Origin of the sequence: Chitinophaga sp. CCNWYY40, from assembly GCF_037483205.1 — a bacterium.
Taxonomy (GTDB): Bacteria; Bacteroidota; Bacteroidia; order Chitinophagales; family Chitinophagaceae; genus Chitinophaga; species Chitinophaga ginsengisegetis.
Genome location: NZ_JBBHLF010000008.1, coordinates 1 through 411,653 on the forward strand (window position 1 = coordinate 1; position 411,653 = coordinate 411,653).

The window sequence follows — 411,653 nt, forward strand, 5'->3', positions numbered from 1 at the left end:
GGTGGTTATGCCGAGGGTGTTCACCTCTTCCCATTCCGAACAGAGAAGTTAAGCCCCTCATGGCCGATGGTACTGCAACATCATGCGGGAGAGTAGGTAGCTGCCATACTTATTAAAAGAACGCCTTAGTGTTTCAAACACTAAGGCGTTCTTTTTTATATCATCTCCCGGAAATTATCTTCCCAAAAATTATCTATCATTTACGATTATACCACTTCGCCAGATTTATCGCAACACCCATATTAAAATTCACCGGTTGGAAATACTCGTTAAAGTTCTTATCATTAGTATTATCGTCGTAAAAACTATTGTCGTTTAATGGCGTTGAAAACTGCAGCTGCGCCTGAAATTTTACGTATTTATAACCCACCCGCACCGTAAACGCCGGCTCGTAGAACACCACAGTTTTGTCGTAGATACGCATATATTTACTCTGTTCTGCCGCATTATTTTCAAATGCCTTTACGCCAATATTGCTGTCGTAAAAATTGATCAGGGAAAAACGACTGCTGAACGCAGCTTCCACCACACGATGGGCAAGCCCGAAACTGGGTTGTATGAATACCTTACTGAAACGGTTTTTTATCACGTAGTCATTCAGGTTAATGTTACCTGTACCGTCGTTATCCGACTTGTAATTACCGGTCAGCGTTTTGAAATTTCCGCTGCCATAACCTGCATATACATCAAAAACTGCTTTCTTATTTGGGCCGATAGGCTTGAAAAAGCCAACTGCTCCCTCTACCAATCCTCCGCGGGTGTTATTATCCCGGAATAAATCATTGTCATCATCATAATTATTGGCCGGATCTGCATAATTAAATCCCCACAGATACTGGCCATTTGCCATGATGGCGATATTATCAGTCACCGCAAAAGCCCCCTGCAGATTAGTAGGAGTAATACTGCCTTTGAATTCATATTTCTCTTTCAACAGTGGAACATTTACCTGGTTAGGCACGTAAATACGCTTGTTACAAGAGGATACGGCAACTGCAGCAGTACAGAATAATGCTACATAAATGGAAGATTTCATAAAGTTGTAGGTTATCAGTTTTTAGTATTGAATTATATTCCGGTAGATTCCCGCTTGATTAACTCCACCGGGAATACGTAATTTTTTGTCACCTTCACCGTTTCATCATGATTGATCAGTTGGACAATTGTTTCCACTGCCTTCTGCCCCATATTATAACCCGATTGTTCAATGGTAGTTAAAGAAGGGGAAATAATACGGGAAGAAAGATCATTGGAATAGCCCACTACTTTGATCTGCCCGGGAACAGCAATATTCCTGTTCTTCGCTTCACGGATAAAAGCAACCGCCGAACTATCGTTAGCGGCAAACATACCATCCGGCATTTTTTGTGTGTCAAATAATTGTTGCGCAGCAACAGTCGCAGAGTCCATCGTCAGGTCGTGGATATAAACCAGCTCTTCGTCGAAAGGAATATTGTATTGTGCCAATGCTTCTTTATAACCTGAAAGCCTTTGCTGATAAAGGTTACAGGTAAGTACCCCGGAAAAATGGGCAATACGTTTGCATCCCTGTTTGATCAGGTGTTCGGTGGCCAGGAAGCCGCCTCTGAAATCATCTCCGGTAATAGTATAACCCTGGAAATCGGTAGGTACACGATCATAAAATACCAGTGGAATATTGTTCTTGATAAACGGGCTGAAATGATCAAAGTTGGTGGTAAACATGGAGGCCACCGCCAGTAATCCATCTACACGAAGGGAGTAAAAAGTATGTACTAATTCCTTCTCCATCGCCACAGTTTCATCCGACTGACCAATCACAATGCTGAACCCATATTTATGCGCCTCATGCTGAATACCGCTGATAGCCGTACTCTGAAAGTACATGGAAGTACGTGGTACGATAAGGCCGAGAATGTTCGACCGTTTCTTGCGCAAACTGGAAGCAATCCAGTTGGGTACATAGCCCATTTCTGTAGCTGCGGTTTGTACTTTTTCACGTGTTTCCAGGTTAATGAGCGGATTGTTTTGCAGTGCACGTGAAACAGTAGATGCCGACAGATTCAGTTTATGCGCGATATCGTATATCGTAATTTTGTTAGTCCGATCTTTCACTTTTGAGGCGTCTAGGTTAATAATGCAGCGATATTAAGCATTTTCCACAATAATTTATAAGCTTTTGAACATCCATAAAACGAAGACACCCTTCCCGGAGTTACCGGGAAGGGTGCAGATATTTCGTGTATGCGGATTCGTTATTTAGGATCCAGTGCCTTATTGATACGGGCAATCAGATCCTGGAGGTGGTTGCGTGTCATGCTGTCGCCACTGCCTGCAGCTGCGCGCAGCTCAGTTCTCAGGGCTACCAGCTGGGCACGGCCAATGCCTGCAGCATCTGACTTGGATGCACTAGGAGGTGCATAGCCACCCATCATTGGATTGGCGGGGGGAGCTGGAGCTACCAGTTCAGCAAGGTTATCCACATAGTCGCGTTGCAGGTTTCTGCGGTATACGTCTATCGGCTGATGTGTATAAAGTTCTGAGAAGATGGATTTTTTCAGATCATTCAGCATATCAACAGGGGCATAAGCCTGTGTTCCCAGGGCAGCTTCACCGGCAATCAGTTTATTGATGGTATTGGTGCCCATCAGCCTGTCCAGCACCGGTGTTTGACGGGAACTGATCAGGGAAACGCCATCGCTGCCTATACGGCTTAATAAATCCTGGTTAATCAGCCATTTCGGAGTGGTGAACAGTTGCTTGTTCAGGAACTGTATAGCCTCTTTCTGGGTCGCTTTGGGTACGTATTCGTACACGCCACCGGCTTGCTCTACGGTTTTAGGTGTTTCGTAGATACCGCCTACGTTTTTGGCTACGTGGCCCATGTAACGGCTAAACTGACCGGCTACTTCCCTGTAAAGTTCAGTCAGGTTTGCATAACCTTCGTTATCTACCTTTGTCCAGCTAAGGAGATTAGGCATAATATACTGGAGGTTTTTTATACCATATGTACTGGCAATCATGGCATTGTCGCCCAGGTCTTCATTCTGTGATCTTGGATCATCCGGGTTTGATTCGGTACCGAACCAGAACTTCTTATCCTTCAGTTTTTCAACTGTTATTTTATTGAGAATTGGTGTTTCTGCTTCCGGTGACTTGGCCTGTGGGAGCAGTTTATAGCCCCATTCGATTGCCCATTTATCGTAGTAGTTAATGCGGGGATAGAGATCAGCCCCGGTGATGCCATCGCCAGGTTGTGCTACGTAGTTAAAACGTGCGTAGTCCATGATAGAAGCTGCATGACCATTCTTTTTCACCCATTCCTTATCGCGCAGTTTTTCAACCGGGTAGGTAGAGCTGGAGCCGAAGTTATGACGCAAACCGAGGGTATGACCAACTTCATGGGAAGATACAAAGCGGATCAGTTCACCCATCAGTTCATCGCTGAACTGCATGTTACGTGCGCGGGGATCGTTGGGAGATGCCTGCACAAAATACCAGTTACGCAGCAAATGCATCACGTTGTGGTACCAGTTGATATGACTTTCGATGATTTCACCGGAGCGGGGATCATGTACGTGAGGACCGCTTGCATTGGGCACATCAGAAGGTTTGTATACGATAGCAGAGAATCTGGCGTCTTCAATAGACCAGGTAGAATCTTCCTGGGGAGTAGGCGCCATTTTAGCGATGATAGCGTTTTTGAAGCCCGCCTGTTCGAAGGCCGACTGCCAGTCGTTCACACCCATGATCAGGTATTTACGCCACTTTACCGGCGTTGCAGGGTCAATGTAAAACACGATGGGTTTCACTGGTTCCACCAGTTCACCGCGTTTATATTTCTCCATATCTTCCGGTTTGGGTTCCAGGCGCCAGCGGGTGATCATCTGGAGTCTTTTTACACCTTGCGGATCCGCATCGAAGTCGGTTACGCTGGTGGTGAAGTAACCTACGCGGGGATCAAAGTAGCGTGGCTGCATTGGCACAGCAGGAAGCAATACCATGGAGCTGTTCAGTTCCACGGTAGCATTACCGCCCGGAGAAGGGGGCATACCCGGGCCGGCAGGACCGCCGGATTTGCTGTATGTTTTTACGGTTTTGATTTCGGTATTCATCGGATAGGATTTTACATCAGAGATGTAAGATTTATCTGGCTGAGCACCACCGATTTTGAGCATGTTCTTAACCTGGCCGTCGAAGAACAGGATATCGTTATCCCCGCTGATGTATTCTGTGAGGTCAATAATGGTACCTTTCCCGTCTTTAGATGCTGCTTTTACATCAAATGCTGCAACGATAGGCTGCAGATTGGAGTTGCTCACAGACGTGAACATAGGTTGGGTAGAATCTTTTGAAACATCGGCATAAGAGATATTTTTCAGGAAGATGCGATTGTTGGGGCCTTTTTCAAAGCGGATCACATTTTCGCCGATGATATCGCCGCTGAAGCCCATCATCATGGCGCGGAGGCCTGCGGCCGATTTGGAGATCCTGTTTACTACCAGTACGTCTCTTCCGAGCAGGGTATCAGGGATTTCGAAAAAGAAGCGGTCATCCAGTTTGTAGATATTGAACAGGCCGGAGTCAGCTTTGGCTTTATCGGTAATTACTTCGGCGAAGGGTTTAGGTCCTGGCTTGGGTCCTGGCTTGATCATGGGAGGTTTCCCGGTAGAGTCTTTGGCAGGAGCAGGAGTAGTTGGCGCGGCGTTGCGTTGGTGTTTTTTCCGCTGTGCGCTGGCAGGTTGATAAACGGTAATACCCAGGCAAAGTGCGCCTGCCACGGCTATTATCAGTTTGTGATGAAATGGTTTGGTCATTACGATTTAATAATTGGTTCTTGATTAGTTGTTATGTTTTTTTAAAAACCTTTGCAAGTAAGTATTTTAAGTACTAACTTATCAGGAAAATCCATAAACGCGGTAATGGCTGTAGGAATGGAAAAAAAGAAGCTAAATTGAATGGTAGGCGTTGGAACAATAGTTGCGGTGGCAACTTTTTTTATGTAAGTATTTATTATTATAGCAAATAATAATTTCATATGGCAGGGATAGAGGGGGAAGAGTTGATTGCCGCTGCCGTATTGATTTTCAAGTTATGAAGCGGGGAATATTCGACGTTGTGTTGCTAAATGCTATTAGCGTCGCCTGAAAGTGTTTACTGGCGCGGGAATAAATAAGTTAGCAGAATTGTGAGATTTCTGTTGGAACATTTGAATTTTTTCTTAAATTGTGCGTCCAACTTTGAAAAAAATCAAACTATTTCAAGAATTGGGACAGTAACAATCAGTTGTGAGAACTGCAATATTGGTTTATTCGCTTATGTAAGTGTTTGCTCTAAAAAAATGAGTGGTCTAAAAGCCCTGTGATGGGGCTTTTACGTGTGAAGGTTAATTTTTGTGGGTTTTTTTGGGCTGCACTTGTTTTTTTGGACCAACCGTATAACTTTGCGAATCACTGATTAAAACAGTAAATTGGGTGCTGAGGGGCATTCTAAAGTGAATAGAAACTTCTAACAAACAATAGTTTAATTTTTAACACTAAAATTTCAATCAACATGGCTGAGACTAAAACAACTGTGACTGCAGCTACAGCTAAGGCTTCTTCTCATCAACCTAAAAAGTCATCCAACCTGTTCGCTACGTTGGCTGTGCCTATCTGCTTAGTGATAGGATTCCTGTTTTTCTTTTTTGTATTAGGTAATCCAGCCAACTTTCAGGGTAATAATCCCGATGGACATCCTATAGATTCAGGTATCGGTAAATGGTTTGGTACTGTTTACAAGGGAGGATTAGTAGTACCTGTATTGATTTCAGTATTACTGGTGTGTTTGACTTTCGTAATCGAGCGCTTCCTGTACCTGTCAAAAGCAAAAGGTAAATTCAGCGGTTCTGAGTTGGTACGTAAAGTACAGTATCACCTGGCTAACAAAAATGTAGACGCAGCACTGGCTGAGTGTGACAAACAGAAAGGCTCTGTAGGAAACGTACTGAAAGCAGGTCTGAAAAAGTACAAAGAAATGGTTACCAATGCTGATCTGGACACAGAACAGAAGATCCTGACCATCAAGAATGAAATTGAAGAAACTACCGCACTGGAACTGCCAATGATGGAAAAGAACCTGGTGTTCCTGTCTACCATTGCATCAGTAGCAACCCTGTTGGGTCTGTTCGGTACAGTATTGGGTATGATCAAGGCGTTCTCTGCAATGTCTTCTGGTGGTGCTCCGGATTCTGCACAGCTGGCGTTAGGTATCTCTGAGGCGTTGATCAACACCGCACTGGGTATCGGTACATCTGCTATTGCGATCGTAATGTACAACTACTTTACTACCAATATTGATAGCATCACTTACGCTATTGACGAATCTGGCTTTACTTTAACTCAGAGCTTCGCTGCAAACCACAAATAATCTGAGATTATTTTGTGGAATTTGAGCGGTTTTGAATCTATTTAAAGTAAACCATAAAACAGAGTAAAGATGCCTAAAGTTAAAATGCCAAGGAAAAGCACGGCCATTGACATGACAGCAATGTGTGATGTGGCTTTCCTGCTGTTAACTTTCTTTATGCTGGCGACTAAGTTTAAACCGGATGAACCGGTAACAGTAGTTACCCCATCCTCTATTAACACCACCCTTTTACCTGATTCTGATGTGTTGTTATTCACAGTAGATAAGGATGGCAGAGTGTTTTTCAGTATGGATGGTCAGCCCAAAAGAAAGAAGCTGATAGAAGATCTGAACACGCAGTATAAACTGGGCCTGGACGATAAAGAAATTAAAAGCTTTGTAACCGGCGCCAGTGTTGGAGCACCAATTAAAGACCTGAAACAATACCTCTCCCTCTCTGAGGACGAACGTAAGAAATCAGGACTGGACAAAGGAATTCCTACAGATTCTGCTAATAATGAGTTAGGTGCCTGGATCGAATATGGTGTTGCAGCACAAGGCGGAAGCATTGCGAAGCTGAAGTACTGTATCAAAGCAGACAACCAGACTCCTTATCCAAAGATCAAAGAAATCCTGGATACCTTCAAAAAGAAGCATATTCAGAAGCTGAACCTGGTTACAAACCTGGAAGAAGCACCTAAAGGTACTGCTGCCTGGGAAGAGGCAAATGCACCTAAGAAGTAAACGACAGTAATTGCTTCCTGACCTGGAAGACTGTTGATTTAAGAACTAAAAAAAATTGGCTACTATGGCAGAAATGGATACCAGTAGTAGTGGCGGTGGCAAGAAACACGGTGGGACGAAATCCAAGAAACAATCTACCCGTGTAGATATGACACCGATGGTAGACTTAGGTTTTCTCCTGATTACCTTCTTCATGCTTACCACTACCATGTCCAAGCCCAAAACAATGGACTTGATCATGCCAAAGGATACCGAAAATGAAAAGGACCAGAACAAAGTAAAAGAAAGTACGGCCCTGACCATTTTACTCGGAAAAGATAATCGTGTTTACTATTACGAAGGTTTGGCACAAGACCCGAATGCCTCTGCTAATCCTGACTTCTTCAAGGCAACATCTTTTGCCAATACCGGAGGAATCAGGGATGAGATCATCAGAAAGAGGGATGAGGTTGCCAAACTGAGAAATGCAAAAGGTGAACCAGAAGATGTTGTGGTGATTATTAAAGCTGATGATCAGGCTAATTACAAGAATTTCGTAGATATTCTTGATGAAATGGCCATCAACAGGATTCAACGTTATGCAACTGTAGATATCAGTGACCAGGATAAAAAATGGATACAATCTACAGAAGCAGCTAACGGTGTTCAAAGTACTCCCGCAGCTCCGCCGGCTAAATAACTAATTATTTTTTTGCATCCATCATAAAACAACAACAATGGATTCTGCTAAAGTCTTAAAGTCCGATTTTCTTGATATCCTGTTTGACGGCAGGAACAAGGATTATGGGGCGTACGATTTGCGGAGACAGTATAATAAGCGTGTGCGGAATGCCATTTTAGGAACCGCGTCATTGTTTGTAATATTCTTTGCAACGTACATGATATCACAGTGGGTTAAAGCTTCTGAGGGTGAAAACACAAAGAAGCCGGTGATACAGGAAATTAAGATGGAGGATGTGAAGTTACCGGATGATCCGAAAACGCCACCTCCGCCACCTCCACCGCCTGCGCCACCGCCACCGGTAAAACCGTCAGTACAGTTCACTCCTCCTGTAATTAAGAAGGATAATGAAGTACCACCGGATGAGGAACCTCCGAAACATGAGGATATTAAGGATAAAGCCATCAGTACCAAAACTGTGGACGGTGATCCAAACGGAGTTGATCCGGGATTACTGGAAGATAGTAAAGGTACCGGTGTAGTAGGCCCGCCTCCTGCTCCTGCAAAAGAAGAAATCTTCACTTTCGTAGAGCAGCCTCCTACCTTCCCTGGTGGAGAAGAAGCACTGGCCAAGTACCTGAGCAAAAATATCCGTTACCCACGCGTTGCGCAGGAAAACGGTATCTCTGGTACAGTATTCGTTCAGTTCGTAGTAGATTCTGAAGGAAATATTAAAGATGTAAAAACAGTAGGTGCCGCAAAAGGTGGTGGCCTGGAAGAAGAAGCTGTGCGTGTGGTGAAAACCATGCCTAAGTGGAAAGCTGGTAAGCAAAATGGCCGCCAGGTTTCTGTACAGTTCAACCTCCCTATCCGCTTTACTTTGCAGGAGTAGTACTGTATCAAACATATTTTTCAAAGGTCCCGTTTCAACATCGTTGGAACGGGACTTTTGATTTTCAGGAATTGGTGATAGTCCCGATTGTCCGTAAATTTGTGCCCTTTGGGAATATTCATAAACTAATCACGGTATGCTGGGTAAATTAACAGGATTTGATGATACAATTGTGGCGGTAGCAACAGCACCCGGCCTCGGCGCCATTGCAGTAATACGGCTGAGTGGCCCCGACACCTATGCTATCTGTAACGGACTATTCCCGGCAAAGGATCTCCTGCAGCAAGCCAGTCATACCCTGCATTTTGGCAACATCGTTTCCAATGGTCATATCATCGACGAAGTAGTGGTAAGCCTCTATAAAGGTCCCCGTTCCTATACCGGCGAAGATGTGATCGAGATATCCTGTCATGGTTCTCCCTATATCCAGCAACAAATCATTGATGCTACCATCAAAGCCGGCGCACGCCTGGCCAAGCCAGGCGAATTTACCCAACGCGCATTCCTGAACGGTAAATTGGATCTCACACAGGCCGAATCCGTGGCCGACCTGATAGCCAGCAATTCCGCCGCCTCCCATCAAACTGCTATGCAGCAAATGCGTGGTGGCTTCTCTAAAGAATTACATGCCCTGCGCGAGCAATTAATCACCTTTTCCGCCCTGATTGAACTTGAACTGGACTTCAGCCAGGAAGACGTGGAATTCGCCGATCGTACGGGCCTATATACCCTCGTTACCAATGCCACCGGAGTAGTGAAGCACCTCATTGATTCCTTCCGGATGGGAAACGTTATCAAAAACGGCGTGAACACCGCGATAGTGGGTAAACCCAATGCCGGTAAATCTACACTCCTGAATACCCTTCTCAATGAAAACCGCGCTATCGTCAGCGATATCGCCGGCACCACCCGTGACACCATCGAAGAAATACTTAACATCGATGGCATCCTTTTCCGGCTCATAGATACCGCCGGTATCCGCGAAAGTCTGGATACCATCGAAAGTATCGGTGTACAGAAAACGATGGAGAAAATACGCGAGGCCGGAGTAGTCGTTTACCTCTTTGATGTGAATGAACTCACTGAAACGGATATACGTAATCAGATTAACGCTTTTGAATCACAAAGCGTAAACTATCTCCTGGTAGGAAATAAAACAGATATCACCGGCGAAGCAGCCATCCGCAATAAATTTGCAGGTATACCTGAAATACTTTTTATCTCTGCAAAGAATCATGCACACATCCAGGACCTGAAAGACGCACTGGTACATAAAGTACTGGCCGGTGATGTTAATACAGAAGACACCATCATCACCAACGCCCGCCATCATGCCGCACTGCAGGAAGTGCTGAAATCATTGCAGGATGTAAAACAGGGAATGGATAACGGTTTGCCGGGAGACTTGCTGGCACTGGATATCCGGCTTTGTTTGCATTATTTAGGAGAGATAACAGGGGAAGTGACGAATGAGGACAGGCTGGATTATATTTTTAGTAAGTTTTGTATCGGGAAATAGGGGCTTTCTCATACTTTTCTCTATTTTCATATTCTTTCTAAACTCAATGTAGTAAACGATTTTAGCCGAACAAATTTTTTATATTTTCCACTGATTTTTTTGGTTTTGGACCCCCAAAAGTGTACCTTTCGAATAGTATAGAAAGAGGTACAGAATTTTCTATTTTGGAGAAATGATGGCAGTAATTGACAGTGATAGACAGTTTTTAAATAGTAGACGACCCGGATAAGCATACCTCTTATAACCCATATTTCTGTTTTTTAATAATTCCACATGAGCAGTAATATCAGAATAAGAAAGATCTGCGAACATTGTAATGAAATATTCGTTGCCCAAAAGACGGTTACCAAGTTTTGCTCACTTGAATGCGCAAGACGCAATTATAAACTCCGTCAAAAGAATAAAAAGGTAGAAGACTCCAATGTTGAAACCAAAGACAAAATGCTTCAATCAGCATTAGGCTCCCAGGTTGTATATGTTCCTATACAATTACCACCACAGGAACCCAGTGAGCTGGTAGACATTAAAGCCTTATCCGCAATCACCCGGATAAGTCAGCGTACCTTATTCCGGCTTATAAAAAATGATAACGAGTTTCCACGGCTCCGCATTGGCCGTAGTCTTTTCTTTCACCGCCAAACAGTAATGAATTATATCATCACCAAATTCGGGAACAAATGAGAGGGAAGTTGCGCAAGAAGAAATTGAAAGGGGGGAAGCTGAGCTTATACATCGATTATTATCCGCCGGTATGGAATCCGCATAACAAGCGCTTTACCAGGCGGGAGTTCCTGAACCTGTATGTACACGCTAATCCTGTTACTCCGCTGGAGGTCAAGGAGAACAAGTTATATAGTGAAATTGCCGAGAAAATTTACATCAAACGCATGAAAGCATTGATGCTGGAGGAAAATGGCTTATTTAATAAAGATTCATTGGATGCGGATTTCTTTCTTTATGCGAAGAGTTTCATCCGGGATAAGCAGCAAGAGAATGTTGATACCACTCATTACGAAACAGCCGTTAAGTATCTTCATAAATGGATGGGTGACCATTGTAAATTCAGACATATAGATGAAATCTTTCTCCAAAAGTTCAAGCAATTCCTGTTAAATACGCATTCCCTGAAATCCAAACATACAAAGCTATCGCAGAATACAGCCGCTTCTTACTATGATAAATTTACAATCATTGTGAAAGAAGCTTACCTGGACAGGTTTCTCCCGGAAGACTATACCATCCGCGTTAAACGGATAGGCAATATAGATACACATCGCCAGATACTGGACGACGCAGAATTAAAGTTATTAATTCAAAACCCGGTGGATGATGATACTGTTTTCAGGTCTTCTATTTTTGCTTTGCTTACCGGATTCCGCTTCAGCGCTATTAAAATATTAAAGTGGAGCGATCTGCATTACTCAACTCCACTGGATTCATGGTATGCATACATTGTCGATCCTAAACCGGGCCGCTCTTTTAAACATTATATCAGTAAACAAGCTTATGCAATTCTCAGAGACAAACCGGAGGAAGATAGCCTTGTATTTCCTGATCTTAACTATTCCCGTACACGCACAAAGCTACAGGAATGGTTCACCAGCGTAGGATTGAAAGACAAAGCCAAGTTCCATAACTGGCGGCACAAATACGCGACTGACCTTATTGAGAAAGGAGAAGATATATATGTAGTCAGCAAAATGCTGAACCACAAACATGTGAAAACAACCCAAATCTATGCGCAGGTGCCTGATGTAACAAGGGCCAAAGCCGCGAACAAGGCGATTTATGATCACTTAAACTGATGAATATGGCTTCAATAGAACAACGATTATTGTGTATGGAATCTGATATCCGGGAGATCAAATCGTTAATGATTGAATTGCTGGAAACTGTTTCGAAAAAGCCCCGGCCAGCCGGTGGCGGTGAAATCATGTCTGTAAAGGAACTGGCGGATTTTCTCCGGCTGGATGCGAACACTATTTATAACAAGTGTGCGAAGGGGGAGATGCCGCATTTTAGAATGGGGAAGCTGTTGAAATTTAAGAAGTCCGAGATATTAGATTGGGTGAAGGGATTGGAGAATGGTTCGGATTGTTCAGTGGATGAATATGTTAATCGTTATATGCAGCAAAGAGTATTTAAAAGTTAAAATCATTTTATAGGCAAATTGCTAACCAAACTTAATAGTTACATTTTATGGAAAGTAATCAGATTCTTATTTATCAGACAGTGGACGGCGAAACGACTATCGATGTAAAACTAGAAGACGAAACAGTTTGGCTAAGCCTGAACCATATTGCGGAGCTTTTTTCGCGTGATAAGTCTGTAATATCCAGGCATATATCTAATATATTCAAAGAGAAGGAGTTAGAGAGAAATTCAGTTGTTGCAAAAAATGCAACAACTGGAGCAGATGGGAAAATTTATCAAGTTGAGTACTTTAATTTAGATGTGATCATCTCAATTGGCTATCGTGTCAAATCTCAAAGAGGTACTCAGTTCCGTATCTGGGCCAATAAGACGTTAAAGGAGTATTTAACCAAAGGATATGTGGTCAATAAGAAACAACTGCAAGAGAAATCAAGTCAGTTGGAGGAATTGAAGCAGACAGTGAAGTTATTGGGAAATGTGATGGAAAGTAAGCACCTTAATTCAGATGAGGCCATTGGCTTATTGAAGGTAATTACTGATTATACTTATGCGCTTGATGTATTAGATAAGTATGACCATCAAGTTTTGCAAATTGAATCAACAACACCGGAGAATCTTTTTGAAATTACCTACCATTCAGCGATGGATGCTATCAAGGGACTCCGCGATAAATTTGGCGGCAGTTCGCTTTTCGGAAATGAAAAGGACGAATCTTTCCAGGGATCGCTGGCTGCAATATACCAGACATTTGGCGGTCAGTATCTTTATCCAAGTGTTGAGGAGAAAGCAGCGAACTTATTATATTTTGTAACTAAGAATCATTCTTTCTCGGACGGGAACAAGCGTATTGCTGCATTTTTATTTGTATGGTTTTTAGAGAAAAACGGAATTTTATATCATTTTGACGGTTCAAAGAAGATCGCGGATAACGCCTTGGTGGCCCTCACACTTATGATTGCAGAGTCAAAACCGGATGAAAAAGAGATGATGATTAAAGTTGTTGTGAACTTAATAAATCTTAGAAATTAATGTTCCTTTACTCTTACCACTTTAAAAGTAATGTTCATGAAAAAAGTATCCAGGGAAAGTGGATTTTTTTAATTATAGATAAACTAGAATTTATCGGTTATCAATTATAAATATGCTAATTCTGTTTTTGTCCTCTCTTTGAAACAAAAAAAAAGGAAAAAAAATTTGGGACGTTGAAATTTTTCATAATATTGCTACCTGAAAGGAGTGAATTTTAAATACCCTGTATCTGTAGTTGACCCGTATCCGTGATCTCCAAAATTCCCCTTAAACATATTTTGTACTGTTTAAAGTTACGTCATGTTTGTACCTGTTGGTTCTCAGAGAACCTATTTCCCTTCCTATGCAGTAAGCTGGATGAAGCCATTTATTACCTTCATCTTACTTTGGAGCACTTTATTACTTCCTGCGACATCAAATGCACAGATTAATACTTCTCTTCCGGTTGGAAGCTCACCAGGATCGGTTAGTAATTCATCTTCTGGAGGTAGCACCTATAACCTTCCTATTCAGTTGCCTGATGGCACGAATGGTTTGATGCCTAAATTATCATTGACCTACAGCTCACAGGCGGGGAATGGAATTGCTGGGGTGGGCTGGAACATCGGTGGGTTATCTGCGGTGACCCGAACAGGTAAGAACGCCTACTATAACGGAATGGCTACACCCGTTAACTTTCTTACGACAAATGATGTGTTTATGCTGGATGGAAACCGATTGTTTCCAATATCTGGTGCTAACGGAGATAACGCAACAATATATGGCACCGAAAGTGAAACCTATGCTAAGATTGTGTCAGTAAATAGTCGTGGTAATTGGGGGCCTGATTTCTTTGTTGTAACAGGTAAGGATGGTACTGTAATGCGGCTTGGAGATGGATCATTTCAGTGGGGCAACAATGGTGAGGAAGTCCGGGTAAACTATTTCTTGAATCAGATCAACGACAGGTTTGGAAACTATATGAGTTTCTCTTATAAGGATTATAATACTGACCAGTGTCGCGTTATAGACGAAATAAAGTATACCGGGAATCTAAATACTTCCTCCCTTCCTTATAATAGTATCAAATTTAATTATATTGACCGTACTGATAAAACAACGGCTTATGTAAATGGAATACCGGTTCGGTCATTGGCTTTACTTTCCTCCATTGTTATTACCAGTAATGGGAAAGCCTTTAAAACGTACCAATTTACCTATGCTTATAATCAAGATCAGCCTTATCTTAAAAGTGTTAAAGAAATAGGTGCGGATGGCAGTACACTAAATCCGATCGTATTTGATTACGGTAATAACCTGGTAACTGATAATGTTAAGATATTACCACCGTACCCATTTCTTCCATCTGGAGATTGCATAACAGGGGATTTTGACGGAGATGGAAAGACGGACATTCTGGCTGCGCGGTATGCATACAATAACAATGGAATAAAGGAACATAAGGAGTACGCGATTTACCGCAATTTTATAGGATTTGGAAACACAGGTGGCGTCTCCTTCTTATATTCTTATCAGATGCCAGCTACAACTGAAATTATGGGAGTTAAAGAAAACCACTTCTATAATTTCATGTCACAAGACTATGATGGAGATGGTAAGGACGATGTGATTTTTACTCAAACGACACAGCAGGGTAGTGGTAGTTCTGCTACAAGAACCTTTGGAAAAATATCCATCAATCATACTCGTATTTATAATGCTGCCTCCGGGTGGACCTATCTGAAAAAAGACTTTGCCCAGATCCCGCATGTGTTCCCATATTCGCAGGATTGCAAGTATATTCATAAAAGTGGTAACTTTTTCCTTCCTGGAGATTTCGATGGAGATGGTCATCAGGATTATATCCTGATACTCGGAATTAATCCGGATAACTCTTATGGGGCTTTTTTATCTACACCGGGAAAAGGTGTAGTGAATCAGGAAATTTTGAATTTTGGTATTGGTACCAATACCGGTGCATTCTTTGCCACTACAATTGCTGCTGCTGATAATATTTACCCTTTAGATATTGATGGAGATGGAAAGACAGAACTTTTGGTCGTAAAGGATAATATGAGTTATGTGATAGCACTGGAGCCATTGCCGGCAACCACTGGCTATATGTATAGCGCCAAAACAATTTTTACAACATCGGAGATACAGAAAAACTATAAAGTTTTTCCAGCCGATTATAACGGGGATGGAAAGACAGATCTGCTTGTCCGTAAGTCTCCCAATAATTATAGTTCACAATGGGTTCTTTGTACCAGCACTGGTATTGGATTGGTATCCAAGCCGATGTCTCTCATGCATCTGCCTGTGCTTCCTGGTGATAATGGCTATGCACAAGGACACAGCCTTGTGGTAGGAGATCTGAATCATGACGGAAAAGCTGACTTGATTCATTGTATGGACCTTTCTACCTCCAGCTCAAAATATATTGCCTATTATAGCACTGGAGACGGATTCTATCAAGAAAGCTTTACTGTTAATCAAACAATTAATGGGGATAATGCCATTAGTGGAGATTTAAATGCCGACGGAAAAACAGACTGCGTAGCACTTAGAGGACAAACCGGGTACATTGTCAGTATAAAACCGTTCAGGCAGGAAAGATTGTTGACCAAAGTAACCAATGGTATAGGACATGTTACAAATGTAAATTACAGACTGTTCTCTGATGACACATATTCAGATTTCTATCAGCGCTCAATTCCATTTGAATATGCTGATCCCAACGAAATAAATGGTTATCCCTATCTGTATGCAAAACCATATCAAGCCATTAAACCGTCTATTTACGGACTCGCATCAATTGATGTGCCCGATGGAATTGGAGGTACTTCCTCTACCAGATTTAGTTATCAGGATGCTATTTTGCATAAAGGAAAGGGGTTTCTGGGCTTTCTGAAACAGATGGAAGAAAGTAATACTACGGGTATTAAAACGACTACTGAAAATGAAATTCATAGTACTTATTTTGTACCATATACTGTAAAACAAACTTCAAGTGTCAATGGAACTAACTTTGCTGAAATACAGCATACTTATACTTTTACCCCTTTGTCAGTAAGAAGGTTTTTTCAGAAGGAAGACAAAGTTATTGAACGTGACCTTTTAAATGCATGGGCAACAGAAACCTCAAATACTTATGATGACTATGGTAATATAATTAAAGCAGAATCCAAAACAGGAACAATTTCCGGAGCTACTGTGACACCAATTGAAACTGGTACCGTTACCACTACCTATAGTATACATAATACTCCGGTTCCTTCTTTACCTGACCAGATAGTGCGTGTAAACCTGCGTACCGGATCCCCGGCTGTTACGGAAACGGTAAAATATACCTATAATGCAACTGGGCTCCCTGAAACCAAAATTAGTTTTGCCGGTTTACCGAAAGCTGTAACCAGAAAACTCTACTACGATGTTTTTGGTAACATTATCCAAACGGATGTGATGGCTGCCGGCCTGCCAACAAGGACAGAGAAAATCACCTTTGACTTATTAGGAAGATATCCCACAAAGCGGGAATGGATTGGTAGCGGCATTACGAGATCAACTACTCATCTATATGATGATAGATGGGGCAAACCCCTTAATTTTCGTTCTATCGACGGCCTTACTACAACCTACGAATATGATGGCTTTGGGCGCCTGACTAAAACAACCTTACCGGAAGGTTACGCTGTCACCCAGGCACTTACCTGGGAAACACAGGGCGGAGTGTTTGCTGTTGGTACCTCTCAGCCAGGCGGTGGGTCAAATACAAAGATATGGTATGATATATTGGGAAGAGAAGTAAGACGGCAAAATACCGGATTCAACAGCGGGCTGATTAATCAGACATTTACTTACAATGCAAGGGGACATCTGGTTAGTCAAACTGTGCCGGCATACACTTCTGAAGCACCAGTTACTTTTAGTAACACTTATGATTCCTATAATCGGTTAACTTCCGAAACTTCACCTGCCGGAGCAACTACTTATAGCTATCAGGCAATGCCAGGAGGACTGATGAAAACTACAGCAACAGCTCCTGGGGGAATAAGTAGTAATAATATCGTAGACGCTACTGGTAAAGTGGTAAGTGTAATTGATAATGGTGGGGAACTTAAATTTCAATATAACAGCTGGGGAAATAAGACGACTGTAAGTCACGGTGCTTTTCAACTGATCAGTAATACATACGACGAATATGGCCGGCAAACTGCTATGAATGACAAGGATGCGGGCAATATGGTCTACGAATATGATGCCTTCGGACAACTGATCAAACAAGTCGATGCCAACAGTAATACCTATGTCATTACTAATGATGCCTTAGGGCGTATTACTACCAGGCAGGGACCCGAAGGGATTACCAGTTACGAATATTTTAATGATCCGGCAAATGGTTACAGCAATGATAAGCCAACAAAGATATCTGGTCCTGGAGGGGTGGTGGAAACTCATGAATATGATAACCTGCGTCGGTTAAAGAAGGCCAAAAAGATGATTGATGGCAGTGAGCTGATCTGCCAGTACGACTATGATACATACAGTAACCTGGTAAAAACAACTTATCCATCCGGCCTGATCATTCAGCAGGAATATGATAGGAACGGAAGAATGACTGGTGTGCTGACCGGTAGCGGTGTGAAACTGTTCAATGCCACAGCAGTGAATAGCAGGGGTGTTTATACAGGCTATACGCTGGGTAACGGAAAAGCCAGTACCATAACTTATGACTTGAATACTGGAACCCCCAAACGTTATTATACGCCAGGTATACAGGATCTGAACTTTACTTTTGAGACTACAACCGGAAATCTCACTGGACGCAATGACGTGATCAAGGGAAAGACAGAAACATTTACCTATGACAACCTCAATAGATTGTCAACGGTGAAATTGAATGGGGTGCAACAGATGGTCATGAACTATGATAACACCAGTGGTGTTTCTATGGGGAATATCGTTTCAAAAACAGATGCCGGTAATTATGTTTATAACTCCCAAAGAGTTCATGCAGTTAATTATATCACAAATCCTGCCGGTGCCACAACCCCTCCTGCCGTCATCCCGGTTGCTCAACAGGATATTACTTATACATCTTTTGAGAAAACAGCTACGGTTAAGGAAAACAGCAATTTGCTCACTTTCGGCTATGGCCCTGATTATCGACGTGTAAAGAGTGAATTATCAGTAAACGGAGCGGTCACACAACGTAAATACTACCTGGGTGATTATGAGAAGCAGGTCATTATAAACGGGAAAACATATGAACTGCATTATATCCAGGGAGGTAATGGCATCTGTGCTGTTATTGTGAGGTCAGATGGGGTAGATAAAATGTACTTTGTATATGTAGATCATTTAGGTAGCCTACTTACACTGACAGATGCTACCGGTGCAATTGTAGCCCAGCAAAATTTTGATGCCTGGGGTCGTTACCGCAATCCGGATACATGGCAGTATCAGAACGTCCCAGCCAGACCTGATTGGCTTTACAGAGGATACACTGGCCATGAGCATCTATCACAGTTTGGCCTGGTGAATATGAATGGCAGGATGTATGATCCGGTGCTGGGGCGCATGATGAGCCCAGATGCCTTTACGCCTTCGCTAGGCAGCTCACAGGCATATAACCGCTATACTTACGCCAATAATAATCCGCTGATATTTGTTGACCAGGATGGGAATTTCTGGCATATCCTTGCCGGTGCTATTATTGGAGGAGCTGTTAATCTTACTAGCAATCTTATTTCGGGAAATGTCGGCAATTTCTGGCAGGGAGTAGGCTATTTTGCTACAGGAGCAGCCTCCGGAGCAGTTACTGCGGCCACTGGTAACGCCGCCTTGGGAGGTGCTATATTGGGACTTGGAAATGGGCTCAATACACAGATTTCTGCAGGACAGGGAATTAATATCGGAACACTGATTAAAACTACTGCATTCAGTACTGTAACTAGTGTTGCTGGGGCTGGGCTGGGAAATGCTATTTCTCCGTACCTTTCAACTGTTTCTTCTGGTATTGCCGGCCCATTGGTGAGAGAAGCGGTAGCACATGGTCTTACCGGAGCTGCTGTTGGATTTACGATCAGCACGATATCCTCCGCGGCTCAGGGAAAGAGTCTGGGAGCTGCGCTGGGAGATGGTCTTACAGGTGCCGGCTATGGACTTACAACTGGCTTGATCACTGGTTCCATCTCAGGCCTGAATACTGCTAAAAGTGAAAATGTTAATCCCTGGACAGGAAAAAGTAATAACCCGGTATCTTTGTCTCCGGTTCAAACTGCCCAGGCCACACTGCCGGAAATAAGTGACGATCTACAGAACGGTATTCCTCAAAACGTAGGAGGAGGCTCCGCAGGTGATGAAATGGTAAGAGTCCGACATCATACAAGTGTGCAAAATATGAAGCTGATTAAAAAATCTGGGGAAGTATTTACAGGGAGAGGCCAACCACCTGGTGTCGATGTAGAATTGTCTCCGTTTCTGGAGCCAGGTATGGTTAAGCTGGGCCAATATAAGAGAGGAGCATATGTGGAGTTTAGTGTGCCTAAATCTCAGGTAATATATCCACATCCAACTTCAATGGGGGGAACAGGGAATGGAGCGAGAGTCAGTACTCCTACAATAGCGCCATTTGTTATTAAAAATGCCCAACCGACTTATTATAAATGGAATCTTTTGGATTGGATCTTCAGCACTCCTTAACAATTATATAACGCATGTATGAGTAGAAAGATATACGTCAGTAGAAGGCTTTTAATTTTTTTGTATGCATACTCACATCAGGTCGCATTGTCATTGCACCGTAGTAACAATGGAACATGGAGAGAGGTGCAGGATTTTTATAACAGCAGGATAGTGCCTGAAAGGGTAGGAAGGTATTTATCTACTTTGGTTAGCAAGCCAGATACTCAACTCGTCCAACCATTACAGGATACCCTTTGTTTTTCTATTGGCCAACGTTTGGCATATCGTATTTTGTATACTCCATTCACCAGACAGTATCTGCTGGAAGAAGAAGTGAATTATTATATACAACTACTAAAGGAATTACAAACATTCCTAGCTGCAGAAGAGGTAGATCCCTATAAAGTGGCAGATCTAGGTCTCAGGTTTAGCATATTTATACACGGGCATTTCCAATGGAGAATGCGAATCAAAGATCAGGAATTAGCGATGGAAGTTGATCACTTTTTTGCAAACGAACGTCTTATAACAACACCTTTGGAACAATTCATGACTGGATTAAATTTTTAATGATCTTAAATACCCTCGTAATGCGCTTTATAAATTGGATAATACTAATAATGGTATTGCTTCCATCGGTAGTAAATGCACAACAGCTATCAGATGAAAATACCAGGAAGATTGTTTTGTCGCCACAATCCTTAAAAACAGCGGTTTCACCCAGGCTAAATGTATCTGATATAGTTATCGCTATTGCAACAACTGATACTACCAAGTTAGGATATGAAGTTGCGACCACCCTCAACGACATTGTTACTTTGGCGCCTGATACTACAATGACGCTCTGGCTCAATCAATATGTAAAATCAGTCTACAGTAATTATTACTCTCCGACGGCTATGCGAAGTCTGTGGGTGATCCACTCCCTGAGGCTTCAACAATCTGCTGATCGTTGTCTTGTTAAGTTAAAAGCCAATGTTTATCAGGCAGAAGTAAAATCGGCACAATATGAAACAGCCGGAGAAATGGATACTGTTATTATTATGGAGCGTCATGGGAAAGATTCATTGGTGGCTACCTGCATAGCAGAGGCATTAAATTGCCTCTTAACTGTAAGAAAGGGAAATAATGAGACTGAGCAGCAAAAAATAAGCATGACCAACGCCATACAATCCACTAATAACTTTGTACCTGCTCCGGCATTGCGTACTGATAATCTGAATGATGGCATATACAGTAGCTTCAATGAATTTAGAGCTAATCAACCAGGTATCAGGCAAACTATTATACTGCCAGATGATAAACACCCTGGTAAGGTAAAATTGTATGAGCAACAAACCGATAGTAGTCGCCATGAAATAAACAATTGCTGGGCGGTGGTAGTTCAGCAGGAAATATATATCTATCAAAATGGTAGACTACTCCCCATCGAACATAAAGGTCAGTCTATTATGCTTTCTGCTTATTTGCATCCATCTGAAAGAAGAAATCAGGCAATTTATTGGCGGAAAGTATTGGGAGAACAATATGCAGAAGGTATGCCTGCATTTATTGAACAGGTATACAGCCTGGATGTTAGTTGCGATAATGGTCTTGGTCTCGCGGCAGCTACCGGAATTGATGTGAACACAGGGCAGTTTATTTTTTAGCATTATCCCCTATTAAAAAAGAAGCTATGAAGAAACTTTTATTATTCGCATTTTTTGCTGCTCTTTCTGGCATTTCAGTTGCCCAAACTTTACCTGTGGGAACTTGTGGGGTTGTTTTTACCTACGATGCTGCTGGTAATCGTATTAAAAGAGAATATAAGTGTGCTGCAGCCAAAATGGCTGCAGAAACCAGTAATGATAGTTCAGTGTTACTACAAAATCTGTATCCCAATCCAACTGCCGCTACTGTCAATATTAACTTTTCCCGGCCACTAAAAAATGGAAGATTGTTTATTTATAATACCAATGGGGTGATACTCTTTCAGGAAAATGCAGATTATTTACATCGGACATTGGATCTTAGCAATTACTCAGATGGTGTTTATTTGATTAAAGTTGTTAGTGATGAACAAAACCTGATCAGGAAAGTGGTTAAAATTAGTTCTGGTGGGAGTATGAAATATTAAGGGTTGCGCTATTAGGAACTCAAAAGATGCTTAATTTTTAGGAATAGCCATTGTCTGCTAAACAGACAATGGCTATTCCCAATCCCAAAGATCTTTTTTCTGATTTCCGTGAGGTGCCTTTTCCTCAAAGACAAGTGATAAAGCTCATTCACACTGGGGTCTATCTTGGTTATTTTTACAGACTAACCAGTTTGGAATCTTTAAGATCAGGCTCTTGTTCACTGTGAAACTGCCATGCCCCATCGTCATTGTGGTAAACATACAAAATGGGCTTGCACTCTAAAACCTGGTTAGTCGTAAATATCGCTACATTTCTCTCTTCATAGAATTTAAAATCTGTAACTCATGAATGATAGGTATTAGAATTTGGATTATTGGATCTTCTAATATATACTCTCTGCCCTAATCTTCCAAATATTCTCATTATTTAGTATATTCAAGTATCTATTTAATGAGTTAACCTATAAGTGATGACAACCCTGGAACAAGTCAAGGATGTACCCTTTATGGTCAGAGTAGCTGAAACAAGCGTATTCATTCGGGAGATACCCTACAATGATCAAACGAAGAAATCTTTTCGTTTGACTATTGACTTTGATAAACTGGCCAACCACGCTCTGTATAACCACTACTGTATTTCATTTATAAAATGTCCGTTTCCTTTAAACTTCGATAGCCTGGTAAATCATTTTGACTGGTGTAGCCGGTATCTATACTTCAACTTTGAGAAATCCATTCTTCAAATTGAAATATTTACAAAATTAGAAAACCAACATTATGATGATACAAAACTTGAATACCTGATTAAGTTGCTCAAGAAATATCCTCAGGCATATCAATATGATTTGGATGACGCAGATCACAAACAGAAATGGGCTTTGCTGAAAAAATCCAATTTTCAAAAGAATGCAGACTTTTTAAGGATAGCGGAGAACGACAAGGAGCAAAGAGTGATGTTACTAAACTATTTGCGAACTCTGCAAGGAAAGACAGGGAAGGCGAAAATTACAGAGGTGAATAAACAACGAGGTACCCCTTCTTCCAAACAATTGGTTGTGCCCACATCCGAAAAGCGGGAAAGGGAAGCCAGCAGTTATAATTATCTGAAGTTAAATGAAGAACTCTCTCCAGTAACTTGCAAAGAAGTGGTTGATTTTTTATATACCGTCTTCCAACCTTACTTTCATATCCCTTACGATGTGGATACCTTTCGTAAGATATTTAGCGATGAAAACAGTCCCATATTAAAGCTGATCAAAAAGGATAACTTCGATAATCAGTCTCTAAAAATTATCTTCCAGGCATTGAAGGATGCAAAAGGACTTATCGTTTCCTGGCAGGTAATTGAAAAGAAAGTTCGGGTATTCAAGGCAAATGGAACCCCATTTTCCAGTTTTTCTGAGGTGAGTATGGGCAAGATTAATCCCAAGAAGCGTAAACAACAGGAGAAAGAAATGTCTTCCATTATTGAATTGATTAAGAAGGAGTTAGCCAACAATAAAAGAAAATAAGTAATCGCCATCCTACAAATAAAGTCCGGATTTTGCATGTTCTTTCCGGTATTTGCCCTAAACCGGCATTTTTTCCATTCATATTTGCTCTGAATCAATAGTGAAGAGATATGAGTGAGCAAATGCAATTTATTGGTTTCAGTATAGAGCAAGCAAGGCTCTTTATTGAAAGTATCGTTAAGTCCTGCCTCCAGGAGAGTAACCTATCCAAAGGTTTATCAGAAACACCGCTGAACATCCGGCAGGCTTGTAAAATTATAGGTGTTTCAGCCCCCACACTCCGGAAGTTCGTACAAATGTCCCTGATCCGTCGCCATGACCTGGGTGAGCGTAAGAAGGTGTTTTACCTGTCTGAGCTGGAGGAAGACATCAAGCGGATTCGATCCATGAACCAGAAACCCGAACGGGAAGATTAACCCTTTAACCCATCTCAAACCATTTTATGGCAACAAATGATTTCCCCATTGCCGAGGCAAAGCGGATCGACATGGTTGATTACCTGGCATCCCTTGGTTACCAGCCCCAGAAGATCCGAGGTCAGGATTATTGGTATTTATCTCCGTTTCGGGAAGAGATTACAGCCTCCTTTAAGGTTAACCGCAAGCTGAATCTGTTTTATGATTTTGGAATTGGTCAGGGAGGAAGTATTGTAGACTTTGGAATGCTGTTTCATCATTGTACCATTCCTGAAGTTTTGGAGAAGCTGCAATCTTTCCTTTCTTTTCATCGGCACCAGGTTGTATCTCAACTTGCACCAGTGGGACCAGCTCCCCATTTTTCCAGTGAAGAAAAAAAGATCCTGCTGATAGGGGATGCGCCGATTACATCACCGGCCCTGCTTCATTATTTGGAAGTGCGCTGTATTCCCTTGCAGCTTGCCCGGCAGTTTTGCCGGGAAGTTCGGTACTCCCTTTACGGAAAGGATTATTACGCTATCGGTTTTAAAAATGATGCCGGTGGGTATGAGTTGCGTAATCCTTATTTCAAAGGGAGTTCCAGCCCCAAGGCAACTACGTTTATTGATAACGGTGCATCTGAAGTATCCGTATATGAAGGCTTCTTCAGTTTTCTATCTTTCCTGATGATCTATCAGGAGAAAAATCTACCGGTGACCAATTACCTGGTACTAAATTCTTTATCCTTCTTTAAAAAGAGGCGGGAATTAATGGAAGGGCATCAGACTATTCATCTGTATTTGGATAGAGATAAAGCAGGTATTACCCAAACGCATCAGGCGTTATCTCTGGACAAGAAATACCGGGATTGCAGTTACATATATGGGAACTGCAAGGACTTGAATCAATTTCTCATCCATTCTAACTCTGGGGAAACCACCAAACGCCCACAAGACAACCTCAAAAAGCTACGCCCAGGTTAACATCAGAAAAGGTGACGATCCTTTTTCTTTTCACCGTAACCCACTCCTCTCAGGAGTAATTATTCAATTATTAAAAATCTCAAATTATGGCAGACTTCAAAAGAAAAACACTGCAATTAAGTTCTGGTAAGCAGATTAAGTTATTTGGAAATAGCATGGCTATCGGGAAATCATTAGAGCTTGGTGAAGGGTATCGCCCCAATATACTCGCCTGCAACGATGGGGTTTCGGAAAGTAATTCCCCCGCATCTGTGCATAATCCCTTCAGGTTAACCCGTGATGAACTAATAGAACTGGCGGATTATAACATTCAACTTTGGATGGACTTGAAAAAGAATATCTATAAATACGGGATAGATAGCCCCATGATTTTTGAGATGGAGTTACTACCTCAGAACAAATTAACTAAGCCCGGACCCAAGAAAAACGGGCCTGAAGGGGAAACTAAAAAGATAGCTTCTCCCAAATCAGATGACAAATTATAGCGTAGAAAAGCCATGCGGACAGGAGCATATGGGTCTTGAGGTTCGGTATAGCCAGCTATGTTTTGGTAATACCAAAACTTCTGACCCACCGCATGCTATCGCATTTGTGGGTAGGTTTTTTCATCCGCTGACAGGCGGATTCAAAAAAATAAAATGAACTGAATCATGACGCAGAATGATAGGCAGCCGGGGAATAAAGGAGGGCGTCCATTAAAAGAAGTCAGGAAAAATATTATCCTGACATTCAAATGTTCAGCTTTTGAAAAGTTGGTCATTGCTCAAAAGGCAAAGGAATTAAACCTGAATATATCAGAGTATATCAGGCAGATGTCTGTAAACGGTAAGGTTGATCAGCAGGTTAAAGTATTCCCCGCCGAAGTATTGGCGCTATCTGGAACACTTAATCATATAGCAGCCAACATTAACCAGGTAGCCAAAAAGCGTAATAAAGATGAAGACTTATCAATGCTGGAGCGGGTAGACCTTCAAAACCTGGTGCCGGTGCTAAAAGGTATTGCGGTGGATATTAAAAATTATCTCAGGTGATCGGCACAGTAATAACCGGAAGTTCTTTTTATCATCTTATCAGTTATGTACTGGAAGATAAAAGAGAGTTGTCCGAAGAGCAGAAAATGGAAATGTCTTTAAGGGATGGCGTTCAGCATAAGGATAGAGCAGAAATACTTGCTTTTAGTAATTGTTGCGGTGATAAGTATGAGATGGCTGAACAGTTTAGAGATGTAGCCCGCCTGAGTAAAAGGGTGGAAAAGCCCGCATTTCATCTTTCTATCAGGCTGGCTGAAGGTGACCACCTGACCAAAGATCAACTGATTGAGTTGGGGGAAGCATTGGTAAAGGAATTTAATGTTGCAGATCATCAGTACCTGATGGTTTTTCATAAAGACACCCGTGAACAGCATTTTCATATAGTAGCAAATAGGGTGGGACTGGACGGCAAAGCTGCCAGTGATAGCAACAGCTATAGGCGAATGGCAGCTTTTTGCCGAAAGCAGGAACAGAAACTAGGGTTGACGCGAGTATTGAGTCCGAAGGCTTTTTTATCGAAAGAGCAGCAATTAACTCCCCGACAGGACCAGAGAAAGGTAAAGCTGAAAGATCATATTCAGAACACTTTGAGAAAGGTGAATGACTATCCGGCCTTTGAAAAAGCGATGCGCTCATTGGGTTATACCGTAATTAAAGGCAGAGGAATTGCATTTATTGACGGAAAAAAAGTAAAGATTAAGGGGAGCGAAGTTGGTTTCTCCCTTTCAAAAATCGAGAGGATTCTATCTCTGAAAAAGGAGCTGGCACATAAGCAACAGGAGCAAAGGAATTTTGAATCACTTTCCCGAAAACAATCTGGGAAAAAGAATCACTATACCGAAAATGATTGGCCCCAGTATAATAGCGGTTCTCCCCTGGTACTAGGGATTCAAAATTTAGCAAATCTTATTGAATGGTTATTGCAGCCTGAGATGACCGGCAATACTATTCCTTATGAGTTAACCCAGGAGGCGTATGATCGGAAACAGAAAAGAAAGCAGAAAAGGCAATCTCATTGAAATCTTAAAAGCAACAAATCATGAATCAGATTATAGAGACACTCGCATCCAAAGTAGATGAACAGGAAAAGTTATTGCAGGGGCTGGATGAAAAGGTAAAGGCTATTCCTGATAGCTCCGGTAAGATTGGCGAAATATGGAAGGAGATGCATAATACTTTCCTCCAACATTCGCTACCTAAAGAAGAAGTAGTAATGTTAACTGCCGCTTTATCTCAGAACATCCGGATAATGAAAACACCCCGGACAGACAACTTAATACATCATCATCATTTGTCAAAGGTTATTTTTATAGTGATAGTCCTGATGATAGTCGTTGCAGTCCTGAGTATGGGGTGGTATAATACAGCTGATAGCCTAAAGCAGTATAAAGAAGCAGACACAAAATACCGTTTCCTAAAACTACAGGATAGTAGATCAATTCAGCAATTATTAACCACTACCGACAGTCTATATTATCAGACTCCCGCCCTGCGGGATAGTGTACTACGACAGGAGCAATTGAAAAATGACCGGCTTGAAATGCTGCGACTGGCTACTGAACAAGAACAGTCTGCCAGGGAGTTGAGGAAGAAAGCTGATGAGAGGAACCGGTAGTAGCTACGGTCTGAAATACCAGGTTTCCTGTGCAGTCTTACCAAATTGCTGAATATAGCTTTCATTAGCGTGAAGAATACATTCCAGATGTTGAACCGGATTGCCGATTTTTAAACCAACTACCTGCAGCCCGGTTTCATTACATTTTTTAAGAAATTCCGGTAGGTCCTCAATAGAAATAACATGTTTGCCGTGGGCAACTCCCCTGAAGCCTTCCAACCAATATATCTGTGTTAGATTATTTTGTGTCATACATTTCCTGGATTGCTACGCATCTGAAAATTAATCCATCTCTTTCTTCCATGTGGGATTCATGATAATGACCATAATACCATTCCTTGCATCCGGCAGCTTTAAGATATGAGTAGATCTGGCTCATTATCTGTCGTTCGTTTTCGAGGTCAGTGGCCAGGTCTTTGCCGGCGGCCATCTCCTTAACAATAAAATTGAGAACGATGGGGTCAAAGGTATAAGGCCATGTTTCTTTAGGGGCTACGTGCGAAATAGCTATGTCAATGCCTTGAGCGCATGCTGATTTTAGCAAAGCCTCATCAAACTGGATTTCTTCGTCCAGCCAGTAGTCTTTACCGGGTGTTCTGCTTAATCGGTCAATGGATATACCACCACCAATAAAAATGACCTGTTGATTTTCTATTTCAAGTACTTCATAATCCTGTACCAGTTTGACATTTTGAAGATTGAAAGCATCCCGGTGATCCCAGAACCACTTATTATCATGATTGCCTCTCAATATGTACAGTTGGTTTTCCTTCTCCCTAAAAAATTTATCAATTTGAGACAATGCTTTTATGTCAAGATCTTTATGCTGAAAGCCAAGCCCCCAGTCTCCAACCTGTATAAAGGAACAATTTTCCAGTCCAAATTTTTTGATCTTGTAAAGTATTTCTGGATAACCTCCATGAAGATCACCAATGATAACCATTCTGATATTGTATTAGATGAAAGTTAATATGTTGCTAATGTAATTATTTATAATCCTGGATATGCCTGGTCCTGGAAGTTATTTGTTTTCAGGTGTATTATCGGTAACCTGATTTCTAAGCAAATAAATAACTTCAATCATTCTTTCCATGTCTATGTATAGTTCTGCTGTTCCTAATGGATCAATGTTGCCCATAAGCAGATTTTTAATAAATCCATTCCATAGATGTTTTCTAAAGCCCTGAAGGGAATATCTTTCCCAGAAATCAGTAATTACCAATTGTGGGTTATTGATTTCTTGTTGGTTAAGCCGGAATGGCCGTTGGCTGTAATCATCTTCTATTTCAGAAGAATTGATTAGCGGGTTACTATTTTCCATAATTGAAGGAGGTTAATTGAATAATAAATGGTTTGATTGTTTGTAGAGTACTGACTCTGTTGTATATAGCTTTCAGCTTTCCTGGTACGGTTGCAGGATGAGCCGCGAACCATGTAATTGTATACACCCCTTATATGGATATCATAAAAGGAAAGATATTTAGTGAGTACACATGAAGCCTCACTCTACGGGTGTACAAGCACCCTCAAATATTTTGTTAGCCAGGGCTATTCTACAATTATAATAATCCCGGCTTTATTGGCTTTGTAAGTGATCTTTTGTCGTAATCCGCAATAGTTCCAATTTCGCAAAACAAATTTTTCTTCTTTCGCCAGTTCTTCTGTTTCCTGTTGATCCACCAGAATCAGTGTGGCCGCTTGATGCTTTATACAAAGATCTATCAGCCGTTTACTGTAAACGTGGAGTTTATAGTTGATGTACCTCTTTTCTGCATCGCGAAAGGTATTTACCTTTTGACGCATTCGCGCTTTGCCGTTTTTAGTCCTGTTAAAGCCAGATGATTTCTGACAGCGCCGGATAGCTTCCTGGATAGCCAGTCTACGATAGAGAAAGTCTTCTTTTGTGCCTATTCTATATTGATACCTATTTATTTTTACCACCACCGGGATTTCCATAGAAAGAGATGCTTCGGCTATCACTTCCGTTTTCAGATTGCCCACCTGTTTATCGAACAGGAAAACAGCCAGCAGATAAATCTTACTACCGTCTAATTGCAGAGAGCTATCGCAAAGTTTGTAATCTCCTTCTATAGCCCTTTTCCACATACTATACTTATCATCCAGATCCTTTCCGAAATAAGTTCTAAAATGAAGCCCATAGAGAGAGAAAGTATAGTTTCTACTTTGTTCGATGGGCCGAATTCTGATTAAAGCGCCAGCCGGTATGGGTATTGGGATATTGCGTTTATAGTTCCTCAGTGATCTATCTCCTTTCCAATATGCTTCTTTTTCCTTGTTGTAGGTAGATACAAGGGTATTATTTAGACACCCTAGTATTGCCATCGGCATTTCCTGTTTATATCGTTTGCTGAGGAACTGATAAGTGGTATTGGTTTTAGAGGTAGTTAATATCCCGTCCGGATCTTTGCGAACATCAGTCAGCTTAACCTTTGTATCATCCTTTAGATAGAACAGCTCTTTTATCTGATCCTGAATAAAGTGATGTGTAGATATTTGATTGGCGGCCCGGAAACAGAAATGTTGCCATTGCCACAGCGTCTCCCAGGTTGTATGTCTTACCTGGTCGTCATCACTGTTGATAAGTAACTGGATTCTACGCGTAACAATGATTTTTCTTGTTTCCATGTTTGCGAATCTTTTGTAAGGTTTGATTGGCTGAAACGTATTGATTTACTACATCAGCTAATGGCCTGTTCGTTTCCTGAGAAATCCTGTCAAAACTGTATTTGTCCTGGTGGCGTAATTTGTATATCTGGGCTTGTTCTGGTGTTAAGTATGCTGTATAGTTATCTTGATGGCTCTTGCTGATAGTGGCTTGCTTTTGCGTAGGGACCAGCAGCATCGATTTTAGGGATTCAATGCTTTCCTGAATTTCCGTTGTTATATGCTGATATGGAGCCGCAAACCGTCTGGCTATTTCTTTATAGTTAAGACCATAGAGCATATAGAGCCGTATAATGGTTTGTCTGTTGGCCGGTAAATATGGAATGGCCTTTTCTATTCTTTCGAGACGTTCGAGATCTTTTCCCGACAGGTAGCGGGATTCCGGCTCGTCTTCCGGATTAAATGAAGCATAATAGCTATTTTCCAGAAATTCAAGGTGTGTAAAGCTGCGATTGAATTTACTGAGCTTCTTTCTAAGGTATTCGTAACACCCCCACCGGACACACAGGCGGATGAACCGGAATAGATGCAGCATGCTGGTCATTCGAGTTCTGAAATTCCATGCCCGGAGAAAGGCTTCCTGGAGGATGGAGTTTATAGCAAAGGAATCCTCAATTATGCGTCTGGCGTAATAGAAGACTGGCTTGTATAGGTTATTGTATATATAGTTCAGTCCTGTTTCATCACCTGCTTTGAAAAGTTGAAAATGGGTTATGTTCTCCAGTGTGCCGATTGTAATATATCTACTCATAGTTTCCAATTTCAAATAGACATGATAAGATTGTAGTGGTCGAATAACTACCAATGCCATTTCAGTATGTTTAATTGGAGCCTGCGGGGGAGTATAAAAAAGGCGCAGGACTCAACGTTACCGTCCCCTGGCACGACCAAGCGCCTAAAGACCAAAGCAACGCGAGCCCACGCGCCTTTATGACGTGAGCTTCGCCGTTGCCCTGTTGGTCTGGAATTTGGTCGTTTCGGGGACCAAGGCATTTGCGAGGCGATTCATGCTATATTAGTAGAATCGCCAAATTAGTATTTTATGGAAAGATTTGATAGTCTCTCTTTTATAAAGATAGGATAATTTTTCAATTGTACATCTATAGAGGTGCGAAATATTTTCTGATTTAGCGGAACTTCCTTTAATGAATGCCCTTCAGGAGGAAGAAATATTAAAAGAGTTTGGAAAAAAGCTTCAAAAATTGCGTAAAGCAAAAAAATTAAGCATTAGAAATTTTGCATACGCGGCGGAATTGTCTGTAAGTTATGTTCAGAAATTGGAGGCAGGTCTGTCTAATCCATCATATACAACATTGTTAAAAATTATTGATACTCTTTCCGTTGATCTTAATCATTTTGCATCGGAATTTTAGAAAGGCGTACCCCAAAAAGTAACTATCTACAATAGACCTATGGATTCTAAAAATAATTTTTTATATGCCATTATTGGTAGCATAGTAATCTTCTCATTTTTATTCATTACCAGAATAAACTGTCCTCAACTTCTGGATATTGATATAAAATGGATAGGTGTCGCCCTGCTGCCCTTAATCTTTTGTTTAGTAATAGGGAAATATATTAAGAAATTTTCTGGCTTTGGAATTGAATTGGAAATTGTAGCTGAGGAGTCTATTCTGACAAATACTTCCATTATACAATTAGTGCATCCTATAATCGCTGAAGAAAAAGGATCGACTATAGGGCTTCAAGATTATCCTGTGGATCAGATTGCTGCCGTGAACGTTATCCGCTTTCGAGATAATCCAAATTTGTTGTACAATCGTTACGATGTCAGAAGATATTTGGAGTTCTTTTACAATGTTCAGTATTTGCAACTCACAGATAATTTCGGTAGGCTTAAAAGCATTACTAGAATAAATAGGAATAGAGTTCTGAATACTGATCAATATCCTGACGGAATTAATAATGGAATTGATATAATTAAATCATTTAGTAAAAGCGACACCGTCCGTATTTATGTAAAGGCAGAACAAACTGCCGTTGATGCTTTAAAAATCATGAGAGAAAATGGTATTCATTTTATTCCGGTTGTTAATTCTCAATTGCAACTTATTGGAATTGTTGAAAGAAATAAGTTGGATGAATACTTGGCAAGTATAGTTATTAGCATTAGTGATAAAAAATCAAAATGATATATGCATGCAGAAGAGTGAGTATTATTCCCTTTTTGAAGGATTAGAAGAAAAAGCATTGGAGCGGGCTTGGCTGAATAGAGATTTTGAGATAGAGCGCTATTGGCAGCGTGCAAGTTATTTCTGGGCGTTTACTGCGGCTGCATTTGCAGGTTTTTTTGCTCTTGCTGCGTCAAGCACAATTGAAATAAGGTTTCCGCAGCTGCAATTTTTTGTTATTTGCTTGGGGCTGATTTTCTCAGTTGGCTGGTTATTAGTCAATATTGGTAGTAAGAAGTGGCAAAAGAACTGGGAAAAGCATATAGATATGCTTGAAGATATAGTAACAGGTCCGATCTATAAGACTGTTCTAGAGAAGAAAAGTTTCTCCGTATCTAACATTAACATTATTGTTAATGGTGCTGTAATTGCTATTTGGGCGCTTTTATTCTTCGATTTCCTGTTCGTCAAAATGAGTTTTAAATGTGATAGCCATTGTAAGCCAGATTTATTGATAATAATAGCATGCTTGATAACCTTTATATGCTTGGTACTAATGGTCTGGGGACCGGGAAAAACGGGAAGTATTAGAAAACCATTTTCATTTGTCAAAAGAGAAATCTCATATAAAAATTGACTCGTAAAATTCGGTTTTTTATAGCTCTTAGTAAATAAATATTGAACTCGATGCACCAAATAATTGTGGTAAGCATCTTTTTCCGCTAACCAAATTATTTAATTAAGTGTGGGGAGATTGGCAGATGGAACATTTTCTGGTTTAAACTATAATTAGGTGAGTAAAGTAGCAACAGCCAAGCAAACCGGACAGGGGGGCACAAGTTACGAGGATAAGGTAGTAGCCTATTTCTTGGCGTGTATGCTATCTGAAAATTTGCCATTTGATCCCCAATCAGGCCTTATTAAAAAAATCAGCCTGCAGGCTGGGGCAGACGGCTGGTTATTTGATGATATCTTACTGACGCTCGAATCTTCTCAAACCATCCGTCGTATTGCCGTATCTGTAAAAAGTAATCAACAGTTCAATTCCAAAGGATGTCCGGCAGAAATTAACCGGTTGTTATGGGAACAAACACTACACCATAATTCTCTCGTATTCAATAAAGATTCAGATGCACTCTGTTTAGTAGAAGCTCCCATTTCTCCGGCGGCTTCAGCTGATTTAAACCAGCTTTTGCAGCAGGCAGTTCATCAGGATAAGGCAACCTTACATCAACGTATTTTAACTGACCGGTTTTACTCCAAATCTGGCAGGAAGATTTACCAAAGCTTTTATTGCCCACCAGATCTGGCCGCACTTTATACTGTCAGGGAAGAAGACACGGTTAACCTGCTTAAATGTTTTATGGAGCGGGAGATGGATTTTGAAAATAAAGTATCAAAAGACGAAGCAAGGGCCATAGAGTTATGCCGTAACTCGTTAAGCAGTAAAAATCAGGCTGACGCAGAAAGGCTTTTCAAAGCTTTATGTTTACTCCCAAGAAGTATTGCGCCTGTTGCTGGAAGCCTTGATCGAAAGGGGCTGGTACAGGTCTTAAAAAATGACTTTCTTCTTAGCAATGCCCCCAGGTATGAATCTGATTGGAAAAAACTAAACCAGGCAGCAGCTGACAAATTTTTAATCATTCCGGATAAGTTAGGCCAGCAATTGTCACTGGATAGAAACGCATCTGGCAACGATCTAGAGAATAAATTAAGTAGATGTAAAGGGCTGATCATACAGGGGATTTCCGGTAGCGGAAAAACGAACCTGGCTAAATTATTTGCTGAAAGGAAAAGAGCTGAAGGTAGTAGTATTATTTGGCTGGATAGCACTGATTTTGACTCGACATCGATGGAAACAGATATGAGGCTGGACAACCAGCTTTCCGAGTTAATTGAAGAGACTTCGGATGTTCATGCTTATTTATTTATTGATGGTATCGAGCGGTTATATCATCAGCGCCAGCAACAGAAGCTTGCCATCATTTTAAGAAAAGCGATCGATGAGACTTCTTCCTGGAAAATTATTTTTACTTGTCCATCAGATCAGATTGATAAACTGAGCCAATTTTTCACCAATTTCAATTTCTCTCCTTCAATCTTTCAGAATTTTGAGATTCCGGAACTAACATTTAACGAGTTATGTGAAATCGCTACAGCCTATCCATTGCTAGAGCAAATCCTTTTTATCGATTCCATGGAAAACATCCGGAATAATCTGAAGTTATTAGACAAGCTTATTCGGAATGCCAATAATCTTTCATCTCTGTCGGCAACACATAATTTAGGAGAGAGTCATTTGATTGACTTTGTATGGACAGAGGAAGTTGAAAATGCAAATAATGGACTGCAAATAAGTTCTTTTCTGAAACAGCTTGCTGAACAGCAGGCTGATAATTTGAGTATCGGGATCAGTGTTCATTTATTCGCTCCGGATAAGCTAGCACCAGCCGATGCGTTGCGATCCTTGGGTTTTTTAAAAGTGCAACATGAGAAACTTTATTTTAATCATGATCTATATAGCGATTGGGCCAGGTATAGGCTGCTTAAATCCTACGATGATGAATTACCTACCTTTTTAAAACAGAAACATTTAACCTCACCGTTATGGGCAAAAGCCGTACGTTTATATGGCATCAGCCTTTTAGAACAAGAGCCCACAGGAGCACAATGGGAGAAGGTAGTTCAGGGCTTTACAGACAACTCGCCGCAGCATCTTTTAGTGCGGGATCTTTTACTGGAAGCGTTTTTCTTTGCTCCGAATGCCTATTCTTTGCTTACTCTGCATAGAGAACTTCTGTTTACCAATGAAGCAGCCTTGTTAAAGGGCATTACTAAATTATTTTTACTGCGAGCAACACACGCTGCACCGCATGTGCTTGAAATCGCAAAACGGATCGGCATTACAGAGAAACAAGCCTCTGCTTACGACCGGTTACCAATTCCCGAGTATTGGCCAGATGTTTTAAAGTTTTTGTGGGAACAGTCAGAAATTGTATTGGAGTATGACTTAATTAACACTGTCGAAATAGCATCTCTCTGGCTTGAAAAGACGCCGGAAAAGTTTCCATTGCGACAGGAAGCAGGTAATCTGAGTCTGAAGGCAGCAGAACAAATATTTTCAATACGGGAAGGGGGTGGGTATATTGATGATAAAATAGAAGAGCCAGTATATAAGGCGTTATTATTGGGTTATCTACAGAATCCTGAGCAAGTGAGGAACTTATGTTTGCGGATTTGTAAACGAATCAAAATAGAACCTGATGCCAGAGCCGTGGAAAATAAAGGTCCTGAACAAGGTGTTATATCAGTTACTGGTCGTGGGTTTTCACGAAGAAAAACTGATCCATGGCCATTGGGGCCGCTTGACAGGATTGACAGTGCTTTTCGAAAAGTATGTTTGGAAGGCAGGACAATTCTCCCCATACTTCAGTATGATCCGTCATTGGGATCGGAGATGTTGCTGGCTGTAATGATTGAAGAACCCGAGGCTAGCTGGTATAGTTCGGATCGGTTCAATGATCATTATGAGCTTATTGAAGAACATGGCTGGTACCCGCCATTCTATTTACGTGGCCCTTTCTTGAATTTCCTGCGACTTTCGCCCTTAGAAGCATTGTCCTTTATATGTAAGTTAACCGATTTTGCCACGGAACGTTGGCTGGAAAGTCATAACGAATCATCCAATAGTAATAAAATTGAAATAATTATCGAAGGGAAATCCAAAGAGTACATTGGAGATTTTTATGTTTTCGGTTGGCATAAAGATGTTGGGAATGCGCCTCATAGTCTTGTGTCAGTTCTCATGGCCCTGGAACAGTTCTTTTATGAAGAACTGGAGAAGGATAAAAATATTGATGAATACACGTCGTACCTGATAAAGAATACAAATTCCCTTGCTATTATAGGCGTCATATTTACCATTGGAAAATTACATTTTCCTTTGTTTTTAGAACGGTTGAAGCCCTTTCTTTCGACGTATGAATTTTATGAATGGGATCTCCACAGTGGATATCATGACCTTACCATGTGGGGGGATTTTAGCCAGGCCTGGCAGGAACAAGTGAAAAAATGGAAGGGCAGACACCACCGGAAAATTGCCATTCGGGATATTGTACTTCATCTATTGTTGAACAACGGGGAGTTTCAAAAAGATTTTGTACCAGTAAGAGAGAAATGGCAAAGCGAATTGCTACAAATGCAGACGCGAAATGAACGAGATATATTTCTCTATCAGCTGATACATCAAACCAATCCTGCCAATTACGAGAAAAAGGTATCTGAGCAGGGAACCTATTTTGAATACCAGGAGCCCGTCGAAGTAACCGATCATTTGTCAGCAGGAAGAAAAGCCAGTCTGGAAACCCTTCAGGATTCTCATTTGGCATATAAATACCAGCTGATGATTGATCAGAAATCGCCATTTGAATTAGCAGGGGCAGAATACTTATGGAGTAAGATTCAGACCGATTATGCAAAAATAGACCCTGAATCCGACAGTCATTGCAGTGGCGAACATGCATGGGCATCGCCCTATACAAATGTATTGGCAGCTGTTAAAGTGTTAGTACATCACAAGGATATTTGGATTGATAAATATCCTGATTACTGGGATTGGGTACTTGATTTAATGAAGAGGATAATAGATAAGCAATTTTTATGGGGGAATGAATTTCAGCATTATGGCACCCATCAGGAATGGAATATTTTCCTTGCAGAAATTGCACCTGTTTTATGGAAGAGCAACATAGATAGTAAATCGATGCGCAGAGTCATCGCTGGCTCTTTGTTGTTGTTTAACGACGCTACAAGAAAACATTTTTTTACCACAGCTTCTGCATTGTATTCTTGGGATACCCCGCATTTTGTACAGGCTCAAAATCTGCTTTTATATTATAGCGGGGAATATTATCGGGGGATAAAAAACTATAACGAAGAAAAAGGGAAGCTTAAGAAAACAAGAGAGGAGCTTGCCGAGAAATTTATAAATAATAAAATCGAGACTTTTATCCTGGATTGGTCCGTCATTCGTTCTCCCGAAGAATGGAAACAAAAGGAAACCGATAATTGGCGCAGGAATTCTCAGGATCGTGTAAGAAAAGCAGGTTTAACGACAAGCATAATTATACCTATGTTGGAGGTTATTCCGGAATTATCTGCGATTAAGGGGAATACAGAAAAGACCTATATCGTTTCATTATGGGAGCAGGCATATAAACAGATTATTTATCAACTCGGAGAGATAAAGGAAGATTCCCTGCCTATTAAATCATCGGAAAGTGAATTCGACAGAATGGTTCTTCAAAAAATTGCTAAATCAATTTTATTTCTCGGTAGTGAAGAAGTCGAATTGAGATTTTGGGAGCCATTATTTAAGTATGGTTATATCGCCCAGAAATGGATTCAGACATTTTGTAATTCTTTTTATGTTAACCTAGACACCCCGGACATTCGCGATAAAATGGTGAAGTTATTGAACCAGATGGTTGAATATACCTACACTTCGTCAACCTGGGAAACCAAACATATTGATCGGTTCAGTGACTTTAGAATTTGCATAATGGGTTTTCATCCTTGGATGTGTGATGTATGGAAGTACGACTATTCTGCTTTTACTTCTGCAGCAGAACCAATTTACAAAAAGTGGTTTAGTAAAAAGAAATGGAACCCTTATGTAATAGATTCTTTGCTAAGTTTCATTACAACCCCTTCTGGCAAGTTTATGCTCAAGGATGGGTTGAGAATCCTTACTTTTTTTTTCCAGTTAAGCTTACATCAAAGTCAACAGAAGGCGCCAGAGGGGTTGGTTTGGGTAGGTCATAAGGACCTGGATGATAAACTGGCGACTTGTTTAAGTGCTTTATGGCAATATTTTTCAGATAACATGAAAACAGATAAAGAATCATATGTTTTTTACAGGGAACTGATTCAGTATTTGATAGCCATGAAAAATGTTGTGGGTATAGAATTGCAAAAATCGTTGATAGAAGATTAATTATAAATTATGGAAATTAAATTCTTTGATGCAGGATGCGGTGATGCTATTCATATTCGATTTTTGGGAGATGATGGGCTTTATCATAACATTTTGATAGACGGAGGATCAGAAAGCGAGGATATCTATACCAATAGTATTCGAAAGGAAATTGAAAAAATTGTTCAAAGAAGTGAAATCATTGATCTTTGGATTATTACTCATATCGATGATGACCATATTGGCGGTATCCTTCGTCTGATAAATGACGAGACTATTTTTAGTCAATTAGATATTTCAAAAACAAAGGTTTGGTATAATTACTCTCAGTGGGACTACGATACTGGCATCAGGAATACTAACCTTAAAAGTGTGCGTCAGGGAATAAAATTGAGAGAATTCTTGTCAAAGCATGCTCATCTCAATGAATTTATAACTGATGAACTTGGGGTAATTGATTTTTTGGGCGCTAGAATAACTTTATTATCACCAGATAGCGAAAAACTAAAAAAAATGATAATAAAGTGGAAACGAGAAGAGATCAAAATAGTCAAGAAAAAATCAGCCGAAAAAAAAGCAGGTAAAAAAAATGATTATAAAACAAAATTGGAGGATTTTAACCTTGAGTTATTTAAGGAAGATAATAGTGAAGAAAATGGGAGTAGTATTGCTTTTATCCTCACCTTTAATGGAAGTAATTTTCTCTTTTTAGCCGATAGTCATCCTTCTGTGATTTCACGTGCTTTGAGAAACCTGGGATACTTGCCAGGTGAGAAAAAAATCGAATTGGCCTATATGCAGGTTTCTCATCATGGAAGTAAATTCAATACCAGCGACCTACTATTGGATTTGATTAATTGTGGCCATTTTATTATCAGTGCGGATGGGCTTAATAAAAACAACCTTCCAAATAAGGAAACGCTCGTCCGCATTATTAGACATAACTCCAAGAGGAATCTGCAATTCCATATTACCCAAAAGAATCGCCTTACAACTTCAATTTTTGACGTTGATGGAAAAATAGAGAACGTATCAATTTTATATCCGGAAGCTCAGAATAACTACTTAACCTTTAACCTTTAGATGGCGTATATCGATAACTATATTGTTAAGATAAGTGATAATAAAGACGAGGTTGGAACGGGATTTATCTATTTTCCATCCCCTAATTGTGACGTTGTATATATCATTACGGCACGGCATGTCTTACTTGGCGAGAATGATAATGTATTACTGGAGAATATTCAAATACAGTTTTTTGATGAGACGAGAAAAGTATATAAGGTTTTAAATGATGATTCAATCATTTTGGGTAATAACAATGAGTCAGAGGACTTTGCAATTATAATTTGCCCGAAAACTATAGTGCCTTTCTCAATTGAAATGGCAAAGTGTCCTCAACTTATAAAATTGATGGGGAAAGAGAAAAAGTGTTTTGTTACGGGCCTACCGAAAGTTGTTGACAACAATACTCTGCGTTCTTTGTTGAAAGTTGAGATCTTGCCGGACAAAGATTTTGATAATCAAATACAATTGGAAATAGCTGATCCAATCAGTAGTGTATACAATTCAGGGACTCTTTTAGATGGCTATTCGGGGAGCCCCCTATTTTTAGAAAGCGAATCTCGATATTTCATATTTGGCATTTTCTCCGGGTACGAAACAAGCACGAAAAGAGTATTGGGCGTCAGTCTCTCTGCAATCAATACACATTTATTAGCCGCCCAACAGCCGATACTTGAACTGAAAGTGGTTGAAACAGACCCTGAGGTACTCCGTGACCTTTCTAAACTTAAGAGTAATTCACACCGGGTATTGCACAGAATAAAAACTCAGATAGGGAAAATAACCCTGCCTAGAATCAACCCTAAGAACGAATTAAAAGACCTTATCATTGCAAGTCCATTCGTTTTAGTTTGGGGGAATCCAGGAGTTGGCAAGTCTGCTTTGACTAAGCAATGTATTTCTGAGCTTGAGAATGATTTTGAAATTATCGCTTTGCAAGGTGAACAGTTGGATAAAACTAGTCTGCGCGAAATATTTTTAGAGTCGTCGATGTCTCTGACAAGTGATTTCGAGAACCTGTTGGATTCAAGTGGCATGAAGGGTGATAAAGTTTTACTTATTGATAGCATTGAGAAATTACTTGAAACTGCAAACGCTGACACGATAATTGATTTCTTTGCTCTTCTAAAACGTAGAACGGATCTGAAAATAATTCTGACTTGCAGAAGCTATGCTGTTGAGCAACTAAACATCAAATTTCTTAATCAATTTCCGACCTACCAGGCATACATGGTATCGATGTTATCAGAGGACGAGCTTGATAGTGTTTGCATAAACTATCCAAATATTAAAGTATTATTATCCAATAATGCACTTAAAAAGATATTGCGAATTCCGTTTAATCTTGATAAGGCTACTTTGATCGGGAATGAAATAATTGAGTCTAGCATAACTTCAGAGATTGATTTTAAGAAAATTGCGTGGGAGTATATAATCGAAAACAAAGAAAAAGAGAGTAATCCTACAATCAGGAAGCATCGTAGCAGTATGTTTCAAACAATTGCATTAGAAAGGGCGATTAAGATGGTGCCCTATATTACCTTACCGGAGACCAATGATAGTTCAATTTTGCATCAACTTCTACGAGACAATCTGATTGAGGAGAGTCCAACATTAAACAATCGTTTTTCTGTAACTCATGATATATATGAGGATTGGGCCCTTACACGATTCATCGAGTCAAAATATCAGGATATAGTAATACCAGGTGAACCAATCGAAATATTTCTTTTAGCTCTAGGTTATGCACCTGCTATTCGGCGTGCATTTAGAATATGGATTTCTGAGAATATACAAAATATAGATGATAATTATCGGCATTTTCTTCAGAGTATTTTAAAGGAGAAATCAATACCTCAACACTGGAAGGATGAGATAATCATTGCTGTTATGCAGGGGGAGTATAGTAGCTCATTTCTTGATAATGCTAAGAGGATTTTATTTGATGAAGACTACTTTTTGTTTAAACGCAGTTTATTATTATTAAATGTTGGCTGTCAGCAACCTGATTTGAGCTATCTCCCTTTTTTGAAAGATGACGAGAAAAGCAGTGTTTATACAAGTAGTTTCTTAAAGCCAGAAGGTGCAGGATGGGGCAATATGGTAAATTTTATCCATAAAGAGTTGGATGATTTAAAAGGCAGATATAATCAAATTGTTCCATTTCTTCTGCAATGGAGTAAAATTATCAATGTGAATAGACCGCTGCCGAAGGAATCAAGAAAGGTGGGATTAATTATACTCGAATACCTGCAGGGATATAGAGAAAGTATAGAAAATGATGAGCACGAAAGTGCGAAAGATTTAACCGAAATTCTTGTTTTATTGTTTAAGCTTACAAAAGTTGTTAAAGCTGAAGTAAAGCATTTCGTTGTCAATATACAGAATTTCGATAGAAGAGATGTTCATTATAAGCTCAGGGACTTGGCGGATAAAGTATCCGATATTCTTTTGTCTTGGTCTGACAGTGTGGAAATCTGTAGAGAACTTTCCGATGTCGTTATCAACTTGGCTGAAAAAGAATGGTTTTATTACCCCCCTTCACATGAGCAGTTGGAAGAGATGTTAAGAGATAAACCATTCAAATCGATACCAATGGGTATTGATAAAGAAGAGCAGTTCGGTGTGGTCAGTGGTTTTTCACGAGATTATTTTCCTGCCAGTGCTTTTCAGACTCCCATCGGCCATTTGCTTAGAAATGTTCCTTTAAAAACCCTTCGATTTATAACAAGACTATTTAACCATTCAGTAGACCAGTTCTTTCAATCAGATTTTTTATTGAAAGATACTTTTTTCATGCAGCCAGATGAGAGAATTGAAATCAAGTATCGATTATCAAATGAAAGCGTTGTTACACAGTATGGAACTTTGGCATTGTGGTTAGTGTATAGGGGAACTTACATTGCAACTCCTTATCTGCTCCAATCTGTTTTGATGGCACTGGAGGCATGGCTATTACAATTAGCTAAGATAATTGTAAGTGATGAAAATAATGAATACCCGCATGTCAGAGAAGTCTTGAATGACGCAATTGATCTTTTATTAAAAGAAAGCAAATCCGTTTCAACCAGTGCCGTTTTAATAAGTGTAGCTTCTGCTTATCCCGATTTAATAATCCAGAAGATTATGCCTCTCTTAGGGGTAAAGCAATTCTATAAATGGGATACTGCCAGGGGATTATACGAGAGAGATGTATTAGCGCCTTACGGGAGCAGGAAAAACGCCGAACTGTTGCAAAGAGAAAGAATAACATCAAAGGAGCTCCCTCATAGGAATATAAACATGGAATCTTTGGTGCTTAAGCTCAGTTTTGGAAAATATGAGACAGAAATGATGGGATTGCTGGATAGCTTTTATCAGGAGAATGTTCAGGATGAAAGTTGGAAATTTGCCTTGAACAGAATGGACAAAAGAAAATTGGAAATTATAGGTGAAGTTGAGAATGGTTTTTTGGTGCAAACAAAAATTGATGAAGACTTAAAGCCAATAGCTGAGAAAACGAAAGCAATGGTTGATGAAATTACACCATTAAGTGCTGCATCAAATTGGGCAATGCGAAAGATGAAGAGAGAGTCTGTCGATGAAGATAACTATGCAACTTGGGAAAAACACTTTAGTCATGTGTCGAATGCTTCCCCGCAAACTCGGCAGGTAAAGATTTATAATAACCCCGCAGCTCTTGCCGCAATAGGAATCCGGGATTATTTTGAATTACTAAACGAAATCCAAGTGAATTGGTGCATTGATCGTGTATTATCAATAGTTGGATATGAAATTAAGAACATTGGAAAGCATTTTGAACTGGATTCCGACCCAGCTTTCGGTGCGTTTGAAATAGACGCGGCACTTATCGCCTTAGTTGAGCTCGCGTATAAGCTGACTGGTGAGAATCTTAGAAAAGCTAGAGAATATCTTTTTGTCTCTTTGATACTCATTGACAATAAACTGGAAAGAGACAAGTTAATTAGGAAATTTAAAGGTGACTTATGGTCACACTCTCCTGGTTTTGCTCTTTCTTGTGTTATCGGACTTATTCGTTATTCAAAGATTTCGCACTTGCGGTCCAGAATCATTCATGCTTACGGATCGCAGAGTTATTCAAGAGCGGCAGTTGTAGAAAGTAAAAACTTAAAAATGTACTGGAATAGATTTTTAAAAATTCTGAAATTCCAGTTTTTGAGAAAAGACCGCAAAATAGACGATCTACAGGCCATCATCACAGAATATGATGATCGGGTTCTTGAGATTATTACCGAGGTGACAGAAGAGTCCATAGAATTTCAAGTAGATGAATTGGATACTACTTCCATTTCTACCTTTCATTTGATGGAGGCACTTTTTTTAATTCCTGAGAATACGACGAATGTAAGTCTGCATGATTATTATTCTTATATACTGAGCTATGTGGGCAAAAATATAGATGCCAAAGATATGTTTGGTAATGATAAAATTCATTACGAGACACTTCAAAAGTTTGAGGAGCATTTTTCAATGTATCTTCTGGTACAACAGAGCAGCATTGCCATAGAGAAGCTAAATGAATTACTCAATTTAACGCTTTCTCAAAATAGGCGATATAGAAGACGTACTTCTGATATTGTGAGAAGATGCCTGGAATTGATGCTAACATTCACGATTCAAGACGAAGAGCTAATTCCGAACTTCTGGATATTGTGGAATTATTTGTCCTCAAAAACTCTTGAATCAACTAAGGGATACATTACCGACATATTGCTTTTGGATTATTCATATTGGGGCTCCGACGGGAAAAATTGGAAAGGAATAAAGGGAAAGAAGTGTTTTTTTGAGCCTCTGATTAAACATAGCGGAACACTTAAAGCAACTGGAAAGCTTCTTTCCGGTGTTGGATATAACGAACTTATGCCAGATGGTATTTCTTGGTTAGCTGGATTATTGAAATATCAGGTGCTTGAAGAAAGAGACGATATATATTATTTTGAGAAGCTTTCGACGAGAATATTTTATGATCCAAGGATGAGAACTGCTATTCGTAATAATGCTGAATTCAGGAATTCCTTTCTGTGTATTCTGAATGCACTGGTTGATCAATATTCAGCTTCTGCGTTTTTGATAAGGGAGGATTTTATTTCATTAAGTAAATAGCCCAGCCTAGGCTTAAAGAAAATGAAAAATTGCAATTTAGTTCATTAGACAACGATAATTTCGATTCTTCTAAGCTATGTATGTTTTTAGCTTGCTGTTATCCTATTTTATGTTTTATGCTATATAAGTGATTTATTATCAAAAAGTATTACTTTCTGTATCGAGAATGCCACTTTTTTTAATTATATCTGTAAAACGAATACGCAGCAATTAGAGAACAGTGTCTCGTGGTATACGAATATGAATCAGTGATTGCATAGATGTTGTTTAGCACAACAAGGAGATGGACCTGAAGGTTTTGGTGTAACTGAATTTGCGATATTTATTGGCATAATTTGTTTTGTAGTCGAAGGTCTATATAGAGGTATTATAATGACAATTTTGACAAAAACACATCTTTTTTTATATTTGCTAGTATTGAGTACTTAGCCCCGTATCGCAACTAAAACAAAAAATAAAATCGCGGTATTCCCTAATACAATTTAAATATTGCTATTAATGTCATCAAGGTCTTTTAATAAAGAGTTTCTGGATTGCTATGGTATCGAGAGTTTTTTTAAATCCCCTGAATCGGGAGGACAGAAAGCAGTTTATTTTGTAGTTAGAAAGGGTAGGAGTCAGGTCATGAAGATAATTCATGGTCCGAAAGATGAACGGTTTGATCGAGAAATGAAGATTTATGAGAAGTATAAGGAACTTGACGGTATCCCCAAAGTTTTTGAAACAAGTGAATATCACGGCGAGACAATAATTTTTGAGGAGTTCATCGAGGGCACTACATTACAGAATATAACTAGCGATTATAAGGAGAATACATTGACAGTCAGAGAGTTAGTTGCTGGATTGTTTAGAATATTGACGCCTGTTTGGAAAGATCAATATGTTCATAGAGATCTTAAACCATTAAATATAATTATTCGCCCGGATGGTTCGCCTGTGATTCTTGACTTCGGGATAGCAAGAGATTTGGGTGATTTGTCAATAACAGGGACAGGAGGCTTGCAGCCTGGATCCTGGAAGTGGGCTGCACCAGAACAATATTTTAATCGGAAAGATATGATTTCATACAGGACCGATTTTTTTAGTATTGGCGTAATAGCCTACTTCCTTTTTCATCAACGATTACCTTTCGGTAATAATGTAGAGGAAATTCACAAAAGGTTCCAAGATGGAGATGACAAGCTTATAATTGACGCTGATTGTGGAATGAAGAATTTCTTGACTGAAAGTATGAAGTTCCGTCCAGGGCATCGCCCTCGACGAATTGAAGATTTAGCAAACTTAATATAAGATATGGAAATATTACATCTCGCAGGGCATTTTCATAAATGGAATCTTGATGCTCACTTTCAAAACGATATCGGTGATGGATTTGTATTTTGTGCTTATAGCTTTCCCCAAGGTTTTTTTGCAAGTCCTAAAATTTGTGGATATAGGACCGAGGATATTTTAGAAAAATCTTTTTTTGACTTACAGTATTTTGGGAAAAGGGAAGGGGGGAAGTTATCTAAGGGTAAATTAAGCACATATAGTTTTCATCCCTCTGCAAATCCAAACTCGGAAGAGGAAACCAATGTGTTGATTGAGAGCCAGATAAAGAGAGGCATAGCATATCAGATAGATACACTTGGACTTTCGAGAGTAATCATTCCAGTTTATTATCAGAATGATAAGCCAGGTGATTTCATTGCAATGATAAAGACTATTAACAAGTGGTTGAGTTCTAATAGACGTGACGGTATTAAATATTACATGACAATACCTTTAGCGAACCATACAATTATTGACAAGGATTCTGTGGAGGATTTATTATATCATTTGACGGATATCAGCATAATATTCGATGGCTACTATATAACATGTGAAGCCAAGCCAGAGGCTTTTCAGAAGATTAGCATTGATTTCAAGTATCTATATAATCTTTCGACTGTTTTTAAAGTTTTGAAAGAGCAGAAGTTTGAAACTATTTACTCTTACGCTAATTGGGATGCGCTTATTTTCTTATCAGTTACTGATATTGACTATGTGACGATTGGTACGTATGAGAATTTGCGGAATTTTTCAATCAAGCGTTTTACAGAAGAGGAGGATGGCGGCCCTTCAAAAGGTTGGTATTTCTCTGAAAAGTTACTAAATTTCGTTAAGGCACAGCAGCTAGATCTCGTAAGACTTAACCGCGGTTTAGATATTATAAAGAATGAAAGGAATATTTTTTCAGATACTGTTTTGGTGGAAGGGTATCCTTGGAGCAACCAAAAGCCAGAGGTGCATAAGAACTACTTGATGGCAATTGATCGACTACTTATGGAACTTGCTTCAGAAAGCAATTTGAATAAGAGAAGATCCATTATGCTTTCAAAAATTGATAGTGCTATTGAAGCATATCATCAACTTGAATTAAAAAAGATACATTTAACAAATGAAAGTAAAAATTATCATTTGGTTACATGGAAATCATTTCTGATGAGTTTTTGAATATTTTCAATCTCTCATTAAGAAGTATCCACATTTTATAGTCAATAGGGAGACTCTTTATTGGTTTAAAATGCAGTTTAACTTCTCCTTGCAGATTTATTTCTGCTAATCCTACATTCATTTTTGTAAATTCATTTATGTTGGAAATCGCGGGTTTTATGTAGTTACTATCCAAAACAACATAACTTTTATCTGCAAACCATTTGTATCTAAAGGCCTGGTCCAGTGCACGTTTCCAATTTTTTAATTTAGCTTCGATAGCGATTGAATCTATGGCCACAGCTTTGTAAGTCTTGTGGAATACAAATAGTGAATCGGACTTGGCTACATAGCTGTCTTGAATGAGTTTTTTCAAAGATCCATTTATTGTACTTGAATTTGCTTTGGTGATTTCTTTCAATTTTTCAAAAGAAATAGACTTGTTCGTTTCAATTATCTTATACACTAAAGCGTCAAAGTAATTGAGTGGAAAATTAGATTGCTCCTTTTTGCCGGCCAACTTACTTATTACTAGATCCGCGATTCCATAGCCAAGGTCTACCTCTTCAAGTATTTTGGTGTCAAATTTTTTTGGATCCCAGTGACAAAAAGCCCTGTAATTTTTTTTTAGTACATCAACCAATTGACTTTCTGTTTCAAACATAGGGCTTATTTTATGAAGATAAACGTAGAATCGTCAACATTGTTCCCTTCAACTAGCGAAACAATACGTTCCTTTACCTTGCTTAAAGATTTGCCATTAAAGGTATTGAAAAATTTCAGTTTATTTGACTCAAAAAGTGTATGAAATCCATCAGTGCATAGTAGAAGGTGTCCCTCCTTCTTATCGCACTTTTTCTGTCGAAAGTCCTCGATACTTAGCTCAGGAGATCCTAAGAACTTTGTTAAAACGTTTTCAGAGATACTGTCATCTTCAGTAAGTTTTTCGACAAATTGATTGGTTATGGTATAGATCCTCGAATCGCCTAACCATGAATAATACAATTGCTGACTTGCTTTTTCCAAATAAAGTAGACAATATGTAGAATATGGTTCAGCTAAGTTCGAATTTATTAAATCGGTATTAAGATCGAACATTAGGGTTCTAATATTAACAGTTTGATTTAAGTAAACTTTATAGTTTTCCTTGATGTACATTTTGGCTTGATCGACGGCTTGTTTACTTTCTTTTGCTGAACTTACACCATCAAACACTACAAAGAGAAAAAAAAACGGATCATCAATAACTAAAAAGTTGTCCTTATTTTCTCGATGCTTTGTGCCCTTAAGTGTAGCAGAAAAGTAGCAAGTATTCTGTTGCATGGATATTTCTTTAACTTCTTGGCCCAAAAGACGAATCAATTTATAATCAATTCTTGGTCAACGTTCATGTCTACTAGAATCAAAGATATGATATTTTTTTTGCTAAAAAAATTAGTAATTTCGATTGGTTAGCAGTACATAGCTGTAAATTTTCTAATTCACCCCTGCGTCTCTTAACTTCAAATCCTAACCTCTTAAGAGTGAACTTCAAGTAAGCGAATTGTGTGATATTTCAAACGTTTTGTACTATTATGTTCAAAATATCAATCATTTAAATAAGAGATTTCTTATGATTGCAGGATAAATATGGATTAAATTATTTGTTCGATATTTCAAACATTTTGCTTTTCTATGTTTGAAATATCAATCATTCAATTCTGCTTTATTCAAATTAAGACCATTCGAATGCTTAACTTTTTCAAATGATGCTGATCAAAATTATTATGCGAAAGCAAATAACTGTTTGACATTTCAAGCAAAAAAGTTAATTTTGTTTGAAATGTCAAACAAAATTGAATTCCAAGAAAGTCATATTACTGCCTACTAATGCGAAGTTACTTAAAGAGCTAGGTCAGAATCTACGTTTAGCAAGAAAGCGTAGGAAGCTTACTGCAGAACAAGTAGCCGAGAGGTCTGGTATTGCCCGATCTACTTTATGGAATATTGAAAGAGGTGACCCAGGGGTAGCGATTGGATCTTATATGCAAGTACTTTTTGTATTAGGACTTGAGAAAGACATTAATAAAGTGGCTTCAGATGATTTATTGGGTAGAAAGTTAGAGGACGCAAAGTATTTACAGGCTAAATTGGCGCCCGCTAGAAAAGCTTCTGGTATGAAGGGCAGGATAATGAAGCCTAATAGAATGAAAAAGTCATGAGAGCTGCGAAGAATATATGGGTGTATGCAGACTGGATTGGCATCAATGGGCCACGTCTTATGGGACAATTGAGGGCGGATGTTGGACGGGAAGGCGATATATTTTCTTTTACCTATGATGAACAGTGGTTGAAAGAAGGACCGGCTTTAAGTCTTGATCCTGATTTGGGGCTGTATAATGGCCCCCAATTCACAAGAGAAGAAAAGTCTAGCTTTGGTATTTTTACTGATTCTGCACCCGACAGATGGGGCAGGGTTCTAATGGAAAGAAAGGAAAGTTATAATGCTAGATTGGAGAAACGAGCGCCTACAAAGCTTTTTGAAAGTGATTATTTGCTAGGAGTAGCAGACTTTCCAAGAATGGGCGGAATACGGTTTAAGTTAGATCCGGATGGTCCATTTTTGGACAGTAGTTTTGAACGTGCTGCACCTCCAATACATAATCTTCGAACATTAGAGGCTGCAAGTCTAGAAATAGAGCAAGACAATGCCCGTGAAAATCCAAGATTTGGAGAATGGATGAGAATATTATTGGCTCCTGGTACCTCTCTTGGGGGAGCTAGGCCCAAAGCAAGTATAACTGACACCAATGGGCATTTATGGATTGCAAAATTCCCTAGCCGGTTTGATGAGTATGATATTGGAATTTGGGAGGCTGTAGTAATGCAGCTGGGAAATGGCGCTGGCATAAATATAGCAGTCGGGAGGGCTGAGCAATACACGGCACGGCATCATACCTATCTTACAAAACGCTTTGACCGTACAGAGGATGGGAGAATACATTTTGCCTCTGCAATGACATTATTAGGATTGACTGATGGTGCAGATGGAAACGACGGCATTTCTTACCAACATATTGCCGAGTTCATCATGAAGTCCGGGGCGAATCCTGATGAAAACATGAAAGAACTCTGGAAAAGGATGGTTTTTAACATTTGTGTCTCCAATACTGATGATCATTTACGTAATCATGGTTTTTTGTTAACGTCAGAGGGTTGGGTTTTATCTCCTGCTTATGATATTAATCCAGTATTATATTCTGAGCATTTAAAGCTAAATATTTCTGAGGATAGCGGTATTCTAAGTTTAGACTTGGCGTTACAAGAAGCAAGCGCTTTCAGATTAAGTAACCAAGAAGCCAAAACGTTAATGGATGAAATAATTCGATCTGTCAGTACTTGGCGACAAGTAGCGGAGACGATGGGTATTTCCAGAGGAGACATCGAATACATGGAAAGTGCCTTTGACCTTAGCACAAAGAAATAATAGGATGAATGATATTAACATTGCAGCTAATTGGGATGTCTACAGAAATATTGAATCATTAATGTGATAAACTCTTAATTCGTTTGTACCTTTTTGTACCTCCTCCTCTCAAACACACCACCACAGACCATTCTATCTGTCTGTATCGGGAAGTAAGCCCTTTCTATACTTTTCTCTATTTTCATATTCTTTCCAAACGCAATGTAGCAGAGCATCGTAGCCAGGGTTATTTTCTGCGGATTTTTGAATTTTTGTATCCTTTCAGATTTAAGTAAAGACTCTCTTGTAATCCGTATTCCTGTTTTAAATAATCCCACATGAGCAGTAATATCAGAATAAGAAAGATATGCGAACATTGTAATGAGATGTTGGCTGTCTAATGAATATGTTAATCTTTATATGCAGATACATTCATTTAGAAGTTGAGTCATATCAGATGGTAATTTAGCGTCGTTGATAGAAATACTATAAATCAATATTTATATGGAGGAGAATCAAATATTAATTTATCAAACTGTTGATGGTGAAACTGTAATTGATGTTAAGCTGGTAAATGATACTATCTGGTTAAATCAAAAACAAATTGCCGAGCTTTTTGGAACTGAAGTTCCTGCTATATCTAAACATATTACTAACATCCATAAAACAAAGGAGTTGCCATTGGATTCAACTGTTTCCAAAATGGAAATAGTTCGAAAGGAAGGTAAAAGAGAGGTGAAACGCCTGGTGGATCATTATAACCTGGACATGATTGTGTCTGTAGGATATAGGGTTAATTCCATCCGCGGAACACAGTTTCGTATTTGGGCCAACAAAGTTTTGAAAGATTATATAGCATACGGTTATGCTATTGATAGGAAACGTTTTCAGGAAGAGTCAATGCAGCTCAATGAGTTGAAACAGACAGTTAAGTTGTTAGGAAAGGTCGCAGAGAATCAGATTTTGAACTCTGATGAAGCAATTGGTTTGCTTAAAGTTATTACCGATTATACTTACGCTCTGGATGTACTGGATCAATATGATCATCAGGTATTGCAGATTGAGGCTACTTCGCCGGAGAATATTTTTGAAATCACTTATCATTCTGCAATGGACGCTATTAGAGGGCTACGCGATAAATTTGGCGGTAGTTCGCTTTTCGGAAATGAAAAGGACGAATCTTTCCAGGGATCACTTGCGGCTATATACCAGACATTTGGCGGTCAGTATCTTTATCCGAGCGTGGAGGAGAAAGCTGCGAACCTCTTATATTTTGTTACCAAGAATCATTCCTTCTCGGATGGGAACAAGCGGATAGCTGCATTCTTATTTGTTTGGTTTTTAGGGAAAAATGGAATTTTATATCATTTTGATGGCTCAAAAAAGATCGCAGACAATGCCTTAGTTGCGCTTACGCTTATGATAGCAGAGTCGAAACCGGATGAAAAAGAGATGATGATAAAAGTTGTAGTAAATCTTATAAATCTTAGGAATTAGTTTTTGTTTCCTGTTCGCGAATTACAAATTCAATTTGTGTTTATATTTAATAACCATGAGTATGATAGGGATGTCTTATGACCTAGAAAAGAGTATTTGGACGGAAAAGGACTTTGAAATTATGGGCTGGCATGATTCGCAGATTTATAAGATGGCCCTAAAAGAAGACCTTGAATTTGATATTGACTATATTTTCAAATGGAATCAGCCGGACCTCGAGGGGTTACCTTTTACATTCTGGGTTGCACCTGCAACATTGGTTTTTAAAAAAGCGAAAATCCTTTCTTTCGACTTTGAAATAGCAATGGAAGATGTTTTTGAGATTGACTATATAGAAAGACAAGTGGAAGAGGATAAAACTATATGGCTAATTGTTACTCAACGGGGTGAAATTGAATTTACCTGTGAGGGATTTGATCAGTACATTCGTCAGAAGCCACTATTTCAATTTGGCCAAACTGTTCCATACAGAGAAAGAAGAGGACCTTCCCTGGAAAGAGTGGAGCTTCAGAATAATAGCTATTTATCAAGTAAAGAGTATCTCGAGGCCCAGGAGAAAACCTTTGAGCATTATGAGAACGTCAAGAAAAGACACTTGAAGAGGCTGGAAATGAAGGAATTGAATTTGCGTAGGGAAAACCATCAGGTAGAAACGAAGGACTATCTTCTTAAGAAAAAGGAAATAAATGAAATGATAGATTTTTATGACTACTGGTTAAAGGGAACAAACTTTGAAAAATGGTAGTAGATGCCAATCTGCCTGAATTTCAATTATAGGGACTTTTGAATAGCTTTGGAAATTCCGCAAGAATTTTGAAATAACTCCTTAGCGTTATTCCCAATCCCACGGATCATTGATAGACTCTCGCCGGGCGCTTTTTCCCAAAGGCAGGTGGTAAAGTTCATTCACACTGGGGTCGATTTTGGTTATTTTTTCAAGACTAACCAGTTTCGAATCTTTAAGATCTGGCTCTTTCTCACTATGAAACTGCCATGCCCCATCGTTATTGTGGTAAACATACAAAATCGGCTTTCCCTCTAAAACCTGGCTAGTTGTAAATATCGCTACGTTTCTCTCTTCATAGAATCTAAAATCCGTGTTTCTATCAAGGAGTGGCTGTTTAAATTTCCAATCGGGATTGAACCCAGATTCCCAGGGAAATAATGATTGCTTGTCCGGCCATACGATTTGCAGTGCAGGGTAATCATCTGTACGATAGAAAATATTGCATATTGCCATGTAGTCTGAATAATATGATTTATTTACATTCAGGAATTGTATGGGGTAGTTTTTTATGAACTCGTCATATAGTACGCCTGCATTTAGCGGACTACCATTTATTATTGACGCACAAGCATTATTTAATAAATCCCCTAAGAGGGCTGTTGATAACCCAAAGCATATGATCTCCGGATGTTTGAATTTTTGGTGCAACCCGATAGTATATGCGTAGCCTGGCAAATAATCATTTGGCTCAACCAATACGATATAGCAGCCATATTGATCAATTTTATTTTGTATTTCTTTACGGGTAACAGGACCGTGATTGAGTGGATCTTGAGTCAAAGGCTGTGGTTTAAACGTTTTTACATAAATTATGTGGGCAGTGCTAAGGTATTTGCTCATCCCGGATCTTCCAAATATTCTCATTATTTAGTATATCGGGAAATAAGGGCTTTCTTATAGGGGCAAAAGTGTAAGGGGCCATACTTCTTTAGGCACTACATGAGAAATAGCTATATCAACACCTTGAGCATATGCTAATTAGTAATGACTCATCAAATCTAATCCTGTACCAGCTTAGAATAAAGTAGACTTAATACTTTGTTAATACACCCTCTGTCGTTACCTACATGAACTGTGATTAGTTTTGAAAAATGTAAAAGGGCAGTAACCACATCAGGACTGACGTCATAAAATATTGAACCAAAAAAAATAAAATTTCTTTACGCCCAGGCACTGATTCAACGTACTATTTATTAAAACGGAGAAGTTTTTAAAAGAGATCCTTATCTTAAGGTGTATCTGTAATTCGTAAAGTGGCTAATGGGCGACCAATAATCTTATTTGTGAAAGCTGTTGATTATCAAACATATTGCGATAAAGACCTGGTTGGACTCCTGCTGGAAGACGACCATTTGGCGTACCTGGAAATATACAACAGACATGCAAAAGGTTTGTATATAAAAGGGAGTAAGAAATTGGATAATAATGACGAAGCCAAAGATTTATTACAAGATGTGTTTGTTGCATTATGGCAAAATCGTCATTCACTAACAGTAGATACGCCATTAGCGGGATATTTACATGCCACCCTGCGATATATGGTCATAAAGCGTATTGTTCACAAGAAGGTACAAACTACCTATTTAGATTCGCTCAAATTTTCGACACCTATAAAAAGTAGTTCTGCAGATTATTTAGCCCGCGAAAATGAACTTAAGCGGATAATTGAAAGCGAAATTTCTTCATTACCCGAAAAGATGCAGGAAGTTTTTCGCATGAGCAGGGAGCATCACCTTTCTCACAAGGAGATAGCCATGCAGTTAGGCCTTTCGGAAGCTACGGTTAAGAAACATGTCAATAACGCTTTAAAGTCGTTGCGTGTTAAATTAGGCCCCTTATTAATACTATCGAGCATTTGCCTGACTGAACATTTTTTTTAATTTTCTTTACGCCCATCGATGTACTAATTGTACTATACTTATGCAAACAGCAATATTGTGATAAGTATGGAACAAAATAATATGCAGGATCTGTTGAAACGCTATCTGGCAGGAAACTGTACTCCAGAGGAGTGTGCGCAGGTGGAACTATGGTACGAGCTGTTGGAGTCAAAGAAAGCCGCGGTTAATGAGGAGGATTTGGAAGAGGATCTCATAGAAGTCCGAACCCGGTTAGTAAAGTCTCTCAGAAAGGAGAGAAAGCCATTTAGATATCCGGCAGTAGCCGCTGCCGCGGCTGTTTTGATTACTATCTCCATTGGAACTTATTTCTATGTTAATTACAGGTCTTCCGGCAACCCCCCGGAAACAAATAAGCTGCTTTCCAATGCTGCAGATATCGCGCCCGGTAGAAATATAGCCACGCTGCGGCTTGGGGACGGGACCGAAATAGCATTGGATGATCAATCTAACGGAGCTATTGCCAAAGCAGGAAGTAGTACCATCTATAAAAATGCGAATGGCCAGTTGACCTATGTGGCTACTGAATCAAAGGGAGAGGAGGCGGAAACCCCGGTGTCCAATAGCTTAAAAACCCCACGCGGTGGACAATTCCAACTTACCTTACCAGACGGATCAAAAGTTTGGCTGAACGCAGCTTCACAGCTTACCTATAAAATTAGCAAAACATCTCACGAACGCTTAGTCGAGTTAAAGGGAGAAGCATATTTTGAAGTAGCCAAAGATGCCAACAGACCATTTAAAGTGCTCTCCAAAGGTCAGGTTGTAGAAGTACTGGGCACACATTTTAATGTTAGCAGTTATGATGATGATCCCAGTGTAAAAACGACTTTGGCAGAAGGAACCGTCAAAATAGTTGAGACAGACAGATACCGGAATGTTGTCCTGGAACCAGGGCAGCAGGCCACGCTCGATAGCGGCAGTCGGCTATCTGTGGCTCAGGTAGATGTATCGGATGCTATTGCCTGGAAAAATGGAAAACTCAACTTCAATCAATCTGATATATATGCCGTTGCACGGCAACTTTCCCGCTGGTATAATATAGACGTGGTATTTAAAGGTAAAGCTGCTAACGTACGCTTATCCGGAGAAGTGTATCGTAATACCAATGCTTCCAAAGTTCTTGAGATCTTATCGTTCTATAATCTGAACTGTAGGATTGAGACAGATAACGGTGTTAAACGTATTGTCATTGAATAAAGTAGTTGCATCTATCACCTGAAAAATCAATTAGCTTATGGAACGAGAAACTTAAAAACCGCCCTAAGCTCAATGAAAAACGTCTTCTGACTGCAATCAGAAGACGCAAGCGTATGAGCGATCATTCAAAAGATTAGTGTACTAATTAAATATCAACTCAAACAATACAAAGTTAATGAAATTCAGATTTCATACAACCACCGTCTGGTCGGGATGGTTGTTTTTGGGCAAACACCTTCATCGGAAATTTATTATGAGATTTCAGGTAATAGTTGGCCTTACTTTAGTCATGTTGATTCAGGTCAGTGCTAAAAGTCTGGCGCAGAGCGTGTCCATTAAGGTAAGTAACACGCCTTTGGAAAAGGTATTCAAGGTTATTGAGCAGCAAACGGGTTACTTGTTTCTCTACGACGATGTGGAATTAAAGAAACAAAAAGTCAGTTTATCATTTCAGAATGCACCTATCGAAAAAGTATTGGAAGGTTGTTTAGAAGGCCTCCCGATCACCTATAAAATCGTAGACAAGAACATACTTATTAAAAAGAGGGTTGAACCAGGTTTGCAAAAGGTTACACTGGAACCCAACCAACAGCATTTAATCTCGGGGGTGATTAAAGATAGTGCAGGCGGCTATCTTCCAGGTGTACAAATTGTAGTTAAAGGAACCAACCGCGTTGCTGTAAGTGATGCTTCTGGCAGATACCAGATTGATGCCTCTCCCGGAGAAGTTTTGATATTCAATTTATTGGGGTATAAAAGACAAGAGATTGCTGTAACCAATAATGTTCGGGTTGATATTGTACTAAAGGTAATCTTAACGGACCTGGAAGGAGTTGTTGTAGTTGGTTACGGCACTCAGAAAAAAATTAATCTGACAGGTGCTGTATCCCAGATATCCGGTAAAAGACTGGAGAACAGATCTGTACTAACACTCGGTCATGCCTTACAGGGAGCTGTTTCCAATCTTAATATCAGCTCCGCCGGCGGTGGTGCTCCCGGACAGGCTCCGTCATTTAACATACGGGGATATACTGGTTTCTCTTCCAATGGATCTACTTCCTCTCAGGCTCCCTTGTTTGTTGTAGATGGTGTGCCCGGAGTGGATATTAATACGATCAACATGAACGATGTAGAGAGTGTGAGCGTGCTGAAAGATGCTGCCTCTGCTTCCATATACGGTTCCAGTGCCCCCTACGGGGTGGTCATTATCACAACAAAGCAAGGAAAAGCAGGACAAAAACCTACCATCACGTATAACAATAACCTGATGTTAATGGAACCCATCAACCTGCCAAAGTATATGAAGTCAATTGATTTTGCCAATTTATACAATGAAGCAGCGGCCAACGCAGGAGTGACCAAACCATTTAATGATGATGCCCTCAGACGTATCCAGGAATACCTGGATGGTAAAATCACGGATGAAACCATTGCCAATCCGACTCCGGGCACCGATGCCTGGTTCGAGTGGGGTAACGCCAACGCAAATAATGATTGGTTTGATATCCTGTACAAAAAAGTACAGTTCAGTCAGCAGCATAATCTCGGTGTATCCGGAGGGACAGACAAGACACGCTACTATGTAGGCCTGGGGTATATTCAACAAAATGGGATGTACAATTATGCAACTGACACATATGCCCAGTATAATGTCCGCGCCAACCTCTCTTCTGTTATCACAAGCTGGATGAACTTCAATTTCAGAGGATCTTTCTCCAGAGGTGCCACGGAAACCCCCACCGCAGAAAGTAACTGGATGCAGACCTTGGCTGCACGCAACTGGCCTACTGAACCGTTATATACTCCTGGCGGCAGTTTTGCTTCTGAAAACCGGATGGAGGGGCTTGTAAATGGCGCCCGTACTAAATCGAATAATGATAAGGCACTTATTACGGGTGAATTAGTAATAAATCCTCTGCGGGGTTGGAACATTACTGCCAATTACACATTTGATGGCTCGTACTTTGATCTGAGCCGGCATAACAAAACAGTGTATGTGACCCGTCCAAGCGGTTCACAGCAACCTCTCTACGCTCCCAACAGTTTTGAAAGACAGTATAACAGGAACCACCATTATACGATCAATACATTTACATCTTATGAAAATGAGTGGAGCGGACATGCCGTGAAAGGTTTGATCGGTTTCACACAGGAGCTTTATGATAACCTGTCTATGGGAGGTCGTAATCAGTTTTTATTTTCCAATGATATTCCATCTTTATCCCTCACCTATGGGACAACTCCTTCCTTGACAGACAATGCCTCGCAGCTTGCTATCCGTGGCGGGTTTGGACGTATCAATTACAATTATAAAGAGAAATATCTTGTTGAGTTTAACGGACGATATGATGGTACATCCCGTTTTCTGAAAGACCGGCGTTTTAAATTCTATCCGGGTATATCGGCAGGATGGGTACTATCGAATGAATCGTTCTGGAAACCTATAGCACGGGTAGCCAATTCGTTCAAATTACGTGCATCATATGGACAGCTGGGCGATCAGAGTTTTGCCAGCAATTATTATCCTTTTTATCCGGCACTCAATAGTGTAGTGCCTACCGGTAGCCAGTATTTATTTTCCGGTGGTAAAGAAGCATTCATCAGTCAGCCTCCATTGATCGATGGATCGCTTACATGGGTAACGGTGAAGACGTTGGATTTTGGAACGGATATCACCGCATTATCCAACCGGTTGACCGCATCTTTCGACTGGTACCAACGTACGGCAGATGACTTTGTAGGCCCTGCAGATGCCTTGCCTGCGCTGTTGGGTACGGCTGCCCCACAAGTCAATAACGCAGCGATGCAGACCAGGGGTATCGACCTTACCATCGGCTGGAAAGACCGGATTGGAAATGTACAATACGGAGTGGATGTTGTGTTCAGCGACTATCAGAGTAAAGTACTTCGCTATCCCAATCCGGCAGGGCTGAACACCACCTGGTACAAAGGGCGTAAGTTTGGGGATGTTTGGGGGTATCAGACGGAAGGGTTTTTCCAGTCCCAGGATGAAATAGCCACTGCGCCGAATCAGAACAAGATCTATAGCCGCTGGAGCCCGGGCGACATCCGTTATGCAGACCTTAACGGTGATGGCATCATCAACTGGGGCAACAATACATTGGAAAACCCCGGAGACCGTCGTGTTATAGCCAATACCACTCCCCGTTATTCTTTCGGTCTGAATCTGAACGCTCAATACAAATCATTTGACATCACTGTTTTCCTGCAGGGTGTTGGTAAACGGGACGCCATCTTTTCCAACGCCAACGTTTGGGATGGAGCTTATTTCTGGGGTATCACAGGCGATTTATATACGGGAATGCTGACTACCGCACAATACGACCGCTGGACACCCGAAACACCCAATGGCTACTATCCAAAATTCTACATGGGAGGTGAGATGCAGAAAAATTCGCAGCCACAGACACGATATGTGCAAAGCGCGGCTTATCTAAGGCTCAAAAACCTTCAATTGGGCTATTCCATGCCGCAGCATATACTTCGCGCTATAGACAGCCAGAAAGTGCGCTTTTTCCTGAACATTGAAAACCTGGTCACCTTCACCAAGCTGTTGCACACGATGGATCCGGAATTTTCGTCCACAGATGGCCGGGTTTATCCGTTGCAGAGAGTTTGGGCTATGGGACTCAATGTAACATTCTAGCCATTTCTTAATTATCCAACGATATAAGTATGAAACGATTTATATACGCATGGGCAAGCTTAATACTACTATTGGTTGCCTGTAACGACAAGTTTTTAGAACGCTTACCATTGGCCAATATCAGCGACGCAGACTATTGGAAATCCCCCAATGACCTAAAGCTATATGTGAACAATTTTTATAATCAGGATGCCCTGTTGCCCTCACGCAGAGCCTGGGGAGCCGGCCCTTATACTATTGATGCCGCCGATGGTAGCGAAACCAATATAGGGATCAATTACAATAGACGCATGAATGGTGAGGCTACTGTTCCTTCTTCCGGCGGCGGCTGGTCTGCGGATGATTGGGCTGTACTGCGTAATATCAATTACTTTATGGATCATTATAAGAAGGTGAATGCTCCCTGGGATAAAGTGAAGGAGTACGTAGGCGAAGCATTATTTTTCCGTGCGCTTTTCTACTTTGACAAGCTGAAGAAATTTGGAGATCTGCCCTGGTCGTCCACAACATTGTCTCCGGCATCAGATCAGCTTTATGCGGGACGACTACCCCGCAACCAGGTGGTGGATTCTATCTTATTAGATCTGGACAATGCCATCAATTATCTTCCTGTCAGAGGAGGTAGTTCCTGGACGGGGCATGTCACCAAAGAAGTGGCATTAGCTTTACAAGCCAGAATCGCACTGTATGAAGGTACCTGGGAAAAATATCATGGTCAGAAAGGAACGCCCTTCAAAGTAGCTGGTTCCAATGGCACCAAATTTATTCAGAAAGCAGCGGCTGCTGCCGGAGAACTGATCCGCATGTCTGAAACTAATGGCTTCCCGGCGCTGGACAATATCGGGGTACAAGATGGTTATTGGATGTTATTTAACAGGAAAGATTACGCTGCCAGCAAGGAAGTACTCTTGTGGCACAAATATTCGGTAGCTGACCAGGTGACTCACACCTGGACCCGTTATTCTGTAAACGGCGCAGGCATGGGGCTTTCTAAAAGCATGGTGGACTCCTACCTTTGCCTGGATGGTCTTCCTATTGCAAGCAGCCCGTTATATGCCGGGGACCGCACTTTAAAAGATGTTGTAACCAATCGTGATCCCCGGTTGAACCAAACGATTTGGGTGGATGATGGTAAACATGTGAAATGGTATGAAACCAAACTCTTTTTTACAACGCCCACCTTCGAGATCAATGGCGCTAATAACACTTCCACCGGCTATCAGGTGTATAAAGGGCATACCGGAGACTATACAGAATTCAATGCATCTCAAAGTACACAGGGATATATATACATACGCTATGCGGAAATTTTGTTGGCATATGCAGAAGCCCAGGCTGAACTGGGAACCATCTCCCAATCCGACATAGACAAAACGGTTAATGCTTTACGCAAACGGGTAGGTATGTCTAACGGCTTATTACAATTAGCTAATATTCCATCAGATCCCAACCGGGAGTTTCCTACGCTATCGCCTATCCTGAATGAAATTCGCAGGGAGCGCAAAATTGAACTGGCGGCAGAGTGGTTCAGGATAGATGACATTTTCCGTTGGGCGGCAGCAGATGAGCTGCTTGTTGGCAAGCGCCCTTTGGGAGCATACCGGAAACAATGGGAAAACTATCCCGGTGCCACAGCCGATTTTCTCAGGGCGCTGGCTACTGTCCCCGTTAATGCACAAGGATATATTGACCCTTACAAGACCTATGGGGCCATGGATCAGGGGTATAGATTCAATCTGAAACGGGATTATCTGTTGCCTATCCCGACAAATGAAACCACGTTAAACCCAAAATTGGGTCAAAATCCAGGATGGTAAGTGTCCTGAATGAATGTTGACATCAGGTTAGTGCTTTGATTATAAACATTCCAAGCCCGGATGGCAGGGCGATCGGGGGCGGCTTTCAGGAGCCGCCCTCAAATCACCTTCGGCTGCTGCAATAAAGAGTTGTGGTAGTGAGCGTAAAGGGAAAAGGCATGTTAAATATGCCAGGAGGTAGTTACCTGCCGCCGCCGGTTCGACAGTAACACACACTGAAGACCACCTGACATGGACTGGCGATGCCGTCAGGGCTGTCTATTTTAAGAAGGGACTACTTTGTAAAAAATAGTCCCTTTCTTCCTATCTATCATAAATTTATCCTGTAATTTTATTATCTCACTTCATAACGGGCACCGGAAGAATCCAGTATATTTATTGCTTAAAATTTCCCCAATAAATATTAATCTATGTTCCGTTGGCTTGCTTTTCTTTTTTGTTGTGTGCCTGTTTGTCTCTTTGCACAATCCAATCTCACAGTAGATGTGGGAGATACAGAAGTAACCTTTCACAGTACGAGCGCATTCGGGCTCCGCGGAAGCCGGAGCCAAACATTAAAGCCTAAAGATATTGCTTCCTTCAGGTACCTGGGCGGGGCTTTTTCAAAAGATAAATTCCAGGTTTATTTTTACAAAAGCATCGTACAGGAAGCCAATCCTGCTTCTTTTTTCTGCCTCGGCAGCCGCGATAGCCTGTATCCCGAATTCAATCTTTTCCCAAAACTAAAATCAGTGATAGGAGCCGATGAAAAGAACATTTACTTTATGCCCGATTTCGGCCCTGTAGGCGACTATGTTGATCATGTAACCGTAATGGACCGGAAGACGTTTGGAATAATAACCGTATTGGATTCTATGAGCGGAAGCTACCTGGTGAGAGATGGGAAAAATTTATCTGTTGTAATGAGAGATATGTACGACAGAACCAATATCGTTCCTACCGACCTGGAGGAAAAGAATATTACGTTGATCGGTGGAGGATATTTCCTGAACGGGCAGATACTCTATTATCAGATCTTTCCGATCTATAAAGTAAAGCCCGGGAGTATGAAGGTATACGCAGGCTCAAAGTATATCACCGACGGGAAAAAGGTTTACTACTATCGATACAACCTCGATCCACTGGTGGCAGACCATCCTTCTTTTAAAGTACATCCCGTATATAAGGCATTTGCGAAGGATAAGAAGGATTACTATTTTAAAGGAGAAAAAATATCCTCCTCCTTTTATGCGTTTGAAGTAGCAAAGAAAGTATTCAGCACGGCTGATATTGAGCCGGCGGATCACCGGCGTTACCTGGATATGTGTGCAGAAACTAATTAACGGCTTATAACATATTTATGAACAGGATCATCGTAACCATACTGCTAACCTTCCTGGGGGCAACCGCCTTTGCCCAGGATAGCACTACTGCTGTATTACAGAAGTTAACAGACAGTAAGCAATTTGATGCAGTTATCGGGCAATACGCTCCGGCGCCGGAACGGCTGTCTGCGGCAGCATTGTACTACGTGGGTTATGCGTATTTTATGAAACAGGAAGATGATAGCTGCCTGAAGTTTATGGATCTCTCTATTGCTAAGGATGCCAATGATCACAGGCCGCATTTTATAAAAGGATCTACGCTGAACTACATGCAGCAGTTTGACCAGGCAATTAAATGCTTTAAGGCTGCTATTGCCCTGAAACCTGATACTGCGGAGTATTACAGCGGCCTGGGTGATGCTTATTATAATCTTCATCTTTATGAATCGGCGCTTGAAAATTATAAAACGGCAAGAGAAAAGAACAGTCCCGGTGAGCGCCCGTTCCTGATGGTTCCCCAGGTATACTTTAGTCTGCGCCAGGAAGCAAAAGCGCTGGAGGCGCTTCATTACAATACAACAAAGCTTCCCGGTGGCAGTGAAGGATATACTAAGTCGTGGTTTAACATCGGCCAGATTGAATCTTTAAGCGGCAACTATGATAAAGCAGAAACAGCTTTTCTCGCGGTGATCCAGTCCGATTCATCAGATTATCATGCCTATGCAAAGCTGATCCAGGTGTATTATCATAATAAAACCTATGAAAAGGCAAAGGTGTACAGGGCCGGTTTATATGATGCGCACAAACAAGGACGGCTAAAAGAAAACATGGAAGATATGTTCTGCTTTGACCAGTTTAAGTGGAAAGACAAATCCATCCAGGCTTTTGAACGATATGAAGAAGGTTCCAAAAGGATTTATAACAAACAGATATTTTATGTTCTTGATTCCATAGGAAATGTGGATTTCACTATACAAACGGAATATTCGCCCATTTCCGTGGAAATGGGCGGCCCGAAGTATATTCTTTGCGGGTCGAAGGGTGGAACACATTTTAATTACGGTATCGGGTTTAATGATGATGTTAAGTATGATGATCTGAAAAATACGGTTATTAATATCCTGGAGAAGAGATACAAAACAGTTGCAGGTAATAAATAGACATTTTTATATCCCGGCCCTGTTTTCTTCTTCATTTTTTGCGCGCTGCTTGCTGCTGTGGGTAGATTTTCCAAAGCTGTAGCTTAGCGTTAAAGCGGCTCTCCGGGCGCCAACCCAGTGTGTGAAAGCATTATCAATAATTTTTTTCTCCCGGAAAATATATCTTACGCGATAGGTATCAAACATATCATAAAAATTGATCCCGGTGTTGAATTTTCCCTTCAACCAGCTTTTCCGGATGCCTGCATCCACGCTGGCTAAAGACCTGGACACATACAACCCCGTACCACTCAGCGAGCGGTAGTAATACGAGATATCGATGGTGATCTGCTGCGGCAAAGTAAATACCTGGCTGCCGGTTAAATTGTAGTCGAATATAGGTATCGCGTAGGTGACGCCATGATAGGGTGTTTGTTCTTTTTTATACCCGCCCCTGATATTATGACTCATCCGCCACCACTTGTTAACCGTCAGCGGAAAACTTATTTCAATGCCGGCAAAGTCGTTATAGGGAAGGTTTTTGCCCAGGTATTGCAGCACATTGGTAACACTGTCGTATTCCGGGTAACGGGTCATCGGGTCCGACTCTCTTCCAACCTGCAGGGATACCTGCAGCGCTTTCCTGGTATAGGCGATGTTTAACATTTGTGTAGTGGATGGCTGCAGGTACGGGTTACCTACAAAATAATTAAGCGGACTGTTATAAAACCGGAATGGATTTAACTGTGCAAAGTTAGGTCTTGTCATGCGCCGGCTGTAGGAAATATGAAGCTGCTGCGAAGCCTTCATGGGAATGGTGATGCTCAATCCCGGCAGCCATGTGAGGTAGTCTCTCGTAGTAACTGTATGTTCAGTAATGGCATTGGCGGTGCTGTGCGTATGTTCCGCACGCAGGCTTACCGTATAACTCAACTGATGGTAGGTATTTTCATAAGAGGCATACGCTGCTGAAATATATTCATCGTATTTAAAGTTGTTGGAGCGACTGGCATCTGGTGCAAATACGCCGGAGGTGTGGAGCGTATCATAGTATAAGTTGTTTTTTGTAGTGGTAAACGCAAACTTGCCACCGGCGGCCCATTTGCCCTTGCCTGCATTCCCCGAAAGGTCTGCCTGTACCGATCGTATCAGGATGTTGTTATACAGGTTGGTTTTCCAGTAATCGAGCAGATGATCTGTGATCGTATTTTTGGTTTGAATGTCTTCCTTTTGCTGGTTGCGGATCATAAGGAATGTGCTGAGAACTTCCAGTGTGGTTTTCCTGAACTGGCCGCTGTAGTTCAGGTTGGCGGCATAGTTATCCTGTAGCGGAGTGGAATAGGTAAAAGTATTTGTATGGGAAACCAGGTGTTGCGCTGTGGAGTCGGTAGTGTGAAGGGTATTAAAGGCATCGATTTGCCGGTTTTGCCGGTAAGCTCTTCCCACAATATTTACCTGGTGATCTTTTGAGAGATAATAATCTATGCCCAGTTGATAACTAAGGTTGTTGTTCCGGGTAATTGTTTGGGTATTAGTGGCCATTATATTGGTATTGGCCAGATGCTGCAGTCCTTTATACCGGTAAATTCTTTCACCGGTCACATAACCCAGGCGGGCACTGTATACCAGCTTTCCCGTTTTATAGGTCAGCGAGAAATTATTATCAGCCAGGGTGTAGGCATTTTGTTGCAGTACTATATTGGCGTTGCCTTTCCAGCCGAGTGTAAGGTCCTGTTTCAGTTTTATGTCGATGATCCCTTTGTATTCACCATCGTACCGGGACGAGGGATTATTGATCACCTCAATGGATGCAATCATACCGGGTGAAAGACTTCCCAGGTATTGTTGCAGCTCTTCCGGGCTCATCTGGACAGGCTTGCCGTTGATGAATATAACCGGGGTTATCCTGCCGGACATCTGGATAGTGCCATCGCTGTTCACTTCCAGCCCGGGTACTTTTTTCAGGATATCAAAAGTATTGGCGGCGGTATGGAAAAGCGGGTTCCCGGAAACAGACACCGCGAGTTTATCGCCTATACGCTGGAAGGCAGGCTTTTGTCCGGCCACTACTACTTCGCTCAACAACGTGAGATCCCCGGACATGGGGATATTTCCCAGGTTAATAATATCTTCTGCTGGTATCACATCTTTATAAATTTTTTTATAACCGTAAGAAGATAACAGCAGGATATATTTCCCCGTCGGGATATTCTGAAACATAAAGACACCTGCCGAATCGGTGACCTGTCCTTTAACAAGCCCGGAGTCTTTTGCAGATAAAATACTAACGGAAGCGAACCCTATGCCTTGCCCGGTTTTTTCATCTGTTACCTTTCCGCTGATGATCATCTGGCCGTGAATAGAGGAATATAGGATTAGCAGGATGCAGAGTATCCCTGAAAACTTTATCATCAATAATGGTTTTCCGCAAACCTAGAATTCGTTTAGCCAGCAGGAGTTTCATTTGCTGAATTCAGGCGTACGGATTTATAAAACCGTACTGTACGGAATTTTAACTGGTTGGGTATCAGGATTTTGATCAGGAGATATTTTCTTTGTACAGGGCAGGAGTGGTGTCTTTTATTTTCCGGAAAGCGGCATAAAAAGTAGATTTCGAGTTATAGCCAACCTCATATCCGATGGCTTCAAACGTAAGGTGGTCGTTAGTTGTGATCAGCCGGCAGGCTTCATTGATCCGGTATTCATTAATGTAAGTGGAAAACCCTTTTCCGAGGTTATCATTCAGTAACTGGGATAACTGGTGTACAGAGATGTTAATAATCTTCGCCAGGTCGTTGAGTTTAAGGTTGGGATCTTTATAAAGTTCTTTTTCGCGGATGGCTGTTTCCAGTTTTTCTATCCACACCTGCGCATCGGGTGCTGCTATTTTTTTCTTTTCAGATTTTAAAGGAAGTCCGTTTTCATACCGTGCTCCCTGTAAATTATAAAAAATGCTGAGGTATAGCAGGAACGAAAAGAGTACCGGGCCAATAATATATATCCCGCAAATAATATTCGCTAACGACAACAGGTAGGCCAGGAAAACAAGACAGTTGCCGGTGTACAGCAACAGGCGGAATTTTTCTGTACTATTTAACGCAGAACGGTTCACAAGAAAAGTTTTCAACACCGTTTTCAATACAAACCCGGTAGCAATAAGGTAAATCATCCACTCCAGGTAAATGATATAAACGATTACATTATTCCAGATAGCCGGGTAAGCGGGATAAGGAAGAATACTGCCTGTTAGTATAATAATCCCCAGCAATATTCCCCATACCCACTTCCAGGAGGCGGGTATCTTAGTGACATTTTCCTGCACCGATCTGAAAAAATAATAGAGGGCCGGGCCTATGAGAAAGCAGGCAGACAAGCCTATCTGCAGGTATATCCTGGGTATGGAAGGATTGAAATAGAGGAAAACAGATTTGGATACCCGGATGCTAAGGGCCAGCAGCAGCGTAATCAGGAAGATAGTGGGAACAGATCTTTTCTTCTTCCCTAATAATAAATAAACACTAAGAACAATACCGTTAAACGCACCTAAAGCGCTCACAAAAAATAATATTTGCTGGCCAATATTCATGGATGAAGCAGGATGAGTTTTACTAATGAAATATAGGTGAAATTTTAGTAAAAGTCATCAGTACTATTGGCCGGCATCTATTAACATGCTGCTGCAAAGCGGTAAACTTTGCAACAGCATGCCGATAAAATTATTTATAAAGAATACCGTATTGTTACGCCATAGGTGCGCGGATCCCCCAGTACACCGGCATAGTGGCCTGCATTCCCGGCTCCGGGTAACAGTTGTTCAAAATAATCTTTGTCGAGCAGGTTGCGGCCCCAAACAAAGAGCGACAAGCCGTTTGGCGCCCGGAATCCCACCCTGCCATTGAGCAGTACATATGAATCCACTACCAGGTATTTGGAAGGAGTAGGATTAGAAGAGAAGGAAGAACGGTAGTAACTATCCAGCGCCAGGAAGAAGTTGCCATCGTGGCCCAGCAGCTTTCCGGCAGCGGTTACCTCTCCGCCTAAAGATGCGGCCCATTTAGAGATACCGGGTAATTCGCCACCGGAAATATCCTTGAACGTAGGGCCACCGGTTTCTTCAAGTGGTGGCGGTGCGTTTTTGAATGTCACGTATTTACCATCGGTGTAAGCCAACGCTCCATAGAAAGAGAGGAAGTCTTTGATTTTTATATTGGCATCCAGCTCAGCGCCACGTACACGAACTTTTTCTGCATTGGCGAGGTAGCCACGGTTTACAGAAAGATCTGCCGCCTGTACCTGGGTCTGGTAGTCGGAAATATCGGTATTATAAACCGTGAGGTTTACGGTTGAATTGGGGCTGGGCGAGGTTTTGATACCCACTTCATAATGACGTACTTCTTCCGGTTTGATCACGGCCAGTTCCAGCATTGTTTTGCCGGAAGCGGTGGGCAATCCGCCGAGGTTAAGGCCAATAGGTTTGAAGCCCGTAGAGAAGGTAGCAAAAGTATTGATCCGGCTGTTCACTTTAAATGCCAGTGTTAACTGACCGGATAAGTTGGTATCGTCGATATCTGTTTTAAATGCCTGCGAGGTGTAAACCAGATTTTTAAGCGCAATCAGTTGCGGGTCTTCTGTTTGTAAACCGCCATAGGTATCGCGGCGGAAGTCCACTTTTTTATCATCATAGTTGAAACGTAGACCGGGCAACAGGTTCAGACGATTGGAAATTTTCCAGTCGAGCTGACCAAAGAAAGCGCCGCTAAAAGTTTTAAGCCGGGGATAGGATTTGATACCATATCCGTCAAAAAGTCCCGGGGTTTTCCACAGGTCGCTGGTTGTGCTTTGAGAGAAGCGCCACTGATCGCGGCCAGATTCTTCAGTATGGGCGCCATCCGGATCCAGCTGCTGGCCAAAGGCAAACACGCCAAACACTGCGCTGAGGCGGGGATGCAGCGATCCTGCCCAACGTACTTCCTGCGACCATTGTTTATGTTTCGATGGCGCCTGTGATAGCGCCAAAGCCTGTAGTCCTGTAAAGTCCCGGTCGTTGGAAGGATCCCAGTTCCAGTACCGGTAAGCGGTAGTGGACGTCAGTTTTCCGGGTCCCAGCTGGATATCAACATTGAGCGACACGCCGCCGAAGTCCTGGTAGGATTGCCATGGGGTATCGTGGTCAATTACCCGGTCGAATGGGTTAAGCGTTGGCAGTTTATAATTGAGGTCTGTGATGATGCTGTTGAATTGCCGGTAGCCTGCACGCAGGGTAGGAGCGGTGCCTGCATATACCTGTGCATATCCGTCGGGGCGCTGCCGGGTGGCATCTGCCGCCAAGATGATGTCTACTTTCTCCGAAGGCTTGAATAATATTTGTGCGCGGGCGCCGAGATTATTAAGGTCATTTGTTGGTTTGTTTTTGGCAACATTGTAAAGCAATCCGTCGCGTTGCGTACCTGAAAACGACAAGCGTGCGGCTACTTTTTTTCCTAAAGGGCCGGTGAGAGAACTCTTCGCCTGGATGTATCCGTAGTTGCCATAACTAAGCTCAAAGCTGGCGCCCGGCGTGAAGCTCGGTTTACGTGTGGTTACGTTAAATGCGCCGGCGGTGGTATTTTTTCCAAACAGTGTTCCTTGTGGGCCGCGCAATACTTCAATTTGTTCTACATCGAGGAAGTCGATGGTAGTAGCGGCAGTGCGGGCATAATACACGCCATCTACATAAAATCCTACACCCGGATCAATGCCATCGTTGGTAAGACCGAAGGTAGTGCCAAGTCCGCGGATGCTCAGCCCCGTGTTACGCGGGTTAGAGGAATATAGTTGTACGGAGGGAACCAGTTCTTTTAAGCGGTTTACATTGAATGCGCCGGCATCTTCCGCCAGGGCGCCACTGATCACAGATATGGGAATGGGCACATTTTGCAGTGTTTCCTTCCGTCGTCTGGCTGTGATCACCACTTCCGACAGCAAATCATTTTTCGTAAGCGCTACCTGCAGGGAACCGGATGGTTGTTTGGGAACATGTAGTTCCTTTGGTTTATGACCAATGAAGCTAACCAATAGGGTGAACGGGGGATCTTTTTGTGTTTCAAGAGAGAAGCGGCCAACAGAATCCGCGAGTGCATGCACGTTGGTGCCTTTTACTAATATGGTGGCTCCAGGTAAAGGTGTGCCCTCTCCGTTTTTTATCACACCCTGTAGGGTGGTTTGTGCGGCTGCTATGTTAGCTGCTAATAAGATAGGCAGGAATAATGGTAGTAGTTTTATCATTGTGGTTGAATTAATTGTTTTCTAATATGCGCGAGCTTTTGACAGCAGAAGAAATAGGGATGCACTGTTATCAGCTCATAGAAATAGCCCGGTAAAAAGCCTATAGGTCTTATGCCATGTACGTACAGAATGAAATTGGTTGAGGGGCGTTATTCCCGGATTAAAAATACAAAATATAATTACATATCCTATAGAATTGGTGGAGTAATTAATATTTAGTATTTGTATATAGATGATATATAGTTTATTAATAAGATATTTGGCTTAAAATAAATGTTAGCTTGATAAAAAAGATTGATTGGTTGAGAAAATAATGTGCGGGAGGATTTCATTTAGAGGGGGGCAGGGGAGTTTTATTGGGCTATGACACGCACAACATTGCCCTCAAAAAATATAGCGGTATCCGCAAGGTTACAAATTAGAATACGCCGGCAGAAACTGCAGTGTACCTTTTCTTTCGCCAATGTGTATATGTACTGGGTTTAAAAACTAATACACAGCATATGACCAAAGTGAGAACAACTGCGATAACAAGTAATATATTGATCAAACAAGCTGTTGATCTGTTGGAAGCTGCCAGACATCAGGCGGTAAGGAACACCAATAGTCTGATGGTATTCACCTACTTTCATCTAGGTAGGCTGATCGTTGAACATGAACAGGGCGGAAATACTAAAGCAGTATATGGTCAGGAAACAATCAAGCAGCTTAGTAAAGAGCTTTGCAAAAAATTCGGTAATGGCTTCTCTCAAAGGAATCTGGAGCAAATAAGAACTTTCTTCTTGATCTATAGAAACCGGCAAAAGAAGTTACCAATTCCGCAGACACCGTCTGCGAAATCTTCGCTGAAATCAGAAACGGCGTTTCAGGCTTCTTTCGCAGAAGTATTCCCCTTGTCCTGGTCCCATTATGTAGCGCTTTGCAGAATAAAAGATACAGCTGAGCGTTCTTTCTACGAAATCGAAGTCACACAGGGTAACTGGAGTGTCCGCGAGTTGCAACGGCAAATCAATAGCGGGCTTTTTGAACGGCTGACATTGAGCAAGGACAAAAAAAGTGTAAAGGAATTCGCCAGGAAAGGGCAGCTTGTTGAAAAACCTGAGGATGTACTGAAAACTCCTTACATATTGGAATTTTTAGGGCTGGAAGAGAAGAACAGTTATACAGAATCGGATCTGGAAAAAGCCATCATAAATAAAATTGAGCATTTTTTGCTGGAGATGGGAAAAGGTTTTCTTTTCCAGGGGCGGCAGGTTCGGTTTTCATTGGATGGAGAAGATTTTTTTGTAGACCTGGTTTTGTACAATCGCCTGTTACAATGCTTTGTATTAGTAGATCTGAAAATAGGAAAACTAAAACATCAGGATATAGGTCAGATGCAGATGTATGTCAATTACTACGATCGATATATAAGAACTAAATCCGAGAAGGCGACAGTAGGTATCATCATTTGTAAAGACAAGAGTGATGCAGTAATAGAAATCACCTTACCGGAAAACAATAGGACCATTTTTGCCAAAGAATATAAACTATATCTACCCACCAAGGCTGAACTGAAAAGAATTGTCGAATAAAAAACTCTTTCAAACAAAGTCGTAGTAAGTTATACTGGGAGATAACTAATTCGGATACACTATCCGGAAACTGCAGTTTATAAGGTAATTAAAATAACCCGGCCCCGGAAGACCGGGTTATTTTAATTACTTAATCAACCCAGCTGCCACATGCTGAGGATCTGCCAGGTTGTGATTAAACCAGTGCGGATATAACGGCCCCGGAGCCGTGAGGCTGTCCAGCAATTCCACTTCCGCACTGGAAAGCTCAATGGCGGCTGCTTTCAGGTTGTCTTCCAGCTGCGGCACTTTGGATGCGCCAATTATTACGCTGGATACCACTGGTTTGGTCAGCAACCAGGCCAGTGATATTTGTGCCACCGTGGCGTTATGTGCGGCAGCTATTTCTTTCATCCGGTCTACCAGTACAAAGCCCTTTTCTTTGTCGAACGGAATAATATCAAAACCGGAAAGACGGTTCCCTTCTTCTTTCAGATTTTCACGGGTGTATTTGCCGCTCAGGAATCCACCCGCCAATGGACCCCAAACCGTCATACCTATTCCGGCCTGTTGCATAAACGGCACCACATCGTATTCTACATCACGGCCAACAAGGGTGTAGTTCATCTGGCCGTTGCAGAAGGTAGTCCAGCCATTATCGCGCTGCATCTGCCAGGCAAGCGCCGATTTCCATACCGACCAGTTGGAGAAACCGATGTACCGCACTTTACCGCTTTTAACCAACCCGTCCAGTGTGGCAAGGGTTTCTTCCAGCGGGGTTACGGGGTCTTCCCGGTGAACAATATACAAATCGATGTAGTCGGTGCCCAGGCGCTTCAGGCTCTGATCGCAGGAGTAAAGGATATGCCTGCGGGAAAGCCCCGACTGCGTTATTGGTGCACCATTGCGGAACCCCACCTTCGTGGCAATCACTACTTCATGCCGGCGGTTGGCCAGCAACCGGCCAAGCATTACTTCCGACTGACCACCGGCATATCCATCGGCAGTATCAAAAAAGTTAATGCCTGCCGCCAGCGATGTGTCAATCATTTTACGGGCTTCCTCATCAGATACCTTATATATTGTAGGCATAGATGGATCACTGCCAAAGGTCATGGCGCCAAAGGATAATCTGGAAACAATCAATCCGGTATTTCCCAGGGTGGTGTATTTCATAAGAAACTAAATTGTTGGGTTCAAAATATGGTTAAGCCATCAAAAAGAATCACAAATATCGCCGGAAATTTTATTCTCAGATACTACTATTGTTAATACTTATTTATCAATAGTAGTATTTTTCTGACCCTGTAAACTACCATTTTTTTAAATATTTTTTACGTAAATAATTGATTTAAAGTTTGTTATCGCCGGTTAACATTTGTGTTATAATCGTTATCAAAGCTGATATGGATTCTTATGAAAGAACAATAGCTTCATCATGAATTCCAGACGTTATGATTTGTAAAATTGGCCTATACCACTTTTATGATGCATTGTATGAATGCCATAAAACGAACGATTTCCATCTTACAAATTCCACTTTTTATATCAACCAGATACCGTCAGTATGTTTAAAACAAACGTTATGAAACACTTATTACCTCACCTCCAAATCATTCATCAATGAAAAAAACTCTAACAAGGTTAAAACCCGTATGCTGTTTTTTCCTCTGCTATTCATTGTTAATGATCAGCTGCTCCCTGACTGCATACAGTCAATCCCGTGCTGTAAAGGGAGTGATTACAGGTGAATCGCAGCCCTTGCCCGGTGCAACCGTGCTTGTAAAAGGAACCAAAACAATGGCGCTCAGCAATCTTAATGGAGAATTCACCATTACCGCCGCGAAAGGAGATGTGCTGGTCGTTACCTACCTCAGTTATCAAACCAGGGAAGTCCGTGTAGGAGAGGAAGATGTTATCCGCATATCCCTTACTTCTGCTACCAGTAAGCTCGATGAACTGGTGGTAGTGGCCTATGGTAAGGCCAAAAGAGCTAATCTCACCAGCGCGCAAACTACGGTTACCTCCAAAGAAATGGACCGTACCGTGAATACCACGTTGGAACAGGCCATACAAGGACGTTCTGCAGGTGTATATGTTACACAAAATTCCGGTCAGCCCGGCGGCGGCATTTCCGTTAATATCCGTGGCGTGAACTCTATTAATGGTACCAATGAACCGTTGTACGTAATAGATGGTGTGCAGATGCCCGGCGCTGCCATTTCCTTTGGGTCAACCAGTTCGTCCAATCCACTGGCCGGCCTTAACCCTGCAGATATTGAAAATATTGAAGTGTTGCAGGGGCCTTCTGCCACCGCGTTGTATGGCTCCAGGGCCACCAATGGGGTGCTGATCGTAACCACCAAAAGAGGTAAAGCCGGTGATACTAAAATGGATTATGCCTTCCAATATAATATACAAACGCCACCACCACATGTAGCCGTAATGGACCTGCGCCAGTATGCACAGATGGTAAATGAATACCACGCGCTGGCAGGTGGCAATACCCAGGAAGAGTTTAAAGATCCCTCCCTGCTGGGCAAGGGTACCGACTGGCAAAAGGAACTTTTCAGAAACGCCCCCATGAGCAAGCACCAGCTGAGTTTGAGCGGAGGTACCGAAAAAACAACCTACTACCTTTCCGGCGAATACATGAAACAGGATGGTGTTGCCCTGGGCTCCGGCTTTAACAGGTATGGGTTCCGGTTAAACCTCGACAATAAACCCCGCAACTGGATCGCACTGAACGCTAATCTCAGCTTCAACCAAACAAAGGAAAATCTCACCACCAGCCAGGAGAATATCATTTCCACCGCGTTGATGCTCACACCACAAATTCCCGTGAAAAATATGGATGGTTCCTGGGGCGGCGGCGATGTTACTAATGGCGCCAATATCTATACCCCGGTAAATCCTATTGCCATTGCCAACCTGAATATCAACAGGGCAGTAAGACGGCAGCTGATCGGTGGCATCGGCGCCAGTATAAATCCAATCAAAGATCTCTATATCAGAACTACGTTCAATACCAATTTTGGCTTTGCCAACACGGAAAATTATCTGCCTACCTATTCTATTGGCTGGGCGGTAAACGACCGGGCTAGTCTTACCAACGGAAGCAATGTAAGCACCTACTGGAACTGGAACCAGTTGATTGAATACTCCAAACAATTCGGAAAGCACAATGTCAATCTCATGGTGAGCCACGAGGCACAGGAATCCAACTGGAAAAATTTAACCGGCGGCAGGAAAGGGTTTCTTACCAATGATATCCTGGATCTGAATGCCGGTGATGCAGCTGATGCTACCAACTCCGGCGGTCAGGGCGACTGGGCAATGGAATCTTATCTCGGAAGAATAAATTATAATTACGACGACCGGTATATCCTGTCGGGATCCGTGAGGAGAGATGGTTCAGCAAATTTCGGAGATGAAAATATATGGGGCACCTTCTCTGCACTTTCAGCAGCATGGCGTGTTTCCAGGGAACGCTTCTTCCAGGTACCTTTTATCAGCGATCTTAAACTGAGATTTGAAACCGGTATCACCGGTAACTCTGGCTGGAGCGCCGGTATTTATGCGCCTATGCAGGCCGCTGCCACACCAACCGGTACGGGATTTTTAACATCCCGGTATGCTAATCCGGGGTTACAGTGGGAGTCTACCCAAACCAATAATATTGGTATTAACCTGGGCTTCCTGAATAATAAAATCAGCATCGAGGCCGATTACTACATAAAAAATACCGACAACCTCCTGATGGATATTCCATTGCCCTGGTACATGGGTACCAACGGAATTGGAGCCGTAGGAGCGCCTACAGTAAACATTGGCTCCCTGGAAAATAAGGGATGGGCCGTAACTATCAACACTACCAATATCCGCACAAAAGATTTTAAATGGGAATCCAGTCTCAACCTCTCTGGATTCAAAACGAAGATCAAAAAGTTCAATACGGAAGCAGGAGTGCTGAACCGCACTTCGTGGTGGCTGGACAACTGGACCCAGCAATCTGTGGTAGGCCAGGCGCCCTGGCTGTTCCTGGGCTACATCCAGGAAGGTATTTTCCAATCGGTAGATGAAATCAATAAAAGCGCGGTACCGGTAGATAACACCGGGCAGCGTCTTCCTACCAATGTGGACAATATTTGGGTGGGAGATGTAAAGTTCAAAGATGTGAGCGGTCCGCAGGGAAAGCCTGACGGTATTATTGATGTAAATGATCAAACTTATATAGGCAATCCTTATCCGAAAGTATTTGGTGGTTTTACCAATACGTTCTCTTACAAAGGATTTGACCTGAGCATTCTAATCACCGGTACTTACGGCAATGATGTATATAATTACCTGGCGCGGGTGAACTCCAATCCCAACCAGGTCAATCTTAGCCGCAACATGATGGTGGAGGCGATGGACTACGCTAAACCGGTAACGGATAAAGACGGCAATGTTACCTTATCCAATCCGGGAACAAATATCCCAAGGATATCCAATGGTCCAAATGGTAACTACGGCCGGATCACCGACCGGTACGTGGAAGATGGTTCTTTCCTGCGGCTGAAAAATGTTTCCCTCTCTTATAGTTTGCCTGCTTCCCTGCTGGCAAAACAAAAAATAGTCAGGGGTGCCAGGTTTACTTTTGGTGCGCAAAACCTGGCCACACTCACGGGCTACACCGGATACGATCCTGAAGTAGGTGGTTATGTAGGAAGGGATGCCAGCTCTGCGAATCAGGCTATAGGACTTGATTTCGGACGGTACCCGCTCACCCGCATCTACACTTTTGCCCTAAGCGTTAATTTCTAAAATTGCTGGTTATGAAAAAAAGTACACTCAATATATACCACGGAGCGCTGCTGTTATCTGTTTTTTTACTGGCAGCCTGCTCAAAAGAATTTTTAAGACGTCCTCCCAAAGATGCCATTGTGGATGCGGGATTTTATAAAACGGATGATCAGCTGATGGCAGCAACTGCTTTGCTATACAGTAAAGTATGGTCTGATTACAACGGCCGTTCCGCCATCAGCATCGGTGATTTCAGGGCAGGTACTGCTTATTCGGGATGGAATGATAAAGAGAATGTGGAATTTAATACCACCGCTAATACTACGGCCAATGGCGCATCCTGGCGATCTTTCTTTATTGTGATCGGCCAGTCGAATCTCACTATTTCCAATATCAATAAATATGCAGGTCCGGAAGTTTCTGCTGCTGCAAAAAGAATGGCTATTGCAGAAGCGCGGTTTATGAGGGCGCTGGCTTACCGTTACCTGGTAATGAACTGGGGAGAAGTGCCTGTTATAGAAGATAACCTGAAGTTGATCTCTGACACTTCTCTCCGGAAAAACACGGTAGAAAGTGTATGGAAATTTGTGATCAGCGAAATGCGCGCCCTCTCGGAAGATCTGCCGGAAGTGCCTGCCCGCGAAGGCCGCATCACCAAATGGACGGCGGAAGGCATGCTCGCACGGTTTTATCTCACCCGCGCAGGCCTGGGTGCAAACGGCTCCGGCGCCCGCAACCAATCGGACCTGGACAGCGCCAAATACTTCTCCCAACGGGTAATCACCAAAAGCAAATATTCATTACTCAGAAGTTATTACGATCTCTTCCTCTTTCCTTATGATAACAATGCAGAGTCGATGTTCTCACTGCAATGGGTATACGCACCGGGCGACTGGGGCGCCTCTAATGCAGCGCCGTCTGACCTGAACTACGACAGCAAAATGTGTAACGGCGATGGCTGGGGAGGCGATAAAAGCGCCACCTGGTGGATGATCAGCAAGTATGAAGGGTTCGTGAATTCCGGTGATACGCTGATCAGCGGCAGAACACTGGACCAGCGACTGAAAGCCACCTTTTTTATGCCGGGCGCCTACTACCCGGAAATTACCCAGAAGCTGGCAGATGGTACCACTCCTAAATTAATTTACCCTTATAATACCGGCGATAATAATTTCCTCTGCATCAAGAAATATGTAACCGGCAGGGCCGCAGATGTTGGCGGACAGTCGGCGCAACAAAATTATGGTAACGATACTTACATGATGCGCCTGTCTGAAATGTACCTGATCTACGCAGAAGCCGTGCTGGGCAACAGCGCCAGCACTACAGACGCTACAGCCCTGGAATATTTTAATGCCGTGCATACCCGCGCCGGATTGCCCCGTTTTGAAGATCCGCTCACTGCTGATGTGATCTTTAATGAGCGCATTGTAGAATTTGCAATGGAAGGAATGGCGTGGTACGACCTCGTGTCTCTTCACTATTATAATAAAGCAAAAGCATACGCCATCTTAAACTCGCAGGACAGGGGCCTGTTTGCCACGGCACCTGATAAAATGCCAGATCCTACATCGTGGAAATGCGTGAAAACATCATGGGCCTCTTTCCGGAAAATTATCGCCAACGACGGTAACTTCCTGATTCCAATACCTGCAGCAGAATTAAGCCAGGCACCGAATCTGAAGAAGCCGGCGGTAGATTATTATAACAAGTAGGCCTATACGTTTTTTACAAAAAATAATATACTCATGCAAAAGATATATAGCTCCATAGTAGTTCTTATTATGTGTATAGGAATCTTTTCCTGTACCAAAGATAACCTTCCCAACAACGGAGAACCGCGTATCAGTTATGTGCGGCTGACAGATCCCGCTACCGCAGATTCCCTGCTGGTAGAAGCGGGGCAGGGCGTGCTCATTGCCATTGTGGGTGAGAACCTGGGAGATGCCAGGGAAATCTGGTTCAATGATCAGAAAGCAAGTCTTACACAACCCTACATTACTGCCACCGTTATACTCGTAAGTATACCTTCCCAGATCCCGGTAGAAGTAGATAATAAACTAAAGATCATCTTCGCCAGCGGAAAAAAACTCGAGTATGATTTTCCGGTAAAGATCAGCAAACCACTGGTTACCCGGATGGATTGTGAATATGTGGCCGCCGGAGATGTAGCGGTGATCACCGGTGATTTTTTCTATCCACCTGTAACGGTAACATTCACTGGTGGCGCTACCGGCGAAATAGTGGAAACAACAGACAAGCAACTGAGAGTAAGAGTACCAGCCGGTGCACAACCGGGGCAAATCACCATTAAAACCAATTTCGGCGAAGCTATTTCCGATTTCTGGTTCCGCGACAACAGGAATATATTTATCAGCAGCGACCCCTTCACCGGTTGGTGGAATTATTCCTTTGTAGTTACCAATCCGGGCGCAGATGATCCCGCTGCTATCAATGGCAACTACATCCGCGTAAAACAACCCATCAGCAACTGGGGATGGGTGGAACTGGCCGGCGGACCAGCAGATGCGATGGGGCCCATCAGTAAAAATATCCCGGATGAAGCCATCCTCAAACCGGAAAATTATAACCTGAAGTTTGAACTGAACACGAAGAAACCCTACAACAATAACGGGCTTAAATTCTGTATAGGCGTGAAGAATGATGGCCAGGGCGATTTCTCCTGGAAGCCTCCCTACGACACGAAAGGCGTTTGGCAAACGGTGATTATCCCCTACGAAGAAGTGACCGCCGCCTACGCCAAACAAACGGTGCAACCCAACGGATACTACACCAGGATTGTATTCAATGGCGCGGGTGAACTCGATTGCGATATGTCGTTCGACAATTTCCGCGTAGTGCCAAAAGTGATTAAGAAATAAGTGTTCACAAGTATTCAACTCATTACAATGAAAACTATTTTGCATACGCCACTGCTTTGGCTGCTCCTGCTCACCGTGGGTTTGATGTCTTGCAGTAAAGACGACGATGATGCCGTTAAAACGGATAAGGTAACCTTGCTGAGCTTTGGCCCTTCGGGGTCAAAGCCCGGCGACAAGATCAGCTTTATCGGCACCAATCTTAATAAAGTAACCGCCATCGCGCTGAAAGGCGCTACCGTAGAAGCCGCGGCTTTCTCAGAACAAACAAGCGATCATATCGTGATCACGGTTCCGCAGGAAACGGAGAAAGGAGTGGTTACCCTGAAAGCACCCGAAGGCGATGTAGTATCCAAAACGGTATTAAACCTCAATGTGGCGGTAACCATTACCACCGTTCCGGCTTCCGCCGCCAAAGGCGCAACCATCACCATCAAAGGCAATTTTGTAAACTGGGTAACCCGGGTCACCTTTGGTAACGACGATGCTGCCGTAACGGAATTTGTCAGTAAGTCGTTGACAGACCTGGTGCTGAAAGTACCGGCCACGGCCACTACCGGCACCCTGGTGTTCAGCACCGATGGTACTGCGCCAGCGGATATTGAGTCGGAAAATCCGCTGGTAATTGAATAACCCGAAAATAGCATACATTTTAAACAGAGGAATCGTATTTTCATATCGCCCGCTGTCGCTACCGGCAGCGGGGATATACCATCATTTTTTCAATTACGTCCGCGTTATAAGATGAAACTTGCCAATATAAAATATCTGCTGTTGTTATGGATGTACTGCACATCTGTTGCTGCGCAGGATATGCCGTATGCTTTCTCTCACCTGGATGTAAATAACGGGCTGTCGCATAATGGAGTTACCAGTATCTTAAAAGATGCAAAAGGATTCCTGTGGATGGGCACCCTGAATGGGCTCAACCGGTTTGATGGTTCTAAATTTAAAGTATATAAACACCGGCTGAATGATGCCACTTCTCTCAGCGATAATTTTATCACCCATATTTATGATGCCCCCGGAAACCGCCTCTGGATTACAACACAGCTGGGCTTTTCTATCTATGATCCGGAAACAGACAGCTTCAATGATGATGTAGCCAAATTGCTGCACCCGCTGCAGGTGTATGGCTACCAGGTAGAAAAAGTACTGAAAGGCGCCAATGGGGAGTTTTATTTTTTACATGCGGATCATGGCATTATCATTCTTAATGAACACACCAAACAAATAAAAGCTTATGGCGTTGTGGCGAACGACAGCACCACGCTTCATTCCACCGCTGTATGCGATATGGCACTGGATGAACGTGGCGATTTGTGGATTGCTTACCTCGATGGATGGGTGGAACAATTTGATACCCGCACCCGTAAAGTAGTGTACAGGGCCACGCCTTTGTATACAACCCTGGCTAAAAAGAAAGCCACCAGGTACCGGCTGTACGTCGACCGCCAGCAGGATATCTGGGTTTTTACCGGCAGCAGCGACGGACTTTACTATTACAGTCCCGCCGGCAACCTGCTGAAACACTTTTATAAAGATGCGCCGGAAAACAGGATCAGTGCAAATGTAGTAACTGCGGTGATGCAGGATAAACAAGGCAAAGTATGGATTGCCACCGATCCCGGCGGCATCAACCTGCTCGATAAATCCGGGTTTCATATGCAGAACCTGGTGATGGACGAACGTAATCAGAACAGTCTTTCCCAAAATAGTCTTACCACGTTGTACAGCGATGCAGCCGGTATGATCTGGGCGGGGACGTATAAAAAAGGCGTTAATTATTACTATCCGGATCTCTTCAAATTCCCTTTGTACAGCCATAATCCACTGAAACCGGAAGGACTCAACTACAGCGATATAAACGAATTCGCGGAAGATGCAAAAGGCAACCTGTGGCTGGCCAGTAACGGCGGCGGCCTTACCTATTTTAACCGGCAAACCGGCACCTATAAGGCGTATGTAAACGATAGATTCAACCCGCAAAGCATAAGCACCAACGTGCTGGTAAGTCTTTGTGTAGATCACAAACAGCATTTATGGATTGGAACCTACCTCGGTGGATTGGACTATTTCGACGGAAAAACGTTTACCCATTATCGTCATGATGAACAGGACCCCAATAGTTTGTCTAATAACAGTATCTATGAAATTATGGAAGACAGCGAGCACCGCATCTGGGTGGGAACCCTGTCTGGTGGCTTGGATATTTTTGATCCGGGAACAAAAACATTTAAGCATTTAAGAAGGGAAGATTCCGTCAGCATCCGTTCAAACTACGTTTTCACCCTGCTGGAAGACCGGCGCAAAAATATCTGGATCGGCACATCGAATGGTATCGATGTGTTGGAGAAAAAGACCGGCAAGTTTATGCATTATCAGCACGAAAATAATAATTCCAACAGCCTGGCGAATGATAATATCCTTTCGATGATTGAAGACAGCAGGGGATATATCTGTATTGGTACACGTGAAGGACTGAATATTTTTAATCCTGATACCAAACGTTTTTTACAGTTCCGGGAAGAGGATGGATTGCCCGACAATAACATCCTTGGTATCCGGGAAGATAAAAACCATAACCTCTGGCTCAGTACGGCCAATGGCCTTTCCAATGCGGTAGTGTCAGTGAAGAATGATGTGTACAAGCTGAACTTTATTAATTATGATGTAAAAGACGGCTTACAGGGAAAGCAGTTTAATGAAGATGCTTCCCTGGTAACTGCCAGGGGAGAAATGGTGTTCGGTGGAGGCAGCGGCTTTAATCTTTTCGATCCGGCAAGTATCAAGATCAACAACATCTTACCGGAACTGGTATTTACAGATTTCCAGTTATTTAATCATACTGTAAAAGCCGGTGAAAAAATAAACGGCAGAGTGATTCTTCCTGCTTCTATTACTATCACCAAAGATATTGTACTGAATTATAATCAGAATTTTTTTTCGATAGAATTTGCCGCGCTGGATTACCTGAATCCGGATAAGGTAAAGTACCAGTACAGGATGGAGGGCCTCGATGAAAACTGGGTGGCCTCTGATAACAAGATCCGCAAAGCCACTTACACCAATGTGGATCCGGGCAACTATGTGTTTAAAGTGAGAACATCCATGGCACATGATACCTGGAATGAAAAGGTGCTGTCAATAAACATCCGTATTCTTCCGCCGTTCTGGAAAACACAGGTTGCCTACATCTCCTATGTGTTGCTGGCTTTAGCGCTTTTATTTTACCTGAGATACCGGGGCATCAAAAAAATACGCACACAGTTTTTACAGGAGCAGGAAAAACAGGAAGCACAACGGAGCCGCGAGCAGGAGCGGGAAGAAGCCCGGCGGCTGCATGAGCTGGACCGGCTGAAGATTAAATTCCTGACTAATGTAAGTCATGAGTTCAGAACACCATTGTCGCTGATCATCGCGCCGCTCGATAAAATGCTGAAAGACCCGCAGCTGGCAGAACAGAACGCACAGGTAAATATGATCAAACGTAATGTAAGACGTTTGCTGAACCTGGTAAATCAACTGCTGGATTTCAGAAAGATGGAGGTGTATGAGCTGAAACTGGATGCCAGGCCGGGCGACATCATTCGTTTTATTAAAGAAGTATCCTTTTCTTTCATGGATATTGCAGAGCAGAAGAATATTAAGTTTGCATTTGATACCGATATTTCTTCCCTCGAAACCAGTTTTGATTTTGATAAGATAGAAAGGATTTTATTCAACCTGCTTTCCAACGCTTTTAAATTTACACCGGCAGGCGGCCATGTGGGCGTGTTCCTGAATTGTCTTCCGGGCGATGATAACAGTAATACCGTAACCCTTCGCATCAATGTAATGGATTCCGGCATTGGTATTCCCCCGGAAAAAGTAGATAGGATCTTTGACCGTTTTTATCAGCATGACATTCCTGCTTCTCTCATCAACCAGGGCAGCGGTATTGGTTTATCTATTACGCGGGAGTTTGTGAAATTGCATCAGGGCAGCATTCGCGTGGAATCTATTACCAATGGCGGTAGTTGCTTTATAGTCGAGTTGCCATTAAAAACCGAACCGGCGGAACAAGAACCGGTGATCACGGAACATCAGCCATCTGCTGTTACGCAACGGGAGAAGAATAAGAAGCCCACCGTTTTGCTGGTAGAAGATAACGATGATTTCAGATTTTATCTGAAAGATAATCTGCAGGAGCATTTCTGTTTACTGGAAGCCGCCAATGGCAAGGAAGGATGGCAGAAGGCGCTGGCGCTGCATCCCGACCTGATTGTGAGCGATGTGAGTATGCCTGAAATGAACGGGCTGGAGTTGTGCACAAAAATCAAACAGGATAAAAGAACCTCGCATATCCCGATTATCCTGCTCACCGCATTGGTAGGGGAAGAGTACCAGATGAAAGGACTGGAAACAGGCGCCAACGATTATCTTTGTAAGCCATTCAATTTTGAAATGCTGGTATCAAAGATCCGGAATCTCCTCACTTTACAAACCACCATCAAAAAGGTTTATACCAAACAGGTAGACGTGCAGGTGGCAGATATTTCCATCCAATCGGTAGATGAAAAATTTATTGCCGCCGCGCTGGCCTATGTGGAAGAAAATCTGCAGAATGCTAACTTGAGTGTAGCTGAATTAAGCAAGCATCTTTGTATCAGCAGGGTATCCCTTTATAAAAAGATGTTGTTGCTCACCGGTAAAACACCGGTTGATTTTATACGGTCTATCCGCCTCAGGAAAGCCGCACAGATGCTGGAGAAAAGCCAGCTCAGTATTGCGGAAATATCATACGAAGTGGGATTCAACACCCCGCATTATTTCACTAAATCTTTCAAAGCAGAATTTGGCGTATTACCCTCTGCGTATATCAAGCAGTCGGGCAAGGACTCACCGAAGAAAGCAGTATAAATTTATCCGGAGCATGAAAAAGTATTCATTATATCTCCACTTTTTTACATTTTTTTTGTGCGCCTTTGCCTGCGCAAAGCCTGTCCGTTCTGATGCTGCGGATACACTCCATCTCCCGGCGGAGTCGCCGGTACAGCGGTATGGCGCGTTGCATGTATCCGGCCGCTACCTGAAGGATCAGCATAACAATACCATATCCCTGCGGGGGCAGAGCCTCGGTTGGAGCACCTGGTGGCCGCAGTACTGGAACGCAGGCGTGGTAAACTGGCTGACAGATGATTTTAAAACAGATATTGTCCGCGCGGCAATGGGTATTGATGCAACGCCTGCTTACCTGAATGATCGTGTCCGTCAGCTTGCGTTGCTGAAAAAAGTAATTGACGCTGCACTGGCAAAAGGCAGCTATGTAATTATTGATTGGCATTGTGAAGCATTTCACCAGGAGGAAGCGGTCGCCTTCTTTAAATCAATGGCGCAAACTTATGGTCATCATCCGCACATACTGTATGAAATCATCAATGAACCCAATAAAACGCAAACATGGGAACAGGTGAAATCCTATGCCACTGCGGTGATTGCCGGTATCCGTGCATATGACCCGGATAATATTATTATTGTTGGTTGCCCGTACTGGGATCAGAAGATCCGCGAAGTAGCAGATGCGCCTTTAACCGGTTACAGTAATATTATGTATACGGTACATTTTTACGCAGCCTCTCATGGCCAGTGGCTAAGAAATGATTGTGCTTATGCCCTCAGCAAAAATATCCCGGTGTTTGTAACAGAGTGTAATGGCTCGGAAGCTTCTGGCAGCGGGCATATCGACTATCCGCAATGGGAGGCCTGGTTTACTTTCCTGGAAAGCAACCAGGTGAGCTGGATTAACTGGTCGGTATCTGACAAGCGAAATGAACTATGTTCTATCCTGTTGCCGGGAGCGCCCGCAAACGGAGGCTGGACCGCCGCTCAACTGACGGAATCAGGTAAATATATCCGTGCAAAACTAAGAGGGTATAGCACCCGTCCCTGACAACAACTACTTCCGGCGCGACCACAATTTACCGATGCCGATAAAAGCCAGCGACATCACCATAAATAAAATGGCGATGCCTGCAGCATTTATCAATGTTTGCTGCATGCCTATTTCACCTGCATGGATAAACGGATACGGATAAAACCCGGAGAAAGCCCCACGGATCAGGATAAACACGAGATAAATAAAAGGATACCATAGCCACGGCAGGAAGTTGTTCCATTGCAGCGTATGTTTCTTAACAAATACACACCAGTATAAAATGAAAAGTACAGGTATAATGGTATGTAGCAATTGATCCAGCACTTTCTGTAAACCCTGGGGCTGCCAGAGGGAGCGAAGCACAATATTATAGATCAGCGCCACAATGGTAATGTAAACGGTAATGGCCGTAGCCGTTTGTGTCCGGGAAAAGAACGCGCCGGCGCGACTGCCGGGCGCCAGCCACAAAACAGTGCAGTAAGCAGCTACCATTAAATTAGTGAGCAGTGTAAAATAACTAAAGTACCGGGTAACACTTTCGGGAACAGATACCTGGTGACTGCTGACATTAAGGTACAATTGTGTAATCAGGGCAAACCAGCCAGGACAGGACAAGATGGCAAGAAGAATTTTTTTGGGAATGGATTTTTGTATACTCATCTTCCATTAGTATTTATACGAATGTAATAATATAATCCCCACTTCATGCATACATCGCGTGGATCACCTTTTTTTAGCTAAATTTATCAGCAGAAAAGAAGGAAATGGAAGTATTCGGTACCCACAGTCATACAATAATACATGGAGATGCGTTGCAGGCACTGCAAACGCTGGTGCCGGATCATTCAGTGGATCTCATCTTCGCTGATCCTCCCTATAATATCGGCAAGAACTTTAACGGGCATATAGAGAAATGGGATACGGAAGAAGAATACCTTAACTGGTGTTACCAATGGCTGGATCTTTGTATCCGGAAACTCAAGCCTGCCGGTAGTTTCTATGTGATGACCGCCACCCAGTTTATGCCTTATTTTGATATTTATCTGCGTCAGAAAATAAATATCCTTTCCCGCATTGTATGGAGTTACGACAGCTCCGGGGTGCAGGCCAGGAAATATTTTGGGTCTATGTATGAACCCATCCTGTTTTGCGTAAATGACAAAAATAACTACACCTTCAATGCTGCCGACATCCTCATTGAAGCCAAAACCGGCGCAAAAAGAAAACTGATCGACTACCGGAAAAGCACGCCAGCTGCCTATAATACACAAAAAGTTCCGGGCAATGTATGGGACTTCGCACGGGTGCGCTACCGCATGGATGAATATGAAAATCATCCCACCCAGAAACCCATCGCCCTGCTGGAACGTATCATTAAAGCCAGTTCCAACCCGGGAGACATAATCCTGGACCCATTCTCCGGTACCTTTACTACCTGTGCGGTGGCTAAAGAACTGGGCAGGAATTGCATCGGTATAGAAATGCAGGAAGAATATATAAAGATCGGGCTACGAAGATTGCAGCTCGCGGAAGAATATAAAGGAGAAAAATTACAACGTGAAATCCGCTCTTTTGAAAGCGGTATCATCTGAACGAACATATATGGAATTACACGATCAAAAAATTGTGGCAGCTATTGAAGCCATCTGGGAGGAAGCAGAGGTGTTGTTTGAAAACAATGATCCGGCCCGGTACGCATTGAAGCTGGAAGAAGCATGGGACCTGTTGCCAGCGCCCAAAGAAGTGTATGATGAGAGCTATCATATAGCCCTTGCCATTGCAGAAACCTATCTCATATTAAAAGATTACCCGGCGCTGCTTCGCTGGGCAAATATCTTACAACAATGTGATACGGAGCGTGCAGATGATGGCGAACGTGAATTTGTACTGGGTAAAGCCTTTTTTGAAAATGGGAATATGAAAGAGGCTGAAACATATTTTACTACGGCTATGCATAAATCCGCCGGACGTGTGTTTGAAGGCGTGGATGAAAAATACCTGCACGTGTTTCCCGGCCTGGCTTCCGTAGTGGAAGAAGAACTGCCGCCACATATCTACGAACAGGTGGAGGCTTTGTCTGAAGCCGGTAATGAACTGGCAGATGCGGACGATTTTGATGGCGCCATTGCCAGGTTTACTGAAGCATTGCAACTCCTGCCGGAACCGGCGCGGAACTGGGAGGCCAGTACCTGGTTGTATGCCAGCATCGGTGATATGTATTACTTTAAGAGCGACTACCAGGCCGCTGCCAATAATTTTTTTGAAGCATTAAATGGCCCGGATGCACAGGCCAACGGCTTCGTTAATTTACGTTTGGGAGAAAGCCTGTATGAGCTGAACCAGCATGATCAGGCGCTGGAATACCTGTTAAGGGCTTATATGCTGGAAGGGACGGAGATTTTTGCAGAAGAAGATCCACGCTATTTTGTTTTCCTGAAAACACGGGTGAAATTATAGATCCGCTCTTTCTGCAAATTCATTGATGAGTCGCGCATGATCTCCTAAAGAATAAACCGCATCAATCAATGGCGCATATTTCAGGGTGTGGTTCCTGATCGTCAGCCGGGCAGCTTCCTCTCTTTCTGTAGGATTAAACACGCTGCCTGCTTCGTCAAACAGGAACCAGTCGCCCTGGATGCTGTCGCAGGATTCGCAGTGGTTCGACCAGTAATAGTTCCCCAGCGTATTAGACCACGCCCGTTTATAACGTGGATAGTAATCATTCAGGAAAGTTTGCAGGTTATCTGAAATGGCAGATACCTGCTGGAATACAGTAAAGAAATCCTGTGCCAGCCATACCGACTCGTCCCGCTCATTCATATCTTTCTCATAAAAATAATTACCTGCAAGCGCTATCACACGGTTGTTGTGCTGGCATTTCCAGCACGGCCTGCCGGCCTGTACAACACTTATTTCAGTAGGCAGAATGATAGCAGGGTGCTTTTCCGGGATCCACCGGGCCACCTCTATCAGCCGGTCGTACTGGTCTTCCGGTAAATACCAGGTGCGCGACACCTGGTCCCATTGGGCGCCCATAGATGCAGCATGCTCTTTTTCCGCGTTGGGAACATTCAGTAGTAATGACATAAAAGCAGGGTATGACTAAAGACTCTCTTCAATGAATTTAAGGAAAAAAAGGCGAATTCGGTGGCGTGTTCATGATTCCTTAACGAATCCACTTGCGTATCAGCAGAAAGGCGGGTATTGCCAGCAGTAAAAGCAGCCAATACCAGGAGAAACGGGAGGAAGACAGGATCACGGCCCCGGTATTTCCCTGGAAGTTCAATGCAGCCCAGTAGTAGGGGAGTTTATGCATCTCCGTTACCTCCGGATCTTTGAGCCAGTTGAGTTTGGCCTGTTGCAATGCGGTGGCGGTATTGTGTTGTATGGTAAGCTGTTGGTAGAATTGTTGCATCAGCAGGGGGGCGGTAGCATCGTTTACATTCCAGGAAGCAGCTACTACTGCAGGAGTGCCGCCGGCCATAAAAGCATGCGCCATACTCTGGATACCCTCCCCGGTTACGGGGCGGCCGTCGCCGGTTTTACAGGCACTCAGCACTACCAGGGCCGGGTGACGGACAACACCATTCAACTCAAATAAATAAAACGGCGCATCATACAGCATGATATGCGGTGCAGCGGTACTGTCTTTTTGGGTGAACCCATGCGTGCTGATATGTACAATGCCGGATTGCTCCAATGCGTCCCTGAATTGTTTGCTGTTTGCCTGTTCATTCACAAACCACTGACCGTTATTGATCACCGGCGCCAGCAATTCTTTTTCTTTCATAACTCCCTGCAGTTCCGGTAATCCTGCCCGTTGCCGCGAAATAAAAAAGCCGCTGAATCCTTCCTGGTTGCTGTGCGCCTGCATCTGCAGGCTCCAGGTACGCAATGAATAGGCATAAGATACCGTTGCCTGTTTCAACACGAAGGGCCACTGTCCGATAGTTGGTTTATACACGCTGTCGGTTATCAGCGCCTCCACCGGGAGGGTGTTGAGCGGTCCGTCGGGCATCAGCAGGTACGTGTATCCGGGCTGCAACGGATGGCCCGCAAATATTTGCGTATACAGGTGATGTGCTGCCTGGTAATAGGCTTTCGGATGGTTTACCATAGCTGCGGGCCCTTCTTCAAAAAAATGCAGCTTAAAATAGCGGATAGCATCCGGGTCCAGCGGGGTGCTATCCGCATATCGTATGCCCTTGTGGTCCGATTCTATGGTGTATAAGGTACGCTCCCCGGCAAAGTAAGTGCGGATCCGCTGGCGGGGCGCCAGGCGGCGCAGCAGGCTGTCCGGCGAAAATATTTCGTTGCCGGTATGTTCTGTTTGCCGTACTTTTTTTCTCAAAGTAGCCAGGTCCCAGGCCAGCCGTTGCTCGCGGAGCTGTAATAGGCTGTCGCTTTTGCCGCCCTGCAACGCTTCTTTGCGGTAGTAGAGCTGCGCCTGCTCCAGCAGCCGGATCCGCTTATGGATAGTATCGTTGCCGGCGTGAATGGACTGCTGCTGCATTTCTTCCCATAATAACTGCGACTTACTGTCTTCCATAAATTGCAGGATAGCCAGCTGGTATGCTGCCTGGTGCGTGGTTTGCCAGCACTGCCAGGCTAGTGCAATCGCCGCTTCATAACGGTAACGGCTATCCGATATAGCCGCTTCTTTGGCAGAAGGGGATATATATTGGTGACGCAGCTCTCTTTCAGCGGTAAAGCTCAACCGGTATAATGCCAGCGCTGTAGCGGGTTGCCCGATCGACTGGTACACCGATGCCGCCGTGAAAAGAAGATCCAGCAGCGTGTATTCTCCATAAATATCACTTGGTGTAATTTTACGTATATCCTTTCCCGGTAGTAATATCTTTGCGCAGCTATCCAGCCAGGGACGCGCTTTTTCCGGCTGTTTCGCGGCTACCTGCAATTTTCCGATGCGCAGGAACAGGCGGGCCTGTTCCCGCCTTCGCAGGGTACGCTGGCTTTCCGGCATGGCCAGCGCCCGGAAGTAATACTGTGCCGCGATTTTGGGATCAGTAAGATAAATGTCGCCTGCCTGCTGATAAGCCATAAACAGCCAGTGCGCTGCCTCCGGGTTACCGGCGGGCTGCTGTTGCAGGATGCGGATACTTTGCGCAATACTTTGCTGCGCAGCGGAAAATTGCTGTAGCTGTTGACAGGCATCCGCCTGCTCAGATAGGAGCAAGCCATAGGTAGCGCTGTGTTTATCCGCCAGCAGCAAGCCTTCCCGGCAGTAACGAAGTGATTGTTCCAGCTGCCCCATATTGGCGGAGGTGTTGGCAAGGTTGCTGTAAGTAGCTGCAGTAGCCTGACGGTCGTTTAACTCACGCGCAAATTCCAGCGCTATCCGGTGAATAAACAACGCCTGCTCATAGTCGCCAAGCCGGGTGTAATTGTTGCCCAGCGGCTTCAGGATATATTCCAGTACCAGCCCCGGATCAGTAACAGCGGTGTGTTGCCTGCCCCATTCAAAGGCTTGCTGGTAGGCATCTGTTGATGAAATAATATCCCCGCTTTGCAACAGGGAATATCCCTGGTTGATGAGCAGGTCCATCCATGCCTGTACTTCATCAGTAGTGCGGGGCGCCCGCCAGGCATTGGTGAGTGCTCTTTTCAGCTGTGCGGCCTTTTCCGCAGGCGTAGCGGCGGGGTATTGAATATAGGTGTAGATCCACTCATCCAGCCGGTTGGCAGCCTGGTGTTTTTTTAATACAGCCGGCTCAGGGTCCTGCCAGGAAATCAACAGGCCGGATACCGCCAGTAACAGCAGTACTTTTTTCAGGTAAGTGATATATGATCGGGCTCCAGCCATTGTATAATGACTGAAGTTATGATTTATTACAGTTTGTAGATAGCGTATACAAAGAAACGGTCGGGCGTATTACCGGTAACTTGCCGCAGGTAGCGCAATCCAATAGCTGGTCCGCTTTTTATTTTTCCTATCTGTATGTCGGCAAAGGGCGCGGCGTTGATGCTGGCAAACCATTGTGAATCATCTTTGAGCGTTTTACTGAGGGTGTTGGTTACCACGTTCGGTTGCTGTATGTCGGTCAGGTACACTTTTGATTCAGTAGTAGTTTTGGTGGCAATGTTTATCTGGGCCATCGCGCCAATGCCCACACCAATCCAGTTGTTGAGGTTATACCGGAAATGCAGTGGTACCAGTTGCAGTGATTGCCGGGTGGTAGTGGTCACCTCATTCCGGCCCCGGATCAGGTATACCTGGCCGTTTACAGAGGTGTCCCTTTTTTCGCGTATGATGGCTGTTGCCGAAGATTCCTTTTCCAGTAAACCGGCAAAGGCTTCCACCTGGAAGTAGGGCCGGTCGGGCGCAAAGGGCGCCAATACTGCGCCCAGCTGCAACGGACCTTTCAGCGTATTGTCGCCGCTGTTAGGAGAAAACGTATAGCCGGCAATGATACCGGGTGAAAATCCTTTGATGAACCTGGCGGTGGCGCGATTGGTATAAATAGGTTCGTTTTTATCGAAGATGATCGCTGCACTGCTGCTGAAAGGAATCTTTTTGGGTTTCTTTTTAAAGAGGATGGAGTACCGCACAAACCCTTTGGTGGAGTCGGGATCGGTAACACCTTCCTGCTGGAGACCGGGCAGGTAAATATTACGGAAAACAAAATAGATGCTGTCTTTCGTACGCACGGTGTCTATACAGCTTTGCGTCTGGTACGCGGAGTCGCAGGCGATACAGGCCGGGCTTACTTCTTTCAGCTGTATGGTTTCTGTGTTCAGCTGCCGTGGCACGGCGATGCCGATGGCTACTCTTTTTGCAGGGCCCTTGCCGGTATTCTGGAATTGAATTTTATAGGTCAGTTCTTTTTTCTTTCCCATAAAACGATAGTTGATCCGGTGTTTCCGCAGTTGCAGCCGGTTAGGGTCGTGAGAGTTTACCACGGCCATTTCCAGCTCATATACTTCAGGTTGCATCAACGCATTGTCGGGTACCAGCATGGCGGTCATGGTAACGGTGGCGTTGGTGTCCTGTACCATTTCCGGCAGCGTATGCATATTGAGGAAAAGGAATTGTTCTGATGTTTTGCCGGCATTGCTGAAGTGCAATACGGTATGACTGCTATATGCACCCTGCATAGCCTGTAGCATGGCTTTGGCGGCAGCATTATTTACAGCGGGTACGTTAGCGTGAGGGCCACGGGCAAGTGCTGCATCGGGTTCTGTATCGGGCGTTTCCAGTTTAACGAGTAAGGATTGAAGGGAGCTGCTGTCTTCCCCGTGATAGCTTCTTTTTTCTGTAAGATCAAATGCTGCATGACCAAACTGTTTCTCGTTATAAAACAGCAGGATAGTGCCGCTGCCTGCATCGCCGGCCATATTCCGGTAGCCGATGAGTGCCATGAAGTCTTCACCTGGTTTGGGATTACGGTTGATCTTCATCTCTATATTCCCATTTCCGTGAAAGAAACGGGATGCCCAGGTGCTGTTTTTTATTGGCTTCTTTACTTTAATGGGCCTGGGTTTGGTGGGTGGCGCTTTGCCATCGTCGTAGTTATTGGTAGCGTAGAGGCGTACCTGGTAGGTGCCGGTATCTTTGTAGTGCAGTTCCGGCGTTGGACTAAAGCTAAAGGTGCCATCTCCGAGCTCCCAGAAATAGGTATAGAAAGAAGCGGGGGCGCCGGCTATCTGGCGCAATGGACGCAGCTTTGCAATGAGGTGCATACTATCGTCAGTACCCTGCACTTCAATTTCCGGCGGAAGGGTATCCTGCGGAAATGATGGAGGTACAGGAGATTGCGCCATCACAACGCTTTGAAAGAAAAGGAATAGTGCTACTAGAGAAGCTGTAGGTTGCATATAACATAAATATAAATAAATATTATATAGAAAGCAGCAATAAGCCAACCGGGGGATTGACTTATTGCCTTCAACTTTGGAGTACTTGTAAACGGATAACAGGCCGGTTATTTGGAATTCATACTGTTAATGAGTGACAACAAAGTAGCCGCGTCCACAGCCTGCAGGTCAAAGCTCACGGTGGAGTAGTTATCGCTGCCTGCCGGTGTGCTGATGGTAACCGTTTTCTGTTCTGCATAGAATTGGCCATTTACAGCGCTGATAGCGAGGAAGGTGCCTTCCAGTCCTACCGGGATGGAAGTCTGATAACTATGAAAGCCTTCTTTACCAGCGGGAGGCGTCATAATAACGTTGTAGAATTTTACGAGTGTATTGTAGTTTTTGGGTTTGAAGAACAGCATGCTGGGTTGTTCGCCGCCATAGCTGCTGGCCGTTTCGTTATTAAAGTGATTGGTAAAATAAGCCATCACTGTGGTTTTGGGATTGGGCATGGCTGCCAGGCCATCACAATTCACCCACCGGATAAGGCTGTCCAAACGAAAGTTCATGGTACCGCTGGACGTATTGAACAGCGCATAACTGCTCTGGATCTGGTTCCACAACACGCCCCTGGTAATGGTTTGCTGGGTGGTAATGGTTACTGGCTGGTTAATGTAGTTAAAACCATGCTGCGTAACAGACACGGTGGTGTCGCCGGTCCACATGGGCACTTCTTTTACGCCATTCATCACGTTATCTGCCGGCCTTGCGGGTACCTGTACCATGATGCCTTTGCCGGTGTCATTCTTCGGTCGCAGGCCAAGGTCCTGGTTGTTCTGGACCGCTCTCACAAAAAACTCTCCGAATGATACCAGCATCTTCCCATCGGCAGTAACAGTTGCTTTGTCCGACAGGATCATACTGCTCACATCCCTGATCTCTTTGATACTGATATCCACTGCGCCCGTAACAGGTGCCCCGCCGGCAGTAATAAAAACATTGGGAGGAATATTGAATTTTGTTCCCTGGCTGGTGGTGATAACGCCACCTGCCGCTGCATTTATACTAAAATGTTCAAATGGTTTGGCATGACTGTCGAGAAATTCCGCCAGCATTTTGGCGTCCTGCCCTTTTTCCGGACCGGGTACTTCCTGGCTGTTATTTTTTTTACAGGAAGAAATAGCCAATGCGGCAGCTACCAGGCAGGTGATCGATGTTAAGGTAATCGCTTTCATAAAAGATATTTTTGTTTAGAAATGTTTTTGCTTGTTTGATAGTAGATCAACAGCCCTTTTATTTTGTTACCCCCTTTTCGGAATATTTTTTTAGAAAGATGTACTTTTAGTCACAGCATGTTCCTATCAACCCATGCGAAGCACTTCCAGATGAGTATTCACCCCGACCAGCGATACCTTGAGGGCCTGTTACAGAACGATACGTTGCTGGTGCAGGAGATCTATCAGCGTTTTGCGGGAAAGATCAAACACCATATCCTGCAACACCAGGGCACGGAAGATGATGCCGCCGATATTTTCCAGGAGTCTATTATAGATGTATATCACCAGGCAAAGCACAAACAGCTACAGCTTACCTGCCCTTTTGAACCGTTCTTTTTATTGATCTGTAAAAGGAAATGGCTGAATGAATTAAAAAAAAAAGGACGCCAGCCGGTAACAAAAAGGCTGGATGATTTATATGATGTGGGAGAAGATGTATTTGCCGCGGCCGAACAGGTGGTAAAAGAGGAAGCCCAGGCTGGTATGTACCTGGCGCAGTTTGAGCGGTTGGGGGAAAAGTGCCGGGAAATTCTCCGGTTATCACTGACCGGGGAAGCCCAGGAAAAAATTGCGGCGGCGATGGGCGTTACCTATGGCTATCTGCGGAAGAAAAAATCGGAGTGCATGGCTACATTGTTATCCTATATTCAGGCTCAGAAAATTTAGTGTATGGCTGCTTATAACCAGGAAGATATTATCCGTTACGTGGAAGGCGACATGCAGCCGGAAGAACTGCTGCAATTTGAAGCGGCCCTCCGGGAAGATGCCGCTCTGTCTGCATCGGTACAGCAATACCGGGAGGTAGCTGCTACCCTGTCGGAGCGCTTAAAGCCCGATCCGGGTCTTCACCAGCTGAAGGCCACCCTGCAGGAGCAGCGCGCTGAACATTTTCAACGCACAGGAAAAGTGGTGGGCTTTAAAAAGTACCTGGTCACAATCGGTATGGCTGCAGCGGTGCTGGGAGGAATTTTCCTGTTCCGCTTTTATTCCCGCGATACCAGCTATATGGACACCTATGGCAATATTGAAATGCAGGTAGCCGCCGAGCGCGGAAATAGTGAGGATACGCTGTTACAGTCTGCCGCATTATATTTTAACGAGAAGGCCTACACGAAGGTCATTCCTTTGCTGGACACTTATCTCAAAACAGACAGTAGCAGTCAAACTGCCCTTTATTACCGGGGGATTGCCTTTACCCAAACGGGCGCCGTGCAGGCAGGTATGAAAGACCTGGTGAAAGTATACGAAGGCGAATCCGTATTTAAATACGATGCCGCGTTTTATATTGCCCTGTATTATGCACAGGCACAGCATAAAAAAGAGGCATTGACCTGGTTAAAGAAAATCCCTGCCGATGCGGCTGCTGCAGCGAAAGCCGCCGCACTGGAAAAAGAATTGAAATAAGTGGGTATGATCAGTATTTATCGTCATTGATCTCCAGCCAGTAACCATCCGGGTCACGGAGATAGATCTGCTGCACGCCGTCTACTCTTTTATTAATAGCGCCGGCTTTGCCTGGCCAGTCTTCAAAGGCAATCTGGTGCTTTTTCAACACTTCCACGAAAGCCTGCATATCAGGCACGCTGAAGCAAAGGTGCGTGTTTTTGTCGTGCGTTGTGGCTTTGGCTGCACCGGAAATTACGTGTACATGGCTGTTCTGCCCTACTCTGAACCAGCTGTGTCTCCCATCTTTAAAAGGTTCTTCCATTGGTTCCAGTCCAATAATATCCCGGTAAAAATCCGTGCTTGTTTTCAGATCAACTACATACAACGCCATATGGTTCAGCGATGGATACTTCTTTGCTTGTCCGCTCATGTGAATAGAAATACCGGTAAGCGCCAAAAAGAGGAGGCCGCCGGATAATAGAAATTGTTTCATACAAACAAGATAATCAGCACAAATGAAAAGTGCAAGCGCGGATGTTGTCTTTCTCCCTCTGATCCCGGGAAAGACAACATCCGCGGCGGTTTTTAATTCGCTGCTTTAAACGCCACTGATTCGATGATTACATCCAGCTTTTTCAGTGCCGGCATATCGGAGCGGAGAATTTTGTCGCCGGTGGCCTGGTCATATTGTTTAGGATCGCCGGTGTTATTGGCTTTCAGCACAATGATCACGCCTTTGCCTTCCAGGGCGCCGCCATTCCAGCTGGATACCATTCCGCCGTTGGTCCACTCAAAGGCGTTCAGTTTAAAGGGGCGGCCATTTACCTTGATGAGTTTGTCCAGCGGGTCGCCGGCTTTGATGCCATAGGGCGATTTCCATTTGGAAGGGTAGTGGGAGAAGGTGAGGATATTTCCGTTTTCGCCGTCAAACTGTACTTCCAGTTCGTTGTCGGTGTCAGGATAGATCAGGTAAGCCTCGCCTTCTTTTTCGCCGGAGAGGTTTACGGCATCGTGTTGGGTAACATTATTGGCGCCGTACATTTCCACCAGTTGTTCCGGAGTGCGTACCTGGAACAGGGGGCGCACTTCCCAGTTACGTGTATCCGCTGCCGGGGCAGTGGAGGTAGAAGCGTCGGTATTGCCTGTTTCTGTAGTAGTGGCGGTTTCATTTCCGGTGGAGGTGCTGGCTGGTGCGTTGGCTGCTGCCTGGTTGGCGGCGGCAACTTCTGCAATGGTAGCAGGTGGTTTTTTACCGGTTACCGGTCCTGTATAGGTAGCCAGGAAATCCGTTTTATCTTCCAGGAGGGCTTTCACATCGCCCTTGTACTTATTGGCTGTGTAGGTGGCAATGGGGAATACGCTGTTGGTTTGAAGTCCCATGCTGCGCAGGTTGGCAATAAACCGTTGCCGGTTACAATCACTGTACTGGTAAAGGTATTTCAGCGCGGCGTCGAAAGCTACCGGATCTTTTTTCAGATCAAAAACAGTAGAGTCGATATCCAGGCCGGCGTTACCGCTGCGGGTGAGCTGTTCAGCAATGTACCCGGTGATGGAGTCATGCGGCAGCTGGTAGTGAGCGGCTACCCGGGCGGAGAAATCGTCTACGATATTTTGACTGAGTTTCGTTTGCGCGGTGAGTACCACCGGAACGAGAAGGGCAACCAATATGAAAAACCTTTTCATGTGAGCTGTATTGAGAATCTTTAAAACTAACAACGTTAACTGGTTTGAGATCACTAATTTATGTAATCTTTGCCACAGCAGTTACCATTACCGCAATAATAGCGGGAATTAGTAAAACGTATGGATACTGAAATATAGTATTTTTAGAGGCAGGGTACGCCAAAGAAATGCAGGTACGCCATGTTTTATGGTTGAGACGGCACACTGTCGCGGGTTTTAATAAACGTTCCGTATTGCTTTTTTATTTCCGCATAGATGTCGTAGTCGGAGGCATTTTTAATAAATGAATATTCCGGCCGGTAGTACTGCATAAAAAGCCGGAGGCTGTCGCCATCAAGCCGGGTCACTTTATTCACCAGCGAGGGGGTATATACACTGTTTACATACATCTCCTGTTCTTTATCCAGCAACATATGTTTGAAGGCGATCTTCTTTTTATTCTTCTTAAACTGCGTAACCCGGTATAGTTTGTTGATATCCACGGCAGTGATCTTGTAAACTTCAAACCATTTCGGACGGCGGAAGGTCATCTCTTTACTATATTCCTCCCGGAAGGCAGCAGAATCTTTAAAAAAATTATACCGGACAATATTCACTGTTTTCAGTTGTACCGGAGGTTTTACGGTGGTGTCGGCAGTTTTGGCCTGTGCAAAACTGCGGGTCGCTGCAAAGCATAATATGATTATCAAGGTCGGTACAACGGGCTTCATCGGCGGTTAAAATACTTTCTTCTGTTGAAAGAAAAAATTAAATAAACATATCTTCGGCATAGAAAATATTCTGATGAAGTATCAACCGTTTTTATTGAGATGCTTGTTGCTGGCATTGCTGATTGGTTTCCTGGCGTCGTGTAATCAAAGCAAAAAACAAAAATTCAGTGTGGAAGATGTACCGGATCCGAAAAAATCCGGCGGTGGCTATGTGAGTAATCCCGACCACCTGATTTCCGACGCAACGGTAACGGAACTGAATGAAAAGTTATCTACCCTGGATAATGCCGGCAAGGCGCAGGTAGCGGTAGTAATACTACGTAGCATCGGCGACAATGAAACGCGCGATTTTGCCCATAAGCTGTTTAACTACTGGAAGATAGGAGATAAGGAGAAGAATAACGGGTTGCTGATCCTGATGGTGGAAGATGCCCGCAAACTGGAATTTGAAACGGGATATGGTCTGGAGGCAGACATGCCGGACATTATCTGTTTCCGTATCCAGCAGGAGTACATGATCCCGCGCATTAAAGAGCACAACTACGATGCAGCGTTTACAGACGGCGTTAAGTCTGTCGCCTCCCTGTTCGACAACGGCAACTATGCGTATGATATGCTGCCGGATCTGCCAGGGGCGGATGCTTCCCTGATGGCTACCGATAGCGAAACTGTTGCAACAGATGAAATCCCGTCACCGGTGACCGCTGGAGACGCTATAGACGTAGCTCCCCAATCATTTGCCAGTACAGAGGAAGCCACCAGTTCCGCTTCCAATGATTATACCGGCGATTTTTCCTTTATGGCCATTATTTTCTGGTTATTCATATCGGCGGCAATGATGCATGTTTTCTTCGGGAAAAAAGCAAAGCGGCGGAAAGAGAATGCTGATGAAGAACCATTGGCCGTAACGGCTGTTCCGAACGAATTCCTGCGTCCCCGCTGGATTGGACTGATCATTATCCACGCCATCGCTTTTTATACCATTTTTTATCTCATTACAAAACGGCACATGGATGTGGGATTCCTTAAAGTATGCCTGATCTATTACCTGGTGTGGCTGGTATTTATGCACGTGGCCGTACTGCTGATCATGCTCCGTACTGCGGTGATGCTGAAAAACGACGACCGCCACCTGAAATGGCTGCGGCTGGAGGTGTTGAGGAGGGATCTGCGGATTGCAGGATACATATTCCCGTTGCCGTATTTATGGCTATATATCATGTGGCTGAAGAACCGGCTCAATCATCTGCGCAACGACGTATATGACTGCCCGCAGTGCGCACAGGCCATGCACAAACTGGATGAAGCAGAAGATGATACCTACCTGGAAAAAGGGCAGGTAGTGGAAGAAAAGCTCGATTCGGTGGATTACGACGTATGGCGCTGCGATACCTGTAACACGCAAACGGTATTGAATTATACCAATATGCGGTCAGCGCTGGCAGACTGTCCTTCGTGCAAACATAAAACCTATAAGTGCAAGAAAACGGTGACTAAAAAGCGCGCTACTACATCATCTGAAGGATGGGGCATAAAAGAATATGTTTGCGCCTTCTGTGCCTATGCGCATGATTACCAGTTTGTAATTCCGAAGATATCTGAATCATCATCTTCTTCCTCTTCCGGAAGCTCTTCGTCCTCGTCCTCTTCTTCCAGTTGGGGTGGCGGATCTTCGGGCGGCGGTGGCGCCAGCAGCAGCTGGTAAAAAAAAGAGCCGGTATAAAACCGGCTCCCTGTTAATCTGAATAACTATATTGTTTTAATTATCGGCATTCATTTTACCAACCACTTTATATCCTGCGATAGAATTATCGCTGTTCAGAACAGGCTGATAATACATGCCGTCTGGTGATAAATAGTACTGCTGACCGTTGATATTTACGGAACGGCTGTTATCCGGTAATTGTGAAATCATATCTGTATTACCTGTGCCGTTGTCGGGGTTGTTATTTCCCTGGTCATCAGTAATGGTCACTGTTTTATCACCTATCTTACCATTTTTGCCCACTACTATATAACGTCTGCCGTTATCTGTCATGGACTCCTGGTAATAGGTACCATTCAGTTCGTAATAGGTGTTTCCGTCTACCTGTATTTCCTCTGCACCTTCCGGCAAATCCGGTACTGCTGCGCCGAGGGGAGCTTCTACCACTTTATAGCCTTTGGTATCGCCGGTCGACTGGTAATAAGTTCCTCCGTAGTAGTACATCGGACCAAAAGAGGCGCCCAGGGAGAAGTAACCAAAAGGCAGTGAAGAAACATATAATCCTAATGGCGGGAAGAACGGGTTATAGTAAGGCCTGTACCAGGGACGTCCGTAATATACGCGTCCGCCGTAAATCGGACCACGATAACCGTGATAATACCCCCTGTTTACGGGAGCCACTATGCGGGGAGAATACATACGTTGGGAAGTGTATACCCTGCCACTACCGCCGCCGGAACGGAATCCTCCGCCACCGCCATAATGGTAACCACCACCACGGCCTCCGCCCTGGCCTGAGCTAACACGTTGCGCGTAGGCGTTGCTTACTGTAAATGTGCCCAACAGGCCAACCAGCACAAACAGTATATAAATTCTGTTTTTCATTTTTTTAACATTTGGTAATCGTCTCTTCAGTTTCTCTTTCTCTGTCGTTTATTAGACGGTAAAAGGGGCTTGAAGTTTAACTGTATACCATTTATTGCAAAAATGCGGCCGGTTTGCTGAAATATGCCTGCTTATTGAGGGCTGGTAGTATTAATGGCTGCCATAAAGCGTTTGGCGAGATTCCCTATTTCGGCCGACTTTACCACCTGGCTTATCCATTGGGCCGGCAGCTGGTCATAGCCGTAGTGGAGGCCCGCTGCGGCCCCGGCCACCGCACCGGTGGTATCGGTATCTCCTCCCAGGTTTACAGCGGTAAGCACGCAGGTAGGGTAATCCGGTGTATTGAGTAGGCACCAGAGGGCGCTTTCCAGGGTGTATACCACGTACCCGGAGCTGATGATCTGTTGTTCGGGTACGGCGGCTATATCCTGCTGTAATACGCGCTCATAGAGCTTTATTTCCGTGGGGTTGAAGGGCTGTGTACCCAGGTAGGCATTTACGCTCCGCTGCATCTGCAAATAGGCTTCCCGGAGATCTTTCAGGGACAGCAGGGTACGGAGGAATTCCACGTAAATGAAGCAACCCAGTACCGAACGGAAATGCTGGTGCGTTATGCCGGACACTTCCCGGACGATCTCATAGCGGATATGGATATCATTTTCGCTGGTGAGGAACAGGGCCAGTGGCATCATACGCATTAAAGATCCATTACCGTTTTCAAATTCCTCAAATCCGCCGCTCACCAGCGGGGAGGTGCCGCTACCCACCCTCAGCAACGCCCGGCGGGTAGTATGACCAATATCAAATACTTCATTATGCGCGCCCCAGTAGCCTTCCGAAGACCAGCGTACAAACGACTGCGCCATGTTTTGAAGGTTGTAACCTGCTATGAGGCTTTCCGCTGTGCAGAAAGTGAGGGAGGAATCATCTGAAAAGGTGCCGGGAGGCTGATTCCAGCATCCGTACCCGGTGAGGGTGGTAATAGGATTTTCTGAGAGATAACTACGCGTTTTGAATTCTACCGGTACGCCCAGTGCATCGCCGATAGCGATACCGTAAAAAGCGCCTGTAATTTGTTGCTGCATGGGATAGAATATCTAACGTTAAAGTATGTATGAAATACGGTAATGAATATACGGTTGATTTGTTAATTCTGACAATCACGCTGCGATATTTATACAATAATTTTTTAAATCGCCGTTGTTCATTTTATTCAGCATTTTTGAGTTCCGTTCAGGATTGTTCATTGTTATAATGGCCATAGAACATGCTTTACGGTAATGATAACTTTCTACCTTTGCATTATCACGATGAACATATCGTTGAAAAGAATTACCGGAAATCTGTTTTTTAGTTTGTCAGGAGCATTATTATAACCTTGTTGTCACAGTTAACCCAGTCACAATAAAAAGGTTATTCAACCATTATTAGCAGCGCGAAACAGCTGGCTATTCCTTGCATTTATTTATTGAAAACGAAAATTAACCCACATGCAATCTTTTTTGTTCAACAGGCATTTTCAAACATGCACATTTCTTGGACATTACCATTACCAGTTATTTCTTTTTGTATTGAATTAGCGGAACAGCTGTTGCTTTCGGTAGGCCAGGTCCTGATCAGGGCTAAGGAAGATCAGGCATAGAAAGAGCGTGACAGATCACCGGCATTGATACGCCGGTAACTGGTCAGACCTGGTATTACCAACGGCCGGCAGGGAACAACATGCACACTTGCAGCTTAAGGTATTCATTGTTTGTTCCCGGCTACAGTTAACCAATCAAATCCTATTCACATGGGGTGATAGTACATACAAGAACGGACCGTTTTTCCAGGCAGTCCGGTTTTTTAAACATTGAGATGAACATTTAGTTGAAGTCTTTGCGACGCATGCTAAACGGGGCCACTTATTCAGGTAGTCCCCTGGTTTTTAATCCCATAAAACTTTTATATGAAAACATTATTGGAGTGCAACATACACGATGGAAGCTTTATGCCCCGGACCGTTTTTCTAAGCGGTCCCCATTACCGGAATCACCAATATGAAGGCGCATACCCTGCATATTGTTTAAATATAAAGCCATACGTTAAAACGGTCAGTGTAGAAACGTGATCATTTATGCTGCGATTGATTCGGAAAACCGGGGGACTGTTTTTCCAGACGGTCCCCATCTTTAAAAAACAGGCTGGTAACAGTCTTACTCATAGAACGCTTTTCATAGGTTCAATTTGATTTGGGAAAGGAAGGGACCATCTTTCCAGATGGTCCTGATTTCTTCCTCCGGATCATAAAACAAATAACATTCAACAATGGATCGGACATACTAAAAAACAGGGGCTGTTTTTCCAGGCGGCCCCATCTCCTGACTAACACATGGTAACGCAGCGGTAATACCGTGCTTACTGCAACATAGCTCATTTTTGAGGTGGACGTAAATAGATACCGGGGCTGTTTATCAAAACAGCCCACTATTTTAAACCGGATTTATAGGAAAAATGAAAGTTTTGGTGATAACTTCGTTACCTGCACTTTCAAAGAAAGTGCCTGTTGATAACATCGTAAACCCGGAAACTCATGCAATATCATCTCCTCGGAAAATCAGACCTCTCTGTCAGTGAAATCGGATTCGGCTGTATGTCGCTCGGAAATGATGATACCGCCAATGCAAGCCTCATTCATCACGCCTGCGACCAGGGAATCAATTTCTTTGATACCGCCGACCTGTATGAACACGGACAAAATGAAACCACCGTGGGCAAAGCCCTGAAAGACAGAAGATCATCCGTGATCATAGCCACCAAAGTAGGGAGTCAGTGGAAAGCAGATGGCAGCGGATGGGACTGGAATCCCCGCAAAGCATATATCATAGCCGCTGTGGAGGCGAGTTTACAGCGACTGCAAACAGATTATATTGATCTGTATCAGCTGCACGGCGGCACCATCGACGACCCGATAGATGAAACCATTGCTGCCTTTGAAACCCTGCAGCAGCAAGGAAAAATAAGGTACTATGGGATCTCTTCCATCCGGCCCAATGTGATCCGCGAATACGTACGGCGGTCAAACATCGTGAGCGTAATGATGCAGTACAGCCTGCTGGACCGGCGCCCGGAAGAAACAGCTTTCCCTTTACTACAGGAAAACAACATCGGCGTGCTGGCGAGAGGAAGTGTGGCGAAAGGCCTGCTGGTAAACAAACCCGCCGCGCCTTACTTAAACTATACCGCGGAAGAAGTGGCCATTGCTGCTGCTGCTGTAAAATCGGTAAGTAGCGCTTCACGGGATGCTGCGCAAACAGCCCTGCGGTTTGTATTGCAGCAACCGGCTGTAACCAGCGCTGTTGTGGGCATCCGCACACCGGCGCAGCTGGAGGATGCGCTGCGCGCTGTGCAAGCCATCGCATTATTGCCGGATGAAATAGAAAAACTGCAACAGGCAGTAGGCATCAACAGGTATGATCAGCACCGGTAGCAATATACGCTGCTCCCTGTCTTCATGCTGCCTGCATTATATTGTACCCCATTTAAAGCTGCTGTTATGCAAAAACTGAAAGTAGGAATGTTATTGTTCCCCGAGTTAACGGTCCTCGATTTTACAGGCCCTTACGATGTATTTGTAAAGGCGCCCTGTTTTGAAGTGGTTATTATCGGGGAAACAACGGATATCATCCGGGCGGAAGGCGGTTTACTGCTGCAGCCACAGGTGGCGTTGGCAAACTGTCCGCAGCTGGATATTATTTTCGTTCCCGGTGGAAGAGGGATCAATGCATTGCTCACCAACCCGGTAGTATTACAGTTCCTGCGGGATCAGGCGGTAAAGGCAAAGTATGTTACATCGGTTTGTACGGGAGCATTGGTACTCGCGGCAGCAGGATTGCTGGATGGCTTCAAAGCCACTACACACTGGCGTTCGCTGGAACTGTTACGGATGTTTGGCGTGGAAACGGTGGAAGAAAGAGTAGTGCGGGACCGGAGCCGCATCACCGGTGGCGGCGTAACCGCCGGCATCGATTTCGGATTGGTGCTTACAGCCCTCATCGGTGGAGATGAAGCGGCTAAAATTATTCAGCTGCAACTGGAGTATAACCCTGCGCCTCCGTTCAGGGCAGGATCACCGCACACAGCCGGTTTGCCGGTATTACAGAAAACAAAAGAACTCACCGGGCTGATGCTGGAAACCAGGAAGAAAATTATCCGGCAACTATTGCAGGATCGCGCTCCCTCCGCAGCTGGGCCCTCCTGATAGTACGTACTTCACGCAGGCTGATCATCCGGTTTTGTTCCGGGTCCCATACCTTCAGCCGGAAACAGGCGCATACATCCCGGAAGCCCAGGCTGGTAGTTTTAACACGCTGCATGGCCGGGATCTTTTGCATTACTTCCGGCAAACGGTAAAAAGGAATACGCGCATTCAGGTGATGAATATGATGATAGCCAATATTACCGGTAAACCATTTCATGACCGGGTTCATCACCATATAGCTGGAAGATAACAGTGCCGCTTTATCATAGCACCATTCCTTATTTACATTAAACGTAACGCCCGGAAAGTTATGTTGCGCATAGAAAAGATAAGCGCCCAGTCCGCACGCAATGGTAAACGGAATCAGGATAAACAGCAACCAGCTTTCCCATCCGAGGAAATAAGCCACCGCTACGCTGCCACCAATATGGATGATCAGCGCCAGCAAAGAATCCAGGTGTTTACGCGGACTGCTTACAAAAGACTGCACACACATACCAATCATAAACATCGACAGGTAGCCGGCTGCAATGGTTAGCGGGTGACGGCTGAACAAATAAGTTCTCCTCTCCGCCGGTGTGATGGATTCAAATTTCTTACGGGTAATGATAGGGTAGGAGCCGATGCTGGCGCTGAACAACTTTGAATTATGTTTATGGTGGTAATCGTGCGAACGCTTCCAGATACTGGAAGGCGCCAGTACATATATGCCGAAGGTAACCATGATCGCTTCCGCTAACCATGATTTATGCAGAATAGCATGATGCTGATGATCATGATAAATAACAAACATTCTTACAATCAGCAATCCTGAAAGGATACTGGACATTATTTTCAATACCAGGTAAGGTAATACCAGGGTACCTGTTAAGGCCAGCATCAACAGTAATAATGTTGATATTGTATAGAGCCAGCTTTTGGCTCTCTCTTCGCGCGCATATGGCTTGGTAGCCAGTATCAGTTCTTTACCTTCCAGCATATTGTTGTAGGATAATCTATCTAAAGTTGTTGTTGCGTAAAATGATTAAATAACGGCAGTGCGTTTGTGTTTCCATCTTTTATGCGACCAAAGCCACGTTGCCGGCTGGGAAACAATGTCCTCTTCCAGTTTGCGGGTATGTGCGGAGGTAATGGCGCCGTCTTTTTCTTCAGCGGGTGTGGCGGTCAGTAATTCTGCCGATACGGTGTAGTAGCCTCTCTTTTCACGTTGTACGGTTACATACACCACCGGGTAATTCATTTTCTGCGCTATTTTTTCAGTACCCTTGAAAACAGGGGTATCCTGGTGCAGGAAGTTGAGCCATTGCGCTGTTTTAGGCTGTGGCGCCTGATCAGCGATAAAAGCAGTGGCATTTACTTCGCCACGGTTTTGCACCATGTCGCGGAAGGTATCCTGCATGGCAATCAGCTTGGTGCCAAAGCGGGTGCGCATGCGGTACATAAGACCGTTAAAGTGTTTGTTAGCCAGCGGGTGATAGATCACATACAACTGCTGACGGCACAGGATACTGAATGTATTTCCGGCCCATTCCCAGTTGCCTTTATGTCCCATCACCAGTACTGCGCTCTTTTTCTCTGCCTCAAGCCGGTTAAAAAGCTCCAATGTAGCTGGTGTAAAGCTACAATGTTGCACCATTGCTGTTTTGCTGATGGTGAGGGTTTTAAACGTTTCCAGGAAAAGATCACACAGGTAATGATAGAAATCTTTACAGATGCGTTGGATCTCTGCGTCACTCTTTTCAGGAAAAGAATTCCGCAGATTCTGAAGAACCACCTTTTTGCGGTAGCCCATCACGTAATACAACAACACATATACTGCGTCAGAAACCAGGTAAAGCACACGAAATGGCAGCAGCGATAGCGCGTAAATCAGTGGTAACAGTAAGTAGTAGGCAATTGCAGACAATGTGGCACAGGTTTTTGATACTTCGAAAAGTATTATTGAAAATGTAAATGTATATCTTAAAGAACACTTTTCATAGCAGTATCCGTGAAAAAAACGATGCATCAGTTCATTTAGTATCTTTATCGGGTAGTGTTGTCTAAACTTTAACAGTTCCAGATGAAGACCATAGCCCGATTTGCGAGATACGGCTGCCTGCTGGCAGCGATTGGCGGCCTTTCTTATTGCGCCCGTAATCCATACGCCGGTACCAATAAGGTATACCGGCAGGAAGCTAAATCCTACGCGAAGGTGTTGCGTCAGCAACCGGGAGCGCTGAATGGCGCTGGTGGCGCAGAAGCTCCCTCCTGGGTAGGTACGGTGAACTTCAATATGCGGAAACCCAGTCTTGTTATCATACATCATACCGCTCAGAATTCATGTGAACAAACATTGAAAACGTTTACCCTGCAAAGAACACAGGTAAGCGCTCATTATGTGATATGCCGCAACGGAGCCATTCATCATATGCTGAACGATTATCTCCGCGCCTGGCATGGAGGCGTTGCCAAATGGGGCAACCTCACGGATATCAATTCTTCTTCCATCGGCATAGAGCTGGACAATAACGGCAAGGAACCCTTCGATTCTGCCCAGATCCGTAGCCTGCTGGTGTTGCTGGATACCTTGCAGCACCGCTACAATATCCCTGCGGCCAATTTCATCGGTCATGGCGATATCGCCCCCGGCAGAAAAGTAGACCCCAGTGCCTGGTTCCCCTGGCAGCAACTGGCGGATAAAGGCTTTGGCCTCTGGTATAAAGACACCAGCACCACAGTTGTACCTGCAACATTCGATCCGATACTATCGCTCCGGATTATCGGATACGATGTGAAAGACTCGTCTGCCGCTATCATGGCCTTTAAACGCCATTTTATGCCAGACGACAGCCTCCCCGGTCTTAATGATGCCGGCAGGAAAATAATGTTCAATCTGCAGCAGCAATACCAATGATCTGTTAAGAAGACACCCAACTTTACTTTTACCCCTACGTCTCCACAAGATTATTTTGTGATGTGAGATAAATGTCATATTTTAATAATGAGTTAAAAAGAGATATAAACCAAAATCAGCAATCAAAGAGATCATTTTCCCGGACTTGTTATTATACCTATTCTCCATGTTATACTAATCTTTCTTGTTATGAAACGTTCATTTAAATTCCCGTTACTGCTGGTAGCAGCCAGTGCCGCATTGCTATGCTGGCCACGTGAACAGGCTGCCGCTCAAACAGATCATCCCGTAAAAGATTCTTCCTGCCTGGTAAAAACAGATGTCAGCTACGATTTTGCAGATAATATGCATAAAAAAGTAAACGACATCATAGAAGATAAACTCGCTGGTGGTATCGAAGAAAATGGTAAGGTTACCTGGGAAAATTCTCCCGACGCCCCGGAATACTACCAGGTAGTGTTACGCAAAACAAAGGTGACCATCAAATACAAAGGCACCATCTGCGAAGACAGAATGATCTGGCAGAATATTGAAGACTGTAAAGCAGCCCTCAAAAAACTGCTGGAAGCGAAATAGAATGATCTTTTAATTTTAATAAGATGGAATTTACCGGGAAAGCCCGGTAAATTTCCTGAAGTCGTTGCACCCCTCGTCTCACCTGCTGCCCTTACTAAAGGCCGCATAAGATTGCTATCGCCTGCCGCCGCAACATGATCGCATACAGTTGTGCATTGATATGTAAAATCTGTTATTTGAATCGGTAACAGGATTAAAATGCTACCCGGCAACGGGGCTTATCCCTCTTATGCGTTATCCCTGTCATACCCATAAACCTGGATTATTCACATTGCACCTATAGAAAAGACAGTGATAAGCCGTATCTCTATAGGTACGGGTTATCTACGGCTTAGATACGGGTTATCTACGGCTTATCTACGGCTTATCCTATAATGGCGTACACCCAGGCACCAGGCAAGGCGGGTACTAATGATACCGTTTTAGCTTTACATACACGTACTCATAATACCGTTTAAACTTTACATCATTGCCTGCAAATCATCTCCGGACGGCCCTTTTCAGCTAAACATTTAGCAACAATGCAAAGCTGTTTTTACAATCTATATAGTCTATAAATTTTGTAGATTAATAATTGTGCCTTACTTTTGCCGCGATATCACCACTGATTATACACCAAAAAATAAATGCCAAAATCTGAACGGTGTAACCATCTCCGCAAAGATCTGAGTCAACTTATAAATCAAGTACAAAGCATGAATTACGTAAAAAGGCTGTTATGCCTGCTGCCCGGCTTACTGTGGCTGCAGCAGAGCATTGCCCAGGAAATCAGGGTAAACGGGGTAATTACATCCCGCTCAGACGCACAACGCATACCCGGCGCAATTATCCAGGTAAAAGGAACCGGACGCGGTACACAATCCGATCCGGATGGAAAATATTCGATCAGCGCCCAGGTAAATGATACGCTGCAATTTTCTTCACTAGGCTTTGAAACAACGTTTGCCGTAGTTGGAAACAATAAAGTGATCAACATCTCCCTGGAAAACAGTAACAGGAAACTGGAAGAAGTAGTGGTTACTGCACTGGGCATTTCCCGCGAAAAAAAATCACTCGGATATGCGGTACAGGAATTAAAATCAAAAGATATTGCTGAAGCAAAGGAAACCAACCTCGTAAACGCATTGTCCGGAAAGATAGCAGGGGTGCAGGTTACAAACAGCCAGGGCAACCTCGGTTCTTCCCGTATTGTAATCCGTGGTGAAACCTCCATCGCCGGTTATAACCAGCCACTGTTTGTACTGGATGGGGTACCGATAGACAACAGCCAGCTTGGTATTGGCACCGGCCGCGATTTTGCCAACGCTATTTCCGATATCAACCCGGACGACATTGCCTCCATCAGCGTGCTGAAAGGCCCGAATGCCGCGGCTTTGTACGGATCACGCGCTTCCTCCGGTGTAATTGTGATTAAAACAAAAACAGGAAAAGATACCAAAGGCGGCATGGGCGTTACCGTAAATTCCGGCGCCACCTTTGAAAAACTCCTGATCCTGCCCGACTTTCAGAACTCCTACGGACAAGGTACCGGCGGACAATTCTCCTATAAAGACGGTAAAGGCGGCGGTATCAACGACGGTGTAGATGAAAGCTGGGGTCCGAAAATGGACGGTCGCCTCATCCCGCAATTCTTCTCCAACGGTGAAGCAGTACCGTTTGTAGCGCACCCTGATAACGTAAGGGATTTCTACGTAACCGGCTATACACTCAATAACGGCTTATCGGTAGGCGGTACCAACGAAAAACTGGATTACCGCTTCTCTTATAACAACACCAAACAAGGCGGTATTTTACCAAACACCGGTATTACCCGCAACACTTTCACCGCCAGTAATACTTTCCGTATTACACCAAAACTCACCCTCAGCACCTACGCCAATTATGTGCGCAGTGCTGCAGATAATCTGCCCGGTGTGGACGGCCGCCGTGGTAACAGCGTTACCCTCCAGTTCATCTGGTTTGGCCGCCAGGTAGATGTGAGCAAACTGAAAAACTATAAGAATGCAGATGGTACCGATTACAACTGGAACCATAGTTACTATAGCAACCCTTACTGGATCCAGAATGAGAACACAGTAGGTATGCTGCGCAACAGGTTCCTCGGTAATGCCCGGTTGTCGTACCAGATCCAGGACTGGCTCACCGCCAGCTTCCGCATCGGTACCGATTACTACCAGGACAGGCGCAAGTATAAAATTGCTTACTACACCAATGGTACGCCATTCGGTTCTTACACGGAAGATGCCTACGCGGTTAGCGAAACCAATGGTGAATTTACATTGAACGCAAAGAAAAAGCTGAACAGCGATTTTGATATTGATGTACTGGCCGGCGCCAACCTCCGCTCCAATCAGCTGGAACAAAACTACCAGCAGGCGCCACGCCTGGCGGTGAAAGGAGTATACACGCTGAACAACTCCCGCGATCCGCTCATCTCTACCAGTTTACTCACCAGGCAAAAAGTATACAGCGGCTTTGCGGCAGCACAGGTAGGTTTCCGCAACTACGCGTTTGTGAATTTAACCGCGCGTAACGACTGGTCCTCCACACTCCCACGGGGTAGTAACTCCTATTTTTATCCTTCGGTAAATGCCAGCCTGGTATTGTCTGAAGCGCTGCATATTCAGGGCGATGTGCTTTCCCTGTTGAAGCTGCGCGGCGGATGGGCGCAGGTGGGAAAGGATACAGATCCTTACCAGGAAATCAATACCTATCCTTTCAACCAGCCGTTTGGCTCGCTGCCGTTACTCACTGTATCGGATAAGTACCTGAACAAAGACCTGAAACCGGAAATTACCACTTCCACAGAAGTAGGTGTGGAAGCCGGGTTTATTGATAACCGCGTGCGACTGGATGTTACCTACTACAACTCCCGCAGCCGCAACCAGATCCTGCTGGCGGATGTAAGCTCCACTACCGGTTATCTGAAGAAATTACTCAACACAGGTGAACTCAGTAATCATGGTGTGGAAGTAATGCTGGGACTAACGCCTATCACTACACGCTCCGGGTTCCGCTGGGATGCGAACATCAATTATGCACGTAATGTGAGTAAAGTAATAGAACTGGATGCAGATGGATATCTCACAAACTATGTACTCGGCAGCTCCGGTAATATGCAGGTACTTGCCAGCAAAGGCCAGCGCTATGGCGCTCTTTATGGCACTGCTTATAAAAGAGACAGCGAGAACAGGATACTGGTAAATGCAGATGGTACTCCATCAGTAGATCCAAGTAAAAAAATACTAGGCTACTACACGCCAAAATGGACTGGTAGCATCAACAATAATTTTTCCTTTAAAGGTTTTAACCTGAGCTTCCTGATAGACACCAAACAGGGTGGCTCCATCTGGTCGGGTACTAATGCCACCGGTATGAGTACCGGCGTGCTGGCGGCTACTATGCCGGGGCGTGACCAGGAAAATGGCGGGTTGCCTTACTATAACGATGGCACAAAAAATGTGCAGCTGCCGGATCATAACGCCACCGCACCAGGCGGCGCCACGGTAAAGCACGACGGGATCATCTTTGATGGCTACACGGCAGATGGCAAGAAGAACACCGCTATTCTTTCTGCACAAAACTATTACAAAGCCGTATACACCAGCAACCTGAACGAAAGCGCCGTATATGACGCCTCCTTTGTTAAACTGCGTGAAATAAAAGTAGGTTATACTTTACCGGTTTCCCTGGTGAAGAAATGGGGATTACAGGCGGTGAATGTAGCGCTGGTAGGAAGAAACCTCGGATACCTGCACAAGAATACACCAAACATAGATCCTGAAACAGCCTTTAATACCGGTAATGGACAGGGACTGGAAACGCTGCAGATACCCACCACCCGCAGCTTTGGCTTTAACCTGAATGTTTCATTTTAATGATTGATTGATTATGAAAAAGTTGTTGATACCTTTCTCTTTAATATTCGCTACAGTATGGCTGGCCGGTTGCCAGAAAGACCTGGAGCGCACCAATATAAATCCGAACGAACCCACTGCCGTACAGCCGGATTACCTGTTGAGCAATGGAATTAAAGCCAACGTGGATACTTACTGGGGCAGCGATGCCACGATGGAAACATCCCTGCTGTATATCCAGTACTGGGCTAAAATCCAGTATCCTGACCCGGACCGTTATATTCCGGCCACTACCAACATCCAAACGGTGTGGAATAATTTCTATGCGCAGGGGATTGCTGATTTTACCAAGCTCGCGGAGCTGGGCGATACACTGCATAACCCCAATTATAAAGCTGTAGGCATTATCATGCGTTCGTGGATTTTCCAGGTGCTCACCGATTTGTACGGAGATATTCCTTACACACAGGCGGGCAATATTGATAAGTATCTTACACCGGTGTACGACAGTCAGCGGGTGGTATACAGAGGATTGCTGGCTGAACTGAAGAATGCAGCGAACACTATTTCGCCGTCAGACAATCCTATTCTCGGCGACTCTTTACTGGCCGGAAACATGAATGGCTGGAAGAAATTCGCTAACGGCCTGCGCTCACGCATTGCATTACGGCTGGCCGATCGTGACCCGGCTACCGCTAAAGCAGTGTTCGCAGAACTGGCTGCAGAAGGCAACTTTTTCCTCACTGCCAGCGATCGTGAAGTGAAACTGAACTATCTCACTTCTCCCAATCAGAACCCGGTTGGCAGAAACAGGGAAACACGGAACGAGTACCGCATCAGCAAAACAGTAGTGGATAAACTGAAAGCACTGAACGACCCACGGTTAAGTATATACGCAGCACTGCCGGCCGATACCAATGCATACGTAGGCGTTACCAATGGATTGTCTGCCGACTCCGCCTCACGGTTGGGTTTCAGCAAAACTTCCGATGTGGGGGCTGCCTTCACCGCTACCCAGGCGCCTGCTTTTGTATTTACGTACGCAGAACAATTGTTTATCCTGGCGGAAGCGGCGCAGCGTAACCTGATCAGCGGCAATGCGGCCGATTTGTATGCACAGGCTATCCGCGCATCTTTCAAGCAATATGGCATTACCGGTACGCAGGTAGATACTTACCTCGCACAACCTGCAGTAGCATACGACGCCAATAATTATAAGAAATCAATAGGAGAGCAGAAGTGGCTGGCGTTATTCAGTGAAGGTCTGGAGGCTTTTGCAGAATGGAGGAGACTGGATTATCCGCAGTTGAAGCCAGCTTACACCGGCGCGTTGCAGGGTAAAATGCCGCTGCGTTTAACGTATCCTTCCAGCGAGCAGGCGTTGAACGGCGCCAACTACAAAGCAGCGGTGGTCCGCCAGGGTGCGGATCTGCTGACGACAAAGGTTTGGTTTGATATGTACTAACAACCGTTATTATAAAAGAGGGATTTGCAGAAAGTGATTTGCTGCAAATCCCTCTTTTATTTATTTTTTATTATTCGCGTGGTACCGCATAATCTCAATGCCTGCTTCTATCACCGGTCCGATACCGTGAAAATCGTTCAGCTCTGTAGGACGGTTATAGTAAAAAGACAGATCCGCCGAAGTGTTTGTGCCAATGCAAACATCTTTCAGTTGGCCATCTTCCTGAATTTTCTCCTTTACCAATCCTTCCCAACCCCTTTCTGCTATGGAGATATAGCGTTTATCGAGCCATCCCTCATTTACGCCGCGTGCAATGGAATAAACAAACATTGCGGTGCAGGAAGTTTCCGTATAGGAATCGGTACGGTCCAGTACCTGGTGAAACAGGCCGCTGGCCGACTGGTATTTTGCGATGCCCAGGATTTGCCGGGTAACATCTGCAATCACCTCATTCCTGCCGGGATGATTGGCGGGCAGGTCGTTGAGCAACTGTACCTTTGCCAGCATGATCCAGCCGTTGGCGCGGCCCCAGTGGGCAACGCCCTGTCTTTTCAGATCTTCATAATAATAGTGCACATACAATTCATTCCGTTCATCCCAGAGGTAGTGCGAAAAATGTTTTACCTGGGCTACAGCATCATCAAAATAAGCGTTGTTGCCGGTGAGCTTACCCATACGCGCGAGGAAGGGAACACTCATGTACAGATCATCTCCCCAGAGGGTCCATTTATAAGGCGTTGGACGGCATAAGGTGCCATCTGCCAGTCTTTCCTGTACCTTGCTGATATGATTGGCCGCTTTGTCGATATAGGCTCTGTAATCGCTTCTTTTTACTTTTTGGTAGACGTCTAACAGGCTGGCCCCCATAGCGCCGCAATCGTCCAGTACGCGGGTATTGATTAGCTGATTGAACGGAAAGCCTTTGTACTTCACGCCTTTCTTGCTGAGGGCTTCAAAGTAGGCGTAGTTGTCGAATGCAAAGGCAACATGTTGTTGCGCAAAGGCAGTGTATTTTTCGTCTTTCAGGTAATTGCCGAGGTCTGTCATGGCGATGTTCAATACCCCATTTGGATAATGCCATTCGCTCAGGTGGTCGGATATCCTGGCTGTTACGCCGGCTGGTATTTCCTTGCTGGTGTTCCAGGTTTGGTTGTTATCTCCTGTAAACCGGAAGGCGGCATGGGCAACAGCATAGTCTGCTACTTTTTTTACCACCGCTGCGTCAGCGGAATTATCCTGCGCCAGCCCGGCCAGTGGCAGGCTGATGCCCAGGAATAAGAGAAGGGTTTGCTTTTTCATATGTGGAACTTTGTGTGTACAATATAGGCTGCATTCGTCATTTATGCAAACGATTGCAATAAAAATAACTTGCTTCTTAATATAATTTATTTTAATTATGTGTTCTGGAATTAAGTTTAAATTTTATCGGGATCATGCGGAATATACGGTATCGGCTGAACGAAAACAGAAAGCGCGTGTTCAGTATCGTCATGTTGCTGTCGTTAACAGCTTGTCAGCAAAGCAGAACAGAAGAAACGGATAACATCGCAGTAGCGGCGCCCTCGGAAACTATCCGGCCGCTTACGGAAGACGACGACTCCCTGCAGGAAATACAGCGGAATATTGCCTGGGAGCAGATAGAAGTTTTTCCCTTTGGCAAAGCACTCATCAATAACAAAGTGCCGTTATTTATCAGCAGGCAGCGACTGGAAGCAGCTATTGGAATGGCCGACAGCATTATATCTGCCAATGGCGAGGATATCTGCGGATCGCAGTTTGACGAGGATTTTGATTTTTTCTATAAAGACGGATCTACTTTCGAACACTGCAAAGATTCACTGGCCTGTGAAGAATTTGTTTTTACAGACAGTAATTCGCTGACCTCCGGTAAAATCACCCTTAGCCGCCATACCACCTGGGAAGACGTAAAACGGTTGTATCCCAATGCCGTATTGCAGGCAGAAAATGAGGGTAAGAAAGATATGATCATCCTCCGTGATTCTTATAATAAAGACAGCGAAAGCAGCGTACAGTTATATTTTGAAAACGGCAGCCTGGTGCGTGTTGTTAATTTTATTCCCTGCTGATTAGTTACATCACCGGTGTTTTACCGCCATCAACCGCGGTGCTGGTGCCTGTAATATAAGCCGCAGCGGGCGATGCCAGGAAGGCTGCCAGCGCAGCTATTTCACGGGCTTCTCCAAAACGCTGCATCGGAATTTCTTTCAGCCATTCTGCTTCTATTACTTCCGGAGATACGTTACGGGCGGCAGCGCTGCTCTTAAATAATCCTTCCAGCCGTGCGGTAGAAGTAGAACCGGGCAATACATTGTTCACCGTAATGCCATGCGGCGCCAGTTCTGTGGCAAGCGTTTTAGACCAGGCAGCCACTGCCCAGCGGGTAGTATTGGATACGCCGAGATTTTTTATCGGTGCTTTTACAGAAGTGGAAATGATATTGATAATACGGCCAAAACCGGCACTGATCATACCCGGAACAAATATCTGCGCCAATGCCTGGTTACACAGCAGGTGTTGTGAAAAGGCCGCGGTAAATGCCGTTGCGCTGGCGTCTAAAATAGGCCCGCCTGCAGGCCCGCCGGTGTTGTTAATGAGTATATGCACGGGACCGCGAGCAGCTATCTTTTCCGCTGCTGCTGTTACCTGGGCTATATCTGAAAAATCAGCGATGGCATAACTGTGTTGTTGCCCGTTGGAAGTACTGAGTGTGGGCAGCACCGATTTTAAGCTGTCTTCATTTCTTGCAAATAGAATACACGTAGCGCCTAACAATGCCAGTTCTGTTGCAGTGGCCAGTCCTATTCCCTGTGAGCTGCCGCACACCAGCGCTGTTCTTCCTTTGAGTGAGAGATCCATCCGTGATAGTTTTATGTACAATTTAGCGAAAAATGTTTGATGCATATAAAAGCAAAGGGAAGGCCATTGAGCCTTCCCTTTGCTTTTATATTTAGTAAGATAATGTTATACGCGGACGTAGATCTTTTTCCTGTCGAGAATAAATCCTACCACCCAGCAGGTGAGCATGAAGGCCAGTGAAAACAGCAGCGATCCAAACTTGCCTGGCGACAATGGCTGGAAGATAGTGTCGTTGATCCATTTATAGAGCGACACGCCATTGACCATAAAGAAATAGAACAGGATGGCCAGTACTTCCGACAGCAGGTAGAGGAACAACGGGTTTTTACCGAACACCGTAAAGAAGCCGGTGCCTTTGGTGACGCCGAGGATATCTATCACAAAAATCAGGAGTGATAACAGCAGCAGGTCTATCCCGATGGTGAGCAATACATAGGAGCTGGTCCACAATTTTTTATTGATAGGGAATACCGTGTTCCATGCATATGCCAGCAGCAGGAATAATACGCCGGCGCCAACCATACGGAGTAAGCCGGGTTTTGTTCTGCCCTGTTGCTGAACAAACAGGCCGGTGTAATACCCTGCCACCACGTTTACTACAGCAGGAATGGTGCTGAGAATACCTTCCGGATCAAAGGCAATGCCTTCGCCATGGTACATGTGGTTATCTCCCAAAATAAGTTTATCGAGCAGGATGCCGGCATTGCCGCCCATGCTGTACTGTTCGCCGGGAGTACCAAAATACCACATAACGCCCCAGTAACCCAGGAGGAATACGGCACTGACAATCCATACCACTTTCTTAGAGCAGTAGTGAATCAGGAGAGAAGCAATACAATAGCACAATGCAATACGTTGCAGCACACCCAGTATGCGGGTATGACTAAATGGTTTGAATTGAAGCCCGGTATCGGTATGTTCTACAAACGGGAACCAGTACATCAGGTACCCGAGCAGGAAAATGATCAGGGTGCGTTTGAAAATCTTTCCCAGCACCGCTGAATTTCCCAGTTGTTCGTATTTCCTCATGCTGAAGCTCATGGCGTTGCCCACAGCAAAAAGAAAAGAGGGAAATACCATATCGGTGGGTGTCCAGCCATGCCAGGCAGCATGGTCAAGTGGCCAGTAAGTTCCACCAGTGCCGCCTGTGTTCACTATGATCATGAAACAAACAGTCAGTCCGCGGAATACGTCCAGCGGTAAAAAGCGTTGAGAGCTTTGTGTCATTTCCCTTTAATTGTATTGGTTGATAAGATGGTAAGGATAGAAAAGAGCGTTGAGCTGCCTACAATATATACATCTAAATGTCAAAATCCAAATATGAATTCTTTCCGGAAAAACAAATTGAGACATATCGGCTAACGTGAGACACGTATAATCACTATTTTGGAGACTCCACTAAAAAAGTTACGTTATGAATTACAGATTTATTGCGTTGTGCGTGGCCGTGCTGGTTCAGATGAGCTGTAAGCAGCCCGAAAAGGGGCTGTGGTCAAAGGAAAGGGCCAATGCCTGGTATGCGGGTAAAGACTGGATCAGGGGAAGCGATTTCATTCCCAGCACCGCTATCAACCAGCTGGAAATGTGGCAGGCCGCTACTTTTGATACCGCTACAATTAACCGGGAACTGGGTTATGCAGAAGGGATCGGGCTGAACACCATGCGGGTGTATTTGCATCATGTGCCCTGGGTGGTTGACTCCGCGGGGTTTAAGCAGCGGATCAGTACCTACCTGGATATTGCAGACAGGCACCACATCTCCACTTTATTTGTGTTTTTTGATGATTGCTGGGACAGTACTTACCAGGCCGGCCCGCAGCGGGCGCCAAGACCGGGCATCCACAATTCCGGCTGGGTGCAGGACCCGGGATTGGCTATCCACCAGCGTCCTGCGCTTGTGGATACTTTGGAGAGATATGTGAAAGATGTTATGACTTCTTTCGCCGACGACAAGCGGATTCTGTTATGGGACCTTTATAATGAACCCGGTAACTCCGGTCATGGTAACAAAAGTTTGCCCCTGCTGGAAAAAGTATTTGCCTGGGGCCGGGAGGTAAATCCTTCACAGCCATTATCCGCCGGGATATGGGACTGGAAGCTGAAGGAGCTCTCCAAATTCCAGGAAACACATTCCGATGTAATTACCTATCACAACTATTCCCCGCCGGAAGAGCATCAGCGGGATATTGATACCCTGCGTCCGTTGGGAAGGCCGCTTATTTGTACAGAATATATGGCCCGTACTCGCAGCAGCCGTTTTGATAATATTATGCCGTTGCTGAAAAAGGAAAATATCGGTGCCATTAACTGGGGGCTGGTAGCGGGTAAAACCAATACCAAATATGCCTGGAGCACGCCTATGCCGGATGGAAGCGAGCCTCCTACCTGGTTTCATGATATTTTCCGGCCGGATGGAACGCCTTATAGTGAAGAAGAAGTGAAAGTGATCCGCGGGTTAACCGGTAAGTAATGATGGTTGCCGGCTTTCCTGGTACAGGAAGCCGGCAGCTAATACTATTTTGAAAATCCTCTTCCCAGTACTTCATGTACTTCGTGTATTACCACAAAGGCCTCCGGGTCGGTTTCCTGCACCAGTGATTTAAGTCGCATCAGCTCCTGTTTGCCGATCACTACATACAATACTTCTTTTGGCGCGCCGGTATAGGCGCCATGCCCGTGCAATACGGTGGCGCCGCGTTTCATTTCGCCGGTGATTTTTGCCGCAATGGCTTCCGTGCGTGCGGAAATAATGGTGATGGCGCGTTTGGTGTTAAGACCATCCACGATATAATCCACCGTTCTGGCGCCAATGTATACGGCAATAAAAGTGTACATGGTTTTTTCTATGCCTATAATAAAGGAAGAAGCCATGATCACAACAATGTCGAAAATGAGCATGGCGTTGCCCAGTGTCCATCCAAAATACTTGTTAAATAGCCGGGCCACAATAGCCGATCCGCCGGTGGTGCCGCCGGACAGGAATACCAGGCCAATACCAATACCTACCAGCAGCCCCGCAAAAATAGCAGCCAGCAAAGGATTGGTGGTAACCGGGGCGAGTTTGTTTTCTGTGAGATACAGGAACAGGGAACAGAACAGGATGCCGAGGATGGTATATACCATACTTCTTTTATCCAGGAGCCGGTATCCCGTTACAATGAGGATAGCATTGATGATGAAGTTGGTTACACCCGGCGACCATCCCCAATAGTAGTAGGTTACAATGGTGATACCGATTACGCCTCCCTCAGATAATTTGTTGGGGATGGCCAGGTAGTTGATGCCTGCTGCAAAGATGAAGGCACCTGCTATAATGAGTAAAATGTTTTTCACATGCTCTTTCATGCCGCAAAAATACGCTTTTGTCGTACGCGGACGCTGACTCACCCCTCCGGGATAAAACAAAAAATCGCAAAAAAAATTGCGCAATTATTTGGAATTAATAAAACTCGATGTATATTTGTCTACCAAATCAGTAGACTAATAAAATCTACCACCACAGGGAAGCATCAGGCAAACGCTTCCGGCATCCTTTGACCACCAGCAAGGTGTTGCTGCCATCATTATTGAAAATGTGTAAATAAAAAATACACTATGAAAAGGCACACGCTAACTAGTGGAATGCGTTACCACACGCAAAATATCGTGGTAAATATCACCTGTCCCCGTTACATTCAAATGGCGGGCTGTTATTGCAGCCGCTGTTGAAAAGAAAATCTTGCGTTCTGTAAGCTGTAAATAGAATGCCTGGTCAGGCTTGCGGGAAAGGTGTGCTGCAAATTTATTGGTGGTAAATTTATCAGCAACGTACCTCCCCGCATCCTCCTGGCATTTATCAACTGAAATCTTAAACCGGTCTCTCTCATTTTATTTAACATGAAAGCAATCATCAACTGTTCAGCCTTGATGCCTTTACCCGGCAGACCGGTAATAACAGCTGTGTAAGATAATATAACGTATACGGATACACGTATTACGGGTGTATTGGTAACGGAATAGAATTGGGTTACTATCCATTGAAATTAAACGATCAACTTCAGTTCAAAAGGGGCGTTGTCTCAAACAATACTGGTGGGTTTTGTCGGCAATTGCCCCACGGACTGAAGCCATCATCGGATCATTAAAGACTGCTTCCAAACCAACTGTTATTAAGATATTATCCGGAAGCGGTCGGGCAACATACGAAGTAACGTATACGCCTATACTTTTTTCGGAAAGCCTAATTAAAATGAAGGAACCACTTGTTTTCAGGTAAGGTCCCCAGTGCCAGCAAGTCCCGACACGTGTCGGGACTTCTATTTTTAATACTATCTCCATTATATATATTATAGCCTGTTCCATTACCCCGGTTTCATATACCCCGCCCCGTTATCCATCTCCCTGAAAATATATTTTCAGAAACCTTATGGAAAATATTTTACTATCTCATCTAATTAAAAAACATATTACCATGGACTCAGCTAAAATCCCGGGGAATGATTTCCTCGACATTCTCTTCTATGGAAGGAACAAAGATTATGGGGCCTATGAATTACGCAGTCGCTACGACCGGCGTGTTCGCAACGCAGTAATGGGCACCGCTTCTATTATGCTGGTAATGATCGGCGGCTACGTGTTGAACAACACATTGATGGCCGCAGAAAATGTACACCGGCCTGTATTGGCAGAGAAAAAAATTGAATTACAGGCATTGGAGATCCCACCGGAACCTCCTGTTACCATTCCTCCTCCGCCAGTAACTTCAGCACCACCGCCAATGGCCGCTTCTGTCAGGGTAACTACACCGGTGATTGTTGATTCGGATGTTCCACCAGATGAAATGCCTCCGAAGAATGCAGATGTGGATGGTAAGATTGTGGGCTTTACTACCTCAGAAGGAGTGGAAGGAGGTATGGACATTGATCTGAACGCCAGTGGTAACGGCAATTCCGGCGTAATAACAGTAGCAAACAAAGCTGCCGATGCCGACGGCCCGCTCAATTTTGTGGAGATCATGCCCGAGTTCCCCGGTGGTGAACGTGCATTAGCAAAATATCTCGGCAATAATATCCGGTATCCACACCTCGCCCAGGAAAATGAAATACAGGGAATCGTATATATCCAGTTTGTGGTAAACCGTGATGGCACTATTTCACAGGTAAAAACAACAGGCGCAGCTAAAGGCGGTGGGCTTGAAGAAGAAGCGATCCGCGTAATCAGCAAAATGCCGAAGTGGAAGCCTGGTAGACAGAACGGACAATATGTGGCGGTATATTTTAACCTGCCGGTCAACTTCAAATTAAGCGGCAACTAAGTAGCCAGGTAGTTTCACGTTTCTTAATTCAATAAACACTTTTACTAATAACCCGGAAAAGTTCTGTCATCGTTTGACGGAGTGACTTCCTATATTATTATCTCTTTAATTCTTAATTCCTGTTTATCCGGCTTACATCCATTTAACCTGCGCATTCTGATTCCTGATACCAGTCCCGGCCCGCATATAGCGGCCGGGATTGCTTTTTAATAGCCCTGCTTCTTATTAGATAATATTCAAACATTATCACTTTCTGTAAAACAAAAATCAAAAATCTAAGAAATTAACATAATAATTATTAATTTAACAGCCGCTTAGTCTTCTTCTTTAGCACTATAAACGGATAATTAGTATGGAAGCGCCGGTAAATAATTCGCTGCAACAGTTCAAAAACCTTGTTGGGACCAAGTTTCAGCTGTATAATAGCCTCTTCACCTCTTTGCCTTTCCACCGGGTGGAAAAGACAGGGATCTTCCTGTCCCTGTTCCTGCTTCACTGTGAAGAAGGATATGCCAAAGGCAGCAGCCCCCAGGAAATTATGGACTCTTTTTTTTCCCAGTATACCACCTATACGGATGAAAAGCAACGAACAGACCTGTTGTTCCGCTTTGTGCAATACGCTGAAAGACAGGTAGTACTGTTTGATGCACTGGAAGATGCAGCGTTCCGGAATATCCGCGACCTGCAGGGCGCCGGTACTTTGCGCCACCTGCAGTCTGAAGTGATCCAGGAACAAGCCCAGGATAAACTAAAGGATAAACTGAAGGATTTTTCCGTGAGACTGGTGCTGACCGCGCATCCTACACAATTTTACCCCAGCGAGGTACTGGGTATTATCAACGATCTGTCTAAAGCCCTCATCGACGAAAATACCAGCCAGGTAAATATGTACCTGCAACAGCTGGGGAAAACACCGTTCTTCAAAAAAGAAAAACCCACCCCGTATGATGAAGCCATCAGCCTGGTGTGGTTTCTTGAAAATATATTTTACCAGTCGGCCGGCCGCATCCTGTCGTCCATCCGGGCGCAGTTTCCGGGCGCCATCAGCAGCGAGAACTCCGTGATCCGTATGGGCTTCTGGCCCGGTGGTGACCGTGACGGGAACCCGTTTGTGAAAGCGCCCACCACTGTGGAAGTAGCCGCCGCCCTGCGCGCATCTATTATGAAATGCTACTTCCGGGAAGTACGCAACCTGCGCCGCCGCCTTACTTTTAAAGGCGTGGAAAACGTAGTAGCTGCACTGGAATCAAAGTTATCCCGCAACCTCTTTATTCCCGGGCACAAAGCAGATATCAGCCGCCAGGAAATACTGGACACGTTGTCGGATATACGAAATACTATTATTGCCGATCTGAACGGGTTGTTTGTACATCTCGTAGATAACCTGATCAGCAAAGTGGAAATATTCGGATTGTTCTTTGCTTCCCTGGATATCCGCCAGGACAGCTCTGTTCATGAAGCCGTACTGGAAGCGGTAGCCGCTGAAACAACCGCGCTGCCGGATAATTATACCTCCCTGGGAGATAAAGAAAAGATCAGTGCATTACTGAATATAAAAGAAGCCGCAGATCCAATGGCACTGGAAAACCCGCTGCACCAGGATACCCTTCAAACCATTGCTTCCATTAAAGAAATACAGGCTGCCAATGGAGAAGAAGGCTGCAACCGTTATATTATCAGTCATAGTACCAGTGTACTCAATGTAATGGAAGTATACGGTTTGTTCCTCCTGAGCGGCTGGAAAAAAGAAGAGATGACGGTAGATATTGTACCGCTGTTTGAAACCATCGATGACCTGCGTCATGCAGGACAGGTGATGAAAGAGCTGTACGAAAACGCTGACTACCGCGAGCACCTGCGTCGCCGCCAGTGCAAACAAACCATTATGCTCGGCTTCTCGGATGGCACCAAAGACGGTGGCTATCTCATGGCCAACTGGAGCATCTATAAAGCAAAAGAAGAACTCACTACTATCTCCAAAGAATATGGTATCAACGTGGTGTTCTTTGACGGCAGGGGAGGTCCTCCGGCCCGTGGCGGCGGAAAAACGCACCAGTTCTATGCCTCTATGGGCAGGAATATTGCCAATAAAGAAATACAGCAAACCATACAGGGGCAAACCATCAGCTCCAACTTTGGTACCGTGGATGCCGCACAGTTCAATATGGAACAACTGATACACGCGGGCATCAGCAATGAACTGTTCTCTTCCCGTGAAGTAACACTGAGCAAATCGGAAGAAGATTTGCTGCAATCACTTGCGGATGAAGGGTATAAATCTTACAATAAATTAAAAACACATCCTCATTTCCTGGCTTATCTCGATCATGCCAGCCCGTTGCGTTACTATGCGGAGGCTAATATCGGCAGCCGTCCCAGCAAACGTAATGCCTCTGCCAAACTCAATCTCAACGATCTGAGAGCAGTGCCTTATGTAGGTGCGTGGAGCCAGCTGAAACAGAATGTACCGGGCTATTATGGCGTGGGCAGTGCGCTGGAGCAGCTGGAAAAACAAGGTAAATGGGAAGAAGTACAGGCGTTATACGTGCACTCCCTGTTTTTCAGGACATTGCTCGATAACTGTGTAATGGCGATGAAGAAGAGCTATTTCCCGCTCACGGCTTACCTGGCTAAACATCCGCAATACGGCGAAGTATGGCAGATGATCTATAATGAATTTGAGCTGACAAAGAAATACCTGTTGTTGCTGACCAATGAGCCGGAACTGATGGCCGGCAGTCCGATTGACCTGCTGTCTATCCAGATGAGGGAAAGAATTGTGCTGCCTTTGCTTACCACCCAGCAATATGCGCTTACGCGTATCCGGGAGCTGGATTCACATCCCGACAACGGGCATGGCAGGGAAACCTACGAAAAGCTCATCATGCGTTGCTCTTTTGGTATTATCAATGCCGGCAGAAACTCGGCATAAAAATTATTCATAAATACAACTACGGAGTTATGTGGAAATAGTGACGGTGAACAACATCAGCTGCTATCTCCATATAACTCCGTAATTCGTAATTTGTATTTCGTAATTCTTCCCTACTTTTACACCTCCTTAAGTAACTTCTCTATATATGGCAAACAGCTTATATGACTTTGGAATGATCGGCCTCGGCGTAATGGGCAGAAACCTGTTACTGAATATGGCGGATCATGGCTTTTCCGTTATCGGCTTTGATAAAGACGCTGCCAAGAACAGCGCACTGGAAGCAGCCGCTACCCCTGGTACTACCGTTAAAGGTGTTGCAGAGCTGGCCACTATGGTACAGTTGCTGGAGCGTCCCCGCAAATTAATGATGCTGGTACCCGCCGGTCAGCCGGTAGATGACGTGATAGCTTCCCTGTTGCCGCTGCTGGAGCAGGGCGACGTAGTAATAGATGGTGGTAACTCCCACTATACGGACACTTTACGCCGTGTGAAACAACTCCGTGAAAAAGGTATCCATTTTATGGGTATCGGCGTTTCCGGTGGTGAGCAGGGCGCGCGTACCGGTCCGAGCATTATGCCCGGTGGCGACCTCGATGCCTATGCAAAGGTACAACCCATGCTGGAAGCGATTTCCGCCAAAGTAAAAGGTACGCCTTGTGTAGCTTACCTGGGTAAAGAAGGCGCCGGCCATTATGTGAAAATGGTGCATAACGGTATTGAATATGCCATTATGCAACTGATCAGTGAAAGCTATACCCTGTTGCAAAAGGGGGCTGGCCTCAACAATGATCAACTGCACGAAGTATTCAAAAGCTGGAACCAGGGCGCATTACAATCGTTCCTGGTAGAAATTACCGCAGATATCTTCCTCCAGAACGACGATAAATCAGACAAACGCCTGGTAGACGTGATCTCCGATAAAGCAGGTTCCAAAGGAACCGGTAAATGGACCTCACAGGATGCGATGGAATTGCCGGTAGCCGTTCCCGTGATTGATACCGCGGTAGCTATGCGCACCCTCTCCGGTTACAAAGAGCAGCGCCTGGAAGCAGAAGCGATCTATAAAGCACCGGAAAATACCATTCATGCCGACGCGGAAATGTGGATCAAACAGGTACACGATGCCCTCTACTTTGCCACCATCCTGAGCTATGCACAGGGACTGGCTATGCTGAGAGAAGCCTCCTCCGACCTGAAAATGGAAATCCCGTTACCGGAAGTGGTGAAAGTATGGAGAGGTGGTTGCATCATCCGTTCCTCCCTGCTGGAAATATTTACACAGGCTTACCAGAAAAATGCTGATCTGACCAACATCCTGCTGGATGAAGGCGTAGCTTATCTCGTACAATCAGTTGAAAGCAACACCCGCAGCGTAATTGCGCAGGCCGCCTCCGCAGGTATCCCTGTAGGCGGATTCATGTCTGCTTTATCTTATTTCGATGCGTTCCGTACCGGTCGCATGGCTACCAACCTGATTCAGGCACAGCGCGATTACTTCGGCGCACACACCTATCAGCGTATTGATATGCCAGGCACTTTCCATACGGAATGGCAGCAGCACTAAAAATGTTCATCTTTAATTAAACATATGCAGATCCATAAACGCCCGCCTGCATCCATCCTGTTCATATTCGGAGGCAGTGGCGATTTAAACTACCGGAAACTAACGCCTGCGTTATATAATCTCTTTTTAGATGACTGGATGCCGGAACAATTTGCTATTGCAGGTTTAGGCCGTAGTCCATACAGCAACGAAGACTATAATAAACACCTGCTGGAAGGAATCAGCAAGTTTTCCCGCCGGAAGGGCGAGCAGAATGGTCACTGGCAAGATTTCAGTAATCATGTTACTTACCTGCAGATGGATGCGGAAGATCCTGCATCTTACAGCAAGATCACCGATTTTGTAACGCAGAAGGAACAAGAGTGGGGCGTACATCCAACCGTTATCTTTTACCTGGCCGTAGCGCCGCAACTGGTACCGAATATAGCCACCCGTTTGGGTGAACTGAACCTTTGCTCTGATAAGCATTGCACCCGCATTGTAGTGGAAAAACCATTTGGTCATGACCTGCAAAGTGCGCATGAACTGAATGAACTGCTGGCGAAGAAATTTACAGAAGAGCAGATTTACCGTATTGATCACTACCTCGGTAAAGAAACTATTCAGAATATCCTGGCTTTCCGCTTCGCAAACGCATTGTTTGAACCGGTGTGGAACCGCAACTATATCGATAACATCCAGATCACTGCTGCTGAAAGCGTGGGACTGGAAGGTCGTGGCGGTTACTACGAAAGGGCAGGAGCGCTGCGCGATATGGTGCAGAACCATATCCTGCAGATCATGTGCATCCTGGCAATGGAAGCGCCGGTATCTTTTGATGCCAATGAAGTGCGTAATAAGAAAGTGGATGTGCTCAACGCTATCCGCCGTATTACACCGGATAAGGTGCATGAGCATGCCGTACGCGGACAATATTCTGCCGGCTGGATGAAAGGAAATAAAGTGGCCGGCTACCGCGAGGAAAAAGGTGTGGATCCCAAATCCAATATCGATACTTACGCTGCCGTTAAATTTTATATCGACAACTGGCGCTGGCAGGGCGTTCCGATCTATGTGCGCACCGGTAAATACCTTCACCAGAAAGCTACCAATATCATTATCACCTTTAAGGAAGCACCTCCTTATTCTTTCCCGATAGAAGCTGCACAAACATGGCGCCCTAACAGGCTCACCATCAGCATTCAACCGGAAATGGATATACGGATCCGCTTCCAGGCGAAACGTCCCGGACAAACCATGACGCTGGACCCTGTAGACATGACCTTTAACTACGATGCCGCCAATGGGGAGCATGCACCGGAAGCATACGAAACTTTGCTGCTGGATGTAATGGAAGGCGATGCTACCCTGTTTATGCGCGGCGACCAGGTAGATGCTGCCTGGAAAGTGATCATGCCTATCCTGGAAACATGGGAAAACCGCACTCCGCAGGACTTCCCGAACTATGCACCCGATTCATGGGGCCCCGACGATGCAGACGCACTCGTTGCCCGCGACGGTCATACCTGGATTAATTTACCTACTAAATAATAATTACGGACCATTTGTGAAAATGGTCCGTAACTTTTTTATCTTATGGAACTACATATCGCAAAAGATCCTGCTCAGCTGAGTGAAAATGTAGCCGCGTGGATCAGCAACTACATACTGGAAGTATTACAAACACAGGAACGGTTTACGTTTGTACTGTCTGGTGGTAATACGCCAAAGCAGCTATACAGCCTGCTGGCGAAAGCTCCCTACAACATGGTGATACCCTGGGAGAAAATACATTTTTTCTGGGGAGATGAAAGAGATGTGCCCTTTGAAGATGAGCGCAACAACGCCCGCATGGCATTTGAATCATTACTGGATAAAGTAAGTGTAAATCCTGAAAATATCCATGTAATGCGTACCGATATCGGCCCGGAAGAATCGGCTGCCGAATATGAAAAGATCCTGAAATCGTATTTCGGGAAAGATGATACCACGTTTGACCTGGTGTTACTGGGTATGGGAGACGACGGGCACACCCTGTCACTGTTCCCCGGATTACCCATTGTACACGAAAAGAAAGCCTGGGTGAAATCATTTTTCCTGGAAGCCCAGAATATGTACCGCATTACCTTAACGGCACCGGTAGTCAATAAAGCTGCCTGTGTGCTGTTCCTCACCACCGGCGCCAACAAGGCCATTACGCTGAAAAGCGTGATCGAAGGCACTTTCGATGCTGAGAAATATCCTTCCCAGTTGATCAGACCGGAAGAAGGTGAGCTGCATTGGTTTGTAGACGAAGCTGCTGCCGGCGCAATGGAAATTTAACAAAACATAAAGCAATTGCTGTAAAGGGCTGAGCGGATTAAGAGATCCACTCAGCCCTTCTGCTTTCTGCTTTCAGCTATTTTCTGTAGCTTGTGATTGTAACAACGATGAGATTATGTTTGATAAGCCCATATTCGACGCACACCTGCATATCATTGATCACCGGTTTCCTTTGCAGCCAAACGAAGGCTTTTTGCCATCGGAATTTTCAGTAGCCGACTACCAGCAACAGGTAGCACCGCTGAATATCGCCGGCGGCGCAGTGGTTTCCGGCTCTTTCCAGGGATTTGATCAGGGATACCTGCTGGAAGCATTGAAGCAGCTGGGGGCCGGTTATGTTGGCGTAACGCAGATACCAGCCGGTACCAGCGACGAAGAAATTATAGCCCTGCATGAAGCAGGTGTACGCGCCGTAAGATTTAATGTACAGCGCGGCGGTTCCGAAAGTGTAAAACACCTCGAACGGCTGGCGTTACGTGTATACGAACTGGTGAAATGGCATGTGGAGCTGTATGTGGATTCCCGGCAGCTTCCCGGGCTGTCTACCACCCTGCATAAACTGCCTGCCGTGGTAATTGATCACCTGGGTTTGTCAAAAGCCGGGTTCAAATATTTATTGCCATTGGTGGAGAAAGGAGCGAGGGTAAAAGCAACGGGTTTCAGTCGTTGTGATTTTGATGTATTAACCGCCATGCGCCAGATTACGGCTATCAATGCAGGCGCTTTATTATTCGGTACAGATTTGCCCTCTACCCGGGCGCCGCGGCCATTTGCTGCCTCGGATCTGCAACTGATCCTCCAGAATTTCCCGGCAGATATTGCCGCTAAAATATGCAGGGAAAACGCATTGGCGTTGTACCAGCCACGTGGTTAAGCATTCCGGCTTTTATCTCTAGCGGGATAAAAGCCGGAATCTTTTGTATTAAATCCAGGTATCAATTCCCACCGTTTCCATTTCTCTTTTCAGATGTTCCGGCATTAGTCCGTTTAACAATGTACCCGGCGCAGTACTCGGGTATATGTCTTCAAAAGTTTTCACCTGGTTCATAAATACCCGGCGGAAAATATGCCGCCTGGTAATATCATGCGGATCCTTCAAACCTGCTGCACCAGCAAGTTCTATAGCGCTTTCAATAGTATCACGGTGATAGTTGGCTACACGGTGTTTTTTGTCGTCCACCACCAGGCCGGCAGATAACCATTTATCCTGTGTTGCCACGCCGGTAGGACATTTATTGGTGTTACATACCAATGCCTGTATGCATCCCAGCGCCATCATCATTGCACGTGCGCTGTTGCAGGTATCGGCGCCCAGGGCCATTGCCCGCAGCATGTGATAGCCCGTGAGTATTTTGCCCGATGCAATGATCTTCATATGATGACGGATATTGAACCCGGTAAGCGTGTCGTGTACGAAGGAAAGTCCATCCATGAGCGGCATACCCACAGAGTTGGAAAATTCCGGCGGAGCTGCGCCGGTGCCGCCTTCTCCACCATCTACAGTAATAAAATCAGGATAGATATCTGTTTCTATCATCGCTTTGCAGATGGCGTAGAATTCACGCTGCTGGCCAACGCATAACTTGAATCCAACCGGCTTGCCTTTGCTGAGATCGCGCAGGCGCTGAATAAACAGCATCATTTCCCGCGGACTGTTAAATGCTTTATGATAAGGAGGAGAGAATACAGTGGTATGTGGTTTTACATGACGGATGGCTGCAATTTCGGGCGTGTTTTTAGCCGCCGGCAATATGCCGCCATGACCGGGTTTGGCGCCCTGCGAAATTTTCAGTTCTATCATTCTGACTTGTGGCAGCGCGCTTTTTTCTGCAAACAAACTATCGGAGAAATTGCCATCATCATCGCGGCAACCGAAATAGCCGGTACCTATTTGCCAGATGATGTCGCCACCCTGTTTGAGGTGAGCTTCACTGATACCGCCTTCGCCGGTGTTATGCGCGAAGTTGCCTATTTTGGCGCCCCCGTTTAAAGCCTGCACCGCGTTGTTACTGAGCGATCCGTAGCTCATGGCGCTCACATTCAGGATGCTGCCGGAATAAGGTTGTTTACAGTCTTTCCCGCCAAAGGTTACGCGCGGGTCCTTTTCCAGGTGATCAAAATTCTGCGGCTGAATGGAATGCGCCATCCATTCATACCCTTCCGCGTATACATTAAACTGGGTGCCAAATGGCTGGGAATCCAGTTCCCGCTTGGCCCGCTGGTAAATAGTGGAACGGTCTACCCGGTTGATCGGGCTGCCATCAATATCGCTTTCCACAAAGTACTGGTAGATTTTGGGCCGCAATGCTTCCATCCAGTAGCGCATCCGCCCCACTACAGGGTAGTTGCGGATAATAGCGTGTTTGGTTTGCAGGAGGTCAAGCACGCCCATCACAACAATGGGCAATACCAACACCAGTAACCAGAATACCCATGGGAAAAATAATCCTAAAACGATGATAACACCTAAACTCACACATGAAAATCCGATAAATGCTTTAACCATAGACTTTAATTTTTTGATTTTTTGATGCTCCTGGTTGCAGGAGATTGCCGAATACTTCCTTAGCTATTGTTCTTATAAATCTACTTAACGTATGGCAGATAAATTTGTTAAATCTTGCGGAGGTTGTCTTTCTCAGGATTAAACTTATTACATTGATTTAGGGATTTGATCACTTTTGATTTTAAAAGATTTGGGGAGATATAAGCGGATATTCGCTTATATCTCCCCAAATCTTTTAAAAATCCAAAAAAATAAAATCAAGCTAATCAGTGTAATAAGTTTAATCCTGAGAAAGACAACATCCGCAAAAATCTCTGCCTCAGTTTTTAAATTATTTTATTATCTTTCAAAATAAGCCAATCTTCAATCAATCCACCACATGAAAAGATACATTCATCCTGGTAAGCTGGTAGCAACTTGCCTGTTCTTATTTAGTACTGTAGCAGGTGTCCGGGCACAACAATCCACGCCTTATGATGCCGCCCGGCTGAAAACCAGTTGGGAAGTGATAGAAAACCACTACCAGGGCAGCGACAATTTCCAGTCGGCCTTCACCTTTGTAAATACAGCCGGTAAACCGTTTCCCTCCAAAGGATGGCAGTTGTATTTTAATTTTATCAGGATGGTTACACCGGGCGAATTGCCGGGTCATGTGAAAGTGGAGCATATCAACGGTGACCTGTACCGTTTTACACCGGCAGATGGTTTTAACGGTATCGCCGCCGGCGACTCCCTGAAACTTGCTATTACCGGCGATGCCTGGGCGGTGAACTTCACAGACGCGCCTACCGGGTTGTACCTGGTATGGGAGGAACAACCGGAAAAAGGGTTCTCCATTAAAGACTATAGTATCCGTCCTTCAACCACCGCAAAACAACTGATGCGTTACCCCGGTGATAAAACCGCGGTAGTAACGCCAACGGATATATTTAAACAGAATGCTGTGGTGAAAGATATCCCGGCATCGCAGCTGCCGCTGGTTTTCCCTACACCAAAATCATATACAGCTACCGGTAAAGGCCTGGTGCTGGATGCTTTCCCGGAAGTGAAAGCCGATCCGCAGCTGTCTGCCAGCGCAGCAGCACTGGATGCTGAGTTGTTAACGTTACTGGGTAAACGAAAAAAGGGAACAACCGTTATTAACCTGGTGTATGACGCCGCTATTACTGCGCCGGAAGGTTACCGTTTGAAAGTAGCGCCCGAAGGAATTACCATTACTGCGGGTACTGAAACCGGCGCTTTCTACGGCATTCAGTCTTTAAAAACACTGATTCCTCCGGCCGCATTCGCAGGCAACCAGAAAGCCATCACCATACCGGGAGTAGAGGTTACAGATGAACCCCGCTTTGGCTACCGAGCATTCATGATAGATGTGGCCCGTAACTTTCATAACAAGCGTGATATGTTACGCATCATCGACCTGATGGCCCTGTATAAATTAAACGTATTACATTTTCATTTCAGCGATGATGAAGGTTGGCGCCTGGAAATCCCTTCCCTGCCGGAACTCACTACTGTGGGGGCTAAACGTGGTCATAGCAGCGACTGGAAAAATATGCTGCCGCCATCTTATGGCTCTGGTCCGGATACTACCAACACCGCAGGCAGTGGCTATTTTTCACGCAACGATTTTATAGAAATCCTCCGTTATGCAACGGCAAGGCATATACGTGTTTTACCGGAAATAGAAAGTCCGGGGCATGCCCGCGCTGCGGTAAAAGCAATGGAATCCCGCTACTACCGCCTGAAAGCGGCTGGCCGTGATCAGGAAGCCAACGAATACCTGCTCACCGATTTGCAGGATAAATCTGAATATCATTCTGTTCAATATTGGAACGATAACGTGATGAATGTAGCGCTGCCTTCTACTTATCACTTCCTCGATAAAGTGGTGGAAGAATTGCAGTCGATGTATAAAGAAGCCGGCGCTCCACTTGAATCCGTGCATATGGGTGGTGATGAAGTGCCGGGCGGCGTGTTTGAAAAATCGCCTGCCTGTATCGCATTGATGCAGCAGGATAAATCACTGAAAGATGTAAATGATCTCTGGTATTATTACTACCGGAAAGTGAATGATCTGCTGAAAGCCCGCGGTTTATCAGTAGCCGGATGGGAAGAAGCAGGTATGCGTAAAACAACCGTCAGTGGCGCATCGCAGAGTATCCCTAACCCTGATTTTGTAAACGACCACTTCCAGCTGAATGTATGGAATAACGTGATTGGCGGCGGACAGGAAGATTTATCCTATCGCCTGGCAAATGCAGGATATAAAGTAATTCTGTCTGGTGTAAGCAACTTTTATTTTGATATGGCTTATATGAAATCTTTTGACGAACCTGGATTTTACTGGGGCGGTTTTGTAGATGTGGATAAGCCGTTTTATTTTATTCCGTTCGACTATTACAAGAATTCAAAAGTAGATGGCAGGGGCAATCCTGTTACGCCGGAGTTGTTTGTGGGTAAAGACCGGTTAACAGGTTTTGGCGCTTCCAATATTCCGGGTATCCAGGGGTTGTTGTGGAGTGAAACAGTAACCAGTTCCGAACGCATGGAATATATGATGTTGCCTAAGTTGCTGGGCCTCGCAGAACGCGCATGGGCACAGGATCCGGAGTGGGCTACCGAAAAAGATTCCGCAAAGGCCGATGCACTGTATGCGCAGGCGTGGAGTGTATTCAGCAATGTAATGGGCAAGCGCGAAATGCCGCGCCTGGATTATTACGAGGGCGGTTTCAACTGGCGCATTCCTACTGCAGGCGCGAAAGTGGAAAATGGTGTATTGAGCGCCAACATCCAGATGCCGGGTTTGGTGATAAGGTACACTACTAACGGTGACGAACCTACGTTGAAGAGCCCGATATATACTGCACCTGTTGCGGCGGGTGGTAAAACTGTGAAGCTGAAAGTATTCAGCACCAAAGGCCGCAGCAGCAGAACTACTACTGTAAAAGTGCCGGTAGCTGATACACAGATGAAGAATAATAAATTATAATTTTCCGGGAGAAAGGAAGACGGTGAGCAACGTGGATCTCCTGTTGCTCACCGTTTTCATTTACCTTCTTATCCCGGCAGGATCATGTAAATCCGCTGCATTTACCCTTCATCCATTTTCTTCTTCCTCCTTTTGCAATTTTTGTATTTTGTTCGTTAAACCCATATCAACCTGATGTTTCGCATAATTCCACTTATTATTAGCTGTTGCGTTGTTGGTTTCTCCGTGTGTGCACAAAAGAAAAATGATGCTTATCAATTGCAGATCCGCAAGGCGGTTTCCCCTGTTAAGATAGACGGCGTAATAGATGAAGCCGCGTGGCTGCAGGCCGATGTTGCTACCGGTTTTCATATGGTGCTGCCAATGGATACCAGCGCCGCCCGGTTGCGTACAGATGTGCGTATGACCTACGACGATAAGAACCTGTACCTGGTAGTGGAAAACTATACCATTGGCGACGGGCCGTATATGGTGGAATCATTGCGCCGCGATTTTGCTTTTCTGAAGAACGATAACTTCCTTTTGTTCATGGACCCGTTTGATGATCAGACCAATGGCTTTTCGTTTGGCGCCAACGCTGCCGGAGCGCAATGGGACGGTTTAATGTACGATGGCGGAAAGGTGGACCTGAGCTGGGATAACAAGTGGACATCAGTAGTAAAAAACTATCCGGATAAATGGGTTTTTGAAGCAGTGATACCTTTTAAAACCATCCGTTATAAAAAAGGAATCACCAAATGGGGAATTAACTTCAGCCGGAACGATCTGAAAACAACCGAGAAGTCGGCCTGGGCGCCGGTGCCGCGGCAGTTTCCCACGGCTTCGCTGGCCTATACGGGCAACCTGGTATGGGATGCCGCTCCTCCGGCAGCAGGTGCAAATGTATCGCTGATCCCATACCTGCTGGGAGGCATGTTAAAGGACTATGATAAGGCTACTCCCACCAAATACCGGCGGGATGCCGGTTTGGACGCAAAAGTGGCGGTTACTTCTTCACTGAACCTCGACCTTACAGTGAACCCTGATTTCTCGCAGGTAGACGTGGATAAACAGGTAACCAATCTTGATCGCTTTGAATTGTTTTACCCGGAGAAGCGGCAGTTCTTCCTTGAAAACGGCGACCAGTTTTCCAACTTCGGCTATTCTACGATCCGTCCTTTTTTCTCGAGGCGTATTGGTCTTGGTGGTGTGCCGATCCGCTTTGGCGCGAGGCTGAGTGGTAAGCTTAATAAAGACTGGCGTTTGGGCGTAATGAATATGCAAACCGGGAAACAGGAGGAAACCGGGCTGCCGGCGCAAAACTTTACCGTGGCAGCTTTACAGCGCCGGGTATTTTCCCGCTCCAACCTGGGTTTTATCTTTATTAATAAGGAGTCGGTAAATTATGATCCGGCGAAAGTAACAGATAAGCCTGTTTACAACAGGTATAACCGGAACATGGGATTGGAGTATAACCTGGCATCATCCAATAATTTCTGGACAGGAAAGGCCATGCTGCTGAAGTCGTACACGCCGAATAAAACCGGCCATGATGTTGCGCATGCGGCCAATCTGCAATACACCAGCAAACAGTGGAATATTGGCTGGCAGCATGAGTACGTGGGACGCAATTATAATGCGGAAGTGGGATATGTGCCACGCCAGGGATATATCAAGATAGCGCCGCAGGTGACCCGTCTTTTCTTCCCGTTATCCGGTTCTGTATTGAGTCACGGGCCGCAGGTAACCAGCACCTGGTTTTTTGATGAGGCGAATATGCATCGTACGGATAATGAAACCATGCTTAACTACGGCATTGTGTTCCGGAAGCGGAACACGCTTAATGTATGGGCGTCCAATACCTATATCAAACTGCTGCAACCTTTTGATCCGACCAACACCGGTAAGGATAGCCTTGTAAACGGGAGTCAGCATAACTGGAACACGGTGGGTGCTGATTACGTGTCCAAGCCACAAAGCTTGTTTACCTATTCATTGTCGGCCCGCTATGGAGGCTATTATGCAGATGGCAGCCGGCTGATGACCAATACCGAACTGGGATATCGTTTCCAGCCGTATGTGAGCATTGCATTGAGTGCTAACTATAACAATATCAATTTACCAAAGCCCTGGGGTAATAATTCTTTCTGGCTGGTTGGCCCCCGGTTGGATGTAACCATGACCAACACTTTGTTCTTTACCGGGTTTATGCAGTACAATGGTCAGCAGAAGAACATGAACCTGAATACCCGCTTCCAGTGGCGCTACCGGCCGGCGTCCGACCTTTTTATTGTTTATACCGATAATTACCTTCCTGAGCCGTTTTATGTAAGGAACCGGGCTTTAGTGCTGAAGCTGGTGTATTGGTTTAATCTCTAATAAATTCCGTTTCGTATTAACAGTTAAGATTCGATTAACACTTTCCAGTTTTATACCACTTAACATTGCACCACAAGTTTGGCGTAAGGAACGGGTATGTCCGTTAAGATATATATAAAGTTTTCATTTACTATCGTTGTGAATATTATCTCCCTGTGGTTTTTACTACGGGGATTTTCACCATTTTAAAATCTAATTATGAACCGTCCTCCTATGATGAAGCAGCTGCTGCGTATCAGCTGTATTTTTCTGATGCTGGCAGGAACAGCTGCAGCACAATCCGCCACGGTGATTACGGGCAGGGTAGTGGACCGTCCTGTAAGGAAGATATCATTGTCTTACTGGTATGACCCGGGAATATCCCCGGCAGTTACGCAGGATACCTTATTAAAAACGGATTCTTTTTATTTCCGTATATCCGTTCCGGTTGAACGGATGATATTTTTTTATGCAGATGCCGGTAATGGATATAATTTTTATGGGATGATCCGTGGGGGAGATAGTTTGCGGATGATGATGCAGGGCGACAGTATCCTGTTTGGCGGCAGTGCCGCAGTGCTGAACAGGGCGGTTTATACGGCTAAACGGGAGCAGGCCGCAGTGGCGATGCCTGAATTGCCTGATGCGTTACGGTTGGCAACGGCTTACCGGCACCGGTTACAGGTGGCGGGCAGGGTATTGGCTGTTTACCGCGATAGTATAAATACTGCCACATGGGCGTTGGCGAGAACACATGTGCTGGCGGAAGCTGCATCCGGGCTGGTGAGTACTTTATGGAAAGTGGCTGCTGCGCCTGATAGTACGCTGGAAGAGAGACAGGTGCTTTTTTATAAGGATAACATACTACCTGCATTACCGCAACTCATTTCTTCAGATACAACGGTAACGTCTATACGTTATTTAAGTTACCTGCTGCATAAAGCAGAGGCAGATTATTTTATTCAGCATCGTTATGAATGTAATAACAGGGCGATTTATGAATGGCTTAAAACGTATTACAGTGGCCGGTTGCGCGACAGGTTACTGGCGCATTCACTGATGCTGGGTTTTGCAGCAGGCAATTCGCCGGAGGAACAGGAGTGGTGCGTACGCGATTACCTGGAAGTGGTGCAGGATGAAGCATGTAAACAGGCCATCGCAAAGCTTTACGGACGATCCAGGAAAGGGATCAGCAAAGGTGTAATGGCGCCGGCTTTTAGTTTCCAGGATGTGCAGGGCAACCTGGTGAGCCTGCGGCAATTCAGCGGAAAGATAGTACTGCTGCATTTTTACAGTGCAACAGATCCGCTGCAGCCTGTGCTTACAGAAATAAAAAATTGCTTTGATGATAACGTTACGTTTGTGAATATATGCTGCAATGGCAATGCTGTAAAGGATTTGCCGGGATGGTTATGGCAGCTGGATGAACAACATCGGGATGTGCTTACGCAATACAATATTAGTAAGTATCCCTCATTTATTATCGTTGGAAAGAATGGTAAAGTGTATGCTACGAGGCCTCCGGATCCCGCAGTGGATCACGGTACAGCCCTCACCAACATTATCTATGAAGCATTATTGCAGTGAGCTTTTTTTCAGCGTATTTAGCCAATAAAACCGATGTAAGAACGTTTAGTAAAAGTACGCAGCTAATCCGCATCAGCGCCATTGTTCCGCAGCTAAATTTTCGAAAACCCGTTTAAACCAGATTGTTAATATTTACGTTTAAATATATATATGATAATGCTGGTTTAATAAAGACACAAATCGTATATTCAGTAAATAACCGTTAAGACCCCTCTATGCCACATGCCAAAGCGTTATTTTGACAGACTACAGACCATTGATTACCTCATTAGGATCAAAGGGACCGGTAAGCCCGCTCAGTTAGCCAAGCGGCTTCGTATTTCCGAAAGAACACTCTATGAATTCCTCAAAATGATGAAGGAGTTAGGTGCTCCCATTGAGTACGACCGGTACAAAGAAAGTTACTTCTACTCAGAAAAAGGCGGCTTCAACGTCAGGTTCTCAAAAAATCTGATCGCCGCGAGTACGATGTTTCTTTTATGCTTCCTTATTTGGTAAACATGGTCCGCGCACTGACCAGTTAACCGGCCTCCCTGTTAGCTCTCCCTGCGCCCACGCTGCCCTTTCAGGGCCTTAGATCTGTTGCACAGCTGTGACGCAGCTGTTCCAGGATCTTTTATGTAATCTTCCTTAATGGGTGGACAGGGAAAGTATTGTCTTTCGGGACAGTGGCTTTATCTGTCCACTTTTCTTTTTCCAAAATACTTAACATTCGATTAACTGTTGTCCCCAGGAATAGATCCAATTTTACGACTGAAATTATTGTCAGCTTTGATGAAGATCTTATGTGAACAATAACTTTTTTTTTCATAACGCGGTTTAGATTAGATTTTAGATTATACGCGGGTTTCTGTTCAGTCACCTGCCCTACTTGAATCGTCTGCTTCCGTGGCAACTGACTGGAGTAAATTTACGTACCCATATTTGACTTAAATCAGCTCTATGGTACTAAACTGTATTATTTTGGGTAATAACCCGGAGGGATTTGAAGAGCTGGAGGATTTTTTGTCTGCTATCCCCTATGTTTACCTGGTTTGCAGAAGCCGGACGATGGCCGAAGCACGTTTTTGGCTGGAAACGCAAACCATTCATGTACTGATAGCAGGAGATTATGACGATCCGCTTTCCCTTCCAATGACCATAACGGGCGTGTTGCCCGTTTTAATAATGACGTACAATGATACGCCACCCGGTGGATTTGATTTCCTCCCGGCGGCACTCATGCACCTGCCATTTACCGCCGAAGCCTTAAACAATGTGTTCTCTAAAATTTATAAGACTATAGAAATGAACGCAATCACTTACCCCACCAAATATTCAGCGGATTACTTCACGCTGAAAACACAGCACAGCTTTGAAAAAGTATTTTATGAGGATCTGCAATACGTAGAAGTAATGGATGATCATATCATGCTTCACCTCCGCGATCAGAAACTGGTTACTACCGAGAAACTGGACTGGATCATTTCACAGCTGCCAGCCAGCGCTTTTATGCGGGTGCATCACTGGTTTGTAATAGGATTCCGCCATATTACATCACTGGCCGATGATCATGTAATGATTGGAGCAGCCAGGATTGCCCTGACTAAAGAAATGAGAAAGGAACTGGCTAAAAGATATCAGCTGCCTATGGAGTAACACCTGCGTGTAACGCCGCCAGTATCTTACCCGCCACGCCACCGGCATCTTCGTCGTAAGCATGCCCGCCGGGCAGGATCATCTTTTCATACCGGACATTCAACGCTGAAAAGTTGAAGTCTTTTTCTTCTGCCCCAAATACCAGCAGTAATGGCTTATTGATAATTTTATTGATCTCGGCCGGAACACTCATCCCTTTATTACCGGATCTGCCCAGCATATCCGAAAGATGTACTTCAAGATCTGTATAAAGAGACGGCGACAGGAATACCAGGTGCTTTACCTCTCCGGCTATTTCCGGTGGCAGGCTGGTGTAAATAAACGGCAGCACATCAGCGCCCAGCGAATACCCCACCAACACCACTCCGCGGTGACTGCCCCACTGCGCCTGATAATACGTAATCAGCGAGGTTATATCCTTTGCCGCCTGCTGCGGCGATTTTTTACTCCAGAAATATTTCAGTGCATTCAATGCCACTACGGGGTAATTCTGCTGGCGGAACGATTCAATCACGTTCGCAGAAAACTTCTTCATGCCTCCGTCCCCGGTTATATACACGATCAATGGCGCGGTACTGCCTGCAGGAGGCGCTTTGATCACCACCGGCAGGTTATTAACCCCGCTTTGTGCCTTTAACTGAAACGCTGTAAAGAAGAGAAAAAAACTGAGCAGCTTTGCTGCATGAAATAATTTACCTGGTATCATATACTCAACTCAATTAACGCCTCTCTGTAAAACAAAATCCGTTCCGCTATTGTTCGTAGGCCTCAGGGCTGCATTACCTTACTGAGTGCAGAAGGTAACTGTATCAGGTCGAAATCATGTTCGTATACGAGGTATTTATTAGTCCACTCGGTGGCATATTTCTCTTTAAACTCCCGTAAACCCTGGTAATGCCGGAAGAAGCGCAACTTCTCATATGCATACTTCACCATTTTTTCCGCGGTATTTTCCGGCTGGATAATGCCGGACATCGGTACCATGCCCAGGTTCAGGTAATGCAGTTCTTTTTGCTGCGCATCCTGGATCAGTGCAATGATCAGCGCATCCATTACGCCACCCGGCGCATCGGCACGTTTGCGGATCAGGTCATAGGTGCATTCTCCCGGGGCATAGTCAGGGATAATATTGAGGAACGCCGCTACTTTTCCTTCTGCATCAGTTACGGTAATGATGTCCTGGTTACTGATCACATCTTCATCAAATAATCCCTGTGAAAAAGTGAGTTCCTTTACTTCATACTGATGCAGCCATTCATCGCTCACTGCTTTTAAAGCATGCAGCATAGCGGGCGATTGCGGCGCCGCGTGAAAAGCAGTAACATAGCCCTTGTTAGCGAGACTGTTCAAGCCGTTACGCAGTGATTTCTTGTCTTTGCCACTCAGCGTGAAGTCCCGTATATCCATAATCGCTTCCTGTCCGATCAACATCTTTTTCTTTTTAAGATGACTGAAATAATAGGTACTGTCTTCATCCACCCGGTAGAAAGCAGGTCGCAGGCCCATCTTCCGGCATTGGTGTTCAAATTCTTCCAATACCAGCAGCTTATTATCTTCACTGCATACCGGTTCTTCCAGTACAATAGCAAAACTGCCGGCCACGCGGTAAGCGATGAAACCTTCGTATTGTTCAGACATAAACAACAGTTTGTCCTGTCCTATTTTGAAGTAATCCATTGGTGAATCGCCATACTGGCTCAGGTAGAACCGCGCTTTCTCCAAACTGGTATTGGTTTGCTGTGTAACATGCAGGTAAGGGCGTATAATGGTATAAAAGAGGAATGCCCATGCACTCACGCCTAACACCCGTATCGCCGACATAAATTCTTTTCCGAACCGGGTAACGGGTTGCAGGCCGTCGTCTTCCAGCAACATAAAACAATGGAAAGCATGACGGATAGATTGCTGCCAGGTGAAATCGATCCCAAAATGTCTCACATCTAAAAAATAAAAACCGATGGTGCCAAAAATAAGGACGACGAACAGTGTAGCCAATGCCGTAACCACGCCGATATTCACCAGCTGCGGATTACTCTTTACCCGGTATTGCCGCGAAGTGATGAGCAATATTATGCTGGTAACCAGTGCCAGCGAAGCTTCTTCATAATCCAGCGCCTTCCCGATATGACCAAATACCGATAACAGGGAAACCGCCAGCGCCACGATCCAGGCGCTGCGTAAGCCCCGGAATAAAAAGGTGGCGGTTACCAGCAATACCAGTCCCAGGAATACCACCAGTAAGTTGGTAGCATGGATGGAAGTGCCGGGAATATAAGCGCGCAACAAATGCATACGGTTGGCTAGGGGAGGGGTGAGTACAGAAAAAATATTCACCATGCCCAGCAGGAAGATCAGGATAGGAGGCAATAACCGTAATACCAGTTCCCGGCCTTTCAGGGCAAAGGCTATCATCCCTGCAATCAGCGGCAGCCAGAATTCAAACAACCGGAATAATAAAGTGATTTCCAGCGCTTCCAGCGTACTGAATCCATAGTTGCTGAGGATATAGGCCAGCGATAATTCGATGGCGCCCAGTCCGCGGAGAAAAGGGGAAATAATTAAAAAGATGGTAGCTACTATATATCCTACACAGGCCGCTTCCAGCGACGGCGTAACGCCCACTGCCAGCATGCTCAGGTAAAGATGCCCTACGCCGGCCACTTCTATCAGTACGGACGCGAGTACGGTATTCATAAAAGAGGGCACCGACAATTGAAATGTAAATATTTCATCTGCCTGCCGTGCTGCTCCAGGAAAATATTTTACCAGCCACTGGTAGGCTTTGCCTTTCAATTGCATGGAACGTACCAGCCATACCACGCCGAGTAGCAGTGCACAGATGGCAATGAGTCCCCACAAAGCATCTTTCATAGTGGCTGCATGCAACATGGCATACGCTACTACCGGAATGCCCACCAGGAAAACAGACAGGATGCCTACAAAGCCATAGATGCCGGAAGCCTGGTGGATCTGTTGTTTATGTAAACCGGTGCGGCGTAAGCTTTGTGGCAGATAAGCCAGTGAGCTGATACCGCCTGCCGGGAGGAATACAGATAAAAGATTGCGCTTCAGGAATAATTCGGTGCTTCTGCCGGTATCCAGTTTTGCGCCCACTGCACGGAAACTGAATACATACATGGCTGCCTGTAATAAAATATAGGCCATCGTTACCACCAGTCCCAATACTACCCAGCTTCTGTGTGCTTTTTCAATAGCGGGGATCAGGGAATATAATTCATGACGCTGTGAGCGGAAAAAATAGATGGCCAGTAATATGAATAACACCGCCAACAGCTCTTTCAGGTGGAGCTTACGCAAAAATGCTGCAGTAAAAAATTTCTTTTTCAAAGGTTCGTGGGTTTCGTTAGATCTGTTGTTCGCATTGAACACAAAGGTATACCAACTTTTAAACGAATTCCTGTAGCTGCGGGGAGTTTAAGGGTATTTTAATCTCCTGGCACCAGGTATAGTTTTGCGGGAATGATGTTTTTCATAGTAATGGTTTAAAAATGAGGAGAAGCGTTTAGTGCATAAAAAAACTCCCGGTAGCACCGGGAGTTTTCCACTGTTGAGTATCAATTGTTGCGTGTTGTGCTTAGTGTTCTTCCTGGTTATAGGGAACAACCAATACGGGTATACGGGAGTGGCGGATGATATATTCCGCATTGCTGCCCAGCAGCATATGATCCAGGCCGGTTCGCCCGTGGGTACCTACCACCAGCATAGTGGCGTTGCTTTCATGTGCCTGCACCAGTGTTTCATTTTTAGGATTCCCGGTGCCTACCACAATGCTGATGTTCTTGTTATCCGGGTAATTTTGTTTGTAGGCTTCCAGTCTTTCCTCCACTTCCCGGATACGTGCCGGAATATCGTCGGTAAATACCGGTCCACCTTCCGGCAGGCCTATGCCGATGCCTATTTCTACTACGGAGAAAAGGGTAACGGAAGCATTCATTTTATCGGCCAGTTCCAGGCCGGTCCTGATCAGGTTTTCTGAAAAGCTGCTCAGGTCTACTGCGATCATGATGTCTGACATATGCAGAGGTATTAATTTGTGAACATTTATTCATTTATCATTATGCTTTCAGGGCATCCCAGCAAAGGTCGAAAGTACTGTTGATCCGGCTTCTGTTAAGAGTGATGCCACTGTAGTGCGTTTGTTTTACCAGTTCATTCATGGCGCCCAGCATAAAGATGAGCAATAGCCCCGTATCTGTTTGCTTGATAAGTTGTTCTTTCTGCCCTCTTTCCATCAAAGCGTAGAAGGGGGCGGACAGTTGCTGGGCCTTTTCCCTTGTACCGGCAGTGATAAAGGGAGAATGATAACATTGCTCCATAAAAATCACTTCTTCAAAGTGTTGCAGCTTATAGCGCAGGATATTCAGCCAGATATTTTTAAACCCGGGTTTGAAGGGTAATTGCGGGTTGTAACCTTTAAAAGATACCTGTACCGAGTTTTCCCTGCAGGCGGCGAATAAGGCATTGATCAGTTCATCTTTGCCTTTGAAGTAAACATAGAGCGTGCCTGTGGCAATGCCGGCTTCCCGGGAGATGTCGCCCATTGTAACGCCGGACAAACCTTTTTTAGCCACCAGCTTGAGGGCTGCCTGGAAAATCTGGACTACTTTTTTATCGTCTTTCAGTTTCACCCTACAAAGATAAGCGAATAAATATTCATTTTCAACATCAAAAAAAGCCTCCGCAGTGGAAACCGCAGAGGCGCTGTAGCTAGATGATGATTAAATCAAAAACCCATTGATCGTGAAACCGGTGGGTGATTGTTTAAACGCAACCGGTGTTTACAAAGTGCACCGTCGGCCTGAAAAGGCCAACAGGTAAGATATTTATTAGTTGTATGCATTTTCAGATACTACTGAACATAAAACGGTAAAACAATATTAGCCGGATAGCTGGTGCAGAGCGTTAACTAAACCTAAACAAGAATTGAAATAACGGGGGATGGGTTAAAAAAAGAAACCCCTGCTGATGACATACAGCAGAGGTCTTTAAAACATTCACATGGCACCTGCGGCATTGCGTCAGATGCTGATAACACATTATAGCCTGTTATTAAGCTAAATAAGATGATTGCTGAATTTGGAAAGTTACCATAATGCTTAGTTATTGTAACTTGTCTGGTATCGAAATTAAATATTACTACCCGGAATAATCGTTAATCATTGGTTAATGACGCGATGAGCCCGCCCATTACCTTTGATTGTAGCATTTTCCCTTTCCCTGATACCATTTTCCATGCATTTGCATATGCCGCGGGATATGTATATTTTTTACGGGTTGTACTACTAAACTTAGCTATATGTTTCACCGGATTCCAACGTTATTGCTATTCCTATGCCTGCTCACCCCGCTAAAAGGGAATGCCCAGGACATGCCGGATATGTGGAATAAAGGTGCCGTAGCCAATAAGCTCCACCCGGGGCTGAAATGGTTCGGGGAAGCAAAATTCGGGTTGTTCATTCACTGGGGACTTTACTCTAAACTCGGCGGCCGTTGGAAAGACAGCAGCTACTACGGCAGCGGCGAATGGATCATGAACCGCGCAAAAGCGCCGGCATCAGAATACGCCAAAGTAGCGCAATCATTCAACCCTACCGGGTTTAATGCAGAAGAATGGGCGGAAACAGCCCGGCAATCCGGGATTAAATATATGGTGATCACCGCCAAACACCACGAAGGCTTCAGCATGTACGATTCCAAAGTAACGGACTTTGATATTGTGGACGCCTCTCCCTATAAAAAAGACCCCATGAAGGCGCTATCCGACGCCTGCCGTGCAAAAGGCATACAATTCGGATTCTATTACTCCCAGTTCCTCGACTGGCACGAACCTAATGGCGGAGGCAATAACTGGGATTTTAAAAATAAAGAGAAAGATTACCAGCAATACTATCGCACCAAATCGATCCCGCAGCTGAAAGAACTATTAACCAATTATGGCCCGCTGGGCCTCGTTTGGTTTGATATGCCCGGCGGGCTAACCGCAGCACAAACGAAACAAATGATCGATAGTCTCCGGTTACTGCAGCCAGGCTGCTTATTCAGCAGCCGCGTAGGTCATGATCTTGGCGACTACCGCGACTTTGGCGATTCTGAAGTGCCCCCGGTTCCCATCCCCGGCGCCTGGGAATCCATTTATACACATAACGACTCCTGGGGCTATATCCGGCACGACCTGAACTTTAAATCACCTGAGCAAATCATCCGGCTCCTCGGTAATGTGGCCTCCAAAGGAGGAAACCTCATGCTGAATGTTGGTCCCGATGGCAATGGCCAATGGCCCGCCTATTCCATAGCATACCTGAAAGCCACCGGTAAATGGCTGCAAACCTACGGCGAAAGCATTTACGGCACCACCTGGGGACTGATCCCGGCACAGCCCTGGGGCGTAACCACCAGTAAGCCCGGAAAGTTATTCCTGCATATCTGGCAAATGCCCGCCAACAGGAAGCTACGGGTACCCGGACTCACCGCAAAAATTAAATCGGTGAAAATTATGGGCACTAAAAACCTGCTTGTATGGAAACAGCTGCCGGAAGAAACCATTATCCACCTGCCGGTAACGCTGCCGGATACACGAAGCACCGTGTTGGAAGTAGAATATACGGGGCAGCAAACCGACTTATCGCAGCTCCGCACGCAAACTGTGAGCAGCGAATATCCGCAGGCGGAAATCCCCGCTGTATGGGCCGTCTTCAATGGCGCCGCCAAAAGCAAACTCTTTACTTATTCTCATTACTTTGGCGACTGGAAACATGATAACTGCATCACCGGTATGGTAACCCCGGACGATGCCATCGTATTTCCGCTGGAAGTGCAGGACGCAGGCGACTATAAAATCATACTGGATTACGCATGCGAACCGGGCAGCGCCTCGCAACAGGGACTGGTAACCCTCGGCGGACAACAACTGCCTTTCCTCACGCTGGTAACCGGTAGCTACGACAGCCACAAACCCATGAATTTTATTCAACACGCAATAGGCATTATACATATCGATAAGGAAGGAAAACAAAACCTGACAGTGAAACCGGTTTCCGGTAACAAAAATGAACTATGCTGGTTACGGAAAGTAATCCTGCAACCAGTGAAATAATAATTTATCAGAAGAACAAGAACATGAAAAAAACACAACTCCTGTTTGGACTGGTAACCAGTCTTTATTCCGGTATAGCGATCGCACAGGTGAAAGCTCCTGCGACCGACTGGCTCATCAGCCACCAGTCGTATACCGCCACGGTAACTGAAAAAGATAAGGAAATTACGCTCAGCAACGGGTTGCTGAGCCGGAGTTTTCGTATAACCCCTAACGTGATATGCACCGACTACCGCAACCTGGTCAGCGGTGAACAGTTGCTGCGCGCCATTAAACCGGAAGCCCGGCTTACTATTAACGGGCACGACTATATGATTGGCGGCGCACAAGGGCAGAAACAACAGGCGTACCTGCTCCCCGCGTGGCTGGACAACCTGAAAGCCGGTTCAACAGATTTTATATACAGCGGCCACCAGGTAACCTCCATCTCTCCCTATTTAAAATGGCAGGCAAACGGCTGGTGCAGCAATCCAAAGCAGCCCACCGGCAAGGAGCTTACCTTTTCCTATGAAGCGCAGGCGCCTGAGCTGAAAGGGATCCATGTTAAAGTACACTACGATATATTTGATGGTATTCCACTCATCTCGAAATGGCTGGAGATCACCAACCAGAGCGGGCAACCCGTAAAGCTGCAACAGGTAGTGAATGAAATACTGGCAACACCGGAAGAAGAATCTGCAGTAGTAGGTGGTGTGAATAAAATGCAGGTGCCGCACGGAATTTATATTGAAAGTAATTATGCTTTCAATAATGCCATGAAGGCAAATCTCAGTGATCAAACCACGCACTGGAAAGCAGACAGCACCTACACCTCCCAGGTAAACTATGATCTGCAAACGCCCTGCCTGCTGGAAGTATACCCGATTGTACCGGTAGGCATTACCTTAGCTGCCGGTGAACACTTTGAATCTATCCGCACTTACGAGCTGTTGTTTGATAGTTACGACCGCGAAAGAAATGGATTGGCTAAAAGAAGATTTTACCGCACCATCGCACCCTGGACCACAGAGAATCCCATTTTTATGCACCTGGTAAGTACCGACCCGGTGAAGGTCAAGGCGATCATTGACCAATGCGCTGCAACCGGCTATGAAGGCGTGATCCTTAGCTTTGGCAGTGGTTTGAATATGGAAGATACCGGTGCTGCCAACATCGCTAAGTTCAAAGCACTGGCGGATTATGCACATAGTAAAAAGATACTGCTGGGCGGTTACTCCCTGTTTTCGAGCAGGCGTATCAGTGAGGAAGATGACGTAATTAACCCGGCTACCGGCAAAACAGGTGGCGCATTTTTCGGCAATGCTCCCTGTATGGGAAGTAAATGGGGCCTGGGTTATCTGCAGAAAATTAAAAGTTTTATCAGCGCTACCGGCTTCGATATTTTTGAAAACGATGGTCCTTATCCGGGAGATGTTTGTGCATCCACTACACACCCGGGTCATACAGGCCTGGAAGATTCCCAGTGGAAGCAAATGCAGTTGCAGAAAGGACTTTATCACTGGCTCAATGAAAAAGGCGTGTATGTAAATGCGCCCGACTGGTACTTCATGGATGGTACCAACAAAATAGCATTGGGTTACCGGGAAGTAAATTTTTCCCTGCCGCGCACAGAACAACTGATCCTAAACAGGCAGAATATTTTTGACGGCACCTGGGAGAAAACCCCTTCCATGGGCTGGGGCTTTGTACCGCTCAGCGAATACCAGGGTGGTGGTGCTGCTGCTACCCTTGAACCGCTGAAAGATCACCTGGATGCGTACGACCAGCTGATGGCACAGTACTACGGCGCCGGCGTTCAGGCATGCTACCGCGGTCCGCGTTTATACGACACCGATAGTACCAAAAACCTGGTGAAGAATATGATCAGCTGGTATAAAAAATACCGTAACATTCTTAATACTGATATCATTCACCTGCGCAGGGCCGATGGCCGCGACTGGGACGGGATTATGCACGTAAGCGCACAATTGCCGCAAAAGGCCTTTGTGATGCTGTATAATCCAACTCAACAGGCCATTGCCCGTGAAGTGGCTTTGCCCTTGTATTACAGCGGGCTCACACAAAGCGTACGTATCCGGGAAAAAGAAGGGCTACTAAAAACGTATACCCTTGACCGTAGTTACAACGCGCATGTTAAAGTAACCATCCCGGCAAATGGCTACACCTGGCTGGTAGCCGAATAACCTTGTATCAAACCAAATTTGTGTAATTTATTTAGTTATGAAGAAACTATCGCTTTGTATCCTCACTTTCCTGGTTTTCCTGTCGGCAGTAAATGCACAGGAGAAGAGAATATTCAATGAAACGGATGCACAAAAAGAACAGCGGCTGGCCTGGTGGGTGAACGACCGCTTTGGCATGTTTATTCACTGGGGACTGTATTCCATGCCTTCCCGCCATGAATGGGTAAAGAGTTATGAGCATATCACCGACAGCGCCTATCAGAAATATTTCGACCTCTACAACCCGGACCTGTACAATCCACGTGAATGGGCCCGGCAGGCGAAAGCTGCAGGTATGAAGTATGCGGTGATCACCACCAAACATCATGAAGGCTTCTGCCTGTTTGATTCCAGATATACCGATTATAAAGCGCCTAACACCGCAGCTAAAAGAGATCTGATCAAAGAATGGGTGGAGGCTTTCCGGGCAGAAGGATTGAAAGTAGGCTTTTACTATTCGCTGATCGATTGGCATCATCCGGATTATACCATTGATCGGGTGCATCCGCAGCGCCCTTCCGATCCAAAGGATTATGAGCAGCTGAATAAAGGCCGTGATATGGAAAAATACCGTACTTACCTGAAGAACCAGGTGAAGGAACTAATGACCAATTATGGAAAGATAGACATCCTCTGGACTGACTTCTCTTTTCCCGGTGAACATGGGAAAGATCATAACGACTGGAATTCGCTGGATCTCATTAAAATGATCCGCAAACTGCAACCGGGTATTATCATCAACGACCGCCTGGACCTGGGCGAGTACGAAGATGGCGGTGATTTTGCCACACCGGAGCAATATAAAGTATCTGAATGGCCCACCCGCAACGGTAAGCGTATCCATTGGGAAACCTGTCAGACTTTCTCCGGTTCGTGGGGGTATTACCGTGATGAAACATCCTGGAAAGATAACAAGCAGTTACTGGTGCTGCTGATTGAGTCCGTGAGCAAAGGCGGTAACCTGCTGCTGAATGTAGGGCCAACCTCCCGTGGTACTTTTGATGCCCGCGCACAGGACAGGCTGAAAGGAATGGGCGAGTGGATGCAGGTGAATGGCCGTTCCATTTACGGTTGTACCGAAGCGCCCGCAGAGTTCAAACGTCCGGATAACAGTTTGCTTACTTACAATCCAACTACCAAACGTTTATACGTGCATCTGCTGGATTATCCGTTACAGCGTTTCGAGCTGCCGGGCATGAAAGGCAAAGTGAAATACGCGCAGTTACTGAATGATGGTTCGGAAGTGAAGATGCGTGGCACTGATAAAGGCGACCTGGCGCTGGAACTACCGGTGCGCAAGCCTGATGTGGAGATTCCGGTGATAGAATTGATTTTGCAGTAAGCGAAGGTTGTCCTGGTTCAGGAAAATCAGCCTAATCCTGAACCAGGACAATTTACCATCGCCGAAGGCGATCTCATAAATTTTTCTAGAAAATCTCAGGAAGATGTATATTTTTATACTCACCATCTTTTATTGTTAAACGTCCCGGATGAAAAAAGCTTTTTTTTGCCTGAGTACATTAATACTGGCGGCTGTATTATTCAGCTTTGCAGCACCGCCGCCGGTAGCAAAAAAGCCGAATATTGTAATCATCTTCATGGATGACATGGGTTATGGTGACCTTGAATGTTATGCCGGCACTCCCTGGCACACACCTAATATCAACCGTATGGCCGCACAGGGCATGCGTTTCACTTATTTTTATGCGGCGCAGGCAGTTTGTTCTGCATCAAGGGCGGGGTTACTCACCGGCTGTTATCCGAACAGGGTAGGCATTAATGGCGCCTTGTTTCCAATGTCTCCTATTGCGCTGGACACCGCCGAACAAACCATTGCATCTGTTTTAAAAGCACAGGGTTATCACACCGGCATGGTAGGCAAGTGGCATTTGGGTAGCAAGGAACCGTGGCTGCCTTTGCAGCATGGATTTGATGAGTACCTGGGGCTGCCTTATTCCAATGATATGTGGCCGGTACATTATGATGGGAAGCCTTATTCGGATACCTCTACACATCCGCGGAGCAAGTTTCCGCCGCTTCCGCTGATAGAAGGTAACAAGCCACTGAGATATATTAAAACACTGGAAGATCAGTCGCAGCTCACCACGCTTTATACGGAAAGGGCCTGCCGTTTTATAAAGAATAACCGGCAGCAACCGTTTTTCCTGTACCTGGCGCACAGCATGCCGCATGTGCCTATTGCGGTTTCAGAGAAACATAAAGGAAAGAGTAAGGATGGACTTTTTGGAGATGTGATAACAGAAATAGACTGGTCTGTTGGCCAGGTATTAAAAACGCTGGAAGAGAATGGTTTATCTGATAACACCCTGGTGATTTTTACCAGTGATAATGGTCCGTGGTTGTCTTATGGTAATCATGCCGGAAACACTGGTGGCTTGCGGGAAGGCAAAGGTACTTCCTGGGAAGGAGGTACGCGGGTGCCGTGCATTATGCGCTGGCCCGGGAAAATTCCTGCCGGTACTGTTTGCAATAAGATGGCTGCTACTATTGACCTGCTCCCCACCGTGGCCAATTTATGCGGGGCTGCATTGCCGGTCCGCAAAATTGATGGAGTGGATATGAAGTCGTTATTATTTAATGAACCGGAAGCAAACCCACGGGATGAACTGGCCGTATATTACCAGGTGAATAGTTTGGAGGCCATCCGTAAGGGGCCGTGGAAACTGGTACTCCCGCACAAAGGCAGAACGTATAAATTAAATCTGCCGGGATATGATGGTTTCCCCGGGGCACAGCCGGAAGTAGATGTGCCAATGGCGCTGTATGATATGCGACGCGATCCGGGTGAGACATTAGACGTGCAGAAGCAGTTTCCGGAGGTGGTGAAATCCTTGCAGGAAATAGCAGAAAAGTACCGGTTAGCACTCGGAGACGACCTCACCGGCGCAAAGGGAACTGAGCGAAGAGCAGCCGGAAAGGTACAGATGTAATATATATGCTAAAGTATAATTTGTTTTAAATGAGAGAAGTGCCGACTTTTAAATAGTTGATTAGTAATTGATTGTATTCCCGTTAATCCTTTAAAAGACTACCAGATACCACGTTATATTTTCGTTTTATTGCTAATATAAAAGGAATTGTATATTAATATTTATTGAAAAACCATATATGTATCCGATTGACTGCTGCATCTAATTGTTTCAAATTTGTTACGGGTATGGGAACCGTGTAATCTTTCCATTTATAATTTATCAACCATACCAGCTTCCGGGAGCTTGCAGTTATCAATGGGAGATTTCATATGAATTATATATAACCCAAAAGGAATATTATGAAAAAAGTGCGGCCTATAAGTCCTGGTAGTCTAGGAGGAGCGCGTGTTTTGGAAGTTTCAGGATTGCACAGCGAATCATCAGAAACGTTACAACAATTAGCAAAAGATATCTGCAACCTGGTTTTTATGGATATAGAGATACCCGGATTGACCGCGATAGAAGCCGCCAGCATAGTAAAAGCAGCTTACCCTGATATAAATGTGCTATTGCTTACCCTGAACGAAACGGAACAGGGATTAACGCAGGTGCCGGCAGCAACCGAAGCGTTTAAAATGGATCATGTACCGCCGGTCTCCCTGACTGAGTTTATTTCTCAGATTTATGAGACGGCCCTGCAGTCGAATTTAGTGGCGGTTAACAAAGTACTGGCCTTTTTCCGTAAAGAGAAACAGGTTTATCAGGATCCCTATGGATTATCGCCGCGGGAGAAGGAAATTTTACGTTGCCTGGTAGATGGCGACACTTACAAGCAGATAGCCGAAGGGTGTCATATCAGTGTGGGAACAGTTCGTTCCCATATCATGAATATTTATCGCAAGCTCGATGTAAATTCCCGCTCCAACGCTATTGTAAAGGCAATGAAAGAACACCTGGTCTGATGCCATATGCTTTAGCCCCAGAAACCCTGCGCCTTTACTTGCTTGCCTTGCTGACGTAACGATTTACGCACCTGTACCACCATCTGCTGATTACCTGCCACATAATAAGTTGTATCTGCCACCGGGAAATCATAATGGTACAACCATTCATGCAGATCGGTGAAATAATGTCCGTTATTGGAAAGCGGTTGCACCTGCATTTGTAATAACTGCTTCGTAGCCGGATCTTCCAATTGCAGGAAACAATGAAATTGCTGTTGGGCGGTTTTACGCAGATACAAAGAATGGAAGTGCCCTGCGGCGCTGGCATCGCCTATGCATACCAGGTGTTGTGCGCCGGAAGGCTGATGCAGGCCACCACCGGGCCCTGCATAATACACTTCATCACCCGGCTGAAGCCCCAGCGCCCAGGAGCTGCCCGCCCCTTCATGTCCGCAATCCACTATCAATGTGGCGGTTTGTGCAATGGTATTCCAGGATGCAACGGTATAGTCGCGGTAAGTATATGGAGCCACCTCACATTTGAGGTGCTGGGTGCTGCGTTCGGGCAATGCCTGCGGCAGTTGCAGATCTATCTCTAATAAAAAATTTCCTATGCGCGCTACGCTTAGTACGTGCGCAGTTTTCCCTATGCGCGACATCAGTAAACTGGTCGCCCTGTCTTTAATTGAAGGCATTTATTAAATGTATTTGATGGTGATAATGCGCCGGCTTGCGGCGGGGTAAGCTTGCAGAACAAAGAGGCTGATATTTCCCGGGGCCAGTGGAAAGCCGTTACAACGCTTCTTCCGGGGTTTGCCCGTTTATTTCCGCAAGGCTAGCATCGGCTATAAAAGGTACTGATGGTTTCATAAGTCAAAAATTATTTCTGCAAAGCTACCCGACCCGCGCTTCTCCGTTATTACACTATTCCGGGTTATAGTTATACTTTTCCCGGCTTGAGATCCGGAAGGCTACCGGCGTTTGACCGGTGTGCTGTTTAAAGAAACGGTTGAAGTACGTGACTTCGTTGAATTGCAGGTACCAGGCTATTTCCTTGATGCCGTGCGTGGAATGCAGTAACATCCGCTTCGCCTCCAGTATCCGTCTTGCAGCCAGTAAAGCAGAAACCGTTTGTCCCGTTTCCTGTTTTACTACTTCATTCAAATGGTCTGTGGTTACATGCAACGCCCGCGCATAGTCTCCCGGGCTGCTCCAGCTCAATAAGTGCTGCTCCATCAGTTCACGGTAACGGGTTAATAACTCCGGTTGTAAGGAGGATCTCCGGGTACTTTCCGGAAGATAACGCATAAACTGGGTCAGCAACACCGCCAGGTAATGCTGTAGCACCTGCTCCTGCAGCGCCTTGCGCGTATTGAATTCCCGCAGCAGCTGGGCGCACAAATGCCATATTTCCTGGTAAGCAACACTGTCGGGCGTTACCGGGTGCTCCATACATAGAGGCAATGCAGGGAAGCCGGCAGGTAAAAAATCAGTAGTGAAAGAAATCAGGTACACATCCAGCACCTGGTCTTCATCCGTTGACAGGTGCACCTGCCACGGCGCCAATAAAAACATGCTCTCCGGTGGCATGTCTATCAGTCTGAAATCTACCATATGCCGGCTCCGCTGTTTGCCTGTTACCGCCAATGTGTAAAACTCGTGCCGGTGGGCCATTGTGAAATCAGCATTGGGGTGGTGGACCGGTTCCCCGGCCCGTTTATAATGAACATCTATCATCAACCCCGGAACAACCAAAAGCTCTTCCAGCCGGTATGATGCAATGATGGATTGTTTTCCTTTTTTCATAATAACATCCTCACCCTATTATCTGACGATTGAACAAAACAATTATTGTATAATTTTATTTTTTTGCTTTTGCAGAACAGAAAGATTACCCGATCTCTTCTTTTTTGCGCTGTCTTAAAAAGATACCTGAAATGGGTAAAATTGCATACATTTATTTGCAACCGATTGCATAGTTTCGGACTATATTAGCACAACAAAGTTTAGGATTACCTGTAGAAGTGATAGTAATGCTGATTTAAGATGCTCAACGATGTTGCAAACGTTTGCTGAAAACCGATGAATTCCATGATGAAAGAACGAATGTCAGGTAACTGATACACATTCCCCCTTTCTCCAACATGCCACGAAAAGAATTAATAAAGAATACCCACTTGCCTGATCACCATAGTTGGACGGTACAAAATCCGGCTGGTGCAAGGGAATGGAAACAGGCAGGACGCAACCTGAAAAATAATATATTGATGATAAAGTATCTGTTAGCAGTTTCACTGATGTTCCTGGCCGGAAACACCGGCGCCGCCACCCCGGCAGATTCCCTGCTAAAGCTCTGGTACCGGCAACCAGCCAAACAATGGATAGAAGCGCTGCCCGTAGGAAATGGCCGTATCGGCGCCATGATCTTTGGAGGCGTACAGGAGGAAGAACTGCAGCTTAATGAAGGCTATCTCTGGTCAGGTGTTCCCCGCGATGGTAATAATCCGTCCGCTAAAGAACTGCTGCCTGTTATCCGCCGGCTGCTGACAGAAGAAAAATACATGGAAGCAGACCAGCTGGCCCGCAAAATGATGGGTACCTACAGCGCCCGGTATCTCACACTGGGAAGTCTTTTTATAAGTAATGATATACCGCAGGAAGCCACACAATATAAACGTGAACTGGACCTGAACAATGGAATAGCCCGCGTTAGTTACCTTGCTAACGGTATTGCCTATACGAGAGAAGTGTTTTGCAGTTATCCGGCGCAATTGCTGGTAATACGCTATACCGCCGGCAAAGCCGGGCAGCTTAGTTTCAGCACCCGCTTTGCTAACCCGATGCCACATACCAGCAGTGTAGTGAACCCGCATTACCTGGTAATGAAAGGCAGATGTCCGGAATACGTGGCTGCAAGGGCTTATGAGCCAAAGCAGATTGTTTATGGCGATAAAGGGATCAATTACGAAGTACATCTCGATGCCCGCGTAAGTGGGGGACAGGTGAAAACAGATACCGCCGGCATACACATTTCCGGCGCAACGGAAGCGGTGCTCCTGTTATCCATAGGAACCAGTTTTAAGGAGGGATTACCCAACGGAAAAGATCCGTACGTGGCGGCTGTGGCGCCTTTGCAGAAAGCAGGCAGTTACCCGCAACTAATGAGTGGACACGTCAATGACTATACGTCGTTGTTTAACCGGGTGTCGCTCAACCTCGGAAGCGACACCTCCGCATCATTGCCAACAGATGAAAGGCTCCAGGTATATACCCTCCACGGTGGCAACCGTGATCCGCAACTCACCACGCTGTTATACCAGTACGGCCGCTACCTGATGATATCCGGTTCCCGCAAAGGCGGACCAGCCATGAATTTACAGGGATTGTGGAATAAAGAGATGCAGCCACCCTGGGGCTCCAACTATACCATCAATATCAATACGGAGATGAATTACTGGCCGTCCGAAACGGCGAATTTATCGGATTGCGGTAGTCCTTTGTTTGATTTTATTGGCCAGCTGGCGCAACACGGACGTGTAACCGCTGCCGTTAATTATGGCGCAAAAGGCTGGACGGCGCATCATAACTCAGATATCTGGGGTATGACCAACCCGGCCGGTGGCATTGATTTTTCAGACCCAGGCGGTAACCCCAAATGGGCAATATGGCCAATGGGCGGGGCCTGGCTAAGCCGCCACCTGTGGGAGCACTACCAGTTTACCGGCGATAAGAAAATGCTGCAACAGGTATATCCCGATCTGAAAGGCGCCGCGCTGTTTATGCTCGACTGGCTGGTGAAAAACAAAGACGGTCAATGGGTAACCAGTCCTTCTACCACACCGGAAAACAATTTTATGGTGAACGGCAAGCGCGAAGGCTCTGTGAGTATTGCCACCACAATGGACCTATCTATCATTCACGACCTGTTTAACAATACGATTCAGGCTGCCGCGGTGTTACATCAGGATGCGGCGCTAGTGGCCCGCATCAGGCAAACCATGAAGGAAATGTATCCTTTCCATACCGGTCAGTACGGACAGTTGCAGGAGTGGTACAAAGACTGGGACGATCCAAAAGATTCCCACCGCCACGTATCTCACCTGTATGGCCTGTTTCCCGGAAATTTCATTTCGCCACGAAGAGATACGGTACTATCGGCGGCGGCTACACGTAGTTTGCTGCTGCGCGGCGATGGCGGAACCGGCTGGTCTAAATCATGGAAAATAAACTGGTGGGCGCGCCTGGAAGATGGCAATCATGCGTATACCATGTTGAATAAGCAGTTGTTTCTGGCTGGCGGTCAAACCATGAGCGTAGCCGATAACAGCGGCGGATCTTATCCCAACCTGTTTGACGCGCATCCTCCATTCCAGATAGATGGCAACTTTGGAGTAACTTCAGGCATTACAGAGATGTTGCTGCAAAGCCATGATGGCGTACTACACCTGCTGCCCGCATTGCCGGATGCCTGGCCTTCCGGCAGTGTGAAGGGATTAAAAGCAAGAGGTGGTTTTGAAGTAGATATGGAATGGAAGAACGGACAGCTCACGCATGCCGTGATCCGTTCTGCACTTGGAGGCAACTGCCGTATTCGTACGCGCGTGGCCGTTAAGATAAACGGGAAGGCCGCAAAAGCGGCCGTTGGTAATAATGTAAATCCGTTTTACCAGTTACAGATCCCCGGAAACACCATTGTAAAAGATCCAACGAAATTACCGGTGTTGCAGTTGGAAAAAGTTTTTGAGTATGATTTTTCAACTGCACCTGGTAAAACTTATGATATCTTATGAAAAGGCAAATGATATAACAGGTAGGGAGTTGATGAAATTATTTAAACTCACCATGTATTGAACCCGCAACCAAAATAATATCCACGATGAAAAAAATGAGTTGGCTTTTAACTACCGGTTTATTATGGCATGCCTTCACCACGTTGGCCGGAACGCCTGCACAGTTTGTACAGGCGCTGAAAAGCAGTGCCGCTGTGGTGTATACCTCCAATGGCAGCATAGCGCCGGATGATATTAAAGTGATCCGCAACTGGAAAAATGACCGCTGTGAAATACGTATAGTCAACACCGGTAGTACGGCGGTACGATTGAAAGAAGTAGTAACTGGTGTAGCAGGTAAGATTTTGCTGCCCTCCACACCCTTTTATGCAGAAGGTTTCCAGATGCTGACGCAAACAGCCGGTACCCTTGCTCATCCTGAAACATTGGGTAATTATACGGATGCCGGTCACTATAAAATTCCGCAGCCGGATGGATACCTGGCAGTATACAACCTGCTGCGTTTATATCCTTCAAAGGAAGAACAGGTATTATTAGGCTACACCTCCAGCAGGCGTTTTGTGGGTAAGTTTTATATTTCTGCAGATACCATCAAAACGGTAACCGATCTGGAGAACCTGGAACTCGCTCCCGGAGCCGATTTTAAGCTGGAAGAATTAATGGTGATCACTGGTAAGGATGGCAACGCATTGCTGGATCGCTTCGCCGCCAGGATCCAGGAACAACATCCACGACTTGAATTTAAGCAGCCACCCACGGGCTGGTGCTCCTGGTATTGTTTTGGTCCGAAGGTAACGGCACAGAATATTTATGATAATCTTGATTATATAAAAAGTAATATCCCGGCGTTAAAGTATATACAGGTAGATGACGGCTATCAACCGCATATGGGCGATTGGCTGGAGTCGGGCAATTCTTTTGGCGGCAATGTACAGCAGGTGCTGAAAACCATCCGGGAAAAGGGTTTTGAGCCGGCCATTTGGGTGGCGCCGTTTATTTGCGACAGCAATTCCACTATTTATAAAAATCACAAGGACTGGCTGGTGAAAGACGCTTCCGGCGTGCCTTTGCGCAGCGACCTGGTTACATTTGGCGGGTGGCGGCTAAAGCCCTGGTATGTGCTGGATGGTACGCACCCCGCCGTGCAGCAACACCTGGAGCAACTATTCCGTACTATGCGCAACGACTGGAGTGTTACCTATTTTAAACTCGATGCTAATTTCTGGGGCGCTATTCACGGCGGCAATTTTTATGACGGTAAAGCTACGAGGGTAGAAGCATACCGGTGGGGCATGGAAGCCATTCTAAAAGGCAGCAGGGATGCTTTTATACTTGGTTGTAATCATCCGCTGTGGCCATCATTAGGGCTGGTGCACGGGAGTCGCAGCTCTATGGACATCAAGCGCAGCTGGCCGGTATTTGAGCGTTCCGGTCGTGAAAACCTTTACCGCGCCTGGCAAAACGGCCGCTTATGGTGGAATGATCCGGATTGTTTGGTGCTTACCGGCAACATGCCTGACAATGAGTTTAATTTTCACGCAGCCCTGTTATATGCTACCGGCGGCATGTTATTAAGTGGAGATGACCTTACTAAGATATCACGGGAACGGCTCAACGTTTTGAAGAAGGCGTTGCCTCCCACCGCAAAGGCAGCTGCTTTTGAAGGTGCTGATTTTGAAATAGGAAGAGTTACTACGGACGCGGGTAAACAGGTAATTCTTCTCAACTGGCAATCATCTTCCAAAAAAATAACCGTAAAACTTGATCAGTCATACAAGGTATCAGACTATTGGACAGGCACGGATCTTGGCACACACAGCGGTTCCTTTGTGATGGAGCTGGCAGGACATGATGGCCGGGTATTATTGTTAACACCAAAAAAATAATTCCATGCGTACGTTCCTGGCAGCCTTATTCATTGGTATCTCCTGTATTCTACAGGCGCAATCGCCCTATCAGCAAACGGTGCTCAAAGATACACGGCCGGCAGTGATGAAACGGGCCGCATGGGCAATGCAACAGGCGCCTCAAACGATTACTGCCTTCCAATGTGATCGCAGCGCTGGCGGCATACACGATTTCTATTCGGAAGGGGATTACTGGTGGCCCGATCCGGCAAATCCCAACGGGCCTTACATTCAGCGCGATGGCCAAACCAATCCTGAAAATTTTGTGGCGCACCGGCAAGCCATGATCCGCTTCAGCCGGGTGATGGGCGCACTGGCGGCAGGATATATTGCTACCAGGGATAACACCTACCTGCAGCGGGCGTTGCAGCATGCAAAGGCATGGTTTGAAACACCTGCTACGCGCATGAATCCTTCGTTGCTGTATGCACAGGCTATCAAAGGAAAAGTAACCGGCCGGGGTATCGGTATTATTGATACCATCCACCTGATGGAGGTGGTACAGGCATTGAGTATTATGGAGAAAGCCGGCGCCATTCCGCCGGAAGATCTTGCAGCTTTTAAAAGCTGGTTCAGTGAGTACCTGCAATGGCTGACCACACATCCTTACGGGAAAGATGAAATGAATGCCGCCAATAATCATGGTACCTGTTGGGTGATGCAGGTAGCGGCTTTTGCACGTTTTGTGAATGATAAGGAACTACTGGCGTTTTGCAGCAACCGTTATAAAACTGTACTGCTGCTCCGGCAGATGGCCGCTGACGGCAGCTTTCCGCTGGAACTGAAACGGACTAAACCTTACGGCTACTCGTTGTTTAACCTCGATGCCATGAGTACCATCTGCCAGTTACTGAGCACGCCGGATAATGATTTGTGGCGGTTTACAGCAGACAGTAGTAAAAGTATCGCCAAAGGGATTGCCTATCTCTATCCATATGTAAACAATAAAAACAGCTGGCCTTTTGCGCATGATGTGATGTATTGGAACAGCTGGCCGGTGGCGCAACCCTTCCTTATTTTCGGTGCGGCCGCTTTTCAGCACCCGGAATATTACCGCTTATGGCTGTCGCTCAATAAGGATCCGGAGGAAGAAGAGGTGCTGAGAAACCTCCCGGTGAGGAATCCTCTGATCTGGTTATGAATGCTTTAAAATTTACAATTATTTAAGATTCAGATGTTTTATTTTCTTAATATAAATCCTTAACTTTAGGAGACTATACACTATGTTTAAACTTTAGAGAAATGAGTTGGATGGACGACTTGTATGTTATTTACCAGAAGCTGGATGCCACCGGTTGTGAAGAGGTAAAACATGACATTTTAAAAGCCCAGATTGATGGCTGTAACCGCGGAGAAATCTATTTCCTGGTATTACAACAACTGGTACAGATCAAAACAGGGAAGGCGCCTGTTTATGAGTTAATTAAGGGAGAAGTAGAAAATATTATCCACTACAGTAAAGGACAATACCTGAGTTAATTATTTTAATTCTTCTATCAGTTTCTGCACTTTGAGATAATTAGGCGCGTCGGACGGGATTTTTAATAACCATTCGAGGCATTCCTGCTTACGTCCTTCTCTCAGGTAGCTCAACGCCATATAAAACGCTGCTTCATACCGGAGTTCGCTGCTGTTGTTAAAAACAGTCAGCAGATCCTGTCGTGCGCTCTCCATCTGGTTTTGGTCGATCAGCGCCACGCCGCGGTAGTAACGGGCGTATAAGTTGCCGGGGTTGGCCGTCAGCGCTTTATTCAGCAATAAAACTGCTTCGTTGAAGTGTCCGTGATTGAACTGTACAATGGCTTCTTCCGGAAGCCGCAGGCTGTCTATATCCGGGATCTGCATTTCTGTGGAGGCGAACTGCCGGTAGATATTCTTTCTCCAGGGACTTACATACAGCAATATGGCCATTCCTGCCGCTATCAGCGCAGTAAGGATCACATAGTTACGGATGGGAATGGGCGAGTTATCTTTTAGCGTGTACCAGGCATTGCGATGGGTAAACAGCAAATGTTGCAACTCATCCCGGTTGGTATCGTTACAGATCTTCTGAGCCAGTAGTTGGCGGACTGCATCAAAACGTTTTACCTGTTGGGTAAGGAGGGCGTCGCCCTGTAGTCTTTCAGAGAATGCCTTGCGTTCAGTTTCGCTCATTTGTCCGCTGAGGAAACGGTCTGTTTCCAGCAGGTCTTTTTCAGAAAGGCTATTGGCTTTTAGTTTTATATCGATGTCCCTGAACAGGCTGCGGAAACAATCGGCTCTTCTGCCGGGTAGTTCGTTAACGGGGATATTGGTTTCTGCGGCAATGTCTTCCTGCAGGCAGCCATCTGTGAGCGACCAGCGGAGCAGCTCTTTACATTCGTCGGAAAGGGTCAGGTAGTAGTGATAGGCGAGTCTCCTTTTTTCCCCTTCTTTCAGCACATCTTCCACATCCTGGATATCGTCTCTGCTCATGGTGGAAAGTTCTTCTGCCTCCAGGCCGGGAATACGCTGTCCTCTTCTTTCGAGTTGCTGTTCCCAGATACGCTTGCATAACAGTTGCAGAAAGGGCTCAAAGTCGGTGACTTTCAGCGGGTGACGGCGGGCGAAGTAATAAATGTCCATCAGGGCTTCTTCGAAAATATGGGCCGCATCTTTTACGTGACCGCTTTTTTGCAGAATGAACCGCTTTTCTTTGGAAGCAAACCGCTGATAAATATTTTCAATTACTGCTGGTGTATGGTGAAGCAATCCCTCAATATATTCCTGGTCGTTATTTATTAATTGTTCAGGTGACATACATATCGTTTTTGCCGGTTCCTCTGTACTAAAAATATTAAACCTTGCCGAAGTGACCTAATTATTTATTCCGGTCTGTACAAATGCGATGCCTGTGCGGTGGAAGGCATTCCCTCCGGTATCCTGTTGCTGCACCCGGGCTGTACCGTGGCGTTTCGTTCACGCTATGCTGCCTTTGGAAGAAATCATGGTGGTGAACAGCCGGGCGCCACCTTCTGCAGCCAGCCTGCATAAATGCAGCCTGATTGTTGACTTTGAAAATAAGTTTGCAGAAGAAACGCCGGAATTACTGCAAAAGATGCTAAAGGTACCTTTGGTGAAAGAGGTATTACATAACGTTGAACTAAAGAATGGTCAGCTCAGGTTTAAGCCTGCTGTTAATTGTTTAAGGATCGTTTTCAGCTGTGTAAATGCTTCTTCTCCTATGATACCGGCGTACAGGTCCTGTACTTCATCTACCGCTTCATAGGCGTTGATCATAAACTCTTTTCCTTTCTCTGTCAGGAAGATAATGCTGGCGCGGTTGTCGGTATCATGTTTGCGGGTGCCGATATAGTTGTCTGCTTCCAGGTTCTTTACCACCTTGCTCATGGCTTGTTTGCTGATACGCGCTTTCCTGGCGAGGTCGTTGTTAATGGTACCCTGCGCATCGATGTGTACCAGGAGTACCATATCTCCCAGTTTAAAATTTTTGTATCCGCGCTCCAGTAGTTTTTGTGTAATACGCAGGTCTATATCTTTTTTGAACAAATTGATCAGGCGGGCGAGGCTATCCGGTCTCTTGGCCAGGCATGCCTCATATCTCGCATCTATAGTTGCGCTCATCATATTGTAGGTTTGGTAAAAGTGTACAGTTGATAAAATCTTGTCCTGATGCAATGCTACAAAAAAGCAGTGATTTTTTGCGCGCTGCTTTTTAAAATTTGTGCCCGCATGGTACTAAAAACAGGAAGACCCGCCGGTAAGGCGGGTCTTTAATATATTTTCAGGGTAGTGTTATTTGTACACGTAATCAGCCATTACGGTATATGTTCAAATACGCTTTCTGCCCTGGTGTAGCATCTCAGTCCGACGATGGTATTGCTTATCCCCACCTTTACTCTTTGTGCAGACCTGATACTGGTAGACGTCAGTCAATCAGAGCCTAAAGCCCCCGCGATACCCATTTCCAGTCCACGCAGTTCTGCCAGTCCGCGTAAACGGCCAATAGCGCTGTATCCAGGGTTGGTTTTCTTATGCAGGTCATCCAGCATCTGGTGGCCATGATCCGGGCGCATAGGAATGGAAACATTGCGGCGTTTCATGGTGAGCAGGATGTTTTTCACTACGGCAAACATATCTACGTCGCCTTCCAGGTGGTTGGCTTCATGGAAGTTGCCCAGCGCATCCCGTTGTGTGCTGCGCAGGTGAATGAAGTGAATATGATCGCCCAGGCGCTCTACCATGCCGGGAAGATCATTGTCGGCCCGTACGCCATAAGAGCCGGTGCAAAAGCACAAGCCATTGGAGGTATATGGTGCAGCAATGAGCAGTTCGCGGGCGTCCTGTTCGGTGCTTACCACACGTGGCAGTCCGAAAATAGGGAATGGAGGATCATCCGGATGGATGGCCAGTTTAACGCCGGCTTCTTCCGCAACAGGCGCTATTTGCTGAAGGAAATAGAACAGGTGCAGTTTCAGCTGGGTGGCATCAATGCCTTTATATTTATCCAATGCGGTCTGGAACTGTTGCAGCGTAAAGCTTTCTTCAGATCCGGGTAATCCGGCAATGATATTTTTTTGTAAGAGTTCTTTGTCGGCCGCAGTCATGCTGTCGAAATGTTCCTTCGCGCGGGCCATCTCTTCTTCACTATAATCCTTCTCTGCATCTGGTCTTTGCAACATGAACAGGTCGAATGCCATGAACGCTGCTTTTTCAAAGCGCAGCGCTTTGGAGCCATCTTCCACGGTATAGGACAGGTCGGTGCGGGTCCAGTCGAGTACCGGCATAAAGTTGTACGTAACCGTACGTATACCACATGCTGCCAGGTTCCGCAAGGTTTGCTGGTAGTTGTGGATATAATCCCTGAAACGGCCGCTTTGCGTTTTAATATCTTCATGTACCGGCACGCTCTCCACAACAGACCAGGTAAGTCCTGCTGCTTCTATGATGGCTTTCCGCTTTTGTATCTCCTCCTTCGTCCATACCACTCCATTAGGCACATGGTGCAATGCGGTTACAATTCCGGTAGCTCCTGCCTGTTTAATATCAGACAAGCTAACCGGATCATTGGGCCCGTACCACCGCCATGTCTGTTCCATTCTCAGCATAATGCAAATACGTTTAGTAAATCCAGAATTTCTAGTTCCAAACCCCAAAAATATAATCTATCCACACATATACAAACTTTGATTTCAAATTTTAAGGCCGTCTGCAGTGATCAGGGTGATCATGAGGTCCATCACATTTGTTTGGGTAGGGCCCGTAATCATTAACCCGCCTGCTTTTGAGAAGAAATGCCATGCATCGTTCTGTTGTAAAAAACTATTTGGATCGAGCTGCATTTTTGCAGCATTTTTCATCGTTGATGCATCTACGATAGCTCCTGCAGCATTGGTAGGACCGTCGCTGCCATCGGTACCACCGCTCAGGAAAGTAAGCGCAGGATGATGGGCAAGGGCGATGCCTGCTGCCAATGCCAATTGCTGATTCCGGCCACCACGGCCATTCCCGGTTACTTCCACCGTAGTTTCGCCACCTGCCAGCAAACAGGCCGGCAAAGGACCGTTATACCGGAGCGCTGTTTGTACCAGGTCGGCAGCCACGGCATGTACTTCTCCCGTAATAGTATCAGACAACAATACCGGGTGATACCCCAGCTGCCGGGCTTTTGCAGCCGCGGCTTCCAATGCCACGCGGTTGGTACCGGTGAGATAGTTGTGGGTATGTTGCAGGGAAGTATCACCGGGTTTAGGCGTTTCAGGTACCCTGCCAGCAACACCGTTTTCAATATGTTGGAGGAGGGAAGCGGGTATTTTTTCCGGGAGATGATATTTGCGGAGTACATTCATAGTATCCGCAAAGGTAGACGGGTCGGCCACTGTGGGCCCTGATCCTATCACGCTGAGGTCATCGCCCACTACATCGCTGAGTACAAGGGTACATAACGTAGCCGGATATATGCTTTTTGCCAGCTGCCCGCCTTTGATACCGGAAAGATGCTTTCGTACGGTGTTCATTTCCCGGATATCGGCGCCGCTTTTCAGTAAGGCATCAAACAGCTGTTGTACTTCGGGCAAACTGCTGTGTGCCGGTACATCCGCCAGCAGTGCAGAGGCGCCGCCGGAAAGTAAAAAGATCACGAGGTCGTGCGGCTGCACTTTAGCAGCCATGTCCAGCAGTTTAACGGAAGCGGCTACACTCTGTTCATCGGGGACCGGGTGTCCGGCTTCCACCAGCGCTACCTGTTGTAACGGTAACGCATGCCCGTACTTTGTAACTACCATCCCCTGCACCGGGAAATGCCCTATCAGTATGTTTTCCAACTCCTGTGCCATTGCGGCGGCAGCTTTGCCCGCCCCCAGTATCCAAACAGCCGCATGCTCCGGGATGGCGTAGCTATCTCCCGAAATATTAATGTTACGGGTAGCAGGTATTACCCGCACATTTTTCCTGATGAGCTGCTGCGGATGTACTGCTGCTACGCCCTGCAGGAAAATATCTTTTATGTCGGCAGTGGTATTGTTCATTTTCCCAGGCATAAAAAAAGCAGTGAGACAACTCACTGCCAATATCTTCAAGTTAAGAAATTTATTGCGGTTGGGTGGAGTCTTTGGCTTCCTTCTTTTGCCGCTTTTTTTCCATTTTTTGTTCGAGGTGTTCCTTTTTTGTCATTTCCCAGTCGTTCCATTTCTTATACTGTGCAGGCGTAAACACGGTTTTAAAGCGTTGGCTGCGTTCTGTATCCAGGGCTTTAAACTGTGTCATGCGCTCCTTTTTGGAGAGGGAAGGATTGTTTTTCACGGCATCCATCCGGCGCACAATATCCTGGTTGATCACCAGGATCTTTTTTTCCTGGTCTTTGCTCAGATTTACCTTGTGGGAAATCTTATCCGTTATTTTATCAGCTCTTCCTTCCGCTGTCCAGCGGCCTTTTGTATTGGTAGTATCTTTTACCTGGGCACTGGTAGTAAAGGTAGTTGCTGCAAAGAAAACGGTCAGCAGCATCCATGTATAAACAGAAATAAACTTCATATTCAGCAAGTATTATACGAATTTAAACAAACTTAAGCTGTAAACCCTTTTCAAATTATCCCTTTTTCGTGTGAATCCAAAATACACTTACCACTCATAAAAAATATGCCGTTTTATTTAGTCCCGCCTTAATGATTTATTACATTTAGCCGATCAACTGAATCTGAACCGAAAAAATAAAAGATTTACATGAAAAGAGCTTTTGAGAAACCCGGGACAGCCCTGCTGTTGCGGTGTATTACCTATGCTATGAAGCGGCACCGCGGTAAACTGCTGTTACTGGCCCTGCTGGCAACCGGCCAGGCAGCCAGCGCACAGGAAACCTATCCGCTCAACGGGATTGCCGATCCCCGCGAAGGGTGCTTTGCTTTTACACATGCAACCATTGTAAAAGACCCGCAAACTACCCTGAACAATGCCACACTGGTGATCCGCGACGGGAAAATAGTGTCTGCCGGTACATCGGCCGCTATCCCGAAAGACGCCGTGATAGTGGATTGTAAAGGAAAATACATCTATCCTTCTTTTGTGGATATCTTCAGCAACTATGGCTTGTCGGAGCCCAAACGGGGCGCTTCCGCGTGGAATGCACCACCCCAGTTCCTGTCTAATACCAAAGGCGCCTATGGCTGGAACCAGGCCATCAGAAGCGAAGTGAATGCCGTGGATCTTTTTTCGGCGGATGATGGAAAGGCTGCGCCCCTGCGTGAAGCGGGATTTGGCACCGTGCTTACCCAACAGCCCGATGGTATCGCCCGCGGTACCGCTGCACTGGTAACCCTGGCCACCGCAAAAGAGAATAAAGTTATTCTCCGCGAGAAAGCCGCTGCGGCCTATTCTTTTGATAAAGGTACCTCCACGCAAAACTACCCTAACTCACTAATGGGCTGTATCGCCCTGCTGCGACAAACTTTCCTGGATGCGCAGTGGTATAAAACCCAGCCCGCAAAGGAAGGCGTGAACCTCAGCCTGGAAGCATGGAATGCCAGCCAGCAGCTACCTCAGCTGTTTGAAGTTACCGATAAATGGGATGCGCTCCGCGCAGATAAAATAGGAGACGAATTTGGTGTGCAGTATATCATCCGGGCCAGTGGCAATGAATACCAGCGTATCAGCGAAATGGCTGCCACAAAAGCCACTTTCGCATTGCCGCTTAACTTCCCCGGTGCTATTGATATGGAAGATCCCGCAGACGCACGCTACGTTTCACTGGCAGAGATGAAACACTGGGAAATGGCGCCTACGGAGCCCGCCGCATTTGAAAAAGCAGGTATTCCCTTCTGTTTAACCGCTGCCGATCTGAAAGATGTAAAACAATTCCTGGCCAATGTGCGGAAAGCCATCAGTTATGGCCTCAGCGAACAGAAAGCACTGGAAGCGTTAACAAAAACTCCGGCCACTCTCATCAAGGCTTATGATAAAGTAGGTAGCCTGGAACCGGGTAAACTGGCGAACTTCCTCATTACTTCCGGTCCCGTTTTCAGCGAAAAAACTATCCTGTACCAGAACTGGGTACAAGGAAACCGCTACACCATTAAGGCCGACGGCTGGAATGATATCCGCGGTATCTATACCGTAAATCTCACTCCCGGCGGCAGCTACTCCGTAGAAGTGAGAGGTACCGCCGCCGCTCCTTTGCTGTCTGTTTTACAGAAAGACACCCTTCCGGGCCGCATCGATGTAAACGGAAAACTGGTATCGCTGTCGCTCACGCTGGCAAAGAACAGCAAAAGCAATGTTCGTCTCAGCGGTATCATCGGCGATAACAGCTGGAACGGTACCGGCGCCGACACCAGCGGCAACCTCGTAAAATGGACCGCCGTATTTGTAAAGGCAGTCCCCGAGAAAGCTGATTCTGTAAAGAAAGAAACACCATTGCCCATAGGCCCGCTGTATTATCCGTTTAATGGCTACGGCTGGGAAAAACTACCCTCACAGCAGGATCTGCTGATCAAAAATACCACCGTGTGGACCGGCGAAAAAGAAGGGAAACTGGAAAATACAGACGTTTTAATCCGCAATGGTAAAATTGCACAGGTAGGTAAGAGCCTCGCCGCCGGCAACGCCCGCGTGATCGACGGTACCGGCAAACACCTGAGCGCCGGCATCATCGACGAACACTCGCACATTGCACTCAGCAGGGGAGTGAACGAATCATCGCAGTCGGTTACTTCCGAAGTAAGGATCGCAGATGTACTCAATCCCGACGATGTCAATATTTACCGCCAGCTGAGCGGTGGCGTAACAGCGTCCCATCTATTGCATGGCAGCGCCAACGCCATCGGGGGGCAGTCGCAGCTGATCAAACTCCGCTGGGGACAAAATGCAGAAGACCTGAAAGTGACCAACTGGGACCCTTTCATCAAATTTGCATTGGGTGAAAACGTAAAACAATCCAACTGGGGTGATCGTAATACCGTGCGTTTCCCGCAAACAAGAATGGGCGTGGAACAAATCTATACAGATGCGTTTACCCGTGCGCTTGACTATGAAAAGCAGGGCCCCGGCAAGCGCCGCGACCTGGAACTGGACGCCCTCGTGGAAATATTACACCAGAAACGTTTTATTACCTGCCACTCTTATGTGCAGAGTGAAATCAATATGCTCATGCATGTAGCAGACAGCTTTCACTTCAAAGTAAATACGTTTACACACATCCTTGAAGGATACAAAGTAGCCGATAAAATGAAAGCGCATGGCGCAGGCGCCGGCACCTTCGCCGACTGGTGGGCCTATAAAATGGAAGTACAGGACGCCATCCCTTACAACGCCGCCATCATGCAGGGAGCAGGTGTGCTCACCGCCATCAACTCCGATGATGCGGAAATGGCCCGCCGCCTGAACCAGGAAGCCGCCAAGAGCATCAAATACGGCGGCATGACCGAAGAGGAAGCCATTAAGCTGGTGACCATCAACCCCGCTAAGCTGCTGCATGTAGACAACCGCATGGGAAGCATCAAAGTGGGTAAAGATGCGGATGTGGTACTGTGGAGCGATAACCCGCTGAGTATTTACGCCAAAGCAGAAAAGACCATCGTGGATGGTATCGTGGAATTTGACCGCGACAACGATCTGCAATTGCGCAAGCGTATTGCAACGGAGCGGAACCGTCTTACCCAGCTATTGCTGGCAGAAAAGAAAAAAGGCACGCCTACCCGCAAAGCATCGCTGACGCCGGAAGAAATTTATCATTGTGAAGATCTGCAGGGCGGACATCAGCAAGCTATTGGTTATTGATCTGTTAGAAATTTTTTAAGCACCGCTAAATGCTACAAGCGATGAAAAGACAATTAATTTTATTAAGCCTTACCCTGGGAATGTATACCGCCCGGGCACAGGAAACGATATCTCCGGCAGGTCCGCAAAACAAACCCGTATACCTTACTAATGCCACTATTCATGTAGGCAACGGGCAGGTAATTGAAAACGGCACCATTGCATTCAGCAATGGAAAAATTACTGCAGTAGGCAGTAATATCGCCGCTGCCGGTGGCGATGCCACAGTGCTGGATATGAAAGGCCAGCATATATATCCCGGTATTATTGCACCCGAATCCAACCTGGGCCTGGTGGAGTTTGAGAGCGTGCGCGCTACCATCGATGCACGCGAGGTGGGAGAAATAAATCCTTCCGTACGTTCCATCATTGCGTATAATGCCGATTCCAAAGTAATCAACACCCTGCGTTCCAATGGAATCCTGCTGGCACAGGTAACACCGGAAGGTGGTATTATCAGCGGCGCTTCTTCCGTAGTACAGCTGGATGCCTGGAACTGGGAGGATGCTGCCTATAAAACAGATAATGCGCTGCACTTTTTTATGCCGCCGCTGGCCCCGCTGGGTGGTGGTCGTGGCGCCGTTCCCAACGACCGGCTGAAAGCAGCACTGGAACAAATAGAAACGGTGAGAACATTTTTCCGCGAGGCGAAGGCTTATCAGCAGGAAGGCAAACATACTGCTACCAACCTGAAGTTTGAATCGATGCGGAAGCTGTTTAACAGGGAGCAGAAACTGTTTATCCACTGCGACCTGGTAAAAGAAATGCTCGTAGCGATAGACTTTGCCAAAGAGTTTCAGCTTGATGTAGTGATTGTTGGCGGAGCTGATTCCTGGCTCATTGCAGACATCCTGAAGCAAAATAATATCCCGGTAGTACTGGCACAGCCACATGCTTTGCCGGTAATGCAGGACGATGATGTGGATCAGCCTTATAAAACTGCCGCGCAGCTGCAAAAAGCCGGTGTGCTGTTTTGCCTGAGCAACGAAGGCTTCTGGCAACAGCGTAACCTGGGCTTTGAAGCAGGTACTGCCAGCGCTTATGGCTTAACAAAAGAAGAGGCCCTGTCGGCGGTTACACTCAACGCTGCTAAAATCCTGGGGATCGATAAAACTACCGGCTCACTGGAAACCGGCAAGGACGCGAATATTGCCGTGAGTACCGGTGATATCCTGGATATGAAGTCGAGCGTAATTACACGGGCATTTATCCAGGGCAGGGAAATAAACCTGGATAATAAGCAGAAGCAGTTGTATGAGAAGTACGAGAAGAAGTATGGATTGAAATAGCAGGAATGGCTTATAAAAAAGAAGGGCTGGTATTGATACCAGCTCTTCTTTTTTATAAGTATAATTTTATACTGCTTTTACGAGATAATAGTTCTTCTTTCCTTTCTGAAAGAGAATATACTTATCACGCAGCAAAGCATTGGTATTGATAACGGTTTCTATACCTTCTATTTTATTTTTATTCATACTCACGCCGCCACCCTGCACTGTTTTGCGGGCTTCTCCCTTACTGGGGAAAATACCGGTTTCCGCCAGCAGGCTTACTACATCTTTCCCGGTTTCGAGGTCGGCTTTAGCTACCTCAAATTGTGGTACACCGTCCATTACATCGAGGAGTTGCTCTTCTGTGAGAGACACCAGCAGTTCAGCAGTATCGTTGCTGAAAAGCAGGGAAGAAGCTTTTACTGCAAATTCATAGCTTTCTTCTCCGTGTATAAAAATAGTGACTTCTTTTGCAAGCCTTTGTTGTAACTGGCGTAAGTGTGGTGCCTCGCGGTGTTTGGCAATCAGTTCATCTACTTCCGGTTGCTCCATGAAAGTAAATATCTTAATATAGCTTTCTGCATCCACGTCTGTAGTATTCAGCCAGAACTGGTAGAACATATAAGGAGAAGTCCGCCTGGAATCCAGCCATACAGTTCCCTGTTCTGTTTTACCGAATTTAGTGCCATCTGCTTTTTTTATCAGCGGGCAGGTAAATGCGAATGCCTCACCACCGGCTTTACGGCGGATCAGTTCCGTACCGGTAACAATATTACCCCACTGATCTGAGCCACCCATCTGCAGTTTACAGTTTTTAACAGTATACAAATGATAGAAATCGTAACCCTGTATCAGTTGGTAGGTAAATTCAGTGAATGACATCCCGTTGTCGCCTTCGATCCTTTTCTTAACGGAATCTTTGGCCATCATATAGTTAACGGTGATGTGTTTACCGGTATCACGAATAAAATCGAGGAAGGAAATATGTTGGAACCAGTCGAAGTTATTCACCATCTCAGCTGCGTTTGGCTTGGCAGGATCAAAGTCGAGGAAGCGTTCCAGCTGGGCTCTGATACCGGCTACATTCTTCTGCAGGGTATCCAGGTCCAGCATTTTCCTTTCTTCCGCTTTAAAGGAGGGGTCGCCTACCATGCCGGTAGCGCCGCCCACCAGCGCCAGGGGCTTATGTCCTGCCTTTTGCAGGTGTACCAGTAACAGGATGGGTACCAGGCTACCGATGTGTAACGACTCTGCGGTGGGATCAAAACCAATATAAGCAGTGGTCATTTCCTTTTTCAGTTGCTCTTCCGTGCCAGGCATCATATCCTGTAGCATACCCCGCCAGCGCAGTTCTTCTATCAGATTCATGATTTTAATAACAATTTTTGCAAACCTACATAAAATTCGCAGGATTCGCCCATTTTAAGGATTCCGGCTGGTATTACAAATATCTATGTAAATTTATAAAGAAGACCGGCCGTTTGCACCTCCTGCCGGTTAGAGATACAGATGTGATCATATTCTTTCTTACCCCAAATAAAATATTATGAAAAAAGCACTCGTTTTCTTAGTGGCACTATGTTTTGCGATACCGGTACTGGCGCAGGATTGCAAAGGGTACTATTACCTGCTTAACAACGCGGAAATTGAAATGACCATCCTGGATGCGAAAGGCGTGGCCAGCGGGAAAACCATTTACAAGGTCACAAATGTGCGCAAAGATGGGGCTGGCACCGTGTCTGACTTTACCAATACTTTTTACGATAAAAGCAATAAGCAGGTAACCTCCGGCACCGGGCAATTTAAATGCAGTGGAAACGGCGTAGCCATAGACATGAAGATGAGCGTTCCCTCGATGCCTCAGATGAAAGACATGAAAATGGAAGGCAAAACCAACGCCTCTTTTCTTGATTATCCCTCCGGAATGCACGCCGGACAAGAACTACCAGGTGGTACCTTTGAAATGAACGGTAATGTGAAAGGAATGGAGATGGGTATCAGTTATGTGATCAGCAATAGAAAAGTGCTCGGAAAGGAAAAGGTAACCACACCCGCAGGCAGCTGGGATTGCTTCAAAATTGCTTATGATATTAATTTCGAGATGAAAATGATGGGGCAGGGGATTCCGATGAAGTTCAGTGCCATAGAATGGTTTGCCCTTGACTTCGGACCGGTGAAAACCTCCTCCAGTAAAGATGGAAAAGACATGGGAGGAACAATGATCACAGCGCTGAAGAAATAAAAAGAGCCCCCGATTACTTTTTGTGATTTTCGCGGAGGTTGTCTTTCTCAGGATTACCCTGATTTTACTGATTAACTTTTGTGATTATGGAGGGATTTGAGAAGATTAGTGCATTGGTGAGATTTTAATCCGGGTATTGATATTTTCTCTGGAGAATTGGTTTATTTTCGTTTTTTGTATGATTTTCAGAAAATTCAGTGAAGTTAAAAGGCTTTTATCATCGCCATCCCTAAAATAATTAAAAAGGGTGAGCGGCATTTAACGGCAGTGATTTATTGAATACCGCTCACTTATTTTTGCCAGGATGTCAGTTTTATATGGCAGTGCCCGCATAAACCCCCTGTATCTTTTCGCCTGTAATGCTCTGTAGTAAAGGGTTTCATGATCAAGTCCACGTCCCCTCCACGTCCCCTCCGGGGAATCTCCATGTATTAAGCATCTGCTAAGTATCTGCAAAGCATCTGCTAAGCATAAATGAAGCATCCCCCAGTCAATCTTTAAGCATCCACTCCAATCTCCCAAATCACAAAAAGCTAATCTGTAAAATCAGGGTAATCCTGAGAAAGACAACCTCCGCTTAGATGTTCTTGAGGCATTTGGCCAGACTGTCTCTCCAATAGGGGATAGTAATGCCAAAAGTGCTTTTGATTTTTTCCTTGTTTAATACGCTGTATGCCGGGCGTTTAGCGGCCGTTTTATACTTATCGGAAGTAACGGGGTATATGGCAGTAGTGGCGTTGGTCATTTCTTTAATGGTCACTGCAAAGTCGAACCAGCTGGTCACACCCTCGTTGCTGTAATGATATACGCCGCCGACGGCAGCATCCGGATTGGCTGATTTATACTGCAATACATCCAGGATCGTTTTTGCCAGGTCGCCTGCATAAGTAGGAGTGCCGGTTTGATCAAAAACAACATTCAGTTCCTGTTTTTCCTGCATCAGCTGCTGCATTCTTTTAACAAAGTTTACTGCGAATTCGGAGTAGAGCCAGGAGGTGCGGAGTATAATAGTGTCCGGGTTATAACCGGCAGCAGCGGCTTCACCACGCACTTTGGAAGCGCCGTAGATGCTTTCCGGATCAGTTTCGTCGGTTTCTTTATAAGGTACATTTTGTTTTCCGCTGAATACGTAATCCGTGGAAATATGCAGCAGCTGGGCATTATGCTGGGCGCATATTTCCGCCAGGCTTAATACTGCCTGGAAATTCAGCAGAAACGCTTTGTCTTCATCTTCTTCTGCTTTATCTACTGCAGTATAGGCGGCACAGTTGATACAGGCGTCGATCTGCTGAGCGGAAAAATAAGCTGCCAGGGCATCCGCGTCAGTGATATCCAGGTCCTGGTAATCGGTATATAACAGGTTGAATTGCGGATAATCGCCTGCCACTTTTTGCAGGGCTTGTCCTAATTGGCCGTTTCCGCCGGTAACAAGAATATTCTTCATAGCAAATGATCAGCTGTTAAAAATAAAATTATGTTGAATCTCTGCAAGTGTGGGCAGGATCAGGTCTTTGTCTGAAACTACCGCATCATCCAGGTTGATGCCCCAGTCGATGCCCAGGGCGGGATCATTATAGATGATCCCCCCTTCGCTGCCTTTATGGTAGAAGTTATCACATTTGTACATTACTTCTGCTGTTTCACTGATCACTGCATAACCATGCGCAAATCCTTTAGGCACCAGTAGCTGCAATTTATTGCTGGCGCTTAACTCAATTGCAAAAGATTTCCCGTAAGTAGGAGATCCTTTGCGGATGTCTACTACGGCATCAATAATGCTTCCTTCCAGTACCCTTACCAGTTTCGTTTGTGCATAAGGCTCCAGTTGGTAATGCAGTCCGCGTAGCACTCCATAGGTAGAACGTGCCTGGTTGTCCTGTACAAATTTGTACTCAATACCTTCCGCGCTGAAAGTGCTGGCGTTATAGCTTTCGAAAAAATAGCCACGATGATCGCCAAAAACTTTTGGCTCGTAAATTAACAGATCGGGTATTCCGGTTTGTTGAAAAGGCATGTGCGATAACTATAAGCTGTGAGCGGCCAGCTAATAAAAGAAGCTGGCCGCGGCAGCTATCTTTTTTGATATTGTTCGTTATAATATTGTTGATAGTTTCCGCTGGTAACGTTGTTGAGCCAGGTTTCATTTGCCAGGTACCAGTCAACAGTTTTTTCCAACCCTTCTTCAAACTGGAGAGAGGGTTCCCAACCCAGTTCTTTATTGAGCTTGGTAGCGTCAATAGCGTAGCGGAGATCGTGTCCGGCCCTGTCTTTTACAAAAGTGATCAGCTGGGCAGAAGTACCTTCCGGACGACCCAGTTTCTTATCCATGATTTTACACAGCAACTGAATCAGGTCAATATTTTTCCACTCATTGAATCCGCCTACATTATAGGTTTCACCCACTTTTCCATGATGGAAAATGGTGTCAATTGCGCGTGCGTGATCGTTTACATATAACCAGTCGCGTATATTTTCACCTTTTCCGTAAACAGGTACCGGCTTACTATTTTTGATATTGTGAATAGCCAGTGGTATCAGCTTTTCAGGGAAATGATGAGAGCCATAGTTATTGGAACAATTGGATATAACAGCAGGTAAGTGATAGGTATGATAATAAGCCATTACAAAATGATCCGAACTGGCCTTTGAAGCGGAGTAGGGCGAACGTGGATCATAGGCGGTGGTTTCAAGGAAAAATCCTTCGTCTCCCAGTGATCCGTATACTTCATCGGTAGATACATGATAGAAAAGCTTCCCGTTCATATCATCTTTCCAGTGTTTCCGCGCATTGTTCAGCAATACTGCAGTACCCAATACATTTGTTTTGATAAATGCCAGCGGGTCCATAATGGAGCGGTCTACATGGCTTTCTGCAGCCAGGTGAATAACGCCATCGAACTGATATTTAGCAAAAAGCGCATCAACAAATGATTCATCTGTGATATCACCTTTCTCAAAAATATAATTCGGCTTATCTTTTACATCTGTCAGATTTTCCAGGTTACCGGCATATGTCAGGGCATCGAGATTTACGATCTGGTAATCAGGATACTTATTTACAAATAACCGTACCACATGCGAACCAATAAACCCGGCGCCGCCTGTAATTAATAGTCTTCGCTTCATACCGGAGATGATTTATTTTAACAGGGCTTCTTTAAAATATTCATAAGTGATCTTTAACCCTTCCTGTCTGCCTACTTTCGGCTCCCACCCCAACAGGGTACGGGCTTTGGTAATATCAGGCTGACGTTGTTTAGGATCATCTTTTGGTAACGGATGATAAACAATTTTTTGTTTTGAACCCGTTAACGCGATAATTTCTTCCGCAAACTGGTTCAGTGTGATTTCCTGCGGATTACCGATGTTAACAGGCAGGTGGTAATCGCTTAACAATAAACGATAAATGCCTTCCACCAGGTCATCTACATAACAAAATGAACGGGTCTGGCTGCCGTCACCAAATACCGTGAGATCCTGGCCATTCAGCGCCTGGCTCATAAATGCGGGCAGTGCGCGGCCGTCATTGAGTCGCATACGTGGACCGTAAGTATTGAAGATGCGGATGATACGTGTTTCTACGCCGTGGAAATTATGATAAGCCATCGTAATAGATTCGAGGAACCTTTTGGCTTCGTCATATACTCCCCTGGGGCCAACTGGATTTACATTTCCCCAGTATTCTTCCGGTTGCGGATGCACATTTGGATCGCCATACACTTCAGATGTGGAAGCCACGAGGATACGCGCCTTTTTTTCCTTTGCCAGTCCCAGCAGGTTATGCGTTCCCAGTGATCCTACTTTCAGTGTCTGGATAGGCATCTTCAGGTAATCGATCGGACTGGCCGGAGAGGCAAAGTTCAATATGTAGTCCAGCTTTCCCGGAATATGTACAAACTTGGTAACATCGTGGTGATAGTATTCAAATTCCGGCAAAGGAAAAAGATGTTCGATATTTTTGATATTGCCGGTAAGGAGGTTGTCCATGCCAATTACATGAAAGCCTTCTTTTATAAAGCGATCGCAAAGGTGGGAGCCAAGAAATCCGGCAGCACCGGCAATAAGTATTTTTTTCTTTTCCATGTTGTTGTTATAAATAGTTACAATATTGCTGGTATACGCCCTACACTTTCATAATGATAGCCAAGTTCTTTCATGCGGGACACTTCAAAGAGATTTCTGCCGTCAAAAATAGCCTGATTTTTAAGACTGGCTGAAATTTTATGAAAGTCAGGAGTCCTGAACACACTCCATTCGGTAGCAATAATCAGGGCATCTGCGTTTTCCAGGCAGGTATACTGATGCTCGGCATAAATAATTTTATCTCCCACCACCTGTTTTACATTTGCCATAGCTTCCGGATCAAAAACGCTTACAGTAGCGCCTTCGGCCAGCAGTGCTTCAATGATGTACAATGCCGGCGCTTCCCGGATATCATCAGTATTAGGTTTGAAGGCAAGTCCCCACAGTGCAAAGTGTTTGCCCTTCAGATCGTTTTTAAAGAAACTTTTTATTTTCGGGAGAAGGAACAGTTTCTGATTCTCATTTACATCCATTACGGCATTCAGTATCTTAAATTCATACTGTGCATCCTGGGATGATTTTACCAATGCCTGTACGTCTTTCGGGAAACAGCTGCCGCCGTAGCCGATGCCGGGGAAAAGAAAACGCTTGCCAATACGGTCATCACTACCAATACCCTTGCGTACCATATCCACATCTGCACCGAGTTTTTCACACAGCACTGCAATTTCATTCATGAAGGAAATTTTTGTAGCCAGGAAGGAATTGGCGGCGTACTTGGTAAGCTCCGCTGATTTTTCATCCATGAACAGGATAGGATTTCCTTGTCTTACAAAAGGAGCGTACAGTTCTCCCATTACTTTGCGCGCTCTTTCAGACATGGTACCAATTACAACTCTGTCTGGTTTCATGAAGTCATCTACAGCCACGCCTTCACGCAAAAATTCAGGGTTGGAAACCACATCAAACGGGGTTTTGCAATTTTGCGCGATGGCAGCGGTTACTTTTTCCGCAGTACCCACCGGTACGGTGCTTTTGTCTACAATTACCTTGTAGTCTGTCATAATTTTACCCAGGTGGGCTGCTACATTCAGCACAAAGGAAAGGTCTGCAGCTCCGTCTGCTCCCGGCGGAGTAGGCAATGCCAGGAAGATTACTTCAGCATCTTTAATACCTTCTTCCAGGCTGGTTGTAAAGAACAAACGTTCCTCCTTGAGATTGCGTTCAAATAGTTTTTCCAGCCCAGGCTCATAAATAGTAATCTGACCTGAAGAAAGCTTTTTTACTTTGTTGGCGTCAATGTCTACACAAGTGACGTCATTTCCTGTTTCGGCAAAACATGTCCCGGTTACAAGACCTACATAACCAGTTCCTACTACTGTAATTTTCATGCGGGGTAATTATTTTAAAAATGATTTAACTGACTGGATAATATGCTCCAGCTGATCGGGATCCATTTCAGTGTGTATTGGCAAGGAAATCACCTTTGTGGTGAGACTATCGGTTACGGGGAGATTAAAGGCTGCGCCACCGAAATGCTCGAACATTTTCTGGCGGTGGGCAGGAACAGGATAATAGATCATGGCAGGTACTTCTTTTTCTGCCAGGTATTTCTGCAGCTCGTTTCTATCAGCGCCGTTTAATTGCAGCGTATACTGATGAAATACATGATAGCTGTAAGGAGCGCGATAAGGTGTTGTTATCTGTGGCATATCCGCAAATGCAGCATCATAGGCATCTGCCACCGCACGGCGTGCAGTAATATATTCATCCAGTAATGGAAGTTTAATGCGTAATACAGCTGCCTGTACGGAATCAAGACGGGAGTTGCAACCTACCACATCATGATAATAACGTGCCGACTGCCCATGATTGGCTACCATGCGGATTTTTGCCGCCAGCTCGTCGTCGTTGGTGAAAATTGCGCCGCCATCTCCATAGCAACCCAGGTTTTTGGATGGGAAAAAAGAGGTACAGCCAATATGACCAATAGCGCCGGCCTTTTTCTTTGTGCCGTCGCTAAAAGTATAATCAGCGCCAATAGCCTGGGCATTATCCTCAATTACATACAGCTTATGTTTTGCGGCTAATGTCATCAATGGTTCCATATCCGTTACATGACCGTACAAATGCACCGGCACTATGGCTTTGGTTTTAGGAGTAATAGCTTTTTCTATGGCAGCTACATCCACGCAGTATGTCCGGGGATCTACATCCACAAAAACGGGTTTCAGTTGCAGCAAGGCGATTACTTCTGCGGTCGCTATAAAGGTAAATGAGGGGGTTATTACTTCATCGCCTGGTTCCAGTCCGAGCGCCATCATGGCAATTTGAAGCGCATCCGTACCATTTGCACAGGGAATCACATGTTTTACGTTCAGGTACGACTGCAATTCACTGCTAAACTTCTGAACCGCGCCACCATTAATAAAAGCGGAACTATCCAGCACTTCGCCGATGGCTGCATCTACCTGTGATTTAATCTTCGTATACTGGCGTTTCAAGTCTACCATCTGAATAGGAACCATATGATCGTATATTTTTATTTTGTTTAAAGTGTGCAAATTTACAAATTTTGGGATTGGCTGGGGATTATCTTTGCATTCAACTGAAAATTAAGTAAAAGTACGCAGGCGAATGATAGCAACAGGAATTTATAATGCAGGGCTTCAGTTATATAAAGCGGGAGTGTACCTGGCCGCACTGGCAGGTAAAACCAAAGCCAGGCGCTGGCTGGAAGGCCGGCAGCACTGGCAGTCGCGTATGCGGAAGAACGGAATCGGCTCGCAGCCGGTAGTATGGATCCATGCTGCCTCCCTGGGCGAATTTGAGCAGGGAAGGCCGGTCCTGGAAGCTATCCGTGCTGCCTGGCCCTCGTATAAAATTTTGTTAACTTTTTTTTCGCCTTCGGGGTACGAGGTCCGGAAAGACTATAAAGGCGCCGATTATGTCTGTTACCTGCCCCTGGATACCCGCGGCAACGCCCGGGATTTCCTGGATATTGTACAGCCCGCCCTGGCCATCTTCATAAAATACGAATTCTGGTATCACTACCTGACTACCCTGCACCAACGGAATATTCCTACACTGCTGGTATCAGGCATCTTCCGCCCCGACCAGGTGTTCTTTAAGGGCTATGGCGGTATGTTCCGTGGTCTCCTGCAGCAGTTGACACATATATTTGTACAAAATGAAGCGTCGCTCCAATTACTTCGCGGCATCGGGCTGCAAAATAGCAGTATCAGCGGTGATACGCGGTTCGACCGGGTAGCCGCATTGCTCAATGAACACCGGGAATTGCCTGAAATTTCCATTTTTGCCGGCGAAAAGCGATTGGTCGTTGCCGGTAGTACCTGGCCAGCCGATGAAAAGATATTGAGCGACTGGTGGAAAGAAAAGGAAGAAACAGACATAAAGCTGATCCTTGCACCACATGAAATTGATGACAGCCATATCCAATCGGTGCTGGCATTGTTTCCCGGCGCGCAGCGCTTTTCAGAATTGAAGAACGGGAATAGCAGGCCGGGCGACGTACTGATTATAGACAATATTGGCATGCTCACCACCCTCTACCGCTATGCGGTTATCACCTATGTGGGAGGCGGCTTTGGGAAAGATGGCATACATAACATACTGGAGCCGGCGGCTTACAGCAAGCCGGTGATCATAGGACCGGAGTTTGGAAAATACTTCGAAGCGGTAGAACTGGTGGCAGCGGGAGGGGCGTTGGTGGTTCATAATTACAGAAATCTCCACACCCAGATGGAACGACTCCTGGCCGACAGGAAGGCTTACGCCGAAACTGCCGCCATCGCCGGAAATTATGTAGCCGCCAATACGGGCGCTACTCAAAAGGTATTAAATTATATTCAGGAGAAACGCTTTCTGAGCAACGAATAGAAGTGCTGCACCAGGTGATGGTCATCTTCCCATCCCTGTATAATTTTTATTTCACGCTGGATCCAGTAATCTGCTTCCTGGAGGTTACCACACTCATTGATGGTTTTAATGGAACGTTCGTACAGGTCCCGGTCGCCCCGGAACAGCTCCTGTATAAACTGGTATTTTTCGTTGATGCCAATGGCCTGCCGCAGGTCATTAATGGGCATCTCTCCGAGTTTCTGCGCTACTTCTACCTGTTGTTGCCGCAAACGGTCGTTCAGTGAAGTGCCGTTGCTGCCAACAAGTTCATTGAGATCTTTTCTAAGCTCGCCATTGTTGGTAACGGGCGCTGTATTTTTTACCGGTGGTATATCATCAAACAGGGTGGCTGCCTGTGCGGGTTTGGGTTTTTCCACAGGAGGCTGGTTAACCGCCAGTGTAGGGATAGGTTGCGCTGTAACAACCGGTTCCGGTTTGGGAGGTACCAGGTCGGCCGCCGGAGGTATTGCTGCCATAGGCGTTTCCAACGGTGTTGTTGGTGTTTCTACAGGTTTGGGCGCTTCAGCCGGTTTAGCAGCCGGAAGTTCCTCCGTTCTGGACGCCCGGCCATTAATATCTTCCGTAAGGATTACCGTGTTACGGGTAGGCGTATCGTTTAGCCTGGCTGCGCGGGTATTGATATCTTCAGGTTCCGCGGCGGCAACTGGTGCTTCCGCCGGTTTATTTGAAGGTAATGTTGTAGTTTGCGGCGCAGTTGCTGCCGGTGCAGGTACGGTTACCGGTTGTTGTGCCGGCATGATCACCGCAATATTTCCCTGCGTGGATTGCACCTGTTGCTGATGTAGCTTGTTACGTGCATGCAGCACCTCTGCCTGGAGCAATTGCGCGTAATACGAAATTGCAGAAAGCTCAGCCCCGGAATTTTTTAATTCCTGTAGTTTTTCAATTAATGCATTAATTTTTTCCATGCCTTAATTGTTAACGGGTTAGTGATAGAAATTATTTTATTTTCATAAAATTAGAATATTTTAATTAATTAGTAATCAAATTAGTATAATATGTTTATTGAACCTTCTCTTGCAGGAGGGCGGAGGGGCTGGATTGAAGTAATTTGCGGCTCTATGTTTTCGGGAAAAACCGAGGAACTGATCCGCCGGCTCAAACGGGTACGTATCGCCAATTTAAAAGTGGAAATATTCAAGCCTGCGGTAGATACCCGGTATGATGAAGGCAATATTACTTCCCACGATGAAAATAAGATCATTTCCACGCCGATTGAAAATTCCCAGCAAATACTGCTGCTGGCCCAGGAAGTAGATGTGGTGGGTATTGATGAGGCCCAGTTTTTTGATGATGAGTTGCCAAATGTATGTGATCAGCTGGCACTTCGCGGGGTACGTGTTATCATTGCCGGGCTGGATATGGATTTTACAGGGAAACCGTTTGGGCAAATGCCCTTCCTGCTGGCAAAGGCAGATTATATTACGAAGTTACACGCCATCTGTGTAAAGTGCGGTCATATTGCCAATTACTCTTACCGTAAATCGGCGTCGAAAGAAACGTTGCTGCTGGGGGAGAAAGATCTGTATGAGCCGAGATGCAGGCACTGTTATTATGAGAACGTATGATAAAGAAAAAGGAAGGTCAGCGACCTTCCTTTTTCTTTATGCCTGTTGTTTTACTTTAAACGTAAATTTCTTCTGGGTAAGATAGCTGAAAGTTACCACCAGCGCGGTAGTACATATCTTACCTACGGTGGCATAAAAGTGTAGCTGATCTACAAATATCTTCATTAATAAATAGTTCAGTACAATACAGATCCCTACCAGCATGAAGTAACGGAACAATTGCACGCGTCCGCGTAAATTGGATTCGGAGAACACTACATATTTGCTGAGCAGGAAACCGGTGGGAAAGGTAACGGCCATTGACATGAAGAGGGCGGCGATATGCGCGCTCATACTAACCGGTCCGAGATGCACCATCTGCTGGTGCAGTACAAAATTATAACACACATAATACAGGCATATATCCAATACAGTATTGCCCCCGCCACATGCGAGGTAGCGAAAGGTTTGCCAGGGCATCACCTTCGAAAAGGGCTGGTAAAAGAACTGAAGGATCTGTAATATGATGTTACGTAACATAATTAAAATTGGCGCAAAGTTATGCGTTTTCGGGTTTTTTCGGAAACACTTTAACGAAAGTTAACAACTGTTTTGGCTTATCTTAACATATTCCTTTTTTTCCAGGCAGATTCACGTGGATTGCTGCTGACAGCCGCTTCCTGTAAATTTATGTTGTTTTGCTGCCATACGTACGCAGCCAGGATGGCCGCCAGTTTATTGATATCTGTTTCGTTTGTAAGCAGCGACTGTGGCGTAAAGTATTTATTGATAAAATTGGTATCGAAATTACCTTCAATGAACGCCGGCTGCTGCAATGCCCATTTACCAAAGGGCAGTGTGGTTTTGATCCCTTTTACCTGGTATTCTTCAATAGCGCGGATCAGGCGAAGCCGGGCTTCTTCCCGGTTGCTGCCCCAGGCGATGAGCTTGGCAATCATAGGATCGTAGTAAATGGGAATATCCATTCCCTGCTCGTACCCGTCATCCACTCTTACGCCGTAACCCTGCGGACGGATATAGGTTTCCAGTTTACCGGTATCCGGCAGAAAGTTATTGGCCGGATCTTCCGCGCAGATGCGCAGTTCGATGGCATGACCGTTTATTTTCAGGCTTTCCTGGGTAAAAGACAGTTTTTCTCCCCGGGCTATTTTAATCTGCTCTTTTACGAGGTCGAGGCCGGTGATCAGCTCTGTAACCGGATGCTCTACCTGCAGGCGGGTATTCATTTCCAGGAAGTAGAAGTTCAGTTGTTCATCCACCAGGAACTCCACGGTACCGGCGCCATAATAGTTACAGGCTTTGGCTACATCTACGGCACACTGTCCCATAGCGGCGCGGATAGCCGGTGTAAGACAGGACGACGGCGCCTCTTCAATCAGCTTCTGATGGCGTCTTTGAATAGAACACTCCCTTTCAAATAAATATACACAGTTACCGTGACGGTCGCCCAGTACCTGTATTTCTATATGGCGGGGCGAACCCACATACTTCTCTATAAATACAGCATCGTCGCCAAAAGCGCTAAGGGCTTCACTTTTAGCCATTCTGATCTGCTCATCCAGTTCTTCAGGTGTATTTACCACCCTCATCCCTTTACCGCCACCGCCGGCGGATGCTTTGATCAGGATAGGAAACCCTGTTTTCTTTACTACCTCCCTGGCCTCTTCCACACTGCGTAAGGGGGTTTCTGTGCCGGGCACCATGGGTACGCCAAATTTCTGCGCGGCCTGTTTGGCAGCCAGCTTGCTACCCATTACCTCAATGGAAGCCGCAGACGGCCCAATGAAGGTAATGCCGGCATCAGTTACCTGTTGCGCAAAGCGGGCATTTTCACTCAAAAAACCATATCCCGGGTGAATGCCATCCGCTCCTGTTTCTTTTGCCACGGCAATTATTTTTTCGCCCAGCAGGTAAGATTGATTGGAAGGTGCAGGACCAATGCAAACGGCTTCATCTGCATATTGTACAAAAGGCATGGTACGATCAGCTTCGGAATATACCGCCACTGTTTTTATACCCATTTCCCGCGCAGAACGCATGATACGTAATGCAATCTCTCCCCGATTGGCAACCAGAATTTTCTTCATCAGCAGTTTGCTTTTAACAAGGCCCCTTTGCTATGGGGATGTCATTTTTTAATGAGGGGCTAAATATACTTAAAAATGACTAACGGCTGAAAGCTAATTGTGAATAACTATCTTTGCGCCTGATCATGAAAAAAAGCAATCCTATACATCAGACATTCACCCTTGTAAAAAAGGATCTTACGCTGGAATTACGCCAGCAGTATGCTTTTTATGGGGTACTGCTCTATATCGTGTCTACTGTTTTTGTTATCAACCTGATGATGGGAAGACCAGACGACAAAGTATGGAACGCCCTGTTCTGGGTGATACAGCTGTTTGTAGCGGTGAATGCGGTCGCTAAAAGTTTTATGCAGGAAAGCCGGGGCCGGCTCCTGTACTTCTATTCCCTGGTGAATCCACGTTGTTTTATTGCGGCCAAACTGATCTATAATGTGATATTGATGACCCTTATGAGCATTATTGCATTGGTTTGCAGTATTGCTTTCCTGGGGAATCCCATCATCAACCCCGTCTATTTTGTGGGCATGGTATTGTTGGGCGGTACCAGTATCTCCCTGCTGTTTACCATGCTGGCGGCTATTGCAGCCCAGGCCAATCATAATGCTGCCCTGATGGCGGTAATGGGTTTCCCGCTGATCATGCCGGTGCTGATGCTGTTGGCCAACATCTCTTTATCTGCCTTTGTAACGGTATATCAGCCGGAACTGCCTAAAATGTTCCTTTTACTCGGGGGAATGGATATACTGGTTATTGCCCTGACAATGATCCTTTTCCCTTTTTTGTGGAAAGACTGATATTAGAAATATCAAACAAAAAGCTCACTTCTGTAAAGGATATTTAACGGGGAATTACTGCCGTTGGATAAACTTAAAATCCCCGAAAATCTTTGTGATTAGGTTTAAAACGTGTAGGTTTGCCCCCGAATATAGCTATTAAAAAATGGCCAGACATTGGTGGAAAGCATTAGCGATACTGCTTCTTTTATATGTAATTATCGCCGGGTTCACTGTTAAAATACCTATAATAGGAACCAACGGACAATCATCCCGCGGATTGTTCTTTCACGTACCGATGTGGATATGTATGTATACCATGTACACCATATCTATTGTCAACTCCCTGCTTTATCTGTCGAAATATGATTTAAAGAGAGATGTACTTGCCTCCAGCGCTGCCGGAATAGGTACTTTCTTTGGCGTATTGGGTTTTGCAACGGGTACGCTCTGGGCTACCTATACCTGGGGCGGCACGCTGACAGACGATCCCAAACAGATGTGTACGGCCATTGCCATTCTTATCTACATGGCTTACCTGGTGCTGCGCATGTCGATACACGACCTCGACAAACGGGCACGGATATCCGCAGTTTTTAACATTTTTGCCTTTGCATTGCTGATACCATTAACCTACATCATTCCCCGCATGGTGGATTCCCTGCATCCGGGAAGCGCTACCACACCAGGCTTTGCATCAAAAGATACTGATGGCTCCATGAAGCTGGTGTTGTACCCGGCCTTTATCGGCTGGACCCTGCTGAGTGTGTGGATATTCACACTGGTAGTACGTTATAGGAAATTACAGCTTAAAAATATTTTTAAATGATCAATAGAGCGTTTTCATTTTGCCTGACCCTGGCCTTGCTATTCATTTCGGTACTGGCAAATGCACAACAGCAGAATACAGAGAAAGGACCAGTCAACGAATTCTTCCGCAGCAACGATAAAATTTATGTGATCGTTGGTGTTTTAGTGATCATTTTCCTGGGAATCGTGTTATTCCTTATCAATCTGGACAGAAAGATCGGTAAACTGGAAGAAAAAGATAAAAATCAGTAACCCAAAAACGTTTAAAATCTAATCGTTATACCAAAACAATAATTTTTATGTCGCAAGATCAGCATTATAGCTTCTTCCAGAGTGTGGAGAAAAGCTTCGACAAAGCAGCTGCATTCACCAAATGGGACAAAGGTATCCTGGAGCAGATCAAGGCCTGCAACGCCGTTTACCAGATTAAATTCCCGGTGAGAATAGGCGATTCTGTACAGGTAATTGAAGCTTACCGCGTACAACATTCACATCATAAACTTCCCTGTAAAGGTGGTATCCGCTTCAGCGATGAAGTAAACCAGGACGAAGTAATGGCACTGGCATCCCTGATGACCTACAAATGCGCCATTGTAAACGTACCGTTTGGTGGTGCCAAAGGTGGTTTGAAAATTAACCCCCGCAACTATACGCCCTTCCAGCTGGAAGCGATTACCCGTCGCTATACCGCGGAACTGGTAAAGAAAAACTTTATCGGACCCGGTACAGACGTTCCCGCTCCCGATTACGGTACCGGCGAAAGAGAAATGAGCTGGATCCTGGATACTTACATGAGCTTACGCCCGGGTGAAATAGATGGTTATGGTTGTGTTACCGGTAAACCTGTATCACAGGGCGGTGTGCGCGGTCGTACCGAAGCAACCGGTTTGGGAGTATTCTACGGCTTACGCGAACTGTGTAACATCAAGGAAGATATGGACCGTCTCGGTCTTACTACCGGTATCGAAGGAAAAAGAGTGATTGTGCAGGGTATGGGTAACGTAGGTTATCACGCTGCCAAATACTTCCACGAAGCCGGTGCTAAAGTAATTTGCCTGATCGAGTGGGATGGTGCTATCTATAACGAACAGGGTATGAATCCTGATGAAGTACTGATGCACAAAAAAGCTACCGGTTCTATCGTAAACTTCGCCGGCGCTACCAACCTGAATAAAAATACAGATGGTCTGGAACTGGATTGCGAAATCCTGATCCCTGCTGCCCTGGAAAATGTAATTGATAAACACAACGCTCCCAACGTTAAAGCAAAGATCATCGGTGAAGCTGCCAATGGTCCTTTAACACCGGAAGCCGACGAAATCCTGAATAAGAAAGGTGTGATCGTTGTTCCGGATATGTTCCTGAACGCCGGCGGTGTAACCGTTTCTTATTTCGAATGGCTGAAAAACCTCAGCCACGTGCGTTATGGCCGTTTGGGCAAACGCTTCGATGAGAATATGAACATTCATATCCTGCAAACCATCGAAGAGCTGACCGGCAAAACCGTTTCTGATAAAGAAAGAAAATTCATTGCGCACGGTGCGGATGAAGTGGACCTGGTATATTCCGGCCTGGAAGAAACCATGCACGCTGCACTCCATGAAGTACGCGACGTAATGATGGCTAACCCGCAGATCCATGATATGCGTACAGCCGCTTACGTAGTAGCCATTAATAAAGTAGGTGCTGCTTACGAGCAACTGGGTATTTTCCCCTGATGCGCAGCGATAGATAATTTTTGTAGAAGGGCCTCCGTGTATACGGAGGCTTTTTTATATAAATACCGGCAGCTGGTTCAGGAACCGCCATTTATTTTCGGTGGCCACATAGTTGCCGCAAAAAGTGTTCACACCGTTGGTGATCACGAGGTAAGTAGCCGGGATCACCATGTTATAGCGGATCACCTGCTGCATAGTATGTTCGGTGAGGGGCACATTCATTTCTTTGCATTCCACCAGCATCCAGGGTTGTGTGGCACGGTTGTAGATCACGATGTCATACCGCTTTTTCATCTCTCCCAAAAAAATTTCCTTTTCAATACCTATCAGGGAAGCTGGATACTCCAGCACTTTTACCAGGTAGTTCAGAAAGTTTTGTCTTACCCACTCTTCCGGCGTGAGTACCACATATTTTTTACGGAAGCGGTCAAAGATGAGTTCTTTGCTGCCTTCTTTCATAATTTTAAAATCGGGTGGGGGGAAGCTGATAGCGATCAAGATATAACTGATTTTAATACTGCTGCGAAGATAGTTACATTAGGATAATATTGAGGTTAGCGAACAAAACCTTATATTTGCTTGTCAAAAAGCTATGAAGACAAAAGACGAAATTGTAGCTAACTGGCTGCCCCGCTACACGGGTGAGAAACTGGATCAATTTGGTTCCCACATCCTCCTCACCAACTTCAGTAATTACGTAACAATGTTTGCCGAATGGAACAACGTGGAAATCGTTGGTGGAGGCCGGCCTATGCAGTGCGCTACTGCAGGCGATATTACCATTATCAACTTTGGTATGGGAAGTCCGGGCGCTGCTACCGTGATGGACCTGTTGTCTGCCATCTCCCCGAAAGCTGTATTGTTTCTTGGTAAATGCGGCGGATTAAAAAAGAAGAATAACATCGGCGACCTCATACTGCCTATCGCCGCTATCCGCGGGGAAGGTACCAGCAATGATTATTTCCCGCCGGAAGTACCCGCACTGCCTGCATTTGCTTTGCAGAAGGCCATTTCCACCACTATCCGTGATTCCGGTTACGATTACTGGACCGGCACCTGCTACACCACCAACAGACGCGTATGGGAGCATGATGCCGCGTTTAAACAATACCTGGAAAAAATACGGGCAATGGCCGTGGATATGGAAACTGCCACTATCTTTTCTGTTGGTTTCTTTAATAAGATCCCTACCGGCGCTTTATTGCTGGTATCTGATCAGCCAATGGTGCCTGAAGGCGTAAAAACGGAAGAAAGCGACAAAAAGGTGACCACTAAATTTGTGGAACGCCATCTTAAAGTGGGTATCGACTCCTTACAGAAGCTGATTGAAAGTCACCAGACCGTGAAGCATCTGCGTTTTTAGAATTGTTGTATCTTCCGGGTATGCTTTCCACGCGGGTAGAGATACAGGACCTGGAGGTAACTTTCAGGTCCGGACAAACAACAACAACAGCTGTTAATCAGATTTCCCTTTCTATAGGCAAGGGCGAAATTGTAGGCGTAGTAGGAGAATCCGGGTCCGGAAAATCCGTTACTGCTCTTTCGCTTATGCGACTCATTGATATGCCTGGCACCATTTCCGGTGGGCAGATCCTTTACCAGGCAGCGGATGAAACAGCAGTTAACCTGCTGCAGTTGCCCGATGCTACCATGCGTAGCTACCGGGGCAACGAAATTGCCATGATTTTTCAGGAACCCATGACGGCGCTGAATCCCCTGCATACCTGCGGAGAGCAGGTGGCGGAGGCTATCCGTTTGCATACCGGTGTAAGCCGCAAAGCAGCACGGAATGAGGTAATCGCGCTTTTCGAAAAGGTAAAACTGCCTGATCCTGCCGGGATCATGGATCGTTATCCCCACGAAATTTCCGGTGGACAGAAACAGCGGGTGATGATAGCAATGGCTATCTCCTGTCATCCCCGCCTGCTGATCGCCGACGAGCCCACTACAGCGTTGGATGTTACCGTGCAGAAGGCAATACTGGAGCTACTCCGCGAGCTACAGCAGCAGATGGAGATGAGCGTTATTTTTATTACCCACGACTTAGGCGTGGTGGCGGAAATAGCGGAAAGGGTAGTGGTGATGTATAAAGGGAATATATTGGAAGAAGGAACAGTAAGAAACGTGTTCCTGCATCCGCAACATCCGTACACAAAGGGGTTGCTGGCCTGCCGGCCCCCATTGGATAAACGTTTGCTAAGATTGCCTGTGATCCGTGATTTTATGGAGACAGACTCACGGGGACAGATACACGAAAAAGCCGGCGCCATCCGGGAGGTGATGCAGTCGCTGGTAATTCCTGAGGCAACCCTCCGTCAGCGCGAGCTACAGCTCGCTGCAGCAGCGCCTTTACTGGAGGTGCATGAGCTGAAAACCTGGTTTCCTGTGAAAAGGAGCATCACCGGCAAAGTACTGCAATGGGCCAAAGCGGTAGATGATGTGAGTTTCCGGGTGATTACCGGTGAAACACTCGGCCTGGTAGGTGAATCGGGTTGTGGTAAAACCACGCTGGGCCGTTCGCTGTTAAGGCTTGCAGAGCCAACGGCAGGAAGCATTATTTATAAGGGGCAGGATATACGAAGTTTGTCAGCCGGCGGGATGCGTGCGCTGCGGAAAGATATGCAGCTGATTTTCCAGGACCCTTATGCTTCACTGAATCCGCGGAAAACCATCGGCGCCGCTATCCTGGAGCCGATGAAGGTGCACGGGTTGTATGGCACGGAGCGGCAGCAAAAAGCAAAGGTGCTGGAATTGCTGGAGAAGGTAAACCTGTTGCCTGAACACATTAACCGTTATCCGCACGAGTTTTCCGGCGGACAGCGCCAGCGGATTGTAATAGCGCGTGCGCTGGCGGTGGAGCCATCTTTTATTATCTGTGATGAGTCGGTGGCGGCGCTGGATGTAAGCGTGCAGGCGCAGGTGCTGAACCTGCTGATCCGTTTAAGGGAAGAACTGGGCTTTACCTGTATTTTTATTTCGCACGATCTTTCCGTGGTGAGGTTTATCAGCGACCGGATGATGGTGATGCAGAAGGGAAAAATTGTAGAACAGGGCGCAGCCGACAGGGTGTATAATCACCCGGAAAATCCGTATACCCAACAGCTGATAGCAGCTATTCCTAAAGGGATATAATATATAATTACCTGATTGTTATGCATTATATATCATTTTTTGATGATGTAGATAATAATCGGTAACTTTGCACCTCTAAAATTTATTCATACCGTAATATGAAACTATCACAGTTCAAATTCGATCTTCCTTTAAATCTGATCGCCCAGCACCCTACCAAGACAAGAGATGAATCACGTTTAATGGTGGTACATCGCAATACCGGAAAAATTGAGCACAAAGTATTCAAAGACATCCTCGGTTATTTCAACGATAAGGATGTAATGATTGTGAACAATACAAAGGTGTTTCCTGCAAGGTTATATGGCCGTAAAGAAAAAACAGGAGCAAAAATTGAAGTATTCCTGCTGCGTGAGCTGAACAAGCAAAACCGCTTATGGGATGTAATTGTTGACCCGGCGCGTAAAATCCGTGTAGGCAACAAATTGTATTTTGGCGACGACGAGACGCTGGTAGCAGAGGTAATTGATAATACTACTTCAAGAGGCCGTACCATCCGTTTCTTATTCGAAGGTAATGACGAAGAATTCAAACAGGTGCTTGATCAGCTGGGAGAAACGCCGTTGCCTAAGTATATCAAACGTAAACCGGAAGATGAAGACAAAGAGCGTTATCAGACCGTGTATGCCAAGTACGAAGGCGCTGTAGCTGCCCCTACTGCAGGTTTGCACTTCAGCCGTGAGTTGATCAAACGTTTGGAAATTAAAGGTGTTAAGTTTGCAGAAGTAACGCTGCACACAGGTTTAGGTACTTTCCGCCCTATTGAAGTGGAAGACCTGAGCAAACACAAAATGGATGCGGAGTATTTTCACATTGAAGAACACGCCGTGAAAGTGGTAAACAAAGCAAAAGAAGAGAACCGCAAGATCTGCGCTATTGGTACTACCTCTGTACGTGCCGTAGAATCTTCCGTAACTGCGCAAAACCACCTGAAAGCAGCTGAAGGATGGACTAACACGTTCATTCATCCGCCGTATGATTTTGCTATTCCAAATGCGTTGGTAACAAACTTCCACCTGCCAAAAACCAGCCTGCTCATCATGACCTGCGCTTTTGCAGGATATGATCTGATCATGGAGGCTTATCAGCAGGCGATTAAAGAGAAATACCGTTTCTTCAGCTATGGCGATGCCATGCTGATCGTTTAATTACAAAGCATTTTTCGGGGATTTTCTTATTCAGCCAGCTGGATAAGAAAATCCCCGATCTTTTTATATGGAATATAAAAAAGTTGCTATCATAGTTGCCGGCGGGTCCGGTACCCGGATGCAGAGTGCTGTTCCCAAACAGTTCCTGGAGCTATCCGGTAAGCCTGTATTGTACCACACCATCGCCGCTTTCGCGGCTGCTTTTCCTGACATGGAAATTGTGCTGGTGCTTCCTGAAGCCCATTTTACTTTCGCCAACCACATTCTGCAGGCTTTTGACAAACTGCCGGACATCACCATCATAAAAGGAGGGAATACCCGCTTTCATTCTGTACAGAATGGCTTGCAGCAGGTAAAACACCCGGCTGTGGTATTTGTACACGACGGGGTGCGTCCGCTGGTATCAACTACGTTGATCCGTGCCTGTTATGAAGTCGCCATTATTCACGGCAGTGCTATCCCGGTGATTGATATGAAAGATAGTATCCGGGAGATATCAGGCGGTAACAATGCTGCTGTGGACCGTGATCGTTTCCGGATTATCCAGACGCCGCAAACTTTTCTTTCGGAATTGATCCTGCCTGCCTTTGAACTGCCCTACGATCCGCTGTTTACGGATGAAGCCACTGTTGTGGAACGGCTGGGGCATCCTGTGCATCTGCTGCCGGGAGAAGAATCCAATATTAAAATTACCAAACCACTGGACCTTGTTATTGCGGAGGTGTTGCTGCGGGAGCGGGGATAACCATCTACCGGAGGCCGCTGTCAGTACAGAAAGGATTCGTTTCATAAATGGTTTGTAATATGAAAACGGACCGACAGCGGCTTTCGTTATACGTAATAATTATTTAGCGGAGGCTGTTTCAGACAGACCCTTATTTATTTTTGCCAGGATCTGATGGGCTACATCCATTGCCTGCAGACCATCGATAGCGTTTACGGCTACCGGTTTGTTTTGCAGGATGCTGTCGCGGAACATTTCCAGTTCCATGCGGATTGCATTGGATTGTTTTATTTCCGGGTTATCGATGGCAATGGTTTTTCTACCGCTGTTGGTTTCAATATCCAGGGTGAATAAGCCTTCGTCTTCCGGTGTTTTGAGTTTAATGATCTCTGTTTTTTTATCGAGGAAATCGATACCGATATAAGCATCTTTCTGGAAGAGGCGCATTTTGCGCATCTTTTTCAGGGAAATCCGGCTGGAAGTGAGATTAGCTACACAACCATTATGGAACTCGATGCGTACGTTGGCAATATCCGGTGTGTCGCTCATCACAGCCACCCCGCTGGCGGAGATGCGGCTCACGGTAGATTTTACGATGCTCAGCACGATATCGATATCATGGATCATAAGATCGAGGATCACGCTTACGTCTGTACCGCGGGGATTGAATTCTGCCAGGCGGTGTACTTCAATGAACATGGGTTTGAGATCATATCCCCTGAGTGCGAGATAAGCAGGATTGAATCTTTCCACATGGCCTACCTGGAATTTAATATTTGCTTCTTCCACCAGTTTAACCAGTGTTTTGGCTTCATCCATTGTATTGGTCATGGGTTTTTCCACGAATATGTGTTTGCCGTTGCGGATGGCCAGTTCACATAATTTGAAGTGGAGGGTGGTGGGCGCCACAATATCAATGGCGTCTACCGACAGTATCAGTTCTTCCGCGGTGGTATACCGTTGAATATTATATTGCTCGGAGATGCTGGCTGCATTTGCATTGTTGGGATCATAGAAGCCTACCACTTCTACGTCTTTCATAGTGGCCAGTTGAGAGAGGTGTATCTTACCTAAATGTCCTACGCCGAAGAGTCCTATTTTGAGCATATGGAAAATGAATAAATATGTGCGAAAGTAAAACACATTTCGGGATTTATATCATCCCTTCTTCCGCAAGGCTGTAATAGCCGGTTTCGGACACAATGATATGGTCCATCACCTGGATATCGAAGAGCATTCCCATATCTTTTATCCTGGTGGTAATCCGGAGATCGGCCTGGCTGGGGCGGAGGCTGCCGGAGGGATGGTTATGGCAGAGTAATAACTTGGTGGCGCCTGTATCCAGTGCTTCCCGGAAAATAATGCGGGGATCTACCACGGTGCTGGTGATGCCGCCGGTGCTGAGATGGCGGTAATGCAGTACCTTGTTGGCATGGCTGAGAAACAGGACATGGAATGTTTCAAAGGGCTGATCTGCAAGCATGGGCTTGAAAAACATGGCGGCATCTGATCCGTTGTTGATCACTGTTTTTTTATGAATGGTACCGGCTTGCCGCCTGCGGGCCAGCTCCATAGCGGCCAGTATGGTAACAGCTTTGGCATAACCCACGCCACGGAGTTTTTGCAGTTTTTTTACGTTTATTTTTCCCAGTTCGGAAAGATTATTATTGGCCAGGCGCAGAATTTCTTTTGCCAGTTCGAGGGCAGATTTGCTTTTATGCCCTGTATGCAGCAGGATTGCCAGCAGCTCAGCATCGCTTAAGGCTGTAGCGCCGATATTGATCAGTTTTTCTCTGGGCTTTTCATTATCAGGCCACTTATGAATAGCCAGGTGGGGAGCCGGGTTAACATCAACAAACATGACTTATTGCATTTGTTCAAATATACGAACCTATCATGACACCCTTCTTCTTCCTTCACATTTTTCTTTTCCTTTTTCCAGCGGATCATTATAAAATCGTTATATTCGATACCAATCGTTATGGGAATTTTCGGGACCTATTATCTTTTAAAACGTTATGATAATGTGATAATTATAGTTGCTTTTTAACAGCTATGTAATATGTATTTGAAAAAAAATCAGGCGGGTACTCCCAAAAAATCCTAGTTTTGCAACCTCTTTTCCACTAGTATCTAGTATGCAACCTTCAGTAAAAATTTTCACAGGCAACAGTAATCCGGCATTGGCCGAGAAAATTGCCAAGAAATATGGCAAGGGTCTTAATGGCGGTCTTGGCAAAGTAAAGATTCAGAAATTCAGCGATGGGGAAATCCAGCCTGTATTCCTGGAGAGTATCCGGGGTGATTATGTTTTCCTGATCCAGGGAACCAGCGCACCTTCAGATAACCTGCTGGAGCTGCTGTTGATGATTGATGCCGCAAAGCGGGCTTCCGCCGGCTATATTACCGCCGTAATTCCTTATTTCGGATATGCCCGCCAGGACAGAAAAGACAAGCCCCGTGTGGCTATTGGATCAAAACTGGTGGCTAATCTGCTGACTTCTGCAGGGGCTAACAGGGTGATAACCATGGACTTGCATGCACCGCAAATCCAGGGATTCTTTGATATCCCGGTAGACCACCTGGATAGTTCAGCTATTTTTATTCCATATATAGAGAATTTAAAGCTGGAAAATCTTACCTTTGCGTCCCCTGACGTAGGTAGTACCAATAGGGTACGTGAAGTAGCGTCCTACTTTAATGCTGAGATGGTTATTTGCGACAAACATCGTAAACGTGCCAATGAAATAGCATCCATGGTAGTGATAGGAGATGTGACCAACAGGGATATCGTGCTCATTGATGATATCTGCGATACCGCAGGAACACTTTCCAAAGCCGCTAACCTGTTAATGGAGAAAGGCGCCAGAAGTGTACGTGCATTTTGTACCCATCCCGTTTTCAGTGGAAATGCGTACGAAAATATCGAGAAATCAGTACTGCAGGAGATAGTGGTATGCGATACCATTCCTATCAAACCACAGGGAGCCGGTTCCAAAATCAAGGTGATATCAGTTGCAGAGCTTTTTGCGGTAGCCATCCGTAATATGCACGAAAACAAATCTATCACCAGCCTGTTTATTCACAGCCACCGCCGGGGAGATTGATAACAACGTATTTTAATCATCAATATAAATTGTCTAAACAATGAACACAATAACCATCGAAGGACAACTCAGGAGCGAATTCGGCAAAAAAGCCACCCGCCAGATCCGTTCTGAGGAACAAGTGCCTTGCGTTATTTACGGGGGTGCAGAAACTGTTAATTTTTCAGCTCCTGCCAAAGCATTCAAAACACTGGTTTACACTGCAGCTTTCCAGATTGCAGAAATTAAACTGGGTGCTAAAACTTACAGATGCGTATTGAAAGATATGCAGTTTGATGTAGTTACTGATGCACTCGCTCACATCGATTTCATGGAACTGGTAGAAGACAAACAGGTTGCTGTTACCATTCCTATTAAACTGGTTGGTTCTTCTGTTGGTGTTAAAGCCGGTGGTAAACTGGTTAGCAAACTGAAAGCGCTGAAAGTGAAAGCTTTACCTAAGCACCTGGTAGAAAATATCGAAGTTAACATCGATAACCTGGAACTGAACGCAAACATCCGTGTAGAAGACGTGAAAATTGAAGGTGTTGAAATCACCAACTCTCCGCGTATTCCTATCGCTTCTGTGGTAATGACCCGTCAGCTGCGTCAGGAAGAAGCAACTGCTGAAAAAGATGCTAAAAAGAAATAATCTTTTAGATATATTTTTCCAAAAAGCCTCTCTACTTTTAGAGGGGCTTTTTAATTTTGGAAATCTCCAGGTACGTAAACGACCCGTATGAAATACTTAATAGCAGGATTAGGCAATATCGGCGAGGAATACCGGCACACCCGTCATAATATAGGGTTTGATGTGGTGGATGATTTTGTTGCCAGGCATAAAGCCACTTTCAGGAACGACCGCCTCGCTGATGTGGCGGAATGTAAATGGAAAGGGAAAACATTTATTGTTATTAAGCCTACTACTTACATGAACCTGAGCGGTAAGGCTATCAAATACTGGCTGGATAAGGAAAAGATTCCCGTGGAAAACCTGCTGGTGATCCTCGACGACCTGGCCCTTCCGCTGGATGTGCTCCGCTTACGCCCCGGAGGCAGTGATGCCGGGCATAACGGGCTGAAAAGTATCCAGGAATCACTGGGCACCAATCAGTATCCGCGTTTGCGCTTCGGGGTAGGCAATAATTATCCCAAAGGCCGCCAGGTGGAGTTTGTACTCAGTAAATGGAAAAATACAGAAGAACGGACCGTAGAGGAGAAAATATGGAAATGTTCGGATATCATTGAAAGTTTTGCCAGTATAGGTATTGCCCGTACTATGAACGACAGTAATAAACTGACCTTCCCGTCTGTGAAATAAATTTGTTCATCTGATTCCTATCTGCTTTTTTTATACCTTAAAACAAACGCATTATGAAAATTATTTGCGTAGGCAGGAATTATGCCGACCATGCCAAAGAGCTGAAGAATGAGGTGCCTACAGAACCGGTGTTATTTATGAAACCAAAGAATGCGTTGCTGCAGAATGGCCACCCGTTCTATTACCCGGAATTTACCACCAACCTGCACTACGAATGCGAGCTGGTACTCAGAGTAAGCAAAAACGGTAAACATATCCAGGAAAAATTTGCAGATAAATACTACGATCATATCTCCGTAGGGATCGATTTTACTGCCCGGGATCTGCAGGATAAGCAAAAGGCGAAAGGGTTACCCTGGGAAATAGCCAAAGCTTTCGATAACTCCGCAGTAGTGGGTAATTTCATACCTATTACCCCTGAAATGGATAAAAAAGACATCAATTTCTGCCTGTATAAAAACAAGGCGCTGGCGCAATCGGGTAATACGCAGGATCTTTTGTTTTCCTTTGATTTCCTGGTGGCTTATATTTCCCGCTTCTTTACCCTGAACATCGGGGACCTCATTTTTACCGGCACCCCGGCCGGCGTAGGACCCACAGAAATAGGAGACGACTTCGAGGCATTTATTGAAAATGACAGCCTGCTGGAGTTTTCTGTTAAATAAGAAGAAATTACAGGACGGTGGTTTTGCCGGGATAAGACAAAACCACCGTTTTATGGAATATTTGCATAAATCGTGTCCAGGATCCGCGTTAACTCGGCATAATCCGTTTCTGTCAACGTTTTCCAGCCAATTTTACGCATATCATATACCAGCGACTTCACATCTTTATATTTTTCCACTCCTTCAGGGGTCAGCTGTAAATACACTTTCCTCCGGTCGTACACATCGGCTTCCCTTTTTACCAGCCCCTTTTTTACCAACAGTTCAATAATGCGGGAAATGGTGGTAATATCCTTCGAGGTATTACGGGCCAGTTCGTTATGGGTAGTTTTTTTGTGTTTGTACAGGTTCTCAATCAGTAGCCACTGGTCCACTGTAATGTCCTTCTGTTGGGCATCGAACGTTTTTTGCCAATAGTTGCGCAATTTTTTGAGCGTAGCATCCAACTTAAAAAAAGAGGGATTACTGACGAAAGTATCAGCCATATTAATTAATTTGCATTAGCAACTGTTGCTATGGCAACTATTGTTTTTAAATTACCATCATCACCAAAACAGTCTTATTGTGTTTAAAGATAGCACAAGCGTTTCAACTTTAAAAACGCCTGCCTCCAATACGGGTGGTAACGCCGGCGAACTGGCTGAATTATTAACAGCCTGGCGATTGATGTGTGAAGCCGGCAGTATGGCCGCCACCTATGAGGCTAACAGACCAATCTGTAAATATGTTCACTCTACTTCCCGTGGACATGAAGCCATACAAATAGCCACCGGACTGCAATTGCGGCCGTGGGACTTTGTAAGTCCTTATTACCGTGATGAGAGCATGCTGCTCGCCATCGGCTTTACGCCTTATGAATTAATGCTCCAACTGCTGGCGAAAGCAGCCGACCCTTTTTCTGCCGGAAGATCTTATTACAGTCACCCTAACAGCAACACGGCCGATAAGCCGCAGATTCCCCACCAGAGCAGTGCCACCGGTATGCAGGTAATCCCCACCACGGGCGTGGCGCAGGGACTGCAATACCTGGAACAAATCCATTCTCCCCTGCTGAAAACCGGCCCGGATGGAGAACTGCCGGTAGTGATCTGTTCCCTCGGAGATGGCAGCGTTACAGAAGGAGAGGTGAGCGAGGCCCTGCAATTTGCCGTGCTGAAACAGTTGCCGGTAATTTACCTGGTGCAGGATAACGACTGGGGCATTTCAGCCACGGCAGCAGAAGTAAGAACAATGGATGCGTATGAATATGCCGCCGGTTTCAAAGGACTGGAACGCATGCGGGTAGACGGCAGCGACTTTACCGCCAGCTACGCTGCTATGGAAACCGCTATCAGCTATGTAAGGCATGAACGCCGGCCCATACTGGTACAGGCTAATGTACCCCTGCTGGGACATCATACCTCCGGTGTGCGGAAAGAATGGTACCGCTCTGCGGAAGACCTGGAAAAGCACGCTGCCAATGATCCTGTTCCAAAAATGAGAGCGTTGTTATTGAAACACGGCGTAACTCCGGAACGACTTGATGAGATTGAAAAGACCGCTGCCAGCGATATACAGGCAGCTTTTGATAAAGCGGTGCAGGCACCGGAGCCATCACCGGAAACTGTGCAGGAACACGTATTTGCGCCTGCCGCAGTAACAGCAGAAAGCGGCACCCGCACACCAGCCGGGAAGGCCAAAGTAGTAATGGTAGATGCCGCCCTCCACGCCGTGGAAGAAATCATGCAGCAGTATCCGGAAGCTATTTTATTCGGACAGGATGTGGGCGTAAGACTGGGAGGCGTTTTCCGCGAAGCGGCCACCTTGGGCGAAAAATTCGGACCACACCGCGTATATAACACCGCGATACAGGAAGCGTATATTATAGGCGCCACAGCAGGGCTATCTGCCGTAGGCGTAAAACCCATTGTGGAAGTACAGTTTGCCGATTATATCTACCCGGGATTCAACCAGCTGGTAACAGAAATATCAAAATCATGTTACCTGAGCAATGGCAAGTTCCCCGTACAAACGCTCATCCGCGTGCCTGTGGGCGCCTATGGTGGCGGCGGGCCTTATCATTCCGGCAGCGTGGAATCCACGCTGTTAAGCATTAAAGGGATCAAAGTAGTGTACCCCTCCAATGCCGCCGATATGAAAGGACTGATGAAAGCCGCCTTCCTGGACCCCAACCCGGTTGTAATGCTGGAGCATAAAGGATTGTACTGGAGCAAAGTGCCCGGCACGCTGGACGCCATGACCATTGAGCCCGCAGCAGATTATGTACTACCGCTGGGAAAAGGAAATATCATACAACGCGCACATCCAAAAGATACTGCCCAGGGAAATGCGCTTTGCATTATTACTTACGGAATGGGTGTATACTGGGCCAAAGCGGCTGCCAAAGCCTATCCGGGGCAGGTAACCATTGTGGATCTGCGTACCCTTTTTCCAATGGATGAAGAACTGGTATTTGACATGGTGAAGCAACACGGGAAATGCCTGATCCTGACAGAAGAACAACTCAATAACTCTTTTATACAGGCACTGGCCGGACGCATTCAGCAAACCTGTTTCCGGTTTCTCGATGCACCGGTATTTACAGTGGGCGCGCTGGATCTGCCGGCCGTACCGCTTAATACCGGCCTGGAAGCAGCGATGTTACCGACGCCTGCAAAAGTAGCCGCAGCTATCAGCGACTTACTGGCTTACTGACTATCATTCTACAAAATAGAAAACGGCCATCTCAGTTAAGAGACGGCCGTTTTAGGTTTTCCGCATCCGGGTTAAAGCCGTTTACTACTTCGCACCCAAATCAGTTTATCAGTAACCGGGGTTTTGAACCAGGTTAGGATTAATACTTGTTTGTTTGAAAGGAATAGGGAACAGCTTGTACTTATCAGCCGATGGCTGATGATCCCACCAGGTGCTTGTGGTAAATTTGCCAAAGCGGATCAGATCCGAACGGCGTTTGCCCTCAAAGATGAACTCACGGCCTCTTTCAGCGAGGAGTTCATTCATGGTGAGGCTGGTGGTTGTATAAGCTTCAGCAGCCCAGTCAGCCGCCTTAAATGCGCGTTTCTTGCAGGTGTTGATAAGATCAACAGCATCTTGTGTAGCGATGCCGTTATTTTTTCTCATCAATGCTTCTGCCTTGTTGAAATAAATTTCTGTCAAACGGTATAACACAAAGTCATTGCCCCAGTAATTAGGATCGGCCTGTGTGCCGGGTACATATTTTGCAAAACGTGCCCCGCTGTTCTCTTCACCTTCCGTCATACTACCGGCGCCGCTTTCACCTTCAGAATTCCTGCGGATCTCTTTCACAAATACAAGTGGTTTGCCGTTGTATTCTTCTGTGCCGAGTACCAAACTGTCGCCAACGCTGGTGCGTAGCGCCGGATCTTTTTTCTGTGGTCCGATCAGCATCCAGTTTTGTTTGCGGAGGTCATTGTCTTTATACGCATCATAAGCAGTAGGAATAACAACGATACTGTTGTTTCCATCTACATCAGCGTTATAGATCTGGCGTTGACGGTAGTGCCAGAAATCACCCTGCCATCCAAAGCGGGAGTTACCGGCTCTCAGGTCATAGGCGAGCTGGAACAGGTCTTCCGGAGAGGTGTTATTATTGTTGGCAAAGGCGCGGAAAATATCCGGTTCCAGTGCAGGCACTGCGCCGCTCAGGGAACCGCCGTTGCCGGCAATGATCTTATTGCAATAGTTGATACAGTCATCCCAGCGCGGGGTGCCAGTCCATTCCTGTGCGTTGAGATACAGTTCTACCAGCATAGCGTAGCCAGCTGCCTTAGTAGCGCGGCCCACCATATCAGCAGATAATGGTTTCAGGAGTTCCACATTTTCTTTCAGTTCTTTTTCAACGAACTCAAATACTTCCTTGCGGCTTTTGGTAGCCGGGGACGCCGGCGCACCTACTTCCGTTACGATGGGAATGTTACCATACAGGTCCATCAGTTTCAGATAATGCCAGGCACGCACCACTTTTGTTTCTGCAAGAAATGAGGCTTTGTCTTCATTGGTCATACCAATTTTGGTGAAGTCCATAGCCGCCAGATCTTTCAACGTATTGTTACAGAAGCCCATTCCCCAGTACATCAGTCGCCACGGGTTCCAGGCATTGTCTTCATTAGCAATCCAGGTGTGGTTATGCAGGCGGATCCAGTTACCGCCATCGTAGCCGTGCTTGCCTTTCTGTGGCCATGCCAGCTGATCGGCGGAGAGTTCCTGCAGGCGCCAGTAGCCGGTTTGACCGGTAGGTGCCGCCCATGCACCGGCATGGGTAAATGGCCGCAGTACGGCAGACAGGACTTCTTCTTTATTATGATAAAAATTATCAGAAATAATTTCGCTGTATGGTTTTTCATCGAGCTTGGTGCAGGCGCTCAATCCGAGAGCCAGCAGGGCTGCGCTGATATATACTTTACTTTTTTTCATACGTTACAATTTTGCTGCTTTTAAAATCCAAGGTTCAATCCGATAGTATAGGAGCGGGTGCGTGGGTAAAATCCTCTTCCATCTATACCAGAATCCAGCGCGGTATCCTGCAGTTCAGGATCAAGGCCGCTGTATTTGGTAATGGTGGCGATGTTACGGCCGCTGGCATATACGCGCAGGCTGCGGATATATTTGGTTTTCAATTGGAAATTATAACCGAGGGTGATGTTATCCAGTTTCACGAAATCACCTTTTTCCAGGTAGTAATCAGAGAACTGCGGATCATCATTCAGCTTATCATTTTTACCGATAGCAGATGATAACATGTTATTCGGTTTCCATTTTTTGTTACCGAAGTACATATCCTGCAGGTTGAGGATATCGAAACCGAATTTGCCACGGAAGAAGATACTCAGGTCAAAGTTTTTATAACGGAAAGTATTGTTCCAGGAAGCCATGTACTTGGGAATACCATTTCCGATCACTGTTTTATCGTCCGGATTGATTTCAGAGGTAGTGGCCTTGCTGCCGTCCTTTTTATAGAACAGCCATTTGCCATCGTCGGTAAGACCGGCATAGCGATAACCATAGAAGGTACCCAGCGGACCACCTTCTACTACGCGGATGGCCTGGCCAAGATTACCCGGAGAAGGGAGATCTCCATAAAACTGTTCCGTGGCTTTATAAATATCGTTGGAGAATGACACCATTTTATTCCGCTGGGAATTGAAGGCGACGTCACTGTGCCAGGAGAAGTCTTTGGTTTTTACAGGTACGGTGTTGATCACTACTTCCACCCCGTTGTTGGAGATTTCACCTACGTTGGTAAAGATATTATCCAGGATGTTGGAAGGCAGCTGTGCGGTGTAATTGAACAACAGGTCTTTTGTTCTGCGGCTGTATACATCTACGGAACCGCCGATCCTGTTTTGCAGCAGGGAGAAGTCAACACCTACGTTGAATTCCTTCTTCTTTTCCCATCTCAAATCCGGATTCGGATTTTTGTTAGGTCCGTAAGTCTGGATCCATTTACCATACTGGAGATAAGCGCCACCTGTTCCTAATGTAATCAGCGACTGGTAGTTAGGAATGCCCTGGTTACCGGTAACGCCGTAGCCGGCGCGGAGTTTCAGGTTATTGATTACGGTGATGTCCTGCATGAAGGCTTCTTTTGAAATTACCCATCCTGCAGATACAGCGGGGAAGTTACCCCATTTGTAGTTGGCACCGAAGCGGGAAGAACCTTCATGACGCAGGATAGCCTGCAACATGTATTTCTGTTTGTAGTTATAATTCAACCTGCCGAAAAATGCAATGAGGGTGTTGTCTACCTTGTTGCTGCTTTGTGAAGGGCGGGGCAGTTTTGGATCATTTAATGCGTTGCCTGCAGAAATGTTCCAGTCTTCAAACGCATCGGTGAGGAAGCCGTTGTTATCCATTGCATACTTTTCCAGGGTGCTGTACTGATAGCTGTAGCCACCGAGTACATTGAAAGTATGGTCTGAATTGACTGTTTTTGTATAGTCGACGGTAGCTTCAAAAGTCTTATCCATAGCGGCATAATTGGCTTTATACGCATAACCGCCACCCTGGAAGTCCTGGATGGAAGAGCGGGAAGCCTTGCTTTTATACTGGCGGTCGGTGTATTCATCGCGGACAATAGCGCCGAAAGCAGAGAATTTCAAATCACGTATAGGCTCCAGCGTTATACGTGCATCTCCTGAGTAGGTTTTCTGATCCCTTTCATATAATTCCTGCTGTAAACGGGCCAGTGGATTATAGTTATTGAAACCGTTTGTTTCAACATATTTACCATCGGGCCCAAAGATGGGAGCTGTAGGATTCCGTTGTACTGCCTGCTCGAAATCGGCGCCTGCGCTACCGGCTTTGTCATCGCCACCACCGCTGTTTCCACCGTTTAAGTTGGCTTTGTTAAAATTACCTGCCAGGTTGAACTGCATGGTGAGCATACCCTGTAAACCGGTCTGGTTTACATTCACTCTTCCACCATATTGTTTACGGCCGTTTTCAATGGCAATACCGTTGGCATCGTTGTAATAAAGGGATGCACGGTAGTTGCTGTTCGCAGTACCGCCAGAGGCCGCGAAGTTGTGGTAATGACTAAGATTGTTTTTGTCGAGCAGGAGATCGTACATGTCTACATCAGCACCCTGGTTGTTAGTGGCGCCGGCTACTTTTACATATTCTGCTGCGCTCAGTATGCTGGGTCTTTTGGCTATTGCTTCGCGTTGCAGGTAGGTAGAGTAAGTGTATTGCGGATCGCCTGCTTTACCTTTTTTGGTGGTGATGAGGATCACCCCGTTGTTACCACGGGTACCATAAATAGCCGCTGCGGAACCGTCTTTCAATACATCGAAAGTGGCGATATCGTCTTGTTGCAGGAGGTCGAGGTTACCTCCGGGAATACCATCCACAACGATCAGCGGATTCATATCGCCGGATATGGAACTGATCCCCCTGATTTGTATAGAGGCGCCGCTGTTAGGGTTATTACCCTGGGTTCTGGTAACAGATAAGCCGGCTACTTTACCCTGGATCAAATCCATAGGAGAGCGCGAACCTCCCTGGTTAAAGTTTTCCGCTTTTACGGTGGCTACTGAAGTGGTTACCTCATTTCTTTTTTGTGTACCGTAACCCACTACCACAATGTCTTGCAGCGATTTTACTGAAGCTGCCAGTTTTATGTTCATGGCGGTAGCTGATGCTGGTACCTCCTGCGGCAGGTAGCCAACAAAAGTAAATATCAGCACGGCGTTTTCCGGTGCCTGCAGGGTAAAGGTTCCATCGGCTTTGGTGATAGTTCCGGTGCTGGTTCCTTTTATCTGAACAGATACGCCGGGAACAGCGGTGTTGTCATTGGCATCCGTTACTTTTCCGGATACGGTTTTGCCCTGTGAAAAGGCAAACAGCGAGAAGAGCATCAGTACCATACTGGCAAAGCAGGTCCGTGCCCAAAACGTGGATCGTTTGTGCATATACGTTAATTGAAGTTGGTTAATAAAGAAAAGCCGGATCGGCTTATTGAAAAAACGATTTAGCAATAAGCCAGCAGGCTAATTTTTAAAATTTTTCAGATACTGGTTTAGTCATTTAAATAGTGAAAAAAATCTCCTGAATGAAGATGCTGCCTGGTTTCCGGTCAGGCAGACAATGGTTCCCATTATATTCGCATAAGCAAAATGTACGATTCTTTACAGTACTGTTTTAGTCAGTAGTATATCGATTTAGCAAACAATAAAAAATAACAAGTTAGTTTAGCTTTTTACCTGGAATATATTTTTAATTACAATACTTTTTTTCTTCATACACGGGTGGGTAATACATGGATTTCCCGGTGTTCATCCTGGTTCCTATTAAAAAATCGATTTAGCAATAGGTTCCAAAAAAAAGATTCGTGGGAATCTTATTGAATAACAAGTCAAAATAACGCAGCACTTTTTCTCTTGCCCGGAATAAAAGTAATATTTATTTGTATTAAATGAAATCATTTTTAACATTTTTTTTAAGATCCGGATAAACAGGGGGATACGCCGGATTAATCACCGCTATACATATCCCTGATTTCTTTCAGGATGTCATAAACGGTCTGCTGATTACCTTCATTATAACGTCTGGCCCAGAAAGAAACCAGCCAAACATTCATCCGGCGGGCATTCAGGTCATTGTTGTTGAGAGATGGATCTATACGGTCCATGTTATTCAGCACCTGTCTTACATCACCAATGAAATCTTCGGATGCAGTGTAATCTGTAGTGACAGCCATCTTTGTGTAGAGTTTTTCCAGCTTTACAGTTACATCTTCCTGTGCCTGCAAGGCACTATAAGTGAGCAATAATTTTTCCACATAGTAACGTACAAAAGAACGCTGGTAAGTATTATACGGCAGCATCTCGTGCAACAGGTTTTTATATCCGGCGAAGGACTCACGCAGCCGGGCTTCATCGCGGCCAGCCCAGGCAAATTGCCGGATAGCGGACTCCAGCCCGTGATTTTTCGTATAGGCGGGCGTGTCGTACGGATCTTCTGCTTCTCCTTCATAGTACAGGGGTTGTACATACGAATGCCACATCAGCGCGAGGTCCGAAGTTTGCCTTTTTTTCACAGCGGTGCTGTCCAGTTCAAGCTGTTCATGCAGCAGATAGGCGGCTGCTTCCCGGAGTTGCGAAACGCTGAGCGGAAACTCCTCTGGTGTTTTTATTTCATAGGTAAAGCTGTCTGTCGCCAGGGCGGCGGCATCCAGCTCAGTCGCTGCAGCTGTTTCTACTCCGTCAAAAGGTGAATATTCCGGACGATCGCTTTTACGCACGGTTTGCACGGCAATAAAAATAACCACCAATGCAGCAATCCCCGCAGTGCTGGCGATAATGATACCAAACAACCGGTTGCGTGTCCATAATTTTTCAGCGGCCCACCACATCGTGCCCAGCAGGAATGAACAAAAAATGGTTAATCCAAGTACCCCCATATATAACAGGTAATTCCCACCGGTATCTCCATCCGTATTATGTTTGCTCAGCAGGAAGATAAACGTAAAAGAAACAAGGGAAATAAGAAGATCCGACAAGAATATTTTCTTCCAGTATTCGTTCCCGGAGGCGGGAGCAAGAGCCTGATTTTTCTTCATCAGCGAAATCAGCCAGTAAAAAACACCGCACCACATACTGCAGGTTAACAGGAAAATAATGGGAGTCAGAAACGCGTCGGCCATGGAACCATCACTATCCTGAAGAGCAACTATATTCGTAAACCTATCCAGTTCATACAGCAACCCAAAAGGCAGGGTGAACGTACCGGCATTTTCTAAAATACGGTTGGTAAATCCCTCAACGGCGGCCGGCACCGCAACATAAACCTGGGAAAGGAACAGGGGTGCAAACAACAGGACAACTACCAATATCTTAACTATGATAATATGCTTATAGATCTTGTTTCCCATATGGATAAAAAGGTTAACTATCAACAAATATATTATAATATGGTACAAAAAAAAGTGATTAGCAGGAATACTGTTAATCACTTTGGAGATGTATTATAAGGGTGTTGGAGGATAGATATAATATTTGATACCCGCTTAAAGGGTGGTAATGCAAATGTACCGGCACAGCCATTGCCGGGGAAGACGATTCAGGAAAAGTATTTATAGATTCCGGAAAAACGGGGAGGGGAATAACAGGGAGACTGCTTAAGTCTCCCTGTAAAAGAAAGTATTAAATATCGCCGGATGCAGGGGGATTAGTTGCTTTCGCAGCCTGGCTGTCGCGGGTATTTTTTTGTACGGTAATAGCGCCGAAAACGCTTAACAGAAATGCAAATGCGTAAAAGCCTTTTTCACTTGGAGCAAGGGTGGCATTCCACAATCCGATGGTGAGCAACAGGATGGTGAGCAACATGGATACCCAGCTGAGACCATAGTAAATGTCGGTTACAGGAACGCCTTCGATCCTGTCCCGTACGCACTTCTGGACAGATACCGCGGAGAACAGTCCGTACATTAATACTGTGAAATAATATCCTTTTTCATTCAGTTGCATAGTGGAGGCATTCCAAAGGCCGATGATGAAGCCCAGGATACCTGCAAATACTGCTACCCAGGAGGCCGCAATAAATGCCATTGAAGGTTTCTGTTTCATTGATTAAATAAAATTTATTTAGGGATTGGGTTGATGGCTAACAAAAACTGCTTTCAGATATTGATGGCCTGCTGTAATAATACTATTTATTTTTGATCTGAAGCAGTATAAAAAAAGTCCTGCACTTTCCGTACAGGACTTTTACTTTTTGTAGCGAGGAGCGGATTCGAACCACTGACCTTCGGGTTATGAGCCCGACGAGCTACCTCTGCTCTACCTCGCATTGTGGAGTGCAAATGTAGGTAAATAATTTAAACCACAAAATTTAAATGCTCTTTTTTATGAGCACAGCTGCATGTTTCAGGGGAATTGGATTTTTTAAGCGGAAATACATACTGGTGTAATGTAGTGCTGTGGCGTGTTTGATGGGGTTGGTTTGTTGCGGTTTTTCTTTCCAGGAAGATGGAAAAATATTTTTTAAAGAAGAGATGACCAATAGTTTGATGCGAATAAACTGCCGGCCATCTCTTCTTTCTAAAAAAATTATATCCTGCTTCTGCGTAATCTCAATAGTGTATTTACGAGAATATCTATATCGGCGCAGCTGTTGTAGAATGCCAGTGAGGGCCTCACTGTGCTTTCCACGCCAAACCTGCGAAGGATAGGCTGCGCGCAATGGTGACCGGATCTTACGGCAATTCCTTCCTGGTTCAGCGCCGCACCAACCTGTTCGGTTGTGAAATCTTTAAATACAAAAGACAATACGCTTGTTTTATCAGGAGCTGTGCCTATCAGGCGCAAACCCGGCACGTCTTTCAATAACTGTGTAGCATATACGAGCAGGTAGTGTTCATACTGGTGTATAACATCAATGCCTATATGATTTACATAATCGATGGCAGCGCCTAATCCTACGGTGTCGGCTATATTACCGGTGCCGGCTTCAAAGCGCCCGGGGGCTGCGTGGTACTGGGTATGCTCAAAGGTTACGTCTTTGATCATATTACCACCGCCCTGCCAGGGTTGTGTTTCATTCAGCAATGCCTCTTTGCCGTACAACACCCCGATACCGGTGGGACCAAAAACTTTATGCCCGGAAAATACGTACCAGTCGCAGTTAAGCCGCTGCACATCTGCACGCATATGCGATACCGCCTGGGCGCCATCTACCAGCACTTTGGCGCCGGCCTGGTGGGCGAGTTCCACTATTTGCTGCGCCGGCGTAACGGTGCCGAGTGCATTGGATACCTGTGTAAAAGACACCAGCTTTGTTTTAGCACCGAGCAGTTTCTGGTATTCAGAAAGTATGATCTGGCCATCATCATCAACAGGAATTACTTTTATCAGCAATCCCTTTTTGGCGGCCAGTTGTTGCCACGGTACAATATTGGCATGATGCTCCAGGTGGCTCAGAATAATTTCATCGCCGGCCTGCAGGAATTGTTCGCCCCAGCTTTTAGCTACCAGGTTAATGGCTTCTGTAGCGCCGCGAACAAATACAATTTCATTTACAGATGCGGCATTGAGGAAAGCCCTTACTTTTTCGCGGGCGCCTTCATACGCATCCGTGGCGCGTGCTGCCAGTTCATGAGCGGCACGGTGGATATTTGAATTTTCGTGTTCATAAAAATAGCTGATGCGGTCAATTACGCTCCGCGGCTTCTGCGTGGTGGCGGCATTATCCAGCCATATGAGCCGGTGGCCGTTCACCTGTTCCTGCAATACCGGGAAATCGGCCCTCACCCGGTTAATATCCAGCGGGGGCTGGGTGGCGCCGGTGATACCTGCTGCTTTTTCCGGTAGGAAATAGTAGGAGGTACCTGCGGAAGGCAGCTGCGATGTATAGGTTGATGATGGTATACTTTTCAGCGCCCGTTGCAGTTCCTGTTCAAAAGAAGGATCATAGGCCGTTGTTGGATGCGTGAGCGCAGCCGGTGAAATACCGCTGCCTGCTACGGAAGCAGGAATGCCGCCGTTACCGGAAAAGTGAGGATCCGGTAAACTGGTAGGCGCCTGCGTAACATCTGTTACGCTTCCCTGTTGCAGCAGCGGGTCCTGGATGGGGGCAGCTGATGTGTAACCTGTGTAGGGCACATCATTACCGGATTGCAGGGAGGAAAACAACTGGTTGGCCAGTTTCTCCAATGCGGCAATATCCGGTAATCCATCGGGTTGGAAATTATTTGTATTCATGGTACTTACCTATTTCTACATCATCCAATACGGCAATGGCGTCATCTACCAATACCGCCAGTGAGCAGTAAAGGGATACGAGATAGGAAGCAATGGCCTGGTGGTTAATACCCATAAAGCGCACAGATAATCCGGGCGATTGCTCTCCCGGTAAGTTAGGCTGGTACAAGCCCACTACTCCCTGCCTGCTTTCGCCGGTGCGTAAAAGAATGATTTTTGATTTGCCGTTTTCGATAGGCACTTTATCGGATGGTATCAGCGGAATACCGCGCCAGGTAATGAATTGGGAGCCAAAGAGGGAAACGGTGGGAGGCGGTACGCCCCTCCTGGTGCATTCGCGGCCAAAGGCGGCAATGGTAAGCGGATGCAGTAAAAAGAAGCCGGGTTCTTTCCATACTTTGGTGATGAGCTCATCCAGGTCGTCCGGAGTAGGCGCACCGGTGCGTGTTTTGATACGCTGGGAAGCTACTACGCTGTTTAGCAACCCATATTCCTTATTATTAATTAGTTCGCTTTCCTGCCGTTCCTTAATAGTTTCAATGATCAGCCGCAACTGTTCACTGATCTGGTTATAAGGCTTACTGTAGAGGTCTGATACGCGGGTGTGTACATCCAGTACGGTATTCACTGCACTGAGGTTGTACTCGCGGGGATTATCGATGTAATCCACAAAAGTCTGAGGTAGTTCGCGTTCATCTCTTCCGGAACAATCTACGGTTACGTTGCTCTCGTCTTTTACTTTGTTAAGCCTGTACACGCCCGATTCTACCGGGATCCAGCTCATTAATCGCGTGAGCCAGCGGGGTGTAATGGTAGACATCTGCGGCACCGTACGGGTGGCAATGGCGAGTTGTCTTGCGGCGACGTCGCCGAGTGCAGTCTGGACTTTCTGTTGAGTTTCATCAGCCATGAGGGGATCAGTTTTTGAATTTTAAAAAAATGTAGTCTGTTGCCAGATTGAAAATGTGTGGTGGCTCATTTTCAACCTGCTGGTGGGTGTAATAGGAGTTAAATTAAGTCTTTTTGTTTAATTATCGACGTACATTTTTAATCTGCGGGCGCCCGGCAGGCAGGCGCCAGAAATTCCTCCCTGATAAGCCACCACAGTGCAGGTGCTTTCCGGAAACAGGGTATATTCAAGGGTAGGTTTAGAAAATAGTTCTCAGCAAACCGCCATCGGCGCGGAGCGCTGCACCATTTGTTGCCGCAGAGAGCGGACTGGATATATAAGTAACGAGATTGGCGATTTCTGATACTTTCGCAAATCGTTGAATGAGAGAACTGGGGCGCATGTTTTTGAAGAAGTCTTCTTCTGCTTTTTCAGGGGAGACCATATCCGATTCAGCTAACTTTTTAATAAAATCATCTACACCTTCAGATTTGGTAGGGCCGGGCATTACGGTGTTAACAGTTACGGCGGTGCCTTTGGTAAGCTCTGCCAAACCGCGGCTCACCGCCAGCTGCGCTGTTTTGGTAGTACCATAGTGGATCATTTCTTCCGGGATCATCACCGCCGATTCGCTGGCGATAAAAATAATCCGGCCCCAGTTTTTTGCCAGCATCTTCGGGAAAAAGTAACGGGAAAGACGTACGCCGCTCATTACATTTACTTCAAAGAAACGGAACCACTCAGCATCCGTGATTTCTTCAAACGGTTTGGGTTCAAATATCCCGGCATTGTTCACCAGGATATCTACTTCCTGCACTTTTTCCAGCAGCTGGTTCACTTCCTCTACTTTGGAGAAATCGGCAGCCACGCCGGTTACCTGTGCATCCGGCACCTGCTGTTTCAGTTTTGCAATGGCTTCGTCTATCCGGGCGGTGGTTCTTCCGTTGATAATCACCACGGCGCCTTCCTTTAGCAGTTGTAAGGCAATGGCCAGGCCGATACCCTGGGTGGAGCCGCTGATCAGCGCCGTTTTGCCCTTTAATTGTAAGTCCATAGTATAATGATGTTTAATCGTTTACCGCAAGTAAAAAAATAATTTGCTTTATTGATAAGTATAAAGTTCTTTATACTTTTATGACATGATCAGTTTTGAATGGTATCGTACATTTAAAGCGATCTGACAGTCAGGTACATTAACAGGCGCCGCACAGAAATTGTTGATTTCACAGGGGTAAACTGTTTTATACGCAGATCAGAAACCGGTATGATAAACGGAGCGGCGGGTAAAGGCCCGCCACTCTGTAGTATTACAAGTCTGAATAGTCTGTTGGTCTGAGGAACAGGATCTCTGATTTAGATACATTGTGACTGTATTCCTCCATCGCCGACAGCGTTTTCCATTTCGGATCTGCACTAAATGCTTTCCAGTGTTCATCACGATCTTCCTTATTGTTGAAAGTGGTCATGTACATCAGGTTGGGCATGCGTGGTCCTGAAATAACGGAAGCATAAAATACCGCATTAAAGTTGAGGTTCCGGAAGATACCGATTTCATCGCCGGTATTGAACATCTTCACTTTGTTAACATGGTATTTCTCGGAGGGACTTTCATAACTGCGCAGCTCATACACCCGCTCATTTTTGGGCGCTTTCAGAGCCGGCGCTTCCAGTATGGGCATTCCGGGAAACGCCTGTAGCAGGATAGATTCTATCCTGGTGTAAGGAATATTATTCCAGGCCGCATCCGTATAGTCTTTCCCGTTAGCCTGAAAAGATTTATCGGCCTGCAGGGTTTTATCCAGGTTGACGAACTGTTCGAGCGACTGGAACGGGATCAGTACATAGATCCGGATCTCAGCAGTGTCGGCGGTAACCGGTTTGAAAACGCCGGCCTGTTTGATGCCTGCATGGTGTAAAGCCGGGAGGAATGTTTTCTCCAGGTAATTATCTACCAGTGTTTCCTGTGCTTTCGTTTTCAGGTGGTAGATTTTGATCTGGTAAAATTGCCGTTCTTTGGCGGTGAGTGTAGCTGAACCAAACATCATGAGTGCCATTAGCAAAGTGGAATATATCTTCATAGAAATTAATTGTATACCTGACAAAATACAGCAATTGAGGCAGGAATTATAGTGTTGCCCGAAAGCCTTATTTTGCGGATCTTAAAAAAGAATAATTATGTCTGAGCCGGTAATGTTGATAGACCAGCCTAATAACAGAGGAACTTTATATGCCGTAGTGGAGCAGGACGACAGAGTGGCTTATTTTTACCTGTATCCTTCGGAATTACTGACCACAAAGTATTCCCCGCGGCCGTGCTGGTTACGGAACCTGCAGCCGGCACCGGCAAAAAAGGATGTTGCGGCCATGAAAGAAGGGATGGCGCCCATGCTCGAAGCTGCCTATTGCAACCACCCGCAGGGACTCGAACCACTGGAAAAAGAGCGGTTGACAATTGTATGGACGGAAGAGGGAGATGGAGCAGCGGTATTGTATGATAATGAAATACTGGGGGTAATACCCGGCTGGAGCCTGTACAATGATGAACATGCAGTGGCCTATGCAGCAGATTGTACCGGCGCCGGCGAAAATGACCGGCTGATGCCGCTGGGCAAGCGTGGCACCAACGCCATGTACGAGCGCATAGATCAGGCCATTGCCTTCTGGAAAGACTGGGAAGGGGAAGCCAGCCAGGCATGGAGCATTTTGCAGGACCAGTATTTAAAAGCATACGAAGCGGAGTTTGGCCCTATTCAGCAATACTATGCCATCGATGGTGGGCAATGGCCCCCGATGGCATTGGGTAAATTTGAGAAAGAGGACGTGGTATACCTGCTCACCCTGGGAATCAGCATCCGCCCGATGCCGTGGGTAGAACTCCTGTACAGCGACCGCGCCCCCGGATTTCGCCGTATGGAACTGGCGATGGCAGTGAGCAAAAAAGATTTTACAGATAAAGAGATCATGGCAATGGCCGGCCTGATGTCCGGTATGGCCGACCGGCCGTGGAAACAGATCACCTGGCTGGGAGAAGGTCATACGGTAAGCTCGGAGGAACTCCCGGCCCCCTTTGAAAGCGTAGTGGTGTCCTCGGCCTTATATAATGGTCCCGTCATTGGGCTGCCGGAGGTATATGGCGATAAGGTGAACTTATACTGGTTAGCCCCCATTACCAAACTGGAAAGGGAATATGCCCATTCCCGGCCCAACGCAGGCTATGATCTCCTGGAAAAAATGATTCATCATAACCTGAATCACATTGTTACCCGCCGGTCTGAACTGCCCTCCGATTAATGAGGATACCTCTTTTATATGAAAGGTCTGCCGCAAAGCAGACCTTTCTCTTTACTGGCAGCGGGTTTAAGAGATTTCTTAAAAAAAAGTTGAAATAATCTGTAACGAAGTGATTCCATCGCCTACTAATTCTGAAAAGAAAATCAAAAGCACATGAAAAATATCTTCAGAAATATAACAGCAGCTACGCTGGTAATCACAGGCTTATTTGCAGGTAAAGCATCCGCACAGCAACCCACCACCCAGGATAAATCATTATTATGGGAAATCAGTGGTAACGGATTAGCAAAGCCCTCTTATTTGTATGGTACCATCCACATGATTTGCGAGAATGATTTTAAAGTAACAGAAAAAACAAAGCAGGCGTTAAGTAAATCGGCGCAACTGGTTATTGAAGCCAATATCCTCGACCCCAATATCAATACCATTATGGCTAAAGCAATGGCGTCTGATGTGCCGTTGAGCAAAAAATTATCTCCTGCTGATTACCATGATGTAGATTCTATCCTGAAAAAGAAATGTGGTGTGCCTTTGGCGCCGTTTGAAAATTACCAGCTTGCAGCTACCATTTCGTTGCTGGCTATGAAATCATTTCCCTGCCAGGAACTAAAATCTTATGAAACTACTTTTATACAAACAATGCAGGCAGATAAGAAACATATCAGCTACCTGGAAGGGCTGGAAGAACAGGTGGGATACCTGCTGAAATCATACACCGACAAACAAATTGTTGAACAGGTAAAGGCTTTCGACAGTACCAGCATGAACATGAACCAACTGGTGGCAGCCTATAAAGCCGAAGATCTGGCCGGTATGTACAACCTCATGACTACACCCGACCAAATGGATGAAAATACCATTCACTGGATGCTGGAAGTACGCAACAAAAACTGGATAGATAAAATGCCCGGAATGATGCAGCAGGAAAGCACTTTCTTTGCGGTAGGTGGCGCACACATTGCAGGCCCTGTTGGATTGATTAAATTATTAAGAGAGAAAGGATATACTGTTACACCTATTTTGAACTAAAGCTATCACCGATTGAAAAACAAGGAAAAAGAGTTTCTTGAACTGGTTGAAGCACACAAAGGAATTATTCATAAGATTTCCAGGATGTATATGGATGCTGAAGATGATCAGCAGGATCTGACACAGGAAATTATCTACCAGCTTTGGAAATCTTACGACTCCTTTCAGCATCAAAGCCGCTTCTCTACCTGGATGTACAGGGTTGCACTGAATACCGCACTGGTATTCTTTAAAAAAGAGAAAAGAAAAATGGCTGTTACAGACACCATGCCGGAACACATCGCAATGGAAGAAAATGTAACAGCCACGAAAGAACTGCAACTGGCGCACTTTTACAGGGCGGTACAAAAACTGGAAAGACTGGAAAAGGCATTGGTTTTTCTTCACCTGGAAAATTATTCCCATAAAGAAATCGGAGAAAACCTGGGTATCTCTGAAGGGAATGCAAGAATTAAACTCAGCAGGGCAAAAGACAAATTAAAAGAACTGATTAAAAAACAAGGTTATGAATTTTGATGATATAAAATCCGCCTGGAATAACGATAATGAAGGCAGTAACATAGTTGTTCCTTCCAGCGTTGACCAGTTAAAAACGTTGCAGCTGCCGGTGGAAAAACTCCGTAAGGCGATGCAGATGGAATTTTTTGTACAACTTTTCAGCCTGATACTGATCGCATTCATGCCTAAAATTTTTTCACTCAACCAGGTGATGGTGATACCTTTCTATGCCGTGTACCTGGTGATAATAGCCATCTCTGTTCAATATTATTACAAGTTCAGAACTTTTTATAAGAGTCTTGGTACAAATACACTCAGCTCAAAAGATAATCTATATGCCCTGTATTACGAGGCTAAGCTGAATATTGAAATGTATAAAGCATACACCTATACGCTGCTTCCTTTTGCATTGATTATTGGCGTGATGTACACGGTAGGTCATAAAAGCGGTGAAATTACCCGCTTGCTGGCAAAGGCTGCTGATCATCAGGGAATCGCGCTGGGATTGGCTGCATCCTTTGTATTGCTGGTGTTAGCGATCACCGCCTTAACAGAAGAATGGATTAGCCAGGTTTATGGGAAATACCTGAAGCAGATAGGACAGGTACTGGAACAGTTTAAGGAAAATGCGTAGGTAAGATTTAAAATAAGAAGGGGGCTGATAATCATTTATCAGTCCCCTTCTTATTTAGAATTGAGTATTATTTTTGGTAGCTGCCCACCAGTTTTACCAGTTTATCAGGAGCATTGGAAATAATACCATCTACTCCCCAGGAGATGAGTTTTTTGAAATCGCCTTCGTCATCTACGGTCCACGGAATCACGGCAACTTTTTTATCGTGAGCTTCTTTTACCAGTGCCGGCGTTACCAGCATGTGATATGGGCTATAGATGGTGGGCGTGAATCCCAGTTTCTCAAGATTGACGTTGAAGCTGTCTTTATTGCCTATCAGCAAAGCCGTTTTCTGAGCGGGATAGGTTTTGTGTAGTTCCTGGAGCGTCCGGATGTCGAACGACTGGATAGTAACCCGCTCCGTTATTTTTTTCCTGTTGATGACTTCCATTACCCGGGCTACAAATTCGGCTGGGCCAGGATTGTAGATGCCGTCACCATCGGGAGCGCTTTTTGTTTCCATGTTGTAAAACACCGGTTTGAGGTGATGTGTTTTTACATAGGCTTCCACACTGTCTATCAGGTCTGTTAACAGTGGCCGGTGAACCATCATTTTTTCCTGTTGAGGAAAACGGGGATGTGGTTTTGTGCCAGCATCATATTTGCGGATACTGTCGTAAGACATTTTGTATAATGCCAGGCCTTTTTCCTCGGCTTTGGAGATGTCTGAGCCATCAGGCTTACGCATAAATTCTGCCGACATATACGCATCATGCGATACTACCACCTGTTGATCTGCTGTAATGATACAGTCGAGTTCCAGTGTTCTGGCGCCTAACTTCACAGCATTGATCATGGCGGGTATGGTGTTCTCCGGCATCAGGGCCATTCCCCCGCGATGTGCCTGTACATCTATTGGTTGTTGTGCTATTGCGCTGCCGGTAAACAGGCTACCCAGGACAGCTAAGAATAAAGTACGGTTCATAATTGCAAAGAGAATATAAATGGTTTATCCGCAATGTTATTTTATTGTTGCTTCACGATCCTTGCGGCCCATCCGCCGCCAATGTTCATCACTACGGGTACTTTCGAGTTTTTATCTACCGTTATCTGTTCCATTTTATAGTCTTGTGCATTCCTGTCGGCATTGATCCCGTCTTTCCAGACATGCATGGTATAGGTACCTTCCGGCAGGAAAGAGCAATCCAGTGTTAAGGTACGTGGCGTGAAATTAGTCATGCCACCTACGTACCAATCGCCGGTTGCCGCTTTGCGTGCGGTGAGAATATAGTTGCCAACGCTTGCCTGCAGGGCAATGGTGGTATCCCATACACTGGGAACCGCCTGCAGGAATTGCATGCATTCCGGTTCTTTATAGTAGTGGGTGGGATTATCTGCCAGCATTTGCAGGGGGCTTTCATAAACCACGTACATTGCCAGCTGGTGGCAACGGGTGCCAATGCTCATCGGGTTGCTGAAATGAGGTGTCCAATCATTTTTTTGTGCATTCAGCATAGCGCCGGGAGTATAGTCTGCCGGACCTGCTGCCATGCGGATAAAGGGAAAGGTAACGTTGTGGTCTGGTCCAATGGATTTGCTTTGATCGCCTTTGCTTTGTTCCATCCCGTATACGCCTTCAAAGGAAATTACGTTGAGGTATGTACGTTGGAGTCCCGCCGGTTTGTGGGCGCCGTGAAAGTCGACCAGCATTTTATGTGCAGCGGCAGCTTTGGCTACCCTTTCGTAATAATTTACCATCTGTTGGTCGTCGCGCTGCATGAAGTCAACTTTAATCCCTTTGATATTCCATTTGGCAAAGAGTTCCATTGCGGCATCCAGCTGCTGATCCAGTGCCAGCCAGGTTGTCCACAGGATGATGCCAACGTTTTTGGAAGCTGCGTAGCGCGATAATTCTTCCATATCTATGTCCGGTACTGTTTTCAGGAGATTGCGGGTGTCGCTCCAGCCTTCGTCCAGCACTACATATTCCAGTTTGTATTTAGCGGCAAAGTCGATGTAATATTTGTAAGTGTCGGTGTTCACACCCGCCCGGAAATCCACCTGGTAAATATTATTATCGTTCCACCAGTCCCAGATGGCTTTGCCCGGCTTCACCCAGCTGTAATCGCCGGTGGAGGGCTCTGCCAGCTGATAGGGGAGTTCATTAACCAGCAGGTCTTTATCTTCCGGCGCTATCATCACAATGCGCCAGGGTAGTTGGGAGGGGCCTTCTTTTTTGGCGATAAAGTTCTCCCGGGTTTCTACTTCTTCATCCCGGTCCGAGGTTACTTTTTTCTTTATGGGGTAGTGAGGAAATACGGCTTCCAGTGTGTTGCCGCCATTTCCCTGTAACCACATACCGGCGTGGTTGAGGAGTGCGGTTTCCGTGATCAGTATTTTGGTGCCGTTTACGCTGAACAGTGCGGGCAGGCTGGCGAGGCTTTTGGGGCCACTGATATTATCTATAGTGAGCTTTTGATAAAGACGTTCGTTATGGGAGAAGAATCCGCTTTCCACCGGGTACCAGGCGCTGTCTTTTGCCTGGAGGGCAAAGCCGGCCTGCTCGTTCACCACCTGCCAGGCACCTTTGTTGTTGATGAGCCATCGCCATGCAATACCGTTATTGTACGCGCGCCATTGCAGCGAAGTACGGTTTTTAAAATTGATCTGCAACTGATCGTAGTGATCTTCAATGAAGGTACTTTTCTGTTTTACTACCGGGCGAAGCGTTTGTGTTACGGACGATGTTTTAGTACCGGCAACTTTCCAGTTGCCACCAGGACTAACAGATGTAGCCACGCCGATAGTGGCCGGTTGCAGCAGTACTTTGCCATCGTAGGACAGGGAATACTGTATACTATCCCTTACGGATATACGTATAGTTGTTTTGCCATCGGGCGAGTGCAGCGTATATTCCTGTGCCACCGCTGCTATGCTCCCGGTGGTGGCTATCCATGCAAGCATCCATCCTTTCAGATTCATTATTTCCGTTTTAAGTTATATAAAATTTTGTTCCCCGATCCGGAGAAGAGGGGTTAAATTAATCGTTATTTTATAAACTTTACATGATAAATTACTGCCGGTAATTTCTTTCCGGAAGATGCTGTTGTTGCTGGTATTTTCCCGGATATGGACTCCGTTACAAAAGCTGCTTTCAAACGCCGCTACATCAAATCCCGGTTGTTCATGCCGGTATTTTATAAGTCTTGTTTTTGCTAGATAAGTTTATCCTTCACCGTTAGTCTGTTGTTCCTGTGCTACGAACTGAAATCATTTTTGCAGCGATATAATGACAGTTATGAGTATACGAAAAGTGCCACAGTATGGCTTTATATAACATGTCTTAAAGATTGTAAACATTAGGGATCCTTCTCATATTATTGAATGGCAGAGCTCTTTTATTGCGTCCTTTCAGCGTGGTTATTTTTTTGTTTTTGAGTGATTGAAATTGTGACACTTGTTGTATATTAGTTCCTGATTATAAACCATGTCAATCTACTGTTGCATGTTTTAACCCGTTAATAGCAACAGCAGGTATTAATTCCAATTTTTTTGAAGTAATGACCCGATATCATTTCTGTGATGATAAAAGGTACTAACCATATTTAAAACCGTAAAAGCTGCGAAATGTCATTGTATACGCACACCTCATTTACTATTGGTGATCATCAGTTTACTTCTTTTCATTCCCTTGCCCTGCATCAGGCTATCCGCGGCCATCATAGCTTTGAAATCATGATCGGGTACGACTGGCTTACCAAACTTGGAAAAGGATTGTTCAATGCCGGCAAGGAATTCCTGGGAAAAGAAATTTCTATCTCCATAAAACCTGTTGAATCAAATGCCGTATACAAACCGTTGAATTTTAATGGTATCGTTAGCGGTATCAGCATGGGAAAGGAAACGGATGGCACGCATGGATTTTGCGTAATCAAAGGACATAGCGTTACCATCCTGCTGGAAGACGATGAGCACATCGCGTGTTATGAGCAGAAAACATTGTCGGCAATTGTGAATGAAGCCCTGAAGGGATGCGGGCCTTATGCCAAATCACCCGCAGTAGATCCGGCTCACACTGATGCACTGAAGTATATTGTACAGTATAAAGAAACCACTTATCAGTTCATAGACAGGCTTGCCGCCCGTTTCGGGGAATGGTTTTTTTATGATGGAGAGAAAGTAGTATTTGGAAATTACCGGCCGCAGAAAACAACGCTTACACACCAGGTAGACCTGATCGGGTTTAACCTCGATCTTACGGTGAAGTCCAACAACAGCCGCTTCTATGGCTACGACTACCGCCAGAACCAGGCGGTAAGCAATGATACCTTATCTGTGCCTGCGGGTAACACCGATGTATATACGAGCCACCTGAAAGAAGTAAGTGAGCGGCTGTATAAAAAAACATCGCAGTATAAACTGAACCAGTCGTTTGGCACTGCTGCGAAATCGCAACTGGATAAATATACGCAGGTACAGAAGAAAGGAAGGCTTTCGCAGATGGCCGTACTGAAAGGTACCAGCCAGCAGAGTGCATTGCGCATTGGAGATATTATCACCGTTAATGAATCGGTACTTTCCAATGAGCATCATGGCGAATTTGTAGTAACCCAACTCGCGCATTACTGCACGGAAAACGGGTTGTATAAAAATACATTTGAAGCCATCCCCGCAGCTGCGGCCATGCCGGAGGTAGACCTGTACCGCACACCGGTATGTGAAGCGCAAAGCGCCGTGGTAACGGATAATAATGACCCCAAAGGACTGGGCCGCGTGCGTGTGAAATTTCAATGGCAGCAACAGGGATCTACTCCCTGGCTACGATTGGTATCCCCGCATGGAGGTACTGAGAAAGGGTTTTATTTTATACCTGAAAACGGGGAGGAAGTATGGGTAGATTTTGAAGGCGGTAATCCTGAAGTACCCGTAGTACTTGGCACCGTATATAACGGAAACGCCAAAACAGGCTTCGGCGATGCACAGAATAACCTGAAAGTCATTAAAACCCGCAGTGGTCACCTCATCCGCCTGGATGATACCGATGGCGCAGAAAGCATCACCATCACTGATAAATCAGGCAACATCGTTACGATGGATACTAATGCACAAAGCATTAACATCGCCGCTATGGAAAACATCACCATCAATGCTAAAAACATCAGCTTTACGGCAAAAGAAAACATACAGGTGAGCGCAGGTAAAAACCTGTCGCAAACCGCGGTGAAAGACTTTAGCCTGCTTGCCGCCAATATCAAAGAGGTGGCGGATGATACGCTGCAGCGCACCGCTAAGAATATTGAAAAGACAGCCGAGAAAGTGAGCATGAACAGTACCAAAGAAAATATTGAAATGCACAGCGCCAAGCAGATTGTGAATAAAAGCGGCGACAAGGCAAAAATGTTTTAACCCCACAACCAGGCACAGATGGGAAATATGATCTCAATAGCAAAAACAATTGTTGAAAGCTCCGAGCTGTCAACTACCTATGCCACTAATGGTGATATCAGTTTAAATGCCGCCAGCCAGGTAAAACTGCGCAGCACGGAGAAAATTATTTATGATCAGTATAAGGCGCCGGCAACAAAAGAAAAGGAACTGAAGAAATTCCTGGTGCACTTCAGGCGGCCGGCAGACTATAAAGGAGAATATGGGTTCGACTGGCTCCGGGATGAATACATTTATGCTATTAATTACATTGAACGCGATAATAATAACCAGCCCTGTAACAGCACAATGCCGCTGGTGAGCGATGTAGCCGCTGCTAAAAAAGAATACCTGAAAGATGTAAAAAGCCCGGTGAAGCCATACGGCGTGGATTATTACCCCGCCTGGCTGTCACTTTTTCCTTACACCAGCTCGCAACAGTTTAAGTATGGTTCTTCCATGAACAAAGACGGCGCCCGGCTGGATCTTGAACTGGAGGAAATAGAAGAAGTGATCAGCGATGGTACCGAAATTATCTTCGAATCAAAAAATCCTCATCTGAAAATAACCCCGCAGAAAGTAAACATTGCCGCATTAATGGGAAGCGGCCAGCAAACACGTTTCCGGCCAGGCGGAGTAAAGGTTAAGTATTATACGCTGAAAGGCGCTGTAACTGTGGTGAATGCCAATGCCCCGTTACAACAGCATGAGGAAATAAAAGTGTTTGCAAAGCTGGGCAATAAAAAAGAGGAAGTGGGAAAGCTGATGGTATATAATAATCACGTCATCCCCAAAATGGAACTGATACTGGTAAAGGTAGGCACGCAGGCGAACAGTCTTCCTGCTATTGATCAGCAACTGGTAAAGGACATAGAATACCAGTTTAAAAGAGCTTCGTATAACCAGGCGCTCATCAGGGCGGAGATTAAAACGGATACCATTTTTGAAACGGGTGTACTCCCTTTAACAGACCACGATGTTACCAGCTACTGGAATAATGTGCTAGGCGGAACTGCATCGTTCAATGAGCAACAGTTCCTGGAAGAGGTGATCAAACTGTATGAGAAGTATGGGCAGCATAAACCCAATGGTGGCCGTATTAACGCGGATGCCAACAAACGCACCTATATATTCCTCACCGATTTGCCCGCCGATTTTAACGGCATCGCTGCCGCCGCTAATGGTGACGTGATAAAGGAATTTGTATGGGGAAATGCGTTCGTTGTATTCCTCAAAGGACTGAATCAACGGCGTACCCTGTTGCATGAAGCCGGGCATTCCCTGGGGCTGCAGCATACTTTCAGCGCCGGGCAGCCTATCGCCGGATTAAAGCCGCCGCCCTATACTTTTTACCAGGGCCACACGGATAACATCATGGATTACACCTGGCAAACAAACGGTAACCTGAACCCGTATAATGCCAAAGATAATATGCGGTCCTTTTTTAAGTTCCAGTGGGACATAATGAGACAGGACCGGAGTTTAATTTTAAATTATTAGTATGCGCGGTAGTTTGCTTGCCCTTTTATTGATGCTAACGGTAATGGATATACTACCGGCACAAACAAAGCCCACAACCAGTTCCGTGGCCTGGGTACACTTCGGTATTTTCTCAACCGGTATCCGGGTGAAGTACCGCGTTACGCCCAATGTACTGGAGCGCTACTGGCTGGATACCACCGGTGTGAAAATAGATTCCTCCGTACAAACATTATCCGCCGGCCAATGGCAGCGGAGTCGCTTTGTACTGGATTCTATTCCTTCGCTGTTGTTAACCGCCGGCACTACTATCTATAGCTGGGGCTGCCTGTACTGCGGAGAGCAACCGGTGATAATAGTGGAAGTAGGATTTACAGATAAAAGACCTCCTATGTCGTACCAGATAGATGCCGACACCAGCCGGATTCCGGCTGCTATCAGGAGTTACGTGGGAAACGTAAAAAAAGAAGTGTCTCAACTGATTACCGAAGGGAATAAAAAAAAGTAGCTATACCGATATGAGTAACCGTTCATTCCGGTTTAACCCGGTACATCTCAGCAGGACTTATGGCGTAACCTATATTATTCAATCAGCCGGTACCGAACAGGCAATCAGTTATGAAATAACAGTAAGCTGTTCTAAAAGATTACCCGGTAATATGTTCCTGTTTGAAATCAATAAGGGGCAGGTATACATTAATGACCAGGCGCCTGAAAAAATGATTGATAAGCTCGCGGAGCAATGTGGGAAAGTATTGTATCCATTACAGGTAAAGGTGAATGAAGCCGGACAATTTACCGGCATCGCCAACCAGTTACAGATTGCTGCAGCGTGGGCGACGGCTAAACCTACTATTCAACAATATTATACCGGTGATATTACAGACGAAATAGTAGCGTATATGGATCTGGCGGTAAGTAGTGAACCACATATTTACCAGTCGCTATGCCGCGATTGGTTTATGGCTCTTTATTTTGCCGATCTGTATCAGCCTGGCAGCGATATCATGAAACGCGGGCTCACTGCGGCATTGCCGGTAATGCCTTATACAACGCCGGTGCTGTTTAACGTTACCCAGCAACCTGTTCAGCACAATACCGCCAGCGGTAGCCTGGTGCTTCAGCAGAAGGGCAGTTGCAGCGATCCGCGTAGCGTGGAAGACATCTCAGCAGAAAAGGAAATCCCTTTGTCGCGGCAGTTGCACGGTATTCACACCCCCATAAAAGGACAGGTGGATATCTCCTATAAATTATATCATACCGATTATTCTATTAACGCTATAACAGGTGAATGCAGTTTGCAACTTGCGCCTGGACAGGATAAAAAAGTAACATTCACCATCTATCATTTACGGGAGAAAGATAAAACGCAGGCGCCGGTAATGTCGGTGCTGTTGCCGGAAAAGGAGCAGTCCGGGAAAAAGAAAAGTCTCTTTTCCTTCTTTTTCAACCGTGGAGAAAATTAAAAAGATATGAGCGAAAAACATCTGGTTTGTCAGGGCGCCGTTTGCAAGTGCCAGTTTGGTACAGCTCCCGATAAGCTGAAAGTGAAGAGTCAGCAGGTGCATTATATCAACGACAAAGACGGTGCAGAGAAACCGTTGGGGAATACCAAAGATATTGGTCAGCCTTTTGAAGCCAATACCTTTGGCAGTTGCAGTAAAAAGAATAATAACCCCTGTACTCCGTCGGTGACCGCCTGGAGCGGGTTTTATGATAAAGTGGTATTACCGGGAGATGCTTATATTTTGCTGGAAGACAGTAAAGCTACCTGTGCTACCGGCGGAAAAGATTGTATCTCTATCACCTTTCATGGGCAAACCGCCGACATGACAAAAAAAGATGCCGAGAAAGCTGATAAAGAAGTGCAAACGCACCTGAATCCAATGATGGATGTACAGAAAGTAGAAGAAGATTTATTTCTGATCCGGTTTCCACAGGGACAACCGTTTTAAAAATAGTTGCCATGTCTGATAATAAAAAGCTGGTAGTCACGATCCCGGCAGCAAAAGGATCGGTAGATGTAAAAACTTCCACCGCGGTATTAAATGAAGCGGGAACCGTGCGGGCAGAAATGAAACGCATTACCACGATGGTGGAGAAATTGCCGGCGCCTACGAAGCTCACCGTTCCCATGAAACTGCCGGAAGGCGATAAAACACCGTACCGCTGGATCTGGTCGATGTTGCGGACGCTTACATTTAAGAAAACGGATGTAAACGAAGCGCTGAACGGCCCCGTGGTGCATCCCAACTTCCCGAAGATAGTAGAAGGCGGCGGACTCGGCTGGCTGGAGCCTTTCCTCGATGGACATGAGCCTACCAATTCAGCGGCGCATGGTTACTTTATTGCTGCGCGTGGAAAGCCGGCGATCCTGTCGGCCGAGTGGCGGGAGTTTGCAGCCAATAATGACGGCAAAATTATTACCGGAGGCAGTAAAAAATTCAGGGAAAGCGTACAACTGCATATTTACACCCGTGCCATGTACGGCCAGGAATTACGGATCTTCCTGATGGACAATGACACCGCCACTGCCGATGATGATCTGCCGCCATGGGAGCGGGTTGCGGGAGAAGCCCAGAAGGAAAAAGGAAAAGAAACCCCCGATGATGCCATCAAATATTTCACCCGGCAGGTGAAAATAATGCCCATCCTGCCAGACGAAACCACCCGCGGAGAAGCTTTGCAGGTAAGTGATTACGTGGTAAAAGATAAATCAGGGAAAGATATGAAGGTGGCCGCCGGCTCCATCACCTACCAGAACTTTGTACAGAAAATAGTGGTAGACGTTTTCCTGGATGACCTCTGGAAGCCAGGTGCAGGCGAAGTCCTGGAAATATATCCTATCGTAAAAACACGCGATGGCAAGATCACTAAAACGTTGTCGAAGTGCTTTCTCAACGTAAAGGAAGATCCCCAGGTGAAGGAATCTCCCCTGATGTATGGCGGTAATAAACCAGTGCTGGCAGGTGATATTCCTACCAACACACGCAAGTTCCAGCCCTGTAAGTATGGCATGATCACCGTGGAAGATAAGGACGGGGTACAAACTATCTTTGATGAAAATGTACTGGACTTTAAAGCCCCGGAAAATCTTACTTATAACATAGTAGCAGGAAGTGAAACCGCAAAGAAAACCATCAAGCTCAGTGTACAAAGCCTGGTAACCCATGAAGATGAATGTACCGCTTCGCCAAAGCATAAAGATCATGTAATAGACCTGAGCAGCTTTGGCGCCAAAGGATATAAGAAAGAAGATGTGAAGGCCGGCGTAAAACGGGAAAAGGAGAAAGAGAGTGCAGCCAAAGGGAAATTTGAAATAAAAGCCAATAACTATAAATTTAAAAGAGATACCAATGCTTCTTTTTCCGGCGTGATAAAGGTATCGGACGAAGAACTGGAATTTGATGCACAGTATAAGTATAATTTCTTTGATGAAAACAATCATGTGCTTTTCGAGCGGATCCTGGGCTACCTGTGGATTCCCGCCGCACAGGCCGATCATTTCCCGGTAACCATTCAAACCTGCCGCTGGAAACATGTCATCGACTTTGCCGTGTACCCCGACATAAAATGGACCGCGGCCCTGGCGTTCAACATGGACAAAGCCGACTTTGACGCGCTGAAAACCAAATTCGCGGAAGCCAATAACGGTAAGGGAATAAAGAACGCGCTGCAACGGTTTACCATGAACCGGCTGGAAGGCGTGGAGAAGATCGGCGAAGCTGCAAAAGGCCGCTGGAGCAAACCCACGCCTACGCTGGATCGCCACAATGAGGAGTTGGGCACCGAACTCGGTGAAATGTTTGCATTGCCAAAAGATAAAAAGGCGGCGCCAAAACCTGTAAAATCGAAAGGTAACTTTGCAGAGCTGATTGAACTGCTGAAGGAATTCGATTTTTCCATCAAGGTGGAGTGGAATAATGATACCGAGAGCGTGGATCCCATCGAGGATATGATCGCCAAGTACTACAACATATTAAAAGCCGGATGGAACCTGGTAAAAGAGTTCAGGAACATTATTCACGGCAACCATACCAACAAAGCAGATACCTCCGGTGATGATGGAAAAGACCCCGACGAGTTTATCAATAAAAACAAAGGAAACCCCGATAAAAATATCCAGGGGCTCATCCAGCGGATGCAGCGGAAGCCGTTTGATTATGAACTGCAGTTTCCAAAGCTGGGGCTGGCCGCTTCATGGTACTACGAAACCATGCCACCCCAGAAAGGCGACAGCAAGTTATGGGGCGCCGGCAAAACCGTGCTGGTAAAGCTGGACGCCAAACCGCTGGTAGGCATCGATCTGAAGTGGGACTTCCTGGAACTGCTTTGCCGCCGGCATCCCATTGCCTACGCCATCTTAAAGGCAGTGGATGCGTTGTTGTACATCTGCGCGGACGACGACAGTAAAGTAGACATCAGTGTAACCTTGTCCGGTAAAATAGACCTGGAGGCCACCTTTAAACACAACACGGTAGGCGGGAATGTATTCACCCGGACCGCCGGCGCTTCAGAAAAGAAAGAGGACCTGATAAAGGGCGGCGCTGCGGTGTCGGTGAAGCTGGAATGTAAGCTGTACCTCAGTAAAACAGCCACCGCATTTAAAGTAAAAGTAGTGGTAGCATTGGGGATAGGGCTGGAAGGAAGCTCTGGTTTGGGATTGCAGGCAAAGATTGGTTCTGACGACGCGGGGTTGTTTGTAGGATTTGACCTGATTTTTGAAGGCATAAAAATTGAAGGGTATGTAGAGGCAAAAGTGAATGTAGGGGAGAAAACAAAAGAAGTAAAAAAGAAGAAAGGAGAACCGGAGAAGCCGGCCGAATACAATAAACTGGTGGAAGCCAATCCCAAAGCGTCTTTTGAAATCGGTATCGATGAGAAAAAGATCTCTTTGAAAAAAATATACTTAACAAAAAAAGAATCGGACGGATGAGTAAACCAGCAGTTATCATCTCATTAATTTTAATGATCGGCCTGCATAGCTGCGGGCAGGGAACAAATGCAAAAAAAGAAAGCATGAATCAGGGCATTAAGGAAAAATATCTGAACAGTTATAAACTGGTAAAGAAATATGACTATAATCCACGTTTTATCCTGGATTTTAACAGCTACAATTGTACTTATGAAATACTGGTTAATGATATGCCCGCCTATACGGACTTTGGCAGCGGGAACCAGGGTGGCGCAGTATGGCCCGTATCTCCCAATATTCTGAAAAGCGGCAAGCAAACCATTACTATCAGGGTATTTCCAAAAGTAAACGACGATGATAAGATGGATCCGTTTTTACTGGCGAAAAACTGTGGCCTGGAAGTAAAGGTGCTGTATGGCGATGAAGAAAAAGAAAAGCCGAAAGAATACAAACAACTCTTTTATTATAAAATGCCTGAAATAAAGCTGGATAACGTGCCGTATCTCGAATTTAAAGGCACCTTTGAGGCATCCACGCCTTACCAGCTGAAAGGATGGAGCCAGAGCCAGGATCTGCGGAAAGAAGATAAAGCGCAGCTTACCAAAGAAGTGCTGGCCTTTTACAACCAGTACCGCAAGCTGATGGCAGACGGCAATATGAACGCCATAGCGGAGCAGATCTACAACCGGGAACTGGAAACAGAACAGGCTTATTTTCAGAACAAACCCGCCGATGCAGCAGAAACCTGGAACCGATTTGACCAGATCAAGGCTTATCACCTGGAAATGCTGCCACTGGAGCATTATGAACTGCGTTTTTTTGGTGATGGCAGGGTGGTGGGATTAATCCGGACAGATGATGAACTGAGGGGAGAATCAGCCCTGGCAGGCATTACAGACAATAAGTATAAGATCTATAACCTGTTGCTGCATAAACCGGCAGGCAGTGATCAGCTGCAGGTAATCCGGTAATAAAACTGATTTATGAAAGAAAGGGAACAACATATCCGTATGTTGTTCCCTTTTATTTTGCCGTATATTTTAAAATCAGCATCTTTTTATTAACCTTGTGTTCCGGCCGGAACGGGCTGTTATAAAAACTTTTCACTCAAACATCTAAACGTTATGAACCTACGAATCCTCGCCGCTATTGGTATTATTGGATGGACTGTTGTTTCCTGCGCGGAAACCAAAAAGCCTGAACCCGCTGCAGCACTGTCTTTAACAGGTACCTGGAAATTAGCTTACAGTAAGATGATCGAGAACGGAGATACCACTGATACTTACCCGGTAAAAGGGCAGGAGATGATCAAAATATTTAATGGCAGCCATTTTGCGTTTTTCAAGCATGATGTTTCAAAGGGAAGCGACAGCAGCACCGCCGTGTTTGGCTCAGGCGCCGGCACTTATGTATTAACAGGTGATAAATACGAAGAGCATCTGCAGTATTGCAATGCCCGCAGCTGGGAAGATATGCATTTCACTTTTACACTCAGTTTACAGCATGATACGCTGATCCAGCGGGGCATTGAAAAAATTGACAGTTTGAATGTAAATCACGAAATTATAGAGGCGTATATCCGTGTACGTTAAATCATCTATCATGAATAACAATATTCCCTTTCAGACTATTGACTGGTCGGTAATTCCGAAGACCGTGCATCCGGGAGAAAGCGGCACGGCGTGGTGGCAAACCATACAGTTTCCCGGGCTCCGGATAAGGATCGTGGAGTATTCCCCCGGTTACCTGGCTGATCACTGGTGTAAGAAAGGGCATATTGTACATTGCCTGCAGGGCGCCTTTGTAAGCGTGTTGCAGAGCGGTGAAAACTTTGAATTATCTGAAGGCATGAGTTATGTGGTAACAGATGATCAGAGTACGCACCGTTCTGTTTCAGCCACCGGCGTAAAACTCCTGATCATAGACGGCGACTTTCTGAAGTCATCCGTATAATTTCCCCTCTTGTTTTTCTTCTTCTTTCCGGCCGGTATTACCTGGTGATCCGCCCTCTTTTGTGTGCTGTTTTCAGCGCTGTTAATCCCAACCGCCGGTATTTATATTATATTTTTAGTTAATAAATTTGTTTCCCCCGCTAATCAGCCGTGGTATTGGATCTTACCACTTCTAAAACATTCGTGCTTAACAATGGATTAACCACTCACGATGCTTTATAGCGTTACTTTTATTCCAGATTTAGAAAAACGGAATGCAAAATAAACCACTTTCAGTCACTGTGTTAAACCATTAGAGAACTTGCTTTTTCTAACACTGTATTGTCAATAGAAGTCGAAATTTTTTTCCTAAACCAGTCTCTCAAAAGGAAATGAGAATGCAACATAACAACCAAGATGCCGTCCTGCTGGAACTGCTTAAAGATGGTAGTGTCGAAGCATTTACAAGTGTGTACAAAAAATATAGCCGCATCCTCCTGTTGCTGGCTGTAGACATGCTAAAGGACGAAGACAAAGCCCAGGATGTTCTTCAGGAATTTTTTCTGGATTTCTGGCAGAAGAAATTATTCCTGAAAATTGATGCTAACTACCAAAACCGGGACAGTAGCTGCATTATGAAGAGTTACCTCTATGCGAGTGTACGTAACCGCTGCCTCAACAAAATCACACGTGAAAGGAAATTTTCCTGTGTTATTCCGGACGAGGCTTTTGTACCAAGCGATCCGCTGGAAAGTAAAGAAATTTATTTCCAGGTGAATATCGCGCTAAATAAGAAAGTACCGCCTAAATCATCTACGGCCTTCCGCTTAAGGCATTATGATCAGAAAAGCCATAAAGAAATAGCGGAAGAAATGAACACCAGCATTCAAACGGTAAAAAACCAGATTGGTACCGCCGTGAAGATTTTACGCGGTTATTTTGCGCCTGCCCACCTGTAATCCGGGAAACCTTACTTTAAACTATTTGATGCTTGTTGCCTTCCGCCCTTCAATGGGTAATGGCCGGAGTTTGCTTTATATGGTCATCCTGGTGGACCTTTCGGGGTTCACCAGGGGAGCTATCGTTTTGAGGGGGTGAAAAGGGTAGTATCCTTTATGGTGGCGTGTTTTGCGCAAATATGGGCCCAAATGCTGCCTTTATGGATAAATAATTATTTCCCGATTGCGTAAATAGTTTTCCCGATACAGTAGATAATTTGGTACTTTCTCAATGCACCTTTGCATTGCAAACGATAAGACCAACATGACGAGGGCATACCTGTTTCTAACATTTTTTCTACTTCCATTTACCTTGATATATGCCGGCGTGCCGGACGAAGGAGCCAACAATACCATTCAGGGCATTATTACCACATCAGACGGACACCCGGCTACCAATGTAACCGTTATCCTGAAAGGTATTGCAAAAGGAATGATCACCAACCAGAGCGGCGAATTTCTCTTTAAAAATATTCCGGACGGCAACTATCAGCTGGAAGTATCTATGGTGGGATTTGAAACCATCAGGAGAGCCGTATCTGTAGTAAACGGCAAAAGTGTACTGCTGCAGATAGAACTGAAAACATCTTCCCAAAACCTCGAAGAAGTGGTGGTAGCCACCGGGGGAAACCGCTTTGCCAAAAAAGAAAGTGAAGATGTATCCAAACTACCACTAAGAAATCTCGAAAATCCGCAGGTGTACAGCGTGGTGGGGAAGGAACTGATGAAAGAACAACTGGTAACAGATTATAACAGCGCCTTCAAAAATATACCGGGCGCAGGTATCCCCATTGTATACAACCAGGGGAGAAGCTCCGCTACTTCAAGAGGCTTCACCACCGCCAACCTGGTACGCAACGGCGTTGGCAGTTTTGTATATACCAATGTAGACCCGGCAAATCTGGAACGCATAGAAGTGATCAAAGGCCCCTCTGCTACACTGTTTGGCAGTACCCTTTCTTCTTTTGGCGGGTTGTTTAACCGGGTTACCAAAAAGCCATTCGACAGCTTCAAAGGAGAAGTATCCTACTCCGGCGGTAGCTGGGACCTGAACCGTCTCACACTGGATATCAATACCCCGGTAAACGAACAGAAAACAGCCCTGTTCCGCTTCAACGGCGCTATTCACAGCGAACGTAGCTTCCAGGATGCCGGCTTCAGCAAAAATTATCTGATGGCGCCCAGCTTCTCCTATAAGGTAAATGACCGGCTCACCATTTTACTGGATGTGGAAATGAGCGGCTACAAAGCTACTTCTCCAATGAGGGTAGCCCCTTATACCAAAGGAAAGGCGCACAGCGTAGAAGAACTGGGCATGCCCTATAAGCTCTCCTATGCCAATAATACCATGAGCTATAACAGCCAGCAGCTGAATGTTTTTGGACAGATAAAATATAAATTGTCAGATAAGTGGACGTCGCAAACGGTGTTTTCCCGCACCCGCTCCAGCTCCGACGGATTCACTACCCAGCTGAATATATTAAGCGACAGCACCCTGCGACAGGCAGTGACCTCGCAAACCTATCCTTACTACGGTACCGATATCCAGCAAAACTTTATCGGCGATTTCCGTATCGGTAAAATGCGTAACCGGTTAGTGGTAGGCGTGGATTTTTATAGCCTGCGCGCTTCCCGGAATGATACCATCGTGAATATGCCGGCCATTAACTACAGAACGCCCGGGGATGCTTACTATAATTTCAACAAGGATAATGTAACCCCACTGTTCGCAAAACTGAAATTCCTGGCGTTCGACAGTAACCGCGAAAATACTTACAGCGCTTATTTCTCAGACGTTATCAATATCACAGAACAGTTGCTGGTAATGGCGAGCCTGAGACTGGATAATTACCACAATCTCGGTGCTTATTATCCCAGTAAAGATCTCACCGTAGGTAATTACACGCAAACAGCGCTATCACCCAAATTCGGGATCGTATACCAGGTAATTAAGGACCGCTTTTCCCTGTTCGCCAACTATATGAATGGCTTCCAGAATCAATCGGGAACCGATTATAACGGCAATACTTTTAAACCGCAACAGGCCAACCAGATAGAGGGAGGTATTAAAGCGGATCTTTTTAATGAGAAGTTAAACGCCACGCTTAGCTACTACGATATTTCTGTTACCAACTCCGTATACGATGATCCCGCTCACAGCGGATTTTCCCTCCAGGATGGAACCCAGCTTAGCAAAGGCTTTGAAGCCGAAGTAATTGCCAACCCGGTTCCGGGATTAAACATCATTGCCGGCTATGCGTATAACGAAAGTAAAATGGATAAGGCGGATGCCAAATTCCAGGGATTGCGCCCATCTTCAGCCGGCCCAGCTACCACGGCCAACCTGTGGGTGAGCTACCGCCTGGTACGTGGCACTGCCAAAGGATTGGGCTTTGCTTTTGGCGGCAACTATGGCAGCCAGTCGTTTCAAACCAACACTAATACTTTCGCATTTACCATACCTTCCTACACTGTGCTGGATGCGTCCCTGTTTTACGACAAACCCGTTTACCGCATAGGAGTAAAAGTCGATAATATTACCAATGAAAAGTACTGGTCGAACCGGTTGGCAGCACAAAACCCAACAAGGGTAACGGCTAACCTTACCATTAAGTTTTAAGCAACAACTGCAGGGGAAGTGATGGCTCCTGCAGTTGCCATCTTTCTATAAACTACCTAAGTTTAGATGATCAAATCCGGAATGGAAACCCACCGGTATCATGATAATTACAGCCCGCTCCCCAATGTTAAGAATATATTTCCTGTAACTTTTCCATATTCCTCCCGTTTAACAGGTAACCTTGTTTTGAAAAACACTGTAGAATTTCATCCCTTAAATAAATATCAAATGAAACTGCCAAAATCATTGCTCGGCGCCATCCTGCTCGGCATCACCGTTCAAACAACCACTTCCTGTAACAAGGATAAATCGGTTAAGCCAAAAGAAAAGAAAGAAGAAGTGAAAAAGCCATATGAAAATGGTTGTCCTGGCTGCGGAATGGGCTGATTCTCCCGTTATTATTAAACTTAATTCCAAAAGGTGCCGGAAATTTTATCAGCAGCCGCCTGCAACCTGGATGCCAGCATACTGGCAGCATGTCTTCCGCTAATGGAAGAATCCCGGCTTGAAGCCATTGAATGGTCGTTTGATGCACTGTTTAAAGTACAGCAGATCCCATCCTGGTTTCTTGAATTGCTGACGGCCTACAGCAATGAACAGCGTCTCATCGGTCATGGCGTATTCTTTTCCCTCTTTTCCGGCAAGTGGCGCCAGGAGCAGGCCGACTGGCTGAAACAATTGAAAAAGGTCAGGGAGGAATTCCGGTTTGATCATGTGACAGAACATTTTGGCTTCATGACAGGCAGAGACTTTCATCACGGCGCTCCGCTGAATATTCCCTATACGAAAACCACACTCGACATTGGGAGAGACAGATTGAAGCGAATCTATGAAGCATGCGAATGCCCGGTAGGACTGGAGAACCTGGCCTTTTCCTATTCTTTAGAAGAAGTAAAACGTCACGGCGGCTTTTTGGAACAACTCCTCGAGCCTGTAAATGGTTTTATCATCCTTGATCTGCACAACCTCTATTGCCAGATCCACAATTTTAATATTCCGTTCGAAGAAATAATTACACACTACCCGTTAGACAAAGTAAGGGAAATACATATTTCAGGTGGCAGCTGGGAAAATGCGCCCAATAGCCCGTTGAAGAAGATCCGGAGAGATACACATGACGATGCCGTTCCGGCAGAAGTATTTCACTTACTGGAAAACACGATAGCCCGTTGTCCCCATCTTAAATATGTTGTGCTCGAACAACTTGGAAATGCCCTTACCACGGAGGAAAGCCGGACTGTTTTTTACAATGATTTTGGAAAGATGGAAAATATTGTGAAGAAGAAAAACACACCCGGTATATCATCTTACCAATCCTTTTTACCATCATCCCCGGTAATAACAGGTAAGATTATTGAAGATGAAATTTTGCATCATCAGCAGCTGGAACTGTCTGCTATACTGGAATCGGCCACTTCCTGCGAGGAGGCCATCCAATCGCTCACCCACTCTTCCCTTGCACATACCGCCTGGCAAATTGAAAACTGGGAACCTTATATGATTGATACCGCTATACAGATTGCACAGAAGTGGAAGAAATAGCCTGTTTGTGGGCCCGTTCACAATTGAACAGCAAAAAGGAATTGTAACTACCGGGATCTTACGGAAAAATTCTTAAACGAGCGGAAAGCTAACAGTAAAAGTACTCCCTCTATTAACTACCGAAGAAACCGTAATGCTTATTCCGTGATAGCGGGCAATAGTGCTGGCAATTGAAAGTCCCAGTCCATAGCCTTCCAGCTCCGTTCTGGCCACTTTTTTAAAGCGGTTAAAGATGGTGCTGATTTCCTGTTCGCTGATGCCAATGCCGGTATCGCTGATAATAAGCTGGTACATTTCACCGGGAAGCAGCTGGTCGCTCACCGTTATTTGCCCCTGGGGTATATTATATTTTATGGCATTATTGAGCAGGTTGTACACCAGCTGGAATATCAGGTCATGGTTGAGATGGTGAAGCACCATCTCACGGGAAACATTCATGTTAAACTGCAGCTGTTTGTCTTCCAAACGGTGTTCCAGTTCTTCCATTACTTCTGTCAGCAGCAGGTGTGGAGATACGCTATCTGTTTTCGGAAACTGGTCGTTTTCAATACGTGAGATGAGTAGTAATGAATGGACAATTTTCTTCAGCCGGTTCAATGTCTTCATCATACCTATGATTTTCCTTTGCAGTTCCTCATCCGGTGAATCTTCCGCTATCAGGTTTTCCATTTTATTCTGAAGAATGGTGATAGGCGTCATCAGCTCGTGAGACGCATTGGAGGTGAACTCGCGTTCTTTCTCAAAGGCTTCGTTGATTTTACTCATTAGCTCAATGAGGGAGTCGTCCAGGTACCGGAAGTCGGTGGTAGATGTTTTGATGGCAGGAACATGGTCTTTAAAAGGAAATTTCCGGTTAACCAGCCTGGTGCTGATAATAACACCGAGCGGACGTAACAAAAGCCGGGTGAATATAAGATCCGCCAGGGTAGTGAGCACTATCAGGCCAAACAATACATACAGGGCTACTTTTTGCAAAGGGCGGTTATACTGGCTGATGGTGGCTGTTTTCTTTCCCACTTCCAGCATATACCGGTTGTGTTGATAAGTGAAAATATGGCTTAACACGCGGTAAGTGAGTGTATCGCCTTCCACTACACGTTGCAGGGTAGCGATGGTGTCGGGCAGGTTGGAGTTACCTGCGGGTTCCATCGAAATATATTCTTCCTTCAGCATGGTGTAGCTGCCATAGTTTTCTTCGCCCTGGAGGTAAGCATCGATACCGTTTTTCCATATTACGCTCAGCACCTTTTTCTTTTGCTCCTTCAGGTAGTTGTCGTTATACCTGAAAGCAATATCCTCTACCAGGAAAGGCAGCAGCAGTACGAACAGGATGGCGATCGCCATTTTCGACAAGGTGATGAAAAGAGTAAGTTTGGTAAACAGTTTCACGCTCAGAGCTTTATTTTATAACCCACATGCCGGAGGGTTTGCAACCATTCCACGGAGGCAAAGGCCGATAGTTTTTTCCGGATATTTTTAATATGCACATCAATATAATTGGAATCATAATCATCATCCGAAAAATTCCCCCATATATGTTCACTCAGCTGCATCCTGGTGAGCGGCCTGTTCTTATGCAGCAGCATGTAGCTGAGCAGGTCAAATTCCCTTCTCGACAAAGAGATTTCCTGGTTTTCAAAAAACACGCTTCTCTGATGCAGGTCTATGTCAAAATCTCCCAATGCTATCTTACTGTCTGTTAGTCCAAACTTTCTCCGGGAAATTGCCTGCATTCTGGCCTGCAATTCCGGCAGGGAAAAGGGTTTGGGGAGATAGTCATCAGCCCCCATCTGTAGACCCCTGATGCGGTCTTCCAGCTGTCCGCGTGCGGTGAGAATAATGTAAGAAGCTTCCGGGCAGTTTTTCCTTGCCTCCTGCAATAGTAACAGGCCGTCTTTATCCGGCAGACCAAGATCCAATAGAATAAAATCATATTGATTTTCGTCCATTTTTTCCAGTCCCTGCCTGGCTGTATAAGCCAGGTCGCAGCAATATGCTTTTTCGAGATAGGCAAGCATTTCCGCAGCCATCGCCTTTTCATCTTCTATGATCAGTACTTTCATACTGTTAAAACTGGTAATAGAAACTGCAGTTAAAAAATGAGTTGGCATCTCCGGCGCCGCTCAGCGCTTTATCGCTTAATACAGACAACTGGTAAGCCAGTTCTATCATGTAGTGCGCCCTGTTATAAGCCAGCGGCACTTTAAAACTGTAAGACAGCAGATCGAACTGTGTGGCTTCTTTTGTAACTGTTTCCGATGTGCCCGGAATACCTGGTAAAATAGGTAATGGCAGCCCCAGTAGTTTTTTCTCCTGTACGTAGGTCTGGTAAAAATGCTGGGTGCCGCCTACTGCTTCTACTGAAGGCGTTAAAGTGATCAGGTCTTTTCCTTTGAAAATGCTGCCCAGTTGAATTGCTTTTTCGGTGCTCAGCGTTACAAATACATCCTGTTGTTTTCCAAAGGCATAATCTACGTTTACGCCGGTGGTCATCCAGTAGTGGTACTTCAGGCTGGCGGCGGCATTATCTGCATTGGCAGCCTGCAGGAAGGGGGAGTTGGAAGGAAAAAAAGTATGGCTGTAGCTAAGATCGGCGGCCAGTTTTTTCCCTATTTTGAATGCAATGCCCGCTCCGGCGCTGGTGGCCGAAACGGCTGCTCCCGAATCGTTTAGTAAACGGTATCCCACTCCCGAAAAATAGATCCCCGAACGGAACTGTAATGTGGCGCTGGCTGCCAGGTAAGGCATGGGCGCTGCGGCAGTCTGACCATAGTAATTGGCATTATTGGAATATAATGCGCCGAGTGTCAGTGTAACTTTTTTGTTGTCGGTTTGTGTGCTGTCTGCCTGTGTGCGGGCCGTATCTGTTTGCGCCTGCGCACTGCTATAGCATAGCCAGAAAACTGGCAAAATCAATGCATATCTCATGTCATCATCTTTAACCCGGTCATAATATTTTTCCCGGAACGATCTTAGGCTTAATGATCCTGATGGGTTTTATGGGCAATGGAGAAGGAACAGCCATCGGTTTGATCAGGCGCCTCGATTTTGGTACTTCCTTTATCTCTGGTAAACGCTCCTGCAATGTTGCCACAGGTTTTTCAACCGGTTTGCCGGGTGCAGTCTGTACAGGCTGCAATGTATCGGCAACAGGCGTGTATCCGTAACAGGTGCGCGGTTTTAACAGCAACAGTGCCGGAACAATAATGAGCGTAGATAAAAGGAATTTGATCATTGCTATAAAAATAACAGATTTTTGCCGCTATTCTCCGGCAAAAATCTGTTTTTCTGTTGAAATTACAGGATACCTGATAGTACTCCCCCCGCAATATGTGTATTAATACGGATTGGCGCGGCCTGTATTTTCATGGCCTGATTCAAAGTAGCGTTAATTTGCGTGGCCGCTTTAACGTTGCTGGTAGCCGTGTTTTTCAGCTCACTTCCCGTGGTGGCAGCGGTTTGTAACGTACTGGTTACCGTATTTTGGGCGCTTGCACTGGTGTTGGCGGCGGTGGCCGCAACCGTGTTTAATTGGCTGCCGGCCGTTTGGGTGGCTTGTTTTGCGCCGTTGGATTGTACATGAACGGTAGCCGTGTTACTGGTACTTACACCGGTGTTTCCCGTAGCTGCATTGGCATTGGTTTGACTGCCCGCGCTTACTTTTCCTTCGGTTTTTACAGATGTTTGCTGGGCAAAGGCAGCGCCTGAGAATAAAAGTGCGATAGCCATTAATCCTTTTGCTTTCATGATCCTGGTTTTTAGGTTGTTCAATATTGTATGTCGGAACAAAACTAATACCGCAAGATGAAGCGAAAATGAAGAACGCATGAATAGGATGAGTTTGACTAAAAAAGAGCATATTATTTGAATTTCGCAAATAACGGATTGATATCTCCAAACAACGGACCTTACATCCGGGCTAACTTTGCTTCATCAAAAATTGTAAAAGATGGAGAACAAAAATAAAATAGCCCTGGTAACCGGCGGCAGCCGCGGTTTGGGCAGGGATATGGCACTCAGGCTTGCTGAAAAAGGGATTCATGTAATACTTACCTATCATAGCCGGGAAAAAGAGGCGCTTGAGGTAGTAGCACAGATTGAACAGGCCGGCCAAAAAGCTGCTGCCCTGCAATTAGATGCAGGTAATGTTAAAAGTTTTGATGCTTTTTTTAATCAGCTGAAAGAAGTGTTGAAAAACACGTTCAACACCAACCGCTTCGACTTCCTGATCAACAACGCAGGAATCGGACGCAATGCGCCAATCGGAGAAGTGAGTGAGGAAATGTTTGATGAACTTATGAATGTACATTTCAAAGGAGTTTACTTTTTAACGCAAAAGTCACTGGATTTGCTGAATGACGGGGGTGGTATCATCAATGTATCTTCCGGTCTTGCCCGCATGAGCATCCCCCGGTATTCGGCCTATGGTGCTATGAAGGGCGCAGTGGAGGTATTTACCAGGTACCTGGCCGCAGAGTTGGGTCCGAGGGGGATAAAAGCCAATGCCATCGCTCCTGGAGCCATTGCCACGGACTTCTCCGGCGGACACGTCAGGGACAATGAGCAGGTGAATAAACAAATAAGTGGTATGACGGCACTGGGACGAGCAGGTTTACCGGAAGATATAGGCGGCGTTGTTGCCTTCTTATGTACGGAAGATGCCAGGTGGATTACCGCTCAACGTATTGAGATATCGGGAGGAATGAATCTTTAATATCATAAATAAAAGCAGGCCTATCAGCCTGCTTTTTCGTTAAATTTGAGTCTTATAAAATGATATGGTCAACAAACAAACCATAGAAGATTTTTATCAGAAAGCTACCGCAACACTGCCGGAAGGCATCACCCGGGAGATCGGCCATTTCAATATTTTTGAAACGGAGAAATTGTTTGATAAAAAGAACGGCACGCGCTTTATGCCTTATAGTAGGCGTGCGTATTACAAAATCAGTTTGATAAAAGGACATAACCGGGCTGAATATGCTGATAAAGTAATTGAGATTAAAGAAAGCGCCCTGCTTTTTGCCACCCCTAAAATTCCTTATCACTGGCTGCCCCAGGATGATAACCAGTCGGGCATGTTTTGTATTTTTACAGAAGATTTCCTGTCTAAAAACAAAGTCGGAATTACATTGGATGACTTACCCATATTTCAACCAGGGGTATTACCCATATTCCAGCTTTCAAAAGAGGAAACAAATGAATTGGAATACATTTTCCGGAAGATGTACAAAGAAATGGGTACGGATTATATTTATAAGTACGACCTGCTCCGCAATCTTGTACTGGAGGTAATCCACTACGGACAAAAGTTGCAGCCGCTATCGGCGCTTAATGCCACTAAAAATGCAGCAGACAGGATATCTTCTTTATTTATAGAACTGCTGGAAAGGCAATTTCCTATTGAGTCTACACAACAAAGACTGGGACTCCGCACTGCTAAAGACTATGCAGACAGGTTAGCAGTACATGTTAATCATCTCAATAAAGTATTAAAGGAAATTACGGGTCGCACTACCACCGACATCATCAGTAAAAGGATCATACAGGAAGCAAAGACTTTACTAAAGCAAACAGATTGGAATATTTCTGAAATATCCTACACATTAGGCTTTGATGACCTGGCACATTTCTCCAACTTTTTTAAGAAGCAGACTTCTATGGCGCCGATGGCGTTTCGTGAATAAAACTACGTATATCAGGAAACATCTACTGAATACTTTCGCCTTAAATAGTTCAACTCTTCTTTTGAAAGAGATAATGTCTCCAGCTGCGATCTGCACGCCGCTGCACGATCCGGCTCATTCAGTGATTCCGCCAGTTCAATGCGGATCATCAGTGCTTCCGCAATATCAGTATTTGACTCATTACCAGGCCGGGCTAAGGCAACATCCAATGTTTTCGCAGCAGCCATATCATCATTTTTGTAATCCCGGAACCGGGCGGCAACCGCTATAGATTTTTGCAATGGACTTTGTTTTTTGTTATCCGCATGCTGCCACACTTCTTCATCCTTCTCCCCAAAACTAACAAAGATGATGGAGTTACCGGAAACATCAGTTAACGTAAACCGCGTTGCATCCGGTTTCATTCTCGAAATTCTCGGAATGCCCGTATTAGGCACTCTTCCCAGCGATGCTTTTAGTTTTCCGGTAAACTCTAAGTATACAGCCCTGGCATCGGTCACTGTTACAAGACACCCACTATAAGCGGCTCCCGTGCCTTTAACACGGGCGAAATGTAATTCATATCCACCCCGTTCAAGGATGCCATACTGGTAAGGGCGGGTTAGTTTATAGGTAATGCGGTAGCCCAGTATTTCCCAAAATGCCAGGGTTTCTTCAATGGAAGTACAGGGGAGTATAGGCGTTGTGATCCATTCTTTTTTAGTTTGTTGATTGTCCATAAGGGCTGTTGTTTTTTCCGGTAAATCTAAATGCTTTCTTAAAGCATCTTTCTTTATATACTTTTTTGTATATAACCAGCCCGTTTTTTTTGTTACCGGATTCTGTACAAAAACGGTAAATTGTATTACGAAAGGAAACGTATTATCAGCGACATGAGTAAAGGGAAAAATAAAGAGTTTGTTAACCCAACCGGCGCAGGCCCGGTCAGCAGTATAGTTCTTGCAATTGTGAGAATAGTATTGGGCATTAATTTACTGTATACAGATCCTTTGTCATCCAGGTTCAGATATCTCTTTATCATTCTATTCCTTATTTCAGTTGCAAGACACTTGCTTTATTACTTCAGTAAACCGAAGCCGGATAATATATATAATTTCCTGCTTGACCTGGTTACGCCATGCCTCTATGGATTCATATTGTTTCATGTTTTATCTGTGTATCAGTCAGAATTTTTGTCGCTTTCTGTCAGTATTTTTCTACCCGCTATCATTTATTGTTTCTTATTTGGAGGAGCTCCCGTTCCGGTAATGAGTAAAGGAATTTTTTGGGGTGGGTTGCTTTCTTATGTATTGACTTTCCTTCTCGTGGTAAATTATGCGTTCGACACTTCCAATCCTTCAGTTGAGAAATATTTTTTAGCAAACAAGTACTATACAACCGCACCATACGATCATGGAACGGCCGGAGGGAATGTTTATTATTTTGATCTTATCCACGTAGACAGCATTTCCAACCCCGCCCAATGGGTAGAAGTAAACCAGAAAACTTACGGTCAATACCGGAGTAGCCAGAAGTATAAAAGAATGAAAATTGAGGATGCAGAATTTATGATATTGGATAAGAAGGAAACGCCTTTCGCTAAACGACAGTATTATTTTTTATTGCAGGAAGTCAATGGTCCTTTTGAAGCTAAACATATGGAGGAGCCGGAATACGCAAAGTTTGAAGAAGGAGATACTTTTCATATTGAAAAGCATAAAGGGCTTTTGGGGGTGAGGTGGGTAACTTATTGGTGAATTTTTTTTCAAGATTGCTTTCAGTTAAATTAAAAGCCGCAGATATTTTAAAGTATCTGCGGCTTTTAATGTGTAGGGAGTGGAGGAAAGAACCATGCTATTTAACTCCACTGGGATACGCCTGCGGAGCTGTTGTTGGACCTTGCACCACTAATTTCCCATTTGATAATATATTCATCCGGTCTATGAAAACAACGCGCTTATCACCTGTTTCTGATGTGCGGCCGTGGTATACACAGAACATTTCTTTACCATCTGGTGAATACGTGATGCTATTATGACCAGTACCTGTTACTACGCCGCCCTGCTCAGCGTTCTGTTGCAGTACGGGGTTGTTGGCTGCTTTTTTAAAAGGTCCCAATGGACTTTTAGAGGTAGCATACCCCACTGCATAATTTTTGCCGCCAAAGTAATTAGCAGAATACATCATGTAATAGGTATTTCCTTTTTTGAAGATGGAGGAACCTTCTGTCCAGCGGCGATTCACTTCTTTCGATGTAACCGAGCGGCTTTCCCATTCAGCCTGTTTATCTTTCATGCTAACCGGCGGGCGCAATAGCAGTACCGGTTCACCGATTACGCCACTGAGATCTGGTTTTAATTCTACTCCATACACCCAGCTTTCTTCGATCTCATTGAACCAGCCTTTGTTTTTTGCCCAGGTAGCTATTTGACTCTGTACCGGATGTTTGTAGCAACAACGGGAATAATAGAGGTATACTTTCCCATTTGTTTCGAATAATACATTTGCATCGATGATAGGGTAGCCTGGGTCAAAAATGGGTTTGTTGTTTACATCGATAAATGGCCCGGTTGGTTTATCGGCTACTGCAACGCCAATGCGAAAGTTTTCAAGTTCCCTGGTTGGATTGTCCTTCCATTGAGCACTGTAAAACATGTAATATTTCCCATTTATAGCATATACTTCCGGCGCCCAATAAGCACCCTCCCAGGCGGCTTTTGGATCGCTCCAGCCATTTTTGTTATCATGAAAATATACCTGGCCTTCATTTTTCCAATTAACCAGGTCGGTAGAAGAATAGGCCGCGAAGCCGTTCCTGGCGCCACCGGTTCCATACATATAATATTTGTCGCCTTTCACATGTAATACATAAGGATCACCCAAATCAACTTTCAGGGGATTGTTATACGTCAATTGCTGTGCGCTTAGGGATATAGCCGCTACTATTAAAAAGGAGATCAGCGTGATTTTTTTCATGCTTCAAGATATTAATTTTCTGTGATTGGACATAGGTAGTTTTGTTGATGTATTTTGGAAGCTTTTTTCGTAGCGAGATCGGGAGTTTGTTAGAACACCTTTATGATCTTGTCGTGCTTTACGAAGAAAGAAACAAACATATAAAAATAGATTAATTCGTTGCATTGTTGCCCGTTGATACCATCTTGGATCCGGCAATCCAATTGGTAGCTGAATGAGCAGAGGCCCGGAAAGTCACTATCTTGTTTTAAGATCACAGATTTGATCTGCCGAAGAAAGATATTATGTTGTGAGCCAAAGGCTAATACGAACTGTGTGAAATTTTTAATAACATTGTGGCTAATTCGGATCAATCAATTTATTAATTGTCAGGCATTAAACATAACAGTGACCGTCAACTGCTACTGCAGATCTCTGAAGGGGATGAGCAGGCGTTTGCTATGCTTGTGAAAGCGTATTCCGGCCTTCTTTTTACATACCTGGTCAAAATTACCAAAGATCAGGATATAGCTTCCGACGTGGTACAGGAAATTTTCACCCAGCTATGGCTAACAAGGGAATCTCTGGGAGAAGTGGAAAGCTTTCGTTCCTGGTTATTCGTAATCTCGAGGCATCATGCAGTCAGGATGCTGAAGAACATCGACAGAGAGTACAAAAAACGGGAGGAGTGGCATCAGATTACACAAACTGCGGCCGACGGCCTGGAGGCACAGGACGAGGCCTCTTTAAAGGAAGCGTATGATATATTGGTGAAAAATGCGGTAGATCGGCTACCGCCGCAGCAAAAGAAGGTTTGGATGCTTGCCCGGTTAGAAGGGAAAAAATATGCCGAAATAGCTGAGGAAATGCAGATTAGCCGGGAAACTGTAAAAAAATACCTCCAGATTGCCTCTTCATCTATCGTTGACTACATCAGGAATAATGGCCTGCCAATCATAATTTCCTTCCTGATTATAAAATTGTAATTTTTTTTTCATTGGAATACCCCCTTTTTTATAAAAGCTTTCTCCTAAGATAAAGATGGATCATATCCGTTGAAATAAATTGATTGACTGTGAATAGCAGACTACAGCACCTATTGGAACGATGGTCAGATGACCGGTTTACCGAAGCAGAAAGACGGGAGCTTATTGATATGTTGCAATCGGCTTCTACTGAACAGGAAATTATTCCTGTACTGGAAGACATGTGGGAAAAAATACAGGATGAGGGTCTCTTTAGTGAAGCTCAGCAGCAAACGATGATCAAAAATATCCTGGATCGTTATCCCGGCAGGGAGTTCCCTGTTGATAAGGAAACAGGGAAGGGTATGCATATTGCTCACAGGAATTCGTTCATACGGAAATGGAGTTGGGCTGTAGCATCTTCAGTGGCATTGATAATTGGTGTGGGTACTTATTATTTATATCACAAAAAACAAGCGGAAACGCCAACTGGTGTTGTGCAGTCGATAACAAATGGGCAACAGGGGGGAAGCAGCGTTTTACTTACCTTATCAGACGGATCACAGGTACTTTTGGATACTGTTAAAAATGGCCGGATAACATTACAGGGAGGAACAGTTGCCAAAGTTACCAATGGGGTATTTGAGTACGAAAGAACAGGTTCAGAAGTTCAGTATAATACAGTATCTACCCCCAAGGGAAAGCAGTTCCAGCTTAAGTTATCAGATGGAACCAGCGTGTGGCTGAATGCGGAAAGTTCCATTAAATACCCGGTAGTATTTACGGGTAAGGAAAGACTTATTAGTGTTACAGGAGAAGTGTACATGGAAGTAGCTCAAAACCCTTCTATTCCTTTCAGGGTAGCGGTTAGCGGCGGGACTTCTGTTGAAGTACTCGGAACAAGTTTTAACGTGAATGCATATAACAATGAGCAATCTGTTCGAACCACGCTGCTGGATGGAGCGATACGGGTTGCAATGAAAGGGGCGGCCTACAAACTGCTTAAGCCCGGACAACAGGCGCTCACAACCACCGTAAACAGGCCTGTCCAGGTTTTTGACGATGTAAATGCAGTGTCGGTTGTCGCCTGGAAAAATGGTGTCTTTGACTTTAATGATGTTCCGCTGGAGGAGGCTATGCGGCAACTTGCAAGGTGGTATGATATTGAAGTAATTTATCAGCAAACAATTCCGAAGATACAGCTTGGCGGTACTATTAAGAGAAGCCTTCCCTTTACCGATGTTCTGTATTTTCTGAGCAACGTGGGACTTCACTACAAACTGGAAGGAAACAGGACATTAATTATACTTCCCTGATGGCTGTTGACTAACCATTCAGCAAGTGTCATTGATAACAAAATAATGCGCTGAGCAGGCTGCTAGCTAAAAAAACAAAGATGCCGGGAATCTCTCCGGTAATGACTTGGTATGCCAATAAAGCATCTTGCTCAGGATCAATAGAAACCAACCAAAATTATTTAGAAAGTATGCGTTTTTATGCTTTAAACCAGCCGTGGAGGCGAGGATTAGCCTGGCGTGGCTTCTCCTGCCGTCTGGTATCAACCAAAATACAGTTCGCGATGAAACTAACATTTGTTTTATTAACTGTCGTCTTAGTTCAGGCACAGGCCATAGGATTGGCGCAATCTATCACTACCAAACTACACAAAGAGCCTTTGCGTAATGTGTTTAAAATTATTGAGAAACAGACGGGAGTAACTGTACTCTATAATGATGAACATATTAAGAATGCGCATCCTGTGACTATTGAGGCACAGCAGATGCCATTGAATGATTTCCTTACCGCCATTTTGAAGCCGGAGAAACTTGCTTTCGAGATAAGGCAGGGCAATGTGGTAGTGATGCGCAGAGATAGTGACGCATCAGGGAAAAATGGAAGTTTATCTGCTGCTGCGGAGCCTAAAACAAAAGTCACGGGATCAATCACCGACTCTGATAAAAATCCTCTGCCCGGGGCTACTATCCGTATTAAAGGTAGCCAGGTAGTAGCTGTGAGCGATGAAAAGGGGATGTTTCATATAGAAGCGGAAAAAGGCGCAGTGCTGATAATAACCTTCATAGGATTCAATGAAAAAGAGGTGAAGGTGACCGATGCAGAAATGATTTCGGTTATCCTGGTGCCTTCGGAACAAAAGCTGGGATCTATTGAAATTGTTTCTACGGGTTATCAGAATATTACCAGGGAACGAAATACGGGGGCAGTAGCAAAAGTGGACATGGGCACTGTTGCCAGCAGATCCAGTAGCACCAATATTCTCCAAAGACTGGATGGGCTTGTACCCGGCCTGGTGGTAAACAATGCACCGGGTGGAGAGCCGTTACTGGTTCGGGGTTTGACTTCCCTAAACTCTACCAGGTCGCCATTGATCGTGGTAGATGGCGTGGAATTACCGGGTGATAATACCAATGATGCATCCCGTAATAATATTATGAACACCTCTAACCCCATCGCCAACATCAATCCGCAGGATATTGAGGATATAACTGTTCTGAAAGATGCCTCCGCAGCTTCTATCTGGGGCGCAAAAGCGGCGAACGGGGTAATTGTTATTACTACCAAAAAGGGTAAAACAGGACAAAAATTACGGGTTGATTACGACGGTTATTATAATTTCCAGGGTAAACCGGATCTGTCCTATATCCCGAAAATGAACAGCAGGGATTTTATTGCTACTGCAAAAGAACTCTTTCCTCAATTTGCGCCTTATTATAGCTGGAATACAGCACAGGTCTTTGCTCCGGTTCCTCCGCACCTGCAAATTCAATATGATGAGTATCGGGGGCTAATCACCGGTGCGCAGGCGAATAAGGCGCTGGATAGTTTGGCTGCCATCGATAACAGGAGTGAAATTTCCAGTATTTTTTACAGAAATGCAGCCTCAACTAATCATACAGTCTCGCTTTCAGGGGGCGGTGACATTTACAGTTTTTATGGATCGCTGAGCTATACCGGTATTCAAAGCAGCACGCCAGGCGAACGGAACAATTCGTATAAGTTGAATGTCAGACAGGATTTCAATTTCAATAAAAAATTGCAGTTCTCGGTGATCACTGATCTTACCAATACAGTAGCAAGTACTTCAAACCTGGGTATAGGAGTGCTGGCCCCGGATGTTTCCATCGTACCTTATCAGCGGTTCCGCGATAATGCAGGAAATCCGCTGGCAGTGAATTTCCTGGGAAATTACACCGATTCTCTCAGGCTTGATTATGCTGCCAGGAGCCGGGTTAACCTGGATTACGTTCCGCTTGATGAGTTTAACAGGGGATATTCAAAAAGTAGCAGTATATCCGGAAGGGTGGTGGGAAGCGCGAGAGTACAATTGCTGAAAGGACTTCGCTTTGAGGGTACTTATGGCTACCAGACATTTGCAAGAAACAACCGGACAGTTCAGTACCAGGAAAGTTACGCGGTAAGGGACCAGCTGGTAGGTTTTACACAGGCGCCAACTGCAAACAGCACGCCCAGGTATTGGTTGCCAAAGGATGGAGGGATGCTCAATGTAAATAATGCGTCTCAGAAAAACTGGACGGTAAGAAATCAGCTGATATTTGATCGGAACTGGGATCCGCACCAGCTGACTGTAATGGCAGGACAGGAAGCTACAAGTTCCACACCATTGACATCATCCGCTACCTACTATGGCTGGGATGATCAGTTGCAGGTTTCGCGTCCGGTAAATATTGATACACTCATGAAAGGGATTACAGGAACGGTATCCGGCCAGCTGGGACGAGTGTTGCCATCAAATAATGTGGGTGGAGGAGAAGGCGCTATCGCAAGAACCACCTCTTACTATTCCACATTGGGATACATGTACCAATGGAAGTATGCACTGAATGCGAGCTGGAGGATTGATGAGAGTAATTTATTTGGCCTTGCCAAATCTGCTCAAAACAGGCCCGTTTATAGCATAGGTGGTAAATGGTTGCTGAACAGGGAAGACTTCATGAAATCATTTACATGGCTGGACCGCCTCCATCTGAGATTCACCTATGGCATAACAGGTAATGCACCCAAGCCTGCCCAGGCAGCATCATTCGATATCCTGCAATCCTCATCGAACGTAAACTATGTAACAGGAGTTGGTTTGGTTATCGGAACTCCCGGCAACGACAAGCTTACCTGGGAGGGAACCACTGTTTATAACGCAGGACTGGATTTTACAGTGCTGGGTGGCAGATTGGGCGGTTCTATAGACGGATATATAAAAAAGACCAGTAACCTGATCGGCTCATTGATGACGGCGCCGTTGACCGGATATGCAACTGTTATCGGTAATTACGGAGACCTTGAAAATAAAGGATTTGAGTTTAGTTTGACTTCGCTTAATGTCATTTCCCGGGATTTTAACTGGAATACTGTCTTAAACCTGGCGTACAACAAAAATAAGATAACGAGGATGGCAACGGCAACCGCCATCACAACCGGTACAGGAATGATCGGAACATCCTTTGCGGAAGGCAAACCCGCATATGCTGTATTCGAATTCATCAACGGCGGGCTTAACGCCGTGGGAGATCCACAGATCATCCAGGCCGACGGAAAAATACTGTCGGATAAAAATGGCTCCAAGCCAGAAGACGTCCATTTGGCGGGAACTTCTCAACCTATCGCAACAGGTGGATTATTCAATACATTTTATTACAGGCGGTTTCAACTGGGAATTAATATCAGCTTTAACTTAGGACATGTATTGTTCCGGGATTTTAATAATTTTTGGCAGGAGCCCCTTTATCAGAACACGCTTCAACCCGAATTTGCTAATCGCTGGAAGACGCCGGGAGATGAAAGTAAAACCAATATCCCCAGGTATGCCTATAACACTACCATCGACAACGGCAGAAATATCTATTACTACACCTACTCCAACCTGAATTCATTTGATGCGTCTTATGCAAAGATCAGGGAGATCACGCTTTCCTATGATGTAGGTAAGACATTGGTTCGGAGACTACATGCTGAAGGATTGACTTTTAGGGCACAGGTATCTAATCTCATGCTCTGGAAGAAGAACAACCTCGGGATCGATCCGGAGTTTCAATCGCCTGCAGGTGTCAGAAATATCCGTATAGGACAAGGTACATTCACAGTTGGCGCACACATTACTCTTTAATTAAACCTGCTTAAGATGATGAAATCCATTCATAGGGTATTATTACCCCTTCTGTTTATATCGTTGATGCTTCAGACTTCATGCTCTAAAGACTTTTTGGAAATTGAGCCTAAGGGCTCCCGTGTGGCAAAAACGACGCTGGACTACGAGCAATTAATGAATGCAGTGAGCCTGCAGGTTTCCTATCCTCCATCTTTGTATATGGGTGATGAAATGGCAGCCCAGGCAACCTATATGGATGCGGCTCAGATCAGAACACAAAGGCTGTTCAGGTTTGAAGCAAGGATATACGATGAAGATCAGCTTCCCAATGAAACATGGCCACTAACCAACATTTATACCTTTAATAAGGTCATAAACGAAGTAATGCAATCAGAGGGAGGAACCGATCAGCAAAAACGTGCCATCCTCGCGGAGGCCAAAGTCGGACGGGCACTTTGCCATCTTTATTTTCTGAATGATTTTTCGTTGCCCTATAATGCTGCTACTGCTGCTACGGATTTGGGGATGCCGCTGCTTACAAAGGCAGATGTAACGCAAACAACATTTGTACGGGCCTCTGTACAGGAATGTTATGATTTTATCATAAAGGATTTGACAGATGCCTTGCCAGACCTTGGTCCATTAACACACAGGCGCAAATTTTCCAGGCTGGCGGCAGAATTTATATTGGGCCGTGTTTATCTGTATATGGCAAAGTTCAATGAGGCCGGCACACATGTGGATGCTGCATTCGCGGAGCTTGGCAAAGCTGCAGTGCCTCTCGCGTTATACGATTATAACACAGTGCTTGATCCTGATAGCGATAATTCATGGTTTCCTGACTTCGGTTTCGGACTTTCAAATTATCCGTTGGCTGCCAACAATGTGCAGGTGATATACAATCTCAGTATGATTAATTTTCAGCTGCAACAAGCCAATACCTATGTGTTTTCCCCGGAAACGGCTGCCTTGTATGATCCGGCAGATAAACGCCTGGAACTGTTCTCAGGAATTGAAATGTTCAATCCCGACAAAACCTTTCCGGGAGGGATGAGGCGCTACTCCGCATCACTTTTTTCCGGGTTGGAAATCGGCCCCTCATTGCCTGACCTCTACCTGATGCGCTCAGAGCTTAAAGCAAGGGCAGGTGACCTTGCAGGGGCAAAGAGCGATCTCGAAATGCTGCGGTCCAAAAGAATGCCCGCCAATATCGCAACTGTACCTGCAAATATAGCGGAAAGCAAAGAGTCATTGGTTCGCTATATCCTTGATGAACGTATTCGTGAATTCGCCACCTCCGGAATGCGCTGGTGGGATATGCGCCGGCTTTCAGTTGACCCGGTGTATAGCAATACGGTTAAGTACACACATAAACTCTATGATGACGCCGGCAACGTAGTGGCAACCTATACGCTCAGCCCCGCGAGATTTGCCCTGAAGTTCGGGGAAAGGATGCTGGCCGCGAATAAGGGATTAGTGGAAAATGAATAGAACTGGCAAGTTAATGGCAGCATGCAGTTGTACCACATTTACCTGGCAGGAAATTTCAATGCTAATAATTCAAATTTTTTAATACCATTTAATCTGAATCTGATGAAAATGAAAATGTTAATCTTGTTGTTGCTGATTTCGGGGTCCGTCTTCGCGCAGCAATCGCCATCCGCGAAGTATAACTTTAAGGATTTTACTTCAATAGTAAACGTGGAAGACCAGGAGAAGCAATACAATGAAATGTTGAAAGCAAATCCAATAGACCCTGCCAAACCATCCATGTATGAGGAATACCGCGCGCAGCTGGCTATGGGATGGCTTACCAAAGGAAACTTTGAACGTTATTGGTATTATAAAAACACCAGGCCGAAATTCAACGTACTTCAATTCCTGTATCTGACTTATGCACTGGACAACCTCTTTGATGCAAATACCAATCCGGGCGAAGTGGAAAAGGTGTCAGCCGGGATATTGGAAGATCTGGGCACAGGAGCTCTGAAAGATGGAATTGGCAGAACTCAGACCGTTTTGGAGATAAATGCTGCAACTAATGCCCAACTGGGAAATACAGATACGGCATTACAGTTATTGGCGAAATCTTCGGAAGTAAAAGAGGGTATGCGCGAAATGCGCTATTTCAAAGATGCAAAATCCAATTACCTGAACCGGTATGGAGTAGTGATGTTTGCTGCCGGTAAGTATCAGGTGGCATTCGATACCTTAAGTAAAGCATTCAGGGAGGCGGAGTCAAACCCGGTTATGGTTAATACATTCAGGTTGGTATATAAGAAGGTAAAGGGTACCGAAAATGGATTTGAGGCATATCTTAAATCCCTGAAGGATGAAGCATACCATCACTGTTATAAGGAAGTGGAAAAGTTGTACATAGCATCACCGAAAACAACGCTCGACGGTGCAGTACCAAGCGCGGGAGGGGATGGTAAAATGTTTACGCTTTTTCACGCTACTAAACCTGTAAAAGAGGTATCGCTGCCGGACCTGGAAGGGAATATCGTTCATCTGAAGGATTATAAGAACAAGGTGCTGGCCCTGGATTTCTGGTCCACAGGATGTACTCCGTGTGTAGCTGCTTTCAGCGGATTTGAGCACGTGGTGGCAGACTATAAAAAAGATGTATTTCAAATGTTTGTGGTAAGCCTGTTTGAAGACAGGGCTACTGTGAAATCTTTCGTGAAGAAAAAAGGGATTACCCTCGATGTTTTACAGGATGAAGAAAACAAGTTCTTTGATGTCCAGGGAACACCCACTAAAATCATATTTGACCCATTGGGTAATATAAGATTCTTTAGTTCTGGTTACGCTGGTTCCACAGACAGGGAGTATTATAAACTGAAGTCTATGGTAGAGATCACAAAATCCAGGTATAAAGGGTAATGCAATTTGCGCCTGTCAGATGATAATAACTGAATTTAAACGAATGTGGCTTTTGCCCTGCAAAAAGTATTTATGAGAAGAGTGATTTTTTTGATATTGACCAGTCTGGCAGCTTTGTCCGGCATTGCGCAGGATAACCACCCCGTTTCGTGGAAATTCCGCAGTGACTCAATAGCGCCACTCACTTTTAAGATTGCCTTCGTGGCGTCTATCAACGAACCGTTTCATATTTATCCACAGTCTTATGATGGTGGAATGGGAATGCCTACTACTATTACATGGGGAGAAAATCCGAATGTTCAGTTGATAGGAGAGATGGAGGAAAAAGGAGCAGCATCTTCTGCCGGGGAAACTGTGGCTTATTACGCGAAGGGTGTTACGTTTTCACAAACTATCAAACTCAGGGCAGATGAGAAGACAGTATTGCATTTCCGGATCAGGTACATGGCATGCAATAATCAAATGTGTCTTCCTCCTTCATCAAAGGAGTATACGCTGATTGTAAATGATGCTAACGGTATTACTGTTACTGCTGAAAATGAAAAAAATGTACAGGCGCCGGGTATGCAGGAAACAGTACAGTATGAGGACTTTGCGCTGCCGGATGTAAAAGGAAAAAAAATCTCCACCAAAACAATCATTTCCGGGAACAAATATACATTTATTGATTTCTGGGCCAGTTGGTGTTCGCCATGCAGAATGCAGGCAAAAGCGCTTGTTCCGCTTTATGCCAGGTACAGGACCAAAGGGCTGGGTGTAATTGGCGTTTCTCTCGATACGGATGCTGCTGCCTGGAAAAAGGCAATAGAGAAGGATGGTTATACCTGGACAAACCTGGCAGACCTGAAAGGATTTGATTCTCCCGTTACTAAAAAATATCAGATTAAAGCTATTCCCAGGAATTTTCTGATCGATAACAAAGGTGTAATTGTTGCCAGGGATCTCCATGGAAAAGAGTTGGAAGCAAAGCTGATGGAACTGTTTAACTAAATGAAAGGCGTTCCCCTTTATGGCAACGTATTAATCTCCGGTGGCAATTCATACCGGAATTCGATTTCTGAATCCAAATTAATCCTATTTAAATTGAGAAAGTTAATTATAGCCGGTTTGTCAATAATGTCGTTGACAGCTTTCGCCCAGAGTAATAATAAATTTACTATCAATGGCAAATATGGTACAGGCAACGCCCCTGAAAAGGCATACCTGGAGTATACGATGAAAGGTAAGTCCATCATTGATTCCGTCGGGTTAAAGGATGGCGTTTTCAAATTTGCCGGTGCGGTGTCCACTTCACCCGTATCCGCTACATTAACCTTTGATACGAAAGGTGTTGGGAGAACTAACAGCCTTGAACAGATAACCGTTTATCTTGAACCGGGTAACATCCATATTAAAACGAATGGAGCTACAGTAGAAGGAGTGCAGGTAACCGGAACGCCCAGGAATAATGATTATAATGATCTTAATAACCTGGTTGATGCCGGCTTTTCACAAATGACCGATGAAGACAGGCAATTCATGGAAGGGAAGTTGTCGCCACAGGCCACGCCGGATTACGAGGCCAAAGTGGAAGGCTTTCGAAAGCGGTTTAGTGACATGACCAAAGATGCCTATATTAAGTTCATCAGGTCCCATCCTGCATCAATGCTTAGCTTGGAATTGTTTCCCAAAATCGCTTATGAGCAACGCTATGACGTAGTGAAGCCCTTGTTCGACAGTTTATCCTTCAAAATTAAAAATAGTAAGGAAGGTAAAAAAGTGGCCGCTAACCTGGATAAAATGAGAGTAACTGCAACAGGGCAACCGGCGCCGGACTTTGAAGTACCCGATGCGGAAGGGAAGCTGGTTAAACTTTCGTCGTTTCGTGGTAAGTATGTATTGGTCGACTTTTGGGCTTCCTGGTGCGGGCCGTGCAGGGCAGAGAATCCAAACCTGGTTAAAGTCTACAATAAATTCAAGGACCAGAACTTCACAATTGTCGGTATTTCTCTCGATAAGTCTGACAGCAAGGCGTTGTGGTTGGCGGCAGTTAAAAAAGACGGACTTCTGTGGCTTCAGCTTTCTGATCTGAAATTTTGGGATAGTACGGCTGCGAAATCATATGGTGTCCAGGCAATCCCTCAGAATTTTTTGATCGATCCTGATGGAATTATAGTTGGAAAAACATTGTCAGGAAAAGCGTTGGATGAAACATTAAGCGAAATATTTTATCCTACGCACAAGGCTAACTGATGCCGGGGTGTAGTGTATTGCTGCGTTAAGCTGCATGACGGCATCGCCTTTGATTATCAGAAGAGAATAGAACATAACTAAAAAGGCTTCTATAAAATAATAATAAAATAATACCCGTGACTCATCCTTATCTACAGCCGGAAATCGCCGGGGTAAGGCCTTCTCCAATCCGCGCCGCTAATATTTTGGCAAAAAACTAACTATATCTTTGCGTCCGCAAGATAATTTGTAATGGATAAAAACACTTTAAATGATGCCGAATTATGGCAACAAGTAAAGCAGGGTGATACAGCATCGTTTTCGTGTTTATTTGAACGGTATTGGGAAGAAATGTTTTCGATGGCTTACCGAAGGCTGGCTGATGAAGCCACCTCCAAAGATTTCGTACAGAATATTTTTATTCATGCCTGGGAAAACCGGCAACAGATCATCGTGGAGGATAAATTAAGCCCTTATTTGTTTACTGCCCTGAAATACAGTGTGATCCGTCATATATACCGGGAAGCCAAACAAGGCACCACTGATTTACCCTTATCTGTTTATAGTCTGCCCGATGAAACCGACCTGAAAAAACAGGACCACTACGATTTTGACCGCCTGAGAGATAAAGTACAGGCGGAAATTGCCGCCATGCCTGATAAGATGAGAGGGGTTTTCATCCTCAGTTATGAAAAGGAATTATCCATCAGGGAGATAGCGATGCGGCTATCCATCTCAGAGCAAACAGTTAAAAACCAATTACAAAACGCCCGTAAACGACTCCGGCTGCGACTGCAAAGCCAGGCGATCTTCCTGCCTTTTATTCTTTAACCAAAGGAATTCACAATTCGGTAACATTGGAACTATAGTACCACCTGCCCGAATCAGTATGTATATAGCAGGAGGACTGTTATAAATGAAATTACGCAAACGGTTAAACCTGCTGCAACGCTACTTATCAGGTAAAACCAATGAACAACAACACCAGGTAATTGATGAATGGTATCACGCCGTAGATGATTCCAAACCCATCGGCCTATGGAACCAGCAAGGGAGAAAAAGCGCCGTTAAAGGCAGCATTCAGCTGCAGATTCTCGACAGGATCAATAAGCCCAAAGTGGTGGCTATACGTAGCAGGACCGCGGCAGCAGCCTGTATCCTCGTATTGGTGGTCAGCGCTCTATGGCTTTACATGATCAACCATAATAAACAGCCTGCTATCTATTATACAGTAAGCGCTCCTTTCGGCGATATAAAACAAATCCAGCTACCGGATAACTCACGTGTATGGCTAAAGTCCGGGACCACACTGAAATACAGCTCTCTGTACGGGATGAAAGCCAGGTACCTCGAACTAATAGAAGGAGAAGCATTTTTTGAAGTACAGCATGACATTACCCGGCCATTCATCGTGAAAGCAGGGCAGCTGGAAACCAAAGTCTTAGGCACTGCATTTAATATTAAAGCATACAGCGATGGCCCATCTATTCAGGTGTGGGTACAGCAAGGCCGTGTCCAGGTGAGCGACAGCATCCAGGTACTAACTGAACTATCCAGGGGCAAAAGATTTCAATGGGACCGTAAGGATGGCCATTCCCATATCGACAGCCTCGACTGGAAACAGGTGCAGGCCTGGCAGCAAGGAGTACTGCTGTTAGAATCAACCACCTTTAATGAACTGGCCTTTGAACTGAGGGAAGTATATGGGGTGACGTTAGTAACCAACAACGCTGGTATCCGCAGGCTGCATTACGATGCTAAATTCTTCATACATAAAACTTCTGTAAACGACATTATAGCCACCCTGGCGGAAGTACACGATATACGATATAAAATACAAGGAAAAACTATCACACTGTATTAAAAGCAAAATCCCGCTGGTAACGGGATTTGCCAAAGTTTCCGGTAATGCCATTTTTGACGAAAGCAACATTACCATTTAATAAAAACAATTATAAAGATATGAAAAAAAAAGCACGAGGGACGATGATCCCTACCAGTCCGAGGCGCATCTTCATGATGCTCTGTTGCCTGATGCTGCTGGCATTAGGAACAGTCGCACAGTCGCCCGGAACGGTGAAACTAACTATTCGTTTTTCTAATGTTACACTGGACGTAGCCATGGAACAGTTGAAAGAAGCCAGCCCTGTCAACATTGCATACGATGCCGGTAAATTACGGCTCACACAATGGAGCATCTCCGCAAAAGAATTTAAACAAACCGACATATCCGACATCCTCCACTATCTGCTGCAAAAAGCAAACGTAGGTTATAAAGAAGTGGCTGGTGGGATCGTTTTATTTGAGAAACCACTGCCGCCAGCCACAAAAAAAGATGGCGGCCTTACCGGTAAACTCCTCGACGAAGAAAATGGCGATCCTGTAATAGGTGCTACCATTCGCATCGGCAGCACTGGCGCAATTACTGACGAAGCTGGTAACTTCTCCTTGCCACTACCTAAAGGGAACTATACCGTTCTGATCAGCGCCATTGGCTATGGCGCCAAAGAAGTTAGTGGCATTACCATCTCGGAAAATGGATTTTTCAACTTAAACGCCACTTTAAAAAGACGGAAAGGAAACCTGGCTATGGTAGTTGTGAAATCCTCTGTCAGCAAGGAATCTATAGCATCGCTGTATCTTCGTCAGAGAAATGATGCCGGTATCACCAATGGTATCAGTCGCGAACAGATTGCTGTTTTACCCGATAAAAATATCGGAGAAACATTGAAACGTATTTCGGGTGTCAGCACTACCGACAATCGCAGAGTGGTAGTACGTGGTATCGCTGAAAGATATAATATGGCCATGATGGATGGCGCCGCCCTCCCTAGCACCGATGTACAGGTGCGCGATTTTGAATTCGACATCGTGCCGAGTAATCTCGTAGATAATGTCGTTGTTTCTAAAACTGCTACACCAGATATGGGTTTCGGCTTTGGCGGAGGAATGGTACAAATCAATACCATGGCTATTCCTGAAAGTAATTTCACCACCCTCAGCTTCGGTAGTAAATATATCAACGGTAGTACCGGTAAAAAATTCATGGGTTACCAGCGGGGAAAAAACGACTACCTCGGATTTGATGATGGTGGCAGAAATCATTTTCCTAAAGAGATCCTGACACTTACGCCGGGTAATTATGATCCCAGGAATCCCTATAATCATATCCCTCCTCCCGGCGTGGAGAAAGTTACCCCTGAAATGATCGCTGAGCAGAACAAAGCCATTGGCGGTCTGGAAAGATTAGGTACCCGCACCTTTAAAGCTGCTCCCGGTCAGAATTACCAGTTTAGCCTGGGTCGTAGCTATAACCTGAAGAACAGTCGTATCGGGCTGGTAGGCTCCCTGAGCTACCGCAATGAACAGGCCATTGACGACATACAACACTTCGAGCGTGGAGCCTTCTCTATGGCAGGTAACAACCAGTATGATCTTCAAACAGGCAAAGAGATTCATGAATCAAAAGCCCAGCAATACAATTTCACTACTAGCTGGGGGGCCTTGCTCAATGCAGGATGGCGTATCAAAAACCATCAGATAACTTCCCGTAACTTTTATTCACGCGTATTTGCCAACCAGTTCTTTCGTATAGCCGGCTGGGGTGAAGATTTAGCAAAAGGTGATGATCCGATGATTAGTGAATACGACCGACCAAAATTCATCGACTTGTTACAGAACAGAATCAACGGTGAACATAACATTGGCCGTTTTAAGTTCGACTGGAGTATAGCCCGCAATACGGTTACCAACCACGAACAGGATGCGGTAGATGCAACCGTGGGACGCATAGAAACCCTGAATGGTGTTAGTTACAATTATTCACCAGGTCCAGGTAATGCTAATCCCGGACCCTTGAGCCGTTCTTCTTACAAATACATGGAAACCAACTGGATGGCCGATGCGGCACTGAGTTATAAATTCAATATCGGTAAAACTGTGCAAGTAATTAAAGGCGGGTACCAGTACCAGGATAAAAAAGGTCACTACGATTGGAATGTTTTGCCAGTGGGGGTTGCAGGAAGTTTTAAAGATGGATACAAGCCGATACAACAATGGAGCATCGACTTTGCCAATCCGCTCACAGATATGTATTACTTCCCGGCAGCCTTCAATAACAACACTTACACTGGCAGGAATAACAACCAGGCCGGCTATGTAATGCTGGATAGCCGCTTTACCAAATGGCTTCGTCTGGTGTGGGGTATCAGAAGTGAATTTTATGAATACGAGAAGATAAAAGATGAAGCTGCAGATAAAGTTTCACAGGCCGACCTGGAAAATGCAGAAAAATACCGCTACGTAGATCCGGAAACCGGTAATCTTGTTCACAAAACACTTGATGCCAACGCTGAAGATAAAAAATGGCTGTACCTGCCTTCCGGTAACCTCACCATCACACCTATCCCTAACTTCAATATCAGGGCGTCTTACGCGCAATCAGCCATACGTCCGGCTCTGATTGAGAATTCCAGTTTTGCACGATTTAATTATCTCTATGGTCGTATACAACGTAATACAGGCGTGGTTTCTACGCTAATTACCCACTACGATCTGCGGGTTGAATGGTATCCATCCGCGGGAGAAGTCATCTCCGCTGGTTACTTTAAAAAACATTTCAGGAATCCGGTAGAAATGTACCTGGACATCACGAATACAAGTGGCGCCGTAGACCTGCTCACTGCCAACTCTGATTATGCAGATGTAAATGGCTGGGAAGTAGATGTCCGCAAAAGCTTTGGGTTCTTTGCTAAAGATGTAAAATTTTTAAACAACCTCTATTTCAGCGGTAACCTGACACTGCAGAACTCTGAAGTACAGGCCAGCGCCTTCCGTTACGAAACCATGGGCTCCGGCTCTGATGCAGAAGGTAACTCATATGCCTATCGCAGAAAAACTTACCTGAAAGAAAAACGACCGTTATACGGACAAGTCCCTGTACTGTATAATATCGGTCTGCAATACGCCGGAGATAGATTAGGTGCAAATATCGCTTTCAACCACGCCGGCTATAAAACCTTTACGGTTGGTATGCAACCGCATTATTCCGAAATGGAACGTCCGCGTAACCAGATAGATGCGCAGATAAGCTACAAATTCCTGAAAGATAGAAAATTACAGGTAAGGCTGAACATCAGCAATCTTACAAATAGTCCGTACCGCTTTTTTATCAACGGACAGAATACTTATGAGGTGAAGCCGGGCAGCGATAACATGACCATGAAAGAATGGTCGGATGTATACAAATGGAAATATGGCTTCTCACAAAATTATGAGGAAGGCTATTATCAGGATAGCCCTGATGGGAAAACGAAAATTCGTATAGGCGATACTGATACCTTCATCCGCAAAATAGGATCATCTTTCAGTTTATCCATTTCCTACAATTTATAACGACATAAACAGAAGAAATGAAATCAATTTATACAAACTGGATTTTGCTGAGTATGGCCGCTTCTTTGCTGGCCGCCTGCAATAAATACAATGATAATTTTCTCTATACAGACCAGGTGTTTCCTATTAGTATAAAGGGTTATAATGCCACCAAAGAAGTGCTTGCAGTAAAAGTGGACACCATCAGTTCGCCACGTATAGCAACCGGTGAAAGTGCATTTAACCTGGCGGAAGCTTACACTTTCAGAGGAGAGCAGCGTACTGTTAAGGTCAATGTCAGTGAAAAAAACACAGGAAAACTGGTATTAGAACAAGAATTCAAAAAAGAAGATGGCGCTGCCAGCTTAAATTTTCTTTATATGGATGGAAAGATGAGTGATATGCCGGAAAAGCCCGGGGTAACAGATAAGAAAATCAGCCTGATATACATGTTCGTTCCTGAGGTAACCAAATACAGTGAACCGGTAGATTTAGTCATTGGTAAGTACTATTCCACTCCTAAAGTTTTTGAAGAGATCACCCGACTCAAAAATGTGAAACCAAATGAATTCAGTGAGGCTGCCACTATCTCTACATTTTCCACCGCCAGGCAGGAATACAATGGTGTGATGACTTCCGTTTCTTTTCAGGTGAGAATCTATAAAGCAGGTACCAACACGCCTTATATAGATGGCACCTCCTATACCTGGAACGATCTGTCCACCACTGCTCCTAAACCGGCTGCATCTGCAGCCTCTTCAAAAATATACATCTTCTCTGAAGCCCCCAGCGGAACGATCATGAGATTTAATACCCGTTTAGACTATTAAAAATTTAAAGAGATGATATCAAAATATAGATTACTAAGTTTGCTTGTTGTTCTGCTAGTGTTTATCTCCTGCAATAAGGAAGATGAAACAACAAGAGCAATCAATGTAGAAGTCTGGGGATATAATATTGGCGACGCCGAGCTGGAAACATCCATAGATACTACCATTTACCGCAACTTTACCACGCTGCCGAACAAGCCGGTTACGTTCAGTAAAATTTATACCTTCCATGCTTCAAAAAAAGAAAGCGCCTTAAAAATTAAAGATAAAACTTCCGGAAAAGATGTTTTTCAGCAACAGCTCAATCTGAGCAGTGGTAAGCTTGAGCTGTTTTTTCCGTTTGTTTACATCAACGGAAATGAACTGAAAATAGAAATACCTGCTGCAGATTCATCTACCAATAAACTAAGCTTTTATATTCACTATCCGAAAAGTAGTGATGCGCTGGATATCTTCCTCCAAAATGAAACAGGTCAGATAACCTACATCGCCAAAAACGTTAAACCAGGTACCTGGATCCATGCGGATTATATGCCGGAAGAAGGCTTTCAGGACAAGAATAAATTTTATAACCTGTACTTTACCAAAACCGGTACCATAGATAGCTGGTACTTCGAAGACAGTGAATTGATCAGTAAAGTAGGGGAGGCGGGTTTACTTCTCCCTAAAAATGTTGAAAAAGGTCTGGTACGCACTTACTTTGTTACACCCGGCAACCTGCAGCTGGATGTTATACGTTTGTTTAAAAGACCGTGAATTTAGTGGTGGCAGATTTAATTAGTGCGCGGTAGCGATGCCGCGCACTCTTCTTTTGAAAGTCGCCTGAGAGAAGGGCGACTTTTTTTATTCGTTATAAAAGCATTAAAGACGAATCACGTCGAGGATGTTGTGCTAAAAGAAAGAAGGCTTCCAGGCAGATGCTTGAAAGCCTTCTTTCTTTTTTCGTAGCGAGATCGGGAGTTGAACCCGAGACCTTTGGGTTATGAATCCAACGCTCTAACCACCTGAGCTACCTCGCCTTATTCTCCATCCGGATCGCTGTAACTACTATCAGTAGCGCCTGCTGCTCCAAAACGGGAGTGCAAAGATAACGGCTTAAAAATGAAAATTCAAAATGAATCCAACGTTTTTTTATAATTTTTTTTAAAGCGTGCCGCCCGGAGCCGGCTTATCCCATTTTTTTAATAAGGATTCATCTACAGACCGGATATGCAAATCCCGCTGTGGATAAGGAATTTCAATACCTGCCTGATTAAGGGCCGTGTAAATGAACGACATCACCTCGTTTTGAAGCCTGCCTGCATTATCCAGGTCGCCTACCCAGAAATACACCTTGAAATTCACGGCGTTATCTCCAAAGTCGGTCAGCTGTATAAACGGGGCCGGAATAGTAAGCACATCTTTACGATCGGTAAAGGCAGATTGAATAATCTCCGTAACCTGGTCAATATTGCTGCCGTAGCCAACACCAAGAGCAAAGGTGATTCGTTTATTCCGGTTGGCCCTGGTCCAGTTGATCAGTTGTTGCGATATCAGGTCGCCATTGGGAACAATCACTTCGGAGCCATCGTAGGCACTGATCTTACTGGAGCGGATGCCTATTTCTTTTACAACGCCGGAGCGGGGGCCGAGTTCTATCACATCTCCAACTTCTATCGGCTTTTCAAAAGCAAGGATGATACCGGATACGAGGTTATTTACCACGTTTTGTAAACCAAAGCCGATACCTACACCGAGGGCGCCTATGATGATGGTGATTTTATCCATCGGGATGCCGGAGGCAGCAAATGCCAGCAGTACACCACCGGCCAGTACGGCCAGCCGCAATAACAGCAGGGCGGAACCGAATTTTGTTTTTTTATTGGGATTGGCACTTTGACCGGTATTTCCAAACATATAGGCAATCAGTTGGGAGGCCACCGTGGCCACCCATATCACCAATATAAAAATGATGATGCTGCTGAAGGTGAAATCTGAATTACCAAGCTTATGCCGGGAAGAAAGGAAATCGACAATAACATCGTAAATGGTATCATACAAATAAACGCAGCGGGATATGATCGCCAGCCATCCTACAAAAGCCAGGATGGTGAGAAATGTTTTCAGCTTTTTCTGCACTTCCTGGTAGTCCATAAAAGAGATGAATGTGCTGGAATCTTTATTGGCTTCTACCTGCAGGTAAACGGATTCCATCAGTATCTTCACGAGGATAAACAGGCTCAGGGCCATCACGGCGCTTACAACAGCGGTAGATCCCATGATTTTGGCAGTGCCTACCCTGGCTAAAATAACCATGATCAGGGAAAACGCGCTGGTGAGCATGAATAGCATCAGCACCGGCCGGGTAAATTTCGGTTGTGCAAAGGTGGTGAGGGAAGATTCTTTCAACAGGCGGTTCCCGAGCAGGAGCGAAAGAATGGCGCCGATTAATAATCCCCATTGTTCTGCATAAGTAATTTCTATCAGCAGGTTATTCAAACTGTAAACAAACAGTAAGCCGATCAGTAACAGCCAGCTTTTGAATAATGTTTTAGGGAGATGTGTGCGGAAGATAATGGTCAGCGCAATCACATCTAAACCCCAGGTGATTTCTGTAAAAAGAATAGGATAACGTACAGATAATACGGACGATAGCGAAGCAATCAGCACAACGGTGCAGGCCACGGGGTAACGGTAGAGGTACCGGGCGTGCTGCAGGATCGTTTCCCCTTCCTGTTCGTTGTGGTTATGCCGGATGCGCCTGATATTGTTGTACACCCACCAGGAAAACAATACGGCGAGCAACAGCCACACAAAAAATATCGGCCACTGTATGGAAAAGAAGATGGCTAACACCTTGGTGCTTTTATGCAGCGAATTTTTCAGCACCGGGAAAAACTCAAGAGGGTTAATGCTGTCGCGGTGAGGCTTCCACAGGTACCGGTAGTCGCGCACAAACATATTGGAAGCAAACTGCTTCAGACGGTAGTCCATGTCCTCGTAAAGATTGGAGACTTCAATATACCGGTTGGCCACCCTGTTTTGCAGCAGCCCTATCTTAATAAGACTGGCCTTATTCGCGCTGTCTACCGAGCGGAATTTAAGAATGAGGTTGGTTACCTGGCCTATATAGAAGCCGTACAGTTCATCTTCGGAAGGAATGTTGCGCATGGCGGTATCGCCCCGGATCGTGTGGATGGTGTCATTAATGTTTATCAGTTTGTCATAGTAGGAAAAGAGGGCGGTTTGCCAGGAGGTGAGTTTGCGCTGCAACTGCTCCAGCATTACTTTGTTGGTATATATATCGTTGATGTTGGGGGTGCGGCCCAGGCTGGCAATATTGTATTTTATCAGCGCGAGGGACGTATCTGTCAGCGGCAGTCCGTCGCTGATACGGGAGGTATCAAATCCGCGGCGGAGGGAACTCATAAGATCGTTCAGCGTCAGGGTGTAGCTTTCAATACGGTTGATCAGGATGGATACAGACGTGTCCGATTTTTTTACCCGGCTGGTATCTTTTGACAGGGCCTGGATATTCTTGCTGATGGTGGCGCTGTCAACAGCTACCATGTGAATGGTATCGGATTTTGGTTTTCGCTTGCTGCGCTGTGCCGTGGCATTGTAACTGCCGGTAATAACAACCGTGAGTATCAGCAGCTGTAGAAAATATCTGTAATTGAGTTGAATCCTGGTAAACATACGAAGCTATAAAGTTGAATGATCTCTATGGAGGAACATTTTTAATGCCTAAATGTTCCTGAATTTAAAACTTTTAACCCTCCCGGCCGTTAAGTTTTCTGGAATCGGCCGCTTTGATTTGTCCGGTATCCGATTCCTCAGTATTTTGTATATGATTGGCAGACCAATGAAAACTAGCTTATGAACAGAGAAATGCTTGTTGCCTCATTAAGAAAGGATCTCGAACCCTGGGACATAATAGTGATTGGCGGTGGGGCTACCGGCCTCGGCGCTGCACTGGAAGCGGTAACACGGGGGTACAGAACCTTATTGCTGGAGCAGGTGGATTTTGCAAAATCCACTTCCAGTAAAAGCACAAAGCTGGTACACGGAGGCGTACGTTATCTCGCACAGGGCGATGTATCGCTGGTAAGGGAAGCCAGTGTGGAACGCGGATTGCTGGCTGCCAATGCCCCGCACCTGGTACGTAACCTGGCTTTTGTTATTCCTACTTTTAATTTCTGGGAGAATCTGAAATATACGATTGGCCTCAAAATGTACGACTGGCTGGCAGGCCGGCTCAGTTTGGGGAAGTCGACGCATATTTCCAGGTCAGCTACCCTGGCGCGGTTGTCTACGCTGAAGCAGGAGCACCTCGCCGGTGGCGTGCTGTATCACGACGGACAATTTGATGATTCACGCCTGGCCATCAACCTGGCACAGTCCATTTCAGATAATGGCGGTACGGTGCTGAATTATATGAGAGTTACCGGTTTACGAAAAGATGGCTTTGGAAATATCAGCGGACTAACGGTAAAGGATACCCTGGGCGGTGGAGAGGAAATATACCTCAATACCCGCGCGGTGATCAACGCTACCGGTGTGTTTGCAGATGATGTACTGGAAATGGATAACCCGGCAGCGCCAAAATCTATTGCGGCCAGTCAGGGTGTACACCTGGTACTCGACAGCGATTTCCTGCCCGGCCATAACGCCCTCATGATCCCGTCTACCAGCGATGGAAGGGTGCTCTTTATCGTTCCCTGGCATAATAAGGTGGTGATGGGTACTACCGATACCCCCGTTAAGCATATCAGCCTGGAGCCCCGCGCACTGGAAGAGGAAATTGCTTTCATTCTCCGTACGGCCGGTCAGTATTTATCGAGGGCGCCGCAACGTTCTGATGTACGCAGTGTGTGGGCTGGTCTTCGCCCGCTCGCCGCCGCCAGGGCGGAAGGGCATAAAACAAAAGAAATCTCCCGCAGCCATAAAATAATTGTGTCCAAATCAAATCTTATTACCATTATTGGTGGTAAATGGACTACCTACCGCAGGATGGCGGAAGATGTAATACATAAGCTGGAAGTGGTGCTGAAGTGGAAGGAGACAGTCTCGGCTACCCCTCACCTGAAAATTCATGGCGCCACCGATAAGGTGAACTGGGAAGATCCGTGGTATTTCTATGGCAGCGATGTATTGCACCTGCACCAGATGGTGGCGCGTCAGCCGGATTTGCAGGAGGAGCTGAGCCGGGAATATCATATCATTAAAGCACAGGTGGTATGGGCTGTGAAAGAGGAAATGGCCCGCAACATTGAAGATTTTCTTGCCCGCCGTACGCGCTTGTTGTTCCTCGATGCAAAGGAAGCACTGCGTATAGCCCCTGCCGTAGCCCGGATTATGGCGGAAGAATTACATAAAGATGAACATTGGGTAGCTACACAAATCAGCAGCTTTGCGGAAGAAGCGAATGGGTATCTGTTAAAATAATTTATAAGAAGATGGGGATCTATTGATCCCCATCTTTTTATAAAATTACATCCATCTGAACTTCTCATTAAATGGTTTCATTCTTCTTCCCGGTTGCGCAGGCTCGTCTGTATAGCCCATATAAAAGAAGCCCAGTACCAGGTCTTCTTCTCCCAAACCAAAATATTCCTGCATGGCAGGGTGGTAGGTCATTCCGCCGGAACCCCAGTAGGCGGCAATACCCAGGGCGGTAGCGCCCAGCCAGATATTTTCCACGGCGCATGATACCGCGGCAATTTCCTCCAGCGCCGGGATCTTCGGATTGTTCCCGCGTTTCATACAAATCGCCAGTACATGCGATGCCAGGTTGCCCTGCGTTTTCAGTTTATCGTAGTTGCCCGGAATATATTTGTCGGCGGGGGTATGCTGCTTGTACATATCCGCATGATCTGCACAAAATTGTTGCACTTTATCACCGCTGTACACCACAAAGTACCAGGGTTCTGTATACCCGTGTGTGGGCGCCCAGTCGGCGAGTTGCAACAGTTGCTGTACCGTTTCATCTGCAATCTTCCGGCCGTTCATGCTGGTGGGTTTCACCGTACGGCGTGCTGTAATCACCTGTTCCACTGCAGTGGGTGTTGCTGTTATATCCATAATCTGTTGGTTTTATTTTCCTGTTTCCAGGCGTGCCTTCATATCGGCCGGCAGTTTTGCTATTTTATGTGCCTTATAATCAAAGCATATCATACCGGTTTTAGCTTCGGCGATGGTAATCGTTTGTCCGTTACGGTTAGTGGTGATGAGATAAAACAATTCAAAACCCAGGGCATTAAATTCGCCCGCCGCAACGGCTATATCAAATATATCTCCATAAAATCCTTCCCCTTTGTAAGCAATGGCCACATCGGCCATAATGAAACCTGCGCCGGCTTCATGATCCAGCTCTTTATAGCCGAGGTTGCCGAGGAACTGTATCCTGGCTTCATGTATAATAGACAGGATGGCATCGTTGCCTACGTGGTTGCCATAATTAATGTCCCGGATCCGTACAGGAATTTGTACGCTGAAAGGAAATGTTGCAGGTAAATCTATCTTGACTCTTGCCATACTTATTTTTTAGGGAGATGCTAAACGTTTGCTGTTTGTTTCAGGAAAGCCACAAATTTCTCAAAGGCCCGTGCCCGGTGACTGTACCTGTTTTTTTCCGTGAGATCCATTTCTGCAAAGGCGCGCGTTTCGCCTTCCGGAACAAAGATCGGATCGTAGCCAAATCCCTTTTCTCCTTTAACGGATGTTGTAATATGGCCTTTGCTCACTCCTTCAAACTGGTGTTCCTTGCCATCCAGTATCAGGGAAATAACAGTGCGGAACTGCGCACTGCGGTTGTTCTGGCCTTCCAGCTCCTGTAATACTTTGGCGATGTTGTCGGCGGCTTCTTTCTGCTCCCCGGCGTAGCGGGCAGATAAAACACCCGGTGCGCCGTTGAGGGCTGCTATTTCCAGGCCGGTATCTTCGGCAAAACAGTTTTCCCCGGTCATCCGGTGAATGGTGGCCGACTTTTCGGTGGCATTGGCTTCCAGCGTATCGTGTGGCTCCGGGATGTCTATATCAATGCCGGCTTCCAGCAGGGTAATGATCTCAAACTGGTTACCGAGTAACGACCGGAACTCTTTTACTTTGTTTGGGTTATTGGTAGCGAATATCAATTTCATATGATTGCAAAAGAAGTTTATTTAAATGCCTAATAATTGTTTTAACCCGGCCCATAGCCTGGCTTTCAGTACTTTATCGCTGCCTATCAGGGATAGCTCATCGGAAAACAATAACGTGGTACCGTTTACAGTTACCAGCTGATACAATGGAATATCATTTAACCCAAGCTGTTCCGGTGCAATCCCAAATACAACGCTCCGTTCTATCTTCACGGCAGCCTGCCAGTCGGGAAACGCCAGGGAAGGGTAGTGGATTACGTTGATAAGCGATACATCCTGCATCCCCAGTTTACAGGCATTTAATATATTAGTGAGGAGGTTGAATAATTCTTCGTTTAAGTACGCTTCGTTTTCGTTTTGTATGAAGAGCGCAATGTTTTTTTGATTTTCTCCTAAATATTTGACTTTGGGCGCCACTTTTTCTACGGCCTCAGCCGGCATGCTTTTCCCGGGAATGATTGGCTGGGTAAAGATTTTAGCCAGAAAGTACGGATCAAGTTGGGTTTGCTCAAGCGACATATTTATTATCGTTTAGTTTAATGTGAAAACCCCCTCTGGGGAAAAATCAGTTTATTTGCACTGCCGGTCCTGATAGGGCTCCGGTGGCACAGCGATTAAAATGTAAAAATATTGAGATAAAATCGATTAACCATGATGGTAGATAAATCAACAGTTAAGGAAGAGGCACTTCAGAAGATCAAAGTCACCAAAACTACGCGAAGCAGGCTGAGTGAGGTTGATTTCAACAACCTGGCATTTGGTAAAATGTATGCCGACCATATGCTGGTGGCCGATTTCGATGGAAAAGAATGGAAAAATGCGGAGATACTGCCTTTCCAGAACCTGTCTGTAAGTCCTTCAAATGCCGCCTGGCACTACGGGCAGGCCATCTTTGAAGGAATTAAAGCTTATAAAGATCCGGAAGGTCACCCCATGATCTTCAGGCCATATGATAACTATAAACGCTTTAACACCTCTGCCGAAAGAATGGGGATGCCCCAGGTACCGGAGTGGTTGTTTATAGGCGGATTGGATTTACTGATAGACCTGGACCGCAACTGGGTACCCACCGGTGAGGGTTGCTCCCTCTACCTGCGTCCCTTTATGATTGCGGCAGATGAATTTATTGGTGTCCGCCCGTCTGATACCTATAAGTTTGCCATCATTAACTCACCTTCCGGCCCGTATTTTAATAAGCCCATCAAATTACTGGTGCAGGATAAATATGTACGCGCTTTCCCCGGCGGCGTTGGTTTCGCCAAAGCTGCAGGCAATTACGGCGGTACCATGTACCCCACCATGCAAGCAAAGAAACAGGGCTACGACCAGATCCTTTGGGTAGATGGCTACCAACATAAATACCTGCAGGAATGCGGTACCATGAACGTTTTCGTCATCATCGGCAATACGGCCATTACACCGGATCTCACCCAGGGCACCATCCTCGAAGGCGTAACCCGCGCCAGCGTAATGGATGTGCTGGCAGACATGGGACTTAAAGTGGAAGAAAGACCCATCTCCATCGATGAGGTGGTAACTGCCTATAATAATGGAACCCTCCGGGAAGTATTTGGTACCGGCACCGCCTCCAGTGTTGCCTACGTAGAACAGCTCGATTACCTGGATACCAAAATCAAACTGGATACGACCAAATATGAAGTAGGGGCGGAAGTAATCCAGCGCCTGGATGATATCCGTACCGGCCGCACCACCGATATCCGGCACTGGAATTACATAATAGACAAGAAATAAGCGTTTTATATATTATTATCGTCATGAGAATAGGGCCAATAAAAAGGCCCTATTTTTTTATGGTAGTTTCTAACGGATATCATACCTTTGCAATCCGGTTTTTGGTAATCCTGAGCTGCTACCAGAATAATAAGACCTTTCCCTGTTTACCCAGGAGATCATTCCGGCAAAAATATTTTCGAAACAATTTTGTTATTCACACATATAGTTTTACCTTTGCCGTCCCAAAATCCCTTTGTGGGGAATTTGGATGTCATTGTAAACCGACATAAAAAAACTAGGTAAAGAATGCCTACTATACAACAATTAGTAAGAAAAGGAAGAGAAATTATCCGGGCTAAGTCTAAGTCCAGGGCATTAGATAGCTGCCCTCAGCGTCGTGGCGTTTGTACTCGTGTATACACTACCACGCCTAAGAAACCGAACTCCGCTCTGCGTAAAGTAGCGAAAGTGCGTTTAACCAACAAAGTTGAGGTGATTGCCTATATCCCTGGTGAAGGTCACAACTTGCAGGAGCACTCTATCGTACTGATCCGTGGTGGAAGGGTAAAAGATTTACCAGGTGTTCGTTACCACATCGTTCGCGGTTCTTTGGATACTGCAGGTGTGAAAGACAGAAAGCAGAGCCGTTCCAAATATGGTACTAAAAAGGAAAAGGCTAAAAAATAATAATTATAAATAGTCGTAATTTTCAATAAATGAGAAAGCAAGCTGCAAAGAAATTGCCTCTGGCTCCGGATCCTCGGTTCAATGACAAGCTGGTAACCCGCTTTGTTAACAACGTAATGGAACAAGGAAAAAAGAGCATTGCCTATAAAATTTTCTACGATGCTGTGGATAAGGTAAGCACGATGACCGGTGAAAACGGTTACGAGGTTTGGAGAAAAGCATTAGCTAACGTTACTCCGGGTGTAGAAGTTAGAAGCCGCCGTATCGGTGGTGCTACCTTCCAGATTCCTGCGGAAGTTCGTCCGGACAGAAAGATATCCCTGAGCATCAAATGGTTAGTACGCTTCGCCGGCGAAAGAAACGGTAAAAGCATGGCTGATAAGCTCGCAAACGAAATCGTAGCAGCAAGCAAAGGTGAAGGCGCAGCGTTCAAGAAGAAAGAAGATACTCACCGTATGGCAGAAGCGAACAAAGCTTTCTCTCACTTCAGAATCTAGTTATAGCCCTCACAGGCAACTCAATATATTTGGCAAACAGTTCCTTTTGGAGCTGTTTGCCTTTTTGTGTTGACACCCGGAAACGGACACGCGCGTTAAGTATTACAGCATTTACCCGGGATACCGGCATAAAAAAGGCGGACATCCATAGATGCCCGCCTTTCGTTATTTCAGACTCACTTATTTTACACTCACCAGCACATTGATCTTGCCTTCTGCACCGCTGAATTCCTGCAGCGCCTTGCCAAGTACCTGGCCTGGCTTTACTTTATCAATATCCGCCTTCATTGCATAACCGGCCCTGCTGGAAGTAACCAGCAGATCTCCGCGGCGGATAGCGCCATTCTCATTGCAAACCTTGGTAGGTATTACACCTATCACACCCATCGGTACTTCTTCATCTAAATTCGCATCAATATCCTTTTCAGTTAACAACAAACCAGGTTTAGTAGCAAATACCCCTGCTACCAGGGTAGAATAGGGCTCAGATGATTTTTCCACCATCCGGTCTGTATGGGTGGAAATCACCAGCACATCCCCGGCTTCGTAAGCTATACGCGCTCCGGCTACTGCAAATGATTCCGCCACATCGGCGCCACTGGCCTGTGTACCACCGTTAAAGAATCCCCTTCCTGCTTTGTTAATGCGGGCTACATTGACACTGGCACTCTGGAATACCGCAATGTTGCCGGATGGTCCCTGATGATTAATAAGCAAGGTGCTGCCGGTACCTGTGGTAGTAACGTGCACCACCGGCTGGCCATTGGCATTATTAAAGTTGGCAAACCTGCCGGCTTTACCTGTTCCGAAGTTGGGTATAAAGCCGGAAATGGCATTCCCGCCTCCATCGCAGGAAGCTTCAACACCATCGCCGTTGCCACCGGCATTGGCAGTTACACCATTGCCACTACCTTCTGTAAGCGCTAGTACGGCAGGACCGCTACCTCCCGGATTGGAAGAATAAAATAATCCCGCGTACCCTCCTGTACCAGACGACTGACCGAAAATTCCCGCTGTTCCGAAATTGGCAAACATGGAATTCACTTCTCCTTTTACAGCGGGAGAAGTACCTGTTGTCCTGTCTACCTTGAAGCTACCGGCAATACCGTTACCCACTGTTTTAACTGTAATAACCTCATTGTCATTATTGTCATTAAAGATTTCAAACCTGCCTGCCCTGCCTGTGGCAAAAGTAGGCACCCAGGCATACAGGGCATTACCTGCTCCGTCTATATTGGTTTCTACCCCGTTGCCATCTTTGCCGGCATTGGCAGTAATGGCATTACCATTACCATCTGTCAGCGCTATCAGTGACGCGCCATTACCAGCCGGGTTAGAAGCATAGAACAAACCGGCACGTCCACCGGTGCCGGAGGAAACGCCAAATACTCCGGCTGCGCCGAAGTTGCCAAAAATGGTATTTACCTCAGCCCTTACAGCAGCGCCCACACTATTGGTGTTGTCTAACAGGAAGGAAGAAGCATTACCCTGTGTATTATCCGGTATATTACCATTACCATTGGATGCCACTTCCAAAGTATTCCCGGTGGTATTGGTGGCATTGAAATTCTCAAAACGTCCGGCTCTTCCGGTACTGTTGTTTAAACCTACCTGGCCCAATACGCCTACTGCGGTACCTGTGGTGTTGGTCGCAATAAAACCGCGTACACCATAACCCCCGCCATCGTTCCGGCCAACTACGGCCCCCGCAATGTCGCTGGTGGTTCTTCCAACAACCGCCTCACCGGCTCCGTTGTTATCTCCTATAATACCGGCTGAGGTTTGCGCACTGGTAATACCATGAACCGCAAAACCGGCGCCGGTGCTGCTTCGTACCCCGGCTCCGTTGCCACTTGTAGTCACATTCACCACCGTACCATTTCCTACCGAGTTGGCATTTAAAGCGCTATTGTTATTGGCATTATTGAAAATGGAGATGCTTGCCGGAATACCGTTATTACTGGTGGCAGTTAACCCGGTGCCTGTATTGCTATTGGCATATACACCGATACCGTTAGCGCTGCTATTGCCATATACACCAAGTCCATTTGGAGTAACACCATACACGCCCCAACCGGATCCGGCCTGGGAACCCCAAACACCTACGCCCAATCCACCGGTGCCATTATTGATACCTCTTACCCCGCTGGAGAATCCACCCGGAGAGGCGGAAGAAACAATGCCCCTGACAGCAGCAATACTGCTGGTAGCGGTATTGTTAACCCCTTCCAGGGAAGTGCCGTCGCCATTATTGGTAATGCTGAAAAGCGTGCCCGCATTATTTTCTGTGGCTACAAATGGAAGGGTTAAACCACCTCCCGGAGGGGCGCCTGCTACCCATTGTGCACCATCAAATTTGAGAATTTGTCCTGCCGCAGGCGCTACATTGCTCACCGCCTTACCCTGCAGGGCTTGTACAACCGGGTTGGGATAAGTACCTGAAAGATCTCCGCCGGCAGGGCCGTTGGGAGGGAGGGTGGTAGGAATAACGCCTGCAGCAATTTTTGCCAGTGTTACCTTTCCATTCCCGATAAGTGGGTTAGGATAGGTACCGGTCAGATCACCGCCTGCGGCTATGCCGTTAATATCGCCGGCAGGACCCTGTGGACCCACGGGACCGGCAGGGCCCATCGGGCCAACTGGTCCGGCTACACCGGGTACGCCTTGAATACCTTGGGGACCTGCAACACCCGGATCACCTTGCGGGCCGGCTGGTCCTACCGCTCCCGCCGGACCAATAGGTCCAACCGGGCCAACGGGTCCGGGATTTCCCTGCGGACCTACCGCTCCAGCTGGTCCAACGGGACCAACCGGACCAGCTACACCGGGATCGCCTTTGGCTCCCTGCGGACCTACCGCTCCAGCGGGTCCAACGGGACCAACCGGACCAGCTACACCGGGATCACCTTTGGCTCCCTGCGGACCTACCGCTCCAGCGGGTCCAACGGGACCAACCGGGCCTGCTACACCGGGATCGCCTTTGGCTCCCTGCGGACCTACCGCTCCTGCGGGGCCTATCGGTCCAACCGGGCCAACAGGTCCTGCTACACCGGGATCACCCTTCGCGCCTTGCGGACCGGTAGCACCTGCTGGTCCGGCCGGACCGGGAGTGCCATTGGCTGCAAACAGCGCGTACGGCACACTCATTAACTGGGAAGTACCCAGCTCACTGAAGTTGCCGCCGTTTATTGATATTTCAACTTTTAAATACTGATTGGCATTCGCCCAGGGAACACCGCTGTACGTGCCTGTTAAGGGAGTTCCTTTACCGATCTGTAAAGTGAATAATCCCACGGTATTGGTGGAAGTACTATGTGTTTCCTGGTATTGTACAGGTCCTGCTGCAGAACCTCCCAAAATAGAAAAACGCACCGTTAAGGCCTGGTTGCTGAGTACTGTCCCATTTGTATTGCGGGCTACCGCCTGGTAGTTGGTTCCGGTTAATCCGCTTTGAGCCCATACAATATGAAATGATACCGTCAACAGGAGAAAGGTCAGGTAGCATATCTTTTTCATAATAGTCATTTTTGTGATAGTTTACGATGCGCTTAATTTTTTTTAGGTGATGTTCCGCCGTCCTGGCTGGGTATAGGTACAACTGCTTTACTGGCCTGGTTACCCGGTGCTGCAACTGCAGCGCTATCGGAAGGGAGAGGTTTGGTTTTGGAAGCACGGAGTTTGGGTGCAGCATTAGGGCGTTGTGGCTGGTAGTTGGTAAAAAGACGGGATTTAGTGTCTTTTGAAACTACCGCCCGATCTGCCGGTGGCAAAGTCGATCTTTGGTTCAGATCAGCAAGATCTTTCTTAAAAGTAGGGAAAAGTTGGTCCCTTACTTTTCCGGTATTACCGCCGGTGTTTTCCGGCTTTACGGATTCCTGTGCAAAAACACCGGGCATGAATCCGGCAAACAAAAGAAATGCAAGTATGAGCAGTGATTTCATATTATTGGGTGTTATAGATTCGCTTTTCATGTTGGATATTTTAGTAGATGATTTATGGTTGCTGAATTGCTTCGTCCCGCGTGCCGCCTATGTTATAGACCAGCGAGAACTTCAGGGTCCTTTTCTGTATTAAACTTTCCCCCGTAGGAAGCTGATAGGCGATATCCAGCGCAAGATTTGATACGCGTACGCCCAGTCCTGCGGAAAAATGCTGCCGGTAGCCTTTATTCGGATGCTCGTAGAAATACCCGGCGCGTACAAAAAATGCCTGCCTGTAAGCGTATTCAATACCGGATCCGATAGTGAATTCCCGTAACTCTTCATGGAAGCCGTCAGGCGCGTCGCCAAAGGAAGAGAACATCGCTTCCACTACGCCACGGTCAGGGTCTTTTCCTTTCAGGATCTGGCTTGTTTCCATGCCATTGGAATCCAGGGCATACAGTGGGGGAGTGGGTACCAGTAATTTATTGATGTCTACGGAAAGGGTAAATTCATGTTCGTGTGTATGTACAAACGTATAGCCGCCACCGATACGAAGGTTCATTGGCAGAAAACTCTTCCTGTTGTTATCATCTGAGTATTGCAGCTTCGTGCCGATGTTGGTGATACTTACACCAAAGCAGTAACGGTTGCCGAAATCCAGTTTGTCTACACTGTTCTGGTAGTAATAGGCAATGTCGCCTGCAACTGCCGATGCGGGTTTCTGCTGAATATTATTGTAGGAACCCTGTCCCAGCTGGCTGCGTACATACCGGATGCTGAGTGCCAGCGATGTATGATTTCCCAGCTTCCTGGCATAAGCGCCATCTATCGCAAATTCTTTGGGGTTGTAGTCCTGCAGCACGGTTCCGTTATCATCCCGGAAAGTAACGGAGCCATAGTTGAAGTACTTCATGGAAAGCCCTACGCCTTCTGTTCCGTTCCATGTTTTGTAGCCGGATACATAAGCCATATTGGACTTATTGTTGTTCAGCTCCCACATCCAGGGGGAGTAGTTGGCGCTCACGCCCCAGTCGCCGGCAAACACTATTTTGGCGGCGTTTGAAAACAGGGAGTTGGCATCCGGCGACGAGCCGATGGCGGCATCTCCGGTACCGCTGCTCCTGGCATCGGGGTTTACCAGCAGAAAGCTGGCGCCGATATTCGGAGGTTTCTGGGTGGTTTTTTGTGCCAACAGCTGCATACTGGTTGTCAGTATACCTGCAAGAAGTACAATTGTATAACCGTATTTCATGATGTCATCTGGTTAAAGGGTGATTGTGTAGTGTTATTGCACAATGAGTTTCTCAAAGAATACATTCCCGCTTACATTCAGCATAACGGTGTAGATACCTGCGGCAAAATGGTTCACAGGTAATACCAGTGTGCTTTTACCCGGACCCATTTCCAGGAACTGATGATGTATTACCTGGCCTGCGGGGTTGATCAGTTCGAGCGTTACACTCACTTTCGACAGCAGGTCAAATACAATTCTGGTATTGGTAATAGCAGGATTGGGGAACAGTATGTAGCTCTTTACCGGGTTTACGCCGGGTGTCAGCTTTGTAAAATCTTCGGGTTGCTGGAATCCCTGTGTGAGCAACACCCTGCCATCTGTGATAGGTAAAATAATGGGTTCTCCCACGGTATACTGGAACAGGATGTTCTGGATTACGGCGGAACCACCTGTACTGGCAACTACCTGTCGTTTAAGCGCTACCTGGCCGGAGGATGAAATGCAGGCACACACCAGCAGGAACAGTGCATGTGTGCATCTGAGTACAATTGTTCTCATATTATGTATGGTTATAAGTAAATAAGTGTTCGGGAACCGCTACAGCGCCGGGACAGGGAGGGGTACAATAGTAAATAAGGTATCAGCCTGTTATACAAGCGCGTTGAGTAATTTTTACTTCATATTGTTTTTCAATTTAGGGGAAAACCGATCTTTCAATTCTTACTTTTGGGCTGTTTTATTTAGCATTCTCCTTCAGGGTATATCCGGTTTTATAACTTACTGCGAATATGACAGAATTATGGCATCCGGAAAACGTTGATTTCTTTTTTGGTGGGATTTGATAAACAAGTGGTCGCTACCGTCTAAAAACTGGTTTTCGCGGAACTATTTATCGTTATTAAATTTAATGTGAATAACGCCTGCGCTTGTTAAAAAGAAATAACAATTTGGAAAAGAAGGTCATTTTATTTATTGTCAAAAATAAGTTACCTTTGCCCCCCAAATTGCATTATTTAGTCACTTTAATATTATGGCAGACTTAAAATTTCAAAGGAACTTTGGTATTGCGGCGCACATCGATGCGGGTAAAACCACTACCACAGAACGTATCCTGTATTATACAGGTAAATCCCACAAAATTGGAGAAGTGCACGAGGGTGCTGCTACAATGGACTGGATGGCACAGGAGCAGGAAAGAGGTATTACCATCACATCTGCGGCAACCACTTGTTTCTGGAATTTTCCAACCTTACAAGGTAAAGCCTTACCTGATACCAAACAATATAAATTCAATATCATCGATACCCCGGGCCACGTGGACTTTACCGTAGAGGTAGAGCGTTCCCTCCGTGTACTGGATGGTCTGGTGGCATTGTTCTGCGCTGTATCCGGTGTTGAACCTCAGTCTGAAACCGTTTGGCGCCAGGCTAACCGCTACCGCGTACCCCGTATCGGTTTCGTTAATAAAATGGACCGTTCCGGCGCAGACTTCCTGAACGTGGTTAAACAGGTTAAAGAAATGCTGGGCGCTAACCCTGTACCTTTAACTTTGCCAATCGGAGCTGAAGACACCTTCAAAGGTGTGGTAGATCTGATTACCATGAAAGGTATTATCTGGGACGAAGAAGGTAAAGGTGCTACCTACCAGGAAATTCCTATTCCGGAAGATATGCAGGCTGAAGCTGAAGAGTGGAGAGCTAAACTCGTAGAAGCAGTTGCTGAATACGATGACACCCTGATGGAGAAATTCTTCGAAGATCCGAATTCAATTTCTGAAGACGAAATCCACGAAGCTATCCGTAAGGCTACTATCGATATCGCTATCATCCCGATGATGTGCGGTTCCTCTTTCAAAAACAAAGGTGTGCAGAAGATGCTGGATGCGGTTTGCCGTTACCTGCCTTCCCCACTGGATGTTGAAGCAGTAAAAGGTACCAATCCTGACACTGGTGAAGAAGTTGAACGTAAACCAGATGCAAAAGCTCCGCTGTCTGCACTGGCATTCAAAATCGCAACCGATCCTTTCGTAGGTCGTCTGGCGTTCTTCCGGGTTTATTCCGGTCACCTGGATGCGGGTTCTTATGTACTCAATACCCGTACCGGCAGAAACGAACGTATCAGCCGTATCATGCAGATGCACGCTAACAAGCAGAACCCGATCGATTTCATCGAAGCTGGTGATATCGGTGCTGCTGTTGGTTTTAAAGATATCAAAACCGGTGATACCCTGTGCGACGAAAAAGCACCGATTATCCTGGAATCAATGACTTTCCCTGAACCGGTTATCCACATCGCCATCGAGCCTAAAACTCAGGCAGACGTTGATAAAATGGGTCTGGCTATCTCTAAACTGGTAGAAGAAGATCCTACCCTGAGAGCTAAAACTGACGAAGAAACCGGTCAGACTATCCTCTCCGGTATGGGTGAGCTTCACCTCGAAATCATCGTTGACCGTATGCGTCGCGAATTCAAGGTAGAAGTTAACCAGGGTGCGCCGCAAGTTGCTTACAAAGAAGCACTGACTACCAAAGTTGAACACCGTGAGGTATTCAAGAAACAAACCGGTGGTCGTGGTAAGTTTGCGGATATCCAGATCGAAATCGGACCTGCAGATGCAGAATGGCTGAAAGAAAATGAAGGTAAAGCCTTCCAGTTCGTAAATGATATCTTTGGTGGTGCTATCCCTAAGGAATTCATCCCTGCAGTACAGAAAGGTTTCGAACAGTCCCTCAACCAGGGTGTGCTCGCAAACTTCCCGCTGGTGAACCTGAGAGTTCGTCTGTTCGACGGTTCTTACCACCAGGTGGATTCTGATGCGATGTCATTTGAATTGTGCGCCAAACAAGCTTTCCGCGAAGCTGCCCGCAAAGCTAAACCAGTATTGCTGGAGCCAATCATGAAAGTGGAAGTACTTACTCCGGACCAATACATGGGTGATGTTACAGGTGACCTGAACCGTCGTCGTGGTATGCTGGAAGGTATGGACTCCAAAAACGGTGTTCAGGTAATCAAAGCAAAAGTTCCGCTGAGCGAAATGTTCGGTTACGTAACCCAGCTGCGTTCCCTGTCTTCCGGCCGCGCAAGCTCTATCATGGAATTCTCCCACTATGCTCCGGCTCCGAACAACGTAGCTGAAGAAGTGGTAGCTAAAGTGAAAGGCAAAGTAAACGCTTAATCATAGCTTCTTAATTATACCGGAAAGGTTGTTCTGCCAAAGCGGAACAACCTTTCCGCTTTTTATGGCACTAACTGACATGAACATGCTATTGCCATGAAAAGAATATTCGATATTTTACAATAGCAATAACCTACAACTGCAATTTACTTTTTGCTAACTGCCAGGGGTCCTGTTTTACAGGACCTTTTTTTATTATTTACCTCCCGTGATAGGGGGAGGATTCCCTTTCCACGTCATAGGTATAAGTAGCACATAAAACCATCTCAACCGGTATTATTTACTGATAGCCTTTGAATTATGTCATTAGAGTTATTACAAGCACCTCCTACAACTGTGGTACATACAACGGGAGAAATGGTTACATTAACTCCCGGTCTGGATTTGATTCTGCCCTGCTGGAACCCATCCGGGCCCTGGGTGGAATCACTTATCAGGCATTACCACGAAATAACAGCCCTTATGGGGACGGCGCCCGTTCAGCTTATCCTGGTCAACGATGGCTCCGTGAAGAACTTTACCCGTCAGCATATCAGCTGGCTGGAGGCGGCTATTCCGGATATCATTATCATCAGCTATTCCCGTAACCGTGGTAAAGGATATGCGGTGAGGGAAGGAGTAAAGCGCTCCCAACACACTTTCCAGGTGTATACCGACCTGGATTTCCCTTTTGGCGTATCAGCTGTTAAAGAAACATACGACCGCCTCCTGCAGGGCCTGGATGTGGTAGCAGGGGAAAGGGGCGAAGCCTATCTTCGTGAGTTACCCCGCAAACGCCGTGTGATTACCCGCATCAGCCGCCTGTTGAACCGGGTGGTGCTGGACCTTAAAGTAGAAGACGCACAGGCCGGTTTAAAAGGCTTTAATGCCTATGGAAAGAATATCCTGCTCAATACCCGCATCGATGGCTTCCTGTACGACAGCGAGTTTTTATACCATGCAGGCAAACGTCCCCATCTCAAAATTGGTGCAGTCGCAGTATCTTGCCGCCCGGGCATTCAGTTTTCATCTTTCAGGGTAAAACTCTTAATGAAGGAAATGCTGAATTATTGCAGGATCATTTTCAGCTCATCCGCTGCTTAAATTTTTATGGAACAGAGAAACAGGATACTGATCAGTGTAGACGTGGAAGAATTTGATATCCCCGAAGAATTCGGCCAGCAGGTAACCCTGCAGGAGAAACTGGAAGTTTCCAGGAGTGGGTTGCGGGCTACGCTGGCTTTATTTGACAAGTATAACGTACGCGCCACTTTTTTCGTTACCGCTTACTGGGCGCAACACTATCCGGAGTTGATCAGGCAAATGGCCGCAAAGCATGAAATAGCTTCTCACGCTTATTATCATAGCTCCTTTACAGAGGCCGATCTGGAAGGTTCACGCCTGGCCCTGCAGGAAATCAGCGGCCAGCCGGTACAGGGATTCCGTATGCCGCGTCTTCGTAAAGTAAATATGCAGGCGCTGAAAGCCGCCGGCTACCTGTACGACGCCTCTGTGAACCCCACATGGCTGCCGGGAAGATATAACAACCGGCACCTGCCAAGAACCGTGTTCAAAGAACAGGACACCTGGATCATTCCTTCTTCTGTATCGCCCTTTCTCAGGTATCCCCTGTTCTGGCTGAGCGTAAAAAACATGCCGCTGTGGATAACCCGCCACTTCAGTAAAAGGATCCTGAAGAAGGACTCTTATCTCTCTTTTTACTTCCATCCCTGGGAGTTGAGTGATATCAACGCATATGCATTACCCGGTTATATTAAACGCGTGTCGGGGAAGAGAATGCAGCAGAAAATGGATGGATTCCTTAGTTTCTTACAACAACAGGGAATTTTCTGCACACATGCCGATCTGCTGGAAGGCCGGTCCTGACTGGTTACAGCTGATGATCTCTCTTTTCTTTTCCGATGATTCCTGTTTTTATGCAACAACATTTAAGTTCTAAATGTTATAGTAATAATAAATAAGGATAAGTATTCATGTTGAGAGAATGTATGAAGGGATCCGATATTGTTTTTTTTAGATTTTTTTAGAAAGATGAATACTTATTAGATTCATTTTCAGTAGTTTTGTGCTATAATAGTATTGTTAACTGTGATGTTGTTTGTTTTGACGATGTAAGACTACTTCCCCATTATCCCCTGCCTTTTTATTTTCTTACGGCTGATATCAACAGCTATAGTTGCAAACGGAAAGCGTTTGCCCGCTAATTTCTTATTCATTCAACAGGTAAAATTGTTAAAACTAAAAATCAGACTATGAAAAGAATTCGTCTCTTGACCCTTGCACTTGCGGCTGTATTGTTTGGTTCTGCTGCTAACGCCCAAATTCAGAAAGGAAATATTATGGTAGGCGCCGATCTGACCAATATTAATGTTACTTTTCAAAAGGAGAGTACCGCTTTTAATTTTAATCTTTCACCAAAGATAGGTTGGTTTATCAAGGACGGTCTGGCTATTGGTGGTTATGTTGATTTTGGCGCAAATACCACAAAAAATAAGACAACTGATACAAGGGCTTCCAATACTAACTATGGTGTTGGCGCTTTTGCCCGTTATTTTGTGGAAGATAAAAATGTCAGGAAACTGGAATTTTCCAAGAGAACGCGGTTCTTCGTGGAGGCAAATGCCGGATTTGCTGGTACAAACCCTGCGAGCGGTGCTTCTACCAATGGTTTTAATGTTGGTATAGGCCCGGGTATTTCTTATTTTATCACTCCCAATATTGGTTTGGAAGGATTGTTTAAGTATGACCTTACTGTAGGCGGAGGTAATTCAACCACTGCTAACCGGCTTAGTCTGGGTATAGGTTTCCAGATTTACCTGCCTTCAGCAAAGGCTAAACAGATTTACAAGGAAGAAACAGGAAAATAATTTATTATATAATACAAACTCATCAGCAACGGCGGCAATAATCATTGCCGCCGTTGCTGTTATAAGGAATCCTATCATTTTATTTATGGGCGCTGAATGAAATGAACAGCGGACACAGAAATGAATTAATTGAACGGAGGATTTTATACCGGAACTATTTATTTTAGTAACTGTCTGTGAAGGTGCAGACAGGGGGATGCTGAAAACCCGGAACAGAGTAGGCATTTACATCCATAAATACTCCAGATATGGTAAACTCTATTCTCCTGGCAGTGCTTAAATTCCTGAGCACCGTTGCTGGCGCACTGTAATTTTTTCACCCTTGTTGTACAAGGATACTAATGGGAATTGCCGAAACCATCAGTAAGTAAGAGTAGACCCCAAATGAAAACAACACCTTATGATCCCTGATGCTTTGAACACATTCCTGACGGGATTGCTGGCGCTGCTGGAGTCTGCAATTAGCGGCATTTAACCTGTACTGTTAGTTTAACACTAACCCCGGCTGAGGTTCGTAAAACATGAAAGTACCTGCATTTTTGGGGTGCTGATAATGAAAGTAGAACACCTGCTGCCGGTAATTCCCTGATCATGCTTCAATATTGAGCTGATTAAACAACTTCTGAATGAAAAAGCCCTGGTATTATTTACCGGGGCTTTTTCATTTAATATAAACGGGCCATGGTGGCTTATTGAACAGTATTATATCAGGATGCCGAACTGAACAAAATGAACGAACGGATTTCTGTGAATAGCCATTAATTTCGGCGGACATTTAAAAAATAAGTGTACCTGGGATTGCCGAAAACCAAATAAAAAGAGTAGGTGTCACCCGTAGTAAAAACTATCTTATGGATTTACTGACTCAACTGCTGGCAACGTTGGTTGCACTGCTGAAATCTCTGCTGGGTGGCCTGTAATCAGGACTCCTTTCGGTAAGGGATTATTCCGTCTTTAATGATACTATTTCCCTTACGCACATCATCCGGGAGGCTGTTCAATATTAGAACAGCCTCTTTTTTTATTGCCGGTATCCGCCTGATTCAGCTATGGTGGCTGAATGAACAGGTTAAACTCATTCGATTGGAATGAATAAAATGAACGACCGGATATTGAATGATAGCTTTTAATTTAGTCGTGTTAACTGAATAACAACTGGGCATCGCCGAAAACCAGGTAATAGAGTAGGCAATATCTTATAAAAACCTTTTTCCATGGATTTACTGAATCAACTGCTGGCATTAATCTTAGGATTAGTTAAGTCATTATTAGGTGGTTTACCACTCTAAGGGTTGTTGGATCGTTTGACCAACAGATCATCAAACCACTTTAATTATTCGGAAAGGGGTTGTTCCAGGTAAGCGGGAACAACCCTTTCTCTTTGTCCCTTCTTAATACTTCTCCCATACTTCTCAGATACTTCTCCCATACTTACCGGGTACTTAGGACTCGTGTATGTGTTGTACTCCCCATATAGTTCCTATACATTCCCCATACAGTCTGCATACTCTTCCCATACACTCCCTATACTGTTCCCATACACTCACCATACACTCATGATACACTCCCCATACACTCCCTATACACTCAGGTGCTTTTAACATACTCTGCCATTATGCTTTTTTACCCGCTTTCAGGAGAAAATACAGCAGTCCGGGATCTTCCTGGTTTCCGCTTCTGTTCAGAGGGGGATTCGCTTATTTTTCTATCTCCCGGAAAAAAAATTGTAAAGAAATTCTCCTTTTTTTGGTTTTGAAATATGTTTTCCTATATTTGTCAAAACGAGCATGTGAAGTTACCTTAAGGCTTAACGTACACACAATGAATGATTTCTGAAGCCTTAATCACCGGATAATATCATTTTTACCGCACTTCTTTCGCCGCCGGAGCCAGCCCCTTGCCCGGTTTCTTTTATTTTTTCCTGAGAATTATTTGCCAAATAGAAAAAACGGGTTACCTTTGCCCTCCCAAATTGTATTGGGAAAAAACAAGAAGAAGTTCATTGCATATGTCTCAGAGAATAAGAATCAAGCTGAAGTCCTACGATCATAACCTGGTAGACAAGTCTGCTGAGAAGATCGTTAAAACCGTGCGTAACACGGGTGCCGTGGTAACAGGTCCAATTCCTTTACCTACCGAGAAGAAAATATTTACAGTATTACGTTCTCCGCACGTAAATAAGAAAGCGCGCGAGCAGTTCCAACTGTGTACACACAAACGTTTACTGGATATTTACACGTCTTCTTCCAGAACTGTAGACGCGCTGAGCAAGCTCGATCTGCCTTCCGGAGTAGAAGTTGAAATTAAAGCATAGGACAACAGCAAGGCGGGCGAAAGGCCGGCCTTTTATTGATTTATGGTTATCTTGTTGGTTACCAGCAAGATAACAATTTTAACAAGCAAACATAGGTCGCGCCTTCTGGGCGGCCGCCCAATAAATGTATTTAAACCGCCCATCCTGGGGATAGCACGAAATCCCCCAGGCGCTGGGTAAAATCATATAAAAAATGAAAGGTATTATTGGCAAAAAGATTGGTATGACCAGTATCTTCGAGTCTAATGGTAAGCAAACTGCTGTTACCATTATCGAAGCGGGTCCCAACGTTGTAACTCAGGTAAAAACCCTGGAGTCAGATGGTTACAATGCAATTCAGGTTTCTTTCGGTGAGAAGAAAGAAAAACACACCACTAAAGCAGAAAGCAGTCACTTCGCGAAAGCAAGCACCTCTCCCAAACGTTTTGTAAAAGAACTCCGCAACCCGGACGTACAGAAAGCCCTCGGTGAATCTATCACCTGCGAAATCTTCGCAGAAGGTGAAACAATTGACGTTGTAGGCACTTCCAAAGGTAAAGGTTTCCAGGGTGTTGTAAAACGCCACGGATTCAGTGGTGTGGGTGAAGCTACCCACGGTCAGCACGATAGAAGCAGGGCTCCTGGTTCTGTTGGTGGATCCTCTTATCCTTCCCGCGTATTCAAGGGTATGCGTATGGCCGGCCAAACAGGTAACGAAAGAGTGAAAGTGAAAGGTCTGAAGATCGTGAAAATATTCCCTGAAAAGAATTATATCCTGGTAAGTGGTTCCGTTCCCGGCCACATTGGTTCAATCGTTTTAATCCAGAAGTAACATGCAAATCGATATTTTAAATATAGAAGGTAAGAAAACCGGAAGGACTATTGAACTTCCTGAGGAGATCTTTGGTGTTGAGCCTAACAACCACGTAATCTACCTGGCTGTTAAACAATACCTCGCTGCTCAGCGTCAGGGTACCCACAAGGTAAAAACCAGAGCTGAAGTACAAGGTGCTTCCCGTAAACTGCACAAACAAAAAGGTACCGGTGGCGCCCGTAAAGGTAACATCCGTAACCCATTGTATAAAGGTGGTGGTACCATCTTCGGACCAAAACCACACGGTTGGGGTTTCAAACTGAACAGAAAAGTAAAAGATCTCGCAAAGATCTCTGCCCTGTCAGTAAAAGCTAAAGAAAACAGCATCATCATTGTTGAAGATCTGCAGCTCGAAACACCAAAAACCAAACAATTCGTTGGTTTCCTGAAGAATCTGAACATCAATGTTGAAGGCAGAAAGACTATGTTCATCACGCCTGAATACAATGACAATGTTTACCTGTCTTTAAGAAACATTCCTACTGTAGACGGTACTGTACTGAGCGACGTAAACACTTACGACATCATGAACAGCAACTATATCGTGTTCACTGAAAGCGCTGCAAAGATCTTCACTGAAGAGCCTGCAGAAGCGGAAGCATAGGATGTCAAAACCAATTAAATAACAGCTCGCGGCCAACGCCAACAGCTTAATGCTATAAAGAAGATGAAACTTTCTGACGTTTTAATCAAACCGGTGGTATCCGAAAAGGTTAACAAAGCAACTGAAAAATTCAACCGCTACTACTTCATTGTTGACAAAAAAGCCAACAAACTGGAGATCAAGAAAGCAGTGGAAGAGTTTTACGGTGTAACCGTAGCAGAAGTAAATACTGCTGTAATGCCAGGTAAAGCTAAATTCCGCTTTACTAAAGCCGGTTTCATCGCAGGTAAAAAACCGTCTTACAAAAAGGCGATCATTACCGTTGCAAGTGGTGAAACTATAGATCTGTATGCTAACATGTAGTGCCGTTCCGGCCTGAACAGCCGGGATGTGGATGTATATACAGATCACTATTTATATTTAATAACAACATTTAACTTTTTAGGAAGTAATGGCACTGAAGAAGTTCAAACCAATGACGGCCGGTACCCGCTGGAAAATAGGCAACGCTTACGCTGAGCTGACATCGGATACCCCTGAGAAAAGCCTGCTGGAGCCCATCAAAAGGACCGGCGGTAGAAATGCGCAAGGTAGAATGTCTATGCGCTACATAGGTGGTGGTCACAAGAAACAATACCGTGTAATTGATTTCAAACGTGATAAAGAGAATGTACCTGCTACAGTTAAAACGATCGAATATGATCCTAACCGTAGCGCATTCATCGCACTGGTAAACTATGCTGACGGTGAAAAACGTTACATCATTGCTCCACAGGGCTTACAGGTTGGTGGTACCGTTATAAGCGGCTCCGACGTAGCTCCTGAAGTAGGTAACGCTTTGCCACTGAAAAACATGCCGCTGGGTACTGTTGTGCACAACATCGAGCTGCAGCCTGGTAAAGGTGGTGCTATCGCAAGAAGCGCCGGCGCTTACGCACAGCTGTCCAACAAGGAAGAAAAATATGCCGTACTGAAAATGCCTTCCGGCGAGCTCCGCAAAGTATTAAATACTTGTAAAGCAACCGTAGGTACTGTTTCTAACTCCGACCACGCACTGCAATCCATCGGTAAAGCAGGTGCTAACCGTTGGAGAGGTATCCGCCCCCGCAACCGTGGTGTGGCTATGAACCCTGTGGATCACCCGATGGGTGGTGGTGAAGGTAAATCTTCCGGAGGCCATCCAAGATCAAGAACTGGTAAATATGCGAAAGGTCTGAAAACCAGAAAACCGCATAAGAGTTCTGATAAGCTGATCATTAGCAGAAAAAACGGTAAAAAATTATAGTATTTCTGAATCAGGGCTCCGGTAGCAATACCGGATCCCGGGTTTGAAAAATCATAAATCAGTAAGACATGGCTCGTTCCATAAAAAAAGGTCCTTACGTAGACCTGAAATTAGAAACAAAAGTTGAAAAGATGAATACCGGTACCAAGCGTTCTGTTATCAAGACCTGGAGCCGTCGTTCTACTATCACGCCTGATTTCGTTGGTCACACTTTCGCTGTTCATAATGGCAACAAATTTATTCCTGTTTATGTAACGGAATTTATGGTTGGTCATAAACTGGGCGAATTTGCACCTACACGTAACTTCAGAGGACACGTAAACAAGAAAATGTAAATTATAGTCTGAGGTTTGAGGTTTGAAGTATTCGTTTCAAACCGGAACATCAAACACCAGACATCAGACATTAAATAATAAAAGAAATTAATAACAATGGAAGCAGTAGCTAAGCTGAATAATAATCCTACATCTCCCCGCAAAATGCGTTTGCTCGCGGACTTAATCCGTGGTCTGGATGTGGAAAAGGCTTTGAATATTTTGAAATTCCATCCGAAACACCCAAGCGTGCCTTTAGAGAAGTTGCTGATATCCGCTATCGCCAACTGGAAAGTGAAGAACGAAGGTGCAAGGGTAGAAGATGCTAACCTGATCGTAAAAACCGTTTTTGTTGATGGCGGCCGTACTCTGAAAAGAATGCGCCCGGCTCCACAGGGAAGGGGTTACCGTATCCGCAAGAGAAGTAACCACGTAACGATTGTAGTGGACGGTAAAGCACAGTAATTCAGTGCAAACCGGAAACAAAATAGAAACAAAACTATTAAACTAATAGACAAATAACCAGAACATGGGTCAGAAAACAAATCCTATTGGTAACAGGTTAGGTATCATCAGAGGATGGGACTCTAATTGGTATGGCAGCAAAAAAGACTTTGCTGTTAAACTGATCGAAGATAACAAGATCAGAACTTATCTGAATGCCCGTATCAACAAAGGTGGCATCTCAAGAGTTGTGATCGAAAGAACTTTAGGTAAGTTAATCATCACTGTTCATACTTCTAAGCCTGGTATCATCATTGGTAAAGGCGGTAACGAAGTTGATCGCATCAAGGAAGAGCTGAAGAAGCTGACAGGCAAGGAAGATGTACAGATCAACATCCTGGAGATCCGTCGTCCGGAAATGGATGCTAACATCGTTGCTGAAACAATCGCAAAACAGATTGAAAGCCGTATCAACTACAAACGTGCTATCAAAATGGCGATTGCTACCGCTCTGAGAATGGGCGCTGAAGGTATCAAGGTTAAAATCAGCGGCCGTTTAGGTGGTGCTGAAATTGCCCGCTCCGAAGAAATGAAACAAGGTCGCGTGCCTTTACATACTTTCCGTATGGACATCGATTACGCTTCCCTGTTCGCATTAACCGTTTATGGTAAAATCGGTATCAAAGTATGGATCTGTAAAGGTGAAGTACTGGGTAAACGCGATCTGAACCCGAACGTTTTAACCGGTAAAGAAGGCGATAACCGTGGCACTGGTCATGGCGGCGAAAGAAGAGAACATCACGGTGAACGCAGAGACAACCGCGGTGGTGGCGAAAGAAGAGGCGGTGGAGAACACCGTGGCGGTGGCCGCAGATAGTATCTGGCGGTTAAGCAGACATTAACAATTACTATTAACATTAACAACATAGACGATGTTACAGCCAAAAAGAACGAAACACAGGAAGATGCACAAAGGCCGCATCAAAGGGAACGCTAAAAGAGGCGCTACCCTCTCCTTTGGTACTTTCGGTCTTAAAGCATTAGAACCTAAGTGGATCACCGACAGGCAGATCGAAGCTGCACGTGTTGCGCTGACAAGGCACATGAAACGTGAAGGTAACGTATGGATCCGCATATTCCCTGACAAACCTATCACTGCTAAGCCTTTGGAAGTGAGGATGGGTAAAGGTAAAGGTGCTCCTGACCATTGGGCAGCAGTTGTAAAGCCAGGTAGAATTTTATTTGAAGCTGATGGCGTTTCCTTACAGGTAGCAAAAGAAGCAATGGAACTCGCAGCCCAGAAACTGCCCATTAAAGTAAAATTTGTAACCAGCCGCGACTACGTAGCTTAATTACAGGTACACAATAACTAAAAATCCGGTAACACTGCCCCGGCAGCTAACCGAATCAAACTCAATACAATGGCAAAAGAAAAGCTGGAACTGAAAGGCCTGAGCGAACAAGATCTGAAAGAGAAAATCTCTGCAGAAGAACTCCGCTTGAAAAAAATGACCTTTGGTCACGCAATTACGCCAATCGAAAATCCAATGAGCATCCGCGCCGTAAGACGCGATATCGCTCGGATGAATACCGAACTGCGTAAAAGACAACTGGGCTTCTAAATCTTCAGTCCCGGTACCCCCGGGGCTGCTGACATAGCAATAGTATAACACAATTTATGACCTCCTCACGGAGGGTTAAATACTTTCAACAATGACGACCGAAAGAAAATTAAGAAAAACCAGGATTGGTGTGGTTGCCAGCAACAAAATGGATAAAACCATTACCGTTAAGGTGGAGCGTAAGGTAAAGCACCCGATCTATGGTAAATTCGTGAAAAAAACTACCAAGTTCATGGCGCATGACGACAAGAACGAGTGCAGCATCGGCGATACCGTGAAAATCGCGGAAACACGCCCTCTGAGCAAGAACAAGTGCTGGAGACTGGTAGAAGTAATCGCTAAAGTAAAATAATTATTTATTTGTTTCAAGCTGCTGCCGGCAACCCCGGTGCCAGCCGCTGACTAAACAATATCAAATCTCATTTCGATGATACAACAAGAATCAAGACTGAGTGTAGCTGATAACAGCGGTGCCAAAGAAGTATTGTGCATCCGCGTATTAGGTAACTCCGGTCAGGACTACGCTGGCGTAGGCGATAAAATTGTAGTAACCGTTAAGGACGCAATGCCAGGTGGCGGTGTGAAGAAAGGTATGGTGACCAAAGCTGTAATCGTAAGAACTAAGAACAAATTACGTCGTAAAGACGGTTCTTATATCCGTTTCGATGATAACGCGGTTGTACTGCTCAATAACTCAGACGAACCTCGCGGTACCCGTATTTTCGGTCCGGTTGCACGTGAGCTGAGAGACAAGGGTTATATGAAAATTATCTCCCTCGCTCCTGAGGTATTATAAAGATATAGCGGTACAGGGATTTTGGAATTTTTATGATTTTTATCAAAAAAAGCCAAAATCCCGAAATCCGAAAATATTTCTTATCTTTGCAGCCCGTTTGCAAAACGAGAAAAAACATTAATCAAGCGAAACTATTGTTTCGCTTGGCGTTTATAAATAAATCAAAGTAATGAAAACTAGATTTAAGCCTAAATTTAACATTAAGAAAGGCGACCTGGTTGCGGTAATTGCCGGTGATGACAAGGACAGAACCAAAGCGCGTAAAGTGCTGGAAGTGAATCCTGATAAAGCCCGCATTCTTGTAGAAGGCGTTAACATTATTACCAAGCACACGAAGCCAACTGCCCAGAATACCAAAGGTGGTATTGTTAAGCAGGAAGCTCCTATCGCCATCTCTAATGTAATGCTGTGGGATGCTAAAACTGGTAAACCAACCAGGGTTAACAGGCAGAGAGAAAACGGTAAATTAATTCGTATCGCTAAAAAATCAGGGGAGGAAATTAAATAATGTCAAACACAAAATATACTCCGAGACTGCAGACCAAATACCACGAGGAAGTTAAATCTGCACTGATGAAGAAATTCAACTACAAAAGTGTAATGCAGGTTCCTCGCCTGGTAAAAATTTGCCTGAACCAGGGTATCAATGGTGCAGTAGGTGATAAGAAACTGGTAGACATCGCAGTAGACGAAATGACCCGCATCGCCGGTCAGAAAGCTATCGCTACCATGTCTAAAAAGGATATCTCCAACTTCAAACTCAGAAAGAACATGCCTATCGGTGCACGTGTAACTTTACGCAGCACTAATATGTACGACTTCCTGGATCGTTTGATCGCTGTATCCCTCCCACGTGTACGTGACTTCAAAGGTGTAAACGAAAAAGCTTTTGACGGTCGTGGTAACTACACTATGGGTATCACCGAACAAATCATCTTCCCTGAAATCGATATCGATAAAGTAACGAAAATGTCCGGTATGGATATCACCTTCGTTACCACTGCAAACACCAACGAAGAAGCTTACGAGCTCCTGAAAGAAATGGGTATGCCGTTCAAGGGTATGAAAAAAGATAATCAGTAAATCGAAACGATAATATAATTATGGCAAAAGAATCCGTAAAAGCCAGACAAAGGAAAAGAGAAGCTATGGTAGCTAAGTTCGCAGAAAAACGCGCTGCCCTGAAAGCTGCCGGTGACTACGCTGCACTGGATCAACTTCCAAAAAACGCTTCCCCTGTTCGTCTGCACAACAGATGCCAGCTGACCGGTCGTCCTAAAGGATACATGCGTCACTTCGGCCTCTGCAGGAACATGTTCCGTGACCTGGCTCTCGCAGGTAAAATCCCTGGCGTTAGAAAAGCCAGCTGGTAATTCAAGGTATTTATCTTCCGGTTTACCGGAGGTGTAAATCCGAAAAAGTTATTTGATTCCCATCTTATTACGATTGGATATCGCATTGTAAACATTTATCAAACTATTACAACAATGGTTACTGATCCAATAGCAGACTTCCTGACACGTATCCGGAACGCGCAAATGGCCACCCACAGGATTGTGGAAATTCCGGCTTCCAAGCTGAAAAAACGCATTACAGAAATTCTGTACGATAAAGGTTATATCCTCAAGTACAAATTTGAAGAAGATACTAAACAAGGCGTAATCAAAATCGCTTTGAAGTACGATCCGATCTCTAAAGAACCCGCTATCAAGGAATTACAACGCATCAGCCGCCCAGGTCTGCGTCAGTACGCTAAACCAGATGAGTTTAAGCGCGTGAAGAACGGTTTAGGCGTAGCGATTATCTCTACTTCCAAAGGTGTAATGACCGATAAGGAAGCAAAAGCTCAAAACGTAGGTGGCGAAGTAGTTTGCTTCATCTATTAATATATTGAATGACTGGTTGTTACCCAACCGGTCATTCACTTAAGTTATCTGACAATTAAGCTCTCTATACGGCGCTGAACACGGATAACCGGTACATCAATATCAAACAACTTTAAATTAAAGTTATGTCTCGTATAGGTAAAAGTCCTATCAAATTGGCTAGCGGTGTTACAGTTACTGTTTCCCCTTCCAATGAAGTAACCGTAAAAGGCCCTAAAGGTGAACTGAAAAAGAACATCGACAGGGAAATGAAGATTGAGGTGAAGGACGGCGTTTTAACAGTAATCCGCCCAACTGAACAGATCCGTCATAAAGCACTCCACGGTTTATACCGCGCTTTACTGGCAAACATGGTTCAGGGTGTTACTGAAGGATTCAAAAAACAACTGGAACTGGTGGGTGTTGGTTATAAAGCCGCAAACAACGGTCAGTTACTGGATCTCGCTTTAGGTTACTCTCACAATATCGTTTTCGAAATTCCGAAAGAACTGAAGGTAGCTACCCTGACTGAAAAAGGTCAGAACCCTAAGATCATGCTGGAAGGTATCGACAACCAGTTGCTGGGTCAGGTAGCCGCTAAGATCCGCGGTCTGCGTAAACCAGAACCATACAAAGGTAAAGGTGTTCGCTACAGCGATGAAGTGGTACGTAAGAAAGCTGGTAAATCAGCCGGTAAGTAAAATATTTAATTGGCTAATCAGCTACTATAGCTGGTTAGCTGATTTTAACAGATATCCCGGCAGCATCGGGGTAATAAAATAAAACTCAAAATGAGCACAAAAGTTAACAGGAGACAGAAAATCCGCTACCGCATCCGTAAGAAAATTTCCGGTACTGCACAGCAACCAAGATTATCTGTATTTCGCAGCAACAGCGATATCTATGTGCAGTTGATAGATGATACCAATGGCACTACCCTGGCTTCCGCTTCTTCCCGTGATAAGGATATCAAAGCACAGGCAGGTAACAAAAGCGAAAAATCTGTACTGGTAGGTAAAGCGCTGGCTGCTAAAGCACTGGCACTGGGTCTGACCACCTGCGTTTTCGACAGAAGTGGTTATTTATATCATGGCCGCGTGAAAAGCGTAGCTGACGGAGCAAGAGAAGGCGGTCTTCAGTTTTAATCACGGAGTCCGAATCTTATAATTCTGAACAAGTAATTCTTATAAAATAAAATGGCAAAGAATTCATTCAATAAAGTAAAGGCTGGTGATCTGGAGCTGAAAGAAAAAGTAGTGGCGATCAACCGTGTTACTAAAACCACTAAAGGCGGTCGTACATTCAGTTTCTCCGCACTGGTAGTTGTAGGTAACGAAAACGGTGTTGTTGGTCACGGTCTTGGTAAAGCCAAAGAAGTACAGCAGGCTATCACCAAAGGTATAGACGATGCTAAGAAGAACCTGATCAAGGTTCCTGTTATGCACGGTACCATTCCTCACGATCAGTTTGCTAAAGAAGGCGCCGCCAAAGTGTTGATCAAACCAGCCGCTCACGGTACCGGTGTGATCGCAGGAGGTTCCATGCGTGCAGTACTGGAAAGCGTTGGAGTTACCGACGTACTGGCTAAATCTCTGGGTTCCGCTAATCCACACAACGTGGTGAAAGCTACCTTCAAAGCTTTAGGCATGTTACGCGAACCAATCAGCATCGCCAAAACAAGAGGCGTTTCCCTGAAGAAAGTTTTCAACGGTTGATTTATACCGGCTGAAAAGCTGGGTATCTCCGGAAAATTTTGAAAATAATTCATTAACAATTAAATTACTCCGCTTTTAGCGGATAGGGGTTTATGGCAAAGATTAAGATCACTCAAGTGAAAAGTGGTATAGACCGTCCGGAAAGGCAGAAACTGACCTTGAAGGCACTGGGCCTGACTAAAATGCACGCTACTGTTGAAGTAGAAGCAACTCCTCAGATCCTGGGTATGGTCCGTAAAGTTAATCACCTTGTAACGGTAGAAACAGTTAACGCTTAATTAAGTAACACTGCTGTGGGATTGTCTGTTGATAATCTTACCTTTACATTTGTGACTTTACCATTTTTATTTTAGAATAAAAGCGAGCGGTTAATTTCCGCGCAAGTAAAAACAATTAATTATGAATCTGCATTCATTAAAGCCTGCACAAGGCGCTGTACATAAAGAAAAACGTCTTGGACGTGGTGAGGCTTCCGGTAAAGGTGGTACCTCTACAAAAGGTAACAAAGGTATCCAGCAACGTGCTGGTTACGCGAGCAAAAGAGGCTTCGAAGGTGGCCAGATGCCAATCCAACGCCGTATGCCAAAACGCGGTTTCAAAAATAATAACCGTGAAGAGTACAAAATCTTCAACCTGGGTCAGCTGGATCAATTAGTTGAGAAATATGGCCTCCAGGAGTTTAATCTGGAAACCTTGTTCATGAACGGTCTGATTAACAGAACAGCTAAAGTTAAGATCCTCGCTAACGGCGAACTCAAAACAAAGGTGACTGTTAAAGTTAACGCTATCAGCGAAAAAGCTAAACAGGCCATCGAAACAGCAGGTGGATCAGTAGAACTGGTATAAGACTTTACGACTGAGGAGACGCCTACGGAGTAGTGCGTCTTTTCATATTTAATAGCGCTATTAAACCTTTATCTTCCTGTGAAGAAATTTATCGAAACGATTAAGAATATCTGGAGTATTGAGGATTTGCGTAACCGCATCCTGACCACCCTGCTCCTGGTCCTCATCTACCGCGTAGGATCCTATATCGCTTTGCCCGGCATTGATGCAAATGCGCTCACCGACTTTGAGAAAAATTCTAATCAGGGTATCCTGGGTTTGGTTAACATGTTTGCCGGCGGATCGTTTTCAAGGGCCTCCATATTTGCATTGGGTATCATGCCCTATATTTCTGCGTCCATTGCTATCCAGTTATTAACCATAGCTGTTCCGCAATTCCAGAAAATGCAGAAAGAAGGTGAAAGTGGCCGTAAAAAAATTAACCAGTTCACCCGTTACCTCACAGTTATCGTAACAGGTTTCCAGGCGAGTGCTTACGTTGCATATCTGCGTAATCAGTCAGGTGGCGCTATTATTGCCGAATATGGTACCTTTTTCTTCTGGCTCTCTACCACCGTTTTACTTACTGCAGGTACCCTGTTTGTAATGTGGCTCGGTGAAAAGATCACAGACAAAGGAATTGGTAACGGTACCTCCATCATCATCATGATGGGTATCCTTGCCCGTTTGCCACAGGCTTTAGTCGCAGAATTTTCCAGTAAAGTTGCAGGTGAAGCGGGTGGACCGATCCTGTTCCTCATTGAAATTGCCATCTTTATCTTAATCACCGTAGGCCTTATCCTGCTTGTTCAGGGTACCAGGAAAATACCGGTGAATTACGCTAAACGTATCGTAGGTAACAAACAATATGGTGGTGTACGCCAGTTCATTCCCCTGAAAGTGAATGCTGCCGGTGTAATGCCTATCATCTTCGCCCAGGCGATCATGTTCATCCCTGCAACTGCAATAGGCTTTGCCACTTCCTCTGAAAGTGCGTCAGGCTTTATCCGCATCTTCAGCGATCATACGAACGGCTGGTACAACCTCATTTACGCGGTGCTCGTTATTGTATTTACCTACTTCTATACTGCGCTCATTTTCAATCCAACTCAAATGGCGGATGAAATGAAACGTAATAACGGATTCATCCCGGGTATCAAACCTGGTAAAGCTACCGCTGATTACATCGGTGCTGTAATGGACCGTATCACTTTGCCCGGTGCATTCTTCCTGGCAATAGTAGGTATCATGCCCGGCCTGGCTGCCGCCTTCAAAGTGAACAGCAACTTTGCTACGTTCTTCGGAGGTACATCCCTGCTGATCATGGTGGGAGTTATCCTGGATACACTGCAACAGATTGAAAGCCAGCTCCTCATGCGCCACTACGATGGTTTGATGAGCACCGGCCGAATCAAAGGCAGAACTGCCCCGGCTAACGCATAAGTAATTGAACACAAAAGTGTTACAAGAACAATAAAATAGCCACAGAAGCTTTCCCGCTTTAGTGGCTATATTATTTTTGAATAAAGAACAGTTAGTCCTTAGCTTCAGTTATAAGCATACGCAAAAAGCTGATGCTGGTTACTAACAGCGACAGAAACAAGGATTGTTATGATTCACTATAAGACGAAGGAAGAAATAGAGTTGATACGCAAAAGTGCCCTGATCCTGAGTGCAGCCCTGGCGGAAGTGGCCAGAACGCTGAAACCAGGTATGAGCACACTGGACGTGGACGCAGTTGCTGATAAGTTTATCGTTGAAAATGGTGGAACTCCTTCCTTCAAAAATTACAAAGGTTTCCCGAATGCCTGCTGCATCTCCGTAAATGAAGAGGTAGTACACGGCATTCCCAACAAATATGTGCTGAAAGACGGTGATATTCTTACCGTGGATGTAGGAGTGTACATGAATGGATACCATTCCGACAGTGCCTATACCTTTGCCATCGGCAATGTACCCGAAAACGTACTCCGCCTGATGACGGCCACCAAAGCTTCCCTGTACAAGGGCATCGAAAAAGCAATTGTTGGCAACAGGATAGGGGATATCTCCTATGCAATACAGGAGTATACCGAAAAAGAGCGCGGTTACGGCGTAGTAAGGGAACTGGTGGGACATGGCCTCGGCCGGAACCTCCACGAGGACCCTCAGGTGCCTAACTACGGTAAAAGAGGCAGCGGCCCCGTAATGAAGGAAGGACTGGTGATAGCCATTGAGCCTATGATCAACCTCCGCTCCAAAGACGTGGAATACCTGGAAGATGGCTGGACGGTAGCTACCCGCGACGGAAGCCCGTCTGTTCACTTTGAACATACCGTAGCTGTTGGAAAAGGGAAGGCAGATGTATTATCTACCTACGTGGATATAGAAAAAGAAGAGAAAAACAACCCTGAACTGAATTCAAATTACTAGTAAAGCAGTTTGGATTTATCTAATACAGGAGGGGTTTTGAGGGTAAAAACGACAGGTTTTAGTAAAAAAACTGGCAATATTAATAATAATCAGGGTAAATTTTTCTATTTCAAAAGATAAATGCTATCTTTGCAGTCCTAAAAATTTTTATGGCAAAACAGGCACTCATTAAACAGGATGGAATTATATTAGAAGCCTTGTCGAACGCTATGTTCCGTGTAAAATTGGAAAACGGGCATGAGATCCTGGCCACCATTTCTGGAAAGATGAGAATGCACTACATACGCATTCTGCCAGGAGATAAGGTTGGCGTGGAGATGAGCCCATACGATTTGTCAAGAGGCCGTATAATTTTCAGATACAAATAAGCAGGAACAGCGTAGCGGGGATTGGAATTATAATTTAACAAATATCATAACCTTTTATAAAGTATTAATCATGAAGGTAAGAGCTGCAATCAAAAAAAGAAGTGCGGATTGTAAAATAGTTCGTAGAAAAGGTGTTTTGTTGGTAATCAACAAAAAGAATCCTCGTTTTAAACAACGCCAGGGTTAATCGATTCCCCTAACGGAATTTGATTTTTTAATCAGAATCATAAAATCTAAAATAGAAATATGGCACGTATAGCCGGTATAGATCTTCCTAAAAATAAAAGAGGAGAAATTGGCCTCACCTATATCTTTGGTATAGGCCGTTCTACCGCCCAATATATCCTGAACAAGGCGGAAATTGATGTAAACAAAAAAGTGCGTGAGTGGAATGATGATGAGCAAGCTGCCATCCGTAACATTATTAACGGTGAGTTTAAGGTAGAAGGTCAACTGCGTTCCGAAGTGCAAATGAATATCAAGCGTTTGCTGGATATCGCTTGCTACCGCGGTTTGCGTCACAGGAAAGGCTTACCGGTAAGAGGTCAGCGTACACGTACCAACAGCCGTACCCGTAAAGGTAAACGTAAGACAGTGGCTGGTAAGAAAAAAGCAACTAAGAAATAATAAATAAAATCCCAGGTTGAAATCCCAAATCCGAATCTGAGGGGTTTCAATGACAGTGAGTCATGTAAATTTGGGATGCGGAATTTCATATTTGGAATTTAAATCATTATGGCAAAAGCAAATAATACAAAAACTGCTGCTAATAAAAAGAGAGTAGTAAAGGTAGATAACTACGGAGATGTTCATATCTCTGCTAGCTTTAACAACATCATCGTGAGCATCACCAACAAGCATGGTCAGGTTATTTCCTGGTCTTCTGCTGGTAAAATGGGCTTCAGAGGTTCTAAGAAGAACACTCCGTATGCTGCTCAGCTGGCTGCACAGGATGCTGCTAAAGTTGCAATGGACTCAGGTCTGAAAAGAGCAGATGTATTTGTAAAAGGCCCTGGAGCTGGTCGTGAAAGTGCTATCCGCGCTATCGCTAACTCCGGTATCGAAGTGAACATGATTAAAGACGTTACGCCTTTACCTCACAACGGTTGCCGCCCTCCTAAGAAGAGAAGAGTATAGTAATATATATTTACAACATCCAGATACCAGATTTCGTTAGAAGTTTGGTATCTGGACGTTGTAATATTATTAAATAAATGGATGCATGATCAGGTTTTCAGATTTTTTGAAGAGCATGCATCATTAACTAAAAAATCTAAAGTATATTTAAAACATGGCAAGGTACACAGGACCAAAGACCAAAATTTCCAGAATTTTTGGTGAGCCCATTCTCGGTAATGGCAAGTATTTAAGTAAGAACAGCAACCCTCCGGGTCAGCACGGTGCTAACCGTAAACGCAAACAATTGGGCGAATACGCACTGCAGCTGAGAGAAAAACAAAAAGCTAAATACACTTATGGTTTGCTGGAACGCCAGTTCCGTAACCTGTTTGATGAAGCTACCCGCAGAAAAGGTGTTGCCGGTGAAGTATTGATCAAACTGCTCGAAGCCCGTCTGGATAACACCGTTTTCCGTCTGGGTATCGCTCCTTCACGTCCTGCTGCACGTCAGCTGGTTTCTCACAAACACGTTACCGTTAATGGTATCGTTGTTAACACTCCTTCTTTCCAACTGAAACCAGGAGACGTTATCAGCCTGAAAAACAAAACCGCAAACAATTCTGCACTGACCAGCGTTATCCGTGGAAAAAATCCTAAGTTCAGCTGGCTGGATTGGAACGAGAAAGAAATGAAAGGTGTATTCATTGCTTATCCTGAGAGAGAGAGCGTTCCTGAAAATATCAAGGAACAACTGATCGTAGAATTGTACTCTAAGTAATAAATAATTAGTCCGTGGCCAAAGGTCACGGACTAACCTCATATTTAACAAATAAATCTATCATATCAATGGCAATTTTAAATTTCCAGAAACCTGATAAGATCGTATTGCAGAAGTCTACCGACTTTGAAGCTCAATTCGAATTCCGTCCATTAGAACCAGGTTATGCTGTGACTGTCGGTAATGCGTTACGTCGCGTACTGTTGTCTTCTTTGGAGGGCTATGCCATTGTGGGTATTAAAATTGAAGGAGCCGATCACGAGTTCGCTACACTGAAAGGTGTTACTGAAGACGTTACTGAAATCATCCTGAACCTGAAACAGGTTCGTTTCAAGAGGATTTCAGAGAGTGATGTAACGAACGAAAAGATCACACTGTCCATTAAGGGTAAAACAGAGTTCCGCGCTGATATGATTGAAAAAGCCACCAGTGCTTTCCAGATCATGAATCCGGAGCTGTTGATCTGCACCCTGGATCCTTCTGCCAAGCTGGATATCGAACTGACTATCGGTAAAGGCCGTGGTTATGTTCCGGCTGAGGAAAATAAACCCAAGGATGCAGTATTCGGCTACATCGCGATCGACTCTATCTTTACGCCTATCAAGAACGTAAAGTACAGTATAGAAAACACCCGTGTGGAGCAGAAAACTGACTATGAGAAGCTCGTTATGGAGGTGATCACCGACGGTACTATCCACCCGGAAGAAGCAGTGAAACAGGCTTCCCGCATTCTCATTCAGCACCTGATGATCATCACCGATGAAAACATCAGCTTTGATACCAAAGACACTGAAAAAGAAGACGTTGTAGACGAACAAACACTGCAACTGCGTAAGATACTGAAAACACCACTCGAAGATCTCGATCTGAGCGTACGTGCTTTCAACTGTCTGAAAGCAGCTAAAATCAATTCCCTCAGCGAACTGGTACAATACGAACAGGAAGAACTGATGAAGTTCAGAAACTTCGGCCAGAAATCACTCAGCGAAATTGAACAGGTATTAGGCGAAAGAGGTCTGCACTTCGGTATGGATCTGTCTAAACTGAAACTCGAAGAAGAATAGTATTTATCTGTTAAGCCAAAGCCGTTGCATCCGCATCGCTTTGGCTTAACTACTTTATAATTAACAAGTACCTTGCAATTCCTGACACGGTGTAAGGGTTAAAACAAATAATGTCATGCGTCACGGAGTTAAATTAAACAAATTAAGCAGAACTGCTTCCCACCGTAAAGCCCTGATGTCTAATCTGGCTTGCGAACTGATCAGCCACAAACGTATCACCACTACACTGGCAAAGGCGAAAGCCCTCCGCGTGTATGTTGAGCCGCTGCTGACAAGAGGCAAAACCGATTCTACCCACAACCGTAGAATTGTGTTCAGCTACCTGCAGGATAAAGAAGCTATCAAGGAACTGTTCAGCACGATCAGTGAGAAAATAGCTACCCGTCCTGGTGGTTACACCCGTATCATTAAACTGGGCAAACGTGTGGGCGATAACGCAGAAGTTGCACTGATCGAACTGGTAGACTTCAACGAAATCTACGGTAAATCAGAAGAAAAAGCTGCTGCTAAGAAAACCCGTCGTGCCGGTGGTGCTAAGAAGAAAGCAGAAGAAGCAACTGAAACTAAAGCTGCTGATACTGCAACAGAAGAAAAATCTGCTGAGTAATCTTATATCAAACGATACGAAAAAGGACAAAGCCAGGCTTTGTCCTTTTTTATGCGCTAATAAATGCATATATTTCGTAATATTACAGTAGTTTTAACGAGCGTTCCTATGAAATACCTGCACTGTGATAGTTGTGGTCATCCCAACCCACTTAAATCTGAATACCTTACTTTTTGCGATGCGTGCGGAAAAAAGCTGCCGCAGAATTTTGCCGAATGGCGAAAGCTCCGCCCAATGGCCACATTTCCGGAATATACCCAGGCAGTTGGCATCTCCCTGAAAGAGAAAAAAAACACCGGCCCGCTTTACTGGATTAAAAACCAGCTGCAACCCGCTAACAAAGGAAAAGTAATCGTTTTCTTTTCACTCGTTTTCCTGCTGATAGCCATTACCGGCACCCTGTTCGGTAAAAGAGCCGTGTTTACCTTCCTGTATCCCAAAGTACCATCAGCCAGTTTGTACAACACCTGGCACACCGCTACCATAGGCCGTCAGGCATTGGAAATCAGCACGCCTGTAAAGTTGTGGGTACACGACCAGCCGTTGGAAGGAGAAGAGGCTAAGGTGATAGAATACGCGAAAACCTACAGTAATGAAGATGGCGGCGGCATCCGCATCGCGGTAAATATGTTCAGCTATATCAGCAGCGTAGCCAATAGCCTGGAAGATGCAGTGGCGGCCTCCCATAACAGCATGCAGCTGAAGGAAACCGCTACGGATATCGACTGCAAGTCAATACCGGTACTCATTTCCGGGATGCAGGGAATGCTGGAGGAAGGAAATTATCTGTATAAAGGCGGTATCCGCCTGGCCTTTTGTAACCTGGTAATGATCAAAGGAAGCAACCGTTGGCAGATCCAGATTAATTACCGTGACGACGACCCGGTTGGCCGCCAGGTGGCGCAGCGCGTGCTTAAATCTGTAAAAATTAAGTAACATCTTCCTTTCCGGTAAAAAAAATCTGTATTTAACTGTTGCATTTCATACCTTTGCACGGTTTTTTATCCGAACCTTCAGGGCAATTTTGTACCCTTGAAGGTTTTTTTTAAAATATAAAACAAGACAGATACCAGAAATGCCTCAGACAAGAACCATCCAACCTGCCATACTGCTGTTAGAAGACGGTACGGTTTTTCAGGGAAAAGCTTTTGGGAAAATTGGCACAGCCGCCGGTGAATTAGCTTTCAATACCGGTATGACGGGTTACCAGGAAGTGTTTACGGACCCTTCTTATAAAGGACAGGTACTTATAATGAACAACTGCTACATCGGGAACTACGGTACCAAAAAGGACGACGTAGAGAGCAGCAGTGTGAAGATCAATGGTTTGATCGCTAAAAATATCGCGTACAACTATTCCAGGAAAATGGCCGACGAGTCACTGGAAACGTTCCTGACCGATAATAACCTGGTAGCCATTTATGACGTAGATACCCGCGCGCTCGTTTCCCACATCCGCAGCAAAGGTGCTATGAACTGCATTATTTCTTCTTCTATCCTGGACCTGGATCAGCTGAAAGCTGAACTGGCAAAGGTTCCGTCCATGGAAGGACTGGCCCTCTGCAAAGAAGTGACCACTCCGGAAATTTACAACGTAGGCGATCCTGCTGCAGAGATCCGTATTGCGGTGCTCGACAACGGCGTGAAAAGAAATATGCTGAAATGCCTGTCCGATAAAGGCGCTTACCTGCAGGTATTCCCAACCGATACCACTTTCGAAGCTTGCGAGGAATTTAAACCGCATGCCTACTTTATTTCCAACGGCCCCGGCGATCCGGCTCCGCTGACTTATGCCGTAGACACTGTGAAAAAGATCCTGGCTGCAGAAAGACCTATGTTTGGAATCTGCCTCGGGCACCAGCTGCTGGCGCTCGCCAATGGTATTCCTACTTACAAGATGCACCACGGTCACCGCGGCTTAAATCACCCGGTAAAGAACCTGAAAACAGGCTTGTGCGAAATCACTACCCAGAACCACGGCTTTGCAGTAGATGCAAAAGCAGTAGCAGCCAGTGAAAATGTGGAAGTGACCCACGTAAACCTGAATGATCACTCTGTAGAAGGTATCCGTATCAAGAATAAACCTGCGTTCAGCGTACAGTATCACCCGGAATCAACACCTGGTCCGTTTGATAGCCGTTACCTGTTTGATGATTTCTTTGAGATGATCAAAGCGAACAAGGCATAACCGGAAAGAATTTACATACTAACAGCTAAGTGCTGGAAGACAATCTGCTTAAATGAAGACGGTCCCGAGGAATCGGGACCGTTGCATTTTAAAATTCCACGTTATGAAAACAAACGGATATTACCATTGCTAAGAGCGCCGGTAGCTCCGCCCGTTTTATTACATAACAATATTATAGAAAAAAGGTAAACGTGAGGGGGAATATTTTCAGAATCTTTGGGAGCTCAGCTGTTTTTTAGCTGTTAATAGTGGAAAAGGGGAGGGTTAGGACAAAAAAATACGGCTCTGTGATCAGAGCCGTTTGCCTTTATAAATTCCACGTTATGAAAAACTGATACAAAAATACGATATTTTGCTAAAACGTTTTAGTTAATCTTTGAGTTTTACAGAAGACTGATAAATCTTCTTCTTTTAATAATTCAAAGGTCGGACCAAATAAACGTTATAAGAAATAATGCAGGTTAAATTTTTCTTAAACAAGTTTAGATTTTGCAGTCCATCGTATCTGTAAATATTTTTATAATTAGATAATTTTTGTCGTTGTTGTTATTTCTACATCAAATATACGAAACAAAAGATGAAAATTCCAAGCATCTAGTGTTAAATAATTGCATTTTTCTTTAAAAATACATATATAGAATTTATTGTAATGTATTTAATGGCTCTCATCTCGGATTTTACACCTTGTTTTGACGCAAAAATTATTTGGAAATTTTTCCCGGATATACCTCCAATGCTTTTTCCAGGCAGACCATTGCATGACTAATGTCTGTTGTATTCAGTACATAAGCCAGTCGCACTTCATTTTTTCCCAACCCCGGGGTTGAATAAAAGCCTGTTGCCGGCGCCATCATAACTGTTTGCCCCTCGTAAGAGAAGGATTCCAGGACCCACTGGCAGAATTTATCCGAATCATCGATGGGCAGCCTGGCCATTGCATAGAAGGCGCCACCTGGATTTGGACAAAACACGCCCGGGATGTCGTTTAACATCTTTACCAGGATATCCCGGCGGCTTAAATACTCTGCCTTGATACCATCAAAATAATCAGCAGGCAGATCCACTGCGGCTTCGCCGGCAATCTGCGCAAAGGTGGGAGGGCTCAGGCGGGCCTGGGCAAACTTCATAACAGCATCCAGTACCTGTTGGTTTTTAGTTACAAAGGCGCCAACGCGGCCTCCGCAGGCACTGTATCTTTTAGAAATGGTATCCATCAGGATCACATTGTTTTCCATTCCTTCCAGGTTCATAGCGGAGAAATGTTCGCCGGTATAGCAAAACTCCCGGTAAGCCTCATCAGAGAAGAGGAACAGGTTGTATTTCAGGCAAAGCTGTTTCAACACTTCCATCTCTTCTTTACTGTAAAGATAACCGGTGGGGTTATTGGGATTACAGATCATGATGGCTTTGGTGCGTGGGGTAATTGCTTTTTCAAAATCGGCCATTGCGGGTAAAGCGAAGCCGGTTTCAATACTGGAGGTAATGGTTTTGATCTTTATTTCCGCTTCTACGGCAAAACCATTGTAGTTGGCATAAAAAGGTTCCGGAACAATCACCTCGTCTCCCGGATCCAGGCAGGCCATGAAGGCAAATATGATAGCTTCTGAACCACCGGTGGTAACAATGATCTGGTTGTGGTTCACTGCAATGTTGAACCGGTCGTAATAAGTGACCAGTTTACGGCGGTAACTTTCAAAACCTGCGCTGTGGCTGTACTCGAGGATCTTGAATTCTGAATGGCGTACCGCATCCAGTACGGGTTTTGGTGTTTCGATGTCCGGTTGCCCGATGTTCAGGTGGTATACTTTCACCCCTTTTTTCTTGGCTGCTTCGGCGAATGGTACAAGCTTTCTGATGGGAGAAGATGGCATTTGCTCACCTCTCTGGCTAATGGTAGGCATAAAATTGTTTTGACTTTTGCATTGCAAAGATAGGGGATAGGATGGGCAACAAAAAAACCTTACAGCATGTGCTGTAAGGTCTTAGTATGTTTTAAAGTGTGGTAGTTACTTGTTGTTGGAACCAACTGTACCTGTTAAGTGCAGTTCCTTGTCCTGATCCACGCCTCTGAACTTTACCCAGATGGTTTTATTCTGCTGACCTAAACCGTTTGCGCTGTAGCTCGCGGTTACTTTACCTTTTTTACCAGGTAAAATAGGTTCCTGCGTCCATTTAGGGGTAGTGCAGCCGCAACTTGCACGGGCAGCTTCAATCAACACCGGTTCTTTGGAAATGTTAGTAAATTCAAAATCAACAGTAACTGGCTTGTTTAATTCAGTTTTACCAAAATCAACAGTTTCTTTGGCAAATTTTACTTTTGTATCTGCCGGATTCTGTGCTGGAGCGGTCTGGGCCCACAGCGCTGTAGTCAGCAGCATGCTCGCAAACAGGGATAAGATAAATTTTTTCATTTTCATATGATGGTTTTAAAGCGACCGGTTAAAAAATATTGATATCTTTCTTGGTTAGAACAAATTTACAGCCAAAAAGCATTATAAACCTTATAATTTATTAAAATCTTATTAAAAAAAATCAGATTATTTTAAATGAAAGATTCACAGCATTTTTCAACTGTATAATTAACCTTACTTTTGTACTTTAACCATGAGGCATGATAGAAAATAACGAACTAGCTATGAATTTAGAAAGCCGGTTATCATTCGAAGAGTTCCGTAAGGAGGTGCTTAATGATTACAGGTTGGCCTGCGAAAGCAGGGAAGTTAGTCTGCTGGCCCGTAAGGAAGTGCTTACAGGTAAGGCAAAGTTTGGCATTTTTGGAGATGGAAAAGAAGTGGCGCAGATAGCAATGTCAAAATACTTTCAGCCAGGGGACTTCCGTTCCGGTTATTACCGCGACCAAACTGTTGCATTTGCCACTGGTATCGCCACTCCCGAACAATTCTTTTCGCAGTTATATGCAGATCCCGACCTGGAAAATGACCCTTTTTCAGGCGGCCGGCAGATGAACTCCCATTATGCCACCCCGAATCTTGATCAGGATGGCAACTGGCTCAATCTGACGCAGATGAAAAACTCTGCTGCCGACATGGCGCCTACAGCCGGGCAAATGCCCCGCGCACTGGGCCTTGCCTATGCCTCTAAAATGTTTCGTGAGGTAGAAGCCTTGCATTCATATAAAAATCTTTCCAACAACGGTAACGAAATCTGTTTCGCTACTATCGGTGACGCCTCTACGTCGGAAGGCCATTTCTGGGAAACCATGAATGCCGCCGGTGTTTTACAGGTGCCACTCGCCGTATTTGTATGGGACGATGGTTACGGTATTTCCGTACCCCGCAAATATCAAACTACCAAAGGCTCAATCAGCGCCGCACTGGAAGGCTTCCGCAAAACGGAAGAATCCAACGGCTTTGATATATATAATGTAAAAGGCTGGGATTATGCCGGCATGTGCGAAGTGTTTGAAGCGGCTATCCGCAAGATCCGCGAAACGCACATTCCTGCACTGTTTCATGTGGAAGAAATCACCCAGCCCCAGGGCCACTCTACCAGTGGTTCACACGAACGGTACAAAAGCAAGGAACGTCTTTCCTGGGAACGGGAATTCGACTGCAATGTGAAGATGCGTTCCTGGATTATCGAAAATGCTTTATGCGAAGAGGAAACCCTGCGCGCTGTTGAAGCAGAAGCAAAAGTAAAAGCACAGAACGCCCGCAAAGCTGCCTGGGAAAAATATATCACACCAATCAAAGAACAGGTGCAGTCATTTACTGCCCTGGCAGCACCGGTAGCCGCTATTGAAGGCGCCGATGCAAACATGATCAACACGTTCATCCGCGACCTGCAGAATAACCGCGAGCCGCTCCGCCGCGATATCCTGAAGGCAAGCGCCATGATCCTCCTGAAACACCGGCACCTGAAATCAGATGCCGCCATACAGGCATTGCAGCAATATTATGATACTTACCTGGCCGGTGAAAAAGAAGTGTATAATACACTGCTCCACGCCACTGGTGTGAACTCTGCCCTGAATGTACCGGTAGTACCGGCTGCATACGAAGCAGACAGCATCACCGTAAACGGCTATGAAATACTGAATAAATATTTTGATCAGCTGTTTACCAACAACGACCGCGTATTTGCTTTCGGAGAAGATGTAGGGAAGATTGGCGACGTGAACCAGGGCTTTGCCGGACTGCAACAGAAACATGGTAAAGTACGTATAGCCGATACCGGTATCCGTGAACTGACCATCATGGGACAGGGAATAGGACTGGCATTGCGCGGTCTGCGCCCCATTGCTGAAATCCAGTATCTCGACTACCTCCTGTACGGCCTGCAGCCACTCAGCGATGACGTGGCTTCCCTGCAATACCGCACCAAAGGAATTATGCACTGCCCGCTGATAGTACGTACCCGCGGCCATCGCCTGGAAGGCATCTGGCACAGCGGCTCCCCAATGGGCATGATCATCAATTCCCTGCGCGGCATGCACGTGTGTGTGCCACGTAACATGGTTCAGGCAGCAGGAATGTATAACACATTGTTACAGGCCAACGAACCGGCCCTGGTGATAGAATCTTTAAACGGTTACCGTCTGAAAGAAAAATTACCGGCCAACCTGGAAACCTATACCGTACCATTGGGCATACCGGAAATACTGCATGAAGGAACAGATGTAACCATCGTTACCTATGGTTCTATGACGCGTATTGTGGAAGAAGCAATGGTGACACTGGCGGAAACAGGAATCTCCTGTGAGCTGATCGATGTGCAGACTTTACTGCCATTCGACATCCATCATAGTATTGTGGAATCATTACAGAAAACCAACCGCATCCTCTTTATAGATGAAGATGTACCTGGTGGCGGAACTGCTTATATGTTCCAGCAGGTAATTGAAAAACAAGGCGGCTACCGCTGGCTGGATGTATCGCCCCGCACAATGAGTGCGCAGGCCCATCGCCCGGCTTATGGCTCCGACGGGGATTATTTCTCCAAGCCCAATACAGAAGATGTAGTAAAAGTAATTATGGAGATGATGCAGGAATAGCTGCACTTTCAAATCATACTAAAGCCGGTTACCTTAACAGGAGCCGGCTTTTCTTTTAATTGGCGAAGCCACCATAACAGCATTTATCTGCTGATATGGTGGCTTCTTAAATTAAGCAGTTTGCAGGCTTAGAGGTATTTTGCTATTATGGCGCAGCAAAGGTGAGATGATTTTTTGGATGCAGAAAGAGATGGAAATGGAGTTAATGATTATTTCATGTATGATGTATCTTGTTTGATAAAACGAAGACCATGAAAAATATTGTAGTACTCGACGGGCATACATTAAACCCCGGCGACCTCGACTGGAGCGGGTTACAGGCATTGGGCAACGTAACATTATACGATCGTACACCCGAAAAGGAAGTAGCCGCCAGATCAAAGAATGCACATATCATCTTAACCAATAAAGCCATCGTAAGCGGGGAAACTATTCAGCAGTTGCCACAACTGGAATATATAGGCGTAACGGCTACAGGGTTTAACATAGTGGATATACAGGCAGCAAGAAGCCGTCATATTCCGGTAACGAATGTACCGGCATACAGCACTACCTCTGTTGCGCAGCTGACTTTTGCGCTGATCCTTGAATTATGTCATCATACCGGTTTGCATGCTGCAAGTGTGCGGGCAGGGGAGTGGAGCAGCAGTATTGATTTCAGTTATTGGAAAACGCCGCTCACAGAACTGGCGGGCAACACGCTGGGTATAGTTGGACTGGGGCAGATAGGACAGGCGGTGGCCCGTATTGCCCTGGCGTTTGGGATGAAAGTGATAGCCCATCATAAACACCCCGACAGGGATGCCATGCCCGGCGTTACTTTTGTGGACCTGGCTACCTGCTTCCGGGAGGCAGATATTATATCGTTGCATTGCCCGCTGAATCCGGCCAATAAAGAGTTTGTGAACGCCGCCCTGCTGGCCACGATGAAAAAAAATGCCTTCCTGGTAAATACCAGTCGCGGCCCGTTGATCCGGGAGGCTGATCTGGCGGAGGCCCTGGAGAAAGGAATTATTGCCGGCGCCGCGCTGGATGTATTATCTACGGAGCCGCCACCGGCAGGAAATCCTTTGATCACCGCACCTAATACCATTATTACACCACATATTGCCTGGGCTACCCAGGCCGCCCGGAAACGGTTGATGCATACAGCGGTGGAAAACATAAAAGCCTTCCTGGAAGGAAATCCTAAAAATATTATCAATTAGGATTACCCGTTAAGCGAATAAACAGGTTATAGTAAGTAGAAGTGCAAAACAGAAAATAGTAGTCTTTGGGGTATACCGCGTAACTGAATGGTTGAAATGAATGATGCCTTCAGAAGTGAATAGGATGGATGACCGGGGTTATGATTATGTTATTTATTTTTGGATAAAGGTACCTACTACACTTATTTAAAGGTACGTCTGCAACTAAAATCTATTTATTTCGCTTAAAACCAACGTTACATGCAATCAAGCATTCTTTTGGTAGAGGACGATGTATTTTTTGCCAAAGTGGTAAAAAGACACCTGGAGCGCGCCGGTTACAACGTAAACTTCTGCGAGAACGGCCAGGAAGGTTGGGAAAAATTCCAGAAACATGTATTTGACCTGTGCATACTGGATGTGGTAATGCCTAAAAAAGACGGGTTTGCCCTTGCAGGAGACATCCGGTCGATGGATGAAAACATCCCCATCATTTTTACTTCGTCCCGTTATATGGAACAGGACAGGCTGCAGGGATTTGAAGCCGGCGCGGATGACTATATCACCAAGCCCTTCAATATGCAGGAAATGATCTGCCGTGTGGAAGTATACCTGAAACGCAGCCGGCTACTGAAAAGTGAGCGCCGCGTAGTATACACCATCAGTAACCTGATCTTCGATTATTCACAATATCATATCCGGCACAAAAATGCCGACTCCCATGTTCGTATGGCCCCAAAAGAAGCGGAGTTGCTTCGCTTTCTATGCGAGAATTCTAATAAAAAACTGAAGAAAGATGATATCCTGTCCGTTATCTGGGGACAGGAAGATTTTTTCGCTTCACGTGTGATGGACGTTTATCTGACCCGTCTTCGTAAACACATTGCGCAAGACCCTGCCGTAAGACTTGAAACCTACCACGGTAAGGGACTCATGTTCATCGCAGATGACCTGGGACGCACACACACCATCGCTAAAGTTTAGCTGTTTTTTGGTTTTAGAAAGTTAACCGTATCCAATGGAAAACGTCCGCTGTAATGGCGGACGTTTCCTTTTTTATATGGAGTAATATCCTATTTCAGATTGTAGAAAACCTGCTGTACATCTTCATCCTGCTCCAAACGATCCACCAGTTCCAGTACTTCTTTTGCCTGCTCATCATTCAGTTCAACAGTGGTGGTTGGGATACGCTTCAGCTCAGAGCTGATCACTTCCAGTCCTTTTTCTTCCAGCGCTTTGGCCATGTTGCCAAATTCGGTAAATGCAGCACGGATAATGATGTTGCCTTCACTATCTTCTCCCACTTCTTCCAAACCAAAATCAATCAGTTCCAGTTCCAGTTCTTCCAGATCCTGGCCGGCATTCTTTATTTTGAATTCACCTACGCGGTTAAATAAAAATCCAACAGATCCGCTATTACCTAAGCTGCCACCACCTTTGGTGAAGTGCATACGCAGATTGGCTACAGTACGGGTAGTATTATCAGTAGCGGTGTCAATGATCACTGCCACGCCGTGAGGAGCATAGCCTTCATACACAACTTCTTCATAATCAGTTTTGTCTTTACCCATAGCACGCTTGATAGCTGCGTCTACACGGTCTTTAGGCATGTTAACACTCTTTGCATTGAGAATGCAGCGGCGGAGTGCGGGGTTGTTATCCGGATCAGGACCAGACGCCTTTACGGCGATGGCTATTTCCTTACCTATTCTTGAAAATGCTTTCGCCATCTTATCCCAGCGGGCAAACATGGTCGATTTTCTTACTTCAAATATTCTTCCCATTGGAGTGGATATATTTATTATGACTTTTAAAAACAGAACGCAAAAATAAGGATTTTCAGGTACCAGAATAGCGGCTTCCCCTGATTTTAACTAAAGCGGAGAACAAAACAAGGGTAAACCCCTTTGTTCTGTTCTCCGCTTCATATGATATCCGGAAGTATTAATCTTCCTAAACTATTTCAATAATTTACGGGCCTTACTGTGTTTTACACTATAGCCGAAGTAAACAACAAAGCCAATCCCCAGCCATACAAACAAACGCGCCCAGTTTTCTATACCGAGGCTAATGATCATGGTAAGGCAGAAAGCCGCTCCCAGCAAAGGAACAAACGGCACCCACGGCGTTTTAAAGGCGCGCGGTATTTCCGGGTTGGTTTTACGCATTACAATAATACCAATACACACCAGCACAAAGGCAAACAGGGTACCTATACTGGTCATATCACCTACCACATTGTCCGGAATGAACGCAGCAAACAGGGATACGAAAACGAAGAACATCCACTGTGAACGGTAAGGAGTACGGTATTTAGGATGCAGTTTGGCAAATACAGCTGGTACCAGTCCATCGTTACTCATAGAGTAAAATACCCTTGTCTGACCCAGCAACATCACCAGGATAACGGAGGAGAACCCCGCCAGGATAGCCACGGTGATGAAAGTAGACAACCAGGAGTAACCAGGCATATAAGTATCAATAGCGTAAGCTACAGACGCTTCACCACCTGCTTTCAGGAAGTCGGTGAAAGGCGCGATACCGGTAAGCACAAAAGAAAACAGGATATACAATAAGGTACAAACTGCCAGTGACACGAGGATACCAATCGGCATATTCTTTTTAGGATTCTTGGTTTCCTGTGCAGCAGTAGATACCGCATCAAAACCAATGAAAGCAAAGAATACTACCCCGGCCCCCCTGAGCACCCCGGCCCAGCCATGATTCCAGAAGTTGGAATAATCCACGATCTGACCATTGTGCATTTTTACTGTACCGGCATCTGCAGGAATGGTAAAAGGCGTATGGTTAGCAGGGTTGATAAATTTCCATCCCAGGAAGATGAATAACAGTACGATCGCCACTTTGGTGATAACGATGATGTTATTCACAATGGCAGAACCCTGTGTTCCCCTGATCAGCAGCATCGTGAGCGCCAGCAGGATGAACAGGGATGGAACGTTCATGATACCCTGTACACCGGCATCAGACGTTTCAAAAGGACTGTGACACCACTGGTACGGTATCGTGACGTGAAAGACATTGGTAAGCAACTTGTTGAGATACTGCGACCAGCCAATAGCTACGGTAGCCGCTCCCAGCGCATATTCCAGCACAAGGTCCCAACCAATGATCCAGGCAATAAATTCTCCCAGTGTAGCATAGGAATAAGTATAGGCGCTTCCGGCAATAGGAATCATGGAAGCAAATTCTGCGTAGCATAAACCAGCCAGCGCACAACCTATAGCAGCAATAATGAAGGAAATGGTGACAGCAGGTCCGGCATGTTGACCGGCAGCTGCAGCTGTTCTTACAAAGAGGCCGGCGCCAATAATAGCGCCAATACCTAATGCTATAAGAGAACCTGCACCAAGCGTCCTTTTCAGACCCTTTTCAGATTCTCCAGCTTCGGCCAATAAAACAGACAGTTGTTTTTTAGCAAAGAGTTTGCTCATACGCAGTCGTATTGTGGTTGATGTTTTAAGGTAGTTTAGTTGTTGTTGTATTCTGTTGATCGCCAAATATAATATCTAAAATCAAAAACAGATAGTTTTATTTTACCTGCTAAAGCGCATGTTTAGCTGCTTAACCTTATTTTTGGGAAATTTTCCGGTTACAACTTTTAATTATACAAGATAAATTCTGGCTACGCATGAAGAAATCATCGAATCTGCTTACTTTATATATATTCATTGCTATGGTAATCGGAATAGGCACAGGTTATGGTGTTTTCCTTACCTATGGTAATGCTCCTGTTACAACAGGCGCCAAAGACACACCGCAGATCTTCGCTGATAATATCTCCATTCTTACAGATATCTTCCTCCGTCTTGTTAAAATGATCATTGCCCCGCTGGTATTCTCCACCCTCGTGGTGGGAGTGGCCAAGCTGGGCGACATAAAAGCCGTTGGCCGTATCGGCGGAAAAACGATGCTGTGGTTTATCAGTGCAACCTTTGTATCATTGTTTCTCGGCCTGGTATTGGTTAACCTGCTCAAACCAGGATTATCACTGGCGTTGCCCCTGCCTGATGAACATGCCTCTTCCGGCATTGCCAAGGCGGATATGACCCTGAAAGGATTTTTCCGTCACGTAGTACCGGACAGCGTAGTAGATGCAATGGCGCATAATGAAATACTACAGATCGTGGTATTTGCCATTTTCTTTGGCGTAGCAGCGGCAGCCATAGGTGAAAAAGCCAACCCGGTGGTAAAGCTGCTGGACAGTGTTGCCCACATCATGCTGAAAGTAACCGGTTTTGTAATGAACTTCGCCCCGTTCGCAGTATTTGGCGCTATGGCCGGTATCATCGCCCTGAAAGGCCCTGTTGTACTGGTAACCTATGGTAAGTTTATTTTACAGTTTTATTTCGGACTCCTGTGTTTGTGGGTGGTTATTTCCCTGGTAGGTGGACTGATCCTGGGCAAACAGGTATTCAAACTCCTGGGAATGATCAAAGACCCGCTGTTACTGGCTTTTGGCACAGCCAGCAGTGAAGCGGCCTATCCACGCACAATGGAAGAGCTGGAAAAATTTGGCTGCGACAGCCGCATTGTCAGCTTTGTATTACCCCTGGGCTACTCCTTTAACCTGGATGGATCCATGATGTACATGACCTTTGCCAGCTTATTTATTGCCCAGGCATATGGTATGCACCTGAGCATCGACCAGCAGATTACTATGTTGCTGGTATTAATGATTACCAGTAAAGGTATTGCGGGCGTACCCCGCGCTTCCCTGGTAGTAATTGCCGGCACACTGTCGATGTTCAAGATCCCTGAAGCCGGCCTGATATTGCTGCTGGGGGTGGATCATTTGCTGGACATGGGTCGTTCTGCTACAAATGTTATCGGAAATGCAATGGCTACTGCCGTGGTTTCCAAATGGGAAAACAAGCTTACGCCGCCAACAGAAGATATTGCCAAAGCCTAACTTAACAAATGCGTAACAGTTTATTGATTATTTTACCACTTCAGAAATAGAAATAGCGTATTTAGCATGGACCAGATTATTGAGTTTTTTAAACACCTCATTAATCCCTCGTGGATTATTGAACATGGTGGCCTTTACCTGTTACTGGCAATTATATTTGCAGAAACAGGTCTTTTCATTGGATTCTTCTTGCCGGGGGATTCCCTGCTCTTTGTAGCGGGTATCTACAGCGAAGACCTTTGCCGCAGCTTCTTTGATCTTCCATTTGTGGTGATTATGTTCCTGATTGCCACCGCAGGTGTGCTCGGAAATATGGTTGGCTTCTGGTTTGGTAAAAAATCCGGACCTATTTTATTTAAGAAGAAGGATACTTTCTTTTTCAGAAAGAAACACCTGCACCAGGCCCATGAGTTTTTTGTGAAGTATGGCGGCGGCGCTATCTTCTTTGCCCGCTTCCTGCCTATCATCCGTACTTTTGCGCCTATAGTGGCGGGTATGGTTGGCATGGACGGTAAGAAATTTATGTTCTTTAATATTATCGGCTCCTTTGCATGGGTATTTTCCATGATGCTGGCGGGCCACTACCTGGATAGAGCTTTTCCTAATCTGAAAAATCACCTGGAACTGATCATCCTGGTAATAGTAGTAATCACTACCTTACCGGTACTTATTAAAGTAATATTTGGTAAAGCAAAACCGCAGCATGCACACACACCTGCTGAAACAGAAAAAACTGATTCTCCATTATAATTTTTTATATCTTTAAAAGGGCCTTTAAATGAGGCCCTTTTTTTTATTCCCGTTATTATCGTCAACCAAATTAAAAGATGAAAGCCGACAACCGTCCCGTCTCCATTTTCAATATTGCCGTTATAGTGGCATCGCTGGGCTATTTCGTGGATATTTACGATCTCCTGCTATTTACAATTGTAAGGGTTCCGAGTTTGAAATCACTGGGATTACCCGATAGTGAAATTGATGCCGGCGCCGGTCTGCTGCTGATTAATATCCAGATGGTGGGATTACTCATCGGGGGTATTTTCTGGGGTATTATCGGAGATAAAAAAGGAAGGCTGAGCGTATTGTTCGGTTCTATCCTCATTTATTCTGTTGCCAATATTGCCAATGGTTTTGTGCAGGGCATCAACGGATACGTGTTGTGGCGCTTTGTGGCCGGCTTCGGGCTGGCAGGAGAGCTGGGCGCAGGCATCACGCTGGTGTCGGAAATACTGCCGAAGGAGAAGCGGGGCTATGGTACCATGATTGTAGCTACCGTAGGGGTTTCCGGCGCAGTGGCAGCCAACCTCATCGCCAAACTGGTGGGCGACTGGCGCATCTGTTATTTCATAGGAGGCGGTCTGGGACTGGCATTGCTGGTGCTGCGGGTAAGCGTTATGGAATCGCATTTGTTTAATGCAGTAAAGTCGTCTGCCGCTTCCAGGGGAAGTTTTATGGCATTGTTCACCAACCGCGAACGGTTTATCAAATACCTGAAATGTATGTTGCTGGGTACTCCTACCTGGTTTGTGGTGGGCATCCTTATTGCTTTCTCCAACAAGTTTGCCGCTATGATGAACGTAAAAGGCGCCATCAGTCCTGGCGACGCGATAGCGTTTTGTTACGCCGGGCTGGTAGTGGGCGATTTCGCCTCCGGTTTAATCAGCCAGTTATGGAGAAGCCGCCGGAAGGTGATGCTGTTATTCCTCGCTTTAACCGGGATAATGGTAGCAGTATATTTAAACCTGCATGGTGTGGAAACATGGGTGTTTTATACCGTATGTTGTATACTCGGCTTCAGCGTGGGGTTCTGGGCAATTTTTGTGACGATTGCAGCCGAAAGCTTTGGTACCAATCTGCGGGCTACCGTGGCTACTACTGTTCCTAACTTTGCAAGGGGAATGCTACCGTTGATCTCTATCTTATTTATACAAGTACAGAAATATTTTACTTTCCTTCAAAGCGGGGCTATTGTGGCGGTGGTTTGTATTGGCGTTGCGTTGATTACAGCCTGGAAGGTGGAAGAAACGTTTGGCAAAGATCTTAACTACCTGGAAGAGATTTAATTAATGATAGCTGTCCAGCATTTTATCCAGTAATTTATTCAGCTGGATAACTTCTTTCTCGTTTAACGACTGGAGGGTGTTATCCAGTTGCCTGATTTCGTTATCGATTAACTTCAGCAGCTGCAGGCCCTTGTCGTTGATACGGACATCTACTGCGCGCCTGTCCATTTCACTGTTCTTACGTTCCACCAGGTCTGCTTTGCGGAGCCTTTCTACCAGGCGGGATACGTCGCTCATTTTATCGAGCATTCTTTCCTTTAAGATGTTGATGCTGGCGGCCTGGGGATGTTGCCCCCGAAGAATCCGCAGGATATTAAACTGCTGCATGGTGATACCATAGCGTTTAAAAAATTGCTGATGACGGGACGTTATCCAGTTCCCGATGAAAATCAGGCTTATCAGACCTCGTTGATTTTCGTTTTCAAATGTTTTTTGCGTAATCAGTTTTTCCAGGTTAGACATATATTCAGAGTTAAACCAAATTTTATGAAACTATTTAGAACTGCTTCATTTAGACTGCTTTAGCCGACTTCAGGATCAGGGTAAAATTACGAATAAATGCGGATTTATATTCAGCAGGAGAGATTTTAAAAAGATGTGGGGAGAAGAAAGCGACGTATTGCTTTCATCTCCCCAAAATTTTTTTAAAGAATAAAGTCAGTGGAATTCTGATCAGGCAGTAGCGGATTGCATTTTATCCAATACGTCCATCACTTCTTTTACATGTTGTGCAGAGGTATTCAGTAATTCTTTTTCGGCAGGATTGAGTTGTAGTTCGATGATTTTCTCGATTCCTTTTTTGCCCAATACTACGGGTACGCCCAGGTAAATATCTTTCAGTCCGTACTGGCCGGTAAGCCACGCGCAAACGGGGAAAATGCGTTTTTCATCTTTTACAATGGCTTCCACCATCTGTGCAGCTGCGGCGCCGGGAGCATACCATGCAGAAGTACCGAGGAGGTTTACGATTTCACCGCCACCTACTTTTGTGCGCTGGATAATAGCTTCCAGTTTTTCGTTGGATACCAGTTCTGTTACGGGAATACCGCCAACAGTGGTATAACGGGGCAAAGGAACCATTGTATCGCCATGACCACCCATCAGGATCGCCTGGATGTCTTTTGGTGAGCAGCCTATTTCATCGGCCAGGAAAGCGCGGTAACGGGCAGTATCCAGGATGCCTGCCATGCCAAATACCTTGCTGCTGTCTTTCTTTGCGGTGAGGTAGCTGCAATAGGTCATTACATCCAGCGGGTTGCTTACAATAATAATGATGGCATCCGGAGAATGTTTTGTAATATTTTCGGTAACCGATTTCACAATATTGGCATTGGTAGAAATCAGGTCATCCCTGCTCATACCGGGTTTACGGGGAAGCCCGGAAGTGATTACCACTACATCGCTGTTCGCGGTTTTGGTGTAGTCGTTGGTTACCCCTGTAATTTTGGTGCTGTAATAATCAATGGGAGCCTGCTGCCATGTGTCCAGCGCCTTACCTTCAGCCGTTCCTTCTTTAATATCCAATAAAACCACCTCCTGCAGAAAATCTTTGTGGGCCAGTACATTGGCACACGTTGCGCCTACATTCCCGGCTCCTACTACTGTAACTTTCATTTTGTCTTTAGCTTTAAAAGTGAAGAATGAATGTGATTAAACAAATGTAATGATTCGGCCTTACAATAATCCGCTGGCGGCTACATTTTCACAAAGCATTATTTGTTGAGGTAAAGTAGCAACGAATCGAGCTTTACTGTTCCCTCAAAACCTTTTACAAACTGTTGTTTCTTATTATATATATACAAGCCAGGGAAATAATGGAGGTCATAAAAGTACATGATCTGCCGGGAAGGTTCACTGGCCATGATGATGTTGGGATAGTTCTGGATTTTGTAATGGTCGTAATATTCCTTCATTTGTTCCACTCTGAAGGGAGTGACCATCACAATCTGTGTTTTTTTGAACTTGTCAATATTTTTCAACATTTCCTCGGTGAGGTGTTTGCAGTGATCACAATCTACACTGAATACAAAGAGCATGGTTTTCTCATTTTTCTTCAGGTCATTTTTGGTAATAGTGTGGCCATCAACAAGGCTTAGCGGAAAGGCAGGTATAATCGGGTATTGTAAATAAGGTGCTTTGGTGCTGGAATTAGCAGGCGTTTGGGCCATCAAAAACACGGGTAAACAGCTTAAAATAACGAAAAACACGTAGCGCATACTTATAAAAGTTTCTTGATTTGAGTTTAAAATTACCGGATAAATGTCATTATTTGAATAAAAAAGCCGAAAATTGAGCCGAAAAGGGACTAATCTCTCTAATTTTGGGAATTAGTTGCTTGTTCATATGCGAAAATTTTTACTTTTGCAATCCGTATAAATTTTTAACTTAAAATCAGTAACCTATTTATGGCTACCACCGCAGATATCAGAACAGGATTAATTATCAAGCTGGACAACAGCTTGTATTCTGTTGTAGAGTTTGGTCAGAACAAAACCGCCCGTGCAGCCGCAAAGGTTTGGGCTAAATTGAAGGGCGTTGACAATAGCCGTTCCATTGAGCACACCTGGAACTCAGGTGATACTATCTTTCCGATCCGTATTGAGAAGAAACCTTTTCAGTATTTATATAAAGATGATACCGGCTACAACTTCATGGACAATGAAACATTTGAGCAGATCGCTATGCCGGAAACAGCTATCGATGCACCTCAGTTCCTGAAAGAAGGACAGGAAGTAAGTGTACAGATCAATACAGAAACCGATCAGTACATGGCTGTTGAATTACCTGATAAAATTGTAGTACTGGTAACTTATTCTGAACCCGGAGTGAAAGGTGATACGGCTACCCGTACCCTGAAGCCAGCTACTGTTGAAACCGGCGCCACTGTTATGGTTCCACTGTTTGTAGACGAGGGAGAACTGATCCGTGTGAACACCAAAAATGGTGAATACATCGAAAGAGTAAAAGCATAAGCATTTCTGAAATACTGGTTTTCGGAGAAAAGGAATTTTGTTTCTGAGAGATATCTTTCTGAAACAAAGTTCCTGAATGCGTGAAATAGTATTTGTCATATTCTATATATTTCTAAACCAAAAACTGTCTACATGGACTTTAAACAGATTCAGGAACTGGTAAAAATGATCAACAAATCAAATATCAGTGAACTGAGCATTGAACAGGACAAGTTTAAGATTACAATAAAGCAGAAGGATAATGAAGTTCAGCAGGTAATCACTGTTCCTGCAACTATGGCACCCGTACAGGCAGTAGCCGCTGTAACTCCTGCAGCAGCTCCGGCCACCGCAGCACCAGCCGCTGCACCTGCTGCACCTGCCAAAGCAGATAACCTGGTAACCATCAAATCTCCCATGATTGGTACCTTCTACCGCAGCGCCGGTCCGGATAAAGCACCATTCGTAAATGTTGGTGACGAAGTAACTTCCGGTAAAGTGGTATGCATCATCGAAGCAATGAAGTTATTCAACGAAATAGAGAGTGAAGTAAGTGGGAAAATCGTGAAAGTACTGGTAGATGACGCTTCTCCGGTAGAATATGATCAACCTTTATTTTTAGTTGAACCATAATAATAGCCTTTACCCGTTAGCCTTTAGTTTTCAGACTTACCAATGGTAGTGCGCTGATCGCTAAAGGCTAACAGCTAAAAGCTAACAGCTATTATTAACTTATAAGGAAAACAATGTTCAAAAAAATATTGATTGCCAACCGTGGTGAAATTGCCCTTCGGATTATCCGTACCTGTAAGGAAATGGGTATTAAGACGGTGGCAGTTTATTCAACAGCGGATAAAGACAGTCTGCATGTGAAATTTGCCGATGAAGCAGTATGCATAGGCAAGCCACAAAGCTCAGAGTCTTATCTGAACATCCCTCACCTGATGGCAGCTGCAGAAATCACCAATGCAGATGCGATCCACCCCGGATATGGCTTCCTGGCAGAAAATGCCCGCTTCGCTGAAATCTGCGGTGAACACGGTATTAAGTTCATCGGCCCCACTCCGGAAATGATCCGCAGAATGGGAGATAAGATGACTGCCAAAGAAACCATGATTGCTGCCGGTGTACCGGTTATTCCAGGTTCTGAAGGTTTGCTCCAGAGCGTGGAAGAGGCGAAAGCTATCGCTAAAAGCATGGGCCTTCCGGTAATCATCAAAGCTACTGCCGGTGGCGGTGGTAAAGGTATGCGTGTGGTATGGGAAGAAAGTGAGCTGGAAACAGCCTACAACATGGCTAAAAATGAAGCCCGTGCATCCTTCAGCAATGATGGTATCTACATGGAGAAATTCGTGGAAGAACCCCATCATATTGAAATCCAGGTAGCGGGCGATCAATACGGTAAAGTATGTCACCTCAGCGAAAGGGATTGCTCTATCCAGCGTCGTCACCAGAAGCTGGTAGAAGAATCACCTTCTCCGTTCATGACGCCTGAACTGCGTGAGAAAATGGGAGATGCTGCTATCAGGGCCGCCAGCGCTATCAATTATGAAAGCGTAGGTACCATTGAATTCCTGGTAGACAAGCACCGCAATTTCTACTTCATGGAAATGAACACACGTATCCAGGTAGAACACGGGGTTACAGAAGAAGTGATCAACTTCGACCTGGTAAAAGAGCAGATCAAGATTGCTGCAGGTATTCCTATCTCCGGAAAAAATTATACGCCACAGATGCACGCCATCGAGTGCCGTATCAATGCGGAAGATCCTTACAACGATTTCCGTCCGTCTCCGGGTAAAATTACAACCCTGCATATTCCCGGTGGTCATGGTGTGAGAGTGGATTCACACATCTATGCCGGTTATGTAATTCCGCCGTACTATGATTCTATGGTGGCGAAAATTATCACCATGGCGCAAACCCGTGAGGAAGCGATCAACACAATGGAACGCGCCCTCAGTGAGTTTGTGATTGAAGGGGTAAAAACAACGATTCCTTTCCACCAGCAGCTGATGCGCGATGAAAACTTCCGTAAAGGTAACTTTACCACCAAGTTTACAGAAACGTTTAAGCTGGTATAACGGTAACGGATATATTATTTTGAAAAGTCCTCCTGATCAGGAGGACTTTTTTTATGCTTTTTACATCCGCAGAAAGTATGGCTTACTTATATTCATAAGCGATTTCAAGACTACTGAAAGAGTTTAACAGGAATACAATTTCACTCAATTTGGCTCCAGTATTAATATGTACCGGCAGTCCGTAATTATTGTATGAATCAGCTATAAACGCATTGTTTCTGCTGTAATCAATATCTATCAGTTGCCAAACCGGATGCAGCTGATGAGGGTTTACTTTATTGTCGTACACTGGAAATGCATCAGAGGAGGAGATGCTGTTGTCAGAATATTTTATGACAGAATTAATCTTATATGCGTTGCCGGACGAATTGTAAAAGAATGTAGTGGTACGCATTTCGGTATAAGAGGTGCCAGGGAAGCGTTCTTCTGTTACCTGGGTAATTCTGTCCTGATTATCATATACGTATTTTTTGACCGAGAATAAAAGATGGAAATCAATCAGTGTGAGGGTATTTCTGTCGTAGTAGCCGAATTCAAAAGTACTGTCCGAAATCACTCTTTTTTTTTGGTCACATAAATACTTGTGCGCCAGTTCGTAGGCAGGATTACCGTCGTAATAGGCGCCTATCAGAATCCTGAGCCTGTACTGGTCGTCATATCCAAATAAGTACTGGGGATAACCGGTACTGATGTGTTGACCGGCAATCTGGATGGGATAATGTTTGGAGTTGTAGCTGACCCGGATGGTATCCGGCCCGCGGAATGGGATCTCTCCCATTAATTGGGCAACTTGGTAATGTTTCTGACCGGGGATAATAATCGGGGGCTTTACACAATTGCTGAGCAGCATTGTAAATAGCAAGGCGATGGCACCAGGTGCCGGATGGTAACACTTTTTCATGTTGGGGATCTTTTTGGATTAAGAAAAACTCGCTATTGAGGTGTATCTGGAAGTAGGAAGGATGTAAAAATTTTTGGTACAGCGAAGATAAGGAATTAGTTGTATCCGGCTGCCGGATGTTATTAAGCTGACACGGGGGGATATTTCAAAAACAAAGCCCCGGATGAAAATCCGGGGCTAATCATACACCAAAACAATCTTACGGTTTTATCGCAAGAAAAGCAGCTCTCTGTATTTAGGCAGCGCCCATTTTTTGTCGTCCACCAGGAACTCCAGTTTGTCGGAGTGGTAGCGGATAACATCAAAGTACGGCTTAATCTTTTCACAGTAGTCAATCGCTTTCTGACGGCTGTCGGTAAGCTTGTTAGCTACCTTACGCGCCTCGATCATAGCCTGTACATTTTCACTAATAACATTAATATGTTCAGCTATTTTAGCAGCAATTTGTTTTTGAGCTTTTACTGATTCGTCGCCCAGGCCAATTCCTTTCAGACCGTTGATATTAGTTACCAGGTCGTTCAGGTAGCTGATAGCAGACGGGAGGATGGTGTTGGTAGCGAGATCGCCGATTACGCGGGCTTCGATCTGCACTTTCTTCACATAATCTTCCAGCAGAATTTCGTGACGTGCGTGCAGTTCTTTTTCGTTGTAAACGCCGGTTTCAGCATAAAGTTTGGTTGCTTTAGGAGTGATCATTGCATCCAGAGCTTTAGGAGTGGTTTTCACATTTGGTAAACCTCTTCTTTCAGCTTCTTTCTCCCATTCTTCGCTGTATCCGTCGCCTTCGAACAGTATTTTTTCCGAATCTACAATATATTTACGAAGAGTTTGCATGATCGCAATCTCTTTTTTCTCGCCTTTTTCGATCAGTGAATCTACTTCCGCTTTGAAGTCAACCAGGGTTTTAGCCATGATAGTATTCAGAACGGTCATTGCAGAAGCACAGTTAGCAGAGGAACCTACCGCGCGGAATTCAAACTTGTTGCCGGTGAAAGCAAAAGGAGAAGTACGGTTACGATCGGTGTTGTCCAGCAACAGTTCAGGAATATGACGGTGCAGATCCAGTTTCAGGATAGCTTCGTCCTGTTCGTCGAACTTGTTGTTTACACGGTTTTTAACTTCCTGCAGTACATCAAACAGGTATTTACCGGTAAATACGGAAATGATAGCAGGAGGTGCTTCGTTAGCGCCCAGACGGAAGTCGTTGCTTGGAGAAGCAATCGCAGCTCTCATCAGGTCAGCATAGTCATGCACTGCTTTAATGGTGTTCACAAAGAAAGTGAGGAACATCAGGTTGGTCTTCGGTGTTTTACCGGGAGCCAGCAGGTTTACACCGGTATCGGTGGACATGCTCCAGTTGTTGTGTTTACCGGAACCGTTAATGCCTGCAAAAGGTTTCTCGTGCAGTAACACTTTCAGTTTGTGACGTTTTGCCACTTTATTCATTACATCCATCAGCAGGGAGTTGTGATCCACTGCGATGTTTACTTCTTCAAATATAGGAGCGCACTCGAACTGTGAAGGAGCAACTTCATTATGACGGGTTCTTAAAGGAATACCCAGTTTGTAGGATTCTACTTCGAAATCGCGCATGTAAGCGTAAGCACGCTCAGGGATAGCACCGAAGTAGTGATCTTCCAGCTGCTGACCTTTGGAAGGAGCGTGACCAACAACGGTACGACCGGTCATGATCAGATCAGGACGGGCGTTAGCCATAGTTTCGTCTACCAGGAAGTATTCCTGTTCCCAACCCAGGGTACCGGTTACTTTAGTAACGTTCTTATCGAAATAGTTACATACATCTACTGCAGCTTTGTCCATTGCAGCCAGTGCTTTCAGCAGTGGTGCTTTGTAATCCAGGGATTCGCCGGTGTAGGCAACAAAGATAGTAGGTATGCAGAGTGTTTTACCATAACCCTGCTCAAGGATGAATGCAGGAGAGGAAGGATCCCAGGCAGTGTAGCCGCGGGCTTCGAAGGTAGCTCTCAAACCACCGTTAGGGAAACTGGAAGCATCTGGTTCCTGTTGTACCAGTGCATCACCATCAAAGGTTTCCAGTGCAGTGCCATCACCTTTCAAAGTGAAAAATGAATCATGTTTTTCTGCGGTAGTGCCGGTCAATGGCTGAAACCAGTGTGTGTAGTGAGTCACACCTTTTTTCATCGCCCATGCTTTCATGCCTGAAGCGATCTGCTCGGACATCTTACGTTCCAGCTTGGTGCCATTTTTAACAGAGTTCATCAGGCTCTTATAAGCCTCATCGCTCAGATATTCCCGAACAACTTTACCAGAGAAAACATTGCTGCCAAATACATCGGTAATTTTACCGTCATGTTCGGTGAGAGTGGAGTCTACGCCAGCTAATCCTTCCAGCGCTTTGAAACGTAACGATTGCATGCTGTAAATTATTTTACACAAAAGAACGCATCCATCGCTATAAATGCAAATAAATTGTTCATTTTAATTGAAAAATTACATTTAGGGCTTTAAAAGGGGTGTTTTTTTATCATTTGATTAAATATTTGGAGCGGATCGACTTTGAATCTGATGAATTTAAAAATAAATAATATGATAGCAGACTGCAAAAAAACAGCAGAAAAGCCACCACAGGGTACTCTTGGCATTTGAAGGAAAATCATGTACTTTTGCGACTTCTTTTAAATATCTCGTTTTTTATACTTAAATACATGCAAACCACCGTAGAAATTGCTGAACAGCTAGGACTTACCGCTGACGAGTTTGAACGAATTAAATCTATTTTAGGCCGTACCCCCAATTTTACTGAGTTAAGTATGTACTCAGTAATGTGGAGTGAACACTGCTCCTACAAAAACTCAATCGTCTGGCTGAAGTCTCTGCCCCGCGAAGGCGACAGGCTCCTGGTTAAAGCAGGAGAAGAAAATGCCGGTCTGGTAGATATAGGTGATGGCTACGCGGTGGTATTTAAAATAGAATCGCATAACCACCCTTCCGCTATCGAACCCTTCCAGGGCGCAGCTACCGGCGTTGGTGGTATTCACCGCGATATCTTTACAATGGGCGCCCGTCCCATTGCCGCACTGAACTCTCTTCGCTTCGGTAATATTAATGATCAGAAAACGCAACACCTGGTAAAAGGTATTGTACATGGTATAGGCCACTATGGCAACTGCTTCGGCGTTCCTACCGTAGGCGGTGAAACTTATTTTGAAGAATGCTACGGCACCAACCCACTCGTAAATGCGTTCAGCGCAGGTATCGTAAAAGTTGGTCAAACCGTTTCCGCTACTTCATACGGTGAAGGAAATCCTGTTTTCATTGTTGGTTCCGCTACCGGTAAAGACGGTATCGGGGGCGCTTCTTTCGCTTCTGCCAATATCACAGAAGACAGCGTGGAAGATTTACCGGCCGTTCAGGTAGGAGATCCTTTCCAGGAAAAGAAACTGCTGGAAGCCTGCCTGGAAATCATCAAAACCAATGCTATTATTGGTATGCAGGATATGGGCGCTGCCGGTATCACCTGCTCCACTGCAGAAATGAGCGCGAAAGGCGAACATGGTATGAACATCTGGTTAGATAAAGTACCTACCCGCCAGAAAGATATGAAAGCATGGGAAATGCTGCTGAGCGAAAGCCAGGAACGCATGCTGATAGTAGTGAAGAAAGGAGAAGAAAAACCAGTGCTGGATATCTTCGAAAAATGGGACCTGCACTGCGTTCAGATCGGTGAAGTAACCAAAGATAAAAACCTGAAGTTCTATATGAACGGCGAACTGGAAGCAGATGTTCCTGCTGAAAGTATGGTACTGGGCGGCGGCGCTCCCCAATATCACCGCGCTTACACAGAACCAGCCTATTTCGCTAAAGTAAAAGCATTCGATATTCAGAATATCCCTGATACAGAACATCCGCGTTTTGTAGCAGAAAGAATGGTGGCATTACCAAACATCGCTTCCAAACGCTGGATCTATAACCAGTACGATAGCATGGTGGGTACCGCCAACGCCAGCACCAACGCACCAAGCGATGCCGCTATCGTGTTGGTAAAACCAACAAAGAAAGCGCTGGCCATGACTACCGACTGTAACGGCCGTTACGTATTTGCCGATCCTCATAAAGGCGGACAGATTGCGGTAGCAGAAGCTGCGCGTAACATCGTTTGCTCCGGTGGCGAACCAGTAGCTATCACCAACTGCCTCAACTTCGGTAATCCTTACGATCCGGAAGTGTACTACCAGTTTGTACACGCAGTACAGGGTATGGGTGAAGCCTGCCGCAAATTCAATACGCCTGTTACCGGTGGTAACGTGAGCTTCTATAACCAGTCTCCCGACGGTCCGGTGTATCCTACCCCAACCATTGGTATGGTAGGTATCCTGGACACTTTGGATCAGCGCATCACCCTTAACTTCAAGGAAGAAGGCGACCTGGTATACCTGGTAGGCCGCAGCCGTAACGATATCAACAGCTCTGAATACCTGCACAAAATCATCGGTATAGAATACAGCCCTGCGCCGCATTTCAACCTCGATGAAGAACTGCACCTGCAACAGGCCATCACCAAACTGAACAAGGCGAAACTGATCCAATCCGCACACGATGTAAGCGACGGCGGTTTATTTGTTACACTGCTGGAAAGCGCTATGCCATCCGGCCTGGGCTTTGAACTGGCACTCAACAACAAATTCCGTAAAGATGCTTACCTGTTCGGTGAAAGCCAGAGTCGTGTAGTAGTAACCGTTAAGCCTGCAGATAAAGAGAAGTTCGAAGCACTGTTACATGGTTTGGTAGATGCATCAGATAACTCTGTACGCTACGAAAAACTGGGTGTTGTAACCGGTGAATCCATTAAAGTAAATGGAGAAGACTGGGGCAATGTAAGTACCTGGAAAAAAACATATGATACCGCAATTGAAGAGCATCTGAAGAAATAATCTTTCCGCTTTTCAACAATATAAAAAAGGGTTCGCATAGCTGTTATGCGAACCCTTTTTATTTCAGCCAACAGCCATCATTTTCTGTTTCCGTGTATTTTGATAATAAACTTTCTGCGATACCAGATCAGGAATCCTGATACAGATAATACACCAGGGGTTAAGGCAAAGAGAGAATAAATGATTTTAAGAATAATGCCGCCATAGTTGCCGAAGTGAAGGGGAGCGATGGAAGCGTTGAATTTATCGCTGATGGTAGCGTTGCTGAAATCCACCTTTTTTTTAACGGCGCCGTTTTCATCGATGAATACCGACGAGGCGTATTCGCCGAAGAAGGCAGATTCATGTGCATGACCAAGTATCCGTACCGGGTCGCCTGCTTTTTTGGGAGGACGGAGGCCTGTGGCCTGGAAGCCGGGAATAGTGGCAGTAGCTTTGATGAGCAGGGGTTCATATTCGCCGGAAAAAGGGATAGCAGTATATCCTGCTTTGGTGTTTTTCCGTGCGTCAATTACTTTCAGCTCCATCATAAAGCCGGTAAAAGAGATGAGCAGGTTAAACAGCAGCGCCCATACACCGGTGATGCGGTGCAGGTTGCGCCAGCGCCGGGTGCGGTTATGCCACTCCAATGGCTGCCGGAAGGTGAGTACCTTGCCCAGCGCATGCCTGTAAACAAACAGTCCGGTGAGGACCGACAGGAATAGTCCTATTCCTGTGATTAAGACGATTATAGCCCCTGTTTTACCACTCAGCAGGGTGAAGTGCAAATACATTACATAGCCCGTAAAATGGCCTGTATTGGAGTATTGTTGTAATATTTTGCCGGTATAGGGGTTCAGGAAGATGTATACTTTGTGATCTGCTGAATATTCGGCTCTCAGCACGGTACTTTCGTCAGGTGCCTGGGGAAGTCTTACAAAAAACAGGTAAGGATTTCCCGGAAGTGCCTGGCGGGCATCTTTCATTTGTTCCTGCAGTGTTCTGGGAACAGCCTGCGGTGGCACATGATAGGCGTGGGCATATACTGCATGATCTATTTCATCGCTGAATACCAGCACACTGCCGGTAAGGCTTACCAATAGCAGCATAGCGCCTGCTATCAGCCCGGTGATTCTGTGCAGGCGGAAAAACTGCTTGCTCCATTGAATGTTGAACACCTGTTTCTTATCAGTTTGACTTAAAAATATACCCGGGCTTAATTAACGAAAGTGCTATAGGCACTTCTGCCGCCTTGCCTTGTCACCGCCATAATGGTTAAAGGATTGAGTATGTATTGCTTCCGCCGCAAAGTTACCACGATATACCCGGGAATGGCTTACGCAAAAGGGAAAATTATTGATCAGATTTGAAAAAAAGAGGCAGGCCCGGCATCCGGCTGACTTATTGTTGCAGTATAAATCTTTAACAAGCCATTAACAAAATCCCACTTATGTGTTATAGATTTTGGTAAAATCTGACCTATTTTTGGAAAGCATCGATGAATAAAAAGACCGAATTAAAATAAAAGAACTTTTATAAAATATTTGGAATCACTTGGTTATTCCAATTTCTATGAAAACCAATTGTTCTCTACCATGTCCTGATGAAATCTAATGAAAAATTACACCTAGTGAAAGAACGATTTGAAGTAAAGGGCTGAGTAAAATCAGCCCTTTTTGTTTTTCCCGATTATTTTGCCGTACCTTCTTTTGCCATAACCCCTCTGGCCTTTTCCCATTTTAAATAGAAAAGCCTTCCTGGAAAGCAGGAAGGCTTTTAATATTATAGTGTGTGTCAGTTATACCATCGGGATTTCCGCCACCTGGTAAACTTTCTCATCCAGTTTTGCTTTGGTTTCGCTGAATGCCTTGAGGGTAAGTTCAATATCCTCATCGCTGTGTGCAGCGGTTGGGATCAGGCGATAAATGATCTGTCCTTTTGGAATAACTGGGTATACCACGATAGAACAGAAGATGTTATAGTTTTCGCGCAGATCCAGGCACATCGCAGTAGCTTCAGGAATATCGCCCTGCAGGTAGATAGGCGTTACCGGTGAATTGGTTCTGCCAATATTGAATCCACGTTCTTTCAGGCCATTCTGCAGTTTATTCACATTATCCCACAGCTTAGCTTTCATTTCAGGATGCTGACGCATCAGCTGCACACGTTTCAGGTGACCGATAACGATTGGTAACGGAATAGATTTAGCGAAGATCTGGGAGCGCATGTTATAGCGCAGGTAATTGATGATCTGTTTTTCGCCGCTGATGAAAGCGCCGATAGATGCACCGGATTTTGCAAAGGTATTGAACAGCAGGTCGATCTTATCCTGAACGCCCTGTTCTTCGCCGGTACCGGCGCCGGTTTTACCCATTGTTCCAAAGCCGTGGGCATCATCAACCAGCAGGCGGAACTCATATTTATCTTTAAACGCAGCAATTTCCTTCAGTTTACCCTGGTCGCCGGCCATGCCAAACACGCCTTCTGTTACCACAAGTATACCACCACCCTGGGTTTTAGCCAGTTCAGTTGCACGTTTCATCTGCTTGTCGAAATCTTCCATATCGTTATGCTTGAACACATAACGTTTGCCGGGGTGCAGGCGTAAACCATCCAGGATACTGGCGTGGCACTCTGCGTCATACACAATTACATCCCTGCGGCCTACTATCGCATCAATGGCACTCATGATGCCCTGGTAGCCGTAGTTCAGTAAGGTAGTCGCTTCTTTACCCATGTAATCAGACAGCTCATTTTCCAGCTGCTCATGGTAGTTGGTATTTCCGCTCATCATACGCGCTCCCATCGGAGACGCCATTCCAAAGTCTGCAGCAGCTTTGGCGTCGGTAGCGCGCACCTCCGGGTGGTTGGCCAAACCCAGATAGTTGTTCAGGCTCCATACAATCTTTTCATTACCCCGGAAGTTCATGCGGGGGCCTATTTCTCCTTCCAGTTTAGGAAAGGCAAAATAGCCGTGGGCTCTGTCTGAATGTTCCCCGATAGGGCCCAGATGTTTCAGCAGTTTCTCGAAAATATCCATACGATATATTATGTAATGGTTAATTCATTCCATTTAAAATGGACACAAAGGTATTAAAATATTACTTTTTGTAAACTTGGTTTACATTTGGCGCAAGCCATTTTATGCATTTATTGATGCGACATGACAGTCTATCTTGTTGTGTTACAGTGACTTTTAAATTATTACAATCTAATGAAATTTACACATTTCCTGGCAGCTGCATTCCTGTTATCTGCTACGGCCGGCCAAGCGCAGAACGCTGCTCCAAAGCCGCTTTCCCCTGCTAAAAACACCAACACGACAGCCCGTCCCAAACTCATTGTAGGCATGGTAGTAGACCAGATGCGGTGGGACTACCTGTACCGCTATGCCGGCAGGTATGGCGCCGGTGGCTTTAAGCGTTTACTGCAGGACGGTTTTTCCTGTGAAAACACATTGATCAATTACACACCTACCATCACTGCCTGCGGTCACACCTGTGTGTATACGGGCTCCGTGCCTGCTATCCACGGTATTATCGGCAACACCTGGTACAGTCCCGAACTGGGCCGTACTATGTACTGTGCAGAAGACACCACGGTAACAACCGTTGGCAGCTCTTCCGCCGCCGGTAAAATGAGCCCCCGGAATATGCTGGTAACCACCATCGGCGACGAGTTGAAGTTATCCAATAATTTCCAGAGTAAGGTGATAGGTGTAGCAATTAAAGACCGCGGCGCTATTCTTCCTGCCGGACACAGTGCCAACGCGGCTTTCTGGTATGATGCCGGCACCGGTAACTGGGTGAGCAGCACTTACTACATGAATGAACTGCCTGTATGGGCGCAGGAATTTAACCAGCAGAAATTCCCGCAGCAATATCTCAGCAAACCATGGACCACACTGTATCCTGTATCTACCTATACCCTTAGTACGGCCGATGAAAAGCCTTACGAAGGAAAATATAAAAATGCCACTAACACCTCCTTCCCGCATAACCTGTCGGAAATCGCCAATACGGCTATTTCGGCTTCTCCTTATGGTAATACCATGACGCTGGAATTTGCCAAAAAAGCAATGGAAGCTTATGGCCTGGGAAAAGGTCCGGTAACGGATTTGCTGGCTATCAGTCTTTCTTCCCCTGATTATGTAGGTCACCAGTTCGGCCCCAATTCAATAGAAGCAGAAGATACTTATCTGCGCCTGGACCAGGACCTGGCCGCATTCTTCACCTATCTCGATGCGAAAGTAGGCAAGGGGCAATACCTGTTCTTTATCACAGCAGATCATGGCGTGGCGCATGTCCCCGGATTTATGGCAGAAAACAAGCTACCGGGCGGCGCCTGGGACGATAAAGCTGCCGTGGCCTCCCTGAACGACCAGGTAGCGGCGAAGTTTGGAGTGAAAAATGTGGTGAAAGGCGCTGATAATTACCAGTTCTGGCTGAACCATGATGCTATTGAGCAGGCAGGTAAAAGTGAGGCAGACATCCGGCAGTTTATAATCCGGGAACTGCTGAAATCACCTGCTATTGCCAAAGCCTTTTCCATAGATAACCTCATGGGCACCACCTTGCCGGAACCCATGCGTACCATGCTGTCTAACGGTTTTAATACTAAAAGAAGCGGCGACATACAGGTAGTACTAACACCGGGTTATATCGATGGTGGCAATGTGGGAACTACCCACGGATTATGGTACCCTTATGATGCGCATATCCCGCTGGTATGGATGGGCTGGGGCGTTCGTCCCGGTAAAACCAACCGTACAGTAGGTATGACGGATATTACACCTACCCTGGCTGCTTTGCTGCATATCCAGATGCCCAGCGGTAATGTAGGTCAGGTAATACAGGAGATTACCCATTAAATTTTTTTTGCTTAGATTGCCATAAACAAGGCTTATAATTCTTTGTTTATGGCATTTTCTTTTATCCAGTATACTGTAGCGGAACGGGTAGCCACCATCGCCCTGAACCGGCCGGAGAAGCGTAACGCGCTCAACGGGCCAATGGTAGCAGAACTCCGTGCCGCATTCCGTGCGGCGGCTGCCGATGAAGCCGTGAAAGTAGTAGTGCTGAAGGGGAACGGGGAGGCTTTCTGTGCAGGCGCCGATCTCGAATATCTGCAGCTGCTGCAGCAAAATACCTATGATGAAAATCTCGCTGATTCCCGGGAACTGATGCAGTTATTCCGGGAGATTTATGATCTTGATAAGATAGTGATTGGCCAGGTGGAAGGGCATGCTGTTGCCGGTGGTTGCGGGTTGGTGACCCTGTGCGACCTCAGTTACGCGGTACCGGATGCGCTGATGGGATATACCGAGGTAAAAATCGGGTTTATTCCTGCCCTGGTGGCTGTTTTCCTGGTTCGTAAAATAGGAGAGGGCCGCTCCCGGGAGCTATTGTTGACCGGTAAACTGGTAACGGCTGAAAAAGCGGCTGCCGATGGCCTGATCACAGCGGTGGTACCCGCGTCAGAAATAGCCCAAAAGGTAGCGAAAGTGGCTGCCAGCCTATGTAATGAAGCTTCTGCCAATTCCCTGAAGGTGACCAAAAAATTGATTGGCACAGTGTTGGACTTACCGGTAGCGGAAGGGTTGGCGCACGCAGCCATACTGAATGCTGCCACCCGCGGCCATGATGACTGTAAACGCGGAATAGCCGCGTTTTTAAACAAAGAGAAGCTTAACTGGTAATGGGTCACTGATTGCCATTTTATTATTAATACACCACACTATGTTATATCGGTTGTTATTAACTTTTACCTTCCTGTGTAGCACCGGCTCACTGCTGGCGCAGCGTGTTATTTCAGATGCAAAGATTGTTTACAAAATGGAACTGCCGCCAGAGCAACTGCAGATGGATGCTATGCTGGAAGGCAGCACCTTCACCCAATATATGCGTGGGCCACTGAGCAGGATTGATATGAATTTCAATATTGTTCACTACACTTACCTGATCAACAGCAAAGCAGAAACAATGACCACGCTGATAGATCAGCATGGGAATAAGTACCTGATACGCGCCGGGAAAGAGCAATACCAGAAGGACCTGAAGCAATACGAAAGTATCCGGTTCGAGGACCAGTCTGAAACCAAAAAGGTGGCGGGCTACGATTGCAGGAAAGCGATTGGTACCATGCCCGATGGTAAAACCTTTGAGGTATATTATGCGCTCGACCTGGTGCCGGAGAATAAGCAGTATAACCGTCGCTTTGTGAACCTGAAGGGAATTCCGCTGGAATTTGAGATTATTACCAAAACAGGATCTAAAACCAGGGTAGTAGCGGTGAAGATAGAATTATACCCGATTCCTGCTTCTTATTTTGATGTGCCTAAAACGGGCTATAAGGAAGTGAGTCAGAAGGAATTGCAGAATATGTAACGCCCAAAAAAAGGACCGGTTAAAAAGCTGTTTAACTTTTTAACCGGCCCATATTGTAATTGAAGAAACGTTAAGTTTATTACCCTTTCTTAAGCGGCAGAATAATCTGCAGTTTCTGAAAGTTCATGTTTCCAGGAGGTTGTGATTGCACCTGGACATTGGATGGTACTACATAAGTGACATTACCTTTCGTATAGGTCATCACCGCTTTCAGGTTAATGACGTTATTATAGTTATTGGTAGTAGTAAACTTAAAGTCTGAGTTGAAGGTACCGGAAAAGCGGTAGCCAGCGTCGAGGCTCAGATTGGTTTTGGGCATAGCTGTATTCAGCACAAAATGTTGGCTGTCAGCTGTTTTTTTCACTTTGTCTTTGTTATTATCGGTGGGCAAAAAGCCATTATTTGCCGCCGCATTGAGAGCAAAAAACGCTAATGCGCCCGCTAACAAGCAAGACAATGAAAAGGTGCGTGATATGTATGTTTTCGCTTTCATTGTAACACAAATGTACAAACTTTTTGATATATTATATAACATATTCTTAACGCAAGATACGAAGAAATCACAAAGAATTGTTAAAAATTTTTTAGCACATAGAATCCACCCCATATTTGGGCATAAATAAAAGTACTATATTTACAGTAATGAGTAAAGACTTTTCATTTTTAAACGAGGATTTTGATGATCTGAGAGACTTGTTGCAGCAGTTTGAAAACCTCAGGGCTGGTAAGTCTCATTCTTTTCTGGACGAAGATTCATTTGAGCAGATCATAGACTATTATGACGAGCATGACGAAATGCCGATCGCATTGCAGGCGGCAGAAATAGCCATCGAACAATTCCCTTATTCCTCCACTCTACTTCTCAAAAAGGCCAACTTACTGATAGAAACCAAAAAATACAAGGAAGCATTGGATTTGCTGGAAAAAGCAGAAGTGCTGGACCGTACTGATATCAATCTTTATATACTGCAAACAGACGTTTACCTGGCGCTGAACCAGCACCAGAAGGCAGCTGCTGTGCTGGAAGAACAGATTGAACAGTTTTCGGGAGAAGACAGGACGGAATTATTGCTGGAACTGGCCGATGTATACGACGACTGGGAGGAGTTTGAAAAAGTATTCGATTGCCTGAAACTGGCGCTGGAGTACGATCCTACCAGTGAAGAAGCATTGCATAAAATCTGTTTCTGGACAGAATTTACCGGTCGAAATGAAGAGAGCATCCGTTTGCACAGCGCCATTATCGACGAGCATCCCTATAACCAGCTGGCCTGGTTTAACCTGGGGACAGCGTTCCAGGGACTGAAGTTATACGAGAAGGCGATCGATGCATATCAATACGCAGTAGCTATTGATGAGAAATTCGATTATGCCTACCGTAATATGGGCGATGCGTATATCCGCCTGCGTAAGTATGCCGAAGCCATAGAAGTGCTCCAGAAACATCTGGAAATTGCCAAGCCGGAGGATGTCATCTATGAAGCCATCGGCCATTGTTACGAAAGACAACGCAAATTTACCCAGGCGCGTTATTATTACCGTAAAGCCTCGCATCTGAGCCCCAGCGATGATAAGCTGTACTACAAGATTGCAGTGGCCTATATGATGGAAGCCAACTGGGAAAATGCCGCCAAATCGTTACTGAGCGCACTGAAAATAAATAAAACCAACGCAGAGTATAATATGAGCCTGGGTGAATGCTACCTGGAGCTTGGAAAGAACAAGGATGCACTGGTTCATTTCATGAATGCCGTACGTACCAGGCCAAAAAGCGCCGTTACCTGGCAGGAACTGTTAAAGGGACTCTATGTATCCGGATTCCTCGAGGAAGCCCTTGTACAATTGGCCATAGCAGAGGAAAAGGCCGGCCGCAAACCCATTTTTATCTATTACCGGGCGGCTATCCTGATAGCTATGGGTAAAACAAAAGAAGGGTTACTGCACCTGGAAACAGCCCTGCAACAGGCCCCAAAAATTGTTAAAAAGCTCGTAGAGCTTGACCCTGCTGTGTTACAGCATGTGAGTGTGGTTGATCTGATCGCCCAATATCGCCGCAAACGTTAACCAGTGTTATTTACTTTAATAAAATAAAGTATACTTCTTATTTTTGCGCCGGCTTTTAATTGTCATGGACAAAAGTCAATAGTATTTCCGGTTACTAAAATTGCATCTACGCTATCCCGAAGTGCCTGGCGAAAATTAGTATGTGTTTTACTGACCAATAAGAAGATAAAAATATTTCAAATGAATTTTAATCTGACACAAATCCCGGAAAGGACAAAGAAGCCCCGTACACATGGACTGACTATGGTAATGGACAAAGGGCTGAGTTTGGAAGAAGCACGAAATTTTTTATCCGCAGCAGGTCCTCACATTGATATCCTGAAACTGGGTTTTGGCACTGCTTACGTTACGCCCAACCTGCGCGCAAAAATTGAACTTTACCAGTCGGCAAACATTCCCGTATACTTTGGCGGAACCCTGTTCGAAGCCTTTGTAATCCGCAACCAGTTTGAAGAATACATCAAAGTGGTAAAAGATTACGGTATCAGCTACATGGAAGTTTCCGACGGCTCTATCACTATCCCGCATGCGGAAAAATGCGGCTATATTGAAAAACTGGCGAAAATAGGGCTGGTATTGAGCGAAGTAGGCTCCAAAGATGCTGAGCACATTATCCCTCCCTATAAGTGGATTGAACTGATGAGTGCTGAGCTCTCCGCCGGCGCCACTTATGTGATTGCAGAAGCCCGTGAAAGCGGCAACGTGGGCATCTACCGCGGTAGCGGTGAAGTACGCGAAGGACTGGTACAGGAAATCCTGACACAGATCCCCGCAGAAAAAATTATCTGGGAAGCGCCACAGAAAGCCCAACAGCTTTACTTCCTGGAACTGGTAGGCTGTAATGCCAACCTGGGCAACCTGGCTCCCAATGAAGTAATTTCCCTGGAAGCCATGCGTATTGGCCTGAGAGGAGATACTTTTAACCTGTTCCTCGACAGAGAATAGTTTTTTAAATAATTACAGATTATGAATTACGAATTGCGGATTTGTGGAGAACACAGCTCCCCGGTTCGTAATTCATAATTGGTAATGATCAATTACCTGGTGCATGAAAATTTACGGACTTATTGGCTATCCGCTCAGTCATTCCTTCTCCAAGGGCTTCTTCAAAGAAAAATTTGAAAAGGAAAATATATCAGGATGTGTATATGATAACTTCCCGATTCCAGGTATCTCTGAATTCACCTCCCTGCTGGAGCAGCATCCGCAACTACATGGCCTGAACGTTACCATTCCCTATAAAGAAGTAGTGATCCCTTTCCTGGATGAACTCAGCGACGCAGCCGCACAAATTGGCGCTGTAAACTGCATCCACTTTAAGGATGGGAAAAAGACGGGCTACAATACAGATGTAATCGGATTTACCAAATCGCTGCAACCCCTGCTGCAGGCTCATCACCAGCACGCACTGGTACTGGGCACCGGCGGCGCTGCCAAAGCCATTATGTACGCACTGGAACAACTGGGCATTACCTATACAGTAGTGAGCCGGCAACCTGTAAACGGAGCAGTATCTTACGAATCACTGAACCGGCAGGCAATGGAAGAACACACCGTAATTGTAAATACAACACCACTGGGCATGTATCCCAAAACAGATACCTTCCCTGAAATCCCTTACCAGTACCTTACTTCCAGGCACCTGCTCTACGACCTGGTGTACAACCCGGCAGAAACATCCTTCCTGCAACGGGGCGCCGCGCAGGGCGCCACCATCAAAAACGGACACGAAATGCTGATCCTCCAGGCGGAGGCATCGTGGGAGATCTGGAATAAATAACTATTCCGGTTTAATCATGTAGTACACACACGTAGTCACGAAATTCCTGAAGAAAGGAATCGCTGCAATGGGCTTCCACTGTACCCGTGCGCTTACACCAAATTTATATTTATAGATAGGATTGATCAGGTAAAACCTGCGTTGTGTAATCTTATATTGCTGGCGCTTTACAATGCGTTCAAAACGTTCAATGGAAATGCCGGTTGATTTCACATCCATAAGATCTATTACTACATCATCTCCTTCGCCAAACATCCGCAATACGCCTTTGTAGAGCGGGCGGGGAAGCAAATGGATATAAGGCACCATGCTGAGGAACTTATTCTTGCAAATCTGCTGATGACCTCCATGAGGCATATACCACGGCGGAAAACCAAAATACACCTGTCCGCGTGGACTCAGCAACTGTTTCAGATGACCAATGATCTTTTCCTGGTCAGGAATGTGTTCAATGGCATCTTTCAAAATAATTACATCAAAAGAATTCCGGAATTCTCCGAGGAAATCCAGATCGTAGATATTTTTGGCAATCAGTTTTAATTGCCCGTTGTCGAGATATTTCTGCAAAAAAGTTTTGGCCAGTTCTATCCGGTCCGGTGCAAGATCCACGCCTACACAGTTGCACCCTTTTTCCAGCAAAGGAGTAAGTACACCGCCTTCCCCACATCCTACCTCCATTACGCGCAGCCCTTCCAGTTGCGGAAATTCCTGCTGTATGAATGGCAGCACGTAGTCGCGCGAATTGTCCACCTGTTGCTGGTGCCGTAGTGTTGCGTCTAAATGATGTTCTAATGCCATGTATACTAAAATTGCGTGAATTTAGTAAAAAGCGCTTAGCTTTTAGCTTTTCAGCGTCTTAAATAAATCCTATAATTACCGGTCGCATGCTGACAGCTAACTGCTAATAGCTATCTTTGCGGCATGCAAACAAACGAAAAAACAAATTACCAGGAAGGAGCCGTGATATTGATCAACAAGCCTTTAACATGGACCTCCTTTGATGTAGTGCGTAAGATAAGGAACATCACCAAAGCTAAAATAGGTCACGCCGGCACGCTGGATCCTTTAGCTACCGGACTGCTGATTTGCTGTACCGGGAAAATGACCAAGAAAATCAATGAATACCAGGCGCAGGAGAAAGAATACACCGGCACTTTTACGTTAGGCGCTACCACCCCTACGTTTGATAAGGAGTCTGAGCCGGAGAATTTTAAAGATATCAGCCATCTTGATGAAGCGGCTATAATGGCTGCCACGCAGCCTTTCATCGGTGAAATTATGCAGCTGCCTCCTATACATTCTGCCATCAAACAAAACGGGAAACCTATTTACCTGCTCGCCAGGAAAGGAGTAGATGTAAAAGTAGAACCCCGGAAATTAACCATTGCAGCATTTGAGATCACTAAAATAGATTTACCGGAAGTACATTTCAGGGTGGTATGCAGCACGGGTACGTATATACGCTCCCTGGCAAACGACTATGGTGCACAATTAGGTTGCGGCGCTTATCTGAGCAGTCTTTGCAGAACCCGTATCGGTAATTTCAGTTTGTCGGAGGCTACCGACATGGAGGATTTTATTGCCACTAACTCCGTTCCTAAAACGGATAACCAATAGCTATATTCCAGATAATATTTTCACGGCGCCAGCGGCTGTCTTTCAGATCCCATTCACTTACATACCAGCCGTTTTTATTACCGGTGAAGTAAGGAACTTTCAACGGGATACCCCAATCCAGGCGGATGAGGAAGAAGGAGAAATCCAGTCGCAGGCCCGCGCCGGTACCCATCGCCAGATCGTGATACAACTGGTTAAAGCGGAATTCGGAACCGGGCCGGGTGGAGTCCTTCCGGATCATCCAGATATTACCCATATCCAGGAAGGTGGCGCCTTTCAGGTTTACGCTGCCGCCAAACATCCTCAACAGGTCGAAGCGGTATTCGATATTTCCTTCCAGTTTCATGTCGCCGGTTTGATCAGGGAATGCCTGCGCAGTTGCGGAGGAATCTTTATAGGAGCCGGGGCCTAACGTACGTAAGCGCCACGCACGGATACTATTGGGGCCACCGGAAGTAAACTGCCTGATATAGGGCAGTACCTGTGAATAGCTGTACGGAATACCTACGCCGGCATAAGCCCTGGTAGCAAGCCCGCTGTGTAATCCCAGTTTCCAGAAGTGACGGTAATCTGCTTCTATCTTTACAAAATTTGAAATATTTACATTGGTCAGCGTTTCCAGGTTGGTTTTTTTACCGCTGATGCCGTTCATCAGGCTGTTGATGCCACTGAGCCAGAGTCCTGATTCTTCTACGTTCACGCGGAAGTAGCTGTAGTGGTTTTGATGCAGCAGGTCCTGGTTGCTGAAAATAAATGAAACGCTTTCCCCGCCAATCAGTGCCGGTTCAAAGCTGCGTTTCAGGTATGGATTGGTATTCACCACGCTGTCGCGGAAAGTAGGGTCCAGGCTCACTCCCACATAGTTAAGGGTGATGGGCCGGATGATCCAGCGTTTGTAAAGGGTTTCGTTCCAGTCGTAGCCATAGGAGGCATTGATGCTGGTCACGTCAAACTTCTCTACGCGGGAGAGGTAGTTGGCGCCAAGCGTTAATCTTGTTTTTACGTTGGAGCGGTTGCTTTGTTTGATATTAAATGGCAGCGCAAACCGTGGCCAGGTAAGACTAACCTCGCCTCCAAACTGTTTGGACTGCAGTTCCCATCCTGATTCCTGGCGTACCAGTTCAATACCGGTACTGAGCGCCATACCCAGCTGCGTAGCCGTTCTATTCAGGTTAATATGCCGGTAGTTCAGGGTAACACCCGATCCGAGTGTATAGTCCGAACTGTTACTTAATTCAAAAGTTAACCCCAGTTCCTGCCTGCGCCGGGGCGTGAGGAATACATAGGCATCAAGCGTGTTTACGGAGTCTTTCGGTTCTTTGTATTGCAGGGTTACAAACTGCCATACGCCGATATCGTATAATTTATTGACAGCATTATTATACCGTTGTATGGAATAAGCTTCCCCCGGCCGCAGTAATATGGATCTGGAAAGAATCTTTGGTTTCAGTATTTCCTGGTGGGAGCGGATGGTAATAAACTTACGTTCGTCCTGTTTCAGGGAGCTGTCGTTTGGATTGGCATTCAATGAAAAGTCGGGATAGGCGTATATTTTACCGATATGATACTTTTGCCAGCTATCGGTACTGTCTTCCGGATTTTTAATCCGGATTTCCACATCCATCGTCAGCTTATCCCTGCCTTTATTTTCATTAAAGATATTTACAAACCCTTCAAAAGGGTTGAGGGTATTCCGGAACAGGGCTTTGTTAAGCGTGTCCACACTGAATTCTATGGCATCGCGGTTAAACTTGTAGTAGCCTGCATCTTTGATAAGGCGGGTGAGCCTTTCCCTTTCGCTGCCCAGGGTGGCCGATTTAAAAGCAACGCCTTTCTGTACCAGCGATAATTTCTCATTGGCTTTTACGAGCTGCAGGATGGCGCTATCCGGCACGGTGTAGGTAATCTTGTCTATTACAAAGTTTCTTCCTGTATTTACCTGGTAGGTAACACTGGTTTTACGACGGGCAGTTTTTTCCTCATAATTTACCGTTACATAAAAGAAGCCCTGGTTGTGAAGATAGCTGGTCATGCGTGCCACCGATTCTTTAGTTTTGGCAGAATCATATACCACGGGTTCTTCCAGGTTCCTTTTGGCGAGCATGAGGTTCCAGAACCAGTTGGACTTTTTCTCATTGTACTTCTGGTTATAGAGCCATACTTTGATGCGGCTGTTGAGCAGTTTTTTATTGGGCTGCTGTGTCATCAGCGATTTGGAAGAAAGGGAGCTGCGCAGATCCTGTTTTTCAGAATTGAGGATTTCGCCCTTTACATCTACTTTGGCGCTGGTATACAGTGTTTGATCTTTCTGGAGATATTTGGTATTGGAGCAGGCTGCCAACGTGAGTATTACAGCCAGTAGCAGCAATTGTTTCAGCAATAAAATTTTTGAATTGGGAAGCAGCTGCATCACGGGCGAAAACGTTGTTAAAAATTTTAAAAGCCAATACTGACGAATGGGTAACCATGCCTCTTCTTGGCTGATTAAAAGAAATCGTGTAGGTTTGGCCCCATGTTGTCAAAGGCGCAAATTAAATATATTCAATCATTACAGCACAAAAAAAACAGGCAAAAATCCAGCCAGTATGTGGCAGAGGGTGACAAGATTGTGCAGGAGCTGCTACAGGCGGGCATGCCCGTGAAAGGAGTATATGCAACGGCCGGTTGGCTGGAGCAGCATCACTCCCTGGTAAACCGTATGCCGCCAGGTACTGTAACAGAAGTGGATGCCGCTGTGCTCAAACAACTGTCGTCGCTCACTACCCCCAACCAGGCGATGGCCTTGCTGGATATGCCTGCTCCTGTGAATCCCCTGCCTGCTGCCGGAACAGTAGCTTTGGCGCTGGAAGCCATCCAGGACCCCGGTAATATGGGAACGCTTATTCGTATAGCCGACTGGTTTGGGATTCCGCAGATCATTTGTTCGCCGGATTGTGTGGATGTATATAATCCTAAAACCATACAAGCTACTATGGGCAGTATGATACGGGTTCGTATAGCCGAATACGATATCCGTGAATTGCTGCAGCAAACAAAGCTGCCCTCTTTTGCCGCTACCCTGCATGGAAAAAATATCGCAGAGTTTCCCGTTATCAAAGAAGGCATTATCCTGATAGGTAATGAGGGAAGAGGATTAACGGAAGATGTAACCGCAATGGCCACCCACCGGATCACCATTCCCCGGATCGGAGGCGCCGAATCATTGAATGCCGCAGTAGCTGCAGGTATTATCTGTGGCCGCCTGCTTATTTAACTACTCATGAACCCCCGGATACTGCTCATCATATTATTGCTTTCCTGTAACCACGCAGCGAAACGGAACGTAACACCCGCATTTTATTACTGGAAGCAAACCTGGACGGGCAACACCGCCGAACTGAAATACATGCAGGATCTCCCCGCAAGGCGACTGTATGTAAAACTGTTTGATGTAGACATCGACGAAGTTACCAAAGCGCCCACGCCGGTGGCTATATTCAGACAGAAAGCCCCTTTCCCTGCCGGCGTGGAAATAGTGCCGGTAGTATTCCTGATGAACGAAATATGGGCAAACCCAACCCCTCAGCTGGCGGCCAATGTATCCCGGCTGATGGAACAGCTGTGCGATTCCCTGCCCGCCACCAGCATAAAGGAAATCCAGCTGGATTGCGACTGGACCCAAACTTCCCGTGATGCCTACTTCTCCTTTATAAAACAGATCCGGCAAACACCTTTTTTCCGGGAGCGCCGCGTATCCGCTACCATCCGAATGTACCAGGTGAAGTACAAAGTACGCGCCGGCATACCGCCGGTAGACAGGGGACTGCTGATGTGCTATAACATGGGCGACCTGCGTAAACCGGGATCGCATAATTCCATTCTCGACATATCCGCTATGGAATCCTACCTGGGCGAACAACGGGTGGCAGCATATCCCTTACCTTTGGATATCGCTTTACCGTTATTCAGCTGGAGCGTTTTATTCCGCAACGGAACGGAGTATACCGGTATTTTAAGAAATATTGGTACGGAGGAATTACAGGATACCACTATCTTTGCAGCCGGTAGCAAGCAACTGTACACCATCAGAAAGGATACTACGCTGAATGGATATCCCTTAAAAGAAGGAAGCGTGATCCGGCGTGAAACCATTGATCAGCAGGCATTGGAAACAGCCGCGCAGTTAGTGGCAAAACAGTTGCAAACACCCGATCCGGTTATTATATTTTATCATCTTGATTCAACAACCCTGAAAAAATATCCATTGAATGAACTACAAAAAATTTGTCGTTTTTTTAATTAGCTTTTGTGCCGTTTTCTTTGGCAATGTAGTATACACCTTATCCTGCGGGCCAACACCGGACCCCTACGACTACTACGTTTCCTTTTTTAGTCCGTATGCAAAAGGCGGCGGTTACGAGCCTTTCTATTATACCGCCCTCACCAACTTTTTTGGCGATCCAACCCCATCAGAAGAAACGGCCAATGTTGCCGACTGGCAAAACTATGCAGGCAGCAAAGTAACGGCAAAGGATATACGTGAATGTATTTACACCTACCCGAAAGAGCAGCTGGCTGCTATTGCAGAAGGCAGTACCGCATTGCCGGATAGTGTGCAGAAGAACACCTTTGCACAGTTTCTGGGAAAAGAAAAGAACCGGGAAGCGGCACGCTACCTGCTGTTTGCGAAATCGTGCGAGCCTGCCGTGATCAATACCGATCCGTGGTCGGTACCGGAACGCAATACCCCGTTGCTGTCCGCATTGTATACAGAAGGGCAGGGGCTGCGTGATAAAGTAAAGGATAAAGATATCCGTGACCGTTATAGTTTCCAGCTGGTACGGTTGCAACATTATAGTAAGCAATACCGCGAAGCAGTTGCCTCCTTCGACCAGCTGTTTGACGGAAAAGAAAAGTCTTCCCTGGTATATTATAAAGCCCTGGCGCTGAAATCAGGCGCCTTACTGCATTTGAAGGACTCGGTGCAGAGCGCCTATTTGTTTTCCCGTGTGTTTGAGATGGCCCCATCGCTGCGGCTTTCCTGTTTTATCAGTTTAATATGGACTAACACCAGCAGCGAACAAATATATCCCCTGTGTAAGGATGACCATGAAAAGGCAATGGTAGCGGCTATTTACGGCTTTACCAATCCAGCGCCCGATGTAACCGCCATCCGCCAGGTGTACGCATTAGATCCCGCTTCTCCTGCCCTGAATATATTGTTAGCGAGAGAAATTAATAAACTGGAAGATGCTTACTTCAGCCCGGTGCTGATGGATGGACAGAATAACGGCATTGTGAGTATTCAGGATTATTCGCCTGCGGAAAAGAATAAGCTGCTTGCCAGGCTAAGCGGGTTACAAACCCTGGTGGATAGCCTGGTTCAAAAGGGCAAATTAAAAGATGTGGACTTATGGCGGGTTTCATCTGCCTACCTTTCCTATATCCGTAAAAATTACCCGGCGGCAGCACAACAACTGGCGGCCGTAAAAACAAAAGATCCGGAAGTAAAAGATCAATGGGAAATTGTGAACCTGCTGGTAAACATCAACCAGCAGAAAACGATCGACAGCGCCTTTGAATCGAAGCTGCTGGCATCTTTTAAATGGCTGGATACAAAAACTGCCGGCGCTGAAAGTTACTGGGATAGCTGGGGAAGAGGGGAAAATAAAAGCTTCTCTTTTAGTAAAACGTACCGTAATCTGTTGTTTGCCATACTGGCGCCGCGCTACCATGAGCAGGGTGATTTTGTGAAAGAATCACTGATCCGGGGCCGTTGCGATTCGCTGAAGATGAACGATTACTTTGTTTCTGGTCAAACCTCCATGGATCAAATCAACAACGATATGAACCCGGCCACGCTAATACGCCTGAAGGATTTCCTGCACCAGCCGGTTAAAACACCCTACGAATCTTATCTCGCAGGGTTCTTCCCCGAAGGTATTAACATGGATCAGGCGATAGGCGTAAGCTATATGCGCATCCATGATTTCAGCAGCGCGCGCGATTGGTTTAAGAAAGCTGCGCCCGGTGCGCTGGCCGTTTCTTACCAGGTATTCCATGATCAGCTGCAGGACTTTGGGGTAGACAGCGCTGAGGCGCCCTATACAAAACAAATTACACAGCTGCAGTTCTGCGAGCGCATGGTACAGTTGCAGGAGAAGATGAAAACAGCGCCGGTACCCGCAAAAGTATACTACGATTATGCGACCGCGTTATTCAGCATTTCCTACTATGGCAGAACCTGGAATTTTGTAAAAGACTACCGCCCGTCTACGCAGTGGTATTCCCCGGAATGCGATAAAGATGCTTTTGAGAAGCAGTATTTTGGATGCTACGCAGCAGAGAGTTATTATCTCAAAGCAGCGCAGGCCAGTACTGATAAGGAGTTCAGGGCAAGATGCGCATTTATGGCTGCCCGTTGTTCGCAAAAACATACGGCTAATAATGGCAACAGTGATCAGTATATCACTGCGTTGGTGCATAACCGTTACTTCCCTCTGCTGGCTGGCAATTATGGGCAAACGAAGTTCTACCAGCGGGCATATGACCAGTGCAGTTACCTGCGTGATTATGTGAAAAGTACGCGGAAGAAATAACTATTTAAACTGGATAGCCTTCACAGGTGTAATACGCCGGATGATCCTGGCCGGGATTTGCAGTATCAGTGTGCAGATAAGGAAGGTGCCCACGTTGATCAGTACAATATCCACCCAGTGAAGGGATACCGCTGCTACCGACATGTAATAGGATTCTTCCGGCAGCTTGAAAATGCCGGTGGCCTGCTGAAGGAAAGCAATGCCCAGTCCGAAGAAATCGCCGATCAGTATTCCCAGTATAACGATATAAGCCGCCTGGTATACAAATACTTTCTGGATATCCCAGTTGCGCATACCGAGCGCTTTGGCAATGCCTATCATGTTGGTACGTTCCAGAATGAGAATGAGAATAGCCGTGATCATGTTAATGATGGCAACTATGGTCATAATAACGATGATGATCAGTTCATTCTGGTTTTGCAGTTGCAGCCAGTCGAAAATATTCGGATAAATATCCCGGATGGTGCGGGTGAACAATTGGTCCGGCAATACGTTGTTATCCATGTACCGCGCTGTGGAATCCATGTTGCGGTAGTTATTGATGGATATCTCGAAGCCGCCTACCTGGTCGGGGTCCCAGTCGTTGAGTTTGCGTACCAGGTTAAGATCGCCGATCACATAGGTTTTATCATATTCCTCGATACCGGTTTTGAATATGCCCGTTACCGTTAGTTTGCGGGCCCGGGGTGGTAATCCGCCTCCCTGTATAAAATAGATAATGGCTTTGTCATTTACTTTCAGCTGCAGTTCCTTGGCCATGTATTCGGAGATCATAATTTCCGGTGCATAGGAGCTGTCGTTAAACTGTAGCAGTTTGCCCGCCTGGAGGAAACGTTTCAGCTGCGGCCAGTCGTATCCCTGGTCTATTCCCTTGAAGATGACGCCGTCTATTTCCCTTTCGGATTTAATGATGGCAGATTTGGTAGCGTAATTGCTGATGGTTTTAATACCGGGTGATGTTTTGATGCTATCTATCAGGCTTTTGCGGCTGTAGAAGGGGATTTCTTCTGTAAGCGGACCGGCATTGGGCTGGTATTCATTGATATGAATATGTCCCCAGAAGCTGAAGATCTTCTCCTGGATCACCTGCTGAAAGCCGTTTACCAGCGCTGTTGCCAGGATCATTACCGCTACGCTGATCGCAGTAGCGGCTACTGCGATATTGATAATGAATTTTGAGAAAGAAGATCCCTTATTGAAAGCAATCCGTCTGGCAATAAAAAATGATAAACGCATGGAACAAATATAGGGAAAAGCTGAAAGTGCAAAGCATAAAGCAAAAAGGGATGCCAACGGGTAATTGGGCGGGATAAATATTCTATCTTCGCCGGGATCATTTGCTACCTGGCTTTTGGCTTTCAGCTTTCCGCTTTTAATCGTAACTTGAATACTATCAATTACCTCGTATGCGTATAGCAGCATTAATTTTTACAATAGCTCTTGTTTCCTGTTTGTTTAACAACAGCACTTCGGCACAAGTGAATGTTATTACTCCGGACCATGTATACTACAACAACATCAAATCCGTGAAGTTTAACCAGAGCGGCGATCCGTTGAGCTTACCCATGTATACAATTGGTACCGGAGAAAAACTGGAACTGTCGTTCGACGACCTGGATAACGATGTGAAGAACTATTATTATTCTTTTGTGCTTTGCAACGCCGACTGGACGCCTGCCCAGGTAAACCAGTTTGATTATATGCGGGGATTTTCAGAAACCAGGATCCTGAATTACAAGTTATCCAGTGTATCGCTGCAGCGTTATACCCATTACAGTGTGCAGCTGCCGGGCACCAATAGCTACCCCGTAAAATCGGGCAACTACCTGTTGAAGGTTTACCTGGATAGTGATACCTCCCAGCTGGCATTTACCCGCAGGATGTTTGTGGTGGAAAATAAAGCCGGGATAACCGGGTTTATCCAGCAACCTATTGCCCCCAAACTTTTCCGTACACACCAGAAGATCAATTTTGAAGTGAATACCGGCGCCCTGAATATCCAGAACCCGTTTGACCAGATCAAAGTAGTGGTGCTGCAGAACTATCGCTGGGATAATGCACTCACCAAATTGAAGCCGCAGTTTATTAACGGCAACATTTTAAAATACAATGCGGAACAGGACTGTATAATGCCCGCCGGTAAAGAGTATCGCTGGATTGACCTGCGTAGTTTCCGGCTGCAAACCGAAAGGGTGCAGCGTTCAGAATATCATAGCAACAGTACAGATGTATTTGCGGTAATGGACCAGGAGCGGGCAGATAAGCAGTATCAGTTTATCAAAGATATCAACGGAAAATATTACCTGGCTACGCTGGATGATTATGATCCTAATTTTGAAGGGGATTATGCGTCTGTACATTTTTCATTTGGAGCGCCGGAACCTTATGCGGGTTATGAGATGTATATCTTTGGAGAGTTTACCAATTATGAGCTGAACAACTCGAACAAGCTTACGTATAATGGGGCCAGTCGTGCTTATGAAGGCACTATTTTCCTGAAGCAGGGCTACTATAATTATATTTACGGCATGGTAGATAAAACCACACCCAATGCAAAATTCAGTACGGATATGACGGAAGGAGATCATTGGGAAACGGAGAACAACTATACTATTTTGTTGTACTACCGGGCGCTGGGAGGAAGATCTGATGAGCTGGTGTCTTCAATTACATTGAATTCGATCCTGAACCGTAAGTAAGGAGTATATAAAAGCAACAGGGAGATGAATGATTTCATCTCCCTGTTGCTTTTTATTTATGCGCCGATGCTTTGGCGTAGTTTAACAATATTGGCGGCGCCGCGTTTGATGATGATGCGGGTACCTCTTTCGTAAGTGAAGTACCGGTAGAACCAGTTAATGAATACCACCAGTTTATTCCTGAATCCCAGCAGGCTGAGAAGGTGTACGATCATCCACGCTATCCATGCGAGGTAGCCGCTCATGCGCATACCGGCAAATTCAGCTACCGCCCTGTTGCGGCCAATGGTAGCCATGCTGCCGAGATCTTTATAATTAAATCCTTTCATAGGTTTGTTTTCCATTGAAAGCATCAGGTTGTGCGCTACATTTTTGCCTTGTTGAATGGCTACCTGTGCCACCATCGGGTAGCCTTTGGGGAAGCGGGGATCATTGGTCATCTGGGCAATATCGCCAATCGCATAAATGTTGGTAAATCCTTTGACCTGGTTTAATTCATTTACGATGATACGGCCGTTTGGCAGGATAATGTCTGCAGGGATACCTTTTACCGGGATGCCTTTTACGCCGGCAGACCAGAGGAGTGATTGTGTTTGGATCAGTTCCCCGGTACTGAGGGTAACAGTTTTGCCGTCGTATTCTTTTACGCCGGTATTGGTTAATACGCGGACGCCGATTTCCTGGAGGGCTTCCAGTGTTTGCTGCGATGTTTTTTCGCTGAAGGAGGGCAATACTTTTGGTCCTGCTTCAATGAGGTATACATTCATTAACGACTGGGGCAGGGTAGGATAGTCTTTCGGCATGATGTATTTGCGGAGTTCTGCAAAAGCGCCGGCCAGTTCCACGCCGGTCGGGCCACCGCCTACCATTACGAAATTGAGCTTTGGTTTTATTTCTTCGGGGTTTTGCAGCAGCAGGCTTTCTTCAAATTGTTTCACCACATAGTTCCTGATTTGTACGGCTTCTATGAGGGATTTCATGCCAATGGCATTGTCTTCAATATCTTTATTTCCGAAGAAGTTGGTGTTGCTGCCGGTGGCGAAAACGAGATAGTCGTAATGTATTTCACCGATACCGGTTTCCAGTATATTTTCTGTAGAGCGGATGCCCGTAACTTCCGCCATGCGGAATACAAGGTTACGCTGTTTTCTGAAGATGCCGCGCAGCGGGAAGGCGATGCTGTCTGGTTCCAGGCCGGCGGTAGATACCTGGTATAGCAGCGGTTGAAACAGGTGGTAGTTGTTCCGGTCGAGCAGTACTACCTGTACGGGTGCATGTTTAAGTTGTTTGGCAAGATTTACGCCGCCGAATCCGCCACCTACTATAACGATTCGCGGTTGTGTTGTTTCCGGGATGTTGGGCTGAATCATAATTCGTCATTTTATATGTTGCCGCAATTGCGATGATATGGTAACCTCTGTCAGTAACCACGGAATCCGGGAGTTTTTTTGGCAAACGGTGTACCGTTGTTAAAGATTCTCAAAGTTACGAAACTTTCAGAAAAAAATGAAACTATAGAGGAAGATTAGTGGGAGATTGTCGCGGAGGTTGTCTTGGTACCCTGATTAGGCTGATTTTACTGATTTGCCTTTTGTGATTTTGGGAGATTGGTGGGAGCGAAGAGCGTGAAGATCGTCCTGGAGCCGTGATGTTGCTGATTAGCTTTTCGTGATTATGAGGGATTTTCGGAAGATTTTGGAAGATTGAAGAGGGCGGAGGCTTTTCTGGTACCCTGATTAGGCTGATTTTACGGATTGGTTTTTGGTGATTATGGGAAGGATTTTTGGAAGATAGGGAGATTTGAAGAGAGCGAAGATGATCCTGCAGCGCTTATTTTACCAAGTGGCTTTTTGTGATTACAGGAGATTTTATAGAAGATTTGGAAGACGGATGGATAGCGTGTTGCCCTGTGACCATTATCAGGTTGATTTTACTGATTAGCTTTTGGTATTACCGGAGTTTTTTGGAAGATTTGAGGAGATTCATGTCTTGACCAGATTTTAATTCCTGTCTCCGGAGAATTGGTTTATTTTTGATTTTTGAAGGATTTCCGGAAGATTTACTAAAATTAGAAGGCTTTTACCATCGTTATTTCTTGAATAATTAAAAAAGATGAGCAGCAATGCCGCTCACTTACTTTCATCAGTATATCAGGACACCGGTTCACTTATATAGCTCCCCCATGAATAACCAGCCTACCTTCTTTCCTCTGTAATGCCCTGTGATAAAGGGTCTTCAGATCAAGTCCACATCCCCTCCACGTCACCTCCGCGTTATCTCCATGTATTAAGCATGTGCTAAGTATGTATCAAGCATGTGCAAAGCATCCGCAAAGTATAAGCTAAGTATCTCACCGTCAATCTTTAAATATCCCAGTTATCCCCGTCAATCTCTCCAAATCTTCCGAAAATCCCTCATAATCACAAAAAGTCAATCCGTAAAATCAGCGTAATCAGGGTACCGGGACAACCTTCGCAACAACCTCCGCACTTAATGAAGCCAGTATTGATACAGGAACGCTGCCGCCGCTGCGCCTGCCAGCGGGCCGAGAACAGGGATCCACGCATAGCTCCAGTCGCTGTTGCGTTTGCCTGGAATGGGCAGGAGGAAGTGCATAAGCCGTGGCCCCAGATCACGCGCCGGGTTGATGGCATAACCCGTGGGGCCGCCGAGCGACAAGCCGATGGCCAGCACCACGAAGGCTACAGGCAGTGCATCAAGCGAGCCGATGCCGGCGGTAGGGCCGGTGATATAAGAAATAGCCAGGATGAATACCATAGTGGCGATGAACTCCGTGAGGAAGTTGTACTTCGGATTGCGGATGGCCGGAATGGTGCAGAACACGCCCAGTTTGGTGTCGGCATCGGGCGTTTCATCAAAGTGTTTTTTGTAGGTGAGCCATACCAGGAAGGCGCCCAGCATAGCACCGGCCAGTTGAGCGGCTACATAGGCAGGCACTTCTTCCCAGGGGAATTTCCCCTGCAACGCCTGTGAAAAGGTAACAGCAGGGTTGAGGTGGGCGCCGCTGTATTTAGCGGTGGCATATACGCCGATGAATACGGCCATGCCCCATCCCAGGGTGATAACGATCCAGCCGCCCTGGTTGCCTTTGGATTTGTTGAGGATCACGCTGGCCACTACTCCATCGCCCAGTACGATGAGGAATGCGGTGCCGATTAGTTCTGCTAAATAAGGTGACATAAGCTGAAATGAATATTGATAAACGTGGATAAACTTATTCTTCGGTCCATGCCTGCGCTGCCCGGATGGCGCGTTTCCATTCCTTGCGCAGCCGTTCGTTTTCCGCGGGCTCCATTGCCGCGTCGAAAGTGGCATCTATTTTCCATTGCTGCGCAATGGTTTCGATGCTGTCCCAGAAGCCGATGGCGAGTCCGGCGAGGTAGGCGGCCCCCAGTGCGGTTGTTTCTGTGATGGTGGGACGTACTACCCTGACATTGAGCAGGTCGGCCTGGAATTGCATGAGCAGGTTATTTTTTGTGGCGCCGCCATCTACTCTGAGTTCGGTGATGGGCATACCGGCGTCTGCTTCCATTGCTTTCATCACATCCATTGTCTGAAAGGCGATGCTGTCGAGGGCCGCACGTGCAATATGTGCGGCAGTGGAGCCACGGGTCAGGCCCACCATTGTGCCGCGTGCATGCTGGTTCCAGTAAGGTGCACCAAGACCTGCAAATGCCGGCACCAGGTATACGCCATCGCTGTGAGGTACAGTAGCGGCGAGTTTTTCCACATCAGCAGAGTGGCGGATGATGCCAAGACCATCACGGAGCCATTGTACTACGGCGCCGCCAATGAAAATACTGCCTTCTAATGCGTAAGTGGTTTTGCCATTTATTTTCCAGGCCACGGTGGTTAACAGGTTGTTTTTGGAAGGAATGGGCTTATCGCCGGTATTCAATACCATAAAACAACCGGTGCCATAGGTGTTTTTTAACATGCCGGGCTGTGTGCATAACTGCCCGAAGAGGGCCGCCTGCTGGTCGCCGGCAATACCGGCAATGGGAATGCGGTAGGGAGTAAGATTGGCTTCTGAATAACCATATACTTCGCTGGACTGTTTTACTTCCGGCAGCATGGACGCAGGAATATCGAAGAGGGCAAGCAGTTCATTGTCCCAATGCATCTCGTGGATATTAAACAGCAAGGTGCGGGAGGCGTTACTCACATCAGTAATGTGGAGTTTGCCGTTGGAGAAATTCCATACCAGCCAGCTGTCGACGGTACCAAAGGCGAGTTCCCCGTTTTCTGCTTTTCTGCGTGCATCGGGAACGTTGTCCAGGATCCATTTTATTTTGGTGCCGGAGAAATAGGCATCTATACGAAGACCTGTTTTATCTTTGACGAGTTGTTCTTTTCCTTCTTTGATGAGGGAATCACAATAGGCGGCGGTGCGCCTGTCTTGCCATACAATCGCATTGTGTATAGGTTTGCCGGTCCGTTTATCCCACACAATGGTGGTTTCGCGTTGGTTGGTGATACCAATGGCGGCGATGCTTTCACCGGTTACTCTTAATTTAAGGATGGCTTCTGCTGCCACGCTGGCTTGTGAAGTCCAGATTTCCATAGCATCGTGTTCTACCCAGCCGGGTTGCGGGAATATCTGTTTGAATTCTTTCTGGGCAACTGCTTTGATGCTGCCATCATGGTCAAAAATAATGGCGCGGGAGCTGGTGGTGCCCTGATCCAGCGAAAGAATGTATTTTCCCATTAGCTTTTCGTTTAGTGTGTTACCGGGTTTACGTGGATATAAGCACTGAATTTAGATAAATTCTCCAACAAAACATGATCATCTCCCGGAGGGAAAAATATCAGGGTGTTGGATAAAAAAATCCCCGGCGCAATTACTGCACCGGGGATACACCATCTAAAAAATATTGAGACTACATTTTCTTTGCGTCTTCCAGGAACTTAGCCAGGCCGATATCAGTTAACGGATGTTTCAGCAGACCGAGAATAGATTCTAACGGGCAGGTACATACGTCGGCGCCCACTTCAGCACATTTTACAATGTGGAGTGCGCTACGGATAGAAGCGGCCAGGATTTCAGTTTTGTAACCCTGTAAGCTGTAGATCTGTGCAATTTGTGCGATCAGTTCCACACCATCCCAGTTGGTATCGTCAATACGGCCAATGAATGGAGAAACGTAAGCTGCGCCTGCTTTTGCAGCCAGGATAGCCTGACCGGCAGAGAACACCAGCGTACAGTTGGTTCTGATACCATTGTCGGTAAACCATTTGATGGCTTTTACGCCGTCTTTGATCATAGGTACTTTCACCACGATGTTCGGGTGGATAGCAGCCAGTTTCTTACCTTCTTCAATGATAGATTTAAAATCAGTAGATAATACTTCTGCACTCACATCACCATCTACTATTTCGCAGATATCTTCGTAATGTTTGATAATTGCAGCTTCACCCTTGATGCCTTCTTTAGCCATCAGGGAAGGGTTGGTGGTTACGCCGTCCAGAACGCCAAGATCGTGAGCTTCTTTGATTTGCGCCAGATTAGCCGTATCGATAAAGAATTTCATACTATGATAAATTAGTTGTCAGGAAATGAACATTTGAGGAGAAGCTGTCATTAGTGAAAGAGGTGGAGAAAATAGCAACCAGATACTATTGACAAGCAACTAATGACAATAAAAAAAGAAAAAAAAGGCAAGTTACTTATATCGCACCGCTACAACCACCTACCCTTGCTACATTCCTGTCCTGGGGGAGTTCAGTAGGAGCTGGTCGTATAAGACTTGCCGGTTGCAAAGGTAATATAATGCGCTGAATATCCAAATATTAGCAACAGAAATGTTGAAACTTTTTTTAAAACCGTAGGAATACGCATTCTTTTGGGGCTAATACTGATTACGCTATGTAATGGGAAAAATTATATATATTTGGAATGCAAACGTATCCTAAGTATTGTCATCATTCATTTTTAAAACAATATAAACCTCAATTATGGAAACAACCACTTATGAAGGCGGCAGCGTTTTTAGCGCCATATTCGGTACTGGTTTTATCATCTTCTGTTTAGCGGTTGCTGTCTTCTTTATCATCTGTTTGTGGAAGATATTCGAGAAAGCCGGCCAGGAAGGCTGGAAAGCGATTATCCCTATCTACAACGTTTATGTCCTCACCCAGATTATTGGCAAACCCTGGTATTGGGTAATCCTGATGTGTATTCCTTATGTGGGAATCATCTGGGGTATCTGGGCAACCAACCTGCTCAGCAAAAGCTTTGGTAAAACAGAAGGATTTACGGTAGGGCTGATATTGCTCGGTATCGTATTTTATCCTATCCTGGCATTTGACCGTACCATTGTGTACAAAGGACCGGCAGGCGATCCCACCCGTTTTAATAATGTAAATGAGGATCTGAATTCGATAGGAAAAACGGCCTGATCAAAATAACTGTAAGAAAAAGGCGGCTGAGATAATCAGCCGCCTTTTTTAATGTTCTTTAGTAGTGTAGTAATTATAGTCGTTCAGCACTGTTTCAAGGAAATGTGTATTAGGCATTTCGGTTTCAATATGTAGTACCTCTCTTACCCGCATCGCCACACGGGCTGCGAGGTCTTCATCTTTCGCCTTCAGCGCGCGGTCCAGCAGGTCTTTCACTTTGTTCATATCCCTGTCAGACAGCTTCATGATCTGTGGAAACTGCGGTTTGTAATCGCTGTGGGAAAGATCCCGGAAGATGGTTTCTTCTATACTGCCTTTTCTTTTGGTGCTGATCACGATGGTGCCGGCTACCAGGTCGCCCAACCGCTGGTTATAAGGCGTGCGCACAATAGATACTGTCGGGATAATTACAGGTACCAGCGCGAAAAAATACAGCGGCGTTTCTATGATCCGGAATATCCATCTTATCAGGTGCTGACTCACACTTGGCTGGTTGCCCGTCATACTTACCACCTGCAGGTGCAGCATTTTTTTGCCGGGTGTTTGTCCTTTCATACCAATTTCCGCCACCGGGAAATAAAACAACAGGGGCAGCAGTACCAGGAAGAAGTAGATGCCTACATGCCCTTCCATTTCTATACGAAAAGAGCTCAAGGTCATATACGCCACCAGGTAATAAAAAAAACGGATGGCGAAATCAATGAGCCAGGCCAGGAATCTTTTCATGATGTCTGCTGATTCAAATTCCAGGTCTATATTGAAAGAAGTCGGTATTTTTATATCTGCCATACTCAAATTTACATATTTGTTGATATATTGTTGAACGATTTAGTATGTTTGCCGGTATTCCCCCATTAGTAACCCATTACTGTAGGTGATATCTGTTTTTTAAAAGGGAAAGGACTCACTATGAGAGAATCGCTGTTTATCAAAAAAAATCTGTCCCGCTGGAAAAAATACCAGGAGGAACCAACAGATGACCCTGATGAAATGGCGGAAAGATTTGTATCACTGCTAGATGATCTGTCTTACGCTAAAACTTTTTACAGCTTCAGTAAAGTAACCCGTTATATCAACGGCCTGGCAGCAGGTATCTACCATCGTATTTACCAGAACCGCAAAGAAGATGTAGGACGTTTCCAGTTGTTTTTTAAATACGAATTACCGCTGTTGTTCCGTAAACATCACCGCCTCTTATTATTTACGCTCTGTTTCTTTTTATTGTTCTGTATTATCGGTGCGTTTTCATCAGCGCATGATGAAACCTTTGTGCGCGGCGTATTGGGCGATGAGTATGTAAACATGACGGAACGGAACATTGCCAATAAAGATCCTTTCGGCGTGTATAAAGACGGTAACCCGATACTGATGTTTTTCCGCATCGCTTACAACAATATCATGGTATCCTTCTATTGTTATATAGGAGGTATTTTCCTGGGCGTTGGTTCACTGTACCTGCTGGTGCGCAATGGCGTGATGCTGGGCGTTTTCCAGTATATCTTCTTTTCGCACGGGCTTGGCTGGAAATCTATCCTCGTGATCTGGATACATGGCACGCTGGAAATATCCAGTATTGTGATTGCCGCCTGCGCAGGCATTATCATGGGAAAAAGTATTCTTTTTCCCGGTACACGCAAACGGATCGATTCCCTGCGTAAAGGCGCCAAAGACGGTATCAAAATCATGGTAACCCTCATTCCTGTATTCATTGTAGCCGCTTTCCTGGAAAGCTTTGTAACCCGGTATACGGAAATGCCGCTGGCGGTAAGTCTTTTTATCCTCCTGGCATCACTGGCTTTTATACTGGGCTATTTTATTTTCTATCCCATTTACCTGCATAAAAAAGGATATCGATTGAGTGCGGAAGGGAAAGTATTAACACCATTTATCCTTTCAAAGCAGTAACATGAATAATTTTTTCCGGATTAAATACGGCCTGCTGTTACTGCTGCTTTGTTGTTCCATGCAAAGCATGGCGCAATATGAGAACACCGCTCAAACCAAAGAAGAATACGACAGTTTACTGCAGGCAAGGATAACGGAAGACAGCTTCGCTACCATCGCCGTAGACCAGGAGCGTGCAGAAGGCGAACATGAATACGCAACAGAAATCCCGCCATTTGAATTGCGCGAGGTGCCGGATTCGCTCGTGAAATCGCTGAAAGAAAACAAGAAACTGCAATACAGGGATATACCACCGGAGCCGCCCAAAGATAATACCTGGATGCAGCGTTTTTTAATGGCGTTATTTTCATCGATCGGCGCTATCCGCATCATTGTGATGCTATTGCTGCTGGCGGGTTTGGGCTTCCTGGTGTATTGGTTTATGAAAAGCAATGGCATGAGCTTCTTCCGTAAACCACAATTAATAGAAGGTTTAACAGAAGTACCCGAAGAAGACCTGCAAAGCGCACAGGAATATGAAGAGAAGATCAAAGCGGCGATAGCCGCCGGGGAAACAAGACAGGCCATCCGTTGGTGGTACCTGTACACGCTGTTTCAGCTGGCCGGACGGGAACTGATAGTGCCCGGGAGAGAAAAAACCAATAACGATTACCTGCGCAGCATGCGGAGTTCTCCCTACTATAAAAAATTTGCTACGCTGACGTTGGATTATGAATATATCTGGTATGGCGGATTTGAGGTGAGTGAAGAAAATTTCAGGAATATTAACCAGGAGTTCAGGGATTTTAATAACACAATCGGAAAAGCTTCGTGAAGAACAAACCTCTATATATCGTCCTGTTCGTTTTGCTCCTGCTGGTAGTACTGGTAATGGTGAGTGGAAACCTCGCCAATAAAAAGAATGAGCAATCCACAGATATGACACAGTCTTCTTTTTACAGCAAGGATAAAAAAGCAGGAGGCGCCTATGCTGCCTTTAAAATGCTGCCCCAGCTGTTTATGAGAAATTCTGTACAGGTGGTAACCAAACCATTTGCCCGCACTTTTGATAAAGACAGTGAGCTGAAATTCAGGAACAACGTATATATCCTGGTTGCAGACAAACTCTTTACTACAGAAAGCGATATAGACGCCATGCTGGATTACGTATCGCGGGGAAATGAGCTGTTTATTGCCATGAATACACCGGACCCCTTGCTGGAAAAGCACCTGAAGTTTGTAACGGTGGAAAGCAATAACATGCAATCCAAAAAAGAAGGCATCGTGCAGCGGTATGCCGATGAAACCATTCCAATGGATACTTCCTTCAGCTATCCTGGTATGGTGAGCGGGAATTATTTTTCAGCGGTAGATAGTAACACCACCAACATACTTGGCTACAATTATAAAAACAAGCCCAATTTTATCCGTATTGAATACCGCAGTGGTTTCATTTACCTCCTGCTGAATCCATATACCTTTACGAATTACTTTCTGCTGCACAAACAAAACGTGAAGGCGCTGGAAACACAGATGTCGTACCTGATCAACGACGCGGGTAATGTATACTGGGATGATTTTTATAACAGTCAGCATAGCGCGCAATCAGGCGATTTCAGTGAGTGGCAGGTGCTGATGCGGTATGCCTCCATGCGCTGGGCATTATGGCTGGCGGTGGTATTGCTGCTGCTTTACGTGGTATTTGAAAGCAAGCGCCGGCAACGGATCATCCCTGATAAACCACCGGTGACCAATACTTCGCTGGAGTTTGTGGACGCTATCGGGCAGCTGTATTATCAGCAACATAACAACTATAACCTGGCGCATAAAATGATCATTCATTTTATGGAGTATATACGTTCCCGTTATTACCTCAATACCAATGTGCTGAATGATGAATTCATTGCATCGCTGGCGCGTAAGTCGCTGGTGCCGGAAGGGGAAATAAGGGCGTTGTTACAGATGGTGCATCATATCCAGCTGGAAGAAAATATCAGTGATGATGATCTGAAAGATTTTTATAACCGCATTCAACAATTTTATATAAACACGAATAAATAATGGATACCAATACATTTCAACCCAGGACTGATTTTTCTGCCTTGCATGAAGGTGTGGAAGCCATCAGGGAGCAGATCGGTAAAGTAATTGTAGGACAGCATCAGATGGTGGACCTGCTGATAGCAGGTTTGCTTACACAGGGACATGTGCTGATTGAAGGTGTTCCCGGCGTTGCAAAAACACTCACCGCAAAATTGCTGGCGCAGTGTGTGGATGCGGACTTCAGCCGTATCCAGTTTACACCCGACCTGATGCCGGCGGATGTATTGGGCACTTCCGTTTTTAACCCGCAAACAAGGGAGTTTGAATACAAGAAAGGACCCGTTTTCAGTAACCTCGTACTGATCGATGAAATAAACCGTGCCCCGGCCAAAACGCAGTCGGCATTGTTTGAAGTAATGGAAGAAAGACAGATCACGAACGACGGTACCACCTGGTCGCTGGACCGGCCCTTTATGGTGATCGCCACACAAAACCCGATTGAACAGGAAGGTACTTACCGGTTGCCGGAAGCGCAGCTGGACAGGTTCCTCTTTAAGATAGAAGTAAGGTATCCTAACCTGGAAGAGGAAGTAGCGGTATTACGCAGTATCCATCATTTCAACGGGGAAACGGATCTTACAAAAATGATCAGCAAGGTAGTCACTACCACGCAGATTATCGAATTCCAGAACCTGGTACGGCAGGTAGTAGTAGATGAAAAACTGTTTCACTACATCGCGTCTATCATCAATGAAACACGCATGAATTCCTCGCTGTACCTCGGCGCATCGCCGCGTGCATCCATTGCCGTTATGAACTGTGCAAAGGCATCCGCTGCTATGAAGAACCGCGATTTTGTGATCCCTGACGATGTAGTGGAAATGGTACCGCACGTATTGCGCCATCGTATTATGCTGACGCCGGAAAAAGAAATGGAAGGCATCAAAACAGATGACGTGATTGCACAGATCGTAAAAACGATAGAGGTACCGAGATAATCATCTCCCAAGAAGATATTAGTATGTCAGCCACTGTAAAGAATAATTTATTCCAGATACTCTTTTTTACCAACAGGCTTTATTTCCTGCTGGGAGGGAATATCCTGTTATTTATCATCTCGTTTTTTATTCCGCGTATTTTCAATATTGCTGTTATTGCGTTTATTGTGCTGGTGGGTGTTGTACTGCTGGACATGATCCTGCTGATCCTGCGCCCGGCAACTATTGTATCGATGGAACGTAAAACCAGTAACCGTTTCAGCAACGGGGATGATAACGAGGTGTTGCTGGATTTTCAAAGCCGGTACCCGTTTCCGGTGTTTGTATCTGTAATAGATGAATTGCCTCTTCAGTTCCAGCAGCGCGACTTTTTATTAAAAGCAAAAGTATCTGCAGGAGGCTCACATAGTTTCCGCTATGTGTTGCGTCCACTGGAAAGAGGGTTATATAACTTTGGCTATAGTAATGTATTTGTTAAAAGCGCATTGGGTATTGTGAGCCGCCGGTTTATTTTTGATAATGAACAAACCATCAGCGTGTATCCCAGTTATCACCAGCTACGACACTATGCGTTGTATTCCTATATGAACCGGCTGAATGAGCTGGGTGTTCACAAGCGCCGGGTAATTGGCCATAGCATGGAGTTTGATCACATCAAGCCCTATACAAAAGGCGACGATGTGCGTATGCTTAACTGGAAAGCTACTGCGCGCAGCGGTAACCTGATGATCAATAATTATGTGGAAGAAAGATCGCAACAGGTGTATTCCATCATTGACAAAGGCCGTAATATGAAGATGCCTTTCAATGGATTGTCACTGTTGGATTACGCAATCAATGCATCGCTGGTGTTTAGCAATGTGGCGGTGGATAAAGGTGATAAGGCGGGGCTGGTTACTTTCACCGAAAATAAAGTGGAGGTACTGCCTGCCAGCAATAAAAAAGTGCAGGTAAATAAGATCCTGGAAACATTGTATGCACAGGAAACGCTGTGGCAGGAAAGTGATTACGAGGCGCTGAGTGTGCAGTTGCGCAGTAGTTTATCTACCCGGTCACTGCTGATGATCTATACAAATTTTGAGTCGATGTCCAGTTTGCACCGGCAGCTGCCTTTTCTGCGGCGTTTGGCACGCTACCATTTGGTGCTGGTGGTATTCTTTGAGAATACAGAACTGAAGCGGGTTACAGAGCAAACGGTGCAGGATGTGGAAGGGATTTACAAGCAAACCATCGCGCAGAAGTTTGCATATGATAAGAAACTGATTGTAAAGGAGCTGGCGAAATATGGTATTATGTCGTTGCTGAGTCCTCCGGAGCAGCTGACATTGAACGTGGTGAATAAATACCTGGAGTTGAAATCGCGTATGTTGATCTAGTTAGTGTCTTCTCTTCTTTTTAAACAGGTCGTCCGTATTTTTTATAATGAGTGAATCGGCGTCCGGCGCTTGTTTCACGGGTATAACCGATCGCAGGTAGAGGCGGTCGTTGTGTTTATACCAGGCTTCCACGGTTACTGATTTTAATGTATCATTTTTAGGGAGTAATAAATCCTGTCCTATTATTTTTCCTGCGGAGGTGGCGAACCTGATGGCGTTAGTATCTAACGGAAATACTTTCCCGCTGCTGAATTTCCCTTCTATATTCAGGTAAAAACGGATATCGCGTTTTATGCTGTCGGCGTAATGATTGAACCGGATACCCGTGATGGCCGGGAGTTGCAGGGAGGTTTGATGGGTAGCGTTGTCGGGTGTAGTAACGGTAAGGGTTATACGGTAATTATCTTTTACCAGTTGTTCCCTGTTAAAACGGAGTACACCGTTTTGTACTTGCCCGTTGTTGCTGGTAACGGTTAGTTTGTTCCAGCGGAGGTTTCCTTCGAGGAGGCCGGTGGTTTGCTGGGTGGAGCTATCGGTATAAATAATCCGGATGCCCAGGGGAGCGGTGTTGTACAATTCGGTGACTGCATCGGCATCATAAAAGGCTGCTATGCGCGCCACTTTTGGCTGCCGGGCAATTGCCGGCAGGGTGATAGAAAGTATGGTGCAAAGCAGGAGATATTTCAGCATGCGGTTTGGAATGTTTTAGCACCGGTGGGCCACCGGCTGTTAATCTCTTACCGCCATTTGCCTGGCTACATATTTGCCGAGAATATCGAATTCCAGGTTTACCAGGCTGCCGGCTTTTATGTTGGATATGTTGGTAAATTCGTAGGTGTATGGAATAATGGCAACGGAGAACTCATCGTTGGTTACATTGAACACGGTGAGACTGATACCATTAAGACAAATACTTCCTTTTTCCACAATCAGCGCGGCGAATTCGGTAGGGTAGCGGAAGCGGTATAACCAGCTGCCGTCCTGTTCCTGGCAGGAGAGGCATTCTCCTACGCTATCCACATGGCCTTGCACCAGGTGGCCATCGATGCGGCCGTTGAACACCATTGCTCTTTCGAGGTTCACAAATTGTGTGGGGGTGAGCTGGCCGAGGTTTGTTTTCTGCAGGGTTTCGTCTACCGCTACGGTTTCGTAGGTATCGCCCCGGATGCCGGTAACGGTTAAGCAAACGCCGTTGTGCGACACGCTCTGGTCTATCTTCAATTCGGCTGCCAGTGGTGTTTGTATCGTGAGCACCAGGTTAGCGCCTTCCTTCCTGGTGGATACTACTTCTGCTAATGTTTCTATGATTCCTGTAAACATGCGGCAAATTTAAGCATTTTTCTATACCCGGGGTTTCCAGGGGATTTCTTCAGCGCCCAGCTTGTGTCCTGTCCAGCGGGCCAGTACAAAGAGATAATCGCTGAGGCGGTTAATATATTTCAGTACCAGTGGTTCGATGAACAGGTCGTGTTCCTGCATGCCTACGCAGAGGCGTTCTGTGCGGCGGCATACGCAGCGGGCGATGTGGCAGGTAGATACCGCTACATGTCCGCCGGGGAGGATGAATGATTTCATCTCAGGAAGTTCTTCATTCATCTGGTCGATACTTTTTTCCAGGAGAGTGATATCCGCTTCGTGGAGGTCCGGTATTTTCAGTTTGGTTTCTTTGTCGGGGTCGCAGGCCAGTGCGGCGCCGATGGTAAAGAGGCGGTCCTGTATTTCGCGGAGGAGGTTTTTGGTGTCCGGATCTGCGATGTAGTCATTTACCAGGCCGATGTAGGAGTTGAGTTCATCCACGGTGCCATAGGCATCAATGCGGACATCGCTTTTAGGCACTTTGGTGCCGCCGATAAGGGATGTTTTGCCTTTGTCGCCTGTTTTAGTATATATTTTGAAAGACATGGGTGTTGGTGTTGATCAGTTGCAAATTACGCAAAACGGCGTTACGGGAAAGGTTCCTGTAACGCCGTTTCATTGTAATTGAAATATTTTATGCGTGTACTTTTTCGTTGACGCGGTCGGATTCAATGACGCCATCGCGCAGGCGTATCACGCGGCGGGCGTGATCGGCGATATCTTCTTCGTGTGTTACCAGCACTACGGTGTTGCCGGAGGCGTGGATGGTACCGAAGATTTCCATGATTTCCACAGACGTTTTTGAGTCGAGGTTACCGGTGGGTTCATCCGCGAGGATAAGCGACGGGTTATTAACGAGCGCGCGGGCGATGGCAACGCGCTGGCATTGTCCGCCGGACAGCTCATTGGGCTTATGTTTATAGCGGTCGCCAAGACCTACTTTTTTCAGCATGGCAATGGCTCTTTCCTCTCTTTCCTTTTTGCTCACACCAGCGTAGATCAGTGGGATGGCCACATTTTCCAGGGCGGTGAGGCGGGGCATGAGGTTAAACTGCTGGAATACAAAGCCGATTTCCTTGCCACGTACAATGGCGAGGTCGTTGTCTTCCATTTTGCTTACATCATGTCCGCTGAGGACATACCTTCCCGCGGTGGGGGTATCCAGGCATCCGAGGATGTTCATCAGGGTAGACTTCCCGGAGCCGGAGGGGCCCATGAGCGCTACATATTCATTCTTGAAAATGTCCAGCGATACGCCTTTGAGCACCGGTAATTCATTTTTACCGAGAAAATAACTTTTCCTGATTCCTTCCAGGTGTATGACGGACTTTTCCATGTGGGTTATTTCTTTATTATTTTCGGCACTTTAAAGTATTCCTCAGTAGCGGAAGGTGCGTTTTTCAGGGCCTCTTCACGGGTGATCACCGGTATAACCTTATCTTCCCTGAAAACATTATAATCATCTGTCAGGTGAAGTAATGGCTTCACATCGGTGGTATCCAGTTCATTGAGTTTCTCCACAAAGGTGATCATCCTCTGGAGGTCGCCGCGTATTTCAATCTTCTCCTGGTCGTTGAATTCCAACCTGGCCAGATCGGCCAGTTGCTGCACCAGTACGTCGTTCACTTCCATAATCAAATTAAATCAAAAGATAATGAAATATAAATGGTAAATATGATAGTATCTCAAAATTAGGGATAAACGGACAGAATAAAGTGCTTTTGATCATCTGCTTTTGGCTTTTGGCGTTTTTTTTACAAAACAGCCCGGTGTGAATGGCTAAAAGCTAAAAGCTATTCTTTAAATTGCGCCCTGTTATGGCTACTGAAAAAGAAATTGTGGTAAGCGGCATACGCCCTACCGGTTATTTGCATTTAGGCAATTATTTTGGCGCTATCCGTAATTATATCCGGATGCAGGAAGATTTTAACTGCTACTTTTTTGTGGCAGACTGGCATTCACTCACCACCCATCCCGATCCGAAGGATCTTCCGGGGAACGTGATGCGGGTACTGGCGGAAAATATTGCATCAGGACTGGACCCCGAAAAGGTATCGCTGTATGTGCAGAGCGACATTCCCGAAATAGCGGAACTGTACCTGCTGATGAATATGCTGGCTTATGTAGGTGAACTGGAGAAAGTACCTACTTTTAAAGATAAGGTGCGGTTGCAGCCGCAGAATGTGAACGCAGGGCTGCTTACTTATCCTGTACTCATGAGCGTGGACATCCTGATCCAGCGCGCGGTAAAAGTGCCGGTGGGTAAGGACCAGGGGCAACACCTGGAAATGGCGCGTAACTTCGCCCAGCGCTTCAATCACCGCTATGGTGACCTGTTCCCCGAACCGGAGGCATTCAACTACGGCGATAGCCTGGTACGTATCCCCAGCCTGGATGGTAACGGCAAAATGAGCAAAAGCGAGAATGAACTGGCTACGCTATACCTGGCAGACGAAGATGATAAGATCATCAACAAGATCAAAAAAGCTAAAACCGACAGCGGTTCCGGTGAACCTGGTTCGCCAATCCCTGATTCTGTACAAAACCTGCTGGACCTGATGAAACTGGTGTGTGCGCCGGATGTGGTATCTTTCTATGAAGAAGCATGGAAGAATACCGGGACTATCCGTTTCGGGGATCTGAAAAAGCAGTTGGGAGAAGATATGGTGAAGTTTATATCGCCTATCCGCGAAAGGGCGAAAGACCTGCAGCGCGATACGGACTACCTGAAGAAGATTATGAAAGCCGGTGCAGAGAAGGCCAGGGCGAATGCGGCACAAACTTTGCAACAGGCGAAAAAACTTATTGGTATAAATTATTATTGAAAAAGTCGCCAACTGTAGCTATTTTCAGTATTAACCACTTCATATCGCATGGCAAAACAGAATAAGATCAAACATATAGCTATCGCCGGAAACATCGGCGCGGGCAAAACCACGCTGACAGAAATGTTATGCAGGCATTACAAATGGCATCCGCAATATGAAGATGTGGAGCACAATCCTTACCTGAACGATTTTTATGAAGACATGCCCCGCTGGTCATTCAACCTGCAGGTGTATTTTCTGAACGGCCGGTTAAAGCAACTGCTGGAAGTGCAGAACGGAAAAGAAACCGTTATACAGGACCGGACCATTTATGAAGATGCACATATTTTTGCGCCTAACCTCTACGAAATGGGGCTGATGACCAAGCGTGATTTTGATAACTATTTCAATTTCTTTGAAACGCTGAAAAGCATGGTGAAGCCACCGGATCTGCTGATTTACCTGCAGGCATCTGTGCCTACCCTGGTAGCGCAGATACAGAAGAGAGGAAGGGAGTATGAAGAGAATATCCGGTTGGACTACCTGAAACGCCTGAACGAATACTACAACAACTGGATTGAGAAATACAAAGAAGGTCCGTTGCTGATCATTGATATTGATAAGAATAAATTTCCGGAGAGTGATGAAGATCTGGGAGAGATCATTTCCCGGATTGATTCACAGTTGTACGGGTTGTTTTAGCGGCGTTTCAGGTAATGAAGCGCTATACAGCCTGATTTAAGTGTCCTCGAATCTGCCAGTTGCAGGTTTTGCGACTCCTGAAAATTTGCATCGTCAAACAGCCGTCTGCCTTGCCCGACAAGGACAGGATGAACGAGGAAATAATATTCATCCACCAGGCCAAGCGCTATCAGTTCCGAAGGCAGGCTTACACCACCAAGCGAAATATTTTTGCCTGGTTCCTGTTTCAGTTTCAGTACTTCTTCTGCGAGGTTTGCACGGATAAGCCTTGCATTACCTTCAACGTTGTCTAACGACCGGGAACAAACAATTTTGTCGATAGCGTCAAATGTTCGCGCAAATTCATTCTCTGTTTTCGTACCGGACTGGTTTTTTGCAACCTCAGGCCAATAAGGAACCATCAACTGATAGGTTTTGCGGCCGTAGATAATCAGGTCAACGTCCTGCATGAGGTCCGTAAAATACTGAACGGTTTCTTCGCCGCCACCAAATTTGGTATGGTCGCAGCAACCATCTGCACTCAGACTGATACCATAGATGATATTTCTCATGGGTAGTGATTTTTCTACATTCTTTCCCAAAGATAAAATAATGCATCGCTCTATGTGAGGGCGATCCGGACAAAACAAAGGGGTGTTTAAGCCAAATCCGCGTGTTTATGTTTCATTAACACTTCTGTTATTTCCGCTGCTTATTTTTGTATCCGCCGGCAACAATTTGTTAACCCGTTTGTCTGCGGATTTTTATTGTTAAACCCAATTCCCTGATGAAACAATTATCGTTAACCTTTTTATTCACGTGGTGGATAGCGCTGTTGCATGCGCAACCCTTGCTGACGCCCGTGGGAAAGAATACCGGCAGCGGCAGTTACAGCCGTCATTTCCAGCAGGTGATATCTGCGTGGTACAATCCCGCCGGCTTATCCTGTTTATCTTCTTTTACAGCGGGTATTTATACCGAGAATAGGTTCATGTTAAAGGACGCCTCGTTGTATGCGGCGATAGTGGCTATTCCTGTACATGCAGGCGCTTTCGGGGGAAGTATTACGCGGCTGGGTAATACATCCTGGCATCAGCAGCGGCTGAGTGGCGCGTATGGTATGCGGCTTGGGCGAAGGGCTGGTGTTGGGTTGCAGTTTAATTACGAGGCTACCAGTGTGCAGGGATTCGGGACTACCGGTAACATCAGCTTTGATGGCGGAATGCTCTGGCATATCAGTGAGCAATGGCATGGTGGCGTTCATGTGTATAAACCAGCAGAAACGCCTGTTGTATATAGCGGCGGCGTGGGCTTTGAAGCATCGCGTGATTTCCTGCTAACCGGCGAAGTGATTTGTACGGGCGCATTTACTTCCGTGAAGGCATCCGCTTATTACCGCATTATCCGGCAACTGGCGCTGGAAATAGGTATTGCATCCGGTCAGGCTTATAACAATGCGGCAGTGATATTATTCCTGCGATCCCTGCGGATAGACATCGCTGCGGGGTTTCATCCACAGCTGGGCATTACGCCTTCTACTTCATTGATATGGCAGCTTTCTCCGGCGGCAATGGAGTAATGCGATGAGGAGTTGTTAGCTGAATGAGTTTTCCGGAGGTGGTGCGGCAGGAAATTAAACTTTCAATGTTATTGATATGGCAACTATCCGCTCAGCGATTTGCGGCGTCACCGGTTGTTTGTTGTTGCTGCTGTATGGGCGGAAAGCGTGGGCCCGTCAACAGGAAGAGGCGTTGCCTCCGGCAATGGAAAATAACCTGGAAAACGAAGCAGCTGGTACAGAAACGGTATCAGAGGATGATGCGCAATGGCAAACTTTAAACGCATTGGCGCGGCATAAGATCCGGTTGAACACAGCAGATGAGGCAACGTTGCAGTCGTTGGGAGTGCTTACGGCTTTGCAGATCAGCAGCTTTTTGCGGTACCGCGCTTTATTGGGGGATCTGCTGAGTATTTATGAATTGCAGGCGGTGCCGGGGTTTGAACCGGATGTTATCCGGCGCATACTGCCTTATGTGACGGTAGGCGATGATCTGGCGCCTCATTATACATTGAGGGACTATGTGCATAAAGGCGATCATTCATTCCTGCTGCGCTACGCCCGCGCAGGGGAGAAAGCAAAGGGGTATCTGCACACCGACAGCACCTTACCTGCCTACAGGGGAAGCCCGGAGAAATTGTTTATGCGTTACCGTTATAATTTCCCGCGGTACATGAGCTGGGGAATAGTGATGGAGAAAGATGCCGGGGAAGCTTTTTTTAAAGGGGCGCAAAAGCAGGGATTTGATTTTTACAGTGCGCATGCTTTTATCCGGAACTACCGGGGAATAAAGGCCCTTGCATTGGGGGATTATACAGTGAACTTCGGACAGGGATTGTTGAACTGGCAGGGACAGGCATACGGCAAAGGAGCCTCGGTGATGCAAACAAAGCGGGAAGGAGAAGTGTTGAGGCCATACACCTCACCGGGGGAGTTTTATTTTTTCAGGGGAGCAGCTGTTACGCTGCAACAACAGTGCTGGGAATTGACGGCCTTTGCATCTTTCCGCAAACAGGACGCCAGTACGGATACGCTGATGGATGAAGTAACTGCGGCCAGTATCGTCAGCAGTGGATATCACCGCACGGCTACCGAAGCCGCCAAACGTGGACAGGTACAGCAGCTCAGCATGGGCGGGAATATCCGTTACCATGCCAACCGGTGGCAGGTGGGAGGAAATGTAACCAGTCATCATGTAGCGCCGGTACTTCAAAAGAAAACAGCGCCCTATAGTCAATTCGACTTTAACGGTAACCGGCTTACGGCTGCCAGTATCGACTATTCCGGCAGCTGGAAAAATGTGCATTTATTCGGAGAGGCAGCGGTGAGCAGTAACGGGAAACCTGCCATAGTTCAGGGATTGCTCACCAGCGTGGCGCCTGCGGTAGACATGGCGGTTGTATACCGGTATTATGACAGGGCTTACCAGTCGCTATATGCCAAAGGCTTCGGCGATGGATACCGCACCGTTAATGAGCAGGGATTATACACCGCCGTTACTTTGAAAATAAGTCCGCGGCTAAAGGCCGATGCATATGCCGATATTTTTCATTTCCCCTGGCTGAAATACCGGAGTAATGCACCTTCTTACGGCAAAGACTTTTTTCTGCAGGGCAGTTATGTACCGGGGAAAACAATGACCCTGTTACTTCGGTATAACTACCGGCAGGGGGCAGAAAATGTATTGTTGCCGGGTAACCCCGTTAAAGTACTGACCGCTGTAACGTCGATGCACATACGTTCCCAGTGGACTATAAAAGTAAACCGGCAGCTGGATCTCAAAACCAGGCTGGAATACAGTAGCTATGAAGCAGCGGGGGATATGCAGCAGGGATGGATGATATACCAGGATGCCAGTTACCGCTTTGTACATCTACCCGTTGTAATAAGCGGAAGGTTATCCCGTTTTCAGACCAGTAGTTATGATAGCCGGATATATGCAACAGAAAGCAGTGTGCTATATGAAAATGCGGTATCGCAGCTATATGGTGAAGGATGGCAGTATTACCTGAATGTAAAATGGAAAGTGAACCGCCGGTTATCATGCTGGGCACGCTGCCATCAAAGCAGGTATCCGGGCCAAACCGCTATTGGCAGCGGGAACGATGTGGTAGCAGGGAAGAAGAAAACACTGTTTCAACTTCAGCTGCAGTATTTAATAGCAGGAAAATGAAATTTTTTTATGCGGCTACATGTTGATTATCAATTTGTTGCGGCACTAAATTTATCTGCTGTTAAAATAATGTTAAGTAGATGCATCACGATTTACTTTTTTTTTCTAACTTGTGGATGTCAACCAAAATCTAAATCTGATTTGCTTTATGAGAAAGACCTTACTGCAAGAAAAAAGCTTGTGATAATGGCTGTAAACCCGCAGCAGGATATTTGTCATGATTCAAATCAATAAGACAGAGAGAGAGACTTAGCAAGGCTTTTACCGATTTAAACGCTATAACGGGGCACATAACCATTCCTGTAATTGAAATTACAACTGTTAGCCAACAGTAAGAGGTATACAACAATTTATTGTGAGAGAACACATGTTGATCTATTATAGACTTGTACAACCAAAATCAGAACTGTTTATGAAAAAAAACACTTCTCCCTTTACATAGCCATTTGGCAATATACCCGACCGTATGTTGCGATAATTATTTTCTGTAACTGCAGAACCGATGGGTATTCTGTCTGATTAATTATGTCTCCTGAGGCATGATATGGATTCTTTATGCTGTCATTCTAATGCGTAATATGATACAACAATAGCTAAAACATCTTATCCGGAAGCAGCTACTGGCATTTGTTGCCGGGTAAGCATTTATAAGACCCGATGTATTTCTTCTTCAACCAAAATCTGAAACTTTTATGAAAAAGGGGTTCCTCCTTTTTGCCATGCTTATGGCAATCATTCACCTGGCCTACTCGCAGCAGCGACAGGTTACAGGTACCGTTAAGGGAAATGATGGCAATCCGGTTCCGTTTGCCACCATCCAGGTTAAAGGTACCACCGCCGGTACCACCGCCAATGACAATGGCGTATTCAACCTGAGTGTACCCGGTGCTTCCACTGTGCTTGTTATAAGAAGTGTTGGATACAAAGCCCAGGAAATAACCGTGGGAGAAAGTTCAAATCTCCAGGTAACACTGGTAGCAGATAACAAAAACCTGCAGGAAGTAGTAGTAACAGGTTTGGGACTGGTACGTGAAAAGAAAACCGTGGGGTACGCTACCAGTAACTTTGCTACTGAACAAATTAACAGGGTAGCGCCCGTAAGTATGATGGATGGTTTGTCCGGAAAAATAGCCGGTGCTGAAATATCCACTACCAGCGGCGCTCCGGGCGCATCCAATAAAGTAATCCTCCGTGGTTATTCTTCCCTGCAGGGTAACAACCAGCCACTGTATGTGGTAGACGGGGTGCCACTGAATAACGACCGTCCCGGTTCTACCGTTGATGGAAAAGGAGTCAACAACGGCGGTTACGACTTTGGTAACAATGCCAATGATATTAATCCAAATGATATTGAGGCAATCAGCATCCTGAAAGGCGCCGCGGCCACCGCAATTTACGGTTCCAGAGCCGCCAGTGGTGTGGTATTGATCACCACCAAAAAAGGTAAAAGCGGGGGGCTGAAAGTAGATGTGGCCTCAGCAGCCACTTTTTCCCGTGTAGGTATGTTGCCTACCATGCAGGAAGAATTTGGACAAGGCTGGGGTGGTACATTTATCCTTTCAGAAAATGGTAGCTGGGGACCACGCTTAACCGGCGAAAACCGCGAGTGGGGCGCTCCGGTGGATGGGGTATCATTAACAAAACCATTTTCCTTTGTAAAGGATAACGTGCGCAACTATTTCACTACCGGTAAAGAACTGAACAATACCATTGCTGTTAGCGGTGGAAATGAAACATCCACTTTCTTCCTGTCTTACGGTAATGTATACAGCGATGGTATCCTGCCTACTGATGCAGACTCTTATAAAAGAAATACTTTCTCTGCAAGAGCATCTACAAAATACGGCAGGTTCTCCGCTTCTGCTTCCTTTAACTACGTAAATAAAAATGCAAAGGCAGTATCTACCCGCAGTGAAGCAGGACTTGGATCTTCTTTGTTTGAAGACATCATCCAGATTCCGGTAGACATCAATATCTCCCAGTTCAAGGATTACAAGAACAAGTATTACAATGTAGATAACTACTTCACTCCTTACGCAGAGAACCCTTATTATTCCCTGTATGAAAATGGGAATAACCTGAAAAGTAACAGGATCTTCGGAAACATTGACCTGAAGTATGGCATCAATGATTGGTTAAATGTACAATGGCGTCTTGGCGCTGATGTTACCAATGCCCAGTCTAAAACCTATAAAGCGAAAAACAGACCATCACTCGACAGCTGGAATGATGGTAATAACGTGGAAGGTGCGCAACGACAGGAAGACGTTGGTTATGTAAGGGAGAACAGCGATTACAGAGGTGAGTTCAACTCCGATCTCCTGCTCACTGCCAATAAAAAGCTGAGTTCAGATTTTACCATTGATGGATTGATTGGCTTTAACGTTAACCAGCGGGAAGGAAAAATATTCAGTTCAGCCGTGAAAGGGCTGGCTATTCCAGGTTTCTACGTGATCTCCAACTCACCTAATTCACCGGTATCACAAACACAGGAATTCAGACGCAGGATTTATGGTCTTTACGGACAAGCTACTTTAGGCTTCCGCGAATACCTGTTCCTGACTGTGAATGCCCGTAACGACTGGTCATCTACATTACCTGAAAAAAATAACAGCTATTTCTACCCTGCGGTGAATGCCGCCTTCATTTTATCTGAAGCACTGAAGCTGGATGATCGCGGTGTTTCTTTCGCAAAACTGCGTGCCAGCTGGGGTAAAACAGGTAACGATGCAGGTCCCTATCTCACTAAAACAACGCTGTCTACCGGTCAGATCATAGATCTTCCTTTCGGTACACTGGATTTTCCATTTAATGGTATTCCCGGATATACCGTAGGTGATAACATTGGTAATCCTGAACTGGCGCCTGAGTTAAGTAATGAATATGAATTAGGTGGTGAAGTAAAATTCCTGCGGAACAGGTTGGGATTTGATATTGCCTACTATAATAAACTTACCAAAGGTCAGATCCTGGCAGTGCCTACCACGCCGAGTTCCGGTTATGCCAGCATTACGCAGAACTTCGGTAAGGTGAGAAATAAGGGTATAGAATTATCTGTTAACATCATACCGGTAGAAACAAAAGATTTTACCTGGACCATGAACTACACCTACGCCCGTAACAGGAATACAGTTGAAGAACTTCCTGCAGGTTTGAACCAGGTGGTGCTCAATTTCGCTTACGATGCAAAATTTGTAGCCCGCAAGGGAGATCCCCTGGGTGTATTTTATGCCCCGGTACCCGCTACCACACCAGATGGAAAAATAATTGTGGATGCCACCGGCTTACCTAAAGCAGCAGAAACCGACGGATATTATGGTACATCTCAGCGCGACTTTACAATGGGATTGGTAAACACACTCCGATATAAAGATTTAACACTGGGCTTCTCTTTCGACTGGAGAAAAGGCGGTGTGTTCTACTCCGGTACAGCAGATCTGACCTACTTCGTGGGTAATGCCTTATTATCTACCTATAACGACAGACGCGCTTTCGTGGTTCCCAATTCTGTAATGCAGATTGGTACGGATGCACAAGCCAAACCAATATATGGTGAAAATACCATTCCGCTAACAGATTTTAACTATGATGCTTACTGGTATCATACCACTAATAAAGGTGGCGCTTATTCACAGCGTATCATTGACAAAACCTATTTGAAACTGCGTGATATCACGCTCTCTTACAGTCTGCCTTCATCAGCTGCCAGAAAAATTGCTGCCAGCAACCTGATGCTGACCGTTTTTGCGCGCAACATGTTTGTGTGGACACCGGAAGGAAATACATTCATTGATCCTGAAGTATCCAACTATGGTAATGATTTGAACAGTGAGTTTGGTGAATTCAGATCCATGCCTACTACCAAATCTTATGGTGTTTCATTGAAGGTATCCTTCTAATCTTTTAAATTCTGATATCATGAAAACGTACAACAATCAATATATTCTCCTCCTGCTTTCAGCGGTGCTTTTGTTGGGCGCCTCCTGTAAGAAGAACCTGGATATTAACAACGATCCGAATAACCCACCGTTGGAGCGGGCTACGCCTTATGTGTTGTTTCCGCCTGCGGTAATGTCTACCATATCATGTGCCGGTACTGATGGCGCTGTTATTGGTGGTATCTGGTCGCAATACTGGACACAAAGTAATGCCTCCAACCAGTACAAAACCATTGATGCGTATAATATCCAGCGTACAGACTACAATGCGTTGTATACGCAGATGTTTTCCGGCGCACTGCAGGATTACAGCCTGATGCTCAAATTGTGTGACAGTCTGCATGATTATAGTTTTGGTTTGATGGGAACGGTAATGAAAGCCTATTCTTACCAGATATTGGTAGACCTGTACGACCAGGTACCTTACCAGGAAGCATTTGGCGGATTAAACCAACTGCAGCCGAAGTTTGACCGGGGCGATAGTATCTACTCCTGGTTGCTGAGAGATCTGGATATCGCATTATCCAAAGATCTGACCGTTACCATCCTTGATGAGAATGCAGCACAGGATATTATTTATAAGGGAGATATGGATAAATGGGTAAAGTTTGCCAATACGCTGAAATTAAAAATGTACCTGCGTATGGTGAATGTAAATCCAACTCTGGCAAGAACAAAGATCACGGAGCTGATTAACAGCGGTGCTGAATTCCTCACAGATGTGGACGCCTCTTACAGCACATTTAAAGATGCACCGGGCCAGGACAACCCGTTATATGAATCAAATATCCGCAGCCTGAATACTACTACCAATATCCGCGCGAGCTACACCATGATGTCGTGGTTACAGAAAAATAAAGATTCCCGGATGACCAAAATTTTCCGTGCACCGGGTGCTGCAAGGGGTGTTTATTATGGTATTAACCAGGGAGACTTCACCAGTTTGTCGCCTACTTATAACGTAGCGGCTATCTTCAGGCAAACGCCTCTTGATACGGCTTATCTCATTTCCAGGGCTGAAACCAATCTTATGCTGGCAGAAGCAGACGAACGTTATTTCGGTGGTACCAAAGCAAAAGCTTATTATGATGCAGGCGTGCAGGCTGCATTTCAGCAATACAAATTAAGTGCTGATACCTTCATTCAGGCAGGCCGGGTATATGCGTACCCAACAGGGGCTACTTTTGATAAAAAGCTCGAAGCCATCATTACGCAGAAATGGGCTTCTTTCCCGGGTACACATGCACTGGAAGGGTTCCTGGAACAAAACAGAACAGGTTATCCTAAGTACAGCCCGGTATATTCCACTGATCCATCTTACATCCCAGGTCAGCTGGTATATTCCCGTAACGGTGTTACCGGAGCTGGTAAATTCCCTAAACGCCTGGTATTCCCGGATGTGGAAAGGAGCAGAAATAGTAATACACCAGCGGAAGTACCTATTTATCAAAAGGTTTGGTGGGCTTTATAATGTTAACGGTTTAAAATAATTACCATGAGAACAATAATGAATAAACAATATATCACAGGATTGCTGCTGCTGGTGGGTGCTGTTCTTTTTTCTTCCTGTAAAAAGGAATTGCCGGACGTGAAGAATACACAGGTAGTGAAAATGGCCGGTACCTGGTGGGTAACCATGACGCTCAACGGCGCGCCCCAGATTGACGGGGACCATGTACAGATCAATACCTTCAACACCGCTGCCGACGACGGAAAGCAGCTGTGGATACAGGATGCGGGCCTGGGATTCGACTTTCAGTCGAAGGTAGACGTAAATTTAGCTGATCTTACTTTCAGCGCCACCAACGCTAAAGACGAGAACAGCGACGCCACCGTTACCATTACTGCCGGAAAAGTTTTCCCTAACGGTGGAAAATCAAAGGGCGGGCACACAACGGACAGTATTTACATGGAACTGCAAATATCTTCCGATCCCGGCAATAAGTACGTAGTGGCGGGTATCCTGCGAACCAAGTTCGACGAAGACGACTATTAATACCGGTCAATCCGCTGTTTATAAAAAAAGAGGGCTCATTTGAGTCCTCTTTTTCTATTTTTGTACGGCTAAATCATACAACATGGAAAATCAGCATGAAGAACAGAATCAGCTTAATATAGAGTTGAATGAAGAAATCGCCGAGGGACAATACGCCAATCTCGCCATCATCACTCATTCAAATGCCGAATTTGTGGTAGACTTTGTGAACGTGATGCCCGGTCTGCCAAAGGCTAAGGTGAAATCCCGTATTATCCTCACGCCGCAGCATGCGAAGCGTTTTATGAAAGCCATGCTTGATAATATTAAGAAATACGAATCTGTACACGGCCCGATTCAGGATCAGGAGCAGGTATCGGTACCATTGAATTTTGGTGGACCCACCGCTCAGGCCTAACTTGTTGACAGATGGAACATATTTTTTCTTATCATCATTTGAGAGAATTTACCAGGGAAGTATTTATTCACATGGGGTGCAGCCTGGAACATGCAGCCCTGGCCAGTGAAGTGCTGGTATCGGCAGATTTAAGAGGTATCGATTCTCATGGAATAGCCCGCTTATCGGGCTATGTTCGTTTATGGGAGGCTAAGCGGATCAACACTAAGCCCAATATCAGGATAGTACACGAAACCCCAAGCACGGCGGTTATTGACGGAGATGCGGGCCTGGGCCTGGTAGTAGCACCCTATGCAATGGAAGTAGCCATGCAAAAGGCTGCAGCCGTTGGTACCGGCTGGGTAAGTGTGAAAAACTCCAACCACTTTGGTATTGCAGGTTACCACGCTATGAAAGCGCTGGACCAGGATATGATTGGTATGGCTATGACCAACGCCAGTCCGCTGGTAGCGCCCACCTTTTCCACCGAACGTATGCTGGGAACCAATCCGATTGCAGTAGCCATTCCCGCAAAAGAGCAGCCGGCATTTGTGGCGGATTTTGCCACCACCACTGCAGCCAACGGGAAACTGGAAATCCTGCAGCGCAAAAATGAAGAAGCTCCTTACGGTTGGATCCAGGATAAAGAAGGGAACCCAAGTAACAATCCTCATGAACTCAAGAGTGGCGGGGCTTTGCTGCCTTTGGGCGGCGATCGTGAGCATGGAAGTCATAAAGGGTATTGTTTGGGAGCAATTGTTGATATATTTTCGGCCGTTCTTTCAGGCGCCAATTATGGCCCGTGGGCGCCGCCTTTTGTGAGCTTTCTCCCGCTGGCGCCGGATCCGGTAGGAGAGGGACTGGGACATTTCTTTGGCGCCATGCGTGTAGATGCGTTCCGTCCGGCAGAAGAGTTCAAGACCAACATGGATACCTGGATCAATCGCTTCCGCGCAGCAGAGCCGGTAGCCGGGAAAAAAGTACTGATCCCCGGAGATCCTGAAAGAGAAATGCATCAGGAGCGGCTGGAAAAGGGTATTCCCGTAATAGCGCCCGTGGTGAAGGATATGCAGGAAGTTGCTGCTAAATTTAATTTGAATTTTTAATTCACAATCGTTCATAAAAAACACCCGGAATGAGGCTGATGCAGCGTTTCAGGTAGCTAAAGCAAAAATAAACATTCAGATGAAAGTGTTAAAATTTGGTGGAACCTCCGTGGGAAAACCAGAGCGTATGCAGTCGGTATCGCAACTGATCACAGCAGATAATGATCAGAAAATTGTGGTTCTGTCTGCACTGTCAGGCACCACAAATTCCCTCGTGGAAATCAGTCAGTCGCTGTCAGAAGGTAAGAAGGAGCAGGCGAAGCAGCAGATAGACAAGCTGGAAAGCCATTACCGGACCTTTTGCAACGACCTGGTGAAGAAGGAAGCCGGCCGCGCAAATGCAAAGGCTATTGTTGATGAACACTTCGAATTTCTGAATATCATCCTGAAGATATCTTTCAATGAAGCACTGAATAAAGATATCCTTGCACAGGGAGAGTTATTGTCTACACGTCTTTTCTGCGTATATCTCGAAGAAGCCGGTATTCCCGCGGTATTATTACCCGCGCTGGATTTCATGAGCATCGACGAATACGAAGAACCGGAAATTCCAAAGATTAAAATTAAACTGGCTAACCTGATCAGCCAGCATAAAGGGCAGCATATCTTTATCACCCAGGGATATATTTGCCGCAACGCCAGGGGCGAAGTGGATAACCTGAAACGTGGTGGTAGCGACTATTCCGCTTCCCTGATCGGCGCTGCTATCCAGGCAGATGAAGTACAGATATGGACGGATATCGACGGTATGCACAACAACGATCCGCGGGTGGTGAAGAAAACTTTCCCGATTGATCAGCTCTCCTTTGATGAAGCAGCGGAACTGGCTTACTTTGGCGCCAAGATCCTTCACCCTGCTTCTATCTGGCCTGCACAGCATTTCAACATCCCGGTGAAATTGCTGAACACCATGCAACCCGAAGCAAAAGGCACTATCATCACTGAAATGCCTAACGGCAACGGTGTAAAGGCAATTGCTGCAAAAGATGGTATCATTGCTATTAAGATCAAGTCCAGCCGCATGTTGCTGGCATATGGCTTCCTCCGTAAGATTTTTGAAATATTCGAGAAATACCGCACCCCGATCGATATGATCACTACTTCTGAAGTAGCGGTATCTATCACCATCGATAACCAGCAGTACCTCGATCAGATCCTGAAAGAGCTGCAACCTTTTGGTACCGTGGAACTGGACTACCACCAAACAATCGTTTCCATTGTTGGTAATGAAGTGGCGGCTACACCTTCCATTATCACCAAATTATTTGATGCGATAGAAGAAATTCCTTTGCGCATGATTTCCTATGGTGGCAGCAGGCATAACATCTCTATCCTGATCAATGGTCAGTTTAAAGAGAAAACCTTGCAGGTATTGAATAAAGGATTGTTTGGCCTGGAATAGGAAAAACGACTTTACATAGAAAAGCAGCGGAGATTACTTCGCTGCTTTTTTTATTTTTTCAACCGCTGATCAAAAACGAAGGGTTGCGTATTCAGGATGGTAATATTTACTGCATCGGGATGCAGCGGGTTGATCAGGTAGTTATATTCATCTGCAATTACCACGGATGGAATCCGGAGTACGGCATATTTAGCGGTGTCTATCCATTCATCTCCGATACATTGCAGCTCCGGTGAAGGCGCCAGCGATTGCCAGCCGGAGGGCAGATCATGTTTGGTGAGTACTTTAATGGCAATGTTATCGGGGATCTGCAGGGTAGCGATGCAGAAATCCTGTACTATATTTTTCAGTGGAATGTGCACCAGTACTTCCAGCGCCGATAAAGCCCTGCTGCCGGCAGTGTACACAATAGCATGCCCCGGGCTGTTCCAGCGGCCTCCATACAGGCGCGCACCTGTTCCACTCAGATCATTGATGTAAGCGCACTTACTGATCCTGTATACTTCCATGTTGATGGTTTCGTAGATTTATGCAAAGATGCCATGCTCAATGCGCCCCAGCTCATCCTGGATAAGCTGAAACCCAAAGGTGGTATCTAAAAGCGAAATAGGGGTTTGATAGTTGAAGGCAGGTAACGGAGTTCTCATCCATTCCTTGAAGTTTTCCAGCTGGCCAAATACTTCGGTACCGCGCTGGTAAAGCTGGGAAAGTAAAATAGCACGTTCAGACGTGTCGGCAGACAATTTCTCGTCGTCTGCATAGCGTTGCAGCGTTCTCTCTGACACATGTACCACCTGCGCCAGCTCTGATAAAGAAAAAGACAGCTGCCTGCTCAGATTCAATAAAGCTCTTTTAATAATTCCACTGCGGGAAAGCTGTATAAAATCAAAGTAGCCACTACCGGCAATATATGCCGCTCCTCCTCCTGGCTGCTCTACTATCAATAATGCATTTTCCTGCACGCGGTATCCTTTTACGTGTTTCATATACCCGACATTTGTCACAAAAATACAACAAATTGTCGGAATCAAGGCTTTTTATCTTCAAAATAACCAATCTTCCACATCTTATTGATTTCCAGTTGTATTACGCCGTACTCTTCTGCCACCCTGCCCTGCAGCACATAAAAGCCGCCCTTTTGAAAAGGGTACAGCCGCAGGCTATCGGGAAAATGGATGGTATCCATAAACGCGCCGTCGCGGTCGAGGAAAGTACCAAAGCACATGGGTTCCCCTTTGCTGCTGCGCAGGAATTTGTTGGTTACCAGGTAGCCCAGCGTGGTAACAGGCTGACCAATATTTTTGCTGAACTCACTGGAAGGCATATACGCACTTTGATCGTGCTGTAATACTTTAAAGGGTGATTGCAGCGGAAAGCCCAGCAGATCTATTTCATCAAAGGCATCTTCATGCGCGTGATAAGCCAGGGTGGGCAGTTCACAGTTAACAGTGGTGGTATTGCCAAACAAGGAAATGCTGTGTGGATTGACTTCCTTCTTACTTACCAGCAAACTGCTTTTCCACAATAATTCTTTTTTGGTGTAGCCGGTAAAGTTGAAACAGCCAATGCGGATTAGTATTTCCAGCTGTTCCGGACCCGGTGAAATCCGGCTGGTAAAATCTTCGAGATGTAAAAACGGGCCATACTGTTCACGGTCTTTTAATATTCTTTCCGCCAGCAATTGTTCCAGTCCTTCTATGTGGATCAGTCCTGTGTATACCTCTCTGCCGGTGATATTGGTGGCATAATCGCTATGATTGATACAAGGCGGGTGCAGTGTTACGCCGGTTTTCTGCAATTCCCGGAAATAGAGTTCCCGGTTATAAAAGCCGCCGAAATTGTTGATAACAGCCACCATAAACTCTGCAGGGAAATAAGTTTTGAGGTACAGGCTTTGGTAGCTTTCCACCGCAAAACTGGCGGAGTGGGCTTTGGAAAAGGAGAAGTTAGCAAAGCTGGCGATTTGCCGCCACACTTCCGCAGATACTTCCGGTGGCCGTTTCAGGCGTTCGCAGTTATCAAAGAAACGTTTTTGTATATCCCTGAAGTCGTTGGATCCCCGGTATTTCCCTGCCATCGCCCTTCGCAGGCTATCGGCATCGGCCAGTTCCATGTCTGCATATTTGTGTGCTACTTTAATGACATCTTCCTGGTATACCATAATCCCGAAGGTATCTTTCAGTAGTTCTTCAATAACCGGATGAAGATAAACTACTTCATCGGGGTGCCGGTAACGGTGTATGTATTGTTTCATCATGCCCGATTGCGCTACGCCGGGGCGGATAATAGAACTTGCTGCCACCAGGGTGAGATAATCATCGCATCCCAGTTTCAGCAGCAGCTGTCGCATGGCGGGCGATTCTATATAAAAGCACCCGATGGTATTTACACCGGACAGATTTTTACGCACCAGCGGATCTACCTGGAAAGCTTTTACGTCATGGATATCTATATCAACGTCCCGGTTTTTTTTGATGATATCAATGGCATCGCGGATATGTCCGAGGCCGCGCTGACTGAGGATATCGAATTTATACAACCCAATTCTTTCCGCCTGCCACATATCCAGCTGCGCGGTTACAAAACCTTTGGGTGGCAGGTAAGTAGTGCAGAACTGGTGAATAGGCGCATCACTGATGAGGATACCGCCGGCGTGAATACTGAGATGATTGGGAAATGCTTTTTCTGTATCCATCAGGTTACTGAAGTACGCTATTTTCTGATGGATACTATCGGCTTCCAAATTAACGTGGAAGCCATTTTCCAGGATTTTATCGATTTCTTTTTTAGGAAGGCCGTATACTTTTCCCAGCTCGCGGATAACGGCGTTGGTTTGAAAAGTGGTTACGGTGCCCAGCAGGGCCGTGTGTTGCGGGCCATACTTATTAAAAACGTACCGGATAATTTCGTCCCGGTCGCGCCAGGAAAAATCAATATCAAAATCCGGTGGCGAAGTACGGTAAGGGTTCAGAAATCTTTCAAAATATAAGTCCAGTTCTATCGGATCTACATCTGTAATTTTTATACAGTAGGCGATAATGGAGTTAGCGCCGCTTCCGCGGCCCACATAAAAGAATCCACGTTCCTGTGCATAACGGATAATATCCCAGGTGATGAGAAAATAGGATTCGAAGTTTAGTTGTGCTACAATGGCCAGTTCTTTTTCAATCCGTTGAAGGGCTTCTTCATGATCATCGCCATAGCGGTATAACATGCCTTCCAGGGCAAGCGCCCGTAGCTTCGCACGATCTTCTTCCACGCTGCCGAGGAAACATTTTTTATTTCGGGAGATGGAATGATGAATATCCATTTCAACGTGGCAGTCTTCCATCACTTCCACGGTTCGCTGTACGATGTCCGGATAATCGGTGAAGTGTTCCACGAGTGAAGCGGGCGTAACAAATTGTTCCTGCGGGTGGCCTGTCATAGCCGGTTCCAGCTGTGTGATCAGGATATTCTGATCAATGGCGCGCAGCAGTTGATGTAATTCATAATGGGTATTGTCCTGGAAGGTAACTGGCTGGAGGATCACCAATTTATCGCGGAGTGTGGTGTTGGCTGTTCTGAATAATTTATTGCGTTGCCAGGGTTTTACACCAATGAGTTCATGAGGCGCTAATGATTCAGGAGCGCGGGTTCCCAGCGCATAAATCACCCAGGTATGCGGGATAACGGGCGCCTGATCGGGGAAAGGTTTTTCCTGTTGCAGGTGGGTGGATAAGAAAACATTGATATGATGCCAGCCTTCCTGGTTGCGGGCCAGCAGGAGATATTTAAAATCATTTCCGTTTCTGCATTCCAGTCCGAGTATAGGTTTAATATCATGTTTACGGCAGAGGGCCACGAACTCCCACGCATCGGAAGTGATGTTGATATTGGTGAGTGCCAGTGATCCGATACCGAGTTCATGTGCTTTCTGCACCAGCATTTCCGCGTGCATGGTGCCATAGCGTAGACTAAAAAATGTTTTGCAGTTGAGGAACATGATGTTTATTTAAAGTATGGCATGATATCTTTTTTCGGTGTGTGCTGGTCTTTTTTTCCGGGTGGTATTACGTTGGTACCTTTCATGAGATATTCCCATCCGAAGCGGTTTTTGATTTGATCGATGGCCTGGTAGAGGGCAATCATTTCCTGTTTGTCGTCGAACAGGCTGATCTGGTAGTTACCGTGTACGAGGTGACTGAAACGCACGCCTATGAGGCGAACCAGCAGCCGGCGGTCGTACAGTTTTTTGAAGAGGTCTTTTACTTTTTCCAGCAGCACATGATCTGCACAGGAGTAAGGAATAGACATTTGTTTAGTAACGGTTTCAAAATCGGAGTACCGGATTTTGAGGGTGATGCAACCGGTTAATTTATTTTGCTGTCGCAGTTCGAATGCGATTTTCTCCGTCATGCGTACCAGTTCGGCGTGAAGGAATTGCATGTCGATGGTATCTGCGGGAAATGTACTTTCCGTGGAAATAGATTTCTGTTCATAAAAAGGCACCACCGGCGATTCATCGATTCCATTGGCTTTTCTCCAGAGGGCTATTCCGTTTTTTCCCATCCATGCTTCCAGCAGGGAGATGGGCACTTCGCTCAGTGTTTTTACGGTTTCTACGCCGCGGCGCCTCAGCAGGGCGCCGGTTTCACGGCCTACCATTGGAATCTTTTCTATCGCCAGCGGCGCCAGGAAATTTTTTTCTTGTCCGAACAGGATTTCAAGCTGACCATTAGGTTTGGCTTCATCGGTGGCTACTTTGGAAACGAGTTTGTTGGATGCGAGTCCGAATGAAATGGGCAGTCCTGATTCTTTCATGATGGTTTTCCGCAGTTCGGTAGTCCATTTCATGGAGCCAAAGAATTTATCCATGCCGGAGAGGTCGAGATAAAATTCATCGATAGATGACTTCTCGTAGAGAGGCGCCTTTCCGGCGATGAGCTCCGTGATTTCCCTCGACTTGGCACTGTACAGTTCCATGTCCCCGCTGCGGACAATAGCATGGGGACAAAGCCGCAGCGCGGTTTTCATGGGCATGGCGGAATGAATACCATACCTTCTTGCCTCATAACTGCAGGCAGCTACTACAGCGCGATCACTGCTACCGCCCACCAGGATTGGTTTGCCGAGGAGGCGATTGTCCCGCTGGCATTCCACTGATACAAAGAAGCAGTCCAGATCGAAATGCGCTATTGTTCGCTGTTGTAAAGTGATCATACTGGTAATGGTTTATGGATAAACAAAGGACGGAACAGGGGCAGGCAGTTAAAGCGATTACGGATGGCGGACCGGGCAGAGGGAGGATAGTATAGCAGCAGGCCTGCCAGCCGGAATCACTTTTACATGTGGAGTAAAGTTACTAATTTATTTAGTAATGCTAAGAAAATTAGTAAAAAATATTGAAATTTCCGGTCGCCTCAATTTTCGTAACTTTAGTACAACATATCTGGCAATCAATATGTAATAGATAAGAGAATGGAAATGAAGGAAAACAAGGGAGTATGTGAACATTTAAACTGATCTCCACATGAAAAAACCGGATTTTACCAGGGAATTACTTATCCTCGCTTTGCTGCTGGTGCCGATGGTTTACCTGGCGGTAGTCTTCAAAGACTTACCAGCTGTTTTATCTAACAATGTTAATGCGGCGGGATCTCCTGAGATGGGGACAAAAAATGATTTCCTGCTGCTGATGATCTTTCTCTTTTTCACCAACGGGCTGATCTATTTCCTGTTCCGCTATATTCCACGGGCCGATGAAACCCAGTTGCGGCCTTCTGCTATTGAGATGGAGCATAAAGAGTATTACAGGATCCGTTTCCTGATCCATTCTTACCAGGCGGTATTTACCTGTATTATTATTTTCCTGGTGAGCCAGGGGAAGCCATTTATCATGGAGCGCTGGGCTTTTATTGGCGTGGGGTTGCTGATTGTGGGCATAGGCGCTTACCTGCGTAAGGTGAAGCCTAATAATTATGTGGGGGTGAGAACGCCGTGGACCCTGCAAAGTGCAGAGGTTTGGAGAGAAACGCATCAGATGGCGAGCAATCTGTGGATCAGTGCAGGTGCGGTGATCATCATCGCCGGATTTTTCCTGTCGCTTATCACAGGGGTATTTATCATATTTTTTGTGGCGATTGTGCTGGCGGCATTACCCTATATTTATTCCTTCAGGTTATATAATAAGGATAAAGGATAATTCAGTGGTCAATCAATACATCGGAAAAAAGGAATGGCGTCCCTGACAGGGGCGCCATTTAATTTTATAATCCGGCGGGTTGTTTAGAACCAGCCTTTTCCGAGTGCTTCCCGGAAAGGCCACGGGATGAGGGCCAGGATAACGATGAAGGCAAGACCAAAGAAGATCAGGCCCAGTTTATGTTTTTGCGCATCGGTAGCCGCTTTCTTTATTTTTGATTTACCGATATGTACCAGTGCGATGGCGATGATGGCCATTACTTCGTGTTCTACTGTGAAGAACCGTAAAACCGGGTTTTTCATGGCGCCTCCCATATCAGCTACGCCGGCCTGGGAAAGGGGGCTCATAAAAAACAAAATCAATCCTACTACCAGTTGCAGATCGCAGAAGATCATAAAGAAAAGTCCGGCCTTGCTATCTGCTGCAGTGAATGGTGTTTTGCCTGTTACGCCTTTGAGGGAGCGGATAACCGCCCAGAGCCCTGCCAGCAATATAGCCCATCTTAAGAACGAGTGTACATAGTTAATTAACATATCGAGTTGGATTTTACCGGGCAAAAATAAGCGAAGCGCCCCGAATATATTTGGTAATTCATAAAAATATTTGCTAATTTTGTTAGCAAGGTACTAAATTATTTAGGTTATGTCCGTAGTATGTCAGAATTTGAAATATCTGCGTAAGCAAAAAGCCTGGACGCAGCAAGAGTTTGCCGATAAGCTCGGTATCAAGCGTTCGCTGTTGGGTGCATATGAGGAGGAGCGTGCAGAGCCCCGTACGGAGATCCTGGAACAGGTAAGCGATATGTTCCGGGTATCTATCGATGATCTGCTTCGTCGTGATCTTGGCTCCCAGAAAGATAATTTCCTGGAGAAGCGCCGGCAGCTTAAGCTGGGCAGTTCCCGTCAGGCGATCCAGTTTGTGCCGGTAAAAGCGGCCGCCGGTTACCTGGCCGGTTATAATGATGATGAGTTTATCGAAGAGCTGAACACGTTCACGTTACCCATGCTGGGGGCAGGTGATTACAGGGCATTTGAAATAGCGGGAGATTCCATGCTGCCGGTTACTTCTGGTTCTGTGATCGTTTGTCACAAGGTTGAGGGATGGGATGAGATCAAGAACAATGAAACCTATGTGGTGATTACCTCCCGGGAAGGCATTGTTTTTAAAAGGATCCTGAAGAACAACCGTTCCAAATCTAAGATTACGCTGGTGTCTGATAATCCGCAGTTTGAGCCTTACGGCGTGGATATGGAAGAAGTGCTGGAGTTGTGGCAGTCGGATGCAGTGATCAGTAAGGCGGGACAGCAGAGCCGGATGAGTGTAAACCACCTGGCGGATATGGTGAGCCATCTGCAGGACCAGGTAAGCCTGTTGAAGAAGAAGCTGAAAGACTGATTTCCATTATATTATACAAACGGCTGGACCGGGAGCATGTAAGTCTCCCGGTCCAGCCGTCATGCTATATCCCGATTCTTTCTTAAATTCGGTTATCTGAGAACACGTTAAATCAACCATAGGATGAGATTTCATGTTTCTTTTGCCGAGTCTTTACGACAATTGCAGAAAAGCGATGATGATTTCGCAGTATTGTTTGAACACGGTTCCATGCGGGGGATCATTTTTGCCCCGGATGAGATAGATGGGCAGGAGCCGCATATACAGGACGAGATTTACCTGGTGATGCAAGGGAGTGGTGAGTTTGAAATGGAAGGGAAGGTGGTGACGGTGGGAGTGGGTGATTTCCTGTTTGTGCCGGCAGGGGCAGCGCACCGGTTCCGGAATTTTACGGCCGATTTGCTGTTATGGGTCATCTTTTATGGAGAGGAAGGCGGAGAAATTGAATAATTCTTGTGGTCTTTTGTTTTTTTACAAATGTTGTGTTATCTTTGCGTTCCTAAAAATAAGAGGCAAAAATTATGTTGATCATTGATTCTAAAGATTGCGAAAACATAGACAAGGCGCTTAAAAAATATAAAAAGAAGTTTGAGAAAGCTCGCATTTTACTGCAGCTGAGAACGCGCCAGTCTTTTACTAAACCATCTGTTAAACGTCGTAACCAGGTGTTAAAAGCCGTTTACAAACAACAGTTGGCAACAGGTAAATTTGAAGATTAATATTGCTTAGGCGATAAGCCGTTGGCAACTCAAAATATTTGATGATTGTAAGGTTATTTAATAACTTTACAATCATCAATCTTTTTGTGTTGAACGAAGCTTTATATTCCTTAGCAGAGCGATTCATATCCTATATCCAGCTCGAAAAACGGTACTCAGCGCATACCTGCACTGCCTATCGCAACGATCTTTTCCAGTTTTTTGATTATGTGACCCTCAGTTATGGCAGTACGCCGGTTGGGGACCTCAGTCATATTATGATCCGGAGCTGGCTGGCGAAGCTCATGGAAGATGCCATGACAGCCAAAAGTGTTAACCGCAAGATCTCCACACTCAAATCCTTTTTCAAATTCTGTCTGCGTCAGGGCCTGATTAAACAGTCGCCTATGATCAAGGTCATTGCGCCCAAGATCAGCCGTCGTTTGCCCGGCTACATTGAACAGAAAGGGATGCAGGCGCTGGAAGACAACGTGAGTCCTGTTTCGGTAACTTCCCTGTACATCTTTGCCAACGATTTCGAAGGCATGACCCACCGGCTTATTTTTGAGATCTTTTATCAAACGGGTATCCGTTTGTCGGAATTGATTGCTTTGCAGGAATTCCGGGTGGATGAAGGGAACAAATCCGTAAAGGTGATGGGGAAAGGAGGCAAGGAGCGGATTATACCGGTTAGTCCGGAGCTCCTGGTACAGATCCGTGCTTACATGGATGAGAAGCGCCGTTGCCTGGAGGAATTTGAGAACGGGGTATTGCTGGTGCATCCGCATAGCGGTCAGCGTTTGTATCCCAAGTATGTGTACCTGACGGTGCGAAAGTATCTCACGGAACATCAGATTACTACTTTAAAGAAGAAGAGCCCGCATATACTACGACATACCTTTGCTACACACCTTGCGAACAATGGTGCGGATCTGAATGCGATCAAAGAGTTGCTGGGGCACTCGAGCCTGGCCGCCACACAGGTTTACACGCATAATACGATAGAGCAGTTGAAGAAGGTGTATAAGCAGGCGCACCCGAAAGCGTAGCAGTTATTTTAAGCTTTTAACAAAATATTACGCAGCTAAACAGTATTGCATTGCAAAAGTGACTATATTAGTAATCAAGTTCATTATGCTAAAAGAGAATGCCTATGACCTTCCTTTACTAACTAGAACCTAGATTGTTAAATATTTAAAAAATTAGTGCTATGAACGTACAAATTCAAACTGTGCATTTTGATGCTGATTCCAAATTGATAGATCATGTGAACAAGAAAGTTCAGAAACTGAACACCTTTTATGACCGTATCATTAGCGTGGATGTATTTTTAAAAGTGGATAATTTAGCGCATCAAATTAAAGATAAAATAGCCGAGATCAGAGTTCGAATACCCCGTCAGGACCTGTTTGTTAAGCACGAGTCTAAATCCTTCGAAGAGTCCTTCGACCTTGCCTTTGAATCCCTCGTAGAACAGGTGAAAAGAAAGAAGGAAAAGAAATTTCAATAATTTTCTGAAATAATTTTGGAAATATTAATCTCTTTGCTACCTTTGCCATCCCGATTCAAAAAGAGGGTCGGTAAAGGTAGCAAAGTTCTTTATGGTAGGGCGTTTTCGGGGAAGCAGATAAATTTTTAAATATTTGTAACAAACTGAAAAAAAGATTTTGAGAATTGAAAAAATCTCTTAATTTTGCGCTCTCTTTCAACGAGTTACTTTATTGAAAGGATGTTTTTTGAAAGATGCCAGCATAGCTCAGTTGGCCAGAGCTACTGATTTGTAATCAGTGGGTCGGGGGTTCGAATCCCTCTGCTGGCTCATCGATTTTTATTTGGTTGTTTATTAGCCGGATGACAAAATCAAAAGATAGTTAGGGCAGGTTCCAGAGCGGCCAAATGGGGCGGACTGTAAATCCGCTGACTACGTCTTCATAGGTTCGAATCCTATCCTGCCCACAAAAACAGCGTGTTCCGCTTTTGCCCTTCGCAGAGGCGGAACATAGTTGTTGAGAGGAAGGTGAGTAATTCAGAAGTAGTAGACAGAAACACCCTAAACCTGTGGTACAACAGCCTTTAAAGCTCTTATTTTTATTCTTATAATTCTATAAGTGGAAAGTTGCAGTGTTGTTTGCCGGAAGCTTAGTGAATTAAAAAATGCGGGAGTAGCTCAGTTGGTAGAGCGACAGCCTTCCAAGCTGTAGGTCGCGGGTTCGAACCTCGTCTCCCGCTCGTATTTTAAAGCAATTTTTCAAGCTGTTGTAGCTCAGGGGTAGAGCACTTCCTTGGTAAGGAAGAGGTCGAGAGTTCAATTCTCTTCAACAGCTCATTGAATTTTAGAAGAATAGTTGTAGTGAGTTTTTCAATCGCCTCAACAAACTCCATAAAATTCGAATTTCGGAATTCGAATTTGTTAATTCTGCACTCCGAAATTAAAACTTAGCGTTGTAGCTCAATGGAAGAGCAACCCATTTTTATTTAGGGAAGGCCATGAGTTCAATTCTCATCAACGGTACAAGTTTGTAAAACCGTTTTTTTAAAACAACAATCAATACAATCTTTACAAACCATCTAAAAAGAAAATACAATGGCAAAAGAAACCTTCAAGCGGGATAAACCCCACGTAAACATTGGTACCATCGGCCACGTGGATCATGGTAAAACTACTTTGACTGCTGCCATTACCACAATTTTGGCAAATAAAGGTCTGGCAGAGAAGAGAGGATATGATGAGATCGATGCTGCTCCTGAAGAAAAAGAAAGAGGTATTACTATCAATACAGCTCACGTTGAGTATCAGACAACTGCTCGTCACTATGCTCACGTTGACTGTCCTGGTCACGCGGATTATGTGAAGAACATGATTACCGGTGCTGCTCAGATGGACGGTGCTATCCTCGTGGTGGCAGCTACAGATGGTCCTATGCCGCAAACAAGAGAGCACATCCTGCTGGCTCGCCAGGTAGGTGTACCTCGTATCGTAGTATTCATGAACAAAGTTGATCTGGTAGACGATCCTGAACTGCTGGAACTGGTAGAAATCGAAATCCGTGATCTGCTGTCTTCTAACGGTTTTGACGGTGATAACGTTCCTGTTATCCAGGGTTCTGCAACCGGCGCTCTTGCTGGTGACGAAAAATGGGTAGCTGCTATCGACCAACTGATGGACGCTGTTGATACTTACATTCCGCTGCCTCCACGTCCGGTTGATCAACCGTTCCTGATGTCAGTAGAAGACGTATTCTCTATCACCGGTCGTGGTACCGTTGCTACAGGTCGTATCGAACGCGGTCGTATCAAAGTTGGTGAGAACGTTGAAATCGTAGGTCTGCAGGAAGAACCACTGAAATCTACTTGTACTGGTGTTGAGATGTTTAAGAAACTCCTCGACGAAGGTGAAGCAGGTGATAACGCTGGTCTGTTACTCCGCGGTATTGAGAAAACTCAGATCCGTCGTGGTATGGTTATCTGCCAGCCAGGTTCTATCAAACCTCACTCTGAATTCAAATGCGAAGTATACGTACTGAGCAAAGAAGAAGGTGGCCGTCACACTCCGTTCTTCAACAAATACCGTCCTCAGTTCTACTTCCGTACTACTGACGTAACCGGTGAAGTTGAATTACCAGCAGGTGTTGAAATGGTTATGCCTGGTGATAACGTTAGCCTGACAGTTAAACTGATCCAGCCTATCGCTATGGACAAAGGTCTGAAGTTCGCTATCCGTGAAGGTGGTCGTACAGTAGGTGCAGGTCAGGTTACTGAAATCCTGAAATAAGCATCTGAATTATATTAAAAGCCATTAGCTTTGGCTATTAAACGTCAACATTTTTTTATATATTTGCTGACGCCGAAAGCTGAGTGCTAATGGCTTTATACACGGGTATGGTGCAACGGTAGCATACGGGTCTCCAAAACCTTTGATCTGGGTTCGAATCCTAGTACCCGTGCAAGGTTTATAGAAAATAATTAAATGGTTGAGTTGTTACAATAAGACAAGTCAACCATTTTTTAGGCTTTAAACAATTGACCATAAATAGTTAACTTTATATAATGAATAAGATCAGAAACTATTTCCGCGAGTCTTATCATGAATTGGTTTACAAGGTGTCCTGGCCTACCTGGCAAGAGCTCCAGTCTTCTACCATGATTGTGCTGATAGCAACAATATTTGTTACCGGGCTGGTTTGGGGTATGGATGCCGCTTCCAACTTCGTGTTAACTCACTATTACCAAATTTTCAAAGCTAAATAAATGGATGCAGCCAATCTTCCTGCTCAGGAAACAAAGTGGTATGTACTCCGCGTTGTTAGTGGCAAGGAAAAAAAAGTGAAGGAATACCTGGATATTGAAGTACGCCGCTCCGATTGGGGTAACGTAATCAGCCAGATCTTCCTGCCGGTAGAAAAAGTTTATAAAGTGCAGGCCGGTAAAAAGGTGATGCGTGAAAAGAACTTCTATCCCGGATATGTGATGATCGAAGCAGTAGATGGTAAGATGACCGATGAGGTAATACAGGCCATACGTAACGTATCCGGTGTTATCCATTTCCTCGGAAAGGAAAAGCCTATCGCACTCCGTAAATCTGAAGTAAACAAAATGTTAGGTAAGGTGGATGAACTGAGCGATCAGGGACTGACCATGAGCGAGCCTTTCATTGTTGGTGAAACCATTAAAATCATTGATGGTCCGTTCAACGACTTCAATGGTGTGATTGAGGAAGTAATTGAAGACAAGAAAAAACTGAAAGTAACTGTAAAGATCTTTGGCCGTGCTACTCCGGTAGAGCTGAACTTTATGCAGGTAGAGAAACTTTCCTGATAACTTATATAACATCTTTATTGAAAAGCGTTCCGTTTATGCGGAACGCTTTTTCTCGTTTATCCAATATACGTCCTATATCTATTGATTATGAAATCAGTGATTGCTGTGATGCTCGGACTCCTGCTGGTTGTTGAGGCAGGTGCTCAGTCCGGGAAATCTGTTAAGCCGGCCGCAACAGCGGCCATTGTTTCCATTCCGGAAGAAGCCACCACTTCTCCCGAAGTGATGGCCAGATGGCTGAAGGCCCATACAGGGAACAGTATGGCTTTGCAGCGCGCGCTGTTTAACTGGATGGCTACGCACATCGCCTATGATGCAGAAAACATAAACCGCGTGAGCAGTTACCGGGATTCTGCTGCAGCCATGCTAAAAACGCTGCGTACGCGGAAGGGGCTTAGTACTGATTATGCTGTATTATATGCCCGGGTATGCCGGGAAGCTGGTATAACTGCCGTGGTGGTAACGGGCTACGGGTTACAGAACGATATTATGCTGCCAACCGGTTCGCACGACTGGGTGGTGGCAAAGAATGGAAGTCAGTGGACGATAACTGATCCCACCTGGGGAGCCGGGGTAGTGGATAACGGCCGTTTTATCCAGCGGACCAACTGGACCTGGTTCCAGGCGGCGCCGCAGGTGGCGGTAAAAACCCATATGCCTTACGACCCCATGTGGCAGATGTTACCGTTTCCGCTGCGTCATGATGAGCTGGGCAGCCAGGCTTTTGCTGCTGCGGCCAAACGCCCCGTTTTTGCTTATAACGATACGTTGAATAACTGGTTCCGGCAATCGCGGCTGCAGCGGTTAGAGTATGCAGCTGCGAGGATCCGCCGGTTTGGAGGAGCGGCCAATCCGTTTATCATGACGGAGCTGGACTGGATGGACCAGTCGATAAAGGTGCTGGCGGCCAACCAGGAAATAGAGGCGCGGAACCGGCGGGTAGATCAGTTTAACGGGGTGAGCCGGGACTACACGGAGATTGTGAAGCTATATAATGAGTATGTTGATTTTAAGAACCGGCAGTTTGTACCGGAGGTAAAGGATGAGGTGCTGAGGAAGATGATTGACGGGATAGCGGGGAAGCTGGCTGCAGCAGAGAAGGCACTATCCGGGCTGGAAGGTAATGATGATGCCATGAAAGACAATATAGCGGCATTGCAGCAGGCGGTTACCGGGATGAAGGAAAAGGTGGGGACTGAGCAGCTGTTTGTAAGTAAGTATATAAAGACGGAGAAAGGGAAGCGGAAAGAATTGTTATATGCAAGTGGGAGATAAGTTGTAACTTTGCCGGCTTCGGAGAGTAAGGAAATTTTACGGGAAATGCAATAGATTTGTAAAAAAAATCTCATCCAAAGCAAAAAGGATGCCCAATTTCAAATACTTTTTGACAATTTCATAATAATATATACCTTTGCATCCCCTTTAAAAGGTTATTTTTAGTCTTTTACTTTTGGGAGTCTTCTGTTTGGCAGAGGGCGTTTAACCAAATTAAATTAAGAAACATGGCAAAAGAAATCGCAACGTACGTGAAATTGCAGGTGAAAGGCGGCCAGGCCAATCCTGCACCTCCAATTGGTCCCGCGCTGGGTTCCAAAGGTGTGAACATCATGGAGTTCTGCAAACAGTTTAATGCCCGTACCCAGGATAAAATGGGTAAAGTATTGCCTGTGTTGCTGACTGTTTACACTGACAAATCTTTCGACTTCGTAATTAAAACTCCTCCGGCACCTGTACAGCTGCTGGAAGCTGCTAAATTGCAGAGTGGTTCTAAAGAACCTAACCGTAACAAGGTGGGTAAAGTTTCCTGGGCTCAGGTAGAAGCTATCGCACAAGACAAGATGGCTGATCTGAACTGCTTTACGCTGAACAGCGCTATGAAAATGGTAGCTGGTACTGCTCGTAGCATGGGTATTACTGTTGATGGTAAAGCCCCTTGGGAAAACTAATTGTTTCACCCTGTTGAGGCAGGATCTTAAAATCATTTTGACAAATGGCAACTAAAAAGAGAAAAGTAGCTGACGCTAAGCTCGAAAAAAATAAGGTTTACAGCCTGAAAGAGGCTTCCAGCTTAGTTAAAGATATTAACTGTACTAAATTCGACAGCTCTGTCGATTTACATATCCGCTTAGGCGTTGATCCTAAGAAAGCAGACCAGGCTATCCGTGGTTCCGTAACGCTTCCACACGGTACTGGTAAAACTAAAAGGGTGTTAGTGCTTTGCACACCTGATAAAGAAGCTGCTGCAAAAGAAGCAGGTGCTGATTTCGTTGGACTGGATGAGTTCATCCAGAAGATCGAAGCTGGCTGGACTGATGTAGATGTAATCGTAGCTACTCCTTCTGTAATGCCGAAGATCGGTAAACTGGGTAAGATTTTAGGTCCCCGTAACCTGATGCCAAACCCTAAGACCGGTACTGTTACAAACGACGTTGCAGCTGCAGTAAACGATGTTAAAGGCGGTAAAATCACTTTCAAGGTAGATAAGGCTGGTATCATCCACGCTTCTATCGGTCGTGTATCTTTCGCATCTGATAAAATTGAGCAGAACTCTTTAGAGCTGATCAATGCTATCATCAAGCTGAAACCAGCTACTGCAAAAGGTACTTACCTGAGAGGTCTGTCTATGGCTAGCACCATGAGTCCTGGTATTGTTATCGATACTAAATCTGTTCAAAACTAATTGATCACGAGTTGTAGCCGTTATCTGCAAAGATGGGGCTTGCTACAAACGTTATAATATGAATAAAGATCAAAAAAATGATGCGATCGAACTGCTGAAAAGTAAGTTCTCTCAATACAGCAACTTTTATGTCACTAATACCGAATCATTAACGGTAGCGCAGGTGAATGACCTGAGGAAAGTGTGCTTCGATAAGCAGGTGGAAATGAAGGTGGCTAAGAACACCCTGATCCGTAAGGCTTTGGAATCCCTGGACAGCGAAAAATATGCAGGTGTATTTGACAGTCTGCATGGTGTAACTGCCCTGATGTTCTCTGACAGCCCGAAAGAGCCGGCTCTGATCATCTCTGCATTCCGTAAAGCGAACGGTAAACTGGAAAAACCAGTACTGAAAGCTGCATTTGTTGCTGACGAAGTATTCGTAGGTGACAACCAGCTGGTTGCTTTAACCAACATCAAGACCAAGAACGAGCTTATCGGCGAAGTTATCGGTCTGTTGCAATCTCCTGCAAAGCGCGTTATTGCTGCTTTACTGGAAAAAGGCAAGAAAGAAGAAGCTGGGGTGGAAGCACCTGCGGCAGAATAGTGTGGATGGCCTTTGGCTACCCGCATTCAAAATTGGCTTCCAAGTCACAATATAATTAACAACAACATTACAAACATTACATTAAAACATTATAAAATGGCAGACGTAAAAGCATTAGCTGAACAATTAGTAGGTTTAACTGTTAAGGAAGTACAGGAACTCGCAGATGTACTGAAATCTGAGTATGGCATCGAACCAGCTGCTGCTGCAGTTGTAGTTGCTGCTGGTGGTGGCGAAGCTGCTGCTGTTGAAGAGAAAACTGCCTTCAATGTTGTACTGAAAGCTGCAGGTGCAAGCAAACTGAACGTTGTTAAGATCGTTAAAGATCTGACCGGCTTAGGTCTGAAAGAAGCGAAAGAACTGGTTGACGGTGCGCCTAAATCCATCAAGGAAGGCGTTAGCAAAGCTGAGGCAGAAGACCTGAAAGCTAAGCTGACCGAAGCTGGTGCTGAAGTTGAAATTCAGTAATTCTTTGCTTAAGTATACATCTTTTAAAGGTCAAAAGTGCTTTTGCACTTTTGGCCTTATTCCCTTTGGGAAAGTGTCTTTTTCAGAGAGTCAAAACGGGGAATCACTTTTAGGTGACTTTGACCACGTGCAGAAGGCATAAATAAATTGGGATGGTATTGGCAAAGAAATCTTAATTTCCCTAATTCTTACAAGTCATATAACTGCTAACTTCGAATATGTCTCTAAAAAAAGCCCAAACAAACGAAAGAGTAAATTTTGGAAAGATCAAACAAGTTACTGAGACACCGGATCTGTTGGCTATCCAAATCCAATCTTTCAAGGATTTCTTCCAATTAGAAACCACACCAGACAAGCGAAACAACGAAGGCCTTTTTAAAGTATTTAAAGAGAACTTCCCGATTACGGATACCAGAAATATCTTTAATCTGGAATTCCTTGATTATTTCGTGGATCCGCCGCGTTATACGATCGAGGAGTGTATTGAGCGTGGGCTTACTTATTCTGTACCGTTGAAAGCGAAACTCCGCCTCAGCTGTAATGATGAGGAGCATGTGGATTTCCAGACGATTGTCCAGGATGTGTTCTTAGGTAACATTCCTTACATGACTCCAAGAGGTACTTTCGTTATTAATGGTGCTGAGCGTGTTGTTGTATCCCAACTGCACCGTTCACCTGGTGTTTTCTTTGGTCAATCTGTACATCCGAACGGAACCAAGATCTACTCTGCAAGGGTGATCCCGTTCAAGGGCGCATGGATGGAGTTTGCAACGGACATCAACAACGTGATGTACGCTTACATCGACCGTAAGAAGAAATTCCCGGTTACCACCCTGTTGCGTGCCATCGGCTATGAAACAGATAAAGATATTCTGCAGCTGTTTGGCATGGCAGATGAAGTAAAAGCAGACAAAAAAAGTCTTGATAAATATGCCGGCAAGAAGCTGGCTGCCCGCGTTTTAAGAAGCTGGGTGGAAGACTTTGTGGATGAAGATACTGGTGAAGTGGTGAGCATCGAGCGTAATGAAATTATGCTGGAGCGCGATAGCATCCTGGATGAAGCGAATATCGAAACCATCGTAGACATGGGATTGAAAAGCGTGTTTGTTCAGAAAGAAGAGGTGAGTGGTGATTTCTCCATCATCTACAATACATTAAACAAGGATACATCTAACTCCGAGCTGGAAGCCGTTCAGCACATCTACCGCCAGTTGCGCGGAGCAGATGCGCCGGATGATGAAACAGCAAGGGGTATTATTGATAAATTGTTCTTCTCCGACAAACGTTACGATTTAGGTGACGTTGGCCGTTACAAGATCAACAGAAAATTAGGTCTTCCTACTCCGTTAGACATGAAAGTGCTGACGAAGGACGACATCATCTCCATCATCAAGTACCTGGTACAGCTCACCAATGGTAAGGCGGAAATCGATGATATCGATCACCTGTCTAACCGCCGTGTACGTACTGTAGGCGAGCAGTTATATGCTCAGTTTGGTGTTGGTCTTGCACGTATGGCACGTACCATCCGTGAAAGAATGAACGTACGTGATAACGAAGTATTTACGCCGGTAGACCTGATCAATGCGAGGACCCTGTCTTCCGTGATCAACTCCTTCTTCGGTACTTCCCAGTTGTCACAGTTCCTGGATCAAACAAACCCACTGTCTGAAATCACGCACAAACGCCGTATTTCCGCTCTCGGACCCGGTGGTTTGAGTCGTGAAAGAGCAGGCTTTGAGGTGCGTGACGTTCACTACAGCCACTATGGCCGTTTGTGTACAATTGAAACACCGGAAGGTCCGAACATCGGTCTGATCTCTACCCTTTGCGTTCACGCGAAGGTGAATGAGATGGGCTTTATTGAAACACCTTACCGTAAAGTAAGAGATGGTAAAGTGGACATGCATAAAGTGGAGTTCCTGAGCGCTGAAGAAGAAGATTCTGTGAAGATTGCACAGGCCAACGCCCCACTGGATGACAAAGGACACTTTGTAAATGATAAGGTAAAATCCCGCGAAACCGGTGACTTCCCGATCCTCGACAGAGATGAAGTGGAATTCATGGACGTGGCTCCTAACCAGATCGTAGGTTTGAGTGCATCATTGATTCCGTTCCTGGAACATGATGATGCCAACCGTGCGTTGATGGGATCAAACATGCAACGTCAGGCCGTGCCACTGCTGAATCCGGAAGTTCCTATTGTAGGTACCGGTCTGGAAGGCAAGGCAGCGCGTGACTCCCGTTTGCAGATTACTGCAGATGGTAATGGTGTGATCGAATTTGTGGATGCAAATGAAATCCATGTTCGTTACGAGCGTGATGAAATGCAGAAACTGGTGAGCTTTGAAGACGATCTGATCGTTTACACACTGACCAAATTCGTAAAAACCAACCAGAGCACCTGTATTAACCTCAGACCTTGCGTAAAGAAAGGTCAGCGCGTTAAGGATGGCGACTTCTTAACAGAAGGTTACGCTACCCGTGGTGGTGAACTGGCGCTGGGACGCAACCTGAAGGTAGCGTTCATGCCATGGAAAGGTTACAACTTTGAGGATGCGATCGTAATTTCTGAGCGTGTTGCACGTGAGGATCTGTTTACTTCCATCCACATTGATGAATATGAACTGGAAGTTCGTGATACCAAACTGGGTGAAGAAGAACTGACTCCGGATATTCCTAACGTAAGTGAAGAGGCTACAAAAGACCTCGACCAGAACGGTATCATCCGTGTTGGTGCGCACATCAAGGAAGGCGATATCCTGATCGGTAAAATCACTCCGCGTGGTGAATCTGATCCTTCTCCTGAAGAAAAGCTGTTAAGGGCGATCTTTGGTGACAAGGCTTCTGATGCGAAAGACGCTTCATTGAAAGCGCCTCCGTCAACAGAAGGTGTGGTGATTGATAAGAAACTGTTCAGTCGCGCCAAAAAAGATAAAAATTCCAAAACCCGCGAGAAAGCAGCTATCGAGAAACTGGAGAAAATTCACCAGAAGAATGCGGAAGACCTGCTGGAAGTGCTGATGAGCAAGTTGCTGGTATTACTGAAGGATAAAACCTCTCAGGGTATTACCAACACTTACGGTGAAGTATTGATCTCAAAGGGTTCCAAGTTCTCTCCGAAGAACCTGGTAAATATTGATTTCATGAACGTGAATCCGCTGGGCTGGACAACAGACGAAGTGGTGAACGATCAGATCAATACCCTGCTGCATAACTATAACATCAAGTTCAACGAAGAGCTGGGTCGTTACAAACGTGAGAAGTTCAACATCTCTATTGGTGATGAGCTGCCAGCGGGCGTACTGAAACTGGCGAAGGTTTACCTGGCCAGCAAGCGTAAGTTGAAAGTGGGTGATAAGATGGCGGGACGTCACGGTAACAAGGGTATCGTAGCCAAGATTGTGCGTGATGAAGACATGCCGTTCCTGGAAGATGGTACACCACTGGATATCGTACTGAACCCACTCGGGGTACCTTCCCGTATGAACCTCGGACAGATCTACGAAACCGTATTAGGTTGGGCAGGTCTGAAACTGGGCGTACGTTTTGCGACTCCGATCTTTGACGGTGCTACTACAGAGGAAATTGCTGATTATATCAAGGAAGCAGGCTTACCAAGCTTTGGTCACGCTTACCTGCATGACGGTGAAACGGGCGACCGTTTCCACCAGAAAGCAACCGTAGGTGTTATCTACATGCTTAAACTGAGCCACATGGTGGATGATAAGATGCACGCCCGTTCTATCGGACCGTACAGTCTCATTACCCAACAGCCGCTGGGTGGTAAAGCCCAGTTTGGTGGTCAGCGTTTTGGTGAGATGGAGGTATGGGCACTGGAAGCATATGGTGCATCCAACATCCTGCAGGAACTGCTTACTATTAAATCCGATGATATCGTGGGTCGTGCCAAAGCATATGAATCTATCGTGAAGGGAGACAACATACCGAAAGCCGGTGTGCCTGAATCCTTCAATGTATTGATCCATGAATTGCGTGGTCTGGGTCTGGATCTGAAATTTGACTAAGAGCTTTTAGCTACCAGCCATTGGCAGTAATGCCAGTGGCTGATAGCTTGGATATTTCGCAGGAATAAAATTTTTGTCGCTGGCTTACCACCAACGGCTAACAGCTAAAAGCTAATTACAGATGGCTATCAAAAAAGAAAATCGTCCTAAATCAAATTTTAACAGCATTACCATCAGTCTGGCTTCTCCGGATGTTATTCTGGAGCGTTCATACGGTGAAGTGCTGAAACCTGAAACCATCAACTACCGTACTTACAAGCCGGAACGTGATGGTTTATTCTGCGAAAGGATATTCGGGCCTGTAAAGGATTACGAATGTTATTGCGGAAAATACAAACGTATCCGTTATAAGGGTATTGTGTGTGATCGTTGTGGTGTTGAGGTAACGGAGAAGAAAGTACGTCGTGAAAGAATGGGTCACATTCGTTTAGTGGTGCCCGTTGTACATATATGGTATTTCAAATCCCTGCCTAACAAGATCGGTTACCTGCTTGGAATGTCTTCCAAGAAACTGGAAACCATCGTTTACTATGAAAGATACGTAGTAATCCAGGCGGGCATGAAACAGGAGAAAGGCATGAACTACGGTGATTTGCTCACTGAAGAAGAATACCTGGATATCCTGGACACCTTACCAAAAGACAATCAGCTGTTACCGGATGAAGATCCTAACAAGTTTATTGCTAAAATGGGTGCGGAAGCGGTAGAAATGATGCTGGCCCGTATTGATCTGGACAGTCTTTCTTACCAGTTACGTAACCAGGCTGCAACTGAAACTTCCCAGCAACGTAAAGCGGAAGCGCTGAAGCGTTTGAGCGTGGTGGAAGCTTTCCGTGAAGCCAATGGCCGTGTGGAAAACCGTCCTGAATGGATGGTAATGCAATATATTCCTGTGGTACCACCAGAACTGCGTCCGTTAGTTCCATTGGATGGTGGCCGTTTTGCGTCTTCCGACCTGAACGACCTTTACCGCAGGGTGATTATCCGTAACAACCGTCTGAAACGTTTGATCGAAATTAAGGCGCCTGAGGTGATCCTTCGTAACGAAAAACGTATGCTGCAGGAAGCGGTGGATTCCCTGTTCGACAACTCCCGTAAATCCAACGCGGTGAAAGCGGAAGGTGGTCGTGCACTGAAATCACTGTCAGACGTACTGAAAGGTAAACAAGGCCGTTTCCGTCAGAACTTACTCGGTAAACGTGTGGATTATTCCGGACGTTCTGTTATCGTGGTAGGACCTGAACTGAAACTGCACGAGTGTGGTTTACCAAAAGATATGGCGGCTGAATTATTCAAACCGTTTATTATCCGTAAGCTGATTGAAAGAGGCATCGTTAAAACCGTGAAATCAGCCAAGAAGCTGGTAGATCGTAAAGAAGCCGTGGTTTGGGATATCCTGGAAAACGTGCTGAAAGGTCACCCGGTTATGTTAAACCGTGCTCCAACCCTGCACCGTTTGTCCATTCAGGCTTTCCAGCCTAAGCTGGTGGAAGGTAAAGCGATCCAGTTGCACCCGCTCGTATGTTCTGCGTTTAACGCGGATTTCGATGGTGACCAGATGGCGGTACACGTGCCTTTGAGCAACGCTGCAATCCTGGAAGCCCAACTGCTGATGCTGTCTTCCCATAACATTCTTAACCCGCAGAATGGTACGCCAATTACCCTGCCTTCACAGGACATGGTACTCGGCTTGTATTATATCACAAAGGGTAAGAAAACAATCGGTGATGTAGTGGTTAGAGGAGAAGGTAAAGCTTTCTACTCTGCTGAAGAAGTAATCATCGCATTGAACGAAGACCGTATCGACCTGCATGCTCACATCCGTGTTAAAGCTGATGTAAGAAATGCAAATGGTGAGCTGGAAAGAAAACTGATCGACACTACTGTAGGCCGCGTACTGTTTAACCAGCACGTACCTAAAGCTGCCGGTTATGTAAATGCCCTGCTGACCAAGAAATCACTGCGTGAAATCATCGGTGATATCATTAAAGCAACTGACATTCCAAAAACTGCAAAGTTCCTGGATGACATCAAACAATTAGGTTTCCGCATGGCGTTCCGCGGTGGTTTGTCATTTAACATTAATGACCTGATCATTCCGGATGTTAAGCAGGATATGATTGATGGTGCAGCCGGTGAAGTAGAAGAAGTTTGGGATAACTATAACATGGGTCTGATCACCAACAACGAACGTTACAACCAGATTATTGATATCTGGTCACGTGTGGATACGAAGGTGACAGAAACCCTGATCCGTGAGCTGGCAACAGACAAGCAAGGGTTCAACTCAGTATACATGATGTTGGATTCCGGTGCGCGTGGTTCCAAGCAGCAGATCAAACAGCTGGCTGGTATCAGAGGTCTGATGGCCAAGCCGCGTAAGAGTGGTTCTACCGGTTCCGAGATCATCGAAAACCCGGTATTGTCCAACTTTAAAGATGGTTTGAACGTATTGGAATACTTCATCTCTACGCACGGTGCCCGTAAGGGTCTTGCGGATACGGCGTTGAAAACGGCGGATGCGGGTTACCTGACCCGTCGTCTGGTAGACGTTGCGCAGGATGTGGTAATCAATGAAGAAGATTGCGGTACACTCCGTGGTATTGCTACTTCCGCGTTGAAAGATAATGAAGAAGTGATTGAAACACTGTACGACCGTATCCTCGGACGTACTTCCCTGCACGACGTATTTGATCCTCATAATGATGATGAGCTGATCGTTGCTGCCGGTGCTGAGATCACTGAAGAAATTGCACACAGAATTGAAGAAAGCGCTATTGAAACCGTAGAAATCCGCTCCGTACTGACTTGCGAAAGCCGTCGTGGTGTGTGCGTGAAATGTTACGGTAAAAACCTGGCCAGCGGTTATACTGCACAGAAAGGTGATGCCGTGGGTATCATCGCTGCACAGTCGATCGGTGAGCCTGGTACACAGTTGACACTGCGTACCTTCCACGTGGGTGGTGTTGCCGGTTCTACTTCCGTTGAATCCGGTTTGCCAGCTAAGTTTGATGGTACCGTTCAATTCGATGGCTTACGTACTACCACTTACGAAAACAACCAGGGTGAAAAAGTACAGATCGTTATCGGTCGTACCGGTGAGTTGCGTATCATGGACGTGAAAAACGACCGTCTGCTGGTAACCAACAACATCCCTTATGGTTCTACCCTGTTGGTGAAAGACGGACAGAAAGTAGTGAAAGGTGATATGCTCTGCACATGGGATCCGTTCAACGCCGTTATCGTGTCTGAAATCCCGGGTAGCATTCGTTTCGACAGCATCATTGAAGGTATTACCTTCCGTGAAGAAGCGGACGAACAGACTGGTCACCGTGAGAAAGTGGTAATTGAAACCAAAGACAAGAATAAGATCCCGTCTATCATGGTAGATGGTAATAAAGAGGTGAAATCATACAACTTACCGGTAGGTTCCCACATCGTTATCTCTGAAGGAGATAAGGTGAGAGCTGGTCAGGTAATCGTGAAGATCCCCCGTATTATCGGTAAACTGCGAGATATCACGGGTGGTCTGCCACGTGTAACTGAGCTGTTTGAAGCGCGTAACCCAAGCAACCCTGCCATCGTTTCTGAAATTGACGGTGTGGTAGCTTTCGGTAATATCAAACGTGGTAACCGCGAAATCATCATTGAAAGCCGTGAAGGCCAGGTGAAGAAATACCTGGTGCCGTTAACACGTCACATCCTGGTTCAGGACGGTGACTTTGTGAAGGCCGGTACTTCACTCTCCGATGGTTCTACTACTCCTGCAGACATCCTGTCTATCAAAGGACCGTTTGCTGTACAGGAATACCTGGTAAATGAAATCCAGGAAGTATACCGTTTACAGGGTGTGAAGATCAATGATAAACACATCGAGGTGATTGTTCGCCAGATGATGCGTAAAGTAAACATCGAAGATCCGGGTGATACCCGCTTCCTCGAAGGTGATACTGAAGACAGGTTTGATTTCTTCGAAGAAAACGATATGATCTTCGATAAGAAGGTGGTAACTGAAGCCGGTGAATCTGCTAACCTGAAAGCAGGTCAGATAGTAACACTGCGCCAGGTTCGTGAAGAAAACTCCCTGTTACGTCGTGCAGATAAGAAACTGGTAGAATACCGCGATGCACAGCCGGCTACTTCCAGTCCGCTCCTGCAGGGTATTACCAAGGCGTCCCTTGGTACCCGTAGCTGGATCTCTGCAGCTTCGTTCCAGGAAACCACGAAGGTATTGTCACAGGCCGCTATCAACGGTAAAACCGATGATATGATGGGTCTGAAGGAGAATGTGATCACAGGTCACCTGATCCCTGCCGGTACTGGTTTACGTGAGTTTGAAAACATGATCGTAGGTTCTAAAGAAGAATACGACATCCTGGCCTCTTCCAAGGAAGTGTTCCAGTTTGACGAAGAAGAATAGTATTATACAGATATTAAAACAAGAAGCGCTTGCCCCAAAGGCAGGCGCTTTTTGTTTTAATATTACTACATTTGAGTCCGTAAAAAGAAGCGGATTTCATGAAACACCTGATCATTCCTGTTTTAGTATTGTTAGTGATACTGGGCGCCTGTAAAAAGAACAGTGACAGTGCGGTACCTGATACTCACGGTAACTTTATGTTTGTAAATGCAGTGCCTGGCAATGATCAGTTTAATGTGATGCTGGATAGCCTTCCTGTTGCCAGCAACATAGGCTATGGCGCTAATACAGGGTATAAATCTTTCCGGGCGCAGAAGTACAACCTGATCATTTCCAACACCAGGCAGCCTGGTGTTGCATTATACCGTGGGCAGATCTTTCTGCGTAATAATCATTATTATTCTGCTTACGTAGGCGCCGACAGCGCCGGCAACCAGATACTGATTGCTACAGAAGATGACCTGAGCGCTCCCGCGGCAGGCATGTCTAAATTCAGGGTAATTAATTTTGCACAGGCATTCAGGCCCAACCGTACACCGCTTGGTATGGATGTTTATTCCGATACGCTTCCGCGCTTTTTCAGGGGGCTCACGTTTCCTGCACAAACTGGGTTTGCGCCGCTTTACGGCGACAGCGCCCATTACAAGATCAATTTCCGCTGGTCTGATTCTCTCAGAGTCCTAAAGACATTTGATATGGCTACCCAGGCGGGTAAGATATATACGCTTGTCAGCAACGGGTATCCGCTGGATCCAGCCAGGTTCAATGTGTTGCTCATACAGCATAATTAAAGCCATCGCTTCTTAAAGCTTTATAGTAATTTAACGTAGTGTTTTTCCACCCGGGGAGTGGAAATGAATAAATTGCGCGCTATTTTAGCCACAAACGCGGATCACATGAACAATTGCAAAAAAATATTTCTGATGGCAGGAATAACCTTGATGGGTACCGCAGCGGCGGCGCAACACGCCAACGCTCCTTACCTGGATGCCTATACGATTCCCGTTCAGCAAAAGAACGCGGTTATTGGTAAGATCTATGACAGGAATGGGCAGCTGTCGGCCGCCACGTTGCTGGAGGATAAGTCGGGGTTATTTACGATCAGCGGTCATGAATTGAAACTGAAAAAGAAAGCTACGGTAAGCAAGGAAGGTGATTTTACGTATCCGGTCCGTATTAAAGCAGGAACGGACACCGCTGAATTCCTGCTGGTAGCAGACGATTTTATCCGTAATAAAGTAGTGGCCCATCGTGGTGCATGGAAGCACCAGGCGGGTAGCCAGAACAGCATTACTTCCCTGAAAGACGCGATGAAGCTGGGTTGTGAGGGATCGGAATTTGATGTTTGGTTATCGTCAGATAATGAGCTGGTAATTTCACATGATCCGGAGATAGGGGGAAAGAAGGTAGAAGAGAGTACCCTGGCGGATTTGCAGACCGTTCAGCTGAAGAACGGGGACCGGGTGCCAACGCTGGAGGAGTTTATTGATATAATCCAGCAGCAGCACCGCACGCGACTGGTACTGGAGTTAAAGCCTTCCCGCACCGGCAGGGGCGATTTGCTGGCCACCAAAGCGGTAGCGATGGTGCAGGCTAAGAAGGCCCAGGCGTGGATGTTTTACATCAGCTTCGATTACAATATCTGCAAAAAAATAAAGGAGCTTGATCCCGCGGCAAAAATAGCCTATCTCAACGGGGATAAAACACCGGCGCAGCTGCAGGCGGATGGTATATGGGGACTGGATTACAACCAGCAGGTGTTTAAAAATGATCCGCAGCTGATTGCTACCGCGAAGCAACACAAAGTAACTACCAATGCATGGACAATAGATAATCCGGAAATAATGGACGATTTATTGAAAAACGGGGTGGATTATATTACCACCAATGAGCCGGAGATCCTGTTGGAGAAGGTGAAGTAATAATATTCGTTAAAACCTAGCTAAAAAAATGGATGGGAATATGAAAATCCATTAAAAACCTTATTTTAGCCGTTCCATTTTTCAAATGTACTAAAAGAAGCAAATCCACCTATTAACATGCGCACTTGTAAACAATTAGTGACTAAAGGATTATTAGCGGCATTTTCAGCCGGTTTATTGATGTCTTGCCAGGGAAATAAAGCTGGTAACAGTGCACCAGCTGCATCAAGTGCGGCAAACAGCGGTACTCCGGCTGCGGGTAGTTTTAAAATTGCTTATGTAGACCTGGATTCTCTGGAAGCGCATTTTGAGTATTTCAAGGAAAAAAGAGGCTTACTGGAGCAGAAGCAGCAGCAGATGGATAACCAGCTGAAAGGCAAGGCCCGTGCATTGCAGAGTGAGTATGAGGACCTGCAGCGCAGAGCATCTACACTTACCCAGGAGCAGGGAGAGGCAGCGCAGCGTAGCCTGATGTCTAAACAACAGCAGTTAGAGCAGGAAGCGCAGAATCTGCGTGCAACTTATACAGAGCAGGAGACTAAGTTTAATGAAGAATTGCAGAAAAGACTGGATGATTTCCTGAAATCATTTAACGCCGACAAACGTTTTGCATATATATTCTCTTATCGCAGTACTGCCAGCAACATCCTGTATAAAGATCCGGCTTACGATGTAACCCCGGACGTTATCAAAGGAATGAATGATAACAGCGCGGCAACTCCTGCTAAATAAGCGGATAAACCATCAGAAATTTTTTCTACCTTATAGTCCCGGTTCCCTTATGAGCCGGGATTTTTTATAAATATCAATATGGAAATCAACCAAACTAAATCATTCAAGCCATCCCTGGGCTTATTGGACGCTACCATGATCGTTGCCGGATCCATGATAGGTTCCGGGATCTTTATTGTAACTGCGGAAATTGCCCGTAGCGTGGGCGGCGCAGGCTGGATCACTGCCATGTGGGTACTGGCGGGTATTGTTACGCTGATTGCCGCAATGAGTTACGGTGAATTATCCGGGATGTTTCCCAAAGCCGGCGGCCAGTATGTGTATCTTCGCGAAGCCTACAATCCATTTATCGCATTTTTATTTGGCTGGACGCAGTTCGGTGTTATTCAGACTGGTACCATTGCCGCCGTGGCGGTAGCTTTTGCCAAGTTTACCGCTTACCTGATCCCGGGTTTCAGTGAGAAGAATATTTTGCTGGACGCGGGTATTGTGCAGATTTCTGCGGCGCAGATAGTGGCCATCGTGTCTATCATCTTACTAACATTTATTAACACCCGTGGTGTGCAACACGGCAAGCTGATACAAACGGTATTTACATTGGCAAAGCTGTTGTCTTTATTCGGGCTTATTATTTTCGGATTACTGTTTGGCGCAAAGTCGGAAATCTGGCAGGCCAACTGGCAGCATGCCTGGGACGCTGCAGCAGTTTCTTCGCAGAATGGTACGGTGGTAACGGCTGCGTTATCAGGATTGGCGCTGTTTGGTGCCATTGCGGTTTCCATGAAAGGCTCGCTGTTTTCCAGTGATGCCTGGAACAATGTGACCTTCATTGCCGGAGAGATCAAAAATCCTTCAAAGAATATTGGCCGTTCCCTTTTCCTGGGAACACTGATTGTGACCATCATTTATGTGAGCTGTAACCTGATGTACTTAGCTGTGCTGCCGCTGAATGAAATTGCGTTTGCCGCTAATGACCGGGTAGCCGTAGCCGTAACCGCCAAGATCTTTGGTTCCAGCGGCGCTATTATTATTGCGGTGATGATTATGATCTCCACTTTTGGTTGTAACAACGGGTTGATCTTATCAGGTGCGCGGATTTATTACACGATGGCAGAAGATAAGTTGTTCTTTAAAAAAGCGGGCGAGCTGAATAAGCACAGCGTGCCTGGTTATGGCTTATGGATCCAGTGTGCATGGGCTTCCATGCTTTGTTTAACCGGCAGGTACAATGATTTACTGGCGTTGGTAATTTTCGGGGTATTGATATTTTATGTGCTAACCATCCTCGGAATTTTTATTTTAAGAAAGAAGCGTCCGGAGATAGAAAGACCATACAAAGCATTTGGTTACCCCGTGCTGCCCATGATCTACATCGTAGTGGCATTATCGCTGGCAGCCCTGCTGCTGGTGTTTGAAACCAATTATACTTTACCCGGGCTGGGTATTATCTTGTTGGGCATTCCGTTGTATTATCTTACCAAGATTAAGCGGCCTGCTATAACAGAAAGCTAATTTGGACAAGAAAACGTTGTAATTAGCACAAACGTTGTATAAAAAATGGTGGCCACTGCATTTTATACTGCAGTGGCCATTCTTAATTTGCACTAAGACACACGGGCATAAAGATGTCCCCTTTTAAACCCTGATTATTTAGAAAACCCGGTACTATTTGAGAATAATTAAACAAAAGAAGTTGTCAACATTAACAGAGGAATCCCATAAGAAGTAGTGGTGAGAGGCCACTCCAGGTTTATGAAAAATAACGTCTGTGATCCTGGCCCTGTAATTAGTGATCTGGTATTTTGTTAACAGCTATAGCATTTTAGAACACCCTCAATAAAACGTTTAGCCATTAGAGTGATTGATTTTTACTGCATTCAAAAAATATTCAAAAACAAACAATCATAAAAATATTATTGCCAACATATGGTGTGATTACATCATTTCAGGGTAAAAAGGAAAATAAGGTGGTATAACCTTGACGGCATCTCAACCCCAAGATAACCATTGAAAGCCTTCACGATTTGCATTCTCGAACATTCACATGACAATCTTTTACAATAAGCGTATGGTCTCTACCATGCGCTTCTTTTTTGTCGCCAGCCTTTGTACATTTGCGCCATGTTTACACAATTGTGCAATAAGATATTTAACCAGAGTATCGTGGCCTACCATGAGCATAACGATGTGCATCAGGCCATTTCCAATCCCTATGAAAAGAGCAGCATTGAACACCTGCTTTTCCTGAAAAACTGGATAGACACGGTGCAGTGGCACCTGGAGGATATTATCCGCGATCCGAAGATAGACCCGGTGGAAGCATTGGGTATTAAGCGTTGGATAGACCGTTCCAACCAGGAGCGTACCGACGTGGTGGAGTACATCGATAGTTATTTCCTGGAAAAGTACGGCAAAACCGCGCCTGCTGCGGATGCGGGGATTAATACGGAGAGTCCTGCCTGGGCAATAGACCGTTTGTCTATTTTAGCCCTGAAAATTTACCATATGCAGGAAGAGGCTACCCGTGCGGATGCCACACCTGAGCACCGTGCAGCGTGCCAGCGTAAGCTGGATATCCTGCTGGAGCAGCAACAGGACCTGAGCACCGCTATTGAAGCGCTGCTGGCAGATATTGCCGCCGGTAAAAAGTTTATGAAGGTATACAAGCAAATGAAGATGTATAATGATCCTTCCCTGAACCCGGTGTTATACAAAAACGAAAAATAAATCTTCTTACTTGGGCACAGTTAAAACGATATTGGTTACCCGGTTGTCTGCTATGGGCGATGTAGCCATGACCATTCCTGTGATGAAACAGGTGCTGGATGAAAATCCGGAAGTGGAGATTGTTTTTGTGACCAACCGGAACTGGGGCGCTTTGTGCGCGGGGATTCCCCGGCTCACCTTTTTTCCGGCGGATGTAAAAGGCATCCATAAAGGGGTAAAAGGATTGTATCGCCTGTTCCGTGAAGTAAAAAAGGCGTACCGGATTACGGCGGTGGCAGACCTGCACAATGTGCTGAGGTCGCAGATTATCCGCACTTTTTTCCGTTTGAGCGGCACGCCTGTGGCGGCCATTGATAAAGGCCGCGCTGAAAAGAAAGCACTGACCCGGAAGGAAAATAAGGTATTGCAGCCGCTTACCAGTACCATAGAACGGTATGCGAAAGTATTCCGGCAACTGGGGCTTCGCTGTGAAATGGGCCGCAAACCCGTTTTTCAGCCCCGTGTGTTGCCCGGAACAGTTACAGCGGTAACTGGTTCGAAACAAGGAAAAAAATGGGTAGGATTGGCTCCTTTTGCCACTTACCGGGAAAAAATGTACCCTTTGGAGCAAATGGAGGCCGTTTTAGGCATGCTGGCGCAGGAGCAGGGGCTACAGCTATTTCTTTTGGGCGGTGGAAAGCAGGAGGTAGCATTGCTTACACAGCTGGCAGCCCAATATCCGCAGGTAATTGTGGTGGCGGGGCGTTTTTCCCTGGAGGAAGAAATGGCCATCATCGGCCAGCTGGATGTGATGATCAGCATGGATTCGGCCAATATGCACCTGGCTTCCCTGTTTGGGGTGCCTGTGGTATCTGTTTGGGGCGCTACCCATCCTTTTGCGGGATTTATGGGGTATGCACAGTCGCCTGAAAACGCCATCCAGATCCTTGATCTGCCTTGCCGGCCTTGTTCCGTATTTGGCAACAAACCCTGCTTCAGAGGGGATTACGCCTGTATGGAGTGGATAAAACCGGCACAGATAGCGGAAAAAGTGAATGAGATAGTTTTATAAGTCTTTACTGTAGAGGATTCCGAAGGATATTTTAAAAATATTGCAAGTTTTTTTTGCAGAAATAAAAAAAGTTATACTTTTGCCATCCCAAACAATAAGGGTATTGCCCAATAGTATAATGGTAGTACGACAGATTTTGGTTCTGTTTGTCTAGGTTCGAATCCTGGTTGGGCAACCAAAAAGCCGGAACTTTTAAGTTCCGGCTTTTTTATTTCTTCTGAGTCCTAAGTTGACATTTAAAACGGATCAAGTTGAAAAGTTGGGGGATTGTGTAAATTTAGGCATAGAGTTTAGTTAATCTGTAAAGAAAGAATTCTA

At 45.3% G+C, this 411,653-nt stretch carries 342 protein-coding genes, 9 tRNA genes, 1 rRNA gene and 1 other RNA gene; 235 read left to right on the plus strand and 118 right to left on the minus strand.

Going from position 1 to position 411,653, the window contains the following annotated elements; genetic code table 11:
- Positions 1-109 (plus strand): 5S ribosomal RNA (rrf, locus tag V7S65_RS27845).
- 87 nt (positions 110-196) lie between these two features.
- On the opposite strand, the gene V7S65_RS27850 is transcribed toward rrf, so the two are convergent.
- The 3 genes from V7S65_RS27850 to V7S65_RS27860 form a co-directional block, all read right to left on the minus strand.
- Positions 197-1,036, minus strand: coding sequence for a hypothetical protein (locus tag V7S65_RS27850; protein ID WP_079470961.1), 840 nt, complete (start codon positions 1,034-1,036; stop codon positions 197-199).
- 32 nt (positions 1,037-1,068) lie between these two features.
- Positions 1,069-2,094 (minus strand): LacI family DNA-binding transcriptional regulator, encoded by a 1,026-nt coding sequence (locus V7S65_RS27855; protein ID WP_079470960.1) that lies wholly within the window; start codon positions 2,092-2,094, stop codon positions 1,069-1,071.
- Between the two features lie 140 nt (positions 2,095-2,234).
- The gene (locus tag V7S65_RS27860; protein WP_336389238.1) at positions 2,235-4,796 is read right to left on the minus strand and encodes a zinc-dependent metalloprotease; all 2,562 of its coding nucleotides are present in this window, start codon (positions 4,794-4,796) and stop codon (positions 2,235-2,237) included.
- Between the two features lie 736 nt (positions 4,797-5,532).
- Here V7S65_RS27860 and V7S65_RS27865 point away from each other — a divergent pair.
- The 20 genes from V7S65_RS27865 to V7S65_RS27960 all read left to right on the plus strand — a co-directional run bounded on the left by V7S65_RS27865 (position 5,533) and on the right by V7S65_RS27960 (position 27,682).
- The gene (locus V7S65_RS27865; protein ID WP_336389237.1) at positions 5,533-6,387 is read left to right on the plus strand and encodes a MotA/TolQ/ExbB proton channel family protein; all 855 of its coding nucleotides are present in this window, start codon (positions 5,533-5,535) and stop codon (positions 6,385-6,387) included.
- A 69-nt stretch (positions 6,388-6,456) separates the two neighbouring features.
- Positions 6,457-7,110, plus strand: a complete 654-nt coding sequence (locus V7S65_RS27870; RefSeq protein WP_079470956.1) for an ExbD/TolR family protein — start codon at positions 6,457-6,459, stop codon at positions 7,108-7,110.
- Between the two features lie 64 nt (positions 7,111-7,174).
- On the plus strand, positions 7,175-7,789 hold the full coding sequence (locus V7S65_RS27875) for an ExbD/TolR family protein (protein WP_079470955.1): 615 nt from the start codon (positions 7,175-7,177) through the stop codon (positions 7,787-7,789).
- A 37-nt stretch (positions 7,790-7,826) separates the two neighbouring features.
- The gene (locus V7S65_RS27880; protein ID WP_079470954.1) at positions 7,827-8,663 is read left to right on the plus strand and encodes an energy transducer TonB; all 837 of its coding nucleotides are present in this window, start codon (positions 7,827-7,829) and stop codon (positions 8,661-8,663) included.
- A 136-nt stretch (positions 8,664-8,799) separates the two neighbouring features.
- On the plus strand, positions 8,800-10,182 hold the full coding sequence (mnmE, locus tag V7S65_RS27885) for a tRNA uridine-5-carboxymethylaminomethyl(34) synthesis GTPase MnmE (RefSeq protein WP_336389236.1): 1,383 nt from the start codon (positions 8,800-8,802) through the stop codon (positions 10,180-10,182).
- A gap of 273 nt (positions 10,183-10,455) precedes the next feature.
- Positions 10,456-10,863 carry a helix-turn-helix domain-containing protein gene (locus V7S65_RS27890; RefSeq protein WP_336389235.1) on the plus strand — a complete coding sequence of 136 codons (408 nt, stop codon included), beginning with the start codon at positions 10,456-10,458 and terminating at the stop codon, positions 10,861-10,863.
- Positions 10,860-11,987: a tyrosine-type recombinase/integrase gene (locus tag V7S65_RS27895; RefSeq protein WP_336389234.1), complete on the plus strand. Its 1,128-nt coding sequence runs from the start codon at positions 10,860-10,862 to the stop codon at positions 11,985-11,987. The genes V7S65_RS27890 and V7S65_RS27895 overlap by 4 nt, the downstream gene beginning before the upstream one ends.
- A 5-nt stretch (positions 11,988-11,992) precedes the next feature.
- The gene (locus V7S65_RS27900; RefSeq protein ID WP_325531766.1) at positions 11,993-12,334 is read left to right on the plus strand and encodes a helix-turn-helix domain-containing protein; all 342 of its coding nucleotides are present in this window, start codon (positions 11,993-11,995) and stop codon (positions 12,332-12,334) included.
- 47 nt (positions 12,335-12,381) lie between these two features.
- Positions 12,382-13,365: a RhuM family protein gene (gene rhuM, locus V7S65_RS27905; protein WP_336389233.1), complete on the plus strand. Its 984-nt coding sequence runs from the start codon at positions 12,382-12,384 to the stop codon at positions 13,363-13,365.
- A 300-nt stretch (positions 13,366-13,665) separates the two neighbouring features.
- Entirely contained in the window at positions 13,666-20,049 is a 6,384-nt protein-coding gene (locus V7S65_RS27910; protein ID WP_336389232.1) for an FG-GAP-like repeat-containing protein, read from the plus strand.
- 18 nt (positions 20,050-20,067) lie between these two features.
- Positions 20,068-20,601, plus strand: coding sequence for a hypothetical protein (locus V7S65_RS27915; RefSeq protein ID WP_336389231.1), 534 nt, complete (start codon positions 20,068-20,070; stop codon positions 20,599-20,601).
- A gap of 20 nt (positions 20,602-20,621) precedes the next feature.
- A complete protein-coding gene (locus tag V7S65_RS27920) occupies positions 20,622-21,680 on the plus strand; it encodes a hypothetical protein (RefSeq protein WP_336389230.1) in 1,059 nt (352 codons plus the stop codon).
- Positions 21,681-21,706: 26 nt separating this feature from the next.
- Positions 21,707-22,147 carry a T9SS type A sorting domain-containing protein gene (locus V7S65_RS27925; RefSeq protein WP_336389229.1) on the plus strand — a complete coding sequence of 147 codons (441 nt, stop codon included), beginning with the start codon at positions 21,707-21,709 and terminating at the stop codon, positions 22,145-22,147.
- A 470-nt stretch (positions 22,148-22,617) separates the two neighbouring features.
- Positions 22,618-23,658, plus strand: coding sequence for a hypothetical protein (locus V7S65_RS27930; RefSeq protein ID WP_336389228.1), 1,041 nt, complete (start codon positions 22,618-22,620; stop codon positions 23,656-23,658).
- Between the two features lie 110 nt (positions 23,659-23,768).
- On the plus strand, positions 23,769-24,074 hold the full coding sequence (locus tag V7S65_RS27935) for a hypothetical protein (RefSeq protein ID WP_336389227.1): 306 nt from the start codon (positions 23,769-23,771) through the stop codon (positions 24,072-24,074).
- Positions 24,075-24,100: 26 nt separating this feature from the next.
- Complete coding sequence (locus V7S65_RS27940; protein ID WP_336389226.1) at positions 24,101-25,036, plus strand: CHC2 zinc finger domain-containing protein; 936 nt, start codon at positions 24,101-24,103, stop codon at positions 25,034-25,036.
- A gap of 86 nt (positions 25,037-25,122) precedes the next feature.
- Positions 25,123-25,521, plus strand: coding sequence for a hypothetical protein (locus tag V7S65_RS27945; protein WP_336389225.1), 399 nt, complete (start codon positions 25,123-25,125; stop codon positions 25,519-25,521).
- A gap of 165 nt (positions 25,522-25,686) precedes the next feature.
- On the plus strand, positions 25,687-26,067 hold the full coding sequence (locus V7S65_RS27950; RefSeq protein WP_336389224.1) for a plasmid mobilization protein: 381 nt from the start codon (positions 25,687-25,689) through the stop codon (positions 26,065-26,067).
- Complete coding sequence (locus V7S65_RS27955) at positions 26,064-27,086, plus strand: relaxase/mobilization nuclease domain-containing protein (protein ID WP_336389223.1); 1,023 nt, start codon at positions 26,064-26,066, stop codon at positions 27,084-27,086. The genes V7S65_RS27950 and V7S65_RS27955 overlap by 4 nt, the downstream gene beginning before the upstream one ends.
- A gap of 20 nt (positions 27,087-27,106) precedes the next feature.
- Entirely contained in the window at positions 27,107-27,682 is a 576-nt protein-coding gene (locus V7S65_RS27960) for a hypothetical protein (protein ID WP_336389222.1), read from the plus strand.
- 3 nt (positions 27,683-27,685) lie between these two features.
- On the opposite strand, the gene V7S65_RS27965 is transcribed toward V7S65_RS27960, so the two are convergent.
- The 5 genes from V7S65_RS27965 to V7S65_RS27985 form a co-directional block, all read right to left on the minus strand.
- A complete protein-coding gene (locus tag V7S65_RS27965) occupies positions 27,686-27,934 on the minus strand; it encodes a hypothetical protein (RefSeq protein WP_336389221.1) in 249 nt (82 codons plus the stop codon).
- Positions 27,921-28,625: a metallophosphoesterase gene (locus tag V7S65_RS27970; RefSeq protein WP_336389220.1), complete on the minus strand. Its 705-nt coding sequence runs from the start codon at positions 28,623-28,625 to the stop codon at positions 27,921-27,923. The genes V7S65_RS27965 and V7S65_RS27970 overlap by 14 nt, the downstream gene beginning before the upstream one ends.
- Before the next feature lie 78 nt (positions 28,626-28,703).
- On the minus strand, positions 28,704-29,003 hold the full coding sequence (locus V7S65_RS27975) for a hypothetical protein (RefSeq protein ID WP_336389219.1): 300 nt from the start codon (positions 29,001-29,003) through the stop codon (positions 28,704-28,706).
- A gap of 227 nt (positions 29,004-29,230) precedes the next feature.
- The gene (locus V7S65_RS27980) at positions 29,231-30,328 is read right to left on the minus strand and encodes a hypothetical protein (RefSeq protein ID WP_336389218.1); all 1,098 of its coding nucleotides are present in this window, start codon (positions 30,326-30,328) and stop codon (positions 29,231-29,233) included.
- The gene (locus tag V7S65_RS27985; protein WP_336389217.1) at positions 30,297-31,118 is read right to left on the minus strand and encodes an RNA polymerase sigma factor; all 822 of its coding nucleotides are present in this window, start codon (positions 31,116-31,118) and stop codon (positions 30,297-30,299) included. Before V7S65_RS27985 ends, V7S65_RS27980 begins: the two co-directional genes overlap by 32 nt.
- Positions 31,119-31,512: 394 nt before the next feature.
- Between V7S65_RS27985 and V7S65_RS27990 the strand changes: the two genes are divergently transcribed.
- From V7S65_RS27990 to V7S65_RS28025, 8 genes are all read left to right on the plus strand, one after another.
- A complete protein-coding gene (locus V7S65_RS27990) occupies positions 31,513-31,740 on the plus strand; it encodes a helix-turn-helix domain-containing protein (RefSeq protein WP_089903787.1) in 228 nt (75 codons plus the stop codon).
- A 39-nt stretch (positions 31,741-31,779) separates the two neighbouring features.
- On the plus strand, positions 31,780-32,520 hold the full coding sequence (locus V7S65_RS27995) for a CBS domain-containing protein (protein WP_336389216.1): 741 nt from the start codon (positions 31,780-31,782) through the stop codon (positions 32,518-32,520).
- A 7-nt stretch (positions 32,521-32,527) separates the two neighbouring features.
- Positions 32,528-33,136, plus strand: coding sequence for a RipA family octameric membrane protein (locus tag V7S65_RS28000; RefSeq protein ID WP_336389215.1), 609 nt, complete (start codon positions 32,528-32,530; stop codon positions 33,134-33,136).
- Positions 33,137-33,292: 156 nt separating this feature from the next.
- Positions 33,293-38,494, plus strand: coding sequence for an AAA family ATPase (locus V7S65_RS28005; protein WP_336389214.1), 5,202 nt, complete (start codon positions 33,293-33,295; stop codon positions 38,492-38,494).
- Between the two features lie 9 nt (positions 38,495-38,503).
- Positions 38,504-39,556, plus strand: coding sequence for a ComEC/Rec2 family competence protein (locus V7S65_RS28010; protein ID WP_336389213.1), 1,053 nt, complete (start codon positions 38,504-38,506; stop codon positions 39,554-39,556).
- Positions 39,557-44,662 carry an AAA family ATPase gene (locus V7S65_RS28015; protein WP_336389212.1) on the plus strand — a complete coding sequence of 1,702 codons (5,106 nt, stop codon included), beginning with the start codon at positions 39,557-39,559 and terminating at the stop codon, positions 44,660-44,662.
- Positions 44,663-45,160: 498 nt separating this feature from the next.
- Positions 45,161-45,952 carry a serine/threonine protein kinase gene (locus V7S65_RS28020; protein ID WP_336389211.1) on the plus strand — a complete coding sequence of 264 codons (792 nt, stop codon included), beginning with the start codon at positions 45,161-45,163 and terminating at the stop codon, positions 45,950-45,952.
- 3 nt (positions 45,953-45,955) lie between these two features.
- Positions 45,956-47,137, plus strand: a complete 1,182-nt coding sequence (locus V7S65_RS28025; RefSeq protein WP_336389210.1) for a hypothetical protein — start codon at positions 45,956-45,958, stop codon at positions 47,135-47,137.
- Here the strand turns inward: V7S65_RS28025 and V7S65_RS28030 are convergent.
- Together V7S65_RS28030 and V7S65_RS28035 are read right to left on the minus strand one after the other, a co-directional pair.
- A complete protein-coding gene (locus tag V7S65_RS28030; RefSeq protein WP_336389209.1) occupies positions 47,106-47,780 on the minus strand; it encodes a hypothetical protein in 675 nt (224 codons plus the stop codon). The genes V7S65_RS28025 and V7S65_RS28030 overlap by 32 nt on opposite strands.
- Before the next feature lie 5 nt (positions 47,781-47,785).
- Positions 47,786-48,466, minus strand: a complete 681-nt coding sequence (locus V7S65_RS28035) for a PP2C family protein-serine/threonine phosphatase (RefSeq protein WP_339546775.1) — start codon at positions 48,464-48,466, stop codon at positions 47,786-47,788.
- 485 nt (positions 48,467-48,951) lie between these two features.
- On the opposite strand from V7S65_RS28035, the gene V7S65_RS28040 reads away from it, so the two are divergent.
- Positions 48,952-49,317: a helix-turn-helix domain-containing protein gene (locus V7S65_RS28040; RefSeq protein ID WP_336389207.1), complete on the plus strand. Its 366-nt coding sequence runs from the start codon at positions 48,952-48,954 to the stop codon at positions 49,315-49,317.
- Positions 49,314-50,582: a type II toxin-antitoxin system HipA family toxin gene (locus V7S65_RS28045; protein WP_336389206.1), complete on the plus strand. Its 1,269-nt coding sequence runs from the start codon at positions 49,314-49,316 to the stop codon at positions 50,580-50,582. The genes V7S65_RS28040 and V7S65_RS28045 overlap by 4 nt, the downstream gene beginning before the upstream one ends.
- Positions 50,583-50,656: 74 nt before the next feature.
- Here the strand turns inward: V7S65_RS28045 and V7S65_RS28050 are convergent, their stop codons facing one another.
- Positions 50,657-50,938: a hypothetical protein gene (locus V7S65_RS28050; RefSeq protein ID WP_336389205.1), complete on the minus strand. Its 282-nt coding sequence runs from the start codon at positions 50,936-50,938 to the stop codon at positions 50,657-50,659.
- A 127-nt stretch (positions 50,939-51,065) separates the two neighbouring features.
- Between V7S65_RS28050 and rhuM (V7S65_RS28055) the strand changes: the two genes are divergently transcribed.
- On the plus strand, positions 51,066-52,058 hold the full coding sequence (gene rhuM, locus V7S65_RS28055; protein WP_336389204.1) for a RhuM family protein: 993 nt from the start codon (positions 51,066-51,068) through the stop codon (positions 52,056-52,058).
- A gap of 55 nt (positions 52,059-52,113) precedes the next feature.
- A complete protein-coding gene (locus V7S65_RS28060; RefSeq protein WP_336389203.1) occupies positions 52,114-52,803 on the plus strand; it encodes a hypothetical protein in 690 nt (229 codons plus the stop codon).
- 87 nt (positions 52,804-52,890) lie between these two features.
- On the opposite strand, the gene V7S65_RS28065 is transcribed toward V7S65_RS28060, so the two are convergent.
- Complete coding sequence (locus tag V7S65_RS28065; RefSeq protein ID WP_336389202.1) at positions 52,891-53,625, minus strand: DUF4262 domain-containing protein; 735 nt, start codon at positions 53,623-53,625, stop codon at positions 52,891-52,893.
- 503 nt (positions 53,626-54,128) lie between these two features.
- On the opposite strand from V7S65_RS28065, the gene V7S65_RS28070 reads away from it, so the two are divergent.
- The 6 genes from V7S65_RS28070 to V7S65_RS28095 all read left to right on the plus strand — a co-directional run bounded on the left by V7S65_RS28070 (position 54,129) and on the right by V7S65_RS28095 (position 63,891).
- Positions 54,129-54,725: an RNA polymerase sigma factor gene (locus tag V7S65_RS28070; RefSeq protein WP_336389201.1), complete on the plus strand. Its 597-nt coding sequence runs from the start codon at positions 54,129-54,131 to the stop codon at positions 54,723-54,725.
- A 66-nt stretch (positions 54,726-54,791) separates the two neighbouring features.
- Positions 54,792-55,943, plus strand: coding sequence for a FecR family protein (locus tag V7S65_RS28075; RefSeq protein ID WP_336389200.1), 1,152 nt, complete (start codon positions 54,792-54,794; stop codon positions 55,941-55,943).
- Positions 55,944-56,232: 289 nt separating this feature from the next.
- Complete coding sequence (locus V7S65_RS28080; RefSeq protein ID WP_336389199.1) at positions 56,233-59,610, plus strand: TonB-dependent receptor; 3,378 nt, start codon at positions 56,233-56,235, stop codon at positions 59,608-59,610.
- A 29-nt stretch (positions 59,611-59,639) separates the two neighbouring features.
- Positions 59,640-61,427: a RagB/SusD family nutrient uptake outer membrane protein gene (locus V7S65_RS28085; protein ID WP_336389198.1), complete on the plus strand. Its 1,788-nt coding sequence runs from the start codon at positions 59,640-59,642 to the stop codon at positions 61,425-61,427.
- Between the two features lie 410 nt (positions 61,428-61,837).
- Positions 61,838-62,749, plus strand: a complete 912-nt coding sequence (locus V7S65_RS28090; protein ID WP_111577983.1) for a DKNYY domain-containing protein — start codon at positions 61,838-61,840, stop codon at positions 62,747-62,749.
- Positions 62,750-62,766: 17 nt separating this feature from the next.
- Positions 62,767-63,891 (plus strand): tetratricopeptide repeat protein, encoded by a 1,125-nt coding sequence (locus V7S65_RS28095; protein WP_336389197.1) that lies wholly within the window; start codon positions 62,767-62,769, stop codon positions 63,889-63,891.
- 6 nt (positions 63,892-63,897) lie between these two features.
- Here V7S65_RS28095 and V7S65_RS28100 read toward each other — a convergent pair whose 3' ends face one another.
- The 3 genes from V7S65_RS28100 to V7S65_RS28110 all read right to left on the minus strand — a co-directional run bounded on the left by V7S65_RS28100 (position 63,898) and on the right by V7S65_RS28110 (position 70,134).
- The gene (locus tag V7S65_RS28100; RefSeq protein WP_336389196.1) at positions 63,898-66,282 is read right to left on the minus strand and encodes an outer membrane beta-barrel protein; all 2,385 of its coding nucleotides are present in this window, start codon (positions 66,280-66,282) and stop codon (positions 63,898-63,900) included.
- Positions 66,283-66,409: 127 nt separating this feature from the next.
- Positions 66,410-67,426, minus strand: coding sequence for a helix-turn-helix domain-containing protein (locus tag V7S65_RS28105; RefSeq protein WP_336389195.1), 1,017 nt, complete (start codon positions 67,424-67,426; stop codon positions 66,410-66,412).
- Between the two features lie 164 nt (positions 67,427-67,590).
- Positions 67,591-70,134, minus strand: coding sequence for a TonB-dependent receptor (locus tag V7S65_RS28110; RefSeq protein WP_079470938.1), 2,544 nt, complete (start codon positions 70,132-70,134; stop codon positions 67,591-67,593).
- 503 nt (positions 70,135-70,637) lie between these two features.
- Between V7S65_RS28110 and V7S65_RS28115 the strand changes: the two genes are divergently transcribed.
- A complete protein-coding gene (locus V7S65_RS28115) occupies positions 70,638-71,708 on the plus strand; it encodes a PDDEXK nuclease domain-containing protein (RefSeq protein ID WP_336389194.1) in 1,071 nt (356 codons plus the stop codon).
- A 126-nt stretch (positions 71,709-71,834) separates the two neighbouring features.
- Here the strand turns inward: V7S65_RS28115 and V7S65_RS28120 are convergent, their stop codons facing one another.
- Positions 71,835-72,863: an aldo/keto reductase gene (locus V7S65_RS28120; protein ID WP_336389193.1), complete on the minus strand. Its 1,029-nt coding sequence runs from the start codon at positions 72,861-72,863 to the stop codon at positions 71,835-71,837.
- A gap of 447 nt (positions 72,864-73,310) precedes the next feature.
- Here V7S65_RS28120 and V7S65_RS28125 point away from each other — a divergent pair, with 447 nt between their 5' ends.
- The 6 genes from V7S65_RS28125 to V7S65_RS28150 all read left to right on the plus strand — a co-directional run bounded on the left by V7S65_RS28125 (position 73,311) and on the right by V7S65_RS28150 (position 85,283).
- On the plus strand, positions 73,311-76,493 hold the full coding sequence (locus tag V7S65_RS28125; protein ID WP_111577976.1) for a SusC/RagA family TonB-linked outer membrane protein: 3,183 nt from the start codon (positions 73,311-73,313) through the stop codon (positions 76,491-76,493).
- An 11-nt stretch (positions 76,494-76,504) separates the two neighbouring features.
- Positions 76,505-78,187 carry a RagB/SusD family nutrient uptake outer membrane protein gene (locus V7S65_RS28130; protein WP_079470934.1) on the plus strand — a complete coding sequence of 561 codons (1,683 nt, stop codon included), beginning with the start codon at positions 76,505-76,507 and terminating at the stop codon, positions 78,185-78,187.
- 33 nt (positions 78,188-78,220) lie between these two features.
- On the plus strand, positions 78,221-79,354 hold the full coding sequence (locus V7S65_RS28135) for a glycan-binding surface protein (RefSeq protein WP_336389192.1): 1,134 nt from the start codon (positions 78,221-78,223) through the stop codon (positions 79,352-79,354).
- Positions 79,355-79,381: 27 nt separating this feature from the next.
- Positions 79,382-79,984: an IPT/TIG domain-containing protein gene (locus V7S65_RS28140; protein WP_111577973.1), complete on the plus strand. Its 603-nt coding sequence runs from the start codon at positions 79,382-79,384 to the stop codon at positions 79,982-79,984.
- 111 nt (positions 79,985-80,095) lie between these two features.
- Positions 80,096-84,253, plus strand: a complete 4,158-nt coding sequence (locus V7S65_RS28145) for a two-component regulator propeller domain-containing protein (protein ID WP_336389191.1) — start codon at positions 80,096-80,098, stop codon at positions 84,251-84,253.
- 13 nt (positions 84,254-84,266) lie between these two features.
- A complete protein-coding gene (locus V7S65_RS28150) occupies positions 84,267-85,283 on the plus strand; it encodes a glycoside hydrolase family 5 protein (RefSeq protein WP_336389190.1) in 1,017 nt (338 codons plus the stop codon).
- 6 nt (positions 85,284-85,289) lie between these two features.
- On the opposite strand, the gene V7S65_RS28155 is transcribed toward V7S65_RS28150, so the two are convergent.
- Entirely contained in the window at positions 85,290-85,928 is a 639-nt protein-coding gene (locus V7S65_RS28155; protein WP_336389189.1) for a Pr6Pr family membrane protein, read from the minus strand.
- A gap of 104 nt (positions 85,929-86,032) precedes the next feature.
- On the opposite strand from V7S65_RS28155, the gene yhdJ reads away from it, so the two are divergent.
- Together yhdJ and V7S65_RS28165 are read left to right on the plus strand one after the other, a co-directional pair.
- A complete protein-coding gene (yhdJ, locus tag V7S65_RS28160) occupies positions 86,033-86,860 on the plus strand; it encodes an adenine-specific DNA-methyltransferase (protein ID WP_336389188.1) in 828 nt (275 codons plus the stop codon).
- Positions 86,861-86,870: 10 nt separating this feature from the next.
- A complete protein-coding gene (locus V7S65_RS28165) occupies positions 86,871-87,725 on the plus strand; it encodes a tetratricopeptide repeat protein (RefSeq protein ID WP_111577968.1) in 855 nt (284 codons plus the stop codon).
- On the opposite strand, the gene V7S65_RS28170 is transcribed toward V7S65_RS28165, so the two are convergent.
- The 4 genes from V7S65_RS28170 to V7S65_RS28185 form a co-directional block, all read right to left on the minus strand.
- The gene (locus V7S65_RS28170; RefSeq protein WP_336389187.1) at positions 87,720-88,355 is read right to left on the minus strand and encodes a DUF5710 domain-containing protein; all 636 of its coding nucleotides are present in this window, start codon (positions 88,353-88,355) and stop codon (positions 87,720-87,722) included. The genes V7S65_RS28165 and V7S65_RS28170 overlap by 6 nt on opposite strands.
- A gap of 79 nt (positions 88,356-88,434) precedes the next feature.
- Positions 88,435-91,092, minus strand: a complete 2,658-nt coding sequence (locus V7S65_RS28175) for a CHAT domain-containing protein (RefSeq protein WP_336389186.1) — start codon at positions 91,090-91,092, stop codon at positions 88,435-88,437.
- A gap of 26 nt (positions 91,093-91,118) precedes the next feature.
- Entirely contained in the window at positions 91,119-93,104 is a 1,986-nt protein-coding gene (locus V7S65_RS28180; RefSeq protein ID WP_336389185.1) for a DUF7849 domain-containing protein, read from the minus strand.
- A gap of 107 nt (positions 93,105-93,211) precedes the next feature.
- Entirely contained in the window at positions 93,212-94,318 is a 1,107-nt protein-coding gene (locus tag V7S65_RS28185) for a hypothetical protein (RefSeq protein WP_079470924.1), read from the minus strand.
- A gap of 117 nt (positions 94,319-94,435) precedes the next feature.
- Between V7S65_RS28185 and V7S65_RS28190 the strand changes: the two genes are divergently transcribed.
- Positions 94,436-95,026, plus strand: coding sequence for an RNA polymerase sigma factor (locus tag V7S65_RS28190; protein WP_336389184.1), 591 nt, complete (start codon positions 94,436-94,438; stop codon positions 95,024-95,026).
- Between the two features lie 3 nt (positions 95,027-95,029).
- Positions 95,030-95,764 carry a hypothetical protein gene (locus V7S65_RS28195; protein ID WP_079470922.1) on the plus strand — a complete coding sequence of 245 codons (735 nt, stop codon included), beginning with the start codon at positions 95,030-95,032 and terminating at the stop codon, positions 95,762-95,764.
- 10 nt (positions 95,765-95,774) lie between these two features.
- Here the strand turns inward: V7S65_RS28195 and V7S65_RS28200 are convergent, their stop codons facing one another.
- The 3 genes from V7S65_RS28200 to V7S65_RS28210 form a co-directional block, all read right to left on the minus strand.
- A complete protein-coding gene (locus V7S65_RS28200) occupies positions 95,775-96,239 on the minus strand; it encodes a VOC family protein (protein ID WP_079470921.1) in 465 nt (154 codons plus the stop codon).
- A 92-nt stretch (positions 96,240-96,331) separates the two neighbouring features.
- Positions 96,332-97,429, minus strand: a complete 1,098-nt coding sequence (locus V7S65_RS28205; RefSeq protein WP_336389183.1) for a hypothetical protein — start codon at positions 97,427-97,429, stop codon at positions 96,332-96,334.
- Between the two features lie 185 nt (positions 97,430-97,614).
- A complete protein-coding gene (locus V7S65_RS28210) occupies positions 97,615-98,118 on the minus strand; it encodes a hypothetical protein (protein WP_336389182.1) in 504 nt (167 codons plus the stop codon).
- A 94-nt stretch (positions 98,119-98,212) separates the two neighbouring features.
- Between V7S65_RS28210 and V7S65_RS28215 the strand changes: the two genes are divergently transcribed.
- Positions 98,213-99,844, plus strand: coding sequence for a TPM domain-containing protein (locus tag V7S65_RS28215; RefSeq protein ID WP_336389181.1), 1,632 nt, complete (start codon positions 98,213-98,215; stop codon positions 99,842-99,844).
- Positions 99,845-99,898: 54 nt separating this feature from the next.
- Here V7S65_RS28215 and V7S65_RS28220 read toward each other — a convergent pair whose 3' ends face one another.
- Both V7S65_RS28220 and V7S65_RS28225 read right to left on the minus strand, forming a co-directional pair.
- The gene (locus V7S65_RS28220) at positions 99,899-100,729 is read right to left on the minus strand and encodes a DUF6515 family protein (RefSeq protein WP_079470918.1); all 831 of its coding nucleotides are present in this window, start codon (positions 100,727-100,729) and stop codon (positions 99,899-99,901) included.
- Positions 100,730-100,860: 131 nt separating this feature from the next.
- Positions 100,861-101,814 (minus strand): ADP-ribosylglycohydrolase family protein, encoded by a 954-nt coding sequence (locus V7S65_RS28225; RefSeq protein ID WP_336389180.1) that lies wholly within the window; start codon positions 101,812-101,814, stop codon positions 100,861-100,863.
- 1,487 nt (positions 101,815-103,301) lie between these two features.
- Between V7S65_RS28225 and V7S65_RS28230 the strand changes: the two genes are divergently transcribed.
- Together V7S65_RS28230 and V7S65_RS28235 are read left to right on the plus strand one after the other, a co-directional pair.
- Positions 103,302-104,198, plus strand: coding sequence for an aldo/keto reductase (locus V7S65_RS28230; RefSeq protein WP_336389179.1), 897 nt, complete (start codon positions 103,302-103,304; stop codon positions 104,196-104,198).
- A gap of 66 nt (positions 104,199-104,264) precedes the next feature.
- Positions 104,265-104,969: a DJ-1/PfpI family protein gene (locus V7S65_RS28235; protein ID WP_336389178.1), complete on the plus strand. Its 705-nt coding sequence runs from the start codon at positions 104,265-104,267 to the stop codon at positions 104,967-104,969.
- Here the strand turns inward: V7S65_RS28235 and V7S65_RS28240 are convergent.
- Positions 104,917-105,948 (minus strand): fatty acid desaturase family protein, encoded by a 1,032-nt coding sequence (locus V7S65_RS28240; RefSeq protein WP_079470914.1) that lies wholly within the window; start codon positions 105,946-105,948, stop codon positions 104,917-104,919. The two genes, V7S65_RS28235 and V7S65_RS28240, sit on opposite strands and share 53 nt — an antisense overlap.
- A gap of 45 nt (positions 105,949-105,993) precedes the next feature.
- Positions 105,994-106,875, minus strand: coding sequence for a lysophospholipid acyltransferase family protein (locus V7S65_RS28245; RefSeq protein ID WP_235015955.1), 882 nt, complete (start codon positions 106,873-106,875; stop codon positions 105,994-105,996).
- A 156-nt stretch (positions 106,876-107,031) separates the two neighbouring features.
- On the opposite strand from V7S65_RS28245, the gene V7S65_RS28250 reads away from it, so the two are divergent.
- The 4 genes from V7S65_RS28250 (at position 107,032) to V7S65_RS28265 (ending at position 113,763) form a co-directional block, all read left to right on the plus strand.
- The gene (locus V7S65_RS28250; RefSeq protein WP_336389177.1) at positions 107,032-107,865 is read left to right on the plus strand and encodes an N-acetylmuramoyl-L-alanine amidase; all 834 of its coding nucleotides are present in this window, start codon (positions 107,032-107,034) and stop codon (positions 107,863-107,865) included.
- 189 nt (positions 107,866-108,054) lie between these two features.
- On the plus strand, positions 108,055-108,441 hold the full coding sequence (locus V7S65_RS28255) for a hypothetical protein (RefSeq protein ID WP_079470911.1): 387 nt from the start codon (positions 108,055-108,057) through the stop codon (positions 108,439-108,441).
- Positions 108,442-109,136: 695 nt separating this feature from the next.
- Positions 109,137-112,319, plus strand: coding sequence for a SusC/RagA family TonB-linked outer membrane protein (locus V7S65_RS28260; RefSeq protein WP_336389176.1), 3,183 nt, complete (start codon positions 109,137-109,139; stop codon positions 112,317-112,319).
- 13 nt (positions 112,320-112,332) lie between these two features.
- A complete protein-coding gene (locus tag V7S65_RS28265) occupies positions 112,333-113,763 on the plus strand; it encodes a SusD/RagB family nutrient-binding outer membrane lipoprotein (RefSeq protein ID WP_336389175.1) in 1,431 nt (476 codons plus the stop codon).
- A 60-nt stretch (positions 113,764-113,823) separates the two neighbouring features.
- Here V7S65_RS28265 and V7S65_RS28270 read toward each other — a convergent pair whose 3' ends face one another.
- Positions 113,824-115,062 carry a glycoside hydrolase family 88/105 protein gene (locus V7S65_RS28270; protein WP_336389174.1) on the minus strand — a complete coding sequence of 413 codons (1,239 nt, stop codon included), beginning with the start codon at positions 115,060-115,062 and terminating at the stop codon, positions 113,824-113,826.
- 176 nt (positions 115,063-115,238) lie between these two features.
- Here V7S65_RS28270 and V7S65_RS28275 point away from each other — a divergent pair, with 176 nt between their 5' ends.
- A complete protein-coding gene (locus V7S65_RS28275; protein ID WP_336389173.1) occupies positions 115,239-115,850 on the plus strand; it encodes a hypothetical protein in 612 nt (203 codons plus the stop codon).
- Positions 115,851-115,854: 4 nt separating this feature from the next.
- On the opposite strand, the gene V7S65_RS28280 is transcribed toward V7S65_RS28275, so the two are convergent.
- Both V7S65_RS28280 and V7S65_RS28285 read right to left on the minus strand, forming a co-directional pair.
- Positions 115,855-116,640: an SDR family oxidoreductase gene (locus V7S65_RS28280; protein ID WP_336389172.1), complete on the minus strand. Its 786-nt coding sequence runs from the start codon at positions 116,638-116,640 to the stop codon at positions 115,855-115,857.
- Between the two features lie 105 nt (positions 116,641-116,745).
- Positions 116,746-117,867, minus strand: a complete 1,122-nt coding sequence (locus V7S65_RS28285; protein WP_079470905.1) for an acyltransferase family protein — start codon at positions 117,865-117,867, stop codon at positions 116,746-116,748.
- A gap of 187 nt (positions 117,868-118,054) precedes the next feature.
- Between V7S65_RS28285 and V7S65_RS28290 the strand changes: the two genes are divergently transcribed.
- Positions 118,055-119,110: a 1,4-beta-xylanase gene (locus V7S65_RS28290; protein WP_079470904.1), complete on the plus strand. Its 1,056-nt coding sequence runs from the start codon at positions 118,055-118,057 to the stop codon at positions 119,108-119,110.
- A gap of 44 nt (positions 119,111-119,154) precedes the next feature.
- On the opposite strand, the gene V7S65_RS28295 is transcribed toward V7S65_RS28290, so the two are convergent.
- Positions 119,155-119,985, minus strand: a complete 831-nt coding sequence (locus tag V7S65_RS28295; RefSeq protein WP_079470903.1) for a YitT family protein — start codon at positions 119,983-119,985, stop codon at positions 119,155-119,157.
- Between the two features lie 1,105 nt (positions 119,986-121,090).
- On the opposite strand from V7S65_RS28295, the gene V7S65_RS28300 reads away from it, so the two are divergent.
- The 6 genes from V7S65_RS28300 to V7S65_RS28325 all read left to right on the plus strand — a co-directional run bounded on the left by V7S65_RS28300 (position 121,091) and on the right by V7S65_RS28325 (position 129,607).
- Positions 121,091-121,933 carry an energy transducer TonB gene (locus tag V7S65_RS28300; protein ID WP_336389171.1) on the plus strand — a complete coding sequence of 281 codons (843 nt, stop codon included), beginning with the start codon at positions 121,091-121,093 and terminating at the stop codon, positions 121,931-121,933.
- A 352-nt stretch (positions 121,934-122,285) separates the two neighbouring features.
- Positions 122,286-124,865, plus strand: a complete 2,580-nt coding sequence (locus tag V7S65_RS28305) for a phosphoenolpyruvate carboxylase (RefSeq protein WP_111577946.1) — start codon at positions 122,286-122,288, stop codon at positions 124,863-124,865.
- Positions 124,866-125,013: 148 nt separating this feature from the next.
- Positions 125,014-126,432 (plus strand): NADP-dependent phosphogluconate dehydrogenase, encoded by a 1,419-nt coding sequence (gene gndA / locus V7S65_RS28310; RefSeq protein ID WP_336389170.1) that lies wholly within the window; start codon positions 125,014-125,016, stop codon positions 126,430-126,432.
- A gap of 24 nt (positions 126,433-126,456) precedes the next feature.
- Entirely contained in the window at positions 126,457-127,962 is a 1,506-nt protein-coding gene (gene zwf / locus V7S65_RS28315; protein WP_079470898.1) for a glucose-6-phosphate dehydrogenase, read from the plus strand.
- Between the two features lie 45 nt (positions 127,963-128,007).
- Positions 128,008-128,733, plus strand: a complete 726-nt coding sequence (gene pgl / locus V7S65_RS28320) for a 6-phosphogluconolactonase (RefSeq protein WP_111577944.1) — start codon at positions 128,008-128,010, stop codon at positions 128,731-128,733.
- 115 nt (positions 128,734-128,848) lie between these two features.
- Positions 128,849-129,607, plus strand: coding sequence for an amidohydrolase family protein (locus V7S65_RS28325; protein ID WP_079470896.1), 759 nt, complete (start codon positions 128,849-128,851; stop codon positions 129,605-129,607).
- 48 nt (positions 129,608-129,655) lie between these two features.
- On the opposite strand, the gene V7S65_RS28330 is transcribed toward V7S65_RS28325, so the two are convergent.
- On the minus strand, positions 129,656-131,239 hold the full coding sequence (locus V7S65_RS28330) for an FMN-binding glutamate synthase family protein (protein WP_336389169.1): 1,584 nt from the start codon (positions 131,237-131,239) through the stop codon (positions 129,656-129,658).
- Positions 131,240-131,618: 379 nt separating this feature from the next.
- Here V7S65_RS28330 and V7S65_RS28335 point away from each other — a divergent pair, with 379 nt between their 5' ends.
- The 4 genes from V7S65_RS28335 to V7S65_RS28355 all read left to right on the plus strand — a co-directional run bounded on the left by V7S65_RS28335 (position 131,619) and on the right by V7S65_RS28355 (position 139,793).
- Positions 131,619-134,231 (plus strand): family 20 glycosylhydrolase, encoded by a 2,613-nt coding sequence (locus V7S65_RS28335; RefSeq protein WP_336389168.1) that lies wholly within the window; start codon positions 131,619-131,621, stop codon positions 134,229-134,231.
- Positions 134,232-134,405: 174 nt separating this feature from the next.
- Entirely contained in the window at positions 134,406-136,589 is a 2,184-nt protein-coding gene (locus V7S65_RS28340; RefSeq protein WP_336389167.1) for a DUF5916 domain-containing protein, read from the plus strand.
- A 198-nt stretch (positions 136,590-136,787) separates the two neighbouring features.
- Positions 136,788-138,155 carry a TlpA family protein disulfide reductase gene (locus V7S65_RS28345; RefSeq protein ID WP_336389166.1) on the plus strand — a complete coding sequence of 456 codons (1,368 nt, stop codon included), beginning with the start codon at positions 136,788-136,790 and terminating at the stop codon, positions 138,153-138,155.
- A 942-nt stretch (positions 138,156-139,097) separates the two neighbouring features.
- Positions 139,098-139,793: a LytR/AlgR family response regulator transcription factor gene (locus V7S65_RS28355; RefSeq protein WP_111577940.1), complete on the plus strand. Its 696-nt coding sequence runs from the start codon at positions 139,098-139,100 to the stop codon at positions 139,791-139,793.
- Here V7S65_RS28355 and V7S65_RS28360 read toward each other — a convergent pair.
- The 4 genes from V7S65_RS28360 to V7S65_RS28375 all read right to left on the minus strand — a co-directional run bounded on the left by V7S65_RS28360 (position 139,783) and on the right by V7S65_RS28375 (position 144,442).
- Entirely contained in the window at positions 139,783-140,499 is a 717-nt protein-coding gene (locus V7S65_RS28360) for an AcvB/VirJ family lysyl-phosphatidylglycerol hydrolase (RefSeq protein ID WP_079470889.1), read from the minus strand. The genes V7S65_RS28355 and V7S65_RS28360 overlap by 11 nt on opposite strands.
- A 62-nt stretch (positions 140,500-140,561) precedes the next feature.
- Positions 140,562-143,141 carry a phosphatidylglycerol lysyltransferase domain-containing protein gene (locus V7S65_RS28365; protein WP_336389165.1) on the minus strand — a complete coding sequence of 860 codons (2,580 nt, stop codon included), beginning with the start codon at positions 143,139-143,141 and terminating at the stop codon, positions 140,562-140,564.
- A 247-nt stretch (positions 143,142-143,388) separates the two neighbouring features.
- The gene (locus V7S65_RS28370; protein WP_079470887.1) at positions 143,389-143,829 is read right to left on the minus strand and encodes a universal stress protein; all 441 of its coding nucleotides are present in this window, start codon (positions 143,827-143,829) and stop codon (positions 143,389-143,391) included.
- 40 nt (positions 143,830-143,869) lie between these two features.
- A complete protein-coding gene (locus V7S65_RS28375; RefSeq protein ID WP_111577938.1) occupies positions 143,870-144,442 on the minus strand; it encodes a TetR/AcrR family transcriptional regulator in 573 nt (190 codons plus the stop codon).
- Positions 144,443-145,110: 668 nt separating this feature from the next.
- Between V7S65_RS28375 and V7S65_RS28380 the strand changes: the two genes are divergently transcribed.
- The 5 genes from V7S65_RS28380 (at position 145,111) to V7S65_RS28400 (ending at position 153,024) form a co-directional block, all read left to right on the plus strand.
- The gene (locus tag V7S65_RS28380; RefSeq protein ID WP_336389164.1) at positions 145,111-146,907 is read left to right on the plus strand and encodes an alpha-L-fucosidase; all 1,797 of its coding nucleotides are present in this window, start codon (positions 145,111-145,113) and stop codon (positions 146,905-146,907) included.
- Between the two features lie 23 nt (positions 146,908-146,930).
- Positions 146,931-149,090: an alpha-galactosidase gene (locus V7S65_RS28385; RefSeq protein WP_336389163.1), complete on the plus strand. Its 2,160-nt coding sequence runs from the start codon at positions 146,931-146,933 to the stop codon at positions 149,088-149,090.
- Between the two features lie 37 nt (positions 149,091-149,127).
- On the plus strand, positions 149,128-150,471 hold the full coding sequence (locus V7S65_RS28390; RefSeq protein WP_111577936.1) for an alpha-L-fucosidase: 1,344 nt from the start codon (positions 149,128-149,130) through the stop codon (positions 150,469-150,471).
- Between the two features lie 148 nt (positions 150,472-150,619).
- Positions 150,620-152,080 (plus strand): sulfatase family protein, encoded by a 1,461-nt coding sequence (locus tag V7S65_RS28395; RefSeq protein ID WP_111577935.1) that lies wholly within the window; start codon positions 150,620-150,622, stop codon positions 152,078-152,080.
- A gap of 470 nt (positions 152,081-152,550) precedes the next feature.
- Entirely contained in the window at positions 152,551-153,024 is a 474-nt protein-coding gene (locus V7S65_RS28400; RefSeq protein WP_336389162.1) for a response regulator transcription factor, read from the plus strand.
- Positions 153,025-153,035: 11 nt separating this feature from the next.
- On the opposite strand, the gene V7S65_RS28405 is transcribed toward V7S65_RS28400, so the two are convergent.
- Both V7S65_RS28405 and V7S65_RS28410 read right to left on the minus strand, forming a co-directional pair.
- Entirely contained in the window at positions 153,036-153,701 is a 666-nt protein-coding gene (locus V7S65_RS28405) for a siderophore-interacting protein (RefSeq protein WP_079470881.1), read from the minus strand.
- Between the two features lie 229 nt (positions 153,702-153,930).
- The gene (locus V7S65_RS28410; RefSeq protein WP_079470880.1) at positions 153,931-154,812 is read right to left on the minus strand and encodes a helix-turn-helix domain-containing protein; all 882 of its coding nucleotides are present in this window, start codon (positions 154,810-154,812) and stop codon (positions 153,931-153,933) included.
- A gap of 461 nt (positions 154,813-155,273) precedes the next feature.
- Here V7S65_RS28410 and V7S65_RS28415 point away from each other — a divergent pair, with 461 nt between their 5' ends.
- From V7S65_RS28415 to V7S65_RS28430, 4 genes are all read left to right on the plus strand, one after another.
- The gene (locus V7S65_RS28415; RefSeq protein ID WP_336389161.1) at positions 155,274-157,796 is read left to right on the plus strand and encodes a glycoside hydrolase family 95 protein; all 2,523 of its coding nucleotides are present in this window, start codon (positions 155,274-155,276) and stop codon (positions 157,794-157,796) included.
- A gap of 86 nt (positions 157,797-157,882) precedes the next feature.
- Positions 157,883-159,682, plus strand: coding sequence for an alpha-galactosidase (locus V7S65_RS28420; RefSeq protein WP_336389160.1), 1,800 nt, complete (start codon positions 157,883-157,885; stop codon positions 159,680-159,682).
- A gap of 4 nt (positions 159,683-159,686) precedes the next feature.
- Positions 159,687-160,844: an alginate lyase family protein gene (locus V7S65_RS28425; RefSeq protein WP_336389159.1), complete on the plus strand. Its 1,158-nt coding sequence runs from the start codon at positions 159,687-159,689 to the stop codon at positions 160,842-160,844.
- Positions 160,845-160,945: 101 nt separating this feature from the next.
- The gene (locus V7S65_RS28430) at positions 160,946-161,182 is read left to right on the plus strand and encodes a hypothetical protein (protein WP_079470877.1); all 237 of its coding nucleotides are present in this window, start codon (positions 160,946-160,948) and stop codon (positions 161,180-161,182) included.
- On the opposite strand, the gene V7S65_RS28435 is transcribed toward V7S65_RS28430, so the two are convergent.
- On the minus strand, positions 161,183-162,481 hold the full coding sequence (locus V7S65_RS28435; protein WP_336389158.1) for a tetratricopeptide repeat protein: 1,299 nt from the start codon (positions 162,479-162,481) through the stop codon (positions 161,183-161,185).
- 99 nt (positions 162,482-162,580) lie between these two features.
- Between V7S65_RS28435 and V7S65_RS28440 the strand changes: the two genes are divergently transcribed.
- Positions 162,581-162,715, plus strand: coding sequence for a hypothetical protein (locus V7S65_RS28440; protein ID WP_339546799.1), 135 nt, complete (start codon positions 162,581-162,583; stop codon positions 162,713-162,715).
- A 120-nt stretch (positions 162,716-162,835) separates the two neighbouring features.
- Here V7S65_RS28440 and V7S65_RS28445 read toward each other — a convergent pair whose 3' ends face one another.
- From V7S65_RS28445 to V7S65_RS28460, 4 genes are all read right to left on the minus strand, one after another.
- Positions 162,836-163,306, minus strand: a complete 471-nt coding sequence (locus V7S65_RS28445; protein ID WP_159454348.1) for a MarR family winged helix-turn-helix transcriptional regulator — start codon at positions 163,304-163,306, stop codon at positions 162,836-162,838.
- 308 nt (positions 163,307-163,614) lie between these two features.
- The gene (gene uxuA, locus V7S65_RS28450; RefSeq protein WP_336389157.1) at positions 163,615-164,790 is read right to left on the minus strand and encodes a mannonate dehydratase; all 1,176 of its coding nucleotides are present in this window, start codon (positions 164,788-164,790) and stop codon (positions 163,615-163,617) included.
- 84 nt (positions 164,791-164,874) lie between these two features.
- The gene (locus tag V7S65_RS28455) at positions 164,875-166,260 is read right to left on the minus strand and encodes a glycerate kinase type-2 family protein (RefSeq protein WP_336389156.1); all 1,386 of its coding nucleotides are present in this window, start codon (positions 166,258-166,260) and stop codon (positions 164,875-164,877) included.
- Between the two features lie 10 nt (positions 166,261-166,270).
- The gene (locus tag V7S65_RS28460) at positions 166,271-166,714 is read right to left on the minus strand and encodes a hypothetical protein (protein WP_079470872.1); all 444 of its coding nucleotides are present in this window, start codon (positions 166,712-166,714) and stop codon (positions 166,271-166,273) included.
- A 189-nt stretch (positions 166,715-166,903) separates the two neighbouring features.
- Between V7S65_RS28460 and V7S65_RS28465 the strand changes: the two genes are divergently transcribed.
- On the plus strand, positions 166,904-169,951 hold the full coding sequence (locus V7S65_RS28465; RefSeq protein ID WP_336389155.1) for an amidohydrolase family protein: 3,048 nt from the start codon (positions 166,904-166,906) through the stop codon (positions 169,949-169,951).
- A gap of 41 nt (positions 169,952-169,992) precedes the next feature.
- Entirely contained in the window at positions 169,993-171,279 is a 1,287-nt protein-coding gene (locus tag V7S65_RS28470; protein WP_111577929.1) for an amidohydrolase family protein, read from the plus strand.
- A gap of 66 nt (positions 171,280-171,345) precedes the next feature.
- On the opposite strand, the gene tyrS is transcribed toward V7S65_RS28470, so the two are convergent.
- Entirely contained in the window at positions 171,346-172,629 is a 1,284-nt protein-coding gene (tyrS, locus tag V7S65_RS28475; RefSeq protein WP_079470870.1) for a tyrosine--tRNA ligase, read from the minus strand.
- Positions 172,630-172,807: 178 nt separating this feature from the next.
- Here tyrS and V7S65_RS28480 point away from each other — a divergent pair, with 178 nt between their 5' ends.
- Positions 172,808-173,503: a TapB family protein gene (locus V7S65_RS28480; RefSeq protein WP_336389154.1), complete on the plus strand. Its 696-nt coding sequence runs from the start codon at positions 172,808-172,810 to the stop codon at positions 173,501-173,503.
- 577 nt (positions 173,504-174,080) lie between these two features.
- Here the strand turns inward: V7S65_RS28480 and rfbD are convergent.
- From rfbD to V7S65_RS28510, 6 genes are read right to left on the minus strand one after another with little or no spacing between them, the layout of a single operon-like run.
- On the minus strand, positions 174,081-174,947 hold the full coding sequence (gene rfbD / locus V7S65_RS28485; RefSeq protein WP_111577926.1) for a dTDP-4-dehydrorhamnose reductase: 867 nt from the start codon (positions 174,945-174,947) through the stop codon (positions 174,081-174,083).
- 9 nt (positions 174,948-174,956) lie between these two features.
- Positions 174,957-175,517: a dTDP-4-dehydrorhamnose 3,5-epimerase gene (gene rfbC, locus V7S65_RS28490; protein WP_079471007.1), complete on the minus strand. Its 561-nt coding sequence runs from the start codon at positions 175,515-175,517 to the stop codon at positions 174,957-174,959.
- A 56-nt stretch (positions 175,518-175,573) separates the two neighbouring features.
- Positions 175,574-176,629 (minus strand): dTDP-glucose 4,6-dehydratase, encoded by a 1,056-nt coding sequence (gene rfbB, locus V7S65_RS28495; RefSeq protein WP_336389153.1) that lies wholly within the window; start codon positions 176,627-176,629, stop codon positions 175,574-175,576.
- A 12-nt stretch (positions 176,630-176,641) separates the two neighbouring features.
- Positions 176,642-177,586, minus strand: a complete 945-nt coding sequence (locus V7S65_RS28500; RefSeq protein WP_079470866.1) for a UDP-glucuronic acid decarboxylase family protein — start codon at positions 177,584-177,586, stop codon at positions 176,642-176,644.
- Between the two features lie 17 nt (positions 177,587-177,603).
- A complete protein-coding gene (locus V7S65_RS28505; RefSeq protein ID WP_079470865.1) occupies positions 177,604-178,917 on the minus strand; it encodes a UDP-glucose dehydrogenase family protein in 1,314 nt (437 codons plus the stop codon).
- A gap of 9 nt (positions 178,918-178,926) precedes the next feature.
- Positions 178,927-180,054, minus strand: a complete 1,128-nt coding sequence (locus V7S65_RS28510; RefSeq protein WP_111577924.1) for a DegT/DnrJ/EryC1/StrS family aminotransferase — start codon at positions 180,052-180,054, stop codon at positions 178,927-178,929.
- Positions 180,055-180,163: 109 nt separating this feature from the next.
- Here V7S65_RS28510 and V7S65_RS28515 point away from each other — a divergent pair, with 109 nt between their 5' ends.
- Positions 180,164-181,426, plus strand: coding sequence for a glycosyltransferase N-terminal domain-containing protein (locus tag V7S65_RS28515; protein WP_111577923.1), 1,263 nt, complete (start codon positions 180,164-180,166; stop codon positions 181,424-181,426).
- Here V7S65_RS28515 and V7S65_RS28520 read toward each other — a convergent pair.
- The gene (locus tag V7S65_RS28520; protein ID WP_336389152.1) at positions 181,396-182,376 is read right to left on the minus strand and encodes a hypothetical protein; all 981 of its coding nucleotides are present in this window, start codon (positions 182,374-182,376) and stop codon (positions 181,396-181,398) included. The genes V7S65_RS28515 and V7S65_RS28520 overlap by 31 nt on opposite strands.
- Positions 182,377-182,466: 90 nt before the next feature.
- Here V7S65_RS28520 and V7S65_RS28525 point away from each other — a divergent pair, with 90 nt between their 5' ends.
- Entirely contained in the window at positions 182,467-183,036 is a 570-nt protein-coding gene (locus tag V7S65_RS28525; protein ID WP_079470861.1) for a thymidine kinase, read from the plus strand.
- A gap of 36 nt (positions 183,037-183,072) precedes the next feature.
- Here the strand turns inward: V7S65_RS28525 and V7S65_RS28530 are convergent, their stop codons facing one another.
- Positions 183,073-183,555, minus strand: coding sequence for a GtrA family protein (locus V7S65_RS28530; protein ID WP_079470860.1), 483 nt, complete (start codon positions 183,553-183,555; stop codon positions 183,073-183,075).
- 77 nt (positions 183,556-183,632) lie between these two features.
- Positions 183,633-185,123, minus strand: a complete 1,491-nt coding sequence (gene accC, locus V7S65_RS28535; protein ID WP_079470859.1) for an acetyl-CoA carboxylase biotin carboxylase subunit — start codon at positions 185,121-185,123, stop codon at positions 183,633-183,635.
- Between the two features lie 125 nt (positions 185,124-185,248).
- On the opposite strand from accC (V7S65_RS28535), the gene V7S65_RS28540 reads away from it, so the two are divergent.
- The 4 genes from V7S65_RS28540 to V7S65_RS28555 all read left to right on the plus strand — a co-directional run bounded on the left by V7S65_RS28540 (position 185,249) and on the right by V7S65_RS28555 (position 188,424).
- Complete coding sequence (locus tag V7S65_RS28540; protein ID WP_079470858.1) at positions 185,249-185,917, plus strand: heme exporter protein CcmB; 669 nt, start codon at positions 185,249-185,251, stop codon at positions 185,915-185,917.
- 145 nt (positions 185,918-186,062) lie between these two features.
- Positions 186,063-186,725 (plus strand): cytochrome c biogenesis protein CcsA, encoded by a 663-nt coding sequence (ccsA, locus tag V7S65_RS28545; RefSeq protein WP_079470857.1) that lies wholly within the window; start codon positions 186,063-186,065, stop codon positions 186,723-186,725.
- Positions 186,722-186,958: a CcmD family protein gene (locus tag V7S65_RS28550; protein ID WP_079470856.1), complete on the plus strand. Its 237-nt coding sequence runs from the start codon at positions 186,722-186,724 to the stop codon at positions 186,956-186,958. Before ccsA ends, V7S65_RS28550 begins: the two co-directional genes overlap by 4 nt.
- Positions 186,959-187,005: 47 nt before the next feature.
- The gene (locus V7S65_RS28555) at positions 187,006-188,424 is read left to right on the plus strand and encodes a Glu/Leu/Phe/Val family dehydrogenase (RefSeq protein ID WP_079470855.1); all 1,419 of its coding nucleotides are present in this window, start codon (positions 187,006-187,008) and stop codon (positions 188,422-188,424) included.
- Positions 188,425-188,478: 54 nt separating this feature from the next.
- On the opposite strand, the gene V7S65_RS28560 is transcribed toward V7S65_RS28555, so the two are convergent.
- Positions 188,479-188,922, minus strand: a complete 444-nt coding sequence (locus V7S65_RS28560; protein ID WP_111577922.1) for a type I restriction enzyme HsdR N-terminal domain-containing protein — start codon at positions 188,920-188,922, stop codon at positions 188,479-188,481.
- A gap of 94 nt (positions 188,923-189,016) precedes the next feature.
- Here V7S65_RS28560 and V7S65_RS28565 point away from each other — a divergent pair, with 94 nt between their 5' ends.
- The 4 genes from V7S65_RS28565 (at position 189,017) to V7S65_RS28580 (ending at position 193,449) form a co-directional block, all read left to right on the plus strand.
- Complete coding sequence (locus V7S65_RS28565) at positions 189,017-189,787, plus strand: AMP nucleosidase (RefSeq protein ID WP_336389150.1); 771 nt, start codon at positions 189,017-189,019, stop codon at positions 189,785-189,787.
- Positions 189,788-189,807: 20 nt separating this feature from the next.
- Positions 189,808-191,556 (plus strand): ABC transporter ATP-binding protein, encoded by a 1,749-nt coding sequence (locus V7S65_RS28570; RefSeq protein WP_336389149.1) that lies wholly within the window; start codon positions 189,808-189,810, stop codon positions 191,554-191,556.
- Between the two features lie 98 nt (positions 191,557-191,654).
- The gene (queA, locus tag V7S65_RS28575) at positions 191,655-192,704 is read left to right on the plus strand and encodes a tRNA preQ1(34) S-adenosylmethionine ribosyltransferase-isomerase QueA (RefSeq protein ID WP_079470851.1); all 1,050 of its coding nucleotides are present in this window, start codon (positions 191,655-191,657) and stop codon (positions 192,702-192,704) included.
- A gap of 67 nt (positions 192,705-192,771) precedes the next feature.
- Positions 192,772-193,449 (plus strand): 2-C-methyl-D-erythritol 4-phosphate cytidylyltransferase, encoded by a 678-nt coding sequence (locus V7S65_RS28580; RefSeq protein ID WP_336389148.1) that lies wholly within the window; start codon positions 192,772-192,774, stop codon positions 193,447-193,449.
- A 99-nt stretch (positions 193,450-193,548) separates the two neighbouring features.
- On the opposite strand, the gene V7S65_RS28585 is transcribed toward V7S65_RS28580, so the two are convergent.
- Positions 193,549-194,535, minus strand: coding sequence for a Gfo/Idh/MocA family protein (locus tag V7S65_RS28585; protein WP_079471006.1), 987 nt, complete (start codon positions 194,533-194,535; stop codon positions 193,549-193,551).
- Positions 194,536-194,581: 46 nt separating this feature from the next.
- Complete coding sequence (gene radC / locus V7S65_RS28590) at positions 194,582-195,289, minus strand: RadC family protein (RefSeq protein WP_079470849.1); 708 nt, start codon at positions 195,287-195,289, stop codon at positions 194,582-194,584.
- A gap of 277 nt (positions 195,290-195,566) precedes the next feature.
- Here radC and V7S65_RS28595 point away from each other — a divergent pair, with 277 nt between their 5' ends.
- The 4 genes from V7S65_RS28595 (at position 195,567) to V7S65_RS28610 (ending at position 198,500) form a co-directional block, all read left to right on the plus strand.
- Positions 195,567-196,535: a ribose-phosphate pyrophosphokinase gene (locus tag V7S65_RS28595; RefSeq protein WP_079470848.1), complete on the plus strand. Its 969-nt coding sequence runs from the start codon at positions 195,567-195,569 to the stop codon at positions 196,533-196,535.
- Between the two features lie 40 nt (positions 196,536-196,575).
- Positions 196,576-197,166, plus strand: a complete 591-nt coding sequence (locus V7S65_RS28600) for a 50S ribosomal protein L25 (RefSeq protein WP_079470847.1) — start codon at positions 196,576-196,578, stop codon at positions 197,164-197,166.
- Between the two features lie 87 nt (positions 197,167-197,253).
- Entirely contained in the window at positions 197,254-197,835 is a 582-nt protein-coding gene (gene pth, locus V7S65_RS28605) for an aminoacyl-tRNA hydrolase (protein ID WP_079470846.1), read from the plus strand.
- 53 nt (positions 197,836-197,888) lie between these two features.
- On the plus strand, positions 197,889-198,500 hold the full coding sequence (locus tag V7S65_RS28610; RefSeq protein ID WP_079470845.1) for a fumarylacetoacetate hydrolase family protein: 612 nt from the start codon (positions 197,889-197,891) through the stop codon (positions 198,498-198,500).
- A gap of 50 nt (positions 198,501-198,550) precedes the next feature.
- Here V7S65_RS28610 and V7S65_RS28615 read toward each other — a convergent pair whose 3' ends face one another.
- Entirely contained in the window at positions 198,551-198,985 is a 435-nt protein-coding gene (locus V7S65_RS28615; protein ID WP_079470844.1) for a MarR family winged helix-turn-helix transcriptional regulator, read from the minus strand.
- Between the two features lie 79 nt (positions 198,986-199,064).
- Here V7S65_RS28615 and V7S65_RS28620 point away from each other — a divergent pair, with 79 nt between their 5' ends.
- Positions 199,065-201,194, plus strand: coding sequence for an alpha-ketoacid dehydrogenase subunit alpha/beta (locus V7S65_RS28620; RefSeq protein WP_336389147.1), 2,130 nt, complete (start codon positions 199,065-199,067; stop codon positions 201,192-201,194).
- Between the two features lie 108 nt (positions 201,195-201,302).
- On the opposite strand, the gene V7S65_RS28625 is transcribed toward V7S65_RS28620, so the two are convergent.
- The 9 genes from V7S65_RS28625 to V7S65_RS28665 form a co-directional block, all read right to left on the minus strand.
- On the minus strand, positions 201,303-202,934 hold the full coding sequence (locus V7S65_RS28625; RefSeq protein ID WP_111577918.1) for a RagB/SusD family nutrient uptake outer membrane protein: 1,632 nt from the start codon (positions 202,932-202,934) through the stop codon (positions 201,303-201,305).
- A 20-nt stretch (positions 202,935-202,954) separates the two neighbouring features.
- The gene (locus V7S65_RS28630) at positions 202,955-205,930 is read right to left on the minus strand and encodes a SusC/RagA family TonB-linked outer membrane protein (RefSeq protein ID WP_111577917.1); all 2,976 of its coding nucleotides are present in this window, start codon (positions 205,928-205,930) and stop codon (positions 202,955-202,957) included.
- A gap of 560 nt (positions 205,931-206,490) precedes the next feature.
- A complete protein-coding gene (locus tag V7S65_RS28635; RefSeq protein ID WP_336389146.1) occupies positions 206,491-207,891 on the minus strand; it encodes a hypothetical protein in 1,401 nt (466 codons plus the stop codon).
- A gap of 271 nt (positions 207,892-208,162) precedes the next feature.
- Positions 208,163-208,585, minus strand: a complete 423-nt coding sequence (gene yiaA, locus V7S65_RS28640) for an inner membrane protein YiaA (RefSeq protein ID WP_336389145.1) — start codon at positions 208,583-208,585, stop codon at positions 208,163-208,165.
- A 151-nt stretch (positions 208,586-208,736) separates the two neighbouring features.
- Positions 208,737-208,808, minus strand: a tRNA-Met gene (locus tag V7S65_RS28645).
- Positions 208,809-209,068: 260 nt separating this feature from the next.
- A complete protein-coding gene (locus V7S65_RS28650) occupies positions 209,069-210,718 on the minus strand; it encodes a family 2A encapsulin nanocompartment cargo protein cysteine desulfurase (RefSeq protein WP_336389144.1) in 1,650 nt (549 codons plus the stop codon).
- The gene (locus V7S65_RS28655; RefSeq protein ID WP_079470838.1) at positions 210,705-211,628 is read right to left on the minus strand and encodes a family 2A encapsulin nanocompartment shell protein; all 924 of its coding nucleotides are present in this window, start codon (positions 211,626-211,628) and stop codon (positions 210,705-210,707) included. Before V7S65_RS28655 ends, V7S65_RS28650 begins: the two co-directional genes overlap by 14 nt.
- 238 nt (positions 211,629-211,866) lie before the next feature.
- Complete coding sequence (locus V7S65_RS28660) at positions 211,867-212,661, minus strand: SDR family NAD(P)-dependent oxidoreductase (protein ID WP_336389143.1); 795 nt, start codon at positions 212,659-212,661, stop codon at positions 211,867-211,869.
- Positions 212,662-212,914: 253 nt separating this feature from the next.
- On the minus strand, positions 212,915-213,685 hold the full coding sequence (locus V7S65_RS28665; RefSeq protein WP_336389142.1) for an NIPSNAP family protein: 771 nt from the start codon (positions 213,683-213,685) through the stop codon (positions 212,915-212,917).
- A 97-nt stretch (positions 213,686-213,782) separates the two neighbouring features.
- Here V7S65_RS28665 and V7S65_RS28670 point away from each other — a divergent pair, with 97 nt between their 5' ends.
- The 4 genes from V7S65_RS28670 (at position 213,783) to V7S65_RS28685 (ending at position 217,059) form a co-directional block, all read left to right on the plus strand.
- Positions 213,783-214,898, plus strand: coding sequence for a suppressor of fused domain protein (locus tag V7S65_RS28670; protein WP_336389141.1), 1,116 nt, complete (start codon positions 213,783-213,785; stop codon positions 214,896-214,898).
- A 153-nt stretch (positions 214,899-215,051) separates the two neighbouring features.
- Entirely contained in the window at positions 215,052-215,927 is an 876-nt protein-coding gene (locus tag V7S65_RS28675; protein WP_336389140.1) for a TraB/GumN family protein, read from the plus strand.
- A gap of 12 nt (positions 215,928-215,939) precedes the next feature.
- The gene (locus V7S65_RS28680) at positions 215,940-216,443 is read left to right on the plus strand and encodes an RNA polymerase sigma factor (protein ID WP_111577911.1); all 504 of its coding nucleotides are present in this window, start codon (positions 215,940-215,942) and stop codon (positions 216,441-216,443) included.
- On the plus strand, positions 216,433-217,059 hold the full coding sequence (locus V7S65_RS28685) for a hypothetical protein (RefSeq protein ID WP_079470832.1): 627 nt from the start codon (positions 216,433-216,435) through the stop codon (positions 217,057-217,059). Before V7S65_RS28680 ends, V7S65_RS28685 begins: the two co-directional genes overlap by 11 nt.
- A gap of 67 nt (positions 217,060-217,126) precedes the next feature.
- Here V7S65_RS28685 and V7S65_RS28690 read toward each other — a convergent pair whose 3' ends face one another.
- Both V7S65_RS28690 and V7S65_RS28695 read right to left on the minus strand, forming a co-directional pair.
- Positions 217,127-218,023 carry a glycerophosphodiester phosphodiesterase family protein gene (locus V7S65_RS28690; protein WP_111577909.1) on the minus strand — a complete coding sequence of 299 codons (897 nt, stop codon included), beginning with the start codon at positions 218,021-218,023 and terminating at the stop codon, positions 217,127-217,129.
- A gap of 41 nt (positions 218,024-218,064) precedes the next feature.
- Complete coding sequence (locus V7S65_RS28695; RefSeq protein ID WP_336389139.1) at positions 218,065-220,020, minus strand: glycoside hydrolase family 97 protein; 1,956 nt, start codon at positions 220,018-220,020, stop codon at positions 218,065-218,067.
- Positions 220,021-220,665: 645 nt separating this feature from the next.
- Between V7S65_RS28695 and V7S65_RS28700 the strand changes: the two genes are divergently transcribed.
- The 13 genes from V7S65_RS28700 (at position 220,666) to V7S65_RS28760 (ending at position 235,947) form a co-directional block, all read left to right on the plus strand.
- A complete protein-coding gene (locus V7S65_RS28700) occupies positions 220,666-222,444 on the plus strand; it encodes a type VI secretion system Vgr family protein (protein WP_336389138.1) in 1,779 nt (592 codons plus the stop codon).
- A gap of 18 nt (positions 222,445-222,462) precedes the next feature.
- Positions 222,463-223,962 carry a zinc-dependent metalloprotease gene (locus V7S65_RS28705; RefSeq protein ID WP_336389137.1) on the plus strand — a complete coding sequence of 500 codons (1,500 nt, stop codon included), beginning with the start codon at positions 222,463-222,465 and terminating at the stop codon, positions 223,960-223,962.
- 1 nt (position 223,963) lies between these two features.
- On the plus strand, positions 223,964-224,449 hold the full coding sequence (locus V7S65_RS28710; protein ID WP_336389136.1) for a hypothetical protein: 486 nt from the start codon (positions 223,964-223,966) through the stop codon (positions 224,447-224,449).
- Positions 224,450-224,459: 10 nt separating this feature from the next.
- Positions 224,460-225,407: a hypothetical protein gene (locus V7S65_RS28715; protein ID WP_336389135.1), complete on the plus strand. Its 948-nt coding sequence runs from the start codon at positions 224,460-224,462 to the stop codon at positions 225,405-225,407.
- Between the two features lie 6 nt (positions 225,408-225,413).
- Positions 225,414-225,896: a DUF4280 domain-containing protein gene (locus tag V7S65_RS28720; protein WP_336389134.1), complete on the plus strand. Its 483-nt coding sequence runs from the start codon at positions 225,414-225,416 to the stop codon at positions 225,894-225,896.
- A gap of 11 nt (positions 225,897-225,907) precedes the next feature.
- Positions 225,908-228,877 carry a hypothetical protein gene (locus V7S65_RS28725; RefSeq protein ID WP_336389133.1) on the plus strand — a complete coding sequence of 990 codons (2,970 nt, stop codon included), beginning with the start codon at positions 225,908-225,910 and terminating at the stop codon, positions 228,875-228,877.
- An 83-nt stretch (positions 228,878-228,960) separates the two neighbouring features.
- Positions 228,961-229,827: a hypothetical protein gene (locus V7S65_RS28730; protein WP_133256171.1), complete on the plus strand. Its 867-nt coding sequence runs from the start codon at positions 228,961-228,963 to the stop codon at positions 229,825-229,827.
- A 153-nt stretch (positions 229,828-229,980) separates the two neighbouring features.
- Positions 229,981-230,448, plus strand: coding sequence for a hypothetical protein (locus tag V7S65_RS28735; RefSeq protein ID WP_079470822.1), 468 nt, complete (start codon positions 229,981-229,983; stop codon positions 230,446-230,448).
- A gap of 10 nt (positions 230,449-230,458) precedes the next feature.
- Entirely contained in the window at positions 230,459-230,809 is a 351-nt protein-coding gene (locus V7S65_RS28740; RefSeq protein ID WP_111577900.1) for a DHCW motif cupin fold protein, read from the plus strand.
- A 376-nt stretch (positions 230,810-231,185) separates the two neighbouring features.
- Complete coding sequence (locus tag V7S65_RS28745; protein ID WP_159454347.1) at positions 231,186-231,746, plus strand: sigma-70 family RNA polymerase sigma factor; 561 nt, start codon at positions 231,186-231,188, stop codon at positions 231,744-231,746.
- Between the two features lie 352 nt (positions 231,747-232,098).
- Positions 232,099-234,405, plus strand: a complete 2,307-nt coding sequence (locus tag V7S65_RS28750) for a TonB-dependent receptor (protein WP_339546813.1) — start codon at positions 232,099-232,101, stop codon at positions 234,403-234,405.
- A 228-nt stretch (positions 234,406-234,633) separates the two neighbouring features.
- Complete coding sequence (locus tag V7S65_RS28755) at positions 234,634-234,792, plus strand: chryseobasin-related MNIO class RiPP peptide (protein WP_159454346.1); 159 nt, start codon at positions 234,634-234,636, stop codon at positions 234,790-234,792.
- Between the two features lie 33 nt (positions 234,793-234,825).
- The gene (locus tag V7S65_RS28760) at positions 234,826-235,947 is read left to right on the plus strand and encodes a multinuclear nonheme iron-dependent oxidase (protein WP_336389132.1); all 1,122 of its coding nucleotides are present in this window, start codon (positions 234,826-234,828) and stop codon (positions 235,945-235,947) included.
- Between the two features lie 72 nt (positions 235,948-236,019).
- Here the strand turns inward: V7S65_RS28760 and V7S65_RS28765 are convergent, their stop codons facing one another.
- The 5 genes from V7S65_RS28765 to V7S65_RS28785 all read right to left on the minus strand — a co-directional run bounded on the left by V7S65_RS28765 (position 236,020) and on the right by V7S65_RS28785 (position 239,694).
- A complete protein-coding gene (locus V7S65_RS28765) occupies positions 236,020-237,336 on the minus strand; it encodes a sensor histidine kinase (RefSeq protein ID WP_336389131.1) in 1,317 nt (438 codons plus the stop codon).
- A gap of 2 nt (positions 237,337-237,338) precedes the next feature.
- Positions 237,339-238,010 (minus strand): response regulator transcription factor, encoded by a 672-nt coding sequence (locus tag V7S65_RS28770; protein ID WP_111577897.1) that lies wholly within the window; start codon positions 238,008-238,010, stop codon positions 237,339-237,341.
- A 4-nt stretch (positions 238,011-238,014) separates the two neighbouring features.
- On the minus strand, positions 238,015-238,875 hold the full coding sequence (locus V7S65_RS28775) for a hypothetical protein (RefSeq protein WP_336389130.1): 861 nt from the start codon (positions 238,873-238,875) through the stop codon (positions 238,015-238,017).
- A gap of 19 nt (positions 238,876-238,894) precedes the next feature.
- A complete protein-coding gene (locus V7S65_RS28780; protein ID WP_079470814.1) occupies positions 238,895-239,182 on the minus strand; it encodes a hypothetical protein in 288 nt (95 codons plus the stop codon).
- A 62-nt stretch (positions 239,183-239,244) separates the two neighbouring features.
- Complete coding sequence (locus V7S65_RS28785) at positions 239,245-239,694, minus strand: hypothetical protein (RefSeq protein WP_336389129.1); 450 nt, start codon at positions 239,692-239,694, stop codon at positions 239,245-239,247.
- Positions 239,695-239,896: 202 nt separating this feature from the next.
- On the opposite strand from V7S65_RS28785, the gene V7S65_RS28790 reads away from it, so the two are divergent.
- Together V7S65_RS28790 and V7S65_RS28795 are read left to right on the plus strand one after the other, a co-directional pair.
- The gene (locus V7S65_RS28790; RefSeq protein ID WP_336389128.1) at positions 239,897-240,661 is read left to right on the plus strand and encodes an SDR family NAD(P)-dependent oxidoreductase; all 765 of its coding nucleotides are present in this window, start codon (positions 239,897-239,899) and stop codon (positions 240,659-240,661) included.
- Positions 240,662-240,725: 64 nt separating this feature from the next.
- On the plus strand, positions 240,726-241,634 hold the full coding sequence (locus V7S65_RS28795; protein ID WP_336389127.1) for a helix-turn-helix domain-containing protein: 909 nt from the start codon (positions 240,726-240,728) through the stop codon (positions 241,632-241,634).
- Positions 241,635-241,645: 11 nt separating this feature from the next.
- On the opposite strand, the gene V7S65_RS28800 is transcribed toward V7S65_RS28795, so the two are convergent.
- Positions 241,646-242,353 carry a hypothetical protein gene (locus tag V7S65_RS28800; protein ID WP_336389126.1) on the minus strand — a complete coding sequence of 236 codons (708 nt, stop codon included), beginning with the start codon at positions 242,351-242,353 and terminating at the stop codon, positions 241,646-241,648.
- Between the two features lie 153 nt (positions 242,354-242,506).
- On the opposite strand from V7S65_RS28800, the gene V7S65_RS28805 reads away from it, so the two are divergent.
- Positions 242,507-243,370: a hypothetical protein gene (locus tag V7S65_RS28805; protein WP_336389125.1), complete on the plus strand. Its 864-nt coding sequence runs from the start codon at positions 242,507-242,509 to the stop codon at positions 243,368-243,370.
- Positions 243,371-243,467: 97 nt separating this feature from the next.
- On the opposite strand, the gene V7S65_RS28810 is transcribed toward V7S65_RS28805, so the two are convergent.
- The gene (locus V7S65_RS28810; RefSeq protein WP_336389124.1) at positions 243,468-244,589 is read right to left on the minus strand and encodes a glycoside hydrolase family 43 protein; all 1,122 of its coding nucleotides are present in this window, start codon (positions 244,587-244,589) and stop codon (positions 243,468-243,470) included.
- Between the two features lie 365 nt (positions 244,590-244,954).
- Between V7S65_RS28810 and V7S65_RS28815 the strand changes: the two genes are divergently transcribed.
- From V7S65_RS28815 to V7S65_RS28870, 12 genes are all read left to right on the plus strand, one after another.
- Positions 244,955-245,554 (plus strand): RNA polymerase sigma factor, encoded by a 600-nt coding sequence (locus V7S65_RS28815; RefSeq protein WP_079470807.1) that lies wholly within the window; start codon positions 244,955-244,957, stop codon positions 245,552-245,554.
- A gap of 89 nt (positions 245,555-245,643) precedes the next feature.
- On the plus strand, positions 245,644-246,849 hold the full coding sequence (locus tag V7S65_RS28820) for a FecR family protein (protein ID WP_336389123.1): 1,206 nt from the start codon (positions 245,644-245,646) through the stop codon (positions 246,847-246,849).
- A gap of 263 nt (positions 246,850-247,112) precedes the next feature.
- Entirely contained in the window at positions 247,113-250,670 is a 3,558-nt protein-coding gene (locus V7S65_RS28825) for a SusC/RagA family TonB-linked outer membrane protein (RefSeq protein ID WP_336389122.1), read from the plus strand.
- A 66-nt stretch (positions 250,671-250,736) separates the two neighbouring features.
- On the plus strand, positions 250,737-252,143 hold the full coding sequence (locus V7S65_RS28830) for a RagB/SusD family nutrient uptake outer membrane protein (RefSeq protein WP_339546817.1): 1,407 nt from the start codon (positions 250,737-250,739) through the stop codon (positions 252,141-252,143).
- A gap of 108 nt (positions 252,144-252,251) precedes the next feature.
- On the plus strand, positions 252,252-253,538 hold the full coding sequence (locus V7S65_RS28835) for a TlpA family protein disulfide reductase (protein WP_336389120.1): 1,287 nt from the start codon (positions 252,252-252,254) through the stop codon (positions 253,536-253,538).
- 72 nt (positions 253,539-253,610) lie between these two features.
- Positions 253,611-254,528 (plus strand): TlpA family protein disulfide reductase, encoded by a 918-nt coding sequence (locus V7S65_RS28840; protein ID WP_113965280.1) that lies wholly within the window; start codon positions 253,611-253,613, stop codon positions 254,526-254,528.
- 93 nt (positions 254,529-254,621) lie between these two features.
- Positions 254,622-255,770 (plus strand): TlpA disulfide reductase family protein, encoded by a 1,149-nt coding sequence (locus V7S65_RS28845; RefSeq protein ID WP_336389119.1) that lies wholly within the window; start codon positions 254,622-254,624, stop codon positions 255,768-255,770.
- 231 nt (positions 255,771-256,001) lie between these two features.
- Complete coding sequence (locus V7S65_RS28850) at positions 256,002-256,580, plus strand: RNA polymerase sigma factor (protein ID WP_079470800.1); 579 nt, start codon at positions 256,002-256,004, stop codon at positions 256,578-256,580.
- A gap of 85 nt (positions 256,581-256,665) precedes the next feature.
- Positions 256,666-257,613, plus strand: a complete 948-nt coding sequence (locus V7S65_RS28855) for a FecR family protein (protein WP_336389118.1) — start codon at positions 256,666-256,668, stop codon at positions 257,611-257,613.
- Positions 257,614-257,711: 98 nt separating this feature from the next.
- Entirely contained in the window at positions 257,712-261,143 is a 3,432-nt protein-coding gene (locus V7S65_RS28860; RefSeq protein WP_336389117.1) for a TonB-dependent receptor, read from the plus strand.
- Positions 261,144-261,160: 17 nt separating this feature from the next.
- Positions 261,161-261,952 carry a hypothetical protein gene (locus V7S65_RS28865; protein WP_336389116.1) on the plus strand — a complete coding sequence of 264 codons (792 nt, stop codon included), beginning with the start codon at positions 261,161-261,163 and terminating at the stop codon, positions 261,950-261,952.
- Between the two features lie 39 nt (positions 261,953-261,991).
- Complete coding sequence (locus V7S65_RS28870; RefSeq protein ID WP_339546820.1) at positions 261,992-262,708, plus strand: hypothetical protein; 717 nt, start codon at positions 261,992-261,994, stop codon at positions 262,706-262,708.
- A gap of 189 nt (positions 262,709-262,897) precedes the next feature.
- On the opposite strand, the gene V7S65_RS28875 is transcribed toward V7S65_RS28870, so the two are convergent.
- Positions 262,898-262,971: transfer RNA gene (locus tag V7S65_RS28875), tRNA-Met, on the minus strand.
- 124 nt (positions 262,972-263,095) lie between these two features.
- Positions 263,096-265,630: a mechanosensitive ion channel family protein gene (locus V7S65_RS28880; RefSeq protein ID WP_111577878.1), complete on the minus strand. Its 2,535-nt coding sequence runs from the start codon at positions 265,628-265,630 to the stop codon at positions 263,096-263,098.
- 180 nt (positions 265,631-265,810) lie between these two features.
- On the opposite strand from V7S65_RS28880, the gene V7S65_RS28885 reads away from it, so the two are divergent.
- Positions 265,811-267,379 (plus strand): glycerol-3-phosphate dehydrogenase/oxidase, encoded by a 1,569-nt coding sequence (locus V7S65_RS28885; protein ID WP_336389114.1) that lies wholly within the window; start codon positions 265,811-265,813, stop codon positions 267,377-267,379.
- A 45-nt stretch (positions 267,380-267,424) separates the two neighbouring features.
- On the opposite strand, the gene V7S65_RS28890 is transcribed toward V7S65_RS28885, so the two are convergent.
- From V7S65_RS28890 to V7S65_RS28905, 4 genes are read right to left on the minus strand one after another with little or no spacing between them, the layout of a single operon-like run.
- The gene (locus tag V7S65_RS28890) at positions 267,425-268,015 is read right to left on the minus strand and encodes a nitroreductase family protein (protein ID WP_079470787.1); all 591 of its coding nucleotides are present in this window, start codon (positions 268,013-268,015) and stop codon (positions 267,425-267,427) included.
- 12 nt (positions 268,016-268,027) lie between these two features.
- Positions 268,028-268,468, minus strand: a complete 441-nt coding sequence (locus V7S65_RS28895) for an acyl-CoA thioesterase (protein WP_336389113.1) — start codon at positions 268,466-268,468, stop codon at positions 268,028-268,030.
- A 20-nt stretch (positions 268,469-268,488) separates the two neighbouring features.
- Complete coding sequence (gene rdgB / locus V7S65_RS28900; protein WP_336389112.1) at positions 268,489-269,073, minus strand: RdgB/HAM1 family non-canonical purine NTP pyrophosphatase; 585 nt, start codon at positions 269,071-269,073, stop codon at positions 268,489-268,491.
- A 21-nt stretch (positions 269,074-269,094) separates the two neighbouring features.
- Positions 269,095-269,592, minus strand: coding sequence for a hypothetical protein (locus tag V7S65_RS28905; RefSeq protein ID WP_336389111.1), 498 nt, complete (start codon positions 269,590-269,592; stop codon positions 269,095-269,097).
- 132 nt (positions 269,593-269,724) lie between these two features.
- Here V7S65_RS28905 and V7S65_RS28910 point away from each other — a divergent pair, with 132 nt between their 5' ends.
- The 3 genes from V7S65_RS28910 to rpsG all read left to right on the plus strand — a co-directional run bounded on the left by V7S65_RS28910 (position 269,725) and on the right by rpsG (position 271,991).
- Positions 269,725-270,825: a branched-chain amino acid aminotransferase gene (locus tag V7S65_RS28910; RefSeq protein ID WP_336389110.1), complete on the plus strand. Its 1,101-nt coding sequence runs from the start codon at positions 269,725-269,727 to the stop codon at positions 270,823-270,825.
- Between the two features lie 288 nt (positions 270,826-271,113).
- The gene (gene rpsL, locus V7S65_RS28915) at positions 271,114-271,494 is read left to right on the plus strand and encodes a 30S ribosomal protein S12 (protein ID WP_012789278.1); all 381 of its coding nucleotides are present in this window, start codon (positions 271,114-271,116) and stop codon (positions 271,492-271,494) included.
- Between the two features lie 29 nt (positions 271,495-271,523).
- Positions 271,524-271,991, plus strand: coding sequence for a 30S ribosomal protein S7 (rpsG, locus tag V7S65_RS28920; protein WP_079470783.1), 468 nt, complete (start codon positions 271,524-271,526; stop codon positions 271,989-271,991).
- 180 nt (positions 271,992-272,171) lie between these two features.
- Here the strand turns inward: rpsG and V7S65_RS28925 are convergent, their stop codons facing one another.
- The 4 genes from V7S65_RS28925 to V7S65_RS28940 are packed head-to-tail and all read right to left on the minus strand — an operon-like array spanning position 272,172 to position 277,706.
- Positions 272,172-275,507 (minus strand): hypothetical protein, encoded by a 3,336-nt coding sequence (locus tag V7S65_RS28925; RefSeq protein WP_336389109.1) that lies wholly within the window; start codon positions 275,505-275,507, stop codon positions 272,172-272,174.
- Positions 275,508-275,539: 32 nt separating this feature from the next.
- The gene (locus V7S65_RS28930; protein ID WP_079470782.1) at positions 275,540-275,962 is read right to left on the minus strand and encodes a hypothetical protein; all 423 of its coding nucleotides are present in this window, start codon (positions 275,960-275,962) and stop codon (positions 275,540-275,542) included.
- 22 nt (positions 275,963-275,984) lie between these two features.
- The gene (porV, locus tag V7S65_RS28935; RefSeq protein ID WP_336389108.1) at positions 275,985-277,166 is read right to left on the minus strand and encodes a type IX secretion system outer membrane channel protein PorV; all 1,182 of its coding nucleotides are present in this window, start codon (positions 277,164-277,166) and stop codon (positions 275,985-275,987) included.
- 33 nt (positions 277,167-277,199) lie between these two features.
- The gene (locus tag V7S65_RS28940; RefSeq protein WP_336389107.1) at positions 277,200-277,706 is read right to left on the minus strand and encodes a T9SS type A sorting domain-containing protein; all 507 of its coding nucleotides are present in this window, start codon (positions 277,704-277,706) and stop codon (positions 277,200-277,202) included.
- Between the two features lie 472 nt (positions 277,707-278,178).
- On the opposite strand from V7S65_RS28940, the gene fusA reads away from it, so the two are divergent.
- From fusA to carA, 36 genes are all read left to right on the plus strand, one after another.
- Entirely contained in the window at positions 278,179-280,323 is a 2,145-nt protein-coding gene (gene fusA, locus V7S65_RS28945) for an elongation factor G (RefSeq protein WP_079470779.1), read from the plus strand.
- Positions 280,324-280,680: 357 nt separating this feature from the next.
- A complete protein-coding gene (locus tag V7S65_RS28950; protein WP_336389106.1) occupies positions 280,681-281,406 on the plus strand; it encodes a glycosyltransferase in 726 nt (241 codons plus the stop codon).
- A gap of 6 nt (positions 281,407-281,412) precedes the next feature.
- On the plus strand, positions 281,413-282,189 hold the full coding sequence (locus V7S65_RS28955) for a polysaccharide deacetylase family protein (RefSeq protein ID WP_079470777.1): 777 nt from the start codon (positions 281,413-281,415) through the stop codon (positions 282,187-282,189).
- Between the two features lie 386 nt (positions 282,190-282,575).
- Positions 282,576-283,190, plus strand: a complete 615-nt coding sequence (locus V7S65_RS28960; protein ID WP_079470776.1) for an outer membrane beta-barrel protein — start codon at positions 282,576-282,578, stop codon at positions 283,188-283,190.
- Positions 283,191-285,198: 2,008 nt separating this feature from the next.
- Positions 285,199-285,504, plus strand: coding sequence for a 30S ribosomal protein S10 (rpsJ, locus tag V7S65_RS28965; protein ID WP_012789286.1), 306 nt, complete (start codon positions 285,199-285,201; stop codon positions 285,502-285,504).
- Between the two features lie 193 nt (positions 285,505-285,697).
- Positions 285,698-286,315, plus strand: coding sequence for a 50S ribosomal protein L3 (gene rplC, locus V7S65_RS28970; RefSeq protein WP_079470775.1), 618 nt, complete (start codon positions 285,698-285,700; stop codon positions 286,313-286,315).
- 1 nt (position 286,316) lies between these two features.
- Positions 286,317-286,961, plus strand: coding sequence for a 50S ribosomal protein L4 (gene rplD, locus V7S65_RS28975; protein ID WP_079470774.1), 645 nt, complete (start codon positions 286,317-286,319; stop codon positions 286,959-286,961).
- Between the two features lie 63 nt (positions 286,962-287,024).
- The gene (gene rplW / locus V7S65_RS28980) at positions 287,025-287,324 is read left to right on the plus strand and encodes a 50S ribosomal protein L23 (RefSeq protein ID WP_079470773.1); all 300 of its coding nucleotides are present in this window, start codon (positions 287,025-287,027) and stop codon (positions 287,322-287,324) included.
- A gap of 88 nt (positions 287,325-287,412) precedes the next feature.
- Positions 287,413-288,246, plus strand: a complete 834-nt coding sequence (gene rplB / locus V7S65_RS28985) for a 50S ribosomal protein L2 (RefSeq protein WP_079470772.1) — start codon at positions 287,413-287,415, stop codon at positions 288,244-288,246.
- A gap of 68 nt (positions 288,247-288,314) precedes the next feature.
- A complete protein-coding gene (gene rpsS / locus V7S65_RS28990) occupies positions 288,315-288,581 on the plus strand; it encodes a 30S ribosomal protein S19 (RefSeq protein ID WP_079470771.1) in 267 nt (88 codons plus the stop codon).
- A gap of 96 nt (positions 288,582-288,677) precedes the next feature.
- Positions 288,678-289,025 carry a 50S ribosomal protein L22 gene (gene rplV / locus V7S65_RS28995; protein ID WP_079470770.1) on the plus strand — a complete coding sequence of 116 codons (348 nt, stop codon included), beginning with the start codon at positions 288,678-288,680 and terminating at the stop codon, positions 289,023-289,025.
- A 64-nt stretch (positions 289,026-289,089) separates the two neighbouring features.
- On the plus strand, positions 289,090-289,881 hold the full coding sequence (gene rpsC, locus V7S65_RS29000; RefSeq protein ID WP_079470769.1) for a 30S ribosomal protein S3: 792 nt from the start codon (positions 289,090-289,092) through the stop codon (positions 289,879-289,881).
- A 55-nt stretch (positions 289,882-289,936) separates the two neighbouring features.
- A complete protein-coding gene (rplP, locus tag V7S65_RS29005) occupies positions 289,937-290,356 on the plus strand; it encodes a 50S ribosomal protein L16 (protein WP_079470768.1) in 420 nt (139 codons plus the stop codon).
- A 69-nt stretch (positions 290,357-290,425) separates the two neighbouring features.
- Positions 290,426-290,626 (plus strand): 50S ribosomal protein L29, encoded by a 201-nt coding sequence (rpmC, locus tag V7S65_RS29010; protein WP_079470767.1) that lies wholly within the window; start codon positions 290,426-290,428, stop codon positions 290,624-290,626.
- Between the two features lie 91 nt (positions 290,627-290,717).
- Positions 290,718-290,978 (plus strand): 30S ribosomal protein S17, encoded by a 261-nt coding sequence (gene rpsQ / locus V7S65_RS29015; RefSeq protein ID WP_079470766.1) that lies wholly within the window; start codon positions 290,718-290,720, stop codon positions 290,976-290,978.
- A gap of 75 nt (positions 290,979-291,053) precedes the next feature.
- The gene (gene rplN, locus V7S65_RS29020; protein ID WP_079470765.1) at positions 291,054-291,422 is read left to right on the plus strand and encodes a 50S ribosomal protein L14; all 369 of its coding nucleotides are present in this window, start codon (positions 291,054-291,056) and stop codon (positions 291,420-291,422) included.
- Positions 291,423-291,591: 169 nt separating this feature from the next.
- The gene (gene rplX, locus V7S65_RS29025; protein WP_079470764.1) at positions 291,592-291,930 is read left to right on the plus strand and encodes a 50S ribosomal protein L24; all 339 of its coding nucleotides are present in this window, start codon (positions 291,592-291,594) and stop codon (positions 291,928-291,930) included.
- On the plus strand, positions 291,930-292,505 hold the full coding sequence (gene rplE, locus V7S65_RS29030) for a 50S ribosomal protein L5 (protein WP_079470763.1): 576 nt from the start codon (positions 291,930-291,932) through the stop codon (positions 292,503-292,505). The genes rplX and rplE overlap by 1 nt, the downstream gene beginning before the upstream one ends.
- Positions 292,506-292,525: 20 nt before the next feature.
- Complete coding sequence (rpsN, locus tag V7S65_RS29035) at positions 292,526-292,795, plus strand: 30S ribosomal protein S14 (protein WP_079470762.1); 270 nt, start codon at positions 292,526-292,528, stop codon at positions 292,793-292,795.
- 114 nt (positions 292,796-292,909) lie between these two features.
- Positions 292,910-293,308 (plus strand): 30S ribosomal protein S8, encoded by a 399-nt coding sequence (rpsH, locus tag V7S65_RS29040; protein WP_079470761.1) that lies wholly within the window; start codon positions 292,910-292,912, stop codon positions 293,306-293,308.
- 125 nt (positions 293,309-293,433) lie between these two features.
- Positions 293,434-293,988 carry a 50S ribosomal protein L6 gene (rplF, locus tag V7S65_RS29045; protein ID WP_079470760.1) on the plus strand — a complete coding sequence of 185 codons (555 nt, stop codon included), beginning with the start codon at positions 293,434-293,436 and terminating at the stop codon, positions 293,986-293,988.
- A 90-nt stretch (positions 293,989-294,078) separates the two neighbouring features.
- Complete coding sequence (gene rplR, locus V7S65_RS29050) at positions 294,079-294,432, plus strand: 50S ribosomal protein L18 (RefSeq protein WP_079470759.1); 354 nt, start codon at positions 294,079-294,081, stop codon at positions 294,430-294,432.
- A 51-nt stretch (positions 294,433-294,483) separates the two neighbouring features.
- On the plus strand, positions 294,484-295,002 hold the full coding sequence (rpsE, locus tag V7S65_RS29055; RefSeq protein ID WP_079470758.1) for a 30S ribosomal protein S5: 519 nt from the start codon (positions 294,484-294,486) through the stop codon (positions 295,000-295,002).
- Positions 295,003-295,094: 92 nt separating this feature from the next.
- Entirely contained in the window at positions 295,095-295,280 is a 186-nt protein-coding gene (gene rpmD, locus V7S65_RS29060) for a 50S ribosomal protein L30 (RefSeq protein WP_079470757.1), read from the plus strand.
- Positions 295,281-295,401: 121 nt separating this feature from the next.
- Complete coding sequence (rplO, locus tag V7S65_RS29065) at positions 295,402-295,848, plus strand: 50S ribosomal protein L15 (RefSeq protein ID WP_079470756.1); 447 nt, start codon at positions 295,402-295,404, stop codon at positions 295,846-295,848.
- 78 nt (positions 295,849-295,926) lie between these two features.
- Positions 295,927-297,270, plus strand: a complete 1,344-nt coding sequence (gene secY / locus V7S65_RS29070; protein WP_079470755.1) for a preprotein translocase subunit SecY — start codon at positions 295,927-295,929, stop codon at positions 297,268-297,270.
- Between the two features lie 168 nt (positions 297,271-297,438).
- Positions 297,439-298,239 carry a type I methionyl aminopeptidase gene (map, locus tag V7S65_RS29075; protein WP_181784994.1) on the plus strand — a complete coding sequence of 267 codons (801 nt, stop codon included), beginning with the start codon at positions 297,439-297,441 and terminating at the stop codon, positions 298,237-298,239.
- 149 nt (positions 298,240-298,388) lie between these two features.
- Positions 298,389-298,607: a translation initiation factor IF-1 gene (gene infA / locus V7S65_RS29080; protein WP_012789309.1), complete on the plus strand. Its 219-nt coding sequence runs from the start codon at positions 298,389-298,391 to the stop codon at positions 298,605-298,607.
- Positions 298,608-298,677: 70 nt separating this feature from the next.
- On the plus strand, positions 298,678-298,794 hold the full coding sequence (rpmJ, locus tag V7S65_RS29085; RefSeq protein ID WP_073083232.1) for a 50S ribosomal protein L36: 117 nt from the start codon (positions 298,678-298,680) through the stop codon (positions 298,792-298,794).
- Positions 298,795-298,853: 59 nt separating this feature from the next.
- Positions 298,854-299,234, plus strand: a complete 381-nt coding sequence (gene rpsM / locus V7S65_RS29090; protein WP_079470753.1) for a 30S ribosomal protein S13 — start codon at positions 298,854-298,856, stop codon at positions 299,232-299,234.
- Between the two features lie 108 nt (positions 299,235-299,342).
- The gene (gene rpsK, locus V7S65_RS29095) at positions 299,343-299,744 is read left to right on the plus strand and encodes a 30S ribosomal protein S11 (RefSeq protein ID WP_079470752.1); all 402 of its coding nucleotides are present in this window, start codon (positions 299,343-299,345) and stop codon (positions 299,742-299,744) included.
- Between the two features lie 154 nt (positions 299,745-299,898).
- The gene (rpsD, locus tag V7S65_RS29100; RefSeq protein ID WP_079470751.1) at positions 299,899-300,504 is read left to right on the plus strand and encodes a 30S ribosomal protein S4; all 606 of its coding nucleotides are present in this window, start codon (positions 299,899-299,901) and stop codon (positions 300,502-300,504) included.
- A gap of 68 nt (positions 300,505-300,572) precedes the next feature.
- The gene (locus V7S65_RS29105; RefSeq protein ID WP_079470750.1) at positions 300,573-301,568 is read left to right on the plus strand and encodes a DNA-directed RNA polymerase subunit alpha; all 996 of its coding nucleotides are present in this window, start codon (positions 300,573-300,575) and stop codon (positions 301,566-301,568) included.
- A gap of 115 nt (positions 301,569-301,683) precedes the next feature.
- Entirely contained in the window at positions 301,684-302,175 is a 492-nt protein-coding gene (rplQ, locus tag V7S65_RS29110) for a 50S ribosomal protein L17 (protein WP_079470749.1), read from the plus strand.
- Between the two features lie 108 nt (positions 302,176-302,283).
- Entirely contained in the window at positions 302,284-303,111 is an 828-nt protein-coding gene (locus V7S65_RS29115; RefSeq protein ID WP_336389105.1) for a zinc ribbon domain-containing protein, read from the plus strand.
- Between the two features lie 139 nt (positions 303,112-303,250).
- The gene (carA, locus tag V7S65_RS29120; protein WP_079470747.1) at positions 303,251-304,363 is read left to right on the plus strand and encodes a glutamine-hydrolyzing carbamoyl-phosphate synthase small subunit; all 1,113 of its coding nucleotides are present in this window, start codon (positions 303,251-303,253) and stop codon (positions 304,361-304,363) included.
- 701 nt (positions 304,364-305,064) lie between these two features.
- On the opposite strand, the gene V7S65_RS29125 is transcribed toward carA, so the two are convergent.
- Both V7S65_RS29125 and V7S65_RS29130 read right to left on the minus strand, forming a co-directional pair.
- Positions 305,065-306,264, minus strand: coding sequence for a pyridoxal phosphate-dependent aminotransferase (locus V7S65_RS29125; RefSeq protein ID WP_336389104.1), 1,200 nt, complete (start codon positions 306,262-306,264; stop codon positions 305,065-305,067).
- Positions 306,265-306,369: 105 nt separating this feature from the next.
- Positions 306,370-306,774: a DUF1573 domain-containing protein gene (locus V7S65_RS29130; protein ID WP_079471001.1), complete on the minus strand. Its 405-nt coding sequence runs from the start codon at positions 306,772-306,774 to the stop codon at positions 306,370-306,372.
- A gap of 224 nt (positions 306,775-306,998) precedes the next feature.
- Here V7S65_RS29130 and V7S65_RS29135 point away from each other — a divergent pair, with 224 nt between their 5' ends.
- The 3 genes from V7S65_RS29135 to V7S65_RS29145 all read left to right on the plus strand — a co-directional run bounded on the left by V7S65_RS29135 (position 306,999) and on the right by V7S65_RS29145 (position 311,548).
- A complete protein-coding gene (locus V7S65_RS29135) occupies positions 306,999-309,377 on the plus strand; it encodes an alpha-ketoacid dehydrogenase subunit alpha/beta (RefSeq protein WP_235015949.1) in 2,379 nt (792 codons plus the stop codon).
- Positions 309,378-309,628: 251 nt separating this feature from the next.
- Entirely contained in the window at positions 309,629-310,585 is a 957-nt protein-coding gene (locus V7S65_RS29140) for a D-2-hydroxyacid dehydrogenase (RefSeq protein ID WP_336389103.1), read from the plus strand.
- Between the two features lie 240 nt (positions 310,586-310,825).
- Positions 310,826-311,548: a response regulator transcription factor gene (locus V7S65_RS29145; RefSeq protein WP_079470743.1), complete on the plus strand. Its 723-nt coding sequence runs from the start codon at positions 310,826-310,828 to the stop codon at positions 311,546-311,548.
- Positions 311,549-311,637: 89 nt separating this feature from the next.
- Here the strand turns inward: V7S65_RS29145 and V7S65_RS29150 are convergent, their stop codons facing one another.
- Positions 311,638-312,348 (minus strand): YebC/PmpR family DNA-binding transcriptional regulator, encoded by a 711-nt coding sequence (locus V7S65_RS29150; protein ID WP_079470742.1) that lies wholly within the window; start codon positions 312,346-312,348, stop codon positions 311,638-311,640.
- Between the two features lie 174 nt (positions 312,349-312,522).
- A complete protein-coding gene (locus V7S65_RS29155; RefSeq protein ID WP_079470741.1) occupies positions 312,523-314,019 on the minus strand; it encodes an amino acid permease in 1,497 nt (498 codons plus the stop codon).
- A 197-nt stretch (positions 314,020-314,216) separates the two neighbouring features.
- Here V7S65_RS29155 and V7S65_RS29160 point away from each other — a divergent pair, with 197 nt between their 5' ends.
- The 3 genes from V7S65_RS29160 to V7S65_RS29170 all read left to right on the plus strand — a co-directional run bounded on the left by V7S65_RS29160 (position 314,217) and on the right by V7S65_RS29170 (position 317,560).
- Positions 314,217-315,497, plus strand: a complete 1,281-nt coding sequence (locus V7S65_RS29160; protein WP_111577869.1) for a dicarboxylate/amino acid:cation symporter — start codon at positions 314,217-314,219, stop codon at positions 315,495-315,497.
- A gap of 66 nt (positions 315,498-315,563) precedes the next feature.
- Entirely contained in the window at positions 315,564-316,247 is a 684-nt protein-coding gene (locus tag V7S65_RS29165) for a DedA family protein (RefSeq protein WP_079470739.1), read from the plus strand.
- 77 nt (positions 316,248-316,324) lie between these two features.
- Positions 316,325-317,560 carry an MFS transporter gene (locus V7S65_RS29170; RefSeq protein ID WP_336389102.1) on the plus strand — a complete coding sequence of 412 codons (1,236 nt, stop codon included), beginning with the start codon at positions 316,325-316,327 and terminating at the stop codon, positions 317,558-317,560.
- Here V7S65_RS29170 and V7S65_RS29175 read toward each other — a convergent pair whose 3' ends face one another.
- The 3 genes from V7S65_RS29175 to V7S65_RS29185 form a co-directional block, all read right to left on the minus strand.
- The gene (locus V7S65_RS29175; RefSeq protein ID WP_079470737.1) at positions 317,561-318,022 is read right to left on the minus strand and encodes a MarR family winged helix-turn-helix transcriptional regulator; all 462 of its coding nucleotides are present in this window, start codon (positions 318,020-318,022) and stop codon (positions 317,561-317,563) included.
- A 210-nt stretch (positions 318,023-318,232) separates the two neighbouring features.
- Entirely contained in the window at positions 318,233-319,174 is a 942-nt protein-coding gene (mdh, locus tag V7S65_RS29180) for a malate dehydrogenase (RefSeq protein WP_079470736.1), read from the minus strand.
- Between the two features lie 98 nt (positions 319,175-319,272).
- A complete protein-coding gene (locus V7S65_RS29185; protein WP_079470735.1) occupies positions 319,273-319,776 on the minus strand; it encodes a peroxiredoxin family protein in 504 nt (167 codons plus the stop codon).
- Positions 319,777-319,965: 189 nt separating this feature from the next.
- On the opposite strand from V7S65_RS29185, the gene efp reads away from it, so the two are divergent.
- The 3 genes from efp (at position 319,966) to accC (V7S65_RS29200) (ending at position 322,595) form a co-directional block, all read left to right on the plus strand.
- Complete coding sequence (efp, locus tag V7S65_RS29190; RefSeq protein WP_079470734.1) at positions 319,966-320,532, plus strand: elongation factor P; 567 nt, start codon at positions 319,966-319,968, stop codon at positions 320,530-320,532.
- A gap of 132 nt (positions 320,533-320,664) precedes the next feature.
- Positions 320,665-321,144: an acetyl-CoA carboxylase biotin carboxyl carrier protein gene (accB, locus tag V7S65_RS29195; protein WP_079470733.1), complete on the plus strand. Its 480-nt coding sequence runs from the start codon at positions 320,665-320,667 to the stop codon at positions 321,142-321,144.
- Positions 321,145-321,257: 113 nt separating this feature from the next.
- Positions 321,258-322,595, plus strand: a complete 1,338-nt coding sequence (gene accC, locus V7S65_RS29200) for an acetyl-CoA carboxylase biotin carboxylase subunit (protein WP_336389101.1) — start codon at positions 321,258-321,260, stop codon at positions 322,593-322,595.
- Positions 322,596-322,677: 82 nt separating this feature from the next.
- Here the strand turns inward: accC (V7S65_RS29200) and V7S65_RS29205 are convergent, their stop codons facing one another.
- Both V7S65_RS29205 and V7S65_RS29210 read right to left on the minus strand, forming a co-directional pair.
- Positions 322,678-323,496, minus strand: coding sequence for a hypothetical protein (locus V7S65_RS29205; protein WP_336389100.1), 819 nt, complete (start codon positions 323,494-323,496; stop codon positions 322,678-322,680).
- 207 nt (positions 323,497-323,703) lie between these two features.
- Positions 323,704-325,893: a glutamine synthetase III family protein gene (locus V7S65_RS29210; protein WP_111577867.1), complete on the minus strand. Its 2,190-nt coding sequence runs from the start codon at positions 325,891-325,893 to the stop codon at positions 323,704-323,706.
- 290 nt (positions 325,894-326,183) lie between these two features.
- On the opposite strand from V7S65_RS29210, the gene purL reads away from it, so the two are divergent.
- The gene (purL, locus tag V7S65_RS29215) at positions 326,184-328,409 is read left to right on the plus strand and encodes a phosphoribosylformylglycinamidine synthase subunit PurL (RefSeq protein WP_079470729.1); all 2,226 of its coding nucleotides are present in this window, start codon (positions 326,184-326,186) and stop codon (positions 328,407-328,409) included.
- Between the two features lie 77 nt (positions 328,410-328,486).
- Here the strand turns inward: purL and V7S65_RS29220 are convergent, their stop codons facing one another.
- Positions 328,487-329,566, minus strand: a complete 1,080-nt coding sequence (locus V7S65_RS29220; protein WP_336389099.1) for a PepSY-associated TM helix domain-containing protein — start codon at positions 329,564-329,566, stop codon at positions 328,487-328,489.
- 620 nt (positions 329,567-330,186) lie between these two features.
- Positions 330,187-331,428, minus strand: a complete 1,242-nt coding sequence (locus tag V7S65_RS29225; RefSeq protein WP_111577865.1) for an aminotransferase class I/II-fold pyridoxal phosphate-dependent enzyme — start codon at positions 331,426-331,428, stop codon at positions 330,187-330,189.
- Positions 331,429-331,602: 174 nt separating this feature from the next.
- Between V7S65_RS29225 and pafA the strand changes: the two genes are divergently transcribed.
- From pafA to V7S65_RS29240, 3 genes are read left to right on the plus strand one after another with little or no spacing between them, the layout of a single operon-like run.
- On the plus strand, positions 331,603-333,258 hold the full coding sequence (gene pafA / locus V7S65_RS29230) for an alkaline phosphatase PafA (RefSeq protein WP_336389098.1): 1,656 nt from the start codon (positions 331,603-331,605) through the stop codon (positions 333,256-333,258).
- A gap of 48 nt (positions 333,259-333,306) precedes the next feature.
- Positions 333,307-334,086 carry an enoyl-CoA hydratase/isomerase family protein gene (locus V7S65_RS29235; RefSeq protein ID WP_336389097.1) on the plus strand — a complete coding sequence of 260 codons (780 nt, stop codon included), beginning with the start codon at positions 333,307-333,309 and terminating at the stop codon, positions 334,084-334,086.
- Between the two features lie 40 nt (positions 334,087-334,126).
- Positions 334,127-334,774, plus strand: coding sequence for a hypothetical protein (locus V7S65_RS29240; protein WP_079470724.1), 648 nt, complete (start codon positions 334,127-334,129; stop codon positions 334,772-334,774).
- 79 nt (positions 334,775-334,853) lie between these two features.
- Here V7S65_RS29240 and V7S65_RS29245 read toward each other — a convergent pair whose 3' ends face one another.
- Entirely contained in the window at positions 334,854-335,138 is a 285-nt protein-coding gene (locus tag V7S65_RS29245) for a hypothetical protein (RefSeq protein WP_133256166.1), read from the minus strand.
- 278 nt (positions 335,139-335,416) lie between these two features.
- On the opposite strand from V7S65_RS29245, the gene V7S65_RS29250 reads away from it, so the two are divergent.
- From V7S65_RS29250 to V7S65_RS29260, 3 genes are all read left to right on the plus strand, one after another.
- Complete coding sequence (locus V7S65_RS29250; protein ID WP_079471000.1) at positions 335,417-336,838, plus strand: tetratricopeptide repeat protein; 1,422 nt, start codon at positions 335,417-335,419, stop codon at positions 336,836-336,838.
- 180 nt (positions 336,839-337,018) lie between these two features.
- On the plus strand, positions 337,019-337,783 hold the full coding sequence (locus V7S65_RS29255; protein ID WP_079470721.1) for a phosphosulfolactate synthase: 765 nt from the start codon (positions 337,019-337,021) through the stop codon (positions 337,781-337,783).
- 103 nt (positions 337,784-337,886) lie between these two features.
- Entirely contained in the window at positions 337,887-338,618 is a 732-nt protein-coding gene (locus V7S65_RS29260; protein WP_079470720.1) for a shikimate dehydrogenase family protein, read from the plus strand.
- Here V7S65_RS29260 and V7S65_RS29265 read toward each other — a convergent pair whose 3' ends face one another.
- A complete protein-coding gene (locus V7S65_RS29265; protein WP_079470719.1) occupies positions 338,619-339,416 on the minus strand; it encodes a class I SAM-dependent methyltransferase in 798 nt (265 codons plus the stop codon). It abuts the gene before it with no gap.
- Between the two features lie 123 nt (positions 339,417-339,539).
- Between V7S65_RS29265 and truB the strand changes: the two genes are divergently transcribed.
- The gene (gene truB, locus V7S65_RS29270) at positions 339,540-340,235 is read left to right on the plus strand and encodes a tRNA pseudouridine(55) synthase TruB (protein ID WP_079470718.1); all 696 of its coding nucleotides are present in this window, start codon (positions 339,540-339,542) and stop codon (positions 340,233-340,235) included.
- Here the strand turns inward: truB and tamL are convergent.
- Complete coding sequence (gene tamL / locus V7S65_RS29275) at positions 340,216-342,645, minus strand: translocation and assembly module lipoprotein TamL (protein WP_336389239.1); 2,430 nt, start codon at positions 342,643-342,645, stop codon at positions 340,216-340,218. The two genes, truB and tamL, sit on opposite strands and share 20 nt — an antisense overlap.
- A 102-nt stretch (positions 342,646-342,747) precedes the next feature.
- Between tamL and V7S65_RS29280 the strand changes: the two genes are divergently transcribed.
- The 3 genes from V7S65_RS29280 to V7S65_RS29290 are packed head-to-tail and all read left to right on the plus strand — an operon-like array spanning position 342,748 to position 346,813.
- Entirely contained in the window at positions 342,748-343,488 is a 741-nt protein-coding gene (locus tag V7S65_RS29280) for a TrmH family RNA methyltransferase (RefSeq protein ID WP_079470716.1), read from the plus strand.
- 6 nt (positions 343,489-343,494) lie between these two features.
- Positions 343,495-344,517, plus strand: coding sequence for a hypothetical protein (locus V7S65_RS29285; RefSeq protein ID WP_336389096.1), 1,023 nt, complete (start codon positions 343,495-343,497; stop codon positions 344,515-344,517).
- A complete protein-coding gene (locus V7S65_RS29290; protein ID WP_336389095.1) occupies positions 344,483-346,813 on the plus strand; it encodes a hypothetical protein in 2,331 nt (776 codons plus the stop codon). Before V7S65_RS29285 ends, V7S65_RS29290 begins: the two co-directional genes overlap by 35 nt.
- Here the strand turns inward: V7S65_RS29290 and V7S65_RS29295 are convergent, their stop codons facing one another.
- A complete protein-coding gene (locus tag V7S65_RS29295) occupies positions 346,814-348,049 on the minus strand; it encodes an ABC transporter permease (RefSeq protein WP_336389094.1) in 1,236 nt (411 codons plus the stop codon).
- Positions 348,050-348,219: 170 nt separating this feature from the next.
- Here V7S65_RS29295 and V7S65_RS29300 point away from each other — a divergent pair, with 170 nt between their 5' ends.
- Positions 348,220-349,512: a type IX secretion system plug protein gene (locus V7S65_RS29300; protein WP_079470713.1), complete on the plus strand. Its 1,293-nt coding sequence runs from the start codon at positions 348,220-348,222 to the stop codon at positions 349,510-349,512.
- 56 nt (positions 349,513-349,568) lie between these two features.
- Here the strand turns inward: V7S65_RS29300 and V7S65_RS29305 are convergent, their stop codons facing one another.
- From V7S65_RS29305 to ffs, 5 genes are all read right to left on the minus strand, one after another.
- Entirely contained in the window at positions 349,569-350,882 is a 1,314-nt protein-coding gene (locus tag V7S65_RS29305; protein ID WP_111577855.1) for an NAD(P)/FAD-dependent oxidoreductase, read from the minus strand.
- Positions 350,883-352,002: 1,120 nt separating this feature from the next.
- Positions 352,003-352,713 carry an MIP/aquaporin family protein gene (locus V7S65_RS29310; protein ID WP_079470711.1) on the minus strand — a complete coding sequence of 237 codons (711 nt, stop codon included), beginning with the start codon at positions 352,711-352,713 and terminating at the stop codon, positions 352,003-352,005.
- A 34-nt stretch (positions 352,714-352,747) separates the two neighbouring features.
- Positions 352,748-354,241, minus strand: coding sequence for a glycerol kinase GlpK (glpK, locus tag V7S65_RS29315; protein ID WP_336389093.1), 1,494 nt, complete (start codon positions 354,239-354,241; stop codon positions 352,748-352,750).
- Positions 354,242-354,413: 172 nt separating this feature from the next.
- A complete protein-coding gene (fsa, locus tag V7S65_RS29320) occupies positions 354,414-355,064 on the minus strand; it encodes a fructose-6-phosphate aldolase (RefSeq protein WP_079470709.1) in 651 nt (216 codons plus the stop codon).
- Positions 355,065-355,186: 122 nt separating this feature from the next.
- Positions 355,187-355,286, minus strand: an RNA gene (gene ffs, locus V7S65_RS29325) — signal recognition particle sRNA small type.
- A gap of 202 nt (positions 355,287-355,488) precedes the next feature.
- Between ffs and V7S65_RS29330 the strand changes: the two genes are divergently transcribed.
- On the plus strand, positions 355,489-355,932 hold the full coding sequence (locus V7S65_RS29330; RefSeq protein ID WP_079470708.1) for a DUF5684 domain-containing protein: 444 nt from the start codon (positions 355,489-355,491) through the stop codon (positions 355,930-355,932).
- Positions 355,933-355,980: 48 nt separating this feature from the next.
- On the opposite strand, the gene V7S65_RS29335 is transcribed toward V7S65_RS29330, so the two are convergent.
- Positions 355,981-356,721 (minus strand): RDD family protein, encoded by a 741-nt coding sequence (locus V7S65_RS29335; protein WP_111577854.1) that lies wholly within the window; start codon positions 356,719-356,721, stop codon positions 355,981-355,983.
- 120 nt (positions 356,722-356,841) lie between these two features.
- Between V7S65_RS29335 and V7S65_RS29340 the strand changes: the two genes are divergently transcribed.
- Genes V7S65_RS29340 through V7S65_RS29360 form a run of 5 tightly spaced genes read left to right on the plus strand, consistent with a single transcriptional unit; the run spans position 356,842 to position 362,233 of the window.
- Positions 356,842-357,837, plus strand: coding sequence for a stage II sporulation protein M (locus tag V7S65_RS29340; RefSeq protein WP_079470706.1), 996 nt, complete (start codon positions 356,842-356,844; stop codon positions 357,835-357,837).
- A 1-nt stretch (position 357,838) separates the two neighbouring features.
- Entirely contained in the window at positions 357,839-358,651 is an 813-nt protein-coding gene (locus tag V7S65_RS29345; protein WP_336389092.1) for a hypothetical protein, read from the plus strand.
- The gene (locus V7S65_RS29350; protein ID WP_336389091.1) at positions 358,648-359,877 is read left to right on the plus strand and encodes a DUF4350 domain-containing protein; all 1,230 of its coding nucleotides are present in this window, start codon (positions 358,648-358,650) and stop codon (positions 359,875-359,877) included. The genes V7S65_RS29345 and V7S65_RS29350 overlap by 4 nt, the downstream gene beginning before the upstream one ends.
- The gene (locus V7S65_RS29355) at positions 359,877-360,857 is read left to right on the plus strand and encodes an AAA family ATPase (protein ID WP_079470703.1); all 981 of its coding nucleotides are present in this window, start codon (positions 359,877-359,879) and stop codon (positions 360,855-360,857) included. The genes V7S65_RS29350 and V7S65_RS29355 overlap by 1 nt, the downstream gene beginning before the upstream one ends.
- Before the next feature lie 23 nt (positions 360,858-360,880).
- The gene (locus V7S65_RS29360; RefSeq protein WP_111577850.1) at positions 360,881-362,233 is read left to right on the plus strand and encodes a DUF58 domain-containing protein; all 1,353 of its coding nucleotides are present in this window, start codon (positions 360,881-360,883) and stop codon (positions 362,231-362,233) included.
- Here the strand turns inward: V7S65_RS29360 and V7S65_RS29365 are convergent, their stop codons facing one another.
- From V7S65_RS29365 to gatC, 5 genes are all read right to left on the minus strand, one after another.
- Complete coding sequence (locus V7S65_RS29365) at positions 362,234-362,923, minus strand: hypothetical protein (RefSeq protein WP_336389090.1); 690 nt, start codon at positions 362,921-362,923, stop codon at positions 362,234-362,236.
- 39 nt (positions 362,924-362,962) lie between these two features.
- Positions 362,963-363,553, minus strand: coding sequence for a riboflavin synthase (locus V7S65_RS29370; protein ID WP_336389089.1), 591 nt, complete (start codon positions 363,551-363,553; stop codon positions 362,963-362,965).
- 21 nt (positions 363,554-363,574) lie between these two features.
- Positions 363,575-364,135, minus strand: a complete 561-nt coding sequence (locus tag V7S65_RS29375; protein ID WP_079470699.1) for a cob(I)yrinic acid a,c-diamide adenosyltransferase — start codon at positions 364,133-364,135, stop codon at positions 363,575-363,577.
- Positions 364,136-364,223: 88 nt separating this feature from the next.
- Positions 364,224-364,925 carry an ABC transporter ATP-binding protein gene (locus V7S65_RS29380; RefSeq protein WP_111577847.1) on the minus strand — a complete coding sequence of 234 codons (702 nt, stop codon included), beginning with the start codon at positions 364,923-364,925 and terminating at the stop codon, positions 364,224-364,226.
- 5 nt (positions 364,926-364,930) lie between these two features.
- Positions 364,931-365,221: an Asp-tRNA(Asn)/Glu-tRNA(Gln) amidotransferase subunit GatC gene (gatC, locus tag V7S65_RS29385; RefSeq protein ID WP_079470697.1), complete on the minus strand. Its 291-nt coding sequence runs from the start codon at positions 365,219-365,221 to the stop codon at positions 364,931-364,933.
- Positions 365,222-365,406: 185 nt separating this feature from the next.
- Between gatC and trpS the strand changes: the two genes are divergently transcribed.
- Both trpS and V7S65_RS29395 read left to right on the plus strand, forming a co-directional pair.
- Positions 365,407-366,414, plus strand: a complete 1,008-nt coding sequence (gene trpS / locus V7S65_RS29390) for a tryptophan--tRNA ligase (RefSeq protein WP_336389088.1) — start codon at positions 365,407-365,409, stop codon at positions 366,412-366,414.
- Positions 366,415-366,462: 48 nt separating this feature from the next.
- Entirely contained in the window at positions 366,463-367,098 is a 636-nt protein-coding gene (locus V7S65_RS29395) for a deoxynucleoside kinase (RefSeq protein ID WP_079470695.1), read from the plus strand.
- On the opposite strand, the gene V7S65_RS29400 is transcribed toward V7S65_RS29395, so the two are convergent.
- Positions 367,095-367,649 (minus strand): dihydrofolate reductase family protein, encoded by a 555-nt coding sequence (locus V7S65_RS29400; RefSeq protein WP_336389087.1) that lies wholly within the window; start codon positions 367,647-367,649, stop codon positions 367,095-367,097. The genes V7S65_RS29395 and V7S65_RS29400 overlap by 4 nt on opposite strands.
- Before the next feature lie 215 nt (positions 367,650-367,864).
- Between V7S65_RS29400 and V7S65_RS29405 the strand changes: the two genes are divergently transcribed.
- The 8 genes from V7S65_RS29405 to V7S65_RS29440 all read left to right on the plus strand — a co-directional run bounded on the left by V7S65_RS29405 (position 367,865) and on the right by V7S65_RS29440 (position 379,626).
- Positions 367,865-368,656: a hypothetical protein gene (locus V7S65_RS29405; protein WP_336389086.1), complete on the plus strand. Its 792-nt coding sequence runs from the start codon at positions 367,865-367,867 to the stop codon at positions 368,654-368,656.
- A 76-nt stretch (positions 368,657-368,732) separates the two neighbouring features.
- Positions 368,733-370,808, plus strand: a complete 2,076-nt coding sequence (locus tag V7S65_RS29410) for a ComEA family DNA-binding protein (RefSeq protein WP_336389085.1) — start codon at positions 368,733-368,735, stop codon at positions 370,806-370,808.
- A 692-nt stretch (positions 370,809-371,500) separates the two neighbouring features.
- The gene (locus V7S65_RS29415; RefSeq protein WP_336389084.1) at positions 371,501-374,707 is read left to right on the plus strand and encodes a SusC/RagA family TonB-linked outer membrane protein; all 3,207 of its coding nucleotides are present in this window, start codon (positions 371,501-371,503) and stop codon (positions 374,705-374,707) included.
- A gap of 19 nt (positions 374,708-374,726) precedes the next feature.
- Positions 374,727-376,217, plus strand: a complete 1,491-nt coding sequence (locus V7S65_RS29420; RefSeq protein WP_111577841.1) for a SusD/RagB family nutrient-binding outer membrane lipoprotein — start codon at positions 374,727-374,729, stop codon at positions 376,215-376,217.
- A gap of 24 nt (positions 376,218-376,241) precedes the next feature.
- Positions 376,242-376,742, plus strand: a complete 501-nt coding sequence (locus V7S65_RS29425; RefSeq protein WP_336389083.1) for a lipid-binding protein — start codon at positions 376,242-376,244, stop codon at positions 376,740-376,742.
- An 82-nt stretch (positions 376,743-376,824) separates the two neighbouring features.
- Positions 376,825-377,139 (plus strand): DUF3467 domain-containing protein, encoded by a 315-nt coding sequence (locus V7S65_RS29430; RefSeq protein WP_079470689.1) that lies wholly within the window; start codon positions 376,825-376,827, stop codon positions 377,137-377,139.
- Positions 377,140-377,150: 11 nt separating this feature from the next.
- Entirely contained in the window at positions 377,151-378,224 is a 1,074-nt protein-coding gene (locus V7S65_RS29435) for an Ldh family oxidoreductase (protein ID WP_336389082.1), read from the plus strand.
- A 79-nt stretch (positions 378,225-378,303) separates the two neighbouring features.
- On the plus strand, positions 378,304-379,626 hold the full coding sequence (locus V7S65_RS29440) for an aspartate kinase (RefSeq protein WP_079470687.1): 1,323 nt from the start codon (positions 378,304-378,306) through the stop codon (positions 379,624-379,626).
- Positions 379,627-379,676: 50 nt separating this feature from the next.
- On the opposite strand, the gene V7S65_RS29445 is transcribed toward V7S65_RS29440, so the two are convergent.
- The 4 genes from V7S65_RS29445 to dinB are packed head-to-tail and all read right to left on the minus strand — an operon-like array spanning position 379,677 to position 384,828.
- Complete coding sequence (locus V7S65_RS29445; RefSeq protein ID WP_079470686.1) at positions 379,677-380,135, minus strand: RES family NAD+ phosphorylase; 459 nt, start codon at positions 380,133-380,135, stop codon at positions 379,677-379,679.
- Between the two features lie 18 nt (positions 380,136-380,153).
- On the minus strand, positions 380,154-380,612 hold the full coding sequence (gene parS, locus V7S65_RS29450; protein ID WP_079470685.1) for a type II RES/Xre toxin-antitoxin system antitoxin: 459 nt from the start codon (positions 380,610-380,612) through the stop codon (positions 380,154-380,156).
- A gap of 41 nt (positions 380,613-380,653) precedes the next feature.
- Positions 380,654-383,611, minus strand: a complete 2,958-nt coding sequence (locus V7S65_RS29455; protein WP_336389081.1) for a DNA polymerase III subunit alpha — start codon at positions 383,609-383,611, stop codon at positions 380,654-380,656.
- A gap of 5 nt (positions 383,612-383,616) precedes the next feature.
- Positions 383,617-384,828: a DNA polymerase IV gene (gene dinB, locus V7S65_RS29460; RefSeq protein ID WP_336389080.1), complete on the minus strand. Its 1,212-nt coding sequence runs from the start codon at positions 384,826-384,828 to the stop codon at positions 383,617-383,619.
- Positions 384,829-385,138: 310 nt separating this feature from the next.
- Here dinB and V7S65_RS29465 point away from each other — a divergent pair, with 310 nt between their 5' ends.
- Complete coding sequence (locus V7S65_RS29465) at positions 385,139-385,810, plus strand: SdpI family protein (protein WP_079470682.1); 672 nt, start codon at positions 385,139-385,141, stop codon at positions 385,808-385,810.
- A gap of 83 nt (positions 385,811-385,893) precedes the next feature.
- On the opposite strand, the gene V7S65_RS29470 is transcribed toward V7S65_RS29465, so the two are convergent.
- Entirely contained in the window at positions 385,894-386,343 is a 450-nt protein-coding gene (locus tag V7S65_RS29470; RefSeq protein ID WP_079470681.1) for a hypothetical protein, read from the minus strand.
- A 109-nt stretch (positions 386,344-386,452) separates the two neighbouring features.
- Here V7S65_RS29470 and V7S65_RS29475 point away from each other — a divergent pair, with 109 nt between their 5' ends.
- From V7S65_RS29475 to V7S65_RS29610, 28 genes are all read left to right on the plus strand, one after another.
- Positions 386,453-387,205, plus strand: coding sequence for an XRE family transcriptional regulator (locus V7S65_RS29475; RefSeq protein WP_079470680.1), 753 nt, complete (start codon positions 386,453-386,455; stop codon positions 387,203-387,205).
- Between the two features lie 123 nt (positions 387,206-387,328).
- Positions 387,329-387,655, plus strand: a complete 327-nt coding sequence (locus V7S65_RS29480; protein WP_079470679.1) for a cupin domain-containing protein — start codon at positions 387,329-387,331, stop codon at positions 387,653-387,655.
- A gap of 71 nt (positions 387,656-387,726) precedes the next feature.
- Entirely contained in the window at positions 387,727-387,924 is a 198-nt protein-coding gene (gene rpsU, locus V7S65_RS29485; protein ID WP_079470678.1) for a 30S ribosomal protein S21, read from the plus strand.
- Positions 387,925-388,010: 86 nt separating this feature from the next.
- Positions 388,011-388,952, plus strand: coding sequence for a tyrosine-type recombinase/integrase (locus tag V7S65_RS29490; RefSeq protein ID WP_407934871.1), 942 nt, complete (start codon positions 388,011-388,013; stop codon positions 388,950-388,952).
- A 161-nt stretch (positions 388,953-389,113) separates the two neighbouring features.
- Positions 389,114-389,413, plus strand: coding sequence for an HPF/RaiA family ribosome-associated protein (locus V7S65_RS29495; protein WP_079470676.1), 300 nt, complete (start codon positions 389,114-389,116; stop codon positions 389,411-389,413).
- Positions 389,414-389,648: 235 nt separating this feature from the next.
- Positions 389,649-389,722, plus strand: a tRNA-Thr gene (locus tag V7S65_RS29500).
- Between the two features lie 55 nt (positions 389,723-389,777).
- A tRNA-Tyr gene (locus V7S65_RS29505) sits at positions 389,778-389,859 on the plus strand.
- A 200-nt stretch (positions 389,860-390,059) separates the two neighbouring features.
- Positions 390,060-390,132: transfer RNA gene (locus tag V7S65_RS29510), tRNA-Gly, on the plus strand.
- 23 nt (positions 390,133-390,155) lie between these two features.
- Positions 390,156-390,227: transfer RNA gene (locus V7S65_RS29515), tRNA-Thr, on the plus strand.
- Between the two features lie 114 nt (positions 390,228-390,341).
- Positions 390,342-390,415: transfer RNA gene (locus tag V7S65_RS29520), tRNA-Lys, on the plus strand.
- A gap of 72 nt (positions 390,416-390,487) precedes the next feature.
- On the plus strand, positions 390,488-391,675 hold the full coding sequence (gene tuf / locus V7S65_RS29525) for an elongation factor Tu (protein ID WP_079470675.1): 1,188 nt from the start codon (positions 390,488-390,490) through the stop codon (positions 391,673-391,675).
- Positions 391,676-391,776: 101 nt separating this feature from the next.
- Positions 391,777-391,847: transfer RNA gene (locus V7S65_RS29530), tRNA-Trp, on the plus strand.
- 103 nt (positions 391,848-391,950) lie between these two features.
- Positions 391,951-392,151 carry a preprotein translocase subunit SecE gene (secE, locus tag V7S65_RS29535; RefSeq protein ID WP_079470674.1) on the plus strand — a complete coding sequence of 67 codons (201 nt, stop codon included), beginning with the start codon at positions 391,951-391,953 and terminating at the stop codon, positions 392,149-392,151.
- On the plus strand, positions 392,152-392,718 hold the full coding sequence (nusG, locus tag V7S65_RS29540; protein ID WP_079470673.1) for a transcription termination/antitermination protein NusG: 567 nt from the start codon (positions 392,152-392,154) through the stop codon (positions 392,716-392,718).
- 90 nt (positions 392,719-392,808) lie between these two features.
- Positions 392,809-393,996 (plus strand): transglutaminase domain-containing protein, encoded by a 1,188-nt coding sequence (locus V7S65_RS29545; RefSeq protein WP_336389078.1) that lies wholly within the window; start codon positions 392,809-392,811, stop codon positions 393,994-393,996.
- A gap of 227 nt (positions 393,997-394,223) precedes the next feature.
- Positions 394,224-394,667, plus strand: coding sequence for a 50S ribosomal protein L11 (gene rplK / locus V7S65_RS29550; protein ID WP_079470671.1), 444 nt, complete (start codon positions 394,224-394,226; stop codon positions 394,665-394,667).
- Between the two features lie 44 nt (positions 394,668-394,711).
- The gene (gene rplA, locus V7S65_RS29555) at positions 394,712-395,401 is read left to right on the plus strand and encodes a 50S ribosomal protein L1 (protein ID WP_079470670.1); all 690 of its coding nucleotides are present in this window, start codon (positions 394,712-394,714) and stop codon (positions 395,399-395,401) included.
- A 58-nt stretch (positions 395,402-395,459) separates the two neighbouring features.
- Entirely contained in the window at positions 395,460-395,987 is a 528-nt protein-coding gene (rplJ, locus tag V7S65_RS29560; protein WP_079470669.1) for a 50S ribosomal protein L10, read from the plus strand.
- Positions 395,988-396,083: 96 nt separating this feature from the next.
- On the plus strand, positions 396,084-396,455 hold the full coding sequence (gene rplL / locus V7S65_RS29565) for a 50S ribosomal protein L7/L12 (RefSeq protein WP_079470668.1): 372 nt from the start codon (positions 396,084-396,086) through the stop codon (positions 396,453-396,455).
- A gap of 218 nt (positions 396,456-396,673) precedes the next feature.
- A complete protein-coding gene (gene rpoB, locus V7S65_RS29570) occupies positions 396,674-400,483 on the plus strand; it encodes a DNA-directed RNA polymerase subunit beta (RefSeq protein WP_079470667.1) in 3,810 nt (1,269 codons plus the stop codon).
- Between the two features lie 121 nt (positions 400,484-400,604).
- Entirely contained in the window at positions 400,605-404,903 is a 4,299-nt protein-coding gene (rpoC, locus tag V7S65_RS29575) for a DNA-directed RNA polymerase subunit beta' (protein WP_079470666.1), read from the plus strand.
- Between the two features lie 98 nt (positions 404,904-405,001).
- Positions 405,002-405,694 (plus strand): DUF4397 domain-containing protein, encoded by a 693-nt coding sequence (locus tag V7S65_RS29580; protein ID WP_079470665.1) that lies wholly within the window; start codon positions 405,002-405,004, stop codon positions 405,692-405,694.
- A 132-nt stretch (positions 405,695-405,826) separates the two neighbouring features.
- The gene (locus V7S65_RS29585; RefSeq protein ID WP_336389077.1) at positions 405,827-406,825 is read left to right on the plus strand and encodes a glycerophosphodiester phosphodiesterase; all 999 of its coding nucleotides are present in this window, start codon (positions 405,827-405,829) and stop codon (positions 406,823-406,825) included.
- Positions 406,826-406,942: 117 nt separating this feature from the next.
- Positions 406,943-407,557, plus strand: coding sequence for an OmpH family outer membrane protein (locus V7S65_RS29590; protein WP_079470663.1), 615 nt, complete (start codon positions 406,943-406,945; stop codon positions 407,555-407,557).
- A 78-nt stretch (positions 407,558-407,635) separates the two neighbouring features.
- A complete protein-coding gene (locus V7S65_RS29595) occupies positions 407,636-409,069 on the plus strand; it encodes an APC family permease (protein ID WP_079470662.1) in 1,434 nt (477 codons plus the stop codon).
- 609 nt (positions 409,070-409,678) lie between these two features.
- Entirely contained in the window at positions 409,679-410,284 is a 606-nt protein-coding gene (locus V7S65_RS29600) for a DUF4254 domain-containing protein (protein ID WP_336389076.1), read from the plus strand.
- A 10-nt stretch (positions 410,285-410,294) separates the two neighbouring features.
- The gene (locus V7S65_RS29605; protein WP_336389075.1) at positions 410,295-411,335 is read left to right on the plus strand and encodes a glycosyltransferase family 9 protein; all 1,041 of its coding nucleotides are present in this window, start codon (positions 410,295-410,297) and stop codon (positions 411,333-411,335) included.
- Positions 411,336-411,439: 104 nt separating this feature from the next.
- Positions 411,440-411,513: transfer RNA gene (locus V7S65_RS29610), tRNA-Gln, on the plus strand.
- Positions 411,514-411,653: the final 140 nt, after the last annotated feature.

Coding starts and splice junctions, on each gene's coding strand:
- rplA (WP_079470670.1), top strand. CDS start 394,712: ATGGCAACTAAAAAGAGAAAAGTAGCTGACGCTAAGCTCGAAAAAAAT.
- V7S65_RS29205 (WP_336389100.1), bottom strand. CDS start 323,496: ATGAAAAAGTGTTACCATCCGGCACCTGGTGCCATCGCCTTGCTATTT.
- V7S65_RS29170 (WP_336389102.1), top strand. CDS start 316,325: ATGAAAGCCGACAACCGTCCCGTCTCCATTTTCAATATTGCCGTTATA.
- V7S65_RS28370 (WP_079470887.1), bottom strand. CDS start 143,829: ATGTCAGACATCATGATCGCAGTAGACCTGAGCAGCTTTTCAGAAAAC.
- V7S65_RS29465 (WP_079470682.1), top strand. CDS start 385,139: ATGAAAAAACCGGATTTTACCAGGGAATTACTTATCCTCGCTTTGCTG.
- mdh (WP_079470736.1), bottom strand. CDS start 319,174: ATGAAAGTTACAGTAGTAGGAGCCGGGAATGTAGGCGCAACGTGTGCC.
- rplN (WP_079470765.1), top strand. CDS start 291,054: ATGATACAACAAGAATCAAGACTGAGTGTAGCTGATAACAGCGGTGCC.
- accC (WP_079470859.1), bottom strand. CDS start 185,123: ATGAAGAAAATTCTGGTTGCCAATCGGGGAGAGATTGCATTACGTATC.
- V7S65_RS28615 (WP_079470844.1), bottom strand. CDS start 198,985: ATGGCTGATACTTTCGTCAGTAATCCCTCTTTTTTTAAGTTGGATGCT.
- rfbD (WP_111577926.1), bottom strand. CDS start 174,947: ATGAAGAATATTCTTGTTACCGGCGGAAACGGCCAATTAGGACAAGCC.
- V7S65_RS27920 (WP_336389230.1), top strand. CDS start 20,622: ATGCGCTTTATAAATTGGATAATACTAATAATGGTATTGCTTCCATCG.
- V7S65_RS29165 (WP_079470739.1), top strand. CDS start 315,564: ATGGACCAGATTATTGAGTTTTTTAAACACCTCATTAATCCCTCGTGG.
- rpsQ (WP_079470766.1), top strand. CDS start 290,718: ATGACGACCGAAAGAAAATTAAGAAAAACCAGGATTGGTGTGGTTGCC.
- V7S65_RS28465 (WP_336389155.1), top strand. CDS start 166,904: ATGAAAAGAGCTTTTGAGAAACCCGGGACAGCCCTGCTGTTGCGGTGT.
- V7S65_RS28295 (WP_079470903.1), bottom strand. CDS start 119,985: ATGAAAGAGCATGTGAAAAACATTTTACTCATTATAGCAGGTGCCTTC.
- radC (WP_079470849.1), bottom strand. CDS start 195,289: ATGTTTGTTGATGTTAACCCGGCTCCCCACCTGGCTATTCATAAGTGG.
- V7S65_RS28720 (WP_336389134.1), top strand. CDS start 225,414: ATGAGCGAAAAACATCTGGTTTGTCAGGGCGCCGTTTGCAAGTGCCAG.
- porV (WP_336389108.1), bottom strand. CDS start 277,166: ATGAAATACGGTTATACAATTGTACTTCTTGCAGGTATACTGACAACC.
- V7S65_RS28125 (WP_111577976.1), top strand. CDS start 73,311: ATGAAAAAAACTCTAACAAGGTTAAAACCCGTATGCTGTTTTTTCCTC.
- rdgB (WP_336389112.1), bottom strand. CDS start 269,073: ATGAAATTGATATTCGCTACCAATAACCCAAACAAAGTAAAAGAGTTC.
- V7S65_RS28830 (WP_339546817.1), top strand. CDS start 250,737: ATGCTTCAGACTTCATGCTCTAAAGACTTTTTGGAAATTGAGCCTAAG.
- V7S65_RS27995 (WP_336389216.1), top strand. CDS start 31,780: ATGGATTCTAAAAATAATTTTTTATATGCCATTATTGGTAGCATAGTA.
- V7S65_RS29595 (WP_079470662.1), top strand. CDS start 407,636: ATGGAAATCAACCAAACTAAATCATTCAAGCCATCCCTGGGCTTATTG.
- pth (WP_079470846.1), top strand. CDS start 197,254: ATGAAATACTTAATAGCAGGATTAGGCAATATCGGCGAGGAATACCGG.
- V7S65_RS28555 (WP_079470855.1), top strand. CDS start 187,006: ATGTCGCAAGATCAGCATTATAGCTTCTTCCAGAGTGTGGAGAAAAGC.
- V7S65_RS27940 (WP_336389226.1), top strand. CDS start 24,101: ATGGCAACAAATGATTTCCCCATTGCCGAGGCAAAGCGGATCGACATG.
- tamL (WP_336389239.1), bottom strand. CDS start 342,645: ATGCAGCTGCTTCCCAATTCAAAAATTTTATTGCTGAAACAATTGCTG.
- V7S65_RS28140 (WP_111577973.1), top strand. CDS start 79,382: ATGAAAACTATTTTGCATACGCCACTGCTTTGGCTGCTCCTGCTCACC.
- V7S65_RS28685 (WP_079470832.1), top strand. CDS start 216,433: ATGAATTTTGATGATATAAAATCCGCCTGGAATAACGATAATGAAGGC.
- V7S65_RS29380 (WP_111577847.1), bottom strand. CDS start 364,925: ATGGAAAAGTCCGTCATACACCTGGAAGGAATCAGGAAAAGTTATTTT.
- V7S65_RS28800 (WP_336389126.1), bottom strand. CDS start 242,353: ATGGACAATCAACAAACTAAAAAAGAATGGATCACAACGCCTATACTC.
- V7S65_RS27950 (WP_336389224.1), top strand. CDS start 25,687: ATGACGCAGAATGATAGGCAGCCGGGGAATAAAGGAGGGCGTCCATTA.
- V7S65_RS29265 (WP_079470719.1), bottom strand. CDS start 339,416: ATGGCATTAGAACATCATTTAGACGCAACACTACGGCACCAGCAACAG.
- purL (WP_079470729.1), top strand. CDS start 326,184: ATGCAAACCACCGTAGAAATTGCTGAACAGCTAGGACTTACCGCTGAC.
- V7S65_RS27850 (WP_079470961.1), bottom strand. CDS start 1,036: ATGAAATCTTCCATTTATGTAGCATTATTCTGTACTGCTGCAGTTGCC.
- V7S65_RS28785 (WP_336389129.1), bottom strand. CDS start 239,694: ATGAAAGCAAAAGGATTAATGGCTATCGCACTTTTATTCTCAGGCGCT.
- rpsL (WP_012789278.1), top strand. CDS start 271,114: ATGCCTACTATACAACAATTAGTAAGAAAAGGAAGAGAAATTATCCGG.
- V7S65_RS28085 (WP_336389198.1), top strand. CDS start 59,640: ATGAAACGATTTATATACGCATGGGCAAGCTTAATACTACTATTGGTT.
- V7S65_RS28480 (WP_336389154.1), top strand. CDS start 172,808: ATGAAAAAAGCACTCGTTTTCTTAGTGGCACTATGTTTTGCGATACCG.
- rpmJ (WP_073083232.1), top strand. CDS start 298,678: ATGAAGGTAAGAGCTGCAATCAAAAAAAGAAGTGCGGATTGTAAAATA.
- V7S65_RS29365 (WP_336389090.1), bottom strand. CDS start 362,923: ATGCTGAAATATCTCCTGCTTTGCACCATACTTTCTATCACCCTGCCG.
- V7S65_RS28630 (WP_111577917.1), bottom strand. CDS start 205,930: ATGCACAAACGATCCACGTTTTGGGCACGGACCTGCTTTGCCAGTATG.
- V7S65_RS27970 (WP_336389220.1), bottom strand. CDS start 28,625: ATGGTTATCATTGGTGATCTTCATGGAGGTTATCCAGAAATACTTTAC.
- V7S65_RS27880 (WP_079470954.1), top strand. CDS start 7,827: ATGGATTCTGCTAAAGTCTTAAAGTCCGATTTTCTTGATATCCTGTTT.
- V7S65_RS29470 (WP_079470681.1), bottom strand. CDS start 386,343: ATGTTAATTAACTATGTACACTCGTTCTTAAGATGGGCTATATTGCTG.
- accC (WP_336389101.1), top strand. CDS start 321,258: ATGTTCAAAAAAATATTGATTGCCAACCGTGGTGAAATTGCCCTTCGG.
- trpS (WP_336389088.1), top strand. CDS start 365,407: ATGGCTACTGAAAAAGAAATTGTGGTAAGCGGCATACGCCCTACCGGT.
- V7S65_RS28390 (WP_111577936.1), top strand. CDS start 149,128: ATGAAGAAACTATCGCTTTGTATCCTCACTTTCCTGGTTTTCCTGTCG.
- V7S65_RS28430 (WP_079470877.1), top strand. CDS start 160,946: ATGAGTTGGATGGACGACTTGTATGTTATTTACCAGAAGCTGGATGCC.
- efp (WP_079470734.1), top strand. CDS start 319,966: ATGGCTACCACCGCAGATATCAGAACAGGATTAATTATCAAGCTGGAC.
- V7S65_RS28910 (WP_336389110.1), top strand. CDS start 269,725: ATGATGGTAGATAAATCAACAGTTAAGGAAGAGGCACTTCAGAAGATC.
- V7S65_RS29375 (WP_079470699.1), bottom strand. CDS start 364,135: ATGTCTTTCAAAATATATACTAAAACAGGCGACAAAGGCAAAACATCC.
- pafA (WP_336389098.1), top strand. CDS start 331,603: ATGAAATTTACACATTTCCTGGCAGCTGCATTCCTGTTATCTGCTACG.
- V7S65_RS28960 (WP_079470776.1), top strand. CDS start 282,576: ATGAAAAGAATTCGTCTCTTGACCCTTGCACTTGCGGCTGTATTGTTT.
- V7S65_RS28075 (WP_336389200.1), top strand. CDS start 54,792: ATGGAACAAAATAATATGCAGGATCTGTTGAAACGCTATCTGGCAGGA.
- V7S65_RS28425 (WP_336389159.1), top strand. CDS start 159,687: ATGCGTACGTTCCTGGCAGCCTTATTCATTGGTATCTCCTGTATTCTA.
- V7S65_RS28020 (WP_336389211.1), top strand. CDS start 45,161: ATGTCATCAAGGTCTTTTAATAAAGAGTTTCTGGATTGCTATGGTATC.
- V7S65_RS28235 (WP_336389178.1), top strand. CDS start 104,265: ATGCAAAAACTGAAAGTAGGAATGTTATTGTTCCCCGAGTTAACGGTC.
- V7S65_RS27985 (WP_336389217.1), bottom strand. CDS start 31,118: ATGAGTAGATATATTACAATCGGCACACTGGAGAACATAACCCATTTT.
- V7S65_RS28130 (WP_079470934.1), top strand. CDS start 76,505: ATGAAAAAAAGTACACTCAATATATACCACGGAGCGCTGCTGTTATCT.
- V7S65_RS28805 (WP_336389125.1), top strand. CDS start 242,507: ATGAGTAAAGGGAAAAATAAAGAGTTTGTTAACCCAACCGGCGCAGGC.
- V7S65_RS28855 (WP_336389118.1), top strand. CDS start 256,666: ATGAAATTACGCAAACGGTTAAACCTGCTGCAACGCTACTTATCAGGT.
- V7S65_RS28205 (WP_336389183.1), bottom strand. CDS start 97,429: ATGAAAAGGTTTTTCATATTGGTTGCCCTTCTCGTTCCGGTGGTACTC.
- V7S65_RS27870 (WP_079470956.1), top strand. CDS start 6,457: ATGCCTAAAGTTAAAATGCCAAGGAAAAGCACGGCCATTGACATGACA.
- V7S65_RS29590 (WP_079470663.1), top strand. CDS start 406,943: ATGCGCACTTGTAAACAATTAGTGACTAAAGGATTATTAGCGGCATTT.
- V7S65_RS28470 (WP_111577929.1), top strand. CDS start 169,993: ATGAAAAGACAATTAATTTTATTAAGCCTTACCCTGGGAATGTATACC.
- V7S65_RS28635 (WP_336389146.1), bottom strand. CDS start 207,891: ATGGGAAACAAGATCTATAAGCATATTATCATAGTTAAGATATTGGTA.
- rpsC (WP_079470769.1), top strand. CDS start 289,090: ATGGGTCAGAAAACAAATCCTATTGGTAACAGGTTAGGTATCATCAGA.
- V7S65_RS28520 (WP_336389152.1), bottom strand. CDS start 182,376: ATGGAAAAAATTAATGCATTAATTGAAAAACTACAGGAATTAAAAAAT.
- rplO (WP_079470756.1), top strand. CDS start 295,402: ATGAATCTGCATTCATTAAAGCCTGCACAAGGCGCTGTACATAAAGAA.
- V7S65_RS27930 (WP_336389228.1), top strand. CDS start 22,618: ATGACAACCCTGGAACAAGTCAAGGATGTACCCTTTATGGTCAGAGTA.
- rplJ (WP_079470669.1), top strand. CDS start 395,460: ATGAATAAAGATCAAAAAAATGATGCGATCGAACTGCTGAAAAGTAAG.
- rpsK (WP_079470752.1), top strand. CDS start 299,343: ATGGCAAAAGCAAATAATACAAAAACTGCTGCTAATAAAAAGAGAGTA.
- V7S65_RS28600 (WP_079470847.1), top strand. CDS start 196,576: ATGAACACAATAACCATCGAAGGACAACTCAGGAGCGAATTCGGCAAA.
- V7S65_RS29130 (WP_079471001.1), bottom strand. CDS start 306,774: ATGAAAAAATTTATCTTATCCCTGTTTGCGAGCATGCTGCTGACTACA.
- V7S65_RS28150 (WP_336389190.1), top strand. CDS start 84,267: ATGAAAAAGTATTCATTATATCTCCACTTTTTTACATTTTTTTTGTGC.
- rplW (WP_079470773.1), top strand. CDS start 287,025: ATGAAACTTTCTGACGTTTTAATCAAACCGGTGGTATCCGAAAAGGTT.
- rpsN (WP_079470762.1), top strand. CDS start 292,526: ATGGCAAAAGAATCCGTAAAAGCCAGACAAAGGAAAAGAGAAGCTATG.
- V7S65_RS28110 (WP_079470938.1), bottom strand. CDS start 70,134: ATGATAAAACTACTACCATTATTCCTGCCTATCTTATTAGCAGCTAAC.
- rhuM (WP_336389233.1), top strand. CDS start 12,382: ATGGAAAGTAATCAGATTCTTATTTATCAGACAGTGGACGGCGAAACG.
- ccsA (WP_079470857.1), top strand. CDS start 186,063: ATGGCCAGACATTGGTGGAAAGCATTAGCGATACTGCTTCTTTTATAT.
- V7S65_RS29115 (WP_336389105.1), top strand. CDS start 302,284: ATGAAATACCTGCACTGTGATAGTTGTGGTCATCCCAACCCACTTAAA.
- V7S65_RS29150 (WP_079470742.1), bottom strand. CDS start 312,348: ATGGGAAGAATATTTGAAGTAAGAAAATCGACCATGTTTGCCCGCTGG.
- V7S65_RS28325 (WP_079470896.1), top strand. CDS start 128,849: ATGTTTGATAAGCCCATATTCGACGCACACCTGCATATCATTGATCAC.
- V7S65_RS28025 (WP_336389210.1), top strand. CDS start 45,956: ATGGAAATATTACATCTCGCAGGGCATTTTCATAAATGGAATCTTGAT.
- V7S65_RS27865 (WP_336389237.1), top strand. CDS start 5,533: ATGGCTGAGACTAAAACAACTGTGACTGCAGCTACAGCTAAGGCTTCT.
- V7S65_RS28710 (WP_336389136.1), top strand. CDS start 223,964: ATGCGCGGTAGTTTGCTTGCCCTTTTATTGATGCTAACGGTAATGGAT.
- V7S65_RS29225 (WP_111577865.1), bottom strand. CDS start 331,428: ATGGATATTTTCGAGAAACTGCTGAAACATCTGGGCCCTATCGGGGAA.
- V7S65_RS28120 (WP_336389193.1), bottom strand. CDS start 72,863: ATGAAATACACCACCCTGGGAAATACCGGATTGATTGTTTCCAGATTA.
- V7S65_RS29250 (WP_079471000.1), top strand. CDS start 335,417: ATGAGTAAAGACTTTTCATTTTTAAACGAGGATTTTGATGATCTGAGA.
- accB (WP_079470733.1), top strand. CDS start 320,665: ATGGACTTTAAACAGATTCAGGAACTGGTAAAAATGATCAACAAATCA.
- V7S65_RS28880 (WP_111577878.1), bottom strand. CDS start 265,630: ATGTTTACCAGGATTCAACTCAATTACAGATATTTTCTACAGCTGCTG.
- V7S65_RS28385 (WP_336389163.1), top strand. CDS start 146,931: ATGAAAAAAACACAACTCCTGTTTGGACTGGTAACCAGTCTTTATTCC.
- V7S65_RS28705 (WP_336389137.1), top strand. CDS start 222,463: ATGGGAAATATGATCTCAATAGCAAAAACAATTGTTGAAAGCTCCGAG.
- V7S65_RS27895 (WP_336389234.1), top strand. CDS start 10,860: ATGAGAGGGAAGTTGCGCAAGAAGAAATTGAAAGGGGGGAAGCTGAGC.
- V7S65_RS28285 (WP_079470905.1), bottom strand. CDS start 117,867: ATGACACAAAGCTCTCAACGCTTTTTACCGCTGGACGTATTCCGCGGA.
- V7S65_RS28715 (WP_336389135.1), top strand. CDS start 224,460: ATGAGTAACCGTTCATTCCGGTTTAACCCGGTACATCTCAGCAGGACT.
- V7S65_RS29455 (WP_336389081.1), bottom strand. CDS start 383,611: ATGTTCCTCAACTGCAAAACATTTTTTAGTCTACGCTATGGCACCATG.
- V7S65_RS28885 (WP_336389114.1), top strand. CDS start 265,811: ATGAACAGAGAAATGCTTGTTGCCTCATTAAGAAAGGATCTCGAACCC.
- fusA (WP_079470779.1), top strand. CDS start 278,179: ATGGCAGACTTAAAATTTCAAAGGAACTTTGGTATTGCGGCGCACATC.
- V7S65_RS28670 (WP_336389141.1), top strand. CDS start 213,783: ATGTCTGAGCCGGTAATGTTGATAGACCAGCCTAATAACAGAGGAACT.
- V7S65_RS29155 (WP_079470741.1), bottom strand. CDS start 314,019: ATGAGCAAACTCTTTGCTAAAAAACAACTGTCTGTTTTATTGGCCGAA.
- V7S65_RS28530 (WP_079470860.1), bottom strand. CDS start 183,555: ATGTTACGTAACATCATATTACAGATCCTTCAGTTCTTTTACCAGCCC.
- V7S65_RS29415 (WP_336389084.1), top strand. CDS start 371,501: ATGAAAAAGGGGTTCCTCCTTTTTGCCATGCTTATGGCAATCATTCAC.
- V7S65_RS28950 (WP_336389106.1), top strand. CDS start 280,681: ATGGTTACATTAACTCCCGGTCTGGATTTGATTCTGCCCTGCTGGAAC.
- V7S65_RS28825 (WP_336389122.1), top strand. CDS start 247,113: ATGAAACTAACATTTGTTTTATTAACTGTCGTCTTAGTTCAGGCACAG.
- V7S65_RS28060 (WP_336389203.1), top strand. CDS start 52,114: ATGAGTATGATAGGGATGTCTTATGACCTAGAAAAGAGTATTTGGACG.
- V7S65_RS28045 (WP_336389206.1), top strand. CDS start 49,314: ATGAGAGCTGCGAAGAATATATGGGTGTATGCAGACTGGATTGGCATC.
- V7S65_RS27890 (WP_336389235.1), top strand. CDS start 10,456: ATGAGCAGTAATATCAGAATAAGAAAGATCTGCGAACATTGTAATGAA.
- V7S65_RS29435 (WP_336389082.1), top strand. CDS start 377,151: ATGGAACATATTTTTTCTTATCATCATTTGAGAGAATTTACCAGGGAA.
- dinB (WP_336389080.1), bottom strand. CDS start 384,828: ATGATCACTTTACAACAGCGAACAATAGCGCATTTCGATCTGGACTGC.
- V7S65_RS28220 (WP_079470918.1), bottom strand. CDS start 100,729: ATGAAAAACAGAATTTATATACTGTTTGTGCTGGTTGGCCTGTTGGGC.
- V7S65_RS28580 (WP_336389148.1), top strand. CDS start 192,772: ATGGAATATAAAAAAGTTGCTATCATAGTTGCCGGCGGGTCCGGTACC.
- V7S65_RS28865 (WP_336389116.1), top strand. CDS start 261,161: ATGAAATCAATTTATACAAACTGGATTTTGCTGAGTATGGCCGCTTCT.
- fsa (WP_079470709.1), bottom strand. CDS start 355,064: ATGAAATTCTTTATCGATACGGCTAATCTGGCGCAAATCAAAGAAGCT.
- V7S65_RS28100 (WP_336389196.1), bottom strand. CDS start 66,282: ATGATAAAGTTTTCAGGGATACTCTGCATCCTGCTAATCCTATATTCC.
- V7S65_RS28050 (WP_336389205.1), bottom strand. CDS start 50,938: ATGTTCGCATATCTTTCTTATTCTGATATTACTGCTCATGTGGGATTA.
- V7S65_RS28380 (WP_336389164.1), top strand. CDS start 145,111: ATGTTTCACCGGATTCCAACGTTATTGCTATTCCTATGCCTGCTCACC.
- V7S65_RS29295 (WP_336389094.1), bottom strand. CDS start 348,049: ATGCGTTTATCATTTTTTATTGCCAGACGGATTGCTTTCAATAAGGGA.
- truB (WP_079470718.1), top strand. CDS start 339,540: ATGCAAACAAACGAAAAAACAAATTACCAGGAAGGAGCCGTGATATTG.
- rfbB (WP_336389153.1), bottom strand. CDS start 176,629: ATGAAGCGAAGACTATTAATTACAGGCGGCGCCGGGTTTATTGGTTCG.
- rpsJ (WP_012789286.1), top strand. CDS start 285,199: ATGTCTCAGAGAATAAGAATCAAGCTGAAGTCCTACGATCATAACCTG.
- V7S65_RS29305 (WP_111577855.1), bottom strand. CDS start 350,882: ATGATTCAGCCCAACATCCCGGAAACAACACAACCGCGAATCGTTATA.
- V7S65_RS28415 (WP_336389161.1), top strand. CDS start 155,274: ATGATAAAGTATCTGTTAGCAGTTTCACTGATGTTCCTGGCCGGAAAC.
- carA (WP_079470747.1), top strand. CDS start 303,251: ATGCCTCAGACAAGAACCATCCAACCTGCCATACTGCTGTTAGAAGAC.
- V7S65_RS29405 (WP_336389086.1), top strand. CDS start 367,865: ATGAAACAATTATCGTTAACCTTTTTATTCACGTGGTGGATAGCGCTG.
- V7S65_RS28230 (WP_336389179.1), top strand. CDS start 103,302: ATGCAATATCATCTCCTCGGAAAATCAGACCTCTCTGTCAGTGAAATC.
- V7S65_RS28610 (WP_079470845.1), top strand. CDS start 197,889: ATGAAAATTATTTGCGTAGGCAGGAATTATGCCGACCATGCCAAAGAG.
- V7S65_RS28625 (WP_111577918.1), bottom strand. CDS start 202,934: ATGAAAAAAAGTAAAGTATATATCAGCGCAGCCCTGCTGGCTCTCGGA.
- V7S65_RS29370 (WP_336389089.1), bottom strand. CDS start 363,553: ATGTTTACAGGAATCATAGAAACATTAGCAGAAGTAGTATCCACCAGG.
- pgl (WP_111577944.1), top strand. CDS start 128,008: ATGGAACTACATATCGCAAAAGATCCTGCTCAGCTGAGTGAAAATGTA.
- V7S65_RS29360 (WP_111577850.1), top strand. CDS start 360,881: ATGTCAGCCACTGTAAAGAATAATTTATTCCAGATACTCTTTTTTACC.
- rplL (WP_079470668.1), top strand. CDS start 396,084: ATGGCAGACGTAAAAGCATTAGCTGAACAATTAGTAGGTTTAACTGTT.
- V7S65_RS28080 (WP_336389199.1), top strand. CDS start 56,233: ATGTTGATTCAGGTCAGTGCTAAAAGTCTGGCGCAGAGCGTGTCCATT.
- V7S65_RS27860 (WP_336389238.1), bottom strand. CDS start 4,796: ATGACCAAACCATTTCATCACAAACTGATAATAGCCGTGGCAGGCGCA.
- V7S65_RS29240 (WP_079470724.1), top strand. CDS start 334,127: ATGTTATATCGGTTGTTATTAACTTTTACCTTCCTGTGTAGCACCGGC.
- V7S65_RS27935 (WP_336389227.1), top strand. CDS start 23,769: ATGAGTGAGCAAATGCAATTTATTGGTTTCAGTATAGAGCAAGCAAGG.
- V7S65_RS29175 (WP_079470737.1), bottom strand. CDS start 318,022: ATGTCTAACCTGGAAAAACTGATTACGCAAAAAACATTTGAAAACGAA.
- V7S65_RS28890 (WP_079470787.1), bottom strand. CDS start 268,015: ATGGATATAACAGCAACACCCACTGCAGTGGAACAGGTGATTACAGCA.
- V7S65_RS28015 (WP_336389212.1), top strand. CDS start 39,557: ATGGCGTATATCGATAACTATATTGTTAAGATAAGTGATAATAAAGAC.
- V7S65_RS28175 (WP_336389186.1), bottom strand. CDS start 91,092: ATGGCTGGAGCCCGATCATATATCACTTACCTGAAAAAAGTACTGCTG.
- rplQ (WP_079470749.1), top strand. CDS start 301,684: ATGCGTCACGGAGTTAAATTAAACAAATTAAGCAGAACTGCTTCCCAC.
- V7S65_RS28730 (WP_133256171.1), top strand. CDS start 228,961: ATGAATCAGGGCATTAAGGAAAAATATCTGAACAGTTATAAACTGGTA.
- yiaA (WP_336389145.1), bottom strand. CDS start 208,585: ATGAAACAGAAACCTTCAATGGCATTTATTGCGGCCTCCTGGGTAGCA.
- parS (WP_079470685.1), bottom strand. CDS start 380,612: ATGAAACACGTAAAAGGATACCGCGTGCAGGAAAATGCATTATTGATA.
- V7S65_RS29285 (WP_336389096.1), top strand. CDS start 343,495: ATGAACCCCCGGATACTGCTCATCATATTATTGCTTTCCTGTAACCAC.
- V7S65_RS28135 (WP_336389192.1), top strand. CDS start 78,221: ATGCAAAAGATATATAGCTCCATAGTAGTTCTTATTATGTGTATAGGA.
- V7S65_RS28690 (WP_111577909.1), bottom strand. CDS start 218,023: ATGAACCGTACTTTATTCTTAGCTGTCCTGGGTAGCCTGTTTACCGGC.
- V7S65_RS28290 (WP_079470904.1), top strand. CDS start 118,055: ATGAATTACAGATTTATTGCGTTGTGCGTGGCCGTGCTGGTTCAGATG.
- V7S65_RS28170 (WP_336389187.1), bottom strand. CDS start 88,355: ATGTCATTACTACTGAATGTTCCCAACGCGGAAAAAGAGCATGCTGCA.
- V7S65_RS28335 (WP_336389168.1), top strand. CDS start 131,619: ATGAAAAGATACATTCATCCTGGTAAGCTGGTAGCAACTTGCCTGTTC.
- V7S65_RS29140 (WP_336389103.1), top strand. CDS start 309,629: ATGAAAAATATTGTAGTACTCGACGGGCATACATTAAACCCCGGCGAC.
- V7S65_RS28355 (WP_111577940.1), top strand. CDS start 139,098: ATGGTACTAAACTGTATTATTTTGGGTAATAACCCGGAGGGATTTGAA.
- V7S65_RS29345 (WP_336389092.1), top strand. CDS start 357,839: ATGAATAATTTTTTCCGGATTAAATACGGCCTGCTGTTACTGCTGCTT.
- V7S65_RS29235 (WP_336389097.1), top strand. CDS start 333,307: ATGGCATTTTCTTTTATCCAGTATACTGTAGCGGAACGGGTAGCCACC.
- V7S65_RS28940 (WP_336389107.1), bottom strand. CDS start 277,706: ATGAGAACAATTGTACTCAGATGCACACATGCACTGTTCCTGCTGGTG.
- V7S65_RS29160 (WP_111577869.1), top strand. CDS start 314,217: ATGAAGAAATCATCGAATCTGCTTACTTTATATATATTCATTGCTATG.
- V7S65_RS29210 (WP_111577867.1), bottom strand. CDS start 325,893: ATGCAATCGTTACGTTTCAAAGCGCTGGAAGGATTAGCTGGCGTAGAC.
- V7S65_RS29585 (WP_336389077.1), top strand. CDS start 405,827: ATGGCAGGAATAACCTTGATGGGTACCGCAGCGGCGGCGCAACACGCC.
- rpsH (WP_079470761.1), top strand. CDS start 292,910: ATGGTTACTGATCCAATAGCAGACTTCCTGACACGTATCCGGAACGCG.
- nusG (WP_079470673.1), top strand. CDS start 392,152: ATGGATGCAGCCAATCTTCCTGCTCAGGAAACAAAGTGGTATGTACTC.
- V7S65_RS28030 (WP_336389209.1), bottom strand. CDS start 47,780: ATGTTTGAAACAGAAAGTCAATTGGTTGATGTACTAAAAAAAAATTAC.
- V7S65_RS28345 (WP_336389166.1), top strand. CDS start 136,788: ATGAACCGTCCTCCTATGATGAAGCAGCTGCTGCGTATCAGCTGTATT.
- V7S65_RS29440 (WP_079470687.1), top strand. CDS start 378,304: ATGAAAGTGTTAAAATTTGGTGGAACCTCCGTGGGAAAACCAGAGCGT.
- V7S65_RS28280 (WP_336389172.1), bottom strand. CDS start 116,640: ATGGATCTCTCACTCAAAGGAAGAACAGCGCTGGTGTGCGGCAGCTCA.
- V7S65_RS28735 (WP_079470822.1), top strand. CDS start 229,981: ATGAACCTACGAATCCTCGCCGCTATTGGTATTATTGGATGGACTGTT.
- V7S65_RS29445 (WP_079470686.1), bottom strand. CDS start 380,135: ATGGAAGTATACAGGATCAGTAAGTGCGCTTACATCAATGATCTGAGT.
- V7S65_RS28445 (WP_159454348.1), bottom strand. CDS start 163,306: ATGAGCGCAACTATAGATGCGAGATATGAGGCATGCCTGGCCAAGAGA.
- zwf (WP_079470898.1), top strand. CDS start 126,457: ATGCAGATCCATAAACGCCCGCCTGCATCCATCCTGTTCATATTCGGA.
- tyrS (WP_079470870.1), bottom strand. CDS start 172,629: ATGAATCTGATAGAAGAACTGCGCTGGCGGGGTATGCTACAGGATATG.
- V7S65_RS28260 (WP_336389176.1), top strand. CDS start 109,137: ATGAATTACGTAAAAAGGCTGTTATGCCTGCTGCCCGGCTTACTGTGG.
- V7S65_RS27975 (WP_336389219.1), bottom strand. CDS start 29,003: ATGGAAAATAGTAACCCGCTAATCAATTCTTCTGAAATAGAAGATGAT.
- gndA (WP_336389170.1), top strand. CDS start 125,014: ATGGCAAACAGCTTATATGACTTTGGAATGATCGGCCTCGGCGTAATG.
- mnmE (WP_336389236.1), top strand. CDS start 8,800: ATGCTGGGTAAATTAACAGGATTTGATGATACAATTGTGGCGGTAGCA.
- V7S65_RS29580 (WP_079470665.1), top strand. CDS start 405,002: ATGAAACACCTGATCATTCCTGTTTTAGTATTGTTAGTGATACTGGGC.
- V7S65_RS29145 (WP_079470743.1), top strand. CDS start 310,826: ATGCAATCAAGCATTCTTTTGGTAGAGGACGATGTATTTTTTGCCAAA.
- V7S65_RS28835 (WP_336389120.1), top strand. CDS start 252,252: ATGAAAATGTTAATCTTGTTGTTGCTGATTTCGGGGTCCGTCTTCGCG.
- V7S65_RS28515 (WP_111577923.1), top strand. CDS start 180,164: ATGATAGCAACAGGAATTTATAATGCAGGGCTTCAGTTATATAAAGCG.
- V7S65_RS28330 (WP_336389169.1), bottom strand. CDS start 131,239: ATGGTTAAAGCATTTATCGGATTTTCATGTGTGAGTTTAGGTGTTATC.
- rplK (WP_079470671.1), top strand. CDS start 394,224: ATGGCAAAAGAAATCGCAACGTACGTGAAATTGCAGGTGAAAGGCGGC.
- rplV (WP_079470770.1), top strand. CDS start 288,678: ATGGAAGCAGTAGCTAAGCTGAATAATAATCCTACATCTCCCCGCAAA.
- rpsM (WP_079470753.1), top strand. CDS start 298,854: ATGGCACGTATAGCCGGTATAGATCTTCCTAAAAATAAAAGAGGAGAA.
- V7S65_RS28585 (WP_079471006.1), bottom strand. CDS start 194,535: ATGCTCAAAATAGGACTCTTCGGCGTAGGACATTTAGGTAAGATACAC.
- V7S65_RS28770 (WP_111577897.1), bottom strand. CDS start 238,010: ATGAAAGTACTGATCATAGAAGATGAAAAGGCGATGGCTGCGGAAATG.
- V7S65_RS28860 (WP_336389117.1), top strand. CDS start 257,712: ATGAAAAAAAAAGCACGAGGGACGATGATCCCTACCAGTCCGAGGCGC.
- V7S65_RS27875 (WP_079470955.1), top strand. CDS start 7,175: ATGGCAGAAATGGATACCAGTAGTAGTGGCGGTGGCAAGAAACACGGT.
- V7S65_RS29430 (WP_079470689.1), top strand. CDS start 376,825: ATGGAAAATCAGCATGAAGAACAGAATCAGCTTAATATAGAGTTGAAT.
- V7S65_RS28300 (WP_336389171.1), top strand. CDS start 121,091: ATGGACTCAGCTAAAATCCCGGGGAATGATTTCCTCGACATTCTCTTC.
- V7S65_RS28505 (WP_079470865.1), bottom strand. CDS start 178,917: ATGAAAATTACAGTAGTAGGAACTGGTTATGTAGGTCTTGTAACCGGG.
- V7S65_RS28265 (WP_336389175.1), top strand. CDS start 112,333: ATGAAAAAGTTGTTGATACCTTTCTCTTTAATATTCGCTACAGTATGG.
- V7S65_RS29300 (WP_079470713.1), top strand. CDS start 348,220: ATGCGTATAGCAGCATTAATTTTTACAATAGCTCTTGTTTCCTGTTTG.
- V7S65_RS28550 (WP_079470856.1), top strand. CDS start 186,722: ATGATCAATAGAGCGTTTTCATTTTGCCTGACCCTGGCCTTGCTATTC.
- V7S65_RS29400 (WP_336389087.1), bottom strand. CDS start 367,649: ATGAGAAATATCATCTATGGTATCAGTCTGAGTGCAGATGGTTGCTGC.
- V7S65_RS28195 (WP_079470922.1), top strand. CDS start 95,030: ATGGCTGCTTATAACCAGGAAGATATTATCCGTTACGTGGAAGGCGAC.
- V7S65_RS28185 (WP_079470924.1), bottom strand. CDS start 94,318: ATGAAAGCGATTACCTTAACATCGATCACCTGCCTGGTAGCTGCCGCA.
- rplF (WP_079470760.1), top strand. CDS start 293,434: ATGTCTCGTATAGGTAAAAGTCCTATCAAATTGGCTAGCGGTGTTACA.
- V7S65_RS28395 (WP_111577935.1), top strand. CDS start 150,620: ATGAAAAAAGCTTTTTTTTGCCTGAGTACATTAATACTGGCGGCTGTA.
- V7S65_RS29420 (WP_111577841.1), top strand. CDS start 374,727: ATGAAAACGTACAACAATCAATATATTCTCCTCCTGCTTTCAGCGGTG.
- V7S65_RS28790 (WP_336389128.1), top strand. CDS start 239,897: ATGGAGAACAAAAATAAAATAGCCCTGGTAACCGGCGGCAGCCGCGGT.
- V7S65_RS28255 (WP_079470911.1), top strand. CDS start 108,055: ATGAAACGTTCATTTAAATTCCCGTTACTGCTGGTAGCAGCCAGTGCC.
- rpsG (WP_079470783.1), top strand. CDS start 271,524: ATGAGAAAGCAAGCTGCAAAGAAATTGCCTCTGGCTCCGGATCCTCGG.
- uxuA (WP_336389157.1), bottom strand. CDS start 164,790: ATGCTGAGAATGGAACAGACATGGCGGTGGTACGGGCCCAATGATCCG.
- V7S65_RS29395 (WP_079470695.1), top strand. CDS start 366,463: ATGGCAAAACAGAATAAGATCAAACATATAGCTATCGCCGGAAACATC.
- V7S65_RS28510 (WP_111577924.1), bottom strand. CDS start 180,054: ATGGTTCCTATTCAGATGGTAGACTTGAAACGCCAGTATACGAAGATT.
- V7S65_RS29340 (WP_079470706.1), top strand. CDS start 356,842: ATGAGAGAATCGCTGTTTATCAAAAAAAATCTGTCCCGCTGGAAAAAA.
- V7S65_RS29410 (WP_336389085.1), top strand. CDS start 368,733: ATGGCAACTATCCGCTCAGCGATTTGCGGCGTCACCGGTTGTTTGTTG.
- V7S65_RS28165 (WP_111577968.1), top strand. CDS start 86,871: ATGGAATTACACGATCAAAAAATTGTGGCAGCTATTGAAGCCATCTGG.
- V7S65_RS27915 (WP_336389231.1), top strand. CDS start 20,068: ATGAGTAGAAAGATATACGTCAGTAGAAGGCTTTTAATTTTTTTGTAT.
- V7S65_RS28780 (WP_079470814.1), bottom strand. CDS start 239,182: ATGATCAAATTCCTTTTATCTACGCTCATTATTGTTCCGGCACTGTTG.
- rplB (WP_079470772.1), top strand. CDS start 287,413: ATGGCACTGAAGAAGTTCAAACCAATGACGGCCGGTACCCGCTGGAAA.
- V7S65_RS29355 (WP_079470703.1), top strand. CDS start 359,877: ATGGATACCAATACATTTCAACCCAGGACTGATTTTTCTGCCTTGCAT.
- V7S65_RS29185 (WP_079470735.1), bottom strand. CDS start 319,776: ATGCGCTACGTGTTTTTCGTTATTTTAAGCTGTTTACCCGTGTTTTTG.
- V7S65_RS28775 (WP_336389130.1), bottom strand. CDS start 238,875: ATGAGATATGCATTGATTTTGCCAGTTTTCTGGCTATGCTATAGCAGT.
- V7S65_RS28650 (WP_336389144.1), bottom strand. CDS start 210,718: ATGAATACAAATAATTTCCAACCCGATGGATTACCGGATATTGCCGCA.
- V7S65_RS29310 (WP_079470711.1), bottom strand. CDS start 352,713: ATGTCACCTTATTTAGCAGAACTAATCGGCACCGCATTCCTCATCGTA.
- V7S65_RS28250 (WP_336389177.1), top strand. CDS start 107,032: ATGAAGACCATAGCCCGATTTGCGAGATACGGCTGCCTGCTGGCAGCG.
- V7S65_RS29280 (WP_079470716.1), top strand. CDS start 342,748: ATGTTGTCAAAGGCGCAAATTAAATATATTCAATCATTACAGCACAAA.
- V7S65_RS28810 (WP_336389124.1), bottom strand. CDS start 244,589: ATGAAAAAAATCACGCTGATCTCCTTTTTAATAGTAGCGGCTATATCC.
- V7S65_RS29335 (WP_111577854.1), bottom strand. CDS start 356,721: ATGGCAGATATAAAAATACCGACTTCTTTCAATATAGACCTGGAATTT.
- rplP (WP_079470768.1), top strand. CDS start 289,937: ATGTTACAGCCAAAAAGAACGAAACACAGGAAGATGCACAAAGGCCGC.
- V7S65_RS28675 (WP_336389140.1), top strand. CDS start 215,052: ATGAAAAATATCTTCAGAAATATAACAGCAGCTACGCTGGTAATCACA.
- tuf (WP_079470675.1), top strand. CDS start 390,488: ATGGCAAAAGAAACCTTCAAGCGGGATAAACCCCACGTAAACATTGGT.
- V7S65_RS28270 (WP_336389174.1), bottom strand. CDS start 115,062: ATGAAAAAGCAAACCCTTCTCTTATTCCTGGGCATCAGCCTGCCACTG.
- V7S65_RS28595 (WP_079470848.1), top strand. CDS start 195,567: ATGCAACCTTCAGTAAAAATTTTCACAGGCAACAGTAATCCGGCATTG.
- V7S65_RS28340 (WP_336389167.1), top strand. CDS start 134,406: ATGTTTCGCATAATTCCACTTATTATTAGCTGTTGCGTTGTTGGTTTC.
- V7S65_RS28400 (WP_336389162.1), top strand. CDS start 152,551: ATGGATATAGAGATACCCGGATTGACCGCGATAGAAGCCGCCAGCATA.
- V7S65_RS29330 (WP_079470708.1), top strand. CDS start 355,489: ATGGAAACAACCACTTATGAAGGCGGCAGCGTTTTTAGCGCCATATTC.
- V7S65_RS27965 (WP_336389221.1), bottom strand. CDS start 27,934: ATGACACAAAATAATCTAACACAGATATATTGGTTGGAAGGCTTCAGG.
- V7S65_RS28090 (WP_111577983.1), top strand. CDS start 61,838: ATGTTCCGTTGGCTTGCTTTTCTTTTTTGTTGTGTGCCTGTTTGTCTC.
- V7S65_RS29495 (WP_079470676.1), top strand. CDS start 389,114: ATGAACGTACAAATTCAAACTGTGCATTTTGATGCTGATTCCAAATTG.
- V7S65_RS28145 (WP_336389191.1), top strand. CDS start 80,096: ATGAAACTTGCCAATATAAAATATCTGCTGTTGTTATGGATGTACTGC.
- V7S65_RS28500 (WP_079470866.1), bottom strand. CDS start 177,586: ATGGAAAAGAAAAAAATACTTATTGCCGGTGCTGCCGGATTTCTTGGC.
- rpsU (WP_079470678.1), top strand. CDS start 387,727: ATGTTGATCATTGATTCTAAAGATTGCGAAAACATAGACAAGGCGCTT.
- V7S65_RS28180 (WP_336389185.1), bottom strand. CDS start 93,104: ATGCAACCTACAGCTTCTCTAGTAGCACTATTCCTTTTCTTTCAAAGC.
- V7S65_RS28955 (WP_079470777.1), top strand. CDS start 281,413: ATGGAACAGAGAAACAGGATACTGATCAGTGTAGACGTGGAAGAATTT.
- V7S65_RS28095 (WP_336389197.1), top strand. CDS start 62,767: ATGAACAGGATCATCGTAACCATACTGCTAACCTTCCTGGGGGCAACC.
- rplX (WP_079470764.1), top strand. CDS start 291,592: ATGAAAACTAGATTTAAGCCTAAATTTAACATTAAGAAAGGCGACCTG.
- V7S65_RS27910 (WP_336389232.1), top strand. CDS start 13,666: ATGTTTGTACCTGTTGGTTCTCAGAGAACCTATTTCCCTTCCTATGCA.
- rhuM (WP_336389204.1), top strand. CDS start 51,066: ATGGAGGAGAATCAAATATTAATTTATCAAACTGTTGATGGTGAAACT.
- V7S65_RS27960 (WP_336389222.1), top strand. CDS start 27,107: ATGAATCAGATTATAGAGACACTCGCATCCAAAGTAGATGAACAGGAA.
- V7S65_RS27980 (WP_336389218.1), bottom strand. CDS start 30,328: ATGGAAACAAGAAAAATCATTGTTACGCGTAGAATCCAGTTACTTATC.
- V7S65_RS29255 (WP_079470721.1), top strand. CDS start 337,019: ATGAATTTTAATCTGACACAAATCCCGGAAAGGACAAAGAAGCCCCGT.
- V7S65_RS29260 (WP_079470720.1), top strand. CDS start 337,887: ATGAAAATTTACGGACTTATTGGCTATCCGCTCAGTCATTCCTTCTCC.
- V7S65_RS28695 (WP_336389139.1), bottom strand. CDS start 220,020: ATGAATCTGAAAGGATGGATGCTTGCATGGATAGCCACCACCGGGAGC.
- V7S65_RS28540 (WP_079470858.1), top strand. CDS start 185,249: ATGAAAAAAAGCAATCCTATACATCAGACATTCACCCTTGTAAAAAAG.
- V7S65_RS27900 (WP_325531766.1), top strand. CDS start 11,993: ATGGCTTCAATAGAACAACGATTATTGTGTATGGAATCTGATATCCGG.
- V7S65_RS28460 (WP_079470872.1), bottom strand. CDS start 166,714: ATGAAGTTTATTTCTGTTTATACATGGATGCTGCTGACCGTTTTCTTT.
- V7S65_RS28795 (WP_336389127.1), top strand. CDS start 240,726: ATGGTCAACAAACAAACCATAGAAGATTTTTATCAGAAAGCTACCGCA.
- V7S65_RS28010 (WP_336389213.1), top strand. CDS start 38,504: ATGGAAATTAAATTCTTTGATGCAGGATGCGGTGATGCTATTCATATT.
- V7S65_RS27990 (WP_089903787.1), top strand. CDS start 31,513: ATGAATGCCCTTCAGGAGGAAGAAATATTAAAAGAGTTTGGAAAAAAG.
- gatC (WP_079470697.1), bottom strand. CDS start 365,221: ATGGAAGTGAACGACGTACTGGTGCAGCAACTGGCCGATCTGGCCAGG.
- V7S65_RS28755 (WP_159454346.1), top strand. CDS start 234,634: ATGAAACTGCCAAAATCATTGCTCGGCGCCATCCTGCTCGGCATCACC.
- V7S65_RS28525 (WP_079470861.1), top strand. CDS start 182,467: ATGTTTATTGAACCTTCTCTTGCAGGAGGGCGGAGGGGCTGGATTGAA.
- V7S65_RS28200 (WP_079470921.1), bottom strand. CDS start 96,239: ATGAAACAATTTCTATTATCCGGCGGCCTCCTCTTTTTGGCGCTTACC.
- V7S65_RS28565 (WP_336389150.1), top strand. CDS start 189,017: ATGAAGACAAAAGACGAAATTGTAGCTAACTGGCTGCCCCGCTACACG.
- V7S65_RS29125 (WP_336389104.1), bottom strand. CDS start 306,264: ATGCCTACCATTAGCCAGAGAGGTGAGCAAATGCCATCTTCTCCCATC.
- V7S65_RS28155 (WP_336389189.1), bottom strand. CDS start 85,928: ATGAGTATACAAAAATCCATTCCCAAAAAAATTCTTCTTGCCATCTTG.
- V7S65_RS28895 (WP_336389113.1), bottom strand. CDS start 268,468: ATGGCAAGAGTCAAGATAGATTTACCTGCAACATTTCCTTTCAGCGTA.
- V7S65_RS28115 (WP_336389194.1), top strand. CDS start 70,638: ATGACCAAAGTGAGAACAACTGCGATAACAAGTAATATATTGATCAAA.
- V7S65_RS29475 (WP_079470680.1), top strand. CDS start 386,453: ATGTCCGTAGTATGTCAGAATTTGAAATATCTGCGTAAGCAAAAAGCC.
- V7S65_RS28655 (WP_079470838.1), bottom strand. CDS start 211,628: ATGGCTGATGAAACTCAACAGAAAGTCCAGACTGCACTCGGCGACGTC.
- V7S65_RS29290 (WP_336389095.1), top strand. CDS start 344,483: ATGAACTACAAAAAATTTGTCGTTTTTTTAATTAGCTTTTGTGCCGTT.
- V7S65_RS28725 (WP_336389133.1), top strand. CDS start 225,908: ATGTCTGATAATAAAAAGCTGGTAGTCACGATCCCGGCAGCAAAAGGA.
- V7S65_RS29480 (WP_079470679.1), top strand. CDS start 387,329: ATGAGATTTCATGTTTCTTTTGCCGAGTCTTTACGACAATTGCAGAAA.
- V7S65_RS28700 (WP_336389138.1), top strand. CDS start 220,666: ATGTCATTGTATACGCACACCTCATTTACTATTGGTGATCATCAGTTT.
- rplE (WP_079470763.1), top strand. CDS start 291,930: ATGTCAAACACAAAATATACTCCGAGACTGCAGACCAAATACCACGAG.
- V7S65_RS28930 (WP_079470782.1), bottom strand. CDS start 275,962: ATGAAAAGCGAATCTATAACACCCAATAATATGAAATCACTGCTCATA.
- V7S65_RS28000 (WP_336389215.1), top strand. CDS start 32,528: ATGCAGAAGAGTGAGTATTATTCCCTTTTTGAAGGATTAGAAGAAAAA.
- rpmC (WP_079470767.1), top strand. CDS start 290,426: ATGGCAAAAGAAAAGCTGGAACTGAAAGGCCTGAGCGAACAAGATCTG.
- V7S65_RS28745 (WP_159454347.1), top strand. CDS start 231,186: ATGCAACATAACAACCAAGATGCCGTCCTGCTGGAACTGCTTAAAGAT.
- rplR (WP_079470759.1), top strand. CDS start 294,079: ATGAGCACAAAAGTTAACAGGAGACAGAAAATCCGCTACCGCATCCGT.
- rplD (WP_079470774.1), top strand. CDS start 286,317: ATGCAAATCGATATTTTAAATATAGAAGGTAAGAAAACCGGAAGGACT.
- V7S65_RS28665 (WP_336389142.1), bottom strand. CDS start 213,685: ATGAAGATATATTCCACTTTGCTAATGGCACTCATGATGTTTGGTTCA.
- rpoB (WP_079470667.1), top strand. CDS start 396,674: ATGTCTCTAAAAAAAGCCCAAACAAACGAAAGAGTAAATTTTGGAAAG.
- V7S65_RS28225 (WP_336389180.1), bottom strand. CDS start 101,814: ATGCAGCAACAAATTACAGGCGCTTTTTACGGTATCGCTATCGGCGAT.
- V7S65_RS28905 (WP_336389111.1), bottom strand. CDS start 269,592: ATGTCGCTTGAGCAAACCCAACTTGATCCGTACTTTCTGGCTAAAATC.
- V7S65_RS28925 (WP_336389109.1), bottom strand. CDS start 275,507: ATGAAAAAGATATGCTACCTGACCTTTCTCCTGTTGACGGTATCATTT.
- V7S65_RS29600 (WP_336389076.1), top strand. CDS start 409,679: ATGTTTACACAATTGTGCAATAAGATATTTAACCAGAGTATCGTGGCC.
- map (WP_181784994.1), top strand. CDS start 297,439: ATGATTCACTATAAGACGAAGGAAGAAATAGAGTTGATACGCAAAAGT.
- V7S65_RS28405 (WP_079470881.1), bottom strand. CDS start 153,701: ATGCCTTCAATTAAAGACAGGGCGACCAGTTTACTGATGTCGCGCATA.
- infA (WP_012789309.1), top strand. CDS start 298,389: ATGGCAAAACAGGCACTCATTAAACAGGATGGAATTATATTAGAAGCC.
- V7S65_RS29425 (WP_336389083.1), top strand. CDS start 376,242: ATGAGAACAATAATGAATAAACAATATATCACAGGATTGCTGCTGCTG.
- V7S65_RS29545 (WP_336389078.1), top strand. CDS start 392,809: ATGAAATCAGTGATTGCTGTGATGCTCGGACTCCTGCTGGTTGTTGAG.
- glpK (WP_336389093.1), bottom strand. CDS start 354,241: ATGGGAAAATACATTCTTTCGCTGGATCAGGGCACCACCAGCTCCCGC.
- yhdJ (WP_336389188.1), top strand. CDS start 86,033: ATGGAAGTATTCGGTACCCACAGTCATACAATAATACATGGAGATGCG.
- rpoC (WP_079470666.1), top strand. CDS start 400,605: ATGGCTATCAAAAAAGAAAATCGTCCTAAATCAAATTTTAACAGCATT.
- V7S65_RS28740 (WP_111577900.1), top strand. CDS start 230,459: ATGAATAACAATATTCCCTTTCAGACTATTGACTGGTCGGTAATTCCG.
- queA (WP_079470851.1), top strand. CDS start 191,655: ATGAAACTATCACAGTTCAAATTCGATCTTCCTTTAAATCTGATCGCC.
- V7S65_RS28410 (WP_079470880.1), bottom strand. CDS start 154,812: ATGAAAAAAGGAAAACAATCCATCATTGCATCATACCGGCTGGAAGAG.
- V7S65_RS28215 (WP_336389181.1), top strand. CDS start 98,213: ATGAAGTATCAACCGTTTTTATTGAGATGCTTGTTGCTGGCATTGCTG.
- V7S65_RS29105 (WP_079470750.1), top strand. CDS start 300,573: ATGGCAATTTTAAATTTCCAGAAACCTGATAAGATCGTATTGCAGAAG.
- V7S65_RS28850 (WP_079470800.1), top strand. CDS start 256,002: ATGGATAAAAACACTTTAAATGATGCCGAATTATGGCAACAAGTAAAG.
- V7S65_RS28360 (WP_079470889.1), bottom strand. CDS start 140,499: ATGATACCAGGTAAATTATTTCATGCAGCAAAGCTGCTCAGTTTTTTT.
- secE (WP_079470674.1), top strand. CDS start 391,951: ATGAATAAGATCAGAAACTATTTCCGCGAGTCTTATCATGAATTGGTT.
- V7S65_RS28240 (WP_079470914.1), bottom strand. CDS start 105,948: ATGCTGGAAGGTAAAGAACTGATACTGGCTACCAAGCCATATGCGCGC.
- rfbC (WP_079471007.1), bottom strand. CDS start 175,517: ATGCCTTTTCAACAAACCGGAATACCCGATCTGTTAATTTACGAGCCA.
- V7S65_RS28570 (WP_336389149.1), top strand. CDS start 189,808: ATGCTTTCCACGCGGGTAGAGATACAGGACCTGGAGGTAACTTTCAGG.
- V7S65_RS28435 (WP_336389158.1), bottom strand. CDS start 162,481: ATGTCACCTGAACAATTAATAAATAACGACCAGGAATATATTGAGGGA.
- V7S65_RS28190 (WP_336389184.1), top strand. CDS start 94,436: ATGTTCCTATCAACCCATGCGAAGCACTTCCAGATGAGTATTCACCCC.
- rpmD (WP_079470757.1), top strand. CDS start 295,095: ATGGCAAAGATTAAGATCACTCAAGTGAAAAGTGGTATAGACCGTCCG.
- rpsS (WP_079470771.1), top strand. CDS start 288,315: ATGGCTCGTTCCATAAAAAAAGGTCCTTACGTAGACCTGAAATTAGAA.
- V7S65_RS28840 (WP_113965280.1), top strand. CDS start 253,611: ATGAGAAGAGTGATTTTTTTGATATTGACCAGTCTGGCAGCTTTGTCC.
- V7S65_RS27945 (WP_336389225.1), top strand. CDS start 25,123: ATGGCAGACTTCAAAAGAAAAACACTGCAATTAAGTTCTGGTAAGCAG.
- V7S65_RS28660 (WP_336389143.1), bottom strand. CDS start 212,661: ATGGACTTACAATTAAAGGGCAAAACGGCGCTGATCAGCGGCTCCACC.
- rpsD (WP_079470751.1), top strand. CDS start 299,899: ATGGCAAGGTACACAGGACCAAAGACCAAAATTTCCAGAATTTTTGGT.
- V7S65_RS29135 (WP_235015949.1), top strand. CDS start 306,999: ATGAATTTAGAAAGCCGGTTATCATTCGAAGAGTTCCGTAAGGAGGTG.
- rpsE (WP_079470758.1), top strand. CDS start 294,484: ATGGCAAAGAATTCATTCAATAAAGTAAAGGCTGGTGATCTGGAGCTG.
- V7S65_RS27925 (WP_336389229.1), top strand. CDS start 21,707: ATGAAGAAACTTTTATTATTCGCATTTTTTGCTGCTCTTTCTGGCATT.
- rplC (WP_079470775.1), top strand. CDS start 285,698: ATGAAAGGTATTATTGGCAAAAAGATTGGTATGACCAGTATCTTCGAG.
- V7S65_RS28305 (WP_111577946.1), top strand. CDS start 122,286: ATGGAAGCGCCGGTAAATAATTCGCTGCAACAGTTCAAAAACCTTGTT.
- V7S65_RS28420 (WP_336389160.1), top strand. CDS start 157,883: ATGAAAAAAATGAGTTGGCTTTTAACTACCGGTTTATTATGGCATGCC.